At 59.6% G+C, this 461,373-nt stretch carries 395 protein-coding genes, 19 tRNA genes, 6 rRNA genes, 2 other RNA genes and 1 riboswitch (2 of these 423 running past the window's edge); of the genes, 131 read left to right on the top strand and 291 right to left on the bottom strand.

Going from position 1 to position 461,373, the window contains the following annotated elements; translation table 11 throughout:
* Together EGY12_RS09425 and EGY12_RS09420 are read right to left on the bottom strand one after the other, a co-directional pair.
* On the bottom strand, positions 1 to 114 hold the 5' end (the start) of the coding sequence (locus EGY12_RS09425; protein WP_049201571.1) for a GNAT family N-acetyltransferase. Its footprint begins 390 nt before the window's first position; only the first 114 of its 504 coding nucleotides appear in the window; the start codon lies at positions 112 to 114; its stop codon lies beyond the left edge, outside the window.
* Positions 108 to 635, bottom strand: coding sequence for an SCP2 domain-containing protein (locus EGY12_RS09420; protein WP_172962911.1), 528 nt, complete (start codon positions 633 to 635; stop codon positions 108 to 110). The genes EGY12_RS09425 and EGY12_RS09420 overlap by 7 nt, the downstream gene beginning before the upstream one ends.
* A gap of 252 nt (positions 636 to 887) precedes the next feature.
* Between EGY12_RS09420 and EGY12_RS09415 the strand changes: the two genes are divergently transcribed.
* Together EGY12_RS09415 and EGY12_RS09410 are read left to right on the top strand one after the other, a co-directional pair.
* Positions 888 to 1,883, top strand: coding sequence for a peptidase U32 family protein (locus EGY12_RS09415; RefSeq protein WP_123893225.1), 996 nt, complete (start codon positions 888 to 890; stop codon positions 1,881 to 1,883).
* 11 nt (positions 1,884 to 1,894) lie between these two features.
* Positions 1,895 to 2,773 carry a U32 family peptidase gene (locus EGY12_RS09410; RefSeq protein ID WP_123893224.1) on the top strand — a complete coding sequence of 293 codons (879 nt, stop codon included), beginning with the start codon at positions 1,895 to 1,897 and terminating at the stop codon, positions 2,771 to 2,773.
* 35 nt (positions 2,774 to 2,808) lie between these two features.
* On the opposite strand, the gene EGY12_RS09405 is transcribed toward EGY12_RS09410, so the two are convergent.
* The 3 genes from EGY12_RS09405 to EGY12_RS09395 are packed head-to-tail and all read right to left on the bottom strand — an operon-like array spanning position 2,809 to position 6,055.
* Positions 2,809 to 3,951, bottom strand: coding sequence for an ABC transporter permease (locus EGY12_RS09405; protein ID WP_123893223.1), 1,143 nt, complete (start codon positions 3,949 to 3,951; stop codon positions 2,809 to 2,811).
* Entirely contained in the window at positions 3,948 to 5,102 is a 1,155-nt protein-coding gene (locus EGY12_RS09400) for an ABC transporter permease (protein WP_123893222.1), read from the bottom strand. Before EGY12_RS09400 ends, EGY12_RS09405 begins: the two co-directional genes overlap by 4 nt.
* The gene (locus EGY12_RS09395; protein ID WP_049277639.1) at positions 5,084 to 6,055 is read right to left on the bottom strand and encodes an HlyD family secretion protein; all 972 of its coding nucleotides are present in this window, start codon (positions 6,053 to 6,055) and stop codon (positions 5,084 to 5,086) included. The genes EGY12_RS09400 and EGY12_RS09395 overlap by 19 nt, the downstream gene beginning before the upstream one ends.
* A gap of 230 nt (positions 6,056 to 6,285) precedes the next feature.
* On the opposite strand from EGY12_RS09395, the gene EGY12_RS09390 reads away from it, so the two are divergent.
* Positions 6,286 to 7,299, top strand: a complete 1,014-nt coding sequence (locus EGY12_RS09390; RefSeq protein WP_172962910.1) for a luciferase-like monooxygenase — start codon at positions 6,286 to 6,288, stop codon at positions 7,297 to 7,299.
* Positions 7,300 to 7,336: 37 nt separating this feature from the next.
* Here EGY12_RS09390 and yedF read toward each other — a convergent pair whose 3' ends face one another.
* The 19 genes from yedF to rlmE form a co-directional block, all read right to left on the bottom strand.
* A complete protein-coding gene (yedF, locus tag EGY12_RS09385; RefSeq protein ID WP_123893220.1) occupies positions 7,337 to 7,576 on the bottom strand; it encodes a sulfurtransferase-like selenium metabolism protein YedF in 240 nt (79 codons plus the stop codon).
* Positions 7,573 to 8,787 carry a selenium metabolism membrane protein YedE/FdhT gene (yedE, locus tag EGY12_RS09380; RefSeq protein ID WP_123893219.1) on the bottom strand — a complete coding sequence of 405 codons (1,215 nt, stop codon included), beginning with the start codon at positions 8,785 to 8,787 and terminating at the stop codon, positions 7,573 to 7,575. The genes yedF and yedE overlap by 4 nt, the downstream gene beginning before the upstream one ends.
* Positions 8,788 to 8,933: 146 nt before the next feature.
* On the bottom strand, positions 8,934 to 10,856 hold the full coding sequence (locus tag EGY12_RS09375; RefSeq protein WP_033641661.1) for a DEAD/DEAH family ATP-dependent RNA helicase: 1,923 nt from the start codon (positions 10,854 to 10,856) through the stop codon (positions 8,934 to 8,936).
* Positions 10,846 to 10,920: a protein YrbN gene (yrbN, locus tag EGY12_RS23555; protein WP_223182019.1), complete on the bottom strand. Its 75-nt coding sequence runs from the start codon at positions 10,918 to 10,920 to the stop codon at positions 10,846 to 10,848. The genes EGY12_RS09375 and yrbN overlap by 11 nt, the downstream gene beginning before the upstream one ends.
* A 246-nt stretch (positions 10,921 to 11,166) precedes the next feature.
* Positions 11,167 to 12,051, bottom strand: a complete 885-nt coding sequence (gene nlpI, locus EGY12_RS09365) for a lipoprotein NlpI (protein ID WP_004933495.1) — start codon at positions 12,049 to 12,051, stop codon at positions 11,167 to 11,169.
* A 128-nt stretch (positions 12,052 to 12,179) separates the two neighbouring features.
* Entirely contained in the window at positions 12,180 to 14,297 is a 2,118-nt protein-coding gene (gene pnp / locus EGY12_RS09360) for a polyribonucleotide nucleotidyltransferase (RefSeq protein WP_047729246.1), read from the bottom strand.
* Positions 14,298 to 14,553: 256 nt separating this feature from the next.
* Positions 14,554 to 14,823 carry a 30S ribosomal protein S15 gene (gene rpsO, locus EGY12_RS09350; RefSeq protein WP_004933502.1) on the bottom strand — a complete coding sequence of 90 codons (270 nt, stop codon included), beginning with the start codon at positions 14,821 to 14,823 and terminating at the stop codon, positions 14,554 to 14,556.
* 124 nt (positions 14,824 to 14,947) lie between these two features.
* Positions 14,948 to 15,892, bottom strand: coding sequence for a tRNA pseudouridine(55) synthase TruB (gene truB, locus EGY12_RS09345; RefSeq protein ID WP_004933505.1), 945 nt, complete (start codon positions 15,890 to 15,892; stop codon positions 14,948 to 14,950).
* Positions 15,892 to 16,302 (bottom strand): 30S ribosome-binding factor RbfA, encoded by a 411-nt coding sequence (gene rbfA, locus EGY12_RS09340; protein ID WP_004933508.1) that lies wholly within the window; start codon positions 16,300 to 16,302, stop codon positions 15,892 to 15,894. Before rbfA ends, truB begins: the two co-directional genes overlap by 1 nt.
* Before the next feature lie 70 nt (positions 16,303 to 16,372).
* Positions 16,373 to 19,060, bottom strand: coding sequence for a translation initiation factor IF-2 (gene infB / locus EGY12_RS09335; protein ID WP_123893218.1), 2,688 nt, complete (start codon positions 19,058 to 19,060; stop codon positions 16,373 to 16,375).
* A gap of 23 nt (positions 19,061 to 19,083) precedes the next feature.
* Positions 19,084 to 20,592, bottom strand: a complete 1,509-nt coding sequence (nusA, locus tag EGY12_RS09330; RefSeq protein WP_019453340.1) for a transcription termination factor NusA — start codon at positions 20,590 to 20,592, stop codon at positions 19,084 to 19,086.
* 21 nt (positions 20,593 to 20,613) lie between these two features.
* Complete coding sequence (rimP, locus tag EGY12_RS09325) at positions 20,614 to 21,066, bottom strand: ribosome maturation factor RimP (RefSeq protein ID WP_028127574.1); 453 nt, start codon at positions 21,064 to 21,066, stop codon at positions 20,614 to 20,616.
* Positions 21,067 to 21,283: 217 nt separating this feature from the next.
* Positions 21,284 to 21,360: transfer RNA gene (locus tag EGY12_RS09320), tRNA-Met, on the bottom strand.
* Between the two features lie 60 nt (positions 21,361 to 21,420).
* Positions 21,421 to 21,507, bottom strand: a tRNA-Leu gene (locus tag EGY12_RS09315).
* A gap of 70 nt (positions 21,508 to 21,577) precedes the next feature.
* Positions 21,578 to 21,913, bottom strand: coding sequence for a preprotein translocase subunit SecG (gene secG / locus EGY12_RS09310; protein WP_004933519.1), 336 nt, complete (start codon positions 21,911 to 21,913; stop codon positions 21,578 to 21,580).
* A gap of 220 nt (positions 21,914 to 22,133) precedes the next feature.
* On the bottom strand, positions 22,134 to 23,471 hold the full coding sequence (glmM, locus tag EGY12_RS09305) for a phosphoglucosamine mutase (protein WP_123893217.1): 1,338 nt from the start codon (positions 23,469 to 23,471) through the stop codon (positions 22,134 to 22,136).
* 4 nt (positions 23,472 to 23,475) lie between these two features.
* The gene (gene folP / locus EGY12_RS09300) at positions 23,476 to 24,312 is read right to left on the bottom strand and encodes a dihydropteroate synthase (RefSeq protein ID WP_064290810.1); all 837 of its coding nucleotides are present in this window, start codon (positions 24,310 to 24,312) and stop codon (positions 23,476 to 23,478) included.
* 92 nt (positions 24,313 to 24,404) lie between these two features.
* Positions 24,405 to 26,336: an ATP-dependent zinc metalloprotease FtsH gene (ftsH, locus tag EGY12_RS09295; RefSeq protein WP_048232492.1), complete on the bottom strand. Its 1,932-nt coding sequence runs from the start codon at positions 26,334 to 26,336 to the stop codon at positions 24,405 to 24,407.
* Between the two features lie 56 nt (positions 26,337 to 26,392).
* Positions 26,393 to 27,022: a 23S rRNA (uridine(2552)-2'-O)-methyltransferase RlmE gene (rlmE, locus tag EGY12_RS09290; protein WP_004933533.1), complete on the bottom strand. Its 630-nt coding sequence runs from the start codon at positions 27,020 to 27,022 to the stop codon at positions 26,393 to 26,395.
* Positions 27,023 to 27,166: 144 nt separating this feature from the next.
* Here rlmE and yhbY point away from each other — a divergent pair, with 144 nt between their 5' ends.
* Positions 27,167 to 27,460 carry a ribosome assembly RNA-binding protein YhbY gene (yhbY, locus tag EGY12_RS09285; protein ID WP_004933536.1) on the top strand — a complete coding sequence of 98 codons (294 nt, stop codon included), beginning with the start codon at positions 27,167 to 27,169 and terminating at the stop codon, positions 27,458 to 27,460.
* A gap of 112 nt (positions 27,461 to 27,572) precedes the next feature.
* On the opposite strand, the gene greA is transcribed toward yhbY, so the two are convergent.
* Positions 27,573 to 28,049 carry a transcription elongation factor GreA gene (gene greA, locus EGY12_RS09280; protein ID WP_004933539.1) on the bottom strand — a complete coding sequence of 159 codons (477 nt, stop codon included), beginning with the start codon at positions 28,047 to 28,049 and terminating at the stop codon, positions 27,573 to 27,575.
* A 256-nt stretch (positions 28,050 to 28,305) separates the two neighbouring features.
* On the opposite strand from greA, the gene dacB reads away from it, so the two are divergent.
* The 3 genes from dacB to pmrB are packed head-to-tail and all read left to right on the top strand — an operon-like array spanning position 28,306 to position 31,468.
* Positions 28,306 to 29,739 carry a serine-type D-Ala-D-Ala carboxypeptidase gene (dacB, locus tag EGY12_RS09275; RefSeq protein ID WP_123893216.1) on the top strand — a complete coding sequence of 478 codons (1,434 nt, stop codon included), beginning with the start codon at positions 28,306 to 28,308 and terminating at the stop codon, positions 29,737 to 29,739.
* Between the two features lie 8 nt (positions 29,740 to 29,747).
* Complete coding sequence (gene pmrA, locus EGY12_RS09270) at positions 29,748 to 30,410, top strand: two-component system response regulator PmrA (RefSeq protein WP_019453348.1); 663 nt, start codon at positions 29,748 to 29,750, stop codon at positions 30,408 to 30,410.
* Positions 30,407 to 31,468 (top strand): two-component system sensor histidine kinase PmrB, encoded by a 1,062-nt coding sequence (gene pmrB, locus EGY12_RS09265; protein ID WP_123893215.1) that lies wholly within the window; start codon positions 30,407 to 30,409, stop codon positions 31,466 to 31,468. The genes pmrA and pmrB overlap by 4 nt, the downstream gene beginning before the upstream one ends.
* A gap of 36 nt (positions 31,469 to 31,504) precedes the next feature.
* On the opposite strand, the gene cgtA is transcribed toward pmrB, so the two are convergent.
* The 4 genes from cgtA to rplU all read right to left on the bottom strand — a co-directional run bounded on the left by cgtA (position 31,505) and on the right by rplU (position 34,354).
* The gene (cgtA, locus tag EGY12_RS09260) at positions 31,505 to 32,677 is read right to left on the bottom strand and encodes an Obg family GTPase CgtA (protein ID WP_004933553.1); all 1,173 of its coding nucleotides are present in this window, start codon (positions 32,675 to 32,677) and stop codon (positions 31,505 to 31,507) included.
* A 16-nt stretch (positions 32,678 to 32,693) separates the two neighbouring features.
* Positions 32,694 to 33,665, bottom strand: a complete 972-nt coding sequence (locus EGY12_RS09255; RefSeq protein WP_123893214.1) for a DMT family transporter — start codon at positions 33,663 to 33,665, stop codon at positions 32,694 to 32,696.
* Positions 33,666 to 33,767: 102 nt separating this feature from the next.
* Complete coding sequence (rpmA, locus tag EGY12_RS09250; RefSeq protein ID WP_004933559.1) at positions 33,768 to 34,025, bottom strand: 50S ribosomal protein L27; 258 nt, start codon at positions 34,023 to 34,025, stop codon at positions 33,768 to 33,770.
* 17 nt (positions 34,026 to 34,042) lie between these two features.
* The gene (rplU, locus tag EGY12_RS09245) at positions 34,043 to 34,354 is read right to left on the bottom strand and encodes a 50S ribosomal protein L21 (protein WP_004933561.1); all 312 of its coding nucleotides are present in this window, start codon (positions 34,352 to 34,354) and stop codon (positions 34,043 to 34,045) included.
* A 270-nt stretch (positions 34,355 to 34,624) separates the two neighbouring features.
* On the opposite strand from rplU, the gene ispB reads away from it, so the two are divergent.
* Complete coding sequence (ispB, locus tag EGY12_RS09240; RefSeq protein WP_049198340.1) at positions 34,625 to 35,596, top strand: octaprenyl diphosphate synthase; 972 nt, start codon at positions 34,625 to 34,627, stop codon at positions 35,594 to 35,596.
* Between the two features lie 54 nt (positions 35,597 to 35,650).
* Here the strand turns inward: ispB and EGY12_RS09235 are convergent, their stop codons facing one another.
* Positions 35,651 to 36,007 (bottom strand): DNA-binding protein, encoded by a 357-nt coding sequence (locus EGY12_RS09235; protein ID WP_123893213.1) that lies wholly within the window; start codon positions 36,005 to 36,007, stop codon positions 35,651 to 35,653.
* A 181-nt stretch (positions 36,008 to 36,188) separates the two neighbouring features.
* Between EGY12_RS09235 and EGY12_RS09230 the strand changes: the two genes are divergently transcribed.
* Entirely contained in the window at positions 36,189 to 36,449 is a 261-nt protein-coding gene (locus EGY12_RS09230) for a helix-turn-helix transcriptional regulator (RefSeq protein WP_016929333.1), read from the top strand.
* A gap of 67 nt (positions 36,450 to 36,516) precedes the next feature.
* Here EGY12_RS09230 and mdh read toward each other — a convergent pair whose 3' ends face one another.
* A complete protein-coding gene (mdh, locus tag EGY12_RS09225; RefSeq protein WP_123893212.1) occupies positions 36,517 to 37,455 on the bottom strand; it encodes a malate dehydrogenase in 939 nt (312 codons plus the stop codon).
* A 464-nt stretch (positions 37,456 to 37,919) separates the two neighbouring features.
* Between mdh and argR the strand changes: the two genes are divergently transcribed.
* The 3 genes from argR (at position 37,920) to yhcN (EGY12_RS09210) (ending at position 39,441) form a co-directional block, all read left to right on the top strand.
* Positions 37,920 to 38,390, top strand: coding sequence for a transcriptional regulator ArgR (argR, locus tag EGY12_RS09220; RefSeq protein ID WP_016929335.1), 471 nt, complete (start codon positions 37,920 to 37,922; stop codon positions 38,388 to 38,390).
* 403 nt (positions 38,391 to 38,793) lie between these two features.
* On the top strand, positions 38,794 to 39,057 hold the full coding sequence (yhcN, locus tag EGY12_RS09215) for a peroxide/acid stress response protein YhcN (RefSeq protein WP_038879766.1): 264 nt from the start codon (positions 38,794 to 38,796) through the stop codon (positions 39,055 to 39,057).
* A 120-nt stretch (positions 39,058 to 39,177) separates the two neighbouring features.
* On the top strand, positions 39,178 to 39,441 hold the full coding sequence (gene yhcN, locus EGY12_RS09210) for a peroxide/acid stress response protein YhcN (RefSeq protein WP_123893211.1): 264 nt from the start codon (positions 39,178 to 39,180) through the stop codon (positions 39,439 to 39,441).
* 197 nt (positions 39,442 to 39,638) lie between these two features.
* On the opposite strand, the gene mpl is transcribed toward yhcN (EGY12_RS09210), so the two are convergent.
* Positions 39,639 to 41,018 carry a UDP-N-acetylmuramate:L-alanyl-gamma-D-glutamyl-meso-diaminopimelate ligase gene (mpl, locus tag EGY12_RS09205; RefSeq protein WP_123893210.1) on the bottom strand — a complete coding sequence of 460 codons (1,380 nt, stop codon included), beginning with the start codon at positions 41,016 to 41,018 and terminating at the stop codon, positions 39,639 to 39,641.
* Positions 41,019 to 41,187: 169 nt separating this feature from the next.
* On the opposite strand from mpl, the gene fbp reads away from it, so the two are divergent.
* Complete coding sequence (gene fbp / locus EGY12_RS09200; protein ID WP_004933587.1) at positions 41,188 to 42,192, top strand: class 1 fructose-bisphosphatase; 1,005 nt, start codon at positions 41,188 to 41,190, stop codon at positions 42,190 to 42,192.
* Between the two features lie 45 nt (positions 42,193 to 42,237).
* On the opposite strand, the gene EGY12_RS09195 is transcribed toward fbp, so the two are convergent.
* Entirely contained in the window at positions 42,238 to 43,791 is a 1,554-nt protein-coding gene (locus EGY12_RS09195) for a methyl-accepting chemotaxis protein (protein WP_123893209.1), read from the bottom strand.
* A 260-nt stretch (positions 43,792 to 44,051) separates the two neighbouring features.
* Between EGY12_RS09195 and ppa the strand changes: the two genes are divergently transcribed.
* On the top strand, positions 44,052 to 44,582 hold the full coding sequence (ppa, locus tag EGY12_RS09190) for an inorganic diphosphatase (protein WP_004933594.1): 531 nt from the start codon (positions 44,052 to 44,054) through the stop codon (positions 44,580 to 44,582).
* 52 nt (positions 44,583 to 44,634) lie between these two features.
* Here ppa and EGY12_RS09185 read toward each other — a convergent pair whose 3' ends face one another.
* The 3 genes from EGY12_RS09185 to EGY12_RS09175 are packed head-to-tail and all read right to left on the bottom strand — an operon-like array spanning position 44,635 to position 50,524.
* Positions 44,635 to 44,982, bottom strand: coding sequence for a gamma-glutamylcyclotransferase (locus EGY12_RS09185; protein ID WP_033636808.1), 348 nt, complete (start codon positions 44,980 to 44,982; stop codon positions 44,635 to 44,637).
* A 2-nt stretch (positions 44,983 to 44,984) separates the two neighbouring features.
* Entirely contained in the window at positions 44,985 to 48,809 is a 3,825-nt protein-coding gene (locus tag EGY12_RS09180) for a translocation/assembly module TamB domain-containing protein (protein WP_123893208.1), read from the bottom strand.
* Positions 48,806 to 50,524, bottom strand: a complete 1,719-nt coding sequence (locus EGY12_RS09175) for an autotransporter assembly complex family protein (RefSeq protein WP_217428966.1) — start codon at positions 50,522 to 50,524, stop codon at positions 48,806 to 48,808. The genes EGY12_RS09180 and EGY12_RS09175 overlap by 4 nt, the downstream gene beginning before the upstream one ends.
* Positions 50,525 to 50,832: 308 nt before the next feature.
* Here EGY12_RS09175 and msrA point away from each other — a divergent pair, with 308 nt between their 5' ends.
* Both msrA and EGY12_RS09165 read left to right on the top strand, forming a co-directional pair.
* Complete coding sequence (gene msrA, locus EGY12_RS09170; RefSeq protein WP_123895576.1) at positions 50,833 to 51,471, top strand: peptide-methionine (S)-S-oxide reductase MsrA; 639 nt, start codon at positions 50,833 to 50,835, stop codon at positions 51,469 to 51,471.
* Between the two features lie 181 nt (positions 51,472 to 51,652).
* Entirely contained in the window at positions 51,653 to 52,984 is a 1,332-nt protein-coding gene (locus EGY12_RS09165; protein WP_123893207.1) for a hemolysin family protein, read from the top strand.
* 67 nt (positions 52,985 to 53,051) lie between these two features.
* Here the strand turns inward: EGY12_RS09165 and EGY12_RS09160 are convergent, their stop codons facing one another.
* Positions 53,052 to 53,258: a DUF1107 domain-containing protein gene (locus tag EGY12_RS09160; RefSeq protein WP_004933604.1), complete on the bottom strand. Its 207-nt coding sequence runs from the start codon at positions 53,256 to 53,258 to the stop codon at positions 53,052 to 53,054.
* Between the two features lie 330 nt (positions 53,259 to 53,588).
* Between EGY12_RS09160 and EGY12_RS09155 the strand changes: the two genes are divergently transcribed.
* Entirely contained in the window at positions 53,589 to 54,146 is a 558-nt protein-coding gene (locus EGY12_RS09155; protein WP_049201429.1) for a YtfJ family protein, read from the top strand.
* Between the two features lies 1 nt (position 54,147).
* Here EGY12_RS09155 and cysQ read toward each other — a convergent pair whose 3' ends face one another.
* Complete coding sequence (gene cysQ / locus EGY12_RS09150; RefSeq protein ID WP_033644177.1) at positions 54,148 to 54,888, bottom strand: 3'(2'),5'-bisphosphate nucleotidase CysQ; 741 nt, start codon at positions 54,886 to 54,888, stop codon at positions 54,148 to 54,150.
* 255 nt (positions 54,889 to 55,143) lie between these two features.
* On the opposite strand from cysQ, the gene EGY12_RS09145 reads away from it, so the two are divergent.
* Positions 55,144 to 57,096 (top strand): bifunctional 2',3'-cyclic-nucleotide 2'-phosphodiesterase/3'-nucleotidase, encoded by a 1,953-nt coding sequence (locus EGY12_RS09145; protein WP_123893206.1) that lies wholly within the window; start codon positions 55,144 to 55,146, stop codon positions 57,094 to 57,096.
* Positions 57,097 to 57,216: 120 nt separating this feature from the next.
* Positions 57,217 to 57,882 carry an iron-sulfur cluster repair protein YtfE gene (ytfE, locus tag EGY12_RS09140; RefSeq protein WP_060428801.1) on the top strand — a complete coding sequence of 222 codons (666 nt, stop codon included), beginning with the start codon at positions 57,217 to 57,219 and terminating at the stop codon, positions 57,880 to 57,882.
* A 43-nt stretch (positions 57,883 to 57,925) separates the two neighbouring features.
* Here the strand turns inward: ytfE and fklB are convergent, their stop codons facing one another.
* Positions 57,926 to 58,546, bottom strand: a complete 621-nt coding sequence (gene fklB / locus EGY12_RS09135) for an FKBP-type peptidyl-prolyl cis-trans isomerase (protein WP_004933618.1) — start codon at positions 58,544 to 58,546, stop codon at positions 57,926 to 57,928.
* Between the two features lie 267 nt (positions 58,547 to 58,813).
* Here fklB and EGY12_RS09130 point away from each other — a divergent pair, with 267 nt between their 5' ends.
* Positions 58,814 to 59,485: an OapA family protein gene (locus EGY12_RS09130; protein ID WP_123893205.1), complete on the top strand. Its 672-nt coding sequence runs from the start codon at positions 58,814 to 58,816 to the stop codon at positions 59,483 to 59,485.
* 3 nt (positions 59,486 to 59,488) lie between these two features.
* Here EGY12_RS09130 and EGY12_RS09125 read toward each other — a convergent pair whose 3' ends face one another.
* The 5 genes from EGY12_RS09125 to rpsF all read right to left on the bottom strand — a co-directional run bounded on the left by EGY12_RS09125 (position 59,489) and on the right by rpsF (position 61,402).
* Positions 59,489 to 59,842 (bottom strand): DUF488 domain-containing protein, encoded by a 354-nt coding sequence (locus tag EGY12_RS09125; protein ID WP_123893204.1) that lies wholly within the window; start codon positions 59,840 to 59,842, stop codon positions 59,489 to 59,491.
* A 111-nt stretch (positions 59,843 to 59,953) separates the two neighbouring features.
* Positions 59,954 to 60,406 (bottom strand): 50S ribosomal protein L9, encoded by a 453-nt coding sequence (gene rplI / locus EGY12_RS09120; RefSeq protein WP_004933629.1) that lies wholly within the window; start codon positions 60,404 to 60,406, stop codon positions 59,954 to 59,956.
* A gap of 39 nt (positions 60,407 to 60,445) precedes the next feature.
* Positions 60,446 to 60,673: a 30S ribosomal protein S18 gene (gene rpsR, locus EGY12_RS09115; RefSeq protein WP_000135199.1), complete on the bottom strand. Its 228-nt coding sequence runs from the start codon at positions 60,671 to 60,673 to the stop codon at positions 60,446 to 60,448.
* Between the two features lie 4 nt (positions 60,674 to 60,677).
* Entirely contained in the window at positions 60,678 to 60,995 is a 318-nt protein-coding gene (gene priB / locus EGY12_RS09110) for a primosomal replication protein N (protein ID WP_049233092.1), read from the bottom strand.
* A gap of 8 nt (positions 60,996 to 61,003) precedes the next feature.
* Positions 61,004 to 61,402 carry a 30S ribosomal protein S6 gene (rpsF, locus tag EGY12_RS09105; protein WP_004933634.1) on the bottom strand — a complete coding sequence of 133 codons (399 nt, stop codon included), beginning with the start codon at positions 61,400 to 61,402 and terminating at the stop codon, positions 61,004 to 61,006.
* A 454-nt stretch (positions 61,403 to 61,856) separates the two neighbouring features.
* On the opposite strand from rpsF, the gene EGY12_RS09100 reads away from it, so the two are divergent.
* Complete coding sequence (locus EGY12_RS09100) at positions 61,857 to 62,123, top strand: DUF1471 domain-containing protein (RefSeq protein ID WP_123893203.1); 267 nt, start codon at positions 61,857 to 61,859, stop codon at positions 62,121 to 62,123.
* Between the two features lie 337 nt (positions 62,124 to 62,460).
* On the opposite strand, the gene yjfP is transcribed toward EGY12_RS09100, so the two are convergent.
* Complete coding sequence (gene yjfP / locus EGY12_RS09095; RefSeq protein ID WP_123893202.1) at positions 62,461 to 63,213, bottom strand: esterase; 753 nt, start codon at positions 63,211 to 63,213, stop codon at positions 62,461 to 62,463.
* A gap of 126 nt (positions 63,214 to 63,339) precedes the next feature.
* Between yjfP and bsmA the strand changes: the two genes are divergently transcribed.
* Together bsmA and EGY12_RS09085 are read left to right on the top strand one after the other, a co-directional pair.
* Entirely contained in the window at positions 63,340 to 63,648 is a 309-nt protein-coding gene (gene bsmA / locus EGY12_RS09090) for a biofilm peroxide resistance protein BsmA (RefSeq protein WP_123893201.1), read from the top strand.
* 122 nt (positions 63,649 to 63,770) lie between these two features.
* On the top strand, positions 63,771 to 64,046 hold the full coding sequence (locus tag EGY12_RS09085; RefSeq protein ID WP_123893200.1) for a DUF1471 domain-containing protein: 276 nt from the start codon (positions 63,771 to 63,773) through the stop codon (positions 64,044 to 64,046).
* Here EGY12_RS09085 and EGY12_RS09080 read toward each other — a convergent pair.
* From EGY12_RS09080 to nnr, 16 genes are all read right to left on the bottom strand, one after another.
* The gene (locus EGY12_RS09080) at positions 64,043 to 64,441 is read right to left on the bottom strand and encodes a DUF350 domain-containing protein (protein WP_123893199.1); all 399 of its coding nucleotides are present in this window, start codon (positions 64,439 to 64,441) and stop codon (positions 64,043 to 64,045) included. The genes EGY12_RS09085 and EGY12_RS09080 overlap by 4 nt on opposite strands.
* A 66-nt stretch (positions 64,442 to 64,507) precedes the next feature.
* On the bottom strand, positions 64,508 to 66,136 hold the full coding sequence (locus EGY12_RS09075; protein WP_123893198.1) for an isovaleryl-CoA dehydrogenase: 1,629 nt from the start codon (positions 66,134 to 66,136) through the stop codon (positions 64,508 to 64,510).
* A 116-nt stretch (positions 66,137 to 66,252) separates the two neighbouring features.
* Positions 66,253 to 66,984: a 23S rRNA (guanosine(2251)-2'-O)-methyltransferase RlmB gene (rlmB, locus tag EGY12_RS09070; RefSeq protein WP_038879203.1), complete on the bottom strand. Its 732-nt coding sequence runs from the start codon at positions 66,982 to 66,984 to the stop codon at positions 66,253 to 66,255.
* A gap of 61 nt (positions 66,985 to 67,045) precedes the next feature.
* The gene (gene rnr, locus EGY12_RS09065; protein ID WP_123893197.1) at positions 67,046 to 69,520 is read right to left on the bottom strand and encodes a ribonuclease R; all 2,475 of its coding nucleotides are present in this window, start codon (positions 69,518 to 69,520) and stop codon (positions 67,046 to 67,048) included.
* A 59-nt stretch (positions 69,521 to 69,579) separates the two neighbouring features.
* A complete protein-coding gene (nsrR, locus tag EGY12_RS09060) occupies positions 69,580 to 70,005 on the bottom strand; it encodes a nitric oxide-sensing transcriptional repressor NsrR (RefSeq protein ID WP_033636784.1) in 426 nt (141 codons plus the stop codon).
* A gap of 233 nt (positions 70,006 to 70,238) precedes the next feature.
* Positions 70,239 to 71,537, bottom strand: coding sequence for an adenylosuccinate synthase (locus EGY12_RS09055; protein WP_048232474.1), 1,299 nt, complete (start codon positions 71,535 to 71,537; stop codon positions 70,239 to 70,241).
* A gap of 98 nt (positions 71,538 to 71,635) precedes the next feature.
* On the bottom strand, positions 71,636 to 71,836 hold the full coding sequence (locus EGY12_RS09050) for a DUF2065 domain-containing protein (RefSeq protein WP_004933666.1): 201 nt from the start codon (positions 71,834 to 71,836) through the stop codon (positions 71,636 to 71,638).
* 63 nt (positions 71,837 to 71,899) lie between these two features.
* The gene (gene hflC / locus EGY12_RS09045) at positions 71,900 to 72,904 is read right to left on the bottom strand and encodes a protease modulator HflC (RefSeq protein WP_004933669.1); all 1,005 of its coding nucleotides are present in this window, start codon (positions 72,902 to 72,904) and stop codon (positions 71,900 to 71,902) included.
* Between the two features lie 3 nt (positions 72,905 to 72,907).
* Positions 72,908 to 74,158 carry an FtsH protease activity modulator HflK gene (hflK, locus tag EGY12_RS09040; RefSeq protein ID WP_123893196.1) on the bottom strand — a complete coding sequence of 417 codons (1,251 nt, stop codon included), beginning with the start codon at positions 74,156 to 74,158 and terminating at the stop codon, positions 72,908 to 72,910.
* Positions 74,159 to 74,226: 68 nt separating this feature from the next.
* Positions 74,227 to 75,507, bottom strand: a complete 1,281-nt coding sequence (gene hflX / locus EGY12_RS09035; protein ID WP_123893195.1) for a ribosome rescue GTPase HflX — start codon at positions 75,505 to 75,507, stop codon at positions 74,227 to 74,229.
* Between the two features lie 98 nt (positions 75,508 to 75,605).
* Positions 75,606 to 75,914: an RNA chaperone Hfq gene (gene hfq / locus EGY12_RS09030; RefSeq protein WP_004933678.1), complete on the bottom strand. Its 309-nt coding sequence runs from the start codon at positions 75,912 to 75,914 to the stop codon at positions 75,606 to 75,608.
* Positions 75,915 to 76,028: 114 nt separating this feature from the next.
* Positions 76,029 to 76,970 carry a tRNA (adenosine(37)-N6)-dimethylallyltransferase MiaA gene (gene miaA / locus EGY12_RS09025; protein ID WP_123893194.1) on the bottom strand — a complete coding sequence of 314 codons (942 nt, stop codon included), beginning with the start codon at positions 76,968 to 76,970 and terminating at the stop codon, positions 76,029 to 76,031.
* Entirely contained in the window at positions 76,963 to 78,846 is a 1,884-nt protein-coding gene (mutL, locus tag EGY12_RS09020) for a DNA mismatch repair endonuclease MutL (protein WP_123893193.1), read from the bottom strand. The genes miaA and mutL overlap by 8 nt, the downstream gene beginning before the upstream one ends.
* A 22-nt stretch (positions 78,847 to 78,868) precedes the next feature.
* The gene (gene amiB / locus EGY12_RS09015; protein WP_123893192.1) at positions 78,869 to 80,665 is read right to left on the bottom strand and encodes an N-acetylmuramoyl-L-alanine amidase AmiB; all 1,797 of its coding nucleotides are present in this window, start codon (positions 80,663 to 80,665) and stop codon (positions 78,869 to 78,871) included.
* 7 nt (positions 80,666 to 80,672) lie between these two features.
* Positions 80,673 to 81,143, bottom strand: coding sequence for a tRNA (adenosine(37)-N6)-threonylcarbamoyltransferase complex ATPase subunit type 1 TsaE (tsaE, locus tag EGY12_RS09010; protein WP_123893191.1), 471 nt, complete (start codon positions 81,141 to 81,143; stop codon positions 80,673 to 80,675).
* A 10-nt stretch (positions 81,144 to 81,153) separates the two neighbouring features.
* Entirely contained in the window at positions 81,154 to 82,668 is a 1,515-nt protein-coding gene (gene nnr, locus EGY12_RS09005) for a bifunctional ADP-dependent NAD(P)H-hydrate dehydratase/NAD(P)H-hydrate epimerase (protein WP_123893190.1), read from the bottom strand.
* Here nnr and queG point away from each other — a divergent pair.
* A complete protein-coding gene (gene queG / locus EGY12_RS09000; RefSeq protein WP_123893189.1) occupies positions 82,667 to 83,806 on the top strand; it encodes a tRNA epoxyqueuosine(34) reductase QueG in 1,140 nt (379 codons plus the stop codon). The two genes, nnr and queG, sit on opposite strands and share 2 nt — an antisense overlap.
* Before the next feature lie 311 nt (positions 83,807 to 84,117).
* Here queG and EGY12_RS08995 read toward each other — a convergent pair.
* The 4 genes from EGY12_RS08995 to orn form a co-directional block, all read right to left on the bottom strand.
* A tRNA-Gly gene (locus EGY12_RS08995) sits at positions 84,118 to 84,193 on the bottom strand.
* 54 nt (positions 84,194 to 84,247) lie between these two features.
* A tRNA-Gly gene (locus EGY12_RS08990) sits at positions 84,248 to 84,323 on the bottom strand.
* Positions 84,324 to 84,389: 66 nt separating this feature from the next.
* A tRNA-Gly gene (locus EGY12_RS08985) sits at positions 84,390 to 84,465 on the bottom strand.
* A gap of 192 nt (positions 84,466 to 84,657) precedes the next feature.
* Positions 84,658 to 85,203 carry an oligoribonuclease gene (gene orn / locus EGY12_RS08980; protein ID WP_123893188.1) on the bottom strand — a complete coding sequence of 182 codons (546 nt, stop codon included), beginning with the start codon at positions 85,201 to 85,203 and terminating at the stop codon, positions 84,658 to 84,660.
* A gap of 245 nt (positions 85,204 to 85,448) precedes the next feature.
* On the opposite strand from orn, the gene rsgA reads away from it, so the two are divergent.
* The 3 genes from rsgA to mscM all read left to right on the top strand — a co-directional run bounded on the left by rsgA (position 85,449) and on the right by mscM (position 90,829).
* Positions 85,449 to 86,498 (top strand): small ribosomal subunit biogenesis GTPase RsgA, encoded by a 1,050-nt coding sequence (gene rsgA / locus EGY12_RS08975; protein WP_123893187.1) that lies wholly within the window; start codon positions 85,449 to 85,451, stop codon positions 86,496 to 86,498.
* A gap of 76 nt (positions 86,499 to 86,574) precedes the next feature.
* The gene (asd, locus tag EGY12_RS08970; protein ID WP_123893186.1) at positions 86,575 to 87,468 is read left to right on the top strand and encodes an archaetidylserine decarboxylase; all 894 of its coding nucleotides are present in this window, start codon (positions 86,575 to 86,577) and stop codon (positions 87,466 to 87,468) included.
* A gap of 13 nt (positions 87,469 to 87,481) precedes the next feature.
* Entirely contained in the window at positions 87,482 to 90,829 is a 3,348-nt protein-coding gene (mscM, locus tag EGY12_RS08965) for a miniconductance mechanosensitive channel MscM (protein WP_123893185.1), read from the top strand.
* 67 nt (positions 90,830 to 90,896) lie between these two features.
* Here mscM and epmA read toward each other — a convergent pair whose 3' ends face one another.
* Complete coding sequence (gene epmA / locus EGY12_RS08960; protein WP_004929681.1) at positions 90,897 to 91,874, bottom strand: elongation factor P--(R)-beta-lysine ligase; 978 nt, start codon at positions 91,872 to 91,874, stop codon at positions 90,897 to 90,899.
* A gap of 385 nt (positions 91,875 to 92,259) precedes the next feature.
* Here epmA and frdA point away from each other — a divergent pair, with 385 nt between their 5' ends.
* From frdA to frdD, 4 genes are read left to right on the top strand one after another with little or no spacing between them, the layout of a single operon-like run.
* Positions 92,260 to 94,056 (top strand): fumarate reductase (quinol) flavoprotein subunit, encoded by a 1,797-nt coding sequence (gene frdA, locus EGY12_RS08955; protein WP_123893184.1) that lies wholly within the window; start codon positions 92,260 to 92,262, stop codon positions 94,054 to 94,056.
* Positions 94,049 to 94,783, top strand: a complete 735-nt coding sequence (locus EGY12_RS08950; protein ID WP_033648713.1) for a succinate dehydrogenase/fumarate reductase iron-sulfur subunit — start codon at positions 94,049 to 94,051, stop codon at positions 94,781 to 94,783. Before frdA ends, EGY12_RS08950 begins: the two co-directional genes overlap by 8 nt.
* A 15-nt stretch (positions 94,784 to 94,798) precedes the next feature.
* Positions 94,799 to 95,191 (top strand): fumarate reductase subunit FrdC, encoded by a 393-nt coding sequence (gene frdC, locus EGY12_RS08945; protein WP_004929673.1) that lies wholly within the window; start codon positions 94,799 to 94,801, stop codon positions 95,189 to 95,191.
* A gap of 12 nt (positions 95,192 to 95,203) precedes the next feature.
* Complete coding sequence (gene frdD, locus EGY12_RS08940) at positions 95,204 to 95,563, top strand: fumarate reductase subunit FrdD (RefSeq protein ID WP_004929672.1); 360 nt, start codon at positions 95,204 to 95,206, stop codon at positions 95,561 to 95,563.
* A 197-nt stretch (positions 95,564 to 95,760) separates the two neighbouring features.
* Here the strand turns inward: frdD and sugE are convergent, their stop codons facing one another.
* The 4 genes from sugE to efp all read right to left on the bottom strand — a co-directional run bounded on the left by sugE (position 95,761) and on the right by efp (position 97,292).
* A complete protein-coding gene (sugE, locus tag EGY12_RS08935) occupies positions 95,761 to 96,078 on the bottom strand; it encodes a quaternary ammonium compound efflux SMR transporter SugE (protein ID WP_004929669.1) in 318 nt (105 codons plus the stop codon).
* Between the two features lie 192 nt (positions 96,079 to 96,270).
* Positions 96,271 to 96,402 (bottom strand): entericidin A/B family lipoprotein, encoded by a 132-nt coding sequence (locus EGY12_RS08930; RefSeq protein ID WP_033636766.1) that lies wholly within the window; start codon positions 96,400 to 96,402, stop codon positions 96,271 to 96,273.
* Positions 96,403 to 96,523: 121 nt separating this feature from the next.
* Positions 96,524 to 96,655, bottom strand: coding sequence for an entericidin A/B family lipoprotein (locus EGY12_RS08925; RefSeq protein WP_019453400.1), 132 nt, complete (start codon positions 96,653 to 96,655; stop codon positions 96,524 to 96,526).
* A gap of 70 nt (positions 96,656 to 96,725) precedes the next feature.
* Entirely contained in the window at positions 96,726 to 97,292 is a 567-nt protein-coding gene (gene efp, locus EGY12_RS08920) for an elongation factor P (RefSeq protein WP_004929666.1), read from the bottom strand.
* Between the two features lie 42 nt (positions 97,293 to 97,334).
* Between efp and epmB the strand changes: the two genes are divergently transcribed.
* Positions 97,335 to 98,363: an EF-P beta-lysylation protein EpmB gene (gene epmB, locus EGY12_RS08915; protein ID WP_123893183.1), complete on the top strand. Its 1,029-nt coding sequence runs from the start codon at positions 97,335 to 97,337 to the stop codon at positions 98,361 to 98,363.
* Positions 98,364 to 98,446: 83 nt separating this feature from the next.
* Here epmB and EGY12_RS08910 read toward each other — a convergent pair whose 3' ends face one another.
* From EGY12_RS08910 to EGY12_RS08890, 5 genes are all read right to left on the bottom strand, one after another.
* Positions 98,447 to 98,791, bottom strand: a complete 345-nt coding sequence (locus EGY12_RS08910; protein WP_025305007.1) for a DUF4156 domain-containing protein — start codon at positions 98,789 to 98,791, stop codon at positions 98,447 to 98,449.
* A 178-nt stretch (positions 98,792 to 98,969) separates the two neighbouring features.
* On the bottom strand, positions 98,970 to 100,601 hold the full coding sequence (locus EGY12_RS08905) for a methyl-accepting chemotaxis protein (RefSeq protein ID WP_123893182.1): 1,632 nt from the start codon (positions 100,599 to 100,601) through the stop codon (positions 98,970 to 98,972).
* A gap of 225 nt (positions 100,602 to 100,826) precedes the next feature.
* Positions 100,827 to 102,473 carry a chaperonin GroEL gene (gene groL, locus EGY12_RS08900; protein WP_004929662.1) on the bottom strand — a complete coding sequence of 549 codons (1,647 nt, stop codon included), beginning with the start codon at positions 102,471 to 102,473 and terminating at the stop codon, positions 100,827 to 100,829.
* Between the two features lie 44 nt (positions 102,474 to 102,517).
* Complete coding sequence (locus EGY12_RS08895) at positions 102,518 to 102,811, bottom strand: co-chaperone GroES (protein ID WP_004929661.1); 294 nt, start codon at positions 102,809 to 102,811, stop codon at positions 102,518 to 102,520.
* Positions 102,812 to 103,000: 189 nt separating this feature from the next.
* Entirely contained in the window at positions 103,001 to 103,489 is a 489-nt protein-coding gene (locus EGY12_RS08890; RefSeq protein ID WP_019453406.1) for an FxsA family protein, read from the bottom strand.
* A 369-nt stretch (positions 103,490 to 103,858) separates the two neighbouring features.
* On the opposite strand from EGY12_RS08890, the gene aspA reads away from it, so the two are divergent.
* From aspA to EGY12_RS08860, 6 genes are all read left to right on the top strand, one after another.
* A complete protein-coding gene (gene aspA, locus EGY12_RS08885) occupies positions 103,859 to 105,295 on the top strand; it encodes an aspartate ammonia-lyase (protein WP_004929659.1) in 1,437 nt (478 codons plus the stop codon).
* A 125-nt stretch (positions 105,296 to 105,420) separates the two neighbouring features.
* Positions 105,421 to 106,722 carry an anaerobic C4-dicarboxylate transporter gene (locus tag EGY12_RS08880; protein WP_041037552.1) on the top strand — a complete coding sequence of 434 codons (1,302 nt, stop codon included), beginning with the start codon at positions 105,421 to 105,423 and terminating at the stop codon, positions 106,720 to 106,722.
* Positions 106,723 to 106,831: 109 nt separating this feature from the next.
* A complete protein-coding gene (cutA, locus tag EGY12_RS08875; protein WP_004929657.1) occupies positions 106,832 to 107,155 on the top strand; it encodes a divalent cation tolerance protein CutA in 324 nt (107 codons plus the stop codon).
* Positions 107,131 to 108,852: a protein-disulfide reductase DsbD gene (locus EGY12_RS08870; protein WP_123893181.1), complete on the top strand. Its 1,722-nt coding sequence runs from the start codon at positions 107,131 to 107,133 to the stop codon at positions 108,850 to 108,852. Before cutA ends, EGY12_RS08870 begins: the two co-directional genes overlap by 25 nt.
* A gap of 244 nt (positions 108,853 to 109,096) precedes the next feature.
* On the top strand, positions 109,097 to 109,672 hold the full coding sequence (locus EGY12_RS08865; RefSeq protein WP_123893180.1) for a transcriptional regulator: 576 nt from the start codon (positions 109,097 to 109,099) through the stop codon (positions 109,670 to 109,672).
* Positions 109,673 to 109,832: 160 nt separating this feature from the next.
* A tRNA-Phe gene (locus tag EGY12_RS08860) sits at positions 109,833 to 109,908 on the top strand.
* A 232-nt stretch (positions 109,909 to 110,140) separates the two neighbouring features.
* Here the strand turns inward: EGY12_RS08860 and EGY12_RS08855 are convergent.
* From EGY12_RS08855 to fes, 10 genes are all read right to left on the bottom strand, one after another.
* Entirely contained in the window at positions 110,141 to 110,521 is a 381-nt protein-coding gene (locus EGY12_RS08855) for a hypothetical protein (RefSeq protein WP_123893179.1), read from the bottom strand.
* Positions 110,522 to 110,679: 158 nt separating this feature from the next.
* Positions 110,680 to 111,300: a DUF2238 domain-containing protein gene (locus EGY12_RS08850; RefSeq protein ID WP_123893178.1), complete on the bottom strand. Its 621-nt coding sequence runs from the start codon at positions 111,298 to 111,300 to the stop codon at positions 110,680 to 110,682.
* A gap of 121 nt (positions 111,301 to 111,421) precedes the next feature.
* On the bottom strand, positions 111,422 to 112,441 hold the full coding sequence (locus EGY12_RS08845; RefSeq protein WP_371415429.1) for a YncE family protein: 1,020 nt from the start codon (positions 112,439 to 112,441) through the stop codon (positions 111,422 to 111,424).
* A 106-nt stretch (positions 112,442 to 112,547) separates the two neighbouring features.
* Complete coding sequence (locus EGY12_RS08840; RefSeq protein WP_016929399.1) at positions 112,548 to 113,408, bottom strand: isochorismatase; 861 nt, start codon at positions 113,406 to 113,408, stop codon at positions 112,548 to 112,550.
* A gap of 3 nt (positions 113,409 to 113,411) precedes the next feature.
* Positions 113,412 to 115,040, bottom strand: coding sequence for a (2,3-dihydroxybenzoyl)adenylate synthase (locus EGY12_RS08835; protein WP_123893176.1), 1,629 nt, complete (start codon positions 115,038 to 115,040; stop codon positions 113,412 to 113,414).
* 7 nt (positions 115,041 to 115,047) lie between these two features.
* Complete coding sequence (locus EGY12_RS08830) at positions 115,048 to 116,253, bottom strand: isochorismate synthase (RefSeq protein WP_123893175.1); 1,206 nt, start codon at positions 116,251 to 116,253, stop codon at positions 115,048 to 115,050.
* Positions 116,254 to 116,729: 476 nt separating this feature from the next.
* Complete coding sequence (gene entS, locus EGY12_RS08820; protein WP_038879317.1) at positions 116,730 to 117,986, bottom strand: enterobactin transporter EntS; 1,257 nt, start codon at positions 117,984 to 117,986, stop codon at positions 116,730 to 116,732.
* A gap of 176 nt (positions 117,987 to 118,162) precedes the next feature.
* Positions 118,163 to 122,107: an enterobactin synthase subunit F gene (locus EGY12_RS08815; protein ID WP_123893173.1), complete on the bottom strand. Its 3,945-nt coding sequence runs from the start codon at positions 122,105 to 122,107 to the stop codon at positions 118,163 to 118,165.
* A gap of 32 nt (positions 122,108 to 122,139) precedes the next feature.
* The gene (locus EGY12_RS08810; protein WP_123895575.1) at positions 122,140 to 122,346 is read right to left on the bottom strand and encodes an MbtH family protein; all 207 of its coding nucleotides are present in this window, start codon (positions 122,344 to 122,346) and stop codon (positions 122,140 to 122,142) included.
* Complete coding sequence (fes, locus tag EGY12_RS08805; RefSeq protein ID WP_123893172.1) at positions 122,321 to 123,700, bottom strand: enterochelin esterase; 1,380 nt, start codon at positions 123,698 to 123,700, stop codon at positions 122,321 to 122,323. The genes EGY12_RS08810 and fes overlap by 26 nt, the downstream gene beginning before the upstream one ends.
* A gap of 284 nt (positions 123,701 to 123,984) precedes the next feature.
* On the opposite strand from fes, the gene EGY12_RS08800 reads away from it, so the two are divergent.
* Positions 123,985 to 126,267: a TonB-dependent siderophore receptor gene (locus EGY12_RS08800; RefSeq protein ID WP_123893171.1), complete on the top strand. Its 2,283-nt coding sequence runs from the start codon at positions 123,985 to 123,987 to the stop codon at positions 126,265 to 126,267.
* Between the two features lie 56 nt (positions 126,268 to 126,323).
* On the opposite strand, the gene EGY12_RS08795 is transcribed toward EGY12_RS08800, so the two are convergent.
* The 3 genes from EGY12_RS08795 to EGY12_RS08785 all read right to left on the bottom strand — a co-directional run bounded on the left by EGY12_RS08795 (position 126,324) and on the right by EGY12_RS08785 (position 132,693).
* On the bottom strand, positions 126,324 to 127,556 hold the full coding sequence (locus EGY12_RS08795) for a YncE family protein (RefSeq protein WP_123893170.1): 1,233 nt from the start codon (positions 127,554 to 127,556) through the stop codon (positions 126,324 to 126,326).
* Between the two features lie 47 nt (positions 127,557 to 127,603).
* A complete protein-coding gene (locus tag EGY12_RS08790; RefSeq protein ID WP_123893169.1) occupies positions 127,604 to 130,519 on the bottom strand; it encodes a condensation domain-containing protein in 2,916 nt (971 codons plus the stop codon).
* An 80-nt stretch (positions 130,520 to 130,599) separates the two neighbouring features.
* The gene (locus tag EGY12_RS08785) at positions 130,600 to 132,693 is read right to left on the bottom strand and encodes a TonB-dependent receptor (RefSeq protein ID WP_123893168.1); all 2,094 of its coding nucleotides are present in this window, start codon (positions 132,691 to 132,693) and stop codon (positions 130,600 to 130,602) included.
* Positions 132,694 to 133,227: 534 nt separating this feature from the next.
* On the opposite strand from EGY12_RS08785, the gene EGY12_RS08780 reads away from it, so the two are divergent.
* The gene (locus tag EGY12_RS08780; protein ID WP_123893167.1) at positions 133,228 to 134,838 is read left to right on the top strand and encodes a condensation domain-containing protein; all 1,611 of its coding nucleotides are present in this window, start codon (positions 133,228 to 133,230) and stop codon (positions 134,836 to 134,838) included.
* Between the two features lie 64 nt (positions 134,839 to 134,902).
* Positions 134,903 to 137,998 (top strand): amino acid adenylation domain-containing protein, encoded by a 3,096-nt coding sequence (locus EGY12_RS08775; protein WP_123893166.1) that lies wholly within the window; start codon positions 134,903 to 134,905, stop codon positions 137,996 to 137,998.
* A gap of 42 nt (positions 137,999 to 138,040) precedes the next feature.
* Here the strand turns inward: EGY12_RS08775 and EGY12_RS08770 are convergent, their stop codons facing one another.
* A complete protein-coding gene (locus EGY12_RS08770) occupies positions 138,041 to 139,384 on the bottom strand; it encodes a condensation domain-containing protein (protein ID WP_123893165.1) in 1,344 nt (447 codons plus the stop codon).
* Positions 139,385 to 139,649: 265 nt separating this feature from the next.
* Positions 139,650 to 140,966 carry a glutamate/aspartate:proton symporter GltP gene (gene gltP, locus EGY12_RS08765; protein WP_123893164.1) on the bottom strand — a complete coding sequence of 439 codons (1,317 nt, stop codon included), beginning with the start codon at positions 140,964 to 140,966 and terminating at the stop codon, positions 139,650 to 139,652.
* 899 nt (positions 140,967 to 141,865) lie between these two features.
* Between gltP and acs the strand changes: the two genes are divergently transcribed.
* The 3 genes from acs (at position 141,866) to actP (ending at position 145,885) form a co-directional block, all read left to right on the top strand.
* A complete protein-coding gene (acs, locus tag EGY12_RS08760; RefSeq protein ID WP_123893163.1) occupies positions 141,866 to 143,824 on the top strand; it encodes an acetate--CoA ligase in 1,959 nt (652 codons plus the stop codon).
* A gap of 91 nt (positions 143,825 to 143,915) precedes the next feature.
* Complete coding sequence (locus tag EGY12_RS08755; protein ID WP_004930047.1) at positions 143,916 to 144,227, top strand: DUF485 domain-containing protein; 312 nt, start codon at positions 143,916 to 143,918, stop codon at positions 144,225 to 144,227.
* Positions 144,224 to 145,885 carry a cation/acetate symporter ActP gene (actP, locus tag EGY12_RS08750; protein WP_123893162.1) on the top strand — a complete coding sequence of 554 codons (1,662 nt, stop codon included), beginning with the start codon at positions 144,224 to 144,226 and terminating at the stop codon, positions 145,883 to 145,885. The genes EGY12_RS08755 and actP overlap by 4 nt, the downstream gene beginning before the upstream one ends.
* A gap of 178 nt (positions 145,886 to 146,063) precedes the next feature.
* On the opposite strand, the gene rrf (EGY12_RS08745) is transcribed toward actP, so the two are convergent.
* The 5 genes from rrf (EGY12_RS08745) to EGY12_RS08725 form a co-directional block, all read right to left on the bottom strand.
* A 5S ribosomal RNA gene (rrf, locus tag EGY12_RS08745) occupies positions 146,064 to 146,179 on the bottom strand.
* A gap of 106 nt (positions 146,180 to 146,285) precedes the next feature.
* Positions 146,286 to 149,188 (bottom strand): 23S ribosomal RNA (locus EGY12_RS08740).
* A 207-nt stretch (positions 149,189 to 149,395) separates the two neighbouring features.
* A tRNA-Ala gene (locus EGY12_RS08735) sits at positions 149,396 to 149,471 on the bottom strand.
* 38 nt (positions 149,472 to 149,509) lie between these two features.
* A tRNA-Ile gene (locus tag EGY12_RS08730) sits at positions 149,510 to 149,586 on the bottom strand.
* A 74-nt stretch (positions 149,587 to 149,660) separates the two neighbouring features.
* Positions 149,661 to 151,198 (bottom strand): 16S ribosomal RNA (locus EGY12_RS08725).
* Together the 16S, 23S and 5S rRNA genes with 2 tRNA genes alongside form the textbook arrangement of a ribosomal RNA operon.
* A gap of 637 nt (positions 151,199 to 151,835) precedes the next feature.
* Between EGY12_RS08725 and purH the strand changes: the two genes are divergently transcribed.
* Positions 151,836 to 153,425: a bifunctional phosphoribosylaminoimidazolecarboxamide formyltransferase/IMP cyclohydrolase gene (gene purH, locus EGY12_RS08720; RefSeq protein ID WP_123893161.1), complete on the top strand. Its 1,590-nt coding sequence runs from the start codon at positions 151,836 to 151,838 to the stop codon at positions 153,423 to 153,425.
* Between the two features lie 48 nt (positions 153,426 to 153,473).
* Positions 153,474 to 154,757 carry a phosphoribosylamine--glycine ligase gene (gene purD / locus EGY12_RS08715; protein WP_123893160.1) on the top strand — a complete coding sequence of 428 codons (1,284 nt, stop codon included), beginning with the start codon at positions 153,474 to 153,476 and terminating at the stop codon, positions 154,755 to 154,757.
* A gap of 49 nt (positions 154,758 to 154,806) precedes the next feature.
* Here purD and EGY12_RS08710 read toward each other — a convergent pair whose 3' ends face one another.
* The 6 genes from EGY12_RS08710 to nudC all read right to left on the bottom strand — a co-directional run bounded on the left by EGY12_RS08710 (position 154,807) and on the right by nudC (position 159,182).
* Positions 154,807 to 155,478: a DUF1481 domain-containing protein gene (locus EGY12_RS08710; protein WP_123893159.1), complete on the bottom strand. Its 672-nt coding sequence runs from the start codon at positions 155,476 to 155,478 to the stop codon at positions 154,807 to 154,809.
* A 36-nt stretch (positions 155,479 to 155,514) separates the two neighbouring features.
* Positions 155,515 to 155,787, bottom strand: a complete 273-nt coding sequence (gene hupA, locus EGY12_RS08705; RefSeq protein WP_004929874.1) for a nucleoid-associated protein HU-alpha — start codon at positions 155,785 to 155,787, stop codon at positions 155,515 to 155,517.
* Between the two features lie 189 nt (positions 155,788 to 155,976).
* Positions 155,977 to 156,567, bottom strand: coding sequence for a YjaG family protein (locus tag EGY12_RS08700; protein ID WP_025160203.1), 591 nt, complete (start codon positions 156,565 to 156,567; stop codon positions 155,977 to 155,979).
* Positions 156,568 to 156,615: 48 nt separating this feature from the next.
* The gene (gene nfi, locus EGY12_RS08695; protein ID WP_123893158.1) at positions 156,616 to 157,302 is read right to left on the bottom strand and encodes a deoxyribonuclease V; all 687 of its coding nucleotides are present in this window, start codon (positions 157,300 to 157,302) and stop codon (positions 156,616 to 156,618) included.
* Between the two features lie 9 nt (positions 157,303 to 157,311).
* Complete coding sequence (gene hemE / locus EGY12_RS08690) at positions 157,312 to 158,376, bottom strand: uroporphyrinogen decarboxylase (RefSeq protein ID WP_123893157.1); 1,065 nt, start codon at positions 158,374 to 158,376, stop codon at positions 157,312 to 157,314.
* Between the two features lie 38 nt (positions 158,377 to 158,414).
* Positions 158,415 to 159,182: an NAD(+) diphosphatase gene (gene nudC, locus EGY12_RS08685; protein WP_060425367.1), complete on the bottom strand. Its 768-nt coding sequence runs from the start codon at positions 159,180 to 159,182 to the stop codon at positions 158,415 to 158,417.
* A gap of 101 nt (positions 159,183 to 159,283) precedes the next feature.
* On the opposite strand from nudC, the gene EGY12_RS08680 reads away from it, so the two are divergent.
* From EGY12_RS08680 to EGY12_RS08645, 8 genes are all read left to right on the top strand, one after another.
* The gene (locus EGY12_RS08680) at positions 159,284 to 159,787 is read left to right on the top strand and encodes an Rsd/AlgQ family anti-sigma factor (protein ID WP_048232444.1); all 504 of its coding nucleotides are present in this window, start codon (positions 159,284 to 159,286) and stop codon (positions 159,785 to 159,787) included.
* A 39-nt stretch (positions 159,788 to 159,826) separates the two neighbouring features.
* A riboswitch (TPP riboswitch) is annotated at positions 159,827 to 159,951 on the top strand.
* A 114-nt stretch (positions 159,952 to 160,065) separates the two neighbouring features.
* Positions 160,066 to 162,009, top strand: coding sequence for a phosphomethylpyrimidine synthase ThiC (gene thiC / locus EGY12_RS08675; protein ID WP_123893156.1), 1,944 nt, complete (start codon positions 160,066 to 160,068; stop codon positions 162,007 to 162,009).
* A complete protein-coding gene (gene thiE, locus EGY12_RS08670) occupies positions 162,002 to 162,652 on the top strand; it encodes a thiamine phosphate synthase (protein ID WP_123893155.1) in 651 nt (216 codons plus the stop codon). The genes thiC and thiE overlap by 8 nt, the downstream gene beginning before the upstream one ends.
* Positions 162,645 to 163,394, top strand: coding sequence for a HesA/MoeB/ThiF family protein (locus EGY12_RS08665; RefSeq protein WP_123893154.1), 750 nt, complete (start codon positions 162,645 to 162,647; stop codon positions 163,392 to 163,394). The genes thiE and EGY12_RS08665 overlap by 8 nt, the downstream gene beginning before the upstream one ends.
* Positions 163,391 to 163,591: a sulfur carrier protein ThiS gene (gene thiS, locus EGY12_RS08660; protein ID WP_123893153.1), complete on the top strand. Its 201-nt coding sequence runs from the start codon at positions 163,391 to 163,393 to the stop codon at positions 163,589 to 163,591. The genes EGY12_RS08665 and thiS overlap by 4 nt, the downstream gene beginning before the upstream one ends.
* Before the next feature lies 1 nt (position 163,592).
* Positions 163,593 to 164,372: a thiazole synthase gene (locus EGY12_RS08655; protein ID WP_123893152.1), complete on the top strand. Its 780-nt coding sequence runs from the start codon at positions 163,593 to 163,595 to the stop codon at positions 164,370 to 164,372.
* Complete coding sequence (gene thiH, locus EGY12_RS08650; protein WP_123893151.1) at positions 164,372 to 165,505, top strand: 2-iminoacetate synthase ThiH; 1,134 nt, start codon at positions 164,372 to 164,374, stop codon at positions 165,503 to 165,505. Before EGY12_RS08655 ends, thiH begins: the two co-directional genes overlap by 1 nt.
* A gap of 815 nt (positions 165,506 to 166,320) precedes the next feature.
* Positions 166,321 to 167,016, top strand: coding sequence for a response regulator (locus EGY12_RS08645; RefSeq protein ID WP_319023234.1), 696 nt, complete (start codon positions 166,321 to 166,323; stop codon positions 167,014 to 167,016).
* On the opposite strand, the gene EGY12_RS08640 is transcribed toward EGY12_RS08645, so the two are convergent.
* The 17 genes from EGY12_RS08640 to EGY12_RS08560 all read right to left on the bottom strand — a co-directional run bounded on the left by EGY12_RS08640 (position 167,002) and on the right by EGY12_RS08560 (position 183,651).
* The gene (locus EGY12_RS08640) at positions 167,002 to 168,276 is read right to left on the bottom strand and encodes a sensor histidine kinase KdpD (protein WP_123893149.1); all 1,275 of its coding nucleotides are present in this window, start codon (positions 168,274 to 168,276) and stop codon (positions 167,002 to 167,004) included. The genes EGY12_RS08645 and EGY12_RS08640 overlap by 15 nt on opposite strands.
* Position 168,277: 1 nt before the next feature.
* Positions 168,278 to 168,742, bottom strand: a complete 465-nt coding sequence (locus tag EGY12_RS08635; protein ID WP_123893148.1) for an oxidoreductase — start codon at positions 168,740 to 168,742, stop codon at positions 168,278 to 168,280.
* Positions 168,742 to 169,188 (bottom strand): N-acetyltransferase, encoded by a 447-nt coding sequence (locus EGY12_RS08630; protein ID WP_123893147.1) that lies wholly within the window; start codon positions 169,186 to 169,188, stop codon positions 168,742 to 168,744. Before EGY12_RS08630 ends, EGY12_RS08635 begins: the two co-directional genes overlap by 1 nt.
* 167 nt (positions 169,189 to 169,355) lie before the next feature.
* On the bottom strand, positions 169,356 to 173,579 hold the full coding sequence (gene rpoC / locus EGY12_RS08625; RefSeq protein WP_038872909.1) for a DNA-directed RNA polymerase subunit beta': 4,224 nt from the start codon (positions 173,577 to 173,579) through the stop codon (positions 169,356 to 169,358).
* A gap of 118 nt (positions 173,580 to 173,697) precedes the next feature.
* On the bottom strand, positions 173,698 to 177,726 hold the full coding sequence (gene rpoB / locus EGY12_RS08620) for a DNA-directed RNA polymerase subunit beta (protein ID WP_123893146.1): 4,029 nt from the start codon (positions 177,724 to 177,726) through the stop codon (positions 173,698 to 173,700).
* 332 nt (positions 177,727 to 178,058) lie between these two features.
* The gene (rplL, locus tag EGY12_RS08615; RefSeq protein ID WP_004929903.1) at positions 178,059 to 178,424 is read right to left on the bottom strand and encodes a 50S ribosomal protein L7/L12; all 366 of its coding nucleotides are present in this window, start codon (positions 178,422 to 178,424) and stop codon (positions 178,059 to 178,061) included.
* 63 nt (positions 178,425 to 178,487) lie between these two features.
* Positions 178,488 to 178,985 (bottom strand): 50S ribosomal protein L10, encoded by a 498-nt coding sequence (gene rplJ / locus EGY12_RS08610; RefSeq protein WP_004929905.1) that lies wholly within the window; start codon positions 178,983 to 178,985, stop codon positions 178,488 to 178,490.
* A 338-nt stretch (positions 178,986 to 179,323) separates the two neighbouring features.
* Positions 179,324 to 180,028: a 50S ribosomal protein L1 gene (gene rplA, locus EGY12_RS08605; protein WP_004929908.1), complete on the bottom strand. Its 705-nt coding sequence runs from the start codon at positions 180,026 to 180,028 to the stop codon at positions 179,324 to 179,326.
* 3 nt (positions 180,029 to 180,031) lie between these two features.
* Positions 180,032 to 180,460 carry a 50S ribosomal protein L11 gene (gene rplK / locus EGY12_RS08600; RefSeq protein ID WP_015376316.1) on the bottom strand — a complete coding sequence of 143 codons (429 nt, stop codon included), beginning with the start codon at positions 180,458 to 180,460 and terminating at the stop codon, positions 180,032 to 180,034.
* A 165-nt stretch (positions 180,461 to 180,625) separates the two neighbouring features.
* A complete protein-coding gene (gene nusG / locus EGY12_RS08595) occupies positions 180,626 to 181,171 on the bottom strand; it encodes a transcription termination/antitermination protein NusG (protein WP_004929914.1) in 546 nt (181 codons plus the stop codon).
* A 1-nt stretch (position 181,172) separates the two neighbouring features.
* Positions 181,173 to 181,556 carry a preprotein translocase subunit SecE gene (gene secE / locus EGY12_RS08590; RefSeq protein WP_004929916.1) on the bottom strand — a complete coding sequence of 128 codons (384 nt, stop codon included), beginning with the start codon at positions 181,554 to 181,556 and terminating at the stop codon, positions 181,173 to 181,175.
* A gap of 260 nt (positions 181,557 to 181,816) precedes the next feature.
* Positions 181,817 to 183,001, bottom strand: coding sequence for an elongation factor Tu (tuf, locus tag EGY12_RS08585; RefSeq protein WP_015379267.1), 1,185 nt, complete (start codon positions 182,999 to 183,001; stop codon positions 181,817 to 181,819).
* Between the two features lie 109 nt (positions 183,002 to 183,110).
* Positions 183,111 to 183,186 (bottom strand) — tRNA-Thr (locus tag EGY12_RS08580).
* Between the two features lie 6 nt (positions 183,187 to 183,192).
* Positions 183,193 to 183,267 (bottom strand) — tRNA-Gly (locus tag EGY12_RS08575).
* 36 nt (positions 183,268 to 183,303) lie between these two features.
* Positions 183,304 to 183,419, bottom strand: a non-coding RNA gene (locus EGY12_RS08570) — RtT sRNA.
* Between the two features lie 46 nt (positions 183,420 to 183,465).
* A tRNA-Tyr gene (locus tag EGY12_RS08565) sits at positions 183,466 to 183,550 on the bottom strand.
* Between the two features lie 25 nt (positions 183,551 to 183,575).
* A tRNA-Thr gene (locus EGY12_RS08560) sits at positions 183,576 to 183,651 on the bottom strand.
* Between the two features lie 397 nt (positions 183,652 to 184,048).
* On the opposite strand from EGY12_RS08560, the gene EGY12_RS08555 reads away from it, so the two are divergent.
* Complete coding sequence (locus EGY12_RS08555) at positions 184,049 to 184,597, top strand: GNAT family N-acetyltransferase (RefSeq protein WP_123893145.1); 549 nt, start codon at positions 184,049 to 184,051, stop codon at positions 184,595 to 184,597.
* A 218-nt stretch (positions 184,598 to 184,815) separates the two neighbouring features.
* Positions 184,816 to 185,766, top strand: coding sequence for a type I pantothenate kinase (gene coaA / locus EGY12_RS08550; protein ID WP_025304936.1), 951 nt, complete (start codon positions 184,816 to 184,818; stop codon positions 185,764 to 185,766).
* A gap of 47 nt (positions 185,767 to 185,813) precedes the next feature.
* On the opposite strand, the gene birA is transcribed toward coaA, so the two are convergent.
* The 10 genes from birA to pepQ form a co-directional block, all read right to left on the bottom strand.
* Complete coding sequence (birA, locus tag EGY12_RS08545; protein WP_123893144.1) at positions 185,814 to 186,776, bottom strand: bifunctional biotin--[acetyl-CoA-carboxylase] ligase/biotin operon repressor BirA; 963 nt, start codon at positions 186,774 to 186,776, stop codon at positions 185,814 to 185,816.
* A complete protein-coding gene (murB, locus tag EGY12_RS08540; protein ID WP_123893143.1) occupies positions 186,773 to 187,810 on the bottom strand; it encodes a UDP-N-acetylmuramate dehydrogenase in 1,038 nt (345 codons plus the stop codon). Before murB ends, birA begins: the two co-directional genes overlap by 4 nt.
* Before the next feature lie 377 nt (positions 187,811 to 188,187).
* Positions 188,188 to 188,303, bottom strand: a 5S ribosomal RNA gene (rrf, locus tag EGY12_RS08535).
* 106 nt (positions 188,304 to 188,409) lie between these two features.
* Positions 188,410 to 191,316: ribosomal RNA gene (locus tag EGY12_RS08530) — 23S ribosomal RNA — on the bottom strand.
* 239 nt (positions 191,317 to 191,555) lie between these two features.
* Positions 191,556 to 191,631 (bottom strand) — tRNA-Glu (locus EGY12_RS08525).
* A gap of 88 nt (positions 191,632 to 191,719) precedes the next feature.
* Positions 191,720 to 193,260 (bottom strand): 16S ribosomal RNA (locus EGY12_RS08520).
* Between the two features lie 399 nt (positions 193,261 to 193,659).
* A complete protein-coding gene (gene hemG / locus EGY12_RS08515; RefSeq protein WP_004934493.1) occupies positions 193,660 to 194,193 on the bottom strand; it encodes a menaquinone-dependent protoporphyrinogen IX dehydrogenase in 534 nt (177 codons plus the stop codon).
* A gap of 21 nt (positions 194,194 to 194,214) precedes the next feature.
* Positions 194,215 to 195,666, bottom strand: coding sequence for a Trk system potassium transporter TrkH (gene trkH, locus EGY12_RS08510; protein WP_123893142.1), 1,452 nt, complete (start codon positions 195,664 to 195,666; stop codon positions 194,215 to 194,217).
* 35 nt (positions 195,667 to 195,701) lie between these two features.
* Positions 195,702 to 196,316, bottom strand: a complete 615-nt coding sequence (locus tag EGY12_RS08505; protein ID WP_123893141.1) for an IMPACT family protein — start codon at positions 196,314 to 196,316, stop codon at positions 195,702 to 195,704.
* Positions 196,316 to 197,647 carry a Xaa-Pro dipeptidase gene (pepQ, locus tag EGY12_RS08500; protein WP_123893140.1) on the bottom strand — a complete coding sequence of 444 codons (1,332 nt, stop codon included), beginning with the start codon at positions 197,645 to 197,647 and terminating at the stop codon, positions 196,316 to 196,318. The genes EGY12_RS08505 and pepQ overlap by 1 nt, the downstream gene beginning before the upstream one ends.
* A gap of 431 nt (positions 197,648 to 198,078) precedes the next feature.
* On the opposite strand from pepQ, the gene fadB reads away from it, so the two are divergent.
* Both fadB and fadA read left to right on the top strand, forming a co-directional pair.
* The gene (gene fadB / locus EGY12_RS08495) at positions 198,079 to 200,268 is read left to right on the top strand and encodes a fatty acid oxidation complex subunit alpha FadB (protein ID WP_123893139.1); all 2,190 of its coding nucleotides are present in this window, start codon (positions 198,079 to 198,081) and stop codon (positions 200,266 to 200,268) included.
* 10 nt (positions 200,269 to 200,278) lie between these two features.
* Positions 200,279 to 201,442 (top strand): acetyl-CoA C-acyltransferase FadA, encoded by a 1,164-nt coding sequence (gene fadA / locus EGY12_RS08490; protein ID WP_025304928.1) that lies wholly within the window; start codon positions 200,279 to 200,281, stop codon positions 201,440 to 201,442.
* 172 nt (positions 201,443 to 201,614) lie between these two features.
* On the opposite strand, the gene fre is transcribed toward fadA, so the two are convergent.
* From fre to pepE, 3 genes are all read right to left on the bottom strand, one after another.
* Positions 201,615 to 202,316, bottom strand: a complete 702-nt coding sequence (gene fre / locus EGY12_RS08485) for an NAD(P)H-flavin reductase (RefSeq protein ID WP_123893138.1) — start codon at positions 202,314 to 202,316, stop codon at positions 201,615 to 201,617.
* Between the two features lie 50 nt (positions 202,317 to 202,366).
* Positions 202,367 to 203,863 (bottom strand): 4-hydroxy-3-polyprenylbenzoate decarboxylase, encoded by a 1,497-nt coding sequence (gene ubiD, locus EGY12_RS08480; RefSeq protein ID WP_123893137.1) that lies wholly within the window; start codon positions 203,861 to 203,863, stop codon positions 202,367 to 202,369.
* 86 nt (positions 203,864 to 203,949) lie between these two features.
* Positions 203,950 to 204,675, bottom strand: a complete 726-nt coding sequence (pepE, locus tag EGY12_RS08475) for a dipeptidase PepE (protein ID WP_123893136.1) — start codon at positions 204,673 to 204,675, stop codon at positions 203,950 to 203,952.
* Between the two features lie 246 nt (positions 204,676 to 204,921).
* Here pepE and rfaH point away from each other — a divergent pair, with 246 nt between their 5' ends.
* Entirely contained in the window at positions 204,922 to 205,410 is a 489-nt protein-coding gene (gene rfaH / locus EGY12_RS08470) for a transcription/translation regulatory transformer protein RfaH (RefSeq protein ID WP_004934466.1), read from the top strand.
* Between the two features lie 45 nt (positions 205,411 to 205,455).
* On the opposite strand, the gene hemB is transcribed toward rfaH, so the two are convergent.
* The 12 genes from hemB to udp form a co-directional block, all read right to left on the bottom strand.
* Complete coding sequence (hemB, locus tag EGY12_RS08465; RefSeq protein ID WP_004934463.1) at positions 205,456 to 206,478, bottom strand: porphobilinogen synthase; 1,023 nt, start codon at positions 206,476 to 206,478, stop codon at positions 205,456 to 205,458.
* Between the two features lie 14 nt (positions 206,479 to 206,492).
* The gene (tatD, locus tag EGY12_RS08460; RefSeq protein ID WP_123893135.1) at positions 206,493 to 207,275 is read right to left on the bottom strand and encodes a 3'-5' ssDNA/RNA exonuclease TatD; all 783 of its coding nucleotides are present in this window, start codon (positions 207,273 to 207,275) and stop codon (positions 206,493 to 206,495) included.
* A 52-nt stretch (positions 207,276 to 207,327) separates the two neighbouring features.
* On the bottom strand, positions 207,328 to 208,098 hold the full coding sequence (tatC, locus tag EGY12_RS08455; RefSeq protein ID WP_004934456.1) for a Sec-independent protein translocase subunit TatC: 771 nt from the start codon (positions 208,096 to 208,098) through the stop codon (positions 207,328 to 207,330).
* Between the two features lie 3 nt (positions 208,099 to 208,101).
* Positions 208,102 to 208,671 (bottom strand): Sec-independent protein translocase protein TatB, encoded by a 570-nt coding sequence (gene tatB / locus EGY12_RS08450; protein WP_123893134.1) that lies wholly within the window; start codon positions 208,669 to 208,671, stop codon positions 208,102 to 208,104.
* 3 nt (positions 208,672 to 208,674) lie between these two features.
* Complete coding sequence (tatA, locus tag EGY12_RS08445; protein ID WP_123893133.1) at positions 208,675 to 208,938, bottom strand: Sec-independent protein translocase subunit TatA; 264 nt, start codon at positions 208,936 to 208,938, stop codon at positions 208,675 to 208,677.
* Positions 208,939 to 209,018: 80 nt separating this feature from the next.
* Positions 209,019 to 210,650: a ubiquinone biosynthesis regulatory protein kinase UbiB gene (gene ubiB / locus EGY12_RS08440; RefSeq protein WP_064290679.1), complete on the bottom strand. Its 1,632-nt coding sequence runs from the start codon at positions 210,648 to 210,650 to the stop codon at positions 209,019 to 209,021.
* Positions 210,647 to 211,255, bottom strand: coding sequence for an SCP2 domain-containing protein (locus EGY12_RS08435; RefSeq protein WP_123893132.1), 609 nt, complete (start codon positions 211,253 to 211,255; stop codon positions 210,647 to 210,649). The genes ubiB and EGY12_RS08435 overlap by 4 nt, the downstream gene beginning before the upstream one ends.
* Before the next feature lie 13 nt (positions 211,256 to 211,268).
* Entirely contained in the window at positions 211,269 to 212,024 is a 756-nt protein-coding gene (ubiE, locus tag EGY12_RS08430; RefSeq protein ID WP_025304918.1) for a bifunctional demethylmenaquinone methyltransferase/2-methoxy-6-polyprenyl-1,4-benzoquinol methylase UbiE, read from the bottom strand.
* Between the two features lie 78 nt (positions 212,025 to 212,102).
* A complete protein-coding gene (rmuC, locus tag EGY12_RS08425; protein ID WP_060424144.1) occupies positions 212,103 to 213,650 on the bottom strand; it encodes a DNA recombination protein RmuC in 1,548 nt (515 codons plus the stop codon).
* Positions 213,651 to 213,790: 140 nt separating this feature from the next.
* Entirely contained in the window at positions 213,791 to 214,321 is a 531-nt protein-coding gene (locus tag EGY12_RS08420; RefSeq protein WP_123893131.1) for a DedA family protein, read from the bottom strand.
* Between the two features lie 79 nt (positions 214,322 to 214,400).
* Entirely contained in the window at positions 214,401 to 215,183 is a 783-nt protein-coding gene (locus EGY12_RS08415; protein ID WP_123893130.1) for a tyrosine-protein phosphatase, read from the bottom strand.
* A gap of 129 nt (positions 215,184 to 215,312) precedes the next feature.
* Complete coding sequence (gene udp, locus EGY12_RS08410) at positions 215,313 to 216,074, bottom strand: uridine phosphorylase (RefSeq protein WP_004934432.1); 762 nt, start codon at positions 216,072 to 216,074, stop codon at positions 215,313 to 215,315.
* Positions 216,075 to 216,560: 486 nt separating this feature from the next.
* Here udp and EGY12_RS08405 point away from each other — a divergent pair, with 486 nt between their 5' ends.
* Positions 216,561 to 217,388, top strand: a complete 828-nt coding sequence (locus EGY12_RS08405; RefSeq protein ID WP_123893129.1) for a dienelactone hydrolase family protein — start codon at positions 216,561 to 216,563, stop codon at positions 217,386 to 217,388.
* A gap of 84 nt (positions 217,389 to 217,472) precedes the next feature.
* Here EGY12_RS08405 and metE read toward each other — a convergent pair whose 3' ends face one another.
* The gene (gene metE, locus EGY12_RS08400; protein ID WP_172962909.1) at positions 217,473 to 219,761 is read right to left on the bottom strand and encodes a 5-methyltetrahydropteroyltriglutamate--homocysteine S-methyltransferase; all 2,289 of its coding nucleotides are present in this window, start codon (positions 219,759 to 219,761) and stop codon (positions 217,473 to 217,475) included.
* 90 nt (positions 219,762 to 219,851) lie between these two features.
* Here metE and metR point away from each other — a divergent pair, with 90 nt between their 5' ends.
* The gene (gene metR, locus EGY12_RS08395) at positions 219,852 to 220,796 is read left to right on the top strand and encodes an HTH-type transcriptional regulator MetR (protein WP_123893127.1); all 945 of its coding nucleotides are present in this window, start codon (positions 219,852 to 219,854) and stop codon (positions 220,794 to 220,796) included.
* Positions 220,797 to 220,832: 36 nt separating this feature from the next.
* Here the strand turns inward: metR and EGY12_RS08390 are convergent, their stop codons facing one another.
* Positions 220,833 to 221,693: a carboxylate/amino acid/amine transporter gene (locus EGY12_RS08390; protein ID WP_123893126.1), complete on the bottom strand. Its 861-nt coding sequence runs from the start codon at positions 221,691 to 221,693 to the stop codon at positions 220,833 to 220,835.
* A gap of 151 nt (positions 221,694 to 221,844) precedes the next feature.
* Between EGY12_RS08390 and EGY12_RS08385 the strand changes: the two genes are divergently transcribed.
* Positions 221,845 to 222,174: a hypothetical protein gene (locus EGY12_RS08385; RefSeq protein WP_123893125.1), complete on the top strand. Its 330-nt coding sequence runs from the start codon at positions 221,845 to 221,847 to the stop codon at positions 222,172 to 222,174.
* Here the strand turns inward: EGY12_RS08385 and EGY12_RS08380 are convergent.
* From EGY12_RS08380 to EGY12_RS08325, 12 genes are all read right to left on the bottom strand, one after another.
* Entirely contained in the window at positions 222,155 to 223,111 is a 957-nt protein-coding gene (locus EGY12_RS08380; RefSeq protein ID WP_123893124.1) for an AEC family transporter, read from the bottom strand. The two genes, EGY12_RS08385 and EGY12_RS08380, sit on opposite strands and share 20 nt — an antisense overlap.
* A 60-nt stretch (positions 223,112 to 223,171) precedes the next feature.
* On the bottom strand, positions 223,172 to 223,909 hold the full coding sequence (gene ugpQ, locus EGY12_RS08375; protein ID WP_004934408.1) for a glycerophosphodiester phosphodiesterase: 738 nt from the start codon (positions 223,907 to 223,909) through the stop codon (positions 223,172 to 223,174).
* Positions 223,909 to 224,979, bottom strand: coding sequence for a sn-glycerol-3-phosphate import ATP-binding protein UgpC (locus tag EGY12_RS08370; RefSeq protein ID WP_123893123.1), 1,071 nt, complete (start codon positions 224,977 to 224,979; stop codon positions 223,909 to 223,911). The genes ugpQ and EGY12_RS08370 overlap by 1 nt, the downstream gene beginning before the upstream one ends.
* A gap of 5 nt (positions 224,980 to 224,984) precedes the next feature.
* Positions 224,985 to 225,830 (bottom strand): sn-glycerol-3-phosphate ABC transporter permease UgpE, encoded by an 846-nt coding sequence (gene ugpE / locus EGY12_RS08365; protein ID WP_123893122.1) that lies wholly within the window; start codon positions 225,828 to 225,830, stop codon positions 224,985 to 224,987.
* The gene (ugpA, locus tag EGY12_RS08360) at positions 225,827 to 226,714 is read right to left on the bottom strand and encodes a sn-glycerol-3-phosphate ABC transporter permease UgpA (RefSeq protein WP_060441196.1); all 888 of its coding nucleotides are present in this window, start codon (positions 226,712 to 226,714) and stop codon (positions 225,827 to 225,829) included. The genes ugpE and ugpA overlap by 4 nt, the downstream gene beginning before the upstream one ends.
* 78 nt (positions 226,715 to 226,792) lie before the next feature.
* The gene (gene ugpB / locus EGY12_RS08355; protein ID WP_123893121.1) at positions 226,793 to 228,112 is read right to left on the bottom strand and encodes a sn-glycerol-3-phosphate ABC transporter substrate-binding protein UgpB; all 1,320 of its coding nucleotides are present in this window, start codon (positions 228,110 to 228,112) and stop codon (positions 226,793 to 226,795) included.
* A 312-nt stretch (positions 228,113 to 228,424) separates the two neighbouring features.
* Positions 228,425 to 229,612, bottom strand: coding sequence for a PLP-dependent aminotransferase family protein (locus EGY12_RS08350; protein ID WP_123893120.1), 1,188 nt, complete (start codon positions 229,610 to 229,612; stop codon positions 228,425 to 228,427).
* A gap of 44 nt (positions 229,613 to 229,656) precedes the next feature.
* Positions 229,657 to 230,358, bottom strand: coding sequence for a high-affinity branched-chain amino acid ABC transporter ATP-binding protein LivF (gene livF / locus EGY12_RS08345; protein WP_123893119.1), 702 nt, complete (start codon positions 230,356 to 230,358; stop codon positions 229,657 to 229,659).
* A gap of 1 nt (position 230,359) precedes the next feature.
* Positions 230,360 to 231,130: a high-affinity branched-chain amino acid ABC transporter ATP-binding protein LivG gene (gene livG / locus EGY12_RS08340; protein WP_123893118.1), complete on the bottom strand. Its 771-nt coding sequence runs from the start codon at positions 231,128 to 231,130 to the stop codon at positions 230,360 to 230,362.
* Entirely contained in the window at positions 231,127 to 232,410 is a 1,284-nt protein-coding gene (locus EGY12_RS08335) for a high-affinity branched-chain amino acid ABC transporter permease LivM (RefSeq protein WP_123893117.1), read from the bottom strand. The genes livG and EGY12_RS08335 overlap by 4 nt, the downstream gene beginning before the upstream one ends.
* Positions 232,407 to 233,333, bottom strand: a complete 927-nt coding sequence (gene livH / locus EGY12_RS08330) for a high-affinity branched-chain amino acid ABC transporter permease LivH (protein ID WP_015376290.1) — start codon at positions 233,331 to 233,333, stop codon at positions 232,407 to 232,409. The genes EGY12_RS08335 and livH overlap by 4 nt, the downstream gene beginning before the upstream one ends.
* A gap of 118 nt (positions 233,334 to 233,451) precedes the next feature.
* Entirely contained in the window at positions 233,452 to 234,567 is a 1,116-nt protein-coding gene (locus EGY12_RS08325) for a branched-chain amino acid ABC transporter substrate-binding protein (RefSeq protein WP_123893116.1), read from the bottom strand.
* Between the two features lie 405 nt (positions 234,568 to 234,972).
* Here EGY12_RS08325 and panM point away from each other — a divergent pair, with 405 nt between their 5' ends.
* Genes panM through EGY12_RS08310 form a run of 3 tightly spaced genes read left to right on the top strand, consistent with a single transcriptional unit; the run spans position 234,973 to position 238,641 of the window.
* The gene (gene panM, locus EGY12_RS08320) at positions 234,973 to 235,365 is read left to right on the top strand and encodes an aspartate 1-decarboxylase autocleavage activator PanM (RefSeq protein ID WP_123893115.1); all 393 of its coding nucleotides are present in this window, start codon (positions 234,973 to 234,975) and stop codon (positions 235,363 to 235,365) included.
* Entirely contained in the window at positions 235,362 to 236,579 is a 1,218-nt protein-coding gene (locus EGY12_RS08315; protein WP_123893114.1) for a DUF3142 domain-containing protein, read from the top strand. Before panM ends, EGY12_RS08315 begins: the two co-directional genes overlap by 4 nt.
* A gap of 43 nt (positions 236,580 to 236,622) precedes the next feature.
* The gene (locus EGY12_RS08310; RefSeq protein WP_123895574.1) at positions 236,623 to 238,641 is read left to right on the top strand and encodes a hypothetical protein; all 2,019 of its coding nucleotides are present in this window, start codon (positions 236,623 to 236,625) and stop codon (positions 238,639 to 238,641) included.
* Between the two features lie 62 nt (positions 238,642 to 238,703).
* Here the strand turns inward: EGY12_RS08310 and rpoH are convergent, their stop codons facing one another.
* The 4 genes from rpoH to ftsY form a co-directional block, all read right to left on the bottom strand.
* Positions 238,704 to 239,561, bottom strand: coding sequence for an RNA polymerase sigma factor RpoH (gene rpoH / locus EGY12_RS08305; RefSeq protein WP_004934345.1), 858 nt, complete (start codon positions 239,559 to 239,561; stop codon positions 238,704 to 238,706).
* A 317-nt stretch (positions 239,562 to 239,878) separates the two neighbouring features.
* Positions 239,879 to 240,832, bottom strand: a complete 954-nt coding sequence (gene ftsX, locus EGY12_RS08300) for a permease-like cell division protein FtsX (RefSeq protein ID WP_033636680.1) — start codon at positions 240,830 to 240,832, stop codon at positions 239,879 to 239,881.
* On the bottom strand, positions 240,822 to 241,493 hold the full coding sequence (gene ftsE, locus EGY12_RS08295; RefSeq protein ID WP_123893113.1) for a cell division ATP-binding protein FtsE: 672 nt from the start codon (positions 241,491 to 241,493) through the stop codon (positions 240,822 to 240,824). Before ftsE ends, ftsX begins: the two co-directional genes overlap by 11 nt.
* A 5-nt stretch (positions 241,494 to 241,498) precedes the next feature.
* The gene (gene ftsY, locus EGY12_RS08290) at positions 241,499 to 243,115 is read right to left on the bottom strand and encodes a signal recognition particle-docking protein FtsY (protein WP_123893112.1); all 1,617 of its coding nucleotides are present in this window, start codon (positions 243,113 to 243,115) and stop codon (positions 241,499 to 241,501) included.
* Between the two features lie 242 nt (positions 243,116 to 243,357).
* Between ftsY and rsmD the strand changes: the two genes are divergently transcribed.
* Together rsmD and EGY12_RS08280 are read left to right on the top strand one after the other, a co-directional pair.
* Entirely contained in the window at positions 243,358 to 243,978 is a 621-nt protein-coding gene (gene rsmD / locus EGY12_RS08285; protein WP_123893111.1) for a 16S rRNA (guanine(966)-N(2))-methyltransferase, read from the top strand.
* Entirely contained in the window at positions 243,968 to 244,240 is a 273-nt protein-coding gene (locus tag EGY12_RS08280; RefSeq protein ID WP_004934327.1) for a DUF1145 family protein, read from the top strand. The genes rsmD and EGY12_RS08280 overlap by 11 nt, the downstream gene beginning before the upstream one ends.
* A 3-nt stretch (positions 244,241 to 244,243) precedes the next feature.
* Here EGY12_RS08280 and EGY12_RS08275 read toward each other — a convergent pair whose 3' ends face one another.
* Positions 244,244 to 244,600 (bottom strand): DUF2500 domain-containing protein, encoded by a 357-nt coding sequence (locus tag EGY12_RS08275; RefSeq protein WP_123893110.1) that lies wholly within the window; start codon positions 244,598 to 244,600, stop codon positions 244,244 to 244,246.
* Positions 244,601 to 244,759: 159 nt separating this feature from the next.
* On the opposite strand from EGY12_RS08275, the gene EGY12_RS08270 reads away from it, so the two are divergent.
* On the top strand, positions 244,760 to 245,386 hold the full coding sequence (locus EGY12_RS08270; RefSeq protein ID WP_123893109.1) for a lysoplasmalogenase: 627 nt from the start codon (positions 244,760 to 244,762) through the stop codon (positions 245,384 to 245,386).
* 40 nt (positions 245,387 to 245,426) lie between these two features.
* On the opposite strand, the gene EGY12_RS08265 is transcribed toward EGY12_RS08270, so the two are convergent.
* Together EGY12_RS08265 and EGY12_RS08260 are read right to left on the bottom strand one after the other, a co-directional pair.
* On the bottom strand, positions 245,427 to 245,804 hold the full coding sequence (locus EGY12_RS08265) for an AprI/Inh family metalloprotease inhibitor (RefSeq protein WP_123893108.1): 378 nt from the start codon (positions 245,802 to 245,804) through the stop codon (positions 245,427 to 245,429).
* Between the two features lie 55 nt (positions 245,805 to 245,859).
* The gene (locus EGY12_RS08260; RefSeq protein WP_049200037.1) at positions 245,860 to 247,323 is read right to left on the bottom strand and encodes a serralysin family metalloprotease; all 1,464 of its coding nucleotides are present in this window, start codon (positions 247,321 to 247,323) and stop codon (positions 245,860 to 245,862) included.
* 681 nt (positions 247,324 to 248,004) lie between these two features.
* Between EGY12_RS08260 and EGY12_RS08255 the strand changes: the two genes are divergently transcribed.
* Positions 248,005 to 250,320 (top strand): zinc/cadmium/mercury/lead-transporting ATPase, encoded by a 2,316-nt coding sequence (locus EGY12_RS08255; RefSeq protein ID WP_123893107.1) that lies wholly within the window; start codon positions 248,005 to 248,007, stop codon positions 250,318 to 250,320.
* A gap of 89 nt (positions 250,321 to 250,409) precedes the next feature.
* On the opposite strand, the gene tusA is transcribed toward EGY12_RS08255, so the two are convergent.
* Positions 250,410 to 250,655, bottom strand: a complete 246-nt coding sequence (gene tusA / locus EGY12_RS08250; RefSeq protein WP_004934314.1) for a sulfurtransferase TusA — start codon at positions 250,653 to 250,655, stop codon at positions 250,410 to 250,412.
* Between the two features lie 220 nt (positions 250,656 to 250,875).
* Here tusA and EGY12_RS08245 point away from each other — a divergent pair, with 220 nt between their 5' ends.
* From EGY12_RS08245 to EGY12_RS08235, 3 genes are all read left to right on the top strand, one after another.
* Entirely contained in the window at positions 250,876 to 251,535 is a 660-nt protein-coding gene (locus EGY12_RS08245; protein WP_033636672.1) for a 7-cyano-7-deazaguanine/7-aminomethyl-7-deazaguanine transporter, read from the top strand.
* Positions 251,536 to 251,577: 42 nt separating this feature from the next.
* On the top strand, positions 251,578 to 252,012 hold the full coding sequence (locus EGY12_RS08240; RefSeq protein WP_123893106.1) for a GNAT family N-acetyltransferase: 435 nt from the start codon (positions 251,578 to 251,580) through the stop codon (positions 252,010 to 252,012).
* 80 nt (positions 252,013 to 252,092) lie between these two features.
* The gene (locus EGY12_RS08235) at positions 252,093 to 252,656 is read left to right on the top strand and encodes a DcrB family lipoprotein (RefSeq protein ID WP_123893105.1); all 564 of its coding nucleotides are present in this window, start codon (positions 252,093 to 252,095) and stop codon (positions 252,654 to 252,656) included.
* Positions 252,657 to 252,690: 34 nt separating this feature from the next.
* Here EGY12_RS08235 and glpC read toward each other — a convergent pair whose 3' ends face one another.
* The 3 genes from glpC to glpA are packed head-to-tail and all read right to left on the bottom strand — an operon-like array spanning position 252,691 to position 256,794.
* Complete coding sequence (gene glpC / locus EGY12_RS08230; RefSeq protein ID WP_016929482.1) at positions 252,691 to 253,890, bottom strand: anaerobic glycerol-3-phosphate dehydrogenase subunit GlpC; 1,200 nt, start codon at positions 253,888 to 253,890, stop codon at positions 252,691 to 252,693.
* Positions 253,887 to 255,155: a glycerol-3-phosphate dehydrogenase subunit GlpB gene (gene glpB, locus EGY12_RS08225; RefSeq protein WP_123895573.1), complete on the bottom strand. Its 1,269-nt coding sequence runs from the start codon at positions 255,153 to 255,155 to the stop codon at positions 253,887 to 253,889. The genes glpC and glpB overlap by 4 nt, the downstream gene beginning before the upstream one ends.
* Positions 255,145 to 256,794: an anaerobic glycerol-3-phosphate dehydrogenase subunit A gene (glpA, locus tag EGY12_RS08220; protein WP_123893104.1), complete on the bottom strand. Its 1,650-nt coding sequence runs from the start codon at positions 256,792 to 256,794 to the stop codon at positions 255,145 to 255,147. Before glpA ends, glpB begins: the two co-directional genes overlap by 11 nt.
* A 364-nt stretch (positions 256,795 to 257,158) precedes the next feature.
* Between glpA and glpT the strand changes: the two genes are divergently transcribed.
* Positions 257,159 to 258,511, top strand: coding sequence for a glycerol-3-phosphate transporter (glpT, locus tag EGY12_RS08210; protein WP_049241587.1), 1,353 nt, complete (start codon positions 257,159 to 257,161; stop codon positions 258,509 to 258,511).
* Between the two features lie 82 nt (positions 258,512 to 258,593).
* The gene (glpQ, locus tag EGY12_RS08205) at positions 258,594 to 259,673 is read left to right on the top strand and encodes a glycerophosphodiester phosphodiesterase (RefSeq protein ID WP_019452531.1); all 1,080 of its coding nucleotides are present in this window, start codon (positions 258,594 to 258,596) and stop codon (positions 259,671 to 259,673) included.
* Between the two features lie 215 nt (positions 259,674 to 259,888).
* Here glpQ and yigL read toward each other — a convergent pair whose 3' ends face one another.
* Together yigL and pldB are read right to left on the bottom strand one after the other, a co-directional pair.
* Complete coding sequence (gene yigL, locus EGY12_RS08195; protein WP_019452532.1) at positions 259,889 to 260,686, bottom strand: sugar/pyridoxal phosphate phosphatase YigL; 798 nt, start codon at positions 260,684 to 260,686, stop codon at positions 259,889 to 259,891.
* 4 nt (positions 260,687 to 260,690) lie between these two features.
* Positions 260,691 to 261,734: a lysophospholipase L2 gene (pldB, locus tag EGY12_RS08190; protein WP_123893102.1), complete on the bottom strand. Its 1,044-nt coding sequence runs from the start codon at positions 261,732 to 261,734 to the stop codon at positions 260,691 to 260,693.
* Positions 261,735 to 261,881: 147 nt separating this feature from the next.
* Between pldB and rhtB the strand changes: the two genes are divergently transcribed.
* Positions 261,882 to 262,502, top strand: coding sequence for a homoserine/homoserine lactone efflux protein (gene rhtB, locus EGY12_RS08185; RefSeq protein ID WP_074027380.1), 621 nt, complete (start codon positions 261,882 to 261,884; stop codon positions 262,500 to 262,502).
* Positions 262,503 to 262,550: 48 nt separating this feature from the next.
* Here rhtB and rhtC read toward each other — a convergent pair whose 3' ends face one another.
* The gene (gene rhtC, locus EGY12_RS08180) at positions 262,551 to 263,171 is read right to left on the bottom strand and encodes a threonine export protein RhtC (protein ID WP_016929486.1); all 621 of its coding nucleotides are present in this window, start codon (positions 263,169 to 263,171) and stop codon (positions 262,551 to 262,553) included.
* Positions 263,172 to 263,183: 12 nt separating this feature from the next.
* The gene (recQ, locus tag EGY12_RS08175; RefSeq protein WP_049200049.1) at positions 263,184 to 265,016 is read right to left on the bottom strand and encodes an ATP-dependent DNA helicase RecQ; all 1,833 of its coding nucleotides are present in this window, start codon (positions 265,014 to 265,016) and stop codon (positions 263,184 to 263,186) included.
* A gap of 199 nt (positions 265,017 to 265,215) precedes the next feature.
* Here recQ and EGY12_RS08170 point away from each other — a divergent pair, with 199 nt between their 5' ends.
* A complete protein-coding gene (locus EGY12_RS08170) occupies positions 265,216 to 265,686 on the top strand; it encodes a thioesterase family protein (protein ID WP_016929489.1) in 471 nt (156 codons plus the stop codon).
* A 66-nt stretch (positions 265,687 to 265,752) separates the two neighbouring features.
* A complete protein-coding gene (gene rarD, locus EGY12_RS08165) occupies positions 265,753 to 266,640 on the top strand; it encodes an EamA family transporter RarD (RefSeq protein WP_060424204.1) in 888 nt (295 codons plus the stop codon).
* A gap of 16 nt (positions 266,641 to 266,656) precedes the next feature.
* Here the strand turns inward: rarD and corA are convergent, their stop codons facing one another.
* Complete coding sequence (gene corA, locus EGY12_RS08160) at positions 266,657 to 267,607, bottom strand: magnesium/cobalt transporter CorA (RefSeq protein ID WP_049271835.1); 951 nt, start codon at positions 267,605 to 267,607, stop codon at positions 266,657 to 266,659.
* Between the two features lie 445 nt (positions 267,608 to 268,052).
* On the opposite strand from corA, the gene EGY12_RS08155 reads away from it, so the two are divergent.
* Positions 268,053 to 268,526 carry a WbuC family cupin fold metalloprotein gene (locus tag EGY12_RS08155; protein WP_123895572.1) on the top strand — a complete coding sequence of 158 codons (474 nt, stop codon included), beginning with the start codon at positions 268,053 to 268,055 and terminating at the stop codon, positions 268,524 to 268,526.
* Between the two features lie 44 nt (positions 268,527 to 268,570).
* On the opposite strand, the gene uvrD is transcribed toward EGY12_RS08155, so the two are convergent.
* The 6 genes from uvrD to EGY12_RS08125 all read right to left on the bottom strand — a co-directional run bounded on the left by uvrD (position 268,571) and on the right by EGY12_RS08125 (position 274,248).
* Positions 268,571 to 270,733 (bottom strand): DNA helicase II, encoded by a 2,163-nt coding sequence (gene uvrD / locus EGY12_RS08150; protein ID WP_123893101.1) that lies wholly within the window; start codon positions 270,731 to 270,733, stop codon positions 268,571 to 268,573.
* Positions 270,734 to 270,811: 78 nt separating this feature from the next.
* A complete protein-coding gene (gene yigB / locus EGY12_RS08145; protein WP_049271837.1) occupies positions 270,812 to 271,528 on the bottom strand; it encodes a 5-amino-6-(5-phospho-D-ribitylamino)uracil phosphatase YigB in 717 nt (238 codons plus the stop codon).
* Entirely contained in the window at positions 271,528 to 272,439 is a 912-nt protein-coding gene (gene xerC, locus EGY12_RS08140) for a tyrosine recombinase XerC (protein WP_123893100.1), read from the bottom strand. The genes yigB and xerC overlap by 1 nt, the downstream gene beginning before the upstream one ends.
* Positions 272,436 to 273,149 (bottom strand): DUF484 domain-containing protein, encoded by a 714-nt coding sequence (locus EGY12_RS08135; protein ID WP_038874100.1) that lies wholly within the window; start codon positions 273,147 to 273,149, stop codon positions 272,436 to 272,438. Before EGY12_RS08135 ends, xerC begins: the two co-directional genes overlap by 4 nt.
* Entirely contained in the window at positions 273,146 to 273,970 is an 825-nt protein-coding gene (dapF, locus tag EGY12_RS08130; protein ID WP_049200051.1) for a diaminopimelate epimerase, read from the bottom strand. Before dapF ends, EGY12_RS08135 begins: the two co-directional genes overlap by 4 nt.
* 71 nt (positions 273,971 to 274,041) lie before the next feature.
* The gene (locus tag EGY12_RS08125; protein ID WP_305792270.1) at positions 274,042 to 274,248 is read right to left on the bottom strand and encodes a lipoprotein; all 207 of its coding nucleotides are present in this window, start codon (positions 274,246 to 274,248) and stop codon (positions 274,042 to 274,044) included.
* A 78-nt stretch (positions 274,249 to 274,326) separates the two neighbouring features.
* Between EGY12_RS08125 and cyaY the strand changes: the two genes are divergently transcribed.
* Positions 274,327 to 274,647 (top strand): iron donor protein CyaY, encoded by a 321-nt coding sequence (gene cyaY, locus EGY12_RS08120; protein WP_033645025.1) that lies wholly within the window; start codon positions 274,327 to 274,329, stop codon positions 274,645 to 274,647.
* Between the two features lie 36 nt (positions 274,648 to 274,683).
* On the opposite strand, the gene EGY12_RS08115 is transcribed toward cyaY, so the two are convergent.
* Entirely contained in the window at positions 274,684 to 277,236 is a 2,553-nt protein-coding gene (locus EGY12_RS08115) for a class I adenylate cyclase (protein WP_019452546.1), read from the bottom strand.
* A 316-nt stretch (positions 277,237 to 277,552) separates the two neighbouring features.
* Here EGY12_RS08115 and hemC point away from each other — a divergent pair, with 316 nt between their 5' ends.
* Genes hemC through hemY form a run of 4 tightly spaced genes read left to right on the top strand, consistent with a single transcriptional unit; the run spans position 277,553 to position 281,578 of the window.
* The gene (hemC, locus tag EGY12_RS08110) at positions 277,553 to 278,494 is read left to right on the top strand and encodes a hydroxymethylbilane synthase (protein WP_041037210.1); all 942 of its coding nucleotides are present in this window, start codon (positions 277,553 to 277,555) and stop codon (positions 278,492 to 278,494) included.
* Positions 278,491 to 279,231 (top strand): uroporphyrinogen-III synthase, encoded by a 741-nt coding sequence (hemD, locus tag EGY12_RS08105; protein WP_123893098.1) that lies wholly within the window; start codon positions 278,491 to 278,493, stop codon positions 279,229 to 279,231. The genes hemC and hemD overlap by 4 nt, the downstream gene beginning before the upstream one ends.
* A 22-nt stretch (positions 279,232 to 279,253) precedes the next feature.
* Complete coding sequence (gene hemX / locus EGY12_RS08100) at positions 279,254 to 280,378, top strand: uroporphyrinogen-III C-methyltransferase (RefSeq protein WP_004934230.1); 1,125 nt, start codon at positions 279,254 to 279,256, stop codon at positions 280,376 to 280,378.
* Between the two features lie 3 nt (positions 280,379 to 280,381).
* Positions 280,382 to 281,578: a protoheme IX biogenesis protein HemY gene (gene hemY, locus EGY12_RS08095; protein WP_123893097.1), complete on the top strand. Its 1,197-nt coding sequence runs from the start codon at positions 280,382 to 280,384 to the stop codon at positions 281,576 to 281,578.
* A 723-nt stretch (positions 281,579 to 282,301) separates the two neighbouring features.
* Here the strand turns inward: hemY and EGY12_RS08090 are convergent.
* The 19 genes from EGY12_RS08090 to trxA form a co-directional block, all read right to left on the bottom strand.
* Positions 282,302 to 282,378 (bottom strand) — tRNA-Pro (locus EGY12_RS08090).
* Positions 282,379 to 282,452: 74 nt separating this feature from the next.
* Positions 282,453 to 282,539 (bottom strand) — tRNA-Leu (locus tag EGY12_RS08085).
* A 41-nt stretch (positions 282,540 to 282,580) separates the two neighbouring features.
* Positions 282,581 to 282,656: transfer RNA gene (locus EGY12_RS08080), tRNA-His, on the bottom strand.
* A gap of 60 nt (positions 282,657 to 282,716) precedes the next feature.
* Positions 282,717 to 282,793 (bottom strand) — tRNA-Arg (locus tag EGY12_RS08075).
* A 135-nt stretch (positions 282,794 to 282,928) separates the two neighbouring features.
* The gene (locus tag EGY12_RS08070) at positions 282,929 to 284,332 is read right to left on the bottom strand and encodes an amino acid permease (protein WP_123893096.1); all 1,404 of its coding nucleotides are present in this window, start codon (positions 284,330 to 284,332) and stop codon (positions 282,929 to 282,931) included.
* Between the two features lie 365 nt (positions 284,333 to 284,697).
* Positions 284,698 to 285,438, bottom strand: a complete 741-nt coding sequence (gene wecG / locus EGY12_RS08065; protein WP_123893095.1) for a lipopolysaccharide N-acetylmannosaminouronosyltransferase — start codon at positions 285,436 to 285,438, stop codon at positions 284,698 to 284,700.
* Positions 285,439 to 285,452: 14 nt separating this feature from the next.
* The gene (gene wzyE, locus EGY12_RS08060) at positions 285,453 to 286,820 is read right to left on the bottom strand and encodes an ECA oligosaccharide polymerase (protein ID WP_123893094.1); all 1,368 of its coding nucleotides are present in this window, start codon (positions 286,818 to 286,820) and stop codon (positions 285,453 to 285,455) included.
* Complete coding sequence (locus EGY12_RS08055; RefSeq protein WP_123893093.1) at positions 286,817 to 287,902, bottom strand: TDP-N-acetylfucosamine:lipid II N-acetylfucosaminyltransferase; 1,086 nt, start codon at positions 287,900 to 287,902, stop codon at positions 286,817 to 286,819. The genes wzyE and EGY12_RS08055 overlap by 4 nt, the downstream gene beginning before the upstream one ends.
* Entirely contained in the window at positions 287,899 to 289,149 is a 1,251-nt protein-coding gene (gene wzxE / locus EGY12_RS08050; protein ID WP_123893092.1) for a lipid III flippase WzxE, read from the bottom strand. The genes EGY12_RS08055 and wzxE overlap by 4 nt, the downstream gene beginning before the upstream one ends.
* A 1-nt stretch (position 289,150) precedes the next feature.
* On the bottom strand, positions 289,151 to 290,281 hold the full coding sequence (gene rffA / locus EGY12_RS08045) for a dTDP-4-amino-4,6-dideoxygalactose transaminase (protein ID WP_123893091.1): 1,131 nt from the start codon (positions 290,279 to 290,281) through the stop codon (positions 289,151 to 289,153).
* On the bottom strand, positions 290,268 to 290,999 hold the full coding sequence (gene rffC / locus EGY12_RS08040; protein ID WP_123893090.1) for a dTDP-4-amino-4,6-dideoxy-D-galactose acyltransferase: 732 nt from the start codon (positions 290,997 to 290,999) through the stop codon (positions 290,268 to 290,270). Before rffC ends, rffA begins: the two co-directional genes overlap by 14 nt.
* Positions 290,977 to 291,858 (bottom strand): glucose-1-phosphate thymidylyltransferase RfbA, encoded by an 882-nt coding sequence (gene rfbA, locus EGY12_RS08035; RefSeq protein WP_049273078.1) that lies wholly within the window; start codon positions 291,856 to 291,858, stop codon positions 290,977 to 290,979. The genes rffC and rfbA overlap by 23 nt, the downstream gene beginning before the upstream one ends.
* Before the next feature lie 48 nt (positions 291,859 to 291,906).
* Entirely contained in the window at positions 291,907 to 292,974 is a 1,068-nt protein-coding gene (rffG, locus tag EGY12_RS08030; protein WP_123893089.1) for a dTDP-glucose 4,6-dehydratase, read from the bottom strand.
* On the bottom strand, positions 292,971 to 294,233 hold the full coding sequence (wecC, locus tag EGY12_RS08025) for a UDP-N-acetyl-D-mannosamine dehydrogenase (RefSeq protein ID WP_123893088.1): 1,263 nt from the start codon (positions 294,231 to 294,233) through the stop codon (positions 292,971 to 292,973). Before wecC ends, rffG begins: the two co-directional genes overlap by 4 nt.
* Positions 294,230 to 295,360 (bottom strand): non-hydrolyzing UDP-N-acetylglucosamine 2-epimerase, encoded by a 1,131-nt coding sequence (wecB, locus tag EGY12_RS08020; RefSeq protein ID WP_123893087.1) that lies wholly within the window; start codon positions 295,358 to 295,360, stop codon positions 294,230 to 294,232. Before wecB ends, wecC begins: the two co-directional genes overlap by 4 nt.
* Before the next feature lie 86 nt (positions 295,361 to 295,446).
* Positions 295,447 to 296,499 (bottom strand): ECA polysaccharide chain length modulation protein, encoded by a 1,053-nt coding sequence (gene wzzE, locus EGY12_RS08015; protein ID WP_123893086.1) that lies wholly within the window; start codon positions 296,497 to 296,499, stop codon positions 295,447 to 295,449.
* A 20-nt stretch (positions 296,500 to 296,519) separates the two neighbouring features.
* Positions 296,520 to 297,617 carry a UDP-N-acetylglucosamine--undecaprenyl-phosphate N-acetylglucosaminephosphotransferase gene (gene wecA, locus EGY12_RS08010; protein ID WP_004934192.1) on the bottom strand — a complete coding sequence of 366 codons (1,098 nt, stop codon included), beginning with the start codon at positions 297,615 to 297,617 and terminating at the stop codon, positions 296,520 to 296,522.
* Positions 297,618 to 297,913: 296 nt separating this feature from the next.
* The gene (gene rho / locus EGY12_RS08005; RefSeq protein WP_004934188.1) at positions 297,914 to 299,173 is read right to left on the bottom strand and encodes a transcription termination factor Rho; all 1,260 of its coding nucleotides are present in this window, start codon (positions 299,171 to 299,173) and stop codon (positions 297,914 to 297,916) included.
* 400 nt (positions 299,174 to 299,573) lie between these two features.
* Positions 299,574 to 299,900, bottom strand: a complete 327-nt coding sequence (gene trxA / locus EGY12_RS08000; protein WP_123893085.1) for a thioredoxin TrxA — start codon at positions 299,898 to 299,900, stop codon at positions 299,574 to 299,576.
* Between the two features lie 131 nt (positions 299,901 to 300,031).
* Between trxA and rhlB the strand changes: the two genes are divergently transcribed.
* A complete protein-coding gene (rhlB, locus tag EGY12_RS07995) occupies positions 300,032 to 301,318 on the top strand; it encodes an ATP-dependent RNA helicase RhlB (protein WP_123893084.1) in 1,287 nt (428 codons plus the stop codon).
* Between the two features lie 5 nt (positions 301,319 to 301,323).
* Positions 301,324 to 302,820: an exopolyphosphatase gene (gene ppx, locus EGY12_RS07990; RefSeq protein WP_123893083.1), complete on the top strand. Its 1,497-nt coding sequence runs from the start codon at positions 301,324 to 301,326 to the stop codon at positions 302,818 to 302,820.
* A gap of 176 nt (positions 302,821 to 302,996) precedes the next feature.
* Here ppx and rep read toward each other — a convergent pair whose 3' ends face one another.
* Positions 302,997 to 305,021 (bottom strand): DNA helicase Rep, encoded by a 2,025-nt coding sequence (gene rep / locus EGY12_RS07985; protein ID WP_048232355.1) that lies wholly within the window; start codon positions 305,019 to 305,021, stop codon positions 302,997 to 302,999.
* Between the two features lie 109 nt (positions 305,022 to 305,130).
* Between rep and ppiC the strand changes: the two genes are divergently transcribed.
* On the top strand, positions 305,131 to 305,412 hold the full coding sequence (gene ppiC / locus EGY12_RS07980) for a peptidylprolyl isomerase PpiC (protein ID WP_004934175.1): 282 nt from the start codon (positions 305,131 to 305,133) through the stop codon (positions 305,410 to 305,412).
* 25 nt (positions 305,413 to 305,437) lie between these two features.
* On the opposite strand, the gene EGY12_RS07975 is transcribed toward ppiC, so the two are convergent.
* The 9 genes from EGY12_RS07975 to bcsR form a co-directional block, all read right to left on the bottom strand.
* Complete coding sequence (locus tag EGY12_RS07975) at positions 305,438 to 306,940, bottom strand: pitrilysin family protein (protein ID WP_060424235.1); 1,503 nt, start codon at positions 306,938 to 306,940, stop codon at positions 305,438 to 305,440.
* A gap of 260 nt (positions 306,941 to 307,200) precedes the next feature.
* Positions 307,201 to 308,487: a dicarboxylate/amino acid:cation symporter gene (locus EGY12_RS07970; protein ID WP_049198196.1), complete on the bottom strand. Its 1,287-nt coding sequence runs from the start codon at positions 308,485 to 308,487 to the stop codon at positions 307,201 to 307,203.
* A gap of 273 nt (positions 308,488 to 308,760) precedes the next feature.
* Positions 308,761 to 310,767 (bottom strand): biofilm formation regulator HmsP, encoded by a 2,007-nt coding sequence (gene hmsP, locus EGY12_RS07965; protein ID WP_123893082.1) that lies wholly within the window; start codon positions 310,765 to 310,767, stop codon positions 308,761 to 308,763.
* 228 nt (positions 310,768 to 310,995) lie between these two features.
* Positions 310,996 to 314,469, bottom strand: a complete 3,474-nt coding sequence (gene bcsC, locus EGY12_RS07960; protein ID WP_123893081.1) for a cellulose synthase complex outer membrane protein BcsC — start codon at positions 314,467 to 314,469, stop codon at positions 310,996 to 310,998.
* A complete protein-coding gene (gene bcsZ / locus EGY12_RS07955; RefSeq protein ID WP_123893080.1) occupies positions 314,451 to 315,563 on the bottom strand; it encodes a cellulose synthase complex periplasmic endoglucanase BcsZ in 1,113 nt (370 codons plus the stop codon). The genes bcsC and bcsZ overlap by 19 nt, the downstream gene beginning before the upstream one ends.
* A gap of 5 nt (positions 315,564 to 315,568) precedes the next feature.
* Positions 315,569 to 317,875 carry a cellulose biosynthesis cyclic di-GMP-binding regulatory protein BcsB gene (gene bcsB, locus EGY12_RS07950; protein WP_123893079.1) on the bottom strand — a complete coding sequence of 769 codons (2,307 nt, stop codon included), beginning with the start codon at positions 317,873 to 317,875 and terminating at the stop codon, positions 315,569 to 315,571.
* Between the two features lie 62 nt (positions 317,876 to 317,937).
* On the bottom strand, positions 317,938 to 320,541 hold the full coding sequence (gene bcsA / locus EGY12_RS07945; RefSeq protein ID WP_123893078.1) for a UDP-forming cellulose synthase catalytic subunit: 2,604 nt from the start codon (positions 320,539 to 320,541) through the stop codon (positions 317,938 to 317,940).
* Positions 320,538 to 321,278, bottom strand: coding sequence for a cellulose biosynthesis protein BcsQ (gene bcsQ / locus EGY12_RS07940; protein WP_123893077.1), 741 nt, complete (start codon positions 321,276 to 321,278; stop codon positions 320,538 to 320,540). Before bcsQ ends, bcsA begins: the two co-directional genes overlap by 4 nt.
* A gap of 3 nt (positions 321,279 to 321,281) precedes the next feature.
* Positions 321,282 to 321,473: a cellulose biosynthesis protein BcsR gene (bcsR, locus tag EGY12_RS07935; RefSeq protein WP_123893076.1), complete on the bottom strand. Its 192-nt coding sequence runs from the start codon at positions 321,471 to 321,473 to the stop codon at positions 321,282 to 321,284.
* A 189-nt stretch (positions 321,474 to 321,662) separates the two neighbouring features.
* On the opposite strand from bcsR, the gene bcsE reads away from it, so the two are divergent.
* The 3 genes from bcsE to bcsG are packed head-to-tail and all read left to right on the top strand — an operon-like array spanning position 321,663 to position 325,073.
* Positions 321,663 to 323,231, top strand: coding sequence for a cellulose biosynthesis protein BcsE (bcsE, locus tag EGY12_RS07930; protein WP_123893075.1), 1,569 nt, complete (start codon positions 321,663 to 321,665; stop codon positions 323,229 to 323,231).
* Complete coding sequence (gene bcsF / locus EGY12_RS07925) at positions 323,218 to 323,421, top strand: cellulose biosynthesis protein BcsF (RefSeq protein ID WP_123893074.1); 204 nt, start codon at positions 323,218 to 323,220, stop codon at positions 323,419 to 323,421. Before bcsE ends, bcsF begins: the two co-directional genes overlap by 14 nt.
* A complete protein-coding gene (gene bcsG / locus EGY12_RS07920; RefSeq protein ID WP_123893073.1) occupies positions 323,418 to 325,073 on the top strand; it encodes a cellulose biosynthesis protein BcsG in 1,656 nt (551 codons plus the stop codon). The genes bcsF and bcsG overlap by 4 nt, the downstream gene beginning before the upstream one ends.
* Before the next feature lie 289 nt (positions 325,074 to 325,362).
* Here the strand turns inward: bcsG and dppF are convergent, their stop codons facing one another.
* From dppF to EGY12_RS07850, 14 genes are all read right to left on the bottom strand, one after another.
* Positions 325,363 to 326,352: a dipeptide ABC transporter ATP-binding subunit DppF gene (dppF, locus tag EGY12_RS07915; RefSeq protein WP_060424251.1), complete on the bottom strand. Its 990-nt coding sequence runs from the start codon at positions 326,350 to 326,352 to the stop codon at positions 325,363 to 325,365.
* Complete coding sequence (gene dppD, locus EGY12_RS07910) at positions 326,349 to 327,329, bottom strand: dipeptide ABC transporter ATP-binding protein (RefSeq protein WP_019452581.1); 981 nt, start codon at positions 327,327 to 327,329, stop codon at positions 326,349 to 326,351. The genes dppF and dppD overlap by 4 nt, the downstream gene beginning before the upstream one ends.
* 15 nt (positions 327,330 to 327,344) lie before the next feature.
* Complete coding sequence (dppC, locus tag EGY12_RS07905) at positions 327,345 to 328,247, bottom strand: dipeptide ABC transporter permease DppC (RefSeq protein ID WP_123893072.1); 903 nt, start codon at positions 328,245 to 328,247, stop codon at positions 327,345 to 327,347.
* An 11-nt stretch (positions 328,248 to 328,258) separates the two neighbouring features.
* On the bottom strand, positions 328,259 to 329,278 hold the full coding sequence (dppB, locus tag EGY12_RS07900; RefSeq protein WP_038874019.1) for a dipeptide ABC transporter permease DppB: 1,020 nt from the start codon (positions 329,276 to 329,278) through the stop codon (positions 328,259 to 328,261).
* A gap of 170 nt (positions 329,279 to 329,448) precedes the next feature.
* A complete protein-coding gene (gene dppA / locus EGY12_RS07895) occupies positions 329,449 to 331,056 on the bottom strand; it encodes a dipeptide ABC transporter periplasmic-binding protein DppA (RefSeq protein ID WP_019452584.1) in 1,608 nt (535 codons plus the stop codon).
* Positions 331,057 to 331,657: 601 nt separating this feature from the next.
* On the bottom strand, positions 331,658 to 333,349 hold the full coding sequence (locus EGY12_RS07890) for a glycosyl hydrolase family 18 protein (RefSeq protein ID WP_123893071.1): 1,692 nt from the start codon (positions 333,347 to 333,349) through the stop codon (positions 331,658 to 331,660).
* A 424-nt stretch (positions 333,350 to 333,773) separates the two neighbouring features.
* A non-coding RNA gene (locus tag EGY12_RS07885) (RtT sRNA) lies at positions 333,774 to 333,902 on the bottom strand.
* A 34-nt stretch (positions 333,903 to 333,936) separates the two neighbouring features.
* Positions 333,937 to 334,013, bottom strand: a tRNA-Pro gene (locus EGY12_RS07880).
* A 120-nt stretch (positions 334,014 to 334,133) separates the two neighbouring features.
* Positions 334,134 to 335,465: an MFS transporter gene (locus tag EGY12_RS07875; protein WP_038875891.1), complete on the bottom strand. Its 1,332-nt coding sequence runs from the start codon at positions 335,463 to 335,465 to the stop codon at positions 334,134 to 334,136.
* Between the two features lie 95 nt (positions 335,466 to 335,560).
* The gene (uhpB, locus tag EGY12_RS07870) at positions 335,561 to 337,105 is read right to left on the bottom strand and encodes a signal transduction histidine-protein kinase/phosphatase UhpB (RefSeq protein WP_123893070.1); all 1,545 of its coding nucleotides are present in this window, start codon (positions 337,103 to 337,105) and stop codon (positions 335,561 to 335,563) included.
* Entirely contained in the window at positions 337,102 to 337,692 is a 591-nt protein-coding gene (gene uhpA / locus EGY12_RS07865) for a transcriptional regulator UhpA (protein WP_123893069.1), read from the bottom strand. Before uhpA ends, uhpB begins: the two co-directional genes overlap by 4 nt.
* Positions 337,693 to 337,810: 118 nt before the next feature.
* Complete coding sequence (gene eptB / locus EGY12_RS07860) at positions 337,811 to 339,505, bottom strand: kdo(2)-lipid A phosphoethanolamine 7''-transferase (protein WP_123893068.1); 1,695 nt, start codon at positions 339,503 to 339,505, stop codon at positions 337,811 to 337,813.
* 224 nt (positions 339,506 to 339,729) lie between these two features.
* Positions 339,730 to 340,155, bottom strand: a complete 426-nt coding sequence (locus EGY12_RS07855) for an organic hydroperoxide resistance protein (RefSeq protein WP_004934114.1) — start codon at positions 340,153 to 340,155, stop codon at positions 339,730 to 339,732.
* Positions 340,156 to 340,315: 160 nt separating this feature from the next.
* Positions 340,316 to 340,780: a MarR family winged helix-turn-helix transcriptional regulator gene (locus EGY12_RS07850; RefSeq protein ID WP_049202597.1), complete on the bottom strand. Its 465-nt coding sequence runs from the start codon at positions 340,778 to 340,780 to the stop codon at positions 340,316 to 340,318.
* 96 nt (positions 340,781 to 340,876) lie between these two features.
* Here EGY12_RS07850 and EGY12_RS07845 point away from each other — a divergent pair, with 96 nt between their 5' ends.
* Positions 340,877 to 341,476, top strand: a complete 600-nt coding sequence (locus EGY12_RS07845; RefSeq protein ID WP_123893067.1) for an HD domain-containing protein — start codon at positions 340,877 to 340,879, stop codon at positions 341,474 to 341,476.
* Between the two features lies 1 nt (position 341,477).
* Here the strand turns inward: EGY12_RS07845 and EGY12_RS07840 are convergent, their stop codons facing one another.
* The 3 genes from EGY12_RS07840 to bglF all read right to left on the bottom strand — a co-directional run bounded on the left by EGY12_RS07840 (position 341,478) and on the right by bglF (position 346,280).
* Positions 341,478 to 342,848 carry a carbohydrate porin gene (locus EGY12_RS07840; protein ID WP_371415428.1) on the bottom strand — a complete coding sequence of 457 codons (1,371 nt, stop codon included), beginning with the start codon at positions 342,846 to 342,848 and terminating at the stop codon, positions 341,478 to 341,480.
* A gap of 151 nt (positions 342,849 to 342,999) precedes the next feature.
* Positions 343,000 to 344,403 (bottom strand): glycoside hydrolase family 1 protein, encoded by a 1,404-nt coding sequence (locus EGY12_RS07835; RefSeq protein ID WP_123893066.1) that lies wholly within the window; start codon positions 344,401 to 344,403, stop codon positions 343,000 to 343,002.
* Between the two features lie 14 nt (positions 344,404 to 344,417).
* Positions 344,418 to 346,280, bottom strand: coding sequence for a PTS beta-glucoside transporter subunit IIABC (gene bglF, locus EGY12_RS07830; RefSeq protein ID WP_123893065.1), 1,863 nt, complete (start codon positions 346,278 to 346,280; stop codon positions 344,418 to 344,420).
* 655 nt (positions 346,281 to 346,935) lie between these two features.
* On the opposite strand from bglF, the gene EGY12_RS07825 reads away from it, so the two are divergent.
* Entirely contained in the window at positions 346,936 to 347,685 is a 750-nt protein-coding gene (locus tag EGY12_RS07825; RefSeq protein WP_123893064.1) for an NAD(P)-dependent oxidoreductase, read from the top strand.
* Between the two features lie 32 nt (positions 347,686 to 347,717).
* Here EGY12_RS07825 and EGY12_RS07820 read toward each other — a convergent pair whose 3' ends face one another.
* From EGY12_RS07820 to EGY12_RS07800, 6 genes are all read right to left on the bottom strand, one after another.
* Positions 347,718 to 348,884: an MFS transporter gene (locus EGY12_RS07820; RefSeq protein ID WP_123893063.1), complete on the bottom strand. Its 1,167-nt coding sequence runs from the start codon at positions 348,882 to 348,884 to the stop codon at positions 347,718 to 347,720.
* Positions 348,885 to 349,059: 175 nt separating this feature from the next.
* Complete coding sequence (locus EGY12_RS07815) at positions 349,060 to 349,572, bottom strand: DUF962 domain-containing protein (RefSeq protein ID WP_123893062.1); 513 nt, start codon at positions 349,570 to 349,572, stop codon at positions 349,060 to 349,062.
* A gap of 204 nt (positions 349,573 to 349,776) precedes the next feature.
* On the bottom strand, positions 349,777 to 350,820 hold the full coding sequence (locus EGY12_RS07810; RefSeq protein ID WP_123893061.1) for a virulence RhuM family protein: 1,044 nt from the start codon (positions 350,818 to 350,820) through the stop codon (positions 349,777 to 349,779).
* A gap of 170 nt (positions 350,821 to 350,990) precedes the next feature.
* Positions 350,991 to 351,085: transfer RNA gene (locus EGY12_RS23325), tRNA-Sec, on the bottom strand.
* Between the two features lie 103 nt (positions 351,086 to 351,188).
* The gene (locus EGY12_RS07805; RefSeq protein WP_123893060.1) at positions 351,189 to 352,532 is read right to left on the bottom strand and encodes an esterase-like activity of phytase family protein; all 1,344 of its coding nucleotides are present in this window, start codon (positions 352,530 to 352,532) and stop codon (positions 351,189 to 351,191) included.
* Positions 352,533 to 352,607: 75 nt separating this feature from the next.
* On the bottom strand, positions 352,608 to 353,807 hold the full coding sequence (locus tag EGY12_RS07800) for a cyanate transporter (RefSeq protein WP_123893059.1): 1,200 nt from the start codon (positions 353,805 to 353,807) through the stop codon (positions 352,608 to 352,610).
* A 126-nt stretch (positions 353,808 to 353,933) separates the two neighbouring features.
* On the opposite strand from EGY12_RS07800, the gene EGY12_RS07795 reads away from it, so the two are divergent.
* Entirely contained in the window at positions 353,934 to 354,788 is an 855-nt protein-coding gene (locus EGY12_RS07795) for a LysR family transcriptional regulator (RefSeq protein WP_123893058.1), read from the top strand.
* A gap of 6 nt (positions 354,789 to 354,794) precedes the next feature.
* On the opposite strand, the gene xylR is transcribed toward EGY12_RS07795, so the two are convergent.
* On the bottom strand, positions 354,795 to 355,973 hold the full coding sequence (gene xylR, locus EGY12_RS07790; RefSeq protein WP_049274343.1) for a D-xylose utilization transcriptional activator XylR: 1,179 nt from the start codon (positions 355,971 to 355,973) through the stop codon (positions 354,795 to 354,797).
* 210 nt (positions 355,974 to 356,183) lie between these two features.
* Here xylR and EGY12_RS07785 point away from each other — a divergent pair, with 210 nt between their 5' ends.
* The 7 genes from EGY12_RS07785 (at position 356,184) to EGY12_RS07755 (ending at position 364,730) form a co-directional block, all read left to right on the top strand.
* Complete coding sequence (locus tag EGY12_RS07785) at positions 356,184 to 357,362, top strand: MalY/PatB family protein (RefSeq protein WP_123893057.1); 1,179 nt, start codon at positions 356,184 to 356,186, stop codon at positions 357,360 to 357,362.
* Between the two features lie 5 nt (positions 357,363 to 357,367).
* Positions 357,368 to 358,819: a Na+/H+ antiporter NhaC gene (gene nhaC, locus EGY12_RS07780; RefSeq protein WP_123893056.1), complete on the top strand. Its 1,452-nt coding sequence runs from the start codon at positions 357,368 to 357,370 to the stop codon at positions 358,817 to 358,819.
* 12 nt (positions 358,820 to 358,831) lie between these two features.
* Positions 358,832 to 360,148 carry a xylose isomerase gene (gene xylA / locus EGY12_RS07775; RefSeq protein ID WP_049202583.1) on the top strand — a complete coding sequence of 439 codons (1,317 nt, stop codon included), beginning with the start codon at positions 358,832 to 358,834 and terminating at the stop codon, positions 360,146 to 360,148.
* A gap of 46 nt (positions 360,149 to 360,194) precedes the next feature.
* Complete coding sequence (gene xylB, locus EGY12_RS07770; RefSeq protein ID WP_123893055.1) at positions 360,195 to 361,646, top strand: xylulokinase; 1,452 nt, start codon at positions 360,195 to 360,197, stop codon at positions 361,644 to 361,646.
* Positions 361,647 to 361,763: 117 nt separating this feature from the next.
* Complete coding sequence (locus EGY12_RS07765; RefSeq protein WP_123893054.1) at positions 361,764 to 363,152, top strand: amidohydrolase family protein; 1,389 nt, start codon at positions 361,764 to 361,766, stop codon at positions 363,150 to 363,152.
* Positions 363,153 to 363,252: 100 nt separating this feature from the next.
* Positions 363,253 to 363,804 carry an isochorismatase family protein gene (locus EGY12_RS07760; RefSeq protein ID WP_123893053.1) on the top strand — a complete coding sequence of 184 codons (552 nt, stop codon included), beginning with the start codon at positions 363,253 to 363,255 and terminating at the stop codon, positions 363,802 to 363,804.
* 2 nt (positions 363,805 to 363,806) lie between these two features.
* Positions 363,807 to 364,730: a GlxA family transcriptional regulator gene (locus EGY12_RS07755; RefSeq protein WP_123893052.1), complete on the top strand. Its 924-nt coding sequence runs from the start codon at positions 363,807 to 363,809 to the stop codon at positions 364,728 to 364,730.
* Here EGY12_RS07755 and EGY12_RS07750 read toward each other — a convergent pair.
* Positions 364,725 to 365,717 (bottom strand): acyltransferase, encoded by a 993-nt coding sequence (locus EGY12_RS07750; protein ID WP_123893051.1) that lies wholly within the window; start codon positions 365,715 to 365,717, stop codon positions 364,725 to 364,727. The two genes, EGY12_RS07755 and EGY12_RS07750, sit on opposite strands and share 6 nt — an antisense overlap.
* Positions 365,718 to 365,934: 217 nt before the next feature.
* Here EGY12_RS07750 and EGY12_RS07745 point away from each other — a divergent pair, with 217 nt between their 5' ends.
* On the top strand, positions 365,935 to 367,182 hold the full coding sequence (locus EGY12_RS07745; protein WP_049202603.1) for an MFS transporter: 1,248 nt from the start codon (positions 365,935 to 365,937) through the stop codon (positions 367,180 to 367,182).
* A gap of 53 nt (positions 367,183 to 367,235) precedes the next feature.
* Here the strand turns inward: EGY12_RS07745 and EGY12_RS07740 are convergent, their stop codons facing one another.
* Positions 367,236 to 367,862, bottom strand: coding sequence for a LysE family translocator (locus EGY12_RS07740; RefSeq protein ID WP_123893050.1), 627 nt, complete (start codon positions 367,860 to 367,862; stop codon positions 367,236 to 367,238).
* A 121-nt stretch (positions 367,863 to 367,983) separates the two neighbouring features.
* On the opposite strand from EGY12_RS07740, the gene EGY12_RS07735 reads away from it, so the two are divergent.
* Positions 367,984 to 368,895, top strand: coding sequence for a LysR family transcriptional regulator (locus EGY12_RS07735; protein WP_123893049.1), 912 nt, complete (start codon positions 367,984 to 367,986; stop codon positions 368,893 to 368,895).
* Positions 368,896 to 368,906: 11 nt separating this feature from the next.
* Here EGY12_RS07735 and EGY12_RS07730 read toward each other — a convergent pair whose 3' ends face one another.
* The 10 genes from EGY12_RS07730 to fdnG all read right to left on the bottom strand — a co-directional run bounded on the left by EGY12_RS07730 (position 368,907) and on the right by fdnG (position 379,755).
* Positions 368,907 to 369,182 carry a type II toxin-antitoxin system RelE/ParE family toxin gene (locus tag EGY12_RS07730; RefSeq protein WP_033636570.1) on the bottom strand — a complete coding sequence of 92 codons (276 nt, stop codon included), beginning with the start codon at positions 369,180 to 369,182 and terminating at the stop codon, positions 368,907 to 368,909.
* The gene (locus EGY12_RS07725) at positions 369,182 to 369,442 is read right to left on the bottom strand and encodes a CopG family ribbon-helix-helix protein (protein ID WP_033639076.1); all 261 of its coding nucleotides are present in this window, start codon (positions 369,440 to 369,442) and stop codon (positions 369,182 to 369,184) included. Before EGY12_RS07725 ends, EGY12_RS07730 begins: the two co-directional genes overlap by 1 nt.
* Before the next feature lie 82 nt (positions 369,443 to 369,524).
* The gene (gene selB, locus EGY12_RS07720) at positions 369,525 to 371,366 is read right to left on the bottom strand and encodes a selenocysteine-specific translation elongation factor (protein WP_123893048.1); all 1,842 of its coding nucleotides are present in this window, start codon (positions 371,364 to 371,366) and stop codon (positions 369,525 to 369,527) included.
* Positions 371,363 to 372,757, bottom strand: coding sequence for an L-seryl-tRNA(Sec) selenium transferase (gene selA, locus EGY12_RS07715; protein WP_123893047.1), 1,395 nt, complete (start codon positions 372,755 to 372,757; stop codon positions 371,363 to 371,365). The genes selB and selA overlap by 4 nt, the downstream gene beginning before the upstream one ends.
* Before the next feature lie 68 nt (positions 372,758 to 372,825).
* Positions 372,826 to 373,431, bottom strand: coding sequence for a glutathione S-transferase (locus EGY12_RS07710; protein WP_123893046.1), 606 nt, complete (start codon positions 373,429 to 373,431; stop codon positions 372,826 to 372,828).
* Between the two features lie 35 nt (positions 373,432 to 373,466).
* Complete coding sequence (locus EGY12_RS07705; RefSeq protein WP_049274320.1) at positions 373,467 to 374,117, bottom strand: DcrB-related protein; 651 nt, start codon at positions 374,115 to 374,117, stop codon at positions 373,467 to 373,469.
* 114 nt (positions 374,118 to 374,231) lie between these two features.
* Positions 374,232 to 375,161, bottom strand: a complete 930-nt coding sequence (fdhE, locus tag EGY12_RS07700) for a formate dehydrogenase accessory protein FdhE (protein ID WP_123893045.1) — start codon at positions 375,159 to 375,161, stop codon at positions 374,232 to 374,234.
* Positions 375,161 to 375,796 carry a formate dehydrogenase cytochrome b556 subunit gene (gene fdoI / locus EGY12_RS07695; RefSeq protein ID WP_004934017.1) on the bottom strand — a complete coding sequence of 212 codons (636 nt, stop codon included), beginning with the start codon at positions 375,794 to 375,796 and terminating at the stop codon, positions 375,161 to 375,163. Before fdoI ends, fdhE begins: the two co-directional genes overlap by 1 nt.
* Positions 375,793 to 376,695, bottom strand: coding sequence for a formate dehydrogenase subunit beta (fdxH, locus tag EGY12_RS07690; RefSeq protein ID WP_004934014.1), 903 nt, complete (start codon positions 376,693 to 376,695; stop codon positions 375,793 to 375,795). Before fdxH ends, fdoI begins: the two co-directional genes overlap by 4 nt.
* Positions 376,696 to 376,707: 12 nt before the next feature.
* Positions 376,708 to 379,755, bottom strand: coding sequence for a formate dehydrogenase-N subunit alpha (fdnG, locus tag EGY12_RS07685; RefSeq protein ID WP_148085315.1), 3,048 nt, complete (start codon positions 379,753 to 379,755; stop codon positions 376,708 to 376,710).
* Between the two features lie 418 nt (positions 379,756 to 380,173).
* Here fdnG and sodA point away from each other — a divergent pair, with 418 nt between their 5' ends.
* Together sodA and EGY12_RS07670 are read left to right on the top strand one after the other, a co-directional pair.
* Positions 380,174 to 380,794 (top strand): superoxide dismutase [Mn], encoded by a 621-nt coding sequence (gene sodA / locus EGY12_RS07675; protein WP_004934003.1) that lies wholly within the window; start codon positions 380,174 to 380,176, stop codon positions 380,792 to 380,794.
* A gap of 124 nt (positions 380,795 to 380,918) precedes the next feature.
* Positions 380,919 to 382,847, top strand: coding sequence for a methyl-accepting chemotaxis protein (locus EGY12_RS07670; protein WP_123893043.1), 1,929 nt, complete (start codon positions 380,919 to 380,921; stop codon positions 382,845 to 382,847).
* Between the two features lie 31 nt (positions 382,848 to 382,878).
* On the opposite strand, the gene EGY12_RS07665 is transcribed toward EGY12_RS07670, so the two are convergent.
* Entirely contained in the window at positions 382,879 to 383,493 is a 615-nt protein-coding gene (locus EGY12_RS07665; protein WP_123893042.1) for a histidine phosphatase family protein, read from the bottom strand.
* A gap of 131 nt (positions 383,494 to 383,624) precedes the next feature.
* Between EGY12_RS07665 and yiiM the strand changes: the two genes are divergently transcribed.
* Together yiiM and EGY12_RS07655 are read left to right on the top strand one after the other, a co-directional pair.
* Positions 383,625 to 384,296 (top strand): 6-hydroxyaminopurine reductase, encoded by a 672-nt coding sequence (gene yiiM, locus EGY12_RS07660; protein ID WP_025304787.1) that lies wholly within the window; start codon positions 383,625 to 383,627, stop codon positions 384,294 to 384,296.
* A gap of 103 nt (positions 384,297 to 384,399) precedes the next feature.
* Positions 384,400 to 385,179, top strand: coding sequence for a class I SAM-dependent methyltransferase (locus EGY12_RS07655; protein ID WP_123893041.1), 780 nt, complete (start codon positions 384,400 to 384,402; stop codon positions 385,177 to 385,179).
* Positions 385,180 to 385,190: 11 nt separating this feature from the next.
* On the opposite strand, the gene EGY12_RS07650 is transcribed toward EGY12_RS07655, so the two are convergent.
* The gene (locus EGY12_RS07650) at positions 385,191 to 385,553 is read right to left on the bottom strand and encodes a YibL family ribosome-associated protein (protein WP_123893040.1); all 363 of its coding nucleotides are present in this window, start codon (positions 385,551 to 385,553) and stop codon (positions 385,191 to 385,193) included.
* A 73-nt stretch (positions 385,554 to 385,626) separates the two neighbouring features.
* Positions 385,627 to 387,093: a PLP-dependent aminotransferase family protein gene (locus tag EGY12_RS07645; RefSeq protein WP_123893039.1), complete on the bottom strand. Its 1,467-nt coding sequence runs from the start codon at positions 387,091 to 387,093 to the stop codon at positions 385,627 to 385,629.
* A 142-nt stretch (positions 387,094 to 387,235) separates the two neighbouring features.
* Here EGY12_RS07645 and EGY12_RS07640 point away from each other — a divergent pair, with 142 nt between their 5' ends.
* Positions 387,236 to 387,844: a LysE family translocator gene (locus EGY12_RS07640; RefSeq protein WP_123893038.1), complete on the top strand. Its 609-nt coding sequence runs from the start codon at positions 387,236 to 387,238 to the stop codon at positions 387,842 to 387,844.
* Here EGY12_RS07640 and EGY12_RS07635 read toward each other — a convergent pair.
* From EGY12_RS07635 to EGY12_RS07605, 7 genes are all read right to left on the bottom strand, one after another.
* Complete coding sequence (locus tag EGY12_RS07635; RefSeq protein WP_016929575.1) at positions 387,841 to 388,392, bottom strand: MltR family transcriptional regulator; 552 nt, start codon at positions 388,390 to 388,392, stop codon at positions 387,841 to 387,843. The genes EGY12_RS07640 and EGY12_RS07635 overlap by 4 nt on opposite strands.
* Before the next feature lie 94 nt (positions 388,393 to 388,486).
* Positions 388,487 to 389,632: a mannitol-1-phosphate 5-dehydrogenase gene (locus tag EGY12_RS07630; protein WP_123893037.1), complete on the bottom strand. Its 1,146-nt coding sequence runs from the start codon at positions 389,630 to 389,632 to the stop codon at positions 388,487 to 388,489.
* A 58-nt stretch (positions 389,633 to 389,690) separates the two neighbouring features.
* Positions 389,691 to 391,610, bottom strand: coding sequence for a PTS mannitol transporter subunit IICBA (locus EGY12_RS07625; protein WP_123893036.1), 1,920 nt, complete (start codon positions 391,608 to 391,610; stop codon positions 389,691 to 389,693).
* A gap of 540 nt (positions 391,611 to 392,150) precedes the next feature.
* Complete coding sequence (locus EGY12_RS07620) at positions 392,151 to 392,870, bottom strand: DUF3053 domain-containing protein (RefSeq protein ID WP_049200646.1); 720 nt, start codon at positions 392,868 to 392,870, stop codon at positions 392,151 to 392,153.
* Between the two features lie 344 nt (positions 392,871 to 393,214).
* Positions 393,215 to 395,284 (bottom strand): glycine--tRNA ligase subunit beta, encoded by a 2,070-nt coding sequence (gene glyS / locus EGY12_RS07615; protein ID WP_049200604.1) that lies wholly within the window; start codon positions 395,282 to 395,284, stop codon positions 393,215 to 393,217.
* 9 nt (positions 395,285 to 395,293) lie between these two features.
* Positions 395,294 to 396,211, bottom strand: coding sequence for a glycine--tRNA ligase subunit alpha (gene glyQ / locus EGY12_RS07610; protein ID WP_004933966.1), 918 nt, complete (start codon positions 396,209 to 396,211; stop codon positions 395,294 to 395,296).
* 731 nt (positions 396,212 to 396,942) lie between these two features.
* Positions 396,943 to 398,931 carry an autotransporter outer membrane beta-barrel domain-containing protein gene (locus EGY12_RS07605; protein WP_123893035.1) on the bottom strand — a complete coding sequence of 663 codons (1,989 nt, stop codon included), beginning with the start codon at positions 398,929 to 398,931 and terminating at the stop codon, positions 396,943 to 396,945.
* A 195-nt stretch (positions 398,932 to 399,126) separates the two neighbouring features.
* Here EGY12_RS07605 and EGY12_RS07600 point away from each other — a divergent pair, with 195 nt between their 5' ends.
* The 8 genes from EGY12_RS07600 (at position 399,127) to ghrB (ending at position 406,562) form a co-directional block, all read left to right on the top strand.
* Positions 399,127 to 399,693 carry a DNA-3-methyladenine glycosylase I gene (locus EGY12_RS07600; RefSeq protein ID WP_123893034.1) on the top strand — a complete coding sequence of 189 codons (567 nt, stop codon included), beginning with the start codon at positions 399,127 to 399,129 and terminating at the stop codon, positions 399,691 to 399,693.
* Positions 399,690 to 400,142, top strand: a complete 453-nt coding sequence (locus EGY12_RS07595; RefSeq protein ID WP_123895570.1) for an N-acetyltransferase — start codon at positions 399,690 to 399,692, stop codon at positions 400,140 to 400,142. The genes EGY12_RS07600 and EGY12_RS07595 overlap by 4 nt, the downstream gene beginning before the upstream one ends.
* 245 nt (positions 400,143 to 400,387) lie before the next feature.
* Positions 400,388 to 401,050 carry an OmpA family lipoprotein gene (locus tag EGY12_RS07590; RefSeq protein ID WP_123893033.1) on the top strand — a complete coding sequence of 221 codons (663 nt, stop codon included), beginning with the start codon at positions 400,388 to 400,390 and terminating at the stop codon, positions 401,048 to 401,050.
* 124 nt (positions 401,051 to 401,174) lie between these two features.
* Positions 401,175 to 402,209 carry a LacI family DNA-binding transcriptional regulator gene (locus EGY12_RS07585; protein ID WP_123893032.1) on the top strand — a complete coding sequence of 345 codons (1,035 nt, stop codon included), beginning with the start codon at positions 401,175 to 401,177 and terminating at the stop codon, positions 402,207 to 402,209.
* Positions 402,210 to 402,375: 166 nt separating this feature from the next.
* Positions 402,376 to 403,128, top strand: a complete 753-nt coding sequence (locus EGY12_RS07580; protein ID WP_123893031.1) for a sugar phosphate isomerase/epimerase — start codon at positions 402,376 to 402,378, stop codon at positions 403,126 to 403,128.
* A 7-nt stretch (positions 403,129 to 403,135) separates the two neighbouring features.
* A complete protein-coding gene (locus EGY12_RS07575; RefSeq protein ID WP_123895569.1) occupies positions 403,136 to 404,101 on the top strand; it encodes a sugar kinase in 966 nt (321 codons plus the stop codon).
* Positions 404,102 to 404,243: 142 nt separating this feature from the next.
* Positions 404,244 to 405,512, top strand: a complete 1,269-nt coding sequence (locus EGY12_RS07570) for an MFS transporter (RefSeq protein ID WP_004933942.1) — start codon at positions 404,244 to 404,246, stop codon at positions 405,510 to 405,512.
* A gap of 72 nt (positions 405,513 to 405,584) precedes the next feature.
* The gene (gene ghrB / locus EGY12_RS07565) at positions 405,585 to 406,562 is read left to right on the top strand and encodes a glyoxylate/hydroxypyruvate reductase GhrB (RefSeq protein WP_016929588.1); all 978 of its coding nucleotides are present in this window, start codon (positions 405,585 to 405,587) and stop codon (positions 406,560 to 406,562) included.
* A gap of 1 nt (position 406,563) precedes the next feature.
* Here the strand turns inward: ghrB and EGY12_RS23340 are convergent, their stop codons facing one another.
* The gene (locus EGY12_RS23340) at positions 406,564 to 406,716 is read right to left on the bottom strand and encodes a hypothetical protein (protein ID WP_172962908.1); all 153 of its coding nucleotides are present in this window, start codon (positions 406,714 to 406,716) and stop codon (positions 406,564 to 406,566) included.
* Between the two features lie 197 nt (positions 406,717 to 406,913).
* On the opposite strand from EGY12_RS23340, the gene EGY12_RS07560 reads away from it, so the two are divergent.
* On the top strand, positions 406,914 to 408,977 hold the full coding sequence (locus EGY12_RS07560; RefSeq protein ID WP_123893030.1) for an alpha-amylase: 2,064 nt from the start codon (positions 406,914 to 406,916) through the stop codon (positions 408,975 to 408,977).
* Positions 408,978 to 409,112: 135 nt separating this feature from the next.
* On the top strand, positions 409,113 to 410,366 hold the full coding sequence (locus tag EGY12_RS07555) for a valine--pyruvate transaminase (protein WP_123893029.1): 1,254 nt from the start codon (positions 409,113 to 409,115) through the stop codon (positions 410,364 to 410,366).
* A 41-nt stretch (positions 410,367 to 410,407) separates the two neighbouring features.
* On the opposite strand, the gene EGY12_RS07550 is transcribed toward EGY12_RS07555, so the two are convergent.
* The 3 genes from EGY12_RS07550 to ibpA form a co-directional block, all read right to left on the bottom strand.
* Complete coding sequence (locus EGY12_RS07550; protein ID WP_123893028.1) at positions 410,408 to 412,066, bottom strand: putative transporter; 1,659 nt, start codon at positions 412,064 to 412,066, stop codon at positions 410,408 to 410,410.
* 167 nt (positions 412,067 to 412,233) lie between these two features.
* Positions 412,234 to 412,662 carry a small heat shock chaperone IbpB gene (gene ibpB, locus EGY12_RS07545; protein ID WP_004933922.1) on the bottom strand — a complete coding sequence of 143 codons (429 nt, stop codon included), beginning with the start codon at positions 412,660 to 412,662 and terminating at the stop codon, positions 412,234 to 412,236.
* 107 nt (positions 412,663 to 412,769) lie between these two features.
* A complete protein-coding gene (ibpA, locus tag EGY12_RS07540) occupies positions 412,770 to 413,183 on the bottom strand; it encodes a small heat shock chaperone IbpA (protein WP_004933919.1) in 414 nt (137 codons plus the stop codon).
* A 309-nt stretch (positions 413,184 to 413,492) separates the two neighbouring features.
* Here ibpA and EGY12_RS07535 point away from each other — a divergent pair, with 309 nt between their 5' ends.
* A complete protein-coding gene (locus tag EGY12_RS07535; RefSeq protein ID WP_049200588.1) occupies positions 413,493 to 413,840 on the top strand; it encodes a YceK/YidQ family lipoprotein in 348 nt (115 codons plus the stop codon).
* A gap of 37 nt (positions 413,841 to 413,877) precedes the next feature.
* Here EGY12_RS07535 and EGY12_RS07530 read toward each other — a convergent pair whose 3' ends face one another.
* Complete coding sequence (locus EGY12_RS07530) at positions 413,878 to 415,158, bottom strand: DUF3748 domain-containing protein (RefSeq protein ID WP_123893027.1); 1,281 nt, start codon at positions 415,156 to 415,158, stop codon at positions 413,878 to 413,880.
* A 488-nt stretch (positions 415,159 to 415,646) separates the two neighbouring features.
* Here EGY12_RS07530 and EGY12_RS07525 point away from each other — a divergent pair, with 488 nt between their 5' ends.
* Positions 415,647 to 416,615 (top strand): threonine/serine dehydratase, encoded by a 969-nt coding sequence (locus EGY12_RS07525; protein ID WP_123893026.1) that lies wholly within the window; start codon positions 415,647 to 415,649, stop codon positions 416,613 to 416,615.
* Positions 416,602 to 417,543 carry an ornithine cyclodeaminase family protein gene (locus EGY12_RS07520; RefSeq protein ID WP_123893025.1) on the top strand — a complete coding sequence of 314 codons (942 nt, stop codon included), beginning with the start codon at positions 416,602 to 416,604 and terminating at the stop codon, positions 417,541 to 417,543. The genes EGY12_RS07525 and EGY12_RS07520 overlap by 14 nt, the downstream gene beginning before the upstream one ends.
* 26 nt (positions 417,544 to 417,569) lie before the next feature.
* On the opposite strand, the gene yidA is transcribed toward EGY12_RS07520, so the two are convergent.
* The 5 genes from yidA to dnaA form a co-directional block, all read right to left on the bottom strand.
* Complete coding sequence (yidA, locus tag EGY12_RS07515; RefSeq protein WP_123893024.1) at positions 417,570 to 418,385, bottom strand: sugar-phosphatase; 816 nt, start codon at positions 418,383 to 418,385, stop codon at positions 417,570 to 417,572.
* Positions 418,386 to 418,510: 125 nt separating this feature from the next.
* On the bottom strand, positions 418,511 to 420,925 hold the full coding sequence (gene gyrB / locus EGY12_RS07510; RefSeq protein ID WP_123893023.1) for a DNA topoisomerase (ATP-hydrolyzing) subunit B: 2,415 nt from the start codon (positions 420,923 to 420,925) through the stop codon (positions 418,511 to 418,513).
* An 18-nt stretch (positions 420,926 to 420,943) separates the two neighbouring features.
* The gene (gene recF / locus EGY12_RS07505) at positions 420,944 to 422,029 is read right to left on the bottom strand and encodes a DNA replication/repair protein RecF (RefSeq protein WP_033636531.1); all 1,086 of its coding nucleotides are present in this window, start codon (positions 422,027 to 422,029) and stop codon (positions 420,944 to 420,946) included.
* A gap of 161 nt (positions 422,030 to 422,190) precedes the next feature.
* Complete coding sequence (gene dnaN / locus EGY12_RS07500; RefSeq protein WP_004933892.1) at positions 422,191 to 423,291, bottom strand: DNA polymerase III subunit beta; 1,101 nt, start codon at positions 423,289 to 423,291, stop codon at positions 422,191 to 422,193.
* 4 nt (positions 423,292 to 423,295) lie between these two features.
* Positions 423,296 to 424,690, bottom strand: a complete 1,395-nt coding sequence (gene dnaA, locus EGY12_RS07495; protein ID WP_123893022.1) for a chromosomal replication initiator protein DnaA — start codon at positions 424,688 to 424,690, stop codon at positions 423,296 to 423,298.
* A gap of 682 nt (positions 424,691 to 425,372) precedes the next feature.
* Between dnaA and rpmH the strand changes: the two genes are divergently transcribed.
* From rpmH to EGY12_RS07450, 9 genes are all read left to right on the top strand, one after another.
* A complete protein-coding gene (gene rpmH / locus EGY12_RS07490) occupies positions 425,373 to 425,513 on the top strand; it encodes a 50S ribosomal protein L34 (protein ID WP_000831330.1) in 141 nt (46 codons plus the stop codon).
* Positions 425,514 to 425,530: 17 nt separating this feature from the next.
* On the top strand, positions 425,531 to 425,890 hold the full coding sequence (gene rnpA / locus EGY12_RS07485) for a ribonuclease P protein component (RefSeq protein WP_004933883.1): 360 nt from the start codon (positions 425,531 to 425,533) through the stop codon (positions 425,888 to 425,890).
* The gene (gene yidD / locus EGY12_RS07480) at positions 425,854 to 426,111 is read left to right on the top strand and encodes a membrane protein insertion efficiency factor YidD (protein ID WP_004933881.1); all 258 of its coding nucleotides are present in this window, start codon (positions 425,854 to 425,856) and stop codon (positions 426,109 to 426,111) included. The genes rnpA and yidD overlap by 37 nt, the downstream gene beginning before the upstream one ends.
* Positions 426,112 to 426,113: 2 nt before the next feature.
* Positions 426,114 to 427,751: a membrane protein insertase YidC gene (yidC, locus tag EGY12_RS07475; RefSeq protein WP_123893021.1), complete on the top strand. Its 1,638-nt coding sequence runs from the start codon at positions 426,114 to 426,116 to the stop codon at positions 427,749 to 427,751.
* 96 nt (positions 427,752 to 427,847) lie between these two features.
* Positions 427,848 to 429,212, top strand: a complete 1,365-nt coding sequence (gene mnmE, locus EGY12_RS07470) for a tRNA uridine-5-carboxymethylaminomethyl(34) synthesis GTPase MnmE (RefSeq protein WP_123893020.1) — start codon at positions 427,848 to 427,850, stop codon at positions 429,210 to 429,212.
* A gap of 145 nt (positions 429,213 to 429,357) precedes the next feature.
* Positions 429,358 to 430,158 carry an MBL fold metallo-hydrolase gene (locus tag EGY12_RS07465; protein WP_123893019.1) on the top strand — a complete coding sequence of 267 codons (801 nt, stop codon included), beginning with the start codon at positions 429,358 to 429,360 and terminating at the stop codon, positions 430,156 to 430,158.
* Between the two features lie 133 nt (positions 430,159 to 430,291).
* Positions 430,292 to 431,017 (top strand): 4'-phosphopantetheinyl transferase superfamily protein, encoded by a 726-nt coding sequence (locus tag EGY12_RS07460; protein WP_123893018.1) that lies wholly within the window; start codon positions 430,292 to 430,294, stop codon positions 431,015 to 431,017.
* A gap of 161 nt (positions 431,018 to 431,178) precedes the next feature.
* The gene (locus EGY12_RS07455) at positions 431,179 to 431,745 is read left to right on the top strand and encodes an NADPH-dependent FMN reductase (protein WP_025304752.1); all 567 of its coding nucleotides are present in this window, start codon (positions 431,179 to 431,181) and stop codon (positions 431,743 to 431,745) included.
* 77 nt (positions 431,746 to 431,822) lie between these two features.
* Positions 431,823 to 432,875, top strand: a complete 1,053-nt coding sequence (locus EGY12_RS07450; protein ID WP_123893017.1) for a hypothetical protein — start codon at positions 431,823 to 431,825, stop codon at positions 432,873 to 432,875.
* Between the two features lie 35 nt (positions 432,876 to 432,910).
* Here the strand turns inward: EGY12_RS07450 and EGY12_RS07445 are convergent, their stop codons facing one another.
* Entirely contained in the window at positions 432,911 to 434,248 is a 1,338-nt protein-coding gene (locus tag EGY12_RS07445; protein ID WP_004933851.1) for an NCS2 family permease, read from the bottom strand.
* A 234-nt stretch (positions 434,249 to 434,482) separates the two neighbouring features.
* Between EGY12_RS07445 and EGY12_RS07440 the strand changes: the two genes are divergently transcribed.
* Positions 434,483 to 434,887 (top strand): NUDIX domain-containing protein, encoded by a 405-nt coding sequence (locus EGY12_RS07440; protein WP_123893016.1) that lies wholly within the window; start codon positions 434,483 to 434,485, stop codon positions 434,885 to 434,887.
* Positions 434,888 to 434,933: 46 nt separating this feature from the next.
* Positions 434,934 to 435,602: a 6-phosphogluconate phosphatase gene (gene yieH / locus EGY12_RS07435; RefSeq protein ID WP_123893015.1), complete on the top strand. Its 669-nt coding sequence runs from the start codon at positions 434,934 to 434,936 to the stop codon at positions 435,600 to 435,602.
* Here yieH and EGY12_RS07430 read toward each other — a convergent pair.
* From EGY12_RS07430 to asnC, 23 genes are all read right to left on the bottom strand, one after another.
* Positions 435,599 to 436,339, bottom strand: a complete 741-nt coding sequence (locus EGY12_RS07430; protein WP_123893014.1) for an amino acid ABC transporter permease — start codon at positions 436,337 to 436,339, stop codon at positions 435,599 to 435,601. The two genes, yieH and EGY12_RS07430, sit on opposite strands and share 4 nt — an antisense overlap.
* A gap of 1 nt (position 436,340) precedes the next feature.
* Entirely contained in the window at positions 436,341 to 437,054 is a 714-nt protein-coding gene (locus tag EGY12_RS07425) for an amino acid ABC transporter permease (RefSeq protein ID WP_025304748.1), read from the bottom strand.
* 81 nt (positions 437,055 to 437,135) lie between these two features.
* Positions 437,136 to 437,975 (bottom strand): ABC transporter substrate-binding protein, encoded by an 840-nt coding sequence (locus EGY12_RS07420; protein ID WP_089181463.1) that lies wholly within the window; start codon positions 437,973 to 437,975, stop codon positions 437,136 to 437,138.
* 168 nt (positions 437,976 to 438,143) lie between these two features.
* Entirely contained in the window at positions 438,144 to 438,878 is a 735-nt protein-coding gene (phoU, locus tag EGY12_RS07415) for a phosphate signaling complex protein PhoU (RefSeq protein ID WP_016929613.1), read from the bottom strand.
* An 11-nt stretch (positions 438,879 to 438,889) separates the two neighbouring features.
* Positions 438,890 to 439,660 carry a phosphate ABC transporter ATP-binding protein PstB gene (pstB, locus tag EGY12_RS07410; RefSeq protein ID WP_016929614.1) on the bottom strand — a complete coding sequence of 257 codons (771 nt, stop codon included), beginning with the start codon at positions 439,658 to 439,660 and terminating at the stop codon, positions 438,890 to 438,892.
* 54 nt (positions 439,661 to 439,714) lie between these two features.
* On the bottom strand, positions 439,715 to 440,605 hold the full coding sequence (pstA, locus tag EGY12_RS07405; RefSeq protein WP_019455481.1) for a phosphate ABC transporter permease PstA: 891 nt from the start codon (positions 440,603 to 440,605) through the stop codon (positions 439,715 to 439,717).
* Between the two features lies 1 nt (position 440,606).
* On the bottom strand, positions 440,607 to 441,563 hold the full coding sequence (gene pstC, locus EGY12_RS07400; protein ID WP_004933822.1) for a phosphate ABC transporter permease PstC: 957 nt from the start codon (positions 441,561 to 441,563) through the stop codon (positions 440,607 to 440,609).
* A gap of 91 nt (positions 441,564 to 441,654) precedes the next feature.
* Positions 441,655 to 442,695, bottom strand: a complete 1,041-nt coding sequence (gene pstS / locus EGY12_RS07395) for a phosphate ABC transporter substrate-binding protein PstS (RefSeq protein WP_073532588.1) — start codon at positions 442,693 to 442,695, stop codon at positions 441,655 to 441,657.
* Between the two features lie 335 nt (positions 442,696 to 443,030).
* The gene (gene glmS, locus EGY12_RS07390) at positions 443,031 to 444,860 is read right to left on the bottom strand and encodes a glutamine--fructose-6-phosphate transaminase (isomerizing) (RefSeq protein ID WP_123893013.1); all 1,830 of its coding nucleotides are present in this window, start codon (positions 444,858 to 444,860) and stop codon (positions 443,031 to 443,033) included.
* Positions 444,861 to 445,012: 152 nt separating this feature from the next.
* Positions 445,013 to 446,386, bottom strand: coding sequence for a bifunctional UDP-N-acetylglucosamine diphosphorylase/glucosamine-1-phosphate N-acetyltransferase GlmU (gene glmU, locus EGY12_RS07385; protein ID WP_123893012.1), 1,374 nt, complete (start codon positions 446,384 to 446,386; stop codon positions 445,013 to 445,015).
* A gap of 290 nt (positions 446,387 to 446,676) precedes the next feature.
* Entirely contained in the window at positions 446,677 to 447,096 is a 420-nt protein-coding gene (locus tag EGY12_RS07380) for a F0F1 ATP synthase subunit epsilon (RefSeq protein WP_004933814.1), read from the bottom strand.
* 20 nt (positions 447,097 to 447,116) lie between these two features.
* A complete protein-coding gene (gene atpD, locus EGY12_RS07375; protein ID WP_033631385.1) occupies positions 447,117 to 448,499 on the bottom strand; it encodes a F0F1 ATP synthase subunit beta in 1,383 nt (460 codons plus the stop codon).
* A 32-nt stretch (positions 448,500 to 448,531) separates the two neighbouring features.
* Positions 448,532 to 449,395 carry a F0F1 ATP synthase subunit gamma gene (gene atpG / locus EGY12_RS07370; protein WP_004933811.1) on the bottom strand — a complete coding sequence of 288 codons (864 nt, stop codon included), beginning with the start codon at positions 449,393 to 449,395 and terminating at the stop codon, positions 448,532 to 448,534.
* A gap of 59 nt (positions 449,396 to 449,454) precedes the next feature.
* Complete coding sequence (atpA, locus tag EGY12_RS07365) at positions 449,455 to 450,996, bottom strand: F0F1 ATP synthase subunit alpha (RefSeq protein ID WP_122016995.1); 1,542 nt, start codon at positions 450,994 to 450,996, stop codon at positions 449,455 to 449,457.
* A 12-nt stretch (positions 450,997 to 451,008) separates the two neighbouring features.
* Positions 451,009 to 451,542 carry a F0F1 ATP synthase subunit delta gene (gene atpH, locus EGY12_RS07360; protein ID WP_033649565.1) on the bottom strand — a complete coding sequence of 178 codons (534 nt, stop codon included), beginning with the start codon at positions 451,540 to 451,542 and terminating at the stop codon, positions 451,009 to 451,011.
* A 14-nt stretch (positions 451,543 to 451,556) separates the two neighbouring features.
* Positions 451,557 to 452,027, bottom strand: coding sequence for a F0F1 ATP synthase subunit B (gene atpF, locus EGY12_RS07355; protein WP_004933804.1), 471 nt, complete (start codon positions 452,025 to 452,027; stop codon positions 451,557 to 451,559).
* 57 nt (positions 452,028 to 452,084) lie between these two features.
* Positions 452,085 to 452,324, bottom strand: a complete 240-nt coding sequence (gene atpE, locus EGY12_RS07350) for a F0F1 ATP synthase subunit C (protein ID WP_004093904.1) — start codon at positions 452,322 to 452,324, stop codon at positions 452,085 to 452,087.
* A gap of 49 nt (positions 452,325 to 452,373) precedes the next feature.
* A complete protein-coding gene (gene atpB / locus EGY12_RS07345) occupies positions 452,374 to 453,153 on the bottom strand; it encodes a F0F1 ATP synthase subunit A (protein WP_015376132.1) in 780 nt (259 codons plus the stop codon).
* Positions 453,154 to 453,175: 22 nt separating this feature from the next.
* Positions 453,176 to 453,559: a F0F1 ATP synthase subunit I gene (gene atpI, locus EGY12_RS07340; RefSeq protein WP_004933796.1), complete on the bottom strand. Its 384-nt coding sequence runs from the start codon at positions 453,557 to 453,559 to the stop codon at positions 453,176 to 453,178.
* A 639-nt stretch (positions 453,560 to 454,198) separates the two neighbouring features.
* Positions 454,199 to 454,819 carry a 16S rRNA (guanine(527)-N(7))-methyltransferase RsmG gene (gene rsmG / locus EGY12_RS07335; RefSeq protein ID WP_015379471.1) on the bottom strand — a complete coding sequence of 207 codons (621 nt, stop codon included), beginning with the start codon at positions 454,817 to 454,819 and terminating at the stop codon, positions 454,199 to 454,201.
* A gap of 138 nt (positions 454,820 to 454,957) precedes the next feature.
* Entirely contained in the window at positions 454,958 to 456,847 is a 1,890-nt protein-coding gene (mnmG, locus tag EGY12_RS07330; RefSeq protein ID WP_033631384.1) for a tRNA uridine-5-carboxymethylaminomethyl(34) synthesis enzyme MnmG, read from the bottom strand.
* 381 nt (positions 456,848 to 457,228) lie between these two features.
* Complete coding sequence (mioC, locus tag EGY12_RS07325) at positions 457,229 to 457,669, bottom strand: FMN-binding protein MioC (protein WP_123893011.1); 441 nt, start codon at positions 457,667 to 457,669, stop codon at positions 457,229 to 457,231.
* 100 nt (positions 457,670 to 457,769) lie between these two features.
* The gene (gene asnC, locus EGY12_RS07320) at positions 457,770 to 458,231 is read right to left on the bottom strand and encodes a transcriptional regulator AsnC (protein WP_004933786.1); all 462 of its coding nucleotides are present in this window, start codon (positions 458,229 to 458,231) and stop codon (positions 457,770 to 457,772) included.
* Between the two features lie 155 nt (positions 458,232 to 458,386).
* Between asnC and asnA the strand changes: the two genes are divergently transcribed.
* The gene (gene asnA, locus EGY12_RS07315; protein ID WP_049207099.1) at positions 458,387 to 459,379 is read left to right on the top strand and encodes an aspartate--ammonia ligase; all 993 of its coding nucleotides are present in this window, start codon (positions 458,387 to 458,389) and stop codon (positions 459,377 to 459,379) included.
* A gap of 6 nt (positions 459,380 to 459,385) precedes the next feature.
* Here asnA and viaA read toward each other — a convergent pair whose 3' ends face one another.
* Positions 459,386 to 460,849: an ATPase RavA stimulator ViaA gene (viaA, locus tag EGY12_RS07310; protein ID WP_123893010.1), complete on the bottom strand. Its 1,464-nt coding sequence runs from the start codon at positions 460,847 to 460,849 to the stop codon at positions 459,386 to 459,388.
* Between the two features lie 2 nt (positions 460,850 to 460,851).
* Positions 460,852 to 461,373 carry the final stretch of an ATPase RavA gene (gene ravA / locus EGY12_RS07305; protein WP_123893009.1) on the bottom strand. 987 nt of this gene lie beyond the right edge of the window, so only the last 522 of its 1,509 coding nucleotides appear in the window; its start codon lies off the right edge, out of view — the gene reads right to left on this strand; the stop codon is at positions 460,852 to 460,854.

The raw sequence follows: 461,373 nt of genomic DNA, 5'->3' as shown, positions 1-461,373 counted from the left end.
GCCGTCTTCGCGCAGCTGCTGCACCAGATCGGCTTCGTCGTCGCGGCCAAAGGCGCGGCGCAGCAAGGCGTCGATGCCCGCCGCGTCTACCGGGATCTCTACGCGGATCAGCATGATACCGGCACACGGGAAGCCGACGCCGTGCCCTCCTGCAACCCTGCTTCGACAAAATCAGCCAACTGCAACAGCCCCATGCGCAGCGGCGCAGGCATGCTTTCCAGCTCGATGGCGTCCATCAAATTTTTCACATACAGGCCCAATTCGGTATCCCCTTCAATCTGCAGCCGACGCTGAAAGAACAGCGTATCCGGATCTTGCTTGCGCGCCGCGATCAGGATCAGATCGTTGGCATCGCCGCTGAAGCTGACGTCCGCTTCGGCGTGCTGGCTGACCACCAGTTTGTCGTTTTCTACCGTCATAAACCATTGTAGCGCCAGATCGCGAACTTCGATCTTCAACCAGCGCGATTCGAGAAATTCCAGATCGCCATCCGCCAACGCCTGGCGAAACTGCCAGCTCAGCACCTGTTGCAGCAACTGACGCTGCAGAACGAACGGCGTGAATTTCAGCGGGATGCGCAGCAGCGACGGCCCCTGGCGCACAAGGCGTGCTCGTAGTTGTTCCAACACGGTCATCCACTCCTTTCAATACGGACTACCGCTATTTTGCCACACTGGCGCGCGGCTTCAGCGGTCTATATCAACAAATAGTGCATTTCACCGCCATGTTTATCAATACGCCATAAGCTGCCCCAAATCAAAACCTGTGTGCGCCCCTTTGCCTAAAATGGCCTCCCCGATTCGCGTTTGCCGGCGGAACACCGCCGTCGGCAACCTTTAAAGACAGCGTGCGCCCGGCCGGGCGCACGGCTAAGCCAGGATAAATCTATGGAGCTGCTTTGCCCCGCCGGCAACCTGCCGGCCCTGAAGGCCGCAGTGGATAACGGCGCCGACGCCGTTTACATCGGCCTGAAAGACGATACCAACGCGCGCCACTTCGCCGGCCTCAACTTCACCGAGAAAAAGCTGCAGGAAGCGGTCGATTACGTGCATCGTCACGGCCGCAAACTGCATATCGCCATCAACACCTTCGCCCATCCCGACGGCTACGCCCGCTGGCAGCGCGCGGTGGATATGGCGGCCCAACTGGGCGCCGACGCGCTGATTCTGGCGGATCTCGCGATGCTGGAATACGCCGCTCAGCGCTACCCGCAGCTGGAGCGCCACGTTTCTGTGCAGGCCTCCGCCACCAACGAAGAGGCGATCCGTTTCTACCAGCGCAACTTCGAGGTGAGCCGGGTGGTGCTGCCGCGCGTGCTGTCGATGCATCAGGTGAAACAGCTGGCGCGCACCAGCCCGGTACCGCTGGAAGTGTTCGCCTTCGGCAGCCTGTGCATCATGGCCGAGGGGCGTTGCTATCTCTCTTCCTACCTGACCGGCGAGTCGCCGAACACCGTCGGCGCCTGTTCACCGGCGCGGTTCGTACGCTGGCAGCAAACCCCGCAGGGCATGGAGTCGCGTCTGAACGACGTGCTGATCGACCGCTATCAGGATCATGAAAACGCCGGTTACCCGACGCTGTGCAAGGGCCGCTATCTGGTGGACGACGTGCGCTACCACGCGCTGGAAGAGCCCACCAGCCTCAATACGCTGGAGCTGCTGCCGGAGCTGCTGGCCGCCAACATCGCCTCGGTGAAGATCGAAGGCCGCCAGCGCAGTCCGGCTTACGTCAGCCAGGTGGCGCGCGTCTGGCGCCAGGCGATCGACCGTTGCCAGGCCGATCCGGCCGCCTACCGTGCCGACGCCGCCTGGATGGAGACGCTGGGCGCGATGTCCGAAGGCACCCAGACCACGCTGGGCGCCTATCACCGCAAATGGCAGTAGCCGGAGGAAATATGAAATACGCACTGGGGCCGGTACTCTACTACTGGCCGAAAAACGACATCGCAACGTTCTATCAACAGGCGGCGGACAGCAGCGCCGACATCATTTATCTCGGCGAGAGCGTCTGCGCCAAGCGCCGCGAGATGAAGGTCGGCGATTGGCTGGCGCTGGCGCGCGAAATCGCCCGCAGCGGCAAGCAGGTGGTGATCTCCACGTTGGCGCTGCTGCAGGCGCCGTCCGAGCTGAATGAGCTGAAACGCTATGTGGAGAACGGCGAGTTCCTGTTTGAAGCCAACGATCTGGGCGCGGTGAACATGGCGGCGGAACGCGGTCTGCCGTTCGTCGCAGGCCATGCGCTGAACTGCTACAACGCCTATACCCTGCGCCTGCTGCGCCGCCAGGGCATGATGCGCTGGTGCATGCCGGTCGAGCTGTCGCGCGACTGGCTGGCCCACCTGCTGACGCAGTGCGAAGAGCTGGGCTTCCGCCACGATTTCGAGGTGGAGGTGCTGAGCTACGGCCACCTGCCGCTGGCCTATTCGGCGCGCTGCTTCACCGCCCGCTCGGAAAACCGCGGCAAGGACGAGTGCGAAACCTGCTGCATCAAGTATCCGCAGGGCCGCATGATGCGTTCGCAGGAACAGCAGCAGGTGTTCGTGCTCAACGGCATCCAGACCATGAGCGGCTACTGCTACAACCTCGGTAACGAGCTGCCGAGCATGCAGGGGCTGGTAGACATCGTGCGGTTATCACCGCAGGGCGCCGAGACGCTGGCGCAAATCGACGCCTTCCGCGCCAACGAACGCGGCGAGCAGCCGCTGGCCTTGACCAATCACGCCGACTGCAACGGCTACTGGCGCCGCGTGGCGGGGTTGGCGTTGGTGGGGTGATCCTCGCTCCCCTCCTTACGGAGGGGAGTTTTTAATCAACTCGCCCGCCGCTTCCTGAACATCCCGCGCAGCGCCACGCTGTTGCGCAAGAAGCCGACGCCGAAGCCCAGCAGGGTGTAGACCACGCCGAGCACCAGCATCATCATCACGTCGCCCCACACTTCGTTCAGCGACAGCCCCATCTGGTTGACGCCGGCGATCGCCTTGGTGCCCCAGGTGGAGGGAATGCTGTACGAGATGGCGCGCACCCAGGCCGGCATCGACTGCAGCGGCCAGATGGTGCCGGACAGGTAGAAGATCGGCGTGGTGATGAATGCCAACGTCAGGTAGATCATCTCGACGCTGCGCAGGCACTCGGTCACCAGCTTGCCCAGCCCCAGTACCGCCAGCAGGAACGGGAAAGTCAGCAGCAGCAGTTCGGCGATGTTCGCTGTCTGCCTATAGCCCAATACCCACGGCCACAGCACGAACAGCACGATCGACAGGAACAGCCAGATCGGCAGCAGCGCCGTCAGCCCGCCGAGGTGCGCCGCCAGCGGCGCTTTACCGCCGGGCATACTCTTCATGGCGATATTGACGCGGATACAGGCGATCAGCAGCGAGTGCTGCAACAGCATCACCAGCAGGCCGGGGAAGATGATCGCCGCGAAGCTGATGCCGGGGTTAAACACGTCCAGCGTTTGCCCCAGTATCGGCGTCAGCAGTATCTGCGCCTGCCGTTCGCTGAAGCCGCTGCGCAGCAGCAGCCCGTTGTTGTACTCCGTCAGCAGCTGCTGATAGGCCGCCACTACGTCCTGTTGGATCTGGCCGTTGGCCAGGCGGTTGGTGGCGTCGCCGTATACCGGCACCACGATGTTTTGCCCGCTGAGGATCTTCTTCTCCAGATCCACCGGCATGATGATCACCGCAAACAGCTTGCGCCAGCTGAGATCGCGCTGCGCCTGTTCCAGGCTGTCGTAGGTTTCAATCGCGATCTTGGAGGTGGCGTCCAGCTGGCGGATCAGCTGGCGGCTGGCGGTGCTGTGATCCTGATCGACCACCCCCACCGGCAGATCCCATACCGTGCGGTTGGCGTACACCATGCTCATGATGCACAGCGACAGGATCAGCATCAGCCATACCGGCCGCTCGAGCATGCCGAGCAGCACTTTAACGAAGGTTTGCCAATAGAGCTTCATCCGGCATTCCCCTCCTTTTCCAGCCGCACCGGCAGGCGATTACGCACCAGCAGCGCGGCCACCAGCGGGTAGACCGCCAGCAGCGCACACACGCTGAAGATGGCACTGGCGTGCACCTGCCGCAGGAACACGTCGAACATCGCGTACAGCGCGTGGGTCAGCGGTTCGATGTTGGAAATGATGCGCGCCGGCAGCGGCATCGACAGCTCTGGCACCGCCATGCCGGAGAAGGTCATCGCGATACTGACCAAAATACCAATCAGGCTGTAAGCGGTGATGGTGCTGCCGGTAAAGGTGTACAGCAGCAGGCCGATGCTCTGCGCCGCCATCACGTAAAACAGGCCTATCATCAACATAAACAGCGGGTTGCCGCTGACGCGGGCGTCAAAAATGCCCACCAGCGCTGCGATCTCCACCATCAGCAGGGTGGTGAAACACAGCGTGTAGGGCGCCAGCTTGCCGAGCAGCGCCAGGCTGAACGGCTTGGCCTGCAGCAGCGATTTGCTGCGCGCCAACACGTAGATCATGCAGGTCACCACGAACAGCTGCAGCAGGTGAATGGTGGCGGCGAACTGCTGGTAATAGATATAGCTGCCGCTGGCGTTGAACAGGCTGCCGTAAGAGAGCGTCACATCCGCCAGCGGCGGCAGCGATTTGCCCATCTCGGTGGCGATGATGCTGCGGGTGCTGGCGTTGATTTCATTCATCAGGCCGCCGAAGTCCTGGGTGGAGTACAGCCCGGCGCCGTAGAACAGCGCGTTGTAGTACATCACCACGCTCGGCTGCTTGCCCGACAGCACGTTGGCCTCAAAGTCCGGCGGGATGTACAGCAGCGCATAATCCTGCGCGCTGCGCAGGCGGTTCAGCGATTCCGGCAGCCCGCCGCCATAAGCCTCGACGTGGGCGTGCGACCCGGCGTCCAACCGCCGCGTCAGCGACTTGGACAGCGGGCTGTGATCGCTGTCCACCACCGAGACCGGCAGATCGAGCAGCGTACCTTCGGAGAAGTTGCTACTGATCAGCCCAAACAGGATCAGCGGAAAGATCCAGCTCAGCCAGTGCACCACCGGGCTGCGAAAGGCGACGCGACACTCTTTGTCGAACGCGTGACTGAAGCAGCGCCAACCGGCCCTTACTCTTTCCATTGCCATAAGGTGCTCATCCCCGGACGCAGGCCGTCCACCGGCTGTGACGGATACAGGCGCACTTCGAAGGTTTTCAGGTCGAAGTCGCCGGTGGCGCGGGTGGCGCGTTTGGTGGCGTAATCCCCCAGCGGCGCGATGTAGCGCACCTCGGTGTCGATCATTTTGTCCTTCAGCGCCGGCACCCGCAGCTTGACCTTGTCGCCTTTGCGCACGTGGGCCAGGATGTCTTCGCGCAGGTTAAACACGAAGTAGGCGTCCGGCACCCGGATCAGCGTCACCAGCGGGCTGCCGGCGTTCAGCAGCTCGCCCACTTCGGCCGGAATCGGCCCCACTTCGCCATCCACCGGCGCTTTCACCTGCAGATCGTCGCTCTGCGCCTGGATCTGCAGCAGGTTCTCTTCCGCCGCCCGCAGCGCCGCCGCGTATTGTTGCCGTTGCTCGACGCGGTCGCCGTTGATGCCTTCATCCAGGTTGGCCTTGGCCGCCTGCACCTGCTGGAAGGCGGTGTCGCGTGCCCGGCGCGAAGCGTCCAGCTCGGACTTCGAGATATAGCCTTTGCCTGCCACGCTCAGGTTGCGGTTGTAATCGTTTTGCGCGTTGCGGTACTGCGCCTCGGCCTGCGCCAGATTAGCGCGCAGGTTGCGGATGCTTTCTTCACGGGTACCGTGCAGCGACAGTTCGAGCTGCGCCTTGGCCTCGTCGCGCGTCGCCTGCGCGGAGCGCAACTGCGCCATCAGTTCGGGGCTGTCGAGCTGGATAATCAGCTGGCCGCTTTTCACGTCGTCGCCACGTTCGATCAGGCGTTCAACCACCCGGCCTTTCGCTTTGGAAGCGACGATCACTTCGGGGGCATCCACTTCACCCTGCAATAACAGATCCTGATTGTGCGCGCGGAACAGGATCGCCAATGCGATCGCCACCATCATCAGCAACAGGGTAAACAACGTCTTTTTTTTCATTATATCGGCTCCCGGAACGGTAAGCGGCGGGCGGGGATCATCATTTCCATGTCTCAAATTGCTCCAAAAAACACCATTGCACTCATGAGGATATCACAAGCACATATCTCCTCTTTTATAACTATAAATTGGATTATGCTTTTAACACTAAAAAGCATCATTTTCGGCTTTTTGGTATGCAGATTCCTGCAATCGCCCTTTAAGCGATCCACTCTTTGATGGACGATGTCATGACTGAAAACACTGCCGTACCGCTGTCGGTACTGGATTTATCGCCAATCCCGCAAGGGGCCAAAGCGCGCGACGCTTTCCACTGTTCGCTGGATTTGGCGCAGCATGCCGAACGCTGGGGCTACCAGCGTTACTGGCTGGCCGAGCACCACAACATGACCGGCATCGGCAGCGCCGCCACCTCGGTGCTGCTGGGCTATTTGGCCGCCGGCACCCAGAGCATTCGCCTCGGCTCCGGCGGCGTGATGTTGCCGAACCATGCGCCGCTGGTGATCGCCGAGCAGTTCGGCACGCTGGAATCGCTCTATCCCGGCCGCATCGATCTGGGGCTGGGCCGCGCGCCCGGCACCGATCAGCGCACCATGATGGCGTTGCGCCGCCACCTGTCCGGCGATGTGGATACCTTCCCGCGCGACGTGCAGGAGCTGCAAAACTATTTCTGCGACGCGCAGCCCGGCCAACCGGTGCAGGCGGTGCCCGGCCAAGGGCTGCACGTGCCGCTCTGGCTGCTCGGCTCCAGCCTCTACAGCGCTCAGTTGGCGGCGCAGCTCGGCCTGCCGTTCGCCTTCGCTTCACACTTCGCCCCGGATATGCTGTTCCAGGCGCTGCAGCTGTACCGCGAGAACTTCAAACCGTCCAAACAGCTGGCGCTGCCGCACGCCATGGTGTGCGTCAACGTGATCGCCGCCGACAGCGATAACGATGCGCGCTTCCTGTTCAGCTCGATGCAGCAACAGTTCATCAATCTGCGCCGCGGTTCGCCTGGCCCGCTGCCGCCGCCGGTGGAGAACATCCACGCGCTGTGGACCGCCGGTGAGCAATACGGCGTCGAGCAGGCGCTGCGGATGTCGATCGTCGGCGATGAAAAAACCGTGCGCCACGGGCTGCAAACGCTGCGGCGTGAAACCGATGCCGACGAGATCATGGTCAACGGCCAGATCTTCGATCATCAGGCGCGGCTGCGTTCGTTCGAGATTGTCGCCGGAGTGAAAGGCGACGTCGTGAAGGGATAAAACGCGAAAAGGCGGTGGGAACCCCACCGCCTCGGCGTTAACGCTGGATCAGATAGCGGATGGTCGGCCCATCCTGTTGGATATCCAGCACCTTGTAGCCATGGTTGCGCGCGTCGAGCGGAATGTTGTTGATCGACTGTGGGCAATCGCTGATCACCTCCAGAATTTCCCCCGGCTTCAGCTGCGGCATCGCCTCCAGCGTCGCCACCGCCGGGTACGGGCAAGGCTCGCCCAGCATGTCCAGCCGGTAGTCCGGCACTATCGCGGTCTCTTTCATGGCATGCTCCTCAAATTCACCACCTGCGCCTCAGGCCGGGCGCGGAAAAAGCGTTTCTCCCACCACAGCATGGCGGCAAAGGCCAGCGCCAGCAGCAGGTAGGTCACCAGCAGGCCACCGATCGGGCCGAAGGTGTCGAGCAGGTTGATCTTGTCGTAGTCAGTCGCCAGCGCCGGCGCCAGATCGTCCCAGTAATAGGCCAACAGCGTGGCGCCGATGATGTTGCCCAGCCCAACCCACCAGTAGTGCACCTGCCCTTCCACCGCGCGGTACATCCAGCCGGTCTCGCAACCGCCGGCCAGCACGATGCCGAAGCCGAACAGCAAGCCGCCCAGCACCGCATTCGGGCCGGCCCACATGATCTTCGGCGCCACGCCGAGCTGCACATAGCTGAAAATACCGATGGCACTCACCGCCATGCCGATGATGATGGCTTTCGCCATGTGGGTGCGGCCGGTGATCCACAGATCGCGGAACGCCGAGGTAAAGCAGATTTGTGCGCGCTCGATCAGCAGACCGAAGCCGATGCCGAACAGCATGGCGATGCCAAGCTTCGGCGCATCGAACAGCGTCCACAGCGACCAGGCCACCGCCAGGCCGAAGACCGCCATGCCCAACCGGAAGCGGCGGCGCGCCTGCTCAGGGTTCTGCGTCAGCGGCGCGGCAGCCTTCACCTTTTGTAATTTGACCGGGATGCGGAACATCGGCAGCAGCGTGAATTTGGCGCCGAAGTACGAACCCGCGGCGGTCGCCAGCGCGAAGAACCAGGCGTGCAGCGAAAACTGCGGAATGCCGGTGAAGAACGCCGCCAGGTTGCAGCCCATCGCCAGGCGCGCACCGAAGCCGGCGATGATGCCGCCCAGCAGCGCCTGCACGATGCGAATGCGGTGCTGCGGCTGGCGCAGCTTGATGTTGTTGGCCCACAGCGCGGCGGCGATGCAGCCGGCAAACATGCCGATGATCATGCGCCCGTCGATGCGCTCCAGCGGCGTGCCCTGCAGGCCGATAACCTTGAAATAGCCCCACTGCTCGGGGTGCAGGCCGAACCACTGCAGCACATGGCCGCCCCAGCGGGTGAACTCACCGGTCACCGCCCAGAAGGTGCCGGTCATGCCGAAGTAGTAGGTAGAAAGGATCCCGGCGGCGACCACCGCCGGCAGCGGCGCCCAAAAGCGCACCAGGTATTGAGATTTGAACTGCTGCCAACTCATGGCATCTCCCGTGCATATCATCCGTAAGAAAAAACCTTATGAATGATACGCCATTCAGGGACGTTTGACGGCAACTTTCAGGCATAAAAAAACCAGCCCGCAGGCTGGTTTTTCAGAGCGCTTCACCGCGAACGGCAAATCAGCGATTACGCGTCGCCGAAACGACGACGTGGTGCTGCCGGTGCGCCGTCATCACGACGTGGGGCCGGTTTGCCGTCGCGGTTGTAGTTACCGCCACGACGCTCGCCGCCGTTGCCGCCTTCACGACGTTCGCCGAAGGAACGACGTGGGCCGCCTTCGCGACGTTCGCCGTTGAACGGACGACCGTTGCCACGACGCTCGCCGCCGTTGCCACCGTCACGACGCTCGCGACGTTCGAACGGCTGCGCATCGCCCAGCAGTTGCATGTTCATCGGCTTGTTCAGGATGCGGGTGCGAGTGAAGTGATTCAGGATCTCGCCCGGCATGCCTTTTGGCAGCTCGATGGTGGAGTGGGACGCGAACAGCTTGATGTTACCGATGTAACGGCTGCTGATGTCGCCTTCGTTAGCGATAGCGCCAACGATGTGACGCACTTCTACGCCATCGTCACGGCCCACTTCGATGCGGTACAGCTGCATTTCGCCAACGTCACGACGTTCGCGACGCGGACGATCGCCGTCACGGCTATCGCGGCTGTCGCGACGGTCGCCACGACGATCGTCACGGTCGTTGAACTCGCGGCGCTGACGCGGCTTGAAGACCGGATCCGGCGGCAGGATCAGCGGACGTTCGCCCTGTGCCATTTTCAGCAGCGCTGCAGCCAGGGTTTCCATATCCAGCTCTTCTTCCGGCTGCAGTTTGGTCAGCAGTGCGCGGTACAGATCCAGATCGCTGCTTTCCAGCTGCTGCTGAACTTTTGCGGCAAACTTGGCCAGACGACGCTCGCCCAGCAGTTCTGCGTTCGGCAGTTCCACTTCAGGGATGGTCAGCTTCATGGTGCGTTCAATGTTGCGCAGCAGGCGGCGTTCGCGGTTTTCCACGAACAGCAGCGCGCGGCCGGCGCGGCCCGCACGACCGGTACGGCCGATACGGTGAACGTAAGACTCGGAGTCCATCGGGATGTCGTAGTTGACAACCAGGCTGATGCGCTCAACGTCCAGGCCACGGGCCGCAACGTCGGTGGCGATCAGGATATCCAGACGACCGTCTTTCAGGCGCTCCAGGGTCTGCTCACGCAACGCCTGGTTCATGTCGCCGTTCAGCGCGGCGCTGCTGTAACCGCTGCGCTCCAGCGCTTCGGCCACTTCCAGGGTCGCGTTCTTGGTACGCACGAAGATGATCGCCGCGTCAAAGTCTTCCGCTTCCAGGAAACGCACCAGCGCTTCGTTTTTACGCATGCCGTACACCGACCAGTAGCTCTGGCTGATGTCCGGACGGGTGGTCACGCTGGATTGGATGCGCACTTCCTGCGGCTCTTTCATGAAGCGGCGGGTGATGCGACGGATCGCTTCCGGCATGGTGGCGGAGAACAGCGCGGTCTGATGTTCAGCCGGGATCTCAGCCATGATGGTTTCTACGTCTTCGATAAAGCCCATGCGCAGCATTTCGTCGGCTTCATCCAACACCAGACCGCTCAGGTTAGAGAGGTTCAGGGTGCCGCGCTTCAGGTGGTCCAGCAGGCGGCCTGGGGTACCCACAACGATTTGCGGGCCCTGGCGCAGAGCGCGCAGCTGCACGTCGTAACGCTGGCCGCCGTACAGGGCTACCACGTTGACGCCGTTCATGTGTTTGGAGAAATCGGTCATCGCTTCAGCAACCTGAACCGCCAGTTCGCGGGTCGGTGCCAGCACCAGGATCTGAGGTGCTTTCAGGTCTGCCTGCAGGTTGTGCAGCAGCGGCAGCGAGAACGCTGCAGTTTTACCACTACCGGTCTGTGCCATACCCAGCACGTCGCGGCCGTTCAACAGGTGAGGAATACACTCAGCCTGGATCGGAGATGGTTTTTCATAGCCCAGATCGTTCAGGGCGGAAATGATTGGAGCAGACAGCCCCAGATCAGCAAAAGAGGTTTCAAACTCAGTCGTCATGTACACGTGCCTCATTAATAATGGCAGCCAGTCTACATAACTCGTCGAGAAAATTTTCAGTCATTTTCATTGAAAAGTGTGAACCGGCTCAAATTAGATTATAAAACGAACAAAAAAGCCCTCGCCCGTGAAGGCGATAACTTTGGTGTAAAACCAATGTTCATCAGGCTGATTACCCTTCATCTTTCAAGCTGCCGCTGCGTTGGCTGCTCTCCCTCACCCTCGTCACTTAGTGAACTAAGCTCCCAGGGATTCGTTCGATTGCCGCCTTGCCGCAACTTAAAATCTATTGGGTAGAGGTGTTCGTCAGCTATTGCTGGTCCGATTCCGATAGGTCGTCTTGCTCTTGGCCCAAAAGCGCCAATTCCAACAATGCATAGCGGTGCTCAACGAAGTTGTGAACGTTGTTAGACACCGTCAGTTTGAACAGCGCCGAAGCGGTGTCCTTGTCCCCCAGACTCAGGTAGTGTTTACCCAAATAGAAGTCAGTTTCACTGAGATGCTCAGCGAGCGAAGTGTTATCCGTTGCATCTGCCTTGAGGCGTTCCATCAGCGTTTTTTCGCTGATCTTGCCCAGGTAGAATTCGACAATATTCCATCCCCATTGCCCTCTGTCCGCTTTGTCATAGCGCTGCTGAAGCGCTACCTCGGCCTTCTTGGGATCGATTTCTCGCTCCACCAGATACAGCCATAACGAACGGAAGGGATCGTTTGGGTCGTCTTGATAAAACGCCTGCAGATCATCCTGCGCCAACGGGAAGCGGCCGCCATAATACAGTGCGATGCCCCGGTTTAAACGCGCGTAATTGTAAGTTGGATCAAGCTCTAGTACAGAATCAAACGCTTCATAGGCAGCATCAAAATTGCCTGCCTGCGTTAAGTAAATGCCCAGGTAGTTGAAAACTTCCGGCATGTCGGGACGTATCGCCAGCGCCTGCGAGAAATCATTGCGCGCTAATGCACGTAACCCGAGGCTATCATACAGCACACCGCGCTCATATAAAAGCTGTGCGCGTTCGTCGTCCGTCAGTGCCCGGCTGGCAAGAATTTGTTCCATGCGCGCCAGGATCACTTCCTGCTGCAACGTTGGCTGCAACGGGATTGCCAAAACTTCGTCTTTACGCCAATCATGGTTGCTGCATCCTGCCAGCATGAGTGCTGTCGCAACGTAACACCAGCGCAAGAAAGGCTTCATTTCCCACTCCCGAAGACAAACATTGGATGAACGTCCTGTCCTCCGTTTGCTAATACGCGGGCATCCTACCCGCGCGATACGAACAGCTCCCAACCCCATGGCGGGGAGCTGTAAAACTATCTATACAGTTATTCTGCTTCAGGCGCAGGTGAACCCGCTTCCGGCGCCATCGCTTCTTTGATGCTCAGACGCACGCGGCCCTGACGGTCAACTTCCAGTACCTTAACCGGCACTTCCTGACCCATCTGCAGATAGTCGGTCACTTTCTCGACGCGCTTGTCGGCGATCTGAGAAATGTGTACCAGACCTTCTTTACCACCGCCGATGGCGACGAACGCGCCGAAATCAACGATACGGGTCACTTTACCCTGGTAGATACGGCCCACTTCGATCTCTGCCGTGATCTCTTCGATACGACGGATAGCGAATTTCGCCTTCTCACCGTCGGTCGCAGCGATTTTAACTGTACCATCATCTTCGATTTCGATGGTAGTGCCAGTCTCTTCGGTCAGCGCGCGGATAACGGAACCGCCCTTACCGATCACGTCTTTAATCTTATCCGGGTTGATGCGGATAGTATGAATACGCGGTGCGAATTCGGAGATATCGCCGCGCGGGGTGCTGATAGCCTGTTCCATCACGCCCAGGATGTGCAGACGCGCGCCCTTGGCCTGGTTCAGAGCCACCTGCATGATTTCGCGGGTGATGCCTTCGATTTTGATGTCCATCTGCAGCGCGGTGATACCGTCGCGGCTACCGGCCACTTTGAAGTCCATGTCGCCCAGGTGATCTTCGTCACCCAGAATGTCAGACAGAACGACAAAGTTATCGGCTTCTTTCACCAGGCCCATCGCGATACCCGCAACGGCGGCTTTGATTGGCACACCGGCGTCCATCAGCGCCAGAGATGCGCCGCACACGGAGGCCATCGAAGAAGAACCGTTGGATTCGGTGATTTCAGAAACCACACGCACCGTGTACGGGAAATCTTCCGGTTTAGGCATCATAGCCAATACGCCGCGTTTTGCCAGGCGACCGTGACCGATTTCACGACGCTTAGGTGAACCGACCATGCCGGTTTCGCCCACGGAGTATGGAGGGAAGTTGTAGTGGAACAGGAAGCTGTCGGTCTTCTCGCCCATCAGCTCGTCCAGGTTCTGCGCATCGCGCGCGGTGCCCAGGGTCGCGGTAACCAGCGCCTGAGTTTCACCACGGGTGAACAGCGCGGAACCGTGGGTACGCGGCAGTACGCCGGTGCGCACGTCCAGGCCACGGATCATGTCTTTTTCACGGCCGTCGATACGCGGCTCGCCACGCAGTACGCGGCTGCGCACGACGTTTTTCTCAACGTTGCCCAGGATGTCTTGAATTTCAGAGGCATCCAGAGTCTCGTCCTGCGCCAGCAGGGTTTCAACAACGCTGTCTTTGATCGCGTCTACCTGAGCGTAACGCTCTTGTTTCTCGGTGATGTGGTAAGCGTCGCCCAGGCGAGCTTCGGCCAGTTCAGCCACGCGCGCGTGCAGCGCTTCGTTGACCGCAGGCGCCTGCCAATCCCACTTCGGTTTGCCGGCTTCAGCAACCAGCGCATTGATGTTTTCGATAACCACTTGCTGCTGGTCGTGGCCGAATACCACGGCGCCCAGCATCTGGTCTTCGCTCAGCACGTCCGCTTCGGATTCAACCATCAGCACCGCACCCGCGGTACCGGCAACCACCAGATCCAGACGGCTTTCTTTCAGTTCGTCAGTCGTCGGGTTCAGCACGTACTGGTCGTTGATGTAACCTACGCGCGCTGCGCCGATTGGGCCGTTGAACGGAATACCGGACAGGCTCAGGGCTGCGGAAGCGCCGATCATCGCAACGATGTCCGGGTTCACCTGCGGGTTAACGGAAACCACGGTCGCGATCACCTGAACTTCGTTCAGGAAGCTGTCCGGGAACAGTGGACGGATCGGACGGTCGATCAGACGGGAAGTCAGCGTCTCGCCTTCGCTCGGACGGCCTTCGCGACGGAAGAAGCTGCCCGGGATACGGCCGGCGGCGTAGGTACGCTCTTGGTAGTTAACGGTCAGCGGGAAGAAACTCTGGCCCGGCTTGGCTTTTTTCTGGCCAACGACGGTAACGAATACGGCGGTGTCATCCATGCTCACCATAACGGCGGCGGTGGCCTGACGCGCCATCATACCGGTTTCGATGGTGACGGTATGCTGGCCATACTGGAATTTGCGAATGATCGGTGTCAGCAAAATTATATCCTTGATTAGCGGCGCGCAATCGCATTGACGACTCGACACGCCTGTGACTCGATTTGCCTTCTCACTACATCCTCGCGACTAATGACAATCCTTATCTCAGGCGGGAGATAAAGCCTCTCATTAGCCGCGCGAACCTCTGTAACGGAAGAACCTGTTTGGAAACATCAGTAATACATTAACCTGATTTGCTTATGCTTCCTAGAAGAAAGGGGCCAAAATAGGCCCCTTTCCACTGAAACTTGCTAGATTAGCGACGCAGACCCAGACGCTCGATCAGGCTGGTGTAACGTGCTACATCTTTACGCTTCAGGTAGTCCAGCAGCTTACGACGCTGAGAAACCATACGCAGCAGACCACGACGGCTGTGGTGATCTTTTTTGTGCTCAGAGAAGTGGCCTTGCAGATGGTTGATCTGCGCAGTCAGCAGGGCAACCTGAACTTCGGTAGAACCGCTGTCGTTAGTACCACGACCGAAATCAGCTACGATTTGAGCTTTAGCTTCAACACTTAGAGACATTGTAATACTCCAGATTATAGATAATAAAAACAGGCGCCGATCTCTAATTCAGCAACCCAATGCATAAGCTGCGCCATTCTACTCTTAGCGCAGTGCGATCGCAAGGCGACGCAGTGCCCCGCCGTCAGTCGAAATGCTCGACCACCAGGCGGCGCGGCGCCACGCGACCATCTTCGGCGATGTCGCCAACGCCGATGAATTTTCGCTCTTCACCCTCGGTGATGCGCACCATGCCGGAAGCCGGCGCGCCGGCCACTTGCACCGGTTGCCCCTGCTTGACGTAGCCCGCCACCACCGGCAGCAAATTCACTTCCGGATAGTTCTCAACCGGGCTGTCCATCGGCATCAGCAGCGGATCGAGCAGCTCGCCGGGGGCGATCGCTTGTTCCTGCGCCTGCGCCAGCAAGGCGTTCAGCTGTTCCAGCGTCACCATGCGCGCGATCGGATAGGTCGCCACCTGCAGGCGGCGCAGATAGATCACGTGCGCGCCGCAGCCCAGCAGCTCGCCGAGATCGTCGGTGATGGTGCGGATGTAGGTGCCTTTCGAGCAGTGGATCTCCAGCTCCAGCTCATCCCCTTCCCAGCGGATAAACTGCAGCTCGTACACCGTGATGCTGCGCGCTTCGCGCGGCACTTCAATCCCCTGGCGCGCATACTCGTAGAGTTTCTTGCCCTGGTATTTCAGCGCCGAATACATCGACGGCACCTGCTGGATATCACCGCGGAAAGTGTCCAGCGCCGCGTCGAGCTGCGCCTGGGTGAAGTTCACCGGGCGCTCCTGCACGATCTGACCGTCGGCGTCGGAGGTATCGGTACGCTGCCCCAGCTTGGCGATCACCCGATAGCGTTTATCGGAATCGAGCAGGTACTGCGAAAATTTGGTCGCTTCGCCCAGGCAGATAGGCAGCATGCCGGTCGCCAACGGATCGAGCGCGCCGGTATGGCCCGCCCGGTTCGCGTTGTACAGGCGTTTTACTTTTTGCAGCGCATCGTTGGACGACAAGCCCTGCGGCTTGTCCAGCAACAGCACGCCGTGGATATCACGGCCGCGGCGACGAGGGCGACTCATTAATCCTCCTTGTCATCGCCTGAGGCGGAACGACGCTCGGCGTCGTTCTTCACCACGTTGGTCACCAGGTTGGACATGCGCATGCCTTCCACCAGGGAGTTGTCGTAGGCGAAGGTCAGCTCCGGCACCACGCGCAGGCGCATCGCTTTGCCCAGCAGGGTGCGGATGTAGCCGGAAGCGTCCTGCAACGCTTTAATGCCGTTGGTGACCAGATCCGGATCGTGGTTCTCGGTCAGCACGTTCAGGAAGGTGACGTAAACCTTGGCATACGCCAGGTCACGGGACACTTCCACACCGGAAACGGTCGCCATGCCGACGCGCGGATCTTTCACTTCACGCTGCAGAATGATCGCAATCTCTTTCTGCATCTCTTGCGCCACGCGTTGACCGCGGCTGAATTCTTTTGCCATTTTGGATTCTCCAGACAAATCGGGGGGCACAAAGGCCCCCCGTAAACAGATATAAGCAGATGTGCAATCGTTAAGCGATGGTGCGTTGGATCTCAATGATTTCGAACACTTCGATCATGTCGCCGACGCGCACGTCGTTATAGTTCTTAACGCCGATACCACATTCCATGCCGTTACGGACTTCGTTAACGTCATCTTTGAAGCGACGCAGGGATTCCAGCTCGCCTTCATAGATAACCACGTTGTCGCGCAGTACGCGGATTGGGTTGTGACGCTTGATGGTCCCTTCGGTAACCATACAGCCGGCGATAGCGCCGAACTTAGGCGATTTGAACACGTCACGCACTTCGGCCAGGCCGATGATCTGCTGCTTGTATTCCGGCGCCAGCATACCGCTCATCGCCTGCTTCACTTCGTCGATCAGGTTATAGATCACGGAGTAGTAACGCAGATCCAGGCTTTCCGCTTCGATCACGCGGCGCGCAGAAGCGTCGGCACGCACGTTGAAGCCCAGGATGATGGCGTTGGAAGCCGCAGCCAGCGTCGCGTCGGTTTCGGTGATCCCACCTACGCCGGAGCCGACAATCTTCACCTTCACTTCGTCGGTGGAGAGTTTCAGCAGCGAGTCGCTAATCGCTTCGCAAGAACCCTGTACGTCGGACTTCAGTACGATGTTCAGCTCGGACACTTCGCCGTCGGTCATGTTGGCGAACATGTTTTCCAGCTTGGACTTCTGCTGACGCGCCAGTTTGACTTCGCGGAATTTGCCCTGACGGTACAGCGCCACTTCACGCGCTTTCTTCTCGTCACGCACCACGGTCGCTTCGTCACCCGCTGCAGGCACGCTGGACAGACCCAGGATTTCCACAGGGATAGACGGACCGGCGGAGGTCACTTCACGGCCCAGCTCGTCGCGCATCGCACGCACACGGCCGTATTCGAAGCCGCACAGGACGATGTCGCCCTTGTTCAGCGTACCTTCCTGAACCAGCACGGTGGCAACCGGGCCACGGCCTTTATCCAGGAAGGACTCGATCACCACGCCGCTCGCCATGCCGCTGCGAACCGCTTTCAGTTCCAGTACTTCGGCCTGCAGCAGGATAGCCTGCAGCAGCTCGTCGATACCGGTACCGGCTTTTGCGGACACATGGACGAACTGCGCTTCGCCGCCCCACTCTTCCGGCATAACGCCATACTGAGACAGCTCCTGCTTAACGCGGTCCGGATCGGCTTCCGGCTTGTCGATTTTGTTCACCGCAACCACCAACGGCACCTGCGCCGCTTTCGCGTGCTGGATAGCTTCGATGGTCTGTGGCATCACGCCGTCGTCGGCTGCCACCACCAGAACCACGATGTCAGTCGCCTGAGCACCGCGAGCACGCATCGAGGTAAACGCGGCGTGGCCTGGGGTATCCAGGAAAGTGATCATGCCGTTCTCGGTTTCTACGTGGTAGGCACCGATGTGCTGGGTAATGCCGCCGGCTTCGCCCGCCGCCACTTTGGTGGAGCGGATGTAGTCCAGCAGAGAGGTTTTACCGTGGTCAACGTGACCCATGATGGTCACGACCGGCGCACGCGGCTCGGCCGCAGCGCCCGTATCACGGTCGCTCATCAGCGCTTCTTCCAGCTCGTTTTCACGACGCAGGATAACTTTGTGGCCCATCTCTTCGGCAACCAGCTGTGCGGTTTCCTGGTCGATAACCTGGTTGATGGTGGCCATGGCGCCCAGCTTCATCATCACTTTGATGACCTGAGAACCTTTTACCGCCATCTTGTTGGCCAGCTCGGCCACGGTGATGGTTTCGCCGATCACTACGTCACGGTTAACCACCTGCGCCGGCTTGTTGAAGCCCTGCTGCAGAGCGCTAGGCTTGCGTTTGCCTTTACCGCCACGGGTAACGGCACGCGCTTCTTCGCGGTCCGCTTTGGACTCGGACAGCTTGTTGCCTTTCTTCTGCTTGGTGGCTTTGCCGCCGCGGGTGCGGCTGCGACGATCGCCTTCAACCTTGGCGTCGTTCTCGTCTTCTGCGGCACGGGCGTGCTGAGAGGTGGTCACGTGATAGTCGGCACTTTCAACCGCGGCGCTTGCCGCGTCGGCTTCGGCCCACTTCTCGCCGTTCTCTTCGGCCATGCGACGGGCTTCTTCCGCCACGCGCTTGGCTTCCTCTTCAACCTTGCGGCGCACTTCCTCTTCCGCTTTGCGTTTCAGTTCAGCGGCTTCGGCTTCACGGCGTGCTTTTTCCGCCTGAGCTGGCTTGGTCATTTCGTCGGTATGTTGATTGGTCACTTTTTCTTTTTCCGCTGAATTACGCTTAGCAATCTCCGCGGCCTCACGTTTGGCTTGCTCTTCGGCAGCGCGCTTCGCTTCCGCTTCGCGTTTTGCGAGCTCTTCCGCTTCGCGCCGTGCCTGCTCTTCCGCTTCACGCTGTGCCTGCTCTGCCGCTTCAGCCAACTGGGCTTCCTGCGTATCGCGATTTACATAAGTGCGTTTCTTGCGGACCTCAATTTGCACCGATTTACTTTTACCGCCGGTGCTCGGGATATTCAAGGTGCTGCGCGTTTTGCGCTGCAAAGTGAGTTTACCCGGCGCGCTGCCGTGTTCACGGTTCAGGTGCGCCAGCAATGTTTCTTTTTCTTGCTGGGTAACAGAGTCCGACTCGGACTTGTTGATCCCTGCATCAGCAAACTGCTGTACCAGGCGATCAACCGGAGTCTGAATCTCTGCTGCCAGCGATTTTACGGTTACATCTGTCGTCATGCTGTTCCTTCCTGCTACAGTTATTACGCGTTGTCGCCAAACCAACAGATATTGCGTGCAGCCATGATCAGCTCACCGGCTTGCTCGTCGCTAAGCCCTTCAATATCAGCCAGATCGTCAACACCCTGCTCGGCAAGATCTTCCAGCGTACAAACCCCACGCGCGGCCAATTTAAAGGCCATGCTGCGCTCAAGACCCGGCAGGTTGAGCAAATCGTCGGCCGGTTTGTTGTCGCCCAGGCTTTCTTCTTGTGCCAGGGCCAGCGTGGTCAATGCAGCTTTGGCGCGTTCGCGCAATGCTTCAACCGTATCTTCATCCAGACCGTCGATTTCCAACAGCTCTTTGATCGGCACGTAGGCCAGCTCTTCCAGCGTGGAGAAGCCTTCTTCAACCAGTACGGTGGCGAAATCTTCGTCGATATCAAGATACTTGGTGAAGGTATCAATAGCGGCATGAGCCTCGGCCTGGTGCTTGGCCTGCAGGTCGTCCGCCGTCATCACGTTCAGTTCCCAACGATCGTCGCCGCGGTGTTGTTTCAGCAGCTGGGAAGCCAAACGCACGTTTTGGCCGTTACGGCCGATCGCCTGCGCCAGGTTGCTGGCTTCAACGGCGATATCCATGGTGCAGTTATCTTCGTCTACCACGATCGACGCGACGTCGGCCGGCGCCATGGCGTTGATGACGAATTGCGCTGGGTTGTCATCCCACAGGATGATGTCGATACGTTCGCCGCCGAGCTCGCTCGACACGGCCTGAACGCGCGCACCGCGCATACCTACGCAGGCGCCGACCGGATCGATGCGCTTGTCGTTGGTTTTCACTGCAATTTTCGCGCGGGAGCCAGGATCGCGGGCTGCCGCTTTAATCTCGATCACTTCTTCGCCGATTTCCGGCACTTCGATGCGGAACAGTTCTTTCAGCATTTCCGAACTGGAACGGCTGACGAACAGCTGCGCACCGCGAGCTTCAGGACGCACGGCGTATAGTACGCCGCGAATGCGGTCGCCCGGACGGAAGTTTTCGCGCGGCAGCATGTCTTCACGGCCAATCACCGCTTCGGCATTGTTGCCCAGATCCAGCGCGATGCTGTCACGGTTCACTTTCTTCACCACGCCGGTGACGATCTCACCTTCGTGCTCACGGAAAGCGTCAACCACCATCGCACGCTCGGCTTCGCGCACTTTCTGCACGATAACCTGCTTGGCGGTTTGGGTGGTGATACGGTCGAAGGTCACGGATTCGATCTGATCTTCGACGTATCCGCCGAGCTCGATGCTCGGATCTTCAAACTGAGCGGCTTCCAGCGTGATTTCACGCGTTGGCTGAGTCACTTCGTCTACGGCGACCCAACGGCGGAAGGTATCGAAATCGCCGGTTCTGCGGTCAATGCTGACGCGCACGTCGATTTCCTGCTCATATTTTTTCTTGGTTGCGGTGGCTAATGCAGTTTCCAGCGCTTCGAAAATCTTCTCGCGCGGAAGGGATTTTTCATTGGAAACTGCTTCAACAACAGCCAGAATCTCTTTGTTCATCCTAGTTGCCTCTTCCAAACTTTAAAAGTGGGGTACCAGGTTCGCTTTCTGGATGTTGCTCAGCGCGAACACTTCATCTTTCCCTTCCACAGTAACCGTGATCATCTCGCCTTCGACAGACTTGATAATACCCTGCCACTTGCGACGGTTCTGTACCGCCATGCGCAGGACCAGGCTGACTTCTTCACCGAGGAAACGCGTATAGTGCTCTGCGGTGAACATCGGGCGATCAAGGCCAGGAGAGGAGACTTCCAAGTTGTAAGCGACCGTGATTGGATCTTCGACGTCCAATACAGCGCTGACCTGGTGGCTGACATCAGCGCAATCATCAACATTGATGCCGTTATCACTATCAATATAGATGCGGAGCGTCGATTGGCGCGCACGAATGAATTCGATGCCTACAAGCTCAAAGCCCAACGCTTCTACCGGTGCCGAAAGCATCTCTGTTAACTGTTGCTCTAATGTGGACAAGCCCACCCCCAAGACATAAAAAAAGGGCTAAATAGCCCAGTGATTCTGTTGCCAAATAACAAAAAACCCCGAAAAATCGGGGCTTTATGCAACTGGACCCTGTTTGCCGCTAGGCGGCCTCGGTACAACTTTCGAGCAAGTGTCATTTTCAAATGTTGATCGAGAAAAGCGGGTTTCAATCGAAAAGTGTATTTGAAAATAAACACTTAAAGGAAAGTGGTTGCGGGGGCCGGATTTGAACCGACGACCTTCGGGTTATGAGCCCGACGAGCTACCAGGCTGCTCCACCCCGCGTCCGAAAACGTGGCAAATACTACGCCGATAATTGCAAAATTGCAAGTTATCTCTGGGATTTGGTACCGAGGATGGGACTCGAACCCACAAGCCCGTTAGGGCACTACCACCTCAAGGTAGCGTGTCTACCAATTCCACCACCTCGGTACTGATTCTTACTGCTAACGGCCGTTGTTCTTTCGAGTTCACAACCACCGTTTTCAAACTTTGTTGCGGCTTACTGCGGGATATCGCTGCTCGGCTTGGCAGGTGCTGCCGGCGCGGTTGTCTGCTCAGTTTTCACTGGCTGACCCAGGTTTTCCCACTCGCTGCCTTTCTTGCTTTGGTTGCTGCTGAGGTTGCCCAGAATCAGGCTGATGACGAAGAACAGCGTCGCCAGCACAGCAGTCATGCGGGTCATAAAGTTACCGGAACCACTCGAACCGAACAATGTGCCTGATGCACCTGCTCCGAAAGAGGCTCCCATATCAGCGCCTTTACCTTGCTGCAGCATAATCAGAGCAACCAGCCCGATTGAGATCAGCAGGAAAATTACCAGAAGAGCTTCGTACATAGTAGTACCCGTATCCTTGCGGCCTAACCGCATGCCAAATGCTTCACACTCATCAAGCAGGCGTTTTTATAAACTGCCTACTGAAGCGGGTGTGAATACTAACCAAAGCCGCCAACCCGCGCAAGGGCAATTTGCAGCCGCCGGCGCGTTTGCGGAAAAAAACGCCAACAATCGCCTGCTCGGGCTCAGCTTCGCCGAGCCCGGCAGCTAACTGTCTGTTTTAACCTGCGGATTTCACCGCGTCGGCGATGCGATGCGCCAGCGCGCTCACCTGCTGTTCGTCCTCGCCTTCCACCATCACGCGGATCAGCGGTTCGGTGCCCGATTTGCGCAGCAGCACCCGGCCGCGGCCTGCCAGCTCGGCTTCCACCTGCTCGGTGATTTTACGCACCGCGTCGGACTCCAGCGGATTGTGATCGCCGGCGAAGCGCACGTTGACCAGGATCTGCGGCAGCAGCTTCATGCCGCTGCACAGGTCATGCAGGCTCATGTGATTGCGCACCATGGCGGTCAGCACCTGCAGCCCGGCCACGATGCCGTCGCCGGTGGTGGTTTTGTCCAGCAGGATCACATGACCGGAGTTTTCCGCACCGATGCGCCAGCCCAGTTCCTGCAGCTTCTCCAGCACGTAGCGGTCGCCCACTTTGGCGCGAGCGAACGGAATGCCCAGCTGTTTCAACGCCAGTTCCAGGCCCATATTGCTCATCAGGGTGCCGACCGCACCGCCGCGCAACTGGCCCTGACGCAGGCCTTCACGGGCGATAATGTACAGGATCTGATCGCCGTCCACCTTGTTGCCCAGGTGGTCCACCATCATCACGCGATCGCCGTCGCCGTCGAACGCCAGGCCAACGTGCGCTTTTTCCTTCAGTACGCGCTCTTGCAGCTGACGCACGTCAGTGGCGCCGCATTTTTCGTTGATGTTCATGCCATCCGGCTCAACGCCGATGGCGATCACCGTGGCGCCCAGTTCGCGCAGCACGCTCGGCGCGATGTGGTAAGTCGCCCCGTTGGCGCAGTCGACCACGATTTTCAGCCCCTTCAGGCTCAGCTCGCTCGGGAAGGTGCCTTTGCAGAATTCGATGTAGCGGCCGGCGGCGTCGATGATGCGGCTGGCTTTACCCAGCTCGGCGGACTCCACGCAGGTCAGCGGCTTTTCCATCTCGGCTTCGATCGCTTCTTCGACGTTGTCCGGCAGCTTGGCGCCGTCGATCGAGAAGAACTTGATGCCGTTGTCATAGAACGGGTTATGCGACGCGGAGATGACGATACCCGCTTCGGCGCGGAAGGTGCGCGTCAGATAAGCCACCGCCGGAGTTGGCATCGGCCCGGTGAAAGAGGCGGACAACCCTGCGGCCGCCAGGCCGGCTTCCAGAGCGGACTCCAGCATATAGCCGGAGATGCGCGTGTCCTTACCGATGATGATTTTGCGCGAACCGTGACGCGCCAGCACTTTACCCGCCGCCCAGCCCAGCTTCAGCACGAAGTCCGGCGTGATGGGGCTGTCCCCGACCTTGCCACGGATGCCGTCGGTGCCAAAATATTTGCGCTCGCTCATGTCTCTACTGTCCCTTAGCTGAAAGTGTTGCCTCGACGACACGCATCGCCTCGACGGTTTCTTTAACGTCATGCACTCTGACAATCTGTGCGCCCTGCATCGCCGCGATCACCGCGCAGGCCACACTGCCGATAACCCGTTGATCCGGCGGCACGTTCAGCAGTTGTCCGATCATCGATTTGCGCGACATGCCGACCAACAGCGGCAAACCAAAACGATGAAACTCCGACAACCGGGCCAGAAGCTGATAGTTGTGCGACAAATTTTTACCGAAACCGAAGCCTGGGTCGAGCAGCAATTTCTGATTTGTTATCCCCGCCTCGTTACAGCGCTGGATATGGTGTTCGAAAAACGCCTGAACGTCGGCGATCAGATCGTCGTAGTGCGGCGCCTGTTGCATGGTACGCGGCTGCCCCTGCATGTGCATCAGGCAGACCGGCAGGCCGCTTTCCGCCGCCGCCGCCAGGGCGCCAGGCTCCTGCAGAGAACGAATGTCGTTGATCAGATGAGCACCGGCGTGCGCAGATTCGCGGATCACGCCGGCTTTCGAAGTATCGACCGAGATAAAGACTTCAAAGCGCTGCGCCAGCGCTTCCACCACCGGCACGACCCGTTCCAACTCTTCCTCTTCACTCACCTCCGCCGCTCCCGGCCGGGTCGATTCACCGCCGATATCGATCATCGTGGCGCCGGCCGAAATCAGCGCATGTGCGTGCAGCAGCGCCTGGTTCAGAGTGTTGTGACGGCCGCCGTCTGAAAACGAATCCGGCGTTACGTTGAGAATACCCATAACCTGCGGATGGGAGAGGTTGAGCGTCATGTCGCGCACGGTTAACTGCATGGTTGATCCACCTTACTGTTGCCTGGTTCACTGCCCGCCGGGCAAAAAAAAACCCCGGCATACCGGGGTTTGATGTTATTACACAGCCGCAGTTACTTGTCGAGCTGTTCGGACATGGTGTTGCCCGGCGTTGGGGTACGCGGCTCATCTACCGGCGTCGGGGCTTTCGGGGTGCCACCGTTGTCGGAGCTGTTGCCTTTGTTCGCATCGTCCCAGCCCGCCGGCGGACGCACGTCTTTGCGGTTCATCAGATCGTCGATCTGCGGCGCATCGATGGTTTCATACTTCATCAGCGCATCCTTCATCGAGTGCAGGATGTCCATGTTTTCCATCAGTAGCGTACGTGCGCGGACGTAGTTGCGTTCGATCAGCGACTTCACTTCCTGGTCGATGATACGCGCGGTTTCATCCGACATGTGCTTCGCCTTGGCCACGGAGCGGCCCAGGAACACTTCGCCCTCTTCTTCCGCATACAGCAGCGGCCCCAGCTTCTCGGAGAAGCCCCATTGGGTCACCATGTTACGGGCGATGGAGGTCGCCACTTTGATGTCGTTCGACGCACCGGTAGACACTTTTTCCGGCCCGTAGATGATCTCTTCCGCCAGACGGCCGCCGTACAGGGTGGATATTTGGCTCTCCAGCTTCTGACGGCTCGCGCTGATCGCGTCTCCTTCCGGCAGGAAGAAGGTCACGCCGAGCGCACGACCACGAGGAATGATCGTCACTTTGTGTACCGGGTCGTGTTCAGGAACCAGGCGGCCAATGATGGCGTGGCCCGCTTCGTGATACGCGGTCGACTCTTTCTGCGCTTCGGTCATCACCATGGAGCGACGTTCCGCACCCATCATGATCTTGTCTTTGGCTTTCTCGAACTCCACCATCGACACCACGCGCTTGTTGCCGCGGGCGGCGAACAACGCCGCTTCGTTGACCAGGTTAGCCAGATCGGCACCGGAGAAGCCCGGCGTACCGCGCGCAATGACGGAGGCGTCGATGTCGGCAGCCAACGGCACGCGGCGCATGTGCACCTTCAGGATCTGCTCACGGCCACGCACATCCGGCAGCCCAACCACGACCTGACGGTCGAAACGCCCTGGACGCAGCAGCGCAGGGTCAAGCACGTCCGGACGGTTGGTGGCCGCGATGACGATGATGCCTTCGTTGCCTTCAAAACCGTCCATCTCAACCAGCATCTGGTTCAGAGTCTGTTCGCGCTCATCGTGACCGCCGCCCAGGCCGGCGCCACGCTGGCGACCGACGGCGTCGATTTCATCGATGAAGATGATGCACGGCGCAGCTTTCTTCGCTTGTTCGAACATGTCGCGCACGCGGGATGCACCCACGCCGACGAACATTTCGACGAAGTCGGAACCGGAAATGGTGAAGAACGGCACCTTCGCCTCGCCGGCGATCGCTTTCGCCAACAGCGTTTTACCGGTCCCCGGCGGGCCAACCATCAGCACGCCTTTCGGGATCTTGCCGCCCAATTTCTGGAAACGGCTCGGTTCGCGCAGGTATTCCACCAGTTCGCTCACCTCTTCTTTCGCTTCGTCACAACCGGCGACATCGGCGAAAGTGGTCTTGATTTGGTCTTCCGTCAGCATGCGGGCCTTGCTCTTACCGAAGGACATCGCGCCCTTGCCGCCGCCGCCCTGCATTTGCCGCATAAAGAAGATCCAGACCCCGATCAGCAACAGCATCGGGAACCAAGAGATAAAGATAGAAGCCAGCAGGCTCGGCTCTTCAGGCGGCTCGCCGACAACTTTCACATTCTTCGTTAACAACGTATCCAGCAACTTAGGATCGTTGACAGGGATGTAGGTCGTGTATTTGTTACTGTCTTTCTTGGTAACGTTAATTTCACGTCCGTTGATTCGCGCTTCGCGAACCTGGTCCTGGGTCAGTTCGGACATGAAGGTAGAGTAATCCACCCTACGGCCATTCGACTCGCTGGGCCCAAAGCTCTGGAATACAGACATCAACACTACCGCGATGACTAACCAGAGAATTAGGTTTTTCGCCATGTCACTCAAGGGATTAACCTCATCTTACAACTGTGTTAACAAACAGCGTTAGGGTACTACAGTTTGCGCCCTGTCGCTACAATGTACACTTCGCGCGAACGGGCGCGGGAAGCGTCTGGCTTACGAATCTTAACCTTCGTAAACAGGGAGCGAATTTCCCGTAGGTACTCGTCAAAGCCATCTCCCTGGAACACCTTCACCAGGAAACTTCCGCCTGGTGCGAGGACATCACGACACATATCCAGCGCCAACTCCACCAGATACATCGACCTTGGAATATCGACGGCCGGGGTGCCACTCATATTCGGGGCCATATCGGACATGACCACCTGAACCTTACTCTCACCTACTCGTTCCAACAGCGCCTTCAGCACCAGTTCATCACGAAAATCGCCCTGAAGGAAATCGACGCCAACGATAGGATCCATTGGCAAAATATCACAGGCGATGATGCGCCCGGTACCGCCGATTTGGGTGACCACATACTGCGACCAGCCACCCGGCGCGGCGCCGAGGTCAACCACGGTCATGCCCGGCTTGAACAGTTTGTCGCTCTGCTGTATTTCATCAAGTTTAAACCAGGCGCGCGAACGCAGTCCTTTTTTCTGCGCCTGCTGCACATATTTATCGCTAAAGTGTTCTTGTAACCAGCGACTGGAGCTAGCCGAACGCTTTTTATTAGCCATCTCGTTTTCCAACTATCATAAAAAGAGTCTTAATGTCAGGTTCGCTGCTCACGTAGACTCACACCGGTGAAGACCGATTTGGTGATATACATGAGATGGCGGTAGAATGTACCGTTTTCAATCCCAACTTAAGCAAAAAAGACAATGAATCTGAATAACAAACAAAAACAGCACCTGAAAGGCCTGGCACATCCGTTAAAACCGGTGGTGATGCTGGGCAATAACGGTCTTACCGAAGGGGTGCTGGCTGAAATTGAACAGGCTCTGGAGCATCATGAGCTGATCAAGGTGAAAATCGCCGCTGAAGATCGCGAAACCAAAACCCTGATCGCCGACGCTATCGTGCGTGAAACGGGCGCCTGCAATGTGCAAGTTATCGGCAGCACGCTCATTCTTTACCGCCCGTCGAAAGAGCGCAAGATCAGTCTACCGCGTTAATAACCATCAGGTTAACGAAAAGGTGCCATGCGCCTGACGAAGATAAAAGGCCGCTTGCGGCCTTTTTCCTATCTTTACAAAACGTTGGCGCATTAATGACCAACGGTCTCGATCAGAGATACTCGACCTTCAGGATCTCGTACTCCACGTCGCCGCCAGGGGTCTTGATCACCACCACATCGTCTTGCTCTTTGCCGATCAGACCGCGCGCCATCGGCGAGTTTACCGAAATCAGATTTTTCTTGAAATCAGCCTCATCGTCGCCAACGATGCGGTAAGTCACTTCTTCTTCACTGTCCAGATTCATTACCGATACGGTGGCACCGAAGATCACCCGTCCGGTGTTCGGCATCTTGGTGATATCGATCACCTGAGCATTGGACAACTTGGCTTCGATTTCCTGAATGCGGCCTTCGCAGAAACCCTGCTGTTCGCGGGCGGCGTGGTACTCGGCGTTCTCTTTCAAATCGCCGTGCTCGCGCGCTTCAGCGATGTCCGCAATGATTTTCGGGCGGCGCACGCTTTTCAGATATTCGAGCTCTTCGCGCAGTTTTTCAGCGCCAAACAAGGTCATCGGAATTTGGTTCATCGTATAAATACCTCTAAATCTTTCCTGTTCAAATAACCGTCATCCTGACGTATTCGTATGAAAACACGGTTGGCATACCGCCACCCGCCTCCAGGCGACAAACAAAAGAAACCTGACTCGGAACGGGGCCCAAGCCAAGATCGGTTTTGCATTTTGATACGCATTTTAGCCTAGAGTTCCTTGAGGGTCATCGTTTACTTTTTCCCTGATTGCACCGTAGTATGACGGCACGTTATCCAGCTGTTATCCCGAGATTATGCGTTTTTCACGAATTGTCAGTGCATTGGCTTGCGCATTTGTTCTGAATGCGAATGCAGCCCCGGTTGAAGAGTACACACAATATCTGCCTGATGGGGCCAACCTTGCCCTGGTCGTTCAAAAGATCGGCGCCGGCACGCCGACGATCGATTACCACTCTCAGCAGATGGCGCTGCCGGCCAGTACCCAAAAAGTACTGACGGCGCTGGCGGCGCTATTGCAACTCGGGCCCGATTACCGTTTCACCACTACGCTGGAAAGCCAGGGCGATATCCGCGACGGCGTGCTGCGCGGCAACCTGATCGCCCGCTTCAGCGGCGACCCCACCTTCAAACGTCAGAGCCTGCGCAATATGGTGGCCGTCCTGAAGAAACAGGGCGTGCGCCAAATCAGCGGCGACGTGCTGGTCGATACCTCGGTCTTCGCCAGCCATGACAAAGCGCCCGGCTGGCCGTGGAACGATCTGACACAGTGCTTCAGCGCGCCGCCGGCCGCCGCCATCGTCGATCGCAACTGTTTCTCGGTCTCGCTCTACAGCGCGCCGAACCCGGGCGACATGGCGTTTATCCGCGTCGCTTCCTATTATCCGGTCAATATGTTTAGCCAGGTGCGCACCCTGGCGCGCGGCTCTGCAGACGCGCAATACTGCGAACTGGACGTGGTGCCGGGCGAGCTGAACCGCTTTACCCTGACCGGCTGCCTAACGCAGCGCAGCGAACCGCTGCCGTTGGCCTTCGCCATCCAGGATGGTGCCAGCTATGCGGGTGCCATTCTTAAAGACGAGTTGATGCAGGCCGGCATCCAGATCGACGGACATTTGAAACGCCAGACCCGTCCCGGCATCACCGGCACGGTGATCGCGCAAACCCAGTCGGCGCCGCTGCACGATCTGTTGAAGATCATGCTGAAGAAATCGGACAACATGATCGCCGATACCGTCTTCCGCACCATCGGCCACGAACGCTTCGGCGTGCCGGGCACCTGGCGAGCGGGTTCCGATGCGGTGCGCCAGGTGCTGCGCCAGAAAGCCGGCATCGATCTGGGCAATACCATCATCGCCGACGGCTCCGGCCTGTCACGCCATAACCTGCTGGCGCCGGCGACCATGATGCAGGCGCTGCAGTACATCGCACAGCACGACAACGAGCTGAATTTCATCTCGATGCTGCCGCTGTCCGGCTATGACGGCACCCTGCGCTACCGCGGCGGCCTGCACGAAGCCGGCGTCGACGGCAAAGTGTCGGCCAAGACCGGCGCGCTGCAGGGCGTGTACAACCTGGCGGGCTTCATCACCACCGCCAGCGGCCAACGCATGGCCTTCGTGCAGTACCTCTCCGGCTACGCCGTGCCGCCGGAAGATCAGAAACAGCGCCGCGCACCGCTGGTACGCTTCGAAAGCCGCCTGTATCGGGATATTTACCAAAACAACTGAGGATCGTCATGAAGCTGCTGGTCGTTGAAGATGATGAACTGCTGCAACAGGGGCTGGCGCTGGCGCTGACCGGCGAAGGCTACGTCTGCGACTGCGCCGCCACGGCGGCGGAGGCCAACAGCCTGCTCATCACCAGCCAATACAGCATGGTGATCCTGGATCTCGGCCTGCCGGACATGGACGGCGCCGCGCTGTTGCGGCAGTGGCGTCGCCAGCAGATCGATCTGCCGGTGCTTATCCTGACCGCCCGCGACGCCCTGGAAGATCGCGTCGACGGGCTGGACGCCGGCGCCGACGACTACCTGGTCAAACCCTTCGCGCTGGTCGAGCTGCAGGCACGCGTGCGCGCTCTCCTGCGACGCTACCAGGGCCACAGCGACAATCTGATGCAGGTGGATGACCTGCAGTTGAACCTCTCCAGCCAGCAGGTCTACCTGCAACAGCAGCCGGTGGAGGTCACGCCGAAAGAGTTCGCCATTCTGGCGCGTCTGATCATGCGTGCCGGACAAACGGTCAACCGCGAACTCCTGCAGCAAGATCTCTACACCTGGCAGGACGACTTGGGCTCCAACACGCTGGAAGTACACATCCACAACCTGCGTCGCAAGCTGGGCAAGGATCGCATCCGTACCGTGCGCGGCATCGGCTACCGTCTGGAACCTTCGTCATGATTAGCATGCGCCGCCGCCTGTTGCTGATGCTGGCGCTGATCCTGCTGGTCACGCAACTCATCAGCGCCTTCTGGCTGTGGCACGAAAGCCAGGAACAGATCAGCTTTCTCGTAGACGAGACCTTGTCCGCCAAAGTGCGCAGCGAGCGCGTCGATACCGAGATCGCCGAGGCCATCGCGTCGCTGTTGGCGCCTTCGCTGATCATGATGATCGTCACGCTGCTGGCGTCGTTCTGGGCCATCAGCTGGATCACCCGCCCGCTCAACCAATTGCAGCAGCGGCTGGAAAAACGCTCTGCCGATAACCTGACGCCGCTGCCGATCAACAGCGACAGCCTGGAGATGGTGGCGGTCACCAATGCGCTCAATCAGCTGTTCTCACGGCTGGACAACACCATTCAGCAGGAACGCCTGTTCACCGCCGACGCTGCCCACGAGCTGCGCACGCCGCTGGCCGGCATTCGCCTGCATCTGGAACTGATGGAAAAACAGGGCGTCAAGGGCAGCCAGGCGCTGATCGCCCGCATCGATCAGTTGATGCACACCGTTGAGCAACTGCTGATGCTGTCGCGCGCCGGGCAAGACTTCGCCAGCGGCCATTATCAGCATTTCGATTGGGTGGCCGATGTGATTCAGCCACTGCAGGAAGAACTCGGCGAAATGACCGCCCAACGCGCGCAGACGCTGGATTGGCGATTGCCGAGCACCGCCGCAGTGAACGGCGATCCGGTGCTGCTGCGGCTGCTGCTGCGCAACCTGGTCGAAAATGCCCACCGTTACGGCCCGGAAGGCAGCGCGATACAGGTGCGGTTAACGCCGCAGGACAACGGCTATCTGCTGCAGGTCATCGACGATGGCCCGGGGATCAAGGAAGAGATGGTCGGGGAGCTGACGCAGGCATTTCGCCGCATGGATCAACGCTACGGCGGCAGCGGACTGGGCTTGAATATCGTGATCCGCATCGTGCAACTGCACCAGGGGCGTTTGACGCTGGAAAACCGCCGCGATGCCCGCGGCTTGAACGCCCAGTGCTGGCTGCCGGAAAAGGCGCTCAAATAATAAGGGCCCAGCGTTGCTGAGCCCTTTATCACCGAATTACTTCTGGTAGATGATTTCGACGCCTTCGTCGTCGTCTTCATCCCAGTCGTCATCCCAGTCATCTTCCGCTTCGGCTTCCACTTCCGCGATTTGCTCGCGGTGGTAGTCATCCCACATGAATTCGACTTTTTCCGGCGCACTTTCTTCGATCGCCATCGCTTTCGGCTGGGTATTGATAAAGTTCATCACGTCCCAGCACAGTGCGTTGACGCCCTCGCGGTTGGCGGCGGAGATCATGTAGTACTTCCCTTCCCAGCCCATGCCTTCCACAATCGCCTTGGCGCGCTCGGCGGCTTCTTCCTCACCAATCACATCAATTTTGTTGAACACCAGCCAGCGTGGCTTCTGCGCCAGATTTTCGCTGTATTGATTCAACTCGTTGATGATGACCTTGGCGTTTTCCACCGGATCGGATTCGTCGATCGGCGCGATATCCACCAGGTGCAGCAGCACGCGGCAACGTTCCAGGTGTTTCAGGAAGCGAATGCCCAGGCCCGCGCCTTCGGATGCGCCCTCGATCAGCCCCGGAATGTCGGCGACCACAAAGCTCTGTTCGTGGTCCATGCGCACCACGCCAAGGCTCGGCACCAGCGTGGTAAACGGATAATCGGCCACCTTCGGCTTGGCGGCGGACACCGCACGAATGAAGGTCGATTTACCGGCGTTCGGCAGCCCCAGCATACCCACGTCAGCCAACAGCAACAGTTCCAGCAGCAGGTCGCGCGCTTCGCCGGCGGTACCCAGCGTCTTCTGACGCGGCGCACGGTTGACCGAAGATTTGAAACGAGTGTTGCCCAAACCGTGCCAGCCGCCCTTGGCGACCATCAGCTTTTGCTCGTGGCGGGTCATGTCGCCGAGGATCTCGCCGGTGCCCTGATCCTTCACACGCGTACCGACCGGCACCTTGATGATGACGTCTTTACCACGTTTACCGGTACAGTCGCGGCTCTGACCATTCTGGCCGCGCTCGGCGCGGAAAGACTTCTCAAAACGGTAGTCGATCAGAGTGTTGAGGTTCTCGTCCGCCAACAGGTAAACGTCGCCGCCATCGCCGCCGTCACCGCCGTCAGGCCCACCGTTCGGGATATATTTTTCGCGGCGGAAGCTGACGCATCCGTTGCCGCCGTCGCCTGCAACGACCAGAATCGCTGCTTCATCTACAAACTTCATTTACCGTCTCCGTAAATCATTCACCGGGCTGCTTCAAAGGAGCAACCTGGGGGGGTTCTGCCCGTCGCGGCCACCACCGGTGACCAATTGCGGAAAACATAGCGCCCGCCACAACCACAAACGCGCCAACATAACCGACGATATTCAACGTCGGTGCGGCGAATGCCTGGGGCCAGGCCAACGCCAATAAATCTGAAAACAGCAGGGTAAACAGCGGGGTCAGCGTCACCAACGCGCTCACCTGCGCCGCCTGCCAGCGCGCCATCGCCTCTGCCAACGCACCGTAGCCGATCAGCGTGTTGGCGCCGCAAAACAGCAGGCACGCCAATTGCCAGCCACTAAGCTGGAAAATCACCTCGGGTTTGGCCAGAGGGAACAACGCTATCGCACATAAAGTGTACAACATAACCAGGATCTGCGGCGAGGCCAGTCGGCGCAGCAACACCTTTTGCGCCACGCCGTAGCTCACCCAGACCATCGCCGCACACACACCCAGCATGACGCCCAGCGTGTAGTCCGTCAGCCGGGTGAAGATCTCAATCAGGCTGACGTTGAAAAACAGCATCAGTCCGCAAATCAGCATCAAGGCACCAATGACCTGGGTAATGCGCATGCGTTCTTTTAAAATCAGCACGCTGGCGAACATCATGCCCACCGGCGACAGCTGGCCAATCACCTGCGACGCTGTCGGGCTCAGGTATTGCAGCGAGGAGCTGAAGAACACAAAGTTGCCCAGCAGCCCTGCCGTGGCGATCGCCAACAGCAGCAGCCAGCGCGGCTGGCGGAACATCGTCAGCGGCGGCAGCTTGCCGCGTACCGCAAGGATCACGCCCAAACCGATGGCGGCTATGGTAAAGCGATACCAGACGATGGTAAACGGCTCCATCACCGCCAATACTTCTTTCATCGCGATCGGCAACGCGCCCCAACAAACCGCCGTGGTTAACGCCAGGGAAATGCCAACGCCGACCTGCTGTTTCGTATCCATATCACCTTTGCCAACGCTGACGGGCCTGCCAGGCAGCCCATAAATGTAAAAAGCCCCGCAACGAATTGCGGGGCTTACATCTATTTCGTAAGGCTCGAAAAATTATTCAGCTTCGATGCTGATGAATTTACGATTGCTCGGGCCTTTAACTTCGAATTTGACTTTACCGTCTTTCAAAGCAAACAGAGTGTGGTCTTTGCCGCAACCCACGTTGGTACCAGCGTGGAATTTGGTGCCGCGCTGACGAACGATGATGCTGCCTGCCAGTACTGCTTCGCCGCCAAAGCGTTTTACGCCCAGACGTTTAGCTTCTGAATCGCGACCGTTACGAGTCGAGCCGCCAGCCTTTTTGTGTGCCATTAATCCGCTCTCCTAACTTAAGCGCTGATGCCGGTGATTTTAACGTCAGTGAACCACTGACGGTGGCCCTGCTGCTTACGGTGGTGCTTACGACGACGAAACTTAACAATCTTAATTTTCTCGCCACGACCGTGAGCAACGACTTCAGCTTTGATCTTGCCGCCATCGACGAAAGGAACGCCGATTTTGATATCTTCGCCATTAGCGATCATCAGAATCTGGTCAAACTCAACCGCTTCACCAGTTGCGATGTCCAGCTTTTCCAAGCGAACGGTCTGACCTTCGCTTACTCGGTGTTGTTTACCACCACTTTGGAAAACCGCGTACATATAAAACTCCGCTTTCCGCGTGCCCGACTGTGTTAGTTCAGAGCGCGCTATAAATATTCACAATAGGGCGCGAATTCTACGCAAAAAAGCGGCGCATGACAAGAGCAGAATAAGACCAGAAGTAGAAAAAAGAAGAAAAAAAGCACAGTTTCTTTCGTGGCGTTTATCTGAACCGTTTTTCAAGTACAATCATAGGGACAGTTACCGCCATGTACCGATGTGAGCAGCGATCTCAACGCGGTGAAGAGAAACACAGCTGAAAAAAACACAATGAACCTAGAGCAAATTACCGAGTTAACCGCGCAAGATATGGCGGCCGTGAACGCAACAATTCTCGAACAGCTGAATTCCGATGTCACGCTCATCAATCAGCTTGGCTATTACATTATCAGCGGTGGCGGTAAGCGCATCCGGCCGATGATCGCCGTCCTGGCGGCGCGGGCGTTGGGCTATGAAGGGAACAAGCACGTCACCGTCGCCGCCCTGATCGAATTCATTCATACCGCCACGCTGCTGCATGATGACGTCGTCGACGAATCGGACATGCGCCGCGGCAAAGCCACCGCCAACGCGGCGTTCGGCAACGCCGCCAGCGTGCTGGTGGGCGACTTTATCTATACCCGCGCTTTCCAGATGATGACCAGCCTGGAATCCCTGCGCGTACTGGCGCTAATGTCGGAGGCGGTCAACGTCATCGCCGAAGGTGAAGTGCTGCAGTTGATGAACGTGCACGATCCCGACATCAGCGAAGAAAGCTATATGCGGGTGATCTACAGCAAAACTGCCCGTCTGTTTGAAGCGGCGGCGCAATCGTCGGCTATCCTGTCCGGTGCCAACGCCGAGCAAGAACAGGCGCTGCAAGACTATGGCCGCTACCTCGGCACCGCTTTCCAGCTGATCGACGATCTGCTCGACTACAGCGCCGACGGCAGCACCCTGGGTAAAAACACCGGTGACGATCTGAACGAAGGGAAACCGACCCTGCCGCTGCTGCACGCGATGCACAACGGCGACGACGCGCAGCGTGACATGATCCGTGGCGCGATTGAGCAGGGCAACGGCCGTCATCTGTTAGAGCCGGTACTGCAGGCGATGCAGCAATGCGGTTCGCTGGAATACACCCGCAAACGCGCCGAAGAAGAAGCCGACAAAGCGATCGCTGCGCTGCAGGTATTGCCGGCATCGGAGCACCGTACGGCGCTGGAAGGCTTGGCCCATCTGGCGGTACAACGCGACTTTTAAGAAACAAAAATTTCTTAATATATTCATCAGGCCCGCGCTCGCGGGCCTGCCTACCTACGTATTGCTCTCTTCGTCGATGCGCGCCAGCAGGCCACCGATCCCTTCCCGCATCAGGAAAGCCAGCATTTTCGCGCGCTCGCTCTCCGTCAAATGGTAGTAATACTCGATCCAGACCGCCAACGGATCCTGCCGCTCTACGTCATATGTCGCCCCGTCTTCCTTCAGCACCAGCAGGTTACGCGCATCTGAAGGCAGGCTGTCGATATGGTACTCCAACGCTTTTCCCTGCACGCCTTTACGCCTGCGGCTGATCCAGCCTTCGCGCCGGGCCATCAGATTGATTCCCTGTGGTGAGGAAGGTAATCCTGCGATGCCTGTCAGCTCCTTGGCGGCAAACCACTCGTTTTTCATAGCCATCATCTCTGGGCAATAGTGGGCAATGTCATTTTTTAGAAATTACTTGGGTATTTTTTAAGAAATTTAATGGTATTCTGATTTCCGAATAAGCGTTTCATGTTGTTCAAACGCCTAACCTTGACCCGTTAGTTATACCACTAACGCAACTTTGGCTAATCAGAAAAGGAATGTAAACATGAATTCAAGGAACCCAGATTGGCATCCGGCGGATATCATCGCGGCGCTACGCAAGCAGGGCACCACGCTGGCGGCAGTGTCGCGCAAGGCCGGATTAAGCTCATCAACGCTGGCCAACGCGCTGTCGCGCCCGTGGCCAAAAGGGGAATGGCTGATCGCCGAAGCGATAGGCATCCACCCTTCGGAGATCTGGCCAAGCCGTTATTACGATCCGCACAATGATTGCCTGCTGGATCGCAAGGCTCGCATCAAATCGTGAACGCTAAGCAAAAAAAAACCGCCGGAACAGCGTCCGGCGGCGTTTATCGGCTGACTATCGGCGGCAATCAGTTATTGATGAACTTCTCGCCCAGTTCGATATCTTTGTGCAGCACGTCCAGCATCTCGTCCAGCGCTTTCTGCTCGAAGGCGCTCAGAGTGCCGATATCTTTACGTTCTTCAACGCCGTTTTTGCCCAGTACCAACGGCTGTGCGAAGAAGCGAGCGTATTTGCCGTCGCCTTCAACGTAAGCGCATTCCACTACGCCTTTCTCGCCCTGCAGCGCACGCACCAGAGACAGACCGAAACGTGCGGCCGCCTGGCCCATGGACAGCGTTGCAGACCCGCCACCGGCTTTGGCCTCCACCACTTCGGTGCCGGCATTCTGAATGCGCTTGGTCAGATCGGCCACTTCCTGCTCGGTGAAGCTCACGCCAGGGATCTGCGACAACAGAGGCAGGATGGTCACGCCAGAGTGGCCACCGATAACCGGCACGTTCAGCTCTTCCGGCTGCTTGCCTTTCAGCTCGGCCACGAAGGTATTGGAACGGATGATATCCAGCGAAGTCACGCCGAACAGTTTGTTCTTGTCGTAAACGCCGGCTTTTTTCAGCACTTCCGCCGCGATGGCGACCGTAGTGTTAACCGGGTTGGTGATGATGCCGATGCAGGCTTTCGGGCAGGTTTTCGCCACTTGCTCAATCAGGTTACGCACGATGCCGGCGTTAACGTTGAACAGGTCAGAGCGATCCATGCCTGGCTTACGAGCCACGCCGGCAGAAATCAGCACCACGTCCGCACCGTGCAGAGCCGGGGTCGCGTCTTCGCCGCTGAAGCCTTTGATTTTAACTGCGGTTGGGATGTGGCTTAAGTCGACGGCAACGCCTGGGGTAACGGGGGCAATGTCGTAGAGAGAGAGTTCAGAACCTGAAGGAAGCTGGGTTTTGAGTAGAAGGGCGAGGGCCTGGCCGATACCGCCAGCAGCACCGAGAACTGCAACTTTCATCCTATACTCCTTTATTATCTTAAATATATAAAGCGCCGTGAATGTGTTGGTTACGGACCTTAAGTCATTACACCTTTCAAAACAATAAATTAGCCAATTCTTGCCTGCCGGTGTAATAAAACGGCCGCTGTCGCGCCCATTTTAGATTAAATCGCTTACGCATGAAGGGCATAGCGCACACTAATCAAAAATAGTGCGAGGTTATTCACGAGCAAGTTAACCGGCCGTTACATTACACCCTTACGCAACATCAGAACAACATCATTTTAATAACATTTTATTTACCACCGCAGGCCGATTTTCCGTCGTCAAAAGGGCATATTCATCGCGGCCGGATTTTGTTAAAATGCCGCCCTTTCCTCGCCGCCCGGTCATGTTTATTTTCTTTGGGTCGGCCTTTGTTGCATAAAAATTCATCTATATGCATAATCATGACTTCCACTATCAACATTCCACGGTGCAAAATGCGTAATCCCGCAAAACAGGAAGATCTGATCAAGACGTTCAAAGCGTTATTGAAAGAAGAAAAATTCAGTTCTCAAGGCGAGATCGTTTTGGCGCTGCAAGAAGAAGGCTTCGAAAACATTAACCAATCCAAAGTATCGCGCATGCTGACCAAGTTCGGCGCGGTACGTACGCGCAATGCCAAAATGGAAATGGTGTATTGCCTTCCTGCCGAACTCGGCGTGCCGACCACCACCAGCCCGTTGAAAAATCTGGTGCTGGACGTCGACCATAACGACGCCGTCGTGGTGATCCACACCAGCCCGGGCGCCGCGCAGCTGATCGCCCGCCTGCTCGACTCATTGGGTAAATCCCAGGGCATCCTCGGCACGATTGCCGGCGACGATACGATTTTCGTCACCCCGTCCAGCGGCTTTACCGCCCAGAAACTGCATGAAGCTATTCTGGGCGTGTTCGAGCAAGAGCTGTGAAACCTGGTGCTAACAAAGTGCGGCTGTAGCCCGCATTTTGTTAGCGCTGCTTTAACCCTCACGTAACCTTTCCTGCCCTCAGCCGCGTTTAACACTGCTTTTTTATCCCTCAGCAACACATTTCCATGACATCTACATGTAACCAGCAGTACCGACTGTGATCTTCCGCACTTTTGGTCAAAAGCACTTACCTCATTGAAATTACATAAATTTAACATCAAAAGATCGTTTTATAAGCGTTTTTTATTCCTTACAGTTATAAAAAATAGGGATCACGAGGTTAAAGTTTCACTAGAAACTGTTAGCGAACTATTAATTTTTCGCGTTACTAGCTGTATACTCATTTCCGTGAACTAAGTCACAGTTCGTTGGAACTGATAAAAGAATACGATGAGGTGAGATGATGAAAATTAAAACTACCGTTGCAACCCTGAGCGTTCTGTCCATGCTTTCATTTGGCGCGTTCGCAGCACAATCTGTTGACGCAACTCAGGCCGCAAAACTGCAGCCGGCCGGTGTGATTACCGTGAGTGGCGTTGCCGCTGCACCTTCCGACATCCGCCAGGCGCTGTCAGATAAAGCCGACGCCAAAGGGGCGACCGCTTACCGCGTGATCGAAGCCCGCAATGACGGCAACTTCCACGCAACGGCTGAAATCTACAAATAAGTACCGACGTTACCCGGCAACGGGCAATACATCTCTGGAATCAAACGCTGTCGTAACGGCCTTCAAGAATAAAAATCGCTGCCAAGCCCTTCCAGGCTGTTATGACCAAGGATCGCTATCATGAACATGAAAACTACTCTCGCTGCACTCGGCCTGCTGTCTGTCATCTCCTTCGGCGCTTCTGCCGCCCAGCTGGTGACTAACGATCAGACCGCTAGCCTGCAATCTATCGGCACCATTACCGTCAGCGGTATCGACGGCGCACCGACCGACATTCGCCAGGCGCTGTCGGAGAAAGCCGACGCTAAAGGCGCGACCGCCTACCGCGTGATCGAAGCGCGTAATGAAGGCAACTACCACGCCACCGCCGAGATTTATAAATAACAACTCTGGGGACGGCTTTGCAGAGCTGATTACCCTCGTCACTGCCACTGCCGAGTTCTGACGCAAACGCCGATTTCCCAGAGACCCTCTCGTCGTCCTATCCGACGAACCCCGTTGCCCTCGCTCGCGAGGGCTTTTTTACGCCTGTAAAAAAGGCCGCTAATGCGGCCCTTGGGTTGTCTGATGCGGCTGAGCGATCAGTAGGTCACCTTCGGTTCCTGCTTTTTCGCCAACGCTTCCAGCAGACGATCGTGAATGCCGCCGAAACCGCCGTTGCTCATCACCAGAATGTGATCGCCCGGCTGTGCGGTTTTCACCACCATATCCACCAGCGTGTCGAGATCGGCGCTCCAATGCGCCGGCTGCACGCAGGCATCCGCCACTTCCGCCACCTGCCACGGAATGTGGTGCGGCTGGAACAGGAACACTTCGTCGGCGCGACCGAGCGAAGGTGCCAGATCGTTTTTGCTGATGCCCATTTTCATGGTGTTGGAACGCGGTTCCAGCACCGCCAGAATGCGCGCCGTGCCGCCGACTTTACCGCGCAGCGCGGCCAGAGTGGCGAGGATCGCCGTCGGGTGGTGTGCGAAGTCGTCGTAAACCGTGACGCCGTTGGCTTCGCCACGCAGTTCCAGGCGGCGGCGGGCATTGATGAAATCGCCCAACGCGCGGCAGGCATCCGCCGGCTGCACGCCGACATGACGGGTGGCGGCGATGGCCATCAGGCCATTATGCATGTTGTGCTCGCCCACCAGCGCCCAGTTCACTTCGCCGACCTGTTCGCCGTCGAGGAATACCGCGTAATGGCTGGCGTCCGGCGTCAGCTTCTGCGCGCGCCAGGTGCCCTCTTCCCCCACCAGCTCCTGCTCGCTCCAGCAGCCCATCGCCATCACCTGCTTCAGGTGGCTGTCGTTGTCCGGCAGGATGATCTTGCCTTTGCCCGGCACCAGACGCACCAGGTGGTGGAACTGTTTCTGGATGGCTTTAAGATCGTCGAAGATATCGGCGTGATCGAACTCCAGGTTATTCATGATCAGCGTGCGCGGGCTGTAATGCACGAACTTGGAGCGCTTGTCGAAGAACGCGCAGTCATACTCGTCGGCCTCGATCACGAAGAACGGGCTGCCGCCGAGGCGGGCCGATACGTCGAAGTTACCCGGTACGCCGCCGATGACGAAGCCGGGCTGGTAGCCGCAGGCTTCGAGGATCCAGGTCGCCATGCCGGCGGTGGTGGTTTTGCCGTGGGTGCCGGCGACCGCCAGTACCCAGCGATCGCGCAACACGGCGTCGTGCAGCCACTGCGGGCCGGAAACGTAAGGGATGCCACGCTCCAGCACCGCCTCCACGCACGGGTTGCCGCGCGTCATGGCGTTGCCGATGATCACCAGATCCGGCGCCGGATCCAGCTGGGCTGGATCATAACCCTGAATAAGATCGATCCCCTGGTTCTCCAGCAGCGTGCTCATCGGCGGATAGACGTTGGCGTCCGAACCGGTGACGTCATGCCCCAGTGAGCGCGCCAGCATCGCTAGCCCGCCCATAAAGGTGCCACAGATCCCAAGAATGTGAATGCGCATAGGTTTCTCATGTGAGTGCATCGAATGTCGGCATATTCTAACGCTCAGAATCGTCCAGAAGAAATGGATTTGCCTATGAATGGCGCGCATCTTTGGGCTACACTGCACGCGAAAACGTTGGCGGTTTGTTAACAGGCCGCTATCCATCCGTAGATTCAGGGATTGTGTCATGAAAACGTTAGGCGAATTTATCGTCGAGAAACAGCACGACTTCTCTCACGCCACCGGCGAGCTGACCGCGTTACTTTCTGCAATTAAACTGGGCGCCAAAATCATCCACCGCGACATCAACAAGGCCGGCCTGGTTGATATTCTGGGAACCAGCGGTGTGTCCAACGTACAGGGCGAAGTTCAGATGAAACTGGACCTGTACGCGAACGAAAAGCTGAAAGCGGCGTTGAAAGCGCGTGGTGAAGTTGCGGGTATCGCTTCCGAAGAAGAAGATGAAATCGTGATATTCGACGGCGAGCGAGCTGAAAATGCCAAGTATGTCGTATTGATGGATCCGTTGGACGGTTCGTCCAACATCGATGTCAACGTCTCGGTCGGTACGATTTTCTCTATCTACCGTCGCATCACGCCGGTCGGCACGCCGGTGACCGAAGAAGACTTCCTGCAGCCGGGCAGCGCCCAGGTCGCAGCAGGTTATGTGGTTTACGGTTCGTCCACCATGCTGGTGTACACCACCGGTTACGGCGTCCACGCCTTTACTTACGACCCGTCTCTGGGCGTATTCTGCCTCTCCCACGAGAAAGTACGCTTCCCGGCGAGCGGCAACATGTATTCCATCAACGAAGGCAACTACATCAAGTTCCCTCTCGGCGTGAAGAAATACATCAAGTACTGCCAGGAGCAGGATGAAGCGACGCAGCGCCCTTACACCTCGCGCTACATCGGTTCTCTGGTGGCGGACTTCCACCGCAACCTGCTGAAAGGCGGCATCTACATCTACCCAAGCACCGCCAGCCATCCGCAAGGCAAGCTGCGCCTGCTGTACGAATGCAACCCGATGGCGTTCCTGGCTGAACAGGCCGGCGGCAAGGCCAGCGACGGCAAAAACCGCATTCTGGACATCACGCCGGTGAAACTGCACCAGCGCGCGCCATTCTTCGTCGGCACCAAGTCGATGGTAGAAGACGCGGAACGCTTCATCGCCGAAAACCCGGACGAGTAACGCGTTCTTTGCAAGGGTTCGGCGCGGCGCCGAACCCTTATCGCCTTACAGTTTGAACGCCGCCATGCTCTGCGCCAGCAGCTGAGCCTGATCTTCCAGCGAGCGCGTCGCCGCAGCCGACTCTTCCACCAGCGCCGCGTTCTGTTGCGCCACCTGATCCATCTGCGCCACCGCCAGGTTCACCTGTTCGATACCGCTGCTTTGTTCGCGCGTCGCCGCCGAGATCTCACGCATCAGCGCCGTTACCCGGCCCACTTCGCCAGTGATGCCGCTCATGGTCTGCGCCGCCGACTCCACCATCTGTTCGCCTTCCTGCACCCGGTTCTGCGACGCTTCGATCAGCCCTTTGATCTCTTTCGCCGACTGGGCGCTGCGCTGCGCCAGGTTTCGCACTTCACCGGCCACCACCGCGAAACCGCGGCCCTGTTCGCCGGCGCGCGCCGCTTCTACCGCCGCGTTCAGCGCCAGGATATTGGTCTGGAAGGCGATGCCGTCCATCACGCTGATGATGTCTGCGATGCGGCGTGAACTGTCGGTGATCGCCTGCATCTTGCTCATCACCTGGCTGACTACCTCGCTGCCCTGGTTAGCGATATCGGACACGCTCAGCGCCAGCTGGTTGGCCTGTTCGCAGTTCTCGGCGTTCATTTTCACCGTCGAGGTCAGCTGTTCCATGCTGGCGGCGGTCTCTTCCAGCGAAGCGGCCGACTCTTCGGTGCGCTGCGCCAGATGCAGGTTGCCGGCCGCCAGTTCGCGTGAACCGGTGTCAATCTGGCTGCTGGCATCGCGCACTTTGCTGACCGAACTGGCCAGCGCCTGCTGCATGCGCTGCATCGCCCGCACCAGACGGCCCATCTCGGTATCGCCCTCGCCGCGGATCTCATGGGTCAGATCGCCGCCGGCGATGTGCTCCAGTTGCGCGATAGACTCATCCAGCGGACGCAGAATGATCACGCGCAGCGCAAACCAGGCCAGCAGCGCCAACAGAACGCTGAGCAGGCCCGCCACGACGATCAGCGAGATCTTGGTGCTGGCGTTGCTTTCCGCGTCATACACCTGCTTCTCGCCAAGCTTCATGGCGAAGCTGCGGAAATCGGTGAGATCCTTTTCGAAAGCGATGCTCAACGCGGAGATGCGCGTCTCCTGAATGTGATAATACTCATCGATCTTGCCGGCCTTGATGGCGGCAGCCATCGGCTTCACCCCCTGTTCCAGATAGGTGCGATAGCTGTTTTGCAGACGATTGGAAAGTTCGCGGCCACGATCGGTCACGGTACCGACGCCGACAAAGCGCGCCATTTCCTTGTTCGACTGCTCGAGGTAACCGTAAATACGGCCCACGGTGGCGTCGGAAACATCGATCTGGCCAATCTCCCGTTGGCGCACCGCCAGCGAAGCGGCGGTTCTGGCACGCAGCGTCAGGTTGGAGCTGTTGGCCAGCGAGCCCAGCTCTTCGCCAAGGATCTGGTTGAGGGTATGGATCGAACGCGATCCTTCGTTAATCGCATTGACGCCAATAACGCTGACCATGATCAGCAGCATGGTCATCAGGCTCAGCAGGGCGATCAGCCCAGCCTTCACCGTAATCTTTTTTAGCATGAGTTCTTCCCGGCTTCAGAATAGTGAGATCAGACGTAGTAGGAGAGGTAAAACGCGGAGCCAGCTTTGCTAGCTCATTATTGTTTGTTGAAGTTATCGGCAGGCAGAGGCAAAACTTCATGCCGCGGCGGGATTAATCTGGAAATACTCCGTGCGCCGGCACGCGGGGTTTTCAACGATGAAAAGGGCAGGAAATCGTAAAAGAGTCCGCTATAATAGCCGCCACTCCATTTCTGGTTTGATGATTAAAGGAAACCGACATGAGCTTGAATCTGGTCCCTGCTGGCAAAGACCTGCCGGAAGACATCTACGTAGTAATCGAAATCCCGGCCAACGCCGATCCAATCAAATACGAAATCGACAAAGAAACCGGCGCGCTGTTCGTTGACCGCTTCATGTCCACCGCAATGTTCTACCCGTGCAACTACGGCTACATCAACCACACCCTGTCTCTGGACGGTGACCCGGTTGACGTGCTGGTTCCAACCCCATACCCACTGCAGCCGGGCTCCGTGATCCGCTGCCGTCCGGTTGGCGTACTGAAGATGACCGACGAAGCCGGCGAAGACGCCAAGCTGGTTGCGGTTCCGCACAGCAAGCTGACCAAAGAGTACGATCACGTGAAAGACGTGAACGACCTGCCGGAACTGCTGAAAGCTCAGATCGCTCACTTCTTCGAGCACTACAAAGATCTGGAAAAAGGCAAATGGGTGAAAGTGGAAGGCTGGGCAGACGCTGCCGCGGCTAAAGCGGAAATCATTGCCTCCTTCGAACGCGCCGCCAAGAAGTAATTCCTGCCGCCGTCCGATGAAAAAACACCGCTCAATGAGCGGTGTTTTTTTTTTACTGATCGTCGAGACGCTTCAGCCAGTCGCCGCTGGTAATTCGCGGGTAACCGTCCACGCTGTGTTTGTACAGGTAGATCCACGCACTCCCATAAGGCGTCTGAATCAGCTCGCGCTTATAGTCCTTGGTGTTGCTTTTCAGTTCGTCCAGCTCTGCCAGAATCGATGAGTTAATACGATACACTTCGCAATGTATCGTGCCCTCTCCAGGGATCGCCGCCGGGTAATGGCCCAGATTATAAATCTGATAGCCTTCGAGCTCGTGCTCGCCGAGCCATTGGGCGTTGGTCATCCAATGGCTGTTTCCCTGTTTGCGCCGTAAACTGCCGTAGACAATTATTCGCATCGCTAAAACTCAAACTGATAGAGCAAATCTAATGCCTGATCGAGACCAGACACCGCTTCAAGATACAACTTAGGCATCAGGCGATAACGCAACGTCAGCGTGGCCAGCGAGTCGAAAATGCCCACCCCATATTTTACTTGTAAGCCTGGGAGGACATAGCCGCTCACGACAACCTGGGAACTGTCGCCAACCCCTTGGGTGTCCAGAGCCAAATTACTCACGCCGAATGCCTCGCCGATTTTACCCACAAGTTGACCACTTTGTGCAACCCCCATGCCGATTAACATCGAGGTCATGGCGTTGCCATCGGCGCCGGAGCTGCTCAAGCCCTGGCCGCGCAGCAGGTAAGACAACGCTTCCTGTTGTGATTTGGCCGGATCGGAGAACACTTCCAGCTTCGGTGCATCCGCCAGGCCAGTCACGCGCACGCCGGCGGTCACATCGTCCTCGGTAGAGTCCGGGTTGCGGATCGCTTCGATATTGAGCAACGGCTGATCCGGTGGGCCGGAGAACATCAGCTGCCCTTTACGCACGATCAAATCCTGACCATAAGCATGGAAGCGGCCGGAAGGGATGTCAATCTGGCCATTGAGGCCCAGCCCTTTCTTGTCCTGCACCACTTTCAAATCGCCCTTCAGGCGGGCTTTAAGGCCGAAGGCGTCCAGCCGTACGTCGTTGCCGACGTGGATCATCAGATTGCTGTTGATCGGGATCGAGGCGGTCTTCGGTTGAATCGGCTTCAGTTGGTCGTCCAGCATCACTTCGTCGGAAGAGACGCCCACCGCGCTTTCCGGCAGCTCCTGCACCGTGATGCGCGCCCAGGGAATGTCGACCTTGCCGTTGAGGGAGAACAGCTGAGGCGTGGCTTCGAACACCAGATCCGGCGACACGTCGATACGGATCATCGGCGGCACCGTCACCCGCAGCTTGTCGCCCTTGGCGGAAATGCGTGCACGCCAGGCGTTGATATCACGCCAGTCGGCATCGCCCGCCAGATTCAGCTGACCGCGCGTGGTGCTGAGCAGCCCCTCCAGCGTCGAGGTCATGCCGTTGAAATTCACCGCCAGCCGCGCGTCGGTCATGTCGAACGGCATCCAGTGCCCCTGCACCTTCGCCCGATCCAACGCCAGGCGCCCAAACACCAGCGGCTTCTGCGCGCTGCCGCCCAGGCGCAGGTTGGCGTTCAGCATGCCCGCCGCGCTTTCGCCCTTCATCAGCGCCGGGTTGATCATCGCCAGCGAGATATTGGTGATGTTGACGTTGCCACTGATGGTGCGCCGCACCTGCGGATCCGCCACCTGGATATTGCCGTCGAACTGGCCGTTGTTGGTCAGTTTGATCCGCCAGTCGGCCTGCGCGCGGCCGTTGTTCAGGCCGGCGTTGAGGGTCAGCGTATCGAAGGCGATCGGCAGCGCGTTGCCCTGCACCTGCTGCACCACCTTGACGCCGTTGCCGGCCAGCGTGACTTTCGCCTCCGGCAGCGCGCCGCCCGGCTTCCAGCTGACGTCGGCCCGGCCGGTGAACACGCCGCTCAGTGCGGTTTCCGGGCCAAGGAACGGCTTGATCATCGCCAGGTCGAACCGGTTGAGCACCACGCTGGCCTGGCCGCTCTGGCCGGCTTCGATGGTCTTAGGCACACACAGCTCGGCGTTCGGATTCTGCCAACAGTGCGGCCCGACGCTGATTTTCTGCTCGGTGTTCAGGTAGTCCAGCGCGATGGCGCGCGTCAGGCGCCATTCCCCGACCGGCGTATCGAAGCGGGTATTGTTCAGATTGCCGCGCCAACGCTGCTGCTGACGATCGAAGCTGCCCTGCAGCGCCAGCTGGCCGGAGACCGGCTTACCGTCAATCTTCAGCTGCAGCTGATGCTGCTTCTCGCTGCCTTTGGCGTCGAGGGTCAGCAGGCTGACCTCCAGCGCGTCCTGCTTCAGTTGTTCGACGCGTACCGCCAACTGCCCCTGAATCTGATCCGTGGAGCGCACGTCGCCGTCGATTTTCACGCGGTTGATACGCAGTGCCTGCCACTGCAGGCCGGAAGCGGTCAAGTCCGCCAGCAGCTGCGGCGCCTGCAGATTACCGCGCAGTTTCAACAGCCCTTTGGCGGTGCCGCCGAGGCCCGGCAGCGCGCCGTCCAGACGCGGCGCGTCAATGTTGGCGTCCAGGTTCCAGCTCTTCTCGTCCAGCTGCCCTTTGATGTTCAGTTGGTTACGCCCCAGCGCCAGATCGATGCCGGGGATTTTCCACTGCCCGGCGGCGTTGCCGCTCAGCGTACCGCGCGCCGTGACCTTGTTCTGCTTCACGTTGCCATCCAACTGCAGCACCGGCACCTGCAGCTGCCAGCTGCCGCCGTGCAAGCTGCCGCGCGTGGTGATCTTGCCATCCAGCTTCGCCGGCCATTCCGGCCACTGCTTGGCGGTATTGATGCCGCTCAGCGTCAATTGCGAGGTCCAGCTGATCGCCTTGCTCCAGTCCACCAGCGCGGTAAGATCGGTATTGCCCTGCAGCGCCGCCAGCCGCAGGCGCTCCAGCTTGAACTGCTCGACGTTGCCTTTGCCGTCCAGCGTCAGCACCGCCGGCGGCAGATCCTGGCCTTTCAGATTGGCGCGCGTCGACAGCGCGTAGTCGGTCGCCTTGCCGTTAAAGCGCAGGCGGAAGTCATTAACCTGATACTGCGCCTCGCCGCTCAGCGGCCATTTCAGCTGCTTGCTCTGCAACGTCAGCGCCAGCGGCAGGCCGGCTTCGGCCAGCCGGGTTTGCACATCGAGTTGGGCGCCGACCGGGCCGGACAGGTTCAGCGCCACCTTCAGCTCGTCACGCAGCCCGCCGCCGATGTTCAGCTTCACCTTCTCGCCCTTCAGCGGTTCGATATTCAACGCGCTGTTGGCGGTCAGGGCCACCGGCCAATCGCCGGTCAGAGTCGCCTGCCCCTGCACCGACAGCATGCCCTGCGGCGACTTCACGTCGAAGTTGTCCAGCTGGATATGCTGATCCTGCGTGCTGGCCTGCAGCAACAGGCTCGTGATCAGCACGTCGGTATCTCCGGTCAACCGCAGCTGCTCGCCGCTGATCTCTTTGACGGTGATATCCAACGGCAGGCGGATATCCGGCAGATCCGGCAACAGCGGTTTGGCGAACAGTTCTTTCAGCGTTTCGCCCAGCGGCTTCTCTTCCGGCGGCTGCGCCGGCGCCGGCTTCGCCGCGTCGGCAACCTGCTCACCGACCTTTTTCGCCACCTCGACCGCCGGTTGCACCGCTTCCGGCAACGGGTTTTGCGGGGTTTTCGGTAAGGCGATCAGCAGCGAGCCGATCTTGGTGGGCATCAACGTCAGCGCACGCTCTTGCCACTGCGCGCCGGTGCGGAACTCGGCCAGCGAGATGGCGGTGTCGTCGACGGTGACCTTGACGTTGTTCAGCGCCAACAGACGCAGGGTGATCGGATAAGGGGTGCTGAGATTGGTGGTCGGCTCACTGCTCTCTTCCACCGGCGCGGAGGGCGCCATCTCTTTGGTGTTCACCGCCACGTCCACATCCTGGGCGGTCAAGGCGTTGACACACAGCGAGCTGCGTTTAAAGCAAGACAGGTCAAGGGAGAGATGGAACTGCCCGGCGTTGACCGTCACGCCCGGCATCTGATATTTCACGCCCTTCAGCGTCAGATCGCGCCAACCGCCGCTGACGCCGGCGATCTCCAGCCCCGGCACCCAGCGCGCCGCGCCGTTGATGACCATATGCAAACCGGTGGTGGTACCTATCAGGAAGGCCAAGCCACCGATCAGCAACAGCAGAACGACCAGAAATCCAAGACAAATCTTTTTAACCAGGCTCATAGTTCAGGCCCCAAACCGATGTAGAACTGCATCCCGTGGGTGTCCTTGTCCCCCACAGGTGCGGCGATATCCAGCTTCACCGGCCCTACCGGCGACTGCCAGCGCACGCCTACGCCTGCGCCGGTCTTGAAGTTGCTCTGCTTGATATCGTTCACCGCTTCACCGGAGTCGACGAACATCGCCCCCCACCATTTGCCGGTCACGTTATATTGATACTCCAGCGAACCGGTCAGCATCTTGGAAGCGCCGGTCAGCTTGCCGTCGTCACCGCGCGGCGAAATGTCTTTGTACTTGTAGCCGCGAATGCTGCGGTCACCGCCGGCGAAGAAGCGCAGATCCGGTGGCACTTTGTCGAAGTCGTTGGTTTCGATCCAGCCCACCTGCCCGCGCGCCACGAAGCGGTGCTTGTCCGCCAAAGTGCGGATCCAGACGTTCTGCGCCTGCATCAACGCGAAGTCCACGCCGGATCCCCAGGAGGTGTCGGACACGTCGATGGAGTAACGCTGGCTGTCGCCCCAGGTCGGCATCAGGCCGCCGCGCGAACGGGTGCGGTTGAAGCTGACGCCAGGGTACAGCAGCATGGTGGTGTTGCTGACGTTACCCTGGGTAAAGTTATCCCAGCGCCAGGTCAGGTTGATCGCCCGCTGCCAGCCGCTGGAGAGATCCCAGTTGCGCGAGGCCACCACTTTGGAGGTGACGGACTTGGTGTCGTTAAGATCGACGTTCTTGAGCCCGCCTTGCAACAGGTAATACTGCTCCAGGGGGTTCTTGAGCAGCGGGATCTTGTAGGTCAGATCCAGCTGCTGCTCCGGAGCCGATACGCTGGCGCTGGTTTCCAGGCTATGCCCGCGATCGTTGAGCCAGGGCTTTTTCCAGGTACCTTTCACCCGCGGACCGACGTCGGTGGAATAACCGATACCGGTTTCGACGGTGTTACGCGTGCGCGGCGTCACCAGCGCGTCCAACGGCAAAATCTTGTTCTCTTTGGCATCGTTGAAATCAGGGGACACCACCACCGAGTTGAACCAGTTGGTGGCGGACAAACGGCGGTTCAGCTCGGCCAAATCCTCCGAACTGTAGTAATCCCCCTGATGAAAGGGCACCAGATTTTGCAGATAGTCTTCGCGGATTTGCGAGCCGGTAAATTTCACCTTGCCGAAGCGATAACGTTCGCCACTGTTGAAATCGATATCCCAAAACGCCTTATGCAAATCTTCGGCCACGCCGAGCTGGCTTTTGGTCATGTCGGCGTCGAAGTAGCCTTTACGCAGCGCCAGGCCGGTCAACGAGCCTTTGAAACTGTCATACTTGCCGTGGTTGAGGATCTCGCCGATGGTCGGCCGCCCCTTCTTTACCAGCGTCAGATAGTCCTCATCGGTCTTCGCGCCACCTTCCAGCACGATGTTGGCGCCGGCGATACGCACCGGCTCGCCCGGATTGACCTTGGCGTGCAGCACCGGGCGCGACATCCCCGGCCGATCGTCCAGCGTAAACTCGATGGTCGGCTGGTAATAGCCGAGCGCGCGCAGCCCCTGGCGCACCGCCTCATCCACTCGAGCGCGGAAGCGGCCGTCGGTGCCGACCTCTTCAGGCGTGATCGACGACAGCCGCACCCGGACGTTTTTTTCCAACTCTCCGCTTAACCCCTCCACCTGCAGCCGCACATTCGCCGCGTAGGCTGCAGGTGCCGCAAGCAGCACAGATAACAAGCACATGACCGGGTACTTTGGCACGTGTTCTCCTTATTGATTTTACTTTCCTGGTATGGTGTTCGCTCCGGGGCCAGGGCAGACTCCGCGCTATCATGACGGCAGCCCTCTTCAGCCTTGTTCCGGACGCCGCCCGCCGCGCTTTGCCACCGCCGCGCAACAGGCGAATTCTTCACTTTTGGCGCTCAAAATACTGCGTTAAGCTGATACATAAACCCAACTTGCCACTTATTGTGGGCAAAGACGCGGTGAGATACAACCGAACCGCCCCCATGTAGGGTCAATTCTTACTGTGACAACAGGAGTCAACCGTGGTGCCATTTTTTGATAAATCACAAACCGTCGATAAGGCGAGCGCGCTGCCTGGCCGCACCACGCCAATGCCTGTCGCAACGCTCAACGTGGTCACCGAGCACTCGATGACCCAGGTGCCGGCAGGCATGGAGGTGGCGATTTTCGCCATGGGCTGTTTCTGGGGCGTTGAGCGCCTGTTCTGGCAGCAGCCGGGCGTCTACAGCACCGCCGCCGGCTACAGCGGCGGCTACACGCCGAACCCGACCTACCGCGAAGTGTGCAGCGGCCAGACCGGCCACGCCGAAGTGGTGCGCGTAGTGTTCGATCCGCAGGTCGTCAGCTACAAGCAGCTGCTGCAGCTGTTCTGGGAAAATCACGATCCGGCGCAAGGCATGCGCCAGGGCGGCGACGTTGGCACGCAGTACCGTTCGGCGATTTACACGCTGAGCCCAGCGCAGCAGGCCGAGGCGCAAAGCAGCCTGCAGCGCTTCCAGCAGGCGATGGACGCAGCGGGCGACAAGCGCGTCATCACTACCGAAATCGCGCCGGCGCTGCCGTTCTATTACGCGGAAGACGATCATCAGCAGTACCTGTTCAAGAACCCGGAAGGCTACTGCGGGCTGGGCGGCATCGGCGTTTGCCTGCCGCCGCAGGGCTGATTTGACGCCGGCCGGCGGCACTTTTTTTAACCGCTGGCGGCCCTTGTGGGGCAACTGCTATACTATGCGGGCCGCTTCTGCGGCCCGATAGCTTCCCTTCTGGTTGTTATCGCTGCTTTTTTTACTATGTACTACCCTTCCTCAAGAGCGCCGGCATCCCGTCGGCACGTATGGATAGATTATGTTAAACAGTATTTTACTGATTCTTTTTCTGATCGCGGTGAGTGCGTTCTTCTCACTGTCGGAAATCTCTCTGGCCGCCTCGCGCAAGATCAAACTGAAGCTGATGGCGGACGAAGGTAACGTCAACGCCGCCAGAGTGCTTAAACTGCAAGAAACCCCAGGCATCTTCTTCACCGTGGTGCAGATCGGCCTGAACGCCGTGGCTATCCTCGGCGGTATCGTCGGCGACGCGGCTTTTTCTCCCACCTTCAAGGTGTTGTTTGATCGCTTCCTGTCGCCCGAACTGGCGGAACAGGTCAGCTTCATCTGCTCCTTCGTGCTGGTGACCAGCCTGTTCATCCTGTTCGCCGATTTGACCCCGAAGCGCATCGGTATGATTGCACCAGAGACGGTCGCCGTCCGGATCATCAACCCGATGCGTTTCTCCATCATGATCTTCCGCCCGCTGGTGTGGTTCTTCAACGGCATGGCCAACCTGATCTTCCGCATGTTCAAGTTGCCGATGGTGCGCAAGGACGACATCACCTCCGACGACATCTACGCCGTGGTGGAAGCCGGCGCCCTGGCGGGCGTGCTGCGCAAGCAAGAGCATGAGCTGATTGAAAACGTGTTCGAACTGGAATCGCGCACCGTGCCGTCTTCGATGACCTCGCGCGAAAGCGTGGTGTACTTCGATCTGCGCGAAAGCGAAGAGAGCATCAAAGAGAAGGTCTCGACCCACCCGCACTCCAAGTTCCTGGTGTGCGACGGCCATATCGATCAGGTAGTCGGCTACGTCGATTCCAAAGACCTGCTGAACCGCGTGCTGGGCAACCAGAGCCTGGTGCTGAGCAGCGGCGTGCAGATCCGCTCGGCGCTGATCGTGCCGGATACGCTGACGCTGTCCGAAGCGCTGGAAAGCTTCAAGACCGCCGGCGAAGACTTCGCGGTGATCCTCAATGAATATGCGTTGGTGGTGGGCATCATCACCCTTAACGACGTGATGACCACGCTGATGGGGGATTTGGTTGGCCAGGGCCAGGAAGAGCAGATCGTGGCGCGCGACGAAAGCTCATGGCTGATTGAAGGCGGCACGCCGATCGACGACGTGATGCGCGTGCTGGACATCGACGAGTTCCCGCAGGCGGGCAACTACGAGACCATCGGCGGCTTTATGATGTATATGCTGCGCAAGATCCCGAAACGCACCGACTTCGTCAAATACGCCGGCTACAAGTTCGAAGTGGTGGATATCGACAGCTACAAGATAGACCAGCTGCTGGTCACCCGGCTGAGCGACAAACCGGCAGCGGTGCTGCCGAAGGCGCCGGAAGACTCCCCGGCGTCTTGACGGCAGCCGGCAAAAACATCAGCGGCCCCCTCGGGGCCGCATTTTTTTACCGCTGTCAGCGTGGTGTTCAACCCATCTCGGTCTGCAACAGCAGCACCTGACGGTTTACTTCAGACATCACGCTGAAATGGCGCTTGTCACGGATCTTCGGCGGCAGGATTTTCCCTTCGTCGAATTCAAATGCGCCCACGTCCTTGATATACAGCCTTCCGCGAAACAGGGTCTTAACGTACTTTGCCACTTTCAAAGGGTTATAACGCTGGAAGATTCTCATTCTTTTACGCTCCTCCCGTTGATCCATGCGCTCAGCGAGCCGCCAAAGGTGGCAGCCTCGAAATTCAGAACGCAACTTGATTGCATGTAGTAGACCCAGTAAAGACCAGAACGTTCACTTCTGCCCGGAGATCTACGCTGGATTTACACTTTTTGACAGAATTGTATATGATAATTTATAACGTTTTCAGGATATCCCTTCAAAATCTGATGATTAGCGAACCAAGGGAAAATCTGCGATCCGGTTAACAGGACAGACCTCTTATCACATCCTATGCTTTAGGCTGTCGAAGTGCTGTCGCACAAATTCCACTCATTACAAGGAGAAAGCATGAAAACAAGTCGCATGCTGATGGTATCCCTGCTGCTCGCCCCGCTTTTCGCTTCCGCGCACAACTTCCAGCTCCAACAGCGCGTGGCGCCGGTCGGCGTCAGCGACAAAGGAGAGCTCAATTACGCTGATGGTAATTTTAGCTACAAGAACTGGAACAGCGCGCAGCTCAGTGGAAAAGTGCGAGTGATACAACATATTGCCGGCCGCAGCTCCGCCAAAGACATGAACGACCCACTGATTGAAGCGATCAAGAAAGCGAAGCTACCACACGATCGTTACCAAACGACGACAATCGTCAACACCGACGATGCCCTGATGGGCACCGCGATGTTCGTGCGCAGCAGCATTGAAGACAGCAAGAAGGAGTTCCCGTGGTCGCAGTTCATCGTCGACAGCGACGGTAACGTGCGCAAAGCCTGGGATCTGCAGCCAAAAGGCTCAGCTATTGTGGTGCTGGATAAGCAAGGGCGCATTCAGTTCGCCAAAGATGGCGCGCTGACACCGGAAGAGGTGCAGCAGGTAATGTCCAAGCTGCACCAGCTGTTGGCGAACTAACTCAAAATAGCGAAACCCGGAAGCCGGGGTTGAGGAAGGATTCACGCGGGGTATAGAGCAGCGGCTTGCCCTGCCAATCGTGAATTTGTGCCCCGGCGGCCACCGCCACCGCATGCCCTGCGGCGGTGTCCCAAATGTTGGTCGGCCCGAAGCGCGGATAGAGCTGCGCCTTGCCTTCCGCCACCAGGCAGAACTTCAGCGAGGAACCGACGGATACGGTCTGGTGCTCGCCCAGCTGCTGCAAATAGTCTTTCAGTTCGTCGTCGATATGCGAACGGCTCACCACCACCAGCGGCGGATGCGCGTTGCTGACGCCGATCGCCTGCCGCACGCCCTTCTCCTCTTTCCAGGCCTTGCCGCGCTCCGCCAGATACAACACGTCGATCGCCGGGGCGTACACCACCCCCATCACCGCCTGTCCGTCTTCAATCAGGGCGATATTGACCGTGAACTCACCGTTGCGGTGCAAGAACTCTTTGGTGCCGTCCAATGGATCGACCAGCCAGTAGCGCGTCCAGTTGCGGCGTTCTTCCCACGCCGGCGGATCTTCTTCCGACAACAGCGGCACCTCAGGCGTCAGCGCCGCCAGGCCGCGCTTGATGATGTGATGTGCCGCCAGATCGGCCGCCGTCACCGGTGAATCATCTTTTTTCTGTGCGACATCAAGCGGTTGTTCACCGTCGTACACCGCCATGATCGCCGCCCCCGCCTCGCGGGACAGTTGGCAAATTCGCTCTAACATCATGCACCTCAACTCTGCATCTCCGTGGGAAATTTCCCTCTGTCTCTGCTAGCAGACTAGTTTTTTTTACGCCGAATATCCATCTCAACCGGCTAACCCCCGGGAATTCCTCAGATCTTGTTGGGCACAACTGTGAACTTCCCCGCGTTACCTGCCGCCGTTTTCTGCCACACTTCACAGTTTGCTGTGGCAAGCAATGTTAATTACATTTCCCTCTGCGATAACACTCGAATAATGGAATGGAGAGAGCTCAAAATGATGAAGCATCCACTGACGCTGTCCGCGCTTGCGCTGCTGGTGTGCGCCTCGGCGCAGGCGGCCACCGTCGACCTGCGCGTGCTGGAAACCACCGACTTGCACAGCAACATGATGGACTTCGATTACTACAAGGACACACCGACCGATAAATTCGGCCTGGTGCGCACCGCCAGCTTGATCCAGCAGGCGCGCCAACAGGCCGCCAACGCAGTGTTGGTGGACAACGGCGACATCATTCAGGGCAGCCCGCTCGGCGACTACATGGCGGCCAAAGGGCTGAAACCGGGCGACGTGCATCCGGTCTATAAGGCGATGAATACGCTGGACTACGTGGTCGGCAACATCGGCAACCATGAATTCAACTACGGGCTGGACTACCTGAAGAACGCCATCGCCGGCGCCAAGTTCCCGTATATCAACGCCAACGTCATCGACGCCAAAACGCAAAAACCGCTGTTCACGCCGTACATCATCGTCGATACACCGGTGAAAGACCGCGACGGCAAGGCGCATACGCTGCGCATCGGCTACATCGGCTTCGTGCCGCCGCAGATCCTGGTGTGGGACAAGGCTAACCTGCAGGGCAAGGTGACGGTGGATGACATCACCGCCACCGCCAAACGCTACGTGCCGGAAATGCGTAAACAGGGCGCCGATCTGGTGGTGGCGATCCCGCATTCCGGGCTGTCCAGCGAGCCTTACAAGGCGATGGCGGAAAACTCGGTCTACTACCTCAGCCAGGTACCGGGCATCGACGCCATCATGTTCGGCCACGCCCATGCGGTGTTCCCGAGCAAGGACTTCGCCAACATCAAAGGCGCGGATATCGAGAAGGGCCTGCTGAACGGCGTACCGGCGGTGATGCCGGGCCAATGGGGCGATCATCTCGGCGTGGTCGACCTGCAGCTCAACAACGATAGCGGCAGCTGGAAAGTGACCGCCGCCAAAGCGGAAGCACGGCCGATCTACGACAAAGAGAACAAGAAATCGCTGGCGGCGGAAGACGCTGCGCTGGTGAATGTGTTGGCGGACGATCACAAGGGCACGCGCGAGTTCGTCAGCCAGCCGATCGGCAAATCCGACGGCAACATGTATAGCTACCTGGCGCTGGTGCAGGACGATCCGACGGTGCAAATCGTCAACAATGCACAGAAGGCCTACGTCGAACATTACATCCAGGGCGACCCGGATCTGGCCGATCTGCCGGTACTTTCTGCGGCGGCGCCGTTCAAAGTCGGCGGCCGCAAGAACGATCCGGCCAGCTTCGTCGAAGTGGAAAAGGGCCAACTTACCTTCCGCAACGCCGCCGATCTCTATCTCTACCCCAATACCCTGGTGGTGGTGAAGGCCAGCGGCAAAGAGGTGAAAGAGTGGCTGGAGTGCTCCGCAGGCCAGTTCAACCAGATCGACGTCAACAGCGGTAAACCGCAAGGCTTGATCAACTGGGACGGCTTCCGCACCTATAACTTCGACGTGATCGACGGCGTCAACTACCAGATCGACGTCAGCCAGCCGGCGCGCTACGACGGCGAATGCCAACTGATCAACGATAAAGCGGAGCGCATCAAGCAGCTGACCTTCAACGGCAAGCCGATCGATCCGAACGCCACCTTCCTGGTCGCCACCAACAATTACCGCGCCTACGGCGGCAAATTTGCCGGCACCGGCGACAAACACATCGCCTTCGCTTCGCCGGACGAGAACCGCTCAGTGCTGGCAGCCTACATCAGCGCCGAAACCCAACGGCGCGGCGCGGTGCATCCGCAGGCGGACAACAACTGGCGTTTGGCGACCTTCAGCAGCCAGCAGCCGCTGGATATCCGCTTCGAGACCTCGCCGTCGGACAAAGCGACAGCGTTTATCAAGGAGCACGCTCAATATCCGATGACCGCCGAGGGCAATGACCGCATCGGCTTCGCGGTGTATCGTATCGATCTCAGCGCGAAATAATCACCCGGCCGGGGCCTCACCCACCCCGGCCATCTCCTCTTCGATTTTCCCGCTGGTGCGCCCTTTAAATTGCATTTAAAATGCATGTTATTAGATTCCTTCGTTTAAAGAGGCACTACCATGGATTACCGCAATCAATCCCTTGGCGCGCTCGCTATCGCCATTCCCCGTGCATCCCGTCTGTTTCGCCAGCATCAGCTGGATTTCTGCTGCGGCGGCCGGCAATCGCTGGCACGCGCCGCCGAGCGCAAAGGGCTGAACATCGACCAGTTGGAGAACGCGTTGGCCGCGCTCGCCGCCACGCCGGAGCAAAGCCGGGACTGGCGCACGGCGCCGCTCGGTGAGGTGATCGATTACATTCTGCCGCGCTTTCATCAGCGGCATCGCGAGCAGCTGGCAGAGCTGGTGCTGATGGCGGAAAAGGTCGAACGCGTGCACGGCGACAAGCCCAGCTGCCCGCGCGGGTTGGCGAAGCAGCTGAATCTGATCCGCCTGGATTTGGAGAATCACATGATGAAAGAAGAGCAGATCCTGTTCCCGCTGATCAAACAGGGCATGGGGCCGCAGGCCGCCGGACCGATCTCGGTGATGGAGCATGAACATGACGAGGCGGGCGAGCAGCTGGAAGTGGTGAAGTTCCTCACCGATAACGTAACGCCGCCGGAGGGCGCCTGCACCACCTGGCGAGCGCTGTACACCGGCATCGACGAGTTCATCGGCGATCTGATGGAGCACATCAGCCTGGAAAACAATCTGCTGTTCCCGCGCGCACTGCGCGGCGCATAAAATAAGGGCGCCACGAAGGCGCCCAGCGCAATCCTCGGTGGGATTACAGGATTTCCAGCAGCTCGACGTCGAACACCAGCGCGCTGAACGGCGGGATGGACGCGCCTGCACCACGCTCGCCGTAGGCCAGGTTGTGCGGGATATACAGCTGCCATTTGGAGCCGACCGGCATCAGGGTCAGCGCTTCAATCCAGCCAGGGATCACACCGCTGACCGGGAATTCTGCCGGCTGACCGCGCTCGACCGAGCTGTCGAACACGTCGCCATTGATCAGACGACCGGTGTAGTGCACACGCACGCGGTCCTGACGGGACGGGATCGGGCCGTTGCCCTGCTCCAGCACGGAGAACTGCAGGCCGGACTCGGTCAGCGTCACGTCGTCGCGCTTGGCGTTGTCATCCAGGAATTTCTGGCCTTCAACGGCCATCGCCTGCTGACGCTCACGGCGCACCGCGTCCGCACGCTCATGGATTTCACGCAGCGCACGGTGCACCACGTCTACCGGAACCGCCGGGGCATTCCCTTCCAGCGCGTCACGCAAACCCGCCAGCAAAGCTTCCGGTTGCAAACCTTCCAGCCCGGACTCTTGCAGCTGCTGGCCGACCTGTAAACCAATCCCGTAACTTGCTTGCGCTTCAACGCTGTCAAAAGAAGGGGTTGTCATGGGGTTTTCCTTAAGTCTGTAAAAAGTCGAAAGCGCAGCATAACAGCGCGTCAATGCCGGGTAAAATCTTGTGTGGAGAATGATGACTTTTGTCGTAGAAAAAGAAACAATAACCTTCTGTTAACGCCCGCAGCCGCAAACCCCGGCTCTGCCGCTCAGCTGCCTTTCGCTTCAATCAGTTAGCGGACTATACTGAAAGCAGGATATCGGGCAGGCGAGGCGCTTGCCGCGCCGCGCTAATTACTACGCCGTCGAAGAGAGGTCACCATGGGCAGAATCGCGCCCAGGAGAAGGAAAACCACCCGCATCTACCAGCCGCTGCTGCGCACCTGGCTGAACGTCAGCCAGCGCCTGAAACCGGGCGCCGCACCCACGTCTGAAGGCGCGGAACCGCCATCGGAGCCACCATCGGCCAACGACAAAATGCAGCAGGTCAAAGCGCTGCTGGCCAAAGTCTGGCATCTGCCGGACGGTTTCCATTGGATGGAGCCGCTGCCCTACTTTCATCGCCGCTGGGTGCTGATCTTCGGCATCATCCTGCTGCTGGCCCTGCTGTGGCCCTACTCGCCCGAAAGACAGCCGTTCCCGGTTTCCCAGCAGGAAACCAGCGTGCCGCTGCAGGCCGACCTGCAAAACGGCGGCGGCGCCGCTTCAGCCAACGAACCGGCGCCGGCGGGCAACTGGCAGCGTTATCAGATCCAGCCCGGCCAAACCCTGGCCCAGCTGTTTCGCGACAACAATCTGCCGGTGAATGACGTGTTCGCCATGGCGCAGGTGGAAGGCGGCGACAAGCCGCTGAGCAACATGAAAGCCGGCCAGGAAGTGCGCATCGAACGCGACGCCAACGGCGTGATTAACGCGCTGTCGGTCACCACGGTGGACAACAACCAGGCGCTGTTCCGCCGCCAGGCCGACGGCAGCTACCGCCGGGAACGCTAATCCCTACAGCTGCGCCAGCAAAAACTCGCGCAGCACCACGCCCTGATTGTGCTCGGTATCTTTGCTGCCATACAGCAGCGTCAGCGCTTGCCCCTGCCGTAACAGAGCCACCAGCGGCTGCCAGGCATCGTTGGCCGCCAGCTGTCGCCGGTAACGCTCCTCGAAGAGCGCCCACTGGTCGGTATGCTGATGGAACCACTTGCGCAGCTCGTCATCCGGCGCTACCTGTTTCAGCCACTGCACGCCCGTCAGCCGTTCCTTGCTGATGCCGCGCGGCCATAGCCTGTCTATCAGATAACAGTGTTCCGGCGCCGGCGCGCTGAAATCGTAAACCCGCTGTAGCGTAATTTTTGCCATCGCACGCTCTCCTTTTCATCCCGTCTTCAAGCGTAGCGCGTTTTGCCGGGCGCAGAAAAGCAAAACGCCAGCGCGAGGCTGGCGTTTTAACCGGGTTAACAGCCGCGTAAATTACGCTTCTGCAACCACAACTACATTCAGCTGTGCGAACACGTCGCTGTGTACCTGGAAGTGCACTTCGTGCTCGCCAGTGGTACGCAGAACGCCGTTCGGCAGACGAACTTCGCTCTTGGCAACTTCAACGCCTGCCGCAGTGACTGCGTCAGCGATGTCGCGGGTGCCGATAGAGCCGAACAGTTTACCTTCGTCGCCAGATTTGGAAGCGATGGTGACTGAACCCAGTTCGTTGATCTTGGTTGCGCGAGCTTCAGCAGCAGCCAGAACGTCAGCCAGTTTGGCTTCCAGTTCAGCACGGCGTGCTTCGAAGAACTCAACGTTTTTCTTGGTAGCAGGAACAGCTTTGCCCTGTGGTACCAGGAAGTTACGAGCGTAGCCCGCTTTAACGTTAACTTGATCACCCAGGCTGCCCAGGTTTGCTACTTTATCAAGCAGAATAACTTGCATTACCTTATCCTCTCAAAGTCGTTAATGGACAGTGGCCGATTACTGATGACGATCAGTGTACGGCAACAAAGACAGGTAGCGCGCGCGCTTGATAGCACGGGCCAGCTGGCGCTGATATTTTGCACGAGTACCGGTGATACGGCTCGGTACAATTTTACCACTTTCGGTGATGTAGTTTTTCAGCGTAGCGATGTCTTTATAGTCAATCTCTTGAACGCCTTCCGCGGTGAAACGGCAGAACTTGCGACGACGGAAATAACGTGCCATTTGGCTAGTCTCCAGAATCTATCAATTCAATCTGCTCGGCATGCAGAACCAATTTGCTCAGCCCGTTGCGCCCTTGATGGCAGCTTACAAAGCCTTGCACGGTAATCTGACTGCCGACCGTTAATCTTTGAGTTAGTGCTTGTGACTGTTGTCCGCTGACAACCACGGGCATTCGGCACCATGCTTGTCTGCTGAATCCGGCTTCCATCTGCTGCGAACGGTGCTCTAGCACAAATTGGCAGTGCGGTATCCCGGAAGGACTCACTTTTCGAACCGGCGCCTTGCACACAGTGCCCGACAAAACCAGACGATTAGCCGTCACGGCGGCAATTACTCTTCAGAATCCCCAGCATCTGCATCATCTGCGGTTTCGTTAGCGAAGTCTTCGCGGCGATCGCCACGACGTTCGTCTTTCGCTTTAACCATCGGAGATGCTTCAGTTACCGCGTGCTTAACGCGCATAACCATGCTGCGGATAACGGCGTCGTTGAAGCGGAAGTTAGTTTCCAGCTCATCGATCGCTTCCTGCGGTGCTTCAACGTTCAGCAGAACGTAGTGCGCTTTGTGCAGTTTGTTGATCGGATAAGCCAGCTGACGGCGGCCCCAGTCTTCCAGACGGTGAATCTGACCTTGCGCGTTAGTGATGGTAGCACTGTAACGCTCGATCATGCCCGGAACCTGTTCGCTTTGGTCAGGATGGACCATAAAAACGATTTCGTAATGACGCATCGAATTGCTCCTTACGGATTATTCAGCCTCCTGTCAGGGTCAACCGCGGCCCATGGAAGCAAGGAACGTGTTTAGTGTGCGGCTGAAAAATGACGCGTAATCATACTGACGCAGGGCGGGAAACTCAAGGACTGCGTGGGTTTTATTCGCGTTAATGCAAGGCTCTATGGGAAATAGCACGATTTGCTCGTGGGAGAACCTATGTACGCCGATCCATCGGTTTCAAAAATCTTTCAATGAAATCAGCGCTGAGTCACAAATCTATTTCATTTTTTTTGAAAGAGGTCATCAAAAGCACCCGCTTTTTAATCCGCTGCAACGGACTAAAATTAACCATATCCGCCGCAGACAGCGCGACGAAAAAGTTTCCAGGTTATTCAATGCAGATAAATGACTTTTTGCCGCAGCGACACTCGCTGTCAGGCCGTAACGGCAAGAGGTTAAGAGAGGCACTATGAAACGCATCATTCTCGCGACGGCGCTGACCGCCTTGTTCTCCGCCAACGTGATGGCCGCGACGGAGATCAGCACGCACCAGGCCGATCAACGCCAGAGCGTCGGCTTCGTCACCCTGAACCAGAACGTGGTTTCGCCAGATGACGCCAGCAGCCAGGTCAGTAAAATCGCCGATCAACGCGGCGCAAGCTCTTATCGCATCATCGCCCTGCACGAACCGGGCGACAACAGCACGATGCACGTCAGCGCCGAACTGTACCGCTAAAGAGACGCGCCACGCCAGGGACTCCCCAGGGCTTCATCAGAAAGCCCGTTCAGCCAGCACCGGAGCGCCGCCCGTTGGGCGCTCCACTTTCTCACCCGTCACAGCTTGAGCAACGCCGGCATGCTGAACGCCGCTGAGTTAAGCTCGGCGCGCGCTTTCATCGTTCCCATTAAACCGCGATCGGTCTCGGCCGTACTGCTGACGCTCGTCATCATGCCCTCTGCGCCTTGCGGCTCTGAAAGAACTCACGCAGACATTCTCCCCTTCACTCGACCAAACGATGGGTGAAACAGCCCGCACAGAGCGGTGCAATTCCATGCAACACGCCCGGCGCGCATTACAGCTCGCGGCGGAAGAAGTCGGCCGTGGCGGACAGCGCCAGCGGCGTGATGCGGTGCTTCACCCCCGGTTCGATGAGCGACGTCAAACGGCCGTCCGCGCCATGTAACCGCAATTCAGCCGCCAAACGCAGGCTGTCCGCCGCCGGCACCACGTCGTCCGTCTCGCCGTGCCACAGCAGCAGCGGCCGCCCGACGATCGTCTCCAAACGCCCTTCCAGCTCATATTCCGCCAGCACGGCGGTGCGCGCCGCAAACGCCGCCGGCGAGAGCGCCTCGCCCTCTTCGTCCAACGGCGGATACAGCGTTTGCGCCAGCGCCCGATAATAGCCGGAACCCATCAGGCTGGCGGCCGCCCGGATCCACGGGAAGCGTGCGAAGGCGCCAAGCGCGGTCATGCCCCCCATAGAGGCGCCGGCAACGCCGATACGCCCGTCGGCAATCAGGCCGAGCCGCTCGAAATGCGCCTTGATCTGCGGTAACTCGTCGATATTACTGCGCAGGATCTCCCAAAACGTGGCCAGACGCCGCGCCTCATCGCCGTCGAACCGCTCGCCGTGCCGATCGGCATCCGGCAATACCACCCGAAAACCAACTCGCGCCAGCGCATAGGCGAAGTAGGCGTACACCTCTTTCGATGAGGTATAGCCATGACAAAAGAACACCGTTGGCAAGGGCCGGTGATAGTGTCCTGCGGGGACGGCGTGGATCACCGCAATATCGCCCGCCCGCTCGTCATGAATTTCGATCATCCGTTTATCCTCTGCTCACCTGTTGGCATTCATCATGACAAACTTGCGCCAGCCAGCGTTAGCTCAATCTGTTCCAGCTTATATTGCGTTACACTGAAGCCATCTACCGGCTTTTCAGAGGTCACCATGACGCTTGTCCGCACACTCATTGCCCTGACGCTGGCCGCACAGCTTTCCGCCTGCGGCCTCATGACCACCACGCCGAAACTGCCACCGCCGCCCACTGCACAGGCGCAGGAAATCGTCCGCGCGCAGACCGCCGAGCTGGTGAAAATCGGTACCGTTACCGCCGTAGTGCGCGGCAGCCCGATGGACGTAGAAGCAGAGATCCAACGCAAGGCCACCGCCGCCGGCGCCCGGTATTACGTGATCATCATGAACAGCGAGACCATCGTGCCGGGCCAATGGTATTCCCAGGCGATCCTGTATCGGTAAGGCGGGGATTTTTAAGCAGATTTACACTGCCTTTGCACAGGCTGAAGTTGGGTGCTGCACACTGGCGGACAGCATGCCGCATGTTGCGGGTGTCGATTCAGGATCTGACGAAGGGGAACGCCATGAAACGCTCCGCCGCACTCACCTCCCTCCTGCTTTCGGTAGGGCTGCTCAGCACCGGCGCACAGTCCGCCGAGCTGGCGCCCGCCGATCGCGTGACGCCGCTCAGTGAAATCGCCGAGATCACCTTTAACGATCTGCCCGGTTCACCACAGGAGGCGGAGCAGACCATCGCCCGTACCGCCGGCCAACACGGCGCCAGCTATTACCGCATCCTGCGGATGGAAGAACAGGCGCACCCGCTTGGCTGGCGCGCCTCGGCCATTTTATACCTTTAGTAACTCATGCAAGCCGCATTCAACACGCCGCCGCTGACGGAGACGCCCCCCAAGAAAATCCCGGCGGCCAGGTGATTCGCTTCGATTTTTTCGCTGATGCGCGGCATGTAGATCTTCACGGCCGCGAACAGCAGCAGTTGCACAACCAGCGCCACCACGCCCCACAGCAGGTAATCCAGCAGGCTGATCGAGTTGATCGCCGCGCTGGCCAACGGGATCACATACCCCAGGCAGGCGCCGATGAAAGCAAAGGCAGCGGATTGATTATCGGCCTTGATCAGCGTCCATTCATCGTGCGGGGTGATGCGGGTATAGACGAACAGAAACACCAAAATCATGGCGAAACCGCTGAAGAAATAAGAGGCGAACGCTGCCAACGCGCTGAGAATATCCATGTGCATTTTCCTGTCAGAGTGAGGCTGAATTAAAAAGGTTTTCGCCGCCGCGCGCCACCCTTTTCCCTAACCGCCGATAGCGCGATTCAACAGCAGTTCGCACACCTCGGCCGACAGCAGGCTCTCGCCACGGTGATCCAGCGTCATGTGACACCAGGCATCGGCAATCTGCGGGCTGGCGTGCTGTAGCAGCTGCGCGGCGCAGCACAGGTCGAACAGCTGCTGGGTCAACAACCGCCCCATCTCTTCACTCGGTTGTCGGGCGCGCTGCTGCCACTGCCGCCAGGCGTGATCGAACAAGCGATTCTGGCCGCGCACCGGCTGCAGTTCGAACTGCAGCATTTCGAGCGCGCCCGGCAGTTTGTGCAGGCTGCGCAACACGTCCAGACACATGATGTTGCCGGAACCTTCCCAGATGCTGTTGACCGGCATCTCGCGATACAGGCGCGGCAGCTCGCTCTCTTCGCAGTAGCCGATACCGCCCAACACCTCCATCGCTTCGGCGATGAACGGCATGCCCTGGCGGCAGATGCTGTATTTGGCTGCCGGGGTCAGCAGGCGGCTGTAAATCAGCTCGCCCTCATTGCTGCGGCTTTCCCAGGCGCGGGCCAGCCGGAACAGCAACGCGGTGTGTCCTTCCAGCCGCAGCGCCATCCGCGCCAAGACCTGGCGCATCAACGGCTGTTCGATCAAGAGCTTGCCGAACGCCTGCCGCTGTAGCGCATGATACAGCGCCACCGACAGTCCGCGGCGCATCAGGCCGTGGCTGCCGAGCGAGCAGTCGAAACGGGTCAGGCCGCCCATCTTCAGGATATGCCGCACGCCATCACCTTCCTCCCCCAGCAGCCAGGCGGTGGCGTCCTGAAACTCCACTTCGCTGCTGGCGTTGGAGCGGTTGCCCAGTTTGTCTTTCAACCGCTCCAGGCGAATGGCGTTGCGGCTACCGTCCGGCAAAATGCGCGGCAGGAAGAAGCAGGACAACCCGCCTTCGGCCTGCGCCAGCACCAGGTGCGCATCGCTCTGCGGCACCGAGAAGAACCACTTGTGCCCTACAAGCCGGTAGGCTTCACCCGGCCCGCGCGCGCCGAGCGGCGTGGCGGTGGTGGTATTGCTCAAGACATCGGAGCCGCCCTGCTTCTCCGTCATGCCCATGCCGATCAGCAGGCCGCGCTTTTGCCCCCCCGGCAGCAGGTGAGCGTCATAACGATCCGACAGCAACGGCGACAGCCAGGTGCGAAACTCGGCCGGCAACGCCTGCAGCAACAGCGGCGTGGCGCCGAAGGTCATGGTCACCGGGCACAGCGTGCCGGCCTCAACCTGCGCATGCAGCATAAAGCGCGCGGCGCGCGCCACGAAGGAACCGATGCGCGCATCCTCCTGCCAGGGCAGGTTGTGCACCCGATTGGCGATCAGCCCCTGCATCAGAATATGCCAGGCGGGATGAAAGCGAACGTCGTCCAGCCGCTGGCCGGTGGCGTCGTAGCGCAGCAGCTCCGGCGGGTTGGCGTTAGCCAGACGCCCCAGCTCCAGCGACTCCTGGGTACCGAGCTGCTGGCCCAGCGAGGCCAATACCTCGGCGTCCCAGCCGCCCTGTTCGCGCAGCAACGCTTCGCGCAGCGGCGTATCGGAGAGAAACAGGTTGCTGTTGCCCAGCGGCTTGGGTTGGTTAAAAACGGTGTGCGTAGTCCAGACCATGAGAGTGCTCCCTGAGAAAAGCGTCAGGAGTAAGTATGGTCGGCGCATAGATTTCTGCCGAAGGCGGGATCACAAGAGGAGGAATTAACGGGGGCACAAGGCCCCCGCCAGGAGAATCAGCCGCGCTGGCGCACCGCTTCGAACAGGCAGATGCCGGTGGCGACCGACACGTTCAGCGAAGAAACGGTACCGGCCATCGGGATGCTGATCAGCTCGTCGCAGTGTTCGCGGGTCAGACGGCGCATGCCTTCGCCTTCCGCGCCCATCACCAGTGCCATCGGGCCGGTCATTTTGCTCTGATACAGCGTATGGTCGGCTTCACCGGCGGTGCCCACCACCCAGACGTTCATTTCCTGCAGCAGACGCAGCGTGCGCGCCAGGTTGGTCACGCGGATCAGCGGCACGCTCTCGGCGGCGCCACAGGCCACTTTCTTGGCGGTGGCGTTCAGTTGGGCGGAACGATCGCGCGGTACGATCACCGCGTGCACGCCGGCGGCGTCGGCGCTGCGCAGGCAGGCGCCGAGGTTATGCGGGTCCGTCACGCCATCCAGCACCAGCAGGAATGGCGTTTCCACGCTCTCCAACAGACCCGGCAGGTCGTTCTCCTGATACTGACGCCCTTCGCGCACCCGGGCGATGATCCCCTGGTGAACCGCGCCTTCAACCTTGTCATCCAGCCACTGGCGGCTCGCCACCTGGATCACGATGCCGGTCGCTTCCAGCTCGGCGATCAGCGGTTGCAGGCGGCGATCTTCGCGGCCTTTCAGGATAAACACTTCCAGGAAGCGTTGCGGATCGCGCTCTAACAGGGCTTTGACGGCGTGGATGCCGTAAATAATTTCGCTCATGATGCTCTTTTAAATTCGTGCGGCCGGTGATAACCGGCCGATGATAACGATGTGCGGCAGGTTAGGCCTGCTCGGCACCTTTCTTCTTGGCTGCGCGTTTGGCTTTGGTCGCCGCCGCGATTTTCCGCGTTTTGTCGGACGCTTTCTTGGCTTTCTTCTTCGCCTTCTTCACCTTGTCGGCGGGTTTGGCGTCATCCTGCTTGCGGAAGGCGCTGTCCGGTTCGAAGTTAGCCGGCGGTTTGCCACCGCGGCGCTTGCCGCGCCCCGCGTTACCGTTGTCGCGCAGCGTACGCTGGCCGCCCTTCTTGGCGCGATCGCGCTCGGTTTTGCCTTCACCGCGCGCTTTGCGGGTGCTGGACACCAGCGCGAAGTCGATCTTGCGCTCGTCCATATGCACCGCGTCCACGCGGATCTCCACCGTATCCCCCAGACGATAGACCGTGCCGGAAGACTCGCCGATCAGGCGCTGGCCGATATTATCGTAGCGATAGTAATCATTATCCAGCGTTGATACGTGCACCAGCCCGTCGATGAACAGATCGTTCAGGCGCACAAAGAAGCCGAAGCCGGTAACGCTGGAGATGATGCCGCTGAACACTTCACCGACGTGATCCTGCATGAAGTCGCACTTCAGCCAGTCGGCGACGTTGCGCGTCGCTTCATCCGCGCGGCGCTCGGTCATCGAGCAGTGTTCGCCCAGCTGCAGCATCTCTTCGAATTCGCTGTGCCAGCCGCCGGTCGGCGTCCAGCGCTCTTTCGGCTCGCCGTGTTCTTTGGCCAGCTGATATTTGATCGCGCGGTGCAGCGCCAGATCCGGATAACGGCGGATAGGAGAAGTGAAGTGGCCGTAAGACGCCAGCGCCAGGCCGAAGTGGCCGCGGTTTTCCGGATCGTAAATCGCCTGCTTCATCGAACGCAGCAACATGGTTTGCAGCATTTCGTGGTCAGGGCGCTCGGACACTTCATCCATCAGCACCGCATAGTCCTTCGGCTGCGGCTTGTTGCCGCCGCCCAGCGTCAGCCCCAGCTCGCTCAGCACGCTGCGCAGCGCGGAGATATGGTCGTCGCTCGGACGATCGTGCACGCGGTACAGCGCCGGCTCGTTGCGTTTCTCGACGAAGCGCGCTGCCGCCACGTTGGCCATGATCATGCACTCTTCGATCAGCTTGTGGGCGTCATTGCGCACCGTCGGCTCCACGCGCTCGATGCGGCGTTCGGCGTTAAAGATGAATTTGGCTTCTTCGGTTTCAAACGCGATGCCGCCGCGCTCGGCGCGCGCCTTATCCAGCACCTTGTACATCGCGTGCAGCTCTTCCAGGTGCTTGACCAGCGGATGGTAGTGCTCGCGCAGCTCCTGATCGCCCTGCAGAATGTGCCACACCTTATTGTAGGTCAGGCGGGCGTGCGAACTCATCACCGCCTCGTAGAACTTGGCCGTGGACAGGCGCCCTTGGGCGGAGATGGTCATCTCGCACACCATGCACAGGCGATCGACCTGCGGATTCAAGGAGCACAGCCCGTTGGACAGCACTTCCGGCAGCATCGGGATCACCTGCGACGGGAAGTACACCGAGTTGCCGCGGCTGCGCGCTTCATCGTCCAGCGCGGTGCGCGGACGCACGTAGTAACTGACGTCGGCGATCGCCACCCACAGGCGCCAGCCACCACCGCGTTTTTTCTCGCAGTATACGGCGTCATCGAAGTCGCGCGCGTCTTCGCCGTCGATAGTGACCAACGGCAGCTTGCGCAGATCGACACGGCCCTTCTTGGCCGCTTCCGGCACCTGCTCGCTGAGATCGGCCACCTGTTTTTCCACCTGCGGCGGCCAGGTATGCGGGATCTCATGGGTGCGTAGCGCGATATCCACCGCCATGCTGGTGCCCATCTTGTCGCCGAGGATCTCGACGATCTTGCCGACCGCCTTGGTGCGACGGGTTGGACGCTGAGTCAGCTCCACCACCACCATAAAGCCCATGCGCGCGCCGCTGACGCTGTCCGCCGGGATCAGAATATCGAAGCTCAGACGGCTGTCGTCCGGCACCACGAAGCCGGTACCGGCGTCCATGAAGAAGCGGCCGACAATCTGGCTGGTTTTCGGCACCAGCACGCGCACGATGCGCGCTTCACGGCGCCCTTTGCGATCCGCGCCCAAGGCCTGCGCCAGCACCACGTCACCGTGGATCGCCATTTTCATCTGTTCGGCAGACAGGTACAGATCGTCCTTGCTGCCTTCAACGCGCAGGAAGCCGTAGCCGTCGCGGTGGCCGATCACCGTGCCGCGCAGCAGGTCCAAACGTTCCGGCAGCGCGTAGCACTGGCGGCGAGTAAACACTAACTGGCCATCGCGCTCCATGGCGCGCAGGCGGCGGCGCAGCGCTTCCAGCTGCTCTTCACCGCTGAGGCCCAGTTCGTTGCCCAGTTCTTCGCGGCTGGCCGGGGTTTCTCTTTTCGCCAAATGGGCCAGGATATATTCACGACTGGGGATAGGGGATTCGTATTTTTCTGCTTCTCGTTCCAGGAATGGATCTTGTGACATTGCGGTTCCTCCGTTGTCATCAGCAGGATGACGTTGAGCCTTGTCTTCTCAACGTCGTTTTATTCGACAAGCAATAGCTTGTAGAGCGGCGGATTGTCTTCGACCATATCGGCCAACGTATGCTTATCCAGCTCTTCAAGGAAATTCTGTACGCCCTGGTGGAGCACCTGCTTCAATCGGCAGGCAGGGGTGATGTGGCAAAAATCACTGCTGCAGTTAACCAACGCGAGCGGCTCCAGCGCCCGCACCACGTCACCAAGGCGAATGCTCTCGGCCGGTTTGCCCAAGCGAATACCGCCATGCTTACCGCGCACCGCCGTGACAAAACCTACCCGGCTCAACTGATTGATGATCTTCACCATATGGTTGCGAGACACGCCATAAACCTCGGTTACTTCCGAGATACTGGTCATTTTGTCCTGCGGCAACGAGGCCATGTAGATCAACGCCCGTAGGCCATAATCAGTAAAACTTGTTAACTGCACATCTTACCTCTGGGTATTACTTTACCCGTCTGATACGCCGCTTTTCGGCGCTATTCAAAAGATTACTCATTGGATAATAAACCAGCCGGAGAGTTCGTCGCTAATTATTTAGCGAATCCCGCGCCCTAAGGCGGGTTTATGAAAGGATTTTTTGACGTGAAACCGCAATCGGAGGGAGTCAGGATAAAAACAAACCGGGACACGCCCGGTTTGTTTAATGCCGCAAAGCCTGATTATGCGTCGAACGGATCGCGCAGGATCATGGTTTCGCTGCGATCCGGGCCGGTAGAGATAATGTCTACCGGTACGCCGGTCACTTCTTCGATGCGCTTGATGTAGTTCAGCGCAGCCTGAGGCAGCTTGCTGTACTCTTTCACGCCAAAGGTGGTTTCGCTCCAGCCCGGCATGGTTTCGTAGATAGGTTCGATACCTTCCCAACCTTCAGCCGCCAGCGGAGTGGTATCCACTTCGCGGCCGTCCGGCATGCGGTAACCCACGCAGATCTTCACTTCTTTCAGGCCGTCCAGGACGTCCAGCTTGGTCAGGCAGAAGCCGGACAGGGAGTTGATCTGTACGGCGCGACGCACCGCTACCGCGTCCAGCCAGCCGGTACGGCGGCGACGGCCGGTGGTGGCGCCGAACTCGTTACCCTGCTTGCACAGGTACTCGCCGGTTTCATCGAACAGTTCGGTTGGGAACGGACCTGCACCCACGCGAGTGGAGTAGGCTTTCACGATGCCCAGCACGTAGTCCACATAACGTGGGCCAATGCCGGAACCGGTAGCCACGCCGCCGGCGGTGGTGTTAGAAGAGGTAACGTACGGATAAGTACCGTGGTCGATATCCAGCAGGGTGCCCTGAGCGCCTTCGAACATGATCAGGTCGCCACGCTTGCGCGCGCCGTCCAGCAGTTCGGAAACGTCAACCACCATAGAAGTCAGGATGTCGGCGATAGACAGCACGTAGTCCAGCGTCGCCTGATAATCGACGGCTTCAACTTTGTAGTAGTTGACCAGCTGGAAGTTGTGGTAATCGACGATCTCTTTGAGCTTAACAGCGAAGGTTTCTTTGTTGAACAGATCGCCGACGCGCAGACCGCGACGAGCCACTTTATCTTCGTAAGCCGGGCCGATACCACGACCGGTGGTGCCGATCGCTTTCGCGCCGCGCGCTTTCTCGCGCGCGTTGTCCAGCGCGACGTGATAAGGCAGGATCAGCGGGCAAGCTTCGGACAGTAACAGACGTTCGCGTACCGGGATGCCACGCGCTTCGAGTTCACCCATTTCTTTCATCAATGCGTCTGGCGCCAGAACAACACCGTTGCCGATGATGCTGGTGACGTTTTCACGCAGAATACCTGAAGGAATTAAATGAAGGACGGTTTTTTCACCGTTGATTACCAGAGTGTGGCCAGCGTTATGGCCACCTTGGTAGCGCACAACATATTGAGCCCGTTCAGTCAGCAGGTCTACAACCTTGCCTTTACCTTCGTCACCCCATTGGGTGCCCAGTACGACGACGTTCTTACCCATTTTTCAAAATCACCGATTGCTTAAAAATGGATTCTACCACCGTAATTTTCGATTTTCAGCACTTTTAGCATACGATTGCATAAATTTTGGTCTAGACTTTAAAGACCCGTGCGGCCGCTCAACATGTAGTAGATCACGCAGCCCGCAACCACTATTCCACCGCCAAATCGCCGCAGCGTCGCATCCGGCAACTGTGACATCGCCACAATCATTTTGCGCCAGGCCTGCGGAAACAGCATCGGACCTAATCCTTCCAGCACCAGAACCAGCCCGAGCGCCAGCCAAATCGTTGAGTTCATGCATCCCCCAAAAACGAGAAAGGGCCCGCGTAAACGGGCCCTCGATCAGATTGCCTGCCGCGCTTACTTGCGCAGGGTATCAGGCGACTTCATGTAGCGGAAGAAATCGCTGTCCGGGCTCAGTACCAGCACGTCCTGGTTGTCCTTGAAGCTGGCTTCATAGGCACGCAGGCTGCGGATAAAGGCATAGAAGTCCGGATCCTGGCTGAACGCGTTGGCGAACAGCTTGGCCGCTTCGGCATCGCCTTCACCGCGGGTGATACGCGCCTGACGCTCAGCTTCCGCCAGAGTACGGGTCACTTCGTAGTCCGCGCTGGCGCGCAGCTTCTCGGCTTCTTCCTGGCCCTGCGAGCGCAGACGACGGGCTACCGCTTCACGCTCGGCGCGCATACGCTGGTAGATGGCGTCGGACACTTCCGCCGGCAGGTTGATCTGCTTGATACGCACGTCGATCACTTCGATGCCCAGCGCCGCCATGCTGTTCGGGTTCACCTGCGGCTGTTTGCCGGTGGTTTCCCGCTCGACGCGCGCCGCCGCAGAGGCGATAGCGTCATCGGCTTCGGTGGTCGCCACTTCTTCGCCGTCACCCACGGTGCCGGTGTTCAGCGCGTCACGCACGTCGGACATCAGCTTGCCGCGCGAGTCGGTCACGATGTCTTTCACGTCCAGGCGGCCGATTTCGGAACGCAGACGGTCGCTGAACTTGCGTTTCAGCAGCACTTCGGCCTGGGAGACGTCGCCGCCGCCGGTCGCCAGATAGTAACGGCTGAAGTCGCTGATGCGCCATTTCAGATAGGAGTCGACGATCAGGTCTTTCTTCTCGCTGGTCACGAAGCGATCGGCCTGGTTGTCCATGGTCTGGATGCGCGCATCCAGGTTCTTCACGGTCTCAATGAACGGGATCTTGAGGTGCAGACCCGGCGCATACACCAGCGGCTTGTTTTCGCCGTCGCGCAGAACCTTGCCGAAGCGCAGCACGATGCCGCGCTGGCCTTCCTGCACCACGAACAGCGAAGCGTACAGCACCACCAGCACCGCGAGGACAATAACTACAAAAGACTTACGCATTGATTACTCTCTCCCTACGCGAGTGGTGTCGTCACGCTGCGCATTCGCCCGGCGCTGATCCATAATCGAACCGCCGCTGGTGCGCGGAGCGCTGCTGTTGGCAGCCGGCGCAGAATTCGGATTGAGGCGAATCAGGCTGGTATCCTTATTACCGCTCTCCGGCGCCGCGCCTTGGCCGCGCAGCATCTGATCCAGCGGCAACACCATCAGGTTGTTGCCTTTGTCGCTCACCAACACCTTACGGGTATGGCCCAGCACTTTTTCCATGGTTTCGATATACAGACGCTCGCGGGTGATCTGCGGAGCGGACTTGTATTCCGGCAACAGTTTGGCAAAGCGCGCCACCTCACCCTGGGCTTCCAGGACGGTACGGTCTTTATAAGCCTTGGAGTCTTCCAGCAGACGCTGCGCCTGGCCGTTCGCACGCGGCTGAACTTCGTTGGCGTACGCTTCCGCTTCACGGATGTATTGCTGCTCGTTCTCACGCGCGGCGATCGCATCGTCGAACGACGCCTTCACCTCTTCCGGTGGACGCGCCGCCTGGAAGTTGACGTCCAGCAGCGTGATGCCCATGTTGTAAGGACGAATGGTCTCTTCCAGCATGCGCTGCGTATCGTTACGCACCACGGTACGGCCTTCGGTCAGGATGCGATCCATCGAGTATTTGCCGATCACGCCACGCAGGGCGCTGTCGGTCGCCTGGCTCAGGCTGTCGTCGGCATTGACGACGCTGAACAGGTACGCTTCCGGGTTGGTCACGCGGTACTGCACGTTCATTTCCACGCGCACCACGTTTTCATCGGAGGTCAGCATCACGCCGGATGCCGCCAGCTCGCGCACGGATTCCACGTTCACCGGACGCACGTCGTCGATGAAGGTCGGCTTCCAGTTCAGGCCCGGCTGCACCAGGTGGCTGAACTTGCCGAAACGCGTCACGACGCCGCGCTCGGCTTCCTTGATGGTGTAGAAGCCGCTGGCGGCCCAAATCACCACCACGGCAACCGCCGCGATACCGATAATGCGGCCGCTGAAGCCCGGACCAGAGGTGCCGGTGCCGCCGCTATTGCTGTTGGAGCCTTTGCCCCCGCCGAAACCGCTCAATTTCTTGCTCAGTTTGCGGAAGATATCGTCCAAATCAGGTGGCCCTTGATCACGACCGCCTTTGTTGTTACCGCCAGAGTTGCCGCCATTGTTATTGCTGCTCCCCCACGGGTCGCGGTCCTGTCCGTTATTACCGGGCTGATTCCACGCCATGTTTTAGCTCCATATTCTGTGATTGGGTACTTCAGGCTTTCGCGAAGCATAAATGTAACAGGATATGATCATACGATAAAGTCAATCAGGTCCTGTTCTTGCTTGCAGAGACGACGCCATTCGACGATCGGCATTCGCACCACCACGCCAATGCTGCCGTCCTCTTCGTTCCACTCTTTTTCAATCGCCTGAAGCTGGTAAAAACGGCTGCGAAGACGGCCTGCCCGTGGCGGTAAGCGCAATTCGTAATGCGCGATCTCCCCCGATAAGCGCTCCGTCAACGCCTGATACAGCAACGGAATACCCTCTCCGCTGGCGGCGGACAGCCACACCCGGATCGGCAAGTTTTCGTCGTTGCGGTCGATACGCGGCACAAAATCGTCCAGCATATCTATTTTGTTCATCACTAACAGTGTAGGGATTTCATCCGAGTCGATCTCCGCCAGCACGGTGTTCACCGCTTCGATGTTCTCATCGACGCGCGGATCCGCCGCGTCGATGACGTGCAGCAGCAGAGATGCCTGGCGCGTTTCCTGCAGCGTCGCCTTGAAGGCGGCCACCAGATCGTGCGGCAGGTGCCGGATAAAGCCTACGGTATCCGCCAACACGGTATCCCCCACGTCCGGCACGTCAATGCGCCGCAACGTAGGATCCAGGGTGGCAAATAGCTGGTCCGCCGCATACACCTCGGCAGACGTTATTCGGTTAAACAGGGTGGATTTGCCGGCGTTGGTGTAGCCCACCAGCGATACGGTCGGCACATCGGCGCGGGTCCGCGCGCGTCGGCCTTGTTCACGCTGCTTTTCTACCCGCCCCAGGCGGCGCAGAATCAAGCTGATGCGATCGCGTAACAGGCGACGGTCGGTCTCAAGCTGGGTTTCCCCCGGCCCGCGCAGGCCAATCCCCCCTTTTTGCCGCTCCAGGTGCGTCCAGCCACGCACCAGACGCGTGGCGATGTGGCGCAACTGCGCCAGCTCCACCTGCAGCTTACCTTCATGGGTACGGGCACGCTGGGCGAAAATGTCTAAAATCAGCCCGGTGCGATCGATCACCCGGCATTCGCACAGGCGCTCGAGGTTTCTTTCCTGCGCCGGGGAAAGGGAATGATCAAACAGGACAACAGACGCGCCGCTGGCTTTCACCGCATCTGCAATTTCTTCGGCCTTTCCTTCGCCGACAAAGTATTTCGGATGCGGGGCTTTGCGGCTACCAGTCACCACTTGCAAAGCTTCGACACCGGCTGAGGAAACCAACGATTCGAACTCGTTGAGGTCTTCCGTATCTTTGTCTTGCGAGAAATAGATATGAACCAGTACGGCCTGCTCACCGGCTTCATAACGGTCAAACAAGCGTGCAACCTCTCAAACGGACACTCACCGTGAGTTTGGGGGACATAAACAGCCCACGGCTGCTTATGCTCCCCGTCATGGTTGACTTGCAACGCGCTTTATTCAGCGTCATCGCTTTCCTGCTGCGGCTGTTGCTGCGCAGACGGGTTGTTGCCATGGTGATAGTTGCTTGAACCGCCGCTCGGGTTGTTGCTGTGATGCGAAACCGGACGTGACGGGACAACGGTAGAGATAGCGTGCTTGTACACCATCTGGCTAACCGTGTTCTTCAACAGGATGACAAACTGGTCAAAAGACTCAATCTGGCCTTGCAGCTTAATGCCATTCACCAAATAAATAGAAACCGGAACACGTTCACGACGCAATGCGTTCAGGAACGGATCTTGCAAAGATTGCCCCTTAGCCATTCTATCTTTTCCTTATTTGCTTGTTGTTTGTAACTAAGAACCTGTCGGCTCTAAAATAAACGACGTAAAAAATTTGCGCGCTGAATACTCAGCAATTGTACACAATCACCCAACCTATGCACTAACAACCTGTGTCACCGAGTCCAAAGCCTCTCCCGGCTTTTCACTGTCCAACCAATGGACCGACTCCCAACCCCGTAACCAGGTCATCTGGCGTTTAGCCAACTGACGTGTTGCGCAAATACCACGATAAACCATCTCATCGTAACTAATTTCACCAGACAAGTATGACCACATCTGGCGGTAACCGACACAGCGAATGGAGGGCAAGTCCGTATGCAAATCACCCCGTGCGAAAAGTGCACGCGCTTCCGTCTCAAAACCCGCCGCCAACATTTGATGGTACCGCAGCTCGATGCGTTGATGAATCAACTCACGGCTGGTCGGCGCTATCGCAAATTGGTGAACTTGATACGGTAACGATTCACCCGAAATTTTAGTCAGTTCCGTTAAAGTTTTACCCGAAATAAAAAAAACTTCCAGTGCTCTGGACAGTCTCTGCGGATCATTCGGATGAATTCTCAATGCCGCGACCGGATCGATCGCCTGCAACTGCCGGTGCAACGCCTCCCAGCCCTGCTCAGCCGCTTGCTGTTCGATGCGCTCGCGCACCGCGGGATCGGCAGACGGCAGCGGCGACAATCCTTCCAGCAACGCCTTGAAATACAACATGGTGCCGCCGACCAGCAGCGGAATGCGCCCGGCGGCGGTGATGTCAGCCATTTCCTTCAGCGCGTCGGCGCGGAACTCCGCGGCCGAGTAGGCTTCGGAGGGATCGCGAATATCGATCAGCCGATGCGGCGCCTGCGCCAATTCTTCGGCGCTCGGCTTGGCGGTGCCGATATCCATGCCGCGATAAATCAGCGCGGAATCGACGCTGATCAGTTCCACCGGCAGGCGTTCGCGCAGCGCGATCGCCAGCGCGGTTTTGCCCGAGGCGGTCGGCCCCATGATGAAAATAGCCGGGGGACGTGGTGTCATTTCAGTTTCAGTCATGCTTGAGGGCCGCCAGTGCAGCCTGTAAATCAACGGGTTGTAAAAGTCCGCTCGGTGGCGATTTGACCAGCTGCGGGCAAAGTCGTTCAACGTCGGTCAGCAATTGTATCGCTTGCGAGGTGTTCCACTGTTCATGTTCGCTGCCAAGGCGGCGAGCGAGCCAGGTGGCCAGCACCGCGGGCGACATCTCCTGATGTTCGGCCAGATAGCCTAACAGTTCGGGTATCAGTTTTTGTAAATTTTGTTGGCGTAATGGTAAAGGCACTGCGCGCAGCGTCACACGGCCGTGATCCGTCTGCAGATCCAGCCCCATCGCCGCCAACAGCGCCTGATGCCGCGCGATGGCCGCCGCTTCGCGCTTGTCCAACGTCAGCTTGACTGGGATCAGCAGCGGTTGCGGCCGCAGCCCTTCCGCCGGCGGGTTAAGTTGCGCCTGGCGCAGCCAACGCTCCGCCACCGTCAGGTTGATCAACGCCGGCTGCTGGCGCTGTTCAAGCAACGCGTAACACGGCGGATGAACCATCAGCACTCGACCAAAACTGTGCAAGCCGCCCGCCAGCGGCGCTTCCGCTGCGGTTTTCGCCGGTGGGAACAACGGCGGTTTGCTCGGGACTTCCGGCGCGGCATCGGCCTGTGGCTCGGCAGCGGGCTGCATCAATTTACCGTACAGCTCGCCTTCACGTTTCTGGTAACCACCGGTCGTTTGCCAGCCCGGCTGCGGTGCGCGCTCGCGGGCGGCGCCGGCCGGTGGCGGTGTTTCGCGACGCGGCGCAGGCTGAGAAAAATGGTTGCCGCCGGCAGCGACGCGGTTTTCCTGCTGCCAGACCGGCGCGGGCGCTTCGTCAGGCGTATCCGCCAGCGGCAGCGGCGGCGTCTGACCGGCCTGCTGCAGCACGGTGGTTACCGCCTGATAGATAAAATCGTGCACCAACCGCGCCTGATGAAAACGCACCTCGTGCTTGGCGGGATGAACGTTGACATCCACCTGGTGCGGATCGACTTCCAGATACAGCACGTAAGCGGGCTGCTGATCGTCTTTCAGCTGATCCTGATAGGCCTGACGAATGGCGTGGTTGATCAAACGATCGCGCATCATGCGGCAGTTGACGTAGCAGTACTGCATTTCACCCAGCTGGCGCGCCCCGGCCGGATCCGCCACCCAACCGCGGATGCTCAGATCGCCATGCTGCCAGTCGATATTCAGCGCATGCTGCAAAAACGCCGGGCCGCAGATGCTGCCCAAACGGCGCTCGTGCTGGCTTTCTTCTTTCGCTGCCCGGTATTGGCGGATCAGTTTGCCGTTGTGGCTGAGGTTGATCGCCACATCGAAACGCGCCAGCGCGATGCGCCGCACCACTTCGTCGATATGGCCGAATTCGGTTTTCTCGGTGCGCATGAACTTGCGGCGCGCCGGGGTGTTGTAAAACAGATCAAGCACTTCCAGCGTGCTGCCGACCGGGTGCGCGGCGGGTTTGACGGTGACCGCCTGCTCGCGCCCTTCGGCATAGGCTTGCCACGCCTCGCTCTGCTCGGCGGTGCGCGACGTCAGGGTCAAACGGGAAACCGAGCTGATACTGGCCAGCGCTTCGCCGCGAAAACCGAGGCTGACGATCGCCTCCAGGTCGTCGAGCGTGCTGATTTTACTGGTGGCGTGCCGCGCCAGCGCCAGTGCCAGATCGTCCTTGCCGATGCCGCAGCCGTTGTCGCGAATGCGGATCAGCTTGGCGCCGCCACGTTCAATATCGATATCGATGCGCGTCGCACCGGCATCCAGGCTGTTTTCCACCAGCTCTTTGACGACCGACGCGGGGCGTTCAACCACCTCTCCGGCGGCGATCTGGTTGGCGAGCTGTGGTGGTAACACCTGGATAGGCATACTGACTCCTGTAGCGGTGGCGCTAGGCCTGCGGAATGGTCAGCGTCCGATCCAGCGGCGCGACGTCCGACTTCAGATTATTGACCCGTTTCAGATCGCCGACGCTGACCCCGTAGCGAGAAGCGATGGAGGAGAGCGTATCCCCGCGGGCCACTTTATGTTTAGACGGCTTCTTCGCCGGCGTTTTCGCCTTGGCGACGGTGGTGACGGCGGCGGTTTTCCCCGCCGGCACCTTCAGGCGTTGCCCGACCCACACGCCGTCTTTTTTCAGTTTGTTCAGATCCCGCAGCGCCGCCATGGTCGTGCCGTAGCTGTCGGCAATGCCGGACAGCGTTTCCGCCCGCTTCACCACGTGGATCTGGGTCTTGCCGCTTACGCTGCGGCTCGCGCCGGCCGAGCTGACGATAGGCTCAGGCTGGCGCACGTCTGGTGTTGAGGTGTTAACCGCCGCTGCGACGTCCAGCGGTCGGTTTTCCACCTTTGGGTCGGCTTGCAGCGGATGCGCCAGGAAGTAACTGCGCAGGCCGTTATGAATGGCCTTGGCAATCTTCTCCTGATACGCGCTACTGCCCAGCAGCCGCTCCTCCGTGCTATTACTGATAAATCCTGTTTCCACCAGCAGCGATGGAATATCCGGCGAACGCAGCACGCCCAAACTGGCGTGCTCCGGCCGGCGTTTGTGCAGCGATCCGACGCTTTGCAGCTGCTGCAGCACTTTCACCGCCACGTCGTATCCCACGCGCTGCGAGTGGCCGAACTGCAGATCCAGTACCGCCTGGCTCAGGTAAGGGTCGGCCTGGCTGTTGGCCAGCAGATCGCCGGCGCCGCCGAGCAGCTCAGACTGTTTCTCATGCTGTTCCAGCCAGCCGGCCATTTCGCTGTTGGCACGGCGGTTGGATAGCACCCAAACGGAAGCCCCGCTGGCGCTGCGGTTTGGCGCGGCGTCGGCGTGGATGGAGACCAGCACGTTGGCGCCCTGTTTGCGTGCGACGTCGGAACGCCCCATCACCGAGATGAAGTAGTCGCCGTTACGCGTCAGCACCGGTTTGAACTGCGGATCGGCGTCCAACATCGCCTGCAGACGGCGCGCGATGGCGATAGTGACATTCTTTTCTTTCAGCCCGCTCGGGCCAATGGCGCCCGGATCCTGGCCGCCGTGGCCGGCGTCGATCGCCACCACCACCCGATCGCCGGAACCGGCGGAAACACGGCTGCTGCGCGGCGTGACCTCTGTGGCGGTGCCTGCGACGACGGTCTGTTTATTGGTAAAGGGATTCGATCCCGTCGGCGCTTTGCGCAGCGGCGGCTCCGGCGCGTCACGCACCGCGACCGGCGCCTGACGCGGCGGTGGGTTGACCGCAACCGGCGCAGGCGTTTGCACCGGCGCTTTGCGCACCACGGTATTGGCACTGCCTTCGGCCGTAATGGTGAACACCACGGTATGCACGCTGCCGTTTTGACGGGTGGAAACGCGGGTTTTGGCGCGCTGGGTCAGGTCGAAGACCAGGCGAACGCTCTGAGCGTCTTTCGGTGCGCTGGAGCGAATACTTTTCACCAGGTTTTGGCCGCTGAAGTTGAGCGGCAGACCGCCGACCTTGCCCTTCTGGTTAACGTCCAGCACCACGCGATCCGGGCCGTGCAGCGGGAAAAACGCATAGTCCGGCGGGCCATTGAAGCTCACCGATACCGTCGCCTCACGCTGGGCGTTGGACACTTTGATATCGGACAGCGAGGACGCCGCCAGCGCGTTCAGCGCGCCGAGCGGCCCCAGCACGGCGATCAGCATGATGACCGCAAATTTTTTCAACACGTGCGTCATTACAGCATCATCCCTGTGATCCATGAATGCGGTCTAACAGCTGGCTGCCGTAAGCGGAAATCGCCTCGATCTTCGCCTCTCGCCCCTCGCCCTGATAGCAAAGATGCAGCGCCAGATCCGGCTCCGGCAGCACGCCGATACCCTGCTGCGGCCATTCGACCAGGCAGATGGCATCTTGCGCGAAGTAATCGCGAATGCCCATGAATTCAAGCTCTTCAGGATCGGCCAGGCGATACAGATCGAAGTGATATACCGCCAGCGGCTGCAAGGCATAAGGCTCTACCAGCGTGTAGGTCGGGCTTTTGACGTTGCCCTGATGCCCTAACGCCTGCAGGAAACCGCGGCTGAAGGTGGTTTTACCGGCGCCCAGGTCGCCGTAGAGATAGATGACGCTGGCGCGATCGCAGGCCTTGGCCAAAGTGGTGCCCAATGCGACAGTCGCTGCCTCGTCCGGCAGAGGTAAAACGAGTTCTTTCATTCGATAAAGTCTATTTTGCCCACTCAGGGTTAACGAAATGAAGGATGTCCGGCAGTAAATCGGTCGCCAACATGCCTCTTGTTCCTTGTCTTTCCGCTACGCGATCGCCGGCCGCGCCATGTACGACGCAGCCCGCACAGGCGGCATCATACAGCGGGAGCTTTTGCGCCAGCAAACCGCCGATGATACCCGACAACACATCGCCCATGCCGCCGGAGGCCATACCGGCGTTGCCGACGTCGGCGATCGCCATCTGCCCTTGCTCATCGGCGATCAGCGTACCGGCGCCTTTCAGCACCGCCACGCCGCCGTAGCGCGCCACTAGGTTGCGCACGGCAAGTAAGCGATCACTCTCGATGTCAGCAGTGCTGCAGCTCAACAGCCGCGCCGCCTCTCCAGGATGCGGAGTCATCACGCGATTCTGCCGTTTCTCGGGATTTAATGCCAGCAAGTTCAGCGCATCGGCGTCCCACAAGGCCGGTTTATCGCTGGTTTGCAACACATTCAAGGCGTTTTTGCCCCATTCAGCCTGGCCCAGCCCCGGACCAATCACCAGCACATCCGCCCATTGTATCGCCTGCCACAGCGTCGCCTCGTCCAGCGCCTGCGCCATCAGCTCCGGTCGGGCCGCCAGCAGCGGTGCGACGTGCTCAATGTGAGTAAGCACTCGCACCAACCCAGCCCCGCTGCGCAGCGCCGCTTCCGCCGCCATGCGAATGGCGCCGCCGAATCCGCGGTCACCGCCCACCAACAGCAGGCGGCCATGCTCGCCTTTATGGGCGCAGGGATGGCGCGGATGCAGCCAGCGCGGCAACACCTCGGCGGTAAGCCGCTGAATCTGCTCCGGTTGCTTCGCCAGCCAACCCGATAAGCCTAGCGCATTCTGATGAAGTTGCCCGACCCAGTCGCGCGCCTGGCCGGTCAGCAGCCCCGGTTTGAGGCCGATGAACGTGACGGTGTGTGCGGCACGCACGACCGCGCCCGGCACCGCGCCGCTTTCCGCCAGCAGGCCGGACGGGATATCGAGCGCGACCACCGGCGCCGAATGGCGGTTGGCGGCCTCGATCAGCGCGTCATAAGGCGCACGCGGCGCGCTGCCCAGGCCAGTACCTAGCAGGCCGTCGATGATGAGAGAGACAGACGCCGGCCAGCGGCTGTTCGCCGGCAGAATATCACCGCCGGCAGCCAGCCAGGCCTGGCGGGCCGCAGCGGCTTCCGGCGGCAAAGGCCGCGCGCCTTCGCAAGCGATCAGCGTCACCTGCACGCCCGCCGCCTTCGCCAGGCGCGCCACCACATATCCGTCGCCGCCGTTGTTGCCGTGGCCGCACAACACCAGCCAGTGGTCGCGGGAAGGGTACGCGTTGCGCGCCAATGCGTAGGCAGCCTGACCGGCGCGCTGCATCAAGTCGTAAAGAGAAATACCGAGCGAGGCCGCCGCCGCGGGTTCCGAGCGACGGATCCAATCCGCAGGCCAGACAGAGTGTGGTAAACTGTCAGCGTATGCTTTTTCACTGTGGCCCGTCATGACGCACCCCCTCGATCTCCATCAACTCGCCCAACATATCAAGCAATGGGGGCAATCGCTAGGATTCCAACAGGTTGGCATCTGCGATACCGACCTGAGCCTCGAAGAGCCTAAGCTGCAGGCCTGGCTCGATAAGCAGTACCACGGCGAGATGGAATGGATGGCACGCCACGGCATGTTGCGCGCGCGCCCCCATGAACTGTTGCCAGGCACGCTGCGGGTGATCAGCGTACGTATGAACTATCTGCCGGCCAAGGCGGCGTTTGCCAGCACCTTGCAAAATCCACAGCTGGGTTACGTCAGCCGCTACGCGCTGGGGCGCGACTATCACAAGCTATTGCGCCAGCGCCTGAAAAAGCTGGGCGATCAAATCCAGGAATACTGCGGCGAGTTGAATTTCCGCCCCTTTGTCGATTCAGCGCCGGTGATGGAACGCGCGCTGGCCGCCAAGGCGGGCATCGGTTGGGTTGGTAAACACTCACTAATTCTCAACCGTGAAGCCGGGTCGTGGTTCTTCCTTGGCGAATTGCTGATCGATCTGCCGCTGCCGGTGGATCAGCCGCAGGAAGAGCAGTGCGGCCGCTGCGTCGCCTGCATCACTACCTGCCCGACCGGTGCTATCGTCGCCCCCTATACCGTAGACGCCCGGCGCTGCATCTCCTACCTGACCATCGAGCTGGAAGGCGCGATCCCGGAGGAATTCCGACCGCTGCTTGGGAACCGCATCTACGGCTGCGACGACTGCCAGTTGATCTGCCCGTGGAACCGCTTTTCGCAGCTCACCGACGAAGACGATTTCAGCCCACGCGCCGCGCTGCATGCGCCGCAGCTGATCGATCTGTTCAACTGGACGGAAGAAAAATTTCTGCGCATCACCGAAGGCTCGGCGATACGCCGTATCGGCCACCTGCGCTGGCTGCGCAATATCGCCGTGGCGCTGGGCAATGCACCCTACGAGGACGATATCGTGCTCGCGCTGCGCTCGCGCCTGAGTCAGGACGCCATGCTGGACGAACATATCCACTGGGCGCTGGCGCAACAGCTCGCCCGCCGCCAAGCGCAGGGCATCGAGGTGCAGACGGCGCAGAAAAAACGGCTGATACGGGCTGTGGAAAAAGGTTTGCCGAGGGATGCCTGACGACATGCGCCGCGCGGCGAGATCGCCAGATGTCTCACTCTGTGGATTTGTGCATAAAAATAAAAACACGTTGTCTTTCAACTGCAACAAAAAGAGCAAGTGATCGGGATAACGTTTTGGGATAAATAAATATCATTACAAATCAAACAGATAAATATTTAATTTGTATGACGTTGATTTTTCAGGCAGGCGGGTTTATGTACATAGGTTGTGGATAACTCTGTTTACAACATTTTTACCAGGCGTGTAAAACGAGACATAAATCCCCGCCGGATAAGGCGTTGGATTTGAGTTTGAAACGAAGAGAAAATTGGAGCGGGAAACGAGACTCGAACTCGCGACCCCGACCTTGGCAAGGTCGTGCTCTACCAACTGAGCTATTCCCGCATTGAGATGCTTTCGGCATCCGGCCACCAAACATTGGCGTGACCTTTGAATTTTTGGAGCGGGAAACGAGGCTCGAACTCGCGACCTCAACCTTGGCAAGGTTGCGCTCTACCAACTGAGCTATTCCCGCGTCGCATAGGTACTGCTTGATACTGCTTTATTTATTCATCATGCCGCATTGCGACATTGTTGAATTTGGAGCGGGAAACGAGACTCGAACTCGCGACCCCGACCTTGGCAAGGTCGTGCTCTACCAACTGAGCTATTCCCGCCCGGCGTATCGATGGTGGAACGTTACGAAATTCTTCATCGGTACGGGGTGCGCATTATACGAGAAATCCTTTTTGTCGCAAGCCCCTGAAAGCAAAAAAACGCGATTTTTGTTTGATTGCCGATTAAAGCGCCAGATTGGCGAATTAAGCGACTAAAAACGGCGTTTTTTCCCCGCAGGGGCCGTCATCACCTTAAAGCTGAATGAAATGTTCGCGGTAATAAGCCAATTCGGCCACCGATTCGCGAATGTCGTCCAGCGCCTGATGGGTACCCTGCTTCTTAAAGCCGCCGAGAATTTCCGGCTTCCAACGGCGCGCTAACTCTTTAAGCGTGCTGACGTCCAGATAACGGTAATGGAAGTAGGCCTCCAGCTCCGGCATATAGCGGAACAGGAAACGCCGGTCCTGCCCCACGCTGTTGCCGCAGATCGGCGATTTGCCGGCAGGTACCCACTGCTGCAGGAAGGCTAACGTTTCCAGCTCGGCGGCGCGATCGTCCTGACGGCTGGCCTTCACCCGCTCCACCAGCCCGCTGCCGGTATGGGTGCGCACATTCCACTCGTCCATCAAGGCCAGCTGCTCATCGGACTGGTGCACGGCGATTACCGGCCCTTCCGCCAGGATATTCAGGTTGGCGTCGGTGACCAGCGTGGCGATCTCGATAATACGGTCACGCTCGGGATCCAGCCCGGTCATCTCCAAATCGATCCAAATCAGGTTATTTTCGTTTCCTGTCATGATGTTTCCTGCCTAAAAGCCGAGAGAAAAACGCTGTGCGGGCGAGACGGCGGGCGCCGCCGGTGGCGACGCGCCGCAGCCGGCGGCTAACAACGGTTATTTAATATAAAATAGCGTGTATCATAGTCTTTTTGGTCGCCATGGGCGACATATACCCTGACGGGTTCAAGGCTGCGCCCGGGGCAAGTCCCTCACCGCAGCTGTGCGTATACGTAAAGGTATAAAACCGATTCAAGTGAGGCGCAGTGAGTAAGAACAAACTGTCCAAAGGTCAGCAACGCCGCGTGCAGGCGAACCATCAGCGCCGTCTGAAGCGCGCTGATAACAAACCGGAACCGGATGATTCCCAGCTGGGCGAGCCGCAGGAAGGCGTCGTCATCAGCCGTTTCGGCATGCACGCCGACGTTGAGGCGCCGGATGGCACTCAGCACCGCTGCAATATCCGCCGCACGCTGCGTTCGCTGGTCACCGGCGATCGCGTGGTGTGGCGACCCGGCCTGGGCACCCATGAAGGGGTAAAAGGCATCGTGGAAGCGGTGCACGAGCGCACCTCGGTGCTGACGCGCCCGGACTTCTACGACGGCGTGAAGCCGATCGCCGCCAATATCAATCAGATCGTCATCGTGTCGGCGATCCTGCCCGAGCTGTCGCTGAACATCATCGACCGTTATCTGGTGGCCTGCGAAACGCTCGAAGTCGAGCCGCTGATTGTGCTCAACAAAATTGACCTGCTGGACGCCGAAGCGCGCAAGCTGGTCGACGGTATGATGGATATCTATCGCAAGATTGGCTATCGGGTGCTGGAAGTCTCCAGCCAGACGCGGGAAGGCATGGCGGAATTCGAACAGGCGCTGGCCGGGCGCATCAGCATCTTCGCCGGCCAGTCGGGGGTCGGCAAGTCCAGCCTGCTGAATGCGCTGCTGCCGCCGTCTGATGAGCAAATTCTGGTAAATCAGGTTTCCGACGTCTCGGGCCTCGGGCAACATACCACCACCGCCGCGCGGTTGTACCATTTCCAGCACGGCGGCGACGTGATCGACTCCCCAGGGGTGCGCGAGTTTGGCCTGTGGCATCTGGAGCCGGAACAAATCACCCGCGGATTTGTCGAATTCCGTGATTATTTAGGCGGTTGCAAATTCCGCGACTGCCGCCACGATACCGATCCCGGCTGCGCCATCCGCGCGGCGATGGAGAAAGGCGATATCGCGGAAGAGCGTTTCGACAACTATCACCGCATTCTGGAAAGCATGGCGCAGGTGAAGGTTCGCAAGAACTTCACGGACGCCGCAGACTGACACTGACGGGCGGGCATTGACGACGGCGGAGCCCTCGTTACAATGCGCGCCCTTTACCCTGATTCACGAGGTTAACGTGCTGGATAGCATCAAGATTAAATTGCAATATTGGTTGCCGAAGCTGGCGCTGACCCGCCTGGCGGGCTGGGGCGCCGACAAACAGGCCGGCTGGCTGACCCAACTGGTGGTCAAGACCTTCGCCCGCTTCTACCGCGTGGACATGCAGGAAGCGCAAAATCCGGACCTGGCATCTTACGCCACCTTCAACGATTTCTTCGTGCGCCCGCTGCGCGACGGCGCGCGCCCAATTATTGCCGACGCCAACTGGCTGGCGCTGCCTGCCGATGGCGCCATCAGCCAACTCGGCCCGATCCGCGACGATCAAATCTTCCAGGCCAAAGGCCACCACTACAGCCTGGAAGCGCTGCTGGCCGGCAACTATCTGCTGGCCGAACCGTTCCGCAACGGGCTGTTCGCCACCACCTATCTGGCGCCGCGCGACTACCACCGCGTGCACATGCCGTGCGCCGGTGTGCTGCGTGAAATGATCTATGTGCCGGGCGATCTGTTCTCTGTCAACCCACTCACCGCAGCCAACGTGCCTAACCTGTTCGCGCGCAACGAGCGCGTGATCTGCGTGTTCGACACCGATATCGGGCCGATGGTGCAAATCCTGGTCGGCGCCACTATCGTCGGCAGCATCGAAACTGTCTGGGCCGGCACCGTCACGCCGCCGCGCGAAGGCATCATCAAACGCTGGACCTACCCGGCCGCCGGTGAAGAAGGCGCCATCGCGCTGGAAAAAGGCGCCGAGATGGGCCGTTTCAAGCTCGGCTCCACGGTGATTAACCTGTTTACCGCAGGCAGCGTGCAGTTCGCGCCGCAGTTGCATAACGGCTCCGTCACCCGCATGGGTGAGGCCTTCGCCGAAATCCCGGCCGCCGCTGAAACACCACAGACCCCGCTCTAAAGGAATCGACGCCGTGCGCCTGATCATCACGCTTTTGCTCGGTTGCCTGCTGTGGCAACCGGCGCTGGCCGCCCCCGTGCCGACCGAGAACCAGCTCAAACAGGAGCTGAAGCAGGCGGAAAGCAGCAAAAACGCGCCGAATCAGGCGGAGACCACCGAGGCGCTGCAAAGCGCCCTCAACTGGCTGACGGAGCGTAAAGAGTCGCAGACGCGCTCCGAACAGTATCAGAAGGTGATCGACGATTTCCCGAAGATGACGCAGGAACTGCGCCGTCAGCTGGTGCTGGAAAGCAACAAGATCCTGCCGAACGGCGACGATCTGCCGGCCGCCGAGCTGGAACAGCAGATCCTGCAAACCAGCAGCCTGCTGCTGGAACAGGCGCGCCTGCTGCAGCAAGAGCAGGATCGCACGCGGGAAATCAGCGATTCGCTCGGCCAGCTGCCGCAACAGCAGACCGATGCCCGCCGAGCGCTGACCGAAGTGCAGCGCCGTCTGCAGGCGCAGCCCGCCAACCCGACCACCCCGTACGCGCAGGCCGCCCTGGCCCTGCTGCAGACCGAAGCCGCGGCGCGCAAAGCCAAAGTGGACGAGCTGGAGCTGGCGCAGCTGTCGGCCAACAACCGTCAGGAGCTGGCGCGCATGCGCGCCGAGGTCTATAAAAAGCGCCACGAGAAAATAGACGTTCAGCTACAGGCGCTGCGCAACAACCTCAACGCCCAGCGCCAACGCGAAGCGGAACTGGCGCTGGAAAAAACCGAGCAGTTGGCCGAGCAGAACGGCGACTTGCCAAAAAGCATCAGCCAACAGCTGCAGATCAACCGCGAACTGTCCGCCGCGCTGAACAGCCAGGCGCAGCGCATGGATCTGATTTCGTCGCAGCAGCGGCAGGCGGCGGCACAGACGCTGCAGGTGCGCCAGGCACTGAGCACCATCATCGAACAGGCCCAGTGGCTCGGCTCATCGTCAGCGCTGGGGGAAACCCTGCGCGCCCAGGTGGCGACGCTGCCGGAGATGCCTAAGCCGCAACAGCTGGACGGCGACATGGCCCAGCTGCGCGTGCAGCGCCTGCAGTTTGAAAATCAGCTGGAAAAACTGTCGCAGCGCGAATTCAAACGCGACGACGGCAGCGCGCTGACCAACCAGGAACAGCGCATCGTCGATGCCCAGCTGCGCACCCAGCGCGAGCTGCTGAATTCGCTGTTGTCCGGTTGCGACACCCAGATCCTCGAGCTGACCAAGCTGAAGGTGGCCAACACCCAACTGATCGAAGCGTTGAACGAAATTCGCGACGCCACCCACCGCTATCTGTTCTGGGTGCCGGACGTCAATCCGATCAACTTCTCTTATCCGCTCAACGTGGCGCACGATCTGACGCGCGTCCTGTCGTTGGACACGCTGTCGCAGCTCGGCGGCGCCTTCATGATGATGGTGACCAGCCGCGAAACGCTGATCCCGATCTTCGGCGCCCTGCTGCTGGTGATTTTCAGCATCAGTTCGCGCAAGCACTATCATGCCTTCCTCGAGCGCGCCAGCAGCCGCGTCGGCAAGGTGACGCAGGACGAATTCTTCCTGACGGTGCGCACCGTATTCTGGTCGATTCTGGTGGCGATGCCGCTGCCGGTGCTGTGGGCCGCGCTCGGCTACGGCCTGCAGAGCGCCTGGAACTACCCGGTAGCGGAGGCGATCGGCAAAGGGGTGACCGCCACCCTGCCGATCCTGTGGATCTGCATGATCTGCGCCGCCTTCGCCCACCCACAGGGGCTGTTCATCGTGCACTTCCGCTGGCCGGCGAAGCAGGTTTCGCGCGCCATGCGTTACTACAAGATGTCGATCTGGCTGATCGTGCCGCTGATTATGGCGCTGATCACCTTCGATAGCCTGAAAGAGCGCGAGTTCGCCAACACGCTGGGGCGGCTGTGCTTCATCCTGCTGTGTCTGGCGCTGGCACTGGTCACCCACAGCCTGAAGCGCGCCGGCATCCCGTTGTATCTGGATAAAAACGGCTCCGGCGACAACATGCTCAACAGCGCCTTCTGGGGGCTGCTGCTGTCGGCGCCGCTGCTGGCGGCGCTGGCGTCGACCGTCGGTTACCTCACCACCGCGCAGGCGCTGTTGGCCCGCCTGGAAACCTCGGTGGCGATCTGGTTCCTGTTGCTGGTCATCTACCACATCATCCGCCGCTGGATGCTGATCCAACGGCGGCGCATCGCCTTCGATCGCGCCAAACAACGCCGCGCCGACATTCTGGCCCAGCGCGCTCGCGGCGAAGACGAAACCTCGCATACCCCGAACAGCACAGAAGGATCCATCGATCCGGACGACTCAGACTTCGATCTGGACACCATCAGCGCCCAGTCGCTGCGGCTGGTGCGGTCGATCCTGACGTTGATCGCGCTGGTGTCGGTGATCGTGCTGTGGTCGGAGATCCACTCCGCGTTCGCCTTCCTGGAAAACATCTCTCTCTGGGACGTAACCTCGACGGTCAACGGCGTGGAGACCGCCCATCCGATCACCCTCGGCGCGGTCCTGATCGCCATTTTGGTGTTGATCATCACCATGCAGCTGGTGCGCAACCTGCCGGCCCTGCTGGAGCTGGCGGTACTGCAACACCTGGATCTGTCCCCGGGCACCGGCTACGCCATCACCACCATCACCAAGTACCTGCTGCTGCTGTTCGGCGCGGTGCTCAGCTTCGCCTGGATCGGCATCGAATGGTCGAAACTGCAGTGGGTGGTTACCGCGCTCAGTCTGGGGTTGGGCTTCGGCATGCAGGAGATCTTCTCCAACTTCATCTCCGGCCTGATCATCCTGTTCGAGAAACCGATCCGCATCGGCGATACCGTGACGATCCGCAACCTGACCGGCACCGTCACCAAGATCAACACCCGCGCTACCACCATTTCGGACTGGGACCGCAAAGAGATCATCGTGCCGAACAAGGCGTTCATCACCGAACAATTCGTCAACTGGTCGCTGTCGGATACCCTGACCCGTGTGGTGTTGACCGTACCGGCGCCGGCCGAGGCCAACAGCGAAGAAGTGACCAAGATCCTGATGAACGCCGCCGAGCGCTGCGCGCTGGTGCTGGATAACCCGGCGCCGGAGGTCTATCTGGTCGATCTGCAGCAAGGTATCCAGATCTTCGAGATGCGTATTTACGCCGCCGAGATGGGCCACCGTATGCCGCTGCGCCACGAGATCCACCAGCTGATCCTGGCGGGTTATCGCGAGCACGGCATCACACTGCCGTACCCGCCGTTCCAGGTGCGTACCGAGACGCTGTCGCGGCTGACCAACAACGGGCGCACGCCGCCGTCCACGCCGGCGCCGAACACCAAGCGCGACGCCGGGGGCCTGTAAGCGGTTCTCGCGATAAAAAAAGGGTCGGCACATGCCGACCCTTTTGCTTTTCTCACCGCCTGAAACGTCAGGCGATCCCGACCGGGAAGGCCAACACGTCGCTCAGGCTCTCGGCGCCCAGCGCCAGCATCACCAGGCGATCCACGCCCAGCGCCACGCCGGAACACTCCGGCATGCCGTGCTGCAACGCCGCCAGCAGGTTATAGTCGATCGGCTGCTGCGGCAGGCCGCGCTCCGCGCGCTTACGGTTGTCCTGCTCGAAGCGCTGCTGCTGTTCACGGCCGTCGGTCAGCTCGCGGAAACCGTTCGCCAGCTCGATGCCCTTGAAGTACACCTCAAAACGCTCCGCCACCCGGTGGTCCTCGGTGCTGATCTCCGCCAACGCCGCCTGGCTGGCCGGGAAGTGGTAAACGAACGCCGGCTTTTCACGGCCGATATGCGGCTCCACGCCCACGGTGAACAGCAGCTGCAGCAGCGTATCGCGATCTTCTTCGGTATCAGCGATGTTGCTCAAGTCGAGTTTGGCCGCCGCTTCGCGCAGCTGCGCCTTCTCCGCCGACAGCGGATCGATGTCCAGATGGCGCAGGAAGGCCTGCTGATAAGACAGGGTCTCCGCGCTCTCGCAGTCCAGCACCTGTTGCAGCAGATCGTCCACTTCGTTCATCAGGCGGTACATGTCGTAGTGCGGACGGTACCACTCCAGCATGGTGAATTCCGGGTTGTGATGCCGCCCGGCTTCTTCATTGCGGAAGCTGCGCCCCATTTGGTAGATCGGGCCGCTGCCCGCCGCCAGCAGGCGCTTCATGTGATATTCCGGGCTGGTCATCATGTATAGCGTCAGGCCCTCTGCCGCCCCCGGCCCGACGAAACGCGTCTCGAACGGGAACAGGTGAACGTCGGTGACCGTCGCCTGGCTCATGGTGGGCGTCTCAACTTCCAGCACGCCACGATCGGCGAAGAAACGCCGGATCTCAGCCAGAATCGCTGCGCGTTTCAACAAATTGGCGATGGGTGCACTAGGCTGCCAGCTTGCCGTTTCGCTCATGGTAATTAACTCCGAAATCAAACAGGGGATGCAGTCTACTCGCATCCTTGCAGCCAAACAAATTCTTCACGATGCACAACTGGCCATAACGCCAATTTTCGATAAATAGGCGGCAAAAGCGCGTTAAAAAGGGTAAAGCACGCCGAACACGCGAAAAGGCAGGCAAGCCTGTTGAGCGAGCGTTAATCGACAAAACAATCGATCACATCAAATTTCGACTACTTAACTTTAGGTATAGTTAATTCCCCATTATTGGTGGGAGATATCTATCCTTAACCTTTAAGCAACATTAATCGGTTCAATTAGTTAGCACCCGAAGAGTTCGCTAAATTTTAAGCATAGATATTTAACTTGCCGTTCTTAACAAGAACATTGGAGGAATGCAGTGCAAACCTTTAACGCCGATCTTGCCATTATTGGGGCCGGGGGCGCTGGTTTACGTGCAGCAATAGCCGCAGCGGAAGCCAATCCCCAACTGAAAATCGCGCTGATCTCTAAGGTCTACCCGATGCGCAGCCACACGGTCGCCGCCGAGGGGGGCTCCGCCGCCGTCACCCAGGCTCACGATACCTTCGACTACCACTTCCACGACACCGTCGCCGGCGGCGACTGGCTGTGCGAACAGGACGTGGTCGATCATTTCGTGCATCAGTGCCCGCGCGAAATGACCCAGCTCGAGCAGTGGGGCTGCCCGTGGAGCCGTAAACCGGACGGATCGGTCAACGTGCGGCGCTTCGGCGGCATGAAGATCGAACGCACTTGGTTCGCCGCTGACAAGACCGGCTTCCACATGCTGCACACCCTGTTCCAGACCTCGCTGAAATACCCGCAAATTCAACGCTTCGACGAGCACTTCGTGCTGGATATCCTGGTGGATAACGGCCAGGCGCGCGGCCTGGTGGCGCTCAACATGATGGAAGGCACCCGCGTGCAGATCCGCGCCAACGCGGTGGTGATGGCCACCGGCGGCGCCGGGCGCGTCTACCGCTACAACACCAACGGCGGCATCGTTACCGGCGACGGCATGGGCATGGCGTTCCACCACGGCGTGCCGCTGCGCGACATGGAGTTCGTGCAGTATCACCCGACCGGCCTGCCCGGTTCCGGCATCCTGATGACCGAGGGTTGCCGCGGCGAAGGCGGCATTCTGGTTAACAAGGACGGCTACCGTTACCTGCAAGATTACGGCATGGGCCCGGAAACCCCGCTGGGCGAGCCGAAGAACAAATACATGGAGCTGGGCCCGCGCGACAAAGTGTCCCAGGCCTTCTGGCACGAATGGCGCGCCGGCCGCACCATCGCCACCCCGCGCGGCGACGTGGTCTACCTCGATCTGCGCCACCTGGGCGAGAAAAAGCTGCTGGAGCGGCTGCCGTTCATCTGCGAACTGGCCAAGGCCTACGTCGGCGTCGATCCGGTGAAAGATCCGATCCCGGTGCGCCCTACCGCGCACTACACCATGGGCGGCATTGAAACCGATCAGAACTGCGAAACCCGCATCAAGGGGCTATTCGCGGTCGGCGAATGCTCCTCCGTCGGCCTGCACGGCGCCAACCGTCTCGGCTCCAACTCGCTGGCGGAACTGGTGGTGTTCGGCCGCGTCGCCGGTGAGCAAGCGGCCCGCCGCGCGCTGGAAACCGCGCCGGCCAACGGCAGCGCGCTGGATGCGCAAACCCGCGACGTCGAAACCCGCCTGAGCAACCTGATGAAGCAGGAAGGCAACGAAAACTGGGCGAAGATCCGCGACGAAATGGGGCTGTCGATGGAAGAAGGCTGCGGCATCTACCGCACGCCGGAGCTGATGCAAAAAACCATCGATAAGCTGGCGGAGCTGAAAGAGCGCTTCAAGCGCGTCAACATCACCGACAACTCCAGCGTGTTCAACACCGATCTGCTGTACACCATCGAACTGGGCTACGGACTGGACGTCGCCGAATGCATGGCGCACTCCGCCTTTAACCGCAAAGAGTCGCGCGGCGCCCACCAGCGCCTGGACGAAGGGTGCACCGAGCGTGACGACGTCAACTTCCTCAAGCATACGCTGGCGTTCCATAACCCGCAGGGTGCGCCACGCCTCGAATACAGCGACGTGAAAATCACCAAGCTGCCGCCGGCCAAACGCGTCTACGGCGCAGAAGCCGAAGCGCAGGAGAAAAAGAATAAGGAGCAGGCAAATGGCTGAGATGCAAACCCTGAAGATCGAAGTCATGCGCTATAACCCGGAAAGCGACGCCGAGCCGCATTTCGTCACCTACGCCGTGCCTTACGACGAACAGACCTCGCTGCTCGACGCGCTGGGCTACATCAAGGACAACCTGGCGCCGGATCTCTCCTACCGCTGGTCCTGCCGCATGGCGATCTGCGGCTCCTGCGGCATGATGGTCAACCGCGTGCCGAAGCTGGCGTGCAAAACTTTCCTGCGCGACTATGTCGGCGGCATGAAGGTCGAAGCGCTGGGCAACTTCCCGATCGAGCGCGATCTGGTGGTCGACATGACCCACTTCATCGAAAGCCTGGAGGCGATCAAACCGTACATCATCGGCAACGATCGCAAACCGGAAGACGGCCCGAACGTGCAGACCCCGGCGCAAATGGCCAAGTACCACCAGTTCTCCGGCTGCATCAACTGCGGCCTGTGCTACGCCGCCTGCCCGCAGTTCGGCCTCAACCCCGAGTTTATCGGCCCGGCGGCGATCACGCTGGCGCACCGCTACAACCTGGACAACCGCGACCACGGCAAAAAACAGCGCATGCCGCAGCTCAACGGCCAAAACGGCGTCTGGAGCTGCACCTTCGTCGGCTATTGCTCCGAAGTCTGTCCGAAACACGTCGATCCCGCCGCCGCTATCCAGCAGGGCAAGGTGGAGAGCGCCAAAGACTTCATGATCGCCATGTTGAAGCCGCAATAAGGGAGAAAAATTGCCATGACAACTCAACGTAAGCCCTATGTGCGCACCATGACGCCCACCTGGTGGCAAAAACTCGGCTTCTACCGTTTCTACATGCTGCGCGAAGGCACTTCGGTGCTGGCGGTCTGGTTCAGCATCGTGCTGCTCTACGGCGTGTTCGCGCTGAAGGGCGGCGCCGAGAGCTGGGCCGGCTTCGTCGGCTTCTTGCAGAACCCGCTGGTGCTGTTGATCAACGTCGTCGCCCTGCTGGCGGCGGCGCTGCACACCAAAACCTGGTTCGATCTGGCGCCGAAGGCCGCCAATATCGTGGTCAACAGCGAGAAAATGGGGCCGGGCCCCATCGTGAAAGGGCTGTGGGCCGTCACGATCGTCGTCAGCGTGGTCATCCTGGCCGTGGCCCTGATCTAATCCGGAGGAAACATGATAAATCAAGCACCTAAACGCTCCGACGAGCCGGTTTTCTGGGGATTGTTCGGCGCCGGCGGCATGTGGGGCGCGATCGTCGCACCGGCTATCGTGCTGCTGGTCGGCATTCTGCTGCCGCTGGGGCTGTTCCCCGGTGAAGCACTGGGTTACGAGCGCGTGCTGGCGTTCTGCCAGAGCCTGATCGGCCGCCTGTTCTTGCTGCTGATGATCATCCTGCCGCTGTGGTGCGGCCTGCACCGCATCCACCATGCGATGCACGATCTGAAGATCCACGTACCGGCCGGCAAATGGGTGTTCTACGGTCTGGCGGCGATCCTCAGCGTGGTCACCGTCATCGGCGTCGTCACCCTGTAAACCGCTCAGGCGGCCAACGCCCGTTGGCCGCCTGTTATTATTTCGAAGGGTCTATCAGTTCGCTCAAATAGACATACCCTATGGATTTCAAGCTGTAGCCAGGCGCCCAGCTCACTCATCCCCAGGAGCTTACTTAGGTAAGTGACTGGGGTTAGTGAGTGCAGGCAACAACGCTACAACTTGAAAGACGACGGGTATCAGTGACTGCTGAACTTCAGCCCGAGGATGCCGACCACGATCAGGCACAGGCTGATGATGCGCGCGATATTGGTCGACTCGCCCAACAGCACCATGCCCATGATGGCCGCCCCCACCGCGCCGATGCCGGTCCACACCGCATAGGCGGTGCCGGCGGGCAGCGTTTTCATGGCATTGGCCAACAGCAACATGCTGACCACCATCGCGGCGATGGTGATGATGCTCGGCGTCAGCCGGGTAAAACCGTGGGTGTATTTCAGACCGATAGCCCAAACCACTTCGAGCAAACCGGCGATAAGCAGAATAATCCAGGCCATGAGACGGCCTCCCTACCACTGGGGTCGTCCCCGATAAAATGACGCGTAAACGGGTCGTCCCGTTCAGCAGGGTGATGAACGGCGGGTAACCTCACCCGCACTGCGGCAGGATAGCAGCAGCGTTAACGCTCAGGCAAGAAGAGGAAATGCGGCGGCCCTCCGCACGCGGAACGCCGCCGGGTGGAGAACGGATTATTCCGCGCTGCGCTGAATGGCCTTGCCGCCGGCCTGAATGTCCTCACCCACGCCGCGGGTGGTATTACAGGCGGTCAACGAGGTCAAAATCATCAAAGAGAAGATCGCGATAATACTTTTCTTCAGCATAAGAAAGTCCTTATTTGTCGTTGATGAAAAAGTACGGCTTTCTAAGCTTAGTCAAAATTGGCGCAGGGAGTGGAATCGCCACCGGCTTTGTGGCGCAAATACATCGGGTTAAAGGGCGGAATCAGCTGGCCGTGCGCGAAATGGCGCCGCCGAGATGCTGAACGTCTTCGCCGAAACCGCGAAACGTATTGCAACCGCTAAGGGAGAAAAGGAACAACAGGGAGAGCACGGCCAACAACGTTTTCTTGAACATGCGGATTTTCTGCCAACGAACGGGGATGGGATAAAGCAGAGGAACCGCGGGGGTTCCTCTGCTTTGAAACTTATTTAACGCGAGAGACGTATTCGCCAGAGCGAGTGTCAACTTTGATCACTTCGCCGATCTGTACGAACAACGGCACTTTAACCACGGCGCCGGTGCTCAGGGTAGCCGGCTTGCCGCCAGTCCCTGCGGTATCGCCTTTCAGGCCCGGATCGGTATCGGTAATTTCCGCTTCGATGAAGTTCGGCGGCTGAACGGCGATTGGACGGCCATCCCACAGGGTGATGATGCACTCTGCATTATCCTGCAGCCATTTGGCCGCGTCGCCTACGGTTTTGCCGTCAACCTGATGCTGTTCGAAAGACTCAGGGTGCATAAAGTGGTAGAACTCACCGTCGCTGTACAGGTAGTTCATGTTGGTATCCATCACGTCTGCGCCTTCGCAAGAATCGGTAGACTTGAAGGTTTTTTCCACGCGGGTGCCGGTCAGCAGACGACGCATTTTCACGCGTGCAAACGCCTGGCCTTTGCCCGGCTTAACGAACTCACTGGCTTCGACGGCGTAAGGTTCGCCCTCGAACATGATTTTAAGACCCGGACGGAAATCGTTGCTAGAATAAGTCGCCATGATGGCCCTCTGAATATTTGAACTGGTAGCTTAGCCAAAAAAATGGCACACATTATAACCCAAAGTACGGCACATAGAGAAGATTGGTTGCATCAACTCGCCGATGTTATTACCGATCCTGATGAATTACTGCAGCTTTTGTCACTGAATACGCACCCGGAACTGCCGCAGGGGCGCGATGCCCGCCGGCTGTTCGCTCTGCGAGTGCCCCGCGCCTTTGCCGCACGCATGCGCCCCGGGGATGCCAACGACCCGCTGCTGCGCCAGGTGCTGACCGCCAAAGAGGAGTTCATCAACGCCCCAGGGTTCACCACCGATCCGCTCGATGAGCAGCGCAGCGTGGTGCCGGGCCTGCTGCACAAATACCGCAATCGCGCACTGCTGCTGGTCAAGGGTGGCTGTGCGGTCAACTGCCGTTACTGCTTCCGCCGCCACTTCCCCTATCAGGATAATCAGGGCAATAAGAACAACTGGCGGCAGGCACTGGATTATATCCGCCAACACCCGGAACTGGATGAGATCATTTTTTCCGGCGGCGATCCGCTGATGGCCAAAGACAGCGAGCTGGCGTGGCTGGTCGGCGAGCTGGAGGCCATCCCGCATCTGAAACGCCTGCGCATTCACACCCGTTTGCCGGTAGTTATCCCGGCGCGCATCACGCCGGCGCTGTGCCGCTTGCTGTCGGCCTCGCGCCTGCAGGTGCTGATGGTCACGCACATCAACCACGCCAACGAAATTGACCGCGATCTGCAAAGCGCCATGGCGCAGCTGCGCCTCGCCGGCGTCACGCTGCTCAACCAGAGCGTGCTGCTGCGCGACGTCAACGACGATGCCGACACGCTGGCGGCGCTCAGCAACGCGCTGTTCGACGCCGGTATCCTGCCTTACTACATCCACGTGCTGGACAAGGTGCAGGGCGCGGCGCACTTCATGGTCAGCGACGATGAAGCGCGCGCCATCATGCAGGCGCTGCTGAGCAAGGTGTCCGGTTATCTGGTGCCGCGCCTGACGCGTGAGGTGGGCGGCGAACCGAGCAAAACGCCGATCGATCTGCGCCTGATGCAGGAGTGACGCGCGCCAAATCCCCCAACGAAAAGAGGAATGCCGTGGCATTCCTCTTTTTTTATCTCTTCGCGGCGTTAGGCCTCAGCGCCTTACGGGCACTTGTAAACCTGGCCGACCATTTTGCTGTCCAGCGGTGCGAAGCTGGAGAGCAGATTCTGGCTCGGGCTGTTGGCGCCGTAGATCACGTTGCCGCCCATGGCCGCCGCCTTGTTGCGCAGATCGTTGGCCGCACCGCGCATGGAGCTGCCTTCACCGCCGTTGCCGGACAGCCAGTTGCTCTGGGTGCCGGTCACTTCCCCCAGCAGCTGGCATTCCGCCGCCGGCTTGCTGTCGGTGAACTTGATCTGCTGACCCGCAGCGGTCAGTTCATGAGTAGTGCTGCAACCCGCCAGCAGCATCGCTGCCGAGAGACCCAGTAAGGCTTTAATCCGCATCTTGTTCCCCATTCGATGTTGAGAATTACGCAAAAGCTTATCAGAAAGCGATGCCATCTCTTAAGCATCCGTTGCCACGCGAGCGGGCCAACGTCTTGAGCGACAGCTGATGACTTACCAGTTTACCAGCTAAATCGCCCCGGGCGGCAAAAATATCATCAAATACAGTGCGGCGGCGTTATGCCCAACCGGCAACGGCCGCCGATGCCTGCGCCTCCACGTCGCCCTGGCGCGATTCCCCCTCCGCCAGTTGGAATACCGCCACCGCCTGCGCCAGCAGGGCCGCCTGCTCCTCCACGCCGACGGCGGTGGTCGCCACCTCCTCCACCAGCGCAGCGTTCTGCTGGGTCACCTGATCCATTTGGGTCACCGCCACCCCGACCTGCTCAACGCCCTTGCTTTGCTCTTCCGACGCGTACGAGATGTTATCCATCAGCGACGTCACCTGGTTCACCGAGCCAACGATGGCATTCATCGTCTCGCCGGCCTGCTCCACCAAGCGCACGCCGGCGGCGATATCGCCGGTCACGCCGTCGACCAGACTGCTGATTTCCTTGGCCGAAGTCGCGCAGCGCTGCGCCAGATTGCGCACCTCGCCGGCCACCACCGCAAAACCCCGCCCCTGTTCACCGGCTCGCGCGGCCTCCACGGCGGCGTTCAACGCCAGGATATTGGTCTGGAAGGCGATGCCGTCGATCACGCTGGTAATATCCCCTACCTGGCGCGCACTGTCGTTGATCGCCCGCATCTTGTCGACCGCGCTGGCCATTAGCGTTTCCCCGTTGCGGGCAATGCCGGCGGTCTGATTGACCATCCCGGCGGCCTGGTTGGCGTTATCGGCGTTTTGCCGCACCGTAGCGGTGATCTGCTCCATGCTGGCGGCGGTTTCCGTCAGCGCGCTGGCCTGTTCTTCCGTGCGGCTGGAAAGATCGGCGTTGCCGACGGCAATCTCGTGCGTACCGTGGTTGATCGACTCCACGCCGTCACGCACCTGCTGCACGGTGGCGCTCAGTTCCTGCTGCATCGTCCGCAGACTGGCGAACAGCATGCCAATCTCATTGTTGTTGCGCACCGCGATCTCGCTGCGCAGATCGCCGCGCCCCACCTTTTGCAAGTGTTCGGCGATCTGGCGCAGCGGCAGGATCAAGCGCCGGCGGAAATCACGTTGCACGGCGACCAGCAGCAGCAGGATCGCTGCCAAGGTGCCGCTAAGCAGGCGCGCGAAGGCTTTTTGGGTCTGCTCCGCCTCTTCCACCGCCAGACGGTGGGCGGCCACCGTGGCCCGCATGTAGTCGGCAAACTGGCTATCCAGCCGCTGGCGCACCTGGCGCTTCTCTGCCGCCATCGCGTGCAGCCGCTCGATCAGCGCCGCCTGCGGCGTGTCGGCCAACAGCGTCAGTTCTTGCTTCAGCACCGCCTGCTGCGCCAGGTAGACCTTTTTCATCGCCTCGCCCAGATCCGGGCGCGATACCGTCAGGCCCGGCGTTTCCCAGAACAGGTTGAACGCGACGTCGGCGCTGCGCAGCTCGTTACGTGCCTCAATGATGCCCTGCCGGATATCGGCGGCGTCCGTCTGCGCCATACGCTCAAACGCCATATTGTCGATCAGCGTCTGCGTTTGCAGCAAAGCACGCCAACTGCGGTTCAGCGCGGCTTCCTCGTCGGAGAAAGTGCTCATCCTGCCGATGCTGTTGCCGTTTTGCTGCATGAAATAGAAGGCGATGGCGCCGGTTCCCATGGGCATCAAGCCCAACAGCAACAGCATCAACATCAACATCAGCCAGGTGGCTATTTTCATATTTTTCAGCATAAGTCGTCTCCGTTGACAGTCACACCGGCGAGGGAAAATTCCCCGCCTGGTAGGGGCTATATCGGTACGAAACGACAACGGTTTAGGGCAAAAACAAAATAATGCAATAATTCATTCACATAACTAATAACAAGCTAAACAAACATTCTTTTTATTGATTTTTAAGGTAAAAAAAACCCCGGTCGTTTGACCGGGGTTCTCAGCACACAAGCGTGTGGGGGATGATTACATCATGCCGCCCATGCCGCCCATGCCACCCATGCCGCCTGCTGCGCCCAGATCCGGTGCGTCAGCCTTCGGCAGGTCGGTGACCATGCATTCGGTGGTGATCATCAGGCCAGCCACGGAAGCCGCGTACTGCAGAGCAGAACGGGTGACTTTGGTTGGATCCAGGATACCCATCGCGATCATGTCGCCGTATTCTTCGGAGTAAGCGTTGTAGCCGTAGCTGCCTTCGCCCGCTTTCACCTGGTTGGCGATAACGGAAGCTTCTTCACCGGCGTTGACCACGATCTGACGCAGAGGGGCTTCCATTGCGCGCAGCGCAACTTTGATACCCACGTTCTGGTCTTCGTTGTCGCCTTTCAGCGCGGCGATTTTGCCTGCAACGCGGATCAGCGCTACGCCACCGCCGGCAACCACGCCTTCTTCCACTGCGGCGCGGGTCGCGTGCAGGGCGTCTTCAACGCGGGCTTTCTTCTCTTTCATTTCAACTTCAGTGGCTGCGCCAACCTTGATAACGGCAACGCCGCCGGCCAGTTTCGCTACGCGCTCCTGCAGTTTTTCACGATCGTAGTCAGAGGTCGCTTCTTCGATCTGCTGACGGATCTGAGCAACGCGGCCCTGGATGGTCGCTTCGTCGCCCACGCCATCGATGATGATGGTGGTGTCTTTGTTGATCACAACGCGTTTTGCCTGGCCCAGGTCTTCCAGGGTGGCTTTTTCCAGCTCCAGACCGATCTCTTCAGAGATAACGGTACCGGCGGTCAGGGTCGCGATGTCCTGCAGCATGGCTTTACGACGGTCACCGAAGCCAGGCGCCTTAACGGCAGCCACTTTCACGATGCCGCGCATGGTGTTGACCACCAGGGTCGCCAGCGCTTCGCCTTCAACGTCTTCAGCGATGATCAGCAGCGGTTTGCCTGCTTTGGCAACGGCTTCCAGCACCGGCAGCATTTCGCGGATGTTGGAGATCTTTTTGTCAGCCAGCAGGATGAACGGGCTTTCCAGCTCAACAGAACCGGTTTCCGGCTTGTTGATGAAGTATGGGGACAGGTAACCGCGGTCGAACTGCATACCTTCAACCACGTCCAGCTCGTCTTGCAGGCCGGTGCCTTCTTCAACGGTGATAACGCCTTCTTTGCCCACTTTCTCCATCGCTTCCGCGATCAGTTTACCCACGGTTTCGTCGGAGTTGGCGGAGATGGTGCCTACCTGAGCGATAGCTTTGGAATCGGAGCAAGGTACGGACAGTTTTTTCAGTTCTTCAACCGCAGCGACAACCGCTTTGTCGATGCCGCGCTTCAGATCCATCGGGTTCATGCCTGCAGCAACCGCTTTCAGGCCTTCGGTGATGATGGATTGCGCCAGTACGGTTGCAGTGGTGGTGCCGTCGCCCGCAGCGTCGTTCGCTTTGGAGGCCACTTCTTTCACCATCTGTGCACCCATGTTCTCGAACTTGTCTTCCAGTTCGATTTCACGCGCAACGGAAACGCCGTCTTTGGTGATGGTCGGTGCGCCGAAAGATTTATCCAGCACTACGTTGCGGCCTTTCGGGCCCAGGGTCACTTTTACTGCATCAGCGAGAACATTCACGCCGCGGAGCATTTTCACGCGAGCGTCATTGCCGAATTTTACGTCTTTAGCTGCCATTGGTATTTCCCTTCAACTCGTTCAGTTCAGAAGATAAAGCGCAATTACGCTTCAACAATTGCCAGAATGTCGCTTTCGGACATGATCAACACTTCTTCATTGTCGATCTTCTCTGCTTTCACGCCGTAGCCGTCGTTGAAAATCACGATATCGCCAACTTTCACATCCAGCGGTTGGATGTTGCCGTTTTCCAGCACACGCCCTTTACCCACTGCAACCACTTCACCGCGAGTGGATTTACCCGCAGCAGAGCCAGTCAGGACGATGCCGCCAGCAGATTTTGATTCAACTTCTTTGCGCTTGACGATAACGCGGTCATGCAATGGACGAATACTCATTGAACGCTCTCCTGTAAGAAGGTCTCTATCAGATTTAGGGTTGTACACCGGATGGTTGTTATTACCGGCCTCGTGGCATTTGAGATGGGGGCGTTCCAGCCCCCTTCAAGGGGGCTAACGAAAAAAATTTCGCATTTTTGGTCGTGGGGGTGCTACAGACAGGAAAAACGCGGCCTGAGCCGCGTTTGCTTAACGATCGTGAGGCTTGCGCTCCTCGTCAGGGCGGTGTTCCAGCACCGGGCGTTCGTCGTCCTTGCGCTGGAATTCGCCGTCGAAGGTGTTGCCGTTGGCGGCGTCGCCGCCCGTCCAACCACCTGGGCGATAAACCGACAGATGCGGCATCAGCTTCAGCGTCAACGATTTTTGCACCGGCGGCAGCAGCAGCAACAGGCCGAGGAAGTCGGTGAAGAAGCCCGGTATCAGCAGCAGGAAGCCCGCCAGCACCAGCGAAACGCTTTTCACCATTTCCGCCGCCGGGCTTTCGCCGGCCGCCAGTTTTTGCTGCATCTGCACGAAGGTTTTCATGCCCTGATTGCGCACCAGCGAAATGCCGACGCAGGAGCTGAACACCACCAGCAACAGGGTGACAGCCACGCCGAGCACGGCGGCGACTTTGATAAAGATGGATATTTCTATGTAAGCCAGCAGAAATATCAGCAGTAGCGGTAACCAGCGCACCTGGTTCTCCTATCGGTAGGTAAGGCGCGGCCGCCACGGGGCAACGGCGCGAAAAAAGAGGCCGGAAACGGCCGACACCATTACAATGAGGGCATCCCCCCACCATTTCAACCGAGAGCCGGTTTTTATTGCTAAAGTTCACAAACGTGAAAGAAGTCACAGAACCGGAAAAGGGCATATCCTTAAACACCATAAGGTGATCTGGATTCAGTCATTTCTTACCAACCAGCATATGATCTGGGCAGCAACGGGCGATTTGGTTAATCGTTTCACGCCCCTAGCCTTCGGCAATATTAATTTAGGCTGTGCCCTTACTAGCCTTGACCTGACAAATTATTAATTCGGCAGCAACACATAGAGAAGGTTCTCATGTCAAACAACATTCGTATCGAAGAAGACCTGTTAGGAACACGTGAAGTCCCCGCAGACGCTTACTACGGAGTTCACACTCTGCGTGCGATTGAAAACTTCTACATCAGCAACAGCAAAATCAGCGATGTCCCCGAGTTCGTTCGCGGCATGGTGATGGTGAAAAAGGCCGCGGCGATGGCCAACAAAGAACTCAAAACCATCCCGCGCAAAATCGCCGACGTGATCATCCAGGCCTGCGACGAGGTGCTGGATAAAGGCAAATGCATGGATCAGTTCCCGGTGGACGTGTTCCAGGGCGGCGCAGGCACCTCGCTGAACATGAACACCAACGAAGTGCTGGCGAACATCGGCCTGGAGCTGATGGGCCACCAAAAAGGCGAATACCAGTACCTGAACCCGAACGATCACCTCAATAAGTGCCAGTCCACCAACGACGCCTACCCGACCGGGTTCCGCATCGCGGTGTACGCCTCCAACCAGAAACTGATCGACGCCATCAACCAGCTGCGCGAAGGCTTCGACCGCAAGGCGAAAGAGTTCGAAACCATCCTGAAAATGGGCCGCACCCAGCTGCAGGACGCAGTGCCGATGACCCTCGGCCAGGAATTCCACGCCTTCAGCGTGCTGCTGAACGAAGAGACCCGCAACCTGCACCGCACCGCAGAGCTGCTGCTGGAAGTGAACCTGGGCGCCACCGCCATCGGCACCGCGCTCAACACCCCGGAAGGCTACCAGCCGCTGGCGGTACAAAAACTGGCGGAAGTCAGCGGCCTGCCGGTGGTGCCGGCGGAAGACCTGATCGAGGCCACCTCCGACTGCGGCGCCTACGTGATGGTGCACAGCGCGCTCAAACGCCTGGCGGTGAAACTGTCCAAAATCTGCAACGACCTGCGCCTGCTCTCCTCCGGCCCGCGCGCCGGCCTGAACGAAATCAACCTGCCTGAGCTGCAGGCGGGATCGTCCATCATGCCGGCCAAAGTGAACCCGGTAGTGCCGGAAGTGGTCAATCAGGTGTGTTTCAAGGTGATTGGCAACGACACTTGCGTTACCATGGCGGCCGAAGCGGGCCAGCTGCAGCTGAACGTGATGGAGCCGGTGATCGGCCAGGCGATGTTCGAGTCGATCCACATCCTGACCAATGCCTGCTACAACCTGCTGGAAAAATGCATTAACGGCATCACCGCGAATAAAGAAGTCTGCGAACACTACGTCTTCAACTCGATCGGTATCGTCACCTATCTGAACCCGTTCATCGGCCACCATAACGGTGACATCGTCGGGAAGATCTGTGCCGAAACCGGCAAGAGCGTGCGCGAAGTGGTGCTCGAACGCGGCCTGCTGACCGAAGCCGAGCTGGATGACATCTTCTCCGTGGAGAACCTGATGCACCCGGCCTATAAAGCCAAACGCTATACGGATGAAAATGAACAATAACAGACCTACCCGGTAGCCCTAAAAGGCACGCTAAATCCTCTGGATAGCGTGCCTTTTTACTTTCCGGCGCCCACAAAATTTTAACGTTTGATTTTCAATTTCTCACATTTTAAGGAGTAAACACTATGCTAGCCGTAGAATTGGTTATCGTTCTGCTGGCCATCTTTTTAGGGGCCAGGTTGGGCGGTATCGGTATCGGGTTCGCGGGGGGATTGGGCGTTCTGGTCCTGGCGCTGATCGGCGTCAAACCGGGCAGCATTCCCTTCGACGTGATTTCCATCATCATGGCGGTGATTGCGGCGATCTCCGCCATGCAGGTCGCCGGGGGGATGGATTACCTGGTGCAACAGACCGAAAAGCTGCTGCGCAAGAACCCCAAGCACATCACCATTCTCGCCCCTATCGTCACCTACTTCCTGACCATCTTCGCCGGCACCGGCAACATCTCGCTCTCGGCGCTGCCGGTGATCGCCGAAGTGGCGAAAGAACAGGGCATCAAGCCTTGCCGGCCGCTGTCGACCGCCGTGGTGTCCGCGCAGATCGCCATTACCGCCTCGCCGATCTCCGCCGCGGTGGTGTACATGTCTTCGGTGATGGAAGGCCACGGCGTCAGCTACCTGCACCTGCTGATGGTGGTGATCCCGTCCACCTTCTGCGCCGTGCTGGTGATGTCGCTACTGGTGACCTGGCTGTTCGACTCCAAGCTGTCTAACGACCCGGTGTACCTGAAACGCCTGGAAGAAGGCCTGATCACTCTGCGCGGCAACAACGCTCTGGAGATCAAACCGCGCGCCAAAGCCTCGGTGCTGCTGTTCCTGCTGGGCGTGCTGTGCGTAGTGGCTTACGCCATCATCAATAGCCCGGGCCTGGGCCTGGTGGCCAAGCCGCTGATGAACACCACTAACGCCATCCTGATCATCATGCTGAGCGTCGCCACGCTGACCACCCTGCTGTGCCGCGTCGACACCGACATGGTGCTGAACTCCAGCACCTTCAAGGCCGGCATGAGCGCCTGTATTTGTATCCTCGGCGTCGCCTGGCTGGGCGATACCTTCGTGCAGGCTAACATCGACTGGATCAAAGAGACGGCCGGCAGCGTCATTCAGGCGCACCCGTGGCTGCTGGCGGTGATCTTCTTCTTCTGTTCGGCGCTGCTGTACTCGCAGGCCGCTACCGCCAAGGCGCTGATGCCGATGGCGCTGGCGCTGAACGTATCGCCGCTGACCGCCGTCGCCTCCTTCGCCGCCGTCTCCGGCCTGTTCATCCTGCCGACCTACCCGACGCTGGTCGCCGCGGTGCAGATGGACGATACCGGCACCACGCGCATCGGCCGCTTCGTGTTCAACCATCCGTTCTTCATTCCCGGTACCATGGGCGTGATCTTCGCCGTGGTATTCGGCTTCCTGCTCGGCAGCATCATGCTGTAACGCTCCGACCGGGGCTGCGGCCCCGGTTTTCCTTTTGGCGATAAACTCGCCTTCTAGCCAATCCGCCTTCAGGGTATAGTGCCCATTCGAACCGATGAGAGGGCTGAAGATGTCTGATTGCGAAGCTGTCGTCATACTTTGTACCGCACCCGATGAAGCCAGCGCCCAGGAACTGGCGGCGCGCGTTTTGGGCGATAAGCTGGCGGCCTGCGCCACGCTGCTGCCCGGCGCTACCTCGCTGTATTACTGGGAAGGGAAACTGGAACAGGAATACGAAGTGCAGATGCTGTTCAAAAGCGATCGCCGCCGTCAGCAGGCCTTGCTCGACACCCTGAAACAACATCACCCTTACCAGACGCCCGAGCTGCTGGTGCTGCCGGTGATGGCCGGAGATAAAGATTACCTGTTATGGATCAACGCTTCATTAAACTGATTTTGCTGCTCTGCAGCCTGTTCTTCCTGCCGCAGGCGGCGCAGGCTTCGCTGTTCGCGCCGAAGGGCGGCAGCCAGTTCGTGCCCGTCGATCGGGCCTTTGCCTTCGATTTCAAACAGCAAGGCAGCCAGGTGACGCTGAACTGGCAGATCCGCCCGGGCTATTACCTGTATCGCCAGCAGATCAAACTGGTGCCGCAGCAGGCGACGCTCGGCGCGTTTACCCTGCCCAACGGGTTGAGCCACAAGGACGAATTCTTCGGCGAAGTCGCGATTTTCAAACAGCAGCTGAATCTGCAGGTGCCGCTGCAACAGGCGGCGGCCAACGCCAGCCTCAGCGTCACCTATCAGGGCTGCGCCGAGGCCGGCTTCTGCTATCCGCCGGAAACCCGGATCATCCCGCTGGATGCCGTCAGCGCCGACGCGGCCGCCCCGCTCCCGGCTGCCGCCACAGCGCCAACCGAACAGCCCGCTGCGCCGGCCAGCCTGCCGTTCTCGCCGCTGTGGGCGCTGCTGATCGGCATCGGCATCGCCTTCACCCCCTGCGTGCTGCCGATGTACCCGCTGATCTCCGGCATCATCCTCGGCCGCGACCGGCCGCAAAGCAGCGGCCGCATTCTGGCGCTGGCGGTGGTTTACGTGCAGGGCATGGCGCTCACCTACACCCTGCTGGGGCTGGTGGTAGCCGCCGCCGGCCTGCAGTTCCAGGCGGCGCTGCAGCACCCTTACGTGTTGATCGGCCTGTCGGCGCTGTTTATCGCGCTGGCACTGTCGATGTTCGGCCTCTATTCCCTGCAGCTGCCCTCCGCGCTGCAAACCCGGCTGGCAAACTGGAGCAACACCCAGCGCGGCGGCTCGCTGACCGGCGTGTTCCTGATGGGTGCCCTGGCCGGGCTGATTTGCTCGCCCTGCACCACCGCGCCGCTCAGCGCCATCCTGCTGTACATCGCCCAGAGCGGTAACCTGTGGGCCGGCGGCGGCACCCTGTACCTGTACGCGCTGGGGATGGGCATTCCGCTGGTGATCGTTACCCTGTTCGGCAACCGCCTGCTGCCGCGCAGCGGCCCGTGGATGCAGTACGTGAAAGAAGCCTTCGGCTTCGTCATCCTGGCGCTGCCGGTGTTCCTGCTGGAGCGAGTAATCGGCGATCTGTGGGGCCTGCGCCTGTGGAGCCTGCTCGGCCTGGCGTTCTTCGGCTGGGCCTTCGCCCTGAGCCTGAGGAGCGCGCGCGGCTGGGCACGCGCCCTGCAGCTTCTGCTGCTGGCGGCGGCGGTGATCGCCGCGCGGCCGCTGCAGGACTGGGCCTTCGGTGCCGATCAGGCTCAGCAGGCCGCTCAGCCGCACCTGACTTTTACCCGCATCAACAACGTCGAGCAGCTCGATTTCGCGCTGCAACAGGCGCGGGGCAAACCGGTGATGCTGGATCTGTACGCCGACTGGTGCGTGGCCTGTAAAGAGTTCGAAAAATACACCTTCAGCGATGCGGCGGTGCAGGCGAGCCTGGCCAACGCGGTGCTGCTGCAGGCGGATGTGACCGCCAACGGCGCGGAACAGGCGGCGCTGCTGAAGCATTTGCAGGTCCTGGGATTACCCACGATCCTGTTCTTCGATCCGGCGGGCCGCGAGCTGACGGCCGAGCGGGTCACCGGTTTTATGAAGGCGGAAGCCTTCAACGCGCATTTGCAGAAAGTGATGTGACATACCCTATAGCTTTCTAGTTGCAGCTAGGCGGCAAGCACAGGAGTCCCCAGGAGCTTAAAGTAAGTGACTGGGGTGACAAATCTGCCGGGAGCAGATTTGAACACTGCCTACAGTGGCCCCGCAAGGGGTGAGGCCCATGGAGGGGCCGAATAACGGTGAGCAGCCAACAACGCTGCGGCTCGAAAGATGACGGGTATAATAAATAACATTGAGGTTCTGAACCGAATGGGAGGAAGCACAAGTGCAACGTGAACACGTCCTTGATACCGCGCTGGGCCTGTTGGAACAACAGGGCCTGGCGACCGCCACATTAGAGATGCTGGCGGAAAAACTCGACGTTCAGCCTGGCGATCTCAAACGGTTCTGGCCGGATCGCGAAGCGCTGCTGTACGACTGCCTGCGCTACCACGGCCAACAGATCGACACCTGGCGCCGCCAGCTGTTGCTGGACGAAAACCTGAGCCCGCAGCAAAAGTTGCTGGCGCGCTATGACGTGCTGGCGGAATACGTGCAGCAAGACCGCTATCCCGGCTGCCTGTTTATCGCCGCCTGCAGCTTCTTCCCGGAAACGGATCACCCCATCCACCAGTTGGCGGAACAGCAAAAGCTGACCTCGCTGGAGCTGACCCGCGAACTGCTGCGCGAAATGGACGCCGACGACGCCGACATGGTGGCGCACCAAATGGAATTAGTTCAGGAAGGCTGCCTGAGCAAACTGCTGGTAAAACGCCAGCTCCAGGACGTATCGGTCGCCAAACGGCTGGCGGAAGACATCTTGCAGGTGGCACAGTGCCGCCGCAACGGGGCGCTGAGCTAAACGAGCTGCGCTTACGGCGCCGCCAACCCAAGGTGATAGCCACAGCAGGCGCATTTTTTGCGCCCTTTGCCTGAAAAGCCAGCAACCGGACGCATTTTAACGTCTTTCACGCATAAAGCCGTTGACGGCTATCGGCCAATACGGTTTAATGCTGCGCGTTGCCCGGATAGCTCAGTCGGTAGAGCAGGGGATTGAAAATCCCCGTGTCCTTGGTTCGATTCCGAGTCCGGGCACCATATTCAGAATAACCCGCCTATGGCGGGTTTTTCGCTTTCTGGAGTACGGACTCTCCATCGAACTGCGTTCGATTATTCGGCCAAAGGCCTCACCCTGCGGGCCAGCGCTGAAGCGCTGTTCAACCCGGCGCCAGCGCCGGTTGTCCGAGTCCGGTCACCCTATTCAGAAGAACCCGCCTATGGCGGGTTTGTCGCTTTCTGGAGTACGAACCCGCCATCGAACTGCGTTCGATTATTCGCTTTCTCGTTTCCTCGGCGGAACCAGCCCAATCACTGCCAATACGCAAGATTTAGCGGCCAACACCAGATTGAGATGCCCGGGGCAAGCGACGTTAACAAACCAAAAGACCAAGAAGACCGCCAGAGAAATAGGCCAGGCGAGCACGAAGAGCCGGGTATCGCATAGCCGCTGGGCGCAAAACAACAGCGTCAGCACGATCGCCAACAGCCCGAAAGGAAGATACAGAATCAGCCTCAGGTAAGAGGCGATAACGTCGGCGAACGAGGTGTTATTGATGACGGAAATCGTTAACTTCTGAAAGAACAACGTGTCGTTGTTATAGAGATCCAAAAGATTTAGCCACGCAAAGCTGAGCCCTATCGTTAACGACATCCATACTGCATACTCTTTTCGGGATAGGGGGGTAGTGATCAAACTCAGTCTCGCATTCAAACAGCCGTTCCGAACCCATGATATAGCACAAATACGCTGAACCGGCGGTAAACGCGATTAAATGCAGCTCCCGCCAGCCACGCCTTTGTTACCAAAATTTATCGGCGCAGACGACGAATTTGCCGGTCTTGCCAACCGGCGAACAGCAGCAAACCGCATAGCGCGCCGAGCAACGCGCAGAACATGTCGGATTGGGTGTCCCACGGGTCGCCCTGGGTGCCGAGAAACTCATCGGCGCCCTGGCCCAGCGCCAGCGCCGCCCACCATTCGATCAGCTCGTAAACGGCGCTGATGGCCAGCGCGATGCAGCACACCACAAAGCCCAGCATCTTGCGGCCCTGCACATAGCCGCCGCGCAGCAGGATCTCGCGCGCCACCAGCGCCGGCACCAGCCCCTGGAAGAAATGCCCCAGTTTATCGTACGGATTGCGGCCAAGATCCAGCCACTGCTGCACCTCAAATCCCAGCGGCACGCGGGCGTAGCTGTACATGCCGCCGAAAATCAGGATCAGCGCATGGAAGAAAATCAGCGTATAGAGCAGCGGCGTCAGCGGATAACGGCGATGGGTCAGCCACAGCAGCGGCAAGGCGATCAATACCGGCGCCACCTCCATCAGCCAGGTGGTGCGATCGTAAGGGCGGATGCCGCTGTGGATCAGCGCGGCCAGCAGCAGCAGGGTGGTAACGAACAACAACAGCGGGGTGCGCGAGGCGGGCATAACCCACGTTCCTTCAGGTTAACGGATCAATGCACACTTTATACCGCAGATCCTGGGGCGAAAAACAACAGGCGGAGCGTCGCCGCTGCGCCTGTTCAATATGCGTTTGCCTTACGCGAGGTTATTTCAGCGCTACGCGGATCACGTCGTCCGGCGCGATAGCTTCTTTCTCGCGGCTGGAAGCCTGCTTGACGCTGACGTACAGCGTCTGGCCATCCGGCGACAGCGCCAGGCTGTTCGGGTGGGTCGGCGTCTTGATGGTGTTCAGCACCTTGTAGCTCTTGGCGTCGATTACGCTCACTTCGCCCGCCTGGCGGTGGGTGACGTAAACTTCATTGCGTGCCGGGTTGAACAGCACCGCCAGCGATTCCGGCACGTCGATCTTACTCAGGATGTTGCCGTTGCGGGTATCCACCACCAGCACCTGCGGCTGCTTGGAATCGGTGATGAACGCGCGATGGGTAGCGGTATCCAGGCTGATGTTCAGGAAGAAGTGCTCTTTGGACTCATCCAGCTTCTTGCGCGACAGCACCTTGTTGGATTGGGTGTCGATGGTCACCAGATCGCCGTCGGCGTTGGTGACGTACAGACGCTTGGCGGCGGTGTCCAGCGCCAGGCCGGTGCCGTATTTACCGGTGTCGGTCACGGTGGCGCGCAGGGTCAGATCCTTGCCGTCCACCACCCACACTACGCTGGATTCACCCAGCCCGGTGATGTATAGGGTATCACTGTCGGCATCCACCACCAGCTCGCGCGGCGCCAGCGGCTTGACGGTCTCGGAACGCTTGCGCGCGTCCAGCACCAGGCGGCCTTTCACGTCGCCGGTCTTGGCGTCGATGGCGGTCACCGAGTTATTGACAGTGTTGCCGAAGAACAGCGTGCCGGTCTTGGCGTTGACGGTGGCGCCGAACGGCTTGATGTCGTTATGGATAATTTGGGTCACGTCCAGCGTGGTCGGATCCAGACGGTAAACGATGCCGCCCTTGTCCAGCTTGCGGCTCTGCGACGTCGCCAGGTAGAGCGCGTTCTCGCTCGGGCTGTAGGCCATTTCATAAGCGCCCTTGCCGACCGGTTTGCGCAGCACGTCCGGCGCGGTCTGCGCCAACAGCGTATTGGAGAACAGCAGCGTGGACAGCAGCATCAGCGGAAATGCCGCACGTTTTCCCTTGGTGATCAAAGTATTCATCGAAATCTCCTTATAGAGCCAGCGGGGCGGCCGAGCGGCCGCCCTTTCCTCGTTATAAAAATCAGGCTTTCTCTTCGGAAAGCAGCGCCCACCAGCTGTCGATGGTCGGGTTGCGCGCCAGTGCGATAAAGTCGATATCGCTGCGGATCTTGCGCCAGCGGGTCGCCAGCTCCATGATGCGCACCGAATCCAGACCATAATCGATCAGGTTCTCATCGTTGCCCATGTCTTCGCTGTCTTCGTCCAGCAGCGGCAGGATCTGCTGACGCAGCGCATCGATGCTGGCGATGCCAGCCGCCGGCAGCAGAGAGGCGGTGGTCACCACCCGGCCGCAGCGGCCGGCGGTATAGCGCAGCGCCATCAGATGTTCGTCGCGCGAGAAATCCGCCAGGCCGTCGGCCACCATAAACGGCTGGATGTTGCGCATGAAGGCGTCGATGGCGGTGGTCAGACAGCCGATGTGCGCATACACGCCGCAGATGATCAGCTGATCGCGGCCGGACTCCTGCAAGATCTCCTGCAGCGGCGAGCGGTGGAAGGCGCTGTAGCGCCATTTCACCAGCACCGTGTCGTCTTCGTCCGGTGCCAGCGCGGCGGTCACCGCCTGCTGCTCGGGGTGTTTGTTCAGGCCCGGCCCCCACATGTCGTTCAACAGCGCGCGATCTTCATCGCTCTGCTGGTTCGGCTGCGCGGTATAGAACACCGGAATGCCCTGCTGTTTGCAGTAGCGGCGCAGGTTGGCGATGTTCTCCACCACCTGTTTAATCAGCGCGCTGTCTTCGCCCCAGAAATTGAGGAAATACTGCTGCATATCGTGGATCAGCAGCGCGGCGCGCTGCGGCTCTACCTGCCAGGTGACTTTATTTTGCGGCAGTTCGTCCGCCGTCGGCAGCGCGTAATCATTAAGTTTTGGAATGGCCATCGATTAATCTCCCTGAGCCTGAGTCTGTAGTTGCGCGTCGAGCTGCTGGCGCAGCCGTTTTTTGTCCACTTTGCCAACCGGGGTCAGCGGCAGGCTGTCCACCTGAATAAAGCGATCCGGCAGTTTGAAGTCCGCCACGCCCTGCTCGCGCAGGTGGCGACGCAGCACTACCGGCTTCAGCGGCACGTTGGCGATGATATAGGCGCAGCTCTTCTCCCCCATCAGCGCATCCGGCATCGACACCAGCGCGGCGTTGATCACGTCCGGATGACGCAGCAGCAGGTTCTCGATCTCCTCGGCGGCGATCTTCTCTCCGCCGCGATTGATCTGATCTTTCTGCCGCCCCTGCACGGTGATGTAGCCGTCTTCGCTGATGCTGATCAGATCGCCGGAGCAGTAGAAACCGTCGGCGTCGAAGGCATCGGCGTTGTGCGCCGGGCTCTGGTAGTAACCGCGGAAGGTATAAGGCCCGCGCGTCATCAACCGCCCGACCTCGCCCGCCGGCAACGGATTGCCGTCGTCATCCGCCACCCACACTTCGTCATCCGGCGACATCGGCCGCCCTTGCGTCGTCAGAATGTGGCGTTCGTCGTCGTCCAGCCGGGTGTAGTTCACCAGCCCTTCCGCCATGCCGAACACCTGCTGCAGTTGGCAGCCGATTTCGTTCTGAATGCGCGCCGCCAGCGTTTCGCCCAGCTTGGCGCCGCCCACCTGCAGCAGTTTCAGGCTGGCAAGCTGGGCATTGCCGCCCCACTCTTCGATCGCCTGCAGCCACAGCGTGACCGCCGGCGGTACCAGCGCCGTCACGTTGATTTGGTGCTGTTCGATCAGGCGGAAGCACTGCCCGGCGTCCGGATCGGCGGCGAACACCACCCGCCCGGCGCCATAAAACACGCCCAGCACGCCCGGCGAACTCATCGGGTAGTTGTGCGCCACCGGCAGCGCGCACAGATAGCGGGTCTGCGCGTCGAAACGGCAGATCTCCACGCTGCGGCGAATGCTGTAGTAGTAATCATTGTGAGTGCGCGGGATCAGCTTCGGCGTACCGGTGCTGCCGCCGGAAAGCTGGAAGAACGCCACCTGATCGGCCGCGGAAGGCTGCGCGACGAAACCGTCGCTGGCTTCGTCCAGCCAGGCGGCCAGCGCCAGCTCGCCCTCGGGCTGGCTGCGCAGCGCCACAACCCGCAGCGAAGGATGCGCATCGCGGAAGGCGTTCAGGAATTGATCGTCGGCAAACAGCCCGTGCTGGCGATCGGCGATCAGCAAGGCCGGTTTGATCTGCTCGGCATAGGCGTTCAGTTCGCTGCGCTGATGGCTGAACAGCGCGTTGACCGGCGCCACGCCAATTTTCAGCAGCGCGAAGAACACGATATAGAACTCCGCCACGTTGCCCAGTTGGACCAAGGCGGTATCGCCGGATTTTACGCCGCGGCGCAGCAGAGCGGCCGCCAGACGATCGGCGCGCTGCTGCAGTTCGCGGTAGGTCAGGCTGCCCTGGGCATCGATAATCGCCGGGGCGTCGTTGTTGGCCTGGCGGTCGAGGATCTCGGTCAGCGGCTTGTCAGTCCAGTAGCCGCGCTCGCGATAGCGGCTGGCGAACTCCGCCGGCCAGGGGGTAAAGGCAATGCTCATCTTGTCGTTATCCTTGATTCATACCAAAGGCACGCAGAATGGTGCTGAGTTTGGTGCCTGTTTCATGCCATTCAGATTCGGGTGAAGAGTCTTCCACGATGCCGGCGCCGGCGAACAGCCGCACCCGGTTGCCGTCAACGGTGCCGCAGCGGATGGTGACGACCCACTCGCCGTTGCCTTCGTCGTCGCACCAGCCGACGATGCCGCCGAACAGGCCGCGATCGAATGGCTCCAGCTTGCCGATCAGGGCGTGCGCCTCGGCCGTCGGCATGCCGCACAGCGCCGGCGTCGGATGCAGCAGGCAGGCCAGCGACAGGGCGTTCTCGTCAGGAGAGGCCGCCTCACCGTCGATCGGCGTGGAGAGATGCCACAGCGTCGTGGTGGTCAACAATTCAGGGGTTTGCGGCACGTTCAGGTAGCGGCAGCGGCCGGCCAGCACGTCACGCATGCTTTCAGTGACGATGCGATGCTCGTGGCGATCTTTCGCCGAGGCCATCAGCCGCTCCCCCACTTCGCGATCGCGCTGCGGGTCGGCCTCGCGCCGGGCGGAACCGGCCAGCGGGTTGGAATAGAAACGGCCGCCGTCCTGGCGCAGCAGCAGCTCCGGGCTGGCGCCCAACAGCGCGCCCTGCTCCAGCGGCACATGGAAATGGAAACCGTGCGGGTTCTGGGCAATCACGCGCGCCATCAGCGCATGGCGATCCACCGGCTGGCGCGTTTCAATCTCCAGCAGGCGCGACAGCACCACTTTATCCAGCTCACCGGCCTTCATCGCGTTGACAGCGTCGCTGACCATGTTCATAAACGGCTGCTGCGGCGGCAGCTCCGTCACGCCGGCCAGTTCAGGGCCGTTCGCCGCCGGCCGAACGCCGGCCATAAAGGCGGCTCGATCGAACCAACGGCTCTGCTGTGGAATAAACAGCGCCGAAGGCTGCCGGGTATCGAACGGAATGGCGCCGCACAGCAGCGGTTTTTTAATTCCGGCCTGACGGGCCTCGGCAAACGCCTGCCGTACGCTGCGCTGGAACTCGCCGTTCAGGTCGGCGCCGTCTGCGGCCGGCAGGCGAATGCGGCTGAAACACCCGGTGGTGGTCAAGCTGCGGAAAGGAGAGGTAAAGAAGAAGCCCGACGCCGGAGAAAAATCAGCGGCGAACCGATGTTCTTCGCGCTCCTGCATTTCCTTTCGATTGATGTCGTTCACGGCAGTATCCATCGCTTCGCCCTCATATTTTGAAGTGATAACCAATATAATAATGATTATCATTTGAGTTAATTCCGCGCTAAATTACTCGCCGATATTTGCCATGTCAATAAACGTAAACACTTCTTTCATTTCGAAATCATGACATAAACGCTGTGGGTTTTACGCATGCCGATGATAAGCCAGGCTGCGCCCCCCCCTTGACCGTGGCGCCGTCGCAGACCCAAAAGCCCGTAATCAAGGCGGAGGGTGCAGGGCATAGCGGGCCTATGTTCAAGCCCGACAACGCGGAGTACGGGCTTTTGGGGCGCGACCCGAAGGGCTGGGGCCATTTGGACGCGCATCGGTGTTGCAAGTCGCTTATTTGGCCCACCAAACCTCACGACTCGCGCCTTGCTGCGCGCCCAAATGACCGCCAGCGGCGCTCACGTGCAAGGGTGGGACGCAGCCTTTTATTTGATCCCACAGCGTTGTCTTAACGCATTCGACTACTTTTCTGTGGCGGGCTGCGGCTCCGGTTTGTGCAGCGTCACCTGGCGCAAACCGGTCATGGCGAACAGCAACAGGATGCCGAGCACCGCCGCGCCGAAGCCGAAACCGCTGGCGCTCATCGCCGGCAGCATGAAGGCACCCATCGCCCCCAGCAGCAGCGCGCCCAGCGCATCGCCCACCACGTTCTGCGCCGTCCACAGGCCGTTGATGCGGCCGAGGAAGTTGTCCGGCGTCAGGCTCTGGATCAGGCCGTATTGCAGCAGCGAGTTCAGCGCGCTCAGGTAGCCGAACGCCACCAGGCACAGCAACGCCAGGCTATACCACGGCATCAGGCCGAACAGGCCGATGGCGGCGAACGCCGCGATCGCCGTCAGCAGCATCACCCAGCCGGGGCGCGCCACGTGCGCCACCCGCCCGCTGGTGAACGCACCGATGGCCGCGCCGAGCGGCACGGCGGCGTACATATAACCGAGGTGGGCAGCGTCGATGTGCCAGCTTGCCGCCATCGCCGGATACAGCACGCGCACCGCGCTGGCCATGGTCAGCAGCGCGCCGATCAGCGCCACCATGCCGATCACCTTGTTCTGGAACAGGAAGGCGAAGCCGCCCGCCAGCGCGCGCAGTGGGTGTTCACGCGGCTGCGGCGGCGGCATCAGCTGCGGCAGGCTCAGCAGAGGCAGCAGCGTCAGCAGAGTACCGAACGCCGCCAGGCCGTAGTTCCAGGCGATGCCCATATGGGCGATCACCAGGCCGCCGATCGCCGGGGAAAGAATCGAGCCGAAGCGCACCGTCAGCATGCTGATGGCACCCGCCTGCACGATGTTTTCGCGGCCCACCAGCGCCGGCGTGGCCGCCAGTAGCGCCGTCACCCCCACCGCGCCGAAGAAGCCGTCCCACACCGCCAGCAGATAAATGGCCGCCAGCGAAGGCGACGGCAACAGGGCGTTGAGGCACAGGCCGACGAAACCGACGCCACAGGTGGAACGCGCGAACAGGATCAGCCGGCGCCGCTCATAGCGATCGGCCAATACCCCTCCCATCAGCAGCCCGGCGAACATGCCGCCGCCGGCCAGCGTCACCGCCAGCCCGACCTGCAGGGTGGAACCGGTCAGCGCCTGGATCTGCACCGGGATGGCGATCGCCATCAGCCCCAGCGCCACAATGGAGATAAAGCGCGCACAGAATACCGCGCGGAAAGCCCGGTTGGTTTTCAGCAGGCTGAAATCAAGCAGGATGGAGGGTTTGCTACTCATCGGTTGTTCACCACATCGTTAAACGGGGATTCTGCAGTTGCGGGGCGCTATGCTAGCACAGATAGCGAAATCAATAATGATAATAAAACTCATTGATATTCAACTGTGAGCAACAGCAAGAAACGCCGCCACACGCGGGGTAATCCCCGTGCCTGGCGGCGAGATGACGAGCGCGATTACAACGTGCGCAAGATCCGGTTCAGCAGCGGCCCCAGCACTTTGAAGGACGCCGGCGAAACGATATCGACATGCGCGCAGTCCAGCTCGTGCGCCTGCAGCGCATCGACGTACTGCGACCAGGTCTGCTGCACGTCCATTCCTTCCTGCAATGTGCGTTTGGCGACGAACAGCGTCGCCTGGCCGTGGAAGCGGGCGGTGCGCGTGTGCGACAGCAACCTCACCGAATCGGCGTAGTTGGCTTCGATGTTGTCGAACATCGCGGTACGCGTCTCGCCCAGCGCCGGATCGAGCGTATCCTGCGACACCGCCAGGAACTGCTCACGCTCGCGCTGCACTTCCTTCAACACGTTGTCGTCCAGCATCACGTCCCAGTTTTGGGTCTCCGGCGGATAGGTATCCAACAGGCCGAGGAACGCCACCTGCTCGCCGCGCGCCTGCAGCCGCGCGGCGATGCCCTGCGCCAGCGTGCCGCCCAGCGAGTAACCGATGAAGTGGTACGGCCCGTGCGGCTGTACCTGCAACACCGTCTGCAGGTGGGCATCCACCACCTGATCCATGTCTTCGCTCAGCGCCAGGGGGCCGTCCGGCCGCGGCGACTGGATACCGACCAGCGACCAGTGCTGATCGAGATAGCGCGGCAATACGCTGAACTGCCAGGAGAAACCGGACGCCGGGTGCAGGCAGAACAGCGTCGGCCCCTCGGTGACGCGCAGCGGCAATACGCTGTCGAATCCGCTGCGATCGGCCTCTTCCTGCGTGCGATCTTCCGCCAGCAAGGCGGCCAGCTGTTCAACGCGCGACGCCACCATCACCTGGCCGACGGACACCGCCTTGCCCAGATCGCGACGCAGCTCCGCAGCCAGACGCATCGCCAGCAGCGAATGGCCGCCGAGCGCAAAGAAATCGTCGTCGGCGAACACCTGCTCGCGCTGTAGCAAGCGGGCGAACACCGCCGCGATCTCGCTTTCCAGCCCGGCCTGCGGCGGCCTTCCGGCCTTGCGCTCACTGCCCTGCGGTTGCGGCAAGGCCTTGCGATCCAGCTTGCCGTTGGCGCTCAGCGGCAAATCGCTCATTTCCACCAGCGCCACCGGCACCATGTGCGGCGGCAGACGGTCGGCCAACGCCGCGCGCAGGGCTTGCGCATCCCAGTTCGCGCCAGGCTGCATCACCAGATAGCCCACCAGTTGGCGCGCATCGCCGCCGGCGTCCACCGGCGTGCCCTGCAGCACCAGCGCGTGCGTCACCGCCTGGCGCACGCCCGGCAGCGACAGCAAGGCATGGTCGATTTCGCTCAGCTCGATCCGCTGCCCGCGGATCTTCAGCTGATCGTCGCTGCGGCCCAAATATTCCACCGCGCCGTCCGGCAGCCAGCGCGCCACGTCGCCGGTGCGGTACATGCGCCCGCCCTCGCCGAACGGATCGGCGACAAAGCGGCTGGCGGTCAGATCCGGCCGGCCAAGGTAGCCGTGCGCCAGCTGCACGCCGGTCAGATACAGATCGCCCGCCACGCCCGGCGGTACCGGCCGCAGGCGCGCGTCAAGAATGCGCAGCCCGGTATTCCATACCGGCAGCCCGATCGGCACGTTGGCGCCGGTCACTTTCGCCAGCGCGTCGCCGTAGGCCGGATGCCAGGTCACGTCCACCGCCGCTTCGGTCGGGCCGTAGAGGTTGTGCAGCGGCACCGCCGTGCGGCTTTGCCACAGGCGGCACAGCTCCGCCGGCAGCGCTTCGCCGCTGCAGAACACCTGGCGCAGCGCGGCGCAGCTCGCCACCGCCGCGTCGTCGTCCAGAGCGGCCACGAAAGCCGCCAGCATCGACGGCACGAAGTGCAGCGTGGTAATCCGATGTTGCGCGATCAGCTGTTGCAGCTGCTGCGGATCGCGATGCGCCTCCGGCGGCGCCATTACCAGCCGGGCGCCAACCATCAGCGGCCAGAAAAATTCCCACACCGAGACGTCGAAACTGCACGGCGTTTTCTGCAGCACCGCGTCGTCCGCCCCCAGCGGATACTGGTGCTGCATCCACAGCAAGCGGTTGACGATCGCCTGATGGCCGACCAGCACGCCTTTCGGGCGCCCGGTGGAGCCGGAGGTAAAGATGATATAGGCCGCATGGTCCGGCGTCGGGCCCGCGATCGCCACCCCGGCGGCGTGATCGGCCGCCAGCGGCGCGTCATACAGCAAGATTTCACCCTTGTCGGCGAAACGCGCCTGCTGCGCCGGGTTGGTGATGACCAGCCGGGGCGCGGCGTCTTCCAGCATCATCGCCAGCCGCTCGTCCGGATAACCGGTGTCCAGCGGCAGATAGGCGGCGCCCGCTTCGACGATCGCCATCAACGCCAGCGACAGGAACACCGAACGCGGCAGCGCCACCGCCACGATGTCGCCCGGCCGCACGCCCTGCGCAACCAGCTCGCGCGCCAGCGCCGTGACCTGCTCGCGCGTTTGGCGGTAGGTGAAATTGAAATGCGCATCCGCCAGCGCCGGGGCGTCCGGCGTGTTTTGCGCCTGCTGCGCCAGCAACTGGCTCAGCGTGGTCGCCGGCACCGGGTGCGCCGTGTCGTTGACCCGCGCCAGCAACGCGTGATCGTCGGCGGTCAGCATATCGGCTTCGCCGATCGGCAACGTTGCCTGCGCGGCGAACTGCGCCAGCAGCAGCGGCAACCGCTGCAGGTGCGCTTGCAGTTCCTGGCGGCTGTATCGCTCGGCGTTGGCCAACAGCTCAACCTTCAGCTGATGGTGTTCGTCGATAAACAGCGCAATTTCCAGATCGCGTACCGGCCCTGAGGCCAGATCGTGAGTAATGCCTTCGATACCGGCGAAATCCAGCTGGTAATCGAACATTTTGAAGTTGAAGACCGTGCCGTACAGCGGTTCACCGTCGCCGATACGCCCCAGATCGCGCTGCACCTGTTCGGCATCGTAGCGCTGATGGCGGCGCACCGTTTTCAGCTCGCGGCTGATCCGGGCGGCGGCCTCATACAGCGTGGCCTGCGGCTCAAGATGCATCTCCATCGGCAACACGTTGATCACCGGGCCGGCGGCGCACAGGGCAGCCGATCCGGTACGGCGCATGAAGATAAAACCGGCGCTGAAGCTCGGTTGGCCGCTCAGGCGCGATACCCACAGCGCCACCAGCGCCACCGCCATATCGGCGGCGTTCAGCTTCTGCTGCGCGCCGCACTGCACCAGTTCGGCGAAGGCCTGCGGATCGCAGCGCTGTTCCAGCCGGTGGATGCGCGGCGTGGGGGTTTGCCCGGCCAGCGGTTGCGGGCAAAGGGTGGCCGGCGGCGGCAGCTGCCGCGCTTTGTCGAGCCAAAAATCGGCGTCGCGTTGCCAGGCCGGCGCCTCCCGGTAAGCCTGGTATTCCGCCACCACGTCGCTGAACGCCGTGAAAGGCGTCGGTTCCAGCGCGTCGCCGCGGCAAAGATGGGTGTAAATCGCCGCCACGCGGCGAGCAATGGCAGTGAAGCTGAAACCGTCCACCAGCAGATGGTGATAGCGTTGATACCAAAACCAGCGATCGTCCGCCAAGCGCATCACCACATGGCGATACAGCGGCGCGCCGCTGCCGGCGCGCAGATCGCTCGCCAGATCGATATCCATCAGCGCACGCGCGGCAGCTTCGGGATCCGGCGACGTCGTCAGATCGACAAGTTCCGGTTCGTGCAACGCCAGCGAGTCATCCCGCCATTGCACCGGCACGCCGTCGCGTTCCGCAAAACGCAGGCGCAGCATGTCCACCTCGCCCAGGCCCTGAGTAATGGCCTGCAGCAGAGGCTCCACGGCAATAGGGCCGTTGAGTTCGATGGCGTGGGCCACCGCGTAGGCATTGCGATGCGGGGAAATTTGATCGGCGACCCAGATGCCGGGTTGCGCCGCGACCAACGGCCATTCGCCCGCAGGCGCCGAACCGCTGAGAGAGTTAGGGGTGTGTGACACTGCTTATTGCTCCCGTGATTACCTGGCGCCGGTCACGCCTTGCTTGCTGCAACCGGCAGAATGTCTTGCCAATGTTGCTCCAGCCAATCGGTGCACGCGCTGCGCGTCGCCGGGCCGAAGACGATCGTCCACTCGGACGGAATGGCGCGAAAATCCGGCCACAAACTGTATTGTTGTTGTACGTTGCGCAGCACCAGGCTGCGCTGCTGTTGATCATCGAACGGATTCAGGCTTTCCATCATGTGTTCCTCGTGCCGTTGGCGTCGCCGATGCCGGATAAGCGGTGGAGAAAGCAGTGGCCCAGACCGCCTGCAGCCCGTCGGTCAGGCCGCTGCGCCAACACAGCGCATCGTGCCCGCCTTCCACCACCCGGTAGTGCACCCGATGGCCGGCGTCGCTCAGGCGCGCCGCCATTTCGCCGCTGACCCGATGCACCAGCTTTTCCTGCGAACCGGCTTCCATAAATACCTTCAGCGCGCCGTGGTCGCCCAGGCCATGCCGTTCCATCTGCTGCATCAACCAGCAGGCGTCGTCGGGAATGCTCGGCAGCTGCAGCATGTCGCGCCTCGGCCACCAGTAGGAACCGGACTGGGTGATCACCGCACCGAAGCGCTGAGGCCAGCGCAACCCGGCATACAGGGAGGCCAGGCCGCCAAAGCTTTGCCCCGCCACCACCGTATCGGCCGGTTTGTCGCTGTGCGGCGCCCAGTCGGCCAGCTGCGGCATCAGTTCTTCCTGCACCGCCAGCCAGAAATCGTCCTTGCAGGTTAATTCTCGCGCCCGGTGCGGCAGATCGATGATGTCGATCAGCACATACACCGCTTCCGGCAACGCCCCCTCGCGGGTCAGCTGCATCAGCGGCTCCCAGACCGGCATCTGCTTTGCCCAGAACTGGCCGTCGAGCAGGATAGCCAACGGGCGCTCGGCCGGCTTGCTGTCACCGGTGGTGTAGATCCAGACGTCGCGGCTGTTGCCCAGGCGCTCGCTCTGCCAGGTATGGCGCTGCAAACGCGCCGGCAGCGGCGGCGTGCAGCGCCCGCTGGCGATCTCATACTCGTCAAACGAGCGCCATACCGGCTGCGGCGGCGCATCCGGCATGTGCAGGCCGGATACGCTGTGGCCGCTGGCGCTTTGCCAAGAGCGATACGGGTTGAGCAGATCGGGGGTGGCGCTGGCGAACACCTGGTGCCACCAGTGACGCAGGTTGTGCATGTTGGCGTGCGCATCGTCACCGCTGAACGCCGGCGGCCGCTCGTCAAAGCAGGGAATAAAGCAGTAGCTGCCGCGCCAGGCGCCGTTCAGCTCGGTCTGCCAGTACCACACATCGGTACCGGCCAAACGCTGCAGGCTTTGCGGCGGGTTCGGCTGATGATGGTCGGTCAGGCAGTTGATGTTGATCCACACGCGACGGTAGGCGGAGGTCAATTCACATCCCTGAGGATCGCGCCAGAAAAAAGTGGTTCGCCACCGGCCGTTACCCGCCGGTTCTACCCATGGCGTACCGCGTCGTGCCACCGTCAACCACCACCCTGGACTGCCCGCATTGCTGCTGGCCAATAATCTGCTGCTTTCTGACTGTAGTTCTGTATTCACAACGCCTACCCATTTTGTAGTTGGCGGCACCGGGAACGTCGACTTTTCCCTATCGCCGGCCACCGCCCGAACGCACTGTATACCAAATACTATTGATAATAATTTGCATTTGCAATAGTGTGTAAGGCTTGGAGATCGTGCTGGTATTGCGCGCAACGGACAGGGATCGGGGATACATCAATGGCATCCCTTGCCGCAGCCGATTTTCTATTTCCGACTACACAAAAACTACAACCGCCCTTCCCCCCGTTCGGCGAGGGATGGCAGCAAGGTAGGACACTCAGATGAAAAGCAAGCTATCACGTTATTCTTTAGCCACTCTTATCGGCTTGGGATTGGGCGCGTCCGCGTTCGCCAACGCCGCGCAGCAAACCGACACCACCACTACGGAAGAAAACAGCGGCACAGCGGATAAAAAGCCGCGCGGCGAAGACACCATCGTCGTGACCGCCGCCCGGCAGAACCTGCAGGCGCCAGGGGTGTCCACCATCACCGCCGACGAGATCAAAAAACGCCCGCCGGCGCGCGACATCAGCGAACTGATCCGCACCATGCCCGGGGTTAACCTGACCGGCAACTCCACCAGCGGCCAGCGCGGCAACAACCGCCAGATCGATATCCGCGGCATGGGCCCGGAAAATACCCTGATTCTGATCGACGGCAAACCAGCCTCCAGCCGCAACTCGGTGCGTCAGGGCTGGCGCGGCGAGCGTGACTCGCGCGGCGATACCGCCTGGGTGCCGCCGGAAATGATTGAGCGCATCGAAGTGCTGCGCGGCCCGGCGGCGGCGCGCTATGGCAACGGCGCTGCGGGCGGCGTGGTCAACATCATTACCAAGAAGGCCGGCGATGCGCTGCACGGCTCGCTGAACGGCTACTTCAACGTGCCGCAGCACAAGCAGGAAGGCGCCACCAAGCGCACCGACTTCAGTCTGTCCGGCCCGCTGAGCGACACTCTGAGTTTCCGCCTGTTCGGCGGCTACAGCAAAACGCAGGCCGACGCCTGGGACATTAACGAATCGCATAAATCCGAACGCGTAGGCGCCTATGCCAACAGCCTGCCCGCCGGGCGCGAAGGGGTGGTCGATAAAAACATCGACGCCTTGCTGCACTGGGACTTCGCCCATCTGCAGTCATTGGAGTTCGAGTATGCCTACGGCCGTCAGGGCAACCTGTATTCCGGCGATACCCAGAACACCAACACCAATGCCCTGGTGCAGAGCAACTACGGCAAAGAGACCAACCGCATCTACCGTGAAACCTTCGGCCTGACCCACCGCGGCGCCTGGGACAACGGCGTGAGCACCAACAACTACGTGCAGTTCGAGCGCACCCGCAACACCCGCCTGAACGAAGGCCTGGCCGGCGGCACCGAAGGCATCTTCGACACCAAAAACACCGGCTTCGGCACCACCAAGCTGGACGACTTCCTGGCGCACAGCGAAGTCAGCGTGCCGTTCGAACTGGGCGTTTCACAGACCGCCACGCTGGGTACCGAGTGGACCCAACAACGGATGAAAGACGGCACGTCCACCAGCCAAACGCTGATGGGCGGCACTATTCCTGGCATGGGCACCGGCACGCGCAACCCTTACGCTTCCGCGCATATCTTCTCGCTGTTCGCCGAAGACAACATCGAGCTGACCGACACCACCATGCTGACGCCGGGCCTGCGCTACGATCTGCATTCAGAATCCGGCAACAACTGGAGCCCGGCGCTGAATCTGTCGCAGGAACTGGGGGATTACTTCACGCTGAAGATGGGCATCGCGCGTTCCTACAAAGCGCCGACCCTATACCAGACCAACGGCAACTACCTGCTGTACAGCAAAGGCCAAGGGTGTGCGGGCAGCGACGTCAGAAACGGCTGCTACTTGCTCGGTAACGATGACTTGAAGGCGGAAACCAGCGTCAACAAAGAGATCGGACTGGAGTTCCATAACGACGGCTGGCTGGCCGGCATGACCTACTTCCGCAACGATTACCACAACAAGATTGAGGCGGGCAACTCGCGCATCGCCACCAGCAGCACCGGCACTGCGGTCTATCAGTGGGAGAACGTACCGAAAGCGGTGGTGCAGGGGCTGGAAGGCTCGTTGAACGTGCCGGTCAGCGAGACCGTCACCTGGAGCAACAACGCCACCTACATGATCGAGAACAAGAACAAGACCACCGGCGATTACCTGTCGGTGATCCCGAAGTTCACCGTCAACTCGACCCTCAGCTGGCAGGCTACGCAGGATCTGTCGATGCAGTCCACCCTCACCTGGTACGGCCGTCAGAAGCCGAAGAAGTACAACTACCAGGGTAAACCGGCCACCGGCGGCGAAACCCGCGAGGTCAGCCCTTATGCCGTCGTCGGCGCCAGCGCGACCTATGACCTGACCAAAAACGTCAGCGTCACCGCCGGCATCGACAACCTGTTCGACAAACGCCAGTTCCGCGCCGGTAACGCGCAGAACGTGGGCGACCCGATTACCGGCGCGATCAACATCGCCGGCGCGGGCGCGGCCACCTACAACGAACCGGGCCGTACCTACTACATGAGCATCAACACCCACTTCTGATGACATGACCCAACGACAAAGGGCGCCGAGGCGCCCTTTTTTATATTTATATTCAGTTAGTTGGTGTGCAGCTGAATGCGTACCACGCTTTCCGGCTTGCCGGCCTTGGTGGAAGCGCCGTCGTTTTTCACCGTCACGAACAGCGCGTCGCCTTTCGGATCCAACGCCAGGCTGTTAGGGTGCGGCGGCAGGTCGACGGTTTGCAGGCGCTTGAGCGTCTTGGCGTCGAACACCGTCAGCGTGCCGGCGCCATGATCCACACGCACGCCTTTGCGGTTGGCGACATACAGCCGCTGGCTGCGCTCGTCGAGCAGCAGGCCGATCGGCACCTCATCCGTCAGCTCGCTGGCCAGCACCTTGCCGCTGTCCGCATCCAGCGCAAACACCCGGTGGCCGCTGCTGCGCTTCACGTAGTCATGCCCCAGATGATGGTTGCGGTAGTCGTCGCGATCGATGCCCTGATCGACGCCCAGCAGGCGATTGCTCGCCGGGTCATACACCAGGTTCAGCAGCTGATCGGCCTGCACCTCGTGCGTGGCGGTGATCGCCAGCGTGTCGGCGTTCAGGGTGATCACCTGCCCCTGCATGTTGGAGACGAACACCCGGCGGCCCTTCTCATCCAGCGTGATGCCCACCGCATTGTAGCCGAAGCCCGGGATCACTTTCTCCAGCTTGCCGGCCTTGGTATCGACCACGTACAGCACGCTGTCGACGCCGAAGCCCAGACCCGGCAGGAACAGGCGTCCGCTTTGCGCGTCATATTTGATCTCGCGGAGGCGGTACAGATAGTCCTCGGTGATTTTAAACTTCTTCAGCTCCGCCAACAGGAAATCCAGACGCTTGCCGCTGATGCCCGCTTGCTTGTAAGCCTGCTCCAGCACCGCTTTGTCCAGCAGCTTGATGCTGCCCAGCGCGTGGTTGGTGGTGGTGTCCACCACCCCGACTTCGCCGTTGAAAGCCTGCGTCAGGTACAGGCGATTGCCCGCATCGTTCAGCGCCACGCCGAAGCCTTTCACCTGCAGCGGGATCTCCGCCTTGATCGCCAGGGTGTTGGGGTCCAGCCGCAGCACGCGGGAGCGCGCCTCTTCCTTCCAGTCCGGCGCGCTGACGAACAGCGCCTGTTGCGAGGTGCTGTAGGCCATCTCCACCACCGCCGACGACAGCGCCTGGCGCTTGATGTCCTGCGGTTTGATGCCGGCATCGTCCGCCTGTGCGGCGCCAGCGACCACCAGAGAGGCCGCCACCAGCAGCGACAGTAACGCGCGCGGGGTTGCTAGGGTTCCAGACATCCTTTTATCTCCTTGAAAATCATGCTTTCGGTTAGAGTGAAACAACGTCATGCCTGCGGCCCGGGCGGCAGTGCCGCCAGAGCGATATCGCCAGCGATGTGCTGCGCAAACTGGGTAAAGACGTGCTGAACGCCGTCGGCGATCAGATTGGCCTGTTCCCGGCTGTAGTGATCCTGGCGGTAGGTCATCATCACCCGCAGGGATTTCGCCCCGGCCAGATCGTCTTCCATCACCTCAAACTGCAGGCCGAGCAGCGACTCGGCTTTTTCCGGCTCCACCTGGCGGTAGGCGATCGCGCTGCCGTCCTGCAGTCGGAACTCGCCGTTCAGCTTGATGCGGCTGTGGATTTGGATGAACACTTCGAACATGTGGTTCTTGCGGTCGGCGTCTACGCCGAACAACCCTTCTTCCACCAGATCGATCGGAATGTCGGTGTACGGCAGCGAACCGTTGATGGTGTTTTTCACCTGGCTGACCAACCCGGCCACCGTCAGCCCCTCCTCGAAGCGCACGCGGTGCACCACCACGGTGGTGAAGTAGCCGACGGTATCGAAGAACTCGGCATCGTTACGGCCGGAGGTCGAGGTACCCACCAGCAGATCCGCCGGACCGCCGAGCAGGCGCAGCGCCGAGGTAATCCCCGCATACACCACGTTGAACAGCGAAGCGTTGTTGCGGCGGGCGAGCTGATACAAGCCTTCCGCCACGGCAGGATCGACCTCGAACTCCAGCCAGCCGCCGTTGACGTCCGCCGGTGCCGGCACCGCCGGGTGGGTGGATGGCTCTTGCCGGAAGATCGGCTGGCCGACCGGCGCGCCGCGCAGCGCGTCGAGCCAGTAATCCAGATGTTGCTGCTGCACCCCGGAGGCCCGCTGCTGCCGGGCGAAAGTGTGGAACTGCGGCGGTTGCCCGCTCCACTTCGGCGCCTGGCCGACGACGCGATGGCGATAGGCGACGCCCAGCTCATCCATCATCAGGTTGAGCGACCATTCATCCAGCACCACATGATGGAACAGCAGCGACAGCAGCTGCTGGCCGTTGTCCGCATCGCGCAGCAGCGTGACGCGCAGCGGCAGCTCGGCGGCCAGATCGAACCGGTGCTGGCCGGCGTCGGCCAACAGGGCGGCGGCGTTGCCCGCCGGCGTCTCGTGGGAGAAGCGGAACCACGAGTAATCCGTAAGTTCGGCGGCCGGCACCACCACCTGCACCACCTCGCCCTGCTGCTCGACGAAGCGTGAACGCAGCACGGTATGGCGAGTCATGACGTCGATAAACGCCTGACGCAGCGCCGTTTCATCCACCGCATCGAAGAAGCGCAGAGAGAACGGCAGATTGAAAATCTCATCATGGCCAAAGGCTTCATACACCTTCCACAGCGATTCCTGCGCCAGCGACAACGGCGCCTGCGCGCGATCATGGTCGTCGGCGGTGGCCACCGCGGCATTCGGCTGCGCGACGTTCAGGCGTTTGGCATACTCCGCCAGCCTGCGCGCCGTCGGATGGCTGAATAGATCGTTAATGTTGATTTCGATCTGATGCAGGCTCAGCAAACGGCCGATCACCCGAGTGGCGACCAGCGAATGACCGCCGCGATCGAAGAAGTCTTCATCCAGGGTCATTTCCGGCGCCACCAGCGCCTCACGGAACTCCTGCAAAATCAGCGGTGCAACGCTTTCGTTCGCGTCGCCGTTCGTCGCCGGCGCGGTCATCGCCGGGGAAGCGGCCTCAGCCGCCGGCAATGCGACGGCAATCCGTTGCCCGGCCAGAAACGCGCTGAACTGCTCCAGCAGGAAAGGCGCCACATGGGGAGACAGGCGCGGGTCGGTGACCAGCTCCAGCGTCAGCGTTTCTGCCTCCGGCAAGCCCAGCAGCAGCGCCAGTTCAAACGGCGTATGCAGCGGCGGCAGCAACAGGCGTTCGGCGCGAACGCCTTCCAACCGCCACTCTGCGGCCAGATCGTCGCGCCAGGTCACCAGCAGCTGCGGCCGCTGCGGATCCGGCTGTTCAGCCACGGTCTGCGCCAACAGCCGTTGATCGGCATCGGCATCGCCGTCGCCGTGGCGTACTGTCAGGCGCATCAGCGCCGCCGCCGTCAGACCCAGCTCCAGACCGACGAACTCCGCCGTATCCGCTGCCGGCACACACAGCTGCACCGCTTGCCCGCCGGCCTGCGCGGCGACAAACTCGGCAAATCGCGCCGCCACCGCCACCAACAAGGCCCACGGCGTGTCATTGGCGGGCAACAGCGAACGAGCAATGTGCGTGACCACGCGCGAACCCACCGGCGGCAAGGTTTCAGTGCGCTGCGCCGGGCTGCGGTAATCCTGCAGCGAGATTGCCTGACGCACCCACGGCAGCTGCGGCTCCAGGATTTCCGGCAGCTCCACCGGCTCCGCCGCGAAAGGCAGAGGCATCGCATCCTCGTTATAGCAAGCGGACAGCATCGCCGGCAGTTGGCGCCACGGCAGCGTCTCCGCCAGGATGTCATGCAAGACCACGCCCAAAATCACGTCATCGCCCGGCGTGAGCAACAGCAGGCAGCGCAGCGGCGCTTCGCTTTCCAGTTCAAACGGCGCCGCCTGCGCCTGCAGCAGGCAACCCATGGCGTGTTGTTCGTCCGCCACCTGACGAAGGCTCACCGGCAACGGCGCCGAGCCGGCGGCACGTTTCACCAGGCCGTTTTCGTCATCAAAAACGTAGCGCACGTTCACGCCCGACGTTTCACGCACCAGCGCCTGCAGCGCCGCCGTCAGCCGGGCGATATCCACCTCTCCCGCCAGGCGCCAGGCCAGCGCCCGCTGCCCGCGCGCATCACCCTGTTGCAGATGGGCGAACCACGCCCGCTCTTCGGCTTCGCTTACCGGCCGTTCGCCGTCCGCCGACGCCGCGCCCAGCGCCTGAAAGGCGCTCTCCAGCCGCTGGGCCTCTTCATCGCTCAGAATGCTGTCAAAATCACCGATCACTGCGTTATCTCCTTTGCCCGGCCGTGCCGGGATAGCGCATAAAAAGGGGGGGACATTCGTCCCCCGTCATCGCGATAGCGTTAGAAATTCAGCTCAACTGCTGCGCCGACCAAGCGGCCTGGCTGGATCGTTGCCGTGTAGATGTCGTTGCTTCTGATCATTTCGCGGCGGTCGGAATCAAACAGGTTTTTCGCATACAGCGTGGCGCGGCCGTAGGAGAAGGTGTAGGCCAGCTGAGCATTGGCCGTCCAATAAGAGCCGATGCGTCCGCGTGAGTCGTTGTCGTATTGCGAATAGTAGGAGTCGGTAAACGCCACGTTGCTGCTCAGCTCCCACCCTTTAAGGAACTGGTACTTTGCGCCCACGTTGGTGGTGTAAGCCGGCGCGCGCGCCAGCTCGTGCCCTTCCACGCCGCTGCCCGAAAATTTCTTGATGTCGGTTTTCAGCAGGCCGAGGTTGCCGAACAGCTCGAAGTCCCAGCGCGGCTGCCAGGTAGCGCCGATTTCCGCGCCATAGGTTTCCACCTTGTCGGCGTTGCGGATCACGCTGGAGCTCTCACCCAACGAATACGGCAGCTGCATATCTTTGTAATCGTTGTAGAAGACGTTAGCGGTCAGCACCACGTTAGCGTCTTTCAGGTGATGGCGGGTGTACAGCTCGTAGTTCCATACATACTCGGAGCCGTAGGTGTAGCTGACCACCGGCGTGCCGATCGTGATGCCGCCACCGCCGGCGTTATAGCCGCGCGCGATTTTGGCGCCGTAGGTTTGGGTATCCGTCGGTTTCCAGGCCACGTCCAGCTTTGGCAGGAACACAGTGTAGGTTTCATCGAAGTCGATGCGCACCGCCTGGCTGCCGCCGTCGCGGCGACGGTGCTCGCGCTCCAGACGGCTGGCAGCGGTCACGTCCACCTGTGGCGTCAGCGCATAGGTCAGCTCGGCGAACGCCGAATGGGTATCGGTTTTATCTTTGAAGGTCGATCCGCCGAAGATGTTGACGAACTCATCCTGCGTGCCGTGGAAGTAACGCAGCCCCGCCAGCCCGTGCAGACGGCTGTCCGCGCCGCCGAAGCGCACCACCGGTTCCACATGCACTTCCTGGCCGTCGATCTCGGCGTATTGGATGTTGTAAGCGGTTGGACGGTTGATATTGAAATCAGTGTAGATAACGCGGTTTTCCAACGTCAGCGCATCGGAGGCCTCCCAGGCCAGGTCCCAGATGGTGCTGTTCATGTTGCTTTTGAACACCGGCCGGCGCGACTCATAGCGCGGGTTAGTCGGATGCGGTTGCGGATTGAGGCTTTCGTTCTGGGGCGCGGTGCTGCCGAAGTGGTTAAAGGTCAGCTTGGTGGTCAGATCGCGCAAACCGGCCGGGTTGAACAACAACTTGGCACGGGCGGTGGTGGCCTCCACTTCACGCGGGTCACCCACTGGCGCATAGGCCGGCAGATCGGCCTCGCTGCGGCGGCGCTGGCGATCGACGCTGACGCGAAACGCCAGCTGATCTTCCACCAGCGGGCCGGACGCCATCGCCGCCAGCTGTGAAGAGTGCTGGTTGCCGGCCCCGCCCTTGAAGGCGCTTTCCCATTCGAAGGTCGGATCTTTACTGGCCATGACGATGGCGCCGGCGATGGCGTTGCGCCCCTGAATGTAGCTTTGCGGGCCGAGGAACACTTCGACGCGATCCAGATCCCACAGCGACTGCGGGCCGAACGCCTGTTCGTTATAGGTCAGCGAACGGCCGTCCAACGACAGATTGAGGCGCGGACGGGTGCCGCTGAGGAAGGCGTTGGCGCCGACGTTCGGGCCGGAGCCATCGATGCCGCGCACGGTCGGCAGTTCGTTGCCGATGCCCAGATCCACCACGTTGGGGGTCATGCGCAGCAGATCGGGGATCTGCACTGCGTCGGGCATCGAGGCGATGCGGTTGCTGTCAAACACCTGCACGCTGGAGCCGGTGTCGAAAATGGAACGTTTGATCTTCTCACCGGTGACCAGCAGCGTTTCCGCGTCCTGGTAGGTTTCGTTGCTCTTGGTTTCCGCCGCGTTGACGTTACCGATCGCCAGTGAACAAACCCCTAAAAATACGGAGGAAAACGCCCCAATGGCTTTCAACCCCGCTTTTTCCCCGTTTCCTACGCTTTCATGCCGTTGAGCCGCAAAATGCTTGCCCATAGATGTCTTCTCCTTTCATCCCAGAGGTGCACAAAATTTGATTTTTTTTACACAACCTACATCGACACTCACACAGACCATGACGCTACGGCCTTCCCGACCTTTCTGTTGCTTATCCCTGCGGTAAACCCATGCCTTGCGCGGCCGGACGAGCGCAGCCCCGTCCACGGCCAAGCCGCCGGCGGAGCGGCCGGCGGCTTGTATAAAAACGTAAAATAATGTTAAGAATGATAATATTTTGCATTTTTTAATGCAAATCATTATCAACAAAGATGTGAGGCAAACCGCGACAACAGACAGAAGGCCTTATGCTTTCGCGGGTAAAACAAGCGCTGAAATAACAAACAATCGTTGCAATGCAAAGAATAATATAAATAAATTATTCAAACCCGACACCATATGCGCCGTCCACGGCTAAAACCCCTTATAGATAGCACCTTCGTGCCAAATGGATCAAATAATAATAATTTTCATTCCTATTAACATTTGGATATATTCTTGCAGTCTCGTTGGCTGAATCAAAATGGATACCCGATGAAAGCTTTGACCACGATGCAGGCCGCCTATTGGGTAGGCCGGCAGTCCGCTCCTCCCCTCGGCGGCATGGCCGCCCACCTGTATGCGGAATTCGACGGCGGCGAGCTGGACATCGCTCGACTGCGCCAGGCCGTCGATGCGCTGTACCTGCGTCATCCGCTGTTACGTCTGCGCATTACCGACGATGGCCGGCAGACGATCGCGCCCCCCGGCCCTCGGCACTCCTTGCATCTCGACGACTGGCGACACGCCGATACAGCGACGCTGGCTGGCGCGCTTGCCGCCAAACGCCAGGCAAAAAGCACCCAGATGCTGCCGCTGGACCAGGGCGTACCCTGCGATATCAGCCTGAGCCTGTTGCCGGAAGGACGTAGCCGCCTGCATGTCGATCTCGACATGATCGCCGGCGATGCCATGAGCTTTCGTCTGTTGATGGAAGATCTGACGGCGTTTTATCACCAGTGCCCACCGGCGCCCTCCGATGACGCGCCGCCTGCCTACTTCGATCACCTCGAACAACGCGACGCCGACGATGCGCTGCGCCGGCGTCGCGAACGCGGCCAGCGCTGGTGGCGTGAACGCCTGGCGCGGGTGCCACCGGCGCCGCGCCTGCTGCGCACGCCGGACCGCTGCCGCAGCGATCGCCTGGCCATACAGTTGGATGCAGAAGAAAGCCGCGCACTGGAGAACGTCGCCAAACGGCACCACACCTCGCTCTCGACGCTGTTTTTAGCGCTGTTCGCCCTGGCCGTCGGCCAGGGTTGGAACATGACGCGCTTTCGGCTCAACGTGCCGCTGTTCCACCGCGAAAGCGAACGGGAGGACGCGCATCGCCTCATCGGCGATTTCTCTAACCTGGTGCTGCTCGGCGTGGAACTGAACCCAACGGAAAATCTGAGCGCCTTCTGCCGGCGCCTGATGACGCAGCTGGCGGAGCTGATCGAGCATGCGGATTACCCCGGCGTTAACGTGATGCGCGATCTGTCGCGCCTGCACGGCTGCCTGCAGCCTTCGCCGGTGGTGTTTACCGCCGGTTTCGGCATCCGCGGCAAGACACTGTTTTCCGAACGGGTCACCGACACCTTCGGCCGTCTCGGCTGGGTTATCTCTCAGGGACCACAGGTGGCGCTGGATGCGCAGGTCGCCCACGTCGACGACGGCATTCTGATCAACTGGGACGTGCGGCTGGACGCGTTTCCCGAGCAGGTACTGCCACGTCTGCTGGCCTGTTACCGGGCGCTGCTGCACCTGGCCGCACGGCAAGCGGGGGCATTCGATCGCCCGCTGTCGCAGCTGCTGGCGCAATGCACGCCCGACGCGCTGGCGCAGCAGGTGCCGGTGCGCTGGGTGCTGCATCGGCTGCTGGCGCGGGTGGCCCCCGAGGCCGGCTTGCGCGACCACGACGATATCCGCCGGTTAGCCTTGCCGGATGCCGGGGTGAACGCGCTGCTGACGGTGCTCAACAAGTATCTGGCAGCGGGGCTGACGGCGCAGGATCTGGCGGCGCATTCCTCCCCTGCGGCGCTGGCGGCGCTGATCTGCCAACGCTCGCCCGAGGCAGGAAGGCATGCGAAAACGCTGCTCGCCGCGCTGGCGCCGCAGCAATGAGATCGGTTTCCGGGCGCGCAGCGTCCGGCTCGTTTTAATCGGTTAGCGACTATAGGGAAGTACCATGGAGACAGCATTAACCGCACTGCAGCAGGCCTATCTTCTGGGCCGCAGCGATCGATGGCCGCTCGGCGGCGTGGCGATGCACGACTTTCGCGAATACCGCGCCCGTCAGCTGGACGTACCGCGCCTTGAAGCGCGCCTGACCGAGCTGGTACAGCACTACCCGGCGTTGCGCACCTGCATCGATGTGCAGCGCGGCACGCAGTACGTACGCCCGGAGGTGACGCTGCATCTGGATCGCCACGATCTGCGCTCCCTTGATGGTGAAGCGGCGCAGCGTCAGGTCGAACAGCTGCGCGATCGTTACTCCCACCAGCGCCACGATCCGAGCCAACCGCTGTGGCGCATCGCCGTGATCCAACAGGCCGAACAGCAGGATCCGACGGGATCGCCGTACGATACGCTGATCTTCACCAGCTTCGATGCGTTGATCCTCGACGGCCAGGGGATCTCCAGCGTGATCGTCCGCCTATTCGACGATCGCCCTCTGGCGCCGACCGCTGCCGCGCTGCCGCCCCCCGCCGCGCCGGTGGCGCAACGCCAGGCCGATGCCGCCTACTGGCGCGACAAGCTGCAGGATGTCATCACCCCGTCGGCGTTGCCGTGGCGCGCCCCGCTCGCCAATCTCACCTCGTCGCGCTATCGCCGCGCCATCCTGACGCTGCCGCGCGATACGATAAAACAGCTCGGCCGCCTGGGATCGCCGCATGCGCTGCTGCGCAACAGCCTGCTGTCGGCGCTGATCCTCGATACGTTGGCTCACTGGACCACCGACGGCGAGCTGTGTGTCGGCGTACCGGTGGCGTTCCCCGCCGCCGACGGCGCTCTGGGCAACGCCTCCAGCTTCGTGGCGGTGCGCTATTCCCGCCACGGCGAAGACTTTATTCGGCGCGCGCAAGCCCTGCAGGACGACGTGCTCGGCGCGCTCGACCACCTGACGTTTTCCGGCGTCGATCTGGCGCGGCAGTTGCTCGGCCAAAGCCAGGGCGGCCCGGCGCTGCCGGTGATCCTGACCAACTGCCTGGGTTGGGAGACACTGCCAGCCGAGGCGCCGGTACGCTTCCACGACGGCCTGACCCAAACGCCTCAGGTCGCCATCGACATTCGCCTGACGCTGGACAGCGAAAAAAACCTGCAGCTGTGCGTTGACTACGCCGAGCAGGCGCTGCACGGCGAACAGGTAGAAGCCATGCTGGCCGCATTGCAGCGACGCATCCTGCACAGTTGCCAACGGGCCGACCTGGCGATCGCGCCGCGGGACTTCATCGACCTGACGCATTATCGCCACAACGACAGCGAAGCGAATTACGCACCTTATCCTTATCTGGCGCAGCTGGCCGAGCGGCTGTTCGGCGCGCAAGACGGCGGCAATGCGCTGATCTGCGGCGAACAGACGCTGACCTACCGCGAGCTGGGTCAGCGGATCGCCACGGCGATCGCCAACCTGCAGAGCCGCGGCGTGCAGCCGGGCAACGTGGTGGCGCTGTATCTGCCGCGCAGCCCGGAACAGGTCATACTCAGCCTCGCCTGTGCCTTACAGGGCGTAATCTGGGTGCCTGTCGATATCAACTCGCCGCCGGAACGCACCGCCTACCTGCTGGAAAACTGCCGGCCGACGCTGGTGGTGCACGGCGGCGATCTGATGACGCCCATTGGCGTGACGCCGGCGAACCTGCAGGCGCCGGCGGATCGCGCGCCTGCGCTGCCGGATGAGCAGACGCTGGTTGAACGCAGCGCCAGCCAGGCCGCGAGCTACTACCTGTATACCTCCGGCACCACCGGCAAGCCCAAATGCGTGGTGCTCAACAACCGCGCCACCGCCAACGTCGTCCACCAGACCCAGCAGCGCTGGGCGGTCACCGCCGACGACGTCTTCATTTCCGTCACGCCACCGCACCATGACATGTCGATGTTCGATCTGTTCGGTTCACTGTGCGCCGGCGCCACGCTGGTGCTGCCGGCGCCACATCAGGAAAAAGACGCCATCAGCTGGAACCAGCTGGTGGAAAAGCATCGGGTCACCCTGTGGTGTTCGGTGCCTGCCATTCTGGAGATGCTGCTCACCTGCAAAACGGCCGACAGCCTGCGTTCGCTGCGCCTGGTGGCGCAAGGCGGCGACTACATCAAGCCGGCGACGGTACAAACCCTGCGTACCCTGCGCCCGGATCTCGCGCTGTTCTCGCTCGGCGGGCCAACCGAAACCACCATCTGGAGCATCTGGCACCCGATCGCCCCGCAGGAGAGCGGCACCGTGCCTTACGGCCGCCCGCTGCCGGCCAACCGCTACTTCATCTGCCATGACGACGGCAGCCACTGCCCGGCCGGCGTGGTCGGCCGCATCCATACCGTCGGGGTCAACCTGGCGTTGGGCTACCTGGAGCAGGGTGAGCTGAAGCAGCACGATTTCGTCATCCTCGAAGGGCCGGACGGGCAACCGCTGCGCGCTTTTCGCACCGGCGATCAGGGTTACTACCGGGCGGACGGCAATATCATGTTCGCCACCCGGGTGAACGGCTATGTGAAGATCCGTGGCGTACGCGTATCGTTGCCGGAAATCGAAGAGGTGCTGCGCCGCCATCCGGCGATCCAAGACATAGCGGTAGTGGATTACCCCAGCGGAGAGAACAACGAGGCGGCGCTCGGCGCTCTGTATCTGACCCGCGACGGCAAACCGTTGCCGCTGTCCGAGATACGCGCGTTCGCCACCGGCTATCTACCCTGTACCCATATTCCCACGCGCTTTATCCATGCCGAGGCGCTGCCGCTGTCCGCCAACGGCAAAACCGACCGCCATCGCATCCGCGCCGACCTGAGCCACCAGCAAACCGCGCCGGCGCTGAACGCCTGTGCGGCACCGCCGCCAAATGCGCCTTTGGCACGTAGCGCAGAGATCCTGACTATTTACTGGCAGGCGATCGGCGTGGCGCCGCGCCCGGAATGGGGGGAAGAGACGGCGTTTATCGCCATGGGGCTGAAGCTGCCGCATATCAAACAGGTGGCGGAGCGCCTCAATGCCGCTTTCGGCACCCGGCTGGTGGGCAGTTCGCTCCTGCCGTGCAAGAACGCGCGCGAAGTGGCAGCCTTGCTGATCAGCTGAAGCCATACCACTCGGGCGGGGACATACCCCGCCCGCATTTTATCAGGCGGGCAGTGCCGTCAGGGCCGCCAGCGGTTGCTCCCAGGCATCCCGCAGCAGCGCGCGCAACAGGAATTCCTGCAGCGCCTCACCATAGTCCAATGCATCCTCCGTCGGGAACTGTTCCAGATAAATATCGATATCCACCTGCAGATCGCGGGCGTCGGTGCAGCCACGATAGGTCAGGTTAAAACCGTCGCCCGAACCGCCGGCCAACACGCGGCGGATGCCGCTACAGCCGGCAAAACGGGGCGCATCGAAGGGTTGCACATTGATGAAGGGAGAAATAAAGAAGCGCGAGCCCGGATCCACGCCACGATCGGCGGCCAGTTGGCGCAGGCGATAACCGGCGTGGCTGCGCAGCTCACGCAGCTGCTGTGCCATCGTCGTCAGAAAGCTCCCCAGCGTCGCCGACGGAGGTGGCGACACCAGCAGTGGCAGCGTGTTGACCGCCAACGAAGGTACGTTGGTGGCAGCCTGCCCGCGGCGATTCATCGCCGGCATCCACATCGGCAGCGTATCGCCCTGCCGAGTACAGCGCGGCATCACCTGAAACAGCCAGACCGCCGACAGCGTTACCAGCAAATCGGGCCAATTGATGCCGCTGCGCTCCGCCAGCTGCGCCAGTCGCTGTGATACCACCGCCGGCAGCCGGTGGTGGGTGCTCAGACGCCGCACGCCATAGGCCTCACCGCCTTTGCGCACCGTCGGCAACGCCTGCGACGGCGGCAGATAGCTTTGCCAAAAGCGCCGATCGCGCTCACAGCGTTCAGAATCAGCATAGGCCAGCTCGGCCTGTTGAAAGGCATCGAAGGCGGTCAGAGGAATGCCCGCGCTGCCTTCACCCAGATAGTGTGCATATAACGCGGCACAGCGGTGTTCGATCAGCGCCATACCGAAACCGTCAACCAGAATATGGTGCGCACGCACGTACCAGAGGTAGCGCTCCGGCCCCAGTTTGAGCAGCCAGGCAGCGGCTAACGGCTCGCTGTGCAGCGCACGGTGCTGCGCGATATCCTCGTGCATCAGGCTTTGCGCTACCTGCCTGGGATCGCCGTGCATTTGTAGATCGATACGTTGCAATAACGGTATGCGCTGTGGATCGTGGCGTAATGGTGGTGGAGCGTCGCCATGCCGCTCGCCAAATCGCAGGGCAAATGCCTGCGTCTCGGCGAGGGTGGCGGCGATCGCCCGGCAGAGCGCCTCTTCCTCTACTGCGCCGCACAGTTCGGTGCAGTGTGCGACGGTGGACAGGGTCTGCCCGGGGTGCAAGGTGTGTTCTTCCCAGAAATCAAGCTGCGCTGGCGCCAGCGGCAACCATTCAGAGGCCAAAGCGGTGTCCGACATGTTACCTACCTTTGATAAGCCCGAATAAAACCGCCGAACGGGCGTAACCCCGCCGTTCAACGGCTTTTGCGTGTCTCCATACATCATCAAATGAAAATGATAATGACATCCATTATCATTTCTATTAATTTGGTAACACTTTAGATTCTGTTAAGCGGGGATGCAAGTCGTGCAGTGGGGACGGAGAAAAGAAAGTGACGGGTAGAAAGCAAAACGCCCCGGCACAACTGCCTGGGGCGTTTTTAACATCCGAGCTGCTCGGTGATTAGGCCTGATTGGCCGGCTTCACCTTCTGCGCCAGAAACTCCGTTTCGTAGGCCAACGCCTTCTTGCGATCGAACTGGTGTTCCCACTTGGCGATGACCAGTACCGCCAGCGCGTTACCCACTACGTTCAGCGCGGTGCGCGCCATATCCAGGATACGGTCCACGCCGGCGATGAACGCCAGGCCTTCCAGCGGAATGCCGACGCTGCCCAGCGTAGCCAGCAGTACCACGAACGAGACGCCCGGTACGCCGGCGATCCCTTTCGAGGTCACCATCAGCGTCAGTACCAGCACGATCTCCTGCCCCAACGACAGCTCGATGCCGTACAGCTGGGCGATAAAGATAGCGGCGATGCTCTGGTACAGGGTCGAGCCATCCAAGTTAAAGGAGTAACCGGTCGGCACCACGAAGCTGGTGATCGATTTGGGCGCGCCGTAAGCCTCCATCTTTTCGATGATGCGCGGCAGCACCGTTTCCGAGCTGGCGGTGGAATAAGCCAGGATCAGTTCGTCTTTCAGTATGCGGATCAACGTCCAGATGCGCAGGTTGCACAGCCGTGCAACAGCCCCGAGCACCACCAGGGCAAAGAACGCGATGGCGAAGTACACCAGCACCACCAGCTTGGCCAGCGGCAGCAGCGAGGCGAAACCGAAGTTGGCTACCGTGACAGCAATCAGGCCAAACACCCCGACCGGCGCATAGCGCATAATCATATGAGTGACTTTGAACATGCTCTCGGACACTGCCTTGAACACCTTCAGCAGCGGTTCTTTGGTCTCCTTCGGCAACGACGACAGCCCCAGACCGAACAGTACCGAGAAGAAGATAATCGGCAGCATGTCGCCCTTGGCCATCGACGAGAAGACGTTCGACGGGATCAGCGACAGGATGGTCGCCACCAGACTGTGCGAACCGCTTTGCACCTGTTCGGTGGTTTTCTCATATTGCGAAATGTCGACCGTGGTCAGCGTCGACATATCGATGCCGTGGCCGGGTTGGAATACGTTGGCCAGCGTCAACCCCACCACGATGGCGACAGTGGTGATCACTTCGAAGTAAATAATGGTTTTCAATCCGATGCGGCCCAGCTTTTTCGCATCACCCACGCCGGCAATACCGACGATCAGCGTGGAAATAACAATCGGCACCACAATCATCTTGATCAGACGAATAAAGATATCACCCGCCGGGCTGAGAATATTGCTGACCAGCCACTCACGAGATTCGGTCTGGTTGTGCAATACCGCGCCAACAATAATACCCAGTACCAACGCGATCAGGATTTGCCAAGCCAGGCTAATTTTTACACTTTTCATACCCAAAAAGTCCTCAAAGACTCTTTTCGCCGTACAAAATCGCAACACGGAGAAAAGAATACTTAATCATTTATTACAGGCTTATGTTAATTCAGTGGAAGCGTTCACCTGCCCTGAGTGTAACGCAGTATAAATCTGTATCATCCGGGTGGCATGCTCTGCAAGCCTTGATTTGTCAGGGTTGAGCGCTGAATCGAATCACAAAAAATTCGCGTTACTATTTCAAACGGCATAATTGCTTGTTATTAAAAACATAATTTTTCATACAATGAAGCACATAACCGCGCCGACGACGTTTTTGTGAACGTGATTGAAATGCGTTATTTTTCGTCCATTTTGCATATTTAGTCCGCATCAAATGTTTATATTTTGTTACTTAAAAGTCAAATAAATGAGAATTGACCGAGTGACACTTTCCACTATAAATGCAGTGCTGCTTTATATTTTGCTTAAAAATCGAACGATATAGCAGGCTTGATACCCCAGGGTATCACCCGTACTTTCATCAGGAATTAAAGGTTAATAAAACGTTATTTCACGATGTGCCGTCCATCGTTATATCTCGTTAATACCAACTTCGAATATTAATAGCGAAAAATAATCCAAAAAGATTTATAGCGAGAAATAATTCAGGTCTTCCCTCGCTATTAAGCACGAGGTAAACGGTCTCGTCTTTTTTTATTCTTTTTTGTTCTTTAGATAAGTGTTTTTGCGTAAAAACGCGGGTTTATGAGGATTTAAACGGCAAAGAGATAGATACGCCCTGCAAATGCGACAGAACTATTACAAATCAATATCTTTGTTGCGTGATCTGCCGCGCAAAAAAGAAACAAAGAATCATAGCAAACTATACTTAACCTTCAGTTGACATATCATTAACAACTTCAAGGAGAAAAGCTATGAGCCAACTGCATAAACACGCTATTCCTTCTGCAATTGCAGAACGCGCCCTGATTAATCCGGCACAATACCAACAGTATTATCAACAGTCGGTTCAAGACCCAGAGGCTTTCTGGGGTGAGCATGGCAAAATCCTGGACTGGATCAAACCTTATACCAAAGTTAAAAACACGTCGTTCGATCCTGGGCATGTCAGCATCCGTTGGTTTGAAGACGGTACGCTGAACCTGTCAGCCAACTGTCTGGACCGCCATCTGGCCGAACGCGGCGACCAGACCGCCATTATCTGGGAAGGTGATGATCCTACCCAATCCAAGAACGTGACTTACAAACAGCTGCACCACGATGTCTGCCAGTTCGCCAACGTGCTGAAAAAGCTCGGCGTGAAAAAAGGCGACGTAGTGGCTATCTATATGCCGATGGTGCCGGAAGCGGCGGTCGCGATGCTGGCCTGCGCGCGTATCGGCGCAGTACATTCGGTGATCTTCGGCGGCTTCTCGCCGGAAGCGGTCGCCGGACGCATTATCGACTCCAATGCCAGGTTAGTGATCACCGCCGATGAGGGCTTGCGCGCCGGCCGTGCCGTGCCGCTGAAAAAGAACGTCGATGATGCGCTGAAGAATCCCGGCGTGGTCAGCGTGGCTAACGTGGTGGTGTTTCAACGCACCGGAAAACCGGGTTACTGGCAGGAAGGGCGCGATCTGTGGTGGCACGAGCTGACCCAGGGCGTCTCCGCCGACTGCCCGCCGGAAGAGGTGAACGCCGAAGATCCGCTGTTTATCCTGTACACCTCCGGCTCGACCGGCAAGCCGAAAGGCGTGCTGCACACCACTGGCGGCTACCTGGTCTACGCCGCGATGACCTTCAAGTATGTGTTCGACTACCACGACGGCGACATTTACTGGTGTACCGCCGACGTGGGCTGGGTCACCGGCCACAGCTATCTGCTGTACGGCCCGCTGGCCTGCGGCGCCACCACGCTGATGTTCGAAGGCGTGCCTAACTATCCGGGCGTCAATCGCCTGTCGCAGGTGATCGACAAGCACCAGGTCAACATTCTGTATACCGCACCGACCGCCATTCGCGCCCTGATGGCCGAAGGCGACAAGGCGATCGAAGGCACCCGCCGCGATTCGCTGCGCATCATGGGCTCGGTCGGCGAGCCGATCAACCCGGAAGCCTGGGAGTGGTATTACAACAAGATAGGCAACGCGAAGTGCCCGATCGTCGATACCTGGTGGCAAACCGAAACCGGCGGCTTCATGATTACCCCGCTGCCGGGCGCCACCGAGCTGAAGGCCGGTTCCGCCACGCGACCTTTCTTCGGCGTGCAGCCGGCGCTGGTCGATAACGTCGGCACGCCGCAGGAAGGCGCGTGCGAAGGCAACCTGGTGATCGTCGACTCCTGGCCGGGCCAGGCGCGTACCCTGTTCGGCGATCATGACCGCTTCGAGCAAACCTACTTCTCGACCTTCAAAGGCATGTACTTCAGCGGTGACGGCGCCCGCCGCGACGAGGACGGTTACTACTGGATCACCGGCCGCGTCGACGACGTGCTGAACGTCTCCGGCCACCGTCTGGGCACCGCCGAGATCGAGTCTGCGTTGGTATCGCACCCGAAAATCGCCGAAGCGGCGGTGGTGGGCATTCCTCACAACATCAAAGGCCAGGCGATCTACGCCTACATCACGCTGAACCACGGCGAAGAACCGACGCCGGAGCTCTATACCGAAGTGCGCAACTGGGTGCGCAAAGAGATAGGGCCGATCGCCACGCCGGACGTGCTGCACTGGACAGATTCCCTGCCCAAAACGCGTTCCGGCAAGATCATGCGGCGCATCCTGCGCAAAATTGCCGCCGGCGACACCAGCAACCTGGGGGATACCTCCACGCTGGCGGATCCGGCCGTAGTCGACAAGCTGTTGGAAGAAAAACAATCAATGAAAGTGCCGTCATAATTTACGCCGCTTCAGGCCGCTCATTCGGATAACGCGCCGTTGAGCGGCCCTGGCGCGGCGTACTCTATCAATACCTACTGGAGACACTCTGATGAATGACACCATTTATCAAGGGATTGAAGAAAACCCGCGCTTTAAAGAGCTGGTGAGAAAACGCGGCCGGTTCGCCTGGCTGCTTTCGCTGATTACGCTGGCGCTGTACGTCGGCTTTATTCTGTTGATCGCCTTCGATCCGCAATGGCTCGGCACGCCGATCGCCGCCGGATCGACCATCACCCGCGGGATCCCGGTTGGCGTCGGGCTGATCGTGATCTCTTTCGTCTTGACCGGGATCTACGTGTTTCGCGCCAACGGCGAGTTCGATCGCCTCACCGCAGAAATCCTGCGTGAGGTGAAACAATGAAGCGCTTATGCTCCGCCCTATCCGCCGCCGCGTTGCTGTTGCTGCCCGGCTTGACCCGTGCCGACGCTATCGGCGGTGAAGTGCATCGTCAACCGCTGAACATCCAGGCGATAGTGATGTTTATCCTGTTTGTCGGCGCCACCCTGTACATCACCTATTGGGCGTCCAAACGCACCCGTTCCCGCCAGGACTACTACACCGCGGGTGGGCGCATCACCGGCCTGCAGAACGGATTGGCGATCGCCGGCGACTTCATGTCCGCCGCCTCGTTTCTCGGCATCTCTGCCCTGGTCTACACCTCGGGCTATGACGGCCTGATCTATTCCATCGGCTTCCTCATCGGCTGGCCAATCATTCTGTTTCTGATCGCGGAGCGCCTGCGCAACCTCGGCCGCTATACCTTTGCCGATGTCGCCTCCTACCGTCTGCAGCAGAAGCCGATCCGCACCCTGTCGGCCTGCGGCTCGTTGGTGGTGGTAGCGCTGTATCTGATCGCGCAGATGGTCGGTGCCGGCAAGCTGATCCAGCTGCTGTTTGGGCTCAACTATCACGTGGCGGTGATCCTGGTCGGTATCCTGATGGTGCTGTACGTGCTGTTCGGCGGCATGCTGGCCACCACCTGGGTGCAGATCATCAAAGCGGTGCTGCTGCTGGCCGGCGCCAGCTTTATGGCGCTGATGGTGATGAAGTCGGTCAACTTCGACTTCAATACCCTGTTCGCCGAAGCGGTGAAGGTGCATCCGAAAGGCATCGCCATCATGAGCCCCGGCGGGCTGGTGTCCGATCCGATTTCCGCGCTGTCGCTCGGCCTGGCGCTGATGTTTGGCACCGCCGGTCTGCCGCACATCCTGATGCGCTTCTTCACCGTGAGTGACGCCAAAGAGGCGCGCAAGAGCGTGTTCTACGCCACCGGTTTTATCGGTTACTTCTATATCCTGACCTTTATCATCGGCTTCGGCGCCATCTTGCTGGTCAGCGCCAATCCGGCGTTCAAAGACGCCACCGGCGCGCTGCTGGGCGGCACCAACATGGCGGCGGTGCACCTGGCCAATGCCGTTGGCGGCAATTTCTTCCTCGGCTTTATCTCGGCGGTGGCCTTCGCCACCATTCTGGCGGTCGTTGCAGGCCTGACGCTGGCCGGCGCCTCGGCCGTTTCCCACGATCTGTACGCCAGCGTGATTAAAAACGGCAAGGCGACCGAGCGCGACGAGCTGAAGGTCTCCAAAATCACCGTCGTGGTGCTTGGCCTGGTCGCTATCGCGCTGGGGATTTTGTTCGAGAAGCAGAACATCGCCTTTATGGTCGGGCTGGCGTTCTCCATCGCCGCCAGCTGTAACTTCCCTATCATCATCCTGTCGATGTACTGGTCGCGTTTGACGACCCGCGGCGCGATGATTGGCGGCTGGCTGGGCCTGCTGACGGCGGTGATTCTGATGATCCTCGGCCCGACGATCTGGGTGCAGATCCTCGGCCATGAGAAACCGATTTACCCGTACGAATACCCGGCGCTGTTCTCGATGATCGTGGCCTTTGTCGGCACCTGGCTGTTCTCGATCACCGACAGCTCACTGGCCGGGCAGCAAGAGCGGGAACGCTTCCGGGCTCAGTTTGTCCGTTCGCAAACCGGCCTGGGCATCTCTCAGGGCAGCTCGCATTAACCGAATAATAAGTGAAAAAAAGCAAACACACCCTAATCAAAGGCCCTTCGGGGCCTTTTCTCTGGCTGGTTATCGGAGAGAAGCTGGGGAAAGCAGCGCACCGTAGCTGCGCTTTTTTGCGTTTTACGCACAGCAAAAAGCCCTGAACGTCAGTTCAGGGCTTTCGGCTTTATTTGATGCCTGGCAGTGTCCTACTCTCGCATGGGGAGACCCCACACTACCATCGGCGCTACGGCGTTTCACTTCTGAGTTCGGCATGGGGTCAGGTGGGACCACCGCGCTATTGCCGCCAGGCAAATTCTGTTTCATTCCAACCGCGTCACTTTCGTGTCGCCATCAGAACCAATCTGTAAACAAGCTGAATATTGTCCTGGTCTCACCAAAACACCTTCGGTGTTGTAAGGTTAAGCCTCACGGATCATTAGTACTGGTTAGCTCAATGCATCGCTGCACTTACACACCCAGCCTATCAACGTCTTAGTCTTAAACGTTCCTTCAGGGGCCTTAAAGGCCCAGGGAAGACTCATCTTGAGGCAAGTTTCGCGCTTAGATGCTTTCAGCGCTTATCTTTTCCGCACTTAGCTACCGGGCAATGCCATTGGCATGACAACCCGAACACCAGTGGTGCGTTCACTCCGGTCCTCTCGTACTAGGAGCAACCCCTCTCAATCTTCCAACGCCCACGGCAGATAGGGACCGAACTGTCTCACGACGTTCTAAACCCAGCTCGCGTACCACTTTAAATGGCGAACAGCCATACCCTTGGGACCTACTTCAGCCCCAGGATGTGATGAGCCGACATCGAGGTGCCAAACACCGCCGTCGATATGAACTCTTGGGCGGTATCAGCCTGTTATCCCCGGAGTACCTTTTATCCGTTGAGCGATGGCCCTTCCATTCAGAACCACCGGATCACTAAGACCTACTTTCGTACCTGCTCGAGCCGTCACTCTCGCAGTCAAGCTAGCTTATGCCTTTGCACTAACCTCACGATGTCCGACCGTGATTAGCTAACCTTCGTGCTCCTCCGTTACTCTTTGGGAGGAGACCGCCCCAGTCAAACTACCCACCAGACACTGTCCTCACCCCGGATCACGGGGCCGAGTTAGAACATCAAACATTAAAGGGTGGTATTTCAAGGATGGCTCCACGCAGACTGGCGTCCACGCTTCAAAGCCTCCCACCTATCCTACACATCAAGGCTCAATGTTCAGTGTCAAGCTATAGTAAAGGTTCACGGGGTCTTTCCGTCTTGCCGCGGGTACACTGCATCTTCACAGCGAGTTCAATTTCACTGAGTCTCGGGTGGAGACAGCCTGGCCATCATTACGCCATTCGTGCAGGTCGGAACTTACCCGACAAGGAATTTCGCTACCTTAGGACCGTTATAGTTACGGCCGCCGTTTACTGGGGCTTCGATCAAGAGCTTCGCCTTGCGGCTGACCCCATCAATTAACCTTCCAGCACCGGGCAGGCGTCACACCGTATACGTCCACTTTCGTGTTTGCACAGTGCTGTGTTTTTATTAAACAGTTGCAGCCAGCTGGTATCTTCGACTGGCTTCAGCTCCATCCGCAAGGGACTTCACCTACATGCCAGCGTGCCTTCTCCCGAAGTTACGGCACCATTTTGCCTAGTTCCTTCACCCGAGTTCTCTCAAGCGCCTTGGTATTCTCTACCTGACCACCTGTGTCGGTTTGGGGTACGATTCAATGTTACCTGGAGCTTAGAGGATTTTCCTGGAAGCAGGGCATCAACTACTTCTGCACCGTAGTGCATCGTCATCACGCCTCAGGGTTGATATGCAACCGGATTTACCAGGTCACACCCCCTACACGCTTAAACCGGGACAACCGTCGCCCGGCCAGCCTAGCCTTCTCCGTCCCCCCTTCGCAGTAACACCAAGTACAGGAATATTAACCTGTTTCCCATCGACTACGCTTTTCAGCCTCGCCTTAGGGGTCGACTCACCCTGCCCCGATTAACGTTGGACAGGAACCCTTGGTCTTCCGGCGAGCGGGCTTTTCACCCGCTTTATCGTTACTTATGTCAGCATTCGCACTTCTGATACCTCCAGCAACCCTCACAGGCCACCTTCAACGGCTTACAGAACGCTCCCCTACCCAACAACGCTAAGCGTCGCTGCCGCAGCTTCGGTGCATGGTTTAGCCCCGTTACATCTTCCGCGCAGGCCGACTCGACCAGTGAGCTATTACGCTTTCTTTAAATGATGGCTGCTTCTAAGCCAACATCCTGGCTGTCTATGCCTTCCCACATCGTTTCCCACTTAACCATGACTTTGGGACCTTAGCTGGCGGTCTGGGTTGTTTCCCTCTTCACGACGGACGTTAGCACCCGCCGTGTGTCTCCCGTGATAACATTCTTCGGTATTCGGAGTTTGCATCGGTTTGGTAAGCCGGGATGGCCCCCTAGCCGAAACAGTGCTCTACCCCCGAAGATGAGTTCACGAGGCGCTACCTAAATAGCTTTCGGGGAGAACCAGCTATCTCCCGGTTTGATTGGCCTTTCACCCCCAGCCACAAGTCATCCGCTAATTTTTCAACATTAGTCGGTTCGGTCCTCCAGTTAGTGTTACCCAACCTTCAACCTGCCCATGGCTAGATCACCGGGTTTCGGGTCTATACCTTGCAACTAATCGCCCAGTTAAGACTCGGTTTCCCTACGGCTCCCCTATACGGTTAACCTTGCTACAAAATATAAGTCGCTGACCCATTATACAAAAGGTACGCAGTCACACCACGAAGGTGCTCCCACTGCTTGTACGTACACGGTTTCAGGTTCTATTTCACTCCCCTCGCCGGGGTTCTTTTCGCCTTTCCCTCACGGTACTGGTTCACTATCGGTCAGTCAGGAGTATTTAGCCTTGGAGGATGGTCCCCCATATTCAGACAGGATGTCACGTGTCCCGCCCTACTCATCGAACTCACGACCTGTGCATTTTAGTGTACGGGGCTATCACCCTTTGCTGCGCGACTTTCCAGACGCTTCCACTAACACACAAGCCGATTCAGGTTCTGGGCTCCTCCCCGTTCGCTCGCCGCTACTGGGGAATCTCGGTTGATTTCTTTTCCTCGGGTACTTAGATGTTTCAGTTCCCCGGTTCGCCTCATGCCACTATGTATTCATGACATGATAGTGTGTCGAAACACACTGGGTTTCCCCATTCGGGTATCGCCGGTTGTAACGGTTCATATCACCTTACCGACGCTTTTCGCAGATTAGCACGCCCTTCATCGCCTCTGACTGCCTAGGCATCCACCGTGTACGCTTAGTCACTTAACCTCACAACCCGAAGATGTTTCCATCGTTCGCGCTGCAAACATTTGAGAGACTCTATGACAGGTTACTCTTTATCCCAGTACTTCTACGGAGGGACAAATTTCAGCCGTCATGTTTCAATTTTCAGCTTGTTCCAGATTGTTAAAGAGCAAAATACTTCGCAGCATACTGTCGCCAATATACTCTGAAGTATTGAAATACCGGACTATATGGTGGAGCTAAGCGGGATCGAACCGCTGACCTCCTGCGTGCAAGGCAGGCGCTCTCCCAGCTGAGCTATAGCCCCATACAGTCACGCGCAGTACCTTTTCCACTTCCGAGAAGTGGTAGGCCTGAGTGGACTTGAACCACCGACCTCACCCTTATCAGGGGTGCGCTCTAACCACCTGAGCTACAAGCCTATAAAGGTATTTCTGCTCGTTACTTTCTATCAGACAATCTGTGTGAGCACGCCACTCGAATCAATATCTTTAGGTAAGGAGGTGATCCAACCGCAGGTTCCCCTACGGTTACCTTGTTACGACTTCACCCCAGTCATGAATCACAAAGTGGTAAGCGCCCTCCCGAAGGTTAAGCTACCTACTTCTTTGCAACCCACTCCCATGGTGTGACGGGCGGTGTGTACAAGGCCCGGGAACGTATTCACCGTAGCATTCTGATCTACGATTACTAGCGATTCCGACTTCATGGAGTCGAGTTGCAGACTCCAATCCGGACTACGACATACTTTATGAGGTCCGCTTGCTCTCGCGAGGTCGCTTCTCTTTGTATATGCCATTGTAGCACGTGTGTAGCCCTACTCGTAAGGGCCATGATGACTTGACGTCATCCCCACCTTCCTCCAGTTTATCACTGGCAGTCTCCTTTGAGTTCCCGGCCGAACCGCTGGCAACAAAGGATAAGGGTTGCGCTCGTTGCGGGACTTAACCCAACATTTCACAACACGAGCTGACGACAGCCATGCAGCACCTGTCTCAGAGTTCCCGAAGGCACCAATCCATCTCTGGAAAGTTCTCTGGATGTCAAGAGTAGGTAAGGTTCTTCGCGTTGCATCGAATTAAACCACATGCTCCACCGCTTGTGCGGGCCCCCGTCAATTCATTTGAGTTTTAACCTTGCGGCCGTACTCCCCAGGCGGTCGATTTAACGCGTTAGCTCCGGAAGCCACGCCTCAAGGGCACAACCTCCAAATCGACATCGTTTACAGCGTGGACTACCAGGGTATCTAATCCTGTTTGCTCCCCACGCTTTCGCACCTGAGCGTCAGTCTTCGTCCAGGGGGCCGCCTTCGCCACCGGTATTCCTCCAGATCTCTACGCATTTCACCGCTACACCTGGAATTCTACCCCCTCTACGAGACTCTAGCTTGCCAGTTTCAAATGCAGTTCCCAGGTTGAGCCCGGGGATTTCACATCTGACTTAACAAACCGCCTGCGTGCGCTTTACGCCCAGTAATTCCGATTAACGCTTGCACCCTCCGTATTACCGCGGCTGCTGGCACGGAGTTAGCCGGTGCTTCTTCTGCGAGTAACGTCAATTGATGAGCGTATTAGGCTCACCACCTTCCTCCTCGCTGAAAGTGCTTTACAACCCGAAGGCCTTCTTCACACACGCGGCATGGCTGCATCAGGCTTGCGCCCATTGTGCAATATTCCCCACTGCTGCCTCCCGTAGGAGTCTGGACCGTGTCTCAGTTCCAGTGTGGCTGGTCATCCTCTCAGACCAGCTAGGGATCGTCGCCTAGGTGAGCCATTACCCCACCTACTAGCTAATCCCATCTGGGCACATCTGATGGCAAGAGGCCCGAAGGTCCCCTCTTTGGTCTTGCGACGTTATGCGGTATTAGCTACCGTTTCCAGTAGTTATCCCCTCCATCAGGCAGTTTCCCAGACATTACTCACCCGTCCGCCGCTCGTCACCCAGGGAGCAAGCTCCCCCGTGCTACCGCTCGACTTGCATGTGTTAAGCCTGCCGCCAGCGTTCAATCTGAGCCATGATCAAACTCTTCAATTTAAAGCTTGATTTGCTTCCACTCGAGAAGCGATGCTCAAAGATTTACTGCATGAATTTTACTTCAGTTAGTCACTCTTCAAGACTTGATATTTTTTTGCATCCGAAGATGCTGGATATCGTCTTGTGGAGTGCCCACACAGATTGTCTGATAAATTGTTAAAGAGCAGTGAGTTAGGCGCTTTCGCTTGCTAACTCGAGGTGGCGTATATTACGCTTTCCTCTTTCAGAGTCAACCCTAATTTTCAGGATTTTTCTCTGCGACCCCCGGATACTCTGTGAAGTTGTTCACATGTTCCGTGTCGATGGAGGCGCATTATAGGGAGTTCCTCGCAGGCCGCAACAGGTATTTTCGGCAAAAACGATCGTTCGCTGCATTCCACAGCAAAACCCCGCCTTATACCCACTTGCACACAGTGTTATCCACAGATGCGATTTGTACGGAAAATTTACGAGCACCACGCAAACGTTTTCGCTACAATTCCCCGCGACGAAACGATCCCCCTTTTTATGGGGGCGTTACCTGAATATGTGCCTGCACCTCCCTTATAAGGCAAAAAAACCTTCCTTATAGAGAGAGAACGAGGTGGACATTCACGTAACGCTCTTTAATTGCGACTCAAAGCCAAGGGATAAAACCATGCAACAACCTCGTCCAATCCGCCGGGCCCTGCTCAGCGTGTCTGACAAAGCCGGTATCGTTGAATTCGCCGAAGCGCTTTCCCAGCGCGGCGTTGAATTGCTCTCCACCGGCGGCACCGCCCGCCTGCTGGCAGACGCCGGCCTGCCCGTTACCGAAGTTTCCGACTACACCGGTTTCCCGGAAATGATGGACGGACGAGTTAAGACCCTGCACCCGAAAGTTCACGGCGGTATCCTCGGCCGCCGCGGCCAGGACGACGCCGTCATGAATCAGCATGACATCAAGCCTATCGACATGGTGGTCGTCAATCTGTATCCGTTCGCCCAAACCGTGGCGCGCCCGGATTGCTCGCTGGAAGACGCGGTCGAGAATATCGATATCGGCGGCCCGACCATGGTGCGCTCCGCCGCCAAGAACCATAAAGACGTCGCCATCGTCGTGAAGAGCAGCGACTACGCCGCCATCATTGCCGAGATGGACAACAACGACGGCTCGCTGCGCTATGCCACCCGCTTCGATCTCGCCATCAAAGCCTTCGAACACACCGCCGCCTACGACAGCATGATCGCCAACTACTTCGGTGAGCGGGTGCCTGCGTACCACGGCGAGACCGAACAGCCGTCCGGCCGCTTCCCGCGGACCCTGAACCTCAACTACATCAAGAAGCAGGATATGCGTTACGGTGAGAACAGCCACCAGCAGGCCGCCTTCTATATAGAAGAAGAGGTAAAGGAAGCGTCCGTCGCGACCGCCGAGCAGCTGCAGGGCAAAGCGCTGTCCTATAACAACATCGCCGACACCGACGCCGCGCTGGAATGCGTGAAAGAGTTCGCCGAGCCGGCCTGCGTGATCGTCAAGCACGCCAACCCTTGCGGCGTGGCGATCGGCGACGATATCCTGACCGCCTACGAGCGCGCTTATCAAACCGACCCGACCTCCGCCTTTGGCGGCATCATCGCCTTTAACCGCGAGCTGGACGCCGCCACCGCGCAGGCGATCATCAGCCGCCAGTTCGTGGAAGTGATCATCGCGCCAAACGTCACCCAGGAAGCGCGCTCCCTGCTGGCTGCCAAACAGAACGTGCGCGTGCTGGCCTGCGGCCAGTGGCAGCAACGCGTGGCGGGGCTGGACTTCAAGCGCGTCAACGGCGGCCTGCTGGTGCAGGATCGCGATCTGGGCATGGTGACCGCCGCCGATCTGCGCGTGGTATCCGAGCGCCAGCCGACCGAACAGGAACTGCGCGACGCGCTGTTCTGCTGGAAAGTGGCCAAGTTCGTGAAATCCAACGCCATCGTTTATGCACGTGACAACATGACCATCGGCATAGGTGCCGGCCAGATGAGCCGCGTTTACTCCGCCAAGATCGCCGGCATCAAAGCAAGCGACGAAGGGCTGGAAGTGAAAGGGTCCGCCATGGCCTCCGACGCCTTCTTCCCGTTCCGCGACGGCATCGATGCCGCAGCGGCAGTCGGCATCACCTGCGTGATCCAGCCGGGCGGCTCTATCCGCGACGACGAAGTGATCGCAGCCGCCAACGAGCACGGCATCGCGATGATCTTCACCGACATGCGTCACTTCCGCCATTAATTCCTTTTGCCGCGTGCGCTCCGGCGCACGCCATTCGTGGAGCCCCTGATGAACATTTTGATTATCGGCAACGGCGGGCGCGAACACGCGCTGGCCTGGAAAGCCGCCCAGTCTCCGCTGGCGGACAAAGTGTACGTAGCGCCGGGCAATGCCGGCACCGCGTTGGAAGCCAATCTGGAAAACGTGGCGATCGCCGCCACCGATATCCCTGCCCTGGTCGCTTTCGCCCAGAGCCATGACATCGGTCTGACCATCGTCGGGCCGGAAGCGCCGCTGGTGATCGGCGTGGTCGACGCCTTCCAGGCCGCCGGCCTGAAGATCTTCGGCCCCACACAGGCCGCCGCGCAGCTCGAAGGCTCTAAAGCCTTCACCAAGGATTTCCTGGCGCGCCACCGCATCCCGACCGCCGAATATGAAAACTTCACCGAGGTGGAGCCGGCGCTGGCCTATGTGCGCCGCAAAGGCGCGCCGATCGTCATCAAGGCCGATGGCCTGGCGGCCGGTAAAGGCGTGATCGTCGCGATGACGCTGCAGGAGGCCGAAGCGGCAGTGCGTGACATGCTGGCCGGCAACGCCTTCGGTGACGCCGGTCATCGCATCGTGGTGGAAGAGTTCCTCGACGGCGAAGAAGCGAGCTTCATCGTGATGGTCGACGGCGAGAACGTGGTGCCGATGGCGACCAGCCAGGACCACAAACGCGTCGGCGACGGCGACACCGGCCCGAACACCGGCGGCATGGGTGCCTACTCCCCGGCGCCTGTTGTGACCGACGAAATCCACCAGCGCGCCATGGACCAGGTGATCTGGCCGACGGTGCGCGGCATGGCGGCGGAAGGCAATACCTACGTCGGCTTCCTGTACGCCGGCCTGATGATCGCCGCCGATGGCCAGCCGAAGGTGATCGAATTCAACTGTCGTTTTGGCGATCCCGAAACCCAACCAATCATGCTGCGCCTGCGTTCCGATCTGGTGGAACTGTGCCTGGCGGGTGCGGAAGGCCGCCTGAACGAGAAAAGCTCCGACTGGGACGAACGCCCTGCGCTCGGCGTAGTGCTGGCGGCCGGCGGTTATCCGGGCGACTATCGCAACGGCGAAATTATCCAGGGATTGCCGCAGCGGGAAAGCGCCGACGGCAAGGTCTTCCATGCCGGGACAAACCTGCAGGGCAATGACGTCGTCACCAGCGGCGGCCGCGTGCTGTGCGTAACGGCGCTGGGCGACACCGTGGCACAGGCGCAGCAACGCGCCTACCAGCTGGCCGAAGGCATTCAGTGGCCGGGCAGCTTCTGCCGCAAAGATATCGGTTATCGCGCGATTGTGCGCGGCAAGTGATTTGACCGTGGAAGTTCATGGCAAGAGGCTCCGCTGCGCGGGGCCTTTTTTATAGCTGGTCTTCTTTCGGTTCCCAGCTGCAGAAGTCGTCGTTCGCCACCAGCAGCAGTTCGCTGCCTTCGGGTGCTTCCAGCCAGGCGATGCTCACCGGCCGGCTGCTGCTGCGAGCACGCTTTTCGATCCAGACGATGGCGGCAGCATCCAGCCCCGGTTTCATGCGTTGACCGTCGCAGGTTTGCACTTCCCCCTGCATCCAACGCCCCTGCAGCAATTTCACCTTGCCGGCGCGCAGCGCATTGCTCACTTCGAGGATCCGCCGCGCCTGATATTGATACAGGGCGATTTCATCGCTGGTCAGCGGTTCGCGGCGTGTCGCCAGCTGGCGCTGCATAAAGCTCACCGTGCCGTCGTCGGCAAAGCGCAGTTGAATAGAGTCTCGATCGCCGTCGGCGTCGTTGCGTTTGATTTGGCGCAGCACATCGCCCTGATAGGTGTACAACGTGGTGATGGTGCCCGGACCGCGATAAGGGCTGTAGACGCTGACCAGCACCTGCGGGCGCTGTTGCTCATCGTCTTTACGCCACAGGCGTATCACGCCCTGATCGGCCACGAAGCCGCTGGCGGTAAAGCTGGGAATATCGGAATGGGAACTGCAGGCGCTCAGGCCGACGGCGATGCCAACGGCCATGAGCGCCCGACGAGTAAACAAAAGGGGCGCCATCGCCCCTCTGTTTAATCTTTTCACCGAGGCGCGGTCTTATTTAACAGCGTCTTTCAGTGCTTTGCCAGAAACGAACGCAGGCACGTTGGCTGCTGCGATTTTGATTTCTTTGCCAGTCTGCGGGTTGCGGCCAGTGCGCTCGCTACGATGGTTTACTTTGAAAGTACCGAAGCCAACCAATTGTACTGCATCACCTTCTTTCAGAGACTCAGTAATAGCAGCCAGGGTGGATTCCAGAGCCAGTTTAGCTTGTGCTTTGGAAAGGTCAGCCTTGTCCGCGATTACATCAATCAGTTGAGTCTTGTTCATAAGTTATCCTTACAGTGTGTTTATCGTTTGCAAAGCATCGAGTGCGACGGATATGCCGATTGACAGCACTCTCCTGCATACACGCACCGATAGCCACTTTTTTTACGCCCCCCAAATGTAGACCAGACAGGGTGCGGATGTGAAGCCTTAAGGCATGACAAATCAGGCGTTAAATCACGTTTTGTTGCCTTATTGCGCTAAATTTATCCCGATGTTGCTGACACCGGCCTCTCGCAGGTCGGATCGCAGCCCCTTGATCAGGTCTATATCGCGCTCTTCACAGGCGTCCAACAGGCGGAAAATTTCCCATTGAATGTCCCATTCTTCCTCTACCGCAGGCAAACTTTCCAACTCTTCGTCGGTCATTTCCTTACCGGCTTGGGTCATTTCCAACATCGCCACGGTGCGAATCGATGTTTCGCTGATGGCGATGGCGTGCTCCAGCGTCTCCCCGCCGAGCCGCGAATGGATCAGTTCCCCTAATGCGATACAGGCATCAATTGCCGGGTAAACGCCGTAAAGATCGTAATCTTCCGCCGACGGAATCGCCTCTTCCAACTTCTCGAGCTGGCTGTCGAAGTTGACCTTGGCATCCTTAACCACCAGCGTTTCCCACACCAAATCCAGAATGCGGCGATAAACCGCCGGATCGCCGAACTCGGTCTGTTTGCAGAACATCTGGTAATTCGGGTACATACGCTCGCACAAACTGGCCATAAAGGTCAAATGTTGCCAGGCCTCGAGCCGTTCCAGGCGTAAATGAATCGGGTTACGTAGCATGCTTTACTCTCTTACGCGTTATCTGCGGCGCAGTGTACCCGAAATCGCTCATGGCGACACCTCCGGATGCTGCTGCAACCACCGCTGAAACGCCGGACGACGCGATGCGATGGCGTCAGCCCAGCGGGTCGGCTCCGGCAAACGGTAGCCCGCCATACAGTGCTGCACCCACGCCAGCGCACTGTCGGCGCCCACGCGGTGACCGGTAGAGATGAACAGCGGGTTGCAACGCGCCTTGCTTCGCCACACCCAGCCCAGCTGTTCACCCTTATCTTCCAACGGCGCCAACGCGCCGACGGCGGCGTCCAGCGGCGCAAATTTGCCGCACAGACGCTTCTTGGCCACGCCGATGGTCGGCACATCGACCAGCAGGCCGAAATGGCTGGCGACGCCGAGGCGCCGCGGATGCGAAATGCCATGCCCATCGACGAAGATCAGCCCCGGTTTCCGCTGCAGCTGCGCCCAGGCGGCCAACAGCGCCGGGTATTCGCGAAACGACAGGAAGCCCGGAATGTAGGGCATGACGGTGGCGATGCGGGCCACCTGGTATTCCACCAGCTCCAGCGACGGATAGCGCAGGATGGCGATGGCGGCGCGCGTCACCGCCCCCTCTTGCTCGAAGCCCACGTCGGCGCCGGCGATGAAGGCCGGCGGTTCGGCCGGCAGATCGTCGTAGCGAATGACTTCAGCCGCTCGCCGCAGCTGTTCGGCGCGCAGGGCCGCCATATCGGTCACATCGGATCCTTAACGGTGGTATTTCGCCGAGTGCGTGTGTACCGCCTCGACGAAGGCGCCGGCGTGCTCCGGCGGCACATCCTGATGGATGCCGTGGCCCAGGTTGAACACATGGCCGTTGCCGTGGCCGAAACCGGCCAGAATGGTCTCCACTTCTTCCGCGATGCGCGCCGGGGAGGCATAAAGCATCGACGGATCCATATTGCCCTGCAGCGCCACTTTGTCGCCCACCCGCCGACGTGCGTCCGCGATGTCGGTAGTCCAATCCAGCCCCAGCGCATCGCAGCCGGTGGCGGCCATCGCTTCCAGCCACTGCCCGCCGCCTTTGGTGAACAGCGTCACCGGCACGCGGCGGCCATCGTTTTCACGCAGCAGGCCGTCGACGATCTTGTGCATGTAGTGCAAAGAGAACTCGCGATAATCGCGCCCGGTCAGCACCCCGCCCCAGGTGTCGAACACCATCACCGACTGCGCGCCGGCCTTGATCTGGGCATTGAGGTACAGGATCACGCTGTCCGCCAGCTTGTCCAGCAACAGATGCAGCGTGGCCGGCTCGGCATACATCATCTTTTTCAGCTTGGTGAAGGCCTTGCTGCTGCCGCCTTCGACCATATAAGTCGCCAGTGTCCACGGGCTGCCGGAGAAGCCGATCAGCGGCACTTCGCCCTTCAACTCGCGGCGAATGGTGCGCACCGCGTTCATCACATAGCCTAATTCCACTTCCGGATCGAACACCGGCAGCTTGTCGACGTCGGCGCGGCAGGTGACGGGGGAGCTGAAACGCGGGCCTTCGCCGGCTTCAAAGTACAGGCCGAGCCCCATGGCGTCGGGAATGGTGAGAATGTCGGAGAACAGGATGGCGGCATCCAGCGCATAGCGGCGCAGCGGCTGCAGCGTGACCTCGCAGGCCAGCTCGGCGTTCTTGCACAGCGACATGAAATCACCGGCCTGGGCGCGGGTCGCCTTGTACTCCGGTAAATAACGACCGGCCTGGCGCATCATCCATACGGGGGTCACATCCACCGGCTGGCGCAACAGCGCGCGCAGGTAGCGATCGTTCTTCAACTCAGTCATTTATGGGGCTCCCTTAATAATCTGCCGGCCATTGTACATTATTCTGCCCGGCACAGCGCCACGGTGTCCTCAATCAACCGGCGCGCCACGGTGCCGGGCGGCGGCAACAGCGGCAGTTGGTCGTAACGGTACCAGCCGGCGTTGAGCAGCTCCTTGGGATCGTGACGAATGTCGCCCTGATGGTAATCGGCCATAAAGGCCATCATCAGCGAGTGCGGGAACGGCCAGGGTTGTGAAGTAACGTAGCGCAGGTTCTTGATTTCAATATTGCTCTCTTCCATCACTTCGCGCGCCACCGCCTGCTCCAGCGTTTCGCCCACTTCGACGAAGCCGGCCAGCACCGTATGAATGCCGCCGCGATGGCGCACGTGTTGCGCCAGCAGGATCTGATCGTCGCGCCGAATGGCGACGATCACGCAAGGCGCAATCTGCGGATAGTACCGCTCTTTGCAGTGGCCGCACAGGCAAGCGCTTTCGGTGCGGCTGAGGTGCATCTCATGGCCACAGTAGCCGCAATAGCGATGGGAGCGATAGAAATCCGCCAGCTGCACGCCGCGCCCGGCAAGCTGGAACAGACCGCGATCCTGATCCAACAGCTGACGCACCGATCCCATCTCCCGCGGCATCGCCTGGCGTACCAGCCAGACCGGCGCGCCCTCCCATTCACCGATGGTGCGCGCCATATGGCCCCGCAGCCCGAGGGCGGCGGCCGTCCCCGACGGCAATTCACCGTTCGGTAACCAAAGTTTGCTTTCATGGCTGACGATCCACCAGCCGTTTTCATTGCCCGTTAATGCAAGTTCCATATCGTTGTTGCACAACCTCAGCTTCACTGGCACTCTACGAATCGGCTTTGTTACATTTTAATAACTTACCGGTTACTTTTATTACTTACACGGAGTCAAACATGCTCAACCGTTTGGAAAGGCTGACTCAGCGCGTTGGCGGTAGTAATGAATTAGTTGATCAATGGCTTCAGGCCCGCAAACAGTTGCTGGTCGCCTACTGCACGCTGGTAGGCCTCAAACCGAATAAAGAAAAGCATACGCCGCTGAATGAAAAAGCGCTGGAGAACTTTTGCCACAACCTGGTGGATTACCTCTCCGCAGGGCATTTTCATATCTATGACAGAATTATCAAACAAGTGGAAGGCGCAGCCAGTCCGAAAATGTCGCTGGCGGTGAACATCTATCCCAAGCTGTGGGCCAATACCGAACAGATCATGGCGTTCCACGATCGCTATACCGAAGTGGATATCGATCAGGAGGTTTGTCTGGAGTTTCATCAGGCCTTGTCGGATATCGGCGAAACGCTGGCGGCGCGCTTCGCGCTGGAAGATAAGCTGATCCAACTGGAAGCGGAAGCCGCGCAGCAGCCGCTGCCGGACCAGGCGCTGGATCCGGCGCGTTAAAATTTTATAGTTTTTTTTCTTATCCCTCCTATACTGGGGGGCATCTTGTCGGAGTGCCTAGCGCCTGATTTGTTCATCGAATCAGCCAGGCTGAGACCGTTAATTCGGGATCCGCGGAACCTGATCGGGTTAATACCCGCGAAGGGAACAAGAGTAATCTATCGCCACAGGCATGGCCTTCCCCTTGCGGGCGCCCTGCCTTATCGGCCACCATCATTACTCCCTCCGAGCTCCAGACAAGCAACTTTCCCAACCCAACACACTGGTAGGAACTTGCTATGTCTAACGTTAATCCACCGCGCGCCCGTAAGGCGCAACGCGAAGCCGCTCAGCAGTTTATCGACACCCTGCAAGGCACGGCTTTCCCGAACTCGCGCCGCATCTACCTACAAGGCTCGCGCAGCGATATCCAGGTGCCGATGCGCGAAATTCAGCTCAGCCCGACCCTGGTCGGCGGCAGTAAAGATAGCCCGCAGTATGAACCCAACGAGGCGATCCCGGTGTATGATACCGCCGGCCCCTACGGCGATCCGCAGGCCAAGCTCGATGTGCACGCCGGCCTGGCCAAGCTGCGCGCCGGCTGGATCGACGCGCGCGGCGATACCGCCCCCCTAAACGGCGCCAGCTCCGGCTTTACCCAACAGCGGCTGGCGGACGAGGGGCTGGATCACCTGCGCTTTGAACATCTGCCACTGCCGCGCAGGGCGCTGCCAGGTAAGTGCGTGACCCAACTGCACTATGCCCGCGCCGGTATCGTCACCCCGGAGATGGAGTTCATCGCCATCCGTGAAAACATGGGGCGCGAGCGCATTCGCGGCGAGGTGCTGCGCCACCAGCATCCGGGCCAGAGCTGGGGTGCCAACCTGCCGGACAACATCACGCCGGAGTTCGTGCGTCAGGAAGTGGCCGCCGGCCGCGCCATCATTCCCGCCAACATCAACCATCCTGAGACGGAGCCGATGATCATTGGCCGTAACTTCCTGGTGAAGGTGAACGCCAATATCGGCAACTCGGCGGTCACGTCATCGATCGAAGAAGAGGTGGAGAAGCTAGTGTGGTCCACCCGCTGGGGCGCGGACACCGTGATGGATCTCTCCACCGGCCGCTATATTCACGAAACCCGCGAGTGGATCCTGCGCAACAGCCCGGTGCCCATCGGCACCGTGCCGATCTACCAGGCACTGGAGAAGGTCAACGGCGTGGCGGAAAACCTCACCTGGGAGATGTTCCGCGATACGCTGCTGGAACAGGCGGAGCAAGGGGTCGACTACTTCACCATCCACGCCGGCGTACTGCTGCGCTACGTACCTATGACCGCCAAACGCCTGACCGGCATTGTGTCGCGCGGTGGCTCGATCATGGCCAAATGGTGTCTGTCGCACCATCAGGAAAACTTCCTCTATCAGCATTTCCGTGAAATCTGCGAGATCTGCGCCGCCTACGACGTTTCGCTGTCGCTCGGCGACGGCCTGCGCCCCGGCTCGATTCAGGACGCCAACGACGAAGCCCAGTTCGCCGAGCTGCATACGCTGGGCGAGCTGACCAAGATCGCCTGGGAATACGACGTGCAGGTGATGATTGAAGGCCCGGGCCACGTGCCGATGCAGATGATCCGCCGCAACATGACCGAAGAGCTGGAACACTGCCACGAAGCGCCGTTCTACACCCTCGGCCCGCTGACCACCGATATCGCGCCGGGCTATGACCATTTCACTTCCGGCATTGGCGCGGCGATGATCGGCTGGTTCGGCTGCGCCATGCTGTGTTACGTCACACCGAAAGAGCACCTCGGCCTGCCGAACAAAGAAGACGTCAAACAGGGCCTGATCACCTACAAGATCGCCGCTCACGCCGCCGATCTGGCCAAAGGCCATCCGGGCGCGCAGATCCGCGATAACGCCATGTCCAAGGCACGTTTCGAATTCCGCTGGGAAGATCAGTTCAATCTGGCGCTCGATCCGGCCACCGCGCGCGCCTATCACGACGAAACCCTGCCGCAGGAATCCGGCAAGGTCGCCCACTTCTGCTCGATGTGCGGGCCGAAATTCTGCTCGATGAAGATTTCGCAGGAGGTGCGCGACTACGCCGCCGCCCAGGAGGCCGCCAAACCGATCGAGGTGCAGCTGAGCGGCATGGAGAAAATGTCCGCCGAGTTCCGCGCCCGTGGCAGCGAGCTGTATCACAGCGCCGGCACGCTGCAAGAGGAGACAAGCAATGACTGATATCACAACCCCCTTCCCAGCCACGCCCCACAAACTGGGGCTCTACCCGGTCGTCGACAGCGTGGAATGGATCGCTCGCCTGCTGGAGGCCGGCGTTACCACGATCCAGTTGCGCATCAAAGATCTGCCGGACGAACAGGTCGAAGAAGATATCGCCGCCGCCATCGCACTGGGCCAGCGTTATCAGGCACGGCTGTTCATCAACGACTACTGGCGTCTGGCGATCAAGCACGGCGCCTACGGCGTGCATCTGGGCCAGGAAGATCTCGATACCACCGATCTGGCGGCCATTCACCGCGCCGGGCTGCGACTGGGCGTGTCCACCCATGATGACGCCGAACTGGCGCGCGCGCTGGCGGTAAAACCGTCCTACATCGCGCTGGGGCACATCTTCCCCACCCAAACCAAAGACATGCCTTCGGCGCCGCAGGGGCTGGCGGAATTGAAACGCCACATCGCCGGCCTGGCGGATTACCCGACGGTGGCGATCGGCGGGATCAGCATCGATCGCGTACCGGCGGTGCTGGCGTGCGGCGTCGGCAGCGTGGCGGTGGTCAGCGCCATCACCCAGGCACCGGACTGGCGCGCGGCGACGGCCGAGCTGCTGCGGTTGATCGAAGGCGAGGATCCGAACGATGCTTAACGATCAGGAATTCCTGCGCTACAGCCGCCAGCTGCTGCTGGAGGACGTCGGCCCGGAAGGCCAGGAGAAACTCAAGCGCGCTACGGTGCTGATCGTCGGTTTAGGCGGGCTCGGTTCCCCAGCTTCGCTGTATCTGGCCGCCGCCGGCGTCGGCACGCTGCTGCTGGCCGACGACGACCAGTTGCACGTCACCAACCTGCAGCGGCAAATCCTCTACCGCAGCGCCGATACCGCCACCGGCAAGGCGGCGCTGGCGCAACGCCACCTGCAGGCGCTGAACCCATTGGTGGAATCCATCCCGCTGGCGCAGAGGCTGGAGGGGCAAGCGCTGCGCGACGCGGTCGCCCGCGCCGATCTGGTGCTGGACTGCTGCGACAATATGGCGACCCGTCATGAGGTCAATGCCGCCTGCATCGCCGCTGCCAAGCCGCTGATCAGCGGCAGCGCGGTCGGCTTCAGCGGCCAGTTGCTGGTACTCGAACCACCCTATGCGCACGGCTGCTATGCCTGCCTGTACCCGGAGCAGGAAGAACCGCAGCGCAACTGCCGCACCGCCGGGGTGCTCGGCCCGGTGGTGGGCGTAATCGGCACTCTGCAAGCGCTGGAAGCCATCAAAATGCTGGCCGGCATGCCTTCCTCCCTCAGCGGCAAACTGCGGCTGTTCGACGGCAAGCAGCAAAGCTGGAGCACGCTGCAACTGAGCCAGGCCCGCGCCTGCCCGGTGTGCGGAGGCGCGGCATGAAGATCCGTCTGAACGACCAACCGCTGGAGCTGGCGCAGCCGCTCAGCGTCGCCGCCCTGCTGATCCAGTTGGAACGCCACCAGCCGGGCACAGCGCTGGCGATCAACCAAACCATCATTCCACGCGCCGACTGGGCCGACCATCAGGTGCAGGACGGTGACGACATTTTGCTGTTTCAAGCGATCGCCGGAGGCTGACATGCTGAAAATCGCCGATACCACTTTTACCTCGCGCCTGTTCACCGGCACCGGCAAGTTCGCCACCCCGGCGCTGATGTTGGAAGCGCTGGCGGCCTCCGGCTCACAGCTGGTGACCATGGCCATGAAGCGTGTCGATCTGCGCGGCGGCAACGACGCCATTTTGGCGCCGCTGCTGCAACTAGGCGTCAAATTGTTGCCCAACACCTCCGGCGCCAAAACCGCCGCCGAAGCGGTGTTTGCCGCCCGACTGGCGCGCGAAGCGCTCGGCACCCATTGGGTGAAACTGGAGATCCACCCCGATGTGAAATACCTGCTGCCGGATCCGATAGAAACGCTAAAGGCGGCGGAAACGCTGGTGAAAGACGGCTTCGTCGTGCTGCCCTACTGCGGCGCCGATCCGGTGCTGTGCAAACGGCTGGAAGAGGTGGGTTGCGCGGCGGTGATGCCGCTCGGCGCCCCTATCGGATCCAACCGTGGTCTACGTACCCGTGACTTCCTCGAGATTATCATCGAGCAGGCCAAGGTACCGGTGGTGGTCGACGCCGGCATCGGCGCACCAAGCCACGCACTGGAAGCGATGGAGCTGGGCGCCGACGCGGTACTGGTGAATACCGCCATCGCCGTGGCGCGCGACCCGGTGCAAATGGCGCGGGCGTTTCGCCTGGCTCTGGAGGCCGGCGAGCTGGCGCGCAGCGCCGGATTGGGCTCCAGCCAGCGCGGAGCAGTCGCTTCCAGCCCGCTGACCGCCTTCCTCAGCCAGCCAGAGGAGGCGCAGTGATGGCCGACGACTTCAGTAGCCGCTGGCAACAGCTGGATTGGGACGACATTACGTTGCGCATCAACGGCAAAACCGCGCGCGACGTGGAACGCGCGTTGAACGCCGACAAGCTAACGCGCGACGACTTTATGGCGCTGATCTCCCCCGCCGCCGCGCCGTATCTGGAACCGCTGGCGCAGCGCTCGCAGCAGCTGACCCGTCAGCGCTTCGGCAACGTCGTCAGCTTCTATGTGCCGCTGTACCTCTCTAACCTGTGCGCCAACGACTGCACCTACTGCGGCTTTTCGATGAGCAACCGCATCAAGCGCAAAACGCTGGATGCGGCGGAGATCGCACGCGAGTGCGAAGCCATCAAGGCGCTGGGATTCGAACACCTGTTGCTGGTCACGGGCGAGCATCAGACCAAGGTCGGCATGGACTATTTCCGTCAGCACATTCCGGCGATCCGGCGCCACTTCAGCTCGCTGATGATGGAAGTGCAGCCGCTGGCGCAGAACGAGTACGCCGAACTGAAAACGCTGGGCCTGGACGGCGTGCTGGTGTATCAGGAAACCTACCATCCGGCCACCTACCTGCAGCACCATCTGCGCGGCCAGAAGCAGGATTTCCATTGGCGCCTGGCCACGCCGGATCGCCTTGGGCGCGCCGGGATCGACAAGATCGGCCTCGGCGCGTTGATTGGCCTGTCCAACAGCTGGCGCACCGACTGCTACCTGCTGGCGGAACATCTGTTCTACCTGCAGCAAACCTACTGGCAGAGCCGCTACTCGATCTCGTTCCCGCGTCTGCGCCCCTGCGCCGGCGGCATTGAGCCGGCGTCGATCATGAGTGAGCCCCAGCTGGTGCAGCTGATCTGCGCCTTCCGGCTGTTCGCGCCGGACGTTGAGCTGTCGCTGTCTACGCGTGAGTCGCCGTACTTCCGCGATCATATGATCCCGGTGGCGATCAACAGCGTCAGCGCCGGCTCCAAAACGCAGCCCGGCGGCTACGCCGACGACGTGCCGCCGGAGCTGGAACAGTTCGAGCCGCACGACGGCCGCACGCCACAGCAGGTCGCCGAAGCCATCAGCAACGCCGGGCTGCAGCCGGTGTGGAAAGACTGGGACGGTTATCTGGGACGCGGCGCGCAATAAGCCGCAACGTTTGCCGCCGTGTGAAGAAAACGCGGGAACGGCCGCGCACTGCCGAACGGCGGCGCTGGCGCCAGCAGGCCCGCCGGCTATAGTGACCTTGCCGACCGCCAAACCCGGCGCCGGCCGGGGCTGTCACCCTCTCGATAGCCCCGCCTTATCCCATCCCGGATCGCGTCGGAGGTTCTCTTACGCGACTCCGGGCCCCCGCCACGGCAATGCGTATACACCGAACCTGTTCCGACAAGAGCACACGAGCACGAGTATGTTGCCTTGCCGGCTAAGACAATAGCAGGATGATGGCATAGCGGCGTTCAGGGATGATATTCATGGGTGCCGTTACAGCAGAAAAGCAGGGAGCGAGGAAAAAGAAGGCACGGTGACGAAGAAAGGTTCGAGTGGTTATCCCCGTGCTATCAGTGGCCCTGGTGTTGGCCGCGGACCTTTTTTGCCGCCTGCTCCCTGCTTACGGACAAGAGCAGGCGGTTTATTTTGTGAGACTGGCACCCCCCCAGGACGCGAATCACACAGTATGTGCGCTAATTAACCATATAAACGGTGAAATGTGAATGTCTTTTGAGTGTTTTTTTATTTAATATCGAGTGTATTTTGAGTTTACCAAGGAAAATCAAACTGATATCACCGCAATGCCCGAGGCTTCATCTATAATCCAGCACGGGTCCTCACGCAGGTTTTTCAGCGCCCGCGGTCAACATCAAAAAGCCAAGGTTGTCATGAAGAAAACGCCAAATTACATCGATGCAATCAGCGCGCTGCTCACTCTGAAAGGGGTGGGCGACAGAAAACATGCCTCCACGATGGCCACCATACTGGATCTTCAGTACAACAGCGCCAAACAGAAACTGGATGGCAAAAGAGGCATCACCCTCGACGAAGTCAAAAAGGTTTTTCAGTATTTCAACGAGCCGTTTGCCGGCCAAAGGACGCATAACGGCGTCTTTATCATGAACAGCATTCACAAACGCTGCAACATTGAGGTCGATGAGCGCCCCGTCACGCAGGCGGATAACGACGAAACCTTCGCCTACAAAAAAGACGATCTTTTCATCATCAATACCAATGGGGAACATGCCACCGATGCCCCGCTGTATAAAGTCAACAAGATAGACTTTCTGCCGGCCCCGCGTATCGCGATCCTGGACAATGACGGCGATATCCTCGAGTTGTTGAAGAAGATCGCCAACCGATACGGCATCGAGGCCGAAACCTTTCAAACGGCGGACGCCATGTTGGCCGCGCTGGAACAGCAGTCCTTTGAGGCGTTTATTCTGGACTGGCTGTTGGACTTCGGCGAGACCTCCGAACGCGTCGTGAAGAAAATTAAAGACACCCTCGATCCGCACGCACGCATCATCATTCTGACTGGCCAGCTGAATCATTATGAGAAAAACATCGGCGATATGATCCTGCACTATGACGTGCACCTGGTAGAAAAACCGACCAAGCCGCTGATTATCTCCTCGCTGCTGCTGTCGAACCTATTCTTTAATTAATTTGACCGGGATGCGGATCAAAAACGATGAGCCCACCCCTTCGGCAGATTTGACTTTGATGGCGCCTTTCATCGTCGTGACATAATTTTTGATAATGGTCAGCCCCAGTCCCAATCCCTGCCGGGTTTCCCTTTCTACTCCCTGATTGAACGCCTTGTATAACCGATCCAGGTTATCGACGTTAAACCCGACACCGGTGTCTTTTACCCGCAAATACAGATTGCCGTGGCACAGCTTCACATTGAGGGCAACCACTCCCCGGTGGGTAAATTTGTCCGCGTTGCTGAGCAGGTTGGCCAATATTCGATAGAGCTTGTATTTATCAGAGCAAATCAGGCCGGCATAAGACGAACGGTGAATTACGAGGCGATTGCCGCGCCCCGCGCCAATGCCGGTTATCGCATCGTCCACCAGCTCATTCAACCGGAAGGTGGAAATATTGACTTTGACCTCCCCCATCTCAAGCCGTGAATAATCCATCACCTCGCGCGTTTGTTCGGCGATTTTATTGCCGTGATAGGAGATCAGGCGGGCTTCTTTTTTCAACTCTTCCTGGGCCAGCTCGTGCTCCATGATATCCGCGGCGATGACGATGGCCTGAGTCGAGCCGGCGATCTCGTGGTAGATGGAAGAGATAAAGATGTTCTTATTCTTGATGATCTCTTTTAACGAGAAGGCATTTCTCAGCACCAGGAACATCATCAGGAACACCAAAATCAGCGAAAAGATGGCGAACATCTCGGCTTTACTTGAGTTGTCCTGGATGATGCCTTTCACTTCGGTAAAGTTTTTAATCTGTATTCGATAAATAATTTCCTGGATATCGACCAACGTGCCCTCGATATCATCCATATAAGCGAGAATGTCCGTCTTGTTTTTCTGTCCCACCAGCAAGCCGGCGGAAAGATTGTCCAACGTGCGGTACTGCTGCTTCAGTAGCGCAACATTCTTGATAAACTCGTCGTCATAATAAAAAGAGTCGCTGAAGGTCGAACGGCTCTCCAGGATCTGAATCTTCGAGTAGAAGATTTTCTTTTTGATCTGGAAAGCATCGTAATCGTTGTTTTCACTGAGGAGCAGCGCGGTTTTGGTCCTTTCAAACGCCAGAAAAAGGATCTCGGCCACCGAGTAGTTGTCCAGATTGGGCTCGATCTGCTTATAGCGCTCTTTTACCCCGCCAAAGTTAATGGCAATCAACAAAATCAATAAGGAGAAGATGGCAACCAACGCGATAAGAGCACCGATCAGTTTTTTGCTCATCTTATTTCAGCTCCAGCCGCTTAACTTGCCAGACAGTTTTCGCATTCACATCCAGGTTATTCAGCTCGGCGTAGCCATCGCGCGGATAAATAATGGCGAACGGCCCCAGCTCCCCAACGTCGATCGGCTTGCCGCCGCGCTGATAGGCGACGATCACGCGGTACTTAATCATCTCATTAATCGGCATCGAGTAAGAGTAATCGTCCCAGGCGAAAGCGCGCACCGACTGGCCTTTCAGGTGATAGGCTTTCACCAGCTCCGCAAACTCAACGCCGGTGAACGTATCTTCCGAGGTAAAATTGGTCGAGGTTTTAATCGTGTGTGACGGCATCGCCTCCAGCATCTGCCGGGTTATCTTGATCTTCTCGCCATCGAGCGGCTTCAGGTAAAAATAATCAACGGCCGCCTGCAGCGGCGCGCTGCATAACGAAAACAGCAGTAACGCTATCAATCCTTTGATTTTCATTATTCACCCTCTTTGCGTTTCACCAGTTCAGCCTGGCCGAATTCATCCCGCCCAACCACGACCCAACCATGATGTTGATAAAAGCCTTCGGCTTTAGAGCCGGGATCGGTGGTTAAGTGGATCGCTTCGGCGCCGTGCTCAAACATCCAGGCGGTGACCCGCGCTAACAGGGCGGAACCGATACCCAGCGACTGGTATTCCGGCTTCACGAACAGACCGCCGATGAGCGGTTCAGGGATGAACAATCCGAAGCCAACGCCGGCATAGTCGTCGCCATATTTGCAGATCCAGCCGCCGCCCTGGTTGATATCCTCCAGCGCCTGTTTGCGCTGCAGATACTGAACCTGATGCGGATGCAGCAGGTTCTCTTCAACGGAAAAGCGGATCTCATACAGGTAAGGCAGGTGTTGCGCCGTCAGTTTTTCGAAAGTAATGAGGCTGTCCATGTTCGCACTGTCCTTGGTTGTCAGGTAAAAAGCGCCGGTCAATTTCTGCTGTAACCATAGTAGCAAAGTTTGCTCGGCCCCGGCATGAGGCGAAAAAAAACCGCCCCCGAGGGAGCGGTTTATCTGGCGATGGGCCCGGCAAGCCGGACCCGCGGCGCGGATGACGATTACTCGTCGTCGCTGCCGCCCAGGCCTGCGTTGAGCAGCTCGGCCAGGTTAGCCGTCGCTTCTTCCGCGCTGACTTGCGGAACAACCGGCGCTTCACCCTGAGCACGGCGACGCATGCGATCCTGATGATAAGCGTAACCGGTACCGGCTGGGATCAGACGGCCCACGATGACGTTCTCTTTCAGGCCACGCAGTTCATCGCGCTTGCCGGCTACGGCAGCTTCGGTCAGAACGCGCGTCGTTTCCTGGAACGATGCAGCGGAGATGAAGGACTCGGTCGCCAAGGAAGCCTTGGTGATACCCAGCAGATCGCGCGAGAAGGTTGCCGGGATCTTACCTTCAGCTTCCAGCTGACGGTTGGCAATCTTGACGCGAGACACTTCAGCCTGCTCGCCTTCCAGGAACTCGGAGCCACCAGCGCTAACGATGGTGCCTTTACGCAGCATCTGACGAACGATAACTTCGATGTGCTTATCGTTAATCTTAACGCCTTGCAGACGGTAAACTTCCTGCACTTCGTTGGTGATGTAGCGGGTAACCGCATGCACGCCACGCAGACGCAGAATGTCGTGCGGAGACTCTGGGCCGTCGGAAACGACGTCGCCACGTTCCACCACTTCGCCTTCGAACACGTTGAGCTGACGCCATTTCGGAATCATCTCTTCGTAAGCGTCGCTGCCGTCCAGCGGAGAGATCACCAGGCGACGTTTGCCTTTGGTCTCTTTACCGAACGAGATAATCCCGCTGATTTCAGCCAGGATTGCCGGCTCTTTCGGACGACGTGCTTCGAACAGGTCGGCAACGCGCGGCAGACCACCGGTAATATCCTTGGTACCGCCGGATTCCTGAGGAATACGCGCCAGGGTATCACCCGCACCGATCTGAATGCCGTCTTCCAGCTGAACGATCGCTTTGCCCGGCAGGAAGTATTGAGCAGGCATATCGGTGCCAGGGATCAATACGTCTTCGCCCTGAGCGTCAACGATTTTCAGTGCCGGACGCAGGTCTTTACCGCTACCGGTACGCTCTGCGCTGTCCAGAACAACCAGAGAAGACAAACCGGTCAGTTCGTCGGTCTGGCGAGTAATGGTCTGGCCGTCGACCATGTCCGCGAAGCGAATGAAGCCGCTGACTTCACTGATGACCGGCATGGTGTGCGGATCCCAGTTAGCAACGGTTTCGCCGCCGTTAACTTCTTCACCGTCGCCTTTGCCCATCACGGCGCCGTAAGGCACCTTGTAGCTTTCTTTGGTACGGCCGAATTCGTCGATCAGTTTCAGCTCGGTGTTACGCGAGGTGATCACCAGCTTGCCTGCGGCGTTCATAACGAACTTCGCGTTGCTCAGCTTGATGCTACCCTTGTTTTTCACCTGGATGCTGGATTCAGCAGCCGCACGAGATGCCGCACCACCGATGTGGAACGTACGCATCGTCAGCTGTGTACCCGGCTCACCGATGGACTGTGCCGCGATAACGCCGATAGCTTCACCTTTGTTGATGATGTGGCCACGTGCCAGGTCGCGACCGTAGCAGTTTGCACACACACCAAAGTCGGTTTCACAGCTCACTACGGAACGGACTTTAACGCTGTCGACAGAGTTCTCTTCCAACAGGTCACACGCCTTCTCGTTCAGCAGAGTGTTGCGTGGCACCAGAATGTCCGCCGTACCCGGCTTGAGGACGTCTTCTGCCGTCACACGGCCCAGAACGCGTTCACGCAGTGGCTCTTTCACGTCGCCACCTTCGATAACCGGAGTCATCAGGATGCCGTCGTGGGTGCCACAGTCGTCTTCGGTCACAACCAGATCCTGCGCCACGTCAACCAGACGACGGGTCAGATAACCGGAGTTCGCGGTTTTCAGTGCGGTATCCGCCAGACCTTTACGAGCACCGTGAGTGGAGATGAAGTACTGGAGTACGTTCAGACCTTCACGGAAGTTCGCGGTGATTGGCGTTTCGATGATGGAGCCGTCCGGCTTCGCCATCAGACCACGCATACCGGCCAGCTGACGAATCTGAGCGGCGGAACCACGCGCACCGGAGTCGGCCATCATAAAGATGCTGTTGAAGGAAACTTGCTGTTCCACTTCGCCGTCACGGTTAACCACGTCTTCTACCGACAGGTTTTCCATCATCGCTTTCGCAACGCGTTCGTTCGCTGCAGCCCAGATATCGATCACTTTGTTGTAGCGTTCGCCGGCGGTAACCAGACCAGACTGGAACTGCTCCTGGATCTCGGCAACTTCGGTTTCCGCTTCTTCGATGATCTCCGCTTTCTTGGCCGGGATAACCATGTCGTCGATACCTACGGAAGCGCCGGAACGGGCTGCGTAAGCAAAACCGGTGTACATGATCTGGTCAGCAAAGATAACGGTCGGCTTCAGGCCCAGGATGCGGTAACAGGTGTTCAGCATCTTGGAGATCGCTTTCTTGCCCAAAGGCTGGTTAACGATCGAGTACGGCAGACCTTTCGGTACGATCATCCACAGGATGGCGCGGCCGATGGTGGTGTCGATGATGCTGGTCTGAGAAGTCCATTCGCCTTCGGCGTTTTTGACGTCTTCGGTGATACGCACTTTAACGCGCGCATGCAGAGACGCCAGGCCGGCGCGGTAAACACGCTCAGCTTCTTTGGAACCGTTCAGCACCATGCCTTCGCCCTTGGCGTTAACACAGTCGCGGGTCATGTAGTACAGACCCAGTACAACGTCCTGAGAAGGAACGATGATTGGCTCGCCGTTCGCTGGGGACAGGATGTTGTTGGTGGACATCATCAGCGCACGCGCTTCCAGCTGGGCTTCCAGCGTCAGCGGTACGTGAACAGCCATCTGGTCACCATCGAAGTCGGCGTTATAGGCCGCACAAACCAGCGGGTGCAGCTGGATCGCTTTACCTTCGATCAGAACCGGTTCAAACGCCTGGATACCCAAACGGTGCAGAGTTGGTGCACGGTTCAGCAGTACCGGGTGTTCGCGGATCACTTCGTCCAGGATATCCCAAACGACGGCTTCTTCACGCTCAACCATTTTCTTGGCGGCTTTGATGGTGGTGGCCAGGCCACGCAGCTCCAACTTGCCGTAGATGAACGGTTTGAACAGCTCCAGCGCCATCTTCTTAGGCAAACCGCACTGATGCAGACGCAGGTATGGACCTACGGTGATTACGGAACGGCCTGAGTAGTCAACACGCTTACCGAGCAGGTTCTGACGGAAACGACCCTGCTTACCTTTGATCATGTCGGCCAAAGATTTCAGAGGACGTTTGTTGGAACCGGTGATGGCACGACCGCGACGGCCGTTATCCAGCAGGGCGTCTACCGCTTCTTGCAGCATACGCTTTTCGTTGCGCACGATGATGTCAGGCGCGGCCAGATCCAGCAGGCGTTTCAGACGGTTGTTACGGTTGATCACGCGGCGATACAGATCGTTCAGATCTGACGTCGCGAAACGACCGCCATCCAGCGGAACCAGTGGACGCAGATCCGGCGGCAGTACCGGCAGCACGGTCAGGATCATCCACTCCGGTTTGTTACCGGACTGTACGAACGCTTCCAGCAGCTTGATACGCTTGGTCAGCTTCTTGCGCTTGGTTTCGGAGTTGGTTTCGTTCAGCTCTTCACGCAGCTGTTCGCACTCGGCTTCCAGATCCATGTTTTTCAACAGGGCCTGAATAGCTTCCGCACCCATCTTGGCGTCGAATTCGTCACCGAACTCTTCCAGCGCATCCAGATACTGCTCTTCGGTCAGGATCTGACGACGCTCGAGGTTGGTCATACCGCCTTCGACCACCACATAGGATTCGAAGTACAGTACGCGTTCGATGTCACGCAGCGGCATATCCAGCAGCAAACCGATGCGGGATGGCAGCGATTTCAGGAACCAGATATGCGCGGTCGGCGAAGCCAGCTCGATGTGGCCCATGCGCTCACGACGCACTTTGGTCTGGGTCACTTCAACGCCGCACTTCTCACAGATCACGCCGCGGTGTTTCAAGCGCTTGTACTTACCGCACAGGCACTCATAATCTTTTACCGGCCCGAAGATACGGGCGCAGAAAAGGCCGTCACGCTCAGGTTTGAACGTACGGTAGTTAATGGTTTCCGGCTTCTTAACTTCACCGAACGACCACGAACGGATCATGTCTGGCGAGGCCAGAGCAATCTTGATCGCATCAAACTCTTCGGTCTTAGTTTGCGCTTTCAGAAACTTCAATAAGTCTTTCACGGATTGGCTCCTGTCGGAGTTAAACCTGTTGGGTACCCACAACCGCAGTAGGTACCCGTGTGACCTGAACAACCACCCTCAGGCTCCCTTAGGCGGGGAGCCTGAGCCGGAATGACGATTACTCGTCTTCCAGTTCGATGTTGATGCCGAGCGAGCGGATTTCTTTCAACAGTACGTTGAAGGATTCCGGCATGCCTGGCTCCATCCGGTGATCGCCATCCACGATGTTTTTGTACATCTTGGTACGGCCGTTAACGTCATCCGACTTAACGGTGAGCATTTCCTGCAGGGTATAAGCCGCGCCGTATGCTTCCAGTGCCCACACTTCCATCTCACCGAAGCGTTGACCACCGAACTGCGCTTTACCACCCAGAGGTTGCTGAGTAACCAAGCTGTAAGAACCGGTTGAACGAGCGTGCATTTTATCGTCAACCAAGTGGTTCAGTTTCAGCATGTACATATAGCCGACAGTAACCTGGCGCTCGAATTGCTCACCGGTACGGCCATCGAACAGCGTGATCTGACCGGAGGTCGGGATACCGCCCATTTCCAGCAGCTTCTTGATTTCAGTCTCTTTCGCACCGTCAAACACCGGCGTTGCGATCGGCATACCTTTTTTCAGGTTCTCTGCCAGACGCATCACTTCGTCGTCGCTGAAGGTGTTCAGGTCAACTTTCTGGCAAACGTCGTCGCCCAGATCGTAGGCCTTCTGGATGAACTCACGCAGCTTGGCCACTTCCTGCTGCTGCTTCAGCATCTGGTTGATCTTCTCACCGATGCCTTTCGCAGCCATACCCAGGTGGGTTTCCAGGATCTGACCGATGTTCATACGTGATGGTACGCCCAGCGGGTTCAGTACGATGTCTACCGGCGTGCCGTTTTCATCGTAAGGCATATCTTCGATCGGGTTGATCTTGGAGATAACACCCTTGTTACCGTGGCGGCCCGCCATCTTGTCACCCGGTTGGATCTGACGCTTAACGGCCAGATAAACCTTGACGATTTTCAGCACGCCCGGTGCCAGATCGTCGCCCTGAGTGATCTTACGACGCTTGGCTTCCAGCTTCTTCTCGAAGTCGGATTTCAGTTCGTCGTACTGCTCAGCCAGCTGCTCCAGCTGGTTTTGCTTCTCTTCGTCGGTCAGGCCCAGTTCCAGCCAGCGATCGCGCGGCAGTTTGCTCAGCTTGTCGGCTTCGATGCCACCGGCAACCAGCACCGCGTGGATACGTGCAAACAGGCCAGCTTCCAGGATCTGCAGTTCTTCAGTCAGGTCTTTCTTCGCCTGCTTCAGCTGCATCTCTTCGATTTCCAACGCACGCTTGTCTTTTTCCACGCCATCGCGGGTGAAGACCTGCACGTCGATAACCGTACCGGAAACGCCGTTCGGTACACGCAGAGAAGAGTCTTTAACGTCAGACGCTTTCTCACCGAAGATCGCACGCAGCAGCTTCTCTTCCGGCGTCAGTTGGGTTTCGCCTTTAGGCGTTACCTTACCGACCAGGATGTCACCGCCGGTCACTTCAGCACCGATATACACGATACCGGATTCATCCAGTTTGGAGAGCGCAGCTTCACCCACGTTAGGGATGTCGGCGGTGATCTCTTCAGGCCCCAGTTTGGTGTCGCGAGACACGCACGCCAGTTCCTGGATGTGGATGGTGGTGAAGCGATCTTCCTGCACCACGCGCTCGGAGACCAAGATGGAGTCTTCGAAGTTGTAGCCGTTCCAAGGCATGAACGCTACGCGCATGTTCTGGCCCAGTGCCAGTTCGCCCAGGTCTGTCGATGGGCCATCCGCCAGCACGTCGCCGCGCTCGATTGGCTCACCCAGATTCACACACGGCATCTGGTTGATGCAGGTGTTCTGGTTAGAACGGGTGTACTTGGTCAGGTTGTAAATATCGATACCTGCTTCGCCCGGGTACATCTCGTCTTCGTTAACTTTGATAACGATACGGGAAGCATCCACGTACTGGATCACACCGCCGCGTTTGGCAACGGCGGTTACGCCGGAGTCAACCGCTACAGCGCGTTCCATACCGGTACCGACCAGCGGCTTGTCAGCACGCAGGGTTGGTACGGCCTGACGTTGCATGTTCGCACCCATCAATGCACGGTTGGCGTCATCGTGTTCCAGGAATGGAATCAGTGAAGCACCAACGGAAACAACCTGCTGGGTGGATACGTCCATGTAGTCAACCTGGTCGCGGCTGAACAGGCTTGATTCGCCTTTGCTGCGGCAGGTGACCAGGTCTTCTACGAAGCGGCCTTCTTCATCCAGGTTGGAGTTCGCCTGAGCGATAACGAAGTTGCCTTCTTCAATAGCAGACAGGTAGTTGATTTCATCGGTCACCACGCCGTCACGCACGCGGCGGTACGGGGTTTCCAGGAAGCCATACTCGTTAGTCTGTGCGTACACGGACAGGGAGTTGATCAGACCGATGTTTGGACCTTCCGGCGTTTCGATTGGGCACACACGGCCGTAGTGGGTCGGGTGTACGTCTCGAACTTCAAAGCCGGCGCGCTCACGGGTCAGACCGCCCGGGCCCAGTGCGGAGATACGGCGCTTGTGCGTGATCTCGGACAGCGGGTTGTTCTGGTCCATGAACTGGGACAGCTGGCTGGAGCCGAAGAACTCTTTCACCGCCGCCGAAATCGGCTTGGCGTTGATCATGTCCTGAGGCATCAGGGTATCCAGATCGCCCAGAGACAGACGCTCTTTCACCGCACGCTCAACACGCACCAGACCTACGCGGAACTGGTTCTCGGCCATTTCGCCGACGGAGCGGATACGACGGTTGCCCAAGTGGTCGATATCGTCCACTTCGCCCTTGCCGTTACGGATATCGATGAGCTTCTTCATCACTTCGATGATGTCGTCTTTGCTCAGGATGCCCGAACCTTCGATCTCGTCGCGCAGCAGAGAACGGTTGAACTTCATGCGACCAACCGCGGACAGATCGTAGCGGTCTTCGGAGAAGAACAGGTTCTCGAACAGGCTTTCGGCAGCTTCGCGCGTTGGCGGCTCACCAGGACGCATCATGCGGTAGATTTCTACCAGCGAGCTCAGACGATCGCTGGTTGGATCGACACGCAGCGTTTCAGAGATATACGCGCCGTGGTCCAGATCGTTGGTGAACAGCGTTTCGATGCGCTTGTGGCCGGACTGGCTCAGTTTGGCCAGCAGATCCAGCGACAGCTCCATGTTGGCTGCGCAGATCAGTTCGCCGGTATTGGTATCGATATAGTCTTTCGCGACCACTTTGCCCGCGATGTACTCTACCGGTACTTCAATGCTCTGAATGTCGTCTTTTTCCAGCTGACGGATATGACGAGCGGTGATGCGACGGCCTTTCTCTACGTAGATCTTGCCGTTGGCTTCGATATCGAACGAAGCAGTCTCACCACGCAGGCGCTCTGGCACCAGCTCCATCTGCAGCTTGTTGTCGCGGATTTCGAAGACGATCTTGTCAAAGAACAGGTCGAGGATCTGTTCAGTGGTGTAGTTCAGCGCGCGCAGAATGATGGTCGCAGGCAGTTTGCGGCGACGGTCAATACGCACGAACAGGTTGTCTTTCGGATCGAACTCGAAGTCCAACCATGAACCGCGGTAAGGGATAATGCGTGCGTTGTACAGCACTTTACCCGAGGAGTGGGTTTTACCCTTATCGCTGTCGAAGAATACGCCAGGACTACGGTGCAACTGAGATACGATAACCCTCTCAGTACCGTTGATCACGAAGGTGCCGTTTTCGGTCATGAGCGGAATTTCGCCCATGTAGACTTCTTGTTCCTTGATGTCTTTGACCGTACCTTCAGGCGCTTCGCGCTCATAGATAACCAGGCGCAGTTTTACGCGCAGCGGTGCAGAGAACGTCACACCACGGATCTGGCACTCTTTGACGTCGAAGACCGGCTCACCAAGACGGTAGCTAACGTATTGCAGCTCCGAATTGCCACTGTAGCTCTGGATAGGGAAAACAGAACGGAATGCGGCTTCAAGGCCGTACTGCCCTTCTGGATCTTGCTCGATAAACTTCTGGAACGAGTCAAGCTGGATAGAAAGGAGATATGGTATGTCCAGCACTTGTGGACGTTTACCAAAATCCTTACGAATACGTTTTTTCTCGGTATAGGAGTAAACCATAGGGTTCCTCAGCTCGCTGATCAGTGACCCAATCTGTCCGTCCGATTAGGGACAGTTCATGCAACACCGTTTTGTCGACCGGAAAGCGGGAACACTTTCCGCAATGTCTCTTGCTATCACGCTTAAACCATTTCATCGCGCCTTCCCCCAGAACTCCTGGTAGTGCAAAGACCGCGGTATATTAAGTCGTCAATAGAAACAAACATTGGGAGGCGAAACCAGCAGCCAAACAGTGTGAAACGCTACTGGCGCCCTACAGCGCAAAAAGGCTGGTGACTAAAAAGTCACCAGCCATCAGCCTAAAAGACTAGGCTGCAACCGGAAAGGTTGGCTTATTTAACTTCAACTTCTGCGCCAGCTTCTTCCAGAGATTTTTTCAGAGCTTCTGCGTCATCTTTGCTCACGCCTTCTTTCAGAGCGGCTGGAGCAGATTCAACCAGGTCTTTAGCTTCTTTCAGACCCAGGCCGGTAGCGCCACGTACTGCTTTGATAACAGCAACTTTGTTAGCGCCTGCAGCTTTCAGGATAACGTCGAATTCAGTTTTCTCTTCAGCAGCTTCAGCTGGGCCAGCAGCAACAGCTACAGCAGCAGCAGCAGAAACGCCGAATTTTTCTTCCATAGCGGAAACCAGTTCAACAACGTCCATTACGGACATAGCGGCAACTGCTTCCAGGATTTGGTCTTTAGTGATAGACATAACAATTGTTCCTAAAATTCAGAAATAGTTTAAATACGTTAGCAAAGGCTAAGAAAGAGTGGCTTACGCCGCTTCTTTCTGATCGCGTACTGCAGCCAGAGTGCGAACCAGTTTGCCGGCAGCGGCTTCTTTCATGGTTGCCATCAGGCGTGCGATCGCTTCTTCGTAAGTTGGCAGCGTCGCCAGGCGGTCGATTTGCGCCGCTGGGATCAGCTCACCTTCAAAGGCCGCAGCTTTAACCTCGAATTTTGCATTCGCTTTCGCGAACTCTTTGAACAGACGAGCAGCAGCGCCCGGGTGTTCGTGAGAGAATGCAATCAAGGTTGGACCGACAAACGTGTCTTTCAGGCATTCGAATGGAGTGCCTTCAACTACGCGACGCATCAGGGTGTTGCGAACAACACGCATGTAAACGCCAGCTTCACGACCTGCTTTACGCAGTTCAGTCATTTTATCTACGGTAACGCCGCGGGAATCCGCAACAACCGCAGACAGCGCGCCTTTGGCTACTTCGCTGACTTCAGCAACAATCGCTTGTTTGTCTTGAAGATTTAATGCCATTAGCTTTTTGCTCCTGGATTAGCCGGGGAAAATCCCCCGGAACTCACTTCACTCGGCGCTTTGTAACACGCCACGCCGAGCGGCTTAACACGGTGAGCAGAATCCAGCAAAGACATTCTTTTATAAAAAAGAAAAATTTTCTTAGGCTCTGTCACCGTCTACGCAGGAAGGATTAAGTATCTTGCGATACACCTGCGGTCTTGGACGGAGGCCTGGATAGGCCAGGCTCCAACCGAAAAATCTTTGTTTTGCCTACGGCATAGCCAATAGCAAAACCTTGGGGCATAAGATTCTAGACAAATCTCGGCCCCAAGTCAAAGCGATAATCGCAAGTGCGATTAGTTCGCTGCAGCAGACAGACCGCTCTGATCGATAGCAACACCAGCACCCATGGTGGTGGAGAGGCTAACTTTCTTGATGTACATGCCTTTCGCCTGAGAAGGTTTCGCTTTTTTCAGCGCAACCAGCAGGGCTTCCAGGTTTTCTTTCAGTTTGTCTGCGTCGAAATCAACCTTACCGATAGTGGTATGGATGATGCCGTTTTTGTCGTTACGGTAGCGAACCTGACCTGCTTTAGCGTTTTTCACGGCTTCAGCAACGTTCGGAGTAACGGTACCCACTTTCGGGTTTGGCATCAGGCCGCGTGGACCCAGGATCTGGCCCAGTTGACCTACAACGCGCATTGCATCCGGGGAAGCAATAACAACGTCGAAGTTCATTTCGCCTTTCTTGATCTGCTCAGCCAGATCGTCCATACCTACCAGCTCTGCGCCGGCAGCTTTCGCTGCTTCAGCGTTAGCGCCTTGGGTAAATACGGCAACGCGAACGGAACGACCGGTGCCGTGTGGCAGAACGGTAGCGCCACGAACGTTTTGGTCAGATTTACGAGCGTCGATGCCGAGGTTAACGGCAACGTCAACGCTTTCTACGAATTTAGCGGTGGCCAGCTCTTTCAGCAGAGCAACAGCTTCAGTGATGTCATACTGTTTAGTAGCATCAACTTTGTCACGGATCACGCGCATGCGCTTGGTCAGCTTAGCCATCTCTTAATCCTCCACTACCAGGCCCATGGAACGAGCGGTACCTTCGATGGAGCGAGTCATCGCTTCAACGTCAGAACCAGTCATGTCCGCAGCTTTGGTTTCTGCGATTTCACGTACCTGAGCACGGGTCACTTTACCTACTTTGTCTTTGTTCGGCTTACCGGAACCAGACTTGATACCAGCCGCTTTTTTCAGCAGAACTGCTGCTGGCGGAGTTTTGGTAACGAAAGTGAAGGAGCGATCAGAATAAACGGTGATAACAACCGGAATCGGCAGACCTTTTTCAACGCTGTCAGTCTTAGCGTTGAATGCCTTACAGAATTCCATGATGTTAACGCCCTGCTGACCCAGGGCTGGACCCACTGGTGGGCTCGGGTTCGCCATACCAGCTGCAACTTGCAGCTTGACGTAGGCTTGTACTTTCTTAGCCATTTAAATTTCCTCGGTTTGGGTAGTATCGCCTCGCAAGAGGCTCCCCGTGTTTCACCCCGCCCGACATGCATCAGGCAAGGCATCTAAAAACAAAAGGCGCGAAATTGTAGTTCAATTTCGCGCCTTTGACAAGCGGCAACGCGCCGCTCATTGCTGATTATTCGATCAGCCTTTCTCAACCTGGCTGAAGTCCAGTTCCACCGGCGTTGCACGACCAAAGATGGAAACGGAAACTTTCAGGCGGCTCTTCTCGTAATCGACTTCTTCGACCACGCCGTTGAAATCGGCAAACGGGCCGTCGTTGACGCGCACCAGCTCGCCCGGTTCGAATAGCGTTTTCGGACGCGGCTTGTCACCAACCTGCTGCAGGCGGTTCATGATCGCATCCACTTCTTTATCGCTGATTGGCGCAGGACGGTCAGACGTACCGCCGATGAACCCCATGACGCGCGGTACGCTGCGCACCAGGTGCCAGCTGGCGTCATTCATCACCATCTGTACCAGCACGTAGCCAGGGAAGAACTTACGCTCGCTCTTGCGACGCTGGCCACCACGGATTTCAACCACTTCTTCCGTAGGCACCATCACTTCGCCGAACAGCTCTTCCATATCGTGCAGTTTGATGTGTTCACGCAGCGATTGTGCTACGCGACCTTCAAAACCGGAAAACGCCTGAACGACGTACCAACGTTTTTTTGGAGCTTCAGACATTTTAGAACCTCAGGCCAGTAATAAACGACACCAGACGGACCAGAATACCATCCAGCCCCCACAGAATCAGTGACATCACGGCGGTTACCGCGGCAACGATCAACGTGGTGTGTAGCGTTTCCTGACGAGTTGGCCAAATCACTTTACGTACTTCGGTACGCGCTTCGCGGGCAAACGCAACGGTGGCTTTGCCTTTGGTGGTCATCAGAGCCACTGCACCTGCAACGGCGATGATCAGCACAACTGCCAGCGCGCGCAATGGCAGGCTTAAATCACGGTAGTAATAGTTACCGACAATAGCCACAACCAACAGAACGGCGACGATCAACCACTTTGCCGCTTCCAGGCCGCGTCCGCTCCCTTGAGCCTCGGTATTCGCACTCATAAACCAACCTGTCACAATGATGATTCAGAACAAACAACTTTGCCTCGCATTGCGAGGCAAACCAAACCGATCGGATACCGCGTTAGCAATATCCCGGTGTTTTACGCTATGACGTATTTCAGTCAATACGGTTTAAGAGCCCATCTCACCAATGATTATGACTGCAAAATCGCTGATGAGATAGGTTCTAGTTCACAGCGTAGAAAAAGGGCATCAAATGATGCCCTTTTACCGCGTGTCGCGTCAAACTTTATCAGCGATTAAGCGATAACTTTAGCAACAACACCTGCGCCAACGGTACGGCCGCCTTCACGGATTGCGAAACGCAGACCGTCGTCCATCGCGATTGGGTGGATCAGGGTGACTTTCATGTTCACGTTGTCGCCTGGCATTACCATCTCTACGCCTTCTGGCAGTTCGATGGTACCGGTCACGTCAGTTGTACGGAAGTAGAACTGTGGACGGTAGCCTTTGAAGAATGGAGTGTGACGACCACCTTCATCTTTGCTCAGGATGTACACTTCAGATTCGAACTGGGTGTGTGGCTTGATGGAGCCTGGCTTAGCCAGTACCTGACCACGTTCGATTTCTTCACGCTTGATACCACGCAGCAGAACACCTACGTTCTCACCAGCACGGCCTTCGTCCAGCAGTTTGCGGAACATTTCAACGCCAGTACAGGTAGACTTAACGGTGTCTTTGATACCAACGATTTCAACTTCTTCGCCAACTTTGATGATACCGCGCTCAACACGACCGGTAACAACGGTACCACGACCGGAGATGGAGAATACGTCTTCGATTGGCAGCAGGAACGGCTTGTCGATCGCACGCTCTGGCTCTGGGATGTAGCTGTCCAGGGCTTCGGCCAGTTCAATGATTTTCGCTTCCCACTCAGCTTCGCCTTCCAGCGCTTTCAGCGCGGAACCGCGGATTACCGGCAGGTCGTCGCCTGGGAAGTCGTAAGCGGACAGCAGTTCGCGAACTTCCATTTCTACCAGTTCCAGCAGCTCTTCATCATCAACCATGTCGCATTTGTTCATGAATACGATGATGAAAGGAACGCCAACCTGACGACCCAGCAGGATGTGCTCACGGGTCTGAGGCATTGGGCCGTCAGTCGCAGCTACTACCAGGATCGCGCCGTCCATCTGGGCAGCACCGGTGATCATGTTTTTCACGTAGTCGGCGTGCCCTGGGCAGTCAACGTGCGCGTAGTGACGAGTCGGGGTGTCATACTCAACGTGAGAGGTGTTGATGGTGATACCACGAGCTTTTTCTTCTGGCGCGTTATCGATCTGGTCGAAAGCACGTGCAGAACCGCCGTAGGTTTTAGCCAGTACGGTAGTGATCGCTGCAGTCAGGGTAGTTTTACCGTGGTCAACGTGGCCGATAGTACCGACGTTAACGTGCGGTTTTGTACGTTCAAACTTTTCTTTAGACATCGATTGTCCCTCTAAGACACGGATAAATCGGTGGTATCACCACATCAACCAAGCATTTGCTCGTTGAATCCAGAACAGAAAGAAAATCAGGGGGCGAGAAATTAAGAAGTGGTGCTGATAGGCAGATTCGAACTGCCGACCTCACCCTTACCAAGGGTGCGCTCTACCAACTGAGCTATATCAGCACATCTTGGAGCGGGCAGTGGGAATCGAACCCACATCATCAGCTTGGAAGGCTGAGGTAATAGCCATTATACGATGCCCGCATCCTGGAACTCGGCTACCTGATTTTTCTGTAGAATTTTGAGATGGAGCAGGATTGTTCATCACTCGGCTCGCATCCTTCGGGCCGGCTGCGCCTTGCGCTGCACAGCTCGAACCTTGTCGAAGGCTTTCGCCCTCTCCTCCCGCCATCAACCGTTGCGGTATTTATCGCATCTCAGTTAATCGCCGAAGGCAAGATTTGGTGGTGGGGGAAGGATTCGAACCTTCGAAGTCTGTGACGGCAGATTTACAGTCTGCTCCCTTTGGCCGCTCGGGAACCCCACCAGATTTTAACTACTTGTGACTTGAATGGTGCCGGCTACCGGAATCGAACTGGTGACCTACTGATTACAAGTCAGTTGCTCTACCTACTGAGCTAAGCCGGCATCAAGTGCAGCGCATTCTAGGTAGAGCGGGCGACCTATGCAACAAAAAAATTGCTTTACGCGCACTTTCGCTCATAAATCAGTCAATTTTGCATGCTGTCATGCAATTCGCAGCCTGCGGCGTGCAAACATTCATCACTCGCGGCAATCATTCTCTACAATTTTATCCACTTTTTGCAAGCCTTGAGCGCTGCTTTCTCCGTGTCGGGCTTCTCAAAACACTTAACCCGCGGCGGTAAACTGTGAGCGGGATCAATGCACCAAAAAGGGGATATCTGCCCCGGCCTGCGGCGTGGGCTACACTGATCCCTCCCCTCGTTCGCCGTCGCCATGCCTTTCGCGGCTGTGGCGCAGTTATTGCTTCTCTTCATTACCCCCAGCCCAGGAGGAATGACCGATGAAAATAGTGTCTATCAACGCCGCTACTCTGCCGATTTACCGCGATGAATTGGCTCGCCTGTTGACCGATGCCGTCACGCACGGCGCTTCTGTCGGTTACGATACCTTAATCCCTCACGAAGACGCCGAAAGCTACTTTCACAGTCTGCGACCAGCCTTGGCCAAAGGTGAACTGTTGCTGTGGATTGCCCGTGACGAGCGCGGTGTCGTTGGCACCGTGCAACTCGAGCTCTGCCAGAAGCCGAACGGCCGTAATCGTGCGGAGATAGTGAAGCTGCTGGTGCATAGCCGCGCTCGCCGGAACGGCGTAGGCCAAACGCTGATGAAGGCGCTGGAGCACGCGGCACTGCAACAACAGCGCGGGCTATTGTACCTGGATACCCAGGCCGGCTCGGCGGCAGAAGCGCTTTATCGCAGCCTGGGCTATCGCTGTTTGGGCGAACTACCGGATTATGCGGCGGGGCCCGATGGCCATTACCATCCGACCGTTATTTATTACAAACGCCTGTTCACCGTGAACCAACCTTCACGCGCCATCGCCAGCTAGCCTCCAGGCGGTATCCAGCCCGATGATACCGCCTTGCAACCCCGCTTTATCAACTGCGCGCCGCTTCGCACAATTGACATAAACTGCTGCCTGTCGACAACTTTTGCGAAAAAAGTCTACGCCAAAAACGAAGCTGTCTATAATATGCAGCTTGTTTATTCTCTGGAGCTGGCGTCCGGCGCCTTTCCCAACCTGCGTTAACAGGCAGAACTTGGCTTATGATAAAAAGAGATCAATCTTTAGCAACGCCCTACCTACAGTTCGATCGTACCCAATGGGCTGCGTTGAGAGATTCGGTGCCGCTGACGTTGTCGGAAGAAGAGATCGTTAAACTGAAAGGGATTAACGAAGATCTCTCGTTGGAAGAAGTTGCGCAGATTTATCTGCCGCTGTCACGACTGCTGAACTTCTATATCAGCTCCAACCTGCGTCGGCAGGCGGTACTGGAGCAATTTCTCGGTACTGACGGGCAGAAAATTCCCTATGTCATCGGCATCGCCGGCAGCGTAGCTGTCGGAAAGAGCACAACAGCGCGCTTGTTGCAGGCGCTGCTGAGCCGCTGGCCGGAACACCGCAGCGTTGAGCTGATCACGACCGACGGTTTCTTGCATCCTAATAAGGTGCTGAACGAACGCGGCCTGATGAAGAAAAAAGGCTTTCCGCAGTCTTACGATATGCATAGCCTGGTGAAATTCGTGTCGGAAGTAAAATCCGGCGCCAAACGCGTCACCGCCCCGGTTTATTCTCATTTGATCTATGATGTTGTGCCCGAAGGCAATAAAGTCATAGAGCAGCCGGATATTCTGATCCTGGAAGGGCTTAACGTATTGCAAAGCGGCATGGATTATCCTCACGATCCGCATCGCGTATTCGTTTCCGATTTTGTCGACTTCTCTATATATGTCGATGCCCCGGAAACGCTATTGCAAAGTTGGTATATCAATCGCTTCCTGAAATTCCGTCAGGGCGCATTTTCCAATCCCGACTCTTATTTCCATAACTATTCAAAATTGCCGGAACCGGAAGCGATTAATATCGCTACACAATTATGGAATGAAATTAACGGGTTGAATCTACAGCAGAATATACTGCCTACACGCGAACGTGCCAGCCTGATCATGACCAAAAGTGCTAACCACGCCGTTGAAAGCGTGCGTTTAAGAAAGTAGAGCTACCGATCGATTAAGGGGACGTTATCGTCCCCTTACTTTTCTGACTATTCCGCGCTGCGCAGCGATATTTCCCCACCGATGAAGGGTTTTATCTCCCCATCTTGTTCCAGCAGCAGTGCGCCCTGCGAGTCGATACCACGGGCGATGCCCACAATTTGCCGTTCGCCAATCAGCAGCTTGACCGGCCTGTCGATGAAGTTATCCAGGGCACGCCAGCGACCGATAAATGGCGCTAGTCCATCTATCTCAAACTGTTTCAACGACTGACGCAGTTCATTGAGCAGGGTTGCCGCCAGCTCATTGCGATCAATCTGAATTCCCGCTTCCTGCAGGTTAATCCAACCCTGGGTAATGGCACTGGCGTTAGTATCCCGCATCGCCAGGTTGATGCCGGCACCGATAACAAGCTGAGCCGCATCGCCGGTTTTTCCTGTCAATTCGACCAGGATCCCCGCCAGTTTGCGATCGTTCAGATAAAGATCGTTAGGCCACTTAACGCGAACGTCCGCCGCCCCAAGACGCTGCAGAACTTCCGCCATCACCATACCAATCACCAGGCTGAGCCCCATGGCCGCAGCCGGACCTTGCTCTAACCGCCAGAACATCGACAGGTATAAATTAGCGCCGAATGGCGAGATCCACTGCCGCCCTCGGCGCCCTCGCCCCGCCTGTTGGTATTCAGCGACGCAGGCGTCACCGGAGTGCAATTCGGCGATGCGGTCCAGCAAGTATTGGTTGGTGGAATCAACCACCGGCAACACGCTTACACGCTTGTCTTCCAGCAGGCTGAGGATGCGCTCGGCTTCCAACAACTGGATGGCACCAGGCAGGCTGTAACCTTTGCCAGGCACGGTAAAGACATCCAGACCCCACTCGCGAATGGTTTGAATATGCTTATTAATCGCAGCACGGCTCATGCCGAGTGACTCACCGAGGTGTTCCCCGGAATGGAATTCGCCATCGGCCAGCAATGCGATCAGTTTTAGCGGCACCTTGGTATCTTTCATGACAGCACCGCCACGGCATTCAGCTCACCGGTCGCGCCAATAAAACGCACCTCAGGCTCCAGCCAGACGCCGAATTTATCGGCCACCGTCTTGCGTACGTGGCGCGCCAGCGCTACCACATCTTGGCTGTGGGCGTTGTCGATGTTCACCAGCACCAGCGCCTGCTGGCGGTGTACCGCTGCACCACCGATACGATATCCTTTCAATTCGCATTGATCGATAAGCCAGCCGGCGGCCAGCTTCACCTGGCCATCCTGCTGTGGATAATGCGGCATGCCGGGATATTTGGCGATGAGTCCTGCGGCTTTCTCTGCGTTCACCAGCGGATTCTTGAAGAAGCTGCCGGCATTGCCGGTTTCACGCGGATCGGGCAGCTTGCTGCGGCGCATGGCGCATACGGATTCAAATACCTGAAGCGGCGTCACCGTGGCGGGATCCAGCTTGGTCAGATCGCCGTAGCTCAATTTAGGGCGCCACTGTTTATTGAGACGCAGACCCAGCCCGACAATGACATGTCCGGTTTGGAAACGGTGTTTGAAAATACTTTCCCGATAGCCGAAACCACACTCGGCAGCCGGAATGCGATCGATGGCGCCGGTAGAGAAGTCCAACAGGTCGACATACTCGCAGACGTCTTTCAATTCGACGCCGTAGGCGCCAATGTTCTGGATAGGCGCGGAGCCGGCCAATCCTGGAATTAGCGCCAGGTTCTCCAGCCCGCAAATCCCGGCCTGCAGCGTATATTGCACCAGATCGTGCCAATTCTCACCGGAGCTGACGTGCAAATACCAAGCATCGCTATCTTCCCGAACGTCGATACCCTTTAGCTGATTCACCATTATCGTGCCCGAAAAATCTTCCAGGAACAGCACGTTGCTACCTTCACCGAGAATCAGCAGCGGTTCCTGACGCTTGCGCGTTTGTTGCCAAACCTTGAGCATCAGCTCAATTCTATCGGCCATGATCAGGTGCGCTGCGTTGACCGGGAGCGCAAACGTATTGTGGTTTTTTAAAGACGCGCTTTCAGTAGACATAACGTTCAGTACCTATACGGAAATAATCTTTTGCCTAGTCTACTCGATTCGAGGCGTCTAGCTAATATTTGTTTTAATTAACGTGAAATTTATCGAGTAATACATTTAAGAATTAAGATTTATCTTTGACATAACCGGATAATTCTCATCAACATCCTAATAAATAGACATTTTTATTATTTAAATAATAATCTGGAGCTATGATTTATATATTGAGCTGACTATTTCTCTGACCAAAATCATTATGCATTCTTATGAAAATAAGCAGCACGTGTCAAAAAAGTTACTTTTTTAAGCAATAAATATTGTCAGGAAGTTTATTTTACGCATAGCAAAAAGCCCCGAACGTCAGTTCAGGGCTTTCGGCTTTATTTGATGCCTGGCAGTGTCCTACTCTCGCATGGGGAGACCCCACACTACCATCGGCGCTACGGCGTTTCACTTCTGAGTTCGGCATGGGGTCAGGTGGGACCACCGCGCTATTGCCGCCAGGCAAATTCTGTTTCATTCCAACCGCTTCACTCTCATGAAGCCATCAGAACCAATCTGTAAACAAGCTGAATATTGTCCTGGTCTCACCAAAACACCTTCGGTGTTGTAAGGTTAAGCCTCACGGATCATTAGTACTGGTTAGCTCAATGCATCGCTGCACTTACACACCCAGCCTATCAACGTCTTAGTCTTAAACGTTCCTTCAGGGGCCTTAAAGGCCCAGGGAAGACTCATCTTGAGGCAAGTTTCGCGCTTAGATGCTTTCAGCGCTTATCTTTTCCGCACTTAGCTACCGGGCAATGCCATTGGCATGACAACCCGAACACCAGTGGTGCGTTCACTCCGGTCCTCTCGTACTAGGAGCAACCCCTCTCAATCTTCCAACGCCCACGGCAGATAGGGACCGAACTGTCTCACGACGTTCTAAACCCAGCTCGCGTACCACTTTAAATGGCGAACAGCCATACCCTTGGGACCTACTTCAGCCCCAGGATGTGATGAGCCGACATCGAGGTGCCAAACACCGCCGTCGATATGAACTCTTGGGCGGTATCAGCCTGTTATCCCCGGAGTACCTTTTATCCGTTGAGCGATGGCCCTTCCATTCAGAACCACCGGATCACTAAGACCTACTTTCGTACCTGCTCGAGCCGTCACTCTCGCAGTCAAGCTAGCTTATGCCTTTGCACTAACCTCACGATGTCCGACCGTGATTAGCTAACCTTCGTGCTCCTCCGTTACTCTTTGGGAGGAGACCGCCCCAGTCAAACTACCCACCAGACACTGTCCTCACCCCGGATCACGGGGCCGAGTTAGAACATCAAACATTAAAGGGTGGTATTTCAAGGATGGCTCCACGCAGACTGGCGTCCACGCTTCAAAGCCTCCCACCTATCCTACACATCAAGGCTCAATGTTCAGTGTCAAGCTATAGTAAAGGTTCACGGGGTCTTTCCGTCTTGCCGCGGGTACACTGCATCTTCACAGCGAGTTCAATTTCACTGAGTCTCGGGTGGAGACAGCCTGGCCATCATTACGCCATTCGTGCAGGTCGGAACTTACCCGACAAGGAATTTCGCTACCTTAGGACCGTTATAGTTACGGCCGCCGTTTACTGGGGCTTCGATCAAGAGCTTCGCCTTGCGGCTGACCCCATCAATTAACCTTCCAGCACCGGGCAGGCGTCACACCGTATACGTCCACTTTCGTGTTTGCACAGTGCTGTGTTTTTATTAAACAGTTGCAGCCAGCTGGTATCTTCGACTGGCTTCAGCTCCATCCGCGAGGGACTTCACCTACATGCCAGCGTGCCTTCTCCCGAAGTTACGGCACCATTTTGCCTAGTTCCTTCACCCGAGTTCTCTCAAGCGCCTTGGTATTCTCTACCTGACCACCTGTGTCGGTTTGGGGTACGATTCAATGTTACCTGGAGCTTAGAGGATTTTCCTGGAAGCAGGGCATCAACTACTTCTGCACCGTAGTGCATCGTCATCACGCCTCAGGGTTGGTATGCAACCGGATTTACCAGGTCACACCCCCTACACGCTTAAACCGGGACAACCGTCGCCCGGCTAGCCTAGCCTTCTCCGTCCCCCCTTCGCAGTAACACCAAGTACAGGAATATTAACCTGTTTCCCATCGACTACGCTTTTCAGCCTCGCCTTAGGGGTCGACTCACCCTGCCCCGATTAACGTTGGACAGGAACCCTTGGTCTTCCGGCGAGCGGGCTTTTCACCCGCTTTATCGTTACTTATGTCAGCATTCGCACTTCTGATACCTCCAGCAACCCTCACAGGCCACCTTCAACGGCTTACAGAACGCTCCCCTACCCAACAACGCCTAAGCGTCGCTGCCGCAGCTTCGGTGCATGGTTTAGCCCCGTTACATCTTCCGCGCAGGCCGACTCGACCAGTGAGCTATTACGCTTTCTTTAAATGATGGCTGCTTCTAAGCCAACATCCTGGCTGTCTATGCCTTCCCACATCGTTTCCCACTTAACCATGACTTTGGGACCTTAGCTGGCGGTCTGGGTTGTTTCCCTCTTCACGACGGACGTTAGCACCCGCCGTGTGTCTCCCGTGATAACATTCTTCGGTATTCGGAGTTTGCATCGGTTTGGTAAGCCGGGATGGCCCCCTAGCCGAAACAGTGCTCTACCCCCGAAGATGAGTTCACGAGGCGCTACCTAAATAGCTTTCGGGGAGAACCAGCTATCTCCCGGTTTGATTGGCCTTTCACCCCCAGCCACAAGTCATCCGCTAATTTTTCAACATTAGTCGGTTCGGTCCTCCAGTTAGTGTTACCCAACCTTCAACCTGCCCATGGCTAGATCACCGGGTTTCGGGTCTATACCTTGCAACTAATCGCCCAGTTAAGACTCGGTTTCCCTACGGCTCCCCTATACGGTTAACCTTGCTACAAAATATAAGTCGCTGACCCATTATACAAAAGGTACGCAGTCACACCACGAAGGTGCTCCCACTGCTTGTACGTACACGGTTTCAGGTTCTATTTCACTCCCCTCGCCGGGGTTCTTTTCGCCTTTCCCTCACGGTACTGGTTCACTATCGGTCAGTCAGGAGTATTTAGCCTTGGAGGATGGTCCCCCCATATTCAGACAGGATGTCACGTGTCCCGCCCTACTCATCGAACTCACGACCTGTGCATTTTAGTGTACGGGGCTATCACCCTTTGCTGCGCGACTTTCCAGACGCTTCCACTAACACACAAGCCGATTCAGGTTCTGGGCTCCTCCCCGTTCGCTCGCCGCTACTGGGGAATCTCGGTTGATTTCTTTTCCTCGGGGTACTTAGATGTTTCAGTTCCCCCGGTTCGCCTCATGCCACTATGTATTCATGACATGATAGTGTGTCGAAACACACTGGGTTTCCCCATTCGGGTATCGCCGGTTATAACGGTTCATATCACCTTACCGACGCTTTTCGCAGATTAGCACGCCCTTCATCGCCTCTGACTGCCTAGGCATCCACCGTGTACGCTTAGTCACTTAACCTCACAACCCGAAGATGTTTCCATCGTTCGCGCTGCAAACATTTGAGAGACTCTATGACAGGTTACTCTTTATCCCAGTACATCTACGGAGGGACAAATTTCAGCCGTCATGTTTCAATTTTCAGCTTGTTCCAGATTGTTAAAGAGCAATATCTTAAACATGACTCGAAAGTCATCTTTAAGATATGGTGTATCGTCAGATACTGAGGACCGCCGCTTTCACCGGGTGGGTCGGAAGCTTGGCGTCCCCTAGGGGATTCGAACCCCTGTTACCGCCGTGAAAGGGCGGTGTCCTAGGCCTCTAGACGAAGGGGACACGACACCGTACTTTTATGACGCTTTTGCTCGTTACTTTTTCATCAGACAATCTGTGTGAGCACGCCACTCGAATCAATATCTTTAGGTAAGGAGGTGATCCAACCGCAGGTTCCCCTACGGTTACCTTGTTACGACTTCACCCCAGTCATGAATCACAAAGTGGTAAGCGCCCTCCCGAAGGTTAAGCTACCTACTTCTTTTGCAACCCACTCCCATGGTGTGACGGGCGGTGTGTACAAGGCCCGGGAACGTATTCACCGTAGCATTCTGATCTACGATTACTAGCGATTCCGACTTCATGGAGTCGAGTTGCAGACTCCAATCCGGACTACGACATACTTTATGAGGTCCGCTTGCTCTCGCGAGGTCGCTTCTCTTTGTATATGCCATTGTAGCACGTGTGTAGCCCTACTCGTAAGGGCCATGATGACTTGACGTCATCCCCACCTTCCTCCAGTTTATCACTGGCAGTCTCCTTTGAGTTCCCGGCCGAACCGCTGGCAACAAAGGATAAGGGTTGCGCTCGTTGCGGGACTTAACCCAACATTTCACAACACGAGCTGACGACAGCCATGCAGCACCTGTCTCAGAGTTCCCGAAGGCACCAATCCATCTCTGGAAAGTTCTCTGGATGTCAAGAGTAGGTAAGGTTCTTCGCGTTGCATCGAATTAAACCACATGCTCCACCGCTTGTGCGGGCCCCCGTCAATTCATTTGAGTTTTAACCTTGCGGCCGTACTCCCCAGGCGGTCGATTTAACGCGTTAGCTCCGGAAGCCACGCCTCAAGGGCACAACCTCCAAATCGACATCGTTTACAGCGTGGACTACCAGGGTATCTAATCCTGTTTGCTCCCCACGCTTTCGCACCTGAGCGTCAGTCTTCGTCCAGGGGGCCGCCTTCGCCACCGGTATTCCTCCAGATCTCTACGCATTTCACCGCTACACCTGGAATTCTACCCCCTCTACGAGACTCTAGCTTGCCAGTTTCAAATGCAGTTCCCAGGTTGAGCCCGGGGATTTCACATCTGACTTAACAAACCGCCTGCGTGCGCTTTACGCCCAGTAATTCCGATTAACGCTTGCACCCTCCGTATTACCGCGGCTGCTGGCACGGAGTTAGCCGGTGCTTCTTCTGCGAGTAACGTCAATTGATGAACGTATTAAGTTCACCACCTTCCTCCTCGCTGAAAGTGCTTTACAACCCGAAGGCCTTCTTCACACACGCGGCATGGCTGCATCAGGCTTGCGCCCATTGTGCAATATTCCCCACTGCTGCCTCCCGTAGGAGTCTGGACCGTGTCTCAGTTCCAGTGTGGCTGGTCATCCTCTCAGACCAGCTAGGGATCGTCGCCTAGGTGAGCCATTACCCCACCTACTAGCTAATCCCATCTGGGCACATCTGATGGCAAGAGGCCCGAAGGTCCCCCTCTTTGGTCTTGCGACGTTATGCGGTATTAGCTACCGTTTCCAGTAGTTATCCCCCTCCATCAGGCAGTTTCCCAGACATTACTCACCCGTCCGCCGCTCGTCACCCAGGGAGCAAGCTCCCCTGTGCTACCGCTCGACTTGCATGTGTTAAGCCTGCCGCCAGCGTTCAATCTGAGCCATGATCAAACTCTTCAATTAAAAGCTTGATTTGCTTCCACTCGAGAAGCGATGCTCAAAGATTTACTGCATGAATTTTACTTCAGTTAGTCACTCTTCAAGACTTGATATTTTTTTGCATCCGAAGATGCTGGATATCGTCTTGTGGAGTGCCCACACAGATTGTCTGATAAATTGTTAAAGAGCAGTGAGTTAGGCGCTTTCGCTTGCTAACTCGAGGTGGCGTATATTACGCTTTTCACCCGGAGAGTCAAGCGTTTATTTCGCTTTCCTCTCGCTGACCCGGCGGCTTTTCAGTCGTTGTTCCCGGTCAGTGGAGGCGCATTATAGGGAGTTCTCGGCGGGCCGCAACCCCTAAATGCAAAAAACTTTTCAAGCGCGGATTTTTTCGGCAAAACGCTGGCCAAACCCGCGTTTTTGTCACTTTTCGTACTGGATCTGGCTAAATTCCTGGGCGAAACGATCAACCTGCTGCCAATCTGTGTACTCTACTTCCTTACTGGTATCCGTTTCACCGCCCGTCATACGCATAATAAATTGAATCATGATGCGATCGAACCAGCGATAGCGAGGATAACGCAATGCGCCGGCAAACACCGCGCACTGTTTTGGCTGCCACGGCGACGCCAGCAGGAACTTGCGGGTATAAGCGTTGGTTTGCGGCGAGCGCTTTTCCGGTTTACGCGCGGTCAGGTTCACGGCAAAGAACGCGCTCGGCATTCGATTCAGTTGCTCTGCATGGCGCTTGACGAATTTATCCAGCACCGGGTTAAAGTGCCCGTAACGGATAGAAGCGCCGATCATCACCTGCTGATACTGACTAAGGTCGACCTGTTCCGCCTGCAACAGATCTATCACCTCACAACGCAGTGTGTCCTGCAACTTGCTTGCTATATAAGAAGCGATAGCACGTGTTTGCCCGTCACGGCTCGAATAAAGTATCAATGCCTTCATGGCATACTCCTTATATCAGGCTCACTCACGCCAGAACGTTGGCGTGAACAGCACCAGCAATGTAAACACTTCCAGGCGCCCGAACAGCATCGTCACCACCAGGATCCACTTGGCCGCCGCCGGCATCGTGGTGAAGTTATCCGCCACCACGCCCAGACCTGGGCCAAGGTTATTGAGCGTTGCCGTTACTGCGGCAAACGCGGAAAAGTCGTCAACGCCGGTCGCAATGATCGCAAGCATACTGACGATAAACACCAGCGCATAGGCAGAGAAGAATCCCCACACCGCTTCCAGAATGCGTTCCGGCAGCGCGCGGTTGCCCAATTTGATGGTATAGACCGCGTTGGGGTGCACCAGCCTTTTCAACTCGCGCGAGCCCTGCAGGTACAACAGCAGGATGCGAATCACTTTCAAGCCGCCGCCGGTCGAGCCGGCGCAGCCACCGATGAACGCCGAGCACAGCAACAGCATCGGCAGAAACAGCGGCCACTTGGCGATGCTGTCGGTCGTAAAACCGGCCGTGGTCGCCATCGATACCACCTGAAAGAACGCCTGGTTGAGCGTTTCCATACCGCTCTTATAAACGCCATGTCCCCATAGCACCAACGTGCACACCACCACCAGCGTCAACTGAACGAAGATGAACATGCGGAATTCAGGATCGCGCCCATACACCTTCAAACTGCGGCCACTTAGCAAAGCGAAGTGCAGGCCGTAGTTACAGCCCGAAATCAGCAGGAACACGGCGATGATGGTGTTGATGGTCGGACTGGCGTAATAACCGATACTGGCGTCGTGAGTAGAAAAACCGCCGATGGCGATGGTCGAGAAACTGTGGCCGATAGCGTCGAATACCGACATCCCGGCGCCCCAAAGCGCCAGCGCACAGGCGACGGTCAGTAACACATAGATCAGCCACAGGGTTTTGGCGGTTTCGGCGATACGTGGACGCATCTTGTTATCTTTCAGCGGTCCGGGCATTTCCGCCCGATACAGCTGCATGCCACCGACGCCGAGTATCGGCAGTATCGCCACCGCCAACACGATGATCCCCATGCCGCCCATCCACTGCAGCATTTGGCGATAGAACAGAATGGCCTTCGGCAACGAATCCAACCCCACCAGCGTCGTCGCACCGGTAGTCGTCAGCCCCGAGAAGGATTCAAAGAAAGCGTCGGTCAGCGACAAGTTAGGCCGCTCAGCAAACAGGAACGGCAATGCCCCGACGCTGCCCAGCACGGTCCAGAACAACACGACGATCAGAAAACCTTCACGCGGCTTCAGCTCGTGTTTCTGTTTGCGGTTCGGCCACCACAGCATCAGGCCGATAGTCAGCGCCACGAAGAAGGTTTGGCTGAACGCGCGCCCCGCCCCATCGCGGTAAATCAATGCCACCAGGCCGGGAATAAACATCGTCCCGGAGAACAGGATGACCAGCAGACCAACGATACGGGTTATGGCGCGAAAATGCATTTCAGCACGATCCTTAACAATTCAATTGGGAGGAATTATTGCGAAATGGGGGTTAATTGCAAATTACCGCGACTGAGATCACGCAATTTATTTCCAAACAGCTCGACCTCGGTGGCCGGCAACGCCAGATGTAGTACGACGGCAGCGCCGTATTCGCCCTGTAGGATCCGACCTGCAGTTTGCTGCAGCAAGTTCTCCACCAACGCCAACTGCGCATAGTCGCACTGCAAGATATATTCGGCTTCCGGCACCTTTTGTGCCAACGCCAACTGCCTCAATGCCTGTTGCACACCGTTGCCATAGGCTTTCACCAACCCGCCGGTGCCCAGCTTGACGCCGCCGTAGTAACGAACGACCACGGCGGTCACTTCGCCGATACCGCTGCCCATCAGCTGCGCAAGGATCGGTTTGCCGGCGGTGCCCGACGGTTCTCCGTCGTCGGAAAACCCCAGCTGCTGCGAGTCATCGGGGCTGCCGGCAACGAAAGCCCAACAGTGGTGCCGCGCCGCCGGATGCTCATCCCGCACCTGCTGAATAAACGCTTTTGCCGCTTCTACCCCGCTGGTCGGCGCCAGCAGGGTGATAAAACGGCTCTTCTTTATCTCTTCGGTAAAGCTGGTTGCTTCCGCCGGTATCGGGTACGGCCGCATCAGGCCAGGTTCAGATCGCGCGTCATGTTCTCGATGCGCTTTTCGTGGATCACGATGTTGTCTTCGATACGGATGCCACCATACGGCTTCAGCGCATCGATGCGATCCCAGGCGAAGTGCTGCTTGAACTCACCGCTGCGCCACGGCGCCAACAGCGATTCGATGAAGTACAGACCCGGCTCGATAGTCAACACCATGCCCGGCTGCAACACACGGGTGCAACGCAGGAACGGATACTTGGACGGCGCCGCCAGATGGGTGCCCTGCTCGTCCTGCATAAAGCCGGCGGCATCGTGCACCTGCAGGCCCAACGGATGGCCCAGCCCGTGCGGCAGGAACGGCGTAGTGATGCCCGTTTCCACCATCGCCTCTTCGCTGAGGCCGCTCACCAACTTGTGAGTCTTGAGCAACTTGGCGATGCGCTGGTGCATCTGCACATGGTAGTCGGTATAGCGCACGCCGGTCTTGATGGTATCGATCAGCGCCAGCTGTTCAGCGTTAAGATCTTTCACCAGGTGGGCGAACTCGCTGCCGCTTTGCGCCGCGTAGGTGCGGGTCAGATCGGCGGCGTAGCCGTTATATTCTGCACCAGCGTCGATCAGGAAACTCAGGGATTCGGCCGGCGGTTGGTGATCCAGCTTGGTGTAATGCAGTACCGAAGCATGTTCATTCAGCGCCACGATGTTGTCGTAAGGCACATCGGTATCGCGGTGGCCGGTCGCCGTCAGGTAGGCCAGGTTGATGTCGAACTCGCTCATGCCGGAGAGGAAGGCCTCATGCGCCGCGCGATGGCCGGTTACCGCCGTTTTCTGCGCTTCGCGCATGCAGGCCAACTCATAGCCGGTTTTGATCGAACGGTGGAAATCCAGGTAGTTCAACACCGCCTTCGGGTTGATGTTCTCAGAAGGGATGCCGAGATCGCGGGCGCGCTGTTGCGCATAACCGATATAGCCGACGCGCTCACGCTGCGGCGGCAGCTGCTGGGAGATGGCGTCGGCGTTAGCCAGCGGCATCAATTCAAGGGACTTGGTCCAGAAACTGTCCGGCAGCGGCTCTACGCTGTGCCAATAGTCGACCGGAGAATAGAACCACAGCTTCGGCTTGTTGACGCCGTCGATCCACAGCCAACAGTTCGGCACCGACGTCACCGGCACCCAGGCTTTGAAATGCGCGTTCACTTTGAACGGATAGCTATGGTCGTCCAAAAATACCTTTTGCAGTTCCCCGGAGTGAATCAGCAGCGCATCCAACTTGTTGCGCTCCAGCACTTCACGCGCGCGTTTTTGCAACTCTGCCAGGTGGTCGTTATACAAAGAAGCCAGCGTTTCCATCTACAGTACCCTTATGCCTTAGCACGAAAGAAGCCATCTTAACACAGCGCTCCGGCGCACCAACCTCATCGCGTTGGGCATGCGGAGCAGCTCGCAATTCCCTGCAAATGCCGTTACATCCGCAGGTTAACCCTTAGCCAGCCAAGCGCCATCGTCAGTCCTGCATCGTCGTCGCCATGACACACGCCGCCTGATCCGTACGTTACCCGGCCAAATGCTAAATCGCTGCAGGCAAGTGTATGGGGGCCCACAAACGCCAGCAAATGCCGATAGCACATAAAATATAACTTCGTTTTAAATCAAAAAACTAACTTGGTGAGATGTGATCAGACCAGCAAATATGCAATCTCTCATTTGCATATTTTTAACATAAAAACCACACTCCTCATCATCTGGTCATACCAGATCATACGCTGATTCAGGAGATAGACATGCTCTACCAAGGCGAAACATTACAACTGCACTGGCTCGATAACGGCATCGCCGAGCTGGTGTTCAACGCACCGGGCTCGGTCAACAAGCTGGACACCCGCACCGTCGCCAGCCTGGGCGAAGCGCTCACCGTGCTGGAAAACCAGCCCGAGTTGAAGGGGCTGTTGCTGCGCTCCTCCAAAGCCGCGTTTATCGTCGGCGCCGATATCACCGAATTCCTGTCTCTGTTCGCCGCACCTGCTGAAAAGCTGCAAGAGTGGCTGGTGTTCGCCAACAACGTCTTTAATCGGCTGGAAGATTTGCCGGTACCAACCATTTCGGCCATTAACGGCTATGCGCTCGGCGGCGGTTGCGAATGCATTCTGGCGACCGATTTCCGCGTCGCCTCACCGGACGCGCGCATTGGCCTGCCGGAAACCAAATTGGGCATCATGCCGGGCTTCGGCGGTTCCGTCCGCCTGCCGCGCCTGCTGGGTAACGACAGCGCGCTGGAAATCATCGCCGCCGGCAAAGACGTCAGCGCCAAAGACGCGTTGAAAGTCGGCCTGGTGGATGCGGTGGTAGCACCGGAAAAACTGGCCGAAGCGGCGCTCAAAATGCTGCAACAGGCGATCGAAGGCAAGCTGGACTGGCGTGCAGCGCGTCAACCTAAGCTGGAGCCGCTGAAGCTCAGCCCGATTGAAGCGGCGATGAGCTTCACCACCGCCAAAGGCATGGTGCTGCAAACCGCCGGTAAACACTACCCGGCGCCGATGACTGCGGTGAAGACCATTGAAGCCGCCGCCAAGCTGGGCCGTGATGAAGCGTTGAAACTGGAAACCGCCAGCTTCGTGCCGTTGGCACGCTCCAACGAAGCGCGCGCGCTGGTCGGCATTTTCCTCAACGATCAGTTCGTGAAGGGCCAGGCGAAAAAGCTGGCCAAGAATGTGGATGCGCCGAAACAGGCGGCGGTGCTGGGCGCCGGCATCATGGGCGGCGGCATCGCTTACCAATCGGCGCTGAAAGGCGTGCCGGTGATCATGAAAGACATCAGCGACAAGTCGCTGATGCTGGGCATGGGCGAAGCGGCCAAGCTGCTCAATAAGCAACTGGAGCGCGGCAAGCTGGATGGCCTGAAAATGGCGCAGGTGCTGTCGACCATTCAGCCGACGCTGGACTACGCCGGTATCGAGCGCGCGCAGGTGATCGTTGAAGCGGTCGTCGAGAATCCGAAGGTCAAAGCCGCCGTGCTGTCGGAAGTGGAAAACCTGATCGGTGAAGACACCGTTCTGGCGTCGAACACCTCGACCATTCCGATTAATCACCTGGCAAAATCGCTGAAGCGCCCGCAAAACTTCTGCGGCATGCACTTCTTTAACCCGGTGCACCGCATGCCGCTGGTTGAGATCATCCGCGGCGAACAGACCAGCGACGACACCATCGCCAAAGTGGTGGCCTACGCCAGCCGCATGGGCAAAACGCCGATCGTGGTGAACGACTGCCCGGGCTTCTTCGTCAACCGCGTGCTGTTCCCGTATTTCGCCGGTTTCAGCCTGCTGCTGCGCGACGGCGCCGACTTCCGTCAGATCGATAAAGTGATGGAAAAACAGTTCGGCTGGCCGATGGGCCCGGCCTACCTGCTCGACGTCGTGGGCATCGACACTGCGCACCACGCGCAGGCGGTAATGGCCGCCGGCTTCCCGGATCGCATGAGCAAAGACTATCGCGATGCCATTGACGTGATGTTCGACAACCAGCGCTTCGGTCAGAAAAATCAGCTGGGCTTCTACCGTTACAGTCAGGACAGCAAAGGCAAACCGCGCAAGGACAACGACGAGCAGACCGACGCGCTGCTGGCCGAAGTGAGCCAACCGCGCCAGACCATCAGCGACGAAGAAATCATCGCACGCATGATGATCCCAATGATCAACGAAGTGGTCCGTTGCCTGGAGGAGAAGATCGTCGCCAGCCCGGCGGAAGCCGATATGGCGCTGGTCTACGGCATCGGCTTCCCTCCGTTCCACGGCGGCGCGTTCCGCTACCTGGATACGCTCGGCACCGCCAACTACGTTGAGCTGGCCCAGCGTTACGCACACCTCGGCGCCCTGTATCAGGTGCCGGCCGGCCTGCGCGCCAAGGCCGAACGCAATGAAAGCTACTACCCGGTGGCGACACCGCTGTCCGACGTCGCTACCCGCCAACCGGCATGAGGTCATAAAGATGGAAAACGTAGTTATTGTTGATGCCGTACGCACACCGATGGGCCGTTCCAAGGGCGGCGCCTTCCGCCAGGTACGCGCCGAAGATCTCTCCGCTCACCTGATGCGCGAAGTGCTGAGCCGCAACCCGGCGCTGGACGCCGCCGAGATCGATGACATTTACTGGGGCTGCGTGCAGCAGACGCTGGAACAAGGCTTCAACATCGCCCGCAACGCCGCGCTGCTGGCCGAGATCCCGCACCGCGTTCCGGCGGTGACCGTCAACCGCCTGTGCGGCTCTTCGATGCAGGCGCTGCACGACGCGGCGCGCGCCATCATGGTTGGCGACGCGCACGTCAGCCTGATCGGCGGCGTGGAACACATGGGCCATGTGCCGATGAACCACGGCGTGGATTTCCATCCGGGGCTGAGCCGCAGCGTGGCCAAAGCCGCCGGGATGATGGGTCTGACCGCCGAAATGCTGGCCAAGATGCACAATATCAGCCGCCAGATGCAGGATGAGTTCGCCGCCCGCTCCCACCAGCGCGCGCATGCGGCGACGCTGGCGGGTTACTTTAAAAACGAGATCATACCGACCAACGGCCACGACGCCGACGGCGTGCTGACCCGTTATGATTTCGATGAAGTCATTCGCCCGGAAACCACCGTCGAAAGCCTGTCGGCCCTGCGTCCGGCGTTCGATCCGGTCAACGGCACCGTCACCGCCGGCAGTTCCTCCGCTCTGTCGGACGGCGCTTCCGCCATGCTGCTGATGAGCGAATCGCGCGCCAAAGCGCTCGGTTTGAAGGCCCGCGCCCGCATCCGCTCGATGGCGGTCGTCGGCTGCGATCCTTCCATCATGGGTTACGGCCCGGTGCCGGCCAGCAAGCTGGCGCTGAAACGCGCCGGCCTGAGCGTGCAGGACATCGATCTGTTCGAGCTGAACGAGGCATTCGCCGCTCAGTCGCTACCGTGCATCAAGGATCTGGGGTTGATGGACAGCATCGACGACAAGATCAACCTGAACGGCGGCGCCATCGCGCTCGGCCACCCGCTGGGTTGTTCAGGCTCCCGCATCTCGACCACCCTGTTGAACAACATGGAACGTCGCGACGCGCAGTTCGGCCTGGCGACCATGTGCATCGGCCTGGGCCAGGGCATCGCCACCGTCTTTGAACGCGTTTAGCTGTGTCTATCTTGGGATGACCGCGTCACCACTTCAAATCGCGGCATCCCGCCAAGTTTAGTTGCCGTTCTTCCCGCCTGTCAGGGGCGGGTTTTTTATGCCTGCAGTTTGCCGGCGCCCAAATAAAAACGGGGCGACCCTCGGCCACCCCGCTCCCTGCGCATCGCATCGATCAGATAAACGAAAACGCATCGCCGAACATATGCGCTTCCAGCGCGCCGCGCTCGGCGCAGAAACGCTCACGGGCAATTTTCGCCATCTCGAAACGCCCGGCGATATAAATGTCATGCTCCGCCAGCGTACCGAAATCCTGCAGCACCGCGCTGAGCACGGTGCCGCTGCGGCCGCGCCACTCGGCTTCCGGCTGCTCGACCACCGGGATCACCTTCAGATTCGGATGCTGCAACGACAGCGCTTCCAGCTCGCTCAAGTCGTACAGGTGCTTCAGCTCACGCCCACCCCAGTAGATCGAAATATCGCGATTGGGCTGCTGCTCCAACGCGGTCAACAAGATTGAACGCGCGTAAGAGAAACCGGTGCCGCCGGCGATCAGCACCAGCGGACGGCTGCCCTCTTCACGCAGCCAGGCATCGCCGTGCGGCACGTCGACGGTGATCGCCTGCTCTTTCAGAATGCGATCCATCACCGCCATGGCGTACAGATTCAGCTCCGAAGCGCCAATATGCAGCTCAATGTAATCTTGCTGCGTCGGGGTAGATGCCAACGAGAACGGGCGCTTGTCGCGCTCGTCCATCACCACCATCAGATATTGCCCTGCCTTGAAAGAAAACGGCTGTTCGGGTACCAGACGTACCCGATAAACCGTATCGGTAATGGCCTCTACCGAGGTCACTTTACAGCTCAATATTGTCATGCGTTCCCTCTGTCGGGTCATCAATGCAAAGCTGAGAACAGGGCCTGACGCTATAGCGTCGGTTCCCTGTCACTGAAGATTGCGAGCTCATCCCAGATTTCGTCGACGCGCGCACGTACCTTTTCATCCATCTGAATCGGACGGCCCCATTCGCGATCGGTTTCACCCGGCCATTTATTGGTGGCGTCCAGCCCCATCTTCGAACCCAGGCCGGAAACCGGCGAGGCGAAGTCCAGATAGTCGATCGGCGTATTCTCCACCAGAACGGTATCCCTTGCCGGATCCATTCGCGTGGTGATCGCCCAAATCACGTCGTTCCAGTCGCGCGCATTAACGTCGTCGTCACAGACGATAACAAATTTTGTGTACATAAACTGCCGCAGGAACGACCAGACGCCCATCATTACGCGTTTAGCGTGGCCGGCGTACTGTTTTTTCATGGTCACTACCGCCAGCCGGTACGAGCACCCTTCCGGCGGCAGATAGAAATCGACGATTTCCGGAAACTGCTTTTGCAGGATCGGCACGAACACTTCATTCAGCGCCACACCCAGGATCGCCGGCTCATCCGGCGGGCGGCCGGTGTAGGTCGAGTGGTAGATGGCGTTACGGCGTTGGGTGATGTGGGTGACGGTGAACACCGGGAACTGGTCGATTTCATTGTAGTAACCGGTGTGGTCGCCGTACGGGCCTTCCGGCGCCATTTCACCCGGTTCGATATAGCCTTCCAGCACGATTTCGGCGCTGGCTGGCACTTCCAGATCGTTGGAAAGGCACTTGACCACTTCGGTTTTATTGCCGCGCAGCAGCCCGGCAAAGGCGTATTCAGACAGGGTGTCCGGCACCGGCGTAACCGCACCGAGGATGGTGGCGGGATCGGCGCCCAACGCCACCGCAACCGGGAAACGCTCGCCGGGATGTGCCTGGCACCACTCCTGATAATCCAGCGCGCCGCCGCGATGCGACAGCCAGCGCATGATCACTTTGTTCTTGCCCAGCACCTGTTGGCGATAGATGCCGAGGTTTTGTCGTTCCTTATGCGGGCCGCGGGTGACCGTCAGTCCCCAGGTGATCAGCGGCGCGGCGTCTTCCGGCCAGCAGTGCATCACAGGAATACGGCCCAGATCGACATCCTCGCCCTGCCATACCTGCTCCTGACAAGGCGCGGAACCCAGCACCTTGGTCGGCATGTTCAACACCTGCTTGAACTTCGGCATTTTGTCGAACAGATCGCGGAAGCCTTTCGGCGGCTCCGGCTCTTTGAGGAACGCCAGCAGTTTGCCGACTTCGCGCAGCGCGCCGATGTCTTCCTGCCCCATGCCCATCGCCACGCGATTGGCGGTGCCGAACAGGTTGCACAGCACCGGCATGTCGTACCCTTTCGGTTTTTCAAACAGCAATGCCGGGCCGCCCGCCCGCAAGGTGCGATCGGCAATCTCCGTCATTTCCAGGTAAGGATCGATCGGCTGGCTGATGCGTTTTAGTTCCCCTCTCTTCTCCAGCAACGAGAGGAAATCGCGTAAGTCACGGTATTTCATGCTGATCATTATAACGGCCTGTGGGGAGGGCATTATAAGCCCTCTTCACGGTTGTTGCTGCAATTTTGTTAACGCCGCCCGCTGCAGGGTAGCCCTCAGCCGCAGTTGAACGGCACCAGCGTGGCCAGCGCACGCGTATCCTGATATTCGCGCGTCTCCTCGCCGTGGCGGAACACCTTGAAGCCCTGCCCGTTAGCGCTGAAGTAACGCAGCTCATTGCCTTCAACGTGCAGCAGGCTGCCTTCTCGCAGCGCCACCACCGATTCGCTCGGGTTGATCGCACAGAACTCCGCCAGGCGCTCGTCACGGGTTTCACCCATGTGGCCGCTGATATGCGCGTCGATGTAATGCGGATTGATCTGCACCGGGAACAGCCCCAGCGCCGGCAGCACCACACTGCTGCGCACCGGCATGTCATTGGTGGTGCGAATGCTCGGCGTGGCCACGTTGCAACCGGCGCTCCAGCCGACGTAGGGCACTTCACGCTCGCGCACTGCGCGCTGGATAGGCACGATCAGGCCTTGCTCGTGCAGCATCTGGTTCAGCAACCAGGTATTGCCGCCGCTGACCAAAATGCATTCCGCCTGCGCGATCGCCGCCGCCGGCGAAGCGGCGTGGTGGATACTGGTAACTTCAATGCCCAGCGTTTGCGCCAGTTCCTGCGCACGCTGGTCGTAGTCGTAACGGATCAGGGCGTAAGGGATAAAGACGGCGGATTTGATGCCGCGACGCGCAATCATCGCCAGCAGTTGGCTTTTGGCGTACCCCAGCAACTCGGCTTCGCCAGACAGCTTGCCGTTACTCAACAGAAACAGCTCCATTTCTCTTCCCCTCGGTCAAAAACGATGAATAGCGTCACAGCCGGTAATGCAACGCCTTGCCATACTGTGACGGTAACAAATTTTTAGCCCTCTGTTATACCAGCGCCGTATCGATAAGTGTGTGACCCTTCGCTAATAGCCAAAAATTCATAGAGATAGGTGATATTACACGCTGAAACTTGCATCACTATGTATCCGGAAGAGCTTTTGATATGCTTACCGGCTGGCAGAAAGGCATGTGAAATTATGGAATCCTGGTATCTACTTTATTGCAAACGCGGTCAGCTGTTGCGGGCGCAGGAACATTTGGAACGGCAGCAGGTAAACTGCCTCAGCCCGATCATCACGCTAGAAAAGATCGTACGCGGCAAGCGCATCGCGGTCAGCGAACCCCTGTTTCCCAACTATCTGTTTGTGGAGTTCGACCCGGAGCGCATTCACACCACCACCATCAGCGCCACCCGCGGCGTCAGCCACTTCGTGCGCTTCGGCGCGTTGCCGAGCGTCATACCGAGCAAGGTGATCGATGAGCTGCGCACGCACGCCAGCGAAACCTATGTCGATCCGGAAACCCCACAGCCGGGGGATACCGTCCTGATCGTCGACGGCGTGTTCGAAGGGCTGCAGGCAATCTACACCGAGCCGGACGGCGAGGCACGTTCCATGTTGTTGCTGAACCTGATCAACAAACAGGTCAGTCAAAGCATCGACAACCGACAGTTCCAGAAGATGTAATGCAAAAGGCGCCCTCAGGCGCCTTTTTGTTGACTCACTTTGCGCTTAACGACGCATCGCGTCGTCGTGCAGCCACTGGGCGACACGCTTGGCGAAGTAGGTCAGCACGCCGTCGGCGCCGGCGCGTTTGAAGCACATCAACGACTCCATTACCGCAGGCTGCTCCTGCAGCCAGCCGTTCTGAATCGCCGCCATATGCATGGCGTACTCGCCGGACACCTGATAAGCGAAGGTTGGCACGCCGAAGGTATCCTTCACGCGGCGCACGACGTCCAGGTACGGCATGCCCGGTTTCACCATCACCATGTCCGCGCCTTCCTGCAGATCCTGTGCAATCTCCTGCAGCGCTTCATCACTGTTGGCCGGATCCATCTGATAGGTCTTCTTGTTGCCGCCCTTCAGATTGCCGCTGGAGCCCAGCGCATCGCGGAACGGGCCGTAGTAACAGGAAGCATATTTGGCGGAATAGGCCATGATCTGGGTATTCACCAGGCCCTGCAATTCCAGACGATCGCGGATCGCCCCGATGCGGCCGTCCATCATGTCGCTCGGCGCCACGATTTCCGCCCCCGCTTCGGCATGGGACAGCGCCTGACGCACCAGAATGTCTTTGGTCACGTCGTTAATCACATAACCCTGTTCATCGATCACCCCGTCCTGCCCATGGGTGGTGTAGGGATCGAGCGCTACGTCAGTCAGAATGCCCAGCTCAGGCACCGCGTCTTTCAGCGCACGCACCGTGCGCTGTACCAGACCTTCCGGGTTATAGGCCTCTTCCGCATGCAGCGATTTCAAGCTCGGTTCGATCACCGGGAACAGGGAGATCACCGGCACGCCGAGTTTGGCGATGGTTTCCGCTTCCTTGACCAGCAGATCGATCGTCATGCGCGATACGCCCGGCATCGAGGCAACTTCTTCCTGACGGTTGCTGCCTTCCATGACAAACACCGGATAAATCAGGTCGTTTACCGTCAGTTGGTTCTCGGCGACCAAGCGGCGGCTGAAGTCATGACGGCGCACGCGGCGCATACGGCGACCAGGGAAGGTGCCCGGAAATGCATAGCTCATAGTTTTCTCCTAGCTCAAACCAGCCGGAATAGCCGGCGGGCGTTCTCATCGGTTTTTTGCCCCAGCCATTGCGGCTCTTCCTGTCGCCAGACGGCGACCTGATGCACGATGTGGGGCAGGAAACAGGGTTCGTTGCGGCGAGATGCGGGTTTAGGCTGTAAATCGCGGGGCAACAGATAAGGGGCGTCAGTTTCCAACAGCAGACGCTCGGCCGGGATCTGCGGCAACAGGGCACGCAACTCCAGGCCGCGCCGTTCGTCGCAGACCCAACCGGTAATCCCGATCGACAGGCCCAACGACAAACAGCTTGCTAATTCTTCGGCGGTGCCGGTGAAGCAATGCACCACGGCCGCGGGCAGTTTATCCAACCACGGCGTCAGTAGCTCGGCAAAACGTGCGTGTGCGTCGCGGCAATGGAGAAACACCGGCAGCGCCAACTCCACCGCCAGCGCCAGCTGCGCGGTAAACGCTGCTTCTTGCTGCGCGGGCGTCGAGAAATTGCGGTTGAAATCCAGGCCGCACTCACCGATCGCCACCACTTCAGGGCGCACGGCCAACGCATAAATCTGCTCGGCGGTTTGCTCATCCCAACCGCTGGCGTAGTGCGGATGCACGCCGGCAGTAGACCAGCAGTAGCCCGCATGTTGCTGCGCCAGCTCGGCGGCATCGCGGCTTTCCGCCAGGTCGGTGCCGGTAATTAACATCCCCGTCACGCCCGCGGCGCGGGCGCGTTCCACCACCGCCTGGCGGTCTTTGGCGAATTGGCTGCTGGTGAGATTAACGCCGATATCAAACATGGTTTTTTCCAAAGCAAAAGCCGCCCAATGGGCGGCTTAGCAATAATGTGGATCAAGGTGCTGGGGGTTCGTCACCCTCGTCTTCTTCTTCCGCTTGCGGACGACGTTTGCCGGTATAGAAGCGAGCGAAGAACACCCCCACTTCAAACAGCAGATACATCGGTATTGCCAACAGGGTTTGCGAGAACACGTCCGGCGGCGTCAACAGCATGCCGACCACAAACGCGCCGACCAACACATACGGCCGTTTCTTCTTCAGATCCTCCGGCGAGGTGACGCCACTCCAGCACAGCAGAATGATGGCGACCGGCACTTCGAAAGCGACGCCGAACGCCATAAACAGCGCCATGACGAAATCGAGGTAGTTTTTAATGTCGGTCGCAATGGTCACTCCCATCGGCGCGGTCTTGGCAAAGAAGCCGAAGGCCAGCGGGAACACGATGAAGTAGGCGAAAGCCATGCCGAGGTAGAACAGCAGGCTGCTGGACACCAGCAGCGGCATCATCAGGCGGCGTTCATGCTTGTACAGCGCCGGCGCGATGAATGCCCACACCTGATACAGGATCATCGGCGCGGAGACGAACACCGAGACGATCATGGTCAACTTGATCGGCGTAAAGAACGGTGACGCCACGTCGGTGGCAATCATGCTCGCCCCGGCCGGCAGCTGCTTGAGCAGCGGCGCAGAGACCAGCTGGTAGATGTCGTTGGCGAAAAACACCAGCACCACGAACACCGCCAGCACGCAAATAATCGAGTTCAACAGCCGCTTGCGCAGCTCTATCAGATGACTGATAAGGGGTTGGGTATCTTCAACAGCCATGTATTAACGATCGCCACTAGGTTGGTGAGACGCTGGGGTTTTATCCGCAACTGATTCGACAGGTACCGGTACGGTTTCAACCGGCGCTTTAGCCGGTTGCACCGCCTCAGGCGCAACCGGGGACGCGGCCACGGCGGCCTCAGGTTCCGCCGCCGGTTTCGGCACGGCGGCAGGCGCACTGGCACTGGTCGCCGCTTCCGCCGGCGTCACGCCGTCGTGCAGGGCTTCCGGATCGGGGGCCTGCGGGTTATGAATGGTGTTCGCCAGCTCTTCTTTCTCGCCCCGGTAGGTGCGTTTCAATGATTCCGCCGCGTCTTTCAACTCATCCATCGATGCCTTCAATTCCGGCGTCAGGTTCTGCAGGCCGGCCTGTTCGGCTTTTTTCAGGCTGTCCTGCAGCTCCTGCAGCTTCAGCTCTTGAGACAGTTCATGCTGCACCGAGGCCGCCAGCGAGCGCAATGCGCGGATCCAGCCCGATACCGTTCTGACCGCGACCGGCAACCGTTCCGGCCCCAGAACAACCAGGCCGATCACCAGCACCAGCAGCAGCTCACTAAACCCAATGTCAAACACGGTTTATACCTGCTCTTTGTTCTTCGACTCTTCCGGTTTCACTTCCGGCTGCTTATCGGTAATAGGCTTGGCCGAGAAGTCGGCATCATCCAGGCTGGTTTTCTCAGCCGTGTTGGGTGTAGACGGCGTATCATCGCCGATAGCCTTTTTGAAGCCCTTGATCGAGGCGCCGAGATCGGAGCCCAGCGTGCGCAGTTTTTTGGTACCGAACAGCAGCACCACGATCACTGCGATGATCAACAATTGCGTAATACTAATACCGCCCATTTTAATTACCTCTAATTTTAAAGGGTCTTTTAAAGTCAGCCCGCATTATAGGGCCGACTTTACCAGAGTAACGAATTAAATCAGGTGGTTCGCTTCCAGCCAATCACCCAGCATACGATGCCGGCGGCCATCATCCAGGCGGGAAACACCTCGATTTGCCCCAGCAGCAACAGCGTGCCGCTTACCAACAGTGTAGCGCCAACGCCGAACAAATAACGTGATTGCCCCTGACGAACCCGCTGAGCCTGCATCTGGTTGGTCAGCTTATCAACGCTTTGTTGCAACAGTTTATGCTGCTGCAGGCTGTCGTAAAACAGCTCGGGCAGTTCGGGCAGCTTCTCCGCCCAAAACGGCGCTTTTTCTTTCAGCGCGCGCACCACCGCAGGAATCCCGACCTGATCGCGCAACCAGCTCTCGAGGAACGGCTTGGCTGTGGTCCACAGATCCAGCTGCGGGTAGAGCTGGCGCCCCAGCCCTTCAACATACAGCAAGGTCTTCTGCAATAACACCAGCTGCGGCTGCACTTCCATATTGAAGCGGCGCGCGGTGTTGAACAGGTTCAGCAGCACGTTGCCGAAGGAAATCTCCGCCAGCGGCTTCTCGAAAATCGGCTCGCACACGGTGCGGATGGCGAATTCGAAGTCTTCCACATTGGTGTCGCGCGGCACCCAACCGGAGTCGACGTGCAGTTCCGCCACCTTGCGATAATCGCGGTTGAAGAAGGCGATGAAGTTTTCCGCCAGGTAGCGTTTATCATCTTTGTTCAGCGAGCCGACGATGCCGCAATCGATGCCGATATAGCAAGGATCTTCCGGATGTTCGTAGCTGACGAAAATATTACCGGGATGCATGTCCGCATGGAAGAAGCTGTCGCGGAATACCTGGGTAAAGAACACCTGAACGCCACGTTCAGCCAACAGTTTCATGTTGGTGCCCTGCTGCTCCAGCGTGGCGATGTCCGAGACCGGAATACCGTAGATGCGCTCCATCACCAATACGCTTTCACGACAGTAGTCGGAATAAACTTCCGGTACGTACAGCATCGGGCTACCGTCGAAATTGCGGCGCAACTGAATGGCGTTAGCCGCTTCGCGCAGCAGGTTCAGTTCGTCCAGCAGAGTTTTCTCGTACTCACGCACCACTTCGCGCGGGCGCAGACGGCGGCCGTCCGGCAACAACTTCGGCACCCAGCCTGCCAACCGGTACATCAGGCGCACGTCGGCCTTGATGATCGGCCCGATATCCGGACGGATCACCTTCAGCACCACTTCCTGGCCGGTGGTCTTCAACCGCGCGGTATGCACCTGCGCGATCGAGGCAGAGGCCAGCGGCTGCTGCTCGAAATCGTCGAACCAGGTTTCCAGTGGGCCGCCCATCGCCAGCTCGATATGTTTACGCGCCAGCGCACCGTCGAAAGGCGCGACCCGATCCTGCAACAGCGTCAGCTGATCGGCAATCTGCGGCGGAAACAGATCGCGGCGGGTCGACATCATCTGGCCAAACTTGATCCAGACCGGTCCCAGCTCCTGCAGCGCCAACCGCAGGCGTTCACCCAGCGGCTTGTCCTTGTGCCGATTCGGCATCCAGAACAGCAGCCGGCGGCCGAAGCGCAGCGGCAGCGTCAAACGCATTTTAGGGATCAGTTCGTCCAGCCCATAGCTGAGAAATACGCGGACGATAAAATACAAACGGCGCAGTTCGCCTGGGGTCATCGCTTGCCCTCCAACTTGTCCATGCGGGCAGACAGCGCTTCCGCGCTGCGGGCGAGAGCATCAACTTCTTCGTTGAACCACACCACTTCCAGCGGCCCCGGCGCCAGGCGCCACTCTTCCGTCAACGCCTCCGCCATGTCCTGCTGCCGGCGCATAAAGCCGGCTTTCAGCAACGAAGCGCCTTTTCCCAGCGCCTGCGTAATACCCTGAGCGGCGATATCGCCGATGTAGGGCGCCAGCCACTCCGCCGGATCCCACTCAGCCAGATCGAGCAGACCAACCAGCTGTTGCACCACCTGAATATCGCCTTCCACCGTCAATTCGCCGCTGCGCATCAGCACCGGCAACTGCTGGCGATCGCGCAGCCTCAGTAAGGCGGGAATGCGGCTGCGCACGGTGCAATCGGCGCTGTCTTCAGACTGCCCCAGCACGTCCACGCGCAATTCGCTGAACACCAGCACCAGCGGTGAGGCCAGCTCTTCCAGTTCGATGCGCAGCACCTTGCCCGCCAAGCGCTGGCGAGCGGCTTTCATACTGCGATCGCGAAACAGCAGATTATTCAGCGAGGTTTCCAGCGCACCGGTCAGCAGAGGGGTAAACAGCATCGGCATCTCCCTCTCAGAACTTGAAGCCGCGATGCAGGGCGACAATCCCACCGGTCAGATTGAAATAGGTGACGTTTTCAAAACCGGCGTTGCCCATCATGCCCTTCAGGGTTTCCTGATCGGGGTGCATGCGGATCGACTCCGCCAGATAGCGGTAGCTGTCTGGATCTTTCACCACCAGCTCGCCGATCTTCGGCAACACGTGGAAGGAGTAGGCATCGTAAGCCTTGCTCAGCGGCGCCAGCAGCGGCTTGGAGAATTCCAGCACCAACAGGCGGCCGCCCGGCTTCAGCACGCGGAACATCGAGCGCAGCGCTTTGTCTTTATCGGTGACGTTGCGCAGGCCAAAGGAAATGGTGATGCAATCGAAGTAGTTGTCCGGGAACGGCAGCGCTTCGGCGTTGGCCTGCACGTAATTGATGTTGCCGACGATACCGCGATCGCGCAGCTTCTCGCGCCCCATCTTCAGCATCGAATCGTTGATGTCCGCCAGTACCACCTGCCCCTGTTCACCGACCATGCGGGAGAACTTGGCGGCCAGGTCGCCGGTACCGCCGGCCAGATCCAGCACGCGCTGCCCACGGCGCACGCCGCTGCAGTCAATGGTGAAACGCTTCCAGATACGGTGGATGCCGAACGACATCAGGTCGTTCATCACGTCATACTTTGCCGCTACCGAATGAAAAACGTCCGCCACCATGGCTTGTTTTTCGTCTCTCGCGACGGTGCGAAAACCGAAGTCGGTGGTTTCCTGCGGTTGATCTGCCATTGTCCTGCCTGCTATTCAGTCAATTTTGTGTGGATGAGTGTACCAGAAGCCCGGGGAATACCCCACCTCGCCACGGCCTCAACCGTGCGAAACGAAGCCCGGTTCCCCGGCGGTATCGTCATCATCTTTCGTCTGCGGCAGCGCGGCGACATCATCGTCGTTCGCCTCTTCCGCTTCATCGTGTTGCGCGCCGGCTTGCTGCGCCAGCAGCGGGTTGATTGGCCGTTTGACCTCAACCCCCAACGCGCGGAAACCTTCAATTTGGCCGATAAGATTACCACGGCCTTCGCTCAGTTTGTTCATCGCCTGACGATAACTGCCCTGCGCCTTATCCAGGCTCTGCCCCAGTGCGGACATATCGTCCACGAACAGCCGCATCTTGTCATACAGTTTCGCCGCGCGATCGGCGATGCGCTGGGCGTTCTGGCTTTGATGCTCATAGCGCCACAGGTTGGTGATGGTGCGCAGCGCCACCAGCAACGTGGTCGGGCTGACCAGCATGATGTTGTGCTTGAGCGCTTCGCTGATCAGCTCCGGTTCGCGATCGATAGCCAGCAGGAAGGCGGGCTCGACCGGAATGAACATCAGCACATAGTCCAGCGAACGCAGCCCCGGCAGCTGCTGATAGTCCTTGCGGCCCAGCATGCGGATATGGCCGCGCAGCGAGGCGATATGTTCGCTCAGCGCCGCCTCGCGCTCCACCTCGTCTTCGCCGTTGAAATAGCGCTCGTAGGCGATCAGCGACATCTTGGCGTCGATCACCACATCCTTGCCCTGCGGCAGACGCACGATGACATCGGGCTGCATGCGGCTCTGGTGATCCACCCGCACGTTGACCTGCGTTTCATACTCGTGCCCTTCGCGCAGGCCGGAGGCCTCCAGCACCCGGCTCAGCACCACCTCTCCCCAATTGCCCTGCGTCTTGTTGTCGCCTTTGAGCGCCTTGGTGAGGTTGATGGCCTCGCGTGCCATCTGCGCGTTCAACTGCTGCAGATTGCGTATCTCGTGCGTCAGCGTGTGGCGCTCCCGCGCTTCCTGACCAAAGCTGTCCTGCACCTGACGGCGGAAACCGTCCAGCTGTTCGCGCAGCGGCAGCAGCAAACGATCCAAACTTTGCTTATTTTGCTCGTCCACCTTGCGGCCGCTGTGTTCAAAAATGCGGTTGGCGAGATTTTCAAACTGGGTGGTGAGGCGTTGTTCGCTGTTGATAAGCAGGCGCTGCTTCTCCTCCGCCGCCATGCGCGTCTCTTCCAGACGGATGGTGACTTCGCGCAGCTCAGCCTCTTGTGCGCTGTTGACCTCGCGCTGAGCGCGCAGCTCCTGATTGAGCAGTTCGCACTCGTTGCGCCAGTGGTTGAGCTGTTGCAGCTTTTCATGCCCGGCCGCCAGCTGGCTGTGCAGGTTGCGCAGCTCCAGCTCGCTCTGCCGCAGCTGCTGCTCGTGGCGCTGCAGAGCCTCCTGCCGCGCCGCCGTTTCCTGCTGCGCCTGCTGCAACGCTTGCTCCAGCAACCGCAGCTCGGTTTCATGCTGCGCATTCGTCTGTTGCACCCGCAGACTGGCGATCAACCACCCCAACAGCATGCCGATCGTTACGCCGCCAATCCCATAAATCAGACTGGTATCCACCCTGCCTCCTGTTGCACCTTGCCGTTCCGGCGTTTCGCACGCCCATTGCCCGTCACGTTAAGGGGAGCCTGTATGGATGTCCAGCCTGATTTTACCCGCCGCGCACAATATTGCGCGGCGCTGCGCAATTTAGCGAGAAATCAGCCCAGCCACTGGCTGAGCCACTTGATGCCGAATGCCCCCGGCGCCAGAATGCCGAACGCCCAGATCATCGCCGACGTGACGTTGGCTAACTGGAAATAACGCTGCGGCATGCCGCAAATGCCGCCCACCAGCGGCACCACGGCGCGCAGCGGGCCGAAGAAGCGGCCGATGAAAATACCGAGCACGCCCCAGCGTTCAAAGAACGCGTGGCCGCGCGTCAGCAGCTGCGGATTGCGCGACAGCGGCCACATGTGCGCCACGCGGTCCTGATAGTGATAGCCGATCCAGTAAGAGAGCCAGTCGCCGAAAAACGCCCCGACGGCGGCAGCGGCCCAAATCGGCCAAAAGGCGATGCCACTTTCGCCGATCAACGCACCCAGCGCCAGCAGGATCACCGTGGCCGGCAGCAGCAGCGACAAAAACGCCAGCGACTCGCCGAACGCCAGGAAGAAGATGATGGGAATGGCCCAGCCTTCGTGCTGACGCACGACGTCGCTGACCCAGTTGATAACGTCATTGAGGCTCAATGCGGGGCTCCTGATACGCGATAATTCGCCGCCTAGGATAGGCCGGGGCGAGTTAAACCCCGGCTAAACGCGCGGCGATTTACTCGAGGTAGAACGCCTGCAGCGCTTCGCGCTGGGCTGTGCCCAGGCCGTATTCTGCTTCCAGCCAGCGGTCGGTGGAACCGTATTGCTGACGGATGCAGCCCAACGCCGTCATCAGGAACTCCTCGCGCGCGCTGAGCACGTAGGCGAATTGCTTCAGCGCCGCCGCATTCAGCTTGATGGACAGCTGATCCAGCATCTGCTCGCGGAAAGTGGCCAGCGTGGTTTCGGTCAGCAGATAGTCTTCCAGCACCGTCGCTTCGTCGGCCCCCAGCGCGAACAGCACCAGTGCCGAACCGACCCCGGTGCGATCCTTGCCGACCGCACAGTGCTGCACGATGGCGCCGCCGCCAGGATTACTCAACAACTGCGCCAGCCGCTGATAGGCCGCATTGCCGAACGGCAGGCGGCGATACAGCTCCAGCATGAACGCGCGGGCGTCGAAGGCGGCCAGCGTCTCGTTGGTGAGCTTCTCCAGGTTGGCGTTGACTTCGCTGCTCAGCGGGTTGGCCGGCACATGGTGATAATCGGCGCCATTCCACAAAATATCCGGCTTGGCCTGCACCTCGTCGGCATCGCGGTAGTCCAGCACCGAGCGCACCGGCACGCCGGCGAGAAAGGCGCAGTCGTTTTCCGTCAGCCGCTCGAGGGAGCCGGAGCGGAACAGCAGGCCGCGCTTGATTCGGCGCCCGTCGGCCACGCCGTTGCCGCCGAAGTCGCGGAAATTGATGCCGCCGTCGAGCGGCGCGAGCGAAGGATGAAGCAGGATCTGGGCGGTCATAAACGTCCTCGTTGTTTTTGTTATGACAACGCGCGGCAGCCATCGGCGCAGCGCTGAGGAGTATCACCGTAACAGATTCGCCGCGAATGGAAAAACGGGCCGCGTCGGCGGCCCGTCGGGAGAAGGCAATTACAACAGGCGGCGGGCGGCGTCTACCACGATCTGCACCGCTTTGCTTTCGGTGTTTTTCATGGTTTCGGCGTTCGGGATCTCTTGCTGGGTGCGGTTGACGATCACCCCGGCCACCATGCCGGCACGCAGGCCCTGGCTGGCGCACATGGTCAGCAGCGTGGCAGATTCCATTTCATAGTTCATCACGCCCATCGCCTGCCACTCTTCCATCGAGCCTTTGAAACGGCTAACGACGCGGCCAGAGTAAGTGTCATAACGTTCCTGGCCCGGATAGAAGGTATCGGAAGAGGCAGTGACGCCGATGTGCGTGGTGGCACCGCTGGCCTTGGCCGCTTCCACCAGCGCGGTGGTGCAGGCGAAGTCCGCGACCGCCGGGAACTCCATCGGCGCAAAGTGCAGGCTGGCGCCGTCGAGGCGTACCGCCGCCGTGGTGACCAGCACGTCGCCGACGTTGATGTTCGCCTGAATGGCGCCGGTGGTGCCGATGCGCAGGAAGGTGCGAATGCCCAGCTGCGCCAGCTCTTCCACCGCAATAGAGGTAGACGGGCCGCCGATACCGGTAGAGCAGACGATCACCGCCTTGCCGTCCAGCTCCGCGCGCCAGGTAGTGAATTCACGATGGGAGGCCAGATGCACCGGATTTTCCATCAGCTTGGCAATCTTCTCTACGCGCTGCGGATCGCCCGGCACGATGGCAAGCTGGGCCCCTTGTAAATCGTTCTTGGTGAGGCCGAGATGAAAAACGTCAGACTGAGACATACGAGACTCCTCATGGATCATGTTTATTGGGAGGAACAAAAAAGCACTCTACTGAAAATCGCCGCTTAATTTCGTGACGATAGTCACTATGAAAAGAGAAACAAATTACATGCTACATATTTTTTGTGATTTTTATCACAAAAAACACAATGACATATCCAGAACGCACCGCTCCACCTCAGTCTAGCCGACAAATCTTGCCGCCCTCTGCCCGTTGATTGCCGGCTGAAACTATTTAGCTGAGCGATTCGAAATAACCCCATCTTATCGGTTGCTTAGGGACAAAAAAGCCCTCTAACGCACCTTATGGCACTTACGCGGGCCAAAACGCGTAATAACATGATAAAAAGCGCTTAAAAATGCCGCAAAGCCAGATAATTAGCCGTTTTTTATCGACTTGTCTGAAAGTGCTCCACGCAGCGCCAATAATGGGTAATCTTTCCTATAGTTAATCTCAGCGCTTTTTTCTATTGCACGGAGACCGCAATGAAAACCGAACATGTGATGACATTAGAACAGGCTCAGGGTGGATTCGCCCCAGCCGCCGCGCCGTTGGCCACCTCCGCGATTATCACCGACGAACAGGGCATCCACGCCGGGCAAACGACCATCCCTTCTCAGGGCGACGCGCTACCGGCCTACGTCGCCAAGCCCGCCGACCATAGCGGCCCCTTCCCCATCGTCCTGGTGGTGCAAGAAATCTTCGGCGTTCATGAACATATTCAGGATCTGTGCCGTCGCCTGGCCAAGCAGGGCTATCTGGCGATCGCGCCCGAGCTCTATTTCCGCCAGGGCGACGCCAACGACTACACCGATATCGGCGAGCTGTTCCAGCAGTTGGTCACCAAGGTGCCGGATCGTCAGGTGCTGTCGGATCTGGATCACGCCGCGCACTGGGCTATCCGCCATGGCGGCGACGCCGGCAAGCTGGCGATCACCGGTTTCTGCTGGGGCGGCCGCATCACCTGGCTGTACGCGGCGCACAATCCGCAGTTGAAGGCGGCGGTCGCCTGGTACGGCAAACTGGTCGGCGAGAAAACGCTGAATTCACCGAAGCAGCCGGTCGACGTCGCCACCCACCTGTCGGCGCCGGTGCTGGGGCTGTATGGCGGGCAGGACAGCAGCATCCCGCTGGAGACGGTGGAAACCATGCGTCAGGCGATCCGCGCCGCCAACGCCGAGGCCGAAATCGTGGTGTATCCCGAGGTCGGGCATGCGTTCAACGCCGACTATCGTCCCAGCTACAACGCCGAAGCGGCGCAAGACGGCTGGCAGCGCATGCTGGCGTGGTTCGCCCAGCACGGCGTCAAATAATTTCCCTCGCATAAAAAAGGGCGCCGAAGCGCCCAATCATCACACCAGTAAATCTATAAGCGGCGGTTCATCCGCCGCACAGCATCATGCTTGCTCACGCAGGCGCTGTGCCGCCAATACCATGTTGGCCAGCGACTGCCGGGTTTCCGGCCAGCCACGGGTTTTCAGGCCGCAATCCGGGTTAACCCACAGGCGTTCCGCCGGGATGTTCTGCGCCGCTTTACGCAGCAGCGCCTCAATCCATTCCACACTCGGCACGTTCGGCGAGTGGATATCGTAGACGCCCGGCCCGATTTCGTTCGGGTATTCGAACTCTTTGAAGGCTTCCAGCAGATCCATATCGGAACGCGAGGTCTCGATGGTGATTACATCCGCGTCCAGCGCGGCGATGGAGTCCATGATGTCATTGAATTCGCAATAACACATGTGGGTGTGGATCTGGGTGTCATCCCGCGCCACGGCGGCGTTCAGTTTGAAGGCATCCACCGCCCAGTTCAGGTAGGCGGCCCAGTCGGATTGGCGCAGCGGCAGCCCCTCACGAAGTGCGGGTTCGTCGATCTGGATGATGCCGATGCCGGCTTTTTCCAGATCTTCCACCTCGTCGCGCAGCGCCAGCGCAATCTGCTTGGCAATCACTTCGCGGGTCACATCTTCACGCGGGAACGACCAGCACAGGATGGTCACCGGCCCGGTCAGCATGCCTTTCACCGGCTTGTCGGTCAGCGACTGGGCGAATTTGGCCCATTCGACGGTGATGGCTTCCGGGCGGCTGACATCGCCGATGATGACCGGCGGCTTCACACAGCGGGAACCGTAGCTCTGCACCCAGCCGTTCTGGGTAAACACGAAGCCGTCCAGGTTCTCGCCGAAATATTCCACCATGTCGTTGCGCTCGGCTTCACCGTGCACCAGCACGTCAAGCCCGAGGCGTTCCTGCTCGACGATCGCCTGTTTGATGTGCTCACCGATGCTGGTGCGGTAGTTGTTACCGTCCAAACGGCCCTGTTTGAAGTCCAGACGCAGGCCGCGGATCTCGGTGGTCTGCGGGAACGAACCGATGGTGGTGGTCGGCCAGGCCGGCAGGTTGAAACGCTTGCGCTGCGCCCTGGCGCGCTCGGCGTAAGCGCTGTGGCGTTCACTGTCCTGCGCGGTGATCGCGGCCAGGCGACGCTCAACCTGTGGGTTGTGCACGCGGCTCGACTGACGGCGAGCGCGGATAGGCGCGCTGTAGGCGTCCAGTTCGGCTTGCTTGGCCGCGTCAGGCGCGTTCAGCGCCGAGCTCAACAGCGCCAGCTCGGCGCATTTTTGCAGCGCGAAGGCGAACCAGCTTTTCACTTCTTCGTCCAGACGGCTTTCCACGCTCAGATCGATCGGACTGTGCAGCAGTGAACAGGAGGTGCCGATCCACAGTGGGCGAGTTCCCACCAGCGGCTGAAGACGTTCGAACCAGCGGCTCAGATCGGCGCGCCAGACGTTGCGGCCGTTGATCACCCCCAGCGACAGCAGCCAGTCGTTCGGCAATGCGGCGCTCAGCGCGGCGATATCGTCATGACCGGCGACCAGATCGACGTGCAGCCCCTGTACCGGCAGCGTGCGGACGGTATCGAGGTTGTGACCGACGCTGTCGAAATACGTGGTCAGCAGCAGCTTCACCTGCCCCTGCAGCGCATCGTAAGCCGGTTTGAACGCGTCCAGCCAGGCTTGCGGCAGCTCCAGCACCAGCGCGGGCTCGTCAATTTGCACCCACTCGACGCCGCGTTTCGCCAGCTCGGCCAGCACCTGTTGGTAAACCGGCAGGATATCTTTCAGCAGCGACAGGCGGTCGAACGGCTCGCCCTTCACCTTACCCAGCCACAGATAGGTCACCGGGCCCAGCAGCACCGGCTTGATGCGATGGCCGAGCGCCAGCGCTTCATCCACTTCGTCCAGCAGCTGAGTCCAACCCAGCTTGAACTGCTGGCCTTGCTGGAATTCGGGCACCATGTAGTGGTAGTTGGTGTTGAACCATTTGGTCATTTCCGCCGCGGCCGCCGGCTCGCCGGTCGGTGCGCGGCCACGGCCGATGCGAAACAGCGTGTCCAGATCGATAGAGCCATCCGCATTCTGATGGCGCGCCGGCACGTTGCCCAGCAGCAGGCTGGTGGTCAACACATGATCGTACCAGGCGAAATCGCCGACCGGCACCAAATCCACCCCGGCCTGCTGTTGCTGCTGCCAATGACGAGCGCGCAGCTCGCGGCCAACTGCCAACAGCTCTTCCTGCGTTGAGTTGCCAGCCCAGTAGCTTTCCTGAGCTTTTTTCAGCTCACGTCGCAGCCCAACGCGAGGAAAACCCAGTGTGTGATTCAAAATTGCCATCGTCATATTCCCCATTTAGCCGTCCAGATGTTTACACATCCATAATCAGCAGGTACTGTATTAACCACAAGCGCAATTTATTCACTGTCAATGTGAAGGACTCTCATGATCGAACTGAAACATTTACGGACGCTGCAGGCCCTGCGCAACAGCGGTTCGCTGGCAGGGGCGGCGGCCCAACTTCATCAGACGCAGTCTGCCCTGTCGCACCAGTTCAGCGATCTTGAGCAACGTCTGGGCTTCAAGCTGTTCGTGCGCAAGAGTCAACCGCTGCGCTTCACCGCCCAGGGCGAGATCCTGCTGCAGCTGGCGGAACAGGTTCTGCCGCAGATCCAGCAGGCGCTGCAGGCCTGCCACGAGCCGCACCAGACCACGCTGCGCATCGCCATCGAATGCCACAGCTGCATTCAGTGGCTGACGCCGGCGCTGGACAACTTCCGCCGGCGTTTCCCGCAGGTGGTGATGGACTTCACCTCCGGTGTCACTTTCGATCCGCAGCCGGCCTTGCAACAGGGCGAGCTGGATCTGGTGATGACGTCGGATATTCTGCCGCGCAGCGGCCTGCACTATTCGCCGATGTTCGATTTCGAGGTGCGCCTGGTGCTGGCGCCAGATCATCCGCTGGCCGGCAAAACGCACATTGAGCCGGAAGATCTGAGCGATGAAACGCTGTTGATTTACCCGGTGCAACGCCAGCGGCTGGATATCTGGCGGCATTTCCTGCAGCCGGCGGGCGTTAGCCCGGCGTTGAAGAACGTCGATAACACGCTGCTGCTGATCCAGATGGTATCGGCGCGAATGGGGATTGCAGCGCTGCCGCACTGGGTGGTGGAGAGTTTCGAACAGCAGGGGCTGGTGGTGACCAAAACCCTGGGTGACGGCCTGTGGAGCCGCCTGTACGCCGCCGTGCGCGACGGTGAACAGCGCCAGGCAGTGACCGAAGCCTTTATCCGCTCGGCCCGCCAGCACGCCTGCGATCATCTGCCGTTTGTGCGCGACGCCGCACGCCCTGGCGCGACCGGCGCCAAAGCGTTGGCGGCCGGCGTATAAACTTTCGGGCCCCCCGGGCCGGGGTGGCCCGCCCGCTTAGCCGAGCTGTTTCGGCGCCACCCAGCGGCGATGCACCCACAGCGAAGCGACGATCACCGCCCCGCCGATGATAAAGCTCGGCCAATGCGGCTGCTGTTGCCAGATGGCCAGGTTGACCAACAACCCGGCCGGCACATGCATATTGTTCATGATACCGAGCGTGCCGGCATCCACCTGCGTCGCGCCGTAGTTCCACATGAAATAGCCCAGCCCCGACGCCACCACACCCAGCCAGATCAGCACGCCCCACTGCAGATTGGTGGTCGGCAGCTGCTGCGGATTGCCCCACAGGAACCAGGCCACCACCGCCACCGTCGCCGCCCCCAGGTAGAACCAGGAAAATGCAGTGTGCTGCGGCAAGGGGTGCACTTCCATCAGGCGCTTATAGCCGACCATGCCGATGGCGAAGCTGATGTTCGCCGCCTGCACCAACAGCAGCCCCCACCAGAAATGTTCGCTCAGCTGGTGATAGCGGATAATTGCCGCGCCCAGCACCGCCAGCAGCGCGCTGAAGACATAGCCCCAACGCAGGCGTCGGCCGCTCAGCAGGTCGTAAATCAGCGTGATGTACAGCGGCGTCAGCACGGTGAACAGCAGGAATTCCGGCACCGTCAGGTACAGATAGGCGCGGAAGCTGAACAGGTACATGATGCCCAGCTGGAAGGCGCCCACCAGCATATACAGCAGGATCACCTTGAGCTTGATATTGCGCCAGCGCAGAAACGGCAGAAACACCAGCGCCGCCAGCCCGATGCGCACCAGCGCCGAGAACCCGCTGTCGACATGGCCCGCCAGATACTCACCGATCAGGCTGAAAGAAAACGCCCACAGAATGGTGGTTATAACCAAAAGCAGCACGATGGGTTCACCCTAAAAAAACCGAAAGGGCGATTGTAACGGAAGATGCGCACCGCGGTGGCGAAAAGGCGGTTTACATATGAACAAAAGATAAACTACCAGCAAAATTTCACCGCTGGGTTAGGCTTAATAAAAAGGCGAGGTAACCATCATGAAAACTTCTCATATCCTGTTCGTCCTGCTGTGGCTGCCCGGCCTGGCTGCGGCGGCCAACGGCGTGACCGATCTGCGTTCACAGCAGCAGTTTCTCAACCAAAACAGCCAGCAGGCCCAGCAACAGCGCCTGTTGAACAATCGGCAAATGGACCAACGCCGCCTGCAGCAACAGCGGCAGTTCGACAATCAGCGGCAACAGCTGATGCAAACCACGCCGAACGGCGGGCAACTCCTGCCTAACGGCAATCAGCCGCGCGATCCGTTCAATCGCACTGCGCCGGCGGTGCCGCAGGCGCCGATGCCGGCTACACCCGCACGCCCATAACGGTGAGGATCAGCGGTGTGGTGATCGCCGCCAGCACGGTGGACATCACCAGGCTGGTGGCGGCCGGGCCGGTGAGCGTATTGAACTGACGCGACATCAGGTAAACGTTCACCCCCACCGCCATCGACCCCAGCAGCACCACGACCCGGGTCTCCATCGGCGGTAGGTCCATTATCCAGGCCAGCAGCCAAATCACTAACGGCTGTACCAGCAATTTCAGCACGCAGATGACACTGCTCAGCCGCCAGCCTTCACTGATTCGGTACTCGGCGAGCCCCATGCCCAGCACCACCAGCGACAGCGGCGCTGCCACCTGGCCGAGCATGCTGACCGGCCGATCGACGAAGGCCGGCAGCGGCAGGCCGGTCAGGCTGAACAGGGTGCCGGACAGAATGCCGACGATCAGCGGGTTGGTCAGCACGCTGCGCGCGGTTTTAACGAAACCGCTCAGCGTCGGCGAGCCGTTGCGCGCCCATTCGATCGATACCGTCACCAGCGTCCACAGGATCAGGCCGTTGAACACCAGCACCAGCGCCACCGACGGGATCGCCGCCTCCCCCAACATCACACCGGCGATCGGCAAACCGAGCATCACGTTATTGGAGAAAATACCGCCCAGCGCAAACACTGAACCGGAAACGCCATCCAATCGGAAGAGGTGCCGGGCGACAAGGCGGCCGAGCACGAACACGATCAGGCAGCTGCCGAAGAACGCGATCAGCAACCGGGCGTCGACCGCCGGGCGCTGCGAGAAGTCGCACATCATGCGAAACAGCATGGCGGGCAAGGCGAGGGAAAACACGAAGCGCGTCAGGCCATCGGTGATGCTGGAAGGCCATTCCCCCCAGCGAATCAGCCCATAACCCAACGCAATCAGGATGAACAGCGGTAAAGACAGCACGATCTGGTGCCACAGTGACAGGATAAAGCCAGGCATCGCATTCCTTCCGGTGGTGCGGCGGCAAGGCTTGTCGTCGCGGGATTCATCGGTGCCGGATTAAAACTCCGAGCCGATCAAATCTATCCGGTCGGTGCAAATGCAGTCAACGCCCCAGTCGAGCAGCAGGCGCGCGCGATCCGGCTGGTTGACGGTATACACCAAAATGCGCAGCCCGGCGTCTTTCAACGCTTTCACCCGCTCGGCGGTCAGCGCTTTGTGGTCGATATGCAGCGAGACGCAGTCCAGGCGTTCGGTCAGCTCGCGCCAGTTGTCGTCCCAGTCCTCGAGCAGCAGGCCACGCGGCAAATCCGGTACGGTGCGCTGCGCCGCCGCCAGCGCTTCTACCGAGAAGGAGGAAAGCAGCGGGTCGGTCTGCCCTTGCCACAGCAGCCGCGCCGCCAGCGCCACCACCCGGCCGGTTTCATCGTCGCTGCCGGTGGTCGGCTTGATCTCGATATTGGCCATCAGGCCGTGTTCCCGGCAGCGTTCCGCCACCTCCGACAACAGCGGCAACCGCTCGCCCTTGAAGGCCGAGCTGTACCAGTTGCCGGCGTCCAGCTGCACCAGTTTGTCCCACGGCAGTTCGCCCGCCACGCCCCAGCCGTTGCTGGTGCGATCCAGCGTATCGTCGTGCAGCAGGAAAATTTGCCCGTCTTGCGCCAGCTTGGCGTCGAACTCGATCATCTTGTGGCCGTGGCGCGCGCCGACGTCGATCGCCGCCAGGGTGTTTTCCGGCGCCAGAGAACCGCCGCCGCGGTGGGCGACGATATGAGGGTAAGGCCAGGGTCTAGTCATCAATCCATCCGTAATCCGCTGTGGGTATCAAAGAAGTGCAGCGCCTGAGCAGGCAGCTGCAAATATAGCGTACTGCCCGCCGCCGGCAAGGTTTCATGCGACAGTCGCGCGATCACCCCGTGGCCGCCCCACTGGCCGTGCGCCAAATTGTCGGCCCCCAGCAGTTCCAGCGTCTGCAACTGCAGCGGCACGCCCTGGCCTTGCGCTACCAGTTGAATATGCTCCGGCCGAATGCCCAACGTCAACTGCCGCCCTGCCCACTGCGGTTTGGCTGCCGGCAACGGCAGCACCATACCGTCCGCCAGCAGCAGCTGGCCGCCGTCGGCACTGAGGGTGCCGGGCAAGAGGTTCATCGCCGGCGATCCGATAAAGCTAGCGACAAACAGCGAAGCCGGCCGCTGATACACTTCGCTCGGGGTACCGATCTGCTCCGCCACGCCCTTGTTCATTACGATGACCCGCTGCGCCAGCGTCATCGCCTCCACCTGATCGTGGGTCACGTACAGGCTGGTGGTTTTCAGACGACGATGCAGCTGTTGCAGCTCCAGGCGCATCTGCACCCGCAGCTTGGCGTCCAGATTGGACAGCGGCTCATCGAACAGGAATACCGCCGGTTCGCGCACGATGGCGCGCCCCATCGCCACGCGCTGGCGCTGGCCGCCGGAAAGCTCGCGCGGTTTGCGTTTGAGCAGCGGCTCCAGCTCCAGGATGCGCGCCGCCTCCTCCACCCGCTGGCGGATATGATCCTTGCCGAAACCGCGGATCTTGAGGCCGTAGGCCATGTTGTCGTACACGCTCATGTGCGGATAGAGCGCGTAGTTCTGGAACACCATCGCGATGCCGCGATCCTTGGGCTCCAGATCGGTCACGCGCCGGGTATCGATATAGATATCGCCGCTGGTGGTGCGTTCCAGTCCGGCCACCATCCGCAGCAGCGTGGATTTGCCGCAGCCGGACGGGCCGACCATCACGATGAATTCGCCGTCCGCCACATCGAGGTCGATCTGTTTGATCACCGGCGTTTTACCGTCGTAAGACTTGGTGACCGCCTGTAGTTTTAATCCTGCCATCGTCGTTATTTCTCGCTATCAACCAGACCGCGCACAAACCAGCGCTGCATCAGAAGCACCACCGCCAGCGGTGGCAATAAAGTCAGAATCATCGCCGCCATCACCTGGTTCCACTGGGTCGGCGCGCCGGAAGTGGAGATCATGCTCTTGATGCCCGCCACCGCGGTGCCCATCGAGACGTCGCTGGTGATCAGGATCGGCCACAGGTATTGGTTCCAGCCGTAGATAAAGGTGATGACGAACAGCGCCGCCAGATTGGTTTTCGACAGCGGCAGCACGATGTCCCAGAAGAAACGCATCGGCCCGGCGCCGTCGATGCGCGCCGCCTCCAGCAGCTCATCCGGCAGCGTCATGAAGAACTGGCGCAGCAGGAAGGTCGCGGTGGCCGAGGCCATCAGCGGCAGCGTCAGGCCGGTGTAGCTGTCCAGCAGGTTGAGGTTGGAGATCACCTCCACCGTCGGGAAAATACGCACCTCCACCGGCAGCATCAGGGTGAGGAAAATCAGCCAGAAGAACAGGCTGCGCAGCGGAAAGCGGAAGTACACGATGGCGTAAGCCGACAGCACCGACACCGCGATCTTGCCGAAGGTGATCGCCAGCGCCATGATCACGCTGTTCAGCAGCAGCAGCGAGAACGGCACCTTGAGGTTGCCCACGCCGCCCTGCCAGATATTGCGGATGTTCTCCCACAGGTGGCCGCCGGGCACCAGCGTCATCGGCACCTGAAACACCTGTTTGTCGTCCAGCGTGGCGGCGACAAAGGCCACGTACAGCGGGAACAGCACCACCAGCACGCCGATAATCAGCATCACATGGCTGAAGATATCCAGCCCGCGTCGATTCTCAATCATTGATAGCGCACCTTACGTTCAACAAAGCGGAACTGGATCACCGTCAGGCCGATCACCAGCAGCATCAGGATCACCGACTGCGCGGCAGAGCTGGAGAGATCCAATCCGGCGAAGCCCTCGCGGTAGATCTTGTAGATCAACGTGGTGGTGGACTGCACCGGCCCGCCGCCGGTGGCGGCGTCGATCACCGGGAAGGTATCGAAGAAGGCGTACACCAGATTGACCACCAGCAGGAAGAAGCTCACCGGCGCGATCAGCGGCAGCACCAGATGGAAGAAACGCCGCACCGGGCCGGCGCCGTCGATGGCCGCCGCCTCCACCAGCGAGCGCGGGATCGACTGCAGCGCCGCGAGGAAAAACAGGAAGTTATAGCTTATCTGCTGCCATACCGAGGCCAGCACCACCAGAAACATCGCCTGGCCGCTGTTTTGCGCATGGTTCCAGTTATAGCCCAGCCCGTTGAGGAAATGGGTGATCAACCCCAGGCCGGGGTTGAACAGAAAGATCCACAGCACCGCCGCCACCGCCGGCGCCACCGCATAGGGCAGGATCATCAGCGTGCGATAGAGGCGGCTGCCGCGCAGCACATAGTCCACCAGCGCGGCAAAGAACAGCGACACCGTCAGCCCGATGCCTGCCACCAGGAAGCTGAAGATCAGCGTGGTGTAGAACGAGTCGAGGTAGTAAGGATCCTGGAACAGCTGCTTAAAGTTATCCAGCCCGACAAACTGGCTGGACAGGCCGAACGGATCGAGGCTCTGCACCGAATACCACAGCGCCTCGCCGGCGGGCCATAAAAAGAAGACGGCGGTAATCAGCAGTTGCGGCAGCACCAACGCATAGGGCAACCAGCTGCAGCCGAAACCGGGACGGGAAGATGACATAGCAGTTAAACCATTAATCGGGTACGGAAGGATCGGCGTGAAGACGCGAGCCCGATCGGACGGGCCCGCGACGCAGGGTTACTTGGTTGATGCTTCGAAACGACGCAGCAATGCGTCACCGCGCTGCACGGCGGCGTCCAACGCCTGCTGAGGCGTTTTCTTACCGGTCCACACGCCTTCCAGCTCCTCATCCACCACGCTGCGGATCTGCGGCATGTTGCCCAGACGCAGGCCCTTGGTGAACGGCAACGGCGGCTTGTTCAGCATCTGGCGAGTGGCGACGTCGGCACCCGGGTTCTTGTCGTAGAAGCCCTGCTGCTTGGTCAGATCGTAAGCCGCGGTGGTGATCGGCAGATAGCCGGTCTTCTGGTGCCATTCGGCGGCGATTTCCGGCTGCGCCAGGTACTGCAGGAACTCGGCCACGCCCTTGTAGGTGGCGGCGTCTTTGCCGTTCATCACCCACAGGCTGGCCCCACCGATGATGGCGTTCTGCGGCGCGTTTTTCGCGTCGGCGTCGTATGGCATCATGCCGACGCCGTAGTTGAATTTGGCGTAGTGCTTGATGTCCGCCAGCGAACCGGAAGAAGCGGTGGTGATGGCGCAGTCGCCGTTATAAAACTTCTCGGTGGATTCGTCTTTGCGGCCGAAATAGGTGAAGTCGCCCTTCTTGTTCATCGCCTCCAGCAGCTCGATGTGCTTGACCTGCAGCGGCTTGTTGAACTCCAGCTTGGCGTTGGTGCCGCCGAACCCGTTGTTTTCGCTGGCGAACGGCACGCCGTGCCAGGCGCTGAAGTTCTCCAGCTGGATCCAGCCCTGCCAGCCGCTGGCGTAGCCGCACTTCATGCCGGCCTCACGCAGCTTGGCGGTATCCGCCGCCAGCTCCTGCCAGGTTTTCGGCGGCTGGTCCGGGTTCAGGCCGGCCTTCTTGAAGGCGTCTTTGTTGTAGTACAGCACCGGCGTGGAGCTGTTGAATGGCTGAGACAGCAGATGGCCGCTCTTGTTGTCGGTGTAATAGCCGGCTACCGTCGGCACGAACACCGACTCGTCGAAGTTGATGCCGGCCTCTTTAAACACTTCGTAGACCGGTTTGATGGCCTTGCTGGCCATCATGGTGGCAGTGCCCACCTCGTAAACCTGCAGGATCGCCGGCGCCTTGCCGGAGCGGTAAGCGGCGATGCCCGCCGCCAGGCTCTGTTCGTAGTTGCCTTTATAAACCGGCACAATCTTGACGTCGCTATGCGACTGGTTGAAGCGATCCGCCAGGGAATCCACTTCCTTACCCAGTTCGCCTTCCATCGAATGCCAGAACGGGATCTCGGTCGCCGCCAGCGCCTGAGTGCTGACCGCCAGGGTCAACGCGACGCACAGCGTGGTTTTGCGAATAGCGTAGGTGAGCATGCCTAACTCCTGAAAAAAGCTGGTGTAAAAGCGCGTGAGCGAAAAGAATCAATTCTTGATGAGGGAGTGCCCCCTATAGCTTTCGAGTTGCAGCAAGGCGGCAACCTGCTGGCACCCTGGAGCTTAGCTAACTAAGTGACAGGGGGGCAGCCGGGCAGCCAACAACGCTGCGGCTCGAAAGATGACGGGGGATAACATGCCATGCGCGGATGACAGAAAAATAACCGTTACATGACAGCCACATGACGGCAAGGTGAAGTGAAGATGGCGGTTTGATGTCGGCGGCGGGCATGGGCTCCGCCGCCGCGAGGATTACAGCGAACGGCGCAGACGCGCCACCGCTTCCTGCATCTGCTGTTCGGTGGCGGTGGCGAACGACAGGCGGAAGGTCGAACGATCCGGGTTGTCGGAGAAGAAGTATTCCCCCGGCACGAACACCACGCCCTGCTGCAGCGTGGTGTTCAGCCATTCGGTGGCGTTGAACGGCTGGCGGAAACGCGCCCACAGGAACATGCCGCCCTTCGGTTTATCGAAGGTGATGTAGTCGCCCAGCTCCTGCTCCACCAAACCGGCCAGGATCTCGCCCTTCTGTTTGTAGGCGGCGCGGATCTTGTCGATCTGCGCCGGCAGGCGGCCCAGGCCGAGGTAGCATTCGACGATGCTCTGCGACAGCGCGCTGGCGTGCAGATCCGCCGCCTGCTTGATGATCGCCACTTTATGCAGCAGGAACGGCGGCAGGATCGCCCAGCCCAACCGCAGGCCCGGCGCCAGGATCTTGGAGAAGGTCGAGGTATAGATAATGTGGTCGGTGTTGCCCAGCACCCGCTGTGACACCTGATGCAGCGTCGGGTGGCGCTCTTCGGTGAAACGCAGCTCGCCGTACGGATCGTCTTCGATGATCAGGAAGTTATGCTCGGCGGCCAGCTTCACCAGCAGTTCGCGGCGCGCGGCGCTCAGGGTGATGCCGCTGGGGTTACCGAAGTTCGGCACCACGTACACACCCTTGATGCGCTGGGTTTTCAGCAGCTCGGCCAGCTCTTCCACCACCATGCCGTCGCTGTCGGACGAGACCGACATGATGTTGGCTTCCGCCAGCTCCAACGTTTGCAGCGCCGCCAGGTAGGTCGGGCGCTCCACCACGAACACGTCGCCGGGGTTGACGATGGCGCGCATCACCAAATCCAATGCCTGCTGCGAGCCGGCGGTGACCATCACCTCTTCTGCGCGCGCGGTGACGCCGCGCTCGGCGCACAGCGCGCAAATGCGCTCACGCAGCAGCGGGCTGCCTTCGGTCAGACCGTATTGGAACGCGCTTTTCGGCTGTTCGGTGATCGCCTGCTGCGTGGCGATGCTCAGCCCTTCGAAATCAAACAGCGCATCAGAGGGGATGCCGCCCGCCAGCGAAATGACGTGTTCCATCTTGCTGTGTTTAAGCAATTCACGGATGGCCGAACTTTTTACGTTAACGATGCGCTGCGCGAGTAACCCTTCTGTCTTCATCTCTTCTTCTCGTACCTGATTATTTTAATTCGTAGGGGGGCGGATTAACCGCCCAGATACGCCGACCTCACTGCTTCGTTGGCTAACAGTGCAGCCCCCGTATCTTCCAACACCACGCGGCCGTTTTCCAGCACATAACCGCGGTCCGCCAATTTCAGCGCCTGATTGGCGTTTTGCTCCACCAGGAAGATGGTCATCCCCTCTTCCCGCAGCTGCTGAATGATGTCGAAAATCTGCTGGATGATGATGGGCGCCAGCCCGAGCGAGGGCTCGTCGAGCAGCAGCAGCTTCGGCTGGCTCATCAGCGCGCGGCCGATGGCCAACATCTGCTGCTCGCCGCCGGACATGGTGCCGGCGCGCTGGCTTCGGCGCTCCAGCAGGCGCGGAAACAGAGCGAACACCCGTTCGATGCGCTGCTGATATTGGTGACGATCGGCGAAGAAGCCGCCCATCGCCAGGTTTTCTTCCACCGTCATACGCGAGAAGACGCGCCGCCCTTCAGGAACGATCGCCACCGCTTCGCGCATGATGCGCGAGGTTTGCCACTGGGTGATGTCCTGCCCCTGGAAGACGATGCTGCCTTCGCTGGCGCGCGGTTCGCCGCACAGGGTGCCGAGCAGCGTGGTTTTACCGGCGCCGTTGGCGCCGATTAACGTCACGATTTCGCCCTGACTAATCGTAAGACTGACCTGATGCAGCGCCTGAATTTTGCCGTAATGGGCGGATACCTGATTAAATGACAACATATTATTCTTCGCCCAAATAAGCCCGGATCACGTCCGGGTTGTTGCGGATCTCCGCCGGTGTGCCCTGCGCCAGCGGCGTACCCTGATTCACCACGTAAATGCGGTCGGAAATGCCCATCACCAGTTTCATGTCGTGCTCGATCAGCAGTACCGAGACCTTATGCCGATCGCGCAGCTCGACGATCAGGTGATCCAGCTCGTCGGTCTCTTTCGGGTTGAGGCCGGCGGCCGGTTCATCCAACATCAGCAGCTCAGGCCGGGTCACCATGCAGCGGGCGATCTCCAGCCGCCGCTGCTGCCCATAGGCCAGGTTGCCCGCCGAACGGTTGGCCATCTCCAGCAGGCCGACGCGCTCCAGCCACTCCGCCGCGCGCGCCAGCGCCTCGGCTTCGGCGCGGCGGAAGGCCGGGGTTTTCAACAGCCCGGCGAACACGCCGCTTTTCAGGTGCTGATGCTGCGCCACCAGCAAGTTCTCGATCACCGTCATTTCACGGAACAGCCGCACGTGCTGGAAGGTGCGTACCACGCCCATACGGGCGATGGCCTGCCCCGCCAACCCTTCCAGATGACGATCGCGCAATTTGATGGTGCCGCCGGTCGGGCGGTAAAAACCGGTCAGACAGTTGAACACCGTGGTCTTACCGGCGCCATTGGGGCCGATCAACGACACGATTTCACCTTCGTTCAGCGTCAATGCCACGTTGTTGACCGCCAGCAGCCCGCCGAAACGCATCGACAGGCCCTCCACCTGCAGTAAAGGTTGAACGTTCATGCCTGTTCCCCCTTGCCCGCGTGAATATCCGCCGCCTGCAGCTTCAACTGCGGCCGCTTCATCGGCAACAGCCCCTGCGGCCGCCAAATCATCATCAGCACCATCAGCGCACCCAGCAGCAACATGCTGTATTCATTCAGATCGCGCATCAGCTCGCGCGACACCACCAGCAGGATCGCCGCCAGAATGACCGCGAACTGCGAGCCCATGCCCCCCAGTACGACGATCGCCAGTACGAAGGCCGATTCGACGAAGGTGAAGGATTCCGGGCTGACAAACCCCTGGCGCGCGGCGAACAGCGTGCCGGCAAATCCGGCGAAAGCGGCGCTGATGGTAAAAGCGGTCAGCTTGATGCGCGTCGGGCTGAGGCCCAGCGAGCGGCAGGCGATCTCGTCTTCACGCAGCGCTTCCCAGGCGCGCCCCAGCGGCATGCGCAGCAGACGGTTGATGACGAACAGCGTCAGCACCACCAGTAGCAGCGCCACCAGGTACAGGAACACGATGCGATCGCTCGGATCGTATTTCAGGCCGAAGAAGTTATGGAAGGTATCCCAACCGCCGTCGCGCACGCTGCGGTTGAACTCCAGGCCGAAGAAGGTCGGTTTCGGGATCTGGCTGATGCCGTTCGGCCCGCCGGTGATCTCGGTATTGTTCAGCAGCAGGATGCGCACGATCTCACCGAAGCCGAGCGTCACGATCGCCAGATAGTCGCCGCGCAGCCGTAGCACCGGGAAACCGAGCAGGAAGCCGAAGGCGGCGGTGACGATGCCCGCCAGCGGCAGGCTCTCCCAGAAGCCGAAGCCGTAATAGTGATTCAACAGCGCGTAGGTGTAGGCGCCGATGGCGTAGAAACCGCCGTAACCGAGCACCAGCAGACCGGACAAGCCCACCACCACGTTGAGGCCGAGGCCCAACATCACATAGATCAGCGTCAAGGTGGCGATATCCACCGTGCCGCGCGACACCAGGAACGGCCAGGCGACCGCCGCGACGATGAGCAGAGCCGCCAGCAGCTTTTGCCGCGGCGTGGTGCCGTCGAAGCTTGGCAGCACGAACGCCGGGCCGGAGACTTTTTTCAGCCCCTGCTGCATCAGCGGGCGCAACAGCTGGAAGAAAAAGACGATGACGCAGCCGATGCCGATCCACATCCAGCGCACTTCCGCCGCGCCGTGCACCACCAGCTTGGTGCCGTCCAGGCTGAGCTGCATGCCCATCAGGAATGACGCCATCACGAACAGCACCGCCGTGGCGATCAGCGCATTAAGCAGATTGAGTTTCATACTTTCTCAACCTCCGGACGCCCAAGGATGCCGGTCGGCATGATCAGCAGCACCACGATCAGCAACGCAAACGACACCACGTCTTTGTATTCGGTGCTGAGGTAGGCGGAGGTCAGCGCTTCCGCCACGCCCAGCACCAGACCGCCGATCATCGCGCCGGGAATGCTGCCGATGCCGCCCAGAACAGCAGCGGTGAAGGCTTTCATACCGGCCATAAAGCCGATGTAAGGGTTGATGACGCCATAAAACTGGCCGAGCAATACCCCTGCCACCGCCGCCATTACCGCACCGATGACGAAGGTCAGCGAGATCACCCGGTCAGTGTTGATGCCCAGCAGGCTGGCCATCTTCAGGTCTTCTGCACAGGCGCGGCAGGCGCGGCCCATGCGCGAATAGCGAATAAACAGCGTCAGCGCCAGCATCGCCAGGAAGGTCACGAGCCAGATGGTCAGCTGCATGGTGCTGATGGTGGCGGCGAAGCCGTTGCTTTCCCCCAATACCCACTGGCCGGTCACCAGACTGGGCAGCGCCAGATCGCGTGAGCCCTGCGTCAGGCTGACGTAGTTTTGCAGGAATATCGACATGCCGATGGCCGAGATCAGCGCAATCAGGCGCTTGGAGTTGCGCACCGGCTTGTAGGCCACCCGCTCGATGCTCCAGCCGTAGGCGCTGGCGATGACGATCGAGACCAGAAACGCGGCACCGATCAGCAGCCAGCCGACGTCGATGCCGAGCATCATCAGGGCGGCGATGACGATAAAGGAGACATAGCTGCCGATCATGTACACCTCGCCGTGGGCGAAGTTGATCATGCCGATGATGCCGTAAACCATGGTGTAACCGATGGCGATCAATGCATAGGTGCTGCCCAACGTTAAGCCGTTGAACATCTGCTGCAGAAAATAGAGGAGCTGCTCTGACATACTCTGAACCCTTGGCTGCGAAACCCGCCGGCGGAGGAACCGGCGGGTAAAGGGAGACGGGGCCGGCAAGCCGACCCGCCGGGCGCAGCGGGCTGCGCCCCACCCTAATCATTATGGCTTATTTGATCGGTGTGGATGTGCCGTTGGCATGCCACTCGAACACGCCGAACTCGAAGCCCTTCAGGTCGCCCTTGTCATCCCAACTCAGCGGCCCCATCACGGTGTCTACCGGCTTGCCGGTTTTCAGATCCTTGACGATGTCCGCCGGTTCCTGGCTGCCGCTGCGCTCCATGCCGGTGGTCAGCGACTGCAGCGCGGCATAGGTGGTCCAGACGAACGGGCCGGTCGGATCCAGCTTCTTGGCTTTCAATGCATCGACGATCGGCTGGTTGGCAGGCACCTGATCGTAGCGTTTCGGCAGCGTCACCAACATGCCTTCCGAAGCAGCCCCGGCGATGTTGGACAGCGAAGAGTTACCCACGCCTTCCGGCCCCATGAAGCGGGTGGTCAACCCGGCCTGTTTGGCCTGACGCAGGATCTGGCCCATTTCCGGGTAGTAGCCGCCAAAGTACACGAAGTCGATATTCTCTTTTTTCAGGCGCGCCACCAGGGTAGAGAAGTCTTTGTCGCCGGCGGTGATGCCTTCGAACATCGCCACCTCGGCGCCCTGTTTTTTCAGGCTGTCGCGCACCGAGCGCGCCAGGCCTTCGCCGTATTGCTGCTTGTCGTGCACCACGGCGATACGCTTCGGCTTGATGTCGCTGAGGATGTATTTGGCGGCGGTCGGCCCCTGATCCGAGTCCAGACCGGTGGTACGCAGGATCATCTTGTAGCCGCGGGTAGTCAGATCGGCGTTGGTGGCCGCCGGGGTAATCATGATCACGCCTTCGTCTTCATAGATATCGGACGCCGGCTGGGTGGAAGAGGAGCACAGGTGGCCGATCACGTAGCGAATGCCGTCGTTGATCACCTTGTTGGCGACCGCTACCGCCTGTTTCGGATCGCAGGCGTCGTCGTATTCCACGCCGACCAGCTTGTCGCCCTTGATGCCGCCCTTGGCGTTGATGTCGGCAATCGCCTGGCGCGCGCCGGTAAACTCCATGTCGCCATACTGCGCGACCGGGCCGGACATCGCCCCGACGATCGCCACCTTGATGTCTTTCGCCATGGCCGCCTGGCTCATGGCCATCGCAATACAACCCGCCAGCAGTGCCTTACCTGTTGTTAATTTCATCCGCAAATCCCCATCTGTCGTTGTGAACGTACCTGTTGTGTTTGCCTGCGCCCGCTCGTTATTGACCGCTTTTGTTATAAGTAATAATGATTTAGGCGTTTTTCAGGCATTATTTTCTAATAAGACTTTATTTTTCATGCCATTAAACAGGAATTTTCTTCTGCAAATCAACTTCATCAGGCAGAAACAAGCGGTGTAAACAGGATAAAATTCGAATTAAATCTGCGCTGTTTACCTTGAGGCGTAGCGCGTTGTGCTGGTTAACAATCCGTTTACTAACTATTTACTCGGAAAATGCCCCGTGCAAAAAACATATTGCACAGTAATCGTACAGAAAAACTTACACAACGCTCTGCACAAGATCTATTACACTGTCGGCATCATTTAGCTGCGCGGAAATTCTGCATGAAACTGACCATTGAGCGCCTGACTGCGCTGTCCCCGCAAGACCTTATCGACCTAGGCAAAATTTGGCCGCACCAGCAGCCTGAGCAGTGGCAGAGCTGGCTGAGCGACGGTAAGGCGCTGTTCGCCGCCCGTTTCAACGAGCGCCTACTGGGCGCAGTGAAAATTGCGCTGCAGGACGACCGTGCCGAACTGCAGGACCTGCTGGTGCGCGAAGTGACGCGCCGCCGCGGCGTCGGCCTCTATCTGGTGCAGGATGCGCAGCGTCAGCTGCCGCAGGTCGCCCGCTGGCAGCTGTCGACCGCCGGCCTGGCGCCGCGCGAACGTGGGGAAGTCGATAACTTCATGCGTGCCTGCGGCTTCGCACCGCAGGGCGATCTCTGGCAGAAATGAAACGCCGGCTGGCGGCGCTGGCCTTGATTGCGCTGGGGCTGGCGGCCGCGTTCCTCGGGCACCAGCAGGCGCTGCGCCTGACCTCAGGCTGGGATCAGCAGGTTTATGTCTGGCAGCGGGTTTGGACACCGCAGCACGCTGATGCGCTGGCGCACAGCCGCGATCTGTTCGACGAGCTGCGGGTGCTGGCGCTGCAGGTGCATCCGCGCGAAGGCTGGCGGGAAATCCCGGCCGATCTCAGCCTGCTGAGACAGGACGGCCGCCCGCTCTGGCTGGTAGCGCGCCTTGACGGCCAGCTGCCGCAGCTGGACCAGGCGGCCATTATCCAGCGTCTGCTGGCGCTCACTCAGCGTTGGCAAGCGGCCGGGTTGTCCGTCACCGGCGTCGAGATCGATCATGACGCCGCCACCGCCCGCCTGCCGGACTACCAACGCTTTCTGCAACGGCTGCGCCAACGGTTGCCCGCTGCTTTGCAACTCGGCATTACCGCCCTGCCGGCCTGGATAGGCTCGCCCGCCCTGCCCGGCGTACTGCAACAGGCCGATAGTTCCGTCCTGCAGGTGCATGCGGTGCTCTCGCCGCAGCAGGGGCTGTTTGACGGCCCCTTAGCGCTGCGCTGGGTGCGGCAGTACGCCACCGTTACACCGAAGCCGTTTCGCATCGCGCTGCCGGCCTATGGTATGGCGCTGCTGGGTTTTGATGCGCAGGGCGCGCAGGTGGAGAGCGAATCCTCGCTGCGCGTGGCGGGCAACGGCCGCGAACTGACGGTCGCGCCGCAGCAGATCGCCGATTTTCTGCAAACGCTGGCGCAGCAAACGCCGCCCCGGCTACGCGGCATTATCTGGTTCCGCTTGCCGCTGGCGGACGATCGGCGCGCCTGGTCGCTCGCCACGCTGCGAGCGGTGATCGAACGGCGGCCGCTGAACGTCGACTGGCAGGTAAAATTTAGGCCTCAACCACAGCAAAACGGGTTGTATGATCTGATAATTCAGAACAACGGGCCGGTGGACGCCCCGCTGCCGCAAGAGGTGATCATCCGTGCCGACGACTGCCTGGCAGCGGACGCGGTCGGCAACTACCGGCTGGAATCCGCCCCACAACGGCAACGCTTTATTCGCATCAGCAGCGACCAGCTGCGCGCCGGGCAATCCCGGCCGCTGGGCTGGCTGCGCTGCCAACAACTGACGCCAGGAGGCGCCCTTGTCACACCTTGATACGCGCGCGGCACGGAACACCCGCCGCCTTCTTCCGCTGGCCATGCTGATCGGCGCCGCGCTGGCGCTGCCGCTGAACGGCTATGCCTGCGGCCCGGATTTCCCTAACCGGCTGCTGATCGACCGCAACGGCACCCTGCTGTATATGCCGGAGGGTAATTTCGCCTTCGAAGCCGGTCGGCTGGTGCCGGCGGATAAGCAGTTGCCACGCTGGCAACCCCCGCCGCCGCCGATGCCGATGAAACCGATGCCGCAGTCGCCGGAAACGGTGGCGATCGACAAAATGCGCGCCGCCAAGACCGTGGAAGAGGCTGACGCCGTCAATACGCAGGGGTTGTCCAACGCCGCGCGTCTTTATCAGCTGGGCGCCGTGGCTTTCGCCAGCCACGATCCGCGCGCCACAGACTATTTCCAGCAGGTGCTGAAGCTGCCGGCCGCCGAGCAGGGCGACTGGGGACTGCGAGCGCAGTATTCGCTTGGACGGGTGTTGATGAATGACCACGGCACGCCGATGAATGAATCTGGTGAAGCGGCGCCCGCCGCCGAGCATCCGCCTAAAGCCGAACTTGAACAGGCGCTGGCGGCGTTCCAGCAAGTGATCGATCGGGTGAAAAGCGGCGCCGCCGACCCCGATCAGCTAGCGCTAAGCAGCCTCGGGCAGCAGGCTCGCATCCACCTGTGGCTGGGTAACGTCGCCCCCGCCGCCCACCTGTACGCACAGCAAGCGGCGCAGGGCGATCCGAGCGGTGGGCAGTCGCTGCAGTACGTCTCCAGTTACCTGGTCAATCCCGACCATTTAGAAACGCTGAAACAGGCTATCAGCGATCCCTTAATCCAACAGCTGGTGACCATTGAGCTGTTCGCCCGTAGCGGCAACCTGCAAATGGCGGATACCGACGGCAACGGCCGCTCCGCGCAGATCATCAGCCAAATCCTGACGCTGCTGGACGGCTCGGTGAAAAGCGGCTTCGCCGGCAGCGATCGGCTGGCAGCATTGGCCTACCGTTCCGGGCAGTACCCGATGGCGGCCAGCCTGCTGAAAAACGCCGGCGACAGCGGCCTGGCATGGTGGCTGCGCGCAAAAATGGCGCTGCGTGACGGCGACGTGAAAGCCGCCACCGCCGCCTACGCCAAGGCGGCAAGCGCGTTCCCCGCCGACGAAAGCTGGGGCGAACAGCGCAACGCCGACTTCGTCGCGGAAACCATCGTGCCCGAGTGTCGGGTGGCCGGCGAACAGGCCATCCTGGCGCTGAACCGCGGCGACTATCTGCAGGCGCTGGAGCTGCTGTATCGCGGCAAGGCGATCTACTGGGCTGACGTGGCCGATGTGGCGGAGCGAGTGCTGACCGTCGATGAGTTGAAAGGCTTTGTCGATAAGCACGTTCCGGCACCGACGACACCGCTCAAGCCGGTTAATCCGGACGACTACGGCGGCCAGCAGATCACGCCGGAAGTACAGCTGCGCGAACTGCTGGCGCGGCGTTTAATGCGCGCCGGGAGAACCGCGGAGGCACAGGCCTACTTCGATATCCCTAACTACCGCCAGGCGGCGCAACAGTACGCCGACGAGCTGAAGGCCGCCCAGGACACATCCGCCGCGCCGCTGACACGCGCGCAGGCTTATTATCGCGCCGCCAACCTGCTGCGCGCCCAAGGGCTGGAGTTTACCGGCTATGAGATGACGCCGGATTACGCCATCTATGGCGCCGGCTATTCCTATCTGGGGGACGCGTTCGATACTCGCGAGCTGAAAAATAAAAGCTGGATAGAGAGTGCAGAAGCGGCGCGCGCCAAGGCGGCGCTGCCGGCGCAGGACAACCGTTTCCTGCACTATCGCTGGCAGGCGGTGGGGTTGGCGCAACAGGCGGCCGATCTGCTGCCGCCGAAAAGCCAAGCCTACGCCGCCGTGCTGTGTAACGCCGCCAGCTGGGTTATCAAACGCGACGCCAAGACCGGCCGGGCGCTTTATCAGCGCTACATCAACACCGGCACCCGCTACCCGTGGGCGGCGAAATTCGGCTACGACTGCCCGGCGCCAGAGTTCGCCGCCGTGGCGCCATAACGCCGAATTTCAGGCATGAAAAAGCCCGGCTTGCCGGGCTTTTTTTCGAATATCGCATCGACTCAGGCTTCGATCGCCATTTTCAGTTTCTTCATGGCGTTCTTTTCCAGTTGGCGCACGCGCTCGGCGGAAACGCCGTACTGATCGGCCAACTCCTGCAACGTCGACTTGTTGTCGTCGTCCAGCCAACGGGCGCGGATGATATGCTGGCTGCGCTCATCCAGACCTTCCAGCGCATAGGCCAGTTTGTCTGCGGCGTTGCTTTCCCAGTTATCTTCCTCGATGCCTTCGGCGAAGTCGGAACTCTTGTCCTGCAGGTACAGCACCGGCGCCATCGACTGGCCATCACGGGCCTCGTCGTCCGGAGTCGGATCGAAAGTCATGTCCTGCGCCGCCATGCGAGACTCCATCTCGCGCACGTCTTTGCTGGTTACGCCCAGCTCGCGGGCCACCAGTTCCACTTCGTCCTGGTTGAACCAGCCCAAACGCTGTTTGGTTTTGCGCAGGTTAAAGAACAGCTTGCGCTGCGCTTTGGTGGTCGCCACTTTCACGATGCGCCAGTTGCGCAATACGTACTCGTGGATTTCCGCCTTAATCCAATGCACCGCAAAGGAAACCAGACGCACGCCGACTTCAGGGTTGAAGCGGCGAACGGCTTTCATCAGGCCGATATTACCTTCCTGAATCAGGTCCGCCTGCGGCAGACCGTAGCCTGAATAGTTGCGGGCAATATGAGCGACAAAGCGCAGGTGAGACAGGATGAGCTGCTTAGCGGCATCCAGATCGCCCTGATAATGCAGCCGTTCAGCCAGCTCCCGCTCTTCCTCTGCCGTCAGCATCGGATAGGCGTTGGCTGCCCGGATATAGGCTTCCAAGCTACCTTGGGGTACTAAGGCTAAAGTTTGCATTTCTTTGGTCATTCAAACCCTCTCTATGAGAATACAAAATCATGCAGGTGATTATTACAGCGGGGAAATGATTGATTCTACGGCAGTTGCTGAAGCAAAAGCGGTTCCACACGCCGGGCACCTTAACATTTGCTGCAATTTTTGACCGTACTCCGCCCTATAAGTTCACCCTTTTTTGCAAGCATTGTTGCTGACAATACGTGACGAGGGTGCAGGCCGATAGGGAATTTGTGCGCTAAGAAGAGAGGTGTGGTGCTGACTTCGCTTGAGGTCACTCTTCTCCCGCAATGCGATCAAAAGCAGCAGGAGAAGAGTATACCAAAAAAATCTTACTGTGGTGTAAATCGGCGTAAATGTTGCACTGTCGCCAGCCAGGCGGCGATCCAGCCGATCATCGCGGAGATAATCAGCAGCAGCAGCGCCTCGTCCCAGCCTAGCCCGTGCAAGGTGAAAGTGGTGCCGAACACCTTGGCTACCCCGGCGACGACCGACTCCAACTGCCACACCAGGGCGCCGGAGAGCACCAGCGACAGCAGCGCGCCGGCAAAGCCCAACATCGCCCCGCCGTTGAGGAACGGCCGCAGGATAAAGCCGTCGGTGGCGCCGATCAGCTTCATCACGTTGATGGTGTCGCGACGGCTGAAGATGCTCAGACGCACGCTGTTGCCGATCACCAGGAACACCGCCACGATCATCAGCACGCCGATGATCGCCGCGATCTGGCCCGCCAGCCCGGTGAGCGCCGCCAGGCGGGCAAACCAGCTGTCATCCATACGCACTTCTTCCACGCCCTGCACCGCCGCCACGCGATCGCGCAGAGTGTTGAGGGTGTCCGAACTCTGGAAGCTCATCTTCGGCGTGACGATCGCCACCGCCGGCAGCGGGTTCTCTTCCAGCATGTCCAGCGCGCCGCCAAAGCCCGACCAGTTGCGGAACTCGCCGCGCGCTTCTTCACGCGACAGGTAGTTCACCTTCTCCACGCCGGCTTCCGCCTTGATGGCGTCGAGCACTTTCAGCGCCGCGTCGTCATCGAGCGATTTATCCAGGTAGACCGTCAGCTGCGGCGTCGGGTACCACTGGCTGGCCGCGGTGCTGACGTTTTTCCACACGATGTAGCACACGCTCGGCAGCGTCAGGGAGATGGCGATCACCATCACCGTCAGCAACGTCGCCAACGGCTGACGCAGCATGTCTTTGATGGCGTTCATCCAGGCGTAACGCCACTGTTCGCGCCAGCCGCCGCGCAGCGCCTTGCTCTTGGCGGTTTTTGCGTTATTGGCCATGGTAAGCGCCTCCCTGCATGCGGCCCTGACTCAACGTCAGGATGCGGTAATTGCGGCGGGCGATAAGCCCGGTGTCGTGCGTCGCCATCAGGACGGTGACGCCGACGCGGTTGAATTCTTCAAACAGGCGCAGAATGCCTTCCGACAGCGCGTCATCCAGGTTACCGGTCGGTTCATCCGCCAGTAATACCGCCGGCTTGTTCACCACCGCACGGGCAATGCCCACGCGCTGCTGCTCACCGCCGGACAGCTGAATCGGGAAGTTCTTCGCTTTATCCAGCAAACCGACCTTGTCCAACGCGGCGGAGACGCGGCGGCGGATGTCTTCGGTGCTGGCGCCGGCGATGATCAGCGGCATCGCCACGTTGTCATACACCGTGCGATCCAACAGCAGGTGGTGATCCTGGAAGATCATGCCGATCTGCCGACGCAGGAACGGCACCTCGCGGTTTTTCAAACGACTGATGTCGTGGCCGCCAAACCAGATGTGGCCGGCGCTGGGCCGTTCGATACCACAAATCAGTTTCAGCAGGGTACTTTTCCCCGCGCCGGAATGGCCGGTCAGAAACGCCATTTCCGCCGGGCGCAGATGGAAATCGACCCCCTGCAGCGCTTGCCGTCCGCCCAGATAAGCTTTACTGACCTGTTCAAAGCGAATCATCCGTATTAATCCTCTCGGGCAAAAAGTGCCTCAATAAAATCGTCAGCCTTAAACGGCCGCAAATCTTCGATGCCTTCCCCGACGCCGATATAGCGAATCGGGATACCGAACTGATCGGCGATGGCGAAGATCACCCCGCCCTTGGCGGTACCGTCCAGTTTAGTCAGCGTGATGCCGGTTAAGCCCACGGCCTCATTAAATAATTTCGCCTGACTGACCGCATTCTGGCCGGTGCTGGCATCGAGCGTCAGCATAACCTCATGGGGGGCCTGGTCGTCCAGTTTTTTCATGACGCGGACGATCTTCTTCAGCTCTTCCATCAGGTGCGATTTGTTCTGCAGACGGCCGGCGGTATCGGCGATCAAGACATCGATACCGCGCGCCTTGGCGGCCTGCACCGCGTCGAAGATCACCGAAGCGGAATCCGCGCCGGTATGCTGCGCCACCACCGGGATGCGGTTGCGCTCGCCCCACACCTGCAGCTGTTCCACCGCCGCGGCGCGGAAGGTATCTCCCGCCGCCAGCATTACCGACTTGCCTTCCGCCTGGAACTGGCGCGCCAGCTTGCCGATGGTGGTGGTTTTACCCACGCCGTTCACGCCGACCATCAGGATGACATACGGGGTTTTCCCGCTGACATCCAGCGGCTGATCGACCTTGGCCAGAATTTCGGACATTTCCTCCTTCAGCTTGCCGTACAGCGCTTCGGCATCTTTCAGCTGCTTGCGGCTCGCGTGCTGGGTCAGGGAGGTGATGATCTTGCGCGTGGTATCCACACCGACATCGGCGATCAGCAGTTGCTCTTCCAACTCGTCGAACAGGTCGTCGTCGATCTTTTTACCGCGGAACAGCCCCATAAAGCCGGAACCAAGGTTTTGCTTGGTCTTCAGCAGGCTGCGCTTCAGGCGAGCGAAGAAGCCCTCTTTGGTCGGGCGCTCCTGCTCTTGCGCAGCGGCCGGCGCTACAGGTTCAAGCAGCTCTTCTTCTTCCGGCTCCGGTTCTGGTTCGATGACTGGCTCAGGTTCAACGACAGGCTCTGGCTCAACAATCGGCTCTGGCTCAACAATCGGCTCAGGCTCAACGACCGGCTCAGGCTCGACGACCGGCTCAGGCTCAACGACCGGCTCAGGCTCAACGACCGGCTCAGGCTCAACGACCGGCTCAGGCTCGACGACCGGCTCAGGCTCGACGACCGGCTCAGGCTCAACGACCGGCTCAGGCTCGACGACCGGCTCAGGCTCAACGACCGGCTCAGGCTCGACGACCGGCTCAGGCTCGACGATCGGCGGCTGCTGCGCCACTACCTGCTCGGTCACGCTGACAATTTCTTCATCCAACGCTTGCGCCGTTGGGTGTTCGGCCGCCGCCGGCAGGTTCTCTGCGATTTGTTCGCCGGCCTGACCGTTATCCCACTCTCCCGGGGTGTCGACGGAGGCGGCAGGTTCAGATTCCTGGGCGGGGAGCTTGTCATCCAGCTTGGCGGCTGCCGGTTCAGCAGGCGTCTCCGCGGCCTGAGGCTCCGCCTGCTCTACCGGCTGCTCAGGTTGCTGTTGCTCTTCTTCCTTTTCCTTCTGGCCAAAGCCCAGCCAGGAGAAAAACCCACGTTTCTTATCTTTTGCCATGTTATGACTCTACTCCGTACCGAAGGCTCGCTTACCCTACATACCTGAAGGATATATGCTGACAATAATCCGCCGAGTCTATCACTTTCCCTCGCGCAGCAACACGCATCCGGCATGCTTTCCGGTGTGAAATCAGACAACAACGTTTTACCGTTCCCCCCGACGCCCGTCACCGGTAGAATAGGGGCAACTTTTCGTTAACCTCTGCGGCCCCGCGCCGCAAAAGAAATCAAACAACGCTTATGACAAGACTCTCGCCACGGGCGGCGGCCAAAAAACCGCCCCAGGCCGCAGCCGGACAGATCCGCATCATCGGCGGCCAATGGCGCGGTCGCAAGCTTCCGGTGCCGAACAGCCCGGGGCTGCGCCCCACCACCGATCGGGTGCGCGAAACCCTGTTCAACTGGCTGGCGCCGGTGATTCAGGGCGCGCGCTGTCTGGACTGTTTCTCCGGCAGCGGCGCATTAGGGCTGGAAGCGCTGTCGCGCTACGCCGGCAGCGCCACGCTGCTGGAATTCGAACGGCCGGTGGCGCAGCAGCTGGAAAAAAATCTGGCGCTGCTGCAGGGCAAAGGGGTGGTTATCAACACCAACGCGCTGAGCTGGCTGGCGGGCGAGGGCCAACCGTTTGACGTGGTGTTTCTCGATCCGCCTTTTCGCAAAGGCCTGCTGGCGGAGACCGCCTTGTTGCTGGAGCAGCGAGGCTGGCTGGCCGACGAGGCCTGGATCTATGTAGAAGCCGAGGCGGAAAGCGCCGCGGCGGACGTGCCTGCCAGTTGGCAGCTGCACCGGGAGAAGGTCGCCGGCCAGGTGGCTTATCGCCTTTATATTCGTTCGCAAGAGAAAACCGACCATGCTGATTAATCTGGGCCGCCTGCTGATGCTGTGCGTGTGGGGCTTCCTGCTCTCTAACCTGTTCCATCCGTTTCCCAAGCCGCTGAAGTATTTCATCGACGTTGCGCTGTTCTTCATGGTGGTGATGCACGGCCTGCAGCTGGTGCTGTTGAAATCCACCCAGCCGAAGGATCAGCCGATCAGCTACTGGCAAGAAGCCAAGATCTTTATCTTTGGCGTGTTCGAGCTGCTGGCCTGGCAGAAGAAGCAGCCGCCCATCAAGAAGAAGTAACCGCTACGGCTGAACGGTGAAAGAGACGAAGCGCGTGCCCTGCATGTTCAACGTGCCCTGCGCGCCTTTTTCTATCGGGTTGTATTGCCACTGTTTCAGCCGCAGCGTGATGTCTTCACCGCCCTGTACCGGGCTAAACACTACCTCGTAATACATCGGCTCATTGACCAGCGGTTCGCGCTGCGGCGCGCGGGTCTTGGCGACCGGGAAGCTCCGCTTGTCGCTCACCGTCACCTGCAGACTACGCATCGGGGCGCGATCGTTTTCCGCTTCCTGCTGGCGCTGTTTGAAGTAGCGTTGCGTGGCCAACACAGCGATCAGCGCAATCACGGCGACAAAAAATAACGGTGGCTTGCTCATCGGTTTCCCATTTCCTTCGCGGTCAAATCGGCGTAAACATAGCATTCTCAAGAAAGCATTGTCGATCGTCGGCAGGCTACCTACACTGAAATAAGAAGTGACATGGGTGACAGTTTGGAGCCGGTTGTTGCGGCTCCCTCATACATAAGGAAAACATAAATGAGTTGGCCGTTCCTTGCCGTATTCTTTTCCGGTTGGCTGTTCGTCGACGCCTCATACCGTGGGCCACGCTGGCAGCGCTGGGTGTTCAAACCCGTCACATTGCTGCTGCTGTTGCTGTTGGCCTGGCAGGCGCCGGTGCTCAGCGCTGCAGGTTATCTGATCGTACTCGGCCTGCTGGCGACGCTGATCGGCGACGCGCTGCTTCTGTTGCCGCGCGAGCGGGTGCTGTACGCCATCGGCGCCTTTTTCCTTTCCCACCTGCTGTATACCCTGAGCTTCGCCAGCCAGATGACGTTCAGTCTGTTCTGGCCGCTGCCGCTGGCGCTGCTGGCGATAGGCGCGTTGCTGCTGGCCACCATTTGGACCCGGCTGGAAGAGATGCGCTGGCCGATCGTCACCTACGTGGCGATGACGCTGCTGATGGTCTGGTTGGCGGGCGAACAATATTTCCTGCGCAGCACCGATTTCGGCTTTTCGCTGCTGACCGGCACCTCCTTGCTGCTGCTGGCCAACGTGGTTTGGCTTATCAACCGCTACCGTTTCACCTTCCGCGCAGCGGACGCCATCGTGGCTTTCTGTTACTTCTCCGGCCACTTCCTGATCGTGCGGTCACTTTATCTGTAACTCCCTGCCGCGGGTTCGGCACGCCGAACCCGTTTCCACATCAAGCCAACGCTTTCAACGTCAGGACATCATCGGCCCCCAGCTGATTGCGATACAGATCGCCGTCACGCGAGAAGAACGCCAGCGTGCTGCCATCCGCCCGCAGCAGGGCGATGCCGTCCGGCGCCGGGCGCCAGCCCACCACCTCGGCCGCAAACACGCTTTGCAGACAACGTTGCCGATCCACCAGCTGATAGCCGTTGGTCTCACTTTGCTCATTTGCCAAAAACTCGATTTGGCATTGCCGTTCGCTGTCGGCAACCTGCCATTGCCCCGCCAGCGACTGCGCGGTCGGCAGCGCCAAACTGCCGGCCATGACCGCACTCGTCACCATCATGCCGCCCGCCGCCAGAGCGGTGCGCGTTAAAGTACCTTTCATACCGAGCTCCCGCATCACGCCCGGCCGATACTGCGCCGGGCGTTTCGTTACTGTGTTACACGATAAAGTCGGTGGCGACGTCTACCTGACCGACGATTTTCACCAGGAAGTCCGGCGCCTGATGCCCCCCGATGTTCACCGCCAGATCGGTTACGTTGTTGGACGCGTTGTAGCTGAGCAGCGCTTCACCGGCCGCGCCGCTGAAGTGATCGACGAAGTGAATGAAATCGCTGCTCTGCGCCTCTTTGTTGAAGAACGACAGATCAATTTTGTCGATCCCTTTCTGGAAGTCGCGGATCCAGTCCGAAGCACCCGGTGCAGAATCGCTGGCGGCGGTGTACACGAAGGTATCCTGGCCGGAACCGCCCCACAGCTCATCCGCCCCGCCACCGCCGAACAGCACGTCGTTGCCCGCGCCGCCTTTCAGTACGTTGTTGGCCGCGTTGCCGACGATCACGTCATTGCCGGAACCGCCAATGGCGTTCTCGATGGTCACGCCGGCGGCGATCGACACGTTACCCTTCAAACCGCCCACGTCGGAGAACGATTTCTCATTCAGGTTGATGCGCTGGTTCGCGGTGTAACCGGAGAAGTCGAAGGTATCGTTGCCGCCCGCATCCCAGACCGCAAAGATCAGTTTTTGCGAGTTGCTGGTGGTGCTGTAGTAATCGCGGCCGGTATTGGAGTTAAAGCCATACACGGTGTCGCCGGTGCGGGTCGACAGGTTGGCACCATACAGGTGTTGAATGGCGGCAATATCGTCCAGCAGCGGAGCGGCGGCGTAGTGACCGCCGTTGTCGCCACCGGTGTTGGTTTCACTCCAATAGCTCATCAGACTGAACTGGCGGGTGTCTTCCGCATAGCTGGCGTCACGGTAGGTCGGATTGCCCTGACCGGCGTTGTAATCGCCCGGATGGCTCAGGCCCAGCGCATGGCCAATCTCATGGGTAAACGTCTGGCGGCCGTAGTCTTCGGTCGCCGGATGTTTCACGTTGGATTGGTTGACGTTGTACCAGGTCTGGCCACCCAGATCCTGGCCCTGCCAAATGGTGTTCGGCAGGAAGGCATAGGCCTGAGTGCCGTAATCATAGTGGCCGGGGCGATCCTGGCTATAGTTGCCGAAGGTGATGTTGGCCTTTTGACCGGCCGCCACTTCGGTGAAGGTGATGTTGGCGACGTCGGCCCAGGATTGCAGCGACAGCTTAGCCTGCTGCTGCTGTTCCGCGCTGAACTTGCTCAGCCCGGTGTCGCCGGCGACGTTGGTGGCAGAGAACTTATAGTCCGGGAAGGAGAAGGTTAATTTAACCGGCTGGCCAAATACCTTGTAACCGTTCCAGGTTTGATTCTCACGGGTAATAAACAGCCCAGCTTGCTCGTTAGAAAATGAATCCTTGCCATTAATCTGAATCCCGTTGCCACGCTCATGGTAATGCAGCAAGTCGGCTACAGCATCGTAGCCGGTTTTGGCGGCTGCGAAGTTGGATTCAGTAATTTCAATTGCCTTTTTAGTAGATTGCATTGGTTCGATTCCACTCATTATCCGATCGTTATCAATCAGACAGATAGACATAACCTCCCCGTAAGCTACGGTTAATGAACCTTAAGCTTGCTGGAAGGGGCTTATGCGCCGTTACCGGCAGTGTGTTAGGTAGAATTAATGCATATATATCAGCAAATAAGATCACCATTAAAAATGGTAATCGATTCCAATTATAGGCAGGACCACAAAACTGGACATAAAATAATCGACCATTTATTAGATTAACGAAAGATTGTTATGCTGCTTTTTCGCCTTATTTACAAAAAAAATGAAAATTAATGAGGATAAGTTGGCACCAAACTTCAATAGAAATGCGGCCTGCAGACACAAGCGAATCATGCTGGCTTGGTGTGGGTGAAAAGGTAAATTTTGCTAAAGCGTTATAGATTAATAACTCTTTATTATTAGGCCGGGCGATTTTTTAGTTTCTATAGGAATATTATTTTCTTATTTAAACTAACGGCGGTGAGCCTTTCCCCTCAAATAAGGGATAAGAAAAGCCTATAGATTAAAATTCGCATTATTCATAATTGAATGAATACCCCTTTATACGTGCGAACGCCGTTAGCAATAATTCTCATCCGGGGCTTGACTCTGGAGTGGACTCCAGGGTGTAGAGTCAGCTGAGTAAATCCGTTTAACAGCCCGAAGGGGGACGTTATGCACAATCAGCACAACCATAATCATCAGGAACATCACCACGCCGAAGGCGGATGCGGCTGCAACCACAGCCACAGCAAAACTCAGCATGGCTGCAGCAGCGAACCGAAAAACGCCGCTGCACAGGCCGAACACGCCCACCACCACGATCATGGCGATAGCGGTTGCTGCACCGCCGCGCCCGACGATCCGGACGAGGAAAGCGACAGGCTGGCCGCCGCTCCCCCTTCCGGTAGCCAACGTTTCAGCTGGAAAGTCACCGGTATGGACTGCCCAAGCTGCGCCAAGAAAATCGAAAATGCCGTCACCGCACTCCCTGGCGTCGACAGCGCGCGCGTATTGTTCGCCACCGAGAAATTGGTGGTCGACGCACAGTCCGACATCAGCCTGCGGATCCAGGACGCGGTCGCCCAGGCCGGCTTTACTCTGCTCGGCACCCAGACAACCAAAGCCGCCGCGCCGAAAACCTCACGTTTCGGCGAATTCGCACCGCTGCTGCTATTAACCACCCTGATGGTCGTCAGTTGGGTGCTGGATCGAGTTAACCCGGAGCTGGGCCGCATCGCCTTTATCGCCACCACGCTGGTCGGATTGGCACCGGTCGCCACCAAGGCGCTGCGGTTGATTCGTTCCGGCACGCCGTTCGCTATCGAAACGCTGATGAGCGTCGCGGCCATCGGTGCGCTGTTCATCGGCGCCACCGCCGAGGCGGCGATGGTGCTGCTGCTGTTTATGGTCGGCGAACTGCTGGAGTCCTACGCCGCCAACCGCGCGCGGCGCGGCGTGACGGCGCTGATGGAGCTGGTGCCGGAAGATGCGCTGCTGCTGCAAGGCACGGAACGCAAACGCGTGCCGGTCGCCAGTCTGCGCCCTGGCGATGTGATAGAAATCGCACCCGGCGGACGCCTGCCAGCCGACGCCGAGCTGCTCAATCCGTTCGCCAGCTTCGACGAAAGCGCCCTGACCGGCGAATCGGTGCCGGTCGAGCGCCAACAGGGCGAGAAAGTGGCCGCCGGCAGCCTGTCCGTCGATCAGGCGGCACAGATGAAGGTGATCTCCGAGCCCGGCAAAAACGCCATCGACCGCATTCTGCAACTGATCGAAGAAGCTGAAGAGCGCCGCGCGCCGATCGAACGCTTCCTCGATCGCTTCAGTCGCTATTACACCCCGGCCATTATGCTGCTGGCCGTCGCGGTGATCCTGCTGCCGCCGCTGCTGTTCTCGCAGCCTTGGGATACCTGGATCTATCGCGGTCTGACGCTGCTGCTGATCGGCTGCCCATGCGCGCTGGTGATCTCGACTCCGGCGGCCATCACATCCGGACTGGCGGCTGCCACGCGGCGCGGTGCGCTGATTAAAGGCGGCGCGGCGCTGGAACAACTGGGGCAGGTGCAAACCATCGCCTTCGATAAAACCGGTACCCTGACCGAAGGCAAGCCGACGGTGACCGACGTGCTGCCGATCGGCACGCTCACCGAACAACGGCTGCTGCAGCTTGCCGCGGCGGTGGAAGCCGGTTCACATCACCCGCTGGCGCAGGCGATCATCAACCGCGCCGCCGAAAACGGGGCTGAGCTGCCGCTGGCGCAGGCGCGCCGCGCGCTGGCCGGCGTCGGCGTGGAAGGGATCGTGGACGGCAAGACCGTGCTGATCAGCGCGCCGGGCAAGCTGGCACCGGGCCTGCTCGACGCCCAATGGCAGAGTCAGGTAGACAAGCTGGAAAACGCCGGTAAAACGGCGGTGGTGGTGCTGGAAGACGGCGCGCCCATCGGCTTGCTGGCGCTGCGCGATACGCTGCGCGGCGACGCCAAACAGGCGATAGCCGAACTGAACGCGCTGGGTATTCGCGGCGTGATGCTGACCGGCGACAACCCGCGCGCCGCCGCAGCGATCGCCGGCGAGCTGGGCCTCGACTATCGCGCCGGTCTGCTGCCGGAAGATAAGGTCAGCGCGGTTACCGAACTGAGCGAACTGCGCCCGACGGCGATGATCGGCGACGGGATCAACGACGCCCCGGCGATGAAGGCCTCCAGCATCGGCATCGCCATGGGCAGCGGCACCGACGTGGCATTGGAAACCGCCGACGCCGCCCTGACCCACAACCGGCTGGTGGGCGTCGCGGAGATGATCCGCATCTCGCGCGCCACCCACGCCAATATCCGGCAAAACATCACCATCGCATTGGGGCTGAAGGGGGTCTTCCTGATCACCAGCCTGCTGGGGCTGACCGGTTTGTGGCTGGCGGTGCTGGCCGACTCCGGCGCCACCGCGCTGGTCACCGCCAACGCGCTGCGGCTGTTGAAAAAGCGCAGCTAAGTTCGGAAACCAATACGGGCGCGGCATACCGCGCCCGTTGTCATTTCGGGGAAAAAGACTTTTCCTTCATCAACACGACCTTGTCGCCGTTATACGCCTTTACGCAGCAAATAACGGTATGGCACCTGCTCGGTCTCCTGCGCTACCAGCGTGTGCTCCATAAAGCGGCAGAAGCCCGGAATATCGCGGGTGGTGGCCGGATCGTCGGCGATAATCAGCAGCGTTTCGCCGTTGTCCATATGGCGCACGGTTTTACGCACCATCATCACCGGTTCCGGGCAACGCAGGCCCAACGCGTCGAGCGTCTGGTCTGCCTGGGCAAATAAGTCAGTCATGCAATTTTTCTCGTTCAAAAACGATCGGCGAACGCTCGCCGCATCTCATTAGCGCCTAGTTTACGCCGGTAGTTTTTCTGCGCAAGATGCGTTAACGTTTGCGTTAAATTTAACCATTGCATTGGTTGCGCAAACGCGTATCATGCCGCCGCGCAGCGTTTTTTGCTGTTTTGACAAGACACACTGGGTTCCCTCACCCCACTGCTAAAAAGGCTACAATATGTATTCGTTTACCGCACAGCAGCGCTTCACCGCGTTGGTCTGGCTTTCGCTGTTTCATATCGCCATCATTACCTCCAGCAACTACCTGGTACAGTTGCCGATCACCGTTTTCGGCTTCCATACCACCTGGGGCGCCTTTACCTTCCCGTTCATCTTCCTCGCGACCGATCTGACCGTGCGCATTTTCGGCGCGCCGCTGGCGCGACGCATCATCCTGGCGGTGATGGTGCCGGCGCTGTTCATCTCCTACGTGATCTCCACCGTCACCTATCAGGGAGAATGGCAGGGCTTCGCGGCGCTGGGCAGTTTTAACCTGTTCGTGGCGCGCATCGCCGTCGCCAGCTTTATGGCCTACGTGCTCGGCCAAATCCTCGACGTTCACGTCTTCAACCGCCTGCGTCAACGCAGCGCCTGGTGGGTGGCGCCGGCGGCGGCGATGTTCTTCGGCAACATCAGCGATACGCTGGCGTTCTTCTTCATCGCCTTCTACAAGAGCAGCGATCCCTTCATGGCCAACAACTGGGTGGAGATCGCGCTGGTAGATTACAGCTTCAAGGTGATGATCTGCCTGCTGTTCTTCCTGCCGATGTACGGCGTGTTGCTGAACATGTTGCTCAAACGCATCGCGGCGCGCAGCGGCAGCCTGCAGCCGGGCTGAGCCGTGTTATTCTGGGCGGCCCTAATCCTTTGGAGGCCGCCCATGACCCCAATCGTTCGCACCGCCACGCTCGAAGAAATCCACCGCCTGTACCAACGCATCCCCGAATTCGGCGGCCTGCATAGCCTGGCCGATCTGCAGCGGCGCATCGGTGCCGCTCCCGCCAGCCTGTTGATCGCCGAAATCGACGGGCAGCCGGCCGGTTTCAAGCTCGGTTATCAACAACGGGAAACGGTGTTTTACAGCTGGTTGGGCGGCGTGCTGCCGGCATTTCGTCGCCACGGCGTGGCGCAGGCGCTGTTGGCCGAACAGGAATGCTGGGCGCGGGCGCAAGGCTATCGCCAGCTGACGGTCAAAACCCGTAACCGGTTCCGCGCCATGCTGACGATGCTGCTCACTCACCACTATCAGATTGTTCAGCTGGAAAAGAAAGGCGAAGTGGCTGATTATCGGCTATTACTGGAAAAAAACTTGTGACAACATCTGCCTTGCATTTCAACCTGGAATAGGTTGCGATACGACAGTAAATCCCTACCGGAAAGGAAGAAGGAAGCCCGATGCGTAAAGTAGCGAAATTGATGGGTATCAGCCTGCTGGCGCTTGGCCTCGCGGCCTGCGACGGCAACACCAAAGACACCAAGGCAGCACCTGACGGCGCGGCGGCCAGCGTGCCGGCCGGGCAGCAGGTGAGCCTGCTGGACGGCAAACTGGCGTTCACCCTGCCGGTCGGCATGGCGGATCAGAGCGGCAAGCTGGGCAACCAGGCCAACAACATGCATGTTTACGCAGACAGCACCGGCCAGCGCGCGGTGATCGTGATCCTGGGCGACAAGACCGCCGACAGCCTGGAGACCCTGGCCAAGCGCCTGGAGAATACCCAGCGCGCGCGTGACGCCAACCTGCAGGTGATCACCAACAAGGCGCTCGACGTCAACGGCGTGCCGCTGCGTCAGCTGGACAGCATTATCACCAGCGGCGGCGAAAAAGCCTATTCCTCCGTCCTGATCGGCTCGCTGAACAACAACATGCTGACCATTCAGGTGACGCTGCCGGCGGACAATCAGCAGCAGGCGCAGACCGAAGCCGAAGGCATCATCTCTACCCTGAAGCTGAAGCAGTAATCCCACAAAGGGCCGGCTTGCCGGCCCTTGGTTTTTATGCCAGCGCCTGCGCCAGCAGGGTGATCGGATGTTCGCAGCGCTTGCTGGTGGACATTTCTATCTGCCATTTGCAGGTCTCGCAGTCGGTCACCACCAGATCCACCCCGCTTTCTTCTATCTGCCGGAACAGCGGTGCGCCGATGCCTTGCGAAGTGGCGTAGTTCTCCGATTTGAACCCGTAAGTGCCGGCGATGCCGCAGCACTGCGAATCCAGCACCACCAGCTCCAGCCCCGGTATCTGCCGCAGCAGCTCCAGGGTGTAGGCCGTCCAGCCCATCTTCTCCATATGGCAAGGCGTGTGATAAGCCACCCGCAGCGGCGTGCGCTTGAGCGGCAGGCTGCGCCCCTGATTGATCAGGCGGTAGAGATAACGCGTCGCCAGCTCCACCCGATCGCGCACCGGGGTGGTGTCCACGTCCAGCAGATGAGGGTATTCGTCGCGCAGGGTGAAAGTACAGCTCGATGAGGTCGCGACCACCGGAATACCGCGCTCCAGCACCGTTTCATGCAGCGACTCGGCGTTTACCCTGGCCTGCTTTTTGGCCTGCTCGATAAACCCGTTGGCGATCAGCGGTACGCCGCAGCATTTCTCGCGTTTCAGCAGCTGCACACCGATATCCAGCGCATTGAACACTCGGATCAAATCCTTGCCCAGCTGCGGATGGTTATAGTTGACGAAGCAGCCGTGGAAAAACGCCACCTGCTCGGCATAACGCTGCTGAGCCTGCGCCTGTTGCCGGTACCAGCGGCGGAAGGTGCCGAACGAGTATTTCGGCAGTTCGCGACGGTGATCGATCTTCAGCGCCTTGTCCAGCAGCTTGCGCACCGGTTTCAGCCCGGTAGCGGCATTGACGATCGGTGCGAACGGCGTCGACAGCGAGCCCATGATGTCGGTGTGGCTGAGAATGGCGTCGCGCAGCGTCGGCTTGCTCTGAGCGAAGTCGGCACGGGCGCGCTGAATGATGTCGCCGATTTTGACATCGGACGGGCAGGCCACTTCACAACGTTTGCAGTTGGTGCAGTATTTCAGCGCTTCGTCGTACAGCGCCGGATCTTTCAACCGCAGCCGCTCACCGTCCGGCCCCGCCTGTTTTGGCCCCGGATAGAGCGGGTTCACTTTGGCGACCGGGCAATAGGTGGTGCAGACGGTGCATTTGATGCAGCTTTCAAAGCTGTGGTCCTGATGCAGGCTCATGCGTTTTCCTCCGCGGCGATCTGCTGCGCGACGTGCAGCGCACCGATCAATGACACGCCGGCGCCACAGCCCTGCTGCAGCGGATCGTAGCCGCCTGCGACCGCGCCGATGGCGTACAGATTGTCGAACGCCATTCCCTGCTTCATCGCCCGCAGCCTGCCGTCGGTGCGCACACCAAACTGCAGATAAGGCTGCGGCGCGAACAGCTCGCGCCGGCTCCAGTCAGCGCGATTCGCGCGGCTGTGTACGTCCAGTCCGAAGATCGGCTCACGCACGCCGTCGAAACCCGCCACCAGTCCGTTGCTGAAGAAGCTGCCGCTGGCCAGCACGACCTGTTGCGCCCGCAGCGGAATATCGCCATGGTTGCGGGTATACAGGCCGGTAACGCGGCCGGCTTCGCACTCGGCACGCAGCACACTGTCGCCCGGCATGAAAACGCCGCCCAGCTGTTGGAAACGCCGCCGCAGCGCCTGATGCAAGCGCATGCCGGGCACCGAAGGCGGCAGCGTCGGCAACAGCCGGATCGGTTTGCCAACCGCATCCTGCAGTACCGCCAGCGACGCGTCGTCCTCCAATCCCAGACAGGCCGGCAGGAAGAGCGCGTCGGCCTCGCCCGCCAGTCGTCTCAGCTCCTCAGCCATCGGCGGCAGGCTTTCCATCAAATCCAGAACCCGGGCGATGTTCACCGCGCGGAACTCGCTGGGGTTATTGCGCAATCTGTCCAACGCCGGCATGTGCAAATAGGCCACTTCCGTCTCTACGCCGAGCTCACGGCTCAGAGAATCGGCGGCCATCTGCGGTTGGAAGTCGAGGAAACCCTCGATGCCAATCACCGCAATGCGCCGCCACGGCAGTTGGCCGGTCAGCGGCAGCGTCGGGATCGCCTGCGGGCTGAGCCAGGTGGCGCGGCGCGTGCCCAGCGGCGTAATGCGCAGGTGGTTGTTGGCGCCCTCGCCCTGCAGGTTCAGCCCACAGCGCTCCAGCAGCCGCTGTGCGGCGGCGGACAGCGCCGCTACCCGGCCGGGCCCGATCAGGGCATACGGATGCTGCGGCGCCTGCTGCGCCAGCTGCGGTAACGCAGCCAGCGGCATCTCGACCGGCGTGCCATCCGGCAATCTTGCCAGCAGATCGAGCGAACCGGAGGAGAAATAGAGCGCGCTCTGGCCGGAACTAACCACCGCACAGCGCTTGCCCTGTTCGGCCACGGCAATGGCGCAGCTCAGGCCCGCCAGGCCGCCGCCAATCACCACTACGTCAAATCGCATCATCCGCCTCCTGCTCCTTGTCGGCCCGGGCTTCAAGCCCGCACAACCCTTGGTAAACCCAGCTGGTAAATTCGCTCTCGCGCAGCGCATCACCCCAGGCGATCGGCCGTACGCCTTTCCACCGTTCGTTGAGGAACTGCGACAACTGCGCGATGGATTGCTGCGGCGTGCTGACCTTAAAGCGCGTCAACAACCCGGCGGCGCGGCAGGCGCAGAGTTCTCCCTGGCAGGTGCCCATGCCGACGCGGGTGCGGCGGCGCAGATCCACCAGATTGTTGACGGTCAGCGAATTGACCGCATAACGCACTTCCCCGGCGGTCACCGCTTCGCATTCGCACACCAGGCTGGTGTCGAGCCGATCGGCCGTCGGCACCTGGCTGGCGCGATCGCCGTGGCGGTAAATTGCCGAGCCGCGAATGCTGGCGGGCAGAGAAACCACGCTGCGCACCGTTTCCTCCGCCGACTGGCGGGATCCGGGCAACGCGTCCTGCGCAGTGGTGCACGGGCGGTTTACACCGAGCTTTTCGCATACCTTGTCGGTAGCCCACTCAGCCATCAGGCGGTAGGTCATCAACTTGCCGCCGGTGATGGTGATAAACCCTTCCAGCCCGTCGCGGCTGGCGTGATCGAGCAGCACGATGCCGCGGCTGACGTTGCGCCCGCTAGGATCGTCGTCGCTGGCCACCAGCGGCCGCACCCCGGCATAGGCGCGCAGAATGCGGGTCTGCGCCAGGGTCGGCGCCAGCAGCGCTCCCTCGCGGATCAGAATGTCCACCTCTTGCGGCGTCACCAGCATGTTGTCAATTTGGTCGTAATCGATATGGGTCGAGGTGGTGCCGATCAGCGAAATGGTGTCGCCCGGCACCAGGATGTCGGCATCCGCCGGTTTGCGACAGCGGTTGATTACCATGTTGTTGATGCGATGGCCGAGGATCAGCAGCGCCCCTTTGGCCGGGAACATGCGGATGCGCAAGTCGGCGTATTCGGCGATCTGCTGGCCCCAGATGCCGGCGGCGTTGACCACCACCGGCGCATGCAGCTCATAACGCCGCTGATTCTGATGGTCGTAAACGCGCACGCCCGTCACCCGGTCGCCGCTGCGCAGCAACCCCACCACCTGATGGTAGGTCAGGATCTGCGCGCCGTGCTCGCGCGCGTCCAGCATGTTGGCGGCGGTCAGCCGGAAGGGATCGACGGTGCCGTCCGGCACCCGCACCGCGCCGATCAGCGCCGGGTTGGCCGCCGGTTCGAGGCGCAGCGCCAGCTGCGGGTCGATCGCTTCAGCATCGATGCCGGCCTGGCGGCAGGCGGCGATAAACTGCTGCTGATAGTCCAGCGAGTCTTGCGGCAAGGTGATGAACAGCCCGTCGGTGCGCTCGATGCAGTGGTGGGCGATGCGTTTCAGGATACGGTTCTCTTCGATGCACTCGCGTGCCGACTCACCGTCGGTCACCGCATAGCGCGCGCCGCTGTGCAGCAAACCGTGATTGCGGCCGGTGGCGCCGGTGGCGATGTCGTGGCGCTCCAGCAAGATGCAGCGCAAGCCGCGCCGCGCGCAGTCGCGGGCGATGCCTGCGCCGGTGGCGCCGCCGCCGATGATGATCACATCCGTTTCGCCGCCGTCAAAATAGCTGCTCATGTCGCTCCCTCAGGATCGGTAGTTATGAGCCTATTGAGCCACGGTTATTAGGGTCTTTGTTTGATAAGGAACAAGAACGAACATAAAACGAAATAAAAATGTCCACAAAAAACCATCAATGTGATCATAATCACGATTTTTGGACGTTTTTCTATTTCATAACGTTAACGAATCGCTCAAAATCCGCCGTGGTTTCATGAAAGTGTAACAATTGCGCCATTCGTCACAGCGACACCAGGCGTATTTGATGACAATGGCGCTCGTTATGGAACACAAAAACACCACATTCGATATCCGCTCAATCATCAAATGAACGTAAAAGGTCATATTGATGTGATAACAGATAAAGCCATCGGAGGCGCTCATGTTGAGTATTTTTAAGCCGGCCGCACACATCGCCCGTGTGCCGAGCGATAAGGTAGACCCGCTCTACCGTAAGCTACGCTGGCAAATTTTCCTGGGGATCTTCTTCGGTTACGCCGCTTACTATCTGGTGCGTAAGAACTTCACCCTGGCCATGCCTTACCTGATCGAACAAGGCTTCAGCCGCGGTGACCTCGGCTTCGCGCTGTCGGGCATTTCCATCGCCTACGGCTTCTCCAAATTCATCATGGGTTCGGTCTCCGACCGTTCCAACCCGCGAGTGTTCCTGCCTGCCGGCCTGATCCTGGCGGCGGCGGTGATGTTGTTCATGGGCTTCGTGCCGTGGGCGACCTCCAGCATCGCCATCATGTTCGTCCTGCTGTTCCTGTGCGGCTGGTTCCAGGGCATGGGTTGGCCGCCGTGCGGCCGCACCATGGTGCACTGGTGGTCGCAGAAAGAACGCGGCGGCATCGTCTCCATCTGGAACTGCGCCCACAACGTGGGTGGCGGCCTGCCGCCGCTGCTGTTCCTGCTGGGCATGGCCTGGTTCAACGACTGGCACGCGGCGCTGTACATGCCGGCCTTCGGCGCCATCCTGGTGGCCCTGATCGCCTTCGCCCTGATGCGCGACACCCCGCAATCCTGCGGCCTGCCGCCGATTGAAGAGTACAAAAACGACTATCCGGACGACTACAGCGAAAAAGACGAAGAAGAGCTGACCGCCAAGCAGATCTTCATGCAGTACATTCTGCCGAACAAGCTGCTGTGGTACATCGCGGTCGCCAACGTGTTCGTCTATCTGCTGCGTTACGGCATTCTGGACTGGTCGCCGACCTACCTGAAAGAAGTGAAACACTTCGCGCTGGACAAGTCTTCCTGGGCTTACTTCCTGTATGAATACGCCGGTATCCCGGGCACCCTGCTGTGCGGCTGGATGTCGGACAAAGTGTTCAAAGGCAACCGCGGCGCCACCGGCGTGTTCTTCATGACGCTGGTAACCATCGCCACCGTGGTGTTCTGGATGAACCCGGCCGGCAACCCGACCGTGGACATGATCTGTATGCTGGTCATCGGCTTCCTGATCTACGGCCCGGTGATGCTGATCGGCCTGCACGCGCTGGAGCTGGCGCCGAAGAAAGCCGCCGGCACCGCCGCGGGCTTCACCGGCCTGTTCGGCTACCTGGGCGGCTCGGTCGCGGCCAGCGCCATCGTCGGCTACACCGTGGACTTCTTCGGTTGGGACGGCGGCTTCATGGTGATGATCGGCGGCGGCGTGCTGGCGGTTATCCTGCTGCTGCTGACCATGCTGAACGAAAAGAAACACCACGCGGAAATCGCCGCCAAGCGCGGTTAAGCGTCACACGACTTTTGCATGATTTAAAGGCCGCCCTGCGGCCTTTTTACTACCCTGCCCCCAACAACACGGAGAAAACGGAATGCGGACTCAAGTCAAAGCCCTGCTGACAGGGATCATTCTCGCCACCTCAATGGTCAGCGCCGCGCAGGCGGCGGACAAAGTGGTGATCGCCCACCGCGGCGCCAGCGGCTACCTGCCGGAACACACTCTGCCGGCGAAGGCGATGGCCTACGCACAGGGTGCCGATTACCTTGAACAAGATCTGGTGATGACCAAGGATAACGAGCTGGTGGTGCTGCATGACCACTACCTCGACCGCGTCACCGACGTCGCCGAACGCTTCCCGGACCGCGCGCGCAAAGACGGCCGCTACTACGCCATCGACTTTACGCTGGCGGAAATCAAATCGCTGAAGTTCACCGAAGGCTTTGAAATCGAAAACGGCAAGAAGGTACAGGGTTACCCTGGCCGCTTCCCGATGGGCAAATCCGACTTCCGCGTGCACACTTTCCAGGAAGAGATCGAGTTCGTGCAGGGTCTGAACCATTCGACCGGCAAAAACATCGGCATCTACCCTGAAATCAAGGCGCCGTGGTTCCACAAGCAGGAAGGCAAAGACATCTCCAGCAAAGTGCTGGCGGTGCTCAAGCAATACGGTTACACCGGCAAGAACGATAACGTCTACCTGCAATGCTTCGACGCCAACGAGCTCAAACGCATCAAGAACGAGCTGGAGCCGAAGCTGGGCATGGACCTGAAACTGGTGCAGCTGATCGCCTATAACGACTGGCAGGAAACCTACGAGCAGAAAGCCGACGGCAAGTGGGTAGAATACGACTACGATTGGATGTTCAAGCCGGGCGCGATGAAGAAAATCGCTCAGTATGCCGACGGCATCGGGCCGGACTACCACATGCTGGTGGTGGCAGATAAATCCAAGCCGGGCCACATCGTGCTGACCGACATGGTGAAAGAAGCGCACGCCAGCAAGCTGGCGGTGCATCCGTTCACCATCCGCGCCGATGCGCTGCCGAAGTACGTGACCGACGTGAACCAGCTGTATGACGTGATTTACAACCAGGCCGGCGTCGATGGCGTATTCACCGACTTCCCGGACAAGGGCGTGCAGTTCCTGCAGAAGCAGGGCCAGCACAAGTAATAACAAGGGCGCCGCGAGGCGCCCTTGGATTGCTGACAAAGGAGGAAAAACGTGGTTTTTCCTCCTTTGTGGATATCAGTCGAAAATCAATAAATTGATTTTCCTTGTTTTTTAGACATTGCCCTCTGTAAGCTCGGCAACGTCATCCGGTTTATCATTGACTTTAAGGGCGCCGCGAGGCGCCCTTGTTATTTAAGAAAAACGGCCTGGTTATTTCAGAGAAACATCTTGCGCAGGTAGTGCGGCACCGCGTTATCGACGTTGGAGCCGATCACTTCCAGCTCCGGCAGCATATCCTTCAGGCGCTGATGCGCGTCGCGCATGATGCAGCCCTTGCCGGCCATCGACAGCATCTCCAGATCGTTCATGCCGTCGCCGAAGGCAATGCACTCTTGCAGCGTATAGCCGATGATCTTGGCCACTTCTTCCAGCGCATGCCCTTTCGACACGCCACCCGCCATCACTTCCAGGCAGGTCGGGAACGAGAAGCTGACGTTGACCCGATCGCCCCAGCGCGCGTTGATGGCGTCTTCCACCTGCAGCAACCGCTCATGGTCTTCACAGGTGAAGTAAACCTTACAGACGCCGTCGGTTTCCAGCAGGCCCGGCTCGAACAGCTGGTATTTGAACACCGACTCCTGGAAGAACTCTTCCTGTTCCGGGCTTTCGCGGTTGATGAACCAGTCATCGTTACGGTAGACGTTGGTGGTGATCTCCGGATCGTCGTGCAGCATGCCGTACAGATCGCGGGCGATATCCCCGTCCAGGTTGTGGCTGAAAATCAACTCGCCGGCGGTGTTGTGCACCCGCGCGCCGTTGGAGGTGATCATAAAGGCGCTGATCTCCAGGCTGTCGCGGATCTGCGCCACGTCGATATGGTGACGGCCGGTGGCGAACACGAAATGCACGCCGCGCTGGGTCAGCAACTTCAGCGTTTCTTTGGCGTACGGCGACAGGGTATGGTCGGGAGACAGCAGCGTGCCATCTAAATCGGAAGCGACGACGTGATACATAGCGTTATGTTCTAACCTCTGATGGAGTTGTCGGCGGCAGCCCGCCGCCTAAGTGTTGAGCAAAGAAGCGCAGGATTGCGTTCAGTGCTTCGGCGCGCATCGCGTCCCGCTCGAACAGGATCTCATGGCGTGCGCCGTTGATAACCAACGGGAGCCCCCCTTCGCAAGGGCGCCCCGCGTCTGACAGAGCCTGACAAAAAGCCTGGTGCGAACGGTTGTCGACCACCCGTTCTTCACCGGCTTGCAAAAGCAACAGCGGCGTTGTTATCTCCCCGGCCTGAGCGATAATCTGCCGGCCGGCGCGGATGCTCTCCCGCACCCAATGATAGGTCGGCCCGCCCACCTGCAGCTCGGGGTAATCAGCGTAATAGCGCAGGCTGCGCCGGTAGCGCTCGCGGCTGTGGGTCAACACGTTGACCACATAGGGCAGCGGACGCCACTGGCCGGTACCCACCGCGTAGTAGTCGCGGATCGCCGGGCGCGTCTCCACCCAGTCGAGAATACGGTCGGCCAGCCAGCCCGGCATCGGCAACTGAATGCCAAACATCGGCGCGCAAAACGCCGCCGCGTCGAATGCCTGCGGTCGGCGCTGCAGGAACTGCGCCAGGATCGCGCCGCCCATCGAATGTGCCAGCGCGAAGCGCTGCCGATAACCGCGCGATTCGACCTCACGCTGCCAAAGCTGCTCGAAATCGTCCACGTAGTCGGCGAAGTTTACCACATGACCGCGGTGCGTATCCGCCAGTAAACGGCCGGAGCGCCCCTGGCCGCGATGATCGACGATCACCACATCGTAACCGCAGTGGAACAGATCGTAGGCCACCTCGGGGTATTTCACGTAGCTTTCGATGCGGCCGGGGCTGACCACCACCACCCGCTGATGCCGCGCGGAACGGAAGCGCACAAAGCGGATCGGCACGCCGTCTACGCCACTGAACTCACCTTCTTCACGCAACCGCCAGAAGTCCAGCAGCGGCCCGGTGGCGAAGGCAGCGAACTGCGTTTCACGCGTTAACCAGTCATCGGAGCTGAGAGTGAACGAGGTCATCGAGAGCCTTTTCCCTGTGGGGCCGGCGGAAAATGTGACCGCTGGCACAAGAAATCATACTAGCGTATTGTGATTCAATTCTTACAAAAAACGGCGCCGCCTCGGCGCATTGTGGCACAAAACGACACTTTCAGGGAGCCGAGAACCATGACCTTGGACTGGTGGTTAACCTATCTGCTGACCACGCTTATCCTCAGCCTGTCCCCCGGCTCAGGCGCCATCAACACCATGAGTACCGGTATCAGCCACGGTTATCGCGGCGCCGCCGCGTCGATCGCCGGGCTGCAGGTCGGGTTGAGCGCGCACATCGTGCTGGTGGGCATCGGCCTCGGCGCGCTGATTTCTCAATCGCTGCTGGCGTTCGAGCTGCTGAAATGGCTGGGCGCCGCTTACCTGGTGTGGCTCGGCATCCAGCAGTGGCGCGCCGCCGGGGCGCTGGATCTGCATGCGCTGGCGGGCAGCATGCCGCGCCGCCGCCTGTTCCGCCGCGCGGTACTGGTCAACCTGACCAACCCGAAAAGCATCGTGTTTCTTGCCGCGCTGTTCCCGCAGTTCATCCTGCCCAATCAGCCGCAGGCCGAGCAGTACCTGGTGCTCGGCGTCACCACCGTGGTGGTGGATATTCTGGTGATGATCGGTTACGCCACCCTGGCAACGCGCATCGCCGGCTGGCTGAAGACCCCACGCCAGATGCAGCTGCTCAACCGGCTGTTCGGCTCGCTGTTCATTCTGGTGGCGGGGCTGCTGGCGACCGCCCGCAAAGCCTGACAAAAAAGGCCGGGCATCGCTGCTCGGCCTTTGGCGTGTCACTGCCGCTCAGCGGGTAAAGATCAGGTGTAACCCGAAGCCGGTGAACAGCACGCCCGCCACCCCGTCGATCCACTTGGCCAACCGCTGGTAGCCGCGGCGCATCGCCGGCAGCGCGAACACTACCGCCACCAGACTGAACCAGACGAAGGTCTCGGCGACGATCAGCAAGAACAGCCCCCAGCGCGCCCCGGCGCCGACGCTATCACCGACGAACAGCGAGAACACGCTGCCGAAATAGATCACCGCCTTCGGGTTGGACAGATTGGTCAGGAAGCCGCGAATAAAGCTGCGCCCGGCCTTCGGCAACGCCACCTGAGCCTCCGCCGCCGGCTGCGCTTGCTGCGCCCGCGCGGAACGCAGCAGTTGCCACCCCATCCAGCACAGGTAAATGCCGCCGCCGACCATGATGATCTGGTGTAACCAGGCCATCTTCTGCAGGATCAGATGCAGCCCCATCAACGCCACGCCGGCCCACACCACGATGCCGAGCGAAATGCCGACCACGCCCATCATCGCCTCGCGGCGCGAGCGGCTGGCGGCGGTTTGCGACACGAAAAAGAAGTCCGGCCCCGGGCTCATCAACGCAATCAGATGCACCAGCGCTACGGTGAGAAACAGCATCAGCATGATTTTTCGCCCTCAGTCTTCGTCATTGTCGAGATGGTCGCGGATCATCGCCATAAAGGGCGCGCCGAAACGCTCCAGTTTGCGCTGGCCGACGCCGTTGACGCTCAGCAGATCGCCAGCCTTGATCGGCATCTGTTCGGCCATTTCCAGCAGCGTGGCGTCGTTGAACACCACGTAGGGCGGAATGTTTTCTTCGTCGGCGATCGACTTGCGCAGTTTGCGCAGCTTGGCGAACAGCTTGCGATCGTAATTGCCGCCGTAGGATTTCTGGTTGGCGCTGCTGCGCGACTTCAGGCTCTGGATACGCGGCACCGCCAGCTGCAGCGCCACCTCGCCGCGCAATACCGGACGCGCCGCCTCAGTCAATTGCAACGCCGAGTGCATGGCGATGTTCTGGGTGATAAAGCCCAGGTGGATCAGCTGACGCAGCACGCTGGTCCAGTGTTCGGTGGTTTGATCGCGGCCGATGCCGTACACCGGCAGCTTGTCGTGGCCGTATTCGCGAATGCGCTGGTTGTTGGAGCCGCGCAGCACTTCCACGATGTAGCCGAGGCCGAAGCGCTGGCCGACGCGGTACACGCAGGACAGCGCCTTGCGCGCGTCCTCAAGCCCGTCGTAGCGCTTGGGCGGATCGAGGCAAATATCGCAGTTGCCGCAGTTCTCGTGCTTGCCTTCACCGAAGTAGTTGAGCAGCACCAGGCGGCGGCAGGTTTGCGCCTCGGCGAACGCGCCCATGGCATTCAGCTTGTGGCGTTCGATGTCCAGCTGCTGCCCGGCGGGTTTTTCCTCCAGACAGCGGCGCAGCCAGGCCATGTCGGCCGGATCGTACAGCAGGATGGCTTCGGCCGGCAGGCCGTCGCGCCCGGCGCGGCCGGTCTCCTGATAATAGGATTCGATATTGCGCGGGATGTCGAAATGCACCACGAAGCGCACGTTGGGTTTATTGATGCCCATGCCGAAGGCGACGGTAGCCACCACCACCTGCAGATCGTCACGCTGGAACGCTTCCTGCACCTGCGCGCGGCGATCGTTGTCCAGCCCGGCGTGGTAGGCGCCGACGCTCAGCCCGCGGCTCTGCAGGCGCGCGGCGGTGTCTTCCACCTTGGCGCGGCTGTTGCAATAGATAATGCCGCTCTTGCCGCGCTGATCCTGCACGAAGCGCCACAGCTGATCGAGCGGTTTGAATTTTTCCACCAGCGTGTAGCGGATGTTCGGCCGGTCGAAGCTGCTGACCTGCACCAGCGGGTCCTGCAGCGACAGCAGGCGCACGATATCGCCGCGGGTGGACTCGTCGGCGGTGGCGGTCAACGCGATCACCGGCATCGACGGGAAGCGCTGTTTCAGCTGACCCAGCGCGCGATATTCCGGCCGGAAGTCATGGCCCCACTGCGAAATACAGTGCGCCTCATCCACCGCCAGCATCGCCGGCGGGCAGTGATCGAGCAGGTTGAGGAAGCTTTCCATCATCAGCCGTTCCGGCGCGATGTACAGCATCTTGATGGTGCCGTTGCGGCAGCCGGCCATAACGTCCAGCTGCTCCTCGCGGGTTTGCGTCGAGTTGTAGCAGGCGGCGGAAACGCCGTAGGCCAACAGTTGGTCGACCTGATCCTTCATCAGCGAGATCAGCGGGGAAACGACCAGCGTCAGGCCGTCCATCACCAGCGCAGGGATTTGGTAACACAACGACTTACCGCCGCCGGTCGGCATCACTACTAGGCAATCCTGCCCGCCGATCGCGGCATTGATGATCGTTTGCTGCCCCGGACGGAATTGCTGGTAGCCAAAGGTATCGCGCAATACCTGCTCGGCCAGCAACTCTCTGTTAATCACTGCTGCGGTTGACACACACTTCCCCATTTTTTCATCGGTACACACCCACCGGGTATGATTACATAATATCGTTCAGCATGACACCAACGCGCGTGCGACTCTTTTGCCGAAACAGGCTGGAAAGCAACAAAGGTTAAGCATAAAATCAACATTCCATTAACCTGGACTGACCAGTTAGCTCCCTTAAAACGCAAAAGAAAAACGGAAACCCGCTATGTCGACCACGCCACTGACCCTGGAAGCCGCCCGCCGCAAGATCGGCGAAATCTTTGTCTACCACATGCCGTTCAACCGCGAGCTTGGCCTGGAGCTGCGCCGCTTCGACGATGATTACGTCGAGCTGAGCTTCACCAACCAGCGCAAGCTGGTGGGCAACGCCGCACAGGAAATTCTGCACGGTGGCGTGATCGCCGCCGTGCTTGACGTCGCCGCCGGATTGGCCTGCGCAGGCGGTGTGCTGACACGCCTGGAGCCGCTGATCGAAGAGGAGATCGCCGCCAAGCTGTCGCGCATGGGCACCATCGATCTGCGCGTCGATTACCTGCGCCCTGGCCGCGGCGAGCACTTCGTTGCCTCCGCCAGCGTGCTGCGCAGCGGCAACAAGGTCGCCGTCGCACGCGTAGAGCTGCATAACCACGACGGCCTGCATATCGCGACCGCCACCGCCACCTATCTGGTCGGCTGATGATTGTGTGCGGTGAGCGTCTTCAGTACACTCACCGCATCTTACGTTCCCCACCAGAGTGACGTCATGGACGCAAAGCAAACGCGTCAGGGCATTTTCTTCGCCCTGGCCGCCTATTTTATGTGGGGCATCGCCCCGGCCTATTTCAAACTGATTCAGCAAGTACCCGCGGATGAGATCCTTACCCACCGGATCATCTGGTCGTTTTTCTTCATGCTGGCGCTGATCTCGCTGGGCCGCAGCTGGCCGAAAGTGCGGGCCGCCTGTCAAAATCGCAAACGGCTGCTGCTGCTGGCGGTCACCGCGCTGTTGATCGGCGGCAACTGGCTGCTGTTCATCTGGGCGGTGAACAACCACCATATGCTCGAGGCCAGCCTGGGCTACTTCATCAACCCGCTGGTTAACGTGCTGTTGGGAATGCTGTTTCTCGGCGAGCGCTTCCGCCGCATGCAGTGGGTGGCGGTGGCGCTGGCGTTCACCGGGGTGCTGGTGCAGCTCTGGCAGTTCGGCTCGTTGCCGATCATCGGTCTGGGGCTGGCGTTCAGCTTCGCCTTCTACGGCCTGTTGCGCAAGAAAATCGCCATCGACGCCCAAACCGGCATGCTGATCGAAACGCTGTGGCTGCTGCCGGTGGCGGCGGCCTATCTGTTTCTGTTCGCCGACAGCCCCACCAGCCACCTGAGCGCCAACCCGTGGTCGCTGAACCTGCTGCTGGTCGCCGCCGGCATCGTCACCACCGTGCCGCTGCTGTGCTTCACCGCGGCGGCCACCCGGCTGCGCCTGTCGACGCTCGGTTTCTTCCAGTATCTCGGCCCGACGCTGATGTTCCTGCTGGCGGTCACCTTCTACGGCGAAACCGTCGGCCAGGACAAACTGGTGACCTTCGGCTTTATCTGGGCGGCGCTGATCCTGTTCACCCTCGACGCGCTCTACACCCAGCGCAAGCTGCGCTGAGCCCGGCGCCGCCGGGTTACAGCCAGTTCTTGCGCTTGAAGTACAGGTAAGGGGCCAGGCCCGCCAGGATCATCAATGTGATGGCGCCCGGGTAGCCGAACGACCATTTCAGCTCCGGCATGAATTCGAAGTTCATGCCATAGCTGGAAGCCACCAGCGTAGGCGGCAGGAACACCACCGACACCACCGAGAAGATCTTGATGATGCGGTTCTGCTCGATGTTGATGAAGCCCATCGCCGCCTGCATCAGGAAGTTCACCTTCTGGAACAGCGATTCGTTGTGCGGCAGCAGGGATTCGATGTCGCGCAGCACTTCACGCGCCTGTTCCAGCTGACCGGTCGGCAGACGCGCCTTGCGCACCAGGAAGTTGAGCGCGCGCTGAGTATCCATCAGACACAAACGCACTTTCCAGCCGATGTCTTCCAGCTCCGCCAGCGTCGACAGCGCGGCGTCGTATTCATCGCCCTGATGCCCTTCCATGATCACCCGGCTGAGCTGTTCCAGATCGCTGTAGATGTTCTCTATCTCGTCCGCCAACTGCTCAATCTTGGTTTCGAACAGGTCCAGCAACAGTTCGTAGGCATTGCCTTCGAGCATGGTCTGGTTGCGGGCGCGCATGCGGTACAGGCGAAATGCCGGCAGCTCGCGTTCGCGCAGGGTATAGAGGCGGCCGTCGCGGATGGTGAACGCCACCGTGGAGTTGCCGGCGTGATCTTCCGCATCTTCAAAGTAGAAGAAGGAGTGGATATGCAGGCCGTCTTCGTCTTCGAAGAAACGGGCGGAGGCTTCGATGTCGTCCAGTTCGGGACGCGTCGCCAGGCTTTGTCCCAGCTCATTCTGCACGCGCTCACGCTCGCCCTCTTCCGGCTCGACCAGGTCAACCCACAGCGATGACGAGAGATCATCCGAGTCGTCCAGCTCCAGACGGGACAAGCGGCGGTTATCTAATTTAAAAGCGCTCAGCATGTGCCAAAACTCCGTGAAGGTAACGGGTGCGGACAACGCGTTGAAGCACAGAAACAGAGGGGATGCGTATCACCGATTTGTTTCAGACCATGAAGAGATCTGACTCATAGCGACGCTTTGCGGGGTCGCCGACAACCACGAAGGCTATCAGCAAAAACGGAGAGCCTTAGAAGTTATACCTGCGGCGCAGGTCAGTGAGCCAGTATCTACTGGGTGTGTCCAAGGCGTCTGTCCTCAATGATAATAGTGCGCGCATGTTACGCCGAGAAGAAAAAGCCTGTCAACACGTTAGGAGGGATAATTGCGCAACAAATCATCACGATGATCAATGGTAAAAATGGCGCTTAAACCGTGCTGAAAAAGTCGCGGCGATCGCTTACCGCCACCAAGAATGTTGTTAAGATGACATCACCCTAATGGTACGACAAGCATGCGGATTTAAATGATGAAACAGATTACCGCCCATGAACTGACCGCGATGAGCGAACAGGCCGCCAGCGTGGCCCGCCTGCGCGCGCACCGCACTTTACACGAAGAGTTGAGCGACCCGGTGCAACGCCTGGCGATCGCCATGGAACCCGGCACCTATATCCGCCCGCACCGCCACCCGCAAACCTGGGAGCTGCTGACGCCGCTGCGCGGCCGCTTTGTGGTGCTGCAGTTCAACGATGACGGCGTCGTCACGCAGCGCACCCTGCTCGGCGAAGAAACCAAAGTGCTGGAGATGCCGGCATCTACCTGGCATGCGGTGCTGTCGGTCGATGCCGGCGGCGTGGTGTTCGAAGTGAAGCAGGGCCCGTATCAGGCGCTGACCGAAGAGGACTGCATGCACTGGGCGCCGCAGGAAGGCGGCGAAGGCACCGAAGCGGTGATGCGCTGGTATGCCACCGCGCAGGTCGGCGACCGTTTCCCTCACTGATAATGAACGATTGCAGGGGCTTGCCCCTGCAACTTCCCCTTCTCTTATACCGTTTCCAGGCGAGCGTAGGCCGCCACCAGCCACTTGATGCCCTCACCCGGGAAAGCGATCTGCAGCCGACTGTGCTCGCCGCTGCCCTCCAGATTGACGATGGTGCCTTCGCCAAACTTGGGATGGCGCACGCGCTGGCCCAGCTTGTAGCCGGTATCGTTCTCGCTGATTGGCGTGCCCATGCGACGATGACTGACCGGACGCGATACGCTGGCGCGCAGGCGCACTTCTTCCACGCACTCTTCCGGCAGCTCGCCGATAAAGCGCGACGGCCGGTGGTAAACCTCTTTGCCGTACAGACGGCGCGTTTCGGCATAGGTCAGCGTCAGCTTCTGCATGGCGCGCGTTACGCCTACATAGGCCAGCCGGCGCTCCTCCTCCAGACGGCCGCCTTCATCCAGCGACATCTGGCTCGGGAACATGCCCTCTTCCATGCCGACGATAAACACCAGCGGGAATTCCAGCCCCTTGGCCGAGTGCAGAGTCATCAGCTGCACCGCGTCCTGATAGGCATCGGCCTGGCCTTCACCCGCCTCCAGCGCCGCATGCGACAGGAACGCCTGCAGCGGCATCAGATCCTGATCTTCTTCCTGATAGCTGAACTGGCGCGTCGCCGTCACCAGTTCCTCGAGGTTTTCGATGCGCGCCTGTCCCTTTTCACCCTTCTCCTGCTCATACATGATGAACAGCCCGGAGTCGCGGATCACCCGGTCGGTCTGCACGTGCAACGGCATGTCGGCGGTTTCGTGCGCCAGCGACTCCACCAGCTCGATAAAGCGCTGCAGCGCCGACGCGGCGCGGCCGGCCAATACCTTGTCCTGCATCAGCTCGCGCGTCGCCTGCCACAGCGTCAGCTGGCGATCGCGCGCCGCCTGGCGCACCACGTCGAGGGTGCGATCGCCGATGCCGCGCGTCGGGGTATTGACCACGCGTTCGAAGGCCGCATCGTCGTTGCGGTTGGAAATAAGGCGCAGGTAAGCCAGCGCATCCTTGATTTCCTGGCGTTCGAAGAAGCGCTGGCCGCCGTAGATGCGGTACGGCATCGCCGTCTGCAGCAGCGCCTCTTCCAGCACGCGCGACTGGGCGTTGCTGCGGTACAGGATGGCGCAGTCGTTCAGCGCGCCACCGTTATCCTGCCAGGTCTTGATACGGTTGACCACGAAGCGGGCTTCGTCGAGTTCGTTGAAAGCGCAGTAGATGGAAATCGGTTCGCCTTCGCCGCCTTCGGTCCACAGGTTTTTACCCATGCGCCCGTCGTTGTTGGCGATCAGGGTGTTGGCCGCTTTCAGGATGTTGCTGGTGGAGCGATAGTTCTGCTCCAGGCGGATGGTTTCCGCGCCGGGGAAATCCTTCAGGAAGCGCTGGATGTTTTCCACTTGCGCGCCGCGCCAGCCATAGATCGACTGGTCATCGTCGCCGACGATCATCACGTTGCTGTTGCCGCCCGCCAGCAGGCGGATCCAGGCGTACTGGATGCTGTTGGTATCCTGGAATTCGTCCACCAGCACGTTGGTGAAACGTTCGCGGTAGTGGTTGAGGATATGCGGCTTGTTCAGCCACAGCTCGTGCGCGCGCAGCAGCAGCTCGGCGAAATCCACCAGCCCCGCGCGATCGCAGGCTTCCTGATAGGCCTGATAGATGCGCAGCCAGGTGGCCTCTACCGGGTTGTTGTAAGTCTCGACGTGCTGTGGGCGCAGGCCCTCGTCTTTCTTGCCGTTGATGTACCACATCGCCTGACGCGGCGGCCACTGCTTCTCGTCGACGTTCAGCGCCTTGATGATGCGCTTGAGCAGCCGCAGCTGGTCGTCGCTGTCGAGAATTTGGAAATCCTGCGGCAGGTTGGCCTCCAGGTGGTGGGCGCGCAGCAGACGATGCGCCAGGCCGTGGAAGGTGCCGATCCACATGCCGCCCTGGCTGGTGCCGATCAAATGTTCGATACGGTGGCGCATTTCCGCCGCCGCCTTGTTGGTGAAGGTCACCGCCATGATCGAATACGGCGAACAGTTCTCGACCGACAACAGCCAGGCGATGCGATGCACCAGCACCCGGGTCTTGCCGCTGCCCGCCCCGGCCAGAACCAACAGGTTGCTGCGTGGCGCCGCCACGGCTTCACGTTGTTTTTCATTCAGGCTGTCGAGCAGATCGGAGACGTCCATAGGCACCACTAATGGTTGAGGGAAAACCCGCCGGCGACGGGTTTTTCACTGGAAATTTATACAGAGTTCTGGCAGGGATTATAACAATGCTGTCAGCGATGCCAACTGCGAAATCTCAATATGCGGCAGCAGGCGGCTGTCGGCCGCCTGCATCAGGCAGCGTTGCCGATCGTTGATCCAACAGGCCTGCAGCCCCGCGCGCAGCGCGCCGGCGACGTCGGTAGTCAGATCGTCGCCCACGTGCAGGATCTGCTCGGGCGCCACGCCCAGCCGCTCGACGGCCAGGTGGTACATGTCCTGGTACGGCTTGGCGCGCCCGTCCGGCCCGGAGCGCAACACGAACTGGAAATAACCGTCCAGGCCACACTGCGCCGGATCGGCGTTGCCGTTGGTGATCGCCACCAGCGGGTAGCGTGCGGCCAGCGCTTTCAGCGTGGCGTGGGTCGCTTCCGGTACCTCGATGCGGCTGCGCCACAGTGCGAAGTTTTGCATCGCCGCATCGGCCCCGATCGCGGCGTCGGCGTCACGCAGCCCCTGCCGGCTCAGCGCCAGATGAATGGCGCGCCAGCGCCACTGGGTGACGTCGTGGTAGATCTCCGGATCCTGCTCGCGCAGCTCCTGGCGCAGGCGGTGGAAATCCGCCGACTGGAAGCTGCTCAGACCAGGATGATAGCTCTGCAGGAAGGCCACCGACTGTTGTTCGGTCTGCCTAATCACCGGGCGATTGTCATACAGCGTGTCGTCCAGATCGAAAGTCAGCGCCGCCAGCGGGCGCAGCGGGCGATAAAAATGCATCAGGATTTCCCCCGTTTGGCGCGCGGATGCGCGGCATCGTACACGTTCGCCAGATGTTGAAAGTCGAGGTGGGTATAAATTTGCGTGGTGGTCAGGTTAGCGTGGCCGAGCAGCTCCTGTACCGCGCGCAGATCGCCGCTGGACTCCAGCATGTGGGTAGCGAAGGAGTGGCGTAGCTTGTGCGGGTGGATATGGCTGTTGACGCCCTGTTTCACGCCCCATTCGGCGAAGCGCTTTTGCACGTTGCGCGTCGAGATGCGCCGCCCCTGATTGGACAGGAACATCGCGTCATCTTCCGGCCCGAACAGATCGCGCATCGCCAGCCAGTGTTCCAGCCAGGTGACGGCGGTGCGCCCAATTGGCAATTTGCGCTCTTTGCTGCCTTTCCCCATCACCCACACCTCGCCGGCTGCCATATCGACATGGCGGCAATCCAGCCCCACCAGCTCTGAGAGGCGCAGGCCGGCGCCGTACATCACCTCCAGCATGGCGCGATCGCGCACCGCCAGCGGATCGTTGAGATCGATCTCCAGCAGTTGGTTGATTTCATCGACGTCGATGTTTTTCGGCAGATGGCGGCCGCTGCGCGGCGTGCGGATGCCTTTCGCGGGGTTGGCGTGCAATACGCCCTGGCTGACCAGCCAGTCGAGGAAACTGCGCAACGAAGAGAGCCGCAGCGCCAGGCTGGCGGACTGCAGGCCGGCGCGTTTGCTGCGCGCCGCCAGCATACGCACCCGGGCGGCGTCCAGCGCCGCCCAGTCGGTGACGCCGATCTCCTGCGCCAGGCGCATCAGCGCCGCCAGCTGGCGCGAATAGCTGAGCTGCGTCAGCGGACTGAGTTGCCGTTCTACCTTGAGATAACGCAGAAAAGCGTCCACCGGCTGCTGCAGGCTGGGCGCAATCGGCGTCATGCGCGTTCGACCCAGCGTTCCAGCAGTTCCGGCAGCATGCGCGCCAGTTGATTGAGCATCACCGTGCCCATGCCCTGCTGATAGTGTTGCGTATCGCGACTGCTGAAGATCACCATGCCCAGTTCGCCGTCGTCGCCCAGCATCGACAGCGCCACCGAGCCAATCTGGCCAATCTGTTTGGCCTGCGGCAACAGCAGCAGCAGCTCGGGGCCGTTCAGGCCGCCGAGGTAGTGTTGTTCGCTGCCCAGCCGCTGAATGCGGAACGGCTCGAACGCCGAACGCGTCAGCGCCAGGTGGGTGAAGTCGGAAGGCGCGCCGATCTTCCAGCGTTCGGCGAACAGGCGCACCGTGGCACCGGCCAAACCGAAGCCGCGCGCCCAGCGCTGCAGCCGGTTGAGCATGTCCTGCAGGCTGTCGGCGGTGGCCAAATCGGCCTGCAGGTGCAGCAACCGGGCGAACAACCCTTCGTTGGCGCTGGCCTGTTCCATCAACAGCGTGATCTCTTCTTCCAGCCGTTCGATGTGATTGCGCTGGCGGGCCAGATGCCATTCCACCAGCGAAACGGTGCCGCGCACCGGGTGCGGCACGCGCATCTGCTCAACCTGGCGTGCGTTGCGAATAAAGAAATCCGGGTTCTGCAGCAGATACTGCATCACGGTGTCGTCATCCAGCGCCAGGCCGGCGACGCTCTGTTCTTCTACGCTTTTCATAGATGAATAAATCCGTCATAGACATGTGTTGCCGGGCCGGTCATAAACAGCGGGTTGCCCGGCCCTTTCCAGCGAATATGCAGGCTGCCGCCCGGCAGTTCTACATGCACCTCTTCTGACAGCAATTCCTGTTGGATCCCCACCGCCACCGCCGCACAGGCGCCGCTGCCGCAGGCCTGCGTTTCGCCGGCGCCGCGCTCGTAAACGCGCAGCTTGATGTGATCGCGGCTGACCACCTGCATAAAGCCGATGTTGGCCCGTTCAGGGAAGCGCTCATGCCCTTCCAGCACCGGCCCGAGCAGCTCAACCTTGGCGGTTTTTACATCATCCACCTGCAAAACACAATGCGGGTTGCCCATCGACACCACGCCGCACAGCACGGTCTGTTCCGCCGCGCGCATGATGTAGGTCTTTTCGGCTTTGGCGGCGCGGAACGGCACCGCCTGCGGATCGAAGTTCGGCTCGCCCATGTTGACACATACCAGATCGTCGTCGGTAACGCTGAGCACCATGCGCCCGGTTTGGGTGCTGACGCGGATATCGCGTTTGTTGGTCAGCCCTTTCAGCCGCACAAAGCGCGCGAAGCAGCGCGCGCCGTTGCCGCACTGCGCCACTTCGCTGCCGTCGGCGTTGAAAATTCGGTAGTGAAAATCCAGCTCGGGATCGTAAGGCGGTTCTACCACCAGCATCTGGTCAAAGCCGACGCCCAGGTGCCGATCGGCCAGCCGGCGGATCAGCTCAGGTGAAAAATAGACATTCTGTGTAACGGCATCGACCACCATAAAGTCGTTGCCCAGACCGTGCATTTTGGAGAACTGCATATCATACTCCGCTATCTGGACGCGCTATCCGTCTTGATTTTGCGGCGGCGCTCGCCACCGCAAACCGGGTGTTACTGGGCAACCATCGACGGTTTTTGCTGAGAGCCAGACTGCTCCTGCTGGTTCTTTTGCACCTGATCGCCCGTTTGCACCGGCGGTTTAGCCGGTTTTTGGCCGGCGGAGTCGGCAGGTGGGAAGTAAAGCGGGCCCTTCAGACCACAGCCGGCGAGGCCGGTCAGCAGAACTGCCATCAGCGCATAGCGTAGTTGTTTTTTCATTTGCATTAATGCCTGTAATTCATGCGTCCAAGGTCTCTATAATCGCAGGTGGATCATGAAAAGCAATAGGAATTGAATATGAACGACAGCGAGTTTCATCAGTTGGCCGACCAGCTGATGCTGAATATTGAAGAGACACTGGACGATTTTGACGGCGATGCGGACATCGATTACGAAACCAATGGCGGCGTGATGACATTGAGCTTCGAAAACGGCACTAAAATCGTCATCAATCGCCAGGAGCCGCTGCACCAGGTGTGGCTCGCCACCAAGGCCGGCGGTTACCACTTCAACTACCGCGATGGCGTCTGGGTATGCGATCGCAGCGGGCAGCCGTTTTATCAGCTGCTCAGCGAGGCGGCCAGCGCGCAGGCCGGTGAGGAACTGAGTTTTTCCTGAAGCGATGCAGGGCTCGGCAACCGAGCCCTTGCGGCATCAATGCAGCTGGAACTGCTGTTTGAGCGGCTGGGCGGCGCCGTCGGCCACCGTCACGCACAGGCTGGACAGCACGTTACTGCGGAACGGGATCACCTGCGTGCGCCCGTCGAGCTGCACGATCTGATAGAACTGCGGCAGGTTGAAGTTGATGAAGCTGGAGCCGTAGGTGAAACGATCGTGCGATGAAGAGTAGAAGCGGCTGACGTCGCGCACCAGCTCCTCTTTACTGCCCTCGCAGTGGTGATACACCTCCACCCGATTCGACTCGTCCAGAATATAAATGTTGAAGCCTTTGTCGTCCGAGGTGTCTTCGAAGAAGAACTGGATGATCCCCTCGCTGGCGAAGCCATCCACCACCGGCGGCAGATGCACCTGATCGGTTTCCACCTTGATAGACAGGCCGTGCAGCTTATTGTTGGAGATCGCGCCGTAAAACTCCACCGCGTTCTCCAGCTTTTGCACCGACACGCTCAGACGCTCGAAGAACAGACCCCAAGTCTGCCCGGCGACGCGTACCGCCTTAAAGCGACCGGGTTCCAGACGGGTGCTGGACAGGCGTAGCTCGATGCACTCCGACACCAGTTGCTGGATGCGGGTGCGGATCAGGCCGCGCAGGTGCTGGCTGTAGCAGAACACTTCCACCGACTCCGGCGGCGCGGCGTCCTGGTGCATTTTGCCGAGAATGGTCTTCAGCGCTTCCAACACCGACTGCTCGCCGCTGAAATGCAGAGTGCGCACTTCGTTCCAGGAGTTGCGGTACAGCAGATCGATGCTGCCCACCAGGCACTGCTGCTGCTGGCCGAAGCTGAACACGTCCAGCTTACGGAAATCGAAGTGCACCACCTGATTGCGGAAGGCGGCGGTCGGATCGTTTTCCAGATTGACGATGATTGCCAGGTGGCGAATTTCGCACGGGCTGTACAGCGCTTTCGGCGTCGGCGCCGGCAGGCGCAGCGGGAAGTGATGAGAAACGTCGGCTACCAGCTCCTGCAGCTTGGCGGTGTCGCACAGGTTGCCGCTTTTGATGTGCAGGCGGGTCTGCGGGGTCAGCAGGCCGTTGAAATAGGCCCAGGCCACCAGCTTGTTCAGGTAGCGGTTATATTCCAGCGGCTGATGGCTGACGATCGAATCCATGGCCGGCGCCTGATTATACAGGTACCAGCCGGTGCGGTTGGCGCGGCCAACCGGCACGTGAATAAAGGTTAAATCGTTTTCCGACAGGTCCGGCGAAATCTGCGGGTTCACCAGTGTCACCTTGCCGGGCAGCGCTTCGAACGCCGCGTACAGTTTGCGGGTCAGCACGCCGATATCCTGCGGGCTGGCACTGACGCTGAGGTTGTTGCGGCGGGCGAAACGGATCAGGTTGCGGTAGCTCTGCATCATCGCGTCGAGCAGTTCGTTATGCGCTTCGCGCACCCGCTCGATTTTCCAGTTGGCGCGGTTATCCAGCATCGCCAAACGCTCTTCGCTCCAGCCCCACTCGCTGACCAGTTGGCTGAGGATCTCACGCCGCCAGCCGACGCAGGCCTTGGCCAGCGACAGCTTTTCACACACTTTCAGGTAGAAACAGCGGCGGGCCAGATCGAGGCGGGTGGTGTCGTTGATGTCGGTCAGGTAGCGAGTGACGCGCTCGAGCATCATGCAGTAGGCGTCGAGCCCGAAGCTGACGATCTCGCCCTGATGCAGGCGGTGTTTGATGTCCGTCGCCAGCAGTTGGGTATTGGGGTATTCCCAGGAATAGGCTTCGAGCAGCAAGGTCTTCAGCACCGCCTTGTAAGGCGAATCGATGCTCTTGTACAACTGCCACAGGCTGGCGCCGAAGTACTCTTCCGCCGACAGCGAACTCAGGCCGCCGAGATCCAACCACTCGTTCGGCGTCAGCGCGCCCTGCGCGTACAGCGACAGCACGTATTCATCGTAGTGCGCTTCTTCTTCGCCCGGCACCATGTTCCACAGGATGCGTTTGCCGGCCAGGCGCACCGCGGTGCGGTAGAATTCGTCGAGCAACAGGATATGCTGCGTCGAGCCGCAGTCTTCGCCGCCCAGGCTGCCACTTTCATTATGGCGGAAGCGGTTTTCGTCGATCAGGAAGAAGCTGACTTCCACCCCCATCGAGGCGGCCCACTTCTCAAGCAGGCTGCATTTTTGCTGCAGGCGGGTCCGTTCTTCGTTGTCCAGCCAGGACTGGTGGCAGACCCAGATGTCGAGATCCGAGCTGCAGCTTTGGCCGATAGACGAGGTGCTGCCCATCGAATAGACGCCGGTGATCGGCAGTTCGCCGCTGGCCGGCTTGTCAAACGGGCTGCCCCACTTGTCTTCTAAATCGTTCAGGTAATCTTGTTGAGTTTCATCAGGCGTGTAGAGGCAAATGCCATGGGGAACGTTACCGTTCAGGTAACCCGGCATTAGCGGGTGGTGGTGGTGCAGTAAGGTGGGCAGCAGACTGTATACCCGTTGAAACGCGGGCTTCATAGCCGCCAGGGCGCGATCGACGCGTAGCTGATTGATCGCATCCAGTCTCTGCTTCAATGTCTCGATGTAGAGGTACAAGACGTCTCGCCTGATTATCCCGGTGTTTAGAAAAAAACCCGTATTCCATAAGCGCCGTTAGTGTAAGAAGAATATTTGGCGACTTATTGCTGGAAACGTGATCAATTTAACACCTTGCTGATTGACCGTAAAGGAGGTAACGCTTCACAATTATTGTAGCGCTTCCCTAAACGATTTACCCGCAGTGTTAACTGCCCCAAAGCCCATCACACGTCCCTTTGATTCCGTTGTCCTTTTTCCGCCTCCGGCTTCTTGCACTGACAGTATTGGCTCTCAGTGGTAGGATGGATGGCGAAATATAAAAACGGTAACAAGCATGTTAGACAAAATTATTCGAATTGCCACCCGACAAAGCCCGCTTGCACTTTGGCAAGCACATTATGTGCAGCAACGTCTGATGGCCAGCCATCCCGGCCTGCAGGTCGAGTTGGTGCCGATGGTCACGCGCGGCGACGTTATTCTGGATACGCCGCTGGCGAAAGTCGGCGGTAAAGGCCTGTTTGTTAAAGAACTCGAGCTGGCGCTGCTGGAAGGCCGCGCCGACATCGCCGTGCACTCGATGAAAGACGTGCCGGTCGATTTCCCTGCCGGCCTGGGTTTGACCACCATTTGCGAACGCGAAGATCCGCGCGACGCTTTTGTTTCCAATCGTTTCGCCTCGCTCGATCAACTGCCGCAGGGCAGCGTGGTCGGCACCTCCAGCCTGCGCCGCCAGTGCCAGTTGCGTGAACGCCGCCCTGATCTGATCGTACGCGACCTGCGCGGCAACGTCGGCACTCGCCTGGCCAAGCTGGACAACGGCGACTACGACGCGATTATTCTGGCGGTGGCCGGCCTGAAACGCCTGGGGCTGGAGCAACGCATCCGCAGCCCGCTGAGCGCCGAAGAGTGCCTGCCGGCAGTTGGCCAGGGTGCGGTCGGCATTGAATGCCGCCTTGATGACAGCGTCACCCGCGCGCTGCTGGCGCCGCTGAACCATGCGGCCACCGAAACCCGCGTGCGTGCCGAACGGGCGATGAACACCCGTCTGGAAGGCGGCTGCCAGGTACCGATCGGCAGCTATGCCGAACTGGATGGCGACAGCCTGTGGCTGCGCGCCCTGGTCGGCGCGCCGGACGGTAGCCAGATGGTGCGCGGCGAACGCCGCGGCCCAGCCGCCGAGGCCGAACGGATGGGCGTTGAGCTTGCTGAAGAGCTGCTGGCACGCGGCGCGCGCGAGATCCTGCGCGAGGTTTATCAGGGAAATCCGCCGGCATGACGATCCTGGTAACCCGCCCATCGCCTTCGGGAGAGCTGTTAGTGAGCCGGCTGCGCGCACTCGGCCGGGTTGCCTATCATGCACCGCTGATCGACTTCGCCCCCGGCGGAGATCTGCCGAAGCTGCCGCAGGCATTGCATCAGTTGAACGCCGGCGATCTGGTGTTCGTGCTGTCGCAACATTCGGTGAACTATGCCGATTCAGTCATCGGCCGTGTCGGGCTGACCTGGCCCGCTCACCTGGCCTATTACGCCATCGGCCGCACCACCGGGCTGGCGCTGCACCGCATCAGCAGTTTGCCGGTGGAATACCCGCGCGAACGCGAGATCAGCGAAACGCTGCTGCTGCTGCCGGCGCTGCAAAAACTGGCGGGCAAACGTGCGCTGATTTTACGCGGCAACGGCGGCCGCGAGCTGCTGGGCACGACGCTGAGCGAGCGCGGCGCCGACGTCAGCTATTATGAATGCTATCAACGCAGCCCGGTGCACTACGACGGCAGCGAGCAAAGTGCCCACTGGCAGCGCGCCGGTGTGGATACGCTGGTGGTGACCAGCGGTGAAATGTTACAACAGCTCTATACTTTAGTTCCTGATTACTATCGTTCTTCATGGCTGCTGCGTTGCCGCCTGGTAGTAGTGAGCGAACGCCTGGCTACCCTCGCCCGGGACTTGGGCTGGCGTACGATTCGGGTAGCTGACAACGCCGATAATGACGCGCTGATCCGCGCGCTACAATAATCTGACTATGGGATGTGCCACTATGACGGAACAAAATACCCCATCCGCCCCGGTTGAAGAGCCAACCACCGCGGTTGAGAGCTCCCAGCAGCCAGCCGCTGCCAGCCGCAAAGGAAAGAATACCGGCCCGGTGCTCGGCGCGATCGCTATCGTGCTGGTCATCGCCCTCGGCGCGGGCGGCTATTACCACACGCACAAGCAGGCGCAACAGTTGATCGCCGCCAATCAGGCGCTGCAACAGCAGCTTGAGGGCGTGAAACAGAGCCAGCAGCAGGAAAGAAATGCGCTGGAAGGCCTGTTGCAGCAGCAGGGCAAAACTCTGGACGCCGCCGATCGCGAGCAGGCGAACCTTGCGCGCCAACTGAGCGAACTGCAGGAAAAAGTGGCGACCATCTCCGGCAGCGACGCCAAAACCTGGCTGCTGGCGCAGGCCGATTTCCTGGTGAAAATGGCCGGCCGCAAGCTGTGGAGCGATCAGGACGTCACCAGCGCCGCCGCGCTGCTGAAAAGCGCCGACGCCAGTCTGGCGGACATGAACGATCCGAGCCTGCTCGACGTGCGCCGCGCCATTACCGAAGACATCAGCACGCTTTCTACGCTGACCCAGGTCGATTACGACGGCATCATCCTCAAGGTCAATCAGCTGTCCAATCAGGTGGATAACCTGCGTCTGGCGGATAACGACACCGACGAAGCGCCGATGGATCAAAACAGCAGCGAGCTCTCCGGCTCAATCGGCGAATGGCGGCAGAACCTGGCCAAGAGCTGGCGCAATTTCATGGCTGACTTCATTACCATCCGCCGCCGCGACACCAGCGCCGAGCCGCTGCTGGCACCGAACCAGGACATCTACCTGCGCGAAAACATCCGTTCGCGCCTGCTGGTGGCCGCGCAGGCCATCCCGCGCCACCAGAACGAGACCTACAAGCAATCGCTGGAAACCGTCTCTACCTGGGTGCGCGCCTATTTCGACACCACCGATCCGGCGACCAAAGCCTTCCTGGAAGAGCTGGATAGCCTGAGCCAACAGTCGATCTCGATGGACGTGCCGGATCAGCTGAAAAGCCAGCCGCTGCTGGAAAAAGTGATGCAGACCCGGGTGCGCAACCTGATGACCCAGTCCCCTGCCGCTCATCAGGAGGGTTAAGCCATGTTACGCGTGCTATTTCTGTTCCTGGTGGTGATCGCCAGCGTGGTGCTCGGGCCGATGTTGGCCGGGCATCAGGGCTATGTGCTGATCCAGACCGACAATTACAATATTGAAACCAGCGTCACCGGCCTGGTGATTATGCTGGTGCTGCTGTTCGTGGTGCTGCTGGCGATCGAGTGGATCCTGCGCCGTATCTTCCGTACCGGCGCCCGCACGCGCGGTTGGTTTATCGGCCGCAAGCGTACCCGTGCGCGCCAGCAAACCAAAGCCGCGCTGATCAAGCTGGCGGAAGGCGACTACAAGCAGGTTGAGAAGCTGATGACGCGCAACGCCGACCACGCCGAACAGCCGGTCGTGAACTACCTGCTTGCCGCCGAAGCCGCACAGCAACGCGGCGACGACTTCCGTACCAATCAATATCTGGAGCGCGCTGCCGAAGCGGCCGACACCGATCAACTGCCGGTGGACATCACCCGGGTTCGTATCCAGCTGGCGCAGGGCGAAAACCACGCCGCGCGCCACGGCGTCGATCGCCTGCTGAACCAGGCGCCGCGTCACCCGGAAGTGCTGCGCCTGGCGGAACAAGCCTATCTGCGCACCGGCGCTTATGCGTCGCTGCTGGAAGTGCTGCCGTCGATGCGTAAAATCGAACTCCACAGTGAAGAGGAGCTGCAGGCATTACAGCAACAGGCTTATATCGGGCTGATGAACCAGGCGATGGCGGACGAAGGTAGCGAAGGCTTGAAGCGCTGGTGGAAAGATCAGAGCCGCAAGACGCGTCACGAAGTGCCGCTGCAAATCGCGATGGTGGAACACCTGATCGAATGCAACGACCACGAACTGGCGCAGGAAATTGTGCTCGACAGCCTGAAGCGCCAATACGACGAGCGCCTGGTGCTGTTGCTGCCGCGGCTGAAGTCCGGCAATCCCGAGCAGTTGGAAAGAGCGCTGCGTCAGCAGATGAAACAACACGGCGCGACGCCGCTGTTGAACAGCACGCTGGGGCAGTTGCTGATGAAGCACGGCGAGTGGCAGCAAGCGGCCGACGCCTTCCGCGAAGCGCTGAAACAGCGCCCGGATGCCTACGACTACGCCTGGTTGGCCGATACGCTGGAAAAACTGCATCGTTCGGATGAAGCGGCGCAGATGCGGCGTGAGGGGTTGATGTTGACGCTGAAACAGAACGGCGGTGAATAGCGCCCTGCCCAAGTGAGAAAAGCGCGGCCCCAATGCCGCGCTTTTTTTTTGCCCGGTGGTTTTCTGAGGTGCAAAAAAAAACACTTGCCGTGTGGCAAGTGTATAAAGAAGCAATCAGGTCTAGGACAACAGGGGCGGTGCCTCACTCAACGTTCTGCCCTGAGCGTGATGACGGGTTAGTCATCGTTCTCGTGGGCGATAGGCACCCTAAATCGGCTCTGCGTCATTCCCAGGGTTTATGAGGCCTAAGGCGAACATAAGAGGTGGAATGAGCATCTACGCTATAGATAATGCACTTGGCGTGCCAATATTTTGATTGAGACCGTCACAATAGGAAAATAGAGTTCAATATATTGAAAATATTGTATTTTTATTTTATCCCCCCTTTCCCGTCACAAACCATTCCCTGGCGATCCTTGCCGGCGGCAGTTATGAGGATGTCGCTTCGAAACGACGACTTAAGCCAAAGCTAATTTTGTCTTTTAAAATCAATTAATTATTTGTCTCAACCTGACGACAGCGCTGAATGACGTTGTCGCTGAAAGCCAACACACTACCGGCAGACGCAAGATGCTAAATCCCAGAAATGCAAAAAGCCCGTGCAGTACTGCACGGGCTTGTCGATGTTCATTTCACGTCGCGAGGCTCGAATCTCCTGCGGAGGTGCTCATCCTCATAAACTGCAGACGTAAAAAAACCGACTTGCGTCGGTTTCTTTGAAAGTGGTCGGCGAGAGAGGATTCGAACCTCCGACCCACTGGTCCCAAACCAGTTGCGCTACCAAGCTGCGCTACTCGCCGATTTGTGTTGCTCATACTACCCGATTTATCAGACCGTTGTCCATATAAATCTTATATTTATCAGATATTTTGCGTGGTGCGAAGAGAGGGACTTGAACCCTCACGTCCGTAAGAACACTAACACCTGAAGCTAGCGCGTCTACCAATTCCGCCACCTTCGCACTGTCACAAAATACTGCTAAATCTTCACTTCGTTAGGAAGTGGGGTGGCTAATGGGACTCGAACCCACGACAACTGGAATCACAATCCAGGGCTCTACCAACTGAGCTATAGCCACCATTACTACTTCTTACTCACGCGGTAATATTACCACCGCAGCTCCTGCGCACAAACTTAATGGCGCGCCCGACAGGATTCGAACCTGAGACCTCTGCCTCCGGAGGGCAGCGCTCTATCCAGCTGAGCTACGGGCGCGTAGCGCCGTTGCGGGAGGGGATACTACGGATTTACGCCAATCCTGTCTAGTGCTTTTTCGCAGAAATGTTGCGTTTGATTACGCTTTGCTCACCCCCGCGCGCAAAAGCGCACTCCGTAGCCCCTTTTCACCGTTTATTGGCGCGTTTCTGCCCGATTTTCAGCCGGATGATGTTTCTTGTGCATGCCGAAAGCGAAGTAGCACAGGCTGACGCCCGCTAAGAAAATCGCGCCGACCAGCAGGGAAATCCGCGTATCCGGATTGATTCCCATGCCGACCAGCACGCAAATCAGAAAAGCGATGGTCAGATAGTTCACATACGGGAACATGATCGACTTAAAGCTGTGGTTTTTGATCGCTTCCTTATGGGCGCGGCGGAAATAGAGTTGGCTTATCAGCACCACGAACCACGGCACCATGCCCGGCAGCACACTGGCGCTGTAGACATAGACGAACACCTGCTCCGGATTCGGGATAATGTAGTTCAGCGCGGAACCCACCAACAGGCAGCCGATGGTGACGGCAATGCAGTTCACCGGCACGCCGCTGGCGGAAAGCTTGGTCAACGCCGCCGGCAGTTGGCGGTTCTTGGCCAGGGCGTACAGCATGCGGCCGCCGCTGTACATGCCGCTGTTGCAGCCGGAGAGCGCGGCGGTCAATACCACGAAGTTGATGATGCCGGCGGCGGCAACGATGCCGATCTTGGCGAAGGTCAGCACGAACGGGCTGCCGGTGGTGCCGATGCCGTTCCACGGGAAGATGGTGACGATGACGAAGATCGCGCCGACATAGAAGATCAGAATGCGCCACAGGATATTGTTGATCGCGCGTTTCAGCGTCACCTGCGGATTCTTGGCTTCCCCGGCGGTGATGCCCACCAGCTCAACCCCCTGATAGGAGGCCACCACGATGCACAGCGCAAACAAGAAGCCTTTCCAGCCGCCGGCAAAGAAACCGCCGTGCGCCGTCAGATTGGCGAAACCAATAGGTTCACCACCGTTGCCGAAGCCGAAGAAGATCACCCCCAGCCCCACCAGAATCATCACGATGATGGTGGTAACCTTGATCATGGCGAACCAGAATTCCAGCTCCCCATACAGGCGCACCGCCGCCAGGTTGGCCAGCGCCACCATCGCCACGGCGATCAGCGCCGGCACCCACTGCGGTATTTCCGGGAACCAGAACTGCACGTACACCCCGATGGCGGTGATCTCCGAAATGCCGACGGCGATCCACATAAACCAGTAGCCCCAGGCGGTCAGGTAACCGAAATAGGGATTCATGTATTTATGCGCGTAAACGGCGAACGACCCGGCGACCGGTTCGAGGAACAGCATCTCCCCCATCGAACGCATAATGAAGAACACGAACAGCCCGGCGATGATGTAAGCCAGCAGCACCGATGGCCCCGCCCATTTCAGCGTACTGGCCGATCCCATAAACAGGCCGACACCGATGGTGCCCCCGAGAGCGATAAGCTCGATGTGCCGGGCCTCAAGACCCCGGTGTAGCCCTTGCGGTTTCTCTTTGTGTGCCATAAATCCTCAATAATTTTTCTCGGGTTGTGTTTGCCTGCCGGCCGCTGCCGGTCGTTATTGTCATTATTAAAAGAATAAATCATCCCCTGCCGATTGGGTTGGCATCAACGGGTATTCGGAGCGAAGTTACCGTGAGAAGGACATCGTTCAGCGCTGTCGCATCAGGCTTCAGCGGCCAGGGATAATTTCCGGGCGGTATCGTTTCGCATTTCGCCGCTATAAGCAAACCGCAATTTAAAACTTTATGGAATAAATGCAACGACGCTTAGGGCCGGGGGTTATAGATATGCGGGAGAAACGTGCAAAAGCAGATTATTGGTACAGCAGACCGGAGCGGAACAGCACTTTCCGCCCCGGATGAGGGGTTACATCTTGCCGCTGTAGTAGTAGCCGACAAACTTCAACAGCTTCAACTGTCGGCCAATGCGGCTGGGCTGGCTGAGCAGGCGGTAGAGCCATTCCAGACCGAGATTCTGCCACACCTTGGGCGCACGCTTCACATGGCCGGTAAAGACGTCGTAGGTGCCGCCCACGCCCATATATAGCGCCTGCGGATGCACCTTGCGGCAGTCGCGCATCAGAAGCTCCTGCTTCGGCGATCCCATCGCCACCGTCACGATAGCCGCGCCGCTGGCACGAATACGCTCGAACAACGCCTCTCGCTGATCCGGTTTGAAATAGCCGTCCTGGCTGCCTACCAGGTTGACATTCCACTGGCTGCGCAGCTTTTGCTCGGTTTCCGCCAAGACCTCCGGTTTGCCGCCGACCAGGAAGACCGGCGTGCCTTCACGGCCAGCGCGTTGCATCAAGGCCTCCCACAGATCGGCACCCGCAACGCGCGAAACGTCCGCCACAGGGTATTTGCGACGAATCGAACGCACCATGCTGATGCCGTCGGCGTACTTGTACTCCGCCTCATCCAGCAACGCATGCAGCGCCTGGTCCTCTTCCGCCTTCAGGATCTTTTCCGCGTTCATTGCCACCAGCGTGCCCTGCTTTACCCGGCCGCCGTCGAACAAAAAGTCCATGCAGTGCGCCATATCGCGAAAGCCCCACAGGCTGAAACCGCGCAGCTCATACTGCGGCACCGAAATCTTTGCTTCCATCGTTCTCATTACCCTTACAAAAGACCGTTCGCCCGAGAAGGAGACGCCAACGCGCGGGCGCGCGTCACTCTGGCCTTGATCAACCCGGCGGTATCGAACAGCCAATACAGCAACTTCGCCAGCACCAGACAGGCGCCGAAAATAATGCAGAAGAACACCACGCGCGACACGAATGAGTCTACCCCTTCGCGCGCCAACACGATCATGTTGAACACCGCACCGAAACAGAAGCCTTGCAGGATAGCCGCCTTATAACGGTTCGGTTCGGTTTTGCCCAACTCATACAGCCAGTCGAACCACTTGATGATCATGCCCACCAGAATCGCGCCGAGAGGGATAAACAGCGCGCCGCCCATCACCACCAGTGAACCGATCAGCGTCGGGGAAATCGCCAGCCCGGAGTGATTGTTCAGCACTTCCCAGGTGAAGTAGTTGGCCGAGTTCAGCACCACGTCCGGCCGGCCCGGCCATAGCCAGGTTGGAATAAAGACGTAGAAATCACGCACAATCGGCGCCAGGCCCTGGAAATCGATCTTGTCGTAATTTTGCAGCAGCAGCGCCAGGTTTTCCCACGGCGAGAAGGTATCGCGGGTCAGGTAGAGGAAGGTATAAAACGCTTCCGCACCGCTGACGTCCAAACTGTAGCGTTTCAACGCCAACCAGAACATGCCGACCACGCCGAATATGCCCGCCGCCGCCAGCATCCACAGCGTGATCCAACCGCGCACGATGCCGATAAACAGGAACAGCGCGAAGGCGATGATAATGTTGGCGCGAGTGCCGCCGACGATCACGTAGGTCAGAATACCGAACGCCACCGTTGCCACCAGGAACAAGAACCAGGCTCGCAGATCCTGCCGCAGGAAGTAGACCACCAGCATCGCCGGAATGAAGAAGTAGAAGAACCGCTTGAGCGCCACGCCGGAAACGTCGCTGGAGAAGATCTGGCTGTAGGAATTAAGCTTGAACAGCAGGAAGCCGTTCTGCATGAAGAAAATCCCCACGGTGCCGATCGCAACCAGAGCCAGTAACACCCAGGTAATGTGGGTTTCCACCCGATTCATGGTAAACAGCGCCGTACGCGGCTGAGTGCGTTGCTTGCGCAGCCGGGTCTTGTAGGTGACGTAATAGATGGCGTAAAACGCCGTCGCCGATAGCAGGGCGTACAGCAGAAATTCCACCGGCACCACTTCGACGTCAAACTGAAACACCAGCAGGCAGGTCAGCGGGAAACCGAAATAGAACGTCAGCAAATACAGCAGCGAGAAGAAGACGTTGAAGTTAAAGCGCACACGCCGAAACTCCTGGTAGGTCAGCGTCAGGATAAACGTCAGGCTGACCAGATAGACGACAAACAGGCCGCCGAATTGTGCCAACGTCATGAGCTTTCTCCCGCCGCCAACGCCAGAGCTTGCTGCCAGCCGTCGACATAGTTCGGATTGAAGAAGGCGATCGCCTGTTTATCCACCGCCGCCAGTTGGCGCTGCGCTTCGCGCACCACCGCCTCGTCCAGCGAATCGCCATAGAACAACACCGGCAGGTGCTGTTCCGCCAAGTCCTGCCAGAACGGGTTTTGCCGGCTGAGCACAAAAGGCACGCCGAACTGAATCAGCAGGCACAGGGTGCCAATCCCCTGCTGGCGATTGAAAATGAAATAGCCGAGATCGCAGGCGCGCAGAATATTGAGATAGTCCTCAAACGCCACCTGCTGCGTGAGCAGCTGCAGGTTTTTCTCGCCGAACAACGGCAATCCGGCGGCGCGCACCTGCTCAATGTAGGCATCGTTGTTGGCCGGATAACCCATCGGCAGGATCACGCGCACGTCGGCGCCGAACTGCTGATGAATCGCCTGCAGCGCTTCGATATGCCGATTGCTGCGATCGCCGGAGTTGCCCACCAGAATCGTCATCGGCCCGGCCAGGTTTTTCTCGACGTGAACGTCGGTCAGCGCCGGATCCATGCGGGTCGGGAAGTACAGCAGCGAGGCCGGCACCCGCGCATGGCGCTGCTGGTAGTGAATTACGTCACCGCGGGTGGCGAACACATTTCCCACTCGTCCCTGCGCAATACGGCGCAGCAGATAGAACAGCCGGAATTTCCAGCTGGTGGCGTCTTCATACAGATCGGCGCCCCAAATATGCCAACTGACCTGACGCGCCTTGATCTTGCCGCTCAGCAGCGCCAGCCACAGTCCTGCATTGAACTGGCCGTGCAGGAAAAAGCGCGCGCCGCGATCGGCCTGGGCGCGGGCAATCACCGCCGCCGCCAGGCTTTTCTTGTCCGCATAAGGCTCAATGTTCAGGGCGGGGAAATCTCCCAGTGCCGCCGCATCCTTGGCCGCCACCATAAAATGCCGCGTCTGCTCAGCCGGCAAACGCGGTGCCAGCACGTCGTTGAAGAAGCGCAGCACCGTCTGGTTATGATGCGGGATATCGGATCCCAGAACGTGAATCAGTGTGGTCATACTCGTCTACGATAGATAAGAAACACGCAGCTACAGAGCGTGAAATACACGATGTAGGTTGCCATATAGGCCTGAGCCGCTCCCAATGCGCCGTGCAGTGGGATCAGCCAGTGCGAGAACAGCGTCAGCAGCAGAAACTGGCTGACTTCCGTCAGGATATAAAAACGCAACGACGCTTTGGCGATCACCAGATAGCCGAACACATAAGCCCCGACTTTCAGCACGTCGCCCACCAGCTGCCAAGCAAACAGATCGCGCATGGCGACAAATTTGTCCGAGAACAGCAGCCAAATAGCGAAATCGCGCAGCAGCCAGACCGTAAAGCTCGCCGCTGCTACTGCCGGCAGCACGAATTTCAGTGAACGCACGATCTCCCGTGAGATGGCGCCCTTGTCCGTCAACCGCGACAGCGTCGGCAGCAGATAGACGGTAAACGAGGCGGTGATAAACTGCAGATAGGCGTCGGAAATGCTGCTGACACCCTGCCAAATCCCCACTTCATCCCAACCGTAATGGGCGGCCAACAGGTTTCGCATCATCACGTAGGCCACCGGCAGCGTCACCGAGGTGATCAACGCCATGATGGTGAACTTACCGAGGTTGCCGGCCACCCGTTTGTCCCAACGCGGCGCCAAATAACGCAGCGGCAGCGTTTTGCGCCGCCACAGCATCAGCCCGGCAGGCAACACCACCAACGCCGGCACCAGAGCCAGCCCCGCCAGCGCGCCTTCATAACCACCCAGCTTGAAGCACAGGTAATAAGCCACCACGCCAATCAGGCTGCCGCCAATCACCGCCAGCGCATTGCCCATCGCATCGCGATAGCCTTTCAGCACCGCCATAAACAGGTTGGCGTAGGCGATACCCATCTGAATAAAGGCGACGGCGCGCACTACACCGACGTAATCGGCATGCCCAAACAGCCCAATGCTGATAGGCTCGGCGGCGAACAAAAACACCAACGCCAGCAAGGTCGAAAAGCCCAGCACAATGCTCGACGCCGTACCAACCGCCAGACGCAGACGCTGCGGATCCTGATGGTACTCCGCCACATACTTGGTAATGCCGTTAAAAATGCCCGCGCCGGACAACACGCCCAACACGGTGATCAACTGACGGAAGTTACCCGCCTGCCCCACGCCGCTGGGGCCAAACGCCACCGCCAGCAGTTTCACCACCAACAGCCCCACGCCGATTTTGATCAGCGTGGAGCCGGCGGTCCATATTGACGCTTTTGCCAACGACATATCAGGCGAAGAAGCTCAGTATGCTATTGATAACCGTACGTTGATTAACATCGGACATATTGTAGAACAGCGGCAAGCGCACCAAGCGCGCGCTTTCCTGCGAGGTGTAGCGGTCTTCGCCGGCAAAGCGGCCAAAACGTTCGCCAGCCGGGCAGTCATGCAGCGGGATATAATGGAACACCGTCATGATCTCGGCTTCTTTCAAATAGTCGATAAATGCGGTGCGATCGTCGATATCGCGCAGCTTGATATAGAACATGTGCGCATTGTGCTCGCAATCTGCCGGTATGCTCGGCAGCTCGATGCGGCCGGCCTGCGCCAACGGCAGGAAACTGCCGTAATACTTTTGCCACAGCGACAGGCGGCGCTGGTTAATGCGCTCCGCCACTTCCAGTTGCCCCCACAGGTAGGCGGCCTGCAAATCAGACATCAGATAGCTGGAGCCGATGTCGCGCCAGGTATATTTGTCCACCTGGCCACGGAAGAACTGGCTGCGGTTGGTGCCTTTCTCGCGGATGACTTCCGCCCGATCGATCAGGGCCGGATCGTTCACCAGCGTCGCGCCGCCTTCGCCGCCGGCGGTATAGTTTTTGGTTTCATGGAAGCTGAAGCAGCCGATATGGCCGATAGTGCCCAAAGCCTTGCCTTTGTAGGTCGACATTACGCCCTGAGCGGCGTCTTCCACCACGAACAGGTTATATTTCTTCGCCAGCGCCATGATGGTATCCATCTCGCAGGCGACGCCGGCGTAATGCACCGGCACGATCGCGCGGGTTTTATCGGTGATCGCCGCTTCGATTTTGGTTTCGTCGATGTTCATGGTATCCGGACGCAGGTCGACGAACACCACTTTGGCGCCGCGCAACACAAAGGCATTGGCGGTAGAGACGAAGGTAAAACTCGGCATGATCACTTCGTCACCCGGCTGAATATCCAGCAGGATGGCGGCCATTTCCAACGACGCGGTGCAAGAAGGCGTCAACAACACCTTCGCGCTGCCGAAACGCTGTTCCATCCACTGCTGGCAGCGACGGGTAAAACCGCCGTCGCCGCATAGTTTGCCGCTGCTCATTGCAGCCTGCATATATTCCAGTTCAGTGCCAACAACCGGTGGAGCGTTAAATGGAATCATGTCTACCTCTGTATAACCAATACGCGGTGCTTTCAATCACGGCACCCTGTCGTTGATAGAGTCGTAATGCGGCGATATTGCCAACCTGGGTCGCAACCCGCAGGCACTGCATACCCTGACGCCGACATTCGGCGATCGCCGCCGCCATCAGCCGGGTGCCAATGCCCCGACCGGACGTGCCGGGGAATGCCGCCAGCAAGCCGATACGCATTTCCTGGCTGCCTATGTCACGCAGGCTGACAAAGCCTTCGGGTTGCCCCAGGTCATCCAGTACCAGCAAGCATTGATGATCAAAGGTGCCCAGCACCGCTTTTTCAATCCAGGCCGCATAGAATCGCCCGCTATCGGCGCGATCGTACCACGGTGCGCGAAACCGGCTGGCGTCGAACACCTCGCCGGCCGCAGCCCGAAGCGACGGAATGTCCTCGGGAACGGCCAGACGCACCGCAACCGCCGAAACAGCATCGGGCGTCGTGCGTTCTGGCGCAACGTTCACCGCCAGATCCACTTCCCCTTCGACCAGCCGGAATCCCAGCGTAGACAGCGCATCAGCCCACTCCAGGCGGTAAGCAGGAATTTTGGCCTGCACCAACGCATAGGCATCCAATTCGGCCGCGACCACGGGCGCCGCCGAGCTATCGAAATGTAACTTGGCGCTCTCTAATTGGAAGAAGTCGCTCTCCCAATTCAGCGGTTCAATACTGGCGTGGACGCGCATGCAGTAAATCCAGTAAGTATTTGCCGTAACCGGTTTTGGCCAGCGTCTGAGCCGCGCGTTTCACGCCCTCATCATCCAGCCAACCATTGCGCCAGGCGATCTCCTCAAGGCAGGCGATTTTAAAGCCCTGGCGTTTCTCAACCGTCTGCACGAAGCTGCTGGCTTCCAGCAGACTGTCATGAGTGCCGGTGTCCAGCCAGGCGAAACCGCGCCCCAGCAGCTCGACGGTCAGCTCTCCGCGCTCCAGATACATCTGGTTAATGCTGGTGATCTCCAGCTCGCCACGCTCGGAAGGTTTCACCTGCTTGGCAAACTCCACTACCTGGCTATCGTAGAAGTACAGGCCGGTCACCGCCCAGTTGGACTTCGGTTTAACCGGTTTTTCTTCAATCGACAGCGCACGGAAGTTGTCGTCAAACTCCACCACGCCAAAACGCTCGGGATCCATCACCTGATAGCCAAACACGGTCGCGCCGGTAGTGCGCGCCGCAACGCTTCTCAGCTTGGGGCTGAACCCCTGGCCAAAGTAAATATTGTCGCCCAATACCAGACAGCTCGGCTCACCGGCCAGAAATTCTTCACCAATCAGAAATGCTTGGGCTAATCCCTCAGGGCTGGGCTGTTCGGCATAGCTGAGATTGATGCCAAACGCTTCGCCGCTGCCTAACAATCGTTTGAATGAAGGCAAATCTTCCGGCGTGGAAATAATCAGAATATCTTTGATCCCCGCCAGCATCAGCACCGAAAGCGGATAATAGATCATCGGCTTGTCATAAATCGGCAGCAGTTGTTTGGATACGCCACGAGTAATCGGATGCAGACGCGTACCGGAACCGCCGGCGAGAATAATGCCTTTCATACAGACTCCAAAGCCCGCCGTACCGCTGCAAAGCGGCACGGCGTTAAATTAATCTGACAGCCCCAAACGCTCACCGGCATAAGAACCGTCTTGCACGCGACGCCACCAGGTTTCGTTGTTCAGGTACCAAACCACCGTTTTGCGAAGGCCGCTTTCGAACGTTTCCTGCGGATGCCAACCCAACTCACGATCGATTTTGCCGGCGTCGATGGCATAACGCATATCGTGGCCCGGACGATCCTTCACGTAAGTGATGAGATCGCGGTAGTGAGCCACACCCTGCGGCTTGTTCGGTGCCAGTTCTTCCAGCAGATCGCAAATGGTCTGCACCACTTCGATATTCTTGCGCTCGTTATGGCCGCCGATATTGTACGTTTCGCCCACCACGCCTTCGGTCACGACCTGATAGAGTGCGCGCGCGTGATCTTCGACATACAGCCAGTCGCGCACCTGCGCGCCGTTGCCGTATACCGGCAGCGGTTTGCCGGCTACCGCATTCAGGATCACCAATGGAATCAGCTTCTCCGGGAAGTGATAAGGGCCGTAGTTGTTCGAACAGTTGGTCACGAGGGTCGGCAAGCCGTAGGTGCGCAACCAGGCACGCACCAGATGATCGCTCGACGCCTTGGAGGCGGAATACGGGCTGCTCGGCGCATACGGGGTGGTTTCGGTGAACAGATCGTCGGTGCCGTGCAAGTCGCCGTACACTTCATCGGTGGAGATATGGTGGAAGCGGAAAGCCAGTTTCTTCTCCGCTTCCAGCGGTTGCCAGTAGCGTCGCGCCGCTTCCAACAGGGTATAAGTGCCGACCACATTGGTCTCGATAAACGCTGCCGGGCCATCGATAGAGCGATCGACATGACTTTCCGCCGCCAGGTGCATCACCACGTCCGGCTGATACTGGGCAAATACCCGATCCAGCTCGGCGCGATCGCAAATGTCGACCTGTTCGAAAGCATAACGCTCGTTCTCCGCGACCCCCGCCAGCGATTCAAGGTTGCCGGCATAGGTCAGCTTATCCACCACCACCACGCTGTCATCGGTGGCTTCGATGATGTGTCGCACGACCGCAGAACCGATAAAGCCGGCACCACCGGTCACTAAGATACGTTTCAACGCCAGACTCCCTTGGTATCGACCACCCAGGTTTGTTTGATTTCTTCCGGTCGGATAGCCTTGAACTGCTGGTGATCGACCAACATCACGATCACATCGGCCTGCTGCAACGCCTCAGCGATTGGCGTCAACGTCACATGGCCCACCAGCGACTTCGGCAGCTGTTCAACGTTCGGTTCCACCGCCAGCGTCTCGCCGACGTGCCATTCGGCGATCAGGTGTGCGACTTCTACCGCCGGGCTTTCACGCAGGTCGTCGATATTGGGTTTGAAGGCCAGGCCGAAGCAGGCGATTTTCACCTCGGACGCGCGCTTGTCGGTGGCGGCCAGGCAATCGGCCACCGCCGCTTTCACGCGGTCGACCACCCACAGCGGTTTACCGTCATTCACCAGACGTGCGGTGTGGATCAGACGCGCCTGCTGCGGGTTCTGCGCCACGATAAACCATGGATCGACGGCGATGCAGTGGCCGCCGACGCCCGGTCCCGGCTGCAGAATATTCACCCGTGGATGGCGGTTCGCCAGGCGAATCAGTTCCCAAACGTTGATCCCCTGCTCGGCACAAATCAACGACAGTTCGTTGGCGAAGGCGATATTCACGTCGCGGAAGCTGTTTTCCGTCAGCTTGCACATCTCGGCAGTGCGCGAATTGGTGATAACGCATTCACCCTCGAGGAAAATCTTGTACAGCGCACTGGCACGTTCCGAGCACTTCGGCGTCATGCCGCCGATCACGCGGTCATTTTGAATCAGCTCCACCATGACCTGCCCCGGCAGCACGCGCTCCGGGCAATAGGCGATATTCACGTCCGCCGCCTCGCCCGCTTGCTGCGGGAAGCTGAGATCGCTGCGCGCCTGCGCCAGCCATTCCGCCATCTGTTCGGTGGCGCCCACCGGCGAGGTGGACTCGAGGATCACCAGATCGCCTTTTTTCAGCACCGGCGCCAGCGATTTCGCTGCCGCTTCGACATAGGCCAGATCCGGCTCGTGATCGCCCTTGAATGGCGTAGGCACTGCGATCAGGAACGCATCGGCCGCCAGCGGTTTGGTCACCGCCTGCAGGAAACCGCCGTCGACGGCGTCCTTGACCACTTTGTCCAGATCCGGCTCAACGATGTGGATCGCGCCGCGGTTAATGGTATCTACCGCATGTTGGTTAACATCTACGCCCACCACTTTTTTCTTGCGGGAAGCAAACGCCGCCGCCGTTGGCAAGCCGATATAACCCAGGCCGATAACTGAAATAGTGTCAAAACTCATAGTGTCACCTGATGGTTCTTTAAAGCTTCGAGAATACGCTGACAGGCATGTCCGTCACCGTATGGGTTGTGCGCCCGACTCATCGCGTGATATTCGCTTTCGTCCGTCAACAGCCGGGTCACCGCTTCAACAATGTTGGCCACATCAGTGCCGACCAAACGCACCGTACCCGCATCTATCGCCTCCGGGCGTTCGGTGGTGTCGCGCATCACCAGCACCGGTTTGCCTAACGATGGCGCCTCTTCCTGGATGCCGCCGGAGTCGGTCAGGATCATGTAAGCCTGGGTCATCAAATAGACAAACGGCAGATAATCCTGCGGTTCGATCAACATGACGTTGTCGATACCTTTCAGAATCCGATTCACCGGCTCACTGACGTTCGGATTGAGGTGCACCGGATACACCACCTGTACTTCCGGGTGGTTGCGGGCGATTTCCGCCAACGCGCTGCAAATTCGCTCAAAGCCGCCGCCAAAGCTTTCACGGCGATGGCCGGTGACCAGAATCAGTTTCTTGTCGGCGTCAAGGAACGGGTAACGCTGTGCCAGGCCAGCCCGCAGTGCGGTATCGCTCATCACGCGATCGCGCACCCAGAACAGCGCATCGATCACCGTATTGCCGGTCACGAAAATACGGTTGTCCGGCAGCAGTTCGCGCAACAGATTTTGCCGCGAGTTCTCGGTCGGCGCGAAATGGTACATCGCCAGATGGCCGGTCAGTTTGCGGTTGGCCTCTTCCGGCCAGGGAGAATACAGATTGCCGGTGCGCAATCCGGCCTCGACATGCCCGACAGGGATGCGTTGATAGAACGCCGCCAGGCTGGTCGCCAGCGTGGTCGTGGTATCGCCGTGCACCAGCACCACGTCCGGTTTGAAGTCTTCCAGCACCCCTTTCAGCCCTTCCAGGATGCGGCAGGTGATTTCCGTTAGCCCCTGGCCAGGTTTCATGATGTTCAGGTCGTAATCCGGCGTGATCTCAAACAACCGCAATACCTGATCCAACATCTCACGATGCTGTGCCGTTACGCAGACTCTTGCGTCAAAGGCCTCATCCTGGGCCAGTGCATGTACCAGCGGCGCCATTTTAATGGCTTCCGGCCTGGTGCCGAAAACAGTCAACACTTTCACAGCGAATCTCTTTTGGTCGGTTAATCGCAGGCCCCGCCTGCGAATGGGGCGCTCACGCGCCCTGCATCAGATTATTATATTATTTTTTAACTACGCGGCCGACGCGCCAAGGCAACACCCGCGCCAACCAAAGCGCCCATCGCGCCCCACAGAATCAGCCAGAAGACCCGGCGTGGGCTGTCGCGTTTTACCGGCTCTTCCGGCGTACGCAAATAGCGATAGGTCTGGAACTTCTCATCCAACGTCGGGCCAACGTTCAGCGTCGCCAGCATCGCGCGGTTCTGATCGTAATCCAGGTCATAGGTCGGGCCGGAAGCCTGCAGGCCTTCCAGGCGCGCCTGCAGCATTGGCCGGCCCAACAGGAACAGATCCGAATCCGGCAGTTGCTCGGCCGGGGTATCGGTTTGCGTGCGGCTGATCCCCTGGCTCTCGGCGATTTTCAGCGCCTGCTGCGTGGTGTTCAGCTCACGCTTGTAAACCGACTCCGCCACCGCTTCCTGACGCTTGACCTGCGCCTGCATCGAGGTGGTGCGGGCAGCCCACGCTCCCTGGATCTCTTCGTTCAGGTGCAGGGCAGCGCGGTGGCTGGCGAAAGCCACGTATTGACGCAGCAGGCGGTTGGCGTCCGCAGCGGTTTCCGCCGTCAGCTTCACGCCGTCGTTCGGCACTTTCTTGTCGTCGCGCGGCGTGAACAGGATGTTGTTGATCAGCTCGTCGAGCAACGCCGCATCGGCGCGGGCATCCCCTTCCTGACGCTGCTTGTAGTAATCGCTCTGCAACCAGAAATCGCGACGCGTATCGTAAGCCGCCAGTTGCATGATGAACTCATTGTACGCTTCATCCGCGATGCTCGGCTGCTCGCCGGCCGTCGCCGGCAACGTGCGCACGTCCAGATTGCGCAGGAACTGCTGTTGCGAGTAGTAACCGCCCAGCGCATTCACCGTAGGTCTGTCCGTGATGGCAGTCGCGCTCCACTCTTGTTTAACCAGATAAGAGACGATCAGCGCGACCGCCGCGAACAGCACCGCAATGCCGATAATCCACGGTTTGCCGCGCCACAGAGTGCAGCACAGGCCGCGGATATCGAGTTCGTTATCCACCACCGGGGTATGCTTGTCAGACGTTGTTTCTGGATTCATCACAGCCAAAAAGCCTCTGGTTAAGATACTTGCTTGTTATCGCTCGAACGCCGCAGGCGACGCTTGATACGCTTAATGTACCGCGCAACCCGCCAGGCGCGCTTGATGCAGTAACCGTACAGGAAGAACGCAAGCAAGAATAATGCCAACATAACCCACTCTGGGATAAAAGTCAGGCGTTCGCCGATCACGCCAACCGCCGCCAGCAGCGCGGCCGCCAGGGTGATCAGCACGAAAGCCTGCCGCGGCGTAAAGCCGGCGCGCATGATCAGGTGGTGAATATGTTGACGATCGGGAGAGAAGGGGCTCATCCCCTTGCGTAAACGACGATACATGATTGCTATCATGTCCATCAGCGGAATAGCGATGATCCACAGCGCGGTCACCGGGTTAATCGAGTGTGCCTTTCCCTGCGAGCTTTGCAGCAGCAGCCAAATGGCGGTAAAGCCAATCAGGGTACTGCCGGCGTCCCCCATGAACACCTTATAACGGCGGCCGAGGATGCCGAGGTTGAGCAAAATATAGGGAACGATAGTGGCGATCATCGCAAAGCACCAGAACGCCAGTTCATGATGGCCGCTCAGGTACAGCAATAGGCCCAGCGCGCCGAAGGAGACGCACGACAGCCCACCCAGCAGGCCATCGATGCCGTCGACCATGTTGAAGGCATTGATCGCCGCCCATACCGCGAACAGCGTCACCAGATAGCCGAACGGCCCCAGCAACATCTCCCAATCGCCCAACACATGGCCGAAGCTGCGCAGATACAGACCGGCGAACACCATCATGGCGATGCCGACCAACGCCTGCACCAGGGCGCGGATTTTAACGCTGATGTCGAAACGGTCGTCGAGCGCGCCCACAAACACCAGAATGCCGGCGCAGGTAAGATAAAGCTTGGCGTGCGCGATAGGCTGTTCCGAAATCCAAAACGCGAAGCACAACCCGGCATAAACGGAAATACCGCCGACCAGCGGAATCAACCCCTGATGGCGTTTGCGATAATTGGGTTTATCTACCAGACCAATACGTTTTGCCGCCTTGCGGGCAACAAAGAGAAAAGCCAAAGAAAACAGGAAAACAAATAGAATTTCAGTACTCATAGTGAGTAAGTTCACAGTTAACAGATCTCTGTAGAAGATAAGGCAGCTTACCACGGGCAATAGCTTGTGCCATCGGCCCCCGCCACCTTTCGGTCATTTCCTATGACAACGGTGATTCATGCCTATTTTCTTCGCTTCGGCTGACAAAATGACAGCAGCAAAGCCGATCGGCGCAGAGCCAACCGACAAACAAGATGAATTCTCAATAAGTCGAGGAAACAACTTACTTTTCCATTACTGCTACTTATCGTATCCGCCAAAAGCGAAAAACGCCACGACTAGGCGTGGCGTTCAGCGAATTTTTTAACGAATTATGAGCGTTTCATCATATCGAAGAATTCATCGTTGGTTTTAGTCATCGCCAACTTATTAATGAGGAACTCCATCGCGTCAATCTCACCCATCGGGTGAATGATTTTGCGCAGGATCCACATTTTCTGCAGCTCTTCGGAGGTGGTGAGCAGCTCTTCTTTACGGGTACCGGAGCGGTTGTAATCGATCGCAGGGAATACGCGTTTCTCGGCGATTTTACGCGCCAGGTGCAATTCCATGTTGCCGGTACCTTTAAATTCTTCGTAGATCACTTCATCCATCTTCGAACCGGTGTCAACCAGCGCGGTCGCGATGATGGTCAGGCTGCCGCCCTCTTCCACGTTACGCGCCGCACCGAAGAAGCGCTTCGGACGATGCAGGGCGTTGGCGTCCACACCACCGGTCAGCACCTTGCCAGAGGCCGGTACCACGGTGTTGTATGCGCGCGCCAGACGGGTGATGGAGTCGAGCAGAATGATCACGTCTTTCTTGTGCTCAACCAGGCGCTTGGCCTTCTCGATCACCATTTCGGCCACTTGCACGTGACGCGAAGCCGGTTCGTCGAAGGTCGATGCGATCACTTCGCCTTTCACCAGACGCTGCATCTCGGTCACTTCTTCCGGACGTTCGTCGATCAGCAGCACCATCAGCACGCAGTCTGGGTGGTTGTAGGCGATGCTCTGTGCGATGTTCTGCAGCAGCATGGTTTTACCGGCTTTCGGCGGTGCCACGATCAGGCCACGCTGGCCGCGGCCAATCGGCGCCGCCAGATCCAGTACGCGCGCCGTCAGGTCTTCGGTCGAACCGTTGCCGCGTTCCATCCGCAGGCGGGAATTGGCGTGCAGCGGCGTCAAGTTCTCGAACAGGATCTTGCTGCGGGCGTTTTCCGGCTTGTCGTAGTTGACTTCATTGACTTTCAGCAGGGCAAAATAGCGCTCGCCTTCTTTTGGCGGACGAATCTTACCGGAAATGGTGTCACCTGTGCGGAGGTTGAAGCGGCGGATTTGGCTAGGGGATACGTAGATGTCGTCGGGACCGGCGAGGTAGGAACTGTCTCCAGAGCGGAGGAAACCGAATCCATCCTGCAATATCTCGAGCACGCCGTCGCCGAAGATATCTTCTCCGCTTTTCGCATGTTGCTTCAGAATGGAGAAGATAATGTCCTGCTTGCGCATGCGGGCAAGGTTTTCCAGCCCCATATTTTCGCCGAGAGTAATCAGCTCAGAAACCGGCGTATTCTTTAATTCGGTAAGATTCATAGTGGTGGGTTCTTAAACTCGGGGTATGTCTCGAACTTGTATCGTGAATGGTATGGCAGCGAGATGCGTGCCTGTTTACTGGACGTTCGATCACCGGGCGCAGAGCCGTCGCGGTAAGAAATGGCTTACATCGGGCGCACGCATTGACGGTTGAAGATCGAAGGTACCTTAAAAATGATTTTTGCAAAACCGTTTGATTGCCAAAACACGGGTTGAGTTCAGTTTACTTTCAACGCCAGTGGTTCGACACAGAGTATAGCTTTAGATTCAAACTCTTTAGATTTAAAACTTCGGGCAAGTTCTATATGCAGTGTGGTTAAACTTAACACGCTTCTTGGCAGGCGTCTAGCGGTGAATTGAACATCACCACCAGGCGCCTGATACTGGGCTTCCCGCCCGATTACAGATTCGCGTTCAGGAAATCTTTGAGCTGACCTTTGGACAACGCGCCAACCTTGGTCGCGGCCACTTCACCGTTCTTGAACAGCAACAGCGTAGGGATGCCACGGATACCGTACTTGGGCGCGGTAGCCGGGTTCTGATCGATATTCAGCTTGGTGATGGTCAGTTTGCCTTCGAACTCTTCGGCAACCTCATCCAGAATCGGAGCAATCATCTTGCACGGCCCACACCATTCAGCCCAGAAATCGACCAGGATCGGCCCTTCCGCTTTCAGCACATCGGCTTCGAAGCTGCTGTCAGTCAGGTGAATAATTTTATCGCTCATGTTCTACTCCACAGGATTATGTCTACCTTGTTGGTGTAGCATTAACCAACTCAAGGTGATTTTATTGCACCGCGTTTATTTCAACGGATGTGCTTTCGTAAAGCAATAGTTAGCTGATATTCTACCACACTATGAGCAAAACACACTTGACTGAACAGAAGTTTTCCGACTTCGCCCTGCACCCGTTAGTCCTTGAAGCCCTTGAGAAAAAAGGGTTTCACAATTGCACGCCTATCCAGGCGTTAGCATTGCCGCTCACGCTCTCCGGGCGTGACGTTGCAGGTCAGGCGCAAACCGGTACCGGAAAGACGCTGGCGTTTTTGGCGTCTACTTTTCACTATTTGCTGACCCACCCGGCGAAACAGGATCGCCAGACCAATCAGCCGCGCGCCTTGATCATGGCGCCTACGCGTGAACTGGCGGTGCAAATCCACTCCGATGCGGAAGCTCTCTCCCAGACCACCGGCCTGAAACTGGGCCTGGCCTACGGCGGCGATGGCTACGACAAACAGCTGAAAGTGCTGGAAAGCGGCGTGGACATTCTGATTGGCACCACCGGCCGTTTAATCGATTACACCAAGCAGAACTATGTCGATCTCGGCGCGATGCAGGTCGTCGTGCTGGATGAAGCCGATCGCATGTACGATCTCGGCTTTATCAAAGACATCCGTTGGCTGTTCCGCCGCATGCCTGCGGCCGATCAACGCCTGAACATGCTGTTCTCCGCCACCCTGTCCTATCGCGTACGCGAGCTGGCCTTTGAGCAGATGAACAACGCCGAATATGTTGAAGTGGAACCGGAACAGAAAACCGGCCACCGTATTAAAGAAGAGCTGTTCTACCCGTCCAACGAAGAAAAAATGCGCCTGCTGCAGACGCTGATCGAAGAAGAGTGGCCAGATCGCGCCATCATCTTCGCCAACACCAAGCACCGCTGCGAAGACATCTGGGGCCATCTGGCCGCCGACGGTCATCGCGTCGGCCTGCTGACCGGTGACGTGGCGCAGAAAAAGCGCCTGCGCATCCTCGAGGACTTCACCAAGGGTAACCTCGATATCCTGGTCGCCACCGACGTCGCCGCGCGCGGTCTGCACATCCCTTCCGTCACGCACGTCTTCAACTACGATTTGCCTGACGACTGCGAAGACTACGTGCACCGCATCGGCCGTACCGGCCGCGCAGGCGCCAGCGGCCACTCCATCAGCCTGGCGTGTGAAGAGTACGCGCTCAACCTGCCGGCGATCGAGACCTATATCGACCACAGCATTCCGGTGAGCAAGTACAACAGCGATGCGCTGCTGACCGATTTGCCGGCGCCGAAGCGCCTGTCGCGTCCGCGCGGCGGCAACGGCCCACGTCGCAACTCCGCGCCTCGTCGCGGCGGCGCGCCGCGCAACAACCGTAAACGTTCGAGCTGATCGCCATGCTCAGTTCCAGCACGCTTTATGCTGCCATCGATCTCGGCTCCAACAGCTTCCACATGTTGGTGGTGCGCGAGGTGGCCGGCAGCATTCAGACTTTGGCGCGGATCAAGCGCAAGGTGCGTCTGGCGGCCGGGCTGGATCAGAACAATCACCTGTCGCATGAGGCCATGCAACGCGGCTGGCAGTGCCTGCGGCTGTTCTCTGAACGCCTGCAGGACATTCCGCGCGAGCAGATCCGCGTCGTCGCCACCGCCACGTTGCGCCTGGCGTCCAACGCCGATGAGTTCCTGCAGGTCGCCGAGCAAATCCTCGGCTGCCCGGTGCAGGTGATCAGCGGCGAAGAAGAGGCGCGGCTGATTTATCACGGCGTCGCGCATACCACCGGCGGGCCGGATCGGCGGCTGGTCGTCGACATCGGCGGCGGCAGCACCGAACTGGTCACCGGCACCGGCGCGCAGGCATCGCAGCTGTATAGCCTGTCGATGGGCTGCGTCACCTGGCTGGAGCGCTACTTCAGCGATCGCAACCTCGGGCAAGAAAATTTCGAGCGCGCTGAACAGGCCGCGCGCGAAATGGTGCGGCCGATCGCACCGCAACTGCGCCAGCAAGGTTGGCAGATCTGCGTCGGCGCTTCCGGCACCGTGCAGGCGCTGCAGGAGATCATGGTGGCACAAGGCATGGATGAACGCGTCACCCTGCCCAAACTGCGCCAGTTGAAACAGCGCGCCATTCAGTGCGGCAAGCTGGAAGAGCTGGAGATCGAAGGGTTGACGCTGGAGCGCGCGCTGGTCTTCCCGAGTGGACTGTCCATTCTGTTGGCCATCTTCCAGGAGCTGGGCATCGAGAGCATGATGCTGGCCGGCGGGGCGCTGCGTGAAGGCCTGGTTTACGGCATGCTGCATCTGCCGGTGGAGCAGGATATTCGCATCCGCACCATCCGCAACCTGCAGCGCCGTTACCTGATCGACACCGAGCAGGCCGAACGCGTCAGCCAACTCGCCGCCAACTTCTCGCAGCAGGTCGCCAACGAGTGGCAGTTGGATGCGCGATGTCGCGAGCTGTTGCACAGCGCCAGTCTGATCCACGAACTCGGCCTCAGCGTCGATTTCAAGCAGGCGCCGCAACACGCCGCCTACCTGATCCGCCACCTGGACTTACCCGGCTTTACCCCGGCGCAGAAAAAACTGCTGGCCACCCTGTTGCAAAACCAGAGCAACACCCTCGACCTGTCGCTGTTGAACCAGCAAAACGCCCTGCCGCCGCGCACTGCGCAGCGTCTGTGCCGCATTTTGCGCCTGGCGATCATCTTCGCCAGCCGCCGCCGCGACGATACGCTGCCGGCGGTGCGGTTACGCGCCAATCAGGACGATGAACTGACGGTGATCTTGCCGCCGGGTTGGCTGGAACAGCATCCGCTGCGCGCCGAGGCGCTGGAGCAGGAAAGCCACTGGCAGAGCTATGTCCACTGGACGCTGCGGTTGGAAGAACAGCGTTGAAATGACCAGGGCGCGATGAGCGCCTGAGGTTAATGGCAAACCTGATGCCATTGCCAAGTTTACAGAAGGCAGCATATAAAAATAAGGAAAATCAATTCATTGATTTTCGGCTGATAACCACAAAGGAGGAAAAACCACGCTTTTTCCTCCTTTGTCAGTAATCTAGCCCTGTTTTTTTAATTCCCACCTTTGGCCTTGGCCAGCTGGGCGCGGATATTGGCCAGATGGCTCTGCCCCTTCTGCATCCGCTCCTGCGGGCTCACCACTTTGCGCTCGGTTTCCCACGCCAAATCATCCTGCGGCAGTTCCAGCAGGAAGCGGCTCGGCTCCGGCCGCACCAGCTCACCGTACTGACGGCGCTCGCGGCACAGGGTGAAAATCAGCTCTTTTTGCGCGCGGGTGATCCCCACATAGGCCAGACGCCGCTCTTCATCGACATTATCTTCATCGATGCTGCTCTGGTGCGGCAGCAGGCCCTCTTCCATGCCCACCAGGAACACGTAGGGGAACTCCAGCCCCTTGGAGGCATGCAGCGTCATCAGCTGTACCTGATCCAACTCTTCTTCGCTTTCACCGCGCTCCATCATGTCGCGCAGGGTGAAGCGCGTCACCACCTGGGTCAGCGTCATCGGCTCGTCCAAATCGTTGCCTTCCAGCATCTCTGTCATCCAGCCGAACAGCGTGTTGACGTTCTTCATCCGCATTTCGGCAGCCTTCGGGCTGGTCGAGGTTTCAAACAGCCAGCTCTCATAATCCACGCCACGGATCAGATCGCGCACCGCCGCCACCGGCTCACGCTCCGCCTGCTGGGCGATGCCGCCGAGCCAGTGGGTAAAGCGCTGCAATGACTCCAGCCCGCGCCCGGTCAAGTGCTGGCTCAGCCCCAGATCGAAACTGGCGTGGAATAAACTCTTGTTGCGCTGGTTGGCCCATTCGCCGAGTTTCTGCAGCGTCGCCGGGCCGATCTCGCGCTTGGGGGTATTGACGATGCGCAGGAAGGCGCTGTCGTCGTCCGGGTTGGTCAGCACGCGCAGGTAGGCCAGCAGATCCTTGATCTCTGGGCGAGAGAAGAACGACGTACCGCCGGAAATCTTGTACGGGATACGGTTCTGCATCAGCATCTTTTCAAACACCCGCGACTGGTGGTTGCCACGGTACAGGATCGCATAATCGCCGTAGTTGGTCTTTTTCACGAAGTGGTGGGCGATCAGCTCCCCCACCACCCGCTCGGCTTCATGATCCTCGTTGTTGGCGGTCACCACCTTCAGTTCTTCGCCATACCCCAACTCGGAAAACAGCCGTTTTTCAAACACGTGCGGGTTATTGGCGATCAGAATGTTGGCCGCCTTCAGGATGCGTTCGCTGGAACGGTAGTTTTGCTCCAGCTTAATCACCTGCAGCGCCGGGAAATCTTCCTTCAGCAGCACCAGGTTCTGCGGCCGCGCGCCGCGCCAGGAGTAGATCGACTGGTCATCGTCGCCCACCACGGTAAAGCGCGCGCGGTTGCCCACCAACAGTTTCACCAGCTCGTACTGGCTGGTGTTGGTATCCTGGTATTCATCTACCAGCAGATAGCGGATGCGCTGCTGCCAGCGCTCGCGCACCTCTTCATTGCGTTGCAGCAACAGCGTCGGCAACAGGATCAGGTCGTCGAAGTCCAGCACGTTGCACGCCCGCATATGGGCGTGATACAGGCCGTAGCAGTGGGCGAACAGCTTGTCGCGCTCCGAGCGCGCCAGCTCCGCCGCCCGCTGAGGATCGATCAGGTCGTTTTTCCAGTTGGAGATGGTCGAGATCAGCTGCGCCACCAGCGTTTTGTCGCTTTCCAGCCACTTTTCGGTCAGCTCTTTCAACAGCGCCAACTGATCCTGGTCATCGAACAGCGAGAAGTTGGATTTCATCCCCAACGCCACATATTCCCGTTTGATGATCTCCAGCCCCAGGGTATGGAAGGTGGAAATCATCAGCCCACGCGCCTCTTTACGCCCCAGGGTTTGCGACACGCGCTCTTTCATCTCGCGTGCGGCCTTGTTGGTAAAGGTCACGGCGGCGATGTGCCGCGCCTGATAGCCGCAATGATGGATCAGGTGGGCTATCTTGTTGGTGATAACGCGCGTCTTGCCGGAACCGGCACCGGCCAACACCAGGCAGGGCCCGGTAACGAATTCGACGGCTTGTTGTTGGCTGGGGTTTAATCGCATGGTGCTGGCTTGCTCGACTGTAAAACGTGGAAGGGAATTGTAGCAGAAAGCGCCGATGAGATTTAGCGGGTATAATCAGCGCAATTTTCGCATCGACAAAGGCATTACCATGGCAAAAACGGCGTGCGCCCTGCACATTCTGGTAGACAATGAAAAGCTGGCCAACGAGCTGCTGGCCAAGCTGAAGCGCGGCGTCAGCTTCGACACGCTGGCGCGCAAATACTCGAGCTGCCCGTCAAAACGCAACGGCGGCTCGCTGGGCGAATTCAACAAGGGCGCGATGGTGCCGGCGTTCGATAAAGCGGTGTTCAGCATCCCGCTGCTCAAACCTTACGGCCCGGTCAAAACCCAGTTCGGTTACCACATCATCAAAGTGCTGTACCGCAACTGAGGGGGCCTGAGCCCCCTGCTGCGAATTATTGCGCGCCGGCGTCCGTCGCCGGCGCAGCCACCGCGGTGTCGGCCGGCTTGGCTTCTTCCGTCACCACCGCCGGCGCCGGCATCATGATGCCGTCATAGGTTTCCTGCAGCTGCTTCATGCTCATTTCCGGCTCGCCCTTCGGCTGCATCAGCACCAGCGTTGCCTCCTGAGAAAGCTGCAGCTTCAGCGCCTGATTCAGCGTCTCCAGCGTCAGGCTGGACAGGAACTCCTGGCGCAGCTTCTGATATAGCTCCGGCGCGATATCCACCACCCCGCTCTGCTGCGACCGCAGGCGCTGGCTCATCAGCACGTCGGTGTCGGTGCGGGCGTAGGTCGCGAACAGCTTGCTCAGCTGATCGTTTTTCTGCGCCAGCAGCGCATCGAATTCCTCTTTGGACAGGCCGTTGTCACGCACGTTGGCCAGCTCGCGGGCGATAAAGCCCAGGCTACCGTTCAGGTTGTTGTTCGGCGTATCCAGATGGATGGCACACTGCCCACGCTGATACTGCACACGGCAGTCAAAGCCCAGATGCAGGTTCTTCTGGTCGCTTTTTTCCAGCGTCTGCTGGAGATGCCAGAACAGCGCCTCGCGGGCAAGATCGCCACGCCAGTAGCGGAGCAGACTCTGCGAATCGCGAATCGGGTGCCACGGCGAATCCCACATGATAGACAGCGTATCCTGCTTCACCTGCTCGCTGATCAGGCTTACCGGCTGCTGCGGCAGCGGAGTGAGCGTCGGCATCGGGGCCGGGGTTTCACGTTTTCCCTGCAGCGGCGAGAACGCCTTGTTGATCTGTTCACCCAGGCTGCGGCTGTCCACCTTACCGACCACGAACAGCGTCATGGCGTCCGGGGTATACCACTGTTGATAGAATTTCTTCAGCTGCTCGAGATTGACCGGCCGTTTCGCCGGCTGCGCCGGATCGTGCGCCAGCAGCGTCGAGCCTTTCAGGCGGTACCGCCACCAAGCGTCTTTGGTATTGGGCGGGAAAGTGCCGACCGGATTGATGCTGGAATTCATCACCGCGTGCACCGTATGCTCGTCGATCGCCAGTTTGCCGGTGGTGTCCGCCAGCCAGGCCAGCGCTTCCTTCAACAGGTCGGGTCGGTTGTTCGGCAGGCTCAGGTTATACATGGTGAAATCATACGAGATGATAGCCGGCGGCAACGGCCGCTCGTTATCCACGCTCTGTTGCCACAGGGCGCGCAGCTGCGGCGCGGTGAAGCTTTCGCTGCGCGCCAACGCCAGCCGCGGCAGCAGGTGGGCGAAGCCGGTCTGCTGCGAAGACTCCACCAGGGAGCCGGTATTGACGATCAACCGCAGCTCCACGCGGTCGCTTGGCCGCTGCGGCGTATCGAGAATCTGCCATGAAAACCCGTTGGCCAGCGACCCCTGCTGCCAGGCAGGATCGGGTTGTAGTGCTTCAGCCTGCACGCTGCTACTGGCTGCAGCCAATAGCAGCCCACCAACTATAAGATGAATTCTGGTGCCCTGCATGTGAACCCCTACTTAATGACTATCCAATTTCTTATGCAAATGCGTGTATTCCATTCAATGGAATCATAAAAATACGCCCTGAGTTTCACAGTGGGGCGGAAAGCAGAAAGTGTACCATCGTGTTAGACCGCGCGCCTTTGCGGATGTCACTCATTAGAGTGAAAAATAATAGATAGCGGGGTTTTTAATGCAAGAAATCGTTACGAGGCAGGGGGTTTCCCTTACCGGCCGCGGCTGCGGCCGGTAAGGTGCCGCCAATATCAAGCGGAAGGCAGCGTTTTGTCCGCGCCGGCGTTTTTGTTGTTCAGCGTGTCTTTCAGCTGTTTCTCATCCAGTTGGTCGCACCACTTCGCCACCACCACGGTCGCCACCCCGTTGCCCACCAGGTTGGTCAGCGCGCGGGCTTCCGACATGAAGCGGTCGATGCCGAGGATCAGCGCCAGACCGGCCAACGGCAGATGGCCGACGGCGGAGATGGTGGCGGCCAGCACGATAAAGCCGCTGCCGGTCACGCCCGCCGCCCCTTTGGAGGAGAGCAATAGCACCACCAGCAGGGTAACCTGATGCATGATGTCCATGTGGGTATTGGTCGCCTGCGCGATGAACACCGCGGCCATGGTCAGGTAGATAGACGTGCCGTCCAGGTTAAAGGAGTACCCGGTCGGGATCACAAGTCCCACCACCGATTTCTTGCAGCCCAGCTTCTCCATTTTATCCAGCATGCGCGGCAGCGCGGACTCTGACGATGAGGTCCCCAGCACGATCAGCAGCTCTTCTTTGATGTAGTTGACGAATTTGAAGATGCTGAAGCCATTGGCGCGGGCGATGCTGCCCAACACCACCACTACGAACAGGATACAGGTGATATAGAAGCACACGATCAGCTGACCAAGTTGCACCAGGGTGCCGACGCCGTATTTACCGATGGTAAACGCCATGGCGCCAAAGGCTCCCAGCGGGGCCAGGCGCATGATCATGTTGATGATGCCGAAGATCACCCGCGAGAAGCTGTCGATCACGTTAAAGATCAGCTGCCCCTTCTCGCCCAGACGATGCAGCGCGAAACCGAACAACACCGCGAACAGCAGCACCTGAAGAATGTTGCCGCTGGCGAACGCGCCGATCACGCTGCCGGGGATGATATCCAGCAGGAACGGGATGATACCCTGCTGCTGCGCCTGCTCGGCATAGACCGCTACCGCTTTGGCGTCCAGCGTGCCGGGATCGACGTTCATGCCGGCGCCCGGTTGCACCAGGTTGACGATCACCAGACCGATAATCAGCGCGATGGTGCTGACGATTTCAAAATACAGCAGTGCGATGGCGCCGGTGCGGCCCACCGCCTTCATGCTTTCCATGCCGGCGATGCCGGTCACCACGGTGCAGAAGATCACCGGGGCGATAATCATCTTGATCAGTTTGACGAAGCCATCGCCCAGAGGTTTCATCTCGGCGCCGAGGTCAGGATAGAAATGGCCAAGCAGGATGCCCAGCGTGATCGCCGTCAGCACCTGAAAATAGAGGCTCTTAAAGATCGTTGTTTTCATATGAACATCCTATGGGGGGAAGACACGCACCAGGCAGCAGTCTAAAAATCCAGCCTGTTCATTGCTTGCGCGGAAAATAACACCCACTTAACAACATGGAAATAATTTGTTGCACCCACCCCGCGGAGTTGATGTGAATTTAAGAGCTGAAACGCGTCAGTCTGGATGCAAAACTGAAAATTGCGTAAGCCTTTGTTTGCACTAACGCAAAAGAGGTAGATGGAGAGTAGCGATTTTCGGACGGGGAAAAGTACCGGAAAGGTAAGACGGCGCTTACGGCGCCGCGCGGCAAAACTCGGCTTCGAACGCTTCGCGCGGCAGCGGCCGGGCGAACAGGAACCCTTGCCCGCTGCGAATGCCGTGCTGCAGCAGCCAGTCGCGCTGCTCGGCGTTTTCCACGCCTTCGGCCATCACCGGCAACGCCAGCACTTCGGAGATCGAACTGACGATGCGCACCATCGCATCGTCGGCCGGCAACCCCTGAATGAAGCTGCGGTCGATTTTAATCAAATCGATCGGCAGGGATTTCAAACGGTTCAGGTATTCAAGGCTGGAGTAGCCCATGCCGAAATCGTCCAGCGCGATCGACAGTCCCAGATCGTGCAGCTCACGCAGCAACGCCAGCGCGCGGTCGAGATCGTCGATGCGTACCGTCTCGGTAATCTCCAGCAGCAACTTGCGCGGGTCGATCCGATACTGCGCCAACAGATTTTTCAGATGCGGAACGAACGCCTCGTCCTGCATCTGAAGACCGGAAACGTTGACCGCCAGCGGCAGCTCAATGCCGCGTTGCTGCCAGTCCGCCAGGATACGGCAAGACTCTTCCAGCACCCAGTTGCCGAGGGGCACGATCACACCCAGCTCTTCCGCGAGCGGGATAACGTCGGCCGGCAGCGTATAGCTGCCGTCATACTGCTGCCACCGTAGCAGCGCTTCGGCGCCGATCACCTCGTTGGACTGCATGTCGATCTGCGGCTGCAGGAACAGCGTGAAATACCGCTGCTCGATGGCGTGCAAAATCTCGCTCTCCTGCGTCAGCCGCTTCTGCGTGCGTTCCGTCAGGCTGGGTTCGAAGAACAGGATCTGATTTTTGCCTTCGCGGTGCGCAGACATCATCGCCGAGGTGGCGCTGCGCAGCAGTTGTTCCGCACTTTCCCCCTGATTGAGGTAGTGCGCGATGCCGATGCTGGCGTTGGGCCGCAGCGCCAGCCCTTCCAGCGTCAACGGCGCGTTAATCTCCGCCATGATGCGCCGCGCCAGCTGCATGGCGTGGAACGGCCGCTCGGTGCCTTTGGCCAGGATGGCGAATTCGGTATTGCTCAGCTGCGCCAGCACGCCGTTTTCGTCAATGCAGCCGCGCAGCTTCTTCGCCAGCGCCAACAGCAACGCTTCGCGCATCGCCGGGCTCATCACGCCCGAGGCCTCATGCAGCGTCTCGATGCCGATCACCAGCAGGTTAAAACGCTCGGGGCGCAGGCTGGAAGCGATATGCTGTTCCAGCAACGCGTTCAGCAACGCCGGATTCGGCAGTTCGGTCACCGGATGGCGGGTGCTGAGGCGGCTCATGTCGGCATGCGCCTTGGCCAGCGTCTGTTGATTGCGGTTATAGTTGCGCACCAGCAGGCCGAGCTCGTCATCCTGGTGCAGCGCCGGCAGCATCAGCTGATGGTAGGGCGCTTCGTCCTGCGAGATGTTTTCCAGCTCCTTGGCCATCGCGCGCAGCGGATGCACCATCAGCCGGTTCATGCACCAGGTGATAGCCACCGACAGGATCAGCGCCAGCAGCAGGTAGGTCGACAACATGGTCGACAAAATGCTGAGGATAAATTGGTACATGCGGAACGAATCGGCCTGCAGCACCAGATAGGCCAGCGGCTGCTGGTTGGCCGGCACCCGCTCCAGCGAATAGAGCGGTACGGAAATTTGGATCGGCAGTTCAAATAGCCGGGCGATCAGCGTCGGTACCGGTCGTTCCGGCGGGAAATTGGCGTGCAGCGCCTGAAACTCGTTCGGCAATACGATATCCGCCCGGCTCAGAATGCCGACCGGCAACAGCGTGTTCAGTACCTTTTTGGCTTCCGGCACGTCCATACGCAGCACCGCTTCCGCCAGCGGCTGACGCACGGAGTGAGCGATATTCTCCAGTTGTTGGGCGTAGTCATCCCTGCGCTGCTGCACAAAGTGGAATAACTGGATCACGATAAAGATACAGATCGTGACCAGCGCCACGCCGGACACTGTCGCCATCTGCTTAATCGTTAACGAACGCCTGACCCGCAAACCTGCTCTCCGTTAAATCGGGCTGAAACAAAAAGGGGGCTGACTCTCACCCGCCCCCTCGAACCGGGCTGAGTATACTCGATCATCGGCTGTTTTTATCTGGCTATGCCGCAGGCAAAACCAAGAAAATCGCGGGTTTCAGTCTTTTCCTAAAGCGAACAAACGCGACCCGGACACAGGGTAACAAAACTCCCTGGTGTCCGACACTCCGAATCTTCCCCCTCCCGGTTACTTGAAGTCGGCGTAAGGCGTCAACGGCTGCGGCGGCAAATCGAGATCCCCCTGCCAGCCGGCCAGAGAATAACGCAGATAAATCAACGCGTGGCTCGGCGTATAGTCCTTCGCCTGCTGAATGTCGATGCCGGCACCGAGCGTCCAGTGCGAGCTGAGACGGCGCTCGACGATCGCCCGCAGGGTATAACCGACGCCGCTCGAGGAGCTGCCGTCCTCGACGGCGAACTTATCGGGCAGTGAATCCGGGATCAACCCCTGCAGCGGATAGCGGCGCTGGCTGTCGGTTTTCGAATGGGACAGCGAAACTGAACCGCCCAGCTCCCACGACCAGTTCTCGGTGCGCTGGCGATAGTTGACCGGCAGCGATAGTGACATATATTGCTGCGGGCTGTAATAGCCGCCCTGTCCCAGCGAATAGCCGCTCAAATCCTTCTGATAGTGCCACAGCATGGTATTGAGCCCGACGCTCAGGCGGCGATTGTCTTCGTTGATCAGCTTGTAGTAGTAGCCGGCCATCAACCGCTGTCGTTGGTTGTCCGCCACGTTCTTGCCGGTAATCTGGTGCGCGCTGAGATCGGCCCATACGCCGTTCGCCTCGCCGCGATCGTAGCTGGCGCTCAGGCTGACGCCGGTGGCGCGCACGCCGCCCCAGGTGGTGCCGGTATTCGGATCTTTGGCGCCGCCGAACGCCAGCAGCGAGCTGGAGATCGGCCGTCGCGAAGCCGCCAGCGTCCAGCCGATATGGTTCCAGTCACCGCTGTAGGCCAGGCCGCCTGTCCAGTCGACCACCTCGAAGCCCATCGGCGTCGTGCCGATATCGGCGGCCCAGCGATCGTTTTTCCAGCCGGCCGCCACGCTGGTGCCAGTGGTTTTCTGATGTTCATCGCCGCGGCACCCTTGCGTGTGGCAGGTGCCGAAGGTCTCGTAATAGTTGCCGCTGCCGTCGGTCGAAAAACGGCCGGCATCCAGCTGCACGGTGTCGGTACGCAAGAAAGCGCGGCCGTCATACAGCGGCATGTCTACCTGCAGCATGGTGTCGTGCGCATTGAAGTCGGAAATGCCGCCGGTGCCGCTCGAGCGCCAGTAATCGTGGTCAAGCGTGACGTTCACGTCTTGTTGCCGGTACAGATCCGCGGCGTCGGAACGGATGCCGCGTTTCAGCCAGTCGTCGCCCGGGTTATTGCGCGTCAGAGAGGTGTAGGTGTCATTGTCCTGCGGCAGCGTCGGCGTGATGCCGCTGGCCACCATCGCCTGGCGGTAATCCTGCTGCGCTCGCTCCGGCTGCCGCTGCACCCGTTCCAGACGGGCGGCGTCGCGGTAGATCAGCGCTTTGGTCTGCCCTACGGGCTCCGAGGCCGCCGCCGTTTTCAGCCGATCGAAGAGCGCTTCGGCCTGCTGCGGATCGCCGACCGCACCCCAGGCGTTGGCGACCCGCCGTTGGCTGTTGAGCGAAGCGTCTTGCGGCTGCGGTTCGGTTTTCAGCCGCTGGCGCGCCGCTTCCAGATCCCCTTGCGCGACATAGGCTTCGATCTCGCCCAGCTGCGCATCCGGATTGTTCGGTTCGCGCCGTTTCACCCGCTGATAATCGTCCAGCGCCGCCGCATACTCCCCGCGCGCCAGCGCCCAGTCGGCCAACAGCAAATCGATGCGGGTGTCCGCCGGCTGTCGGCGCAGATAGGCTTCCGCTGCCGGTTCGTCGCCGGCCGCCCGCAGCCGTTCGGCATGATCGATCACAGTCTGCATTTTCAGCCGCTGCGCCAGTTCGCGCATGTTGTCGTTCCATTGCGCAGCGGGCAGCGCATTAAGCTGCGCCAGCGCCTGGTCGTCGCGATCGCTGCCGGAAAGGTAGAGCGCATAGGCATAGGCCAACTGCGGATTGGTACGCTGACGCTGCGCCAGCTGCCGGAACAAAGCGTCCGCCTGCTGCGGCTGCCCGGCCTGGCGCAGCGCCTGCGCATAGCGATAGGTTAGCCAAACGTCGTCGGGATCCATCGGCTGGGCGCGGCGATAGATTTCCGCCGCCTGCTGCCACTGCTGCTGCGCCGCCAGCGCCTCCGCCTGTTGTTTCAACATATCGAGCCGCAGCCCGTCGAGGGTACTACGCAGCTTGGCCTGTTGGCTGCGCGGCAGGCCATTGAGGAAAGCCAGCGATTTTTCCGGCGACTGCCGTTGATAGAGATTCACCAGGCCGCGCAGCGCGCTGCCGTTGCCGGGATCGCGCCGCAGCGCCTGCTGGTAAAACCCTTCCGCCGCAGCGTCATCCTTGCTCGCCACCGCCACATCGCCCAGCCCGATAAACGCGTCGCCGTCGCTGTCGTCGAGCTGGCGCGCCTGCTGGTATTTCTGCCTGGCCAGCGCAAGATTGCCGGCTTTCAGCGCCTTGTCGCCTTCGTCGATCGCCAGCCAGTAGCTGGTGCTCTTGATCAGGCTTTGCCACTTGCCGCTGTCGTAGCCGTTCTTGTCGGCGGCCAGCGCCTGGCGGAACAGTTTCAGCGCCTGCGGGCGGTTGCCGGCGCGCGAATAGGCCTGACCAAGCGCGCCCAGCACCTCGGCGTCGTTCGGCGTCGCCGCCAGCGCCTTTTGCAACTCCGGAATGGCCGCCCGGCTGCCACCTTTATCCACCCGCGCCAGGCCACGCACCCGCGCCTGATACGCCGGATCGGCCAAGAGTTTCTGCTGTCTGGCCAGCTCTTCACGGGCGCTGGTCGCCTGATCGCCGGTGTCGAACACACCGAGGAAACGGTTGAGTGCCGCCACGCTCTGCGCGCTGACCGGCATCGCTTTGACCTTGTCCAGCCACAGATCGGCGGCATCGCCGCGCCCGGCCGGATCGGCGGCGATCTTCTGCAGCAGCTCATAGGCCTGCGCATCCTGGTTCTGGCTGAACAGCATGCGCGCCAGCGACATGCGCAGCGCCACGTTGCCGGAATATTGCTGGTCCAGCGCCTGCAGCTGCTTCAACGCCTTCGCCTCCTGCCCCGGCAAACGCGCCACCAGCCGCCAATATTCCACCGCTAGCTCGAGCGTCGGCGGCTCGCCGTGGAACAGCGCATCGTACTGCGCCTTGGCCTCCGGCAACCGGCCGGCGGTCGCCATCAGGCGGGCCTGCTGCAACTTTTGCCGGGTTTCCGGCTGGGTCAACAGCATGTTCATTTCCGCCTGGCGATAGGCGCTGGACTGCGGCGCGAGGGTTTTCAGCTTGTCCAACTGCTGCTGCGCCAGCGCCATGTTGCCCTGCCGCAGCGCCAAACGCATGCGCGCGGCGATCACGTCCGGGTTGTTCGGATCCATCAGCTCAAGCCGGTACAACGACTGGCGCACCAGATCGTCCTTGTTGCCGGCCTCGCCAATGCGCACCTGCTCCAACAGCCACTGTTCCGGCGCCACGGCCTCCGCGGCACGCGCCTGCGGCAGCATCGCCAAACTCAGCGGAATCAAATTCAGCCAGTTTATTTTGAAGTTGTGCATTGGCCGTCCCACGAGGGTTGCAATTCACCCTGACGATTAAAGCGATAGCGTTGTTGATCCCACCCCTGACCGAACAGCGTCAGCGAGGCACTGAAATAGGCGTCGTCACCCGGCGGATGTTCGCTGATGCGTTGCCGCTGCGCTGCCAGCGCCTCGGGCTGCGTCGCCAACATCGGCAGCATCGAGGCGGAAAAACCGACCGGGCCATCGCCGGTAGTTTTGCCGCTGACGGTATCGGTTTTTTCCGGCGGAACGCCCTGTTTGGCGGTGAGCTGCGCCATCGGCTGGAAGCGTTCGAGCAGCGCCGCCTTGTGTTCATCGTCGTCCGCCAGCATGCCGGCCCACAGATAAACCCGAATGGCGTCGTAGCTGCCGACGTTCGGCTTGACGGTATCCGGCTGCCAGCCGGCGCCGACCCGCCACACCACCCAGTCCGGCGAGAAACCGTGCGGCGCGGTGTCCAGCCACAGCCGCTGATTGACCTGGCGCATCGCGCGCCACGGGCCGTTCAGCGCCGCAAAACGCGCCAACAGCTGCGGCGGCAGGTAGCTGGGGTTCAACCGCCAACGATCTTCTGCCACGAATCCGACTTTGCCCGGCAACAGCATCAAACCCAGGCCGGGAATGTCGGCCACTTCCTCGCGGCCGATGCGTTGCAGCAGCAGCGTCCCCAGGGTTTGATAACGCCGGCTTTTCCACAGACGGCCGGCTTCGAGCAGGTTGTAAGCGATCCACAGATCGGCATCCGACGCCGAGTTGGCGTCCAGCACCTTCCACTGCTTGTCGTCGCTCTCGCCCCACAGCCAGGCGGGCAAACGGGCGCTGAGATCGCCCGCCGCCAGGTTGTTCTCCGTCCAGGTCAACAGCAGATCGAAGGTCGGCCGGTCGTTGGCCACCAGGGCGAAGAACAGGCCGTAACTTTGCCCCTCGGAGGTGGTGATCTTGTTCGGGCTGCTCGGATCGATCACTCGTCCCTGCGGGCTAATGTAGAACTGTTTGTACTGTTGCCAACCCGGCCAGTCGCAGGCCGCCGCCGCGCTGAACGCGCACAGCAGCAGCATGCCGAGCGACAGGCGTTGCAGCATCGCGCCCATCGCCGTCAATCCCGATCTTCAGGCGCCAAACGACGCCGGCTGAAGGCCTTCAGGCCGCGCCACAGCATCAGCCCCAGGATCACCACCAACACCACCGCGATCACTGCCAGCAGTACCGGATGGGTGGAGAGGGCATACCACAACCGCTCCCACCACGGCAGATGGCCGACATAGTAAATATCGCCGACGCGCAGGCTGTTGACCCCCGATTCGCGGATCACCGCCACCGAGCCGAACACAGCGGCGCGCTTGCCGCTGTCCAGCAAGGCGTCGTTCAGCAGCTCATAGCCGCGCGGGCTGTCGGCCAACAGCGCTACGATGCTGCGCTGGTCGTTGAACGGCGACTGCACGCCGATGATCGCCGACATCGCGCCTTCTGAACTGACGGTGGTCTTGCTGTCCGGCCGGGTATCCTCCGCCCGCACTTCCGCGCTGGGCAGCGGCGGCTGCCGCGTCGGCTGTTTCACCCAGCTTTGTGTCGCGTCCACCAGCAGGCTGATTTTCTTGTCGTCGCGCAACTCCGGCGGAATGGTGCCGACCATCAGGATATCGTCGTCGCGATCCTTGGCCTGCGACCAGTCGTCGCTCAGCGTGAAGGCCAGTGCCGGATAACCGGTTTGCGCGCCGATCACGCCCAGCGCGTTCAGCAGCGCGCTGACCTGCGCCGGCTGCGGTTTCTGGTTCACCAACACCAGCGTTTGCGACAGATCTGCCAGGCGGCTGAACGGGAATCCGGCGTTAGCGAAGGCGCGCAGATCCGGCATTGCCATAAAGTGTCGGTAGCCGGAGAAATCGATGGTGGAAGCACCGTCGATCACCGCATGGTTCTGTGTGAAGGAGTAGGTTTCGCAGCGCCCTTCCGCGCCGCTGGCCAGCAGCGTGGTGTAGTCAAAGTCAAAGCGCAGCTGGTTGGTGGCACCCAGTCGCAGCGCCGGGATATTGACGTTCTTGTCGGAGTCGAGCAGCCCCTGCGTCAACGGCAGGCGCAGCAGCTGCGCGCCCTGCTCGTGTTCCGGCACCAGCGAGTACGCCTGCACGAACTGATTGTTCAGGCTGACGCTCAGCCGCGAGCCGTCCTGAATGCGCGGCGCGGTATAACGGTATTTCAGATGCATGTCGATGCCGGTGCTGCGGATCAGGAACAGGTCCGGCGGCAGATTCATGGTCAGCGAGATCGGGCCAGGCTCGATGCCGCTGGTTTGCAGCTGTTCGGCGTATTGCTGCAGTTCGCCGAAGGTCATCGGCCGATCGGTGCGCACCCAGTTCGGCGCGTCGTAAGGCTGCCGCGGCGCCAGCTGCTCCACCTTGTCCACCGTCACGTTCTGCCCGCGGAACAGGATGTTGCCTTGCGCGATACCCTTCACCGCAGTGATCAAATCATTATCGTCACGCCCCTGAATCAGCAGCAGTTTGACGTACGGATTGTCGGGGTGGCTGATCATCTCCACCGTCGGGCCGTTGACCGCCGGATAATCGCGCAGGAAATCCGGACGCTGCTGGTTGGTGGCGAACACCACCGCGTGCTGCGTCGGCAGCGCGTTGTACAGCGTCGGGAAGGATTGCCCGCGCCACTGCGCCTTGCTGCCGAACCAGGAAGCCAAAATGCCCGCCGCGCGCTGCTGGGCCAGATCCGGCTCGCCGGCGAACACCATCGGCAACGTCAGCGGCCGATTATCGCGTCTGTCGAAGAATGGCTCAGGGAAATGCGACAGCTCGTTTTTCACCGGCAGCGTCTGGAAACGCAGCTTCAGCGCGCTGGATTTGCTGACGTCGAGCCACAGCGAAGTGCTGGCCGGGTTTTCGCAGATGTTCTGATAATGGCCGACGAACACCAGTCTGACACGGTTAAAATCGGTGATATAACGCGGATCGATCGCCATTTGGATACGATTGGGCTTGCCCAGCTGCTCCTTGGCGATGGTGGTCACCCCCATCAGCTCGTCGTTCAGGTAAATCTTGACGTGCGACTCCACCGGGATCAGCGCCGGCGACGGCGTAAATTCCATATCAAGCATCGCCTGCGAGACCACCTCATCGCTGCGTACGCCGAATTCGATCTGCCCGTCCGGCCGGGTGCCGCGCAGAATAAAGGTGCCCGGCGGCGGCGCTATCTGCGCAAACGGCAGCGACACGTCGCGCACCGGCGCATTCGGATCCTGCGGTACGGCGGCCGGCGGTGGTGCGGTCGCCGTATCGGCCGCGGCGGCGATCGGCGGCTGGGCCGCCACGGTCGGCGCGGTGGCGGTTTCGGCCTGCGACAGGGTGCTGATGCCTAAGGCCAGAGCAGTTAACCAGGTTATTTTTCTCGTCATCGTATCATCATCAATGTTGGAGCCTGTTCACCGGGCGAGTGAGCGGGCGGTTGAACTCGCAGCTAACCCACTGTTTCTTGTTGACCCAAGGTCGGATCCCTGCCGACGCCGCGCGGAATAAACGACACTACCCAGGCGGTCAGCGAAGTGACCCCGACCAGCAGACCGCGCACCAGCGGCGGCGCGTAATCCGCCATGCGCACATACCCTCGGAAACCCAGCGCCAGCACGTCGCGCAAGCTTTCTATCGGCCGGTCTTCAGGGAACCCGTCCTGCCACAGCGCCCAGGTATCGGCGCGGGCGAAGGTGCACTGAATGAAATCGATGTGTTCACGGGTGGAGAGGTCGACCAGGCGCACCCCCACCTTGTTGCCAAAGGCGCGCGTCACCACGCAGGGGAAGCTGTACTCTTGCTGGCCGCGCTTGAGCAGCAGCGAGAGTTTGTCGCCGTCCTTCAACGCGTTTTCCACCCGCATCTCAATGCCCACGCCGCCGTCGGAGTAATCGCGCAGCGTGCAGGGATACAGATGACCGTCGGCGCGCGCGATCGCCGCCGGCATGGCGATTTCCACGCGGTGCGCCTGACGCACCTGCTTGGCCTCCACCGCCACCGCCACCGCGCCGCCGAGAATCGTCATGTTGTACAGCACCCACACCAGGCTGATGATCACCGTCATCACCTCGTCCGTCGGGCCATAGGCCAACCGCCAGACGCCAAACGCCAACCCCGCCAGGTTCAGGACCACCAGGAACATGTAAGGCCGGGTGATCACCCAGTCGACGTGTTCCTCCTCCACCAGCCCGCCCTTGGCGGTGACGTTGAATTTGCCCTTGTGCGGATTGAACAACGCCACCGTCGTCGGCCGCGCGATATACCAGGCCAGCACCGTTTCATAGATTTCGCTCCAGAACGAATGGCGGTATTTCCCCTGGATACGCGAGTTGGTCAGGCTGGCGTGGATCATGTGCGGCAACACATAAAGCGCGATCGCCAGCGCCGGTGCGAAGATGATGTAGGCATGCAGCAGCAAAAACGCCAGCGGCGCGGTGAGGAAGATCAGTCGCGGAATGCCCGACAGGAAGTGCAGCATGGCGTTGGCGTAGCACAGACGCTGCGCCAGCTTCAGCCCCTTGCCGAGCAGCGGGTTATCCAGCCGGAAGATCTGCACCATGCCGCGCGCCCAGCGAATACGCTGGCCAATGTGCGCCGACAGGCTTTCGGTCGCCAACCCGGCGGCCTGCGGAATGCGGATATAGGCCGAGGTGTGCCCGCGCCGGTGCAAACGCAGCGAGGTATGGGCGTCTTCGGTGACGGTTTCCACCGCGATGCCGCCTATCTCGTCCAGCGCGCTGCGGCGCAGGATGGCGCAAGAGCCGCAGAAGAAGGTGGCGTCCCACATGTCGTTGCCGTCTTGCACCAGCCCGTAGAACAAGGTGCCCTCGTTGGGCGTCTGGCGGAAGCGGCCGAGGTTGCGCTCGAACGGATCCGGCGAGAAGAAGTGGTGCGGGGTCTGCAGCATCGCCAGCTTTTTGTCTTTGAAGAACCAGCCCATGGTCAGCTGCAGGAAGGAGCGCGTCGGCACGTGGTCGCAGTCGAAAATCGCCACGAACTCGCCGGTAGCCTGCTTCAGCGCATTGTTGATGTTGCCGGCCTTGGCGTGTTCGTGGGTCGGCCTGGCGATGTATTTCACCCCCACTTCGGCGGCGAACGCGCGGAATTCGGGGCGGTTGCCGTCATCGAGGATATAGATGTTCACCTTCTCTTTCGGCCAGTCGATGCCCAGCGCCGCGTAGATGGTGGGCTTCACCACCCCGAGATCTTCGTTGTAGGTCGGCACCATCAGATCGATGGTCGGCCAGGTGGCGCTGTCGGCGGGCAGCGGCACCGGCTGGCGGTTAAGCGGCCAGACGGTCTGGAAATAGCCCAGCACCAGCACCACCCAGGCGTAGGTTTCTGCCACCAGCAGCAACAGGCCACACACCAGGCTAAGCGGATCGTCCCAGTTCAGCGTGGCGGTATAGCGCCACCACAGGTAGCGACAGGATACGGTCAGCGACAGCACGATCAGCATCAACCCCGGCAAGCGCCCCGGCACCCGACGCACCACCATCGCGATCCCCCACAGCAGCAGGACAAACACGAACTGCGCCGGCAGATCGAACGGTTGCGAGATGCACAGCATGGCGAGGATCGCCGCCAGCACGCTGACCAGAATAAACAGCGCGCGCCGCATGCCGCGGCTCATGCGGCCGAGGCGCTCCACCGAGCGCTGCTCAACGCCGGCGTTCTTCAGCCGTTGCGGCAGGTCCTGCAGCCAGTCGGCATAGCGCTGCTGCAGGCGGCGCCAACCGGCGAAATAATCGCGCTGCACCGGCGCGCGGCCGCTGCGAAACAGCAGCAGCCACAGCCCCTGCAGCAGATAACGCAGCGCATCCGCCGGGCGCGGGCGTTCAGCGGACAGATGCGGGAACCAATAAGCGCGGCCGGCGCGTACGCGCTGCCAGGCCGGCGATTCGAAGCGCAGCAGCAGCCAGCCCAACGCCACCAACAACGTGGTGAAAAAGGCGGTCAACACCGACGCACCGTTGCGGCGATAGCCGCGATAGCGCGCCTGCACAGCCTGACGCACCGGCGGCACCAGCAGCAGGCTCAGCACCCGGCTCATGGCGCAACGCCCCGTTTGAGGTTGATCAGGCACCAGTTGGCCAGCGTCAGCACTTCATCCGCCGCCAGACTCTCGGGGCGGTACTCGCCCAACGGCTGTTTGACCGCCAGCGCTTCCGCCAACGCTTCGTCGCGATGGATCACCACCGGCAGCAGACCGCTCAGGGTTTGCAGCCACAGCTGATGCAGATCCTGCTGCAGCTGGCTGGCGGAGGAGTAGTGATTGACCAGGAAACGGCAGTCGTTCGGCAGCGTCTGCTGATGGAGCCGTACCTGGCAGTTGGCATCGGGGTTCAACAGCACGAACACGCTGTCGGCAAGCTGCAGCGCCTGCTGCGCCAAAACGCCGTCCCCGACCGGGACATCCAGCAGGATCCAGCGCTGCGGATCGCCGGCGATCAGTTGGCGCACATTGTCGCGCCAGCGTTCCGGCTGTTGCTGACACTGACGCTGTACTTCCAGCCGTTCCGCCGCATTCAGACGGCCAAAGGGCAGAAAGTCGAGGTTTTCGCAATAACGCAGTGCGCCTTCCTGCCAGCGTCCGCCGTCCTGTTCCGCGCGGGCCCAGCCGCGCGCCAGCTCGAACGGCGTGTTGAAATGCAGGCGCAGCAGATTATCCGGCGTGAAATCGATCGCCAACACCGACTCACCCAGCTGCTGCAACGCCCAGGCGAGCGCCGCCGTGACCGACGTCGTCCCCATTCCACCCCGCAACCCTTGCAGCGCGATCACCGGCATAGATCAGTGGCTCCCCGTGGTCTGCGCCAATTCGGCCAACAGTGGCCAGCGCGTCATCATTTGCGTTAACCGCTCCTGCCGCGAAATATCGACATAGCTTAATTTCGGCAATGAAAAAGCCTGGCTGAGCGCCTGCAGGTCATCCTGGCTCTCCCCAGGCACCGCTGCACGAAAATGGGTGGGTGCGTCATTCATTCTTCCGCCTCGGCGAAAATAGGCTATGTTAATTAACTATAGCAACGATATAAAAAGAGAGAGGCAATAAGATGATTCTCAACAAATATTGTTGCTGAGCGTCGGAGATTTGTTATTGCCAGAGTAAAAATGGCTATCTTTAAATATAAACGCCTTTAGTCGGCTTTCAACGAAAGTAGAACACATCCTATGGCGCACTCTTTTTCTCTAGGCATTCGGCAGATTTGGGAAGAGCTGTCGGTGATGCAGGCCCCCGGGCTTTATTGGATCAATATCGACAGGCAAAGCGACGCCGCGCTGCTGTGTCGCCAGGCCATCGCCGCCCAGCCGGCCACCAACAAAGTCGCCCTGATCTGCAGCGGCGACAAGCCCGATCGCTTGCTGGCCGAGCTGGCTTCGCCTGCTTTGCAGAAGCTGCCGCTCTATCAATTACCAGAGAAAAAAGCCGCGCTGACGCAGCTGAGCGACGATCTGATGCGCGCCCTGCGGCCGCAAAATCGCTTACTTATCCTGCTGGCCCACGCCAGCCTGTGGCAAACCTTCACCACCGAAGAGCTGCGCGAGTGGACCCGAACCCTCGCCGCCTGGCTGCGGCGACAGGGGTGTACGCTATTGATCCTCAGCCACGGCGGCGGCATCAATAAGCTCAAAGGGCAGCTCAGCGCGCAGCATCGCATCCTGAACGGCCTGTCCAGCCTGCAATGGCAGCAGGACAGCGCGCAATACCTGGTGAACTGGTGGAGCACCGAAAACGGCATCAACGCCAATCAGCTGCTGACGCTGTACGCCGCGGAAGGCGGCTGGCAGGGCGAAGATGAAAATAGCCAACCCTCTCCCACCGCTTTGCGCAGCGACGAAGGCCTGTATCTGGCCGAGCGCAGCATCCTGGAAGGCGCGCCACCGCTGTCCGCCAACTGGCAGCTGCTGGAGAGCAACGACGAACTGGCGCAACACGGCATGCTGAGACTCTCGGCGACGTTGATTTTCGCGCTGTACCAAAGCGACCAAATCGATCACCTGGCGCACCAGATCCACACCCTGCGCCGCAGCCGCGGCAGCGGCCTGAAAATCGCGGTGCGCGAGATGAGCGCCAGTCTGCGCTACAGCGATGAACGGCTGCTGCTGGCTTGCGGCGCCAACCTGATCGTGCCGCACGTCGCGCCGCTGTCGCGTTTTCTGACCATGCTCGAGGGCATACAGGGGCAGCGTTTCTCGCGCCATGTGCCCGCCGACATCGGTGCGTTGCTGGCCGGCTTGCGCCCGCTGCAGCTCAAAGGCTATATGCGGCCGGAACCGTTCAGCCAGGCGGTGCTGTCGCTGATGGGCAACACGCTGCTGCCCGAGGACGGCAAAGGCGTGATGGTGGCGCTGCGACCGGCCACCGGCCTGCGCGCCGAACAGGCGATGACCCTTTGCCACCTGCGGCGCTTCGGCGACGTGATGACCGTGGTGCAGGGGCGGCTGGTGCTGTTCCTCTCCACCTGCCGCATCAACGATTTGGATACGGCGCTGAAGTTCATCTTCCGCCTGCCGGTGGATGAAGCCTTCAGCAATCGGGTGGTGTGGCACCAGGACGTCGATATCATTTCGGAAATCAAACGCATGGCCCAGGGGCGCTGGCAGATTTCGGCTACCGGCACCGCCGGCGCCGCACCGCGCCCCAGCGCGGCGGCTGCCGAGGTACCCACAGAACGGCGGCAGCCGGTCGCCTTCACGCTGCCGCTCGGCCCGCAGGAGGAACCGCATGCTGAACCTTAACGACATCCTGCAACTGATCCTGCTGTGCGCGCTGATCTTCATTCCGCTGGGCTACGCCTTTCACCGGCGTTTTCCGCATTTGCGTCAATACTGGCAAAACCTGTTGTTATCGCCGCGCTATTTGAAATCCGCCGGTTTGTGGGTGCGCACAGGCTCCTCATCTCAGATTAAACGTAAGAAGCAGCCATGAATCCAAACTCGAAGACGCAATCCGATAACGCTCTGTGGCGCTACTGGCGCGGGCTGGGCGGCTGGAACCTCTACTTCCTGGCCAAATTCGCCCTGCTGTGGTTCGGCTACCTGAATTTCCACGCGCTGCCGAACCTGGTGTTCATGGCATTTCTGCTGATGCCGATCCCGTCGCAGCGCCTGCACCGCTGGCGCCATTACCTCGCTATCCCGATCGGCATCGCGCTGTTCTACCACGACACCTGGCTGCCGGGCATCAACAGCATTCTCAGCCAGGGCTCGCAGCTGGCCGGCTTCAGCGCCCAATATCTGCTGGAGCTGATCAACCGCTTTATCAACTGGCAGATGGTCGGCGCGGCCTTCGTGTTGCTTATCGCCTACCTGTTCGTCGCGCAGTGGGTGCGCGTGACGGTGTTCACCGTGGCGGCGCTGGTGTGGCTCAATATCGTCAACGTCGCCGGGCCGGCGGTCTCACTGCTGCCCGCCACCTCCACGGCCTCGGCCGGCGGCGCCAATACGCCGGCCACGTCGGCGCCGGCGGCCGGGGACGCGGCGCCGGCAGACAGCCTGCCGCCGACCAGCGCCAACCTGACGGCCTACCTGAACCAGTTCTACGAGCGGGAAAAGGGCCGCGCCACCGCATTCCCGGCCACTTTGCCCGCCGACGCCCAGCCGTTCGATCTGCTGGTGATCAACATCTGTTCGCTGGCCTGGGCCGATATGGAAGCGGTCAACCTGCAGAATCACCCGCTGTGGTCGAAAATGGACATCATGTTCGACAGCTTCAACTCGGCCACCGCCTACAGTGGCCCGGCGGCCATCCGCCTGCTGCGCGCCAGCTGCGGCCAGCTTTCGCATCACGATCTGTATCAACCGGTGAACCAGCAGTGTTACCTGTTCGACAACCTGGCGAAGCTCGGCTTCAAGGAACAGCTGATGCTCGATCACTCCGGGGTGTTCGGCAACTTCCTGAAAGAGCTGCGTGAACAGGGCGACATGCAGGCACCGCTGATGTCACAGGCCGGCATCGGCAATGAGCTGACGTCGTTCGACGGCGAGCCGATTTATAACGATCTCGAATTGCTGACCCGCTGGCTGGAGCAGCAGCAAAAAGGCGGTGACGGCCGCACCGCCACCTTCTTCAACATCATTCCGCTGCACGACGGCAACCGCTTCGTCGGCTCCAACAAGAGCGCCGACTATCAGCCGCGTGCGCAGAAGCTGTTCGATCAGCTGAACACCTTCCTCGACCAGTTGGAGAAATCCGGCCGCAAAGTGGTGGTGGTGATCGTGCCGGAGCACGGCGCGGCGTTGGTGGGCGACAAAATGCAGATGTCCGGCCTGCGCGATATTCCCAGCCCGAACATCACCCATACGCCGGTCGGCATCAAACTGGTGGGCATGAAGGCGCCGCATCAGGGCAGCCCGCTGCAAATCAAAACGCCGAGCAGCTACCTGGCGCTGTCTGAACTGGTGTCGCGCCTGGTGGACGGCAAGGTCTTCAGCGAGCCCAGCGTCGACTGGCAGGCGCTGACCCAGGGGCTGCCGCAGACCCCGGTCATCTCCGAAAACGACAACGCCATCGTGATGCAGTATCAGGGCAAGCCCTACATTCGCCTGAACGGCGGTGACTGGGTGCCTTATCCGCAATAAGCGCGGCCTCATCCACCCAAAGCACGCCGCGGCGTGCTTTTTTATTGGTTTTTCATAATAAAAATAGCGAAGCCGCTCGACCGACAGAATGTTATTAACAACAAACCGTTAAATTCTATTATTATTCTCATACGAAGATTCTTAAAAAAATAACCCCCTTTCGGAATGACGTTAAGAACATAATTTAAAAGATGGGCTGTCGCGATCGTTGCTGACTAACCTATTGATTGAAGAATAAAAAACGCCGGCGCTATGCCGGCGTTTGGTTTACGCGGAGAAATCCTACGCTTTACGTCCCCGGATGTTCGTCCTGATCGACCGCAAAACAGGCCACCATCTGCTCTCCGTACTGTTTCAGCTGCGGTTGCAGCTGCACGCAGGTACCGAAGGCGCGGCGGCAGCGAGCATTGAATGCGCAACCCGGCGGCGGATTCATCGGGCTGGGCAGTTCGCCGGTCAGCTTGATGCGCTCGCGGCGCATATCCGGGTTCAATCGCGGCGTCGCCGACAACAGCGCCTGAGTGTACGGATGGCGCGGATTGTTGAAGATCGCCTCTTTGCTGCCCTTTTCCACGCAGCGGCCAAGGTACATCACCATCACCTCGTCGGCGATGTGTTCCACCACCGACAGATCGTGCGAGATGAACACGTAGGACAGCCCCAGCTCCTGCTGCAGATCCATCATCAGGTTCAGCACCTGAGCGCGTACCGACACGTCCAACGCCGACACCGGCTCATCGGCGATCACCACGTCCGGGTTCAGCATCAACCCGCGGGCGATGGCGATACGCTGACGCTGGCCGCCGGAGAACATGTGCGGGTAGCGGTCGTAATGCTCGGTCTTCAGGCCGACCTTCGCCATCATCTCCAGCGCTTTTTCCCGCCGTTCGGCGGCGCTGAGCGGGGTATTGATCAACAGCGGCTCCTCGAGGATCTGCCCGACCTTCTTGCGCGGGTTGAGCGATCCGTAAGGATTCTGGAACACGATTTGGATCTTCTGGCGGCGCAGTTTCTCGGCCGAGACATCCGGCTTCAGCAGATCCTGCCCCTGATAGTACAGCTCGCCGCCTGTCGGTACTTCGATCATCGTCAGCAGACGGCCGAGCGTCGATTTGCCGCAGCCCGACTCGCCAACCACCGCCAAGGTCTTGCCACGCTCCAGGGTGAAGGAGACGCCGTCCAGCGCCTTGACCAGCCGCTCCGGCGCAAACAGGCCCTTTTTCACCGGGTAATGCTTCTTCAGGTCGATCGCCTGCAGTAAAGGTTGATTCTGGCTCATACGGTCGGCCTCCCCGCATCATCCAGCGGTGTGTGACATTTAACCTGACGGCCGGGAATGCTGCGCAGTTCCGGCTCCTCGTTACGGCAGCGCTCGTTGGCGTAGGGACAACGCGGGTTGAGCAGGCAGCCGGTCGGGCGATCGTATTTGCCCGGCACCACGCCCGGCAGCGAAGCCAGCCGCGCCTTGTCGGCGGCGAACTCCGGCAGCGCGCGCAATAGCGCCTGGGTATAAGGATGGCGCGGCGCGCGGAAAATCTCCGCCGCCTTGCCGGACTCCACCACCTGGCCGGCGTACATCACGATGATGTGGTGCGCGGCTTCCGCCACCAGCGCCAGATCGTGGGTGATCAGCACCAACGCCATGTTTTCGCGCTGCTGCAGGTCCAGCAGCAGTTCGATGATCTGCGCCTGGATGGTCACGTCGAGCGCGGTCGTCGGCTCATCGGCGATCAGCAGCTTCGGCCGACAGGCGATGGCCATGGCGATCATCACGCGCTGGCTCATGCCGCCGGAAAGCTGGTGCGGGTACACGTCCAGCCGCGAGGCCGGATCGGGAATGCCCACCTGGGTCAGCAGGTCGATAGCGCGCTGGCGGCGAGTGCGGCGGTTGCCGCCCTGATGCACCTTCAGTGCCTCCATGATCTGGTAGCCGACGGTATAGCACGGGTTCAAGCTGGTCATCGGATCCTGGAAGATCATCGCCACTTCGGAACCCACCAGCTGGCGGCGCTCCTTTTCGGAGATCTTGCGCAGATCCTGGCCGTTGAACTCCAGCTTGTCGGCCATCACCTTGCCGGGGAAATCGATCAGGCCCATGATCGCCAGCGAGCTGACGGATTTGCCGGAACCGGATTCACCGACGATGCCGACCACCTGGCCTTGATCCACGCTGTAACTGATGCGGTCTACCGCGCGGAACGGGGTGCCTTCGTCACCGAAGTGCACCGAAAGCTTGTCTACATTCAATAACGCCATCTCTCTCGTCCTCTGTTACTGCTTGAGTTTGGGGTCGAGAGCGTCACGCAAACCGTCCCCCATCAGGTTAAATGCCAGCACCGTCAGCAGGATCGCCAGGCCGGGGAAGGTCACGACCCACCAGGCACTTTGCGCGAACTGCAGCACGTCGGAGAGCATGGTGCCCCACTCTGGCGTCGGCGGTTGCGCGCCCATGCCCAGAAAGCCGAGAGCGGCCATGTCCAGAATGGCGTTCGAGAAACCGAGAGAAGCCTGAACGATCAAAGGCGCCAGGCAGTTAGGCAGAATATTGACGAACATCTGGCGCAGCGCGCCGGCGCCCGCTACCCGCGAAGCGGTGACGTAATCGCGGTTCACTTCCGCCAGCACCGCCGCACGCGTCAGACGCACATAGTGCGGTAGCGCGACAAAGGTCAGCGCCAACGAGGCGTTGACGATCGACGGCCCGAACACCGCCACCAGCACCAGCGCCAGCAGCAAGCTCGGCAGGGCCAACATGATGTCGACGACGCGCATAATCACCGCGTCCACCGCGCCACCGAAGTAACCGGCCAGCAGGCCGAGCACTACACCCATGATCAGCGACAGCACTACCACCAGACAGCCGACCAACAGCGACAGGCGTGCACCGTACATCAGGCGCGACAGCACGTCGCGGCCCACGTCGTCGGTGCCGAGGATGTATTGCCAGCTGCCGCCCTCTTGCCACACCGGCGGCTTGAGCAGCGCATCGCGGAACTGGTCCGCCGGCGCATGCGGCGCCAGCACCCCGGCGCCGAGCGCGATCACCAACATCAGAACGATATACACCAGGCCGACCACGGCCCCTTTATTGCGCTTGAAATAGTGCCAGAACTCCTGAAGCGGGGTCATCGGCTTCGGCGCACCTTTAACTGCAGACTCAGTGATTTGAGACATGAGAGCGCCCCTTATTTCTTGTGGCGAATACGCGGGTTGACCACGCCGTAGAGCACGTCTACCAGCAGGTTAACCAGAATGATCATACAGGCGACCAGTAACACCCCGCCCTGCACCACCGGATAATCGCGGCGCTGCAGCGCGTCGATCAGCCAGCGGCCCAGTCCCGGCCAGGAGAAGATGGTTTCCGTCAGAATGGCGCCGGCCAGCATGGTGCCGACCTGCAGCCCGATCACCGTCACCACCGGCAGCAACGCATTGCGCAGCGCGTGAACGACGATCACCCGCATGCGGCTAACGCCCTTGGCGCGCGCGGTGCGGATATAGTCTTCGCCCAACACTTCCAGCATCGAGGAGCGCGTCATGCGCACGATCACCGCCAGCGGGATAGTGCCCAGCACGATGGCCGGCAAAATCATGTGCATCACCGCGTCGGCAAAATCGCCCGGCTCGCCCCAGATCAGGGTGTCTATCAGCATGAAACCGGTGAGCGGATGGCTGTCGTCGAGGAATACCGTGTCGCTGATGCGCCCCGACACCGGCGTCAGGTTAAGCTGCACCGACACCAGCATGATGAGCATCATGCCCCACCAGAAAATTGGCATCGAATAGCCGGTCAGCGAGATGCCCACCGCGGTGTGATCGAACACCGAGCCGCGTTTGACCGCCGCCAGCACCCCGACCGGGATGCCTACCAGCACCGCGAAAAGCATCGCGCAGAAGCCCAGCTCCAGCGTGGCCTGAAAGCGCGGAACGAACTCGCTCCAGACGGAGATGCGGCTTTTAAGCGAGGTGCCCAGATCGCCGTGCAGCACGTTGGACACGTAGGAGAAATATTGTTGATAGAGCGGCTTGTCCAGCCCCATTTCCGCCATCAGCTGCGCGTGGCGCTCGGCGGAGATACCGCGTTCCCCGGCCATGATGGTCACCGGGTCGCCGGGGATCATATGGACGAATGCAAAAGTCAGCAACGTAATGCCGATAAACGTTGGGATAACTAACCCCAAACGTCGGAGTATGAACTGCAACATATCCCGAACTCTCTGTATCAATGCCCGGCAGCTCATCGTCCGCCAGGCTTATTAACGCTCACATGCCTTTGAACGATTCGACGGCCATACGCCGGAGACTGGTCAGCAGGGGCGCAAACCTGTTGCGCCCCTGCAAGTCCATTCGTGCGTCTCCGGTAAAGCGGTCGAAATCAGTCTACAGAGACATTCTCGAAGTGATGCTTACCAAGCGGATCCACGACGTAGCCTTTCACTTCCTTACGCACAGGCTCGTACACGGTGGAGTGTGCGACAATCAGCGCCGGAGCCTGATCGTGCATCACCACCTGCGCCTGCTTGTACAGTTCGATGCGCTTGTCGTGGTTGGATTCGGCGCGCGCCGGTTGAATCAGATCTTCAAACGGCTTGTAGCACCAGCGGGAGTAGTTGGAGCCGTCTTTCGCCGCCGCGCAGCTGAACAGAGTGGCGAAGAAGTTGTCCGGATCCCCGTTGTCGCCGGTCCAGCCCATCATCACCGTCTGGTGTTCGCCCGCTTTGGCGCGCTTGAGGTATTCACCCCACTCATAGGTCACGATTTTAGCTTTCACGCCGATCTTGGCCCAGTCGGCCTGGATCATTTCCGCCATGCGGCGTGCGTTCGGGTTGTAAGGACGCTGTACCGGCATCGCCCACAGGTCGATGCTGAAACCGTCGGCCATGCCCGCTTCTTTCAGCAGCTCTTTCGCCTTGGCCGGATCGTAAGCGTAATCCTGCACCGCGTCGTTATAGCCCCACATGGTCGGCGGGATCAGGTTCTTGGCCGCCTGGCCCGCGCCCTGATAAACCGCGTCGATGATCGCCTGCTTGTTGACCGCCATGGTCAACGCCTGGCGCACCTTCAGGTTATCCAGCGGTTTTTTCTCGACGTTGAACGACAGATACCCCACGTTCAGGCCCGGCTGCTCCATCAGGTTGATGGACTTATCTTGTTTCATGCGGGCGATGTCGGCCGGATTCGGGTATGGCATCACCTGGCATTCGTTTTTCTGCAGTTTGGCGTAACGCACGGAGGCGTCAGGCGTGATGGAGAACACCAGACGATCGATCTTCGGCTTGGTGCCCCAGAAACCGTCAAAGGCCTTGTACAGGATCTTGGAGTCTTTTTGGTATTGCAGCAGCTGGAACGGCCCGGTGCCGATCGGGTTCAGGTCGACTTTTTCCGGCGTGCCGGCTTTCATCATCACGTCGGCGTATTCGGCGGACAGGATGGACGCAAAGTCCATGCCCAGGTCAGCCAGGAACGGCGCTTCCGGACGGTTCAGCACGAAACGCACGGTGTTGTCGTCTACTTTTTCGATCTTGGCGATCAGCTTAGGCATGTCCATGCCTTCAAAGTATTCGTAACTGCCGCCGGACACTTTGTGATAGGCGTTGTTCGCATCCAACTGGCGTTCAAAGGAGAACACTACGTCGTCGGCGTTGAAATCACGCGTCGGTTTGAAGTCTTTGCTGCTCTGCCACTTCACGCCTTTGCGCAGGTGGAAGGTGTAGGTTTTGCCGTCTTCGCTGACGTCCCACTTCTCAGCCAGGCCCGGCTGCAGTTCGGTGGTGCCGATTTTGAATTCGACCAGACGGTTGTAGATCGGTACCGAGCTGGCGTCGTAGGTGGTGCCGGAGGTGAACAGCTGCGGGTTGAACCCTTCCGGGGAACCTTCAGAACAGTAAACCAACGTCTTGGCCTGAACGCTGGCCGCCACGGTCAGCGCGATCAGCCCAATGCCGAATTTCAGAACCCCCGATTTACCCAAGGAACGTGTCATCGTTAGTGCTCCATTGTGTGATGTGATGTGTGTAATTGCCGCCAGACCTGTATTTTTTATTGCGTGGCCTGTGCGATCGGCGCCCGAAGGCAGAAGGCGTAAAAGGAGAGAATGCCGGATGGAACGCATCGCGGCGGGGACGTCTGAGCGCGTGGAATTCACTCAAACAACTCTCGCTCTTACCCCTGAGGCTATCAAGTTGCCAACTGTTTGGGGTGTCGTCAATATAACCAGTGGGGATTTACGCAGACTGTGAGAAACAGCAAACAAACATAAAAAAAACCTTTTGTTAACAGTTCCAGCATGAAAATTTATGCTAAGCGGTCATTTTTAGCGCATTGGTCTGACCCTCACAAACTTACTGGTTTTTAACTCCGTTAAAAAACGCCAAAACTTTGTTGCTGAATGATGAATATCTGAACGGTTATTTTTGTGATCGCCGTTAAAGACAGGAGGAAATGCTGAAGGATTACCCAAAAGGGTGAGTCCGATGGCCGCGTTTTGCTCCGGCTAGGGCCACAATCTGTGCGGCGTAAAAAAACTTTCGGCGGTGAAAAAGCCGGGGGCGAAAGGATATCCCCCGGCAACGCACTGCAACCGATTATTGAACGCCGGCGCTGTTGCCCAGGCTGGCGTTCATGTTGTTGAGAATATCGCCGTTGTCCGCATCGATCTCCCAGGAGAACAGGCCGCCCAACTGCTTATCCAGCACGTACTTGCCTTTGGCCTGCACCGAGCGGGCATCGTCGAAGGTGATCAGATCGCCGGTGGAAGGCTTGAACACATAAGGCGCTTCCGCCGTGGCATCGTAGGTGTATTGCCACTCGCCGCTCATGAACTGGCTGGCGATTTGGCGGTAGTCCACGATGCCGTTCTCCCAGGTGCCTTTAACCGGCCCGGTGGCGGTGCCGGTAAACGGAATATTGTTCTGGTAGCCGTTCACCCCGGTCCAACCGCGGCCATACATGGCGGTGCCGACCACGATCTTGCCCGGCTTGACGCCCTGCGCCAGCAGCGCATTGACGCCGTTCACCGTGGTGTAGGCAGTGTCCGGTTTCCAGGCCGGCGCATTCAGCGCGGTCTGATGCCCCAGGTTCTTCAGATCGAAGGCGCCGTAGAAGTCGTAGCTCATCAGGAAGATGTGATCCATCGAGTTCTGCGCGACGTTGTAAGCCACTTTGTCGATCTTATCCTTGCCGGCGCTGATGGCGGAGGTCAGCTCATACTTGCGGCCGGTTTCCGCCGACAGCTGATCCAGCATCGTCCGCAGCTCCTGCATCAACAGCACATAGGTTTCCCCGTCCTGCGGGCTGCCCAGGTTCGGGTTGGCGCCTTTGCCGCCCGGGAACTCCCAGTCGATGTCCACGCCGTCGAAGAACTTCCAGGTCTGCAGGAACTCTTTCACCGAGCCGACGAAGCGATCGCGCTTCACCTTGTCGCCCATGAAGAAGAACGGGTCAGACAGCGTCCAGCCGCCGATCGACGGCAGGATTTTCAGGTCAGGACGCGCCTGCTTCAGCGCCATCAGCTGGCCGAAGTTGCCCTTGTAGGGGTCATCCCAGGCGGTCACGCCCTTCTGCGCTTTTTGCAGCGCGGCGAACGGATCGTGGATCGAGACTTTGAAGTCCTCGCGGCCCTGACAGGATCGCTGCAATGCCTGGAAACTGCCTTCGATCTCTTTCAGGCTGTCGTTGATGCCGTTGCCGCCGCAGATCGGGATAAAGCCGTACAGCAGGTGGGTCAGGTTTTGCGCCGGGATCTTGTCGACGGTGAAATTGCGCCCGTAAACGCCCCACTCGACGAAATAAGAACCGACGACTTTGCCGGAGTTTTGTTTATAAGGTTTGTTCTTTTCCAGCAGCGGCTCTTTCAACGGCGCCAAATGGCTGCCGTCGGTGTCGGCCACCACAATTTCGGTGGCGTCGCTGGCGGTGCAGCCGTCGGCATTGCACAGCGCCACCTGCATTTGATAACGGCCGCCTTTATTCACTTTAAAATTCGCCGTACCGGAAGAACCGGTTGAAGGGCCGCTCCACGCCTCTTTGCCATTTAATAAAATTTTTGCCGTCGTGCCCGCATCGCCATTCCATAAATTCCAGGAAACCGAAACGTCGGCGGCATTTTTTACCTTCACCAGATTATTATAAGCGGTGGCCGCTTGATCGACTTCGACGATAGCGAACTTGGTGTTGCCCCAGGCGATGGTCGGCTTGCCCGGCGCGGCGGCCTGCGCAGCGGAACACAGCGTGCTGCCGATCAACAGCGCCAACAGCGGTTTATTAAATTTGCGCATAACTGATTCCTTTATTCCGAGAGGATAAACATAAAAGAGTTAATCGTCGTTGCGCATTGCCGGAGCAAAATGATCCCGCAATAATCCACGAAGATTAACGTTAATAAATAATCACGGTATTTCCCACGCGGCGGGAATAAGAGTCCCCGCGTTGTCCATTCAGACTATAGGTAAAAAAAACGTGAAAACAAGAGCGCTATCAACCGGGTTTTATTTGGCAAGCATGAATTTATTTAAATATGAGAAAAACAGCCTAATGGGAATAAGGAATGTGAATTAATTAAGCATAAAGGATAAATATATTTCACAAGGACGGCGGATTGACGCACGCTATAAAGCGAAGCTGACAATTGTCGGAGGAGGCACTCATTCTCATAAACGACGGGCGAAAAAAAACCTGCTTTAAAAGCAGGTTTTTCGAATGTGGTCGGCGAGAGAGGATTACGCGCATCTCTGATGCGCGCCCTACGGGCCGTTGCTAAAGCAACGTTGTCTCGCTCCGCGAGGCTCGAACCTCCTGCGGAGGTACTCATCCTCATAAACGACGGGCGAAAAAAAACCTGCTTTAAAAGCAGGTTTTTCGAATGTGGTCGGCGAGAGAGGATTCGAACCTCCGACCCACTGGTCCCAAACCAGTTGCGCTACCAAGCTGCGCTACTCGCCGATGCGGGGCGCATCTTACTGCTGGCGGTTATAGGCGTCAATCACTTTTTTGCCCCTGCATTTCAAGTGGTGATAAAAGCGCCAGAATACGCTGCGCCGGGGGTTGCGCAGCGCATTTTACTCAGGCGTTGGCAGTTTTCAGCGCCGGCGTCTGCGCACGCAGGAACGGCAGCAGGAACAGCGCCGACAGGCAGGCGGCGATGGAAATCACCACGAAGAAGCCGTTCCAATGCCAGATCTCCATCACCCGTGCAATCGGGTAGCCGGACAGCGCCGCGCCCAGGTAGGCGAACAGGCCGACGAAACCGGTCGCCGCGCCCGCCGCATCCTTGTGCGAGCACTCCGCCGCCGCCATGCCGATCAGCATCTGCGGGCCGAAGATGAAAAAGCCGATGGCGAAGAAGCAGCAGGCCTGCAGCAGGTAGGTCACGCCCGGCATCAGCCACAGCGCCGCCACCGACAGGAAGATACCGATGGCGAAGATCAGGTTCATCGGGCCGCGGTTGCCGCGGAACAGTTTGTCGGAGCCCCAACCGGCCACCAGCGAACCGATAAAGCCGCCCACCTCAAACAGCGAGATGGCCGAGTTGGCGGTCATCAGCGAATAGCCCTTTTCCTGCGTCAGGTAGAGGTTGCCCCAGTCGTTGATCGCGGTGCGCACGATGTACACCAGCACGTAGGAGACCGCCAGCAGCCAGATGTACTTGTTGGTCAGCACATAGCGTTTGATGATCTCGCGGTTGCTCAGCCCCTGGCCTTCCGATTCCTGCACCAGCTCCATGGCGTCGTTGCGCCATTTGCCGACGCTCGGCAGCCCCAGAGTGGATGGCTTGTCGCGCAGGCGCCAGCACATCAGCAGCCCCAACACCACGCCGATGATGCCGGGAATGATCATGCCGTAACGCCAGCTGAAGTGCAGCGAGATAAAGCCCACCAGCAGCGGGATCAGCGCGCCGCCGACGTTGTGCGAGGTGTTCCAGATCGCCCACCAGCTGCCGCGCTCGGAGCGCGAATACCAGCTGGTGAGGATTTTGGAGCACGGCGGCCAGCCCCAGCCCTGGAAGAAGGCGTTGAGGATCCACAGCGTACCCAGCATCAGCAGCGACGAACTGAGGCCGAAGAAGATATTCAGCACCCCGGTCATGATCAGGCCCAGCCCCATAAAGTAACGCGGGTTGGAGCGATCGCTGATCATGCCGGAAATGAATTTCGAGCAGCCGTAGGTGATGTAGAACAGCGTACCGAGGATGCCGACGTCGGACATCGTCAGGCCCAGATCGCTCAGCATCGCCGGCATGATGAAGTTGAAGCTTTTGCGCGTGAAGTAAAACGCGGCGTAGCCGATGTACATGGTGCACATCAGCTGGATGCGCCAGTATTTGTAGCTGGCGTCGATCTGCCGCTGATCGGTGACCTGCGGCGCGTCCGAGCGGCTTTTAAGGAAAGACCACATGTGGAACCTCAGAGGATTGAATAAAGTGCCGCTATGATGCTCCTCGCGCGCGCGGGAGGCTTACGCCGGATTCCCGACGCAGCTAGGAGTTTTTCCTAGTTTTGCGCTTGCGTCGGTGAAACTGTGGGCAAGATCACACTCAAACAGGCGCCCCGTTCAGCGGTGAACCGCAGGCTGCCGCCGAGGGCGCTGATGCGCTCCTGCATGCCGCGCAGGCCGTATCCTGGCTGATGCTTGTCTGCATCGAAGCCCACGCCGTTGTCGCGGATGGTCAGGGCGATCAGCGGCGCGGCGCCTTTGCGCGGCTGCAGGCGCGCGTCCAGCTCCAGGCGGCTGGCGCCGGCGTGGCGGCACACATTGGTCACCCCTTCCTGGCACACTCGGTAAAGCGTGATTTTCAGCGTTTCATCCAGCAGCTCGTCCGGCACCTGCCATTGCAGGCTGCTCACCAGCGACGCGTCCTGCGGCAGCGACTCCCGCAGCATCGCCGCCACCGCCGCCGACAGCGGCAGGTTGTTCAGCGCCGCCGGCCACAGCTGGGTCAGCACATCGTGCACCCCGTCGTAGACCCGCAGCGCCAACGCATCGATGGCGTCGGCGCAGCCGATCACCGCCGGCTCCGGCGCCAGGCGTTTGACGATGCTGGCCTGGGTGCGAATAACGGTGATGGTCTGCCCCACCTCATCGTGCAGCTCGCGCGCCACCTCGCGCCGGGTTTGCTCCTCCGCCGTCACCAGCGCCCGCGCCAGCTGGCGGTTCTCCGCCAGCCGCAGCCGCAGCTGCTGATTCAGCTCGCGCTGGCGCTGAATGCCGGCCCCCAACAGCAGCCCGGTCAGGCTTTGAGCCAGCAGCGAGAGCAGCAGATCGCGGTGCGACTCGGGCTGCGGCGGCTCGTTGACCATCAGCGCCACGCCGTTGAGCAGCGTCGCCAACAGCGCGCCCTGCCAGCCATAGCGGTAAGACATGAACACGATGGGAATGGCCAGGCAGAACGGTGCGAAACGGCGCAGCTCGGCGGCGTTCACCTGCTGCTGCAGCCAGATGCTGAATGCAAACAGCAGCAGATAGCTGGCCAGGTGGCCCAGGCGCAGTTCCACCGGCTTGTGGATCAGCCCCGGCTCCAGCGGCACCCAGATTTGGCGCGCCAGATAATGCCACAACAGCAGGCAGGTCGGCGCGATGGTGAAACCGCCGGTCAGGCCGAGCAGCAGCGCGCGGGCGCCTTCGCCGCTCACCAGCTGCCACACCAGCGCCTGCAGCAAGGCGGCGGCAGCCACCACCGCGCCCTGCAACAGCGGCCAGCGCCATTCGCTGTCGCTCTGTTGATGGCGCAACAGCCACGGCGAGGCCAGCAGGCTGAGCAGCACCGTCAACACCAGCACCGCCACCGATGCCCACAGCGCCGGGCCGTAGCCGAACTGGTCCGCCAGCAGCGCCATCAGCAACAGATCGGCCAGCAGGATCCCCGGCCAGAAACGGTACGGGCTCTGCAGCAAAATGCCCATGCGCAGGCCGAATGGGAACAGCAACAGCGCTTGCCAGGGTGGATCGATCAGCGCGGTGCCGATGCCCCACAGGCAAAACGCGCTGGCGGCATAGATGAAAAACAGCGCCAGCTGGGTGATCAGACGCTGTGTCACAGGTTCAACATCCGTCTGGCCAGCTCAACGTTATTGTTGATGCCCAGCTTGGCGAACAGGTTGGCGCGATGCACGTGCACCGTCTTCGGCGACAGCCCCAAGGCGGTGGCGATCTCGCGCACCTCCTGGCCCTGCGCCAGCAATAGCGCGATTTCGCGCTCGCGGCGGGTCAGCGGATCCACCTTCACCCGCGCCAGCTGCTGCGCGATTTCCGGCATCAGGTAGACGCCGCCGCCGGCGACGGTGCGCACTGCGGTGATCAGATCTTCCGGCTTGCAGCGCTTGGAGAGGAAGCCGCTGGCGCCGCGTTCCAGCGCCATTTCCACCAGCGCCGGGTTGTCGTGCATCGACAGCATCACCACGCGGATGCCGGAGGGAATGTCCGCCAGCAGATCCAGCCCGCTGCCGTCCGGCATCGAAATGTCGCAGATGCAGATTTCCGCCTCCAGCCCCGGCAGGCCGGCGCGCGCCTGCGCCGCGCTGCTGAACTCGCCCACTACCTGAATATCGGCCTCCAGCGACAGCAGCTGCACAAAGCCCGAGCGCACAATGTCATGATCGTCGATAAACGCCACGCGCAGGGTCATGGAAATCTCCGGTTAGAGGGGAAGTGCGCAAGTATACCTTATGCACACACCGGAATAATTGATGAAGAGAATGTATTGGGTGAAATTACCGGGTGCACGAGGCACCCGGCGGGAGGGATTACAGGCGAGCGGGCGCCGTTTTATGCTGTGGGAGATGGCACCAGTTGTTTTTATCCACGATGCCGCCGTTCGGCGAGGTGTAGCCGAGGCAACCGAGGAGGGTGTCGAACAGCTCGACGTGGCGATGCGTTTTGCCGATGCGCTGCTGCGCCTGCAGCTGTTCAAACGCGCTGAGGTGCTGCGGGTTTTCGAGGAATTTGTCCGATGCCCACACCATCATCGGCACGCGGAACTGCTCCGGCGGCGCCATTTCGCGCGGCGTGCCGTGCAGGTGCGTATTTTCGCCGATCGATTCGCCGTGATCGGCGGCATAGAATACGATGGCCTTCTTGTCGCGCACCTGATCGATCACATTACTGATAAAGCTGTCGGTGTACAGCACCGTATTGTCGAACGCGTTGATCAGCTGCGCCTTGGTGCAGGAATCGTCCACCCCCATGCACTCCGGCTGATAGCGCGCATAGCTGCGCGGGTAACGCTGCGAGTACAGGTAGTGCGAGCCTTTGGTGTGCAGGATCACCAGATGCTTGCCTTTCGGATAGCGCGCCAGCGATTCCTTCATTTCGTCCACCAGCAGCATGTCATCGACCGCTTTGCCGTCGTTGCGCTTCTCGGATGCAATCATCTCGCGGAATGCATAGTTGTCCACCTCGGTGTTGTTGTAGAACCACACCTCGCTCTGCATAGCGAACAATTCGGAAGAGAAGCCCAGCTCTTTCAGCACCGCGAACACGTTCTGCTCTTTCAACGTGCGCTGCGGGTTATCCTCGGTGCCGCCTTCACGCACGAACATGCAGCGCAGCGACAGTTTGGTGGCGGTATCGCACGACTCGCCGCGGAACGCCACCAGGTTCTTCTCTTTCGACAGCCGCGGCGTGGTATCGCGCTCGTAGCCCAGCATCCCCATGTGATCCCAGCGCGTGGTCTCACCAATGATGAACACCACGTAGGTATCGTCGATATCCGTTGGCGGTACATAGGTGAAGTGTTTGCCCGGATCGAACATCGTGCTCTGATCCTGGCTTTCGTCATAACGGGTATAGGCGAACAGCCCCAGCGCCGACAGCCAGTTGGACGGCAGATAAGAGTGCGCCACCACGCCGCCGTAGCTCGGCAGATCGACGTTGGCAAGTTTCTCCTGCACGCTCTGCTCGTCGTCCAGCATGCGCAGCGGCAGCCAGACCAACGCCACTACCGCCAACAGCACCAGCAGTGGCTTGATGCGGTGGCCGGGGGTTTTCAGCTGTTCGATCAAAGTGTAACGCAGGCTGTTTTTCCAAATCAGCAGTAGCGGCAAGGCGCTGAGCGCCGCCATCCACAACACGAAGTGCAGACCAACCACTTCTTTCGACAGGTCGATATCGGTGGTCATCACCGACACCACGATGCCATAACCGATGACCACGTTGAAAAACGTCATGTAGTAGCTGGCGGCAACCGAAATCAGCACCAGCAGCGAAGCGACGATGCGATAAAACAGGCGGCCGCCGAGCGACACCAATCGCATGATAAAGAAAGTGAATAAAACGATGGCGATCACTTCCGTCACCGCCGAAATAAGCTTAATCCCCTGAATGCCGTGCGCAAGCGAGTCAAAACGGCGGTAAAAAACGGACAGGTTTAAAAAAATGCCGATATAGATCGCTAACAATAACGATAAATTCTGCTGTGATAGCGATTTTATTTTGTTCATGTAGTGCGGTGGCTCCGGAGGGCGATAGCAGTTCTGAGTTTTTCAGACAGTCAATGCGACTGCTGGTTCAGCCAACCGGCAATAAGCGTGGTTTTACAGGTAACAATCAAGAGAATTCTCACAAAACAGGTTTTTTTTACCCTGTTGTGTGAACTATGGGCGGGTGGACAAAACAAGAAATGGAGGGAAACCCCTCCATTTTTCCAGAGCGTCGGCGAAAACCGTTATTTCACGTTCAACGTCACGTCGATATTGCCACGGGTGGCGTTGGAGTATGGGCACACCACGTGCGCCTTTTTCACCAGATCTTCCGCCACGCTGCGCTCGATGCCCGGCAGCGAGATATCCAGCTGCACTTCGATGCCGAAACCGTTCGGGATCTCACCGATGCCGACGGTGCCGTCGATCTTGGCTTCGGCCGGGATTTTGACCTTTTCTTTTGCCGCAACAAACTTCAGCGCGCCGAGGAAGCAGGCCGAGTAACCGGCGGCGAACAGCTGCTCAGGGTTGGTGACTTCGCCGCCGGCGCCGCCCATCTCTTTCGGCACGCCCAGTTTCACGTCCAACACGCCGTCGGAGGAGGTCGCACGGCCGTCGCGGCCGCCGGTTGCGGTGGCGTGAGCGCGGTAAACCACTTTCTCAATAGACATCGTTCATTCCTTCTTGCTGGTTGGCGAGATGACTACGGCTTCCACGAGGTAAAGCCGGTCACATATTTATCTTTTGCGATTAAATCGTGCACTACTTATTTTTGACACTTATTAACCAGTGTAGACCACCCGCGCCGTTTTTGCGTCCGGCGGCGGTAGGTCAAATCTGATCGATCAGGCTGCCGCGCAGCTTTTCCAGCTGCTGTTTGAGCGAGACGATCTCGTCCAGGCTGCAGTCGGTGGCGCACATCACCGCTTCGGGCACCGATTGCGCCCGCTCGCGCAGCGCGCGGCCGGCTTCGGTCAGGGCGATGATCACCTGCCGCTCGTCGGTGGTGGCGCGATAACGCACCAGCAAACCGGCGGTTTCCAACCGCTTCAGCAACGGCGTCAGCGTGGCGGAATCGAGGAACAGACGCTCACCGATATCCGATACCGTCACCCGATCGCGTTCCCACAGCACCATCATCACCAGATATTGCGGGTAGGTGAGTTCGAGCTGACTCAACAGCTTGCGATAGACTTTGTGCAGCGCCAGGTTGGCGGAATACAGCGCGAAACAAAGCTGCTGATCGAGCTGCAGCAGGTTCTTCGCCTTGGGTTGTTCGGTCTCGGTGCTTTTCATGCATGTGAATATAGATAGCGCACGATGTAATCGCAAGCTATTTCTTGTGAGGTATGCTACATTTTTTCATGCAGAGGATGCTCGGAGGGAAAGGAAATGACGAACACGCTTGAAGAACGCGCGCGCCGCTACGCCACCAAGGCGCATGCTGCCATCGATCAGCGCCGCAAATACACCAACGACCCCTATATTGTCCACCCGCAGGCGGTGATGGAGCTGGTGCGCAGCGTACCGCACACCGAAGAGATGCTGGCGGCCGCCTGGCTGCATGACACGGTGGAAGACACGCCCACCACCCTCGGCGATATCGACAGCCATTTCGGGCCGAAGGTGGCAGAGCTGGTGCGGATGCTAACCAACGTCAGCCACGCCGAGGACGGCAACCGCTTCGAGCGTAAAAACCGCGATCGGCGCCACAGCGCCGGCGCGTCGCCGCAGGCCAAAACCATCAAGCTGGCGGATCTGATCGACAACACCCGCTCGCTGCTGGACTACGACAGCCACTTCGCCCAGACCTACCTGATCGAGAAACAGCGCCTGCTGGAGGTGCTGACCGAAGGCGACCCGACGCTGTGGCGCCAGGCCAGCCATATCGTTGAACAGGGGCTGCTCAGGTTGCAACAGCCGCCGCACAACGTCCCCGCCAGCTGGTTCGAACACGCCCGCCGGCGCTACCGCGAGAGCGACGCGGCCTGATTCAGAAGGTCACCACCGTTTTCAACGCCGTCACCCAGGCGTCCTGCGTCTCACTGACGCCCGCCGGGTGATGCCAGTACTGCAGGCCCGGCTGCAGCTGCAGCCACGGCGTGACGTTAACGCGGTAATAGAGCTCCGCCGTCACCGAATGGCCCGGCACCGGCCGGTAGTTCGGATCGTGATAATCGCTGATGCCGCTCATCTGGTTGAGATAACGCTGATTGTCTTTGTAGCGGTCACTCAGCTTCACCACCGAGACGCCGAGCCCCAGCCAGTCGTCCGGCCGCGCATCGAACAGCCCGCGATAGCGAATGCCGGTCGAAGTGGACCAGTGCAGGTAGTTGCTGCGCTGATCTCCCAGCCCCAGGCTGTAAAACACGCTCAGACCGCGGTTGACGTCGTCCGCATGGCGCGTTACCTGCTGGTTGAAGCCGGTATACAGGAACCAGGTGCGATCGTGGCTGCGATAACCCTGCGGATCGCTGGCACCCGGCCCGCCGGATACTCCTTCATAGAGATCGCTCTGGCGCGCGTTGGTGAACAGCACGCCCAGGTTATACACCCCCGGCAGCTGGTTGACGGCATGGGTTTTCAGCTCCAGCTCCATCGGCAACAGGAAGCCTTTGCTGCCCTTGGTGGACCAGCTCCAGGCGTGGCTGCGGCTGGGGGCGCTCGGGTTCTGCTCCATCACGCCGCCCTTGAGCGTCAGGCCGTCGGTCAGCTTGTATTGCAGCGTGGTGCCCCAGTAATGCACGTTCCAGTTGTACCAGGTCAACGAGTTGGCAGACTTGCCGCCGCACAGCGTCAGCGTCTGAAAATCGCAGGGGATGATCTGATCGAAATCCTGCACCTTGTTCATCATGCCGATGCGCCACTGCAGCCGGCTGTCGAGGAAGGAACGGCTGAAGGTCAACCAGCCCAGGCGGGTAATCGACTGCCCGCCAAAACTCTCCTGCGACAGATCGGTCAGGCCGACGCGCGGATCCTGCAAGCGATCGCGGGTCAGGTTGTTGTCATGGTTGCGGTTGACGATATTGCCTTCGATCGCCGCGTCCGGAATGCCGGTCAGCGCCTGCAAGTCCTGGCTGAAGGTCAGCGAGAATTGGTCGATGTACGACGCCTGTTTATCGTGGTTATAACCACCGCCGGCGTTATACGACAGCTGGCTGAGGTAGCCGAGATTATAGTGGAAGCCGTGATCCTCCAGGATCGGCCTGATCCCCAGCATATCCCCTAACAGCCCGGGCTGCGGCGGCTCAAAGCCGAGCGCCACCCCTTCCCATTTGGCGGTGGGGGCTTCGACGTCCTTGCCGGTTTGCAGCGTTTCCGCCTGTGCCTGGCTACAGAGCAGCGCCAGCGCCGCCAGGGTCATGGAACGAGGTAATAAGCTTTTCATCATTATTATATTTCTCCGCATAACGGCTGACTGCGGGCAACAGCATTCCCTGGGAGAGAATTTCCCATCATGAACAGCAGCGAATAAGGTTAGGTTAACGCCCGGCGCTTGCCGCCGGGCTTAGAGGTTAGCGCCGGTCTTTCAGGCTGGCGCCGTTGCTGTGGATCACATCGCGATACCAGTAGAAACTCTTCTTGCGGCGGCGCTCAAGGCTACCGTTGCCGGCGTCGTCCCTGTCGACGTGAATGAAGCCGTAGCGCTTCGACATTTCCGCCTTCGAGGCGCTGACCAGATCGATCGGCCCCCAGCTGGTGTAGCCCAGCACCTCGACGCCGTCGTCGATCGCTTCCGCCACCTGCACCAGATGGTCATTGAGGTAGTTAATGCGGTAGTCGTCGTGGATGCTGCCGTCGGCCTCGACGCGATCTTTGGCGCCCAGCCCGTTCTCGACGATGAACAGCGGCTTCTGATAGCGGTCGTACAGCACGTTGAGCAGGTAGCGCAGCCCGATCGGATCGATTTGCCACCCCCACTCCGAGCTGGCCAGATGCGGGTTCGGCACCATATCGAGGATGTTGCCACGCGCCGTTTCATACTGCGCCGGGTCGGCGGTGACGCAGCCGCTCATGTAGTAGCTGAACGAGATGAAGTCGATGGTTTCGCGCAGCGTTTGCCGATCTTCCTCGGTGATCGTCACCTGGATACCGTTTTCACGGAAGAAGCGCTGCATGTAGGCCGGGTAATAGCCGCGCGCCTGCACGTCGCCGAAGAACAACCAGTCGCGGTTTTGCCGCTGAGTTTCCAGCAGATCTTCCGGCTTGCAGCTCAGCGGATACAGAATGCCGCCCAGCAGCATGTTGCCGATTTTGCCCTCCGGCACGATCTCGTGACAGGCCTTCACCGCTCTGGCGCTGGCCACCAGCTGATGATGGATCGCCTGATAGATGGCGCTCTTGTCGCTCTCCTGCGGCAGGCCGACGCCGGTGAAGGGCGCGTGCAGCGACATGTTGATTTCGTTGAAGGTCAGCCAGTGTTTGACCTTGTGCTTGTAGCGTTCGAACACGGTGCGCGCATAGCGCTCGAAGAAATCGATGGTGCGCCGATCGCCCCAACCGCCGTAGTGCTTCACCAGGCCGTAAGGCATCTCATAGTGCGACAGCGTGATCAGCGGCTGAATGCCATACTTCGCCATCTCGTCGAACAGCCGATCGTAAAACGCCAGCCCGGCTTCGTTCGGCGCCTCCTCGTCACCCTGCGGGAAAATGCGCGTCCAGGCGATCGAGGTACGTAGACACTTGAAGCCCATTTCGGCGAACAGCGCGATGTCCTCCGGATAGCGGTGATAGAAATCGATCGCTACGTCCTTGATGCCGCTGTCGCCCGCCGTGCGCGGCGTAATGGCGCCGAAGATGCCCTGCGGCTGCAGATCGGAGGTCGACAACCCCTTGCCGTCGGCCTGATATGCGCCTTCTACCTGGTTCGCCGCTACCGCGCCGCCCCACAGAAAATGTTGCGGAAACTTGCCGTTCATCGCTTGCTCCTCAATTAACGTAATAAAGTCAGCAGCGGCGCCTGTTCCTGCACCGGAGACAGGCCGCTGGTCAACACGTCCACGTAGTCATCGCTGTTGCTGATGATGATCGGCGTGGTGGTGTCATAGCCGGCGGCCTGGATCGCCGCCTGGTCGAACTCGATCAGCAGATCGCCCGGAGCGACCCGCTCGCCTTCCCGCACGTGGGCAGTGAAATGTGCCCCGTCCAGCTTCACGGTATCGATGCCGACGTGGATGAGAATCTCCGCGCCGTCGTCCGATTCGATACCGATGGCGTGTTTGGTTTTGAACAGCGACGCCACGCTGCCGCTCACCGGCGCCACCACGCGCCCCTGCTGCGGCGCGATCGCTACGCCTTTCCCCAACAGACCGCTGGCGAAGGTCGCGTCGCTCACCTGATCCAGCGGCACGATGTCGCCGGCGATCGGACTGAGGATGGCCTGCTTGCGGTTAAGCGGCGCGGCGGCTTCAGGCTGCGCCGCGTCTTCCGCCGGCGCAACGCCGAACAGGTAACTGGCCAGCGCGGCGAACACGAACGACAGCAGGGTGCCGCCGATCGCGCCCCATACCGTGGCGTCGATGCCGCCGCCGGGGATGATCTGCGCGAAGGTGAATACGCTTACCAGGCCGAACGAGTAGACCGAGGTATGGAAGTAGCCGATCACCGCACCGCCAAGCGCGCCGCCGATGCAGCCGAAGATGAACGGGCGTTTGTTCGGCAGCGTAACGCCGTACACCGCCGGCTCGGTGATGCCGAAAATCCCGGCGCCGATGGCCGAAGCGGACAGCGCCCGCAGCTTGGTGTCGCGGGTGCGCAGCATCACGCCCAGCGTGGCGCCGACCTGCCCCATCACCGCCGGCAACAGCAGCGGCACCATGGTGTCGCGCCCCAGCACGCTCAGGTTGTTGATCATCAACGGCACTAATCCCCAATGCAGGCCGAAGATCACGCACACCTGCCACATCGCCCCCATAAAGGCGCCGGCGATGATCGGGTTAAAGGCGTAAATGCTCTGATAGCCGTTGGCCAGCAGGTGGCTGAGCCAGGTCGCCGCCGGGCCGATCAGCAGGAAGGTCAACGGCACGGTGATCGCCAGGCACAACAGCGGCGTAATGAAATTGCGCAGCGCGCTATGGATCACCCGGTTAAACAGCGGCTCCAGGCGGCAGGATACCCAGGCCGCGAAGATGATCGGGATCACCGATGAACTGTAGTTGATGAAGGTCAGCGGAATGCCGAAGAAGTATTCGCGCACCGCCCCCGGCTGCTGTGCCGCTTCGAATGCCGCCATCATCAGCGGATGCGTCAACGCGCCGCCGATCGCCATGGTGACGAAGGGGTTGCCGCCGAATTTTTTCCCGGCGGTGTAGCCGAGCATGATCGGGAAGAAGTAGAACAGCGAGTCGCTGGCGGCGAACAGCATTTTGAAGGTGCCGCCGCTCTCCAGCAGCCAACCGCAGGCCAGGCTCAGCGCCAGGAACCCTTTCAGGATCCCCGAAGCAGCCATCACCCCGAGCAGCGGGGTGAAGATACCGGACACCAGATCGATAAAGCGGCTGAGCAGATTGTCTTTTTTGCCACCCGCGTCGTCGCCCGGCGCACCCTCGGCCAATCCGCCAACCCGGTTGACCGCGTCGAACACCTCCGCCACGTGGTTGCCCACCACCACCTGGAACTGGCCGCCGCTCTCCACCACCATGATGACGCCGGGGTTTTTCTTAAGGGCTGCCGCGTTGGCACGACTGTCGTCACGCAGCTTGAAGCGCAGGCGGGTGGCGCAGTGCACCAGGCTTTTCACATTGTCGCGGCCACCGACGCCGGCCAAAATCTCACTGGCTAATGTGTCATATTTCATACGGTTATCCTTAGACTTCGCGTTCTGCCGCTCCCTTCCCCGCACTGGCCTGGCGCTGAGGCGGAATTCGGCGCAAAAAAAAACCTAAACCTCGCGGCCTCTGCCCCATCGGGGATCAGAAACGCGAGGTTTAGGTTTTGCCTGCCGTAGCAGTAACAACCCTAAATCGGTTGAGTTATGACGTTAACACCGCGGATTTTGTCGGGGCAAGGCTTTGTGCCGGCAAATTGTCGAACTGTGATCCGACGGGCAAAACCATCCGGAGGCACCAGATAAAGCCTGTTACCCTCTATCGGCTTTGCCGCTGCGGTGATATATCGCGCAGGCGAAAGAGAGGAGCGGGAGAGTATCGCGCCACGCAAAAAACATAAGATTAACTAACCTAATAATTCACTATTAAGCTAAAGCAAAGCGCTCATTTACCCACTGCCAATCACCGTTACCGAGCCACAACCCGCAAGCCATAAAGCAAATAAATCGCCAAACCTGATGGGATATCGTTAACATTCCACGATATTCACCCGCGCAAAAATCACCGTGCGCAATTGAAGATGGCGATAGAAACATCAGCATTACTAATTAAAACAACTGGACAAAAGTCACGCTGGCGATTATTACTGGTCAACACCTAATGATTGTAGGGATGACAGCGACCATGACGTTGCGGACTGAATTGGGACGGATTCTGATCACCGGCGCCGGCGGCCGGGTAGCCACGGCGTTTCGTCAGGCAATGGGCGATCGCTACGCACTGCGCCTGGCGGAACGAGACATCAACCTACTGAGCGATCTGCAGTCCGGCGACGAAGTCATCAGCTTCAACATCGCCGATCTCGACGCCTGCCGGGCGGCCTGCGCCAATATCGACACCGTGTTGCACCTGGCGGCCGATCCCTCCCCCGACGCCGACTTCTGCGGCTCGTTGATGGACAACAACATTCTCGGCACCTTCAATATCTTCCGCGCGGCGAAAGACGCCGGCTGTCGCCGGGTGGTGTTCGCCAGCAGCGCGCAGGCGGTGGAAGGCTATCCGCTCGACTATCAAATCCGCCCGGATGACGCGCCGAAACCGAAAAACCTGTACGGCGCCAGCAAAGCCTTCGGCGAAGGCATCGCCGCCTACTTCGCCCATCAGGAAGGGCTTTCCGCCCTGTCGGTGCGCATCGCCAACTTCACCAGCCTGAGCCCAGGGGATCGGCTCAGCGCCCGCGATATGAGCGCGTTTCTCAGCCATCGCGACGCCGCCGATCTGCTGGAGCGCTGCATTCGCGTCGAAGGGGTGCAATATGCGGTGGTGCACGGAGTTTCCAATAACCGCTACACGCGTTTATCGCTGGAAGAAACCCGTCGCCTGCTGGGTTACGCCCCGCAGGACGATGCGTTCAGCCTGCTCGGCTTTGAGTAGAGGCGGCGAGCTGGCCCGCCGCACCCGCGCATTTAGCCGTTGGCGTACACGACTTTGGCCGCGCTGCGGCTGGTGAACAACACCAACAGCAGCGCCAAGCCGGCGATAATCGCCCCCATTACCGGCACGAAGCTGTAGCCCAACCCGGCGGAGACCACCGCGCCACCGGCGGCGGCGCCCAGCGCGTTGCCCAGGTTGAAAGCGCCGATGTTGACCGAGGACGACAGCCCCGGCGCTTCGCTGGCCACGCGCATCACGCGCATCTGCAGCGGCGGCACCACGGCAAAGGTCGCCGCGCCCCAAATCACCATGCTCACCGCAGCGCCGATGTCACTGCGCGCCAGCAGCGGGATCAGCAGCATGATGGCTACCAGCAGCAACAAGAAGCCCTTCAGCGTCGCGCTCTCGGAACGGTCAGCGAACTTGCCGCCGAGGTAGTTGCCGATGGAGAAACCGACGCCGATCAACACCAGCATGGTCGTCACGAACAGCGGCGTCGCCTCGGTGATGTGCTGCAATACCGGCGAAATATAGGTATAGAGCGTGAACATCGCGCCCGCCCCCAGCACGGTAGTCAGCAGCGCGGTCAGCACCTGCGGCCGCACCAGCACCGACAGCTCGCGCTTGACGTCAGGGCGTGCCCCGGCGCTGCCTTGCGGCAACGAGAACCACAGCCCCAGCATGGCGATCACGCCCAGCCCAGCCGTCGCCAAGAACGACATGCGCCAGCCGATGGTTTCACCCAGCCAGGTGGCGGCGGGCACTCCGCCGATATTGGCGATGGTCAGCCCCATAAACATGGTCGCCACGGCGCTGGCCTGTTTCTCCTTCGGCACCACGCTGGCGGCCACCACCGATCCAAGGCCAAAGAACGCGCCGTGGTTCAGGCTGGTGATGATGCGCGACAGCATCAGGGTGGTGTAGTCAGGTGCAATTGCCGACAGCACGTTGCCCAGGGTAAAAATCGCCATCAGGAAAATCAGCGCGCTTCTGCGCGCCCGGTGAGACAGCAGCAGCGTCATCAGCGGCGCGCCGACCATCACGCCGACGGCGTAAGCGCTGATCAACATGCCGGCCATCGGAATGGAGACATCCACCCCTTTGGCGATGGTCGGCAGCAAGCCCATGGGTGAGAATTCGGTGGTGCCAATGCCGAACGCCCCCACCGCCAGCGCTAACAAGGGATAATTCACTTTCATGCAACAACTCCGGTTTACCGCTGCCGAAGCGCGGGAACAGTTAAGATGCCGAAAGTATGACATTGATCACAACAAAGATAAGCAGGCGGGAGGCTAAAAGACTTTTGCAAATTTGTTAAAAGTGCGGCGGGAGGGGCGAATATCGGCGTCCATCACCGTGGAAATTAGGGCCATCTCATGCCCTCCCATTGCGCACTTTGCCCGAGCGCATTTCAATGTTCCGCTGCAGTTCGCGCAGCCCGCCGGCCAGGAAGCAGGCTTCCGCCAGCACGAACAGCGGGCCGATGATAAGACCCGTCACATCGTCCATAAACGCCGGTTTTCTCCCCTCCCAGAAATGCCCGACAAACTGAAACAGCCAGCCGATGACGAAACCGCCGATGCCGACGCTCAGCCACGCCGCCGTCGACAGCGACGCCACCCAGGCGCCGAACACGAGGCACAGCAGCAGTAACGCCAGCATCATGACGCCAAGGCGCAGATTCAACCGCAGGTAATAGAGCGCCGCGACGATCACCACCGCGCAAGCCGGCGAAAACGGCAGCCCTCCCGCGCCCCACGCCGGCCGGGAGAGCAGCGCCAGCAGGCTGACGACGATCAACGGAATGCCGATGAAGTGCGTGGCGATATTGCGCGCATCGCGGTGGTAGACGGCATAAGCGGCGAGTTGATCTTCCAGACTTCGCATGTTGACCTCCGAAGGATGCGCGCACGGCCGAGCCGGCTCATTGCATTAAAGATAGCCGTATCGTTCAGCATAGGAAAATGGCGAGCACAGGAGTCGCATTTGATGGCCAATTAAGTTGAATTTACTCAGTTTTATCAATTTCGATTTTGAACCATGCCCCCTATTATGCCCCCAAATGATTTTGCTTGTGGGGTTTAAGGGGCTTTATGGCCGCTTTTTGGTGTCTGTTTTCCACTGCAGTAAACCGGCGATATCCTGTTCCCCCGCCGCTTCTTTTAAACGGCGCTGCTGCTCGGCATACTGGACGTATTCAGCCTGCGCTTTTTCATCTGCTGCTTTCTTACTGACCGTGCCAGCCCCTTGCAGAACGTCACGGTCGTTAAATTGCAGAAACTGATCCAGCTTATCCTGCCAGTCACGAAGGAACACCTGTTGACGGCGGCGCGCCTGATCTTCAGCGAAATCCAACCACATGTTGACCACGCGGTTGAGTTCGCTGACTTCGTCCTGATTGAGGTAATTTTTCGCCACCGTTACGTCGCTTTTGCGTACCTCCTCGCCCTTATAGCTGCTCAAGCCCATATGGGGCTGGTTGGCGTCAGCCCGCTGATGGATGAGTTCAGCAGCGGTGTGGCCGGTGCAGGCAAAATGCAGCTTGTTTTGGATAGTTTGGAAAAACAACGTTGTCTCTTTAAGTGACGGCTGATAGTCGGCGGCTAATGCGAAGATCTCCCTTACCCGCAAATAAACCCGACGCTCACTGGCACGGATATCACGGATGCGCTCCAGCATCTCATCAAAGTAATCAGGTACAGCGGATGAACCCACGGGCGGATTTTTAAGACGCTCGTCATCCATCACGAAGCCTTTGATCAGGTATTCCTGAAGAGTTTGGGTCGCCCACTGGCGAAATTGGGTGCCACGAGGCGAACGAACACGATAACCGACGGCAAGAATCACGGGCAGGCTATAGTGCAGGATATTGCGACTTACCTGACGGGCCCCTTCCTGCTGAACCTGTAAGTAAGACTTACAGGTTGCGTTTTGTTCAAGTTCCGCTTCTTCGTAGATCGCTTTGATGTGCTGCGTAATCGCCTGGGGAGTCACTTGATAAAGATTCGCGATGGTCGCCTGGGGCAACCACAGCGTTTCCTGCTCAAAACGACATTCAACGCGCACTTCGCCGTCATCGCTGGCAAACATAACAAACTCACCTGCCGGTGATTGGGTTAAGTGCTTGTCTGTCATGTCGCCTCCGTTTTAATCTGACTTACAACGCTGTAATTTGCTCAGTATGCCAGAGAACCACATCAAAGCTCATTACTCGAACAACGGTTATTTTCCCAAAAAAATGTCTGCAAGCTGACTCGCTTGGATAGGATTTTGTTGAATTTAAGAAAGTGAGGGAAACAGTAATTTGGCGGAAGATCACAGGAGTCGAACCTGCCCAGGACCGCTGGCGGCCCCAACCGGATTTGAAGTCCGGCCGCCCCACCGGGGACGAGGATCTTCCTTGGAGAAGGGAGAAGCAAGGCGCTGATTATAGCGCAGTTTGTCCCTAGCGCTAAGCGGGAAATCGTGCGGCCGCCGACCGGGAAGCCGGCGGCCGGGGAGCGCTACTTCAGGAAATCCTTCACGTCCAGCAGGATGAACTCGTTGTCATCCGCCATATTGGGCTGGCGGCTGGAGGAGAACGGGAAGTTGTTGTCGTTGCCGACGATGATGTGGTTGGCGTCCACCACGTCCACGTTCTCGATGGTGAAGAACGGGAAGGTCAGCACGCCGTCGTTCAGCGGCTTGCGCGCCAGCTTGTTCGGATCCTGGATGTTCATCAGGTCGATATAGGCCAGTTTCTCGACCGGTTTACCGACGTTGGCATCGGAAAACGCAATTTTATATACCCGCTTAAACTTGGCTACCTGGCTGAAGCAGTTGTCGGTCGGCGCGCCGGCGGCACAGGCTTTATCCGGCGTTCCTTCACCGTTGTCACGCTCGATCACCAACCCGTGGGTGGCGTCGATCATGTTGAAGTCGCCGATGGCGTTCTGGTTGTCTTCCAGCACGTACTGCCAACTGCGGCCGGTCCAGGCCTGCTGTTTCACGTCGAACTCCAGCACCCGCAGGTAGCGTTTGCCGCCGACGTTCTCGAACTGCTCGCCGTCCCACAGCGCCCCTTCCAGCAGCGGGTACAGCTTGCTGCCGTCCGGCGAGGCGGCCATGCCTTCAAAGCCTTTGGAGCGCGCCACCTGGAAGTTCTGCTTGCCGTCCGGCGCGCCCGGCAGGGTCAGCGTCGGGTTGTCCGGCGATTTCACTACTTTGCCGTCCACCAGGGTGTCGAACACCGCCAGCACTTTGCCGTTCAGGTCGGCCTTGATCAGGTAAGGTCCAAACTCTTCACCGATCCATAAGGCATCGTCGGCAAACTGGAAGCTTTCCGGATCGAAATCGCTGCCGGTCAGATAGCGCTTCTCGGTACTCTCATTGATGATGTGGAACGGCACCTTTTTATCCGGATCGTGCAGGAAAACCGTCTTCAGCGGCGCGACCGTGCCGTCTTTGAAATCGATCTTGTAGTGATTGAGATACAGCATGGCGTCCGGCGAGTTGGCCTTGCTGCCGAAGCCATTGTCGGTCAGCACCCAGTAGGTGCCGTCGGGCATGTGTTTGATGCCGGAGTGGCCCTGCAGCGGCTGGCCGTCGATCGGCAGGCCGAGGCCGGTCAGGCGATCGGCGGATTTGCCCGCCACGCTGCCCAGTTCGGTGACGCGTTTGCCGCTGGTGTACTTACCGCTCTGCTGCAGATCGCTCGGCGCGTCTTTCGGTGTGGAAACGGCGGATTTCACCGGCAGCAGCGCATGCCCGGCCAGCGTCGCCTGCACCGGCTGCGCCTCGGCCCACAGGTTGGCGCTCAGCGCCATGCAGCCGACCAGCAGCGCCAGCCGGGTTTTGGTGTTGTGCATGTCATTGTCCCTTTTCGTTGTTATCGCCCAGAAGTAAAAGCAACGTCACTATAGGGAGCGGCAATGACAGAAATATTATTCGGCGAACGCCCGCCGGTAGCTGTGCGGATGGAAGCGCCAGGTGATGGCGATCAGCACCACCACCAGCAGCGCGTGGATCTGCCAGTCCAGCACGAAGCCGCCGCTGTAGTCGCGCAGCAGGCCGGAAAGGTAGGGCGTCACGCCCGCCAACAGGAAGCCGACGCCCTGCATAAAGGCCACCAGTCGCCCGGCCGCCGCCGGCTGGTGCAGGTGATCGAGCGCCAGCACCAGGCACAGCGGGAATGCGCCGCCCAGCCCCAGCCCGGAAAGCAGCACCCACAGCCACGGCAGCATCTGCGGCAGGTAAATCAGGCCGATAAAGCCGATCAGTTGCATCATCAGCGCCAGCAGCAGCAAAGGCCGTCGGTCATGATTGCGCGCCAGCGCCGGCAGCAGCAGCGCGCCTACGACCTGGCCGAAGGTCATCAGCGCCAGCAGCGAACCGCTGGCCTGCGGCTGCCAGCCGAGCTGCATGTAATACGGCGGCAGCCAGGCGATCAGGCTGGTATAGCCGCCGTTGATCAGACCGAAATAGGCGCCGAGCAACCAGGCTCGCCGGTTACGCAGCAGGCTTGGCCCGCGATTTTCCCCCGCGGCGCCCAGGCGAGACAGCCCACGACTGACCGGCCACCAGGCCAGCAGCGCCACCAGAGCCGGCAATGCCCACCAGGCCAGCGCGCTGTGCCAGTCATGCCCCACGCTCATCAGCCACGGGGTGATCGCAGCGCCAAGCCCGCCACCGCCCATCAGCGCCGCCGACCACAACCCGGCCACCAGCGCCATGCTCTTGAGGAAATGATGCTTGATAATGCCGGGCATTACCGCCTGGATCACCCCGATGCCGATCCCGCCCAGCACCGCGCTCATCAGCAGTTGCACGCTGCCGGGGGCCAGCTCGCGCCAGAGTGCGCCCAGCCCGATTGCCAACAAACTTACCGCCACGGCGCTGCGTTCGCTGAACAGCCGGTTGATGGCGCCGCCCGCCAACGCCATCAGGCCCATCATCAGCACCGGCAACGTGGTCAACAGCGCCGCGCCGCCAAAGCTCAGCCCGGTGGCCTGGCGCAGCGTCGGCAGCAACGGGCCGATCGAGGTCAACAGCGGCCGCATGTTCAGGCCGATCAGCACCAGCGCCAGCAGCAGGGGGTTGAACCAGCGGCGCGAGGAGGATGAATTAACAGAATGATTTAACACGGCATATTCCTGGTACTACGAGATGAAAAGCGTGACGTCACAACGTGGTCGCCACAGCGTTGCGTTACTGTAGGCAACGCCGCTAGTATTGGGAAATTAAATAATAAAATAGCCAACAGTGGGAAAATGAATCGCTACCCGATGTTCAATCCGCAGCTGCTGCTCAGCTTCGTCGCCGTATGCGACAGCAACAGCTTCACCCGGGCCGCAGAGCGGGTGTTTTTGTCGCAGTCCACCGTCAGCCAGCAGGTGCGCCGGCTGGAGGAGATGCTGGGCAAACCATTGTTTGAGCGCTCCTCGCATCAGGTGCTGCTGACCGAAGAAGGCGTGAAGCTATTGAGCTACGCGCGCCGCATCATCGCGCTGAATGAAGAAGCCCACGACGCGCTGACCGGCATCTGGCGCGACGGCGTGCTGCGGATCGGCATGCCGGAGGATTTCGCCGTACCCACCACCGAGCTGCTGGCCGACTTCAGCCGCGAGCACCCGCACCTGCGGCTGGACGTCGCCAGCGGCCTGAGCGCCGATCTGCACAGCGCCTACGCGCGTGAAGAGCTGGATCTGATCCTGGTGAAGCAGCGCCGCCAGCAACCGCCGCGCGCTGCGCGGCCGGAACCGCTGCTGTGGCTGGACAGCATGGCCTTCCCGGCCATCGAGCAATCGCCGGTGCCGCTGGCGGTGTTCCCGCTGAGCGGCCTGTACCGCGACGAGCTGTGCCAGGCGCTCGACAACCTCGGCAAACGCTGGCGCATCGGCTACAGCAGCGCCAGCCTGGCGGCGCTGACCGCCGCTTCCGCCGCCGGTCTCGGCGTCACCCTGCTGCCGGCCGGCTGCCGTCTGCCCACGCATCGGGTACTGGGCGTAGCCGAAGGATTGCCGCCGATCGACAGCTTCGAACTGGCGCTCTATTACCGCGACAGTGCCCCCGCCGCCACGCTGGCGCTGGCCCAGCGGCTAACGGCGTTTTGCGGGTTGAAGTGAGCCAGGCTAGTACCCGCTCTCGCCATGGTTTTGCCGATACTCTTTGGGCGTCATGTCATAGCCCTTTTTGAATACCGAATAGAAGTACTGCAGCGACGGATAGCCGCACATCTGGGAAATTTCGTTGATGGTCAGCGAAGTCGCCGTCAGCAGATTACGGGCGCGGTCCAGCTTTTCCTGATGGATCACATGATGGATGGTTTGGCCGGTCTCATCCCGGAAGCGTTTTTCCAGATTGGAACGCGAGATGCCCACCGCATCCAGTACCTGTTCTACCTTGATGCCCTTGCAGGCATGGTGGCGAATATAGTGCATTGCCTGAATCACCGCCGGATCGCGCAGCGAGCGAAAATCGGTGGAGCGGCGTTCAATCACCTTCACCGGCGGCACCAGAATGCGCTGCAGCGGCAGATCGCGCCGATCGAGCAACTGATGCAGCAGCTTGGCGGCGCGATAGCCCATCTGCCGGGTACCCTGAGCCACTGACGAGAGCGCAACCCGCGACAGGTAACGCGTCAGCTCTTCATTGTCGATGCCGATCACGCACAGCTTTTCCGGCACGGCAATGTCCAGATGCTCGCACACCTGCAACAGGTGGCGTGCCCGCGCATCGGTCACCGCGATGATCCCAGTCTGCTGCGGCAACGTCTGCACCCAATCCGCCAGCCGGTTCTGGGCATACTGCCAGTTCTCCGGTGCGGTCGCCATTCCCTGATACACCACGCCCTGGTACTGTTCCGCCGCCACCCTCTGGCGGAAAGCGTACTCACGCTCCTGCGCCCAGCGTTTGCCGCCTTCAATCGGCATGCCGTAAAAGGCGAAACGATTGATGCCTTTCTCCTTGAGGTGTGTAAACGCCGTTTCTACCAACGCCTGGTTGTCGGTGGCGATATAGTGCACCGGCGGATAGTCCTGCTCGCGATGATAAGAACCGCCAACGCCGACGATCGGCACCTGCACGTTATGCAACAGCCGCTCAATCTCGCGATCGTCAAAGTCGGCGATCACCCCGTCCCCCAGCCACTCTCGGATATTGTCGATGCGGCAGCGAAAGTCCTCTTCGATAAAAATGTCCCAGTCGCACTGCGATGCCTGCAGATACTCGCCAACCCCTTCAACCACCTGACGGTCATACACTTTATTGGCGTTGAACAGCAACGTAATGCGGTAACGTTTCTCAGACATACCAGCCTCAATTTACCCATTCGCCCGCGCCCATATCGCGCTCGGTTACAGCATGCCCCATTATTCCCCGATCATTGTCATTCTTATTTGTGAGCGTCATCACGTTAGGCATTTTTCATAATCATAAAAACAAAATGCAGAATAAAAGCGGCGCTGAAATAGCGCTACCTTAGCCCCATCATTATGAAATGCGTTAAATAGGGCGATGTGATGAGCCATTTTAATTTCGATAAACTAATATCTCGCACGGGAACCTACAGCGCAAAGTGGAATGGTGAACAGCACGCGCAGCAATACGCCACCATTCCGCTTTCCGTTGCCGATATGGATATTCCTTTACCAGAAAGAATAATAAGCGAGCTTTCACTATGCACGCAAAAAGGCATCTACGGTTACACGCTGCTCAGTGATGACTGGCAAACCACCGTCGCACGCTGGATGGCACGCCATTATCGGTGGACGATAGATCCTCGCCATGCGGTATTTTGTCCGCGAGTGATACAGGCCGTATCGCTTTACATTCAAAACTTTACCGCACCCGGCGACGCCATCGTCAGCCTGACACCGGCCTATCATCCAATCAGCCACGCCGTGACGATAAACCAGCGAACGTTGCTCGAGAGCGAACTGGTTTATCACGATGGTCGGTACGCCATAGATTTTGTCGATCTTGAGGACAAATTCCGGCGGGCATGCTGCTTCATTCTCTTATCGCCGCATAACCCTACCGGCACGGTATGGGATGCGGCGTCATTAGAAAAAATAGCCGCACTCGCTGAAAAACATCAGGTTTTTATTATTTCCGACGACGTTCACGCAGATTTTATTTTTAATAATCGTCAACACCAGGTCATTTCCACTTTCAGTCATTACGTCGAACAACATTCATTCATCTGCACCTCTCCCGCCAAGACGTTTAATATGGCCGGCCTTGAGGTAGCAAATATTATTATTGCTAATGATAAGTATCGCGAAAAATTTTGTCATTGCCTCGACGCTGCCGGGATCCACAATCCCGGCTATTACGCCGTACCGGCTTTTTTGGCCGCCTATCGCGACTGCGATGACTGGCTGCTGGCGCTGAAAAGCTATCTGGCGGCAAACCGGGCATTAGCGATAGAGACCTTACGCGCTGCGTTCCCAGCCTGGCAAATCACCCGCAGCGAGGGCACCTACATGCTCTGGGTCGATTATCGGCCGAGCGGACTGACCGAACCGCAACTAAAACACTGGTTCCTGAACCTGGCCGGCGTCGAAATGAGTTGGGGATCCGGCTTCGGCGCAGCGGGCAACGGCTTTTTCCGTATCAATATCGCTACGCCCCGGGCCACGCTGATCGAAGCATTACACCGAATTGTCAGTACTTTCCCCTACGCACACCAGGAGTAGTACCCATGAACAGCATAATAAAACCCAGAACGCCCACGTTGGTCGAATCCTTACTGCCAATCCTCACCATGGTGCTGTTGCTCGGCGTCGGCTATGCCGCTTTCGATCTGCCGCCTGAACCGCTGATGGTGCTTTCCACCGTGATTGCTGCCCTGTTGGTCAAACGTCTGGGGCACAGCTACAGCGCTATTTTGGCCTCGATTTCCCAGAAGATCGCCAAAACCATGCCCGCCTTACTGATTCTGATCTGTGTTGGCCTGCTGATCGGCACCTGGATGGCCGGCGGCACCATTCCGCTGATGATTTATTATGGCCTGAAGCTCATCGATCCGGCGATGCTGTACGTTACCGCCCTGTTGGTCACCTCGGTGGTTTCCGTCTGTACCGGTACCTCCTGGGGCTCGGCCGGCACGGTCGGCGTTGCTTTTATGGGCGTTGCCATCGGTATGGAAGCCAACCTGGCGGCAACCGCCGGCGCCGTGGTGGCAGGCGCCTATTTCGGCGACAAACTATCGCCGCTGTCCGGCGACACCAACCTGGCCGCAATGGCCGCTCAGGTCGATTTGTACGAACACATCGGCCACCTGCTCTACACTACGCTGCCATCGCTGCTCCTTTCGGCAGCCGTCATGCTGTTCTACGGCATGCACGGCGATCTCAGCGGCGCGGCAATGCCAGATAAAGTGCAGGTCATTATTCACGGGCTCAGCACTATCTATCACTTCAACCTCCTGCTGCTGGTGCCGATCGCCATCGTGCTGTACGGCTCCTTCACCAAAAAACCCACCATCCCGGTAATGCTGGTGTCGGCATTGGTGGCCATGCTGAACGCCGTCTGGATCCAGGGATTCGCTTTCCATGACGTGGTGAAAAGCGCCGTCGACGGCTTCAACGTCGCCATGTTGCCCAATAAAGACGTCAGCCCGCTGTTGAGCAACCTGCTCAACCGCGGCGGCATGAACTCCATGATGAGCACGCTGCTGATCTGCTTCTGCGCGCTCTCCTTTGCCGGCACCCTGGCGCTCAGCGGGGCATTGGAGGTGATCGTGCATAACCTGCTGAAGCTGGTGCATTCCACCGGCACCATGATCCTCGCTACGCTGGCCTGCGGTTTGACGATGATCAGCGTCACCTGCAATGGCCAAATCTCGATTCTTATTCCGATTGAAATGCTGCGCAACGCTTACATTGAGCGCGGTCTGCATCCGAAAAACCTTAGCCGCACCGTTGAAGACTCCGCCACCATCTTTGAACCCATTCTGCCCTGGACGGCCGCCGGCGCTTACATGGCGGGTACTCTGGGTGTCGCCACGCTCAGTTATCTGCCCTGGGCCATTCTGTGCTGGAGCGGGATATTTTTCGCCACGCTGTGGGGATTTACCGGCTTCGGCATCGCCCGGCTGGCAAAAGAAGAACAGGTTCAGTTACTGGCCCAAACGGCCGATACGTTAAAATAAGGGAGACCCCGCATGTCCTACTTTGATCAACTTGACCAGGTCCGCTACGAAGGCGTCGACAGCAACAACCCGCTGGCCTTTCGCCATTACAATCCCGACGAGCTGGTGCTCGGCAAACGCATGGCCGATCATCTGCGCTTCGCCGCCTGCTACTGGCACACCTTCTGCTGGAATGGTGCGGACATGTTCGGCCTGGGCGCTTTCGATCGCCCCTGGCAGCAGCCGGGCGATGCGTTGGCGCTGGCGAAACGCAAAGCCGACGTGGCGTTCGAGTTCTTCCACAAGCTGAACGTGCCCTACTACTGCTTCCATGACGTCGACGTTGCGCCGGAAGGCGCTTCGCTACAGGACTATCTGAATAACTTTGCGGCCATGACCGACGTGCTGGCAGAAAAACAGCAAAGCAGCGGCGTGAAACTGCTGTGGGGTACCGCCAACTGCTTCAGCCACCCGCGCTATGGCGCAGGCGCCGCCACCAATCCGGATCCGGAAGTGTTTGCCTGGGCGGCGACGCAGGTCTTCACCGCCATGAACGCCACCCACCAACTGGGGGGAGAGAACTACGTGTTGTGGGGTGGGCGTGAGGGCTATGAAACCTTGCTGAACACCGATCTGCGCCAGGAGCGCGAACAGATCGGCCGTTTTATGCAGATGGTGGTGGAGCATAAGCATAAGATTGGTTTCCAGGGCACATTGCTGATAGAACCCAAGCCCCAGGAGCCTACCAAGCACCAATATGACTACGACGTCGCCACGGTCTACGGCTTCCTGAAGCAGTTCGGGCTGGAAAAGGAAATTAAGGTCAACATCGAAGCCAACCACGCCACGCTGGCCGGCCACTCGTTCCATCATGAGATCGCCACCGCCATCGCGCTGGGCATTTTCGGTTCGGTCGATGCCAACCGCGGCGATCCACAGCTCGGCTGGGACACCGACCAATTCCCGAACAGCGTGGAGGAAAACGCGCTGGTGATGTTCGAGATCCTCAAAGCCGGCGGCTTCACGACCGGCGGCCTGAACTTCGACGCCAAAGTGCGCCGCCAAAGCACCGACAAATACGATCTGTTCTATGGTCATATCGGCGCGATGGATACGATGGCGCTGGCATTGAAAGTGGCGGCTAAAATGATCGTCGACGGTCAGCTGCACCAGCAGGTTGCCCAGCGCTACGCCGGCTGGAACGGTGAATTGGGCCAACAAATCTTGCAGGGCAAGCTGTCGCTGGAAACGCTGGCGCAGTACGCTGAACGCCGCGCCTTGGCGCCACAACACGTCAGCGGCCGCCAGGAGCGTCTGGAAAACCTGATGAATCGCTATCTGTTCGGCTAACTGAAGCGCGCGGCGCGCCCTCGCCGCGCTTTAAAGGAACCCTATCATGTACATCGGCATCGATCTCGGCACTTCCGGCGTTAAGGCCATCCTGCTTGGCGAACAGGGCCAGCTGCTCGCCAGCCAGAGTGAGCCGCTGCCCATTTCACGCCCGCAGCCGCTGTGGTCGGAACAGGCGCCACAGGCATGGTGGCACGCCACCGACCGCGCCATGCTGGCGCTGGGCAAGCAACACAGCCTGCAACAGGTCAAGGCCATCGGCTTGAGTGGCCAGATGCACGGCGCCACGTTATTGGACGAACGCGGGCAGATCCTGCGCCCGGCCATTCTGTGGAACGACGGCCGCAGCTTCACCCAGTGCCGGGAGCTGGAACAAGCCGTGCCCCATTCACGCCAGATCACCGGTAACCTGATGATGCCCGGTTTTACCGCACCGAAGCTGCTATGGGTGAAACAACACGAACCGCAGCTGTTCAGCCGCATCAACAAAGTGCTGTTGCCCAAGGATTATCTGCGTTGGTGCCTCACCGGCGAGTTCGCCAGCGACATGTCCGATGCGGCCGGCACCCTGTGGCTGGACGTCGCACGCCGCGACTGGAACGACGAGCTGCTGGCCGCCTGCGGCCTGAGCCGCAGCCAGATGCCGCAGCTGTTTGAAGGCAACCAGATCACCGGTCAAATCCATACCGAGCTGGCAACACGCTGGGGAATGCCGCCGGTGCCGGTGGTGGCCGGCGGCGGCGACAACGCGGCCGGCGCCATTGGCGTTGGGTTGTATCAGGCCGGGCAGGCGATGCTGTCGCTCGGCACCTCCGGCGTGTATTTCGCGGTCAGCGACGGCTTTCTCAGCAATCCGGCCGGAGCGGTTCACAGCTTCTGCCATGCGCTGCCGAACAGTTGGCATCTGATGTCGGTCACGCTCAGCGCCGCCTCCTGCCTCGACTGGGTCTGCCAACTGACCAACGTCGACAGCGTCGCCACGCTGCTGCACAACGTCGAACAGGCCGAACCGGCGGCGGCGCCGCTGTGGTTCCTGCCTTATCTGTCCGGCGAACGCACACCGCACAATAATCCCAACGCCAAAGGCGCGTTCTGGGGGCTCACTCACCAACACGGACCAAACGATCTGGCGCGCGCAGTGCTGGAAGGCGTTGGCTTCGCGCTCGCCGACGGCATGGATGCGCTGCACGCCGGCGGTTTGCAACCCACCACCATTCGGCTGATCGGCGGTGGCGCACGCAGCCCGTTCTGGCGCCAGATGTTGGCGGACATCAGCGGCTACACGCTGGAATACCGTACCGGCGGCGATGTCGGCCCGGCGCTGGGGGCCGCGCGCCTGGCGCAGATCGCACTCAATCCACAGCGGCCGCTGGCCGAGCTGTTGCCAGAACTGCCGCTGGAGCAGCTGCATGCACCGGACGCCGAACGCCACCGGCAATACGCCGTACAACGCAGCACTTTCCGCGAGCTGTACCGCTGCCTGCTGCCGTTGATGTGATGGGGGTCATTACCAAATCGAATAGTCACCAGTGGCAAATGTCGCTGCCAACCGATCGGTTCCTCTCCTAAATTGGGGGATGTTTTCACCCCTCACCTCTGGATTAAGGAACCGAACGTGGAAAACCCTCAACAACCGGGCCGCAGAGCCTTCCTCAGCCAAACCGGCAAACTTACCACCGCCTGCGCGGTGATCGGCCTGACGGGCGGTATGGCGCAGGCCGCGTCACCGGGCGACGGGCAGTGCGCGCCCGCACCGATGACACTGACCGATCGCCACTACTGCCTGAGCGAGGTGCGGCTGGAAGACGGCTTTGAATACGACGGCGAAACGGTGATCGGCACCCGCACTGCGCTGTACACACTCGAGATCAAAGACGGCAAGATAGCCGCCATTCACGCCGCCAACGCCTCCCTGCCCGCCGGTTTACCCCGCTATAAGGCGCAGGGTCAACTGCTGCTGCCGGCGTTCCGCGACATGCACATCCACCTGGACAAAACCTTCTACAGCGGCCCGTGGCAAGCGCCGCGCCCGCGCCAGGGCAAGACCATCATGGACATGATTGCGCTGGAGCAGACGCTGATCCCGAAACTGCTGCCCACCTCGCAGCAGCGGGCGGAAAACCTGATCGCCCTGCTGCAGTCCAAAGGCAGCACCGTGGCGCGTAGCCACTGCAATATCGATCCGGTCAGCGGCCTGAAAAGCCTGGAGCACCTGCAGCGCGCGCTGGAAAACCACCGGGCGGATTTCAGCTGTGAAATCGTCGCCTTCCCGCAGCACGGCCTGTTGCACTCCAACGTCGATGCGCTGATGCGCGAAGCGATGCAGATGGGCGTGCAGTACGTCGGCGGGCTCGATCCGACCAACGTCGACGGCGCGATGGAGAAATCGCTGGACGCCATGTTCCAGATCGCCCTCGATACCGGAAAAGGCGTGGATATCCACCTGCATGAGACCAGCCCGGCCGGGGTCGCCGCCATCAACTACATGATCGCCACCGTGGAAAAAAATCCGGCGCTGCGCGGCAAGGTCACCATCAGCCACGCGTTCGCCCTGACCACGCTGACGCCGAGTGAACTGGCGGAAACCGCCACCCGGCTGGCGGCGCAGCAGATCACCATCGCCTCCACGGTGCCGATCGGCGGCCTGATGATGCCGCTGCCGCAGCTCAGCGAGAAAGGGGTATTTGTGATGACCGGCACCGACAGCGTGATCGACCACTGGTCGCCGTTCGGCACCGGCGACATCCTGGAGAAGGCCAACCTGTACGCCCAGCTGTACCGTGGCTCCGACGAGTATCATCTGTCGCGCGCCATGGCCATCGCCACCGGCGGTGTGCTGCCGCTGGACAATAAGGGGCAACGCGCCTGGCCGAAAGCCGGCGACGCCGCCGAGTTCGTGCTGGTCAACGCCAGCTGTTCCGCCGAGGCGGTCGCCCGTCTGCCGGCGCGCAGTGCCACCTTCCATCAGGGGCGCCTGGTGGCCGGCCAGGTGACCAAAGCCTAAGGTCGGTCCGCTGCTGTCATCATGATGGCCGTTTTTGGCCTTCTGTCGGGGTATAAAGCGGCGCAAGATGGTCGCTACACACACTGGCGGAGGGCCGAAAATGTCACAGAGCGCGTTATTGATCATCGATGTCCAGCAATCATTCCAGCACCGTCCATTCTGGCAGGAGGACGATCTGCCGGCGTTCCAACAGGCGCTGACGCGCCTGATCGCGGGCTGCCGGCAACGCGGCGCGGCGCTGGTCGATGTGCTGCACATTTCGCCGCAGGGGCCGTTCTCGCTGGCATCAGGCCACGTGAAGCGCCTGCCGTTCCTCACCCACCAGGCGGATATCACCGTGCATAAGCATGTGCACAATGCGCTGACCGAATCCGGCCTCGACGCCTGGCTGCGCGAGCGGGATATCAACCACCTGATCGTCTCCGGCATCCGTACCGAACAGTGTTGCGAAACCACCACCCGGGTGGCGTCAGATCTCGGTTATCGGGTGACTTTCGTCACCGAGGCGACGCTGACCTTCCCGATGCGTCACCCCGACGGTGAAACCTTTACCCCCGCGCAGTTGAAGCGGCATACTGAAACCGTACTGGTCGATCGTTTCGCCCGCATCGCCAGCGTAGATGAGGCGCTGGCGCAACTCGCACAGGAGTAATCATGCCGCAGGCCGTCTATTTTCTGCTGTTGCCCAACGTGTTGTCGCTGGACGTCAGCGGCCCGGCAGAAACCCTGCGCCTCGCAGGGCAGTTCACCCTGCGTTATCTCAGCCCGGCGCCGCAGATCGTCTGCTCCATCGGCATGACGCTGAGCGGCCTGCAGCCGTTGCCTGAACGCCTGGAAGACGGCGCCATCCTGGTGCTGCCGGGCGTCGGCGATTCGCAGCGCTATTTCGCCGGGGAAGAGGCCGAGCAGGCGCGTCGCTGGCTGGCGACGCTGCGGCCCGATTTGCAGCGGCAGCGCATCACCCTGGTCTGCATCTGCTCCGGCGCGCTGCTGGCGGCGCAGGCCGGGCTGCTCGACGGCTATCAATGCACCACCCACCACGACGTCATCGAACGTATCCGCCGGCAGGCGCCGGCGGCGCAGGTGAAAGAGAACCGCATCTTCGTTGAGGATCGCGGCGTCTACACCAGCGCGGGCATCACCACCGGTATCGATTTGGCGCTGCACCTGGTCCACCACCACTGCGGCTCCAGCCGGGCGCGCGACGTCGCCCGCGACATGGTGGTCTATTTCCGCCGCGCCGGCGACGATCCGCAACTGTCGCCCTGGTTGCGCTACCGCAACCACCTGCACCCGGCGGTGCACCGCGCGCAGGACGTGCTGGCCGCCGAGCCGGAGGCCGAGTGGTCGGTATCGCAGGTGGCGGAAAAAGCGCACGTCAGCAGCCGGCACCTGGCGCGGCTGTTTCGCAGCCACGTCGGCATCAGCGTGCGGGAGTATCATGAACAGCTGCGGTTGGCGGTGGCGCAACAGCGCCTGCAGCAAGGGTATGGGTTGGAGAAGGCCGCGTTGGCGGCCGGTTTTTCTTCCGGGCGGCAGCTGCGCCGCGCCCAGCAGCGCCGGCGCTCGCCGCTATGACACCAGCCGGCGGGTATCCAGCCGCTGCAGGCCGATTGACAACAGCAGGCTGATCCCCAGCGCCACGCCGAACACCCAGAAGATATCCAGCAGCGGGTGGCCGGTGAAATCCAGATGCCGGCTGCGCATCACATTGACGATAAGAGCGTGAAAACCGTAGATAGCCAGCGAATGGCGGGAGAACACGCTCAGCCAGCCGATCGGCTGCGGCAAACAGTGTTTCACCCACACCAGTAGCGCAACCGCCGCCATAAACACCAGTGGGCCGCTGTAGATGTAGTAGGTATCGGCGAAGTTGCCGTTGATGAACAGCTGATGCTTGGTGCCGCGCGCGATCAGCGCCACGCACAGCGCAAACCCCAGCGCCGCCAGCCAGCCCACGGCGTGCCCGCGCGCCTCCATCATGCCAATCGCCCGTCCGGCCAACGCGTACAACAGGTAGTAGAAAGTATCGCCGTAGATATACAGGTTAACCGGCAACAGGTGCGCGTTACCGAGGGTCAGTTTGTCGGTACTCGGGTTGGCGAGCACCGCCAACACCACCAGCGCGGCGGCCAGGTAACGGCGCGACACCGGCTTGACGCTGATCAGCGGCGACAACAGGTAAATCACCGCAATGGCATAGAAAAACCACAGGTGGTAGAACACCGGCTTTTGCAGGATGCCGCGCAGCGACGGCCAAAAACCGATCTTGGTAAAGACTGCGATGTAGATCAGCGCGATGACGCTGTAGAACAGAATGCAGCAGGCGATGCGGGTGAAATGCCGCCGACCGGCGCTCTTTTCGCCGAAGAACAGGTAGCCGGAAATCATGAAGAACAGCGGCACCGACACGCGCGACAGCGAGTTCAGCACGTTGGCGATATCCCAGTTGTGCAGCCCTATCGCCGTGCCGTTGGTGACGTAATAGGTGGTGGCGTGGATCATCACCACCATCATGCACGCCATCGCTCTCAGATTGTCTATCCAGCCGATTTTCTCGCTCAAACGCTCGCCCGATCTTGTGTCACATTGATATGTTAAGAAGAGGTTAACGGGCACGACGTTCGGCGACAACCCAAAAGCGAAATATCAGAATGCACTTAAACAACACCTTATGATTGCGAAGGTGAACAATTGGCGGCAAAATAGCCGCCACAACTCGCTCAGTTTGCGCTTCCCGCCCTGGCAGTTCCTTTTTCTCTTTTACTATCAGTACAATAATATGAAAACGACATTACCACCTGCGGCACGCTTGGGCCGACAGGCGCTTTTATTCCCTCTTTGTCTGGTGCTGTTCGAGTTCGCCACCTATATTGGCAACGATATGATTCAGCCGGGCATGCTCGCCGTCGTGGCGGATTTCAACGCCGGTGAAGAGTGGGTGCCCACCTCGATGACCGCCTATCTGGCCGGCGGCATCTTCCTGCAGTGGCTGCTCGGGCCGCTGTCGGATCGCCGCGGCCGCCGCCCGGTGATGCTGGCCGGGGTGGCCTTCTTTATCGTCGCCTGTTTGGCGATCCTGCTGGTCACCACCATCGAGCAGTTCATCGCCATGCGTTTCCTGCAGGGCATCGGCCTGTGCTTTATCGGCGCCGTCGGCTACGCCACCATCCAGGAGTCGTTTGAAGAATCGGTGTGCATCAAGATCACTGCGCTGATGGCCAACGTGGCGCTGATCGCCCCGCTGCTCGGGCCGCTGGCCGGCGCGGCGCTGATCCACGTCGCACCGTGGCAGAGCATGTTCGTGCTGTTCGCCGCGCTGGCGGCCATCGCCTTCTACGGCCTGTGGAAAGCCATGCCGGAAACCGCCACGCTGCAGGGCGAGGCGTTTTCCGCCGCCAACCTGTGGCGCGACTACCGCCAGGTGCTGGGCAATCGCCGCTTCCTGTGCGGCGCCCTGGCGATCGGTTTCGCCAGCCTGCCGCTGCTGGCCTGGATAGCCCAGTCGCCGGTGATCCTGATCAGCGGTGAGTCGCTGTCGACGCTGGATTACGGCCTGCTGCAAATCCCGGTGTTCGGTGCGCTGATCCTCGGCAACCTGACGCTGGCGCGCCTGACCGGCAAAAACAGCGTGGAGCGCTTGATCAAGCTGGGCGCAGGCCCGATGCTGCTGGGGTTGCTGATCGCCGCGCTGGCAACCCAGTTCTCCAGCCACGCCTACCTGTGGATGACCGCCGGCCTGAGCCTGTACGCCTTCGGGATTGGCCTCGCCAACGCCGGGCTGTACCGCCTGACGCTGTTCTCCAGCAACGTCAGCAAGGGCACGGTGTCGGCCACCATGGGTATGCTGAGCATGATGGTGTTCACCGTCGGCATCGAGCTGGCCAAGGTCGCCTACGTCTGGGGCGGCAGCGGGCTGTTCAACCTGTTCAATCTCATCAGCGGCCTGTGCTGGCTGACGCTGGTGGCGCTGTTCCTCGGCAAACGCCGCAACGGCGATCCCACGCCGCAGCCGAACGGCGCGGCTTAAACACCGCGATAAAACGCCGGTCCGGTTTCCCGACCGGCGTTTTTTATACGGCTTCAGCCGAGAAGCCCCCACAGCGCATATCCCGCTCCCACCACAGCCACCACCAACAGCAGCAACGCCGACAGGACAGAGATCGCCCGCCGCGCGCGCTGCAATGCCGTCCCCGACAGCAGAGTGATATAGGCCAGCAAGATGGCGAAGTCCGCCAGCACCCACAGCACGGTCAGCAGCGTCAGGCTGACGCCGATCGAGGGGGTGACGGCGATGAACTGTGGGAAAAAGGCGACGAAAAAGATAATGTCTTTGGGATTGGCGATGCCCACCAGAAAACCGTTCACGATCGCCGAGCGTTTTTGCGGCGGCGCAACGGGCTGCGCATTGGGGGTTCGTGCGGATAAATCCTCATACAGCGAAACGATCGCCATACGGCCGATAAACAGGCAACCAAGCAGGCCTACCCACTGCAGCATGTGCATATCCACGGCGAACAGACCGGTGATAATCAGCGCGGCGATACCGATCAGCAACAAGGAGGCCCAGTTGCTGCCCAACGCGGTCAACAGCGCGCGCCGGGCGCCAAAGCGCGCTGCGGTGTTGGCCACCATCACCACCACCGGCCCCGGCGTGGCGATCAGCAAAAAAATGGCGGCGAAATACGCCGCCAATAACGACAGGTTCATCTTTATTTCACTCACATTCAGTCAGTTGGCGTCGTGCCATTATCATGCCGCCGCCCCCGCCTTGAAAAAGGAGTAATCCTGTCGTTTACTGTGAATCAGACTCATTATTAGAGACGCCGCGATGGCCAGTTCCCTTCCGCCGCTTTACGCCCTGCGCGCCTTCGAAAGCGCCGCCCGCACCGGCTCGTTCACACTGGCCGCCGAGGAGCTGCATCTCACCCCCAGCGCCGTCAGCAAGCACATCAAAACGCTGGAGCAGCACTTCGGCTGCCGGCTGTTCCAGCGCAACGGCCCGCGTATCGAGGTCACGCCACAGGGGAAAATCTTCGCCGCCGAGCTGCAGCAAGGGTTTGGCCGCATCGAGCAAGCCTGCGAGCTGTTCAGAAGCCACCGCGATCTGCTGCGGCTGAAGGCGCCCTCCACCCTGACTATGCGCTGGCTGCTGGACTGCCTGAGCCGGTTCCGGCAAACGACGCAGGCGTTCGACGTGCAGGCAACCAGCGTCTGGATGGACATCGACAGCGTGGATTTTTTCAGCGAACCCTACGACTGCGCCATCCTGCTCGGCAACGGTCATTTTGGCGCCGCTACCGCCGCCGCCAAGCTGTTCGACGAATGGCTAATCCCGATTTGCGCCCCTGCGCTGCTCGCCGACGGACGGCGCGATCTCGCCGCCTGCCCGCTGATCCACCCTTCGCCCGATCGGCGCGACTGGCGGCGCTGGCTGCAAAAAAGCGGCATCGCGGCCCCGCTCGATCTTGCACGCGGCCAGGTATTTGATTCGCTGGAACAGGGCAATGCGGCGGCCATCGCCGGGCACGGTGTCTCGATCGGCGATCTGGCGCTGAGCCTGCAGACCATTGAGGAAGGGTTATTGGCGCTGCCTTGTGACGCCGCCGTGCGCACCGGCGACGGTTATTATCTGGTTTGGCCGGCGGAGTCGGCGAAGCGGCCGCTGATCGAACGTTTACAGGCGTTTCTCACCGCCCAGACGCCCGACGTGAGCCGGGCCGCCGTCAGGTTTATCGGATAGGGGAATTCGGCCTATCGCTCTTCGCGGGTATGCCAAATACGCAGAACATAAATCGTTGCCGGCTGCACCTGGTAACGTATCTCATAACGGCCGACCAGAATACGCCTCACTTCCTGCGGTAAAAACTCATCCAGTCTTTCACCCAGGCGAGGATTATCAAGCAACGCTTTAGGCGCAGCGACCAAGGCCTTCACCGAATTCGCTGCCGCAGTACGGTTAGCCAAGGCAAGAAACTCAAACAAACGCGCCAAATCCGATAGCGCCTTACTCGTCCATTTTAACTCCATCAGCGCGGTACCGGCAGCGGCTCGTCACTGTCCAGGCTGGCAGCCCAGGCTTCTACCGACTCATGATCGATGACGTTTTGCTGCTCGACATCGGCCAGCGCCGCCAGCGTTAATCGACGGCGCTCTTCCTCTTGCTCAAGCCAGGCTGCGAGGGCTTGCTTCACTATCCATCCCCGTGAACGTTCAAGTTTGGCGGCCATTTCATCCACCTTTTCAGCCAAAGGCAGCGGCACATGAGCGGTGATGACTTTCGTATTCATCGTATTGCTCCTCAGTACAATCAACATCAATCAAAGTGATTAAAGCTGATTATACCGCCATCAGAGAACAAAAAACACGCAATCAGTTGCCGAACAACCCGCCGTCGCGCAGCAGATGCTCGTTGCCCTTGCGGCGGGTAAAACCGCTGCGATCGAAGAACTCCAGCACCTGGATCGCCAGCTTGCGCCCGACGCCGAGCCGATCGCGGAAGTCGGCGGCGTTGGCGCCGCCCCGCTCCGCATCCAGCTCGCGGATCAGCGCCGCGAACTGATCGATGCGTCGGCTGAGGTAATAGCGATCCACCACCACCGCCGTCACATGGCCCAGCTGGGCCGCCTTGCGCAGCAGCGTCCGCACCCGGCTCTCCTCCTCGCCCAACTCACTCGCCAGATCGCGTACCCACCACGGCTCGTCGCCGAACAGCGGTTCGATGCGCGCCCACAGCGGCGCCTCTTCGGCACTGAATGCCAGGCCGTGTTCCGGCAGGTGTAGCCAGCCGCGCGTATTGCGCAGCGCACCGGCCTTCAGCAGCCGATCGATCATCATAAACACCAACGCTTCCGGCTGCTGAGGCAGGGCCATGCGCCGCAGGCGGGCGCGCCCTAACCCCAGCTGGTCTGCGTGCTGTTGGTGGTACTCCGCCAGCACCTGCAGCAGCCGGCTCTCCGCCTGTTGCACCTGCTCCTGCGCCAGCGCCCGGTCACCGACGATCAGCAGATCGCGGTTCGCCAGCAGTGCCGCCAGGCCATCGTCGGTCAACTGACGCGCCCAGGCGAACGCCGCCAACGGCAGCGCGCCGTGCGGCAGCTCAAGCGCCAGCGCCTGCGCATCGTCTTGCGCCTGCGTCAGGGCCTGCAGCCATGCCAAATAGTCCGGCCGGCGCTTGCCGCGTTTGGGCGCGCTCAGCCTGAGCACCCGGGCCGCGCCCAGCGTTTGCCGCGCGCCGATATCGCGCAGCACCAGCCGATCGTTCTCCGCCAGCCACAGCGGACGATCGAGGATCAGTTCCGCCAGCCCGTCGTTCAGCAGCGAAATGCGCCCGGTGATGTGGCTGGCGGCATGGTGCAGATGCAGCGGCTGCCAATGGCGGATCGGCTGATCCGCTTCCAGCGCCACCAGAATGCGTTCCGCCGCCTCCGGCGGGCGCTGCGCCAGCAGCCAGTCGCCGCGCGCGATCCGGTCTTTATCGACATCGCCGCTGATGTTCAGCGCGATACGTTGCCCGGTCTGCGCCTGTTCCACGCTCTGATTTTGGGCGTGCAGGCCACGCACCCGCACCGGCGCGTCGGCGCCGGTCAGCCACAGCGTATCCCCCACCTGCACCCGGCCACCGAGCGCGGTGCCGGTCACCACCAGCCCCGCCCCTTTGACGCTGAACGCACGGTCTACCGCCAGGCGAAAACGGCGCGTCAGCGCATGCTCGCCGGAGGGCAGCGCCTGCAAATGCGCGCGCAGCGCCTCGATGCCCTCTCCCGCCGCCGCCGCGGTAATAAACAGCGGCGCATCGGGCCAGCCCTGGCGTGCCAGTTCGCCACGCACCTGGCGGCGTACCTCGTCGACACGCGCCGCGTCCACCCGGTCGGCCTTGGTCAGCGCCACCGTCAGCGCCGGGCGTCCGCTCAGGCGCAGGATCGCCAGATGCTCGCGGGTTTGCGCCATCACGCCGTCGTCGCAGGCCACCACCAGCAATGCATGGTCGATGCCACCGACGCCCGCCAGCATGTTGGCGAGGAACTTCTCGTGGCCGGGCACGTCGATAAAGCCCAGCACCCGGCCATCCGGCTGCGGCCAGTAGGCGTAGCCCAGATCGATGGTCATGCCGCGGCGTTTCTCTTCCGGCAGGCGATCCGCGTTGATCCCGGAGATCGCCTGCAGCAGGGTCGTTTTGCCATGATCGACATGGCCGGCGGTGGCGATGATCATGAGGCGCTCAGCGCTTCGATCAGCGCTCCTTCCTGTTCCAGACAGCGCAGATCCAGCCACAGCCGGCCGTCGCCGAGGCGGCCGATCACCGGTTGCGGCAGGCGGCGCCAGCGCTCGGCCAACGCTTCCAGCGTGGCGCCGCGGCCGTCGCGCGGCGTGAAGGTCAGCGCATAGCTGGGCAGGCGATCCACCGGCAGCGAACCGCTGCCAATCTGCGACCAGCACGGTTCGGCACGCAGGTCGAAATCGGCGCTGAACTGCGGCGCCAGCGCCGCCAGCAGCCGCTCGGCCGCTTGTTGCATCTCCTGCTGCGGGCGGGTCAGCAGCCGCAGCGTCGGCAGCTGCTCAGCCAGCTTCTCCGGCTGCAGATAGAGCCGCAGCGTGGCCTCCAGGGCCGCCAGCGTCAGCTTGCCGACGCGCAGCGCGCGCTTGAGCGGATGCTGTTGCAGGCGGGCGATCAGCGCCTTTTTGCCGACGATGATGCCGGCCTGCGGGCCGCCCAGCAGCTTGTCGCCGGAGAACGTCACCAAATCGACGCCGGCGGCCAGCAGCCGCTGCGGCATCGGTTCGGCGGGCAGGCCGTACTGCGCCATGTCGATCAGCGAGCCGCTGCCCAGGTCGGTGGCGGTCGGCACGCCCTGTTCGGCCCCGAGCAACGCCAATTCGGCCTCGTCGACCGCCGCGGTAAAGCCCTGAATGCTGTAGTTGCTGGTGTGCACCTTCATCAACAGGCCGGTCTGCTCATTGATGGCGTGGCGATAATCTTTCAGATGGGTGCGGTTGGTAGTGCCGACCTCCACCAATTGGCAGCCGGCCTGACGCATCACGTCGGGTATGCGGAACGCGCCGCCGATCTCAACCAGCTCGCCGCGCGATACCACCACCTCTTTGCCGGGGGCGATCGCCGCCAGCATCAGCAGCACCGCCGCCGCGTTGTTATTGACGATGCAGGCGTCTTCCGCGCCGGTCAGCCGGCACAGCAGATCCGCCACCGCCCGATCGCGATGGCCGCGCCCGGCGCCGTCCAGATCGTACTCCAGCGTCACCGCTTCCCCCATCACTGCGTTCACCGCCTCCTTCACCGGCTGCGCCAGCAGGGCGCGCCCGAGGTTGGTGTGCAGCACGGTGCCGCTGAGATTGAACACCGGCAGCAAAGCCGGGCGTTGCTGCCGGGCCAGCTCCGCCCGGAGCGCCTGCGGCCAGTCGTCGCACCAGGCGGGTAAACGTTGCTGTTGCCTGATCGCGTCGCGCGCCTGGGCCTGCAGCCGGCGCAGCAGTTCGCCGATCAGCGTCTGGCCATGCTGCGCCACCAGCGGTTCAATCGCGGGTTCACGCAGCAGACGGTCGATGGCGGGCAGTTGGCTGTAAAGAAGGTGGGATTCAGTGCTCATGGTCGCTCGGTTTTCAGTTTAGACGTATCGGCATAGCAAAACCCCGCCGCGGCGGGGAAGAAAAAAGCTCAGGGTGGCGAGGTGCGGGCGAAGCTTTCGCGGGCGAACAAACGTTCGGCCAGCTTGACCAGCGCCGGACGCTCGACGCACCAGTTGGGCAGGATGCGGCGAAAATTGAGGTAGCCCAGCGCGCAGCCGGTGGCGATATCCGCCAGCGTCAGCCGCTCGGCATTGAGCCACGTTTTTTCCCGCGCCAGCGCCTCCAGCGCATCCAACCCGTGCGTCAGCTTGTCACGCTGGCGCAGCATCCAGTTTTCATCCTGCTTTTCCGGCGCGCGCCGGCTTTCGCGAAACAGGGTCGCCGCCGCTTCGGTCACGCCGTCCGCCAACGCAGCCACCTGGCGGACGCGCAACGCGGCGGCGCGATCGGCCGGCAAAAACGCCGGTTCCACCGCCAGCAGCTCGAGATATTCGGCCACCACCGGCGAGTCGTAGAACACCTCGCCGTCATCGGCGATCAGCACCGGCACCTTGCCGAGCGGGTTCAGCTCCTTCACTCGGCTGCCGGGCTCATACGGCGGATCGTTGACGAATTCGAACGCGATCCCCTTCTCCAGCAGCATCACGGAAATCTTGCGCACAAAGGGACTGGTGTAACTGCCGATAAGCTTCATCCGTTCTCCTCCGCTTCGTCCTGGCTGCGGCGCCCTTACTTCACCGCCAGGGTATCGATAATCCGCTGCACCAGCGCCTGATGCACTTCCGGCGTTTTGGCCGGCGACAGCATTTGCAGCGTCACCACCCGCTTGTTGAACACCGTCAACACCAGCGTGGACACCACTTTTTGCCCGTTGACGGTCTGCTCGGTATCCACCCGGCGAAACTTCTGTTTGCCGACGGTGAAGTTCTCTTCTTTGGTGGTCTGGATATTCTGATAGCGCTCGGCCAGCACCGTGATGGCGCTCTGCGCCAGCTCTTTCAGCATTTTGTCGCTGGTGTTGAGCTTCATGTCGTCCGGCGGGATCACTTCGGACGAGACCGCGCTCTGCCGCGACTTGCCGTCAAGGAAACGCTGAATGGTGGAGGTGCTGTCGTTGATGATGCCGCTGTTCAGCGTCTGATCGCTAAATCCCGGCGGCAGCTCGAAGGTGATTTTACCCTTCTGCAGCGACACGCTCAGCCCCGGCGGCGCGGGCGGGGTTTCTACCGGCGCAGGCGGCGGCGGTGGTGCGGGCTGCGTCACTGTCGGCTTGGTGTCCGGTGGCGGTACCGCCGGTTTGGTGTCGTCTTTGTTGTCGCAGGCCGCCAGTCCCATCGCCAGCACGGCGACCGCGGTCAGTTTTGCCAGGGTGTTTAACATCGTGGTTCCTTTCGCTTGGCGCGTTATGGCCTAAACGTAGCAACTCGCCCGGGCGAATGCCAGAAGCCCGTTCTGAAATTGCTTGTCCGGCCCCGCGCGAACGGGGCCGGGCGGTTACTCCGCGGGGAACAGGAACGGATTGATGCTGCTGCGACCGAAGCCTTCTTCTTCCATGCGGGCGTCCAGCACCAGCGAAGCCAGATCGTCGGCCACCGCTTCGACCTGAGGGTCTTTTTCCTGATAGAGAATCTTCAGGTAAGTGCCGCAGTCGCCGCAGCTCTCCGCTTTCACCGCCGCCTGTTCGCTGTCCAGCGACCAGTAGTTGAGATCGCGGGTCTGTTCGCAGTTGCTGCATTTCACCCGCACCACGTGCCATTCGCTTTCGCACAGGTTGCAGTGCAGGTAGCGCAGGCCGTTGACGGTGCCGATGTGCACCATGCTGGAGACCGGGATACTGCCGCACACCGGGCAGAACTGGCGCTGCTCGCCGTATTCGGCGCGCGCCTTGCCGGGGATCAGGCTGGCCATCTGCGCCCAGTAGAGCGACAGCGCGGCCCAGAGGAACGGCGCCTTCTCGCTGCCCACCTTGCCGAACTCGCGGTTGAGCAAGGCGTCGGCCATCATTTCCAGCTCGTGCGCTGAGGCTTTCTCCAGGTTGTCCAGCACCGTCAGGATATGCTCCGGCGCCTGCGGACGCAGCTCGGCGATCAGCGACGTCAGCAGCTTGCGCCAGTGCTCGCTGCGCGGGAACACGCTCAGATCGAGCGGCGGTTTGCCGCTGGCGGCGCCCTGCGCCAGCGCTTCACTCAGATCGAGCTCCAGCGGGTTATCGTGCAGCGCATGCTGCTGCGCCTGCGCCAGCTCGGCGGCGAAGTTCAGGTAGTCGCCCAGCGGATTGTCGACCGCCAGCTGACGCAGACGATCGGCGCGGCGGCTGTACAGGCTTTTCAGGTTGGCGAAAAGTAACGGCGGGATGTTCTCCGCCGTTGTGGACTTCTCACGCTGTGCCCCTAACTGCTCTTTAGGAACGATGCGGATACTCATCAGGGTTTATCTTCCTGTCGTTTCTCGCGGACCTCACGGTACCAGCGCGGATGATGTTTCTTGGCCCAGGCCGCCGGCACCCAGCCTTCCACCATCGCGGTAATGGTGCCTTTTACCCACAATGCGGCGTAAATGTGCACCATAATCACGATAATCAGGCCGACCGCGGCCAGCGAATGCACCAGCAGCGCGATGCGGATCAGCGGGATGGAGAACGACGGCGCAAAATACGGCCGCCAGATCACCACGCCGCTGGCCAGCAGCAGCACCAGGCTGATAATCGCCGCCCAGAACACGCACTTCTGGCCGAAATTATAGCGCCCGGTATCACCCACTTCCTCGTTCATGGCGATTTTGTGGATGTTCTTGGCCCAGACGATATCTTCCCGGTTGATCAGGTTATGCTTCCAGTAGCGCAGGAACATCAGCAGGAACGCGGCAAACATGATCACCCCGACAAACGGGTGCAGAATGCGCGCCAGCTGCGGCGTCCCGAAGATGTTCATCAGCCAGTTGAAGGAGGGGAAGAAGAACCCCAGCCCGCTGATGGCGGCGAACACGAAGCAGAACGCCACGATCCAGTGGTTGATGCGCTCCGGTGCGCTGTAACGCTGAATGGGCTTTTCCTTTCTCATTTGCGCGTCTCCTCGTCGTGCGACTCGTCGTGCTCGTCCTCATCCTCGACGCGGTTAGGCCCGACGCCGACATAGTGGAACACGCTGGCCGCGAAGGTGGCGGCAAAACCGATGGCCGCCAGGGGTTTCCACACACCCTTCCAGAAGGTCACCGCCGGGCTGATGCTCGGGTTGTCCGGCAAACCGTGATACAGCTGCGGTTTGTCGGCGTGGTGCAGCACGTACATCACGTGCGTGCCGCCCACCCCTGCCGGATCGTACAGACCGGCATTCTGGTAGCCGCGGGTGTTCAGCTCGCTGACGCGATCCGCCGCCACCTGCTTCATCGCTTCCTTGGTGCCGAAGTGAATCGCGCCGGTCGGGCAGGTTTTCACGCAGGCCGGTTCCTGGCCGACGTCCACGCGGTCGACGCACAGGGTGCACTTGTACACCCGGTTGTCGTCCTTGTTCATGCGCGGCACGTCGAACGGGCAGCCGGCGATGCAGTAGCCGCAGCCGATGCAGTGCTCGGACTGGAAGTCGACGATGCCGTTGGCGTACTGAATGATCGCGCCTTCCGACGGGCAGGCCTTCAGGCAGCCCGGATCGGCGCAGTGCATGCAGCCATCCTTGCGGATCAGCCATTCCAGCTTGCCGTTTTCCTCCACCTCGGAGAAGCGCATCACCGTCCACGACTTGGCGGTCAGATCGGCGGGGTTATCGTACACCCCGACGTTGTGCCCCACTTCGTCGCGGATGTCGTTCCATTCGGAACAGGCCACCTGACAGGCCTTGCAGCCGATACAGGTGGTGACATCGATCAGTTTGGCCACTTCTTCCTGGTGGTCACGGGCGCGCGGCGCCGGCGTGAAACCATTGGTGGCGGATTTACGAATGATGTCTTGAGATTGCATGGCCATAATTCGTCTCCGTTACACCTTTTCCACGTTGACCAGGAACGCCTTGAATTCCGGCGTTTGCGTATTGGCGTCGCCGACGAACGGCGTCAGCGTGTTGGCGATAAAGCCTTTCTTCGCCACCCCTTCGTAACCCCAGTGGATCGGGATACCGATGGTGTCGACTTCCTGGCCGTGCACCTGCAGCGTACGAATACGCTTGGTCACCACCGCCTTGGCCTTGATGTAGCCGCGGTTGGAGCTGACCTTCACGGTGTCGCCCTGCTTGATGCCTTTCTTCTCCGCCAGCTTCTCGCCGATCTCCACGAACTGCTCCGGCTGCGCGATGGCGTTCAGCCGCGCGTGCTTGGTCCAGTAGTGGAAGTGCTCGGTCAGACGATAGGTGGTGCCGACGTAAGGGAACTTGTCGGATTTGCCCATCGCCGCCAGATCGTCCTTGAACACGCGCGCCGCCGGGTTGGACACCACGTTCGGGTGCAGCGGGTTGGTGCCGAGCGGCGTTTCGAACGGCTCGTAGTGTTCAGGGAACGGCCCTTCCGCCATCTTGTCGGTGGCGAACAGGCGGCCCATGCCTTCCGGCTGCATGATGAACGGCCCGACGTCGCTGCCCGGCGCGGCGGTGCTGTAGTCCGGGATATCGGCCCCAACCCACTTGGCGCCGTCCCACTCCAGCAGCTGGCGTTTCGGATCCCACGGTTTACCCTGCGGGTCCGCCGAGGCGCGGTTGTACAGAATGCGGCGGTTGAGCGGCCATGCCCAGGCCCAGCCCAACGTATTGCCGAGGCCGGACGGATCGGCGTTGTCGCGCCGCGCCATCTGGTTGCCGGCCGGCGTCCAGCTGCCGGCGAAGATCCAGCAGCCGCTGGCGGTGGTGCCGTCGTCGCGCAGCTGCGCGAACGAGCTGAGCAGCTCGCCTTTTTTCACCAGCACTTTGCCGTCGGCATCCAGCAGATCCGCCAGCGCCTTACCGTTGTTTTCCTGCGCCACCTCTTCCGGCGACGGGTTGTCCGGCGTCAGGTAGTCCCAGCGCATGTTCAGCACCTGTTCCGGCACCGCACCGCCGTCGCGCGCATACATTTCGCGCAGGCGGCTGAAGATGCCCGCCAGGATCTCGCCGTCGTTCAGCGCTTCACCCGGGGCGTCTGCGCCTTTCCAGTGCCACTGCAGCCAGCGGCCGGAGTTGACGATCGAGCCGTTCTCTTCGGCGAAGCAGGTAGACGGCAGGCGGAACACTTCGGTCTGGATCTGCGACGAATCGACGTCGTTGAACTCGCCGTGGTTCTGCCAGAAGTTGGAGGTCTCGGTGTTCAACGGATCGATGGTCACCAGGAACTTCAGCTTGGACAGCGAAGCCACCACCTTGTTTTTGTTCGGGAACGACGCCACCGGGTTAAAGCCCTGGCAGAAGTAGCCGTTGACCTTGCCCTGCGCCATCATCTCGAAGTACTGCAGCACGTCGTAGCCTTTGTCCCACTTCGGCAACCAGTCAAAGCCCCAACTGTTGTCCTTCTGCGCCTTGTCGCCGTAGAAGGTCTTCATCATGCTGACGAAGAATTTCGGATAGTTGCCCCAGTAGTTCACCTGGCCCGGCAGCAGCGCCTTCGGCGTGTTGGCCTTCAGGTAGGTCTCGAGATCGGTCTGTTTCTCCGACGGCAGCGTCAGGTAGCCCGGCAGGCTCTGCGACAGCAGGCCGAGATCGGTCAGCCCCTGGATGTTGGAGTGGCCGCGCAGCGCGTTGACGCCGCCGCCCGCCATGCCCATGTTGCCGAGCAGCAGCTGGATCATCGCCATGGTACGGATGTTCTGCGCGCCGACCGAGTGCTGAGTCCAGCCCAGGGCGTACAGGAACGAAGCGGTTTTATCCGCGACGCAGGTTTCGGCGATGTATTCGCACACCTTGAGGAAATCGTCCTTCGGCGTGCCACAGATGTTGGTCACCACGTCAGGCGTGTAGCGGCTCACGTGCTGTTTCAGCATGTTCCACACGCAGCGCGGATCCTGCAGCGTGACGTCGCGCTTGGCAAAGCCGTTCTCGTCGAACTGGTAGTTCCAGGTGGTTTTGTCGTACTTGCGGTTTTCCGCGTCATAGCCGCTGAACAAACCGTCTTCGAAGGCAAAGTCTTCCCGCACCAGCAGGCTGGCGTTGGTGTAGGCCTCGACGTATTCGCGGTTGAACTTGTTGTTGGTCATCAGATACAGCAACACGCCCGACAGGAAAGCGATGTCGGTCCCGGAGCGGATCGGCGTGTAGAAGTCCGCCACCGATGCGGTTCGGGTAAAGCGCGGATCGATCACGATCAGCTTGGCATTGTTGTGTATTTTGGCTTCCATCGCCCAGCGGAACCCCACCGGATGCGCTTCCGCCGCATTACCGCCCATGACGATAATCAAATTCGCGTTCTTGATATCAACCCAGTGGTTGGTCATCGCACCGCGACCAAATGTTGGAGCAAGACTTGCTACCGTTGGTCCGTGTCAGACACGCGCCTGGTTGTCTACGGCAAGCATGCCGAGAGCGCGACTAAATTTTTGCGACAGAAAACCGGTTTCGTTGCTGGCGGCCGAGGCGCACAGCATGCCGGTGGTCAGCCAACGGTTGACGGTAACGCCCTGGTCGTTGGTTTTGATGAAGTTGGCGTCACGGTCTTCTTTCACCAGCTTGGCGATGCGGGTAAAGGCGTCGTCCCAGCTGATGCGCTGCCATTTGTCCGACCCTGGCGCCCGGTATTCCGGGTACTTGAGGCGGCTTTCGCTGTGGATGAAGTCAACCAGGCCGGCGCCTTTCGGGCAAAGCGCGCCGCGGTTTACCGGATGATCCGGATCCCCTTCGATATGGAAAATGCTTTCTTTGGCGTTTTTGGCGCCATCACCAAGGCTGTACATCAACAGCCCACAGCCGACGGAACAATACGTACAGGTATTACGGGTCTCGCGGGCGCGCAGCAGTTTGTACTGCCGGGTTTCCGCCAACGCCACTTCGGGGGCAAAGCCCAGCGCGGCTACCGTCGTTCCTGCCATACCGCCAGCGCAGATCTTAAAGAACTGCCTTCTGCTGACCTGCATGGGGGTCTCCTTTCACTCTCGATTGTCACATTGTTCAAATGCGCCTGCCCCGCTAGCGCGGCAAACGCGAATGTCACTGTTGTTATGCTTGCTACGAACGCCGGCCATATTACCACAGCGTGCTTGTGGTTGTTACACACTCGTGCTCATTCAGTGAACGCTTTGGCACATTTCGATACATTTCGGCGTTGGCGCTTCCTACAGTATAGAGAGTAACCCACGCGCCGGGGCGACGGCTTGACGCGGCCACCCGCCGCCCTCTTCTATCAGTATGTTAGCGCAGCGATTTGTTCATTAACCACACAGTTCACAGGGCATTGATAATCATTTTCAATATCATTTAATTAACTATAATGATCCGACTGCTTACGCGGTGCTCGCCCTTTGCGCCGCCCATACACCACTGGAGATGATGATTATGAGTTATTCACTGCCATCCCTGCCGTACGCTTACGACGCACTGGAACCGCATTTCGACAAGCAGACGATGGAAATCCATCACACCAAACACCACCAGACCTACGTCAACAATGCCAACACCGTGCTGGAAGCCTACCCTGAGCTGGCCAAATACAGCGTTGAAGAGCTGATCCAGGATCTGGATAAGGTGCCTGCCGACAAACGCACCTTCATGCGCAACAACGCCGGCGGCCACGCCAACCACAGCTTCTTCTGGAAAAACCTGAAAACCGGCACCACGCTGGGCGGCGATCTGAAAGCGGCCATCGAGCGCGATTTCGGCAGCGTTGAGAAATTCCAGGAAGAGTTCGAGAAAGCCGCAGCCACCCGCTTCGGTTCCGGTTGGGCCTGGCTGGTGCTGAAAGACGGCAAACTGGCCGTGGTGTCTACCGCCAACCAGGATAGCCCGCTGATGGGCGAAGCCGTCGCCGGCGCTTCCGGTTTCCCAATCATCGGCCTGGACGTGTGGGAACACGCTTACTACCTGAAATATCAGAACAAACGTCCTGACTACATCAAGGCGTTCTGGAACGTGGTCAACTGGGATGAAGCCGCCGCACGCTTCGCCGCGAAGAAGTAATTCGCCCCGCTGATTAAGATGCCCGCCACCGGCGGGTATTTTTTTGCCTGAAATCCGCTAAAGTTTGACCACTTCTTGCCGATGGTTTGTTCAATTGACGTTCGCCCGGAGAAGGAAAAGCGCTATGGCGGCATTGCAAGCATTGGCAGGAAAGTTCACACATCTCACCGTAGGTAAAAAGCTCGGCCTCGGCTTCGCGCTGTTGCTGCTGTTGGCGGTCGTCATCGCCGGCACCGGGGCGCAATATCTGCATATCATCGAATCGCGCGCCGATCGCATCGACTTCAGCAACCGGCTGAACGAGGAGATCAACCAGGCCAAATACAACCGCGCCATGTACGGCCAGACCTACCAACCGGAGTATCTGCAGAACAACCGCGCCAATATTGAAAACGCCGTCAAACTGATAGACCAGGCGCAGGCGCTGAACTGGGACGCCCAAAGCCGCAAGGATCTGCAGCGTCTGGTGACGTTGATCGGGGAATATCAGCAGCAGCAAAAAATCTTTGAGCAGGCGGTCACAGCGAAAGACGCGGTGCGCCAGAGCTGGAACATGTCGGAAGTGCAGGCCAGCCTGAGCCAGGTGGAGCGCCAGCTGACCAATGGCGATCTGCAGCTGGCCTTCATCCAGTTGAACCAGAAGCTGACCCAGGTGCGCTACGGCGCGCGCGGCCTGCTGCTGAGCCTGAACAAGGAAACCGAAGGGCCGCTGATGGCGGCCATCGACGACGCGCGCGACGCGGCCAACGCCCTGAGCCGCAGGGTCAGCGACGCGCAACGCCCGCAGCTGCAACCGCTGCTGGCCGCCCTGGACGATTACAAAAACCGCATCGCGGCCTACCTGCCGGCCTATGAGCACGAGCAGCAGATCAGCCGGCAGCTCGGCGAACGCGCGCAAGAGATCGGCACGCTGGTGAACGCATTTATGCAGGACGAGCTGGTGCAAACGCGCAACAACATCAATCTGGCGCAGCTGCAGATGGGCATCACCACCCTGATCGCCATCATCGCCGGGGTACTTATCGCCTGGCGCATCACGCTGCAGATCACCCGTCCGCTGCACAGCACGCTGGCCATGGCGGAACGCATCGCCGGCGGCGACCTGCGCCAGGCGCAGACCAGCACCCGCCGCGATGAGCTGGGGCAGTTGCTGAACGCGGTGGCGGCCATGAGCCAAAACCTGCGCACCATGATTGAGAAGATTCAGATGGGAGTCAGCCAGGTCTCCACCGCCTCAGCGGAAATCGCCGCCGGCAACACCGACCTCTCCTCCCGCACCGAGCAGCAGGCGGCGGCGGTCGAGGAAACCGCCGCCAGCATGGAGCAACTGACCGCCACGGTGAAACAGAACGCCGACAACGCCCATCACGCCAATCAGCTGGCCACCGACGCTTCGCAGACCGCACAGCAGGGCGGCAAGCTGGTGGAAAACGTGGTCAGCACCATGCGCGATATTTCCAGCAGTTCGCAGCGTATCGCCGAAATTACTACCCTGATCAACGGCATTGCCTTCCAGACCAACATCCTTGCGCTCAACGCTGCGGTGGAAGCGGCGCGCGCCGGCGAACAGGGCCGCGGCTTCTCGGTGGTCGCCAGCGAAGTGCGCAGCCTGGCGAGCCGCAGCGCCCAGGCGGCCAAGGAGATCGAGGGGCTGATCGCCGAATCGGTCAGCCGGGTGAAAACCGGCACCGAACTGGTAGAAAGCACCGGCAACACCATGGAACAGATCGTCCGCTCGGTCACCCACGTGCGCGACATCATGGCTGAAATCGCCGCCGCCTCCGATGAGCAGACGCGCGGCATCGCCCAGATTGGCCAGGCGATCGTCGAGATGGACCACACCACCCAGCAGAACGCCGCGCTGGTGGAAGAGTCCGCCGCCGCCGCCGATTCGCTGGAAGAACAGGCGGACATGCTGCTGCAGAGCGTCTCGGTGTTCCGTTTGGCGGAACAGACCGAACCCGCCGCCGTGAAAGCCGCCGCGCCGAAAGCGCCGGCGGTAAAACCCGCGGCTGCCAACGCCGCAGCGGAAGAGAACTGGACCACCTTCTGATCTCTCAGGCGAGGGACATCTGTTCCTCGCCCTATCTTTGCGGCAACAAGTGAGTTGCTACCCCCCAATTCAACAAATTAAAACCAGCGGCGGTCACATCAAGCATGGCGTAACCGCAATTGCGATGACCGTATCTGCGAAGGTCTTCCTGCGGGTCAGCCCCTTTAAGCCACCAAATCAGCGCCTGCAGCGCATGGCCGTGCGTAACAACACCAAGCGTTTGATTTTGTCCATCGACAGCCAGATCGGACAGGCAAGCCATCATGCGCCAGGCAACCTCATAAGCATTCTCCCCTCCCGGCGCCGACGCCTCTGCCTTGCCGGCAAAGATACATTGCGTCGCTTCGGGATAATCGCGTATGGCCTGCGCATAAGATAACCCTTCCAGCCGGCCAAAATCTTGCTCCTGCAAGCGTTCATCCGTTTGTACAGCGCAGCCACATCTCTGCGCCAGCGTCTCCGCCGTCGCACACGCCCGGCCGGCCGGTGAACTGACCAGCAAAGTGAGCGATAACATCTGCAACCGGGCGCCAAGCGCAGCGATTTGACGGTGCCCCTCCTCTGTCAGCGGACTGTCACTTCGCCCCTGAATAATCCCTGAGTGGTTCCATTCTGATTCTGCATGCCTCAATACGATGAAACGCATGGCTTTTTCTCGACGATAAAGGCCTAACTATAGACAGGAAAAACACATCCTTCCGTACAGGAAAATGCCGGGTAGTGTACGACATCAACTCAGGCTATGCTGAGCCCTCGACGCGAGACACGGAGGCGCACATGCATCACCCAGACGTTTACATCGGCAATATTCAACCTTATGAGGGCGGGCGCCCCAGCGCCATCGCCAAACGCCAGGTGGATGGCGCCATCCGGCTTACGCCGCTCGGCCTGGAAGGCGACGAACAGGCGGAGAAAAGCTACCACGGCGGGCCGGATCGCGCGCTGTGCCACTACCCGCGCGAGCATTACGCCCACTGGCGCGAGCAGTTTCCGGCGCAGGCAGAGCAGTTTTGCGCCCCGGCCTTCGGCGAGAATATCTCCACCGAAGGGCTAACCGAACACAACGTGTTTATGGGCGACATCTTCCGCTGGGGCGAAGCGCTGATCCAGGTCACCCAGCCGCGCTCACCGTGCTTCAAGCTCAATTATCACTTCGCCATCGAGGACATTTCGGTGCTGATGCAACAAAGCGGTCGCTGCGGCTGGCTGTATCGGGTGGTGTCGCCCGGCGCGGTCAGCGGCGATCGTCCGCTGGAGCTGGCGGCGCGTAACAGCGACGTGTCGGTCGCCGAAGCCATCGCCATCGCCTGGCACATGCCGTTCGACGCGGAACAGTATCGCCGCCTGTTGGCGGTAGCCGGCCTCTCCGCCAGCTGGAGCAAGACCATGCTCACGCGGCTTGCCGAAGGGCGCCTCGAGGACTTCAATCGCCGCCTGCTCGGCCGTTGAAATCGCGGGTGGAAAAGATGAAAAACGTGCGCCGAATGCCGCGTTAACCCTACTCTTCCGCCTATACTGTAGCCGCACGTTTTTTCAGCCAGGAGCCAGGTATATGACCACCCCGACCCATTCGATTCATCACGCCGCCGCCGAGGGCTATCAGGCCAACGCCGATCGCTATGTGAAGGGCCGGCCGGATTACCCGCCGGAAATCGCCGTCTGGCTGCGTGAGACCATCGGCCTGCACGCCGGCATGACGGTCATCGATCTCGGCGCCGGCACCGGCAAGTTCACCCCGCGCCTGCTGGAAACCGGCGCGCAGGTGATCGCCGTCGAACCGGTGCCGCAAATGCTGGAAAAACTGTCGGCGGCGCTGCCGCAGGTAAAAACGCTGGCGGGCACCGCCGAGGCGATCCCGTTGCCGGACGAGTCGGTCGATGCGGTGGTATGTGCCCAATCCTTCCACTGGTTCGCCACGCCGCAGGCGCTGGCGGAAATCCAGCGCATCCTCAAGCCCGGCGGTAAACTCGGTTTGGTGTGGAACATGCGCGATGCGCGCGTCGGCTGGGTGCGTAAACTGAATCAGATCGTCGATCGCCACGAAGGCGATGCGCCGCGTTTCTATACCGGCGAATGGCGCAAGTTCTTCCCGTTCAAAGGCTTTGAACCGCTGCAGGAGCAGGTGTTTATGCTGGGCCACCGGGGCGCGGTGGAGGACGTGATCTACAACCGGGTGCGTTCAACCAGCTTTATCGCCGCGCTGCCGCAGCCGCAACAGGAGCAGGTTATCGATCAATTGCGCCAACTGGTGGCGGAAGAAGAGGAGCTGCGGGGCCAGGACACGGTAACCGTGCCCTATCAGACCAAGGCGTATTTCACCACCAAGGCCTGACGCCCGGGGGTTCAGAACGCTTTCTTGGCGTAACCGGTGACCGCTTTCAGGCCCATCTCGCGGCCCAGCGCGGTCATCGGATGCACCACGATCAGCCCGCGCACGCTTTTCTTCAGCGACCCCATGTCGGCCTGTTCTTTCTTGGTGATCTCGCGACTGAACGGCAGCTTGCTCAGCTTCTGCGCTTCGGCGCTCAGCTTCTCGCCGCGCACGTTTTTCAAACGCTCAATCTCTGTCGCCAGCTTCTCTTTCTCTTTGGTGTGCTGTGCGATCAACTCAGGGTTGCCCTGTTGGATCACGGTGGTGTCTTTGTGGTTCAAGGCGTCCAGCAGGTCGCTCAGGCGCTTGATCTCTGCCTTTTCTTTCTCTTTCATGGTCTCTGCCCGTTTGTGCCCAAAATGGCACGCTAATCAATGATACCGGCATTGTAGCAAAAGGCGCGCGCCGTTACCCGTCCTGCGCAATGCCGGGCGGCAGGCCGCTCATCTCGCAGGCCCTGGCGCCGAGCCGGGCCAACGCCTGGGTGTAGCGCGCGTTGAACGGGTAGCAGCAGGAAAGCCGCAGCGCGTTGCGGTAGCGCCCGCTGGGGGAATACAAGGTGCCCGGCGTCAAACAGATCTGCTCTTCCAACAGCTGGTGGAACAACGCCACGCTGTCAACGCCGGGAGGGAACTCAACCCAGAACACGAAGCCGCCCGCCGGCTGCGTGGCCAGCGTGCCGCGCGGGAAATGCCGGGCGATCAGCGCCCGCGCCTCGTCGACCTGTGCCGCATAGCGCTTGCGCAGGTTGCGCAAATGGTGATCGTAGCCGCCGCTTTCCAGGAAGGTCGCCAGCGTTTCCGACAGCAGCTGCGACTCGGACATCGACGATACTGCCTTCAGCTTGCGCAACGCCTCGTGGAAACGGCCACCGCAGATCCAGCCGACGCGAAAATCCGGCGCCAGCGTTTTGGTAAAGCTGGAGCAAAACAGCACCCAACCGTCGCGATCGAACGCCTTCACCGCCGGCGACAGCGCGCCGCCGAACTGGATCTCGGCATACAGCCCGTCTTCAATCAACGGCACCTGATGATCGTTCATCAGCCGCGCCAGCCGCTTTTTCGCCGCCAGCGGCATGGTGCAGCCCAGCGGGTTTTGCACCGTCGGCATGGCGATCACCGCGTTCAGCCGCTTCTCATTCAATAGCAGTTCCAGCGCGTCCAGCGACAACCCCCGCTGCGGATCGGTGGGAATTTCCAACGCTTTCAGCCCCAGGCTGGCCAGCAGCGGCAGCAGATAGAAATAGGTTGGCGACTCCAACCCGACGCAGTCGCCCGGTTTGGTGGTGACGCGCAGCGCCAGCTGCAGCGCCTCCATGCAGCCGTGGGTCAGCACCACGTCACCCGGCTCCAGCAGCATGCCCAGCGTCATCGAGCGGCGGGCGATCTGCTGCCGCAGCCGCAGGCTGCCGGGCGGCAACGGATACTGCCCGATCAGACCCGGCTGGCGGCGCAGCTGAGAGGACAGCATGCGCCCCAGCTTGCCGCCGGGATAGAAGTCGCTGGTCTGCGGGCAGGCCAGCGCAATGTTGGTGAAAGCCGGGTTTTGCTGGGCGGCAAACACCGTGTCGATCAGCGCCAGCACGTCGTCCGCCGGCGGTTCGATGCGCCCGCTGGGCGCCGAGGCCATCTTCAGCGCCGGCAGCGTGCTGCGAACGTAAAACCCCGACTGCGGTCGCGCTTCGATCAGCCCGCGATCCTCCAGCGTGCGGTAAGCCGATACCACCGTATTGATACTGACGCGATGGGTTTGCGCACAACGCCGTACCGACGGCAAACGGTCGCCGGGCCGCAGCGTGCCGCGGCGAATCGCCTCGGCCAGCGTATCCGCCAGCTGCAGGTAACGGGTATCCGGGGTTTCATCAAGCAGGGTCACAGTTTCTCTCCAGGCAATGGGTACAGTTTACATTTTGCACAACTGTAACCATGACAATATCCGATTTGTGGTTCTGTCACCATCCTATCGCAACGATTAAGCTGATCCTCTCGTTATTACCGTCATTTTCAAGGAACCTGCCATGTTGGACTCCGCCTTTGTCAGCTACGTCACCGTCATGTCGATTACCCCCGGCCCCAACAACCTGCTGTTGGCCTCGTCGGGCGTCAACTTCGGCCTGCGCCGCACCCTGCCGATGTTGTTCGGCATCTGCGTCGGCTGTGCGGTGCAGCTGGCGATCATTATCCCGCTGTTGGCGCTGGCGCTGAGCTGGGCCGGCGTCATCCGCTTCCCGCTGGCAGTGATCGGCTGCGCCTACCTGCTGTGGCTGTCTTGGAAACTGTTCCAGGCGGCCTCGCCGGACGCCAAAGAGCAGGCGCAGCCGATGAGCCTGCTCAACGGCGCGCTGTTTCAGGCGGTCAACCCCAAAGCCTGGCTGATGGTGATCAACGTGGCGATCCTGTTCACCCCGCGCGAAGGCGCCACCTTCGTCCATACGCTGTCGATCATCGCCGGTTTCGCGCTGCTGAACCTGCCATGCGTGCTGCTGTGGGCGGTGCTGGGCGACCGGTTGCGCGACGCGCTGCGGGTCACCTGGAAGCTGCGCGCCTTCAACGGCGTGATGTCCGGCCTGATGGCCGCCACAGCGCTGTGGTTGTTGTTCGACGAGTGGCGCGCGGCCTTTGCTTAGCCGCGGCCGAGAGGAGAGAGTCGGGAAGGTTGTTTGGCGCCGATGCCGGCGATCAGATCGGTAATGGACAGCACCATGGTGGAACGCACCATCTGCTGATAGCGCTGGCGCTGCATGGCGATCAGCGCTTCATCCGCCTCGCCCGGCTGCAGGAAGGTCGGCACCGGCGGCAGCGCGGCCACGCAGTGCAGCTCGCCGAACGGCCCGAGGATTTCGTCGTCGACGAAACGGTATTCCGACCCATCGTGGTTCAGCTCTTCGCGCATCGCCATCAGCAGCTCGGCGTCTTCATATTCGTGGCGGGAAATCACCCCCAGCCCGTACATCAGCTTCAGGCGCACCGACAGCTCCCCCAGCGGGCCGCTGCCGGACAATAGCGGTTCAACGGCATATTTCACCGCGTAGTCGTCCTTGCGGAATACCTGCACCACCAGCACGTTGAGCGCTTCCGCCAGCAGCTCTACCGCTGCGATCAGGAAGCTGCGCACCGTTTTGCCCGCGTTCAGCTTTTCCAGAACCTGGTTTTCAAATGCCTGTGCTTCTTCCATCGTCGCTTTTCGAAAGGCGTGGGGAGGGCCGTCGATGCCGAACTCGGGTTGCAGGAGCGCAGCAAGCTGCGCTCGGGTGTTCATCATCACGATTCTACTTGTGCATGGCGTTATACACAGCAACGGCCTCTTCTACAACCTCGCTTTCCGCCGGCAGGCCGGAAATTTGCGCCAGCGCGGCTTTCGGCCCGAGCGTGTTCAGCAATTCTGCCAACTCCTGCGCCTGCGGATCCTGTTCGCTGCGGTAACTCATGGCGGCGGCGATGCCCTGAATCAGGTTGGCGTGCGGCAGGCCGTATTCCAGCGTGCCCAGCAGCGGTTTGATCAAGCGATCGCCGGCGCTCAGTTTGCGCAGCGGCTGGCGCCCCACGCGCTCGACGTCGTCGTGCAGATACGGGTTTTCGAAGCGGCCGAGGATTTTGTTGATGTAGGCGGCGTGCTTGTCGGCGTCGAAGCCGTAGCGCTTGATCAGCACCGCGCCGCTCTCTTCCATCGCCCCTTTCACCACGCGGCGGATCGCCGGGTCGAGAATGGCGTCGCGAATGGTTTGCAGCCCGGCCCGTTGGCCGAGGTAGGCGGTGATGGCGTGGCCAGTATTGAGGGTGAACAGTTTGCGCTCGACGAACGCCATCAGGTTGTCGGTCAGCTCCATGCCGGCGATCGCCGGAGGCTGCCCCTTGAACTGGGTCTGATCGACGATCCATTCGCTGAAGGTTTCCACCGTCACTTCCAGCGGATCGCTGCTGTCCGCCGGCGGTACGATGCGGTCCACCGCCGAATCGACAAAGCCGACGTGCTGCTCAACCCATACCTGCTCGTCCTGCGGCAGCGCGGCGAACACATGCTGCTTCAGCTGGCTGGTGCCGCGCACCATATTCTCGCAGGCGATGATGTTCAGCGGCTGCACATTGCCCTGCTGATGACGCAGCACCAACCCTTTAGCGATCGTGCCGGCTATTTTGGCAAGAATTTGCGGGCCAACGGCGGTGGTCACCAGATCCGCCTCGGCGATCAGCGCCACCGCCGCCTCGCTGCCGCTGTTGACGGCGCTGACGTTGTTGACGCTCTCCACGCGTTCTTGCTCGCCCACCACGTGCACCGCGTAGCTTTTACGGCTGTTCAGCAAATCCAGCACCGTTTGATTGACGTCGGCGAAGGTCAGCTCAACCCCTGCGTCCGCCAGCAGCTTGCCGATAAAACCGCGGCCGATGTTCCCTGCGCCAAAATGTAATGCTTTCATAACTCTACCTTCTTAATGTCGAAGGGTGCAGCAAGCTGCACCCTTTAAAATGATTCTGTTATCCGGCTTTTTTGCCGCCGAGCAGGTCCAGCACTTCCTGCACGCTGGTGGTATTCGCCAGCCGCTCAATCACGCTCTCGTCATCCAGCGCGTTGGTCAGGCTGGTGATCACCTGGATATGCTCGTTGTTGCGTGCGGCGATGCCGATCACCAGGCGGGCCACTTCATCCTCTTCCTCGCCGAAGCGCACGCCCTGCGGGTACTGGCAGAACACCACGCCGGTGCGCAACACCCGGTCCTTGGCCTCGATGGTGCCGTGCGGCACGGCGATCGACTCGCCCAAGTAGGTGGAGGTGAGTTTCTCGCGCTCCAGCATCGCCGGCACGTACTCCGCCTCGACGTAGCCGCCTTTCACCAGCTGCTCGCCGGCGAAACGGATCGCCTGCTCTTTGTCGCTGGCCTGCAGGTTGAGGAACACGTTGCTCTCGCTCAGCTTGAACAGGTTCGGCTCACCGGCTTCGAAGCTGTCGTCCAGCGCGCCCAGTACCTTCTGCTGGTTGTCGGTGGTTTTGTTGACCGCCACCAAACGGTCGACCAGATCGCTGTACAGCTTGCTGTCGAGGAAGTTGGTCAGCGAGATGTGCTGGGCCTGCGGCGCGTGGCGCATCGCGCGCTCGGTCAGATCGCGGTGGGTGATCACCAGATCCACGTCGTCCGGCAGGCTGTTGATGGCGCTGTTGGTCACCGAGATGTTCTTCAGCCCGGCGTCGGCCACTTTCTTGCGCAGCACCCCGGCGCCCATGGCGCTGGAGCCCATGCCCGCATCGCAGGCGACGATGATTTTGCGCACGGTGCTCAAATCGCCGTCGACCGATGCCGGCGCCGCTGCGCCGCCTTTGGACTGCGATTTCATCTCCTGCACGCGGCGGGTTGCGGCTTCCAGATCGTCATCCTCTTTCACCTTGGAGGTTTTCAGCAGGAAAGCGGACACCACGAAGGAGACGGCAAAAGCAGCGCACACCGCCGCAATGTTGGCGAAGTAGGCACCTTTCGGCGTCATCGCCAGCACCGCCAGGATCGAACCCGGAGAAGCAGGAGAAACCAGGCCGCCGTTCAGCATCGTCAGGGTGAAAACGCCGGTCATGCCGCCCAGGATCACCGCCAGCAGCAGACGTGGGTTCATCAGCACGTAAGGGAAGTAGATTTCGTGGATGCCGCCCAGGAAGTGAATGATTGCCGCACCGCCGGCGGATTGCTTGGCGCTGCCGCGGCCGAAGAACATGTAGGCCATCAGTACGCCCATGCCCGGGCCTGGGTTGGCTTCGATCAGGAAGAACACCGATTTGCCGGCTTCCGTGGCCTGCTGGATACCCAGCGGCGAGAAGATGCCGTGGTTGATGGCGTTGTTCAGGAACAGGATTTTCGCCGGTTCAACGAAAATGGACGCCAGTGGCAACAGGTTGTTTTTCACCATCACGTGCACGCCCGCCGCCAGCAGCTTGGACAGCACCTCCACCAGCGGCCCGATGCCCAGGAAGGCCAGGATCGCCAGCAACATGCCGATGATGCCGGCGGAGAAGTTGTTCACCAGCATTTCAAAGCCGCTTTTGATCTTGCCGTCCACCCAGCGGTCGAAATGCTTGATAGCCCAGCCGCCCAGCGGGCCGGCGATCATCGAGCCGAGGAACATCGGCATGTCGGCGCCGACGATGACGCCCATGGTGGTGATGGCGCCGACCACGCCGCCGCGATCGCCGCCCACCAGCCGCCCGCCGGTATAACCGATCAGCAATGGCAGCAGGTAGGTGATCATCGGGCCGACCAGCTTGGCTAAGGTTTCATTGGGCAGCCAGCCGGTTGGAATGAATAGCGCGGTGATAATCCCCCAGGCGATAAAGGCGCCGATGTTGGGCATCACCATGTTGCTCAGGAAGCGGCCAAAGTTTTGCACTTTAACCTTGATGTCTGGTGAAAACATAAAACACACCCCTATTGTTACGCGCTGACAATAGAGCGCGTGATTATTGTTGTGACGATCCAGCCGTGTTACCGCTGTATGCGAAACGGACTCTATCACGCTGTTTTTGTCACGCGAACTTCACGGATTTTTTGTGATACAAGTCACATATAACACCCCAGCAAACCACCATTTATAGTGATAAAGATCACATTTATGGCGTGTAAAAAAAGCACAGAGAGAAATAAACCGCCTATAAATCCACAATAAAGTGATGCGTGTCACATTTTTAACTTGGTGGTTTGTTTTTAAATTGTGACAAATATCACAATTTATTTTTAGCTGCAGCGCCCGATCGCGACGCTCTGTTTGATCTTCCCTGTGAGCACTCATCCCACCGGGAACTAGCGAAGTGATGAATGAAAGAAAACTACATTGCCTGATGAATGGATTAATTGAAGTGTAGTACAGAAGCCTGAGCAATAAACCAGCAAGCTATTGGAAACGCTGAGGGGAAATAAAACAGGCCGGCCTTGCCGGCCTGTTTCGTGCATGTATGCGTTATTGCGTCACGCTTTGAATGGTTTTCTGCGCATTCAGCAGGTTTTGTTGTTTGGCCACCAGATTCGACATCATGGTGTTGTACTGCGCCACCTGCTGCGCAGTGCGGAACTGCACGCCGTTGTTATTAAAGCTGACCTGATTGCCCTGGCTCTGCAGGAAATCGCCAACCTGCACCAGATCCTGCACGAAGCTGGCGGTAGTCGGGATCGCCGGCATCAAGGCGTTGGCCGGTGCGGTGACGATCTTGTCATAGGCCTGGTTGTACACCGCCTTCAGATCGTCGGGCTGCTTCAGCGCCGCGCGGGCGGTATCCGCTTGCGATTTGGCCGACTGGATCTGCTGGCCCAGCAGGTTCAACGCCCCGACCGATTGCTGCAGCGCATCGCGTTTGTTCAGGTAATCCTGCGCGGTGCGGATCTGGTTAATCTGATCCAGCGCCGGCGTCAGACTGGCGCCGACCGACTTGGACAACTGCTGAGAAAAACCGACCAAAATCGCGTAATCACCGGCATAATTGCCGAACTTCTGCTTCTGATCTTCGCTCAGCGTGGGGATGTTCGCCCCGCTGCGCATCACGGTATTCTGTAAGTAGTCGATAAATGCTTTGCGCTGTTCCGGCTCTTTATCGCCGCAGGCGGTCAATTGCATGACCACCAACAATGCCAATACCGGTGCCAACCAACGCGCGAAACCTCTGCTCTGGATCCCTACCGCCATGTGACATAACTCCTGTTATAAACCTGCTTTTTCATTGGACTCCGCCCCTTTTTCCGCACTCCGTGCGCCTATAAGAATAGATCAACTGGCGGCGTTCCGATACGCGATTCCGCTTGCGATGAGCATTGCCCCGGCCGGATGCGGTTGAAAATCGTGCGCAAAACGCACTGAGGTTCATTGCCGTCGGCGACCGGACGCTTCAATTTCCCCAAGTCGCCCCCCAAGTCGCCCCCCAAGTCGCCCCCCAAGTCGCCCCCCAAGTCGCCAGGCGACCTTGCCTTCGCGCCCAGGAAACGGAAATAAAAAAAGGCGCCCGCAGGCGCCTTTTCACAGCAGAGAATCGCTTACTGCAGCACGGAGATGTCCGCCACCTGCAGGAACAGTTCACGCAGCTTGCTCAGCAGCGTCAGGCGGTTCACGCGCACTTCCGCATCGTCCGCCATCACCATCACGTTATCGAAGAACGCATCCACCGGCTCGCGCAGCGCAGCCAGCTCCACCAGCGCTTCCTGGTAGTTGCCCGCCGCGAAGTATGGCTGCAGCTTGTCGCGCAGCACCACCAGATGAGTCGCCAGCTGGATCTCCGCCGCGTCCTTCAGCACCGAGGCACGCACGCTGTCGTTCAGCGTTTCGGTAGACTTGGCCAAGATGTTGGAGACGCGTTTGTTGGCCGCTGCCAGCGCCGCCGCCGCTTCCAGCGTACGGAAGTGAGACACCGCCTTGACGCGCGCGTCGAAGTCGGCCGGCTTGGTCGGACGGCGCGCCAGCACCGCCTGAATGGTATCGACCGCGTGCCCTTCTTCCTGATACCAGGCGCGGAAGCGGCCCAGCATGAATTCCACCACCTCGTCGACCACCTTGGCGTTGGTCAGCTTGCTGCCGTACAGGCGCACGGCCTCTTCGGTCAGGGTCTGCAGATCCAGCGGCAGGTTTTTCTCGACGATGATGCGCAATACGCCCAGCGCGGCGCGGCGCAGCGCGAACGGGTCTTTATCGCCTTTCGGATGCTGCCCGATGCCGAAGATGCCGGCCAGGGTGTCCATCTTGTCGGCAATCGCCAGGGAGCAGGCCACCAGCGACTGCGGCAGCGCATCGCCGGCATAGCGTGGCTGATACTGTTCGTTCAGCGCAACGGCGACGTCTTCCGCCTCACCGTCGTGGCGTGCGTAGTGCATGCCCATCACGCCCTGGGTGTCGGTGAATTCGAACACCATGTTGGTCATCAGGTCGCACTTCGACAGCAGGCCCGCGCGGGTAGCGTGGTTGACGTCGGCGCCGATCTGGCCGGCAACCCAGCCCGCCAGCGCCTGAATGCGGTCGGTTTTGTCGCGCAGGGTACCCAGTTGCTGTTGGAACAGCACGGTTTCCAGGCGCGGCAGGTTGTCTTCCAGACGTTTTTTGCGGTCAGTGTTGAAGAAGAACTCGGCGTCGGCCAGGCGTGGACGCACCACCTTCTCGTTACCGGAGATGATCTGCTGCGGGTCTTTCGACTCAATGTTAGCCACGAAGATAAAGTTCGGCAGCAGTTTGCCCGCGGCGTCGTACACCGGGAAATACTTCTGATCGCCCTTCATGGTGTAGACCAGCGCTTCCGCCGGCACCGCCAGGAATTTCTCTTCGAATTTGGCGGTCAGTACCACCGGCCATTCCACCAGCGAGGCCACTTCTTCCAGCAGGCTGTCGCTCAGATCGGCTTTGCCGCCAATCTTCTGCGCCGCCAGCTCGGCATCGCGCTTGATGAGGGCTTTACGCGCTTCATAGTCGGCGACCACTTTGCCGCGCTCCAGCAGGATCTGCGGATATTGGTCGGCGTTGTCGAGGGTGAACTCGGCTTCGCCCATGAAGCGGTGGCCGCGCACGGTGCGTGCAGACGCGATGCCCAGCACGGTGCCCGGGATCAGATCGGCGCCCAGCAGCATCGTGACGGTGTGTACCGGACGCACGAACTGCACGTCGGAGTCGCCCCAACGCATCAGTTTCGGAATCGGCAGCTTAGCCAGCGCGGTGCTGACCATGCCGGCCAGCAGTTGCTGTGCCGACTGGCCTTTGACGTGGGCGCGATACATCAACCATTCGCCCTTGTCGGTCACCAGGCGTTCTGCCTGATCGACGGTGATGCCACAGCCGCGCGCCCAGCCTTCGGCCGCTTTGCTCGGTTTGCCTTCGGCGTCGAACGCCTGGGCGATCGCCGGGCCGCGTTTTTCAATTTCGCGATCGGCCTGTGCCGCGCTCAGGTTGGCCACTTTCAGCGCCAGGCGGCGCGGTGCGGCGAACCAGCTCACGTCACCGTGTTCCAGGCCGGCGTTGTCCAGCTCGGCGGTGAAGTTGGCGGCGAAAGATTCCGCCAGGGAACGAAGAGCCTTCGGCGGCAGCTCTTCCGTGCCGATTTCCACCAGGAAAGTCTGTTGAGTCATGGCTGCCTCTTAGTTCTCGTTCTTCTTGTTGCACATCGGGAAGCCCAGCGCTTCGCGGGAAGCGTAGTAGGCTTCGGCAACGGCTTTGGTCAGCGTGCGGATGCGCAGAATGTAACGTTGGCGCTCGGTCACCGAAATCGCCTTGCGCGCGTCCAGCAGGTTGAAGGTATGGCCCGCCTTCAGGATGCGTTCGTAGGCCGGCAGCGGCAGCGGTTTTTCCAGCGCCAGCAGCGATTGGGCTTCTTTCTCGTACTGCTCGAAGCAGGAGAACAGGAAGTCGACGTCGGCGTATTCGAAGTTGTAGGTGGACTGCTCCACTTCGTTCTGGTGGAACACGTCGCCGTAGGTGGTAACGCCCAGCGGGCCGTTGCTCCACACCAGATCGTACACGCTGTCCACGCCCTGGATGTACATCGCCAGACGCTCCAGACCGTAGGTGATCTCGCCGGTCACCGGCTTGCACTCCAGGCCGCCGACCTGCTGGAAGTAGGTGAACTGCGTCACTTCCATGCCGTTCAGCCACACTTCCCAACCCAGGCCCCAGGCGCCGAGCGTCGGGTTTTCCCAGTTGTCTTCCACGAACCGAATGTCGTGGATGGTCGGATCCAGACCCAGCTCTTTCAGCGAGCCCAGGTAGAGTTCCTGAATGTTGTCCGGCGACGGCTTAATCACCACCTGGAACTGGTAGTAGTGCTGGAGACGATTCGGGTTTTCGCCGTAGCGGCCGTCGGTCGGGCGGCGGGATGGCTGCACATAGGCGGCGGCCATCGGCTCCGGCCCCAGTGCGCGCAAGCACGTCATCGGGTGTGAGGTTCCCGCGCCGACTTCCATGTCCAATGGTTGAACGATGGTGCAGCCCTGGCGCGCCCAATAATCCTGCAGTGTCAGGATCAGGCCCTGGAAGGTCTTGGTATCAAACTTTTGCATGTTGAATTCGCACGCGATACAAGTGGATTTAGATGGAATGCGCCAGTATACCCTTTGACCGTAAGATATACAGCCAGAATCCGGCAACAAGTGCGAATCGGGGCGAGAAACGCTGGATTTTCACACGTCGGCCACAGTGGGAAGGGATGACGTTCCGGCCGGCTCCCGCTGTCCGCGAGCCGGCCGGAAAGGCGTGAACCACCAAAATCATTAGATTTATTTAACAAAAAGCCACATTCTCCGCCGCTTAAATAGTCAATTAACTGAACGCTATTTCCCCTCCACCCACCCCAATTTATGCTGATTTAAGTACGAACATCCTTATATTTCTCACAAGATAAAGTTACGAGAATGTTACTCTTGTTAATTTTATCAACTAAAAAACTCCCCTCACCGAGAGATAATGTGATCAAGCGCCAGATTATTTCTTATTAACGTGAAAAATAAGGCGATACCGCGCGGCGGGACAACACACCGGGTGTGGCGAGAAGGTCAGGGATGAAATACGGCACAAGCGGGTCACAGAAACAAATTGACAGTTAATCTTTGGTTATACAATAATAAATAAAATTTTCCCTGGTGTTGGCCAAGTGGCTACCTGATCCTTTCATAGGATCAGTTTTTTTTTGTATTTCCGCCAACGTCATTGCGGCCCGCATAATTCACGCCAGGCCGCTCCCCGCTTAAATTCCTTATCAGACCTTATGGCTTCTCCTGCGCCGTTGGCCAATTCAAAAACGCGCGCTGACGCCGACGTTATACATAAACTGCTCGCCGCTGCTCAGCCCGCCGGTTTGCGACACGGTGGCGAAGGCCGATACCCTGTCCGTCAACGGCATGTTGGCCCCCAGCGTGACATCCACCCAGTTTTTGTCCTGGCCCGCACTGTCGCGGGTGAACGAGGTTTGCGTCGATTTCAGGCCACCGCCGGCGCGGTAGACGTCGTCGCCGAACTGATGCTGATAACTCACTTCCGCATAAGGGTTAAACACGCCGAATTGCGTATCCAGCCGCCATCCCAACGCGCCGATCTGCGAGTGGTAAGTTTGATCGTTGAAGCGCATGGCGGTGCTGTCATCGCCATCTTCACCGTAGCCGGAAACGCGGCTGTAATCCCAGGCGAACTGCGCGACCGGCCCGGTGGTCAGGTAAGAAGTAATCGGGAAGTCATAGCCGGCGGTCACGCGCGCGCCCCACTGCTTGCCGGTGGTCGAACCGGTTTCGGTGCGCGTCAGCGGCCCCAGCCGCATGCTGCGGCGGATATCGTCATAATCCATCGTCGCATAGTGCAGATCGGCGTTGACCCAACCATGCTCGAATAGCGCCAGCGAGCTGAAGGCCGACAGCAGCAGCCCGCGCGCCTTGTAATCAAAGCGGCTGGAGGGATGCTGATCGTCGTTGGAACCGGCGATCAATGCGCCGATCAACCAACCGTCGGTCAGTTGATAGTCCACGCCGACGGTCAGGTTGTGGGTCGTGGCGTTGCCGTCCCCCGCCGCCCGGTTATCGGCATAGTCGTAGTGCTGGCCGGCGTAGCCGCCGAACACGCCCAGCGAGCCCTGCGGATTATCGCCGTTGCGCAGCTGCTGGAAACGGCTGTCGAGCGTGGCGCGGCTGTCGCGCGCCATCGCCGCAGTCGCCTGATTCAGCGCCACCACCTGCGCCGGGCCATCCAACACCGCCTGGATATAATCCGCAATCAGCAGGTGCGCCTGCGGGCTGGGGTGGAAATGGTCGGAGAACAGATAAGACTGGCTGGCGTCGAAGCCGGGCATATCGGAACGGCAAACCGCGGAGGAAACACCCGGCGGGCAAGCCATACCGGCGGTGTTGGCAAAGCCGAACTGCGCCGGATTGGCGATCGCTTCGGCGAACAGCTTGTTGACGTCTACCCGCACGATATTGCCACCGCCCTGCGCCAGCAAACGGTCTTCACTTTGATTATAGAAATCGGTCAGTTGAGCGGCCTGTGCGCTCAGGCTGTCATACGCCGCGATAAGCTGAGTGGCGATCGCCTGCTGCACCTGAGGAATGGCGCTGCCCTGCTTCGCCGCGGCGGCCAACGCCGCGTGGATCGCCTGCGTGCGTGAGGCGTTGTCCGGCGTCGCCACCGAATTAAGCGTGGCATAGGCCGCCTGGATCGCCGCTCCCTGTACCGGTGACAACGCCTGTTGAATGATCAATTCCATCAGCTGCGGCGTGGAGCCAATGTTCGGCACCGTCGGCACAATCACCGTGCCGGCGCCGGCGTTCAGCAACGAATGTACCTGCGCAGCGGCCGCCGCAGCGCTGTTATAAGCCACGCCGGGCGCGGTAGCGGCATTCAGCGCCGCCGCCGCCAGATCGTTGCCGCCGATCCAATGAATATACAGCCCGTCGCCGTCAGCCTGGCCGTTGACCCGGTTCAGATAGCGCTGCACCTGATCCTGGGTGTTGTCGGCCGGGTTCAGACCCGGCACCGCCACGGCACCGCCGGCGGCGTAGTTTTCACCGCCGTTGTCCGAAGCCACCAGCGCCGCCCCGATGCGTTGCGCCAACGCTTCGTCGTACAGCAAGTGCTGGTTGCCGTCATAGGTGAAACGGCCGTTGTTGCCGGTATCGCTCAGGCTGTCGCCAAAGACGTAGAGTTGATCATACGCCTGAGCCGGAAGGGTCACACTGCAAAATAGCGCCACTGCAAGCGCCGCCGGGCGGGGCATGCACGTTATTTTTAGAGGCATGAATCGACTCCTGAGAGCCTACAAATAAGGCAATGTCGTTTTTATCGTTGACCGGTTTTCCACCGGCCATGTAGTAACTATTGTCGGCTTTTGCGTCACGTCAAGCGGGCTGATGACAAAACAATCAGAGGCTTGCCAAGTTCGACGCTTCGAGCGATGATTACTGTTCATAAATACAGCATAAGGACAGTCAGGATGGCAGACGAACGTTGCGGTTGGGTGACGGCCGATCCGTTGTATCTCGAGTATCACGACAAGGAATGGGGCGCGCCCACCACCGACGCGCGCGAGCTGTTTGAAATGCTGTGTCTGGAGGGGCAACAGGCCGGCCTTTCCTGGATCACCGTCCTGAAAAAGCGCGAAAATTACCGTCGCGCTTTCCACGGTTTCGATCCGCAGCGGGTCGCCGCCATGACCGAGCAGGACGTGGAAAGTCTGCTGCAGGACAGCGGCATCATCCGCCATCGCGGCAAGATAGAAGCCATCATCACCAACGCCAAAGCCTATCTGGCGATGGAGGCGGCCGGCGAGGATTTCGTCGCCTTCATTTGGGACTTCGTCGGCGGCCGGCCGCAGCTCAACCGCTGGCAGGCACTGAACCAGGTGCCGGCCAAAACCGAACAGTCCGACGCCATGTCCAAGGCGCTGAAAAAGCGCGGCTTCAAGTTTATCGGCTCCACCATTTGTTACGCCTTCATGCAGGCCAGCGGGCTGGTGAACGATCATCTCACGGGGTGCATGTGCTACCCAAAGCCACGGTGATCCGCCCCTGTGGCCCGGAGGATATCGAACGGCTGATGGCACTGTGGCTGCCTAGCACCATCGCCGCCCATCCGTTCGTGGCGGAAAAATACTGGCGTGAGAGCGCCGCGCTGGTGCGGGAAAACTACCTGCCGCGCGCGCAAAGCTGGGCCTGCTGGCATGACGACGAGATCGTCGGCTTTATCAGCGTGCTGGACGAGCAGTTCATCGGCGCGCTGTTTGTCGATCGGGCGTTTCATGGCCGCGGCGTCGCCCAGGCCTTGATGATGCACGTGCAGCAGCGCTACCGCCGGCTCAGCCTGGAGGTGTACCAGCAGAACCTGCGCGCCTGCGCGTTCTACCACAAGCACGGCTTTCAGATAACGCAGCGCCTGTTCAATGATGAAACCCAGGCCTATACGCTGATCATGAACTGGCCGGCAGTCGAAAATTCACCCCATGACGCTTAAAAAAGGCGCATCCGCACCCCGGATGCGCACAATTCGGAATCCGCTGCATAGCGCAGCCCGGCGTTTTGCCGCATAACTCCCCCAGTTTTACCGCGCTCATCATTTGTCACGCTTTTCTCCGGAACTGCCGGCGAAACCACGCGTCATAGGTAGCGCGGCGATGCAGGCCCCCTGCGTCACCCACTTTTTTGCGTCCCCGTTTTGGGCCGGCGCGTACAGATTCTGATGCCATTAAGGACAAGAACATGAAAAAACGCATTGCAATTATTGCCGGTGCAGTGAGCCTTTCGCTCGCGCTGTCGGCCTGTACCACCAACCCTTACACCGGTGAATCCGAAGCCGGCAAATCCGGCATCGGCGCGGGCCTCGGCGCCGCACTGGGCGCCGGCGTCGGCGTGCTGTCCTCTTCCAAGAAAGATCGCGGCAAAGGTGCGCTGATCGGCGCAGCGGCCGGTGCAGCCCTCGGCGGCGGCGTAGGCTATTACATGGATGTGCAGGAAGCCAAACTGCGCGACAAGATGAAAGGCACCGGCGTCAGCGTCACCCGTCAGGGCGACAACATCGTGCTGAACATGCCGAACAACGTGACCTTCGACAGCAGCAGCGCCACGCTGAAACCGGCGGGCGCCAACACCCTGACCGGCGTCGCCATGGTACTGAAAGAGTATCCGAAAACCGCGGTTAACGTTGTCGGCTACACCGACAGCACCGGCTCCCGCTCGCTCAACATGAACCTGTCGCAGCAGCGCGCCGACGGCGTCGCCAGTGCGCTGATCACGCAGGGCGTGGTGGCAAACCGTATCCGCACCACCGGTGCCGGCCCGGACAATCCTATCGCCTCCAACAGCACCGCGGAAGGCAAGGCGCAAAACCGCCGCGTCGAGATCACACTCAGCCCGCTGCAGTAATCCCGTGCGGGGCGCAACCGGCGCCCCGCCGCCTCCCTGCGATTTTCTCCTTACCCTTCAACACTCCCGCCCGCACATCGGGTATGGTAGTCTCCTTGGCAATTAACCGCAGGAGGGATCGGCTGTGAGCACTGTCAAGGCAACGCGCGCCTCGGGACGCGCCACCATCAGCGATGTGGCCAGCATCGCCAAAACCGGCAAGACCAGCGTGTCGCGCTATCTGAATGGTGAACAGCACCTGCTTTCCGACGATCTCAAACGGCGCATCGAACAGGCGATCCAGCAGCTCGACTACCGGCCAAGCCAGATGGCGCGCAGCCTGAAGGGCGGCCAGACGCGCCTGATCGGCCTGATCCTCGCCGATATCACCAACCCCTATTCGGTGGACGTGATGCGCGGCATCGAGGCCGCCTGCCGTCAACACGGCTTTACCCTGCTGGTGTGTAACACCAACAACGAAGTCAATCAGGAGCAGCACTACCTGCAGCTGCTCAGCAGTTACCGGGTAGAAGGCATCGTGGTCAACGCGGTCGGCATGCGCGAGGAAGCGTTATCCACACTGCAACAGTCGATGCTGCCGATGGTGCTGATCGACCGCAAAATCCCCGACTTCGCCTGCGACGTGGTGGGCCTGGACAACCGCGAGGCCGCCACCGTCGCCACCGAACACCTGCTGCAACAAGGTTTCGAAGCGATCCTGTTCCTCAGCGAGCCGCTCGGTACGGTAAACACCCGTCTCGAACGCCTGCACGCTTTCAAACATACCATGGCGCAGCACCCCACGCTGTTGGCGGAGCAGGCCGAAACGCCGCTCAACGATCGGCAGAAGCTGGAGCAGGTGCTGAGCGATTTCAGCGGCCGCCATCGCGGCATGCGCAAGGCGGTGATCTCCGCTAACGGCGCCCTGACGCTGCAGGTGGCGCGCGCCATGCGTCGGCTGGGCATCCAGTGGGGCAACGACATCGGCCTGCTGGGCTTCGACGAACTGGAGTGGGCGGAGCTGGCGGGCGTCGGCATCACCACGCTGAAACAGCCCACCTACCAAATGGGGCACGCGGCGCTGGAGCGGCTGGTGCAGCGCATTCAGGGCCTGGCTGCTCCCAGCGGCGAGCAGATGTTCTCCGGCGAGCTGATCGTCCGCGGCTCCACCACCCGCTAACCCGCCTTCTCCGGGGCCGTTGCCCGCCCCGCCCTCATCGGCTGTTTTTTGCTCAGCTTCGTGATTGCGATCATATTTTTACACTCTGTCGCTTTTCGCTGGAACCGGTTCCATTTAACGTACCGGTAACAGCAGCGGCGGCGACAATGCCGCCTCAGGAGTAAAAATGAAAACAGAAATCATCGTGGTCACCGGTGCCTACGGCACCGATACCGTCAAACAACACGGCGGCCAGCACGCGCTGTTACCCATCATCGCCGGCGCAGGCGCCGACGGGGTAGAGATCCGCCGCGAACTGTTCGCCGCCGGCGAATTGGACAGCCTGCCGGCCCTGGCGCAAGAGATCGAACGCCAACAGCTGTTCGCCGTCTACTCGGCTCCCGAGGCGCTGTTCACCCCGCAACATACGCTGAACCCCAATCTGCCTGCGCTGCTGGCGGAAGCGCAGGCGCTGAACGCGCGCCAGCTGAAGCTTTCCCTCGGCCATTTCCGCCCTGGCTTCGATTTTACCGAGCTGAAAGTGGCGCTGGAGCAGCACCCGGTCAAACTGGTAGTCGAAAACGATCAGACGCCGGACTGCGGCATTTTGTCGATGCTGAACGCCTTTTTCCACGCGGCGGAAGATAGCCATCTGCCGGTCAGCATGACCTTCGATATGGCCAACTGGCTCTGGGTGGGGCAAGACGCCTTCGCCGCCGCCGAACGCCTGGCCCGCCACGTCAGTTACGTGCACGTCAAAGCCGCCACCCAAGGCCCGCGCGGCTGGCGCGCCATCGCGCTGGACGAAACCGACGGCAGCTGGCGCAATCTGCTGGCCCGCCTGCCGCACGACGCACCGCGCGGCATCGAATTCCCGTTGCAGGGCGATGATCTGGAAGCCGTCACCCGCCATTACGTCAATATTTTGCGTGCGGAGTAACCCCATGATGACAACGTTAACGGCAACGACGGCGCAGCAAGCGCCACTGGATGTGGTCACGCTGGGCGAAGCCATGGCGATGTTCGTGGCGGCGCAAACCGGCGACTTGGCGGAGGTGGAAACCTTCACCAAACGCATCGCCGGCGCCGAACTGAACGTGGCGATCGGCCTGGCGCGCCTGGGCATGAATGTCGGCTGGGTCAGCCGCGTCGGCAACGATTCGTTCGGCCGCTTCACCCTGCAGCAGCTGAAAAAAGAAGGCATCAACTACCGGCAGGTGACGGTCGACGGCCAATATCCCACCGGTTTTCAGGTGAAATCCAAAACCACCGATGGTACCGATCCCAGCGTGGAATACTTCCGCAAAGGCTCGGCGGCCAGCCACCTGTCGGTCGCCGATTTCAACCGTGAATATTTTGGTTCCGCACGCCACCTGCACCTGAGCGGCGTGGCGGCGGCGCTGTCCAGCCAATCGCTGGCGCTGTGCCACCATGCGGCGCGCGAGATGCGCGCCATGGGCAAAACCATTTCGTTCGACCCCAACCTGCGCCCGGTGCTGTGGCCCAGCCGCGAGGTGATGATCGAGCAGCTGAACCAGCTGGCGTTCGCCGCCGACTGGGTGCTGCCGGGGCTGAAAGAGGGGCAGATCCTCACCGGCCAATCGACGCCGGAAGGCATCGCCGATTTCTATCTTGAGCGCGGCGTGCAGGCGGTGATCATCAAAACCGGCCCGGACGGCGCCTGGTTTAAAACCGCCGCCGGCGACAAAGCAGCAGTGGCCGCAGTCAAGGTCGACAACGTGGTGGATACCGTCGGCGCCGGTGACGGCTTTGCCGTCGGCACCCTCAGCGCCCTGCTGGAAGGCAAAACGCTGATACAGGCGGTGCAGCGCGGCAACAAAATCGGCTCGCTGGCGATCCAGGCCATCGGCGACAGCGAAGGCCTGCCAACCCGTGCGGCGCTGGCCGAATAACAATAAAAAAAACGACTTCTCCGCATGACGTCAGCCTCTGGCCCTACAACCGGGACACGCGTCGGGAGAGCATCTGCCCCTTTGTCTTGCATGCCCTGCGTGCCGGGCGAAGGGGATGCAACACCACTGAAGGATACTGAACATGAACAAAGCGACTGTCGCGGCCAAACGCTGGTGGTACATCATGCCCATCGTGTTTATCACCTACAGCCTGGCCTATCTCGATCGCGCCAACTTCAGCTTCGCCTCTGCCGCCGGCATCAATGAAGATCTCGGCATCACCAAAGGCATGGCCTCGCTGCTGGGGGCGCTGTTTTTCCTCGGTTATTTCTTCTTCCAAATTCCCGGCGCCATCTACGCTGAACGCCGCAGCGTCAAAAAACTGATCTTCTGGTGTCTGATCCTGTGGGGCGGCTGCGCCTCGCTGACCGGCGTGGTCAGCAATATCCCGATGCTGGCCGCCATCCGCTTTATCCTCGGCGTGGTGGAAGCGGCGGTGATGCCGGCGATGCTGATCTACATCAGTAACTGGTTCACCAAATCGGAGCGCTCACGCGCCAATACCTTCCTGATCCTCGGCAATCCGGTGACGGTGCTGTGGATGTCGGTGGTGTCCGGCTACCTGATCCACGCCTTCGGCTGGCGTGAGATGTTCATCATCGAGGGTATTCCGGCGGTTATCTGGGCGTTCTGCTGGTGGGTGCTGGCGAAAGACAAACCGGCGCAGGCCGGCTGGCTGAGCGCCGATGAGAAGCAGGCGCTGCAACAGCAACTGGACGAAGAGCAGAAAGGCATCAAGGCCGTGCGCAACTACGGCGAAGCCTTCCGTTCGCGTAACGTGATCCTGCTGTGCGTGCAGTACTTCGCCTGGAGCATCGGCGTGTACGGCTTCGTGCTGTGGCTGCCTTCCATCCTGCGCAGTGGCATGCAGATGGGCATGGTGGAAGCCGGCTGGCTGTCGGCGGTGCCTTATCTGGCGGCGACCATCGCCATGATCGTCGTCTCTTGGGCATCGGACAAAATGCAAAACCGCAAGCTGTTCGTCTGGCCGCTGCTGCTGATCGGCGCGCTGGCGTTCTTCGGCTCTTACGCCGTGGGCACCAACCATTTCTGGATCTCCTACGGCCTGCTGGTGGTCGCCGGCGCTGCGATGTACGCCCCTTACGGGCCGTTCTTCGCCATCATTCCGGAAATGCTGCCGAAAAACGTCGCCGGGGGCGCTATGGCGCTGATCAACAGCATGGGCGCGCTGGGTTCGTTCTTCGGTTCGTGGTTCGTCGGTTATCTGAATGGCGCCACCGGCAGCCCGGCGGCCTCTTACATGTTTATGGCCATCGCACTGGTGGTGGCGGTGGTGCTGACGCTGATCGTCAAACCCGCCCGCAACGAGATCCAGCCGCAATTGGCTTGATCCGGTTATACTTTTTATCTGTTAACCCAACCAGGGGGCGTCATGCCCCCTTTGGCCCAGCTGGAGTTCGTGATGAAGCCTTCTATCGTATTGTACAAAAGCCTGCCCGCCGATCTGCGTGAACGTCTGGAACAGCACTTCACCGTGCACGCCTTCAACGGCCTGCAGCCGGAGAACCGCGACGAACTGCGCCAGGCGCTGCAGCAGGCCGAAGGGATCATCGGTTCCGGCGGTAAAATTGACGAAGCCTTCCTGCAGCAGGCGCCCAAACTGCGCGCGGCCTCGACCGTTTCCGTCGGCTACGACAACTTCGACGTCGAGGCGCTCAACGCCCATAACGTGCTGCTGATGCACACCCCGACAGTGCTGACCGAAACCGTCGCCGACACCATTATGAGCCTGGTGCTGGCGACCGCGCGCCGGGTGGTGGAAGTGGCGGAGCGGGTCAAAGCCGGCGAATGGCGCGGCAGCATCGGGCCAGACTGGTTCGGCGTCGACGTGCACCATAAAACCATCGGCATTCTCGGCATGGGGCGCATCGGCCTGGCGCTGGCGCAGCGCGCCCATTTCGGCTTCGGCATGCCGGTGCTGTACAACGCCCGTCGCACACATGAAGAGGCGGAGCAGCGCTTCAACGCGCGCCGCTGCGATCTGGATACCTTGCTGGCCGAGTCGGATTTCGTTTGCATCACGCTGCCGCTGACCGAGCAAACCTTCCACATGATCGGCCGCGATCAGCTGGCGAAAATGAAGAAAAGCGGCATTCTGATCAACGCCGGCCGCGGGCCGGTGGTGGATGAACAGGCGTTGATTGAAGCGCTGCAAAACGGCGTGATCCACGCCGCCGGGTTGGACGTGTTCGAGAAAGAACCGCTGCCGGCCAACTCGCCGCTGCTCAGCATGCCGAACGTAGTGGCGTTGCCGCACATCGGCTCCGCCACCCATGAAACGCGCTACGGCATGGCCGCCTGCGCGGTGGATAACCTGATCGCGGCGTTGACCGGTACGGTGAAAGAAAACTGCGTCAACCCGCAGCTGTTGCGGAAATAACTCAGCGCGACCGGTGATCCGCGGATAACCGGCCGTGTTGCTCTTCCTGCTGCGGCGCGAACAGCGCCTGCAGCTGATGTTCTTCGGCGAAGTGCTGCAATTCGGCATCCTGAATTGCCTGAACGATCTCTTCTCGCCAGTTTTTGTCCGTCATCGCTAACCTCCTGTGATGTTCACCGTTTAATCTGCCGCAGCACGCGCGCAAAGCCAAGCCGAATCAATCCGAAAACGCTCCGCCCTTCCTCTCCTCCCCGAAAAACCCCCGCAGGGAGGAGGCCATTTTTCCACCGTTTGCCACACTGGGCGCTACCCTGCGAAAAAACCCTTCCTGCCGCGCGCGTGAGGAGAGCCATGAAACTGTTACCCCTGCCCTTGTTGATGCTGCTGTCGCCGGCGGCGCTGGCCGCCTGGACGCTGCCGGGTTTCCCGGCCTTCGACGAAACTGCCGCCGGGCTGTTCGCCAGCCAGGCCGCGCTGCCCAAAGGCCAACTGCCGCTGCGGCTGTATCAGGATAACCATTGCTGGCAGCCGGCCGAGGCGGTGAAGCTTAACCAGACGCTGTCGTTGCAGCCCTGCGGCGCCCATCCGCCGGTCAGCTGGCGGCAGTTCCGCGCCGGCGACTATCAGGTGCGCGTCGATACCCGCAGCGGCACGCCCACGCTGCAGCTCAGCCTGAGCAGCGCGCCGGAAAGCGCCGCCGTTACCGTCCGCAGCTGCCCGCGCTGGGACGGCAAGCCGGTCACGGTCGACGTCGCCTCCACCTTCGCCGAAGGCGAAACGCTGCGTGACTTCTATTCCGGCCAAACGGCGCAGGTGAGCCAGGGGAAAATCACGCTGCAGCCCGCCGCTGCCAGCGGTGGCCTGTTGTTGCTGGAGTCTGCCGCCACGGCGAAACCGGCGGCGTTCAGCTGGCATAACGCCACGGTCTACTTCGTGCTGACCGATCGCTTTGAGAACGGCAATCCGGCCAATGACCACAGCTACGGGCGCCACAGCGACGGCCTGCAAGAAATAGGCACCTTTCACGGCGGCGATCTGGCAGGCCTGACGCAAAAACTGGATTATCTGCAGCAGCTGGGCGTCAACGCCTTGTGGATCAGCTCGCCGCTGGAGCAGATCCACGGCTGGGTTGGCGGCGGCACCAACGGTGATTTCCCGCATTACGCCTATCACGGCTATTACACGCTGGACTGGACTCGCCTCGATGCCAACATGGGCACCGAACAGGAGCTGCGCACGCTGGTCGAGCAAGCGCATCGGCGCGGCATTCGCATTCTGTTCGACGTGGTGGTGAACCATGTCGGTTACGCCACGCTGGCGGATATGCAGACGTTCCACTTCGGCTCACTGTATCTGCAGGGCGCGGAAGTGGAGAAAACCCTGGGGAAAAACTGGAGCGACTGGCGCCCCGGGCCGGGGCAAAACTGGCACAGCTTCAACGACTACATCAACTTCAGCGACAAAGCGGGCTGGCGCCAATGGTGGGGGAAAAACTGGATCCGCACCGACATCGGCGATTATGACTCACCGGGCTATGACGACCTGACGATGTCACTGGCCTTCCTGCCGGACATCAAAACCGAAGCGCCAGGCGCCAGCGGCCTGCCGCTGTTCTACCGCCATAAACCCGACACCGCCGCTCGCGACATGCCCGGTGCCACCACCCGCGATTACCTGACCGTCTGGCTCAGCCAGTGGGTGCGCGATTACGGCATCGACGGTTTTCGCGTCGACACCGCCAAGCACGTGGAAAAACCGACGCTGGCGCTGTTGAAGCAGCGCGCCACGGCGGCATTGGCGGCGTGGAAAGCGGAGCATCCGCAGCAGGCGCTGGATGACGCGCCGTTTTGGATGACCGGCGAGGCCTGGGGCCACGGGGTGATGAAAAGCGACTATTACCAAAACGGCTTCGACGCGATGATCAACTTCGATTTCCAGGACCAGGCGTCACAGGCGCTGGGCTGCTTCGCCGACATCGATGCCACTTACCGGCAGATGGCCGAGCGGCTGCAGGATTTCAACGTGCTGAGCTATCTTTCTTCGCACGACACCCGACTGTTCTTCGCCAGCGACGCCAAAGGCTCGCTGCCGCGCCAACAGCGGGCGGCGAGCCTGCTGTTGCTGGCGCCGGGCGCAGTGCAGATTTACTACGGCGATGAAAGCGGCCGCCCGCTCGGCCCAACCGGTTCCGATCCGCTGCAGGGCACCCGCTCCGACATGAACTGGTCTGAGCTGCAAGGGGAAAAAGCCCCGCTGCTGGCCCACTGGCAGCGGTTGGGGCAGTTCCGCGCTCGCCACCCGGCGATCGGCGGCGGCGTGCAAACCCCGCAGCCGCACGCCGCCTACTATGCCTTCAGCCGCCGGCTCGGCAACGATAAAGTGATGGTGGTATGGGCCGGCGAACGGTCACAATAATCCAGCGTAATATGCTACCAATCGGCCAATGGGCGAAACTTGTGCCCATTGGCCGATTTGTCGGCCGCGTTGCAGCGGGATTTGTCTGGCGGTATGGTGGGTGATTACCTGCTAAGAAACAGTACTGCTGCACCTATGACTTTCTCACTTTTCGGCGAAAAATTTACCCGTTATGCGGGCATTACCCGTTTGATGGACGACCTGAACGAAGGCCTGCGCACCCCCGGTGCCATCATGCTCGGCGGCGGCAACCCGGCGCAGATCCCAGAGATGGAAGCCTACTTCAAACAGCTGTGCCAGGAGATGCTCGACCAGGGCAAACTGACCGAAGCGCTGTGCAACTACGACGGCCCGCAAGGCAAAGATGCGCTGCTGAAAGCGCTGGCCAATCTGCTGCGCGACGAGCTCGGCTGGGAGATTTCGCCACAGAATATTGCACTGACTAACGGCAGCCAAAGCGCGTTTTTCTACTTGTTCAACCTGTTCGCCGGCCGCTACGCCGACGGTTCGCGCCGCCGCGTGCTGTTCCCATTGGCGCCGGAATATATCGGCTATGCCGACGCCGGGCTGGACGAAGGGCTGTTCGTCTCCGCCAAACCGAACATCGAGCTGCTGCCGGACGGCCAGTTCAAATATCACGTTGATTTCGAACACCTCACCATCGGCGACGACATCGGCATGATCTGCGTTTCACGGCCGACCAACCCGACCGGCAACGTGATCACCGACGAAGAGCTGATGAAGCTCGACCTGCTGGCGCAGCAGCGCGATATTCCGCTGGTGATCGACAACGCCTACGGCGTGCCTTTCCCCGGCATCATCTTCAGCGACGCTACGCCGTTGTGGAACCCGAACACCATCCTGTGCATGAGCCTGTCCAAGCTCGGCCTGCCGGGTTCGCGCTGCGGCATCGTGATCGCCGACGAAAAGGTGATCACCGCGCTGACCAACATGAACGGCATCATCAGCCTGTCGCCGGGCAGCATGGGGCCGGCGATGGCGACGGAAATGATCGCGCGCGGCGATCTGCTGCGCCTGTCGAACGAGGTAATTCGCCCGTTCTACAAACAGCGCGTCGAGCACACCATCGCGATTATCCGCCGCTACCTGTCGCCGGAGCGCTGCCTGATTCATAAACCGGAAGGGGCTATCTTCCTCTGGCTATGGTTCAAGGATCTGCCGATCACCACCGAAGTGCTGTATCAGCGTCTGAAAAAGCGCGGCGTGCTGATGGTGCCGGGCCACTACTTCTTCCCGGGGCTAGAGCACGACTGGCCGCACACCCACCAGTGCATGCGCATGAACTACGTGCCCGACCCGGAGAAAATCGAGCGCGGCGTGGCGATCCTGGCGGAAGAGATCGAACGCGCACATCAGGAAGCGAACTAAGCGCAATCCATCAGGGCGCCGCTACGGCGCCTTTTTTTGGATTACAGCGTCCAGAACAGCACCGCCAGCAGCTGCGGCGACATGATGCGCAGGAACATCGCCAGCGGATACACGGTGGCGTAAGACAGCGCAGCGGCGCCGCTGGTAGGATGCAGACCGTTGGCGAAGGCCAGCGCCGGCGGATCGGTCATCGATCCCGCCAGCATGCCGGACAGCGTCAGGTAGTTCATCTTGCCCACCGTACGCGCCAGGATACCGACGCTCAGCAGCGGAATGGCGGTGATCAACGCGCCGTACCCGACCCACGTCAGCCCCTCGCCGTGCAACAACGTATCGATGAAGTTGCCGCCCGATTTCAACCCGACCACCGCCAGAAACAGCACGATGCCCAGTTCGCGCAGCGCCAGGTTGGCGCTCGGCGGCATAAACCAATAGAGCTTGCCGATACTGCCGATACGCCCCAGGATCAGCGCCACCACCAGCGGCCCGCCGGCCAGCCCCAGCCGCAAAGCCGCCGGGAAGCCCGGCACGTACAGCGGAATGGAGCCGAGCAGTACCCCGAGGCCAATACCGATAAAGACCGGCAGCATCTGCACCTGCTGCAGTTTTTGTTGGGCGTTGCCGACGATTGCCGTCACCGCGTCGATGGCCTCCGGCCGGCCGACCAGGTTGAGGATGTCACCGAACTGCAGCGTCACGTTGCTGCCGGCCACCAGCTCGACGCCGGCGCGATTGAGGCGCGAAATAACCACGTCATACTTCTGCTTCAGGTTCAGATCGCGGATTTTCTTGCCCAGCACCTGCTCGTTGGTCACCACCGCCCTCACCACCTGCAGCGCGGTGCCGCGCGTCGACAGCGAGGCGTCTACCTCTTCGCCGATCACCAGCCGGGCGTTCTCCAGATCTTCGCGTTTGCCCACCAGGTGCAGGTAGTCGCCAAGCTCCAGCCGCTCGTGCGGCGCCGGCACCATCAACAGCTCCCCGCGCTTGAGGCGCGAACAGACGATCGCTTCGCCGTTGAGCAGCGGCACGCTTTTTATCGCCATGCCCTGCAGATTGGGGTTGCGCACCGCTACGTTCATGGCGTGCAGCAACTCACGCTGATTGCCCAGGCTGTTTTCAAACGCCTGCGCCTCGCGCTCGATGTTGATGCGGAAAAACTGTCGGATCAGCCACATCACCAACAAGATGCCGCAAATGCCGAACGGATAGGCCATGGCGTAGCCCATCCCCATTCCGTCCACCAACGCCGGATCGGAACCGAGATCGGTCAGGATTTGCTGACCGGCGCCCAACGCCGGGGTGTTGGTGACCGCGCCGGAGAATACCCCGAGGATGATCGGCAGCGGCACGTCGAACAGCTTGTGCACCGCCGCCGCCACGACGCCGCCGGTCAGCACCAGCAGCACCGCGAAGGCGTTGAGGCGCAGACCGGAGACGCGCAGCGAAGAGAAGAAACCGGGGCCGACCTGAATACCAATGGTGTAGACAAACAGGATCAGGCCAAACTCCTGGATAAAGTGCAGCATATCCCCGTTCAGGTTGATTTGTCCGCTCTGGGCGAAGTGACCGACCAGAATGCCGCCGAACAGCACGCCGCCGATGCCCAGCCCGACGCCGTACAGCTTCCAGTTCCCCATCCACAACCCAATGACGGCCGCCAGCGCCAACATGCTGACGGTCAGGGCGATATCGCTCATAGGTCACATCCTTGCCAAAGTTGAATCGGAAATTTGCGGCCAAAGACACACAGTTAACAAGGATTATGACATCGGGCTGGCGGGGGGACTGTGGCGCGCGCCACATAACGCAACGGGGGAGATCCGTCTGGACCTCCCCCGTAAGATGATGACCGTTTTTCAGTCGGTTATTTGGCTTCCAGCTCCGGCGTCGCACCGATGGCGATGCGCTGCGGCTGCAAGGCTTCCGGCACCTGACGCACCAGATCGATGTGCAGCAGACCATTTTCAAATTTAGCCTCGGACACCTGCAGATGCTCCGCCAAGGTGAAGGTCAGCTGGAACTCTTTGCACACCAGCCCTTGATGCAGATATTCAACCTGTTTTTCCGGCGGTGTGGGTTTACCGCTGACGGTCAGCCGCGGCCCTTCCACTTCGATATTCAGTTCGCTCTGCCGGAAACCGGCCAGCGCCAGAGAAATGCGGTAGTGATTGTCATCGCTTTTCTCGATGTTGTACGGCGGGAACCCCTGGGGTTCCTGGCCACCCATTGAACTGGCTAATTTATCAAAACCAATCCATTGACGCAGAAGCGGGGATAAATCGTAATTACGCATAGGAACAACTCCTTTCATTAAGCGAGATGTGTTTATTCAGCCCCCTGAAGGCAGGCTAGGTATAACGTCATATTTACCGGCAGCGTACCTGCCGGCGAAACGGAAATTTATTTAATTTCGATGCGGCGCGGTTTTAATGTTTCCGGCACGATGCGTTGCATGTCGATATATAACAGGCCGTTCTCCAGTTTGGCGCCTTTAATTTGAATATGTTCAGCCAGCTGGAATTTACGCTCGAAATTACGCTCGGCGATGCCCTGGTATAAATAGGTTTTTTCTGCCGGTTCGTTATTGTGCGCCCCGCGCACGATCAGCAGATTGTCTTGCGTGGTGATCTCCAGCTCCTGCTCGGCAAACCCGGCTACCGCGATGGCGATGCGATAATGATTTTCGTCCACCAGCTCGACATTATAAGGAGGATAACCGCCGTTTCCCTGACTTTGGCCGGCTTCCAGCGCATTGAACAGGCGATCGAAACCAATGGCGGAACGGTATAGCGGGGAAAGATCAAAATTACGCATAAAACAGCCTCCTAAGGCACTTCAGCGAGGTTGAAATAAATACGCCTTCCACTCTGGACAGGCTAATTAAGCCAGAATTCCCTTACGGCGAATTCTCAATTCGGCTCTGATGATAAAATGGGGGTTGATTTCATCAATTCAACAGGCGAGGATCAAAAAAACTTCGCGCCGATTAGGTGAAAGTTTTTTTACCACTTACACTAAAGTGAGAGAGCCGCCACAGAGCGGGATTTTGCTTCTTTTAAAGCAGCAACAGGATGTTATAAATCAGCTTAATTTAGGGGAACAGCAACCCTGCAGGATGGATTAATGACGACGATGAAAGCGATAGCGACGGGCTGCATGTTGTTGGCGACCAGCGGTTGCTCCAGCGTGATGAGCCATACCGGCCCGAATCAGGGTTACTATCCCGGCACCCGCGCCAGCGTGGACATGCTGAAGGACGACAACACCAGCTGGGCGATGATGCCGCTGGTGGCGCTGGATCTGCCGTTCTCCGCAGTAATGGACACCGTACTGCTGCCTTACGACTATCTGCGTTCCGGCAACGACGCCACCGCAGACTCGCCAAAAGCGCGCATCCTGCGCAGCGAGCAGCAGAATCTGGCGGCAACCGGCAATCCCGGCCAGGGCGACGACGGTACTGCCACGCATTAATCACGCACGCTGCGGGCCGTCAGGCCCGCCATCGGTCTTACACCTCAACCACAAAGATCTGGTTGAACCCCGCTATCTCGCGCATAAACGCCACTTTCTTGCCATCCGGTGAAAACACCACGGCATCCCCCGACGGCGGCTGCACGCTGCGCTGAGTTAAACGCTGCAGCCGGCCGCTGGCGACCTCACACAGCATCACGCTGTTGTCGCACACCAACGCAATCGTCCCGCCCTGCGGGTGCCAGCTGAACGCCGACTGGATGTCATGCTCGCTGTGGCTCACCTGGCGCGGCTCCCCGCCGTTCGGCGACACCGTCCATAGCTGCACCACGCCGCCGTCATCCTTCATCAAAAATGCGATCTGGCTGCCGTCCGGCGAACTGCGCAGCCAATGGCGCGGCGCGCCGGCCACGCCCGGAAAACGACGATCGCCGGTAAAGGTTACCCGTCGCTGCCTGACGCCCTGCGGCGGCGCCGGCAGCTCGCTCTCCGTCCCCTGCAGCGGCAGAGCGCCCGCCCTGGCGTAATCGGCATCGTTCTCCGGCAGATCGACGATAAACACCTCCGGCAGCTTCTCACCGGCGGCGGACAGCGTATCGCCGATGAACGCCAGCGCCCAACGCTGCCGGCTGCCGTCGGCCTTGCGGTAACCTTCGCGACCGATCCACCCTTCCTCGTAGGCGCGATTGATCTGATCGCTGCCTGGCTGCGGCTGCGGCACCGTCTCGCTGACCAACACGCAATAGTGGCTGCCATCATACTCGCGCGGATGCTGTTTCGGCGGATTGACCCCGTGCAGCGGCACAGCGACTCCGACGTTGCGCAGATCGCGCGCCGGATCGCGTTCATGCATGACGTGATCGTTGTAGGTAAAACTGAGACGGCTGCCGTCCGGGCTGAAAACGTGCACATGGCTGCCGCCGCGCAGCGCGCCGGGGGTGTAAGGAGCGGTGATATCCAGCGCGTCGAGGGTGATGGCCAACTCGCGATCCGGTTCGCTGACGATCACCCCGCGGCGGTGGTGGAAATCATACTGCCAGGCGCTGTCTGGGTGCTCCGGGCCGTGGATAAAGGCATAGCGCGCCGGCGCATCAGGGCTGACCGTGACCACGCCGACGTGGGCGCCGTGCTGGGCGCGATAAACCACTTCCACCATGCCGCTGGCGACGTTGACCCGTTCGATGCTCAGACCGGTGAAAGAGGCGCCGCGCGGGCGCACGTCATAAGCCAGCCATTGGCTGTCCGGCGTCCAGACGTTGATATTGGTTAACTGATGCCCGCGAGGGTCGAAAGTCAGTTGTTTTTCCCGATGGCTCATGGCGGTTCTCCTGCGCATGCCGGCACTGAGCCGCCATCTTACCGGATCGGCGACAGCGTTTCACATGGCCTGAGAGGGTGGGCCGGGAGAATTTTTCGGTGCAAAATGGCGCAATTATTTTTCAGCGTCTTATCATTTAAGCCGATCGACAGCATCGACAGAAAATAAACGGCCGATTAAGCAATCGCATTCCTGGCGGCGAAATTCAACGGTGCCAATGCCGTATAGGCGGATACAGCGAGCGCTATTTTTTTCATTATCATTTCTTTAAGCAAAAATAAGTCAGCGGCAGCGCCTTCCTTAACGCAAATAAATAAAAAATCGTGCCGCTAAACGACAGGTTAATGATTATTTTCACCGTCAACGCAATGTTCTTCCCGGGCCGTTGCAGCTTGCTGGCCGGTTTGCCCGGCGGTCGAGCGATGGGGTTTACAATCAATACAAAAAAGTACAAACTGGATTTTTAAGTCCAAATCACTGGAGCCGGTATGAATCCCCTCTTCGATGCCATTGTTTCCGCCCATCAGCAACTGCGCCCTCAGGTACGGGTGACGCCATTGGAGCACAGCGTGCTGCTTTCACAGCAGCTGGGCTGCGAGCTGTATCTGAAATGCGACCATCTGCAGCACACCGGCTCCTTTAAATTTCGCGGCGCCAGCAACAAGCTGCGGTTGCTGGATAACGAACAACGTCGGCGCGGCGTGATCGCCGCCTCAACCGGCAACCACGGCCAGGCGATTGCCCTGGCCGGGCAACTGATGGGCGTTGGCGTCACGGTTTATGCACCAGAGACGGCGGCGAGCATCAAGCTCGATACCATCCGCGCGCTGGGCGGCACCGTGGAATTGGTGCCAGGCGATGCGCTGAATGCCGAACTGGCCGGGGAACAGGCCGCTCGCGAACAGGGTAAAACCTATATCTCGCCGTATAACGATGAACAGGTGATCGCCGGCCAGGGCACCTGCGGCATGGAGCTGGTTGAACAGCTCACCGGTCTGGACGCCGTGTTCGTGGCGGTAGGCGGGGGTGGCTATATCGCCGGTATCGGCACCGTTCTGCGGCAACTGTCGCCGAACACGCAGCTTATCGCCTGCTGGCCGGAGAACGCCACCAGCATGTACAGCGCGTTGGAAGCGGGCCATATCTTCCCGGTGGAAGAGCAAGAGACCCTGTCCGACGGCACTGCCGGCGGCGTCGAACCAGGCGCCGTGACCTTCCCGCTGTGCCAGCAGCTGATCGACCGCAAAGTGCTGGTCAGCGAGGCGGAAATCAAACACGCGATGCGCCGGATCGCCGCCAGCGATCGGTGGATTATCGAAGGCGCGGCCGGCGTGGCGCTGGCGGCGGCGATCAAACTGGCGCCGGAATACCAGGGTAAAAAAGTGGCGGTGGTGCTGTGCGGCAAGAACATCGTGCTGGAGAAATACCTCAAGGCCGTCGCCGATGCACATCCTTAACCGGCAGCAAATCCTCGCCGCGTTCGACGCCGAGGCCATTACGCCACTGCTGAAGCAGGGTTTTATCGCCTATTCGCAGCGGCGAGTGCAACAGCCGCCGGTGCAGCATTTCCTGTTTGAACAGGCCGCCGGTGATTGCTGCATCAAATCCGCCTGGCTGGAAGGCGACGAACTGTTCGTGGTCAAGGTGTCCACCGGCTTCTATCGCAATGCTGTGCGTGGCCTGGCCAGCAATCAGGGGTTGGTGATGGCATTCTCCGCTCAAACCGGCGAACCGCGGGCGCTGCTGCAGGATGAAGGCTGGCTGACCGCGCTGCGCACCGCACTGGCCGGCCGCATTGCCGCCGAGCTGTGCGCACCGCCGCATGTTCAGGCGATCGGCATGGTCGGTACCGGCCTGCAGGCCCGGCTGCAGCTGCAATGTTTGAAGCCGGTGACCGATTGCCGCGAGGTATGGGTATGGGGCCGCAACGAACAAGCGCTGGCGGCGTATCGGCGCGATGCCGAGGCCGAAGGTTTCCGGGTGCAGGTCACACAGGATGCGGCCGAGCTGGCGGCGCACTGTCAGCTGATCGTCACAACCACGCCCAGCCGCGAACCGATCTTGCAGGCGGCGGATATCCGCTCCGGCACGCACATCACCGCCGTGGGCGCCGACGCGCCCGGCAAGCAGGAGCTGGCGACCGAGCTGGTGGCCAACGCGGACGCGCTGCTGGTCGATGCGTTGGCGCAATGTGCTGACTATGGCGAGATCGCGACGGCTTATCGGCAGAACAAGCTGACTTCAGCGCCGATCGTCGAAATGGGCGCCGCATTGGCGCAGGGCGGGCGGTTGCGAAGCGAGCCGCATCACATCACCATCGCCGATCTCACCGGGCTGGCGATTCAGGATCTGCAAATCGCCAAAGGGGTGTTGGCGAAGGTGTAAAAGGGGCGCCGCAGCGCCCCGTGTTCTCAGACGTTGAGCACGAACTTCTCGATGGCGCGCGCCACGCCGTCTTCGGTATTGGCGCTGGTGACAAACTGCGCCACCGCTTTCAGCTCGGGAATGGCGTTGCCCATCGCCACGCCGACGCCGGCATATTCGATCATCGCCGTGTCGTTAGCCTGATCCCCCAGCGTCATGATGTTTTCCCGTGCCACGCCGAGATGCTCGGCCAGCATTCTCACCCCGGCGCCTTTATCGACGTTCTTATGCAGGATTTCGAGGTAATAAGGTGCGCTTTTCAGGATGGTATAACGCTCGCGTGTTTCCGCCGGGATACGCGCGATAGCGCGGTCCAACAGCGCCGGCTCGTCGATCATCATCACTTTCGGGAAACGCATCTGGCGATCCATCTCCTCCACGCTGCGGTATTTCAATGGAATACCGGTCATTTCCGCCTCGTGTATGGTGTATTTGCCGATGTCTTTGTTCGGGGTGTACAGGGTATCGAAATCAAACGCCTGGTAGTGAACGCCGAACTCGCGCGCCATCTGCTCGAAGTGCAGGTAATCCTCAAAACCCAGAGTTTCCTGCAGGATACAGGCGCCGTCGACCGCACGCAGCACCAGCGCGCCGTTGTAGGTGATGCAAAAATCGCCGGGGCCCTGAATGTCCAATTGGCGCAGATAGTCCTGCACGCCGACATAAGGCCGCCCGGTGGCCAATACCACGTGCACCCCTTTGCGCCGCGCTGCCGCGATAGCCTGCTTTACCGCCGGCGTGATTTGGTGCTGCGGATCCAGCAACGTGCCGTCCATGTCGATCGCAATCAGTTCAATAGCCATTCAACGCTTCTCCCAGTGGTTTTTCCCCATGCTAACGCGTTTCAGCCTCGGCTGTCAGCGCCAAAAAAGGCGTAAAAAAAATCCGCGCGGGTCGCCCGGCGCGGATTTTTGCGGCCATTAACGCATCAGATGTCGATGTTCGCCGCTTTCAGGGCGTTTTCTTCGATAAAGGCGCGGCGCGGTTCAACCGCATCGCCCATCAGCGTGGTGAACAGCTGATCGGCAGCGATGGCGTCCTTGACGGTCACGCGCAGCATGCGGCGGCTTTCCGGATCCATGGTGGTTTCCCACAGCTGCTCCGGGTTCATCTCGCCCAGACCTTTATAACGCTGCACCGACAGGCCGCGGCGGGACTCTTTCACCAGCCACTCCAGCGCCTGTTCGAAGCTGTCCACCGGCTGACGGCGCTCGCCGCGCTCGATGAACGCACCTTCTTCGATCAGCCCGCGCAGCTTCTCGCCCAGCTGGCAGATCTTGCGGTATTCGCCACCGTGGATGAAGTCGAAGTCCAGCTTATAATCGGTATCCACGCCGTGGGTACGGATACGCAGTGCCGGCTCGAACATCTGGCGCTCGCGGTTCTCGAAGATCACGAAGTCATAACTGCTGCCGTGCTGCTCTTTGTCGTTCAGCGCCTGCACCAGTGAAGCGATCCAGGCTTTCACCTTGGCTTCATCGCTCAGATCGCCTTCGTTCAGCGTCGGCTGATAGATCAGGCTGTTCAGCAGCGCGCGCGGGTAGCGGCGCTCCATACGGCCGATCAACTTCTGCACGCTATAGTGCTCGGCCACCAGTTTTTCCAGCTGCTCACCGCCGAGCGCCGGCGCGCTGGCGTTGGTGTGCAGCGTGGCGCCGTCCATCGCGATGGCGATCTGATATTGATCCATCGCCTCGTCATCTTTGATGTACTGCTCCTGCTTGCCTTTCTTCACCTTGTACAGCGGCGGCTGTGCGATGAACACGTGGCCACGCTCGATGATTTCCGGCATCTGGCGGTAGAAGAAGGTCAACAGCAGCGTACGGATGTGCGAACCGTCGACGTCGGCATCGGTCATGATGATGATGCTGTGGTAACGCAGCTTGTCCGGGCTGTACTCGTCGCGGCCGATGCCGCAACCCAGCGCGGTGATCAGCGTCGCCACTTCCTGCGAGGAAAGCATTTTGTCGAAACGCGCTTTCTCGACGTTGAGGATTTTCCCCTTCAGCGGCAAGATAGCCTGGTTCTTGCGGTTGCGCCCCTGCTTGGCAGAGCCGCCCGCGGAGTCCCCTTCCACCAGGTACAGTTCGGACAGCGCCGGATCGCGTTCCTGACAGTCCGCCAGCTTGCCCGGCAGGCCGGCCAGATCCAGCGCGCCTTTGCGGCGGGTCATCTCACGCGCTTTACGCGCCGCTTCGCGCGCGCGCGCGGCGTCGATGATTTTGCCGACCACAATTTTCGCGTCGCCCGGATTTTCCATCAGGTAATCCACCAGCTTCTCGTTCATCAGCGTTTCAACCGCGGTTTTCACCTCGGAAGAGACCAGCTTGTCCTTGGTCTGAGAAGAGAACTTAGGATCCGGCACCTTCACCGACACCACGGCGATCAGGCCTTCGCGCGCGTCATCACCGGTGGCGCTGACCTTGGCCTTCTTGCTGTAGCCTTCCTTCTCCATGTAGCTGTTCAGCGTACGGGTCATCGCGGTACGGAAACCGACCAGGTGCGTGCCGCCGTCGCGCTGCGGAATGTTGTTGGTGAAGCAGTAGATGTTTTCCTGGAAACCGTCGTTCCACTGCAGCGCCACTTCCACGCCGATATCGTCTTTCACGGTCGAGAAGTAGAACACGTTCGGGTGGATCGGGGTTTTGTTCTTGTTCAGGTACTCGACAAACGCCTTGATGCCACCTTCGTAATGGAAGTGATCTTCACGGTCGGTGCGCTTGTCCTTCAGGCGGATAGACACGCCGGAGTTGAGGAAGGACAGCTCGCGCAGACGCTTGGCCAGAATGTCGTACTCGAATTCGGTCACATTGGTGAAGGTCTGGTGGCTCGGCCAGAAACGCACCATGGTGCCGGTCTGTTCGGTTTCGCCCACCACGGTCAGCGGCGCCTGCGGCTCGCCGTGGCTGTAAGTTTGTTCGTGCACTTTGCCTTCGCGGCGGATCACCAGCTCCAGTTTCTCCGACAGGGCGTTAACCACTGAGACGCCCACGCCGTGCAGGCCGCCGGAAACCTTATAGGAGTTGTCGTCGAATTTACCGCCGGCGTGCAGCACGGTCATGATGACCTCTGCGGCTGAAACCCCTTCTTCCGGGTGAATGCCGGTCGGAATGCCGCGGCCGTCATCCTGTACCGATACCGAGTTGTCGGCATGGATGGTGACCTGAATGTCACTACAGTGGCCCGCGAGCGCTTCGTCGATAGCGTTGTCCACAACCTCGAATACCATGTGGTGCAGACCGGTGCCGTCATCGGTATCGCCGATATACATGCCCGGGCGCTTGCGCACCGCATCCAGCCCTTTTAATACCTTGATACTTGAGGAGTCATAAGAATTCGACATCAACGTTTCTCGCTCATTTTAGTCCTGTGGTTGAACCTCTATTTTACCCTGTTCCACGCGGAACATCTTGCCCTTTTCACCGGCCATGTCGGTCACTTGTTCAGCGCTGACCGCGCTGACAAAAACCTGGGCCTGGGTGGCTTTCAGGCGATCGGCCAGCAACCGGCGACGGCCGGTGTCCAGCTCGGAGGCAAAATCATCAATCAGATACAGGCAACGCCGCCCGCTCTGCCGGGTGAGAAACTCACCCTGCGCCAAGCGCAACGCGCACATCAGCAGTTTAAGCTGACCGCGCGATAACAAATCCTCTACCGGCGTGCCATCGGCACGAATGCGGAAGTCCGCTTTATGCGGCCCCACCGCGGTATAGGTCAACGCCCTGTCGCGCTCGAACTGGCGCTCCAGCAGCTCGCCGTAGTCGCTCTCTTTGTCCCAGCCGCGCTGGAAGGAGAAACTCAGGGCGAATTCAGGCAGAAACTGCGCGCAGGTCGCGGTGATATCCGCGGCGATCGCGTCGCTGTATTCCGCCCGCCATTCGCTGATGCGCTCCGCGAGCGGGATCAGTTCCTGATCCCAGGCACGGATCTGCGCATAGCGACTCACCTGGCGCAGCGCGGCATTGCGCTGCTTCAGTAACCGTTTCAGGTTGCTCCAGGCGGTGAAAAAACCGGGTTCGTTATGAAAACAGCCCCAGTCCAGGAAGGCGCGCCGGAATTTCGGCCCGCCGTTCAGCAGGGTAAAACCTTCGGGGGTGATCAGCTGCATGGGCAGCAGCTGTGCCAGCTCGGCCACTTTGTGGCCGTCGCTGCCATCGATGCGCACTTTGCTGTCACCCTGACGGCTCTTGCTCAATCCTACCGACAGCTCGCGCTCCGTGCCTTCGATGCGGCCGTGCAGTACGAACTCCGGCTGGTCGTGGCGGATCACCCGGCCGGCCTGCAGGCTGCGAAAGGCGCGGCCGTGGCCGAGCGTATATACCGCTTCCAGCACGCTGGTCTTGCCGCTACCGTTGGCGCCGACCAGGAAGTTGAATCCCGGCGCCAGCGCCAAATCCGCTGCCTCGATATTGCGGAAGTCTTTAATCAATAAACGCGTTAATGCCATGCCAACTCTATCACCGGGAAACTACGCTCAATGTAAGGGCGTTATCGGCGCAGGCAATTTACGTGCGGACAGCGCACAGCAACCGGAGCGTACACAGAGTACGTGAGGATTGCGAGCACTGCCCAAGCGTAAAATGGCAAGCAAGATAGCCCGGATATCGATCACAACCGCATTGGCATGACAACGTAGGCCGCCGCCTGGCTGGCGCCGTCTTCGATCTGCACGCTGGAGACCGAGTCGGTCAACAGCAGGCGCACGTCTTCACACTTGAGCGCGTTCAACACGTCCAGCACGTAGCTGACGTTGAAGCCGATCTCCATCTCCGCGCCATCGTAGCTGACGTCGAGGATCTCTTCCGCCTCTTCCTGCTCCGGGTTGTTGGCGGTGATCTTCAGCTGGTTCTGGCTGACGTACAGCCGCACGCCGCGGAATTTCTCGTTCGAGAGAATCGCCGCACGGGCAAACGCCTGCTTAAGCAGATCGCAGCCGGCTTCCAGCGTTTTGTCCGGGTTCTTCGGCAAGACGCGGCGATAGTCAGGGAAACGGCCGTCAACCAGCTTGGACGTGAAGATGAAATCGCCGACGTGAGCGCGGATGTTGTTGCTGCCGATCTGCAGCTGCAGCAGCGAATCGCCGCCGTCCAGCAGACGCACCAGCTCCATCACCCCTTTGCGCGGCACGATCACCGAATGCGACGGCAGCTGTTGGCCGATCGGCATCGAGCACACCGCCAGGCGGTGACCGTCGGTCGCGACGGTGCGCAGCTCTTCACCTTCGGTCTCAAACAGCATGCCGTTCAGATAGTAACGCACATCCTGATGGGCCATCGAGAACTGGGTGGCTTCGATCAGGCGCTTCAGCGTCGCCTGCGGCAAGGTGAACTCCACCTCGCTCTGCCAATCGTCCAGGTTCGGGAAGTCCGCCGCCGGCAGCGTGGACAGCGAGAAGCGGCTGCGGCCGGATCGCACCAGCATGCGCTCGCTCTCCAGCGTGACGGCGATCTCCGCCCCTTCCGGCAGGCCACGGCAGATATCAAAGAATTTGCGCGCGGGCACGGTGGTCGCGCCCGGCTCGTGCGGTTGGGACAGGGCGACGCGCGCCACCATCTCCATCTCCAGATCGGTGCCGGTCAGCAGCAGGGAGCCTTCCGTCACCTGCAGCAGCAGGTTGCCCAGGATCGGCAAGGTCGGGCGGCCGCCCAGCGGGCTGCTCACCTGTTGCAGCGGTTTTAGCAGATGCTCACGTTCAACGATAAATTTCATAGCGCTATGAAGATAATGTTCTGATTAAATTGGAGAAATCTTCTTTGATGTCGTGACTTTCCTCACGCAGCTGCTCGATCTTCCGGCAGGCGTGCAACACCGTGGTATGGTCGCGGCCACCAAACGCATCGCCGATTTCCGGCAGGCTGTGGTTGGTGAGTTCCTTCGCCAGCGCCATCGCCATCTGGCGCGGGCGGGCAACGGATCGCGAACGCCGCTTGGACAGCAAATCCGCGACTTTAATCTTGTAATACTCAGCCACCGTCTTTTGAATATTGTCGATGGTGACCAGCTTTTCCTGCAGCGCCAACAGATCGCGCAGCGCTTCGCGCACGAAATCGATGGTGATGGCCCGGCCGGTAAAGTTGGCGTTGGCGATCACGCGGTTCAGCGCCCCTTCGAGCTCACGCACGTTGGAGCGCAAGCGCTTGGCGATGAAGAACGCCACTTCGCCCGGCAGGCGAATGTCGTTTTCGTCGGCCTTTTTCATCAGGATCGCCACGCGGGTTTCCAGCTCCGGCGGCTCGATCGCCACCGTCAGCCCCCAGCCGAAGCGGGACTTCAAACGATCTTCCACCCCGTTGATCTCTTTAGGGTAGCGATCCGAAGTCAGGATGATCTGCTGATTGCCTTCCAACAGGGCGTTAAAGGTATGGAAGAACTCTTCCTGCGAACGCTCCTTGTTGGCGAAGAATTGGATGTCATCGATCAGCAACGCGTCTACCGAACGGTAGTAGCGCTTAAACTCTTCAATGGCATTGTTCTGCAACGCTTTGACCATGTCCTGCACGAAGCGTTCCGAGTGCATGTAGACCACTTTGGCGTTGGCCTTGCGCGCCATGATGCCGTTGCCGACCGCGTGCAGCAGGTGAGTTTTACCCAGGCCGGTGCCGCCATACAGGAACAGCGGGTTATAGGCGCCGCCCGGATTGTCCGCCACCTGGCGGGCCGCCGCGCGCGCCAGCTGGTTGGACTTACCTTCGACGAAATTGTCGAAGGTGTGTTTAGGGTTGACGTTGGAGCGGTAAGAGAGCTCGGGTTGCGCCGCCGCGTTGTCCCAGCTCGGGCGAGAAGGCGCAGCCGTGCGCGCCGCCGGGGCCGCAGGGGCGCTGCTGACGGTGGCGGTCACGGTCTGGCTAATCACCTGCGTGATCGGCTTGCTGCCGACTTCAAAACGCAGCAAAGGCGCATCCGTGCCGCAGAAATCATTCAGCAGACCATTGATGTTGTTTAAGTACTTATCGCGAACCCAATCCAGCACAAAACGGTTAGGCGCGTACAGCGCCAGGGTGTTGTCACTCAGTTCCGCCTGCAATGGGCGAATCCACATACTAAATTCTGTGGCAGGTAACTCATCCTGCAATCGGGCAAGACACTGCTGCCAAAGCGAAAGTGACACGGCGGACTCCACTCGAACAAGATCAATAAAGAAAAGAAACGGGCAACTTTTTTATAACTCATGATTTTTGACACATACCCGGCATCGGCTGTTTGCCTGTGGGGGATGCGAACCGCCTTTCACGGTTTGTGTCCCTCACGATCCCGGCATGAGGGATCGCGATCGGAATGACGGATCATAGCGCAATCCGCGCAAGAGATCCTCCCCTTCCTCACAGATTAGATCCATTTTATCCACAGGCCGCGGCCGGCGGCGATCTTTTCACCGCCAGCGCCGAATGACCGCGCAGATCCCGGCCACTGCGCCGCGTTTTTTACATTGTCAACCGGTTATACCCTGTTATCCACGCCGGATCCTGGAATGGCGCGCAAAGGATCTCACCGGGATCCTTGCGATTTCACCCCGAGTCCGTATAATCTTCGCCCTACGTGTGATACCTGGTTCCTTATGGTGCGTCATTAGCCAGACAGGATTCTGCGGTGACCACGGGCCAAGACCGGATTTTGTTCCGTTATTGGCAGACAACCAGGTAGGCTGGCGCGATGCGAATTGACTCAGGACTGTACAATTATTACAATCCCGCTTCTTTATGTATTGCGATTGAGGCGTCGGTCATCTTCACGCCGAGTAGCCAAACGCGTTTACTGATCAGTAATTATTTTAAGTTTAGGTAGAAATCGCTATGAAACGCACTTTCCAACCGTCCGTATTGAAGCGCAACCGTAGCCACGGTTTCCGTGCTCGTATGGCCACCAAAAATGGTCGTCAAGTTCTGGCCCGCCGTCGTGCGAAAGGCCGTGCTCGTCTGACTGTTTCTAAGTAATAAAGCTAACCCGCTGAGTGGTTAAGCTCGCTTTTCCCAGGGAGTTACGTTTGTTAACTCCCACTCATTTCACTTTCGTCTTCCAGCAGCCACAACGGGCTGGCACGCCGCAAATCACCATCCTCGGCCGCCTGAACCAGCTGGGGCATCCCCGCATCGGTCTTACCGTCGCCAAAAAACACGTCAAACGCGCGCACGAGCGTAATCGGATCAAACGCCTAACCCGCGAAAGCTTCCGCCTGCGCCAGCACGAATTACCGGCGATGGATTTTGTCGTGGTGGCCAAAAAAGGGATAGCGGATTTGGATAACCGCGCGCTGACGGAAGCTTTGGATAAATTATGGCGTCGCCACTGTCGCCAGGCTCCCGCATCCTGATCGGGCTGGTACGGGCCTATCAGCTCGTCATCAGTCCGCTGCTAGGGCCTCGTTGTCGCTTCCAGCCGACATGCTCTCATTACGCAATTGAGGCATTAAGCAGGTTTGGCATGATAAAAGGCAGTTGGTTAGCATTGAAACGCGTATTAAAATGCCACCCTTTGAACCCAGGTGGCGATGATCCGGTGCCGCCAAAAACCGACGATAACAGAGAACACTAACGATGGATTCGCAACGCAATCTTCTCCTCATCGCTCTGCTGTTCGTGTCTTTCATGATCTGGCAGGCATGGCAAACGGACAACGCTCCGCAGCCGGCCGCACAGACCACGCAACAGACTTCGAACGCAGTAGCCGGTGATGCCGCCAGCCAGGCCGTGCCAGCCAGTGGTCAGGGTAAGCTGATTACCGTGAACACCGACGTGCTGTCACTGACCATCAATACCCGTGGTGGCGATATCGAGCAGGCTAAACTGTTGGCCTACCCGGATACTCTGGGTTCATCGACTCCGTTCCAACTGCTGGAAACCACTCCGTCGTTCGTCTATCAGGCGCAAAGCGGCCTGACCGGTAAAAACGGCCCGGACAACCCGGCCAACGGCGAACGCCCGCTGTATCAGGCGGCGCAGGACAGCTACACCCTGCCGGAAGGCCAGGACGAGCTGCGCATCCCGCTGACCTACACCGATAAAGACGGCGCGGTCTATACCAAGACCTTCGTGCTCAAACGCGATCACTATGCGGTCGGCGTGGATTACAGCATCGACAACAAAGGCGCGACGCCGCTGGAGCTGACCCTGTTCGGTCAGCTGAAGCAGACCACCGAGTTGCCTAAGCACCGCGACACCGGCAGCAGCAACTTCGCGCTGCACACCTTCCGTGGCGCGGCGTATTCGTCCAGCGATGACAAGTACCAGAAATACGCATTCGATAAAGACGAAAACCTGAACGTCACCACCAAAGACGGTTGGGTTGCCATGCTGCAACAGTACTTCGCCACCGCGTGGGTACCGGCGACCAAGGGTGACAACACCTTCTACACCGCCAAACCGGGCGACAACCTGTCCACCATCGGCTTCAAATCTACGCCGGTCGTGGTGCAGCCGGGCGCTCAGCAACAGCTGAACGCGACCCTGTGGGTCGGCCCGGAGCTGCAGGATCAGATGGCCCAGCTGGCGCCGCACCTGGACCTGACCGTGGATTACGGTTGGCTGTGGTTCATCTCCCAGCCGCTGTTCAAACTGCTGAAGTTCATCCACGGCTTTATCGGTAACTGGGGCTTCTCCATCATCATCATCACCTTCATCGTGCGCGGCATCATGTACCCGCTGACCAAGGCGCAGTACACCTCGATGGCGAAAATGCGCATGCTGCAGCCGAAGCTGCAGGCGATGCGCGAGCGCATCGGCGATGACAAACAGCGCATGAGCCAAGAGATGATGGCGCTGTACAAGGCGGAGAAAGTGAACCCGCTCGGCGGCTGCCTGCCGCTGATCATTCAGATGCCGATCTTCCTGGCTCTGTACTACATGCTGATGGGTTCGGTTGAGCTGCGCCACGCGCCGTTCGCCCTGTGGATCCATGACCTGTCGGCGCAAGACCCGTACTACATCCTGCCAATCCTGATGGGCGTGACGATGTTCTTCATTCAGAAGATGTCGCCGACCACCGTGACTGACCCGATGCAGCAGAAAATCATGACCTTCATGCCGGTGATCTTCACAGTGTTCTTCCTGTGGTTCCCGTCCGGTCTGGTGCTGTACTACATCGTCAGTAACCTGGTGACCATCCTGCAGCAGCAGCTGATTTACCGTGGTCTGGAAAAACGCGGTCTGCACAGCCGCGACAAGAAAAAAAGCTAAGCGTATTGTAGGGGTTCGGCGCGCCGACCCTTGCAGTCACACCAAAGGCGGTCATTAGACCGCCTTTTTGCATCTTAATCGTCAGAGAGAACCGTTATGAGCACCACCGATACCATCGTAGCCCAAGCCACCCCGCCGGGACGCGGCGGCGTCGGCATTCTGCGCATTTCCGGAAGCCAGGCCAAAGACGTCGCCCAGGCGTTGCTCGGCAAGCTGCCGAAGCCGCGCTACGCTGACTATCTGCCGTTCCGCGACGCCACCGGCGCCACCCTCGATCAGGGCATCGCGCTGTGGTTCCCGGGGCCGAATTCCTTTACCGGCGAAGACGTGCTGGAGCTGCAGGGCCACGGCGGGCCGGTGATCCTCGATCTGTTGCTCAAGCGCGTGCTGGCGCTGCCCAACGTGCGCATCGCACGGCCCGGCGAGTTCTCCGAACGCGCTTTCCTCAACGACAAACTCGATTTGGCGCAGGCCGAAGCGATTGCCGATCTGATCGACGCCAGCTCCGAGCAGGCGGCACGTTCGGCGATGAACTCGCTGCAGGGCGCCTTCTCCACCCGCATCCACCAGCTCGTGGAAGCGCTCACTCACCTGCGAATCTACGTGGAAGCGGCGATCGACTTCCCCGACGAGGAAATCGACTTCCTGTCCGACGGTAAAATCGAGGCGCAGCTCAACGACGTGATGGCGGATCTGGACAGCGTGCGCGGCGAAGCGCGCCAGGGCAGCCTGCTGCGCGAAGGGATGAAGGTGGTGATCGCCGGGCGCCCCAACGCCGGTAAATCCAGCCTGCTCAATGCATTGGCCGGGCGTGAGGCAGCGATCGTTACCGATATCGCCGGCACCACCCGCGATGTCCTGCGCGAACATATCCATATCGACGGCATGCCACTGCACATCATCGACACCGCCGGCCTGCGCGATGCCAGCGACGAAGTTGAGCGTATCGGCATCGAACGTGCATGGAACGAGATCGAACAGGCTGATAGGGTGCTGTTTATGGTTGACGGCACCACCACCGCCGCCACCGAGCCGGCGGAGATCTGGCCGGAGTTTATGGCGCGCCTGCCGGGCACGCTGCCGATCACCGTAGTACGCAATAAGGCCGACATCACCGGTGAAACGCTGGGCCTGACGGAAGTGAACAACCACTCACTTATTCGCCTGTCGGCCCGCACCGGCGAAGGCGTCGATGTGCTGCGCGATCATCTGAAACAGAGCATGGGTTTCACCAGCAACATGGAAGGCGGCTTCCTGGCGCGTCGTCGCCATCTGCAGGCGCTGGAACTGGCCGCGCAGCACCTGGTGCAGGGCAAAGAACAGTTAGTGAGCGCTTACGCGGGCGAGCTGTTGGCCGAGGAATTGCGCCAGGCGCAGCTGGCCCTGAGCGAAATCACCGGCGAATTCACCTCCGACGACCTACTGGGCCGCATCTTCTCCAGCTTCTGTATCGGGAAATAACGCCGCCAGGCGTTTTCACGGCCGGGTCCCCCTTGTTCCGGCCGTTTTTCTTTTCCGCGCTCGCTCTGCGCGCCGGCTCACAGAGCCGCTACCGCCCTCCACGCTATACTGAAAAGTCAGGAATCTTTCTCAGGAACGAGTCAACATGGCATTAACCCTCAAGGTACTGCTGGAAAACCGCCGCGCTGCCGGCGCCAACCCATTATTGCAGGCCAAGGCCGGGCTAAGCCTGCTGATTGAGGATGAGACGACGTCCATACTGTTCGATACCGGCCCCGACGACAGCTTTCTGCGCAATGCGGCGCTGATGGGCGTCGATCTCTCGCGCATTACCGCGACGCTGCTCTCCCACGGCCACTATGACCACTGCGGCGGCGTCGCCTGGCTGCCGGACAACAGCCGCATCATCTGTCACCCGCAAGTCGGTGATGAGCGCTATGCGGCGCTGAAGGTGCTGGGCCACACCCGGAAAATCAAAAAGCTCTCTTTGGATATCGACTACTCGCGCCACCGCATGCACTACAGCCGCGAACCGCTGGCGATCGGCGATCGCTTTATGTGGTCAGGCGAGATCGCGGTGCCCGCCCCGCGCGCCTACGGGGTGATCGCCGGGGAAAACGCGGCGGTGGATTACGTGATCGACGAAGGAGTGCTGATTTACAAATCCGATCGCGGTCTGGTGATCGTGACCGGCTGCGGGCACCGCGGGATCGTCAATATCGTGCGCCATTGCCAGAAAATCACTGGGATCGATCGGATCCACGCCTTGATCGGCGGTTTTCACCTGCGCTGCGCTTCCCCGCGCACGCTCTGGCGCGTCCGCCGTTTTTTGCGGCAGCATCAGCCGGAAAAAATCATGGGCTGTCACTGTACCGGCGCCTGGGGCCGATTCTGGTTGCCGGCAGGGATCGCGCCGGCCACCGGCGATAGCTGGATCCTGGAATAACGCCGGCGCCGCTCATGATTGAAATCGACAACAAATCGGATAAAACGCATAGTGTTTTTTGATGATAAATCCTCAACTTAATCTTAATCTAACACCCCTGCGTTCTTAGCGACCCTCTGTAATGGAGTGAACAATGGCGTGTCATTTTGCCCGATGGACCCCGGCCTCCGCTGTCCTGGATACCCAGAGACTCTCCGACGAAGTGATAGCCGCCACCCGCACCTTTTCCGTTAAACGCCGCACGCGCTTCCTGCAAGGGCGCATTCTGCTCGCCGAAATGATGTTCTACCTGTATGGCCTGCCAACGCTGCCCTCCATCGCCACAACTCCGACCGGCCGCCCCTGTTTCGCCGATCATCAGCTGCCGGATTTCAGCCTCGCTTACGCCAGCAACACCGTGGGCGTGCTGCTCAGCGACGAGGGCAAAGTCGGATTGGATATCGAAGTGATGCGGGCGCGCGGCACCCGGCAAAGCGCGCTGCAACACGCGCATCAGACGCCGGCGGAAAGTGCCTGGATCGGTGCGCAGGACGATCGGCTGGAGGCGGAAACTCAGCTGTGGAGCATTCGGCAAAGCGTGCTGAAAATTTCCGGCCTCGGCAACAGCGGCCAATCTACGCTGCGTCTGCATCCCTTCTCCGGCCACCTGCGCTCCAGCGCTACGCCGGATGTTCAGGTGATGAGCGACGCCGACGAATACCTGAGCTGGGCCTGCGCCGGCAGCCCTGGGCTGGATCGCCTGCTGTGCTGGCACTACGAAGAGCGCCGCGGCCTACAGAAAGACGGGGAAATCTCGCCGCGCAGCCCGGCGGCGTCCTCGCGCTTCGTTAAACTGACAGGCCTGACGACACCCGGTTAACGCGACGCAAAACGGATAAAACGGCCTTTACCGCACGAGTTGCTGGATTAAATTGTAAAAACAGCTAAATGTTGAGCAATCGCCTATTCTCGACCAGCGCTTTAGCCTACTATTCGCCCATGTTGTACGCTGAATCTGCTCATTCGAAAGGGAGAATCACCATGTCAGACCAAGCCTTAAAAATCGTCACTCTGCTCGGCAGCCTGCGCAAAGGCTCCTACAACGCCATGGTAGCCCGCGCCCTGCCAGGCCTGGCTCCACAGGGCGTCACCATTGAAGCGCTACCCTCTATCCGCGATATCCCGCTGTATGACGCCGACATGCAACAGGGTGAAGGTTTCCCTGCCGCGGTCGAAGCGATCGCCGAACAGATCCGCCAGGCCGACGGCGTGATCATCGTCACCCCTGAATATAACTATTCCGTGCCCGGCGGCTTGAAAAACGCCATCGACTGGCTGTCGCGTTTGCCGAATCAGCCCCTGGCCGGCAAGCCGGTCGCCATTCAAACCAGTTCGATGGGGCCGATCGGCGGCGCACGCTGCCAATACCACCTGCGCCAGATCCTGGTGTTCCTCGATGCGATGGTAATGAACAAGCCTGAGTTTATGGGCGGCGTGATCCAGAGCAAGGTCGATGAACAGGCCGGTGAACTGAGCGATCAGGGAACGCTGGATTTCCTGACCGGCCAGCTGTCCGCGTTCAGCGATTTTATTCGCCGCGTGGAATGAAGATCTCGCGGCGCCCACCGGGCGCCGCAGCAGGACATGAAGTCCGTCAATTTATTGAAAATAAAAGCAATAGCATCATGTATTTTTTCATTTTAGCGTTATTTTTTATTTCCATCACCAGTCCCGTTTTTGCCGCAGACCTGCGTTATCCCGCCGGTGAAGAGCCGCTGGAGCTGCCCGCACACAGCGCACTCAACGCCCAGTTGCCGCGATCCGCGCAAAGCCAGGAAGATAAAAAGTTAGGTGCCATGTCGCTGTACCTGACGCTGATGCGTGAAGATGGCCGCAACGTCTGGGCGCCCTACCAGCTGGCGGTGTCGTCGGCAGAGAAAGGGCAAACCGAGCTGGCGGAGCGCTACCTGCAGCTGAGCGCCGACCGCGGCCTGTGGTATTACTATAACCTGCTGGAGGACGACGCCTTCAACAGCATCCAGCACTCCGCCACCTACCAATCGATCCTGGCCGCCACTAAAGCGCGCTATCTGCAGCATGCACGCCACTATGAAGGCAAAGCCAGCTACGCGATGCCGGACGGCGAAGCACCGCCCGAAGGCTGGCCAACGGTGATCTTCCTGCATACCTACGGTAAAGCCGCCGCCATCAGCCCCGAAGAACGACTGTTGTTCGGCGAAATGGGCGTGGCCTACATCGAGATCAACGGCACTCAGATGCTGTCGGAAAACAGCTTCCGCTGGTCGAATTACAGCGACGAGAGCACCCAAACCGCCATTCAGCGTACGGTGCAACAGTTGGCTCCGCAGCTAAAGCTGAATACCCGGCGGATTTACCTCAGCGCCCGCGGCCAGGGCGCACTGCACGCCGCCAACCTGATCGCGAAATACCCGCAGTTTTATGCCGGTGCGCTCCTGATCGCCCCCAGCGGCGAGATAAAACCGGCCCAGCAGTCGCTGGCGGCGCAAAAGAAAATCGTGATGGCGTATTACGACCGGCAGAACTTCAGCGAGCAGGCGCTGGCGTTACACTTCGCCAATCTGTTTGGAGAGGATAATCAGGTGCAGACGCTGCATTTCGCCCAGGGCGAGGATGCCGCCGGCAGTTGGCAGGCGCGCTTCAGGCGGCCGTTGCAGTGGGTGTTGGATCGGGCGCCGGATGCGACGCCGGGAGCCTAGGTTTTCAGGGCCGACAGACGTCGGCCCTTTAGCTGTCAATGGCCGTCGACGAAAACGATCTTCAGCACGAACAGCAGCGCCACCACCACCACGCACGGGCTGATTTCACGCCAGCGGCCGGTGCCGAGCTTCATCACGCAGTAGGAGATAAAGCCGAGCGCAATGCCTTCGGTGATCGAGAAGCTGAACGGCATCATCACCGCGGTGACAAACGCCGGCACCGCTTCGGTCAGATCGTCCCACTTCACCCGCGCCAGGCTGGAGGTCATCAGCACGCCGACGTAGATCAGCGCGCCGGCGGCGGCGTAAGCCGGCACCATGCCCGCCAGCGGCGACAGGAAGATCACCAGCAGGAACAGCAGGCCGGTAACCACCGCCGTCAAGCCGGTGCGGCCGCCGACGGCGACGCCGGACGAGCTTTCGATGTAAGCGGTCACGGAAGAGGTGCCCGCCAGCGAACCAGCCACCGAGCTGATACTGTCGACGTACAGCGCCTGCTTCATGCGCGGGAACTTGCCCTGGTTGTCGGTCAAGCCGGCTTTATCGGTGACGCCGATCAGCGTGCCGGAGGAGTCGAACAGATTCACCAGCATAAACGAGAAGATCACCCCGGCCAGCCCGATGTTCAGCGCGCCGGCCACGTCGACCTGGCCCACCACCGAGGTGATGCTCGGCGGCAGGGAGAACAGACCACCGTATTTCACGTCGCCCAGCATCCAGCCGATCAGGGTGGTGACCACGATCGATACCAGCACCGCCGCATGGAAGTTACGCGAAGAGAGCACGGCGATGATGAAGAAGCCGAGCGCGCCCAGCAGCACGTTATGCGAGGTCAGACTGCCGATGGTCACCAGCGTGTCTGGGTTGGCCACCACGATGCCGGCGTTTTTCAGCCCCATCATGCCGATGAACAGACCGATGCCGCTGGTGATGCCAACCCGCAGGCTGACAGGAATGTTGGCGATCATCCAGTAACGGATGCGGAAAATGGTCAGCAGCAGCAGGCCGACCGCCCCCCAGAAGATGGCACCCATGCCCACCTGCCAGGAAATGCCCATCGCCCCGACTACCACGAAGGCGAAGAAGGCGTTCAGGCCCATCGCCGGCGCCAGCGCCACCGGCAGGTTCGCCAGCAGGCCCATAAAGATGCTGCCGAAGGCGGCGATCAAACAGGTAGTGACAAATACCGCCTGGGTATCCATGCCCGCCGCGCCCAAAATTTGGGGGTTAACGAACACGATATACACCATGGTGAGGAAAGTGGTGATACCGGCAATCGTTTCCGTACGCGCCGTCGTGCCATGTTGCTTGAGTTTAAACACGCGCCCAAGCAAGCCTTGCTCAGCGTCAAGGCCAGATACTGGTTTGGTCATTATCAGAATTCCGAAAATGGGAATGGACAGTCGCCGGCTATCCTATAACAAAAAGTGGGGCTTTTGACGCCGGTCACAGGTTTTTTTCGCCGTCTTTACGGCTAAATGCGTCAACGGCTTGTATTTACAGGCATTCATCCCCCTTGCCATCCGCTGCGTTGCCGTTTGCCGGCACGGCCGATAAAATGACCTATCGCATCTCTTACCCTACCCGCTAAAAAAACAGGAATCCGCATGTCTTCGACCTTTATCGATAAACTCGCGTTAATTACGCTGAAAGATGACAAAGTGGCGCTGGTGCGTTCACACAATAAGACGCTGTTTTATGTCCCGGGTGGAAAACGCGAAGCGGGCGAAACCGACGAACAGGCGCTGTGCCGCGAAATTGACGAAGAGCTGACCGTCGCGCTGCAGCCGAGCTCCATCGCGTTTTACGGCGAGTTCACCGGCCCGGCGGACGGCAAGCAGGACGGCACCCAGGTGCGCATTCGCTGCTACCAGGCCGACTTTACCGGGCAGCTGCAGCCGGCCGCCGAAATCGCCGAACTGAGGTGGTGCGACAGCCACGATTTGCCGCACTGCTCGCACGTTGCCGCGCTGATTTTGCACGATCTCAAGGCGCGTAACCTGATCAAGTGATCGCTGACCGGCCTCAGCGGCGCTAACCCGAAGGAACCTGTCCCGCATGAATCAGATTGACTGCATTTTGTTCGACTGCGACGGCACGCTGGTGGACAGCGAAGTGCTGTGCAGCAAAGCCTATGTACACATGTTCGCCCGCTACGGCATTCACCTGTCGCTGGAAGAAGTGTTCAAGAAATACAAAGGGGTAAAGCTGTACGAGATCATCGATCGGGTCAACGCCGAGCAAGGCACTGACCTGGCAAAAGAAGCGCTGGAGCCGCTGTATCGGCAGGAAGTAGCGCGGCTGTTCGACAGCGAGCTGCAGCAGATTGCCGGCGCCCGCGAGCTGCTGGCGCAGGTGACGGTGCCTATCTGCACCGTCTCCAACGGGCCGGTCAGCAAGATGCAACACTCGCTCGGCCTGACCGGCATGCTGCCTTATTTTAATGACCGGTTGTTCAGCGGTTATGACCTGCAGCGCTGGAAGCCGGATCCGGCGATCGTGTTTCACGCCGCCGAACAGATGCAGGTGCCGGTGACGCGCTGCATCCTGGTGGACGACTCGCCCGCCGGCGCCCAGGCCGGCATCCATGCTGGCATTCCGGTCTTTTACTTCTGCGCCGACCCGCACAACCCGCCGATCGACCACCCGCTGGTGACGACGTTTGACGACCTGGCCCAGTTGCCCGCGCTGTGGCGCGAACGCGGCTGGCGACTGACGGCCGATTAACTGGCCGGCATCGGCGGCTTGTTGCGCCACCAGCGCCAGGACCGCTTCAGCGCGCGGGTTTGCGCGCCGAAGCGGCGGTTAATCGCGTTGGCCAGCAGATCGAGCGCCAGGCAGAACACGAAATAGACCAGCGCCACGAACAGGAACACTTCCATCGGGTAGACCATGCTGCGGTTGTTGACCTGGGTCGCCAGGAAGGTCAGTTCGCCAACGCCGACGATATAAGCCAGCGAGGTGTCTTTGATTAAGGAGATCCACTGGTTAATGAACGACGGCACCATCATGCGCAGCGCCTGCGGCAGCACGATCATGCGCAGCGTTTGCCAACGGTTCAGCCCCAGAGAAAGCCCGGCCTGCCACTGGCCGGGGCCGATCGCGGCGATGCCGGCCTTCACCGCATGGGCCAAATAGGCCGAAGCGATCAGCGCCAGCGCGCACACCACGGTAGTGATTTCCGGGATCTCGACACCAAACACCATCGGCAGCAGGAAATAGGTCCAGAAGATCAGCATGATGACCGGAATGGCGCGGAAAAAGCCCAGCACCGCCGCCAGCAATCCGGCGGCAACGCCGCGCGACATCGCCAGCGCCACACCGAGTAAGGTGCCGAGCACCGCCGAAGCCACGCCGGCCATCAGGCTGATCGCCAACGTCAGCGCCGCGCCGCCCAGCGGCCCGTCCGGCCAGGTGCCCCACAGCAGGTAGCCCAGGTTATCGTGAATTACGCTGAAATCCATCTCAATGTCCTCCCAACGGTTTACGCTGTTGGCGCCACATGCCCCAGCCTTCCAGCAGCGCGATGATGGCGATATACAGCACCGTCGCCACGCCGAACGCCTGGAAGGTGCGCAACGTTTCGGTTTCAACCTGACGCGAGGCGTAAGAGAGTTCGGCAACGCCGATCGCCATGGTCAGCGACGAGTTCTTGATCACGTTCATGTACTGGCCCAGCAGCGGCGGCAACGCGATTTTCAGCGCCTGCGGCAGCACCACGTAGCGCATCGCCTGCCAGCCGGTCAGCCCCAGCGCCTGGGCGGCATATTTCTGCCCGCCGGCGACGCCGCGAATACCGGAACGGATCTCTTCGGCGATAAAGGCGGTGGAGTAGAGCGTCAGGCCGAAGAAACCGGCGAGAAACTCGAACGACGGCCACTCAAGCGGGCCAACCTGATGTGAGCTGTTCAGCCACTGCATGGCGGCGGACGGCAGGATCTGCCCGGCGGCGAAATACCAAAAGAACAGCTGCACCAGCAGCGGCGTATTGCGAAACAGCGAGCTGTATCCCATCGCCAGCCAGCGCAACGGCCGCAGGCTGCTGTCGCGCATCGCCGCCAGCACAAAGCCCAGCAGCGTGGCCGCCAGGCCCGCGCAGGCGGAAAGCCACAGCGTCAGCAGGAAGCCGTGCCACAGCCAGCTCAGGTATTGCGGCGCCAGCAGCCAGTCCAGGTTCATGTTCAATCCTTGTCTTGCAGAATGCATCAGGGGCGCAGCAAGCTGCGCCCCTCCGTGTCGATCTCACCGCGAGCGATTAAATCAGGCTTTCGGTTGCTGATCCAAAGGCGCGATTTTGAAATCGCCGCGCGGTTGGGCAGATTTGGTTTCCGGCCCGAACCAGCGATCGTAAATCTTAACCGCTTCACCGTCTTTTTCCAGTTTGATCAACGTCTCGTTCACCGCGGCGGTCAGGCGATCTTCGCCCTTGGGAATACCGACGCCCTGGTACTCTTTGGTCAGGCTGAACGGTGAAATTTCAAACTCCGCCTTCTGCGCCGCCGGCAGGTTGCCAAGCAGGCCGACCAGCTTGGCGTCGTCCTGAGTGATCGCCTGCACGTTGCCGTTACGCAGCGCCACGAACGCCAGCGGAGTGTCATCGTAAGAGATCACTTTCGCCGTCGGGAAACGCTCGCGCAGGGTGATTTCCTGCACCGTGCCCTTGTCCGCGCCGATGCGCAGCTTCTTGATGTCTTCCGGGGTTTTCAGCACGCCTTTGCGAGCGATGAATTTCTGGCCGGTGGCGAAGTACGGCACGCTGAAGTTCACTTCCTTGGCGCGCTCGTCGGTAATGGTGAAGTTGGCGGCGATCAGGTCAACCTTCTTCGACACCAGCAACGGAATGCGGTTGGCCGGGTTGGTGGCGCGCAGCTCCACTTTTACCCCCAGCGCTTTGCCGATCGCATCGGCGACGTCCACATCGTAGCCCACCAGCTTTTTGCTCTGCGGATCGATGTAGCCGAACGGCGGGTTGCTGTCGAACACCGCGATACGCACCACGCCGGCTTGCTTGATATCGTCAAGTTTGTCCGCGTGCGCGGCGCCGGCGGCGAGGCCGGTCAGACTGGCTAACAACGTTAAGGCCAAAGCGCGATGTTTCATAGAAAGCTCCTAAGTGGTTGATGTCCTGCTGGCGGATAAGCTAGCAAGCGCCACATAGGTCAGGAAATAATATAAAAAGCTATGTTTATAACCTTTTTATCTTTACGCGCTTAAGATGGAATAAAGGCGCGGGAAACCGCGCCTTTGAAGGATATTACCCGGAAAGGGTTAGTCGGCCTTTTCGTCTTTACCGCCCGGAGAGAGCAGCTTTTCCAAGGCGTCGCCGCCCAAATGACGAAAGTCCTGCCCTTTGACGAAATAGAAGATAAATTCGCAGATGTTCTGGCAGCGGTCGCCGATGCGCTCGATAGAACGGGCGCAGAACAGCGCGGTCAGCACGCTCGGAATAGTGCGTGAGTCTTCCATCATGTAGGTCATCAGCTGGCGCACGATGCCTTCGTATTCCTGGTCGACCTTTTTATCTTCGCGATAAATACGGATCGCCTCGTCCAGATCCATGCGCGCAAACGCGTCCAGCACGTCGTGCAGCATCTGCACGGTGTGGCGCCCCAGCGACTCCAGGCTGACCAGCAGCGGCTGGTGCTGGTGCGAAAACTTTTCCAGCGCGGTGCGGCAGATTTTGTCCGCCACGTCGCCGATGCGCTCCAGCTCGGAAATGGTTTTGATGATCGCCATCACCAGGCGCAGATCGCTGGCGGTCGGCTGACGCTTGGCGATGATGCGTACGCAAGCTTCGTCGATCGCCACTTCCATCATGTTGACCTTGGCGTCGCCTTCGATCACGCGCTTGGCCAACTCGCCATCCTGATTGTGCATCGCGGTAATGGCATCGGTCAGTTGCTGCTCCACCAGCCCGCCCATGGTCAGCACCTGGGTGCGGATATGCTCAAGCTCTGCGTTGAACTGGCCGGAAATGTGTTTGTTTAAATTCAGGTTATCCATGATGCTTCCTATCAACCATAACGGCCAGTGATGTAGTCTTCAGTCTGCTTTTTCTGCGGCGCAGTGAACAGGTTATCAGTATCACTGAACTCGATCAGCTCGCCCAGATACATAAATGCGGTAGAGTCGGAGCAGCGCGCCGCCTGCTGCATGTTGTGCGTCACGATCACCACGGTGTAATCGGCCTTCAGCTCGCTGATCAGCTCTTCAATCTTGCCAGTGGAGATCGGATCCAGCGCCGAGCATGGCTCATCCAGCAACAGCACTTCCGGACGAATGGCGATGCCGCGGGCGATGCACAGACGCTGCTGCTGGCCGCCGGAGAGGCTGTAGCCGCTCTGGTGCAGCTTGTCCTTGGTTTCGTTCCACAGCGCCGCCTTGGTCAGCGCCCACTGCACGCGCTCGTCCATATCGGCGCGCGACAGCTTTTCAAACAGGCGAACGCCGAAGGCGATGTTGTCGTAAATCGACATCGGGAACGGCGTCGGCTTCTGGAACACCATGCCGACCTTGGCGCGCAGCAGCGCGATATCCGAGTTGTCGGTCAGGATGTTCTGGCCGTCCAACAGGATGCCGCCTTCCGCACGCTGTTCCGGGTACAGCTGATACATCTTGTTGAAGGTGCGCAGCAGGGTGGACTTGCCGCAGCCGGACGGGCCGATAAACGCGGTGACCTTGTTTTTGGCAATATCCAGCGTGATGTTCTTCAGCGCATGGAATTTGCCGTAGTAGAAGTTCAGATCGCGTACCTGAATTTTGCTGCTGGAAGCGTCAGTAACCATACTCATCAAGACTTCTCTCTTTTCATCAGCGCCGCCAAAGCGGCGCTCAAAATTTTATGAATGCTTTTTCTTGGCGAAAATCACGCGCGCCAGGATATTCAGTAACAGTACGCACAGGGTGATCAACAGCACCCCGGCCCAGGCCAGCTGTTGCCATTCGGCGAACGGGCTCATGGCGAATTTGAAGATGGTCACCGGCAGGTTGGCGATCGGCTGCATCAGGTCGGTGCTCCAGAACTGGTTCGACAGCGAGGTGAACAGCAGCGGTGCCGTTTCCCCCGCGATGCGCGCAATCGCCAGGAGCACGCCGGTGATGATGCCGGACACCGACGCCTTCAGCGTGATGGCGGAAATCATGCGCCATTTTGGCGTACCCAGGGCGTACGCCGCCTCGCGCAGCGTATCCGGTACCAACTTCAGCATGTTCTCGGTGGTGCGAATGACGATCGGCACCTGCAGCAGCGCCAGCGCCACGATGCCGGCCCAGCCGGAGAAGTGTTCCATCTTCGCCACCACGATGGTGTAAACGAACAGGCCCACCACGATCGACGGTGCGGACAACAGGATATCGTTGATAAAGCGGATCACTTCCGCCAGCCAGGATTTACGGCCGTATTCCGCCAGGTAGATGCCGGCCATGATGCCCAGCGGCGTACCGAAGATGGTCGCCCACAGGATCAACAGGCCGCTGCCGGCGATGGCGTTGGCCAAGCCGCCGCCCGCGGTATTCGGCGGCGGGGTCATTTCGGTGAACAGCGCCAGCGACATGCCGTCGAAACCTTTGGTGACGGTGGCGATCAGGATCCAGATCAGCCAGAACAGCCCGAACGCCATGGTCGCCATCGACAGGAACAGCGCGAGGCGGTTTTTCTGCCGGCGCCAGGCCTGCATTTTACGGCGGCTTTCCGCCAGAACGACTGCGTTTTGCATATCCATCGTCGCCATGTTAACGCCCCTCATTCTTGGCCAAACGCATGATCATCAGTTTCGACAGCGCCAGCACGATAAAGGTGATAACAAACAGAATCAGGCCCAGCTCCATCAACGCGGCGGTGTGCACGCCGGACTCGGCTTCGGCGAATTCGTTGGCCAGCGCCGAGGTGATGCTGTTGCCCGGCATGTACAGCGAAGCGCTGTCGAGCTGGTAGGTGTTACCGATGATAAAGGTCACCGCCATGGTTTCCCCCAGCGCGCGGCCCAGCCCCAACATCACGCCGCCGATGACGCCGTTTTTGGTGAACGGCAGCACGATGCGCCAGATGACTTCCCAGGTGGTGCAACCGATGCCGTAGGCCGACTCTTTCATCATCACCGGCGTCTGTTCGAACACGTCGCGCATGACCGCAGCGATGTAAGGAATGATCATGATCGCCAGGATCACCCCGGCGGCCAGGATGCCGATGCCGAAGGCCGGGCCGGAGAACAGCTCGCCGACGATCGGAATGCCCGACAGCACTTCGCCCACCGGCGTCTGGAAATATTCGGCGAACAGCGGGGCGAACACGAACAGGCCCCACATGCCGTAGACGATGCTCGGGATGGCCGCCAGCAGCTCAATGGCGATGCCCAGCGGCCGCTTCAACCAGTTCGGCGCCAGTTCGGTCAGGAACAGCGCGATGCCGAAACTCACCGGCACGGCGATGATCAGCGCGATAAGCGAGGTGACCACGGTGCCGTAGATCGGCACCAGTGCGCCGAACTGCTCCGCCGGCGCGTCCCACTCTTTGGTCCACAGGAAAGCGAAGCCGAATTTCTGCATGCTTGGCCAGGAGGCGAAGATCAGCGAAACGATAATGCCGCCCAGCAACAATAGGGTAATCAGCGCCGCCAGTCTCACCAGCGCGCTGAAAATGATGTCACCGTTTTTGCCCGGTGCTTTGATGGTCGGCTTGTACTCAGCCATAGATTACTCTCTGTTTGAACCCTGGCAGCCCCAACCGGGATCGGAGCCTGAAGAACTGTGTGGGGCGCGGCGAACCCGCGCCCCTGCGTTGTTAGTACAGCGCTTTACCTGAACTGTCTTTTACGTTGGTTTTCCAGGCCGCGCGCACCTGCTCAACCACTTCTTTCGGCAGGGTGGCGTAATCCAGCTCGTTAGCCTGTTTGCCGCCGGTTTTGTAAGCCCAGTCGAAGAACTTCAGCACTTCGGCGCCCTGAGCAGGGTTTTTCTGCTCTTTGTGCACCAGGATGAAGGTGGTGGAGGTAATTGGCCACACGTTGTCGCCTTTCTGGTCAGTCAGATCCTGAGCGAAGGTCTTGCTCCAATCCACGCCTTTGGCCGCGTTGCTGAAGCTCTCTTCGGTCGGGCTGACCGGTTTGCCGTCGGCGGAAACCAGCTTGGTGTAAGCCAGGTTGTTCTGCTTGGCGTAGGCGTATTCTACGTAGCCGATAGAGCCAGGCAGACGCTGGACGAAAGCGGCGATGCCGTCGTTGCCTTTACCGCCCAGACCGGTCGGCCAGTTAACGGTAGAACCGGCGCCAATCTTCTCTTTCCACTGCGCGTTGGCCTTGGACAGGTAGCTGGTGAACACGAACGAGGTGCCGGAACCGTCGGCGCGACGCACCACGGCGATGTTCTGGTCAGGCAGTTTCACGCCTGGGTTCAGCTTGGTGATAGCCGGATCGTTCCACTTTTTGACGTTGCCCAGGTAGATATCGCCCAGGGTTTTGCCGTCCAGAGTCAGTTCGCCGGATTTGATGCCCGGGATATTCACAGCCAGCACTACGCCGCCAATCACGGTCGGGAACTGGAACAGGCCGTCAGCCGCCAGCTTGTCGTCAGACAGCGGGGCGTCGGAAGCGCCAAAGTCAACGGTGTTGGCTACGATTTGCTTCACGCCGCCAGAGGAGCCGATGCCCTGATAGTTAACTTTGTTGCCGGTTTCTTTCTGATAAGAATCTGCCCACTTGGCGTAAACCGGAGCGGGGAATGTCGCACCTGCACCGGTCAGGCTGGCAGCAGCGAACGCGGACACGGTGGTCAGGGAGAAGGTCGCTGCCACAATACTGGCGACGGTGGTACGCATCAGTTTCATAATCCCTCCTAATGGGATATTTAAAATCGACTTCGAGTCGTTTTAATCAGAGTAAGTATTGCTGCAGGAGGGAAAATAGGACAGTTTGGTGACAGAAAAATGTACGCAATATGACAGTTATATTACAACGCGTTTGAGGGGTATTTGTTTATTTATAAATCAATTGATTAGCTAAAAAACAGCGCAATTGCCAAGCAATAAAAAACCGTTTGGTCACGCCCTATCCGCTTGAATATGACAATGTTTATCGCCGAATCGGCATCGCCGTCATCTTTTACGACGCTCATGAAAAAAGCCGGCGCTAGGGCCGGCTTTTGCAGTTTACCTGCGGCAGATTACTCTACGGTGACGGACTTCGCCAGGTTGCGCGGCTGGTCAACGTCGGTGCCTTTGATCAGCGCCACGTGGTAAGACAGCAGCTGCAACGGCACGGTGTAGAAGATAGGCGCCACGATTTCCTCGACGTGCGGCAGAGGAATGATGGTCATGCCTTCACTGCTGACGAAGCCGGCGTCCTGATCGGCGAACACGTACAGCTGGCCGCCGCGCGCACGCACTTCTTCAATGTTGGACTTCAGCTTTTCCAACAGTTCGTTGTTCGGCGCCACCACAATCACCGGCATGTCGGCGTCGATCAGCGCCAGCGGGCCGTGTTTCAACTCGCCCGCCGCATAAGCTTCGGCGTGAATATAGGAGATCTCTTTCAGCTTCAGCGCCCCTTCCATGGCGATCGGATACTGATCGCCGCGGCCGAGGAACAGCGCATGGTGCTTGTCGGAGAAGCCTTCCGCCAGCGCTTCGATCTCTTTATCCATCGACAGCATCTGCTCGATACGCGCCGGCAGCGCCTGCAGGCCGTGCACGATCTCCTGCTCCACGCTCTGCGCCATGCCTTTCAGGCGGCCCAGGCGCGCCACCAGCATCAACAGCACGGTGAGCTGCGTAGTGAAGGCCTTGGTCGAGGCTACGCCGATTTCCGTGCCGGCCTTGGTCATCAACGCCAGATCGGATTCACGCACCAGCGAAGAGCCGGCCACGTTACAAACGGCCAGCGAACCGAGATAACCCAGCTCTTTGGACAGGCGCAGCGCCGCTAATGTGTCGGCGGTTTCGCCGGACTGCGACAGGGTGATGATCAGGCTGCCCGGACGCACCGCCGATTTGCGGTAACGGAATTCGGACGCGATCTCGACGTCGCACGGCACGCCGGCCAGCGCTTCGAACCAGTAACGCGCCACCATACCGGAGTGATAAGAAGTACCACAGGCAATAATCTGCACGTGCTGCACCTTGGCCAACAGCTCATCGGCGCGCGGGCCCAGCTCGCTCAGGTTGATTTGGCCATGGCTGAACCGCCCTTCCAGTGTGTTTTTCAGCGCCAGCGGCTGTTCGTAAATCTCTTTTTGCATGTAGTGGCGGTAAGCGCCCTTGTCGCCGGCGTCATACTGCACTTGGGATTCGATCTCAGGGCGCTCGATGGCGTTACCCTGCTTGTCGAAGATGTTGACGGTGCGGCGAGTCACTTCCACCACGTCGCCTTCTTCCAGGAAGATGAAGCGGCGAGTGACCGGCAACAGCGCCAGCTGATCGGAAGCGATGAAGTTTTCGCCGACGCCGCGGCCGATAACCAGCGGGCTGCCGGAGCGCGCCGCGACCAGTACGCTCGGATCGCGGCTGTCCATCACCACGGTGCCGTAGGCGCCGCGCAGCTGTGGGATCACGCGCTGAACCACTTCCAGCAGCGTACCGCCCTGCTGTTGTTCCCAATGCACCAGGTGCGCAATCACTTCGGTGTCGGTTTCGGAGCTGAAGCGATAACCGCGTTCGATCAACAGTTCGCGCAGCGGTTCGTGGTTTTCGATGATGCCGTTATGCACCACGGTAATGTAGTCGGAAACATGCGGGTGCGCGTTCGCCTCGGTCGGCTCACCGTGCGTTGCCCAGCGGGTGTGAGCGATGCCGGTACCGCCGTGCAGATCGGTCTGCTCCGCCGCTTCGGCCAACTTTTGCACCTTGCCTACGCGACGCAGGCGGCTGACGTTGCCCTGCGCGTCGACCACTGCCAGACCGGCGGAGTCATAACCGCGGTACTCAAGACGACGTAAACCTTCCAACAGAATTTCTGCGATATCACGTTGCGCTACTGCGCCTACAATTCCACACATCAGTTGTATTCCTAATGAGCGCCCTTCATGGGCGTTTTCGATGCCTTGACCTGATTTTTGCCGGTTTTTACCGTGCGCCCCCCGAGCCTGTAGATGGTAGGGGTTATTATGTTTTGTATTGGGCTCGTGAACGGAGCCCAACGCAAAACACACTATGACTTCTTCTTCACCGGACGTTGCCAGCCCTGAATGTGCACCTGCTTGACGCGGCTCAGCACCAGTTCGTTCTCGGCGATATCGCGCGTCACCGTGGTGCCGGCGGCGATGGTGGAGCCTTTGCCGACCGACACCGGCGCCACCAACTGGGTATCGGAACCCACGAACACGCCATCACCGATCAGCGTCTTGTGCTTGTTGGCGCCATCATAGTTACAGGTGATGGTACCGGCGCCGATATTAACATCATCGCCGATTTCAGCATCGCCCAGGTAGCTGAGGTGGCCGGCCTTGGAGCCTTTGCCCAGACGCGCCTTTTTCATTTCCACAAAGTTGCCGACGTGAGCCCCTGCAGCCAGCTCCGCGCCTGGGCGCAGGCGGGCGAACGGCCCCACGGTGCAGTCGGCCTCCAGCACGCTGTCTTCCAGCACGCTGTAAGGACTGATCTCGCAGTCATCGCCGATCACGCAGTTTTTCAGCACGCAGCCGGCGCCGATTTTCACCCGGTCGCCCAGCTTGACGTGACCTTCGATAATCACATTCGCATCAATAGTGATGTCGCGGCCGTGAACAAGCTCCCCGCGCAGATCGAAACGTGCCGGATCCAGCAGCATCACGCCGGCCAACAGCAGCTTTTCAGACTGTTCCGACTGGAAGACGCGCTCCAGGGTCGCCAGCTGCAGGCGGTTGTTCACGCCTTCCACTTCGCTCAAACGCGACGGGTGCACGGTTTCAATTTTCTTGCCGTCGGCATGGGCCAACGCAATGATATCGGTGATGTAAAACTCGCCCTGTGCGTTGTCGTTATTCAACATCCCCAGCCAGCGCTTCAGATCGCGCCCGTTCGCCACCAGAATGCCGGTATTGATCTCGTTAATCTGGCGCTGTTTCTCGCTGGCATCCTTGTGTTCGACGATGCCCACCACGTTGCCCTGCTCGCGCACGATGCGGCCGTAACCGCTCGGATCGTCCAGCTTGACCGTCAGCAGACCGATGCCGCCCTGCGGCTTGGCCGCCAGCAGGCGTTGCAGCGTATCCACCGAGATCAACGGCACATCGCCGTACAGCATCAGCACGTCTTCATCGTCGGCAAAGTGCGGCGCGGCCTGCTGCATCGCATGACCGGTACCCAATTGTTCAGCCTGCAGCACCCAGTTCAGTGCGCCGTCAGCCAGCGTGCTTTTCAACAAATCGCCGCCGTGACCGTATACCAGGTGAACATGTTGCGCGCCCAGTTTCATCGCGGCATCAATGACGTGTTGCACCATCGGCTTGCCGGCCAACGGATGTAAGACCTTGGGAAGATCGGAATACATGCGTGTTCCCTTGCCCGCGGCGAGGATAACCACGCTCATTGCGCTGTTCGACATAAGCAACCTGATAACTCCATTTTGATAGACGAAAGTAAAACCGTTTAGCGACGATATTACTACATATTTTTCTGCACGAACCCGGCGCAGGCCGCGTGGGCCTTGGCCTGCCGCTATCGCGGCCAATTCGGCGTCGGGACGAAAAAACTGTCGGCGATCGGCGACGTTTCTTTCCCGATATCAGGGGTTATACACCACACTGTCCACCGGGCTGAAATGCTTATTTTAAAGTAAAAAAAAAGCGACCCTATAGGCCGCTTTCTTAAAGTTGGGTGCTATGCACCCAAACATTACATCGCTTTTCTGGTGAGCTCGATAACGCGCAGTTTTGCGATCGCTTTCGCCAGTTCAGCGGATGCCTGAGCATAGTCGACATCGCCATGAGAGCTGCGAATGTGTTCTTCAGCTTTACGCTTAGCTTCCAACGCTCTCGCTTCGTCGAGGTCAGTACCACGGATAGCAGTGTCCGCCAGCACGGTAACCACGCTCGGTTGCACCTCGAGGATGCCACCGGACAGGTAGATGAACTCTTCTTCACCGTGCTGCTTAACAATACGCACCATGCCAGGCTTGATGGCAGTCAGCAGCGGCGCATGGCCAGGGAAGATCCCCAGTTCACCTTCGCTGCCTGTCACCTGGATCTTCTGCACCAGGCCGGAAAACATCTGTTTTTCCGCGCTGACTACATCCAGATGGTAAGTCATAGCCATATCACCCTCCTCTCAAGGCGTTACAGTTTCTTGGCTTTTTCCACTGCTTCTTCAATGGTGCCAACCATGTAGAACGCCTGCTCCGGCAGGTGGTCATAGTCGCCGTCCATAATGCCTTTGAAACCACGGATGGTGTCTTTCAGCGATACGAACTTGCCCGGAGAACCGGTGAAGACTTCTGCCACGAAGAACGGCTGAGACAGGAAACGTTGGATCTTACGCGCACGGGATACAACCAGTTTGTCTTCTTCAGACAGCTCGTCCATACCCAGGATCGCGATGATATCTTTCAGTTCCTGATAGCGTTGCAGAATAGACTGCACGCCACGCGCTACGTCGTAGTGCTCCTGGCCAACGACCAGCGGATCCAGCTGACGGCTGGTGGAATCCAGCGGGTCAACGGCCGGGTAGATACCCAGAGAAGCGATGTTACGGCTCAGTACCACGGTTGCGTCCAAGTGCGCAAAGGTGGTGGCTGGTGACGGGTCAGTCAAGTCATCCGCAGGAACGTAAACGGCCTGTACGGATGTGATGGAACCGGTCTTGGTCGAGGTGATACGTTCTTGCAGAACGCCCATCTCTTCCGCCAGCGTTGGCTGATAACCTACCGCGGATGGCATACGGCCCAGAAGTGCGGACACTTCGGTACCGGCCAGGGTGTAACGGTAGATGTTGTCAACGAACAGCAGTACGTCACGGCCTTCGTCACGGAATTTCTCCGCCATGGTCAGACCGGTCAGCGCAACGCGCAGACGGTTACCTGGTGGCTCGTTCATCTGGCCGTAAACCAGGGATACTTTGTCCAGAACGTTGGAGTCGGTCATTTCGTGGTAGAAGTCGTTACCCTCACGAGTACGCTCGCCCACGCCCGCAAACACGGAATAACCGGAGTGCTCGATCGCGATGTTACGGATCAGCTCCATCATGTTTACGGTTTTACCTACGCCCGCACCGCCGAACAGACCAACTTTACCGCCCTTGGCGAATGGACAAATCAGATCCATTACCTTGATACCGGTTTCCAGCAGTTCCTGGGAGTTGGACAGCTCTTCGTAGCTTGGCGCCGCGCGGTGAATCGCCCAACGCTCTTCTTCGCCGATGTCGCCTTTCATGTCGATCGGTTGACCCAATACGTTCATGATACGGCCCAGGGTAGCTTTACCCACCGGCACTTCAATCGGGTGATCCAGGTTGTTCACTTTCAGACCGCGACGCAGACCGTCGGAGGTCCCCATTGCGATACAGCGAACCACGCCACCGCCCAGCTGTTGCTGAACTTCCAACACCAGTTTTTCGGTGCCGTTTTCTACCTCAAGGGCATCGTACACTTTTGGTACGGCATCCTGAGGGAACTCGACGTCCACCACGGCGCCGATTACCTGGATAATCTTTCCAGTAGCCATCTTGAATCCTCTACGTAATTCGTAAACCTAGCTTAAACCGCGGAGGCTCCCGAAACGATCTCGGTGAGTTCCTGAGTGATGCTGGCCTGACGCGCCTTGTTGTATACCAACTGCAGCTCTTTGATCAGGCTACCGCCGTTATCGGTTGCGGCTTTCATCGCGACCATTCGTGCGGCCTGCTCGCTGGCCAGGTTTTCCACGACGCCCTGATAAACCTGCGACTCCACATAGCGGCGCAGCAAGGTATCAAGCAGCACTTTTGGATCGGGTTCATACAGGTAATCCCAAGGCGTTTTCTTCAGCTCTTCGTCATCGGCTGGCGGTAACGGCAGCAGCTGAAGCACCTGCGGCTCTTGGGACATCGTATTAACAAATTTGTTGCTGACAATGTACAGCTTGTCCAAACGACCTTCGTCGTAGGCCTGCAGCATCACTTTCACCGGCCCGATCAGATCCGACAGGGAAGGTTTGTCCCCCATGCCGGTCACCTGGGCAACCACGTTGCCGCCCACGGAACCAAAGAAAGAGGCTGCTTTAGAGCCAATCAGCGCCAAATCGGTTTCGACGCCTTTTTCGGACCAGGCTTTCATCTCCGCCAGCAGCTTTTTGAACAGGTTGATGTTCAAGCCGCCGCAGAGACCACGGTCAGTAGACACCACCAGATACCCGACGCGCTTAACGTCACGCTCATCCAGGTACGGGTGCTTGTACTCCAGATTCCCTAACGCAAGGTGACCAATCACTTTGCGCATGGTCTCTGCATAAGGACGGCTGGCCGCCATGCGATCCTGCGATTTACGCATTTTGGAGGCGGCGACCATTTCCATCGCTTTAGTGATCTTTTGCGTGTTTTGCACGCTAGCGATCTTACTACGTATCTCTTTTGCGCCGGCCATCTCTGCTTCTCCTCAGTGCCAGACGGCCTGCTGTCTTTCAACAGCAGGACCGTTCGGCGTTACCAGGACTGGGTTTTCTTGAAGGTCTCGAGGATGTCTTTCAACTTGCCCTCGATCTCATCATTGAAGTTGCCAGTTTGGTTGATGTGGTTCAGCAGTTCGGCGTGCTCGCGGTCCGCATAGGCTACCAGCGCGGCTTCGAAGCTCACCACTTTGGCAACTTCGACGTCGTTCAGGTAACCGCGTTCTGCGGCAAACAGCACCAGAGACTGTTGTGCAACCGACATCGGCGCATACTGTTTCTGTTTCAGCAGCTCGGTCACTTTCTGACCGTGGCTCAGCTGTTTGCGGGTCGCGTCGTCCAGATCGGATGCGAACTGGGAGAATGCAGCCAGTTCACGATACTGCGCCAGCGCGGTACGGATACCACCGGACAGTTTCTTCATGATCTTGGTCTGCGCGGCGCCACCAACACGGGATACGGAGATACCCGGGTTAACTGCCGGACGAATACCGGAGTTGAACAGGTTGGATTCCAGGAAGATCTGACCATCGGTAATCGAGATTACGTTGGTCGGAACGAACGCGGAAACGTCACCCGCCTGGGTTTCAATGATCGGCAGAGCGGTCAGTGAACCGGTTTTACCTTTGACTTCACCTTTGGTGAAGGCTTCAACGTATTCGGCGTTAACGCGCGCTGCACGCTCCAGCAAACGGGAGTGCAGATAGAATACGTCGCCTGGGTAAGCTTCACGACCTGGCGGACGACGAAGCAGCAGGGAAATCTGGCGGTAAGCAACGGCCTGTTTGGACAGGTCATCGTATACGATCAGCGCATCTTCACCGCGGTCACGGAAGTATTCGCCCATTGCGCAACCGGCGTATGGCGCCAGGTATTGCAGTGCAGCGGATTCGGAAGCGGTCGCCACCACCACGATGGTGTTGGCCAGTGCGCCGTGCTCTTCCAGCTTGCGCACCACGTTAGCGATGGTGGACGCTTTCTGGCCGATAGCCACGTAAACGCATTTGATGCCGGAGTCGCGTTGGTTGATGATCGCATCGATCGCCAGCGCGGTTTTACCGGTCTGACGGTCACCGATCACCAGCTCACGCTGGCCACGGCCGATTGGAATCATGGCGTCAACGGATTTGTAGCCAGTCTGAACCGGCTGATCAACGGACTGACGCTCGATAACGCCTGGCGCGATAGCTTCTACCGGAGAGAAGCCGTCGTTCTCAATCGGGCCTTTGCCGTCGATTGGTGCGCCTAGGGTGTTAACTACGCGGCCCAGCAGACCACGACCGACTGGAACTTCCAGGATACGGCCGGTGCATTTCACCTTCATGCCTTCGGCCAGATCCGCGTACGGACCCATAACCACGGCACCTACGGAGTCGCGCTCCAGGTTCAATGCGATTGCGTAACGGTTGCCAGGCAGCGCGATCATTTCGCCCTGCATAACTTCGGCCAGGCCGTGTACGCGGATGATCCCGTCGCTGACGGAAACGATAGTACCTTCATTGTGAGCTTCGCTCACTACATTGAACTGAGCAATGCGCTGCTTGATCAGTTCGCTGATTTCGGTGGAATTCAGTTGCATGCTCCAGTCCCCTTAAGACTGCAAGACGTCTGTCAGGCGTTCAAGACGACCGCGAACGCTGCCATCAATCACCATATCGCCGGCGCGAACAACGATGCCGGCCAGTACAGACTTGTCAATTTTGCAATTCAGCTTAACTTTGCGTGACAGACGTTTTTCCATCGCAGCGGCGATTTTCGCCTGCTGTTCGTCGCTCAGCGCGCTCGCAGAGAGCACTTCGACTTCGACGGTGGATTCCAGCGAGGCGCGCAGTTCGATGAACTGCTGCAGCACGGCAGGAAGAACCAGTAAACGTCCATTTTCGGCCATTACACGGATAAAGTTCTGGCCATGTTCGTCGAGCCGATCGCCACAAACCGCGATGAACGTCTTGGACAGCGTTTCTGGCGCGACCGCGCCAGACAGCAGTTCAGAAATCTGTTCATTGCGAGTGACTTCAGCCGCAAACGCCAGCATTTCCTGCCAGCGCTCTACGCTTTGGTGCTCAACGGCAAAGTCAAAAGCTGCTTTGGCGTAGGGGCGAGCTACAGTTACAAATTCAGACATCAGCCCCTCCCTCCTTACAGTTCAGCGACCAGTTTATCAACGATGTCGCTGTTAGCAGCTTCATCCACGGAACGTTCGATGATCTTCTCGGCGCCGGCAATTGCCAGCATCGCGACTTGCTTACGCAACTCTTCACGAGCGCGCTTACGTTCGGCTTCGATCTCAGCCTGAGCCTGCGCCACGATTTTGTTACGTTCCTGCTCGGCTTCGGCTTTCGCTTCATCCATGATCTGAGCTTTGCGTTTGTTCGCTTGCTCGATGATCACCTGAGCTTCTGCTTTAGCAGTTTTCAGCTGGTCGGTCGCATTGGCTTGCGCTAAGTCCAGATCTTTTTTGGCACGCTCTGCAGAAGCGAGGCCGTCAGCGATTTCTTTCTGACGTTTCTCGATGGCAGCCATGATCGGCGGCCATACGTACTTCATGCAGAACCAGACAAACAGAACGAACGCGATGGCCTGGCCGAGGATTGTTGCGTTAAGATTCACAGCACAATGCCTCTTTAAAAGTTAATAGTTTGGTTACGTCGTAGAGGGTTACTCTACTTACGCGACGGCGAACATCACGTACAGACCCAGACCTACAGCGATCATCGGGATGGCGTCGACCAGACCCATAACGATAAAGAACTGTGTACGCAGCAGAGGAATCAGGTCAGGCTGACGAGCAGCGCCTTCCAAGAATTTACCACCCAGGATGCCGATACCGATCGCAGCACCGATTGCCGCTAAACCCATCATCACAGCGGCAGCCATGTACAGCAGATCCATACTCAGGTTTTCCATGACAGTCTCCAGTTTGTTTCAGTTTAAAAGTGCAAGTGTTTTAAGAAAATCAGTGCTCTTCAGACGCCATCGACAGATAGACGATCGTCAGAACCATGAAAATAAAGGCTTGAAGCGTAATGATCAGGATGTGGAAGATAGCCCAAGGCAAGCTCAGGACCCACTGTGACCACCACGGCAACAGGCCAGCAATCAGGATGAAGATCAACTCACCCGCATACATGTTGCCGAACAGTCGCAGACCCAATGAAACAGGTTTGGACAGCAGGCTGACACCTTCAAGAATCAGGTTGATAGGAATGAATACAGGGTGGTTGAACGGCTGCATGGTCAACTCTTTAACGAACCCGCCAACGCCTTTCATTTTGATGCTATAGAACAGAATCAGGATAAACACGCCCAGTGCCATCGACAGCGTGACGTTCACGTCGGCGGTAGGCACAACGCGCAGCGCAGGCAAGCCGAGGATGTGTTCGCCAACGTAAGGCAGGAAGTCGATGGGCAGCAAGTCCATCAGGTTCATCAGGAATACCCAGACAAACACGGTCAGCGCCAGCGGCGCAATCACCTTGCTCTTGCCGTGGTACATGTCGCGCACGCTGCTGTCGACGAAACCGACCACCAGCTCCACGGCGGTTTGCAGTTTACCCGGCACGCCGCTGGTGGCGTTTTTGGCCACTTTGCGGAAGATCACCAGGAAAAGCGCCCCGAGGACGACGGAGAAAAACATCGAGTCGATGTTGATCGACCAGAACCCAGTCCCGACCTGAAGCTGCGTCAGGTGGTGACCGATATACTCCTGTGGAGTCAAGACTTCTCCTGCAGACATGATGCCTCTTACCCTTATTTAGTTAAGTTCGGTAACTGTTAATCACGGCCGGTGCCACTATCTGCACCACTAACACCGCTAAATAGGTCAGGCCAAGCGGTATAAACTCCGCCTTGAACACCCCCAGCGCCACGATCAGCAAAACGATGGTGATCACGACCTTTAGCCCCTCGCCGATGGCGAACGACCAGGCAACCCTACCGGGCGCCGGCGTTTGCGCCTGATGGCGCAAGGCAAACAGCATAAACATTGCACTCGGCAACCAGGCGGCGAGACCGCCTGCCAACGCCGAAGCGCTCCATTCCGGGCTTTTCAGCCAGAAAGCAACGCTGATCAGAACAAAAGTCATTAACTGCAAAAACAGCAGTTTGCGTGCGACTTTCCCGCTGTAAAGGGACACAGACATGACGTTTGTTCTCTCCGTACCCCAGAGGGGGTATGCTGAGTGACGTATACAACTGTTTTTGCTGTCCTGAGTCAAGCAGCAAAAAACGAGCAAATTATACGGGGCATACCAACGAATTCAATCGATAAGTAGCGAAAAGGTGAACAATTATTTAAATTTCCCTATTCCAGCCTATTTTCACAAGAAAACGGTCGGAATAATAGGGCGCATTTAATTGTCTGATTATTCCAGCGTTGCGTTTAGAAACGCGAAGCCGATCACAGTAATGTCTCTTCCTGATTTATAGCCGATGGTCAACCAAACCGTCTTTAGCAATTTGAGTGATCAAAAGATTATATAAATCAAAACATTATAAGTTAACTGTTCAAAAACAATCCGTATACCCGATGAAAACCTTTTATTGACAAGCAGCGGGGCAATATTCCAACAGCCAATTAACATTAGCAGCAAAGACCAATCTTTCGCACATGGTTGCTAACGTGACTATTTCTAAATGCAATTACTCTATTGTCGCTAATTAGCCGCGCTTTTTGTGTTAATAGAAAGTAAATTAACTAAAAAAAGCGGCCAATTAATTAGCCTGCTTACCTTTCTGCCTGATACTACCTTTAATTCACGCTTGTTTGATCAAAAGCAAACTCAGTTTGCCTTAAGAATCACCAGATGGCGTTCGCCTTCCAGTTCAGGCACCTGCAGCCGCACGATGGACTCCAGGCTAACGCCTGCCGGCAGCTGCGTCAGCTCTTCATCCGGGCGCACGCCTTTCAAGGCGTAAAAGCGCCCCTGCCCTTTCGCCGGCAGGTGATGACACCAGGACAGCATATCCTGCAGCGAAGCGAATGCGCGGCTGATCACGCCGTCGAACGGCGGCTCGGCCGGGAATGCTTCAACGCGGCTCTGCACCGGCTCGATATTGTTCAGGCCCAGCTCATGCTGCACCTGACGCAGGAAACGCACGCGCTTGCCCAGGCTGTCGAGCAGCGTGAAATGCGCGTCCGGGCGCACGATAGCCAGCGGAATGCCCGGCAAGCCCGGGCCGGTGCCGACATCGATAAAACGCGAGCCCTGCAGATGCGGATTAACCACGATGCTATCGAGGATGTGGCGCACCAGCATTTGCTGCGGATCGCGAACCGACGTGAGGTTATAAGCCTTGTTCCACTTATCCAGCATGCCGACATAGCCCAGCAGCTGCTGTTTCTGCTGATCGGGCAGCTCAATGCCTGCTGCCGCGAGCAGCGAGTCTAATTTTTTTTGCACAACGGATCCTCTGGCAGGCGCTGAACGACCAGCGAATGGTTAGCTGGCGCAATGAGGCGACTATGATAATTCAGGGCGCAAGTGATGTCAGCGGCCGTTTGGCTACGGGATGAACAAACGGCCGCCTGAATGCGAGATTTATGCGCTGCGGCGCAGCAGTCCCTGCTTTTTCAGCCAGATCAGCAAAATTGAGATTGCCGCCGGCGTAATGCCGGAGATACGCGAAGCCTGGCCGATGGAATTCGGCTTGTGATCGTTCAGCTTGGCGATCACCTCGTTCGACAGCCCCGAAACCTGACGGTAATCGAGATCCAACGGCAGCACGGTATTCTCGTTGCGCTGCTGTTTTTCGATCTCTTCCTGCTGGCGAGCGATGTAGCCTTCGTATTTGACCTGGATCTCGACCTGTTCGGCGGCTTGCACGTCGTCCAGCGGCGGCGCAAAGGCGTCGGTGCCGGTCAACTGCGCGTAATCCATCTCAGGGCGGCGCAGCAGCTCTTCGCCGTTCGCTTCACGCGACAGCGGCGCTTTCAGCAGCGCATTGACCTGTTCGACGTTCTCGGCATGCGGGTGCATCCAGATGTCGCGCAGGCGCTGACGTTCGCGTTCGATTCGCTCCAGCTTCTCGCTGTAACGCGCCCAACGCACGTCGTCCACCAAACCCAATTCACGGCCTTTTTCCGTCAGGCGGAGATCGGCATTGTCTTCGCGCAGCATCAGGCGATACTCGGCGCGTGAGGTAAACATGCGGTACGGCTCTTTGGTGCCGAGAGTGCTGAGGTCGTCCACCAGCACGCCCAGGTAAGCCTGATCGCGACGTGGCGCCCAGCCTTCCTGTTCGTCGGCGAAGCGCCCGGCGTTCAGACCGGCCAGCAGGCCCTGCGCAGCGGCTTCTTCATACCCGGTAGTGCCGTTGATCTGACCGGCGAAGAACAGCCCCTGAATAAATTTGCTTTCCAGCGTCGGTTTCAAATCGCGCGGATCGAAGAAATCGTACTCGATGGCGTAACCAGGGCGAATAATACGCGCGTTCTGCATCCCTTCCATCGAACGGACGATCTGCATCTGTACGTCGAACGGCAGACTGGTGGAAATCCCGTTAGGGTAAATCTCGTTGCTGGTCAGGCCTTCCGGCTCGAGGAAGATCTGGTGCGCGTTGCGATCGGCAAAGCGCATGACCTTGTCTTCGATCGACGGGCAGTAACGTGGGCCAATCCCTTCGATGATCCCGGCATACATCGGGCTGCGATCGAGGTTATTGCGGATCACGTCATGGGTTTTTTCATTGGTATGGGTGATGTAGCACGCCATTTGTTCCGGATGCTGGCTGGCATCGCCCAGGAACGAGAATACCGGTACCGGCGTATCGCCGTGTTGTGGCGCAAGTACGCTGAAATCGATAGTGCGGGCGTCGATGCGCGGTGGCGTACCGGTTTTCAAGCGGTTAACGCGCAGCGGCAGTTCTCGCAAACGCTGCGACAGCGAGATCGAAGGAGGATCCCCGGCGCGGCCACCGCTGTAATTCTCCAGGCCGATATGGATCTTGCCGTCCAGGAAAGTGCCGACAGTCAATACCACCGCCTTGGCGCGGAATTTCAGGCCCATTTGAGTTACGGCACCCACCACGCGATCGTTTTCGACGATCAGATCCTCAACAGGTTGCTGGAAGATCATCAGGTTGGGCTGGTTCTCCAAGGCAGTACGGATCGCCTGGCGATACAGCACGCGATCTGCCTGAGCGCGCGTGGCGCGTACGGCAGGGCCTTTGCTGGCGTTTAGTATCCTAAACTGGATGCCTGCATGGTCGATCGCCGTCGCCATCAGGCCGCCGAGTGCATCAATTTCCTTAACCAGATGCCCTTTACCAATACCGCCAATCGCCGGGTTGCAGGACATCTGTCCCAGCGTATCGATATTGTGTGTCAATAATAAAGTCTGACGTCCCATGCGCGCCGCGGCCATGGCGGCCTCGGTACCTGCATGGCCACCACCGATGATGATGACGTCAAATTGATCTGGATAAAACATGGAACTGCACCTCGCCGTATTGCGAACGATCGTTATTTGCCCTGGGGTGGGGGATTCTACTCAAGTTTAGACGATCGACCAAGTGGTCAGGATCGTCGGTAATTAAAAGAAGATCTTTTTTATTTAAAGATCTCTTTATTAGATCTCTTATTAGGATCGCGATCCTCTGTGGATAAGTGACTATTCACGATGAAGATCAGCAGATTAAGGAGGATCGTTTGCTGTGAATGATCGGTGATCCCGACGCAGATAAGCTGGGATCTAAAAGACTTGTTATGCACAGGACAAAAAGCGCACTACGGTTGTTATTGGGATAACTACGGCTTTTACCCTGCTTTTAAGTATAGTTATCCACAATCGTTCGCGCGATCTTTAGGCGAATTAGAGTAAAGTAATCCAGTTTTTTACCCATTCCTCGGCCGGATCCTCGGGAATTTCATGCTCGGTCACGTCGATCTCGAGACGATCGCCGATCCTTTTCGCGCCTCTGGCGATCAACAGATCGTCGATCTGTTTGATCGCACCGCAGAAGGTGTCGTATTCCGAACTGCCCAAACCGACGGCACCAAACTGCACCTCGGAAAGATCCGGCTGTTGTTCGGCGATCTGTTCCAGCAGCGGCTGAAGGTTATCCGGCAGTTCGCCGGCGCCGTGCGTGGAGGAGACCACCAGCCAGCGGCCGGTCAACGGCAGTTCATCCAGTTCAGGGCCGTGCAGCATCTCGGTAGAGAAACCCGCGTCTTCCAGCTTTTCAGCCATATGTTCAGCCACGTATTCGGCGCCGCCAAGCGTACTGCCACTGATCAGAGTTATGTCTGCCATGAACCAACGATCCCAACCTTCTCACTCAAAGTGGCTGCATTGTACGCTGTGAATCGGCTGGGATCTACCTGTGGATAATGTGGGTATGCAATTTGGCGGGTTACGGCACGATGGTGCGCATAATGGGGTTCTGCAGCGAGATCAGCGTTTCGGTAGACTGGATCTCGTCGATGGTCTGGATCTTGTTGATAAGTACCTGTTGCAGCGCGTCGATCGAGCGGCACATCACCTTAATAAAGACGCTGTAGTGGCCGGTGGTGTAATAGGCTTCCACCACTTCTTCCAGGCTTTCCAGCTTCTTCAGCGCTGAAGGATAGTCTTTGGCGCTCTTTAATATGATGCCGATAAAGCAGCACACGTCGTAGCCCAGCTGTTTGGGGCTGACGTCGATGCGCGCGCCGGTGATGATCCCGGCCTGTTTCATCTTCTCTACCCGCACATGAATGGTGCCGGGGCTGACGGCGAAGTTTTTCGCCAGTTCGGCGTACGGTGTGCGCGCGTTGTCCATCAGAGCGTTGAGGATGCCACGATCGAGATTATCGATCTGATAAATTTCCGCCATTTAATCCCCCATTAATTAGCGATTGTTGAATTCTGTCCGGGTAAAAATGAACGATTAAAAGTTAAAAGGCAATATTGATTAGTGGATATTGAATTGGTGTGTCTTTTTGTTGCTTAATCGATGTCAACAGAGACAGGTTTACAAGAGATACGGCAATGAAAAAACAGTTTATCCAAAAACAACAACAAATCAGCCAGGTCAAATCCTTCTTCTCCCGCCAGTTGGAACAGCAGCTCGGTCTGATCGAAGTGCAGGCGCCGATCCTCAGCCGCCTGGGCGACGGCACGCAGGATAACCTTTCCGGCAGCGAGAAAGCGGTGCAGGTCAAAGTCAAAACCTTGCCGGACGCCACCTTCGAAGTGGTGCATTCACTGGCGAAATGGAAACGCAAAACCCTGGGCAGCTACGATTTCGGTGCCGGCGAAGGCCTGTACACCCATATGAAGGCGCTGCGCCCGGATGAAGATCGCCTGACGCCTATCCACTCGGTGTACGTCGATCAGTGGGACTGGGAGCGGGTGATGGGCGACGGTGAGCGTGGTCTGGACTACCTGAAAAGCACCGTGCGCAGCATTTACGCCGCCATCAAGGCGACGGAGGCGGAAGTCAGCCGCGAGCATGGCCTGACTCCGTTCCTGCCGGAGCAAATCCACTTCGTGCACAGCGAAACCCTGCTGCAGCGCTACCCTGATCTGGACGCCAAAGGGCGCGAGCGGGCGATCGCCAAAGAGCTGGGCGCGGTATTCCTGATCGGCATCGGCGGCAAGCTGTCGCACGGCAAATCGCACGATGTGCGGGCGCCGGATTATGATGACTGGACCACGCCGACGGCGGATGGCCTGGCGGGCCTCAACGGCGATATCGTGGTGTGGAACCCGGTGCTGCAGGACGCTTTCGAGCTGTCTTCCATGGGCATCCGCGTTGACGCCGCCGCGCTGAAACATCAGCTGGCGCTGACCGGTGACGAGGAGCGCATGAAGCTGGAATGGCACCAGTCGCTGTTGCGTGGCGATATGCCGCAGACCATCGGCGGCGGCATCGGCCAGTCGCGCTTGGTGATGCTGCTGTTGCAACTGTCGCATATCGGCCAGGTGCAGTGCGGCGTGTGGTCGCCGGAAGTGCGCGGGGCGGTCGAAGGCCTGCTCTAAACCCGCCTAGCGCCGCCAGCGGCGCATCAAACGGCTTTTCAGCCCGGTATCGAAGCGCCAGATATGATCGAAGATGCGCATGATGCCGGGTTTGCCGTAGGCGGACATCGCCACCGCATGGAAACGCTGCTGGTGGCTTTGTTGCTGTTGTTTCACCTTCTTTATTACCTCTTCCGGCAACCGCTGGGCGATAAAATCGGAAATGATCACCGCATCGGCGTCGAACCAGCCGCTGTCCGCCATTTTGGTGACGGTGGCATTCAGGCAAGCCGCCAGATCGGTGCCGCCGCGAAACTGCTGGCCGAGAAAGCGCACTGCCTGTTCGATGCCGCTGGCGGCGGTGAGTTCGTAATGCACGATCTGGTTGGCGAACAGCATGATGTAGCAGCGGCGGTTGTCCGCCAGCGCAATGCGCAGCAGCGCCAGGCAGAACGCCTTGGCGCACTGTTCGTTGAAGCCGCCCATCGATCCGGAGGTGTCCACGCAGACGATAAACGGCCCGCGCGGTTGTTGATCCTGTTGCTGGTGAGTGACCTGGCGGATCAGGATCTGTTCCTGCCAGACGTCGCCCTGCAGGCGGTAGCTCAGCAGCCGCTTTTCCAGCAGCCGGCGATAAAACTCGAACTCCAGCTCTTCAATCCCCAGCGTCGCCAGCTCCGGCGGCAGCAGGCGCAGGATGTCGTCGCTCTGATGAATGCCGCTCACTTCTTCCGGCAGCGTGGCCGGCACCTGTACCATGACCCTGAACGGTTCGGGCTGCGCGTCCTGTTGCTGCACCGCCTTGGCCTGATAGCTGCGGCCCAGCTGCTGCGCCAGCTTTTTCAGCTCCGGCTGCTGCTGTAAAAAGTTGCCGTATTCCACCAGCCGTTGGTAATCGCCGCGCTGCAGTTGGCCCTTGCTCATGTCCCACAGCCTGCCGGCGGCGGTGTCGTTTTCCGACAGCAGCGGCTCCAGCGCGCCGCTCAGCGCCAGGCGCTCCTGCAGTTCCGCCATCAACTGCTCGCGCTCTTGTTCCAGCAGCTGGTGGTGCAGCATGGTGGCCTGTAGCGTCAGGCTGATGCGCCAGCGCTGCAGGAACAGGGTTTGAAAGCTGTCGTCCAGCGGATGGTTGGGCAGATCGGCGGCGTCCACCAGCGCGCGCGCCTGTTCATAAAACGGCGAGACCAGCTGGCGCAGCAGCTCCATCGTGTCATTGAGGTTGTGATAGAACTGGGTGTTGTTCTCCAGTTGGCACTGTTGGTAGCGGTAAAATTCCTGCGCCAGCGCCGGCGGCACCATGGCTTCCTGCAGACGCTCCTTGAGCTGCAGTTTCCAACGTGGCAGATCGCGATCCAGCGCCCGGCGAATGGCCGGAAACTTTTTAAAGAACACCGACAGCTGCGGCGCCGCCAGCATGCCGACGATCATTTCCTCGATCATCTCGCCTTCGGTGATCGCCAGCAGCAGATCGAGCGTCTCCAGGCTGAGCATGGTTACTGGCCGCGCATTTGCTGCAGTTGCTGTTTAACCTGCTCTGCCACCTGCAGCAGACTGGCTTCGATCTTGGCCAAGCCGGCGGCGGGGGTGAACAGACAGGGCTGATGCTGACTGAAGGCGCGGCGCTGTTCCGCCAGGCGCTGGGCCAACGCGTCCATCTCATCCAGCAGCGCCTGCGGCGTGGCGGTGGCCTGTTTGCCCGGCAGCGCCAGCAGCGAAGGCTGGCGGCTGACGTCCAGCACCGTCAGGTGCAGTTGGTCGTCGACATCCAAATCGATCGGCTGTGCGAAGCCGATGCCGTTCAGTTTGGCGCGCACGTCGCCGCCTTTTTGCAGCCAGTTATCCAGCACGCTGCTTTCGATGCTCAGGTGGTTGACCTGAATGTCATGCAGCTGCAGCGGTTTTTGCAACAGCAGGGTGAGAGGGCCGGCGGCGAACGGCGTGGCCGGCGCGTATTGCGGTTTGCGGCTGAACATGCCGCCCTTTTTCACCAGGCTGATGGCTTGCCGATCGCTTTG

Origin of the sequence: Serratia sp. FDAARGOS_506 (assembly GCF_003812745.1) — a bacterium.
Taxonomy (GTDB): Bacteria; Pseudomonadota; Gammaproteobacteria; order Enterobacterales; family Enterobacteriaceae; genus Serratia.
This window is presented reverse-complemented; position numbering and strand designations above follow the sequence as displayed.

Excerpts from the sequence above, each read along its gene's own strand:
- EGY12_RS08055 (WP_123893093.1), bottom strand. The coding sequence starts at position 287,902 with ATGACCACACTGATTCACGTTCTGGGATCCGATATCCCGCATCATAAC.
- EGY12_RS09255 (WP_123893214.1), bottom strand. The coding sequence starts at position 33,665 with ATGGATACGAAACAGCAGGTCGGCGTTGGCATTTCCCTGGCGTTAACC.
- hflC (WP_004933669.1), bottom strand. The coding sequence starts at position 72,904 with ATGCGTAAGTCTTTTGTAGTTATTGTCCTCGCGGTGCTGGTGGTGCTG.
- atpD (WP_033631385.1), bottom strand. The coding sequence starts at position 448,499 with ATGGCTACTGGAAAGATTATCCAGGTAATCGGCGCCGTGGTGGACGTC.
- purH (WP_123893161.1), top strand. The coding sequence starts at position 151,836 with ATGCAACAACCTCGTCCAATCCGCCGGGCCCTGCTCAGCGTGTCTGAC.
- rffA (WP_123893091.1), bottom strand. The coding sequence starts at position 290,281 with ATGATTCCATTTAACGCTCCACCGGTTGTTGGCACTGAACTGGAATAT.
- hemB (WP_004934463.1), bottom strand. The coding sequence starts at position 206,478 with ATGAGCTATGCATTTCCGGGCACCTTCCCTGGTCGCCGTATGCGCCGC.
- EGY12_RS07975 (WP_060424235.1), bottom strand. The coding sequence starts at position 306,940 with ATGCAGGGCACCAGAATTCATCTTATAGTTGGTGGGCTGCTATTGGCT.
- aspA (WP_004929659.1), top strand. The coding sequence starts at position 103,859 with ATGTCAAACAACATTCGTATCGAAGAAGACCTGTTAGGAACACGTGAA.
- ugpE (WP_123893122.1), bottom strand. The coding sequence starts at position 225,830 with ATGATTGAGAATCGACGCGGGCTGGATATCTTCAGCCATGTGATGCTG.
- rhlB (WP_123893084.1), top strand. The coding sequence starts at position 300,032 with ATGAGCAAAACACACTTGACTGAACAGAAGTTTTCCGACTTCGCCCTG.
- ibpB (WP_004933922.1), bottom strand. The coding sequence starts at position 412,662 with ATGCGTAATTACGATTTATCCCCGCTTCTGCGTCAATGGATTGGTTTT.
- EGY12_RS07520 (WP_123893025.1), top strand. The coding sequence starts at position 416,602 with ATGCACATCCTTAACCGGCAGCAAATCCTCGCCGCGTTCGACGCCGAG.
- xylB (WP_123893055.1), top strand. The coding sequence starts at position 360,195 with ATGTACATCGGCATCGATCTCGGCACTTCCGGCGTTAAGGCCATCCTG.
- fadA (WP_025304928.1), top strand. The coding sequence starts at position 200,279 with ATGGAAAACGTAGTTATTGTTGATGCCGTACGCACACCGATGGGCCGT.
- nusG (WP_004929914.1), bottom strand. The coding sequence starts at position 181,171 with ATGTCTGAAGCTCCAAAAAAACGTTGGTACGTCGTTCAGGCGTTTTCC.
- EGY12_RS08070 (WP_123893096.1), bottom strand. The coding sequence starts at position 284,332 with ATGGCACACAAAGAGAAACCGCAAGGGCTACACCGGGGTCTTGAGGCC.
- EGY12_RS07835 (WP_123893066.1), bottom strand. The coding sequence starts at position 344,403 with ATGAACGGCAAGTTTCCGCAACATTTTCTGTGGGGCGGCGCGGTAGCG.
- EGY12_RS07850 (WP_049202597.1), bottom strand. The coding sequence starts at position 340,780 with ATGAAAAGCACCGAGACCGAACAACCCAAGGCGAAGAACCTGCTGCAG.
- livH (WP_015376290.1), bottom strand. The coding sequence starts at position 233,333 with ATGTCAGAGCAGCTCCTCTATTTTCTGCAGCAGATGTTCAACGGCTTA.
- hupA (WP_004929874.1), bottom strand. The coding sequence starts at position 155,787 with ATGAACAAGACTCAACTGATTGATGTAATCGCGGACAAGGCTGACCTT.
- yhcN (WP_038879766.1), top strand. The coding sequence starts at position 38,794 with ATGAAAATTAAAACTACCGTTGCAACCCTGAGCGTTCTGTCCATGCTT.
- xylR (WP_049274343.1), bottom strand. The coding sequence starts at position 355,973 with ATGTCTGAGAAACGTTACCGCATTACGTTGCTGTTCAACGCCAATAAA.
- yedE (WP_123893219.1), bottom strand. The coding sequence starts at position 8,787 with ATGAGTTGGCAGCAGTTCAAATCTCAATACCTGGTGCGCTTTTGGGCG.
- sugE (WP_004929669.1), bottom strand. The coding sequence starts at position 96,078 with ATGGCCTGGATTATTCTGCTTATCGCCGGTTTGCTCGAAGTGGTTTGG.
- atpI (WP_004933796.1), bottom strand. The coding sequence starts at position 453,559 with ATGTCTGTGTCCCTTTACAGCGGGAAAGTCGCACGCAAACTGCTGTTT.
- queG (WP_123893189.1), top strand. The coding sequence starts at position 82,667 with ATGACGCACCCCCTCGATCTCCATCAACTCGCCCAACATATCAAGCAA.
- bcsG (WP_123893073.1), top strand. The coding sequence starts at position 323,418 with ATGAATCCAAACTCGAAGACGCAATCCGATAACGCTCTGTGGCGCTAC.
- EGY12_RS09180 (WP_123893208.1), bottom strand. The coding sequence starts at position 48,809 with ATGAGCCTGGTTAAAAAGATTTGTCTTGGATTTCTGGTCGTTCTGCTG.
- efp (WP_004929666.1), bottom strand. The coding sequence starts at position 97,292 with ATGGCGACTTATTCTAGCAACGATTTCCGTCCGGGTCTTAAAATCATG.
- EGY12_RS07705 (WP_049274320.1), bottom strand. The coding sequence starts at position 374,117 with ATGTTAAACACCCTGGCAAAACTGACCGCGGTCGCCGTGCTGGCGATG.
- tatC (WP_004934456.1), bottom strand. The coding sequence starts at position 208,098 with ATGGCTGTTGAAGATACCCAACCCCTTATCAGTCATCTGATAGAGCTG.
- groL (WP_004929662.1), bottom strand. The coding sequence starts at position 102,473 with ATGGCAGCTAAAGACGTAAAATTCGGCAATGACGCTCGCGTGAAAATG.
- argR (WP_016929335.1), top strand. The coding sequence starts at position 37,920 with ATGCGTAATCCCGCAAAACAGGAAGATCTGATCAAGACGTTCAAAGCG.
- EGY12_RS08910 (WP_025305007.1), bottom strand. The coding sequence starts at position 98,791 with ATGCGGATTAAAGCCTTACTGGGTCTCTCGGCAGCGATGCTGCTGGCG.
- EGY12_RS07810 (WP_123893061.1), bottom strand. The coding sequence starts at position 350,820 with ATGACAGACAAGCACTTAACCCAATCACCGGCAGGTGAGTTTGTTATG.
- EGY12_RS08630 (WP_123893147.1), bottom strand. The coding sequence starts at position 169,188 with ATGGACAGCCTCATTACTTTCGAAAAACTGACGGCGCAACACCTGCCT.
- rhtB (WP_074027380.1), top strand. The coding sequence starts at position 261,882 with ATGACCTTGGACTGGTGGTTAACCTATCTGCTGACCACGCTTATCCTC.
- dppB (WP_038874019.1), bottom strand. The coding sequence starts at position 329,278 with ATGTTGCAGTTCATACTCCGACGTTTGGGGTTAGTTATCCCAACGTTT.
- gltP (WP_123893164.1), bottom strand. The coding sequence starts at position 140,966 with ATGAAAAGTGTAAAAATTAGCCTGGCTTGGCAAATCCTGATCGCGTTG.
- yjfP (WP_123893202.1), bottom strand. The coding sequence starts at position 63,213 with ATGATCGAAATTCATGACGAGCGGGCGGGCGATATTGCGGTGATCCAC.
- glpA (WP_123893104.1), bottom strand. The coding sequence starts at position 256,794 with ATGAGCAGCTATTTTGACGGCGGCGAAACGGATGTGATCATCATCGGC.
- coaA (WP_025304936.1), top strand. The coding sequence starts at position 184,816 with ATGATAAAAAGAGATCAATCTTTAGCAACGCCCTACCTACAGTTCGAT.
- thiS (WP_123893153.1), top strand. The coding sequence starts at position 163,391 with ATGAAGATCCGTCTGAACGACCAACCGCTGGAGCTGGCGCAGCCGCTC.
- ugpQ (WP_004934408.1), bottom strand. The coding sequence starts at position 223,909 with ATGACTAGACCCTGGCCTTACCCTCATATCGTCGCCCACCGCGGCGGC.
- wzyE (WP_123893094.1), bottom strand. The coding sequence starts at position 286,820 with ATGACGTTGGCACAATTCGGCGGCCTGTTTGTCGTCTATCTGGTCAGC.
- folP (WP_064290810.1), bottom strand. The coding sequence starts at position 24,312 with ATGCAGTTAACCGTGCGCGACATGACGCTCAACCTCTCCCATCCGCAG.
- rarD (WP_060424204.1), top strand. The coding sequence starts at position 265,753 with ATGGACGCAAAGCAAACGCGTCAGGGCATTTTCTTCGCCCTGGCCGCC.
- EGY12_RS08265 (WP_123893108.1), bottom strand. The coding sequence starts at position 245,804 with ATGAAAGGTACTTTAACGCGCACCGCTCTGGCGGCGGGCGGCATGATG.
- ubiD (WP_123893137.1), bottom strand. The coding sequence starts at position 203,863 with ATGATCAGCATGAAATACCGTGACTTACGCGATTTCCTCTCGTTGCTG.
- EGY12_RS09235 (WP_123893213.1), bottom strand. The coding sequence starts at position 36,007 with ATGAAAAACGAGTGGTTTGCCGCCAAGGAGCTGACAGGCATCGCAGGA.
- rnr (WP_123893197.1), bottom strand. The coding sequence starts at position 69,520 with ATGTCACAAGATCCATTCCTGGAACGAGAAGCAGAAAAATACGAATCC.
- bcsZ (WP_123893080.1), bottom strand. The coding sequence starts at position 315,563 with ATGGGCGCGATGCTGCAACGCCTGTCGCTCGGCATGCTGCTGCTGTGC.
- pstC (WP_004933822.1), bottom strand. The coding sequence starts at position 441,563 with ATGGCTGAGTACAAGCCGACCATCAAAGCACCGGGCAAAAACGGTGAC.
- EGY12_RS08505 (WP_123893141.1), bottom strand. The coding sequence starts at position 196,316 with ATGCGGCCGTACCCGATACCGGCGGAAGCAACCAGCTTTACCGAAGAG.
- ftsE (WP_123893113.1), bottom strand. The coding sequence starts at position 241,493 with ATGATTCGCTTTGAACAGGTCAGTAAAGCTTATCTGGGCGGACGGCAA.
- frdC (WP_004929673.1), top strand. The coding sequence starts at position 94,799 with ATGACAACTCAACGTAAGCCCTATGTGCGCACCATGACGCCCACCTGG.
- EGY12_RS08850 (WP_123893178.1), bottom strand. The coding sequence starts at position 111,300 with ATGCCCGCCTCGCGCACCCCGCTGTTGTTGTTCGTTACCACCCTGCTG.
- EGY12_RS07755 (WP_123893052.1), top strand. The coding sequence starts at position 363,807 with ATGCCGCAGGCCGTCTATTTTCTGCTGTTGCCCAACGTGTTGTCGCTG.
- rsmD (WP_123893111.1), top strand. The coding sequence starts at position 243,358 with ATGACAAGACTCTCGCCACGGGCGGCGGCCAAAAAACCGCCCCAGGCC.
- EGY12_RS09375 (WP_033641661.1), bottom strand. The coding sequence starts at position 10,856 with ATGACGACTGAGTTTGAAACCTCTTTTGCTGATCTGGGGCTGTCTGCT.
- epmB (WP_123893183.1), top strand. The coding sequence starts at position 97,335 with ATGGCACACATTATAACCCAAAGTACGGCACATAGAGAAGATTGGTTG.
- EGY12_RS07665 (WP_123893042.1), bottom strand. The coding sequence starts at position 383,493 with ATGCGTTTCATCGTATTGAGGCATGCAGAATCAGAATGGAACCACTCA.
- bcsF (WP_123893074.1), top strand. The coding sequence starts at position 323,218 with ATGCTGAACCTTAACGACATCCTGCAACTGATCCTGCTGTGCGCGCTG.
- EGY12_RS07745 (WP_049202603.1), top strand. The coding sequence starts at position 365,935 with ATGAAAACGACATTACCACCTGCGGCACGCTTGGGCCGACAGGCGCTT.
- acs (WP_123893163.1), top strand. The coding sequence starts at position 141,866 with ATGAGCCAACTGCATAAACACGCTATTCCTTCTGCAATTGCAGAACGC.
- ghrB (WP_016929588.1), top strand. The coding sequence starts at position 405,585 with ATGAAGCCTTCTATCGTATTGTACAAAAGCCTGCCCGCCGATCTGCGT.
- trxA (WP_123893085.1), bottom strand. The coding sequence starts at position 299,900 with ATGAGCGATAAAATTATTCACCTGACTGACAGCAGCTTCGAAGCCGAT.
- mioC (WP_123893011.1), bottom strand. The coding sequence starts at position 457,669 with ATGGCAGACATAACTCTGATCAGTGGCAGTACGCTTGGCGGCGCCGAA.
- metE (WP_172962909.1), bottom strand. The coding sequence starts at position 219,761 with ATGGGGAATATGACGATGGCAATTTTGAATCACACACTGGGTTTTCCT.
- EGY12_RS08855 (WP_123893179.1), bottom strand. The coding sequence starts at position 110,521 with ATGTCGTTAACGATAGGGCTCAGCTTTGCGTGGCTAAATCTTTTGGAT.
- EGY12_RS07570 (WP_004933942.1), top strand. The coding sequence starts at position 404,244 with ATGAACAAAGCGACTGTCGCGGCCAAACGCTGGTGGTACATCATGCCC.
- EGY12_RS07580 (WP_123893031.1), top strand. The coding sequence starts at position 402,376 with ATGAAAACAGAAATCATCGTGGTCACCGGTGCCTACGGCACCGATACC.
- bcsB (WP_123893079.1), bottom strand. The coding sequence starts at position 317,875 with ATGACGAGAAAAATAACCTGGTTAACTGCTCTGGCCTTAGGCATCAGC.
- EGY12_RS08170 (WP_016929489.1), top strand. The coding sequence starts at position 265,216 with ATGTCGACCACGCCACTGACCCTGGAAGCCGCCCGCCGCAAGATCGGC.
- EGY12_RS07725 (WP_033639076.1), bottom strand. The coding sequence starts at position 369,442 with ATGAATACGAAAGTCATCACCGCTCATGTGCCGCTGCCTTTGGCTGAA.
- EGY12_RS08350 (WP_123893120.1), bottom strand. The coding sequence starts at position 229,612 with ATGAAGACAGAAGGGTTACTCGCGCAGCGCATCGTTAACGTAAAAAGT.
- EGY12_RS07855 (WP_004934114.1), bottom strand. The coding sequence starts at position 340,155 with ATGTCTATTGAGAAAGTGGTTTACCGCGCTCACGCCACCGCAACCGGC.
- mnmG (WP_033631384.1), bottom strand. The coding sequence starts at position 456,847 with ATGTTTTATCCAGATCAATTTGACGTCATCATCATCGGTGGTGGCCAT.
- rplI (WP_004933629.1), bottom strand. The coding sequence starts at position 60,406 with ATGCAAGTTATTCTGCTTGATAAAGTAGCAAACCTGGGCAGCCTGGGT.
- secG (WP_004933519.1), bottom strand. The coding sequence starts at position 21,913 with ATGTACGAAGCTCTTCTGGTAATTTTCCTGCTGATCTCAATCGGGCTG.
- wzxE (WP_123893092.1), bottom strand. The coding sequence starts at position 289,149 with ATGTCGTTGGCAAAAGCGTCAATATGGACCGCCGGCTCCACGCTGATC.
- EGY12_RS08810 (WP_123895575.1), bottom strand. The coding sequence starts at position 122,346 with ATGGAAAGCCTGAATCCGTTCGATGATCAACAGCAGCGCAGCCTGGTG.
- rfaH (WP_004934466.1), top strand. The coding sequence starts at position 204,922 with ATGGAATCCTGGTATCTACTTTATTGCAAACGCGGTCAGCTGTTGCGG.
- EGY12_RS07875 (WP_038875891.1), bottom strand. The coding sequence starts at position 335,465 with ATGTGGTCTTTCCTTAAAAGCCGCTCGGACGCGCCGCAGGTCACCGAT.
- yieH (WP_123893015.1), top strand. The coding sequence starts at position 434,934 with ATGAATCAGATTGACTGCATTTTGTTCGACTGCGACGGCACGCTGGTG.
- EGY12_RS07530 (WP_123893027.1), bottom strand. The coding sequence starts at position 415,158 with ATGAGCCATCGGGAAAAACAACTGACTTTCGACCCTCGCGGGCATCAG.
- rpsO (WP_004933502.1), bottom strand. The coding sequence starts at position 14,823 with ATGTCTCTAAGTGTTGAAGCTAAAGCTCAAATCGTAGCTGATTTCGGT.
- EGY12_RS08555 (WP_123893145.1), top strand. The coding sequence starts at position 184,049 with ATGAAAATAGTGTCTATCAACGCCGCTACTCTGCCGATTTACCGCGAT.
- frdD (WP_004929672.1), top strand. The coding sequence starts at position 95,204 with ATGATAAATCAAGCACCTAAACGCTCCGACGAGCCGGTTTTCTGGGGA.
- EGY12_RS08930 (WP_033636766.1), bottom strand. The coding sequence starts at position 96,402 with ATGCTGAAGAAAAGTATTATCGCGATCTTCTCTTTGATGATTTTGACC.
- EGY12_RS07455 (WP_025304752.1), top strand. The coding sequence starts at position 431,179 with ATGTCAGACCAAGCCTTAAAAATCGTCACTCTGCTCGGCAGCCTGCGC.
- rlmB (WP_038879203.1), bottom strand. The coding sequence starts at position 66,984 with ATGAGCGAAATTATTTACGGCATCCACGCCGTCAAAGCCCTGTTAGAG.
- EGY12_RS07845 (WP_123893067.1), top strand. The coding sequence starts at position 340,877 with ATGACGAACACGCTTGAAGAACGCGCGCGCCGCTACGCCACCAAGGCG.
- fre (WP_123893138.1), bottom strand. The coding sequence starts at position 202,316 with ATGACAATATTGAGCTGTAAAGTGACCTCGGTAGAGGCCATTACCGAT.
- rplK (WP_015376316.1), bottom strand. The coding sequence starts at position 180,460 with ATGGCTAAGAAAGTACAAGCCTACGTCAAGCTGCAAGTTGCAGCTGGT.
- EGY12_RS09125 (WP_123893204.1), bottom strand. The coding sequence starts at position 59,842 with ATGGCAAAAATTACGCTACAGCGGGTTTACGATTTCAGCGCGCCGGCG.
- infB (WP_123893218.1), bottom strand. The coding sequence starts at position 19,060 with ATGACGACAGATGTAACCGTAAAATCGCTGGCAGCAGAGATTCAGACT.
- bglF (WP_123893065.1), bottom strand. The coding sequence starts at position 346,280 with ATGAAATATGACACATTAGCCAGTGAGATTTTGGCCGGCGTCGGTGGC.
- EGY12_RS09395 (WP_049277639.1), bottom strand. The coding sequence starts at position 6,055 with ATGAAAAAAAAGACGTTGTTTACCCTGTTGCTGATGATGGTGGCGATC.
- EGY12_RS09185 (WP_033636808.1), bottom strand. The coding sequence starts at position 44,982 with ATGCGAATAATTGTCTACGGCAGTTTACGGCGCAAACAGGGAAACAGC.
- wecG (WP_123893095.1), bottom strand. The coding sequence starts at position 285,438 with ATGGAAGCAAAGATTTCGGTGCCGCAGTATGAGCTGCGCGGTTTCAGC.
- EGY12_RS09195 (WP_123893209.1), bottom strand. The coding sequence starts at position 43,791 with ATGCTAAAAAAGATTACGGTGAAGGCTGGGCTGATCGCCCTGCTGAGC.
- EGY12_RS07425 (WP_025304748.1), bottom strand. The coding sequence starts at position 437,054 with ATGAACCTGGACTGGCTGCTGGCGCCGCAATACCTGAGCTGGCTGTGG.
- EGY12_RS08755 (WP_004930047.1), top strand. The coding sequence starts at position 143,916 with ATGAATGACACCATTTATCAAGGGATTGAAGAAAACCCGCGCTTTAAA.
- nnr (WP_123893190.1), bottom strand. The coding sequence starts at position 82,668 with ATGACGGGCCACAGTGAAAAAGCATACGCTGACAGTTTACCACACTCT.
- EGY12_RS07825 (WP_123893064.1), top strand. The coding sequence starts at position 346,936 with ATGACGTTGCGGACTGAATTGGGACGGATTCTGATCACCGGCGCCGGC.
- EGY12_RS08780 (WP_123893167.1), top strand. The coding sequence starts at position 133,228 with ATGAAAGCTTTGACCACGATGCAGGCCGCCTATTGGGTAGGCCGGCAG.
- tuf (WP_015379267.1), bottom strand. The coding sequence starts at position 183,001 with ATGTCTAAAGAAAAGTTTGAACGTACAAAACCGCACGTTAACGTCGGT.
- rpsR (WP_000135199.1), bottom strand. The coding sequence starts at position 60,673 with ATGGCACGTTATTTCCGTCGTCGCAAGTTCTGCCGTTTCACCGCGGAA.
- xylA (WP_049202583.1), top strand. The coding sequence starts at position 358,832 with ATGTCCTACTTTGATCAACTTGACCAGGTCCGCTACGAAGGCGTCGAC.
- dppD (WP_019452581.1), bottom strand. The coding sequence starts at position 327,329 with ATGGCGTTATTGAATGTAGACAAGCTTTCGGTGCACTTCGGTGACGAA.
- glpQ (WP_019452531.1), top strand. The coding sequence starts at position 258,594 with ATGCGGACTCAAGTCAAAGCCCTGCTGACAGGGATCATTCTCGCCACC.
- selB (WP_123893048.1), bottom strand. The coding sequence starts at position 371,366 with ATGATCATCGCCACCGCCGGCCATGTCGATCATGGCAAAACGACCCTG.
- miaA (WP_123893194.1), bottom strand. The coding sequence starts at position 76,970 with ATGACTGAAACTGAAATGACACCACGTCCCCCGGCTATTTTCATCATG.
- EGY12_RS07445 (WP_004933851.1), bottom strand. The coding sequence starts at position 434,248 with ATGACCAAACCAGTATCTGGCCTTGACGCTGAGCAAGGCTTGCTTGGG.
- ppiC (WP_004934175.1), top strand. The coding sequence starts at position 305,131 with ATGGCAAAAACGGCGTGCGCCCTGCACATTCTGGTAGACAATGAAAAG.
- ftsY (WP_123893112.1), bottom strand. The coding sequence starts at position 243,115 with ATGGCAAAAGATAAGAAACGTGGGTTTTTCTCCTGGCTGGGCTTTGGC.
- EGY12_RS07590 (WP_123893033.1), top strand. The coding sequence starts at position 400,388 with ATGAAAAAACGCATTGCAATTATTGCCGGTGCAGTGAGCCTTTCGCTC.
- xerC (WP_123893100.1), bottom strand. The coding sequence starts at position 272,439 with ATGACGCCGATTGCGCCCAGCCTGCAGCAGCCGGTGGACGCTTTTCTG.
- EGY12_RS09405 (WP_123893223.1), bottom strand. The coding sequence starts at position 3,951 with ATGAAGCTCTATTGGCAAACCTTCGTTAAAGTGCTGCTCGGCATGCTC.
- bcsE (WP_123893075.1), top strand. The coding sequence starts at position 321,663 with ATGGCGCACTCTTTTTCTCTAGGCATTCGGCAGATTTGGGAAGAGCTG.
- EGY12_RS09160 (WP_004933604.1), bottom strand. The coding sequence starts at position 53,258 with ATGAGAATCTTCCAGCGTTATAACCCTTTGAAAGTGGCAAAGTACGTT.
- ftsX (WP_033636680.1), bottom strand. The coding sequence starts at position 240,832 with ATGGCCAATAACGCAAAAACCGCCAAGAGCAAGGCGCTGCGCGGCGGC.
- yidD (WP_004933881.1), top strand. The coding sequence starts at position 425,854 with ATGGCGTCGCCACTGTCGCCAGGCTCCCGCATCCTGATCGGGCTGGTA.
- fdxH (WP_004934014.1), bottom strand. The coding sequence starts at position 376,695 with ATGGCCATGCAATCTCAAGACATCATTCGTAAATCCGCCACCAATGGT.
- tatA (WP_123893133.1), bottom strand. The coding sequence starts at position 208,938 with ATGGGCGGTATTAGTATTACGCAATTGTTGATCATCGCAGTGATCGTG.
- hemC (WP_041037210.1), top strand. The coding sequence starts at position 277,553 with ATGTTAGACAAAATTATTCGAATTGCCACCCGACAAAGCCCGCTTGCA.
- fbp (WP_004933587.1), top strand. The coding sequence starts at position 41,188 with ATGAAAACGTTAGGCGAATTTATCGTCGAGAAACAGCACGACTTCTCT.
- EGY12_RS08335 (WP_123893117.1), bottom strand. The coding sequence starts at position 232,410 with ATGAAACTCAATCTGCTTAATGCGCTGATCGCCACGGCGGTGCTGTTC.
- dapF (WP_049200051.1), bottom strand. The coding sequence starts at position 273,970 with ATGCAGTTCTCCAAAATGCACGGTCTGGGCAACGACTTTATGGTGGTC.
- atpA (WP_122016995.1), bottom strand. The coding sequence starts at position 450,996 with ATGCAACTGAATTCCACCGAAATCAGCGAACTGATCAAGCAGCGCATT.
- hemX (WP_004934230.1), top strand. The coding sequence starts at position 279,254 with ATGACGGAACAAAATACCCCATCCGCCCCGGTTGAAGAGCCAACCACC.
- EGY12_RS07795 (WP_123893058.1), top strand. The coding sequence starts at position 353,934 with ATGAATCGCTACCCGATGTTCAATCCGCAGCTGCTGCTCAGCTTCGTC.
- EGY12_RS07620 (WP_049200646.1), bottom strand. The coding sequence starts at position 392,870 with ATGGCGGTAGGGATCCAGAGCAGAGGTTTCGCGCGTTGGTTGGCACCG.
- tusA (WP_004934314.1), bottom strand. The coding sequence starts at position 250,655 with ATGACTGACTTATTTGCCCAGGCAGACCAGACGCTCGACGCGTTGGGC.
- pepE (WP_123893136.1), bottom strand. The coding sequence starts at position 204,675 with ATGGAGCTGTTTCTGTTGAGTAACGGCAAGCTGTCTGGCGAAGCCGAG.
- EGY12_RS09085 (WP_123893200.1), top strand. The coding sequence starts at position 63,771 with ATGAAACGCTCCGCCGCACTCACCTCCCTCCTGCTTTCGGTAGGGCTG.
- glpT (WP_049241587.1), top strand. The coding sequence starts at position 257,159 with ATGTTGAGTATTTTTAAGCCGGCCGCACACATCGCCCGTGTGCCGAGC.
- EGY12_RS07640 (WP_123893038.1), top strand. The coding sequence starts at position 387,236 with ATGTTGGACTCCGCCTTTGTCAGCTACGTCACCGTCATGTCGATTACC.
- EGY12_RS09050 (WP_004933666.1), bottom strand. The coding sequence starts at position 71,836 with ATGAACTCAACGATTTGGCTGGCGCTCGGGCTGGTTCTGGTGCTGGAA.
- mutL (WP_123893193.1), bottom strand. The coding sequence starts at position 78,846 with ATGCCTATCCAGGTGTTACCACCACAGCTCGCCAACCAGATCGCCGCC.
- atpG (WP_004933811.1), bottom strand. The coding sequence starts at position 449,395 with ATGGCCGGCGCAAAAGAGATACGTAGTAAGATCGCTAGCGTGCAAAAC.
- murB (WP_123893143.1), bottom strand. The coding sequence starts at position 187,810 with ATGTCTACTGAAAGCGCGTCTTTAAAAAACCACAATACGTTTGCGCTC.
- thiH (WP_123893151.1), top strand. The coding sequence starts at position 164,372 with ATGGCCGACGACTTCAGTAGCCGCTGGCAACAGCTGGATTGGGACGAC.
- EGY12_RS09415 (WP_123893225.1), top strand. The coding sequence starts at position 888 with ATGGAGCTGCTTTGCCCCGCCGGCAACCTGCCGGCCCTGAAGGCCGCA.
- EGY12_RS07815 (WP_123893062.1), bottom strand. The coding sequence starts at position 349,572 with ATGCGAAGTCTGGAAGATCAACTCGCCGCTTATGCCGTCTACCACCGC.
- fklB (WP_004933618.1), bottom strand. The coding sequence starts at position 58,546 with ATGACAACCCCTTCTTTTGACAGCGTTGAAGCGCAAGCAAGTTACGGG.
- rplL (WP_004929903.1), bottom strand. The coding sequence starts at position 178,424 with ATGTCTATCACTAAAGACCAAATCCTGGAAGCAGTTGCCGCTATGTCC.
- thiC (WP_123893156.1), top strand. The coding sequence starts at position 160,066 with ATGTCTAACGTTAATCCACCGCGCGCCCGTAAGGCGCAACGCGAAGCC.
- EGY12_RS08405 (WP_123893129.1), top strand. The coding sequence starts at position 216,561 with ATGAAAACCGAACATGTGATGACATTAGAACAGGCTCAGGGTGGATTC.
- amiB (WP_123893192.1), bottom strand. The coding sequence starts at position 80,665 with ATGACGCACGTGTTGAAAAAATTTGCGGTCATCATGCTGATCGCCGTG.
- ytfE (WP_060428801.1), top strand. The coding sequence starts at position 57,217 with ATGGATTACCGCAATCAATCCCTTGGCGCGCTCGCTATCGCCATTCCC.
- viaA (WP_123893010.1), bottom strand. The coding sequence starts at position 460,849 with ATGCTCAGCCTGGAGACGCTCGATCTGCTGCTGGCGATCACCGAAGGC.
- EGY12_RS07630 (WP_123893037.1), bottom strand. The coding sequence starts at position 389,632 with ATGAAAGCATTACATTTTGGCGCAGGGAACATCGGCCGCGGTTTTATC.
- asnA (WP_049207099.1), top strand. The coding sequence starts at position 458,387 with ATGAAAAAACAGTTTATCCAAAAACAACAACAAATCAGCCAGGTCAAA.
- EGY12_RS08325 (WP_123893116.1), bottom strand. The coding sequence starts at position 234,567 with ATGAAATTAACAACAGGTAAGGCACTGCTGGCGGGTTGTATTGCGATG.
- ppx (WP_123893083.1), top strand. The coding sequence starts at position 301,324 with ATGCTCAGTTCCAGCACGCTTTATGCTGCCATCGATCTCGGCTCCAAC.
- rpmH (WP_000831330.1), top strand. The coding sequence starts at position 425,373 with ATGAAACGCACTTTCCAACCGTCCGTATTGAAGCGCAACCGTAGCCAC.
- EGY12_RS09155 (WP_049201429.1), top strand. The coding sequence starts at position 53,589 with ATGAAAACAAGTCGCATGCTGATGGTATCCCTGCTGCTCGCCCCGCTT.
- EGY12_RS09080 (WP_123893199.1), bottom strand. The coding sequence starts at position 64,441 with ATGGATATTCTCAGCGCGTTGGCAGCGTTCGCCTCTTATTTCTTCAGC.
- rlmE (WP_004933533.1), bottom strand. The coding sequence starts at position 27,022 with ATGGCTAATAAAAAGCGTTCGGCTAGCTCCAGTCGCTGGTTACAAGAA.
- EGY12_RS08275 (WP_123893110.1), bottom strand. The coding sequence starts at position 244,600 with ATGAGCAAGCCACCGTTATTTTTTGTCGCCGTGATTGCGCTGATCGCT.
- entS (WP_038879317.1), bottom strand. The coding sequence starts at position 117,986 with ATGAGTAGCAAACCCTCCATCCTGCTTGATTTCAGCCTGCTGAAAACC.
- ubiB (WP_064290679.1), bottom strand. The coding sequence starts at position 210,650 with ATGACCCCAGGCGAACTGCGCCGTTTGTATTTTATCGTCCGCGTATTT.
- EGY12_RS08770 (WP_123893165.1), bottom strand. The coding sequence starts at position 139,384 with ATGTCGGACACCGCTTTGGCCTCTGAATGGTTGCCGCTGGCGCCAGCG.
- EGY12_RS08415 (WP_123893130.1), bottom strand. The coding sequence starts at position 215,183 with ATGACCGCCCAGATCCTGCTTCATCCTTCGCTCGCGCCGCTCGACGGC.
- EGY12_RS08645 (WP_319023234.1), top strand. The coding sequence starts at position 166,321 with ATGGCCACCATACTGGATCTTCAGTACAACAGCGCCAAACAGAAACTG.
- nhaC (WP_123893056.1), top strand. The coding sequence starts at position 357,368 with ATGAACAGCATAATAAAACCCAGAACGCCCACGTTGGTCGAATCCTTA.
- EGY12_RS08240 (WP_123893106.1), top strand. The coding sequence starts at position 251,578 with ATGACCCCAATCGTTCGCACCGCCACGCTCGAAGAAATCCACCGCCTG.
- pstA (WP_019455481.1), bottom strand. The coding sequence starts at position 440,605 with ATGGCGACGATGGATATGCAAAACGCAGTCGTTCTGGCGGAAAGCCGC.
- gyrB (WP_123893023.1), bottom strand. The coding sequence starts at position 420,925 with ATGTCGAATTCTTATGACTCCTCAAGTATCAAGGTATTAAAAGGGCTG.
- cgtA (WP_004933553.1), bottom strand. The coding sequence starts at position 32,677 with ATGAAGTTTGTAGATGAAGCAGCGATTCTGGTCGTTGCAGGCGACGGC.
- EGY12_RS08880 (WP_041037552.1), top strand. The coding sequence starts at position 105,421 with ATGCTAGCCGTAGAATTGGTTATCGTTCTGCTGGCCATCTTTTTAGGG.
- dppC (WP_123893072.1), bottom strand. The coding sequence starts at position 328,247 with ATGTCTCAAATCACTGAGTCTGCAGTTAAAGGTGCGCCGAAGCCGATG.
- actP (WP_123893162.1), top strand. The coding sequence starts at position 144,224 with ATGAAGCGCTTATGCTCCGCCCTATCCGCCGCCGCGTTGCTGTTGCTG.
- EGY12_RS07440 (WP_123893016.1), top strand. The coding sequence starts at position 434,483 with ATGTCTTCGACCTTTATCGATAAACTCGCGTTAATTACGCTGAAAGAT.
- phoU (WP_016929613.1), bottom strand. The coding sequence starts at position 438,878 with ATGGATAACCTGAATTTAAACAAACACATTTCCGGCCAGTTCAACGCA.
- dacB (WP_123893216.1), top strand. The coding sequence starts at position 28,306 with ATGCGTTTTTCACGAATTGTCAGTGCATTGGCTTGCGCATTTGTTCTG.
- selA (WP_123893047.1), bottom strand. The coding sequence starts at position 372,757 with ATGAGCACTGAATCCCACCTTCTTTACAGCCAACTGCCCGCCATCGAC.
- EGY12_RS09055 (WP_048232474.1), bottom strand. The coding sequence starts at position 71,537 with ATGGGTAAGAACGTCGTCGTACTGGGCACCCAATGGGGTGACGAAGGT.
- hfq (WP_004933678.1), bottom strand. The coding sequence starts at position 75,914 with ATGGCTAAGGGGCAATCTTTGCAAGATCCGTTCCTGAACGCATTGCGT.
- rplJ (WP_004929905.1), bottom strand. The coding sequence starts at position 178,985 with ATGGCATTAAATCTTCAAGACAAACAAGCGATTGTTGCTGAAGTCAGC.
- cysQ (WP_033644177.1), bottom strand. The coding sequence starts at position 54,888 with ATGTTAGAGCGAATTTGCCAACTGTCCCGCGAGGCGGGGGCGGCGATC.
- EGY12_RS09410 (WP_123893224.1), top strand. The coding sequence starts at position 1,895 with ATGAAATACGCACTGGGGCCGGTACTCTACTACTGGCCGAAAAACGAC.
- ugpA (WP_060441196.1), bottom strand. The coding sequence starts at position 226,714 with ATGTCATCTTCCCGTCCCGGTTTCGGCTGCAGCTGGTTGCCCTATGCG.
- EGY12_RS07655 (WP_123893041.1), top strand. The coding sequence starts at position 384,400 with ATGACCACCCCGACCCATTCGATTCATCACGCCGCCGCCGAGGGCTAT.
- uhpA (WP_123893069.1), bottom strand. The coding sequence starts at position 337,692 with ATGACCCTGCGCGTGGCGTTTATCGACGATCATGACATTGTGCGCTCG.
- EGY12_RS08125 (WP_305792270.1), bottom strand. The coding sequence starts at position 274,248 with ATGAAAAAACAACTACGCTATGCGCTGATGGCAGTTCTGCTGACCGGC.
- EGY12_RS09175 (WP_217428966.1), bottom strand. The coding sequence starts at position 50,524 with ATGTGCTTGTTATCTGTGCTGCTTGCGGCACCTGCAGCCTACGCGGCG.
- EGY12_RS08775 (WP_123893166.1), top strand. The coding sequence starts at position 134,903 with ATGGAGACAGCATTAACCGCACTGCAGCAGGCCTATCTTCTGGGCCGC.
- EGY12_RS09145 (WP_123893206.1), top strand. The coding sequence starts at position 55,144 with ATGATGAAGCATCCACTGACGCTGTCCGCGCTTGCGCTGCTGGTGTGC.
- glmM (WP_123893217.1), bottom strand. The coding sequence starts at position 23,471 with ATGAGCGAGCGCAAATATTTTGGCACCGACGGCATCCGTGGCAAGGTC.
- EGY12_RS07625 (WP_123893036.1), bottom strand. The coding sequence starts at position 391,610 with ATGTTTTCACCAGACATCAAGGTTAAAGTGCAAAACTTTGGCCGCTTC.
- dppA (WP_019452584.1), bottom strand. The coding sequence starts at position 331,056 with ATGACACGTTCCTTGGGTAAATCGGGGGTTCTGAAATTCGGCATTGGG.
- glpB (WP_123895573.1), bottom strand. The coding sequence starts at position 255,155 with ATGCGATTTGACGTAGTGGTGATTGGCGGCGGCCTGGCGGGCCTGAGC.
- rplA (WP_004929908.1), bottom strand. The coding sequence starts at position 180,028 with ATGGCTAAGCTGACCAAGCGCATGCGCGTGATCCGTGACAAAGTTGAT.
- EGY12_RS08270 (WP_123893109.1), top strand. The coding sequence starts at position 244,760 with ATGAGTTGGCCGTTCCTTGCCGTATTCTTTTCCGGTTGGCTGTTCGTC.
- EGY12_RS07890 (WP_123893071.1), bottom strand. The coding sequence starts at position 333,349 with ATGCGCAAATTTAATAAACCGCTGTTGGCGCTGTTGATCGGCAGCACG.
- rplU (WP_004933561.1), bottom strand. The coding sequence starts at position 34,354 with ATGTACGCGGTTTTCCAAAGTGGTGGTAAACAACACCGAGTAAGCGAA.
- wzzE (WP_123893086.1), bottom strand. The coding sequence starts at position 296,499 with ATGAATCCAGAAACAACGTCTGACAAGCATACCCCGGTGGTGGATAAC.
- EGY12_RS08135 (WP_038874100.1), bottom strand. The coding sequence starts at position 273,149 with ATGAAAAGCGTAGAAGAACAGAGCGTCGCCGGCCTGGCGCTGGATGAC.
- tatD (WP_123893135.1), bottom strand. The coding sequence starts at position 207,275 with ATGTTTGATATCGGCGTTAATCTCACCAGCAGCCAATTCGCCAAAGAC.
- livF (WP_123893119.1), bottom strand. The coding sequence starts at position 230,358 with ATGTTGTCATTTAATCAGGTATCCGCCCATTACGGCAAAATTCAGGCG.
- bsmA (WP_123893201.1), top strand. The coding sequence starts at position 63,340 with ATGACGCTTGTCCGCACACTCATTGCCCTGACGCTGGCCGCACAGCTT.
- EGY12_RS08680 (WP_048232444.1), top strand. The coding sequence starts at position 159,284 with ATGCTCAACCGTTTGGAAAGGCTGACTCAGCGCGTTGGCGGTAGTAAT.
- EGY12_RS07575 (WP_123895569.1), top strand. The coding sequence starts at position 403,136 with ATGACAACGTTAACGGCAACGACGGCGCAGCAAGCGCCACTGGATGTG.
- EGY12_RS09230 (WP_016929333.1), top strand. The coding sequence starts at position 36,189 with ATGAATTCAAGGAACCCAGATTGGCATCCGGCGGATATCATCGCGGCG.
- EGY12_RS08870 (WP_123893181.1), top strand. The coding sequence starts at position 107,131 with ATGGATCAACGCTTCATTAAACTGATTTTGCTGCTCTGCAGCCTGTTC.
- EGY12_RS09390 (WP_172962910.1), top strand. The coding sequence starts at position 6,286 with ATGACTGAAAACACTGCCGTACCGCTGTCGGTACTGGATTTATCGCCA.
- epmA (WP_004929681.1), bottom strand. The coding sequence starts at position 91,874 with ATGAGCGAAACGGCAAGCTGGCAGCCTAGTGCACCCATCGCCAATTTG.
- uvrD (WP_123893101.1), bottom strand. The coding sequence starts at position 270,733 with ATGGACGTCTCCGATCTGCTCGACAGCCTGAATGAAAAACAACGTGAA.
- rpsF (WP_004933634.1), bottom strand. The coding sequence starts at position 61,402 with ATGCGTCATTACGAAATCGTTTTTATGGTCCATCCTGACCAAAGCGAA.
- sodA (WP_004934003.1), top strand. The coding sequence starts at position 380,174 with ATGAGTTATTCACTGCCATCCCTGCCGTACGCTTACGACGCACTGGAA.
- EGY12_RS07635 (WP_016929575.1), bottom strand. The coding sequence starts at position 388,392 with ATGGAAGAAGCACAGGCATTTGAAAACCAGGTTCTGGAAAAGCTGAAC.
- EGY12_RS08845 (WP_371415429.1), bottom strand. The coding sequence starts at position 112,441 with ATGCTGCTGTCCACGCTGCTGTTCTCCAATACGCTGTTGGCGCAGACC.
- EGY12_RS08655 (WP_123893152.1), top strand. The coding sequence starts at position 163,593 with ATGCTGAAAATCGCCGATACCACTTTTACCTCGCGCCTGTTCACCGGC.
- EGY12_RS08280 (WP_004934327.1), top strand. The coding sequence starts at position 243,968 with ATGCTGATTAATCTGGGCCGCCTGCTGATGCTGTGCGTGTGGGGCTTC.
- recF (WP_033636531.1), bottom strand. The coding sequence starts at position 422,029 with ATGGCATTAACGCGTTTATTGATTAAAGACTTCCGCAATATCGAGGCA.
- atpE (WP_004093904.1), bottom strand. The coding sequence starts at position 452,324 with ATGGAAAACCTGAGTATGGATCTGCTGTACATGGCTGCCGCTGTGATG.
- EGY12_RS07785 (WP_123893057.1), top strand. The coding sequence starts at position 356,184 with ATGAGCCATTTTAATTTCGATAAACTAATATCTCGCACGGGAACCTAC.
- EGY12_RS08315 (WP_123893114.1), top strand. The coding sequence starts at position 235,362 with ATGAAACGCCGGCTGGCGGCGCTGGCCTTGATTGCGCTGGGGCTGGCG.
- EGY12_RS07730 (WP_033636570.1), bottom strand. The coding sequence starts at position 369,182 with ATGGAGTTAAAATGGACGAGTAAGGCGCTATCGGATTTGGCGCGTTTG.
- EGY12_RS07550 (WP_123893028.1), bottom strand. The coding sequence starts at position 412,066 with ATGAGCGATATCGCCCTGACCGTCAGCATGTTGGCGCTGGCGGCCGTC.
- mnmE (WP_123893020.1), top strand. The coding sequence starts at position 427,848 with ATGAGCACCACCGATACCATCGTAGCCCAAGCCACCCCGCCGGGACGC.
- EGY12_RS07760 (WP_123893053.1), top strand. The coding sequence starts at position 363,253 with ATGTCACAGAGCGCGTTATTGATCATCGATGTCCAGCAATCATTCCAG.
- truB (WP_004933505.1), bottom strand. The coding sequence starts at position 15,892 with ATGAGTCGCCCTCGTCGCCGCGGCCGTGATATCCACGGCGTGCTGTTG.
- eptB (WP_123893068.1), bottom strand. The coding sequence starts at position 339,505 with ATGAACAAAATAAAATCGCTATCACAGCAGAATTTATCGTTATTGTTA.
- pmrB (WP_123893215.1), top strand. The coding sequence starts at position 30,407 with ATGATTAGCATGCGCCGCCGCCTGTTGCTGATGCTGGCGCTGATCCTG.
- EGY12_RS08905 (WP_123893182.1), bottom strand. The coding sequence starts at position 100,601 with ATGCTGAAAAATATGAAAATAGCCACCTGGCTGATGTTGATGTTGATG.
- ubiE (WP_025304918.1), bottom strand. The coding sequence starts at position 212,024 with ATGGCAGATCAACCGCAGGAAACCACCGACTTCGGTTTTCGCACCGTC.
- EGY12_RS23340 (WP_172962908.1), bottom strand. The coding sequence starts at position 406,716 with ATGACGGACAAAAACTGGCGAGAAGAGATCGTTCAGGCAATTCAGGAT.
- nlpI (WP_004933495.1), bottom strand. The coding sequence starts at position 12,051 with ATGAAGCCTTTCTTGCGCTGGTGTTACGTTGCGACAGCACTCATGCTG.
- secE (WP_004929916.1), bottom strand. The coding sequence starts at position 181,556 with ATGAGTGCGAATACCGAGGCTCAAGGGAGCGGACGCGGCCTGGAAGCG.
- corA (WP_049271835.1), bottom strand. The coding sequence starts at position 267,607 with ATGCTGAGCGCTTTTAAATTAGATAACCGCCGCTTGTCCCGTCTGGAG.
- EGY12_RS08830 (WP_123893175.1), bottom strand. The coding sequence starts at position 116,253 with ATGGATACTGCCGTGAACGACATCAATCGAAAGGAAATGCAGGAGCGC.
- purD (WP_123893160.1), top strand. The coding sequence starts at position 153,474 with ATGAACATTTTGATTATCGGCAACGGCGGGCGCGAACACGCGCTGGCC.
- atpH (WP_033649565.1), bottom strand. The coding sequence starts at position 451,542 with ATGTCTGAATTTGTAACTGTAGCTCGCCCCTACGCCAAAGCAGCTTTT.
- ppa (WP_004933594.1), top strand. The coding sequence starts at position 44,052 with ATGAGCTTGAATCTGGTCCCTGCTGGCAAAGACCTGCCGGAAGACATC.
- wecC (WP_123893088.1), bottom strand. The coding sequence starts at position 294,233 with ATGAGTTTTGACACTATTTCAGTTATCGGCCTGGGTTATATCGGCTTG.
- EGY12_RS08635 (WP_123893148.1), bottom strand. The coding sequence starts at position 168,742 with ATGAAAATCAAAGGATTGATAGCGTTACTGCTGTTTTCGTTATGCAGC.
- hemY (WP_123893097.1), top strand. The coding sequence starts at position 280,382 with ATGTTACGCGTGCTATTTCTGTTCCTGGTGGTGATCGCCAGCGTGGTG.
- EGY12_RS08950 (WP_033648713.1), top strand. The coding sequence starts at position 94,049 with ATGGCTGAGATGCAAACCCTGAAGATCGAAGTCATGCGCTATAACCCG.
- EGY12_RS07710 (WP_123893046.1), bottom strand. The coding sequence starts at position 373,431 with ATGAAGCTTATCGGCAGTTACACCAGTCCCTTTGTGCGCAAGATTTCC.
- bcsC (WP_123893081.1), bottom strand. The coding sequence starts at position 314,469 with ATGCACAACTTCAAAATAAACTGGCTGAATTTGATTCCGCTGAGTTTG.
- rpoB (WP_123893146.1), bottom strand. The coding sequence starts at position 177,726 with ATGGTTTACTCCTATACCGAGAAAAAACGTATTCGTAAGGATTTTGGT.
- rpmA (WP_004933559.1), bottom strand. The coding sequence starts at position 34,025 with ATGGCACACAAAAAGGCTGGCGGCTCGACTCGTAACGGTCGCGATTCA.
- EGY12_RS07535 (WP_049200588.1), top strand. The coding sequence starts at position 413,493 with ATGACGACGATGAAAGCGATAGCGACGGGCTGCATGTTGTTGGCGACC.
- pstS (WP_073532588.1), bottom strand. The coding sequence starts at position 442,695 with ATGAAACTGATGCGTACCACCGTCGCCAGTATTGTGGCAGCGACCTTC.
- EGY12_RS07805 (WP_123893060.1), bottom strand. The coding sequence starts at position 352,532 with ATGCACAACACCAAAACCCGGCTGGCGCTGCTGGTCGGCTGCATGGCG.
- EGY12_RS07670 (WP_123893043.1), top strand. The coding sequence starts at position 380,919 with ATGGCGGCATTGCAAGCATTGGCAGGAAAGTTCACACATCTCACCGTA.
- EGY12_RS09075 (WP_123893198.1), bottom strand. The coding sequence starts at position 66,136 with ATGGTCTGGACTACGCACACCGTTTTTAACCAACCCAAGCCGCTGGGC.
- EGY12_RS07555 (WP_123893029.1), top strand. The coding sequence starts at position 409,113 with ATGACTTTCTCACTTTTCGGCGAAAAATTTACCCGTTATGCGGGCATT.
- EGY12_RS07740 (WP_123893050.1), bottom strand. The coding sequence starts at position 367,862 with ATGAACCTGTCGTTATTGGCGGCGTATTTCGCCGCCATTTTTTTGCTG.
- ftsH (WP_048232492.1), bottom strand. The coding sequence starts at position 26,336 with ATGGCGAAAAACCTAATTCTCTGGTTAGTCATCGCGGTAGTGTTGATG.
- EGY12_RS08710 (WP_123893159.1), bottom strand. The coding sequence starts at position 155,478 with ATGGCGCCCCTTTTGTTTACTCGTCGGGCGCTCATGGCCGTTGGCATC.
- hflK (WP_123893196.1), bottom strand. The coding sequence starts at position 74,158 with ATGGCGTGGAATCAGCCCGGTAATAACGGACAGGACCGCGACCCGTGG.
- EGY12_RS08925 (WP_019453400.1), bottom strand. The coding sequence starts at position 96,655 with ATGTTCAAGAAAACGTTGTTGGCCGTGCTCTCCCTGTTGTTCCTTTTC.
- orn (WP_123893188.1), bottom strand. The coding sequence starts at position 85,203 with ATGACAGGAAACGAAAATAACCTGATTTGGATCGATTTGGAGATGACC.
- rhtC (WP_016929486.1), bottom strand. The coding sequence starts at position 263,171 with ATGCTGATGCTGTTTCTCACCGTAGCGCTGGTGCATCTGATTGCGTTG.
- bcsQ (WP_123893077.1), bottom strand. The coding sequence starts at position 321,278 with ATGCCGGTGATCGCGCTGCAAGGGTTGCGGGGTGGAATGGGGACGACG.
- EGY12_RS07820 (WP_123893063.1), bottom strand. The coding sequence starts at position 348,884 with ATGAAAGTGAATTATCCCTTGTTAGCGCTGGCGGTGGGGGCGTTCGGC.
- cutA (WP_004929657.1), top strand. The coding sequence starts at position 106,832 with ATGTCTGATTGCGAAGCTGTCGTCATACTTTGTACCGCACCCGATGAA.
- EGY12_RS08640 (WP_123893149.1), bottom strand. The coding sequence starts at position 168,276 with ATGAGCAAAAAACTGATCGGTGCTCTTATCGCGTTGGTTGCCATCTTC.
- rep (WP_048232355.1), bottom strand. The coding sequence starts at position 305,021 with ATGCGATTAAACCCCAGCCAACAACAAGCCGTCGAATTCGTTACCGGG.
- EGY12_RS08310 (WP_123895574.1), top strand. The coding sequence starts at position 236,623 with ATGCTGATCGGCGCCGCGCTGGCGCTGCCGCTGAACGGCTATGCCTGC.
- hemD (WP_123893098.1), top strand. The coding sequence starts at position 278,491 with ATGACGATCCTGGTAACCCGCCCATCGCCTTCGGGAGAGCTGTTAGTG.
- dnaN (WP_004933892.1), bottom strand. The coding sequence starts at position 423,291 with ATGAAATTTATCGTTGAACGTGAGCATCTGCTAAAACCGCTGCAACAG.
- yigB (WP_049271837.1), bottom strand. The coding sequence starts at position 271,528 with ATGCATTTTTATCGCCCGCTGCGCCCGCTGGCGGCGCTGACTTTCGAT.
- EGY12_RS07430 (WP_123893014.1), bottom strand. The coding sequence starts at position 436,339 with ATGGATTTCAGCGTAATTCACGATAACCTGGGCTACCTGCTGTGGGGC.
- ispB (WP_049198340.1), top strand. The coding sequence starts at position 34,625 with ATGAACCTAGAGCAAATTACCGAGTTAACCGCGCAAGATATGGCGGCC.
- EGY12_RS08785 (WP_123893168.1), bottom strand. The coding sequence starts at position 132,693 with ATGGGCAAGCATTTTGCGGCTCAACGGCATGAAAGCGTAGGAAACGGG.
- EGY12_RS07560 (WP_123893030.1), top strand. The coding sequence starts at position 406,914 with ATGAAACTGTTACCCCTGCCCTTGTTGATGCTGCTGTCGCCGGCGGCG.
- livG (WP_123893118.1), bottom strand. The coding sequence starts at position 231,130 with ATGAACGTTCAACCTTTACTGCAGGTGGAGGGCCTGTCGATGCGTTTC.
- atpB (WP_015376132.1), bottom strand. The coding sequence starts at position 453,153 with ATGTCTGCAGGAGAAGTCTTGACTCCACAGGAGTATATCGGTCACCAC.
- EGY12_RS08380 (WP_123893124.1), bottom strand. The coding sequence starts at position 223,111 with ATGCCTGGCTTTATCCTGTCACTGTGGCACCAGATCGTGCTGTCTTTA.
- bcsA (WP_123893078.1), bottom strand. The coding sequence starts at position 320,541 with ATGAGCCGGGTGCTGAGCCTGCTGCTGGTGCCGCCGGTGCGTCAGGCT.
- EGY12_RS07600 (WP_123893034.1), top strand. The coding sequence starts at position 399,127 with ATGGCAGACGAACGTTGCGGTTGGGTGACGGCCGATCCGTTGTATCTC.
- EGY12_RS08370 (WP_123893123.1), bottom strand. The coding sequence starts at position 224,979 with ATGGCAGGATTAAAACTACAGGCGGTCACCAAGTCTTACGACGGTAAA.
- EGY12_RS08155 (WP_123895572.1), top strand. The coding sequence starts at position 268,053 with ATGAAACAGATTACCGCCCATGAACTGACCGCGATGAGCGAACAGGCC.
- EGY12_RS08385 (WP_123893125.1), top strand. The coding sequence starts at position 221,845 with ATGAAAACTTCTCATATCCTGTTCGTCCTGCTGTGGCTGCCCGGCCTG.
- EGY12_RS07735 (WP_123893049.1), top strand. The coding sequence starts at position 367,984 with ATGGCCAGTTCCCTTCCGCCGCTTTACGCCCTGCGCGCCTTCGAAAGC.
- EGY12_RS07465 (WP_123893019.1), top strand. The coding sequence starts at position 429,358 with ATGGCATTAACCCTCAAGGTACTGCTGGAAAACCGCCGCGCTGCCGGC.
- EGY12_RS09165 (WP_123893207.1), top strand. The coding sequence starts at position 51,653 with ATGTTAAACAGTATTTTACTGATTCTTTTTCTGATCGCGGTGAGTGCG.
- EGY12_RS08260 (WP_049200037.1), bottom strand. The coding sequence starts at position 247,323 with ATGCAATCTACTAAAAAGGCAATTGAAATTACTGAATCCAACTTCGCA.
- EGY12_RS08245 (WP_033636672.1), top strand. The coding sequence starts at position 250,876 with ATGTATTCGTTTACCGCACAGCAGCGCTTCACCGCGTTGGTCTGGCTT.
- yedF (WP_123893220.1), bottom strand. The coding sequence starts at position 7,576 with ATGAAAGAGACCGCGATAGTGCCGGACTACCGGCTGGACATGCTGGGC.
- EGY12_RS07840 (WP_371415428.1), bottom strand. The coding sequence starts at position 342,848 with ATGACCCTGGCGGCGCTGGCGCTGCTCTGTAGCCAGGCACAGGCGGAA.
- pstB (WP_016929614.1), bottom strand. The coding sequence starts at position 439,660 with ATGGTTACTGACGCTTCCAGCAGCAAAATTCAGGTACGCGATCTGAAC.
- EGY12_RS08700 (WP_025160203.1), bottom strand. The coding sequence starts at position 156,567 with ATGCTACGTAACCCGATTCATTTACGCCTGGAACGGCTCGAGGCCTGG.
- ugpB (WP_123893121.1), bottom strand. The coding sequence starts at position 228,112 with ATGCTCACCTACGCTATTCGCAAAACCACGCTGTGCGTCGCGTTGACC.
- glpC (WP_016929482.1), bottom strand. The coding sequence starts at position 253,890 with ATGAGCCTGCATCAGGACCACAGCTTTGAAAGCTGCATCAAATGCACC.
- greA (WP_004933539.1), bottom strand. The coding sequence starts at position 28,049 with ATGAACCAAATTCCGATGACCTTGTTTGGCGCTGAAAAACTGCGCGAA.
- EGY12_RS08840 (WP_016929399.1), bottom strand. The coding sequence starts at position 113,408 with ATGGCCATTCCAAAACTTAATGATTACGCGCTGCCGACGGCGGACGAA.
- pmrA (WP_019453348.1), top strand. The coding sequence starts at position 29,748 with ATGAAGCTGCTGGTCGTTGAAGATGATGAACTGCTGCAACAGGGGCTG.
- EGY12_RS07650 (WP_123893040.1), bottom strand. The coding sequence starts at position 385,553 with ATGAAAGAGAAAGAAAAGGCAGAGATCAAGCGCCTGAGCGACCTGCTG.
- mpl (WP_123893210.1), bottom strand. The coding sequence starts at position 41,018 with ATGCGCATTCACATTCTTGGGATCTGTGGCACCTTTATGGGCGGGCTA.
- glyS (WP_049200604.1), bottom strand. The coding sequence starts at position 395,284 with ATGACTCAACAGACTTTCCTGGTGGAAATCGGCACGGAAGAGCTGCCG.
- yidA (WP_123893024.1), bottom strand. The coding sequence starts at position 418,385 with ATGGCTATTGAACTGATTGCGATCGACATGGACGGCACGTTGCTGGAT.
- EGY12_RS09400 (WP_123893222.1), bottom strand. The coding sequence starts at position 5,102 with ATGGCAATGGAAAGAGTAAGGGCCGGTTGGCGCTGCTTCAGTCACGCG.
- EGY12_RS08835 (WP_123893176.1), bottom strand. The coding sequence starts at position 115,040 with ATGAGCATTGCCTTTACCCCCTGGCCGGCGGAGTTCGCCAGCCGCTAT.
- fdoI (WP_004934017.1), bottom strand. The coding sequence starts at position 375,796 with ATGAGAAAGGAAAAGCCCATTCAGCGTTACAGCGCACCGGAGCGCATC.
- rpoH (WP_004934345.1), bottom strand. The coding sequence starts at position 239,561 with ATGACCAAAGAAATGCAAACTTTAGCCTTAGTACCCCAAGGTAGCTTG.
- fadB (WP_123893139.1), top strand. The coding sequence starts at position 198,079 with ATGCTCTACCAAGGCGAAACATTACAACTGCACTGGCTCGATAACGGC.
- thiE (WP_123893155.1), top strand. The coding sequence starts at position 162,002 with ATGACTGATATCACAACCCCCTTCCCAGCCACGCCCCACAAACTGGGG.
- tsaE (WP_123893191.1), bottom strand. The coding sequence starts at position 81,143 with ATGAAAGAACTCGTTTTACCTCTGCCGGACGAGGCAGCGACTGTCGCA.
- asnC (WP_004933786.1), bottom strand. The coding sequence starts at position 458,231 with ATGGCGGAAATTTATCAGATCGATAATCTCGATCGTGGCATCCTCAAC.
- metR (WP_123893127.1), top strand. The coding sequence starts at position 219,852 with ATGATCGAACTGAAACATTTACGGACGCTGCAGGCCCTGCGCAACAGC.
- EGY12_RS07420 (WP_089181463.1), bottom strand. The coding sequence starts at position 437,975 with ATGAAACATCGCGCTTTGGCCTTAACGTTGTTAGCCAGTCTGACCGGC.
- fdhE (WP_123893045.1), bottom strand. The coding sequence starts at position 375,161 with ATGAGTATCCGCATCGTTCCTAAAGAGCAGTTAGGGGCACAGCGTGAG.
- rfbA (WP_049273078.1), bottom strand. The coding sequence starts at position 291,858 with ATGAAAGGCATTATTCTCGCCGGCGGTTCCGGTACGCGTCTGCATCCG.
- yidC (WP_123893021.1), top strand. The coding sequence starts at position 426,114 with ATGGATTCGCAACGCAATCTTCTCCTCATCGCTCTGCTGTTCGTGTCT.
- EGY12_RS09100 (WP_123893203.1), top strand. The coding sequence starts at position 61,857 with ATGAAACGCATCATTCTCGCGACGGCGCTGACCGCCTTGTTCTCCGCC.
- EGY12_RS08895 (WP_004929661.1), bottom strand. The coding sequence starts at position 102,811 with ATGAGTATTCGTCCATTGCATGACCGCGTTATCGTCAAGCGCAAAGAA.
- yhcN (WP_123893211.1), top strand. The coding sequence starts at position 39,178 with ATGAACATGAAAACTACTCTCGCTGCACTCGGCCTGCTGTCTGTCATC.
- EGY12_RS08235 (WP_123893105.1), top strand. The coding sequence starts at position 252,093 with ATGCGTAAAGTAGCGAAATTGATGGGTATCAGCCTGCTGGCGCTTGGC.
- EGY12_RS07525 (WP_123893026.1), top strand. The coding sequence starts at position 415,647 with ATGAATCCCCTCTTCGATGCCATTGTTTCCGCCCATCAGCAACTGCGC.
- EGY12_RS07605 (WP_123893035.1), bottom strand. The coding sequence starts at position 398,931 with ATGCCTCTAAAAATAACGTGCATGCCCCGCCCGGCGGCGCTTGCAGTG.
- yhbY (WP_004933536.1), top strand. The coding sequence starts at position 27,167 with ATGAATCTGAATAACAAACAAAAACAGCACCTGAAAGGCCTGGCACAT.
- birA (WP_123893144.1), bottom strand. The coding sequence starts at position 186,776 with ATGAAAGATACCAAGGTGCCGCTAAAACTGATCGCATTGCTGGCCGAT.
- udp (WP_004934432.1), bottom strand. The coding sequence starts at position 216,074 with ATGTCTCAGTCTGACGTTTTTCATCTCGGCCTCACCAAGAACGATTTA.
- EGY12_RS08255 (WP_123893107.1), top strand. The coding sequence starts at position 248,005 with ATGCACAATCAGCACAACCATAATCATCAGGAACATCACCACGCCGAA.
- EGY12_RS09420 (WP_172962911.1), bottom strand. The coding sequence starts at position 635 with ATGACCGTGTTGGAACAACTACGAGCACGCCTTGTGCGCCAGGGGCCG.
- trkH (WP_123893142.1), bottom strand. The coding sequence starts at position 195,666 with ATGCATTTTCGCGCCATAACCCGTATCGTTGGTCTGCTGGTCATCCTG.
- EGY12_RS08800 (WP_123893171.1), top strand. The coding sequence starts at position 123,985 with ATGAAAAGCAAGCTATCACGTTATTCTTTAGCCACTCTTATCGGCTTG.
- pldB (WP_123893102.1), bottom strand. The coding sequence starts at position 261,734 with ATGACCTCGTTCACTCTCAGCTCCGATGACTGGTTAACGCGTGAAACG.
- panM (WP_123893115.1), top strand. The coding sequence starts at position 234,973 with ATGAAACTGACCATTGAGCGCCTGACTGCGCTGTCCCCGCAAGACCTT.
- yigL (WP_019452532.1), bottom strand. The coding sequence starts at position 260,686 with ATGTATCACGTCGTCGCTTCCGATTTAGATGGCACGCTGCTGTCTCCC.
- bcsR (WP_123893076.1), bottom strand. The coding sequence starts at position 321,473 with ATGAATGACGCACCCACCCATTTTCGTGCAGCGGTGCCTGGGGAGAGC.
- EGY12_RS08435 (WP_123893132.1), bottom strand. The coding sequence starts at position 211,255 with ATGCTGTTTACCCCTCTGCTGACCGGTGCGCTGGAAACCTCGCTGAAT.
- hemE (WP_123893157.1), bottom strand. The coding sequence starts at position 158,376 with ATGACTGAGTTGAAGAACGATCGCTACCTGCGCGCGCTGTTGCGCCAG.
- rffC (WP_123893090.1), bottom strand. The coding sequence starts at position 290,999 with ATGCGCGTCCACGCCAGTATTGAACCGCTGAATTGGGAGAGCGACTTC.
- yiiM (WP_025304787.1), top strand. The coding sequence starts at position 383,625 with ATGCATCACCCAGACGTTTACATCGGCAATATTCAACCTTATGAGGGC.
- EGY12_RS08665 (WP_123893154.1), top strand. The coding sequence starts at position 162,645 with ATGCTTAACGATCAGGAATTCCTGCGCTACAGCCGCCAGCTGCTGCTG.
- cyaY (WP_033645025.1), top strand. The coding sequence starts at position 274,327 with ATGAACGACAGCGAGTTTCATCAGTTGGCCGACCAGCTGATGCTGAAT.
- EGY12_RS07460 (WP_123893018.1), top strand. The coding sequence starts at position 430,292 with ATGGCGTGTCATTTTGCCCGATGGACCCCGGCCTCCGCTGTCCTGGAT.
- glmS (WP_123893013.1), bottom strand. The coding sequence starts at position 444,860 with ATGTGTGGAATTGTAGGCGCAGTAGCGCAACGTGATATCGCAGAAATT.
- EGY12_RS07380 (WP_004933814.1), bottom strand. The coding sequence starts at position 447,096 with ATGGCTATGACTTACCATCTGGATGTAGTCAGCGCGGAAAAACAGATG.
- EGY12_RS09130 (WP_123893205.1), top strand. The coding sequence starts at position 58,814 with ATGGGCAGAATCGCGCCCAGGAGAAGGAAAACCACCCGCATCTACCAG.
- nusA (WP_019453340.1), bottom strand. The coding sequence starts at position 20,592 with ATGAACAAAGAGATTCTGGCTGTTGTTGAAGCAGTTTCCAATGAAAAA.
- nudC (WP_060425367.1), bottom strand. The coding sequence starts at position 159,182 with ATGGAACTTGCATTAACGGGCAATGAAAACGGCTGGTGGATCGTCAGC.
- EGY12_RS07450 (WP_123893017.1), top strand. The coding sequence starts at position 431,823 with ATGTATTTTTTCATTTTAGCGTTATTTTTTATTTCCATCACCAGTCCC.
- dppF (WP_060424251.1), bottom strand. The coding sequence starts at position 326,352 with ATGAGCCAGAATCAACCTTTACTGCAGGCGATCGACCTGAAGAAGCAT.
- glyQ (WP_004933966.1), bottom strand. The coding sequence starts at position 396,211 with ATGCAAAAGTTTGATACCAAGACCTTCCAGGGCCTGATCCTGACACTG.
- pepQ (WP_123893140.1), bottom strand. The coding sequence starts at position 197,647 with ATGGAAACGCTGGCTTCTTTGTATAACGACCACCTGGCAGAGTTGCAA.
- mdh (WP_123893212.1), bottom strand. The coding sequence starts at position 37,455 with ATGAAAGTTGCAGTTCTCGGTGCTGCTGGCGGTATCGGCCAGGCCCTC.
- glmU (WP_123893012.1), bottom strand. The coding sequence starts at position 446,386 with ATGTCGAACAGCGCAATGAGCGTGGTTATCCTCGCCGCGGGCAAGGGA.
- EGY12_RS08795 (WP_123893170.1), bottom strand. The coding sequence starts at position 127,556 with ATGTCTGGAACCCTAGCAACCCCGCGCGCGTTACTGTCGCTGCTGGTG.
- EGY12_RS07970 (WP_049198196.1), bottom strand. The coding sequence starts at position 308,487 with ATGAAAACAACGATCTTTAAGAGCCTCTATTTTCAGGTGCTGACGGCG.
- ibpA (WP_004933919.1), bottom strand. The coding sequence starts at position 413,183 with ATGCGTAATTTTGATCTTTCCCCGCTATACCGTTCCGCCATTGGTTTC.
- rho (WP_004934188.1), bottom strand. The coding sequence starts at position 299,173 with ATGAATCTTACCGAATTAAAGAATACGCCGGTTTCTGAGCTGATTACT.
- hemG (WP_004934493.1), bottom strand. The coding sequence starts at position 194,193 with ATGAAGGCATTGATACTTTATTCGAGCCGTGACGGGCAAACACGTGCT.
- rbfA (WP_004933508.1), bottom strand. The coding sequence starts at position 16,302 with ATGGCAAAAGAATTCAGCCGCGGTCAACGCGTGGCGCAAGAGATGCAG.